Source organism: Altererythrobacter lutimaris, from assembly GCF_013371495.1.
GTDB classification, from domain to species: domain Bacteria; phylum Pseudomonadota; class Alphaproteobacteria; order Sphingomonadales; family Sphingomonadaceae; genus Erythrobacter; species Erythrobacter lutimaris_A.
In genome coordinates, this window is sequence record NZ_JABWTA010000001.1 from 2,526,075 (window position 1) to 2,937,629 (window position 411,555).

At 57.3% G+C, this 411,555-nt stretch carries 390 protein-coding genes, 6 tRNA genes, 2 pseudogenes and 2 riboswitches (1 of these 400 cut by a window edge); of the genes and pseudogenes, 209 read left to right on the forward strand and 189 right to left on the reverse strand.

The annotated features are described in order from the left end of the window. From HUO12_RS12275 to HUO12_RS12295, 5 genes are all read right to left on the reverse strand, one after another. On the reverse strand, nt 1–374 hold the 5' end (the start) of the coding sequence (locus HUO12_RS12275) for an HWE histidine kinase domain-containing protein (RefSeq protein ID WP_176273868.1). The gene continues 2,221 nt to the left of window position 1, outside the view; only the first 374 of its 2,595 coding nucleotides appear in the window; its start codon is at nt 372–374; the stop codon falls past the left edge of the window. Beyond that, the gene (locus HUO12_RS12280; RefSeq protein ID WP_176273869.1) at nt 371–985 is read right to left on the reverse strand and encodes a biliverdin-producing heme oxygenase; all 615 of its coding nucleotides are present in this window, start codon (nt 983–985) and stop codon (nt 371–373) included. Before HUO12_RS12280 ends, HUO12_RS12275 begins: the two co-directional genes overlap by 4 nt. Nucleotides 986–1,133: 148 nt before the next feature. Further along, complete coding sequence (locus HUO12_RS12285; RefSeq protein WP_176273870.1) at nt 1,134–1,436, reverse strand: polyhydroxyalkanoic acid system family protein; 303 nt, start codon at nt 1,434–1,436, stop codon at nt 1,134–1,136. Beyond that, nucleotides 1,436–2,182, reverse strand: coding sequence for a hypothetical protein (locus HUO12_RS12290; RefSeq protein WP_176273871.1), 747 nt, complete (start codon nt 2,180–2,182; stop codon nt 1,436–1,438). Before HUO12_RS12290 ends, HUO12_RS12285 begins: the two co-directional genes overlap by 1 nt. A gap of 13 nt (nt 2,183–2,195) precedes the next feature. Further along, entirely contained in the window at nt 2,196–3,404 is a 1,209-nt protein-coding gene (locus HUO12_RS12295; protein ID WP_176273872.1) for a toxic anion resistance protein, read from the reverse strand. Between the two features lie 206 nt (nt 3,405–3,610). On the opposite strand from HUO12_RS12295, the gene HUO12_RS12300 reads away from it, so the two are divergent. Further along, complete coding sequence (locus tag HUO12_RS12300; protein WP_176273873.1) at nt 3,611–5,227, forward strand: TIGR00341 family protein; 1,617 nt, start codon at nt 3,611–3,613, stop codon at nt 5,225–5,227. A gap of 7 nt (nt 5,228–5,234) precedes the next feature. On the opposite strand, the gene HUO12_RS12305 is transcribed toward HUO12_RS12300, so the two are convergent. Continuing rightward, nucleotides 5,235–6,968, reverse strand: a complete 1,734-nt coding sequence (locus tag HUO12_RS12305; RefSeq protein WP_176273874.1) for a fatty acyl-AMP ligase — start codon at nt 6,966–6,968, stop codon at nt 5,235–5,237. Nucleotides 6,969–7,151: 183 nt separating this feature from the next. Between HUO12_RS12305 and HUO12_RS12310 the strand changes: the two genes are divergently transcribed. The 4 genes from HUO12_RS12310 to HUO12_RS12325 are packed head-to-tail and all read left to right on the forward strand — an operon-like array spanning nt 7,152 to nt 9,148. Continuing rightward, nucleotides 7,152–7,694: a regulatory protein RecX gene (locus HUO12_RS12310; RefSeq protein WP_332310414.1), complete on the forward strand. Its 543-nt coding sequence runs from the start codon at nt 7,152–7,154 to the stop codon at nt 7,692–7,694. Further along, nucleotides 7,688–8,194 carry a DUF192 domain-containing protein gene (locus HUO12_RS12315; RefSeq protein WP_176273876.1) on the forward strand — a complete coding sequence of 169 codons (507 nt, stop codon included), beginning with the start codon at nt 7,688–7,690 and terminating at the stop codon, nt 8,192–8,194. Before HUO12_RS12310 ends, HUO12_RS12315 begins: the two co-directional genes overlap by 7 nt. Before the next feature lie 49 nt (nt 8,195–8,243). Next, complete coding sequence (locus HUO12_RS12320; protein ID WP_176273877.1) at nt 8,244–8,639, forward strand: NADH:ubiquinone oxidoreductase subunit NDUFA12; 396 nt, start codon at nt 8,244–8,246, stop codon at nt 8,637–8,639. Nucleotides 8,640–8,641: 2 nt separating this feature from the next. Continuing rightward, complete coding sequence (locus HUO12_RS12325; RefSeq protein WP_176273878.1) at nt 8,642–9,148, forward strand: DUF2155 domain-containing protein; 507 nt, start codon at nt 8,642–8,644, stop codon at nt 9,146–9,148. Here the strand turns inward: HUO12_RS12325 and aat are convergent. Then, nucleotides 9,097–9,795 (reverse strand): leucyl/phenylalanyl-tRNA--protein transferase, encoded by a 699-nt coding sequence (aat, locus tag HUO12_RS12330; protein WP_176273879.1) that lies wholly within the window; start codon nt 9,793–9,795, stop codon nt 9,097–9,099. The two genes, HUO12_RS12325 and aat, sit on opposite strands and share 52 nt — an antisense overlap. Before the next feature lie 101 nt (nt 9,796–9,896). Between aat and HUO12_RS12335 the strand changes: the two genes are divergently transcribed. Further along, nucleotides 9,897–9,972: transfer RNA gene (locus tag HUO12_RS12335), tRNA-Trp, on the forward strand. 53 nt (nt 9,973–10,025) lie between these two features. Here the strand turns inward: HUO12_RS12335 and HUO12_RS12340 are convergent. Then, nucleotides 10,026–11,951 (reverse strand): putative bifunctional diguanylate cyclase/phosphodiesterase, encoded by a 1,926-nt coding sequence (locus tag HUO12_RS12340; RefSeq protein ID WP_176273880.1) that lies wholly within the window; start codon nt 11,949–11,951, stop codon nt 10,026–10,028. Nucleotides 11,952–12,135: 184 nt separating this feature from the next. Between HUO12_RS12340 and HUO12_RS12345 the strand changes: the two genes are divergently transcribed. Both HUO12_RS12345 and HUO12_RS12350 read left to right on the forward strand, forming a co-directional pair. Beyond that, complete coding sequence (locus HUO12_RS12345) at nt 12,136–13,323, forward strand: glycosyltransferase family 87 protein (protein ID WP_176273881.1); 1,188 nt, start codon at nt 12,136–12,138, stop codon at nt 13,321–13,323. A gap of 115 nt (nt 13,324–13,438) precedes the next feature. Then, complete coding sequence (locus HUO12_RS12350) at nt 13,439–13,588, forward strand: hypothetical protein (protein ID WP_176273882.1); 150 nt, start codon at nt 13,439–13,441, stop codon at nt 13,586–13,588. Between the two features lie 30 nt (nt 13,589–13,618). Here HUO12_RS12350 and HUO12_RS12355 read toward each other — a convergent pair whose 3' ends face one another. Then, nucleotides 13,619–15,166, reverse strand: coding sequence for an alanine/glycine:cation symporter family protein (locus HUO12_RS12355; protein ID WP_176273883.1), 1,548 nt, complete (start codon nt 15,164–15,166; stop codon nt 13,619–13,621). Between the two features lie 279 nt (nt 15,167–15,445). Here HUO12_RS12355 and secE point away from each other — a divergent pair, with 279 nt between their 5' ends. From secE to rplA, 9 genes are all read left to right on the forward strand, one after another. Continuing rightward, nucleotides 15,446–15,655 (forward strand): preprotein translocase subunit SecE, encoded by a 210-nt coding sequence (gene secE / locus HUO12_RS12360; protein WP_176273884.1) that lies wholly within the window; start codon nt 15,446–15,448, stop codon nt 15,653–15,655. A gap of 40 nt (nt 15,656–15,695) precedes the next feature. Continuing rightward, nucleotides 15,696–16,232: a transcription termination/antitermination protein NusG gene (gene nusG, locus HUO12_RS12365; protein WP_176273885.1), complete on the forward strand. Its 537-nt coding sequence runs from the start codon at nt 15,696–15,698 to the stop codon at nt 16,230–16,232. A gap of 132 nt (nt 16,233–16,364) precedes the next feature. Continuing rightward, on the forward strand, nt 16,365–17,468 hold the full coding sequence (locus HUO12_RS12370; protein ID WP_176273886.1) for a hypothetical protein: 1,104 nt from the start codon (nt 16,365–16,367) through the stop codon (nt 17,466–17,468). 261 nt (nt 17,469–17,729) lie between these two features. Continuing rightward, nucleotides 17,730–17,999: a hypothetical protein gene (locus HUO12_RS12375; RefSeq protein WP_176273887.1), complete on the forward strand. Its 270-nt coding sequence runs from the start codon at nt 17,730–17,732 to the stop codon at nt 17,997–17,999. A 42-nt stretch (nt 18,000–18,041) separates the two neighbouring features. Beyond that, entirely contained in the window at nt 18,042–19,166 is a 1,125-nt protein-coding gene (locus HUO12_RS12380) for a zinc-dependent alcohol dehydrogenase family protein (protein WP_176273888.1), read from the forward strand. An 88-nt stretch (nt 19,167–19,254) separates the two neighbouring features. Further along, entirely contained in the window at nt 19,255–20,097 is an 843-nt protein-coding gene (locus HUO12_RS12385; protein ID WP_176273889.1) for a 2OG-Fe(II) oxygenase, read from the forward strand. A 65-nt stretch (nt 20,098–20,162) separates the two neighbouring features. After that, nucleotides 20,163–20,735: a hypothetical protein gene (locus tag HUO12_RS12390; protein WP_176273890.1), complete on the forward strand. Its 573-nt coding sequence runs from the start codon at nt 20,163–20,165 to the stop codon at nt 20,733–20,735. A 430-nt stretch (nt 20,736–21,165) separates the two neighbouring features. Next, entirely contained in the window at nt 21,166–21,597 is a 432-nt protein-coding gene (gene rplK, locus HUO12_RS12395) for a 50S ribosomal protein L11 (protein ID WP_176273891.1), read from the forward strand. A gap of 4 nt (nt 21,598–21,601) precedes the next feature. Beyond that, nucleotides 21,602–22,297 (forward strand): 50S ribosomal protein L1, encoded by a 696-nt coding sequence (gene rplA / locus HUO12_RS12400; RefSeq protein WP_176273892.1) that lies wholly within the window; start codon nt 21,602–21,604, stop codon nt 22,295–22,297. 103 nt (nt 22,298–22,400) lie between these two features. Here rplA and HUO12_RS12405 read toward each other — a convergent pair whose 3' ends face one another. The 3 genes from HUO12_RS12405 to HUO12_RS12415 form a co-directional block, all read right to left on the reverse strand. Next, complete coding sequence (locus HUO12_RS12405; protein ID WP_176273893.1) at nt 22,401–22,910, reverse strand: hypothetical protein; 510 nt, start codon at nt 22,908–22,910, stop codon at nt 22,401–22,403. 64 nt (nt 22,911–22,974) lie between these two features. Further along, nucleotides 22,975–23,736, reverse strand: coding sequence for a competence/damage-inducible protein A (locus tag HUO12_RS12410; protein ID WP_176273894.1), 762 nt, complete (start codon nt 23,734–23,736; stop codon nt 22,975–22,977). A 39-nt stretch (nt 23,737–23,775) separates the two neighbouring features. Next, entirely contained in the window at nt 23,776–25,284 is a 1,509-nt protein-coding gene (locus tag HUO12_RS12415) for a flavin-containing monooxygenase (RefSeq protein WP_176273895.1), read from the reverse strand. A 115-nt stretch (nt 25,285–25,399) separates the two neighbouring features. Here HUO12_RS12415 and HUO12_RS12420 point away from each other — a divergent pair, with 115 nt between their 5' ends. Both HUO12_RS12420 and HUO12_RS12425 read left to right on the forward strand, forming a co-directional pair. Beyond that, complete coding sequence (locus HUO12_RS12420) at nt 25,400–27,430, forward strand: TonB-dependent receptor (protein WP_176273896.1); 2,031 nt, start codon at nt 25,400–25,402, stop codon at nt 27,428–27,430. Between the two features lie 139 nt (nt 27,431–27,569). Continuing rightward, nucleotides 27,570–30,152 carry a TonB-dependent receptor gene (locus tag HUO12_RS12425; protein ID WP_176273897.1) on the forward strand — a complete coding sequence of 861 codons (2,583 nt, stop codon included), beginning with the start codon at nt 27,570–27,572 and terminating at the stop codon, nt 30,150–30,152. 263 nt (nt 30,153–30,415) lie between these two features. Here the strand turns inward: HUO12_RS12425 and HUO12_RS12430 are convergent, their stop codons facing one another. After that, nucleotides 30,416–31,579, reverse strand: a complete 1,164-nt coding sequence (locus HUO12_RS12430; protein ID WP_176273898.1) for an acyl-CoA dehydrogenase family protein — start codon at nt 31,577–31,579, stop codon at nt 30,416–30,418. Between the two features lie 124 nt (nt 31,580–31,703). Continuing rightward, the gene (locus HUO12_RS12435) at nt 31,704–32,465 is read right to left on the reverse strand and encodes a crotonase/enoyl-CoA hydratase family protein (RefSeq protein WP_176273899.1); all 762 of its coding nucleotides are present in this window, start codon (nt 32,463–32,465) and stop codon (nt 31,704–31,706) included. A 101-nt stretch (nt 32,466–32,566) separates the two neighbouring features. On the opposite strand from HUO12_RS12435, the gene HUO12_RS12440 reads away from it, so the two are divergent. Beyond that, nucleotides 32,567–33,835: an acetyl-CoA C-acetyltransferase gene (locus HUO12_RS12440; RefSeq protein ID WP_176273900.1), complete on the forward strand. Its 1,269-nt coding sequence runs from the start codon at nt 32,567–32,569 to the stop codon at nt 33,833–33,835. 8 nt (nt 33,836–33,843) lie between these two features. Beyond that, nucleotides 33,844–35,373, forward strand: coding sequence for an acetyl-CoA acetyltransferase (locus tag HUO12_RS12445; protein ID WP_176273901.1), 1,530 nt, complete (start codon nt 33,844–33,846; stop codon nt 35,371–35,373). Here the strand turns inward: HUO12_RS12445 and HUO12_RS12450 are convergent. After that, nucleotides 35,370–36,014 carry a carboxymuconolactone decarboxylase family protein gene (locus tag HUO12_RS12450; RefSeq protein WP_176273902.1) on the reverse strand — a complete coding sequence of 215 codons (645 nt, stop codon included), beginning with the start codon at nt 36,012–36,014 and terminating at the stop codon, nt 35,370–35,372. The genes HUO12_RS12445 and HUO12_RS12450 overlap by 4 nt on opposite strands. Before the next feature lie 3 nt (nt 36,015–36,017). Beyond that, on the reverse strand, nt 36,018–36,551 hold the full coding sequence (locus HUO12_RS12455) for a VOC family protein (protein ID WP_176273903.1): 534 nt from the start codon (nt 36,549–36,551) through the stop codon (nt 36,018–36,020). Nucleotides 36,552–36,747: 196 nt separating this feature from the next. Between HUO12_RS12455 and hppD the strand changes: the two genes are divergently transcribed. The 3 genes from hppD to HUO12_RS12470 are packed head-to-tail and all read left to right on the forward strand — an operon-like array spanning nt 36,748 to nt 39,472. Beyond that, complete coding sequence (hppD, locus tag HUO12_RS12460; RefSeq protein WP_176273904.1) at nt 36,748–37,854, forward strand: 4-hydroxyphenylpyruvate dioxygenase; 1,107 nt, start codon at nt 36,748–36,750, stop codon at nt 37,852–37,854. Further along, nucleotides 37,851–38,411, forward strand: coding sequence for a VOC family protein (locus HUO12_RS12465; RefSeq protein WP_176273905.1), 561 nt, complete (start codon nt 37,851–37,853; stop codon nt 38,409–38,411). Before hppD ends, HUO12_RS12465 begins: the two co-directional genes overlap by 4 nt. Before the next feature lie 50 nt (nt 38,412–38,461). After that, entirely contained in the window at nt 38,462–39,472 is a 1,011-nt protein-coding gene (locus HUO12_RS12470; protein WP_176273906.1) for a fumarylacetoacetate hydrolase family protein, read from the forward strand. 7 nt (nt 39,473–39,479) lie between these two features. Here the strand turns inward: HUO12_RS12470 and HUO12_RS12475 are convergent, their stop codons facing one another. The 3 genes from HUO12_RS12475 to HUO12_RS12485 all read right to left on the reverse strand — a co-directional run bounded on the left by HUO12_RS12475 (nt 39,480) and on the right by HUO12_RS12485 (nt 41,945). Then, nucleotides 39,480–40,193, reverse strand: coding sequence for a tetratricopeptide repeat protein (locus HUO12_RS12475; RefSeq protein WP_176273907.1), 714 nt, complete (start codon nt 40,191–40,193; stop codon nt 39,480–39,482). Continuing rightward, nucleotides 40,190–41,530, reverse strand: a complete 1,341-nt coding sequence (locus HUO12_RS14675; protein ID WP_176273908.1) for an O-antigen ligase family protein — start codon at nt 41,528–41,530, stop codon at nt 40,190–40,192. The genes HUO12_RS12475 and HUO12_RS14675 overlap by 4 nt, the downstream gene beginning before the upstream one ends. A 100-nt stretch (nt 41,531–41,630) precedes the next feature. Further along, nucleotides 41,631–41,945, reverse strand: a complete 315-nt coding sequence (locus tag HUO12_RS12485; RefSeq protein WP_176273909.1) for a hypothetical protein — start codon at nt 41,943–41,945, stop codon at nt 41,631–41,633. Between the two features lie 357 nt (nt 41,946–42,302). On the opposite strand from HUO12_RS12485, the gene HUO12_RS12490 reads away from it, so the two are divergent. From HUO12_RS12490 to HUO12_RS14630, 12 genes are all read left to right on the forward strand, one after another. Continuing rightward, a complete protein-coding gene (locus HUO12_RS12490) occupies nt 42,303–43,226 on the forward strand; it encodes a phosphoenolpyruvate carboxykinase (ATP) (protein ID WP_176273910.1) in 924 nt (307 codons plus the stop codon). Between the two features lie 388 nt (nt 43,227–43,614). Beyond that, nucleotides 43,615–43,881: a PqqD family protein gene (locus tag HUO12_RS12495; protein ID WP_176273911.1), complete on the forward strand. Its 267-nt coding sequence runs from the start codon at nt 43,615–43,617 to the stop codon at nt 43,879–43,881. 97 nt (nt 43,882–43,978) lie between these two features. Beyond that, nucleotides 43,979–44,443 (forward strand): lasso peptide biosynthesis B2 protein, encoded by a 465-nt coding sequence (locus HUO12_RS12500; RefSeq protein WP_176273912.1) that lies wholly within the window; start codon nt 43,979–43,981, stop codon nt 44,441–44,443. 13 nt (nt 44,444–44,456) lie between these two features. Then, complete coding sequence (locus tag HUO12_RS12505) at nt 44,457–46,403, forward strand: asparagine synthase-related protein (RefSeq protein ID WP_176273913.1); 1,947 nt, start codon at nt 44,457–44,459, stop codon at nt 46,401–46,403. Beyond that, entirely contained in the window at nt 46,390–48,129 is a 1,740-nt protein-coding gene (locus tag HUO12_RS12510) for an ATP-binding cassette domain-containing protein (RefSeq protein ID WP_176273914.1), read from the forward strand. Before HUO12_RS12505 ends, HUO12_RS12510 begins: the two co-directional genes overlap by 14 nt. Then, nucleotides 48,122–49,339, forward strand: a complete 1,218-nt coding sequence (locus HUO12_RS12515) for a nucleotidyltransferase domain-containing protein (protein WP_176273915.1) — start codon at nt 48,122–48,124, stop codon at nt 49,337–49,339. Before HUO12_RS12510 ends, HUO12_RS12515 begins: the two co-directional genes overlap by 8 nt. Before the next feature lie 105 nt (nt 49,340–49,444). Further along, a complete protein-coding gene (gene rfbA, locus HUO12_RS12520) occupies nt 49,445–50,329 on the forward strand; it encodes a glucose-1-phosphate thymidylyltransferase RfbA (RefSeq protein ID WP_176273916.1) in 885 nt (294 codons plus the stop codon). 6 nt (nt 50,330–50,335) lie between these two features. Further along, complete coding sequence (gene rfbC, locus HUO12_RS12525) at nt 50,336–50,881, forward strand: dTDP-4-dehydrorhamnose 3,5-epimerase (RefSeq protein WP_176273917.1); 546 nt, start codon at nt 50,336–50,338, stop codon at nt 50,879–50,881. Continuing rightward, nucleotides 50,878–51,735, forward strand: a complete 858-nt coding sequence (gene rfbD / locus HUO12_RS12530) for a dTDP-4-dehydrorhamnose reductase (RefSeq protein WP_176273918.1) — start codon at nt 50,878–50,880, stop codon at nt 51,733–51,735. The genes rfbC and rfbD overlap by 4 nt, the downstream gene beginning before the upstream one ends. Then, nucleotides 51,728–52,789 carry a dTDP-glucose 4,6-dehydratase gene (gene rfbB / locus HUO12_RS12535; RefSeq protein ID WP_176273919.1) on the forward strand — a complete coding sequence of 354 codons (1,062 nt, stop codon included), beginning with the start codon at nt 51,728–51,730 and terminating at the stop codon, nt 52,787–52,789. Before rfbD ends, rfbB begins: the two co-directional genes overlap by 8 nt. Then, the gene (locus HUO12_RS12540; protein ID WP_176273920.1) at nt 52,786–53,787 is read left to right on the forward strand and encodes a class I SAM-dependent methyltransferase; all 1,002 of its coding nucleotides are present in this window, start codon (nt 52,786–52,788) and stop codon (nt 53,785–53,787) included. Before rfbB ends, HUO12_RS12540 begins: the two co-directional genes overlap by 4 nt. Before the next feature lie 43 nt (nt 53,788–53,830). Next, nucleotides 53,831–54,424, forward strand: a complete 594-nt coding sequence (locus HUO12_RS14630; RefSeq protein ID WP_269748049.1) for a CatB-related O-acetyltransferase — start codon at nt 53,831–53,833, stop codon at nt 54,422–54,424. 31 nt (nt 54,425–54,455) lie between these two features. Here HUO12_RS14630 and HUO12_RS12550 read toward each other — a convergent pair whose 3' ends face one another. Then, nucleotides 54,456–55,739 (reverse strand): MATE family efflux transporter, encoded by a 1,284-nt coding sequence (locus HUO12_RS12550; protein WP_176273921.1) that lies wholly within the window; start codon nt 55,737–55,739, stop codon nt 54,456–54,458. Between the two features lie 109 nt (nt 55,740–55,848). Between HUO12_RS12550 and HUO12_RS12555 the strand changes: the two genes are divergently transcribed. After that, nucleotides 55,849–56,556: a sulfotransferase family protein gene (locus HUO12_RS12555; protein ID WP_332310415.1), complete on the forward strand. Its 708-nt coding sequence runs from the start codon at nt 55,849–55,851 to the stop codon at nt 56,554–56,556. Nucleotides 56,557–56,588: 32 nt separating this feature from the next. Here HUO12_RS12555 and HUO12_RS12560 read toward each other — a convergent pair whose 3' ends face one another. Next, nucleotides 56,589–63,875: a cadherin repeat domain-containing protein gene (locus HUO12_RS12560; RefSeq protein WP_176273923.1), complete on the reverse strand. Its 7,287-nt coding sequence runs from the start codon at nt 63,873–63,875 to the stop codon at nt 56,589–56,591. Between the two features lie 125 nt (nt 63,876–64,000). Continuing rightward, complete coding sequence (locus HUO12_RS12565; protein WP_176273924.1) at nt 64,001–64,270, reverse strand: spike base protein, RCAP_Rcc01079 family; 270 nt, start codon at nt 64,268–64,270, stop codon at nt 64,001–64,003. A gap of 153 nt (nt 64,271–64,423) precedes the next feature. Between HUO12_RS12565 and HUO12_RS12570 the strand changes: the two genes are divergently transcribed. After that, a complete protein-coding gene (locus HUO12_RS12570; protein WP_176273925.1) occupies nt 64,424–65,821 on the forward strand; it encodes an O-antigen ligase family protein in 1,398 nt (465 codons plus the stop codon). A gap of 89 nt (nt 65,822–65,910) precedes the next feature. Here HUO12_RS12570 and HUO12_RS12575 read toward each other — a convergent pair whose 3' ends face one another. Next, nucleotides 65,911–67,113, reverse strand: coding sequence for a glycosyltransferase (locus tag HUO12_RS12575; RefSeq protein WP_176273926.1), 1,203 nt, complete (start codon nt 67,111–67,113; stop codon nt 65,911–65,913). A gap of 32 nt (nt 67,114–67,145) precedes the next feature. Then, nucleotides 67,146–69,359 (reverse strand): GumC family protein, encoded by a 2,214-nt coding sequence (locus HUO12_RS12580; protein ID WP_176273927.1) that lies wholly within the window; start codon nt 69,357–69,359, stop codon nt 67,146–67,148. A 361-nt stretch (nt 69,360–69,720) separates the two neighbouring features. Here HUO12_RS12580 and HUO12_RS12585 point away from each other — a divergent pair, with 361 nt between their 5' ends. Continuing rightward, nucleotides 69,721–70,146, forward strand: coding sequence for a hypothetical protein (locus HUO12_RS12585; RefSeq protein ID WP_176273928.1), 426 nt, complete (start codon nt 69,721–69,723; stop codon nt 70,144–70,146). A 16-nt stretch (nt 70,147–70,162) separates the two neighbouring features. On the opposite strand, the gene wecB is transcribed toward HUO12_RS12585, so the two are convergent. Genes wecB through HUO12_RS12600 form a run of 3 tightly spaced genes read right to left on the reverse strand, consistent with a single transcriptional unit; the run spans nt 70,163 to nt 73,435 of the window. Further along, nucleotides 70,163–71,296, reverse strand: coding sequence for a non-hydrolyzing UDP-N-acetylglucosamine 2-epimerase (gene wecB, locus HUO12_RS12590; protein WP_176273929.1), 1,134 nt, complete (start codon nt 71,294–71,296; stop codon nt 70,163–70,165). Continuing rightward, nucleotides 71,293–72,594, reverse strand: a complete 1,302-nt coding sequence (gene wecC, locus HUO12_RS12595) for a UDP-N-acetyl-D-mannosamine dehydrogenase (protein ID WP_176273930.1) — start codon at nt 72,592–72,594, stop codon at nt 71,293–71,295. The genes wecB and wecC overlap by 4 nt, the downstream gene beginning before the upstream one ends. A 37-nt stretch (nt 72,595–72,631) precedes the next feature. After that, entirely contained in the window at nt 72,632–73,435 is an 804-nt protein-coding gene (locus tag HUO12_RS12600) for a WecB/TagA/CpsF family glycosyltransferase (protein ID WP_176273931.1), read from the reverse strand. Between the two features lie 170 nt (nt 73,436–73,605). On the opposite strand from HUO12_RS12600, the gene HUO12_RS12605 reads away from it, so the two are divergent. The 5 genes from HUO12_RS12605 (at nt 73,606) to HUO12_RS12625 (ending at nt 78,933) form a co-directional block, all read left to right on the forward strand. Then, nucleotides 73,606–74,688: a CaiB/BaiF CoA transferase family protein gene (locus tag HUO12_RS12605; protein WP_176273932.1), complete on the forward strand. Its 1,083-nt coding sequence runs from the start codon at nt 73,606–73,608 to the stop codon at nt 74,686–74,688. Between the two features lie 5 nt (nt 74,689–74,693). Next, nucleotides 74,694–75,146 (forward strand): MaoC family dehydratase, encoded by a 453-nt coding sequence (locus HUO12_RS12610; protein WP_176273933.1) that lies wholly within the window; start codon nt 74,694–74,696, stop codon nt 75,144–75,146. A 94-nt stretch (nt 75,147–75,240) separates the two neighbouring features. Continuing rightward, nucleotides 75,241–77,151, forward strand: a complete 1,911-nt coding sequence (locus tag HUO12_RS12615; protein ID WP_176273934.1) for a DUF3604 domain-containing protein — start codon at nt 75,241–75,243, stop codon at nt 77,149–77,151. A gap of 16 nt (nt 77,152–77,167) precedes the next feature. After that, nucleotides 77,168–77,971 carry a peptidyl-prolyl cis-trans isomerase gene (locus HUO12_RS12620; protein WP_176273935.1) on the forward strand — a complete coding sequence of 268 codons (804 nt, stop codon included), beginning with the start codon at nt 77,168–77,170 and terminating at the stop codon, nt 77,969–77,971. Next, nucleotides 77,968–78,933, forward strand: a complete 966-nt coding sequence (locus HUO12_RS12625; protein ID WP_332310416.1) for a HupE/UreJ family protein — start codon at nt 77,968–77,970, stop codon at nt 78,931–78,933. The genes HUO12_RS12620 and HUO12_RS12625 overlap by 4 nt, the downstream gene beginning before the upstream one ends. On the opposite strand, the gene HUO12_RS12630 is transcribed toward HUO12_RS12625, so the two are convergent. The 4 genes from HUO12_RS12630 to HUO12_RS12645 are packed head-to-tail and all read right to left on the reverse strand — an operon-like array spanning nt 78,893 to nt 83,206. Next, entirely contained in the window at nt 78,893–80,335 is a 1,443-nt protein-coding gene (locus HUO12_RS12630) for an efflux transporter outer membrane subunit (RefSeq protein WP_176273936.1), read from the reverse strand. The two genes, HUO12_RS12625 and HUO12_RS12630, sit on opposite strands and share 41 nt — an antisense overlap. Beyond that, a complete protein-coding gene (locus tag HUO12_RS12635; protein WP_176273937.1) occupies nt 80,332–81,315 on the reverse strand; it encodes an efflux RND transporter periplasmic adaptor subunit in 984 nt (327 codons plus the stop codon). Before HUO12_RS12635 ends, HUO12_RS12630 begins: the two co-directional genes overlap by 4 nt. An 11-nt stretch (nt 81,316–81,326) precedes the next feature. Then, entirely contained in the window at nt 81,327–82,070 is a 744-nt protein-coding gene (locus HUO12_RS12640; protein ID WP_176273938.1) for an ABC transporter ATP-binding protein, read from the reverse strand. Next, entirely contained in the window at nt 82,070–83,206 is a 1,137-nt protein-coding gene (locus HUO12_RS12645) for an ABC transporter permease (RefSeq protein ID WP_176273939.1), read from the reverse strand. Before HUO12_RS12645 ends, HUO12_RS12640 begins: the two co-directional genes overlap by 1 nt. 155 nt (nt 83,207–83,361) lie before the next feature. Here HUO12_RS12645 and HUO12_RS12650 point away from each other — a divergent pair, with 155 nt between their 5' ends. Further along, on the forward strand, nt 83,362–84,006 hold the full coding sequence (locus HUO12_RS12650) for a TetR/AcrR family transcriptional regulator (protein ID WP_332310417.1): 645 nt from the start codon (nt 83,362–83,364) through the stop codon (nt 84,004–84,006). Nucleotides 84,007–84,016: 10 nt separating this feature from the next. Here HUO12_RS12650 and HUO12_RS12655 read toward each other — a convergent pair whose 3' ends face one another. From HUO12_RS12655 to HUO12_RS12665, 3 genes are read right to left on the reverse strand one after another with little or no spacing between them, the layout of a single operon-like run. Continuing rightward, the gene (locus tag HUO12_RS12655; protein WP_176273941.1) at nt 84,017–84,406 is read right to left on the reverse strand and encodes a DUF1761 domain-containing protein; all 390 of its coding nucleotides are present in this window, start codon (nt 84,404–84,406) and stop codon (nt 84,017–84,019) included. 23 nt (nt 84,407–84,429) lie between these two features. Further along, the gene (locus HUO12_RS12660) at nt 84,430–85,005 is read right to left on the reverse strand and encodes an SRPBCC family protein (protein ID WP_176273942.1); all 576 of its coding nucleotides are present in this window, start codon (nt 85,003–85,005) and stop codon (nt 84,430–84,432) included. Beyond that, on the reverse strand, nt 85,002–85,601 hold the full coding sequence (locus tag HUO12_RS12665) for a TetR/AcrR family transcriptional regulator (RefSeq protein ID WP_176273943.1): 600 nt from the start codon (nt 85,599–85,601) through the stop codon (nt 85,002–85,004). Before HUO12_RS12665 ends, HUO12_RS12660 begins: the two co-directional genes overlap by 4 nt. A 232-nt stretch (nt 85,602–85,833) precedes the next feature. On the opposite strand from HUO12_RS12665, the gene ftsH reads away from it, so the two are divergent. Next, nucleotides 85,834–87,795, forward strand: a complete 1,962-nt coding sequence (gene ftsH / locus HUO12_RS12670) for an ATP-dependent zinc metalloprotease FtsH (protein WP_176273944.1) — start codon at nt 85,834–85,836, stop codon at nt 87,793–87,795. 84 nt (nt 87,796–87,879) lie between these two features. On the opposite strand, the gene HUO12_RS12675 is transcribed toward ftsH, so the two are convergent. The 3 genes from HUO12_RS12675 to rpoZ all read right to left on the reverse strand — a co-directional run bounded on the left by HUO12_RS12675 (nt 87,880) and on the right by rpoZ (nt 90,343). Then, the gene (locus HUO12_RS12675) at nt 87,880–88,977 is read right to left on the reverse strand and encodes a DUF3667 domain-containing protein (RefSeq protein ID WP_176273945.1); all 1,098 of its coding nucleotides are present in this window, start codon (nt 88,975–88,977) and stop codon (nt 87,880–87,882) included. A gap of 89 nt (nt 88,978–89,066) precedes the next feature. After that, nucleotides 89,067–89,798 carry a ParA family protein gene (locus tag HUO12_RS12680; RefSeq protein ID WP_176273946.1) on the reverse strand — a complete coding sequence of 244 codons (732 nt, stop codon included), beginning with the start codon at nt 89,796–89,798 and terminating at the stop codon, nt 89,067–89,069. 200 nt (nt 89,799–89,998) lie between these two features. Beyond that, entirely contained in the window at nt 89,999–90,343 is a 345-nt protein-coding gene (gene rpoZ / locus HUO12_RS12685; RefSeq protein ID WP_176273947.1) for a DNA-directed RNA polymerase subunit omega, read from the reverse strand. Between the two features lie 113 nt (nt 90,344–90,456). Between rpoZ and HUO12_RS12690 the strand changes: the two genes are divergently transcribed. After that, nucleotides 90,457–91,659 carry a phospholipase D-like domain-containing protein gene (locus HUO12_RS12690; protein ID WP_176273948.1) on the forward strand — a complete coding sequence of 401 codons (1,203 nt, stop codon included), beginning with the start codon at nt 90,457–90,459 and terminating at the stop codon, nt 91,657–91,659. A 21-nt stretch (nt 91,660–91,680) separates the two neighbouring features. On the opposite strand, the gene HUO12_RS12695 is transcribed toward HUO12_RS12690, so the two are convergent. After that, the gene (locus tag HUO12_RS12695) at nt 91,681–93,207 is read right to left on the reverse strand and encodes a replicative DNA helicase (protein ID WP_176273949.1); all 1,527 of its coding nucleotides are present in this window, start codon (nt 93,205–93,207) and stop codon (nt 91,681–91,683) included. Nucleotides 93,208–93,348: 141 nt separating this feature from the next. Between HUO12_RS12695 and HUO12_RS12700 the strand changes: the two genes are divergently transcribed. Genes HUO12_RS12700 through HUO12_RS12715 form a run of 4 tightly spaced genes read left to right on the forward strand, consistent with a single transcriptional unit; the run spans nt 93,349 to nt 95,700 of the window. After that, nucleotides 93,349–93,852 carry a UPF0262 family protein gene (locus HUO12_RS12700; RefSeq protein WP_176274451.1) on the forward strand — a complete coding sequence of 168 codons (504 nt, stop codon included), beginning with the start codon at nt 93,349–93,351 and terminating at the stop codon, nt 93,850–93,852. 4 nt (nt 93,853–93,856) lie between these two features. Beyond that, on the forward strand, nt 93,857–94,561 hold the full coding sequence (locus HUO12_RS12705; RefSeq protein ID WP_176273950.1) for a glycoside hydrolase family 25 protein: 705 nt from the start codon (nt 93,857–93,859) through the stop codon (nt 94,559–94,561). A gap of 34 nt (nt 94,562–94,595) precedes the next feature. Beyond that, a complete protein-coding gene (locus HUO12_RS12710) occupies nt 94,596–95,018 on the forward strand; it encodes a cytidine deaminase (protein ID WP_176273951.1) in 423 nt (140 codons plus the stop codon). Further along, nucleotides 95,011–95,700 carry a chromophore lyase CpcT/CpeT gene (locus HUO12_RS12715; RefSeq protein ID WP_176273952.1) on the forward strand — a complete coding sequence of 230 codons (690 nt, stop codon included), beginning with the start codon at nt 95,011–95,013 and terminating at the stop codon, nt 95,698–95,700. Before HUO12_RS12710 ends, HUO12_RS12715 begins: the two co-directional genes overlap by 8 nt. Nucleotides 95,701–95,702: 2 nt before the next feature. Here HUO12_RS12715 and HUO12_RS12720 read toward each other — a convergent pair whose 3' ends face one another. Both HUO12_RS12720 and HUO12_RS12725 read right to left on the reverse strand, forming a co-directional pair. Continuing rightward, nucleotides 95,703–96,836: a M14 family metallopeptidase gene (locus HUO12_RS12720; RefSeq protein ID WP_176273953.1), complete on the reverse strand. Its 1,134-nt coding sequence runs from the start codon at nt 96,834–96,836 to the stop codon at nt 95,703–95,705. 12 nt (nt 96,837–96,848) lie between these two features. Further along, the gene (locus HUO12_RS12725; protein WP_232367395.1) at nt 96,849–97,475 is read right to left on the reverse strand and encodes a DUF4136 domain-containing protein; all 627 of its coding nucleotides are present in this window, start codon (nt 97,473–97,475) and stop codon (nt 96,849–96,851) included. A 150-nt stretch (nt 97,476–97,625) separates the two neighbouring features. On the opposite strand from HUO12_RS12725, the gene ykgO reads away from it, so the two are divergent. Both ykgO and HUO12_RS12735 read left to right on the forward strand, forming a co-directional pair. Further along, nucleotides 97,626–97,751, forward strand: a complete 126-nt coding sequence (ykgO, locus tag HUO12_RS12730) for a type B 50S ribosomal protein L36 (protein WP_050599643.1) — start codon at nt 97,626–97,628, stop codon at nt 97,749–97,751. Between the two features lie 113 nt (nt 97,752–97,864). Continuing rightward, nucleotides 97,865–98,482 (forward strand): HAD-IA family hydrolase, encoded by a 618-nt coding sequence (locus HUO12_RS12735; RefSeq protein WP_332310418.1) that lies wholly within the window; start codon nt 97,865–97,867, stop codon nt 98,480–98,482. A gap of 116 nt (nt 98,483–98,598) precedes the next feature. Here the strand turns inward: HUO12_RS12735 and HUO12_RS12740 are convergent, their stop codons facing one another. Continuing rightward, entirely contained in the window at nt 98,599–98,940 is a 342-nt protein-coding gene (locus HUO12_RS12740; RefSeq protein WP_176273954.1) for a CC_3452 family protein, read from the reverse strand. 270 nt (nt 98,941–99,210) lie between these two features. On the opposite strand from HUO12_RS12740, the gene HUO12_RS12745 reads away from it, so the two are divergent. Then, entirely contained in the window at nt 99,211–99,765 is a 555-nt protein-coding gene (locus tag HUO12_RS12745; protein ID WP_176273955.1) for a winged helix-turn-helix transcriptional regulator, read from the forward strand. A gap of 9 nt (nt 99,766–99,774) precedes the next feature. Here the strand turns inward: HUO12_RS12745 and HUO12_RS14565 are convergent, their stop codons facing one another. From HUO12_RS14565 to HUO12_RS14570, 3 genes are all read right to left on the reverse strand, one after another. Next, nucleotides 99,775–100,221 carry a GtrA family protein gene (locus HUO12_RS14565; protein ID WP_176273956.1) on the reverse strand — a complete coding sequence of 149 codons (447 nt, stop codon included), beginning with the start codon at nt 100,219–100,221 and terminating at the stop codon, nt 99,775–99,777. Then, complete coding sequence (locus HUO12_RS12755; RefSeq protein WP_176273957.1) at nt 100,218–100,922, reverse strand: ferritin-like domain-containing protein; 705 nt, start codon at nt 100,920–100,922, stop codon at nt 100,218–100,220. The genes HUO12_RS14565 and HUO12_RS12755 overlap by 4 nt, the downstream gene beginning before the upstream one ends. 217 nt (nt 100,923–101,139) lie before the next feature. Continuing rightward, complete coding sequence (locus tag HUO12_RS14570; protein WP_176273958.1) at nt 101,140–101,850, reverse strand: helix-turn-helix transcriptional regulator; 711 nt, start codon at nt 101,848–101,850, stop codon at nt 101,140–101,142. A gap of 293 nt (nt 101,851–102,143) precedes the next feature. On the opposite strand from HUO12_RS14570, the gene HUO12_RS12765 reads away from it, so the two are divergent. Further along, complete coding sequence (locus HUO12_RS12765; protein WP_176273959.1) at nt 102,144–102,410, forward strand: hypothetical protein; 267 nt, start codon at nt 102,144–102,146, stop codon at nt 102,408–102,410. A 12-nt stretch (nt 102,411–102,422) separates the two neighbouring features. Here HUO12_RS12765 and HUO12_RS12770 read toward each other — a convergent pair whose 3' ends face one another. Then, nucleotides 102,423–103,931 carry a YifB family Mg chelatase-like AAA ATPase gene (locus HUO12_RS12770; RefSeq protein ID WP_176273960.1) on the reverse strand — a complete coding sequence of 503 codons (1,509 nt, stop codon included), beginning with the start codon at nt 103,929–103,931 and terminating at the stop codon, nt 102,423–102,425. Nucleotides 103,932–104,207: 276 nt separating this feature from the next. Here HUO12_RS12770 and rpmH point away from each other — a divergent pair, with 276 nt between their 5' ends. The 5 genes from rpmH (at nt 104,208) to yihA (ending at nt 107,476) form a co-directional block, all read left to right on the forward strand. Further along, on the forward strand, nt 104,208–104,342 hold the full coding sequence (gene rpmH / locus HUO12_RS12775) for a 50S ribosomal protein L34 (RefSeq protein WP_176273961.1): 135 nt from the start codon (nt 104,208–104,210) through the stop codon (nt 104,340–104,342). 26 nt (nt 104,343–104,368) lie between these two features. Then, nucleotides 104,369–104,746: a ribonuclease P protein component gene (gene rnpA / locus HUO12_RS12780; RefSeq protein ID WP_332310433.1), complete on the forward strand. Its 378-nt coding sequence runs from the start codon at nt 104,369–104,371 to the stop codon at nt 104,744–104,746. Next, nucleotides 104,743–104,952, forward strand: a complete 210-nt coding sequence (yidD, locus tag HUO12_RS12785) for a membrane protein insertion efficiency factor YidD (RefSeq protein WP_176273962.1) — start codon at nt 104,743–104,745, stop codon at nt 104,950–104,952. The genes rnpA and yidD overlap by 4 nt, the downstream gene beginning before the upstream one ends. Before the next feature lie 77 nt (nt 104,953–105,029). After that, on the forward strand, nt 105,030–106,805 hold the full coding sequence (gene yidC, locus HUO12_RS12790) for a membrane protein insertase YidC (RefSeq protein WP_176273963.1): 1,776 nt from the start codon (nt 105,030–105,032) through the stop codon (nt 106,803–106,805). 2 nt (nt 106,806–106,807) lie between these two features. Further along, nucleotides 106,808–107,476, forward strand: a complete 669-nt coding sequence (yihA, locus tag HUO12_RS12795) for a ribosome biogenesis GTP-binding protein YihA/YsxC (protein WP_176273964.1) — start codon at nt 106,808–106,810, stop codon at nt 107,474–107,476. 447 nt (nt 107,477–107,923) lie between these two features. Here yihA and HUO12_RS12800 read toward each other — a convergent pair whose 3' ends face one another. Together HUO12_RS12800 and HUO12_RS12805 are read right to left on the reverse strand one after the other, a co-directional pair. Further along, nucleotides 107,924–108,826 carry a cobalamin B12-binding domain-containing protein gene (locus HUO12_RS12800; RefSeq protein ID WP_176273965.1) on the reverse strand — a complete coding sequence of 301 codons (903 nt, stop codon included), beginning with the start codon at nt 108,824–108,826 and terminating at the stop codon, nt 107,924–107,926. Nucleotides 108,827–109,026: 200 nt separating this feature from the next. Then, complete coding sequence (locus tag HUO12_RS12805; RefSeq protein WP_176273966.1) at nt 109,027–109,446, reverse strand: VOC family protein; 420 nt, start codon at nt 109,444–109,446, stop codon at nt 109,027–109,029. Between the two features lie 109 nt (nt 109,447–109,555). Here HUO12_RS12805 and HUO12_RS12810 point away from each other — a divergent pair, with 109 nt between their 5' ends. Beyond that, complete coding sequence (locus HUO12_RS12810; protein ID WP_176273967.1) at nt 109,556–110,221, forward strand: glutathione S-transferase family protein; 666 nt, start codon at nt 109,556–109,558, stop codon at nt 110,219–110,221. A 12-nt stretch (nt 110,222–110,233) separates the two neighbouring features. Here the strand turns inward: HUO12_RS12810 and HUO12_RS12815 are convergent, their stop codons facing one another. Continuing rightward, nucleotides 110,234–110,701 (reverse strand): cupin domain-containing protein, encoded by a 468-nt coding sequence (locus HUO12_RS12815; protein ID WP_176273968.1) that lies wholly within the window; start codon nt 110,699–110,701, stop codon nt 110,234–110,236. Between the two features lie 29 nt (nt 110,702–110,730). Here HUO12_RS12815 and dapE point away from each other — a divergent pair, with 29 nt between their 5' ends. From dapE to HUO12_RS12835, 4 genes are read left to right on the forward strand one after another with little or no spacing between them, the layout of a single operon-like run. Continuing rightward, the gene (gene dapE, locus HUO12_RS12820) at nt 110,731–111,867 is read left to right on the forward strand and encodes a succinyl-diaminopimelate desuccinylase (RefSeq protein ID WP_176273969.1); all 1,137 of its coding nucleotides are present in this window, start codon (nt 110,731–110,733) and stop codon (nt 111,865–111,867) included. A gap of 18 nt (nt 111,868–111,885) precedes the next feature. Then, a complete protein-coding gene (locus HUO12_RS12825) occupies nt 111,886–113,121 on the forward strand; it encodes a dicarboxylate/amino acid:cation symporter (protein WP_176273970.1) in 1,236 nt (411 codons plus the stop codon). A 27-nt stretch (nt 113,122–113,148) separates the two neighbouring features. Then, on the forward strand, nt 113,149–114,498 hold the full coding sequence (locus tag HUO12_RS12830; RefSeq protein WP_176273971.1) for a hypothetical protein: 1,350 nt from the start codon (nt 113,149–113,151) through the stop codon (nt 114,496–114,498). Beyond that, a complete protein-coding gene (locus HUO12_RS12835) occupies nt 114,446–115,081 on the forward strand; it encodes a GNAT family N-acetyltransferase (RefSeq protein ID WP_176273972.1) in 636 nt (211 codons plus the stop codon). Before HUO12_RS12830 ends, HUO12_RS12835 begins: the two co-directional genes overlap by 53 nt. A 54-nt stretch (nt 115,082–115,135) precedes the next feature. Here the strand turns inward: HUO12_RS12835 and HUO12_RS12840 are convergent, their stop codons facing one another. The 3 genes from HUO12_RS12840 to dapB form a co-directional block, all read right to left on the reverse strand. Further along, nucleotides 115,136–115,555 (reverse strand): hypothetical protein, encoded by a 420-nt coding sequence (locus HUO12_RS12840; RefSeq protein ID WP_176273973.1) that lies wholly within the window; start codon nt 115,553–115,555, stop codon nt 115,136–115,138. 89 nt (nt 115,556–115,644) lie between these two features. Further along, entirely contained in the window at nt 115,645–116,295 is a 651-nt protein-coding gene (gene nth / locus HUO12_RS12845; protein WP_176273974.1) for an endonuclease III, read from the reverse strand. Nucleotides 116,296–116,305: 10 nt separating this feature from the next. Beyond that, on the reverse strand, nt 116,306–117,034 hold the full coding sequence (dapB, locus tag HUO12_RS12850; RefSeq protein WP_176273975.1) for a 4-hydroxy-tetrahydrodipicolinate reductase: 729 nt from the start codon (nt 117,032–117,034) through the stop codon (nt 116,306–116,308). Nucleotides 117,035–117,069: 35 nt separating this feature from the next. On the opposite strand from dapB, the gene HUO12_RS12855 reads away from it, so the two are divergent. Beyond that, nucleotides 117,070–117,771 carry an NAD-dependent deacylase gene (locus HUO12_RS12855; protein ID WP_176273976.1) on the forward strand — a complete coding sequence of 234 codons (702 nt, stop codon included), beginning with the start codon at nt 117,070–117,072 and terminating at the stop codon, nt 117,769–117,771. On the opposite strand, the gene HUO12_RS12860 is transcribed toward HUO12_RS12855, so the two are convergent. The 5 genes from HUO12_RS12860 to mutM all read right to left on the reverse strand — a co-directional run bounded on the left by HUO12_RS12860 (nt 117,761) and on the right by mutM (nt 122,170). Beyond that, a complete protein-coding gene (locus tag HUO12_RS12860; protein ID WP_176273977.1) occupies nt 117,761–118,114 on the reverse strand; it encodes a hypothetical protein in 354 nt (117 codons plus the stop codon). The genes HUO12_RS12855 and HUO12_RS12860 overlap by 11 nt on opposite strands. 59 nt (nt 118,115–118,173) lie before the next feature. Further along, nucleotides 118,174–118,953 carry a HesA/MoeB/ThiF family protein gene (locus HUO12_RS12865; protein WP_176273978.1) on the reverse strand — a complete coding sequence of 260 codons (780 nt, stop codon included), beginning with the start codon at nt 118,951–118,953 and terminating at the stop codon, nt 118,174–118,176. A gap of 96 nt (nt 118,954–119,049) precedes the next feature. Continuing rightward, the gene (dnaA, locus tag HUO12_RS12870; protein ID WP_176273979.1) at nt 119,050–120,510 is read right to left on the reverse strand and encodes a chromosomal replication initiator protein DnaA; all 1,461 of its coding nucleotides are present in this window, start codon (nt 120,508–120,510) and stop codon (nt 119,050–119,052) included. Between the two features lie 456 nt (nt 120,511–120,966). Continuing rightward, nucleotides 120,967–121,227 carry a 30S ribosomal protein S20 gene (rpsT, locus tag HUO12_RS12875; protein WP_176273980.1) on the reverse strand — a complete coding sequence of 87 codons (261 nt, stop codon included), beginning with the start codon at nt 121,225–121,227 and terminating at the stop codon, nt 120,967–120,969. Nucleotides 121,228–121,354: 127 nt separating this feature from the next. After that, on the reverse strand, nt 121,355–122,170 hold the full coding sequence (gene mutM / locus HUO12_RS12880) for a bifunctional DNA-formamidopyrimidine glycosylase/DNA-(apurinic or apyrimidinic site) lyase (RefSeq protein ID WP_176273981.1): 816 nt from the start codon (nt 122,168–122,170) through the stop codon (nt 121,355–121,357). Nucleotides 122,171–122,415: 245 nt separating this feature from the next. On the opposite strand from mutM, the gene HUO12_RS12885 reads away from it, so the two are divergent. Then, nucleotides 122,416–123,150 carry a class I SAM-dependent methyltransferase gene (locus HUO12_RS12885; RefSeq protein ID WP_176273982.1) on the forward strand — a complete coding sequence of 245 codons (735 nt, stop codon included), beginning with the start codon at nt 122,416–122,418 and terminating at the stop codon, nt 123,148–123,150. 39 nt (nt 123,151–123,189) lie between these two features. Then, entirely contained in the window at nt 123,190–124,749 is a 1,560-nt protein-coding gene (gene ubiB, locus HUO12_RS12890; protein WP_176273983.1) for a 2-polyprenylphenol 6-hydroxylase, read from the forward strand. A gap of 8 nt (nt 124,750–124,757) precedes the next feature. On the opposite strand, the gene HUO12_RS12895 is transcribed toward ubiB, so the two are convergent. Further along, nucleotides 124,758–125,165, reverse strand: a complete 408-nt coding sequence (locus HUO12_RS12895; protein ID WP_176273984.1) for a DUF4345 family protein — start codon at nt 125,163–125,165, stop codon at nt 124,758–124,760. 211 nt (nt 125,166–125,376) lie between these two features. Here HUO12_RS12895 and HUO12_RS12900 point away from each other — a divergent pair, with 211 nt between their 5' ends. The 3 genes from HUO12_RS12900 to HUO12_RS12910 all read left to right on the forward strand — a co-directional run bounded on the left by HUO12_RS12900 (nt 125,377) and on the right by HUO12_RS12910 (nt 128,050). Continuing rightward, nucleotides 125,377–127,137, forward strand: coding sequence for a bifunctional phosphopantothenoylcysteine decarboxylase/phosphopantothenate synthase (locus tag HUO12_RS12900; protein WP_176273985.1), 1,761 nt, complete (start codon nt 125,377–125,379; stop codon nt 127,135–127,137). Beyond that, nucleotides 127,134–127,592, forward strand: a complete 459-nt coding sequence (gene dut / locus HUO12_RS12905) for a dUTP diphosphatase (protein WP_176273986.1) — start codon at nt 127,134–127,136, stop codon at nt 127,590–127,592. The genes HUO12_RS12900 and dut overlap by 4 nt, the downstream gene beginning before the upstream one ends. 200 nt (nt 127,593–127,792) lie before the next feature. Beyond that, the gene (locus HUO12_RS12910; RefSeq protein WP_176273987.1) at nt 127,793–128,050 is read left to right on the forward strand and encodes a YjhX family toxin; all 258 of its coding nucleotides are present in this window, start codon (nt 127,793–127,795) and stop codon (nt 128,048–128,050) included. Between the two features lie 78 nt (nt 128,051–128,128). Here HUO12_RS12910 and HUO12_RS12915 read toward each other — a convergent pair whose 3' ends face one another. From HUO12_RS12915 to secB, 4 genes are all read right to left on the reverse strand, one after another. Beyond that, a complete protein-coding gene (locus HUO12_RS12915; protein ID WP_176273988.1) occupies nt 128,129–128,806 on the reverse strand; it encodes a DUF4136 domain-containing protein in 678 nt (225 codons plus the stop codon). Nucleotides 128,807–129,007: 201 nt separating this feature from the next. Further along, nucleotides 129,008–130,024, reverse strand: a complete 1,017-nt coding sequence (gene trpS / locus HUO12_RS12920) for a tryptophan--tRNA ligase (protein ID WP_176273989.1) — start codon at nt 130,022–130,024, stop codon at nt 129,008–129,010. Between the two features lie 18 nt (nt 130,025–130,042). Next, nucleotides 130,043–131,614, reverse strand: coding sequence for a murein biosynthesis integral membrane protein MurJ (gene murJ, locus HUO12_RS12925; protein WP_176273990.1), 1,572 nt, complete (start codon nt 131,612–131,614; stop codon nt 130,043–130,045). Nucleotides 131,615–131,688: 74 nt separating this feature from the next. Continuing rightward, nucleotides 131,689–132,225, reverse strand: coding sequence for a protein-export chaperone SecB (gene secB / locus HUO12_RS12930; RefSeq protein WP_176273991.1), 537 nt, complete (start codon nt 132,223–132,225; stop codon nt 131,689–131,691). Between the two features lie 297 nt (nt 132,226–132,522). Between secB and HUO12_RS12935 the strand changes: the two genes are divergently transcribed. From HUO12_RS12935 to HUO12_RS12945, 3 genes are read left to right on the forward strand one after another with little or no spacing between them, the layout of a single operon-like run. Beyond that, nucleotides 132,523–133,182, forward strand: a complete 660-nt coding sequence (locus tag HUO12_RS12935) for a Tim44/TimA family putative adaptor protein (RefSeq protein WP_176273992.1) — start codon at nt 132,523–132,525, stop codon at nt 133,180–133,182. A 9-nt stretch (nt 133,183–133,191) separates the two neighbouring features. Further along, nucleotides 133,192–134,487 (forward strand): murein transglycosylase A, encoded by a 1,296-nt coding sequence (gene mltA / locus HUO12_RS12940; RefSeq protein WP_176273993.1) that lies wholly within the window; start codon nt 133,192–133,194, stop codon nt 134,485–134,487. Further along, nucleotides 134,484–135,071 carry a Smr/MutS family protein gene (locus HUO12_RS12945; protein WP_176273994.1) on the forward strand — a complete coding sequence of 196 codons (588 nt, stop codon included), beginning with the start codon at nt 134,484–134,486 and terminating at the stop codon, nt 135,069–135,071. The genes mltA and HUO12_RS12945 overlap by 4 nt, the downstream gene beginning before the upstream one ends. Before the next feature lie 3 nt (nt 135,072–135,074). Here HUO12_RS12945 and HUO12_RS14680 read toward each other — a convergent pair whose 3' ends face one another. The 7 genes from HUO12_RS14680 to aroC all read right to left on the reverse strand — a co-directional run bounded on the left by HUO12_RS14680 (nt 135,075) and on the right by aroC (nt 145,036). Then, a complete protein-coding gene (locus HUO12_RS14680) occupies nt 135,075–136,682 on the reverse strand; it encodes a GMC family oxidoreductase (RefSeq protein WP_176273995.1) in 1,608 nt (535 codons plus the stop codon). A 213-nt stretch (nt 136,683–136,895) separates the two neighbouring features. Further along, a complete protein-coding gene (katG, locus tag HUO12_RS12955; protein ID WP_176273996.1) occupies nt 136,896–139,070 on the reverse strand; it encodes a catalase/peroxidase HPI in 2,175 nt (724 codons plus the stop codon). A gap of 127 nt (nt 139,071–139,197) precedes the next feature. Further along, nucleotides 139,198–140,787, reverse strand: coding sequence for an alkyl hydroperoxide reductase subunit F (gene ahpF / locus HUO12_RS12960; RefSeq protein WP_176273997.1), 1,590 nt, complete (start codon nt 140,785–140,787; stop codon nt 139,198–139,200). Between the two features lie 250 nt (nt 140,788–141,037). Beyond that, nucleotides 141,038–141,604: an alkyl hydroperoxide reductase subunit C gene (ahpC, locus tag HUO12_RS12965; RefSeq protein ID WP_176273998.1), complete on the reverse strand. Its 567-nt coding sequence runs from the start codon at nt 141,602–141,604 to the stop codon at nt 141,038–141,040. A gap of 172 nt (nt 141,605–141,776) precedes the next feature. Further along, nucleotides 141,777–142,691 carry an alpha/beta hydrolase gene (locus tag HUO12_RS12970; protein WP_176273999.1) on the reverse strand — a complete coding sequence of 305 codons (915 nt, stop codon included), beginning with the start codon at nt 142,689–142,691 and terminating at the stop codon, nt 141,777–141,779. A 117-nt stretch (nt 142,692–142,808) separates the two neighbouring features. After that, the gene (locus HUO12_RS12975) at nt 142,809–143,840 is read right to left on the reverse strand and encodes a fatty acid desaturase (protein WP_176274000.1); all 1,032 of its coding nucleotides are present in this window, start codon (nt 143,838–143,840) and stop codon (nt 142,809–142,811) included. A 125-nt stretch (nt 143,841–143,965) separates the two neighbouring features. Next, nucleotides 143,966–145,036: a chorismate synthase gene (aroC, locus tag HUO12_RS12980; protein ID WP_176274001.1), complete on the reverse strand. Its 1,071-nt coding sequence runs from the start codon at nt 145,034–145,036 to the stop codon at nt 143,966–143,968. A gap of 480 nt (nt 145,037–145,516) precedes the next feature. Between aroC and ruvA the strand changes: the two genes are divergently transcribed. From ruvA to ruvB, 3 genes are read left to right on the forward strand one after another with little or no spacing between them, the layout of a single operon-like run. Continuing rightward, the gene (gene ruvA, locus HUO12_RS12985) at nt 145,517–146,125 is read left to right on the forward strand and encodes a Holliday junction branch migration protein RuvA (RefSeq protein WP_176274002.1); all 609 of its coding nucleotides are present in this window, start codon (nt 145,517–145,519) and stop codon (nt 146,123–146,125) included. Then, nucleotides 146,125–146,661: a hypothetical protein gene (locus HUO12_RS12990; RefSeq protein WP_176274003.1), complete on the forward strand. Its 537-nt coding sequence runs from the start codon at nt 146,125–146,127 to the stop codon at nt 146,659–146,661. The genes ruvA and HUO12_RS12990 overlap by 1 nt, the downstream gene beginning before the upstream one ends. Continuing rightward, nucleotides 146,661–147,707 (forward strand): Holliday junction branch migration DNA helicase RuvB, encoded by a 1,047-nt coding sequence (ruvB, locus tag HUO12_RS12995; protein ID WP_176274004.1) that lies wholly within the window; start codon nt 146,661–146,663, stop codon nt 147,705–147,707. The genes HUO12_RS12990 and ruvB overlap by 1 nt, the downstream gene beginning before the upstream one ends. A 293-nt stretch (nt 147,708–148,000) precedes the next feature. Here ruvB and HUO12_RS13000 read toward each other — a convergent pair whose 3' ends face one another. The 3 genes from HUO12_RS13000 to HUO12_RS13010 all read right to left on the reverse strand — a co-directional run bounded on the left by HUO12_RS13000 (nt 148,001) and on the right by HUO12_RS13010 (nt 152,158). Beyond that, a complete protein-coding gene (locus tag HUO12_RS13000; RefSeq protein WP_176274005.1) occupies nt 148,001–148,432 on the reverse strand; it encodes a rhodanese-like domain-containing protein in 432 nt (143 codons plus the stop codon). Beyond that, nucleotides 148,432–151,107: an aconitate hydratase AcnA gene (gene acnA / locus HUO12_RS13005; protein ID WP_176274006.1), complete on the reverse strand. Its 2,676-nt coding sequence runs from the start codon at nt 151,105–151,107 to the stop codon at nt 148,432–148,434. Before acnA ends, HUO12_RS13000 begins: the two co-directional genes overlap by 1 nt. A gap of 163 nt (nt 151,108–151,270) precedes the next feature. Continuing rightward, on the reverse strand, nt 151,271–152,158 hold the full coding sequence (locus HUO12_RS13010; RefSeq protein ID WP_176274007.1) for a DMT family transporter: 888 nt from the start codon (nt 152,156–152,158) through the stop codon (nt 151,271–151,273). Nucleotides 152,159–152,298: 140 nt separating this feature from the next. Between HUO12_RS13010 and HUO12_RS13015 the strand changes: the two genes are divergently transcribed. Further along, on the forward strand, nt 152,299–153,705 hold the full coding sequence (locus tag HUO12_RS13015) for a L,D-transpeptidase family protein (RefSeq protein ID WP_456298151.1): 1,407 nt from the start codon (nt 152,299–152,301) through the stop codon (nt 153,703–153,705). A gap of 13 nt (nt 153,706–153,718) precedes the next feature. Here HUO12_RS13015 and HUO12_RS13020 read toward each other — a convergent pair whose 3' ends face one another. The 5 genes from HUO12_RS13020 to ispG all read right to left on the reverse strand — a co-directional run bounded on the left by HUO12_RS13020 (nt 153,719) and on the right by ispG (nt 158,960). Next, nucleotides 153,719–154,435: a murein L,D-transpeptidase catalytic domain-containing protein gene (locus tag HUO12_RS13020; protein ID WP_176274008.1), complete on the reverse strand. Its 717-nt coding sequence runs from the start codon at nt 154,433–154,435 to the stop codon at nt 153,719–153,721. A gap of 60 nt (nt 154,436–154,495) precedes the next feature. After that, on the reverse strand, nt 154,496–155,947 hold the full coding sequence (locus HUO12_RS13025) for an NAD(P)-binding protein (RefSeq protein ID WP_176274009.1): 1,452 nt from the start codon (nt 155,945–155,947) through the stop codon (nt 154,496–154,498). A gap of 62 nt (nt 155,948–156,009) precedes the next feature. Further along, entirely contained in the window at nt 156,010–156,549 is a 540-nt protein-coding gene (locus HUO12_RS13030) for a retropepsin-like aspartic protease family protein (RefSeq protein ID WP_176274010.1), read from the reverse strand. A gap of 24 nt (nt 156,550–156,573) precedes the next feature. Further along, complete coding sequence (locus HUO12_RS13035) at nt 156,574–157,488, reverse strand: histone deacetylase family protein (RefSeq protein ID WP_176274456.1); 915 nt, start codon at nt 157,486–157,488, stop codon at nt 156,574–156,576. A gap of 332 nt (nt 157,489–157,820) precedes the next feature. After that, nucleotides 157,821–158,960, reverse strand: coding sequence for a flavodoxin-dependent (E)-4-hydroxy-3-methylbut-2-enyl-diphosphate synthase (gene ispG / locus HUO12_RS13045; RefSeq protein WP_176274011.1), 1,140 nt, complete (start codon nt 158,958–158,960; stop codon nt 157,821–157,823). Nucleotides 158,961–159,277: 317 nt separating this feature from the next. On the opposite strand from ispG, the gene HUO12_RS13050 reads away from it, so the two are divergent. Next, a complete protein-coding gene (locus HUO12_RS13050) occupies nt 159,278–160,570 on the forward strand; it encodes an MFS transporter (RefSeq protein ID WP_176274012.1) in 1,293 nt (430 codons plus the stop codon). 32 nt (nt 160,571–160,602) lie between these two features. On the opposite strand, the gene HUO12_RS13055 is transcribed toward HUO12_RS13050, so the two are convergent. Genes HUO12_RS13055 through HUO12_RS13070 form a run of 4 tightly spaced genes read right to left on the reverse strand, consistent with a single transcriptional unit; the run spans nt 160,603 to nt 162,552 of the window. Further along, the gene (locus tag HUO12_RS13055; RefSeq protein WP_176274013.1) at nt 160,603–161,247 is read right to left on the reverse strand and encodes an NrsF family protein; all 645 of its coding nucleotides are present in this window, start codon (nt 161,245–161,247) and stop codon (nt 160,603–160,605) included. A 2-nt stretch (nt 161,248–161,249) separates the two neighbouring features. Continuing rightward, nucleotides 161,250–161,780, reverse strand: coding sequence for a sigma-70 family RNA polymerase sigma factor (locus HUO12_RS13060; protein WP_176274014.1), 531 nt, complete (start codon nt 161,778–161,780; stop codon nt 161,250–161,252). Then, a complete protein-coding gene (locus HUO12_RS13065) occupies nt 161,777–162,235 on the reverse strand; it encodes a DoxX family protein (protein WP_176274015.1) in 459 nt (152 codons plus the stop codon). Before HUO12_RS13065 ends, HUO12_RS13060 begins: the two co-directional genes overlap by 4 nt. Nucleotides 162,236–162,267: 32 nt before the next feature. Further along, on the reverse strand, nt 162,268–162,552 hold the full coding sequence (locus tag HUO12_RS13070; RefSeq protein ID WP_176274016.1) for a BufA1 family periplasmic bufferin-type metallophore: 285 nt from the start codon (nt 162,550–162,552) through the stop codon (nt 162,268–162,270). Nucleotides 162,553–162,797: 245 nt separating this feature from the next. Here HUO12_RS13070 and bufA2 point away from each other — a divergent pair, with 245 nt between their 5' ends. From bufA2 to HUO12_RS13090, 4 genes are all read left to right on the forward strand, one after another. Beyond that, nucleotides 162,798–163,085: a BufA2 family periplasmic bufferin-type metallophore gene (bufA2, locus tag HUO12_RS13075; RefSeq protein WP_176274017.1), complete on the forward strand. Its 288-nt coding sequence runs from the start codon at nt 162,798–162,800 to the stop codon at nt 163,083–163,085. Between the two features lie 97 nt (nt 163,086–163,182). Next, on the forward strand, nt 163,183–164,031 hold the full coding sequence (gene bufB, locus HUO12_RS13080; protein WP_176274018.1) for an MNIO family bufferin maturase: 849 nt from the start codon (nt 163,183–163,185) through the stop codon (nt 164,029–164,031). Then, on the forward strand, nt 164,028–164,813 hold the full coding sequence (locus tag HUO12_RS13085) for an HvfC/BufC N-terminal domain-containing protein (protein WP_176274019.1): 786 nt from the start codon (nt 164,028–164,030) through the stop codon (nt 164,811–164,813). Before bufB ends, HUO12_RS13085 begins: the two co-directional genes overlap by 4 nt. Before the next feature lie 47 nt (nt 164,814–164,860). Beyond that, nucleotides 164,861–165,973: an isoaspartyl peptidase/L-asparaginase family protein gene (locus HUO12_RS13090; RefSeq protein ID WP_176274020.1), complete on the forward strand. Its 1,113-nt coding sequence runs from the start codon at nt 164,861–164,863 to the stop codon at nt 165,971–165,973. Between the two features lie 6 nt (nt 165,974–165,979). Here HUO12_RS13090 and HUO12_RS13095 read toward each other — a convergent pair whose 3' ends face one another. The 7 genes from HUO12_RS13095 to HUO12_RS13125 all read right to left on the reverse strand — a co-directional run bounded on the left by HUO12_RS13095 (nt 165,980) and on the right by HUO12_RS13125 (nt 173,348). Beyond that, nucleotides 165,980–166,897 carry an RDD family protein gene (locus tag HUO12_RS13095; protein WP_176274021.1) on the reverse strand — a complete coding sequence of 306 codons (918 nt, stop codon included), beginning with the start codon at nt 166,895–166,897 and terminating at the stop codon, nt 165,980–165,982. After that, the gene (locus tag HUO12_RS13100; protein WP_176274022.1) at nt 166,894–167,958 is read right to left on the reverse strand and encodes a stage II sporulation protein M; all 1,065 of its coding nucleotides are present in this window, start codon (nt 167,956–167,958) and stop codon (nt 166,894–166,896) included. Before HUO12_RS13100 ends, HUO12_RS13095 begins: the two co-directional genes overlap by 4 nt. After that, a complete protein-coding gene (locus HUO12_RS13105; RefSeq protein ID WP_176274023.1) occupies nt 167,955–169,286 on the reverse strand; it encodes a DUF58 domain-containing protein in 1,332 nt (443 codons plus the stop codon). The genes HUO12_RS13100 and HUO12_RS13105 overlap by 4 nt, the downstream gene beginning before the upstream one ends. Before the next feature lie 5 nt (nt 169,287–169,291). Then, nucleotides 169,292–170,254 (reverse strand): AAA family ATPase, encoded by a 963-nt coding sequence (locus tag HUO12_RS13110; protein WP_176274024.1) that lies wholly within the window; start codon nt 170,252–170,254, stop codon nt 169,292–169,294. After that, on the reverse strand, nt 170,251–171,633 hold the full coding sequence (locus HUO12_RS13115) for a DUF4350 domain-containing protein (protein WP_176274025.1): 1,383 nt from the start codon (nt 171,631–171,633) through the stop codon (nt 170,251–170,253). Before HUO12_RS13115 ends, HUO12_RS13110 begins: the two co-directional genes overlap by 4 nt. Then, nucleotides 171,630–172,349, reverse strand: coding sequence for a hypothetical protein (locus HUO12_RS13120; protein ID WP_232367396.1), 720 nt, complete (start codon nt 172,347–172,349; stop codon nt 171,630–171,632). Before HUO12_RS13120 ends, HUO12_RS13115 begins: the two co-directional genes overlap by 4 nt. Nucleotides 172,350–172,454: 105 nt before the next feature. Continuing rightward, on the reverse strand, nt 172,455–173,348 hold the full coding sequence (locus HUO12_RS13125; RefSeq protein WP_176274026.1) for a prephenate dehydratase: 894 nt from the start codon (nt 173,346–173,348) through the stop codon (nt 172,455–172,457). A 154-nt stretch (nt 173,349–173,502) separates the two neighbouring features. Between HUO12_RS13125 and HUO12_RS13130 the strand changes: the two genes are divergently transcribed. Continuing rightward, nucleotides 173,503–174,135, forward strand: a complete 633-nt coding sequence (locus HUO12_RS13130; protein WP_176274027.1) for a c-type cytochrome — start codon at nt 173,503–173,505, stop codon at nt 174,133–174,135. 6 nt (nt 174,136–174,141) lie between these two features. On the opposite strand, the gene HUO12_RS13135 is transcribed toward HUO12_RS13130, so the two are convergent. Continuing rightward, complete coding sequence (locus HUO12_RS13135) at nt 174,142–174,807, reverse strand: RlmE family RNA methyltransferase (protein WP_176274028.1); 666 nt, start codon at nt 174,805–174,807, stop codon at nt 174,142–174,144. Further along, a complete protein-coding gene (locus HUO12_RS13140) occupies nt 174,804–176,054 on the reverse strand; it encodes a Ppx/GppA phosphatase family protein (RefSeq protein WP_176274029.1) in 1,251 nt (416 codons plus the stop codon). Before HUO12_RS13140 ends, HUO12_RS13135 begins: the two co-directional genes overlap by 4 nt. Before the next feature lie 244 nt (nt 176,055–176,298). On the opposite strand from HUO12_RS13140, the gene HUO12_RS13145 reads away from it, so the two are divergent. Then, a tRNA-Gln gene (locus HUO12_RS13145) sits at nt 176,299–176,372 on the forward strand. Nucleotides 176,373–176,428: 56 nt separating this feature from the next. On the opposite strand, the gene HUO12_RS13150 is transcribed toward HUO12_RS13145, so the two are convergent. Both HUO12_RS13150 and HUO12_RS13155 read right to left on the reverse strand, forming a co-directional pair. Next, nucleotides 176,429–177,151 (reverse strand): RES family NAD+ phosphorylase, encoded by a 723-nt coding sequence (locus HUO12_RS13150; protein WP_217905197.1) that lies wholly within the window; start codon nt 177,149–177,151, stop codon nt 176,429–176,431. A gap of 9 nt (nt 177,152–177,160) precedes the next feature. After that, nucleotides 177,161–177,571, reverse strand: a complete 411-nt coding sequence (locus HUO12_RS13155; RefSeq protein ID WP_176274030.1) for an antitoxin Xre-like helix-turn-helix domain-containing protein — start codon at nt 177,569–177,571, stop codon at nt 177,161–177,163. 164 nt (nt 177,572–177,735) lie between these two features. On the opposite strand from HUO12_RS13155, the gene HUO12_RS13160 reads away from it, so the two are divergent. Continuing rightward, a complete protein-coding gene (locus tag HUO12_RS13160; protein ID WP_176274031.1) occupies nt 177,736–178,608 on the forward strand; it encodes an LOG family protein in 873 nt (290 codons plus the stop codon). 124 nt (nt 178,609–178,732) lie between these two features. Here HUO12_RS13160 and thiD read toward each other — a convergent pair whose 3' ends face one another. The 3 genes from thiD to glmM are packed head-to-tail and all read right to left on the reverse strand — an operon-like array spanning nt 178,733 to nt 181,102. Continuing rightward, nucleotides 178,733–179,548: a bifunctional hydroxymethylpyrimidine kinase/phosphomethylpyrimidine kinase gene (thiD, locus tag HUO12_RS13165; protein ID WP_176274032.1), complete on the reverse strand. Its 816-nt coding sequence runs from the start codon at nt 179,546–179,548 to the stop codon at nt 178,733–178,735. Then, a complete protein-coding gene (locus HUO12_RS13170) occupies nt 179,538–179,765 on the reverse strand; it encodes a DUF1272 domain-containing protein (protein WP_176274033.1) in 228 nt (75 codons plus the stop codon). The genes thiD and HUO12_RS13170 overlap by 11 nt, the downstream gene beginning before the upstream one ends. Continuing rightward, a complete protein-coding gene (gene glmM / locus HUO12_RS13175; protein ID WP_176274034.1) occupies nt 179,765–181,102 on the reverse strand; it encodes a phosphoglucosamine mutase in 1,338 nt (445 codons plus the stop codon). The genes HUO12_RS13170 and glmM overlap by 1 nt, the downstream gene beginning before the upstream one ends. 185 nt (nt 181,103–181,287) lie before the next feature. On the opposite strand from glmM, the gene HUO12_RS13180 reads away from it, so the two are divergent. Next, a complete protein-coding gene (locus HUO12_RS13180) occupies nt 181,288–181,899 on the forward strand; it encodes a superoxide dismutase (protein WP_176274035.1) in 612 nt (203 codons plus the stop codon). An 89-nt stretch (nt 181,900–181,988) separates the two neighbouring features. Here HUO12_RS13180 and HUO12_RS13185 read toward each other — a convergent pair whose 3' ends face one another. Together HUO12_RS13185 and HUO12_RS13190 are read right to left on the reverse strand one after the other, a co-directional pair. After that, a complete protein-coding gene (locus HUO12_RS13185) occupies nt 181,989–182,615 on the reverse strand; it encodes a sigma-70 family RNA polymerase sigma factor (protein ID WP_176274036.1) in 627 nt (208 codons plus the stop codon). Continuing rightward, complete coding sequence (locus HUO12_RS13190) at nt 182,615–182,821, reverse strand: NepR family anti-sigma factor (RefSeq protein ID WP_176274037.1); 207 nt, start codon at nt 182,819–182,821, stop codon at nt 182,615–182,617. Before HUO12_RS13190 ends, HUO12_RS13185 begins: the two co-directional genes overlap by 1 nt. Before the next feature lie 149 nt (nt 182,822–182,970). On the opposite strand from HUO12_RS13190, the gene HUO12_RS13195 reads away from it, so the two are divergent. Beyond that, nucleotides 182,971–184,725 carry a CHASE domain-containing protein gene (locus tag HUO12_RS13195; RefSeq protein ID WP_232367397.1) on the forward strand — a complete coding sequence of 585 codons (1,755 nt, stop codon included), beginning with the start codon at nt 182,971–182,973 and terminating at the stop codon, nt 184,723–184,725. A 9-nt stretch (nt 184,726–184,734) separates the two neighbouring features. On the opposite strand, the gene HUO12_RS13200 is transcribed toward HUO12_RS13195, so the two are convergent. Together HUO12_RS13200 and HUO12_RS13205 are read right to left on the reverse strand one after the other, a co-directional pair. Continuing rightward, nucleotides 184,735–185,520, reverse strand: coding sequence for a response regulator (locus HUO12_RS13200; RefSeq protein WP_176274038.1), 786 nt, complete (start codon nt 185,518–185,520; stop codon nt 184,735–184,737). 280 nt (nt 185,521–185,800) lie between these two features. After that, nucleotides 185,801–186,997: an N-acetyltransferase gene (locus HUO12_RS13205; RefSeq protein WP_217905198.1), complete on the reverse strand. Its 1,197-nt coding sequence runs from the start codon at nt 186,995–186,997 to the stop codon at nt 185,801–185,803. 118 nt (nt 186,998–187,115) lie between these two features. On the opposite strand from HUO12_RS13205, the gene HUO12_RS13210 reads away from it, so the two are divergent. Beyond that, nucleotides 187,116–188,204, forward strand: coding sequence for a fatty acid desaturase family protein (locus HUO12_RS13210; protein WP_176274462.1), 1,089 nt, complete (start codon nt 187,116–187,118; stop codon nt 188,202–188,204). Here the strand turns inward: HUO12_RS13210 and HUO12_RS13215 are convergent. From HUO12_RS13215 to HUO12_RS13245, 7 genes are all read right to left on the reverse strand, one after another. Beyond that, nucleotides 188,201–188,737, reverse strand: a complete 537-nt coding sequence (locus HUO12_RS13215) for a GNAT family N-acetyltransferase (protein ID WP_176274039.1) — start codon at nt 188,735–188,737, stop codon at nt 188,201–188,203. The two genes, HUO12_RS13210 and HUO12_RS13215, sit on opposite strands and share 4 nt — an antisense overlap. Continuing rightward, nucleotides 188,734–189,831, reverse strand: coding sequence for an LPS export ABC transporter permease LptG (lptG, locus tag HUO12_RS13220; protein WP_176274040.1), 1,098 nt, complete (start codon nt 189,829–189,831; stop codon nt 188,734–188,736). The genes HUO12_RS13215 and lptG overlap by 4 nt, the downstream gene beginning before the upstream one ends. An 18-nt stretch (nt 189,832–189,849) precedes the next feature. Next, complete coding sequence (gene lptF, locus HUO12_RS13225; RefSeq protein ID WP_176274041.1) at nt 189,850–191,103, reverse strand: LPS export ABC transporter permease LptF; 1,254 nt, start codon at nt 191,101–191,103, stop codon at nt 189,850–189,852. Between the two features lie 99 nt (nt 191,104–191,202). Beyond that, nucleotides 191,203–191,709 carry a DUF427 domain-containing protein gene (locus HUO12_RS13230; protein ID WP_176274042.1) on the reverse strand — a complete coding sequence of 169 codons (507 nt, stop codon included), beginning with the start codon at nt 191,707–191,709 and terminating at the stop codon, nt 191,203–191,205. Between the two features lie 30 nt (nt 191,710–191,739). After that, the gene (gene clpS / locus HUO12_RS13235; protein WP_217905301.1) at nt 191,740–192,147 is read right to left on the reverse strand and encodes an ATP-dependent Clp protease adapter ClpS; all 408 of its coding nucleotides are present in this window, start codon (nt 192,145–192,147) and stop codon (nt 191,740–191,742) included. 221 nt (nt 192,148–192,368) lie between these two features. Continuing rightward, on the reverse strand, nt 192,369–193,172 hold the full coding sequence (locus HUO12_RS13240) for a phasin family protein (RefSeq protein ID WP_176274043.1): 804 nt from the start codon (nt 193,170–193,172) through the stop codon (nt 192,369–192,371). Nucleotides 193,173–193,279: 107 nt separating this feature from the next. Then, nucleotides 193,280–195,187, reverse strand: coding sequence for a PHA/PHB synthase family protein (locus HUO12_RS13245; protein WP_176274044.1), 1,908 nt, complete (start codon nt 195,185–195,187; stop codon nt 193,280–193,282). 153 nt (nt 195,188–195,340) lie between these two features. Between HUO12_RS13245 and HUO12_RS13250 the strand changes: the two genes are divergently transcribed. The 6 genes from HUO12_RS13250 (at nt 195,341) to HUO12_RS13275 (ending at nt 199,470) form a co-directional block, all read left to right on the forward strand. Next, nucleotides 195,341–196,537: an LL-diaminopimelate aminotransferase gene (locus tag HUO12_RS13250; RefSeq protein ID WP_176274045.1), complete on the forward strand. Its 1,197-nt coding sequence runs from the start codon at nt 195,341–195,343 to the stop codon at nt 196,535–196,537. A gap of 88 nt (nt 196,538–196,625) precedes the next feature. After that, nucleotides 196,626–197,201: a LuxR C-terminal-related transcriptional regulator gene (locus HUO12_RS13255; RefSeq protein ID WP_408609460.1), complete on the forward strand. Its 576-nt coding sequence runs from the start codon at nt 196,626–196,628 to the stop codon at nt 197,199–197,201. Between the two features lie 38 nt (nt 197,202–197,239). Continuing rightward, nucleotides 197,240–197,587 (forward strand): hypothetical protein, encoded by a 348-nt coding sequence (locus tag HUO12_RS13260; RefSeq protein WP_232367398.1) that lies wholly within the window; start codon nt 197,240–197,242, stop codon nt 197,585–197,587. A 13-nt stretch (nt 197,588–197,600) separates the two neighbouring features. After that, nucleotides 197,601–198,080 (forward strand): hypothetical protein, encoded by a 480-nt coding sequence (locus tag HUO12_RS13265; RefSeq protein WP_176274047.1) that lies wholly within the window; start codon nt 197,601–197,603, stop codon nt 198,078–198,080. A 99-nt stretch (nt 198,081–198,179) separates the two neighbouring features. Continuing rightward, nucleotides 198,180–198,572 carry a winged helix-turn-helix domain-containing protein gene (locus tag HUO12_RS13270; RefSeq protein WP_176274048.1) on the forward strand — a complete coding sequence of 131 codons (393 nt, stop codon included), beginning with the start codon at nt 198,180–198,182 and terminating at the stop codon, nt 198,570–198,572. A gap of 97 nt (nt 198,573–198,669) precedes the next feature. Further along, on the forward strand, nt 198,670–199,470 hold the full coding sequence (locus HUO12_RS13275) for a crotonase/enoyl-CoA hydratase family protein (protein WP_176274049.1): 801 nt from the start codon (nt 198,670–198,672) through the stop codon (nt 199,468–199,470). A 17-nt stretch (nt 199,471–199,487) separates the two neighbouring features. Here HUO12_RS13275 and HUO12_RS13280 read toward each other — a convergent pair whose 3' ends face one another. After that, on the reverse strand, nt 199,488–200,267 hold the full coding sequence (locus tag HUO12_RS13280; protein WP_176274050.1) for an acyl-CoA thioesterase: 780 nt from the start codon (nt 200,265–200,267) through the stop codon (nt 199,488–199,490). A 156-nt stretch (nt 200,268–200,423) separates the two neighbouring features. Here HUO12_RS13280 and HUO12_RS13285 point away from each other — a divergent pair. The 10 genes from HUO12_RS13285 (at nt 200,424) to gcvPB (ending at nt 211,184) form a co-directional block, all read left to right on the forward strand. Next, nucleotides 200,424–200,497 (forward strand) — tRNA-Cys (locus HUO12_RS13285). Nucleotides 200,498–200,531: 34 nt separating this feature from the next. Beyond that, a tRNA-Thr gene (locus HUO12_RS13290) sits at nt 200,532–200,607 on the forward strand. A 156-nt stretch (nt 200,608–200,763) separates the two neighbouring features. Then, nucleotides 200,764–201,750, forward strand: a complete 987-nt coding sequence (locus HUO12_RS13295) for an ArsR/SmtB family transcription factor (RefSeq protein ID WP_176274051.1) — start codon at nt 200,764–200,766, stop codon at nt 201,748–201,750. Further along, a complete protein-coding gene (gene metF / locus HUO12_RS13300) occupies nt 201,747–202,685 on the forward strand; it encodes a methylenetetrahydrofolate reductase (protein WP_176274052.1) in 939 nt (312 codons plus the stop codon). The genes HUO12_RS13295 and metF overlap by 4 nt, the downstream gene beginning before the upstream one ends. Next, nucleotides 202,685–203,731: a homocysteine S-methyltransferase family protein gene (locus HUO12_RS13305; RefSeq protein WP_176274464.1), complete on the forward strand. Its 1,047-nt coding sequence runs from the start codon at nt 202,685–202,687 to the stop codon at nt 203,729–203,731. Before metF ends, HUO12_RS13305 begins: the two co-directional genes overlap by 1 nt. Continuing rightward, complete coding sequence (gene metH, locus HUO12_RS13310; protein WP_176274053.1) at nt 203,728–206,367, forward strand: methionine synthase; 2,640 nt, start codon at nt 203,728–203,730, stop codon at nt 206,365–206,367. The genes HUO12_RS13305 and metH overlap by 4 nt, the downstream gene beginning before the upstream one ends. A gap of 56 nt (nt 206,368–206,423) precedes the next feature. After that, nucleotides 206,424–206,526, forward strand: a riboswitch (glycine riboswitch). Nucleotides 206,527–206,685: 159 nt separating this feature from the next. Next, nucleotides 206,686–207,816, forward strand: a complete 1,131-nt coding sequence (gene gcvT, locus HUO12_RS13315; RefSeq protein WP_176274054.1) for a glycine cleavage system aminomethyltransferase GcvT — start codon at nt 206,686–206,688, stop codon at nt 207,814–207,816. Nucleotides 207,817–207,821: 5 nt separating this feature from the next. Next, nucleotides 207,822–208,193: a glycine cleavage system protein GcvH gene (gene gcvH, locus HUO12_RS13320; RefSeq protein WP_176274055.1), complete on the forward strand. Its 372-nt coding sequence runs from the start codon at nt 207,822–207,824 to the stop codon at nt 208,191–208,193. A 31-nt stretch (nt 208,194–208,224) separates the two neighbouring features. Continuing rightward, a complete protein-coding gene (gcvPA, locus tag HUO12_RS13325; protein ID WP_176274056.1) occupies nt 208,225–209,586 on the forward strand; it encodes an aminomethyl-transferring glycine dehydrogenase subunit GcvPA in 1,362 nt (453 codons plus the stop codon). After that, complete coding sequence (gene gcvPB, locus HUO12_RS13330; RefSeq protein ID WP_176274057.1) at nt 209,583–211,184, forward strand: aminomethyl-transferring glycine dehydrogenase subunit GcvPB; 1,602 nt, start codon at nt 209,583–209,585, stop codon at nt 211,182–211,184. Before gcvPA ends, gcvPB begins: the two co-directional genes overlap by 4 nt. On the opposite strand, the gene HUO12_RS13335 is transcribed toward gcvPB, so the two are convergent. Together HUO12_RS13335 and HUO12_RS13340 are read right to left on the reverse strand one after the other, a co-directional pair. Then, nucleotides 211,181–212,512, reverse strand: coding sequence for a lipopolysaccharide biosynthesis protein (locus HUO12_RS13335; RefSeq protein WP_176274058.1), 1,332 nt, complete (start codon nt 212,510–212,512; stop codon nt 211,181–211,183). The two genes, gcvPB and HUO12_RS13335, sit on opposite strands and share 4 nt — an antisense overlap. 25 nt (nt 212,513–212,537) lie before the next feature. Continuing rightward, nucleotides 212,538–213,338: an NTP transferase domain-containing protein gene (locus HUO12_RS13340; RefSeq protein ID WP_176274059.1), complete on the reverse strand. Its 801-nt coding sequence runs from the start codon at nt 213,336–213,338 to the stop codon at nt 212,538–212,540. Between the two features lie 59 nt (nt 213,339–213,397). Here HUO12_RS13340 and HUO12_RS13345 point away from each other — a divergent pair, with 59 nt between their 5' ends. Next, complete coding sequence (locus HUO12_RS13345) at nt 213,398–214,147, forward strand: Nmad3 family putative nucleotide modification protein (protein WP_232367399.1); 750 nt, start codon at nt 213,398–213,400, stop codon at nt 214,145–214,147. A 6-nt stretch (nt 214,148–214,153) separates the two neighbouring features. On the opposite strand, the gene mmsB is transcribed toward HUO12_RS13345, so the two are convergent. The 9 genes from mmsB to HUO12_RS13390 form a co-directional block, all read right to left on the reverse strand. After that, nucleotides 214,154–215,026: a 3-hydroxyisobutyrate dehydrogenase gene (gene mmsB, locus HUO12_RS13350; protein WP_176274060.1), complete on the reverse strand. Its 873-nt coding sequence runs from the start codon at nt 215,024–215,026 to the stop codon at nt 214,154–214,156. Between the two features lie 143 nt (nt 215,027–215,169). Then, nucleotides 215,170–215,964: an enoyl-CoA hydratase-related protein gene (locus HUO12_RS13355; protein WP_176274061.1), complete on the reverse strand. Its 795-nt coding sequence runs from the start codon at nt 215,962–215,964 to the stop codon at nt 215,170–215,172. Then, nucleotides 215,961–217,019 carry an enoyl-CoA hydratase/isomerase family protein gene (locus HUO12_RS13360; protein WP_176274466.1) on the reverse strand — a complete coding sequence of 353 codons (1,059 nt, stop codon included), beginning with the start codon at nt 217,017–217,019 and terminating at the stop codon, nt 215,961–215,963. Before HUO12_RS13360 ends, HUO12_RS13355 begins: the two co-directional genes overlap by 4 nt. After that, nucleotides 217,016–217,372: a VOC family protein gene (locus HUO12_RS13365; RefSeq protein WP_176274062.1), complete on the reverse strand. Its 357-nt coding sequence runs from the start codon at nt 217,370–217,372 to the stop codon at nt 217,016–217,018. The genes HUO12_RS13360 and HUO12_RS13365 overlap by 4 nt, the downstream gene beginning before the upstream one ends. Before the next feature lie 41 nt (nt 217,373–217,413). Continuing rightward, nucleotides 217,414–218,559 (reverse strand): acyl-CoA dehydrogenase family protein, encoded by a 1,146-nt coding sequence (locus HUO12_RS13370; protein WP_176274063.1) that lies wholly within the window; start codon nt 218,557–218,559, stop codon nt 217,414–217,416. Next, nucleotides 218,556–218,945 carry a RidA family protein gene (locus tag HUO12_RS13375; protein WP_176274064.1) on the reverse strand — a complete coding sequence of 130 codons (390 nt, stop codon included), beginning with the start codon at nt 218,943–218,945 and terminating at the stop codon, nt 218,556–218,558. The genes HUO12_RS13370 and HUO12_RS13375 overlap by 4 nt, the downstream gene beginning before the upstream one ends. A gap of 4 nt (nt 218,946–218,949) precedes the next feature. Then, a complete protein-coding gene (locus HUO12_RS13380; protein WP_232367400.1) occupies nt 218,950–219,180 on the reverse strand; it encodes an I78 family peptidase inhibitor in 231 nt (76 codons plus the stop codon). Nucleotides 219,181–219,263: 83 nt separating this feature from the next. Then, entirely contained in the window at nt 219,264–220,760 is a 1,497-nt protein-coding gene (locus HUO12_RS13385) for a CoA-acylating methylmalonate-semialdehyde dehydrogenase (RefSeq protein WP_176274066.1), read from the reverse strand. Between the two features lie 90 nt (nt 220,761–220,850). Further along, complete coding sequence (locus HUO12_RS13390; RefSeq protein ID WP_176274067.1) at nt 220,851–221,861, reverse strand: substrate-binding domain-containing protein; 1,011 nt, start codon at nt 221,859–221,861, stop codon at nt 220,851–220,853. A 342-nt stretch (nt 221,862–222,203) separates the two neighbouring features. On the opposite strand from HUO12_RS13390, the gene HUO12_RS13395 reads away from it, so the two are divergent. From HUO12_RS13395 to HUO12_RS13430, 8 genes are all read left to right on the forward strand, one after another. Then, nucleotides 222,204–223,265 carry a tyrosine-type recombinase/integrase gene (locus HUO12_RS13395; RefSeq protein ID WP_176274068.1) on the forward strand — a complete coding sequence of 354 codons (1,062 nt, stop codon included), beginning with the start codon at nt 222,204–222,206 and terminating at the stop codon, nt 223,263–223,265. 185 nt (nt 223,266–223,450) lie between these two features. Continuing rightward, nucleotides 223,451–223,702 carry a helix-turn-helix domain-containing protein gene (locus tag HUO12_RS14710; protein ID WP_176274069.1) on the forward strand — a complete coding sequence of 84 codons (252 nt, stop codon included), beginning with the start codon at nt 223,451–223,453 and terminating at the stop codon, nt 223,700–223,702. Beyond that, entirely contained in the window at nt 223,699–224,691 is a 993-nt protein-coding gene (locus tag HUO12_RS13405) for a DNA-primase RepB domain-containing protein (protein ID WP_176274070.1), read from the forward strand. The genes HUO12_RS14710 and HUO12_RS13405 overlap by 4 nt, the downstream gene beginning before the upstream one ends. Next, nucleotides 224,678–225,925: a primase-helicase family protein gene (locus HUO12_RS13410; protein WP_176274071.1), complete on the forward strand. Its 1,248-nt coding sequence runs from the start codon at nt 224,678–224,680 to the stop codon at nt 225,923–225,925. Before HUO12_RS13405 ends, HUO12_RS13410 begins: the two co-directional genes overlap by 14 nt. Nucleotides 225,926–226,104: 179 nt before the next feature. Further along, nucleotides 226,105–226,815, forward strand: coding sequence for a hypothetical protein (locus tag HUO12_RS13415; protein ID WP_176274072.1), 711 nt, complete (start codon nt 226,105–226,107; stop codon nt 226,813–226,815). Then, nucleotides 226,781–228,202 carry a phage terminase large subunit gene (locus HUO12_RS13420; protein ID WP_176274073.1) on the forward strand — a complete coding sequence of 474 codons (1,422 nt, stop codon included), beginning with the start codon at nt 226,781–226,783 and terminating at the stop codon, nt 228,200–228,202. Before HUO12_RS13415 ends, HUO12_RS13420 begins: the two co-directional genes overlap by 35 nt. A gap of 71 nt (nt 228,203–228,273) precedes the next feature. Further along, on the forward strand, nt 228,274–228,894 hold the full coding sequence (locus tag HUO12_RS13425) for a hypothetical protein (RefSeq protein WP_176274074.1): 621 nt from the start codon (nt 228,274–228,276) through the stop codon (nt 228,892–228,894). Beyond that, the gene (locus tag HUO12_RS13430) at nt 228,891–229,211 is read left to right on the forward strand and encodes a hypothetical protein (RefSeq protein ID WP_176274075.1); all 321 of its coding nucleotides are present in this window, start codon (nt 228,891–228,893) and stop codon (nt 229,209–229,211) included. Before HUO12_RS13425 ends, HUO12_RS13430 begins: the two co-directional genes overlap by 4 nt. 79 nt (nt 229,212–229,290) lie before the next feature. On the opposite strand, the gene HUO12_RS13435 is transcribed toward HUO12_RS13430, so the two are convergent. Both HUO12_RS13435 and HUO12_RS13440 read right to left on the reverse strand, forming a co-directional pair. Continuing rightward, nucleotides 229,291–230,997 carry an N-6 DNA methylase gene (locus HUO12_RS13435; RefSeq protein ID WP_176274076.1) on the reverse strand — a complete coding sequence of 569 codons (1,707 nt, stop codon included), beginning with the start codon at nt 230,995–230,997 and terminating at the stop codon, nt 229,291–229,293. 57 nt (nt 230,998–231,054) lie between these two features. Then, entirely contained in the window at nt 231,055–231,801 is a 747-nt protein-coding gene (locus HUO12_RS13440; protein ID WP_217905200.1) for a hypothetical protein, read from the reverse strand. 236 nt (nt 231,802–232,037) lie between these two features. Here HUO12_RS13440 and HUO12_RS13445 point away from each other — a divergent pair. The 6 genes from HUO12_RS13445 (at nt 232,038) to HUO12_RS13470 (ending at nt 240,615) form a co-directional block, all read left to right on the forward strand. Continuing rightward, a tRNA-Gly gene (locus tag HUO12_RS13445) sits at nt 232,038–232,111 on the forward strand. Nucleotides 232,112–232,270: 159 nt separating this feature from the next. After that, on the forward strand, nt 232,271–234,133 hold the full coding sequence (locus tag HUO12_RS13450; protein WP_176274077.1) for a DUF294 nucleotidyltransferase-like domain-containing protein: 1,863 nt from the start codon (nt 232,271–232,273) through the stop codon (nt 234,131–234,133). A gap of 17 nt (nt 234,134–234,150) precedes the next feature. Next, complete coding sequence (locus HUO12_RS13455) at nt 234,151–234,816, forward strand: exonuclease domain-containing protein (protein WP_176274078.1); 666 nt, start codon at nt 234,151–234,153, stop codon at nt 234,814–234,816. Between the two features lie 129 nt (nt 234,817–234,945). Next, a complete protein-coding gene (locus tag HUO12_RS13460) occupies nt 234,946–235,308 on the forward strand; it encodes a DUF4212 domain-containing protein (RefSeq protein ID WP_176274079.1) in 363 nt (120 codons plus the stop codon). Between the two features lie 13 nt (nt 235,309–235,321). Continuing rightward, nucleotides 235,322–237,097, forward strand: a complete 1,776-nt coding sequence (locus tag HUO12_RS13465; protein WP_176274080.1) for a sodium:solute symporter family protein — start codon at nt 235,322–235,324, stop codon at nt 237,095–237,097. A gap of 128 nt (nt 237,098–237,225) precedes the next feature. Next, nucleotides 237,226–240,615: a hybrid sensor histidine kinase/response regulator gene (locus HUO12_RS13470; RefSeq protein WP_176274081.1), complete on the forward strand. Its 3,390-nt coding sequence runs from the start codon at nt 237,226–237,228 to the stop codon at nt 240,613–240,615. Here the strand turns inward: HUO12_RS13470 and HUO12_RS13475 are convergent. Beyond that, entirely contained in the window at nt 240,585–241,223 is a 639-nt protein-coding gene (locus HUO12_RS13475) for a response regulator transcription factor (RefSeq protein WP_176274082.1), read from the reverse strand. The two genes, HUO12_RS13470 and HUO12_RS13475, sit on opposite strands and share 31 nt — an antisense overlap. 29 nt (nt 241,224–241,252) lie before the next feature. After that, nucleotides 241,253–243,193, reverse strand: coding sequence for an acetate--CoA ligase (gene acs / locus HUO12_RS13480; protein ID WP_176274083.1), 1,941 nt, complete (start codon nt 243,191–243,193; stop codon nt 241,253–241,255). A 150-nt stretch (nt 243,194–243,343) separates the two neighbouring features. On the opposite strand from acs, the gene HUO12_RS13485 reads away from it, so the two are divergent. Then, nucleotides 243,344–244,747 (forward strand): DcaP family trimeric outer membrane transporter, encoded by a 1,404-nt coding sequence (locus tag HUO12_RS13485; protein WP_232367401.1) that lies wholly within the window; start codon nt 243,344–243,346, stop codon nt 244,745–244,747. Nucleotides 244,748–244,764: 17 nt separating this feature from the next. Here HUO12_RS13485 and HUO12_RS13490 read toward each other — a convergent pair whose 3' ends face one another. Continuing rightward, nucleotides 244,765–245,397, reverse strand: coding sequence for a TetR/AcrR family transcriptional regulator (locus tag HUO12_RS13490; protein WP_176274084.1), 633 nt, complete (start codon nt 245,395–245,397; stop codon nt 244,765–244,767). Between the two features lie 179 nt (nt 245,398–245,576). Between HUO12_RS13490 and HUO12_RS13495 the strand changes: the two genes are divergently transcribed. The 6 genes from HUO12_RS13495 to HUO12_RS13520 all read left to right on the forward strand — a co-directional run bounded on the left by HUO12_RS13495 (nt 245,577) and on the right by HUO12_RS13520 (nt 252,011). After that, a complete protein-coding gene (locus tag HUO12_RS13495; protein ID WP_176274469.1) occupies nt 245,577–247,880 on the forward strand; it encodes a TonB-dependent receptor in 2,304 nt (767 codons plus the stop codon). 14 nt (nt 247,881–247,894) lie between these two features. Further along, nucleotides 247,895–248,776, forward strand: coding sequence for an alpha/beta fold hydrolase (locus HUO12_RS13500; RefSeq protein ID WP_176274085.1), 882 nt, complete (start codon nt 247,895–247,897; stop codon nt 248,774–248,776). 118 nt (nt 248,777–248,894) lie between these two features. Beyond that, nucleotides 248,895–250,241, forward strand: coding sequence for an alkaline phosphatase PhoX (locus HUO12_RS13505; protein WP_217905201.1), 1,347 nt, complete (start codon nt 248,895–248,897; stop codon nt 250,239–250,241). Between the two features lie 9 nt (nt 250,242–250,250). Next, on the forward strand, nt 250,251–250,814 hold the full coding sequence (locus HUO12_RS13510) for a hypothetical protein (protein ID WP_176274086.1): 564 nt from the start codon (nt 250,251–250,253) through the stop codon (nt 250,812–250,814). 97 nt (nt 250,815–250,911) lie between these two features. Next, nucleotides 250,912–251,550: a 6-phosphogluconolactonase gene (locus tag HUO12_RS13515; RefSeq protein ID WP_176274087.1), complete on the forward strand. Its 639-nt coding sequence runs from the start codon at nt 250,912–250,914 to the stop codon at nt 251,548–251,550. Continuing rightward, the gene (locus HUO12_RS13520) at nt 251,538–252,011 is read left to right on the forward strand and encodes an NUDIX hydrolase (protein ID WP_176274088.1); all 474 of its coding nucleotides are present in this window, start codon (nt 251,538–251,540) and stop codon (nt 252,009–252,011) included. Before HUO12_RS13515 ends, HUO12_RS13520 begins: the two co-directional genes overlap by 13 nt. Before the next feature lies 1 nt (nt 252,012). On the opposite strand, the gene dinB is transcribed toward HUO12_RS13520, so the two are convergent. Next, nucleotides 252,013–253,155, reverse strand: coding sequence for a DNA polymerase IV (dinB, locus tag HUO12_RS13525; RefSeq protein ID WP_176274471.1), 1,143 nt, complete (start codon nt 253,153–253,155; stop codon nt 252,013–252,015). A 115-nt stretch (nt 253,156–253,270) separates the two neighbouring features. On the opposite strand from dinB, the gene HUO12_RS13530 reads away from it, so the two are divergent. After that, nucleotides 253,271–254,530 carry a multidrug effflux MFS transporter gene (locus HUO12_RS13530; RefSeq protein WP_176274089.1) on the forward strand — a complete coding sequence of 420 codons (1,260 nt, stop codon included), beginning with the start codon at nt 253,271–253,273 and terminating at the stop codon, nt 254,528–254,530. Here the strand turns inward: HUO12_RS13530 and HUO12_RS13535 are convergent. The 9 genes from HUO12_RS13535 to HUO12_RS13575 all read right to left on the reverse strand — a co-directional run bounded on the left by HUO12_RS13535 (nt 254,527) and on the right by HUO12_RS13575 (nt 264,763). Further along, entirely contained in the window at nt 254,527–256,077 is a 1,551-nt protein-coding gene (locus tag HUO12_RS13535) for an acyl-CoA carboxylase subunit beta (protein ID WP_176274090.1), read from the reverse strand. The two genes, HUO12_RS13530 and HUO12_RS13535, sit on opposite strands and share 4 nt — an antisense overlap. Before the next feature lie 131 nt (nt 256,078–256,208). Then, nucleotides 256,209–257,123: an aldo/keto reductase gene (locus HUO12_RS13540; protein WP_176274091.1), complete on the reverse strand. Its 915-nt coding sequence runs from the start codon at nt 257,121–257,123 to the stop codon at nt 256,209–256,211. Then, on the reverse strand, nt 257,116–259,026 hold the full coding sequence (locus tag HUO12_RS13545; protein WP_176274092.1) for an acetyl/propionyl/methylcrotonyl-CoA carboxylase subunit alpha: 1,911 nt from the start codon (nt 259,024–259,026) through the stop codon (nt 257,116–257,118). The genes HUO12_RS13540 and HUO12_RS13545 overlap by 8 nt, the downstream gene beginning before the upstream one ends. Beyond that, a complete protein-coding gene (locus tag HUO12_RS13550; protein ID WP_176274093.1) occupies nt 259,023–259,526 on the reverse strand; it encodes a hypothetical protein in 504 nt (167 codons plus the stop codon). Before HUO12_RS13550 ends, HUO12_RS13545 begins: the two co-directional genes overlap by 4 nt. A 10-nt stretch (nt 259,527–259,536) precedes the next feature. Next, nucleotides 259,537–260,517 (reverse strand): phytoene/squalene synthase family protein, encoded by a 981-nt coding sequence (locus HUO12_RS13555; RefSeq protein WP_232367403.1) that lies wholly within the window; start codon nt 260,515–260,517, stop codon nt 259,537–259,539. Nucleotides 260,518–260,546: 29 nt separating this feature from the next. Next, a complete protein-coding gene (locus HUO12_RS13560) occupies nt 260,547–261,128 on the reverse strand; it encodes an LOG family protein (protein ID WP_176274094.1) in 582 nt (193 codons plus the stop codon). Beyond that, a complete protein-coding gene (locus tag HUO12_RS13565; RefSeq protein ID WP_176274095.1) occupies nt 261,128–262,699 on the reverse strand; it encodes a phytoene desaturase in 1,572 nt (523 codons plus the stop codon). Before HUO12_RS13565 ends, HUO12_RS13560 begins: the two co-directional genes overlap by 1 nt. Continuing rightward, nucleotides 262,696–263,913: a lycopene beta-cyclase CrtY gene (gene crtY, locus HUO12_RS13570; protein WP_176274096.1), complete on the reverse strand. Its 1,218-nt coding sequence runs from the start codon at nt 263,911–263,913 to the stop codon at nt 262,696–262,698. The genes HUO12_RS13565 and crtY overlap by 4 nt, the downstream gene beginning before the upstream one ends. A gap of 52 nt (nt 263,914–263,965) precedes the next feature. Next, nucleotides 263,966–264,763, reverse strand: a complete 798-nt coding sequence (locus HUO12_RS13575) for an SPFH domain-containing protein (RefSeq protein ID WP_176274097.1) — start codon at nt 264,761–264,763, stop codon at nt 263,966–263,968. 335 nt (nt 264,764–265,098) lie between these two features. Here HUO12_RS13575 and HUO12_RS13580 point away from each other — a divergent pair, with 335 nt between their 5' ends. The 4 genes from HUO12_RS13580 to thiC all read left to right on the forward strand — a co-directional run bounded on the left by HUO12_RS13580 (nt 265,099) and on the right by thiC (nt 269,809). After that, nucleotides 265,099–265,719 carry a DUF2585 family protein gene (locus HUO12_RS13580; RefSeq protein ID WP_232367404.1) on the forward strand — a complete coding sequence of 207 codons (621 nt, stop codon included), beginning with the start codon at nt 265,099–265,101 and terminating at the stop codon, nt 265,717–265,719. 101 nt (nt 265,720–265,820) lie between these two features. Further along, the gene (locus tag HUO12_RS13585; protein ID WP_176274098.1) at nt 265,821–266,756 is read left to right on the forward strand and encodes a MipA/OmpV family protein; all 936 of its coding nucleotides are present in this window, start codon (nt 265,821–265,823) and stop codon (nt 266,754–266,756) included. Nucleotides 266,757–266,840: 84 nt separating this feature from the next. After that, on the forward strand, nt 266,841–267,725 hold the full coding sequence (locus tag HUO12_RS13590; protein ID WP_176274099.1) for an MBL fold metallo-hydrolase: 885 nt from the start codon (nt 266,841–266,843) through the stop codon (nt 267,723–267,725). Nucleotides 267,726–267,736: 11 nt separating this feature from the next. Further along, nucleotides 267,737–267,860, forward strand: a riboswitch (TPP riboswitch). A 47-nt stretch (nt 267,861–267,907) separates the two neighbouring features. After that, nucleotides 267,908–269,809, forward strand: coding sequence for a phosphomethylpyrimidine synthase ThiC (gene thiC, locus HUO12_RS13595; protein WP_176274100.1), 1,902 nt, complete (start codon nt 267,908–267,910; stop codon nt 269,807–269,809). 7 nt (nt 269,810–269,816) lie between these two features. On the opposite strand, the gene HUO12_RS13600 is transcribed toward thiC, so the two are convergent. Next, the gene (locus HUO12_RS13600) at nt 269,817–270,953 is read right to left on the reverse strand and encodes an SEC-C metal-binding domain-containing protein (RefSeq protein ID WP_176274101.1); all 1,137 of its coding nucleotides are present in this window, start codon (nt 270,951–270,953) and stop codon (nt 269,817–269,819) included. 111 nt (nt 270,954–271,064) lie between these two features. Here HUO12_RS13600 and HUO12_RS13605 point away from each other — a divergent pair, with 111 nt between their 5' ends. Both HUO12_RS13605 and HUO12_RS13610 read left to right on the forward strand, forming a co-directional pair. Further along, entirely contained in the window at nt 271,065–271,292 is a 228-nt protein-coding gene (locus HUO12_RS13605; protein ID WP_176274102.1) for an AbrB/MazE/SpoVT family DNA-binding domain-containing protein, read from the forward strand. A gap of 6 nt (nt 271,293–271,298) precedes the next feature. After that, entirely contained in the window at nt 271,299–271,688 is a 390-nt protein-coding gene (locus HUO12_RS13610; RefSeq protein ID WP_176274103.1) for a type II toxin-antitoxin system death-on-curing family toxin, read from the forward strand. A gap of 2 nt (nt 271,689–271,690) precedes the next feature. Here the strand turns inward: HUO12_RS13610 and HUO12_RS13615 are convergent, their stop codons facing one another. Beyond that, a complete protein-coding gene (locus tag HUO12_RS13615) occupies nt 271,691–272,281 on the reverse strand; it encodes a lipocalin family protein (protein WP_232367405.1) in 591 nt (196 codons plus the stop codon). Between the two features lie 56 nt (nt 272,282–272,337). Next, nucleotides 272,338–272,799 (reverse strand): YaiI/YqxD family protein, encoded by a 462-nt coding sequence (locus HUO12_RS13620; protein ID WP_176274104.1) that lies wholly within the window; start codon nt 272,797–272,799, stop codon nt 272,338–272,340. Nucleotides 272,800–272,878: 79 nt separating this feature from the next. Between HUO12_RS13620 and HUO12_RS13625 the strand changes: the two genes are divergently transcribed. After that, nucleotides 272,879–273,508 carry a hypothetical protein gene (locus tag HUO12_RS13625; protein WP_176274105.1) on the forward strand — a complete coding sequence of 210 codons (630 nt, stop codon included), beginning with the start codon at nt 272,879–272,881 and terminating at the stop codon, nt 273,506–273,508. Between the two features lie 170 nt (nt 273,509–273,678). Here the strand turns inward: HUO12_RS13625 and HUO12_RS13630 are convergent, their stop codons facing one another. Then, complete coding sequence (locus tag HUO12_RS13630) at nt 273,679–274,893, reverse strand: FAD-binding domain-containing protein (protein WP_176274106.1); 1,215 nt, start codon at nt 274,891–274,893, stop codon at nt 273,679–273,681. A 115-nt stretch (nt 274,894–275,008) separates the two neighbouring features. Between HUO12_RS13630 and HUO12_RS13635 the strand changes: the two genes are divergently transcribed. Next, nucleotides 275,009–275,353 (forward strand): HPF/RaiA family ribosome-associated protein, encoded by a 345-nt coding sequence (locus tag HUO12_RS13635; RefSeq protein WP_176274107.1) that lies wholly within the window; start codon nt 275,009–275,011, stop codon nt 275,351–275,353. Between the two features lie 53 nt (nt 275,354–275,406). On the opposite strand, the gene HUO12_RS13640 is transcribed toward HUO12_RS13635, so the two are convergent. Next, nucleotides 275,407–275,760 carry a hypothetical protein gene (locus HUO12_RS13640; RefSeq protein ID WP_217905202.1) on the reverse strand — a complete coding sequence of 118 codons (354 nt, stop codon included), beginning with the start codon at nt 275,758–275,760 and terminating at the stop codon, nt 275,407–275,409. Between the two features lie 157 nt (nt 275,761–275,917). Next, nucleotides 275,918–276,352: a GFA family protein gene (locus tag HUO12_RS13645; protein WP_176274108.1), complete on the reverse strand. Its 435-nt coding sequence runs from the start codon at nt 276,350–276,352 to the stop codon at nt 275,918–275,920. A gap of 180 nt (nt 276,353–276,532) precedes the next feature. Between HUO12_RS13645 and HUO12_RS13650 the strand changes: the two genes are divergently transcribed. Further along, nucleotides 276,533–276,967 (forward strand): COG3650 family protein, encoded by a 435-nt coding sequence (locus HUO12_RS13650; RefSeq protein WP_232367406.1) that lies wholly within the window; start codon nt 276,533–276,535, stop codon nt 276,965–276,967. A gap of 17 nt (nt 276,968–276,984) precedes the next feature. On the opposite strand, the gene HUO12_RS13655 is transcribed toward HUO12_RS13650, so the two are convergent. Next, nucleotides 276,985–277,329 (reverse strand): DUF962 domain-containing protein, encoded by a 345-nt coding sequence (locus HUO12_RS13655; RefSeq protein WP_176274109.1) that lies wholly within the window; start codon nt 277,327–277,329, stop codon nt 276,985–276,987. A gap of 164 nt (nt 277,330–277,493) precedes the next feature. Here HUO12_RS13655 and HUO12_RS13660 point away from each other — a divergent pair, with 164 nt between their 5' ends. The 4 genes from HUO12_RS13660 to HUO12_RS13675 all read left to right on the forward strand — a co-directional run bounded on the left by HUO12_RS13660 (nt 277,494) and on the right by HUO12_RS13675 (nt 280,128). Continuing rightward, complete coding sequence (locus HUO12_RS13660) at nt 277,494–278,567, forward strand: PAS domain-containing protein (protein ID WP_176274110.1); 1,074 nt, start codon at nt 277,494–277,496, stop codon at nt 278,565–278,567. An 8-nt stretch (nt 278,568–278,575) separates the two neighbouring features. Continuing rightward, entirely contained in the window at nt 278,576–278,959 is a 384-nt protein-coding gene (locus HUO12_RS13665; RefSeq protein ID WP_176274111.1) for a response regulator, read from the forward strand. 254 nt (nt 278,960–279,213) lie between these two features. Continuing rightward, nucleotides 279,214–279,801, forward strand: a complete 588-nt coding sequence (locus HUO12_RS13670; RefSeq protein WP_176274112.1) for a YbhB/YbcL family Raf kinase inhibitor-like protein — start codon at nt 279,214–279,216, stop codon at nt 279,799–279,801. A 75-nt stretch (nt 279,802–279,876) separates the two neighbouring features. After that, nucleotides 279,877–280,128, forward strand: coding sequence for an SWIB/MDM2 domain-containing protein (locus HUO12_RS13675; protein ID WP_176274113.1), 252 nt, complete (start codon nt 279,877–279,879; stop codon nt 280,126–280,128). Nucleotides 280,129–280,216: 88 nt separating this feature from the next. On the opposite strand, the gene HUO12_RS13680 is transcribed toward HUO12_RS13675, so the two are convergent. Continuing rightward, the gene (locus HUO12_RS13680) at nt 280,217–280,669 is read right to left on the reverse strand and encodes a cupin domain-containing protein (protein ID WP_176274114.1); all 453 of its coding nucleotides are present in this window, start codon (nt 280,667–280,669) and stop codon (nt 280,217–280,219) included. Between the two features lie 136 nt (nt 280,670–280,805). Here HUO12_RS13680 and HUO12_RS13685 point away from each other — a divergent pair, with 136 nt between their 5' ends. Next, complete coding sequence (locus HUO12_RS13685) at nt 280,806–282,101, forward strand: dipeptidase (protein ID WP_176274115.1); 1,296 nt, start codon at nt 280,806–280,808, stop codon at nt 282,099–282,101. 15 nt (nt 282,102–282,116) lie between these two features. On the opposite strand, the gene HUO12_RS13690 is transcribed toward HUO12_RS13685, so the two are convergent. From HUO12_RS13690 to HUO12_RS13725, 8 genes are all read right to left on the reverse strand, one after another. Continuing rightward, the gene (locus HUO12_RS13690) at nt 282,117–282,302 is read right to left on the reverse strand and encodes a DUF3008 family protein (RefSeq protein ID WP_176274116.1); all 186 of its coding nucleotides are present in this window, start codon (nt 282,300–282,302) and stop codon (nt 282,117–282,119) included. A gap of 2 nt (nt 282,303–282,304) precedes the next feature. After that, on the reverse strand, nt 282,305–282,529 hold the full coding sequence (locus HUO12_RS13695) for a hypervirulence associated TUDOR domain-containing protein (RefSeq protein ID WP_176274117.1): 225 nt from the start codon (nt 282,527–282,529) through the stop codon (nt 282,305–282,307). Nucleotides 282,530–282,601: 72 nt separating this feature from the next. After that, on the reverse strand, nt 282,602–282,754 hold the full coding sequence (locus tag HUO12_RS13700) for a hypothetical protein (protein ID WP_176274118.1): 153 nt from the start codon (nt 282,752–282,754) through the stop codon (nt 282,602–282,604). A gap of 87 nt (nt 282,755–282,841) precedes the next feature. Beyond that, the gene (gene dapD, locus HUO12_RS13705; protein ID WP_176274119.1) at nt 282,842–283,681 is read right to left on the reverse strand and encodes a 2,3,4,5-tetrahydropyridine-2,6-dicarboxylate N-succinyltransferase; all 840 of its coding nucleotides are present in this window, start codon (nt 283,679–283,681) and stop codon (nt 282,842–282,844) included. Nucleotides 283,682–283,766: 85 nt separating this feature from the next. Beyond that, a complete protein-coding gene (locus HUO12_RS13710) occupies nt 283,767–284,855 on the reverse strand; it encodes a phosphotransferase family protein (protein ID WP_176274120.1) in 1,089 nt (362 codons plus the stop codon). Between the two features lie 235 nt (nt 284,856–285,090). Then, nucleotides 285,091–286,179 (reverse strand): Zn-dependent alcohol dehydrogenase, encoded by a 1,089-nt coding sequence (locus HUO12_RS13715; RefSeq protein ID WP_176274121.1) that lies wholly within the window; start codon nt 286,177–286,179, stop codon nt 285,091–285,093. Then, nucleotides 286,179–287,513, reverse strand: a complete 1,335-nt coding sequence (locus HUO12_RS13720) for an acyl-CoA dehydrogenase family protein (RefSeq protein WP_176274122.1) — start codon at nt 287,511–287,513, stop codon at nt 286,179–286,181. The genes HUO12_RS13715 and HUO12_RS13720 overlap by 1 nt, the downstream gene beginning before the upstream one ends. A gap of 91 nt (nt 287,514–287,604) precedes the next feature. Then, nucleotides 287,605–289,041: an MFS transporter gene (locus HUO12_RS13725; protein ID WP_217905204.1), complete on the reverse strand. Its 1,437-nt coding sequence runs from the start codon at nt 289,039–289,041 to the stop codon at nt 287,605–287,607. Nucleotides 289,042–289,293: 252 nt separating this feature from the next. On the opposite strand from HUO12_RS13725, the gene HUO12_RS13730 reads away from it, so the two are divergent. The 3 genes from HUO12_RS13730 to HUO12_RS13740 all read left to right on the forward strand — a co-directional run bounded on the left by HUO12_RS13730 (nt 289,294) and on the right by HUO12_RS13740 (nt 292,576). Next, nucleotides 289,294–290,484, forward strand: a complete 1,191-nt coding sequence (locus HUO12_RS13730; protein ID WP_176274124.1) for an acyl-CoA dehydrogenase family protein — start codon at nt 289,294–289,296, stop codon at nt 290,482–290,484. A gap of 3 nt (nt 290,485–290,487) precedes the next feature. Then, nucleotides 290,488–291,642, forward strand: a complete 1,155-nt coding sequence (locus HUO12_RS13735) for an acyl-CoA dehydrogenase family protein (RefSeq protein WP_176274125.1) — start codon at nt 290,488–290,490, stop codon at nt 291,640–291,642. A 127-nt stretch (nt 291,643–291,769) separates the two neighbouring features. After that, nucleotides 291,770–292,576: an SDR family NAD(P)-dependent oxidoreductase gene (locus HUO12_RS13740; RefSeq protein WP_176274477.1), complete on the forward strand. Its 807-nt coding sequence runs from the start codon at nt 291,770–291,772 to the stop codon at nt 292,574–292,576. A 123-nt stretch (nt 292,577–292,699) separates the two neighbouring features. Here the strand turns inward: HUO12_RS13740 and HUO12_RS13745 are convergent, their stop codons facing one another. From HUO12_RS13745 to HUO12_RS13760, 4 genes are all read right to left on the reverse strand, one after another. Next, nucleotides 292,700–293,869 carry a sulfotransferase family 2 domain-containing protein gene (locus tag HUO12_RS13745; RefSeq protein WP_176274126.1) on the reverse strand — a complete coding sequence of 390 codons (1,170 nt, stop codon included), beginning with the start codon at nt 293,867–293,869 and terminating at the stop codon, nt 292,700–292,702. Between the two features lie 122 nt (nt 293,870–293,991). Further along, nucleotides 293,992–294,627, reverse strand: a complete 636-nt coding sequence (gmk, locus tag HUO12_RS13750; protein ID WP_176274127.1) for a guanylate kinase — start codon at nt 294,625–294,627, stop codon at nt 293,992–293,994. 56 nt (nt 294,628–294,683) lie between these two features. Then, nucleotides 294,684–295,097: a hypothetical protein gene (locus HUO12_RS13755; protein ID WP_176274128.1), complete on the reverse strand. Its 414-nt coding sequence runs from the start codon at nt 295,095–295,097 to the stop codon at nt 294,684–294,686. 5 nt (nt 295,098–295,102) lie between these two features. Next, nucleotides 295,103–295,603: an SspB family protein gene (locus HUO12_RS13760; protein WP_176274129.1), complete on the reverse strand. Its 501-nt coding sequence runs from the start codon at nt 295,601–295,603 to the stop codon at nt 295,103–295,105. A gap of 125 nt (nt 295,604–295,728) precedes the next feature. Between HUO12_RS13760 and hisB the strand changes: the two genes are divergently transcribed. From hisB to pal, 14 genes are all read left to right on the forward strand, one after another. Next, complete coding sequence (gene hisB, locus HUO12_RS13765) at nt 295,729–296,322, forward strand: imidazoleglycerol-phosphate dehydratase HisB (RefSeq protein ID WP_176274478.1); 594 nt, start codon at nt 295,729–295,731, stop codon at nt 296,320–296,322. After that, nucleotides 296,315–296,941, forward strand: a complete 627-nt coding sequence (hisH, locus tag HUO12_RS13770) for an imidazole glycerol phosphate synthase subunit HisH (protein ID WP_176274130.1) — start codon at nt 296,315–296,317, stop codon at nt 296,939–296,941. Before hisB ends, hisH begins: the two co-directional genes overlap by 8 nt. Continuing rightward, nucleotides 296,938–297,666, forward strand: a complete 729-nt coding sequence (gene hisA / locus HUO12_RS13775) for a 1-(5-phosphoribosyl)-5-[(5-phosphoribosylamino)methylideneamino]imidazole-4-carboxamide isomerase (protein WP_176274131.1) — start codon at nt 296,938–296,940, stop codon at nt 297,664–297,666. The genes hisH and hisA overlap by 4 nt, the downstream gene beginning before the upstream one ends. Then, a complete protein-coding gene (locus HUO12_RS13780; protein ID WP_176274132.1) occupies nt 297,663–298,082 on the forward strand; it encodes a hypothetical protein in 420 nt (139 codons plus the stop codon). Before hisA ends, HUO12_RS13780 begins: the two co-directional genes overlap by 4 nt. Further along, a complete protein-coding gene (locus tag HUO12_RS13785; protein WP_176274133.1) occupies nt 298,083–298,388 on the forward strand; it encodes a hypothetical protein in 306 nt (101 codons plus the stop codon). It begins immediately after the preceding gene. After that, nucleotides 298,385–299,149, forward strand: coding sequence for an imidazole glycerol phosphate synthase subunit HisF (gene hisF / locus HUO12_RS13790; RefSeq protein ID WP_176274134.1), 765 nt, complete (start codon nt 298,385–298,387; stop codon nt 299,147–299,149). Before HUO12_RS13785 ends, hisF begins: the two co-directional genes overlap by 4 nt. 15 nt (nt 299,150–299,164) lie before the next feature. Then, entirely contained in the window at nt 299,165–299,485 is a 321-nt protein-coding gene (locus tag HUO12_RS13795) for a phosphoribosyl-ATP diphosphatase (RefSeq protein ID WP_176274135.1), read from the forward strand. A gap of 9 nt (nt 299,486–299,494) precedes the next feature. Further along, nucleotides 299,495–299,875 (forward strand): histidine triad nucleotide-binding protein, encoded by a 381-nt coding sequence (locus tag HUO12_RS13800; protein ID WP_176274136.1) that lies wholly within the window; start codon nt 299,495–299,497, stop codon nt 299,873–299,875. A 105-nt stretch (nt 299,876–299,980) separates the two neighbouring features. Then, nucleotides 299,981–300,424 carry a YbgC/FadM family acyl-CoA thioesterase gene (locus HUO12_RS13805; protein ID WP_176274137.1) on the forward strand — a complete coding sequence of 148 codons (444 nt, stop codon included), beginning with the start codon at nt 299,981–299,983 and terminating at the stop codon, nt 300,422–300,424. Nucleotides 300,425–300,431: 7 nt separating this feature from the next. Continuing rightward, nucleotides 300,432–301,136 (forward strand): protein TolQ, encoded by a 705-nt coding sequence (gene tolQ / locus HUO12_RS13810; RefSeq protein WP_176274138.1) that lies wholly within the window; start codon nt 300,432–300,434, stop codon nt 301,134–301,136. Then, nucleotides 301,136–301,582, forward strand: coding sequence for an ExbD/TolR family protein (locus tag HUO12_RS13815; protein WP_176274139.1), 447 nt, complete (start codon nt 301,136–301,138; stop codon nt 301,580–301,582). The genes tolQ and HUO12_RS13815 overlap by 1 nt, the downstream gene beginning before the upstream one ends. 14 nt (nt 301,583–301,596) lie before the next feature. Beyond that, the gene (locus tag HUO12_RS13820; protein ID WP_176274140.1) at nt 301,597–302,349 is read left to right on the forward strand and encodes an energy transducer TonB; all 753 of its coding nucleotides are present in this window, start codon (nt 301,597–301,599) and stop codon (nt 302,347–302,349) included. Nucleotides 302,350–302,352: 3 nt separating this feature from the next. Next, on the forward strand, nt 302,353–303,747 hold the full coding sequence (gene tolB, locus HUO12_RS13825) for a Tol-Pal system beta propeller repeat protein TolB (protein WP_176274141.1): 1,395 nt from the start codon (nt 302,353–302,355) through the stop codon (nt 303,745–303,747). 61 nt (nt 303,748–303,808) lie between these two features. Then, entirely contained in the window at nt 303,809–304,330 is a 522-nt protein-coding gene (pal, locus tag HUO12_RS13830; RefSeq protein ID WP_176274142.1) for a peptidoglycan-associated lipoprotein Pal, read from the forward strand. An 81-nt stretch (nt 304,331–304,411) separates the two neighbouring features. Here the strand turns inward: pal and HUO12_RS13835 are convergent, their stop codons facing one another. Further along, nucleotides 304,412–304,576 carry a hypothetical protein gene (locus HUO12_RS13835; protein ID WP_176274143.1) on the reverse strand — a complete coding sequence of 55 codons (165 nt, stop codon included), beginning with the start codon at nt 304,574–304,576 and terminating at the stop codon, nt 304,412–304,414. Nucleotides 304,577–304,735: 159 nt separating this feature from the next. Between HUO12_RS13835 and HUO12_RS13840 the strand changes: the two genes are divergently transcribed. Next, nucleotides 304,736–305,269, forward strand: coding sequence for a J domain-containing protein (locus HUO12_RS13840; RefSeq protein WP_176274144.1), 534 nt, complete (start codon nt 304,736–304,738; stop codon nt 305,267–305,269). Nucleotides 305,270–305,383: 114 nt separating this feature from the next. Continuing rightward, the gene (locus HUO12_RS13845; RefSeq protein ID WP_176274145.1) at nt 305,384–305,872 is read left to right on the forward strand and encodes a DUF998 domain-containing protein; all 489 of its coding nucleotides are present in this window, start codon (nt 305,384–305,386) and stop codon (nt 305,870–305,872) included. 274 nt (nt 305,873–306,146) lie between these two features. On the opposite strand, the gene HUO12_RS13850 is transcribed toward HUO12_RS13845, so the two are convergent. The 9 genes from HUO12_RS13850 to pdeM all read right to left on the reverse strand — a co-directional run bounded on the left by HUO12_RS13850 (nt 306,147) and on the right by pdeM (nt 314,788). Beyond that, nucleotides 306,147–306,941, reverse strand: coding sequence for an SDR family NAD(P)-dependent oxidoreductase (locus tag HUO12_RS13850; RefSeq protein WP_176274146.1), 795 nt, complete (start codon nt 306,939–306,941; stop codon nt 306,147–306,149). Next, the gene (purT, locus tag HUO12_RS13855; RefSeq protein ID WP_176274147.1) at nt 306,938–308,116 is read right to left on the reverse strand and encodes a formate-dependent phosphoribosylglycinamide formyltransferase; all 1,179 of its coding nucleotides are present in this window, start codon (nt 308,114–308,116) and stop codon (nt 306,938–306,940) included. The genes HUO12_RS13850 and purT overlap by 4 nt, the downstream gene beginning before the upstream one ends. A gap of 18 nt (nt 308,117–308,134) precedes the next feature. After that, nucleotides 308,135–309,454 carry a cystathionine gamma-synthase family protein gene (locus HUO12_RS13860; RefSeq protein ID WP_176274148.1) on the reverse strand — a complete coding sequence of 440 codons (1,320 nt, stop codon included), beginning with the start codon at nt 309,452–309,454 and terminating at the stop codon, nt 308,135–308,137. A gap of 164 nt (nt 309,455–309,618) precedes the next feature. Further along, on the reverse strand, nt 309,619–311,058 hold the full coding sequence (locus HUO12_RS13865; protein WP_176274149.1) for an SLC13 family permease: 1,440 nt from the start codon (nt 311,056–311,058) through the stop codon (nt 309,619–309,621). A gap of 83 nt (nt 311,059–311,141) precedes the next feature. Then, a complete protein-coding gene (locus HUO12_RS13870) occupies nt 311,142–312,317 on the reverse strand; it encodes a DUF547 domain-containing protein (RefSeq protein WP_232367407.1) in 1,176 nt (391 codons plus the stop codon). Nucleotides 312,318–312,446: 129 nt separating this feature from the next. Further along, nucleotides 312,447–312,749 (reverse strand): hypothetical protein, encoded by a 303-nt coding sequence (locus HUO12_RS13875; RefSeq protein ID WP_176274150.1) that lies wholly within the window; start codon nt 312,747–312,749, stop codon nt 312,447–312,449. A 233-nt stretch (nt 312,750–312,982) separates the two neighbouring features. Then, nucleotides 312,983–313,501, reverse strand: coding sequence for a translation initiation factor IF-3 (gene infC, locus HUO12_RS13880; protein WP_176274151.1), 519 nt, complete (start codon nt 313,499–313,501; stop codon nt 312,983–312,985). A gap of 132 nt (nt 313,502–313,633) precedes the next feature. Beyond that, nucleotides 313,634–314,080: a hypothetical protein gene (locus tag HUO12_RS13885; RefSeq protein ID WP_176274152.1), complete on the reverse strand. Its 447-nt coding sequence runs from the start codon at nt 314,078–314,080 to the stop codon at nt 313,634–313,636. Continuing rightward, the gene (pdeM, locus tag HUO12_RS13890; protein WP_176274153.1) at nt 314,081–314,788 is read right to left on the reverse strand and encodes a ligase-associated DNA damage response endonuclease PdeM; all 708 of its coding nucleotides are present in this window, start codon (nt 314,786–314,788) and stop codon (nt 314,081–314,083) included. It lies immediately after the preceding gene. Nucleotides 314,789–314,915: 127 nt separating this feature from the next. Between pdeM and hemF the strand changes: the two genes are divergently transcribed. After that, nucleotides 314,916–315,773: an oxygen-dependent coproporphyrinogen oxidase gene (gene hemF / locus HUO12_RS13895; RefSeq protein ID WP_176274154.1), complete on the forward strand. Its 858-nt coding sequence runs from the start codon at nt 314,916–314,918 to the stop codon at nt 315,771–315,773. Nucleotides 315,774–315,781: 8 nt separating this feature from the next. Here hemF and HUO12_RS13900 read toward each other — a convergent pair whose 3' ends face one another. Next, complete coding sequence (locus tag HUO12_RS13900; RefSeq protein WP_176274155.1) at nt 315,782–317,584, reverse strand: PAS domain-containing hybrid sensor histidine kinase/response regulator; 1,803 nt, start codon at nt 317,582–317,584, stop codon at nt 315,782–315,784. 167 nt (nt 317,585–317,751) lie between these two features. On the opposite strand from HUO12_RS13900, the gene HUO12_RS13905 reads away from it, so the two are divergent. Together HUO12_RS13905 and HUO12_RS13910 are read left to right on the forward strand one after the other, a co-directional pair. Then, the gene (locus HUO12_RS13905; protein ID WP_176274156.1) at nt 317,752–319,842 is read left to right on the forward strand and encodes a RelA/SpoT family protein; all 2,091 of its coding nucleotides are present in this window, start codon (nt 317,752–317,754) and stop codon (nt 319,840–319,842) included. 145 nt (nt 319,843–319,987) lie between these two features. After that, on the forward strand, nt 319,988–321,829 hold the full coding sequence (locus HUO12_RS13910) for a methyl-accepting chemotaxis protein (protein ID WP_176274157.1): 1,842 nt from the start codon (nt 319,988–319,990) through the stop codon (nt 321,827–321,829). Here the strand turns inward: HUO12_RS13910 and HUO12_RS13915 are convergent. After that, complete coding sequence (locus tag HUO12_RS13915; RefSeq protein ID WP_176274158.1) at nt 321,826–322,161, reverse strand: DUF1905 domain-containing protein; 336 nt, start codon at nt 322,159–322,161, stop codon at nt 321,826–321,828. The two genes, HUO12_RS13910 and HUO12_RS13915, sit on opposite strands and share 4 nt — an antisense overlap. After that, on the reverse strand, nt 322,158–323,183 hold the full coding sequence (locus HUO12_RS13920) for a peptidylprolyl isomerase (protein WP_176274159.1): 1,026 nt from the start codon (nt 323,181–323,183) through the stop codon (nt 322,158–322,160). Before HUO12_RS13920 ends, HUO12_RS13915 begins: the two co-directional genes overlap by 4 nt. A gap of 171 nt (nt 323,184–323,354) precedes the next feature. Here HUO12_RS13920 and HUO12_RS13925 point away from each other — a divergent pair. The 4 genes from HUO12_RS13925 to HUO12_RS13940 all read left to right on the forward strand — a co-directional run bounded on the left by HUO12_RS13925 (nt 323,355) and on the right by HUO12_RS13940 (nt 325,260). After that, a tRNA-Ser gene (locus tag HUO12_RS13925) sits at nt 323,355–323,445 on the forward strand. 141 nt (nt 323,446–323,586) lie between these two features. After that, nucleotides 323,587–324,351 (forward strand): sulfite exporter TauE/SafE family protein, encoded by a 765-nt coding sequence (locus HUO12_RS13930; RefSeq protein WP_176274160.1) that lies wholly within the window; start codon nt 323,587–323,589, stop codon nt 324,349–324,351. A 287-nt stretch (nt 324,352–324,638) separates the two neighbouring features. After that, complete coding sequence (locus HUO12_RS13935) at nt 324,639–325,082, forward strand: baeRF12 domain-containing protein (RefSeq protein WP_176274161.1); 444 nt, start codon at nt 324,639–324,641, stop codon at nt 325,080–325,082. Nucleotides 325,083–325,092: 10 nt separating this feature from the next. Then, a complete protein-coding gene (locus HUO12_RS13940; RefSeq protein ID WP_176274162.1) occupies nt 325,093–325,260 on the forward strand; it encodes a hypothetical protein in 168 nt (55 codons plus the stop codon). 225 nt (nt 325,261–325,485) lie between these two features. Here the strand turns inward: HUO12_RS13940 and HUO12_RS13945 are convergent, their stop codons facing one another. The 4 genes from HUO12_RS13945 to HUO12_RS13960 are packed head-to-tail and all read right to left on the reverse strand — an operon-like array spanning nt 325,486 to nt 330,603. Beyond that, a complete protein-coding gene (locus HUO12_RS13945; RefSeq protein ID WP_176274163.1) occupies nt 325,486–326,742 on the reverse strand; it encodes an MgtC/SapB family protein in 1,257 nt (418 codons plus the stop codon). A 5-nt stretch (nt 326,743–326,747) separates the two neighbouring features. After that, a complete protein-coding gene (locus HUO12_RS13950) occupies nt 326,748–327,659 on the reverse strand; it encodes a ribose-phosphate diphosphokinase (RefSeq protein ID WP_176274164.1) in 912 nt (303 codons plus the stop codon). Next, on the reverse strand, nt 327,656–329,197 hold the full coding sequence (locus tag HUO12_RS13955) for a thymidine phosphorylase family protein (protein ID WP_176274165.1): 1,542 nt from the start codon (nt 329,195–329,197) through the stop codon (nt 327,656–327,658). The genes HUO12_RS13950 and HUO12_RS13955 overlap by 4 nt, the downstream gene beginning before the upstream one ends. Beyond that, nucleotides 329,197–330,603 carry an MBL fold metallo-hydrolase RNA specificity domain-containing protein gene (locus HUO12_RS13960; protein WP_232367410.1) on the reverse strand — a complete coding sequence of 469 codons (1,407 nt, stop codon included), beginning with the start codon at nt 330,601–330,603 and terminating at the stop codon, nt 329,197–329,199. The genes HUO12_RS13955 and HUO12_RS13960 overlap by 1 nt, the downstream gene beginning before the upstream one ends. 203 nt (nt 330,604–330,806) lie before the next feature. Between HUO12_RS13960 and HUO12_RS13965 the strand changes: the two genes are divergently transcribed. Continuing rightward, on the forward strand, nt 330,807–331,388 hold the full coding sequence (locus HUO12_RS13965) for a Crp/Fnr family transcriptional regulator (protein ID WP_176274166.1): 582 nt from the start codon (nt 330,807–330,809) through the stop codon (nt 331,386–331,388). A 45-nt stretch (nt 331,389–331,433) separates the two neighbouring features. Here HUO12_RS13965 and HUO12_RS13970 read toward each other — a convergent pair whose 3' ends face one another. The 4 genes from HUO12_RS13970 to HUO12_RS13985 form a co-directional block, all read right to left on the reverse strand. Continuing rightward, entirely contained in the window at nt 331,434–332,534 is a 1,101-nt protein-coding gene (locus HUO12_RS13970) for a site-2 protease family protein (protein WP_176274167.1), read from the reverse strand. 19 nt (nt 332,535–332,553) lie between these two features. Then, a complete protein-coding gene (locus HUO12_RS13975) occupies nt 332,554–332,814 on the reverse strand; it encodes a hypothetical protein (protein WP_176274168.1) in 261 nt (86 codons plus the stop codon). A gap of 95 nt (nt 332,815–332,909) precedes the next feature. After that, nucleotides 332,910–333,578, reverse strand: a complete 669-nt coding sequence (locus HUO12_RS13980) for a response regulator transcription factor (protein WP_176274169.1) — start codon at nt 333,576–333,578, stop codon at nt 332,910–332,912. Continuing rightward, on the reverse strand, nt 333,565–334,737 hold the full coding sequence (locus HUO12_RS13985) for a PAS domain-containing sensor histidine kinase (protein WP_332310420.1): 1,173 nt from the start codon (nt 334,735–334,737) through the stop codon (nt 333,565–333,567). Before HUO12_RS13985 ends, HUO12_RS13980 begins: the two co-directional genes overlap by 14 nt. Nucleotides 334,738–334,838: 101 nt before the next feature. Between HUO12_RS13985 and HUO12_RS13990 the strand changes: the two genes are divergently transcribed. The 11 genes from HUO12_RS13990 to HUO12_RS14040 all read left to right on the forward strand — a co-directional run bounded on the left by HUO12_RS13990 (nt 334,839) and on the right by HUO12_RS14040 (nt 347,330). Then, complete coding sequence (locus HUO12_RS13990; protein ID WP_232367411.1) at nt 334,839–335,855, forward strand: zinc-dependent alcohol dehydrogenase family protein; 1,017 nt, start codon at nt 334,839–334,841, stop codon at nt 335,853–335,855. A gap of 17 nt (nt 335,856–335,872) precedes the next feature. Beyond that, entirely contained in the window at nt 335,873–337,075 is a 1,203-nt protein-coding gene (locus tag HUO12_RS13995; RefSeq protein ID WP_176274170.1) for a L,D-transpeptidase family protein, read from the forward strand. Nucleotides 337,076–337,143: 68 nt separating this feature from the next. Then, on the forward strand, nt 337,144–339,753 hold the full coding sequence (locus tag HUO12_RS14000; RefSeq protein ID WP_176274171.1) for a cation-translocating P-type ATPase: 2,610 nt from the start codon (nt 337,144–337,146) through the stop codon (nt 339,751–339,753). Beyond that, nucleotides 339,750–341,876 carry an acetate--CoA ligase family protein gene (locus tag HUO12_RS14005; RefSeq protein WP_176274172.1) on the forward strand — a complete coding sequence of 709 codons (2,127 nt, stop codon included), beginning with the start codon at nt 339,750–339,752 and terminating at the stop codon, nt 341,874–341,876. The genes HUO12_RS14000 and HUO12_RS14005 overlap by 4 nt, the downstream gene beginning before the upstream one ends. An 88-nt stretch (nt 341,877–341,964) precedes the next feature. Then, complete coding sequence (locus tag HUO12_RS14010) at nt 341,965–342,468, forward strand: Hsp20/alpha crystallin family protein (RefSeq protein ID WP_176274173.1); 504 nt, start codon at nt 341,965–341,967, stop codon at nt 342,466–342,468. Between the two features lie 171 nt (nt 342,469–342,639). Further along, entirely contained in the window at nt 342,640–342,963 is a 324-nt protein-coding gene (locus HUO12_RS14015; RefSeq protein ID WP_217905206.1) for an ArsR/SmtB family transcription factor, read from the forward strand. Nucleotides 342,964–343,034: 71 nt separating this feature from the next. Next, nucleotides 343,035–343,964: an MBL fold metallo-hydrolase gene (locus tag HUO12_RS14020; RefSeq protein ID WP_232367412.1), complete on the forward strand. Its 930-nt coding sequence runs from the start codon at nt 343,035–343,037 to the stop codon at nt 343,962–343,964. 15 nt (nt 343,965–343,979) lie between these two features. Then, nucleotides 343,980–344,417 (forward strand): YeeE/YedE family protein, encoded by a 438-nt coding sequence (locus HUO12_RS14025; protein WP_176274176.1) that lies wholly within the window; start codon nt 343,980–343,982, stop codon nt 344,415–344,417. Between the two features lie 4 nt (nt 344,418–344,421). Then, nucleotides 344,422–344,859: a DUF6691 family protein gene (locus tag HUO12_RS14030; RefSeq protein ID WP_176274177.1), complete on the forward strand. Its 438-nt coding sequence runs from the start codon at nt 344,422–344,424 to the stop codon at nt 344,857–344,859. A gap of 8 nt (nt 344,860–344,867) precedes the next feature. Then, nucleotides 344,868–346,640 (forward strand): SulP family inorganic anion transporter, encoded by a 1,773-nt coding sequence (locus HUO12_RS14035; RefSeq protein WP_332310421.1) that lies wholly within the window; start codon nt 344,868–344,870, stop codon nt 346,638–346,640. Nucleotides 346,641–346,739: 99 nt separating this feature from the next. Then, nucleotides 346,740–347,330, forward strand: coding sequence for a CC0125/CC1285 family lipoprotein (locus HUO12_RS14040; protein WP_176274178.1), 591 nt, complete (start codon nt 346,740–346,742; stop codon nt 347,328–347,330). Between the two features lie 2 nt (nt 347,331–347,332). On the opposite strand, the gene HUO12_RS14045 is transcribed toward HUO12_RS14040, so the two are convergent. The 4 genes from HUO12_RS14045 to HUO12_RS14060 are packed head-to-tail and all read right to left on the reverse strand — an operon-like array spanning nt 347,333 to nt 352,672. Further along, entirely contained in the window at nt 347,333–348,490 is a 1,158-nt protein-coding gene (locus HUO12_RS14045; RefSeq protein ID WP_176274179.1) for an efflux RND transporter periplasmic adaptor subunit, read from the reverse strand. Beyond that, nucleotides 348,490–350,853, reverse strand: a complete 2,364-nt coding sequence (locus tag HUO12_RS14050; protein WP_176274180.1) for an ABC transporter permease — start codon at nt 350,851–350,853, stop codon at nt 348,490–348,492. The genes HUO12_RS14045 and HUO12_RS14050 overlap by 1 nt, the downstream gene beginning before the upstream one ends. Further along, the gene (locus HUO12_RS14055) at nt 350,850–351,590 is read right to left on the reverse strand and encodes an ABC transporter ATP-binding protein (RefSeq protein ID WP_176274181.1); all 741 of its coding nucleotides are present in this window, start codon (nt 351,588–351,590) and stop codon (nt 350,850–350,852) included. The genes HUO12_RS14050 and HUO12_RS14055 overlap by 4 nt, the downstream gene beginning before the upstream one ends. Nucleotides 351,591–351,649: 59 nt before the next feature. Next, nucleotides 351,650–352,672: a sodium:calcium antiporter gene (locus tag HUO12_RS14060; protein WP_176274182.1), complete on the reverse strand. Its 1,023-nt coding sequence runs from the start codon at nt 352,670–352,672 to the stop codon at nt 351,650–351,652. Between the two features lie 219 nt (nt 352,673–352,891). Between HUO12_RS14060 and HUO12_RS14065 the strand changes: the two genes are divergently transcribed. The 4 genes from HUO12_RS14065 (at nt 352,892) to HUO12_RS14080 (ending at nt 357,863) form a co-directional block, all read left to right on the forward strand. Continuing rightward, entirely contained in the window at nt 352,892–353,332 is a 441-nt protein-coding gene (locus HUO12_RS14065; RefSeq protein ID WP_176274183.1) for a DUF2267 domain-containing protein, read from the forward strand. A gap of 47 nt (nt 353,333–353,379) precedes the next feature. Then, nucleotides 353,380–355,761, forward strand: a complete 2,382-nt coding sequence (gene ppsA, locus HUO12_RS14070) for a phosphoenolpyruvate synthase (RefSeq protein WP_176274184.1) — start codon at nt 353,380–353,382, stop codon at nt 355,759–355,761. Nucleotides 355,762–355,763: 2 nt separating this feature from the next. Continuing rightward, on the forward strand, nt 355,764–356,696 hold the full coding sequence (locus HUO12_RS14075; protein WP_176274185.1) for a 1-phosphofructokinase family hexose kinase: 933 nt from the start codon (nt 355,764–355,766) through the stop codon (nt 356,694–356,696). A 90-nt stretch (nt 356,697–356,786) separates the two neighbouring features. Further along, entirely contained in the window at nt 356,787–357,863 is a 1,077-nt protein-coding gene (locus HUO12_RS14080; protein ID WP_176274186.1) for an NAD(P)-dependent alcohol dehydrogenase, read from the forward strand. On the opposite strand, the gene HUO12_RS14085 is transcribed toward HUO12_RS14080, so the two are convergent. Continuing rightward, complete coding sequence (locus HUO12_RS14085) at nt 357,853–359,067, reverse strand: bactofilin family protein (protein WP_176274187.1); 1,215 nt, start codon at nt 359,065–359,067, stop codon at nt 357,853–357,855. The two genes, HUO12_RS14080 and HUO12_RS14085, sit on opposite strands and share 11 nt — an antisense overlap. Nucleotides 359,068–359,224: 157 nt before the next feature. On the opposite strand from HUO12_RS14085, the gene lptB reads away from it, so the two are divergent. Next, nucleotides 359,225–360,013 carry an LPS export ABC transporter ATP-binding protein gene (lptB, locus tag HUO12_RS14090; protein ID WP_176274188.1) on the forward strand — a complete coding sequence of 263 codons (789 nt, stop codon included), beginning with the start codon at nt 359,225–359,227 and terminating at the stop codon, nt 360,011–360,013. Between the two features lie 24 nt (nt 360,014–360,037). Then, nucleotides 360,038–360,258 (forward strand): annotated as a pseudogene (locus tag HUO12_RS14720) (IS6 family transposase); the annotation flags it as partial. A gap of 113 nt (nt 360,259–360,371) precedes the next feature. Here the strand turns inward: HUO12_RS14720 and HUO12_RS14095 are convergent. The 6 genes from HUO12_RS14095 to HUO12_RS14120 are packed head-to-tail and all read right to left on the reverse strand — an operon-like array spanning nt 360,372 to nt 367,694. Then, nucleotides 360,372–362,963, reverse strand: a complete 2,592-nt coding sequence (locus HUO12_RS14095) for a TonB-dependent receptor (RefSeq protein WP_176274189.1) — start codon at nt 362,961–362,963, stop codon at nt 360,372–360,374. A 34-nt stretch (nt 362,964–362,997) separates the two neighbouring features. Continuing rightward, nucleotides 362,998–364,536, reverse strand: a complete 1,539-nt coding sequence (locus HUO12_RS14100; RefSeq protein WP_176274190.1) for an AMP-binding protein — start codon at nt 364,534–364,536, stop codon at nt 362,998–363,000. Beyond that, nucleotides 364,533–365,138 (reverse strand): histidine phosphatase family protein, encoded by a 606-nt coding sequence (locus tag HUO12_RS14105; protein WP_176274191.1) that lies wholly within the window; start codon nt 365,136–365,138, stop codon nt 364,533–364,535. The genes HUO12_RS14100 and HUO12_RS14105 overlap by 4 nt, the downstream gene beginning before the upstream one ends. Further along, the gene (locus HUO12_RS14110; protein WP_176274192.1) at nt 365,138–365,881 is read right to left on the reverse strand and encodes an SDR family oxidoreductase; all 744 of its coding nucleotides are present in this window, start codon (nt 365,879–365,881) and stop codon (nt 365,138–365,140) included. The genes HUO12_RS14105 and HUO12_RS14110 overlap by 1 nt, the downstream gene beginning before the upstream one ends. After that, nucleotides 365,878–367,044, reverse strand: a complete 1,167-nt coding sequence (locus tag HUO12_RS14115) for a cytochrome P450 (RefSeq protein ID WP_176274193.1) — start codon at nt 367,042–367,044, stop codon at nt 365,878–365,880. Before HUO12_RS14115 ends, HUO12_RS14110 begins: the two co-directional genes overlap by 4 nt. Then, the gene (locus tag HUO12_RS14120) at nt 367,041–367,694 is read right to left on the reverse strand and encodes a TetR/AcrR family transcriptional regulator (RefSeq protein ID WP_217905207.1); all 654 of its coding nucleotides are present in this window, start codon (nt 367,692–367,694) and stop codon (nt 367,041–367,043) included. The genes HUO12_RS14115 and HUO12_RS14120 overlap by 4 nt, the downstream gene beginning before the upstream one ends. Nucleotides 367,695–367,966: 272 nt before the next feature. On the opposite strand from HUO12_RS14120, the gene HUO12_RS14125 reads away from it, so the two are divergent. From HUO12_RS14125 to HUO12_RS14170, 11 genes and pseudogenes are all read left to right on the forward strand, one after another. Beyond that, nucleotides 367,967–368,737 (forward strand): SDR family NAD(P)-dependent oxidoreductase, encoded by a 771-nt coding sequence (locus HUO12_RS14125; RefSeq protein ID WP_176274195.1) that lies wholly within the window; start codon nt 367,967–367,969, stop codon nt 368,735–368,737. Nucleotides 368,738–368,748: 11 nt separating this feature from the next. After that, nucleotides 368,749–369,879 carry a phosphotransferase family protein gene (locus HUO12_RS14130; RefSeq protein WP_176274196.1) on the forward strand — a complete coding sequence of 377 codons (1,131 nt, stop codon included), beginning with the start codon at nt 368,749–368,751 and terminating at the stop codon, nt 369,877–369,879. Beyond that, nucleotides 369,876–370,358: a hypothetical protein gene (locus tag HUO12_RS14135; protein WP_176274197.1), complete on the forward strand. Its 483-nt coding sequence runs from the start codon at nt 369,876–369,878 to the stop codon at nt 370,356–370,358. The genes HUO12_RS14130 and HUO12_RS14135 overlap by 4 nt, the downstream gene beginning before the upstream one ends. A 6-nt stretch (nt 370,359–370,364) precedes the next feature. Further along, nucleotides 370,365–371,795, forward strand: a complete 1,431-nt coding sequence (locus HUO12_RS14140) for an aldehyde dehydrogenase family protein (protein ID WP_332310422.1) — start codon at nt 370,365–370,367, stop codon at nt 371,793–371,795. Between the two features lie 32 nt (nt 371,796–371,827). Next, nucleotides 371,828–371,962: pseudogene (locus tag HUO12_RS14725) on the forward strand (IS6 family transposase); the annotation flags it as partial. 266 nt (nt 371,963–372,228) lie between these two features. Next, nucleotides 372,229–372,750 (forward strand): RNA polymerase sigma factor, encoded by a 522-nt coding sequence (locus tag HUO12_RS14145; protein ID WP_176274198.1) that lies wholly within the window; start codon nt 372,229–372,231, stop codon nt 372,748–372,750. Beyond that, nucleotides 372,750–373,877, forward strand: coding sequence for a FecR family protein (locus HUO12_RS14150; RefSeq protein WP_176274199.1), 1,128 nt, complete (start codon nt 372,750–372,752; stop codon nt 373,875–373,877). Before HUO12_RS14145 ends, HUO12_RS14150 begins: the two co-directional genes overlap by 1 nt. Nucleotides 373,878–374,100: 223 nt before the next feature. Further along, on the forward strand, nt 374,101–377,562 hold the full coding sequence (locus tag HUO12_RS14155) for a TonB-dependent receptor (RefSeq protein WP_176274200.1): 3,462 nt from the start codon (nt 374,101–374,103) through the stop codon (nt 377,560–377,562). A gap of 216 nt (nt 377,563–377,778) precedes the next feature. Next, complete coding sequence (locus HUO12_RS14160; protein WP_176274201.1) at nt 377,779–380,658, forward strand: M16 family metallopeptidase; 2,880 nt, start codon at nt 377,779–377,781, stop codon at nt 380,656–380,658. 694 nt (nt 380,659–381,352) lie between these two features. Then, nucleotides 381,353–382,444, forward strand: a complete 1,092-nt coding sequence (locus HUO12_RS14165; protein WP_176274202.1) for a Gfo/Idh/MocA family protein — start codon at nt 381,353–381,355, stop codon at nt 382,442–382,444. After that, complete coding sequence (locus tag HUO12_RS14170; protein ID WP_176274203.1) at nt 382,441–383,349, forward strand: TauD/TfdA family dioxygenase; 909 nt, start codon at nt 382,441–382,443, stop codon at nt 383,347–383,349. Before HUO12_RS14165 ends, HUO12_RS14170 begins: the two co-directional genes overlap by 4 nt. On the opposite strand, the gene HUO12_RS14175 is transcribed toward HUO12_RS14170, so the two are convergent. The 3 genes from HUO12_RS14175 to HUO12_RS14185 form a co-directional block, all read right to left on the reverse strand. After that, complete coding sequence (locus HUO12_RS14175) at nt 383,342–385,051, reverse strand: solute:sodium symporter family transporter (RefSeq protein WP_176274204.1); 1,710 nt, start codon at nt 385,049–385,051, stop codon at nt 383,342–383,344. The genes HUO12_RS14170 and HUO12_RS14175 overlap by 8 nt on opposite strands. 56 nt (nt 385,052–385,107) lie before the next feature. Further along, nucleotides 385,108–386,655, reverse strand: coding sequence for an MFS transporter (locus HUO12_RS14180; protein WP_176274205.1), 1,548 nt, complete (start codon nt 386,653–386,655; stop codon nt 385,108–385,110). Nucleotides 386,656–386,802: 147 nt separating this feature from the next. Then, the gene (locus HUO12_RS14185; RefSeq protein WP_176274206.1) at nt 386,803–387,840 is read right to left on the reverse strand and encodes a LacI family DNA-binding transcriptional regulator; all 1,038 of its coding nucleotides are present in this window, start codon (nt 387,838–387,840) and stop codon (nt 386,803–386,805) included. A gap of 296 nt (nt 387,841–388,136) precedes the next feature. On the opposite strand from HUO12_RS14185, the gene HUO12_RS14190 reads away from it, so the two are divergent. The 12 genes from HUO12_RS14190 to kynU all read left to right on the forward strand — a co-directional run bounded on the left by HUO12_RS14190 (nt 388,137) and on the right by kynU (nt 407,997). Further along, nucleotides 388,137–390,881, forward strand: a complete 2,745-nt coding sequence (locus tag HUO12_RS14190) for a TonB-dependent receptor (RefSeq protein WP_176274207.1) — start codon at nt 388,137–388,139, stop codon at nt 390,879–390,881. Between the two features lie 148 nt (nt 390,882–391,029). Further along, nucleotides 391,030–392,547 carry a tryptophan halogenase family protein gene (locus HUO12_RS14195; protein ID WP_176274208.1) on the forward strand — a complete coding sequence of 506 codons (1,518 nt, stop codon included), beginning with the start codon at nt 391,030–391,032 and terminating at the stop codon, nt 392,545–392,547. After that, nucleotides 392,544–394,370, forward strand: coding sequence for an alpha-amylase family glycosyl hydrolase (locus HUO12_RS14200; protein WP_176274209.1), 1,827 nt, complete (start codon nt 392,544–392,546; stop codon nt 394,368–394,370). The genes HUO12_RS14195 and HUO12_RS14200 overlap by 4 nt, the downstream gene beginning before the upstream one ends. Further along, nucleotides 394,367–395,995, forward strand: a complete 1,629-nt coding sequence (locus HUO12_RS14205) for an alpha-amylase family glycosyl hydrolase (RefSeq protein ID WP_176274210.1) — start codon at nt 394,367–394,369, stop codon at nt 395,993–395,995. The genes HUO12_RS14200 and HUO12_RS14205 overlap by 4 nt, the downstream gene beginning before the upstream one ends. After that, entirely contained in the window at nt 395,992–398,034 is a 2,043-nt protein-coding gene (locus tag HUO12_RS14210) for a glycoside hydrolase family 97 protein (protein ID WP_176274211.1), read from the forward strand. Before HUO12_RS14205 ends, HUO12_RS14210 begins: the two co-directional genes overlap by 4 nt. Beyond that, nucleotides 398,034–399,527 (forward strand): tryptophan halogenase family protein, encoded by a 1,494-nt coding sequence (locus tag HUO12_RS14215; protein ID WP_176274212.1) that lies wholly within the window; start codon nt 398,034–398,036, stop codon nt 399,525–399,527. The genes HUO12_RS14210 and HUO12_RS14215 overlap by 1 nt, the downstream gene beginning before the upstream one ends. Nucleotides 399,528–399,721: 194 nt before the next feature. Further along, nucleotides 399,722–401,194 carry a glycosyltransferase family 39 protein gene (locus HUO12_RS14220; RefSeq protein WP_176274213.1) on the forward strand — a complete coding sequence of 491 codons (1,473 nt, stop codon included), beginning with the start codon at nt 399,722–399,724 and terminating at the stop codon, nt 401,192–401,194. A 1-nt stretch (nt 401,195) separates the two neighbouring features. Next, nucleotides 401,196–402,698, forward strand: a complete 1,503-nt coding sequence (locus HUO12_RS14225) for an ArnT family glycosyltransferase (RefSeq protein ID WP_176274214.1) — start codon at nt 401,196–401,198, stop codon at nt 402,696–402,698. Between the two features lie 170 nt (nt 402,699–402,868). After that, nucleotides 402,869–404,908, forward strand: coding sequence for a spermine/spermidine synthase domain-containing protein (locus tag HUO12_RS14230; RefSeq protein ID WP_176274215.1), 2,040 nt, complete (start codon nt 402,869–402,871; stop codon nt 404,906–404,908). Nucleotides 404,909–404,995: 87 nt separating this feature from the next. Further along, on the forward strand, nt 404,996–406,111 hold the full coding sequence (ald, locus tag HUO12_RS14235; protein ID WP_176274485.1) for an alanine dehydrogenase: 1,116 nt from the start codon (nt 404,996–404,998) through the stop codon (nt 406,109–406,111). A 9-nt stretch (nt 406,112–406,120) separates the two neighbouring features. Continuing rightward, nucleotides 406,121–406,762, forward strand: coding sequence for an arylformamidase (kynB, locus tag HUO12_RS14240; RefSeq protein ID WP_176274216.1), 642 nt, complete (start codon nt 406,121–406,123; stop codon nt 406,760–406,762). Beyond that, nucleotides 406,762–407,997 carry a kynureninase gene (kynU, locus tag HUO12_RS14245; RefSeq protein ID WP_232367413.1) on the forward strand — a complete coding sequence of 412 codons (1,236 nt, stop codon included), beginning with the start codon at nt 406,762–406,764 and terminating at the stop codon, nt 407,995–407,997. Before kynB ends, kynU begins: the two co-directional genes overlap by 1 nt. A gap of 55 nt (nt 407,998–408,052) precedes the next feature. On the opposite strand, the gene HUO12_RS14250 is transcribed toward kynU, so the two are convergent. Next, entirely contained in the window at nt 408,053–410,881 is a 2,829-nt protein-coding gene (locus HUO12_RS14250) for a M10 family metallopeptidase C-terminal domain-containing protein (protein ID WP_176274217.1), read from the reverse strand. Nucleotides 410,882–410,922: 41 nt separating this feature from the next. Continuing rightward, complete coding sequence (locus tag HUO12_RS14255; RefSeq protein ID WP_176274218.1) at nt 410,923–411,303, reverse strand: hypothetical protein; 381 nt, start codon at nt 411,301–411,303, stop codon at nt 410,923–410,925. Nucleotides 411,304–411,555: the final 252 nt, after the last annotated feature.

Sequence of the window (411,555 nt, forward strand, 5' to 3'; positions counted from 1 at the left end):
TGCGGTTCGAAATCGATGACGATTGTGGAGCCGGTGCGATGAATGGCGCAGTCAAACAGAAGGTCATTCACGAGTTCGACGGCGAAAATGCGTTCGACTGAATCGTCCGTTTCGAGCGCGAAGAGGCTCGACTTGATCCGCTCCAGAGCTGATGGCCGTAGGACCTTATCAAGACCCGCTCCCAAACGGATGATTGATTTCCCTGCCGCATCATCGGCAAATCCGAGCATGTCGGAGGCATTGTCCGAGTGATAAGCGATCGTCCAATCAAGGTTCGCCGCAAGCAGGCCTCCAAAGGGCTGAATGTAATTGAGGATATGGATCGGCTCGCGATCACAATCGGTCAGCTCATAGCGGCGAGGACCTTCACTCATGCGGCAGCCTCAAGCTGGCTGGTCTCCGCAGCGCGCAGGAAATGTGCAAAGACGGCATTGGCCCCTCGGCATGATGCTTGCGCTTTCTCACGGCTGCATGTCGAGTTGAGGACTGGCAAAAGGCTTTTCCAGAAGCGGTGCATGGACTGATCGGTCAGAAAGCTCTGCGGCAAGTGAGCACAAGAGCTCGAGGCAGCGACCTGACGTTGGATCATGGCATTGCCAAGCGAGGAGCCAGCAAGTGCCCAAACTGCTCCAAGGGGGTCGGCACCCTGTGGCAAATCGAACGTGCCGATGGGTGCCGCCGCACTTGCCTCCATTGCGGCAAGATCTTGCTCCAGCAGATGTGACTGACGAGGCGGCTGAAATTCTGTCGGACAGCGCTCCGCGATCCAGAGCTCAATCGGCGCGCGCGCAGCATGCTGCACTTGCAGGAATTGCGTATACCCAGCCGCGCTCGTCCAGCCACCATGCGACATCACAGCATCAAGCCGATCATGCGCTGCACGCGTGCTTGCGCGAAGAATATCGCGCAGCTTGGTCTGGGTTTGCTGATAGCTGATAGTTCGCCCGCTCCCTCTGCTCCAATGGTTCGCATTCGCTCGACGCAATAACCAAGCGCTCAGAGAGCACTCAGCAAATTATCAGCGATTGTCGACCAAATCAGCGAGAGCACGCCAATTCCGTGAGCCGTTTGGGCGCAATTGGCATAGTTTGTAAAGGCTTAGGGCGAGATTTCGCTCTCACGAAGCGCCAAATTCATCCGTTTTCGAGCAGTTTGGTGCCGTTTTTGCGGATCGCGCCTTCCAGCATCCCGCGAATGAAACCCAATGCAGCGGGTAATTCGACGATGAAGATAACCTGATCGTCTTCAATTTCGACTTGGCCATCAATAGACTGCCCCATGGCCGCCACATGCAATGTCATGCAGTTATCATGTGCCCAACCGGTCTCAACCTGAGCCATGCCGCCAGGAATGTAATCCGCGATCTCGTGACTGCGTTCTTTCAAGCGGCGTCGGACTTCATCCTTGCCAAGTTCATGGGGCAGAGCGACGCGCATTACCGGTGATCCTCCAGGGCTTCAGGTCCGCCGAAGCGATAATCCAGATAGCGGGACTTGATCGCAAGATCATCGAGCGCGCCTTCAGCCAAGCGGCGGGTCACACGGTCGACTTCACCGCTGATCTTCGTGAGGCTTTCTGTGAGCCGCTCATCCGCAGTTTTGCCGGCGTGTTTCTCCTTGCGAAGCTGCTCGGGGATCTTGCGGTAATTGTCGATTGTCTCCGGGATATATTCGCCGACGAGCTCGCGCACTTCGTTTACCGCGGGATTGTTCTGATCCATCGTCTCAAGCTGCAGGCCGAGAGCGTCCAACTGCACACCAAGCTGATCGACCACTTGTACCGCTGGCGGGGGCAGAGCAGGGCGCTGCGCTTCCAGCCAAAGTTCCGTCCGGCCAACCATTTGCCGCGCGTCCCCCTTTTTGAGGTCGGCACGCTTGGGGATCTTGATTTTGGGATATTTCGACAGAACACCGACTGCGACGATTGCGGCCAATACCGTCAGCATAATGCCGGTGAAGCCGATCCCATCAATGATCAGGCCTATGGCCACGGCGGCGGCCCAAATGCCAGCAAAAGCGATCAGTATGCGCTTGATGCGGCTCTTCCAATGACGTGCTTTCAAATCTGCAGAACCCCGCCCGATGCTTTGCGCAGGGCGATGCGTTCCGCCATCGCGCTGCACTGCGAGGCTCTTGCCAGCAGCGCTCAGGATTTGATCGGATTCGCGGGTACTATCGACCATCTGTTGTCAGGCCTCAGCTATCGAGCGCCAGCAAGGAAGGCTCGGATGCGACCTTGGCTTGTGCCTGCGCCTGACCCTCAGCACGCGCGATGTAGCCTTTCGATTTCTCAACTTCGCCAGACAGCGTCTCAACAGTCTGCTTCATGCTGGCGAGAGCACGAACCTTGAAATCGTCCACTTCATCCATCGTGTCATAGATGTTCTGGAAAGCGCGTTGCAGCGTCTCCAGCGGGATGGTGCTGGCAGCCGCCTGCTCGTGAATTTGACCAGTTTGTTCGCGCAGCAGCGTGCTGGTTGAATCGATGATGTCGCTGGTCGTCTGGTTCAGAGATGTGATCTGGCCGAGCACCAGACGCTGATTGGTCATGGCCTGCGCAACTGTCACAGCTGTACGCAGCGCGCCCACCGTTGTGGTCGAAGCACGATCCACGCCTTTGACCAGTTCGACATTGTTCTTCTTGACGAGATCGAGCGCGAGGTAACCCTGCACGCTCACCGCCATTTGTGTGAGAAGATCCTGCGTGCGCTGACGAACATAGAACAGCGCGCTTTCACGCAGCGCCTTTGCCTTCGCCGGGTCCGTGCTGTCGAGTTCAGCGGCCTTGTCTTCGAGCTTGCCGTCAAGCGTCTTGGCGATATGGATCATCTGCTCCAGCTCGCCCATCGCTTCCCATAGCTTCTGGCGTTCGACATCGATTGCTGCATTGTCTTCGTGCAGCTCTTTCTTGCCTGAAGCCAAGCGTTCGAGGATCGATTGAATGTGGCCTTGCGAGCTAGTGTAGCTGTCAAAATAGCGCTGTAGCTTGTTGCCGAAAGGAATGATTCCGAACAGCTTGCGTCCCCGCAGCTTGCCTTTGCGGCCCGGATCGAGCTCTTCGACCGTCTTGCGCAGTTCAAGCAGATCATTGCCGACACCATTGTCCTGATCCATTGCGCGTACCGGACGATCCAGGAAACGGTTCGACATGGCCGCGGCTGCGCGGATCTGTTCCTGACCCATGCGGGTGATCTGATCGACTTTTTCGCCAAACGCGGGCGAGTTCGCATCTTCGGCAACCAAGTCCGCGACGAAGCTGTCGACTTTCTCGTCCAGCTTGGATTTCTTCTCTTCGGCCACTGGGACGAGGCCTGCTGCCTTCTCAGCCGCGACCACTGGTACCGGATCAGGCGGCGTCAGGTCGAAATCGGTTGCAGTCTTAGTCGTCGTTTCTTGCGTGCTCATATCTTCGCGTATCGCTCCCTCAGGCAGCCCGGATGGGACGGGCGCATGGCTCTCTTTACTGTATTAGTGTTCTAAGACACAATCTTCAAGGGAATGTGCCCTAAGCGCGGGCGAACGTCCAGCGAAAGCGAGGCTGCAAACGGTAGCCTTGCGTGGCTGGCGAATCCGCGTAAATCAAACCCTTGAGTAAGTGGGGGATGCCAAGCATGGCAGACGACAACACGCCGAGTGCAAGCGACGCGATCCCGAGCCCGGCGGATATAGAAGGACGGGTATCGCAAGACGCAGTGCCAAAAGGTGAGGCACCGCGCCCGTCAATTTCAAGCGTGAAATTCAGTCTGCTGCGTTGGTGGCGACAGGAAGTGACCGGTACAGTTGATCAGCCGGCCGTGATCGAGAAACGCCGCGATGAGTGTGCGCTGTCCGAACGCTATCTGTTCATGACGGCGATGTCAGGCGGCATTGCGATCCTCGGCCTGTTGCTGTCTTCACCAGCGGTCGTGATCGGGGCGATGCTTTTGTCACCGCTCATGGGGCCAATCATGGGATTGGGCTTTGCGCTGGCGATCGGGGACTACCGCTGGCTTAAACAGTCAGCACGCTCGCTGGCCTGGGGCTCGGCGATGGCGATCCTGTTGTGCGCTTTGATCGTGTTCTTCTCGCCGATCCAGACGATTACGCCTGAGATTGCCGCCCGAACCCGGCCTAACCTTTTTGATTTGCTCGTCGCGCTGTTTTCAGCGCTGGCAGGTGCCTATGCGATGATCCGCGGGCGTGAGGGTACAATTGTTGGCGTGGCTATTGCGACAGCATTGATGCCGCCTTTGGCCGTGGTCGGATATGGCGCTGCGACGCTTAACTGGACGGTCTTTTCTGGCGCACTGCTGCTATATGTGACGAACCTTCTCACGATCGCTATTACAGCGTGGGGCATGGCGCGCCTCTATGGCTTCCGCACAATATTGAGCGAGCGCAATACGTTATTCCAGAACCTCGCCATCGTCTCAGTCGTGATAGCCCTTGCGATACCGCTGTTTATCTCGCTTCAGAATATTGCCTGGGAAACCAACGCGCAGCGCATTGTTCGCAACGAGCTTCAGGATGCGTTCGGCCCGAGCGCGCGGATCGACCAGTTCGACATCGACTTCGCCAATGACCCGATGGTTGTCGATGCAACGGTCTTGACGCCGCGATTACAGGACGATGCCGATGCGGAAATCAGCGCCGCGCTGGAGCGACGCCTCGGACAGAGTGTAGAGCTGCTGCTCACGCAATTCCAGGTCGGGACCAGTGCAAGCGCGGCGGAGCAAGCGCAATTGTCTGCCGCACGCGAACGAGAGGAAGCCAACGCGCGCGAGCAGGCTGAGGATCTGGCAAAGCGTCTGGCGCTTGTCGCGGGCGTCACGGAAGATGATGTTCTGGTCGACCGCAGCCGCAAGCGCGCATTGGTCCGCGCCCTTGATCTCGAAGGGGCGACACTTGCGACATACAATGTGCTCGAGGCTCGCATCGCAGCGACTGAACCTGACTGGACTGTCGAACTTCTTCCGCCTGCAAAGCCATTGCCCTCTATCACGTTCCGACGTGGCCGTGACGAGGAGGGAATGCCGACCATTGCCCTGACTGAACAAGGCGAGGTCTCGCGCGATCTGGCAATCTGGTCTGCGCGGCGTCTCGGCTTCCCGCTCGTCGTCTCTGGACCTCTGGATTTGGTCGAACGCATAGAAGCCGAGCTGGCCGATGCTGGCATCGAGCGCGTGCAACGGGGGTTGATCACGCGCAATGGGTCAGAAGTGACTTTGCGCTGGGGCGATGTCGATTAGGTAAAGCTCAAGCCGCCATTTCAAGCGGAGCGATCTCGCCCGAGAGATAGAGCTTTTTCGCCTTTGCGCGGGAGAGCTTGCCAGAACTCGTCCGCGGCAAAGTGCGCGGCGGCACGAGTTCGACCACGCAGCTCATTCCCGTGACAGACCGGACCTTGTCAGCGATCTGATCGCGCAAACGGACACGCTCTTCAGGGTCGGACACGCGGCAATGGACGAGCACAGCGGGCGCTTCCTCGCCATTCTCGGTCTCGACAGAGAAAGCCGCGATATCGCCATGGTTGAAGCCGGGCAATTGCTCGACCGCCCACTCGATATCTTGAGGCCAGTGGTTCTTGCCATTGATGATGATCATGTCCTTGGCGCGGCCGACAATGAACAGATAGCCATCGGCAAGATAGCCCATGTCACCTGTGTCGAGCCAGCCGTCTTCAAGGCAATCTTCCGTCGCTTCCGGATTGCGGAAATAGGAATGCATCACGCTTGGTCCGCTGCACCAGACCTTGCCGATATGGTGGTCGGGCCGCGCATCGCCGTTTTCGCCGCGAATTTCGACTTTCATGTCAGGCAAGGCTTTGCCGCAATTGACGATCGCACGGTAACGCGCAGGGCGCGAAAGGTCGCGCGGTGTGCCGGACAAGCGCTCTTCTTCGACCAGCTCTACCCGAATACCTTCGCCTGGTGGCATCACTGTGACAGCGAGCACCGCTTCCGCCAGGCCATAGCTGGGTGTAAACGCGCTTGCCTTGAAGCCGGCATCTGCGAACGCGTTTACGAATTGCTGCATCACATCTGGGCGGATCATGTCCGCGCCATTGCCGGCTATGCGCCAGCGCGAGAGGTCAAACCGCTCGGCAACATTGGTCTGGCTGGAGATACGCCGCGCGCAGATGTCATAGCCGAAGGTTGGCGAGTAGGACGCAGTGTTGCCTTTGTTGCGGCTGATCATGTCGAGCCAAGCCAGCGGACGGCGGGCAAACGCATCGGGCTTGAGCAGATCAACTGAGAACTGGTTTGCGATCAGCGACAGGAAACAGCCCACTAGACCCATATCGTGATACCAGGGCAGCCAGCTAACGCAGCGGTCATTCTCGCCCAGATTCATCGATACTGCGTGACCATAAAGGTTATGCAGGAGCGCGCGATGCGTTACGGCAACACCGGTCGGGAAGCGGGTCGAGCCAGAGGAATATTGCAGGTAGCAAATGTCTTCCGGATCGGCTTCAGGCAGCTCGCATTCTGGAGCTTCGCGGGTTGCAAAGTCCTCCCAGCTTGTCCCTGGACAGCCTTGCTTGGCAGCGGCAGCGCTAGCCATCTCGCCGATTTCATCAGGGTAGATGAGGATCGCTGGATCTGAGCTGCTCAGCTGAACCGCCAGCTGGTCGATGTAGCTTTCCTTGCCACCAAAGCTGGTCGGCAAAGGCAATGGAACAGGCCATGCACCGACATAAACGCAAGCGCAAAACAGAGCGGCAAATTCAGGACAAGTCTCCGCGATCAACGCGACTCGGTCTTCCTTCTTGATCCCTGCGGCAATGAGGCGGCGCGCCATGACCAGCGCGTCTTCACGCATCTCTGCATAGGTATAAACCCGTGCGAGTTGTCCACGCATGTCGTGAAAATTAAGGCCCTTTTCGCTGCGCGCAGCGTAATCGATGGCTTCATTGAAGGTCGCGAAGTCAGCCCGCTTACGTGGTAGGGGACAATCATTCGGCGTCGGCGTCAAAGCGGCGTCGGTCATAATAGTCAGCGATACCCGTGGTTTACAGTGCTTTTGAATGCACCCATGCGTGTGTCCATGGCGGGAATATCCCTCCCCCGCAAGTTTAGAAGGTTTACCAATTCCCAAGGAGTGTGGCACGAATAAGGCATTATGGTTTCTGATGAAACTAATATGCGGTCAACGCGCAAGCGTCAAAGACGAGTGGCAAAACCGCTTGATCAGACGCGATTGCGCGATCTGGCGCTGTCCTATGCCGCGCGTTATGCGACCAGTGCAGCCAAGCTAGAGAGCTATCTGCAGCGCAAAATTCGCGAGCGCGGGGTGGCTGAAGGCGAAGAATTGAACCCGCGTGCAATTGTCGAGCGGCTGGTCGAACTCAACTATGTCGATGACGAAGCTTATGCGCGCGCTCGCTCCGGATCGTTGATGCGGCGCGGCTATGGCGCGCGACGCGTGGAAGAGACCTTGCGGCATTCCGGCATATCGCAAGAACTGCGCGAGGAGATCGCGCCAGGTGAATATGCCAAGCGCGAAGCAGCGATCCGGCTCGCACAAAAACGCGGCTTCGGCCCATATGCTAAACTGGCTGTCGATCCGGCACGCCGCGAAAAGCAGATTGCAGCTATGGCGCGGGCGGGGCATGATTTTGGAAGCGCGCGCTTCATCGTCGAAGCTGCCCGCGAGGAAGAGCTCGATCAATGGCTCGCAGAAGCAGCGGACGAAGAGGATAACACATCATGGTGAGAGCACTCGGTCTGTTTTTTGCGCTCCTGCTTGCAGCATGCTCGGCCGCAGACACCGGCAGTGCGAGCGCACAGACCACTTCACAAAGTGCCGCCGATCAGAACAGGCATCCTGTTTCCGGCCTCGAAATTATCGAAGTCACTGTCCAGTCGGGTGAGAACACCTATGTCTTCGATACTGAGCTTGCCGCCAGCTCGAACGAACAAGCTCAAGGCCTGATGTTCCGCACCGAGCTAGGCGAGTTTGAAGGCATGCTTTTCCCATCGAGAGGCGCGCAAATGCGCAGCTTCTGGATGAAGAATACGCCCTTGCCGCTTGATATTATCTTCATCGGCCCGGACAACCGCATCATCAATATCGGCGCAATGGCGGAGCCCTATTCGCTAGATTCTGTGCCTTCAGCTGCTCCTGCAATCGCCGTATTTGAAATCATTGGCGGACGCGCGGAAGAGCTTGGCATCAAGCCGGGTGATCTCGTGACGTGGGAATTACCTGAGTAGATTTTCTTCCACTTGGCCTTGCCGCGCGAATCCGCTAATCGCGTCGCCCATGGGAATCTTCGGAAAAATATTCACTTGGTGGGATGGTGCGACCATCGGCACGATGCTTTGGTCAGCGCGCAAGGGCGAGCATGTCGGCACTGACGCGCAAGGGAACAAATATTACCGCTCCAAGCAAAAGGAAGCGGGCAAAGAGCGCCGCTGGGTGATTTATGACGGCGCTAATGATGCAAGCCGCGTGCCTGCCGAATGGCATGGCTGGCTGCACGGCTCCGGCGAAGATGTGCCGGAAAGTTTCCTGCCTGCGCCACGCATCTGGGAAGCCGACTACACCCCGAATGCGACCGGCACAGCCCATGCCTATCGCCCGCAAGGCGCATTGGAGCGGGGCGGCAAGCGCGCGGCGGCCGTGGGCGATTACGAAGCCTGGTCTCCGGAAAGCTGAGCATGACCCGCGCATTCGCGCTCTCTGGCTTTACGGCACTTGCCGCGCTGACGCTTTCAGCTTGCAGCGAGGACACTGCTGAGCCTGATCCAGAAGTAGCAGAAGATGCCGAACAATCAGCCGCAGCGCCTGCCGAAGACGAAGCGCCTGAGCAATTGAGCGAGCAAGTCGCCGGCGCAACGCCGATGGAAGAGCGCGTCGCAACGCTTGGTCTCATCAACAAACGCAACAATGTCTCGCAGGATCTGGAGCTGCGCCCGGGCGAATCGCAAGAAATCGGCCCAGTCATCGTACGGCTTTCCGCCTGCGAACGCACGGCTCCGTGGGAAATGCCGCAGGAAACAGGCGCATTCGTTCAAGTCGATGTGCAGAACCGAGGCTCGGATGAATTCAGCCGCGTCTTTTCAGGGTGGCTCTTCAAGAACTCGCCCAGCGTCAACGTCGTCGAGCACCCGATCTATGACGTTTGGGTCAAAGACTGCGCGATGAATTTCCCCGGCGAGGAATGATGCGCTTGCGCGTCGATCAGGATTTCCTGATACGCGCGCGGCAAAGACATTTGTGCTGAGCCTCGGGAGGTCGCGAGGCGTTCAAGATAGTCGCCTTGCGGCAGTTCCAGCGCCCCTAACCGCGCCAGATGATCCGTCATAAACTGGCAATCGAGCAGCTGGAACCCGGCATAGCGCATCAATGCGACGAGCCAGCACAAGGCGACTTTGCTCGCGTCCGCTTCGCGGCTGAACATGCTTTCCCCGCAAAATACGCGGTCAAAGCTGACGCCATAGAGACCGCCGACCAGCTCACCTTCGCGCCAGCATTCGATGGAATGCGCGTGGCCTGCTTCGTGCAATTGACGATAGCTCGCCTGGATACGCATGCTGATCCAGCTTTCCGGATGACCCGGGCGCGGAGCAGCGCAGGCCGCGATCACTTCATCAAAGGCTTTGTCTATGGTGACGGAAAAGCGTTCTTGCCGCAAAGCCTTGCGCAGGCTCTTGGAAATTCGCAGTCCGTCCAAAGGAATGATGGCACGCTCGCGCGGTTCGACCCAAAATAGCTCGGGATCATCGCGCCTGTCAGCCATGGGAAATATGCCGCTGCGATAAGCAAGCAGCAGCATTTCTACCGGAATTGGCTCAGGCAACGGCGCGTGCATAGCGTAAGCTTTAGCAGAGAGCGTCAGAATTCCATTGCATGAATTCGCAACTCACCGGTTGCGCTGCGTCGCGCTTCGCATTAGAGGGCGGCCCTTGCTGCAGGGGTGTAGCTCAGTTGGTAGAGCATCGGTCTCCAAAACCGAGGGCCACGGGTTCGAATCCTGTCACCCCTGCCATTTTCCTGACAACGACGTTTAGACTTATTGCGCCAACGATCGAGGCTGTCCGGTTATGCGTTTACTGCATGTGGCGGCAAGTCGCGCGGCTGTGCGGCTCGCAATCGATGCAGTTCCTCATCTGCCATGGGCTCGCCGGTATAATAGCCCTGGATTAGCTCCACTCCGGAGCGCTTGGCGATTAGCAGGTCAATCTCGTCTTCGACGCCTTCGATGAGACAGCAGAGCCCCAAGACTCGCGACATCCCTACCAGTGAATTGAGGATCTGGCTGGTTAGGGGATCGCTTGGATTGTCCAGGAACGAGCGATCAATCTTCAGCTTCTGGATCGGCAATGCGCGCAGATAGGAGAAGTTTGAGTATCCTGTGCCGAAATCATCAAGCGCGATAGTAAAGCCGTGCGCCGTCAGTTTGCGCAGATTGGCGTTCGCTTTGTCGAAATCGGCCATCATGGCGGTCTCAGTCACTTCAAATTCGACCAATGATGGGTCGGTCGCATAGTCGTCAGCCAGCTTGATGATCTGCGATATTGTCGGGTCTGACATCAAGTCAAAGCTCGAAAGGTTGATGGAGACAGGCAGGGGATCGGCCCAATCGCGAAGAGCGGCAAATGCCTTTTGCGCGACTGTTAGCGTAATGCCTGTAATGAGCCCGCTTTCTTCGGCTATCCTAATGAACCGGCGCGGTTCTACATTCCCGATCGACGGGCTTTCCCATCGCGCGAGCGCTTCTGCGCGAACAATCTGGTTCTTTGCGAGATCGAACTGCGGTTGGAACACAAGGGTGATCTCGTCCGCTAGGCTCGCATTGCGCAATGCCCGCTCCACTTCATGCTGCGCTTCTGCTTGCAAAGCATGATCGTCATTGAAGATGACAACACGGTTCTTGCCTTGCTTCTTTGCGACCATCAATGCGTAGTCAGCTTGGCTGATTTGCGCACGGCTGCTGATGCCTGGTTCGAGCTCCTTGCACCCGATCGAAGCGGAAATCTGCACATGCCGACCATCGATGGCATAAGGCTTTGAGATGGCCATTAGCCACTCTTCGCAGCGGGCTCTGATCGCATCTTCGTATTGCGAGCTGGTAAGCAACACGTTGAATTCATCACCGCCCATTCGGCTCACATGTGTTCCCTGACCGGTGCAAAGTTTGAGTCGCTGCGAGACTTCCTGCAGCAGTGCGTCGCCGGTCATGTGGCCGTGGATGTCGTTCACCGCCTTGAAGCCATCGAGATCGATGAGAATCAGCCAGCCGCGCTCAGCACCTTCATCGGTGTCCTGCGAAGCGCCCACGCGCGTCAAGGTGTTGCGCAGGGCGCCGAAGAATGCGCGGCGATTTGGCAGTTTTGTCAGGCTGTCAGATAGCGATTTCTCGCGTAGCTCCTGCCCGATAACCTTGGCTTCTTCGAGCTGACCCTGTGCGGCCAGTTTGGCCTTGGCGATATCCATGATCGATTTGCGAAGGAGGTATGCGATGGAAAGCGATGCCAGCGCCGCAGCAAAAGTCAGGAAGGCATAGACAAGATCGGTGCTCGCATCTGCGCGCGGCAGGAAATACAGCATCGCGAGAAGAGCGAGGCCAATGGACAAAAGCGATTGGCGAAGGTTTGAACTTGCCAGACCGAATACCATCACCATCATGACGAAATAGGTGAGTTTTTCCGGCTGAAAATTGATAGTAAGCGCGGCCATCACATTGAAGACAACACTGATATTCATGACCATGAAGATGGCGGCTGAATGGTCGGGGTGAGCGCGCTTGCGCAGCCGTAAGAATCCGTAAGTCCCAATCAGTCCCGCGATGAACGAAAGGCTGCCCATCTGGATGCGCTCAAGCCCTGTGAAATACAGCAAATGGGTCGGGAACATCGCGAAGTAATACAGCGCGAACGCCGCGAAATACCCCCGTAGGATCGGACGATAAATCTCATGCAGGATCGACTCAGCTTTCTTGTGAGCTGTCGATTGTGATCGAAACACCTGTTGCCCCTTCGCGATAACGCGAAACCTGTTTAGTTTGAGCGCGTTAAAACCTGTTAAACGCGGCGTTACCGCAGCGTTTACCATGTCATCACCCGCCCACCTTGCGTGGAGCATGAGCTGAGAGCGAAAAGTGTTTGTTTTGCACTCGATCGGTTAACCTTGATTGCTTACAGGCACGGTCATGAAGGAAGACAACGTTGTAGTGCCAATGCGCAAGCCAAGCATGATTTCGCACATCCGCGATGCCAGTTGGCTCGATAAAGAACGGGTCCGGGCTTACGCAGTCATATATTTCCTCGGCTCGCTCGGCATGATCGCGAACACTTATGTGAAAGCGATGGGCGGCGTGGGCAGTGACTTCCTCGCCTTCTGGGGCGCTGCAAAGATTACGCTGACGGAAGGGGCCGCGGCAACTTACGATATTGCGCTCCAGAAAGCGGTGCAGGCCTCGACCGGTTTTGATGAAGTCTTCGCATTCGTGAACCCGCCTCCATTCCTGTTTGCAGTTACACCGTTCGGCGCGCTTCCCTATCCGATCGCGTGGATCGCTTGGGTGGTAACGACCTTTGCGATCTGGTTTGCGATCAGCTGGAAAGTCTATCCGCGCTTCTGGCCTCTCATACTTGCCTATCCAGGCGCGATGATTGCCGCGAGCCACGCGCAGAATGGATTGCTTACAGGTGCGTTGTTGGTCGGCGGTGTAGCCTTCGCAAGCAAGCGTCCGATAATCGGCGGAGCGATGATAGGCGCGCTGGTGATCAAGCCGCATCTGGCGGTCCTCTTGCCGTTCTGGCTAGCAGCAGGCGGCAAGTGGAAAGCCTTCATTGCGGCGGGTATCTCTGCAATTGGCTTGCTCGCGTTTTCATGGGCTGTTTTCGGCACCGAGACGATGCTAGCCTACACGACCAGCTGGGAGAAAAGCGCAATCCTGATGGCGCAGGATGACGACGACTTCTTCCTGCGCATGGCAACACTTTACAGCCAGCTGCGTATCTGGGGCGGCCATGAAATTGCGCTCGGCGTCAATATCCTGACAGCGCTCGGTATGATCGTTCTCGTGTGGCTCAGCTGGAAGCGTTTCGGCGGCGATATGGCGGCATCCGGCGCGCTAGCATTGGCGGCGACACCGCTCGCATCGCCTTACCTGTTCAATTACGATCTTGCCTTCCTCATTCTGCCAACCCTGTGGCTGGTTGCAGAAGCGCGCGATCGGGAAGGCGGCTTCCGTCCGTGGGACAAGCTCATCCTGCTGGTTCTCTGGCTATCGCCGTTTGCAACGCGGGCGATCGCGCTCCCGCTCCATGTAAACCTTATGCCGCTTGCGAGCGCTGCGATGGTCTGGTTGATCTGGCAGCGCGGCAAGGCCTGACTACCATTCAGAAAAATCATCTCCAATATTAACAATGGTAGAACGCTGAATTCAGCTTCGCGCGACCCTTGGCGTGCCAATCCTGCTCTAACGACTACCGCGATGGAGCAGTATAATGTGTGTGCATTCCTACCGTTCAAGCCAGCCTGACCATTGGGTTCAGCCGCGTCCGCATCGTGACGCGTCGCTGCGCCGTCAGGCTTATGGCAAAGTGCGCCCGATGCACGAGCCAAGCTGGTTCGAGCGGTTGTTGGGCAGGGCGTGAGCGGTTCAGCCACTCACGCCTCGTGACCCATCAATACTCGTTCGGCTCTTCCGGTGTGTCGACCTGATGATCTGGCCCGGCATCCTTCTCGCCCCGCGCCAATTTGAACACCACACCTGAAAGCAGCGCAAGCGCCAGCAGGTTGGGCAGAGCCATCGCCGCATTGGAGATGTCACCAAGTCGCCAGACCAATTGCGATGGTTGGGTTGCGCCAACAAAGATCGCCACGCACCAGATGACCCGCCAGATAATGTGGAGGATCTTTTCCCCGCCGCGGGTCGAACCCGGCACACGGTCGTAGATGAAGGTGATGGCGCGCTCACCATAATAACTCCACGTGAGTAGGGTGGTGAACACGAACAGGATCAGGGCAACGCTCACCACGAGGGTGCCTAGCGGGACACCCGCAATCAACGTCGGAAACGCTGCACTGTAGGCAGCGATTGTGGTTGCAACGCCAGCGGTTTCAACCGTGCTGAGGTCGGACTGCCAGACATGTTCGACAGCTTGTCCGCCTCCGGTGAAATCACCCTGCACGGTCAGGATGACCAATGCCGTCATGGTGCAGATCACGATGGTATCGATGAACGTACCGAGCATTGCCATGCGGCCCTGCTGCTCGGGATCATTGGTCTGAGCTACCGCGTGAGCAATCGGGGTTGAGCCTTGACCGGCCTCGTTCGAGAACAGCCCGCGCGCAACACCGGCTCGGATCGCGATGATGATTGCTGCGCCGACAAAGCCACCCTCGGCTGCCTGATTGTTGAACGCGCCTGCAAAGATGCGGGAGAAAGTCTCTGGAAGGTCGCCGAAGTTTAGAATCAACGCGATGATCGCCATAACGATATATGCGCTCGCCATGATCGGAACGACCTTTTCCGCCACATTGCCGATCGATTTGATCCCTCCGATAATCACGATGAATACCGCAATCGCAACAATCAGACCGCCGACCCAGCGCTCGATTCCGAACAGTTCATTGAGGCCGGTGGCGACCTCGTTTGCCTGGATCGAGTTCCCAGTTACTAGGGCAGAGAACAGCGTTCCGATACAGAAAATTATAGCGAGCCAGGTGTATTTCGGTCCCAGTCCCATCATGATGTAGCTCATCGGGCCGCCACGCTTCACACCGTCGCTGGTAGTTTCGCGGTAGCGGATAGCGAGCGATCCTTCGGCAAAGGCCAAAGCCATGCCGATCAGTGCTGTGACCCACATCCAGAACACAGCACCCGGACCACCCCACGCGATTGCAAAGGCGACACCAGCTAAATTACCGGTTCCCACTTGACCCGAAAGCGCGGTTGAAAGTGCAGCGAAGGGGGAAATTTCGCCTGAGCCTGAACCCTTGCGTCCCGCAAACAATCCTTTGACCGCGGAGCCAAATCTGACGATCGGATAGAACCGCAATCCGATCATCATCCATAAGCCGATCCCTAAAAGGATAATCGTCATCGGCGGGACAGGTATGCCAGCGATTTCGAGAACTTGCTCGCCCCGCCATTCGCCGCCCCAAATGAAATCCGAAACGTTTACGACCTCGTCAACAATAGTGGTCGTACCTGCTTCTGTTACAGCCATACCGGCTATCCCCTTTGCGTACCCGTCAATTCCCCCAGGCCAGACCCGACCTGTGCGTTAAGCGACGCACGCTAGTGGGCGCGGTGCGCGTGCACAAGCCGAAACCCGGTTTCTCCCACTTGCTTTTGCCGTGCTGTGATCCTAGATGCCTAGCCGTCTTCCGACATTGGAATCACGTAGAGCCCCTCCCGAACACTTGTTCGGGGCGGCGAGAAGCCCTACCTGAAACACAAGGTTGCTGAAGGCACGACACTTTATCGAGGACGGTAGGCTCGCATCATGGCCGAAGAGAAAAAGCGCAAGACATCGCCGGCGGAATTCGTCAATCAGGTCCGCACGGAAACCAGCAAGGTTGTGTGGCCGACGCGCGAAGAAACCGTGCGCACTGCGATTTTCGTGTTCATCATGATGATCATCCTCTCGTTGTTCTTCCTTGGTGTCGATACCGTATTCAATGGGATCGTTCGCTGGCTGCTGACGCTGGCGTAATCGGGCTCACACAGACTTTCAGGGACTAAAGGATACCCACATGGCTCGCTGGTATATCATCCACGCCTATTCCGGTTTTGAGAACAAGGTTCGCGATCAGATCATTTCTGAAGCGGAGCGCCTTGGCCTGTCTGATGGGGTCGAGGCCGTGGAAGTCCCGACTGAAACCGTAACGGAAGTAAAGCGCGGCAAGAAGGTTCAGGTCGAGCGCAAGTTCATGCCGGGCTATGTCCTCGCAAAGCTGAAGATGACCGACGACGTCTATCACTTGGTCAAAAACACTCCGAAAGTGACGGGCTTCCTTGGCTCAGGCAACAAACCGCAACCGATCAGCGAAAAAGAAGCTGCGCGTTACTTCGGGGGTGTCGAAGAAGCGAAGGCTGCGCCCAAGCAACAGATCAGCGTCGACTATGAAATCGGCGATCAGGTCAAAGTGCTCGACGGCCCGTTTGCAAGCTTCAACGGCGTTGTCGAAGAACTCGATTTCGACAAGCAGAAGGTCAAGGTCTCAGTCTCGATCTTTGGCCGCGCAACGCCGGTCGAGCTCGACTTCGAACAGGTCGAACTGGTCAAGTAAGCAATTTAGGCTCCATTCATCTTTTAGCCATCCGATACGACTTAGCGCTAACCCTTTAGATTAAAGAGCGTTTTATGGTGCGCGCTTCAGACCCACATTAAACCGTCCGGCAACTGCAAGATCGGGGGGATCATGCTCAGATTCATTACAGGCCTCATCACAACACTGTGCGCGTTCGTGTCGCTGAGCGTGACGACGGCTCATGCAGCTGATGCAAAACAGCAAGATCGGATCATTGCTGAATACAGCGAGGCGGTTGTGCTGTTTGCGACCATGGATCACGTGAGCGGATGGTGGAAAGGCTTCGTCGAGCCGGCCTATCGTGAAGACTGGGAGAAGCGCTTCGGATGGTCAGAAGAGGACCAGCAATGGGCTGATCGGTATGCCGAGTACCGCCACCGTACCTATTCCGACCCGTCTCAAGATGTCGATATCGCAACCTCACCGCAAGGGATCTTCCCCGGTAGTACAGCCAGCGCCAAAAGCACTGACCCGCTCGCCACTTTCATGGTCAGCCAAACGGGTGCAGAGCAAGCACTTGCAGGCCTTGAAGGAATGGCAAGTAAACAGGATGCTGCAATGTTGCGCGGTTTTTACCGTCATTTTGAGTCTAAATGGCAGCAGATCCTGAGCGAGACCGAAGTTCTTGCTAAGCATCCCGAAGCGCTGCAAGCGGACATGTCAGGGCCAGAAGTTGGTCAGTTTCTCGATCGTGTCGAGACATTCTACAATGTTGAAAACACTGGTTCTTTCCGGGTTTTCTTTACTCGCTTCCCGTCTCGCACACGAACAAGGGCTGAACTTGTCGCAGGAGGGAATCTGATCCTCCATACGCCGCTTGAATGGGCTTATGAGGACGGCGATTGGGCTTCAATTGTCGCCCATGAGATCGTTCACCACATCTCGTCGCAGCAAGCCGATTCAGCCAAGCGTGCGATGAGCGACCGGTTTCTGGCAATTTGTCCTCTCGAGCGCCGCTCGCGCCGGTTGTGGGTTCTTGAAGAGCCTTTGGCCGTCGCCATTGGACAAGCCGCATTCTCACAATTCGTGAAAGGCGAGCGGCTCGATCCCGGCGACAATTGGTACGGCAATCCGTGGATCGACATCACAGCGCGCACGTTGGCAAGTAGTGTCGTAGAAGCTCTGGACCAGGGCGTAGCGCTGGAAAAGACGCGGATCGTCGAGGAAGCCGCGGATAGATGCTCGACGCTGTCTTTCATTGCCGAGAATATGTAAGCAGGTTGTTGAACGCAGAAGCGCCGCATTTCCTACATTGGCATCGCCAGTTACATCGGCGAGCGCTGCTGGGCGGCTGATATCCGTTCATGAAGTTTTGAAAAAGCAGGAAAAGTGTCAACTTTGTTGGAAAGGCCGAAAATGGCAGATTTCTGAGGTGTTGAGGCGGATTTGGCCCGGTTGACAGGTGTCAATTGTGTCAAGTCTGTTGGAAGGGTGGAGGGCGCGGGTGGTCCTGCCTCACCTGCAACCCCAAAACCCTTGCATTTCCGCAGGGAATCGCTAGCCGGCCCGCTTCTCGCAGAATTCTATCTTAACCGGCGCAAGCGATTTGACGCTGAAGCGCTTGCCAATGCGCCAGTCATCAACCCGCTTGCCTTTATCGCCTATGCGATCGGGGTTATCGCAGCGCTCAACGCTCCTGACACGGTTGCGAGTTTGCTGGTCGGCCTGATCGCTTCAGTTATCGCCTACTGGCTTTTGAGTTTGGCTTTCGGTTCGAAGCGCGAACTGCATTCGGCAACGCAGTAAGCTCTCTCACAGGGCTCAATAGCAATACCATAGGATATACGCATGCACGTCAAAGCCGCCATCCTGAAAGAAGCCGGACTAGCCGCACCTTATGCGCAATCAATGCCGCTGTCCGTCGAGACGGTAAAGCTGGGCGGCCCAGGTGCGAATGAGATCCTGGTCGAAGTCAAGGCGGCCGGACTTTGCCATTCCGACCTCTCCGTGATCGACAACAATCGCCCGCGCCCCTTGCCAATGGCTTTAGGTCACGAAGCGGCAGGAATCGTGCGTGAGATCGGCAGCAATGTATCCGGCCTCGTCTCTGGCGACCACGTGGCCTTGGTCTTCGTGCCAAGCTGCGGTAGTTGCTTGCCATGCGCGACCGGACGTCAAGCGCTGTGCGAGCCGGGCGCTGCTGCCAATGCGCAAGGCACATTGTTGTCAGGCGAGCGCCGGATCGAAGCCGGAGGATCGCTCGTCAATCACCATCTCGGCGTGTCTGCTTTCGCTGAGCATATTGTGGTCGATCATCGCTCTGCAGTGAAGATCGATCCGGAACTGCCGCTGGAGGTAGCGGCGTTGTTCGGCTGCGCAGTCCTTACCGGCGTGGGCGCGGTGTTCAACACTGCCCAGGTGGAGCCAGGCTCTACTGTCGCAGTGATTGGGCTCGGTGGTGTCGGGATGAGCTCAGTGCTCGGCGCACGCGCTGCCGGGGCGCGCCAAATCATCGCGGTCGACATCCAGCCGGAGAAGTTGGAACTGGCCTCTAGTCTCGGTGCCAGTGCAACCTTTGATGCAAAGGATCCGGACTGCGCAGACCAGATTCGCGCGTTCACCCAAGGGGGCGTTGATTATGCGATAGACATGACCGGGGTTGCTTCTGCGCTGGAGCTTGCCTGGAAGATCACCATTCGCGGCGGGACTACAGTGACCGGCGGTCTCCCGCATCCCGATGCGCGTATGTCGATACCGCCGGTTGTGCTGGTAGGCGAGGAACGCACACTCAAGGGAAGTTACCTCGGGGGCGCCGTCCCGACCCGCGATGTGCCGCGCTACATCGCCATGCACCAGGCTGGATTGCTTCCAGTCGAGAAGCTGATGGGCGAAGCGATGCCGCTTGAAGAGATCAATCGTGGCTTCGATGCCTTGGCCAGTGGTTCTGCATTACGGCAGCTGATTGTTTTCTAGCAGCGCCTCGGCGCGGCAATTTTTACCATTCGCTAACCCTGTTTCCTTTAGGTCGTTTGCCAGACCTGCGAAGGGGGCGGGCACGCGCATGGAATACACTCGCGAAAGCTTGGCGGACCTGATTGTCGCGCGGCTTGAAGCCGAAGCAAAGCGCATGGCCGAGCAATGGCACACGCCTGGCCAGATCCGCAGCTGCTGGATCGACAATTTGCTCCCCGCGGACATTGTTCACGAAATCAACCGCGTGTTTCCTGTTCCGGACCGCATGGTGCTGAAAAAGAGCATGCGCGAGAACAAGCATGTCGCAGCGCAAATGGACCAGTACCATCCGGTGCTCGAAGAGATTGTCTACGCCTTTCAGGACCAGCGGATTGTAGACCTGGTCGCGAAGATTACCGGACTTGAGGCGATGGAGCCGGACAGCGAGCTCTATGCCGGCGGGATCAGCGCGATGCGCAAGGGCGCTTATCTGCGCCCGCATCTCGACAATTCGCATGATGCGAAACGCGAGCGCTATCGTGTGCTGAACCTGCTTTATTACGTCACACCGGATTGGAGCAAGGCCGATGGCGGCGCGCTGCAGCTGTGGGACAATGGCCCTGACGGCGAGCCGCGCACGATCGCCAGCCTGTGCAATCGGCTGGTGCTGATGGCGACGGACAAGACCAGTTGGCACTCGGTCAATGAAGTGACCAAGGACGGTGTGCGTTCATGTATCTCGAACTACTACTTCTCGAAGGTCTCGCCTGAGGAACAGGACTACTTCCATGCGACCAGTTTCCGCCAGGAGCATGGTGAAGGACTGTCCGACCTGGTGATGCAAGCAGACAACGCACTGCGAACCGCGATCCTGAAGCTGACCGGTGACAAGCTATACAAGAACCCGCATGTCTATAAGCGCGATGGCGCAGACGAGGACAAAGCGGCTTGAAGCGTCGAAGCTGTCAGGAATTGACAGCACTTTGATCAAAGACCGGTTTGATATAGGCTCGCTGCATGCTTCGGTCTTCAATTCTCGCTATTCTGTTCGCTTTTGGCCTTTCTCTTACAAGCATTGCCAATGCGCAAAGTACGCTGCCGGACGAGGTTGTAGAGACGTCCGCTCCCAAGACTGGCGATCTTGAGATACTCTACCTCTACTATCGGGGGCCATCGGAAGGACGTCCGTTTCGCACTGCGGAAATGGCAATCAACAGCGCCGACTTGAAAGGCGACGACCTTGAGCGCGCCAAGACCGAGATGCGCTTCCAGCTCGCTGCGATGGCGCTCGATGCGGGCTGGCGCTATATCGAAGTGAACGATCTGGTCCCGTACTATCACCGCAAGCCACCGCCTGATCGTGGGGTTCTTGGCTCGCAGCTCTCGGGTCTTTTCACGAAGAAGCAGCGCACAACATCGCGGTTGAGCGGCAAGGTAAGGTTTCGCGACGAAGCAAATGCCAGAACCGTGGACGCGCTGGAAAGCTTTAACCGGCTGGGCAAGCGTCTGTTCGGTGAAGCATTCCAAGAACGCACGAGTTGGGCTGACGAGAAACTCATCAAGCCTGTGAAAGCAGCGGAAGACTGGTAACTCCGGCCAAAATCCGCCTTCGAGCGGCCTTGCAGACATTTCCTACATTGGCGCTACCGATTAGATCGGGGGGCGATTCCGGGCGGGCGGTTTCCCTCATGGAGTTTGCCAAAAATAGGAAAAGTGTCAACTTTGTTGGAAGGGCCAAAGACGGCAGAATTCTGCGAGGTTGAGGCCGATTAAGCGAAGTTGACAGGTGTCAACTTTGTCAACTTTGTTGGAATGGAGGGTTCGGGTGGCCAGGCCTCTAAAACGAAACCCCAAAACGCTTGCATTTCCGGGCAGAATCGCTAGACGCGCCGCTTCTCATCCAAAAGTGAGAAATCCGCGCGGGAGGTTTGCATATGCAAGCCGCTGGACCGCTTAACATGAGAGCCGCATCAAACGGGCGCTGAGCCTGGCGGTTCGATAGTGAGAAAGGAGGCCATTCGTGGCCAAGAAAATCGAAGGCTATATCAAGCTGATGGTGCCTGCTGGCACCGCCAATCCTTCGCCCCCGCTGGGCCCGGCACTGGGTCAGCGCGGCGTGAACATCATGGAATTCTGTAAAGCGTTCAACGCTGCGACAGACGACATTGAAAAGAACGCTCCGGTCCCGACGGTCATCACTGTCTATGCTGACCGTTCGTTCAGCTTCATCACCAAGCAGCCAACTGCGACTTACCTCATCAAGAAAGCTGCGAAGCTCAAGTCAGGCTCTGGCGAGCCAGGCAAGGTTTCTGCCGGCACGATCAAGTCGAGCCAGGTCAAGGAAATCGCAGAGGCGAAGATGAAGGACCTCAACGCAAACGATATCGATCAGGCGATGAAGATCATCGAAGGCTCATGCCGTTCGATGGGCCTCGACGTGGTGGAGGGCTAAGCAGATGGCAAAGCTGACAAAGAAGCAGAAGGTGCTGGCTGAACTCGATAGCGAGAAGCTGTACACCGTCGACGATGCGATCAAGACGCTGAAGGAACATGGTTCGAAGAAGTTCGACGAGACCGTTGAGCTGGCGATGAACCTGGGCGTTGACCCGCGTCACGCTGACCAGATGGTTCGCGGTATGGTTTCGCTGCCATCGGGCACCGGCAAGGACGTGAAGGTCGCTGTGTTCGCCAAGGGCGATAATGCGGACAAGGCACTGGCTGCAGGCGCTGACAAGGTTGGCGCAGAAGACCTCATGGAAGACATGCAGGCTGGCAATCTTGACTATGACCGCGTGATCGCGACCCCTGACATGATGGGTGTTGTTGGTCGTTTGGGTAAGGTTCTGGGTCCCAAGGGCCTGATGCCAAACCCGAAGCTGGGCACGGTTACGCCGAATGTGGAGCAGGCCGTTAAGGACGCCAAGGGCGGCCAGGTCGAATTCCGCGTCGAGAAGATGGGCATCATCCACTCCGGCATCGGCAAGCTCTCTTTCAAGGACGAAGACCTTAAGGCGAACTTCGAAGCGTTGACGCAAGCGATCGTGAAGGGCAAACCTTCCGGCGCCAAGGGAAAGTATGTGAAGCGCATCTCGCTGACCTCGACGATGGGCCCGGGCCTGAAGATTGATTTGGGTGAAGTAGAGGGGGCGTAAGCCACTTTCCTACTCGAATAAGAATTGCGAAGGGCCGGGGGAAACCTCGGCCCTTTCTCATTGTTGTGCGCGAATGTCGGTGTGTGGGCTTGGGCGGATGGGATCATACATGTTCGCTCAAACCCGCCTCCTTTTCTAAGAGTTCGAGAATTTCGTTGAGATGATGCTCAGCTCGCCTGTTAAAAATGAAATGAAGAACCGGAAACAAAAGCCAAAAAACAGGAATGACCACCCAAAACGTCCACACGTCTCCTTCCCGAGGCGCATCTGTGATTAATGCATATATGAACGAGCAGGTAAAAAGGCTGAGGAACACGTACCAGATCGAAAAGAATGCCAGTACGAAAACGGGCGCACCGAACCGGCCGCTCACCTGTGTGCGGCCTAGGCTTTCTGAAAGTCGTCCAACGAAAATTGGGCGAAAACCGTTGTTGAAGATTGGCGTACTCCAGCCCAATCTAATTTGGCCGAGATACACGCCTCCGGTCACGCCATGAGCAAATGGCGAAAAGGCCGATCCGGCTGCGTTGTCTATCTTTTCTTTGATTTCCAACCGCGGAAGGTTCGAATGGAGATTAATTCTTCTGCCAAGGATGTAATCTTTGAGTGTCATACGCTTTATTGAGCGAATTGTGCTTGGAGCGCCATGGAGTGGGACACCATCCCCAATGCCCCGCTCAAATGCCGCCCACAGTGTATCCGAAGCCTTCGTTTTCGAGGCCCTTGCAAAGGTCCGCCATGCACGCATCAAGCGCAGCCTGGTCGGTTGAGCGCACAACAAAGTTGGAGCCAACTTTGCCTTCCTTGAAGAAGGGATAGCTCCCGATCTGGCATTGCTCATGAGCTTGCTCGACTTTGCGGAGCATCACAGCCACTTCGCTTTCCGGAATGAAGCCGCCGACCGTTTCTGCGATTAGCGGTGCGCCGCCTTCCAGCTCCCCTGTCAGGGAATCGAGCATGCCCGCAGTGATGTGCGGCACGCCTGCCATCAGGAAGATGTTGCCTAGCCGGATACCCGGCGCACCCGACATGCGGTTGCGGATCAGCTCTGCTCCTTGCGGCACACGCGCCATGCGCAAGCGGCCTTCATTCACGCCGCCTTTATCGGCGTAGTACTTTTCAAGGATTGCTCGCGCTTCAGGATGGACAATGACCTCGACACCGAGCGCCTTGGCAATCGCATCGACAGTGATGTCATCATGCGTCGGGCCAATCCCGCCGGTTGTGAAAACATAGTCATTGTCAGCACGAAGCGCGTTGAAGGCGGCGACAATTCTGTCTTCGTCATCGGCCACGACGCGAACCTCAGCCAAGCGAATACCTTGTACCTGCAGCCAGCTTGCGACTTGCGCGATGTTCTTGTCATGCGTGCGACCGGACAGGATCTCGTCACCGATGATGACCAGTCCTGCGGTCCAGATTTTCTCAGGAGAATTCATGACCCTTCGGTTAGGACAGAGGGCAACCAGAAGAAACCCCTATTCGGCGGCTTCCAGCTGTTCAGCCTTGCCTTGCGCTGTGTCAGCGCCCGCAGGCAGGAATGCCAGCAGGCCGTCTTCTATCTCGCCATCGCGCATTATCTTGCGGTCGAACCGGTATTCCTGGTTGAGACGCCAAGGGTACTCGGTCGCGCTTTTGGGCATGATATGCTTGCCGCGCTGGATGTAGCCGGAGGAGAAATCGAACAGATCGTCTTCTTCCAGCTTGGCTTCTGCTTGTGGCGGCAAGTACGGCATGGCGATCTTGCTGCCCTTGGCTTGCATCGTGTTGAGGACGCGGCAAACATATTCGGAGTTCAGGTCCGCGCGAAGGGTCCAGCTCGCATTGAGATAGCCGAACACAACCGCGAGGTTGGGCAGGTTCGAGAACATGCAGCCCTTGTAATAATAGCGCTCGCTGAAATTGACCGGCGCACCATCATGGCTGATCGCGATCTTTCCCGCGATCGCAAGGCTGAGGCCTGTTGCCGTGACGACAATGTCCGCTTCCAGCAACTCGCCGGATTTCAGCCGAACACCGCCTGCTTCGAATGCTTTGATGTGGCCGGTCTTGATCGAAGCATTGCCTGTCTTGATCGCTTCGAAGAAATCGCCGTCGGGTACCAAGCAGAGGCGCTGATCCCAAGGGTTGTAAGGCGGCGTGAAATCCGCTTCGTCATACTGGCCCGCACCCAGGTGTTCATCGACACCTTTCTTAAGCGCATTCTTGACCTTGTCCGGCTTGTTGCGCGCCATCTTGAAAGCGAAATCCTGGAACCAGATGTTCTTCGCTCGCGTGATCTTGTAAGCGAGACCTTCCGGCAAAACCTTGCGCATGAAGTTCGCTATCCCGTCTTTCGCAGGGCGACTGATCATCCAGGTCGGCGTGCGCTGCAGCATGGTCACATGAGCGGCCTTTTCCGCCATCGCAGGGACGATCGTGACTGCGGTTGCGCCGGATCCGATGACTACAACCTTCTTGCCTGAGTAGTCGAGATCCTCCGGCCAGAATTGCGGGTGGATGACCTCGCCGTCAAACGCGCTGAAATCGAATCCGGCATTGTAAGGATCATCATAATCGTAATAGCCCGAGCCGAGATAGAGGAAGCCTGCCGTCAGCGTTTTGCGCTGGCCATCACTGGTTTCGACCGTCACGTTCCATTGAGCGGCGTCTGTGTCGAAATCGGCAGCGATCACTTTGGTGTCAAACTGGATGTGTTGACGGATATCGCGCTCATCGACGATGCGGTTCAGATATTCGATGATGGAAGGGCCATCGGCGATGGATTTTTCATGCTTCCAAGGCTCGAACACAAAGCCAAGTGTATGCATGTCGCTGTCCGAACGAATGCCGGGATATTGGAAGAGGTCCCAAGTCCCGCCGAGATTCTCGCGCTGCTCGACAAGCGCGAATGTCCGGCCGGGACTGTGCATCTGCATGTGCGCGGCCATGCCGATGCCGGAAATCCCTGCGCCTACAATCAGAACGTCTGTGTCTGGTGCTTGCATCGCTTCTGTGTCCTCTCGCCTGCTGACAGTTGTGTAAGCGAGCTGCGATAAAAATGCGAGTCACCATTGCATTTTGCAACTGACTATGTGGCTTGAGTCGGTTAGGGCGCGCGCGATGCATATTCCTACACGCTTGTTTATTGCCGCTTCTTTGGTCCCGTTCGCAACGCCGCTTATGGCGCAGGACGTGATGGAGGACGAAGCTGACGCGCTAGATGATGTCATAGTCGTGACCGGTCAGGGCTTGGAGCAAGCTCCGTCTGTCGCCGCCTACGCTGTAAGCGAGGTGGAGCGGGACGACTTGCTGTCTGTGCCATCAGGACGGATTGAAGAAGCGCTCGGTTCGGTCGCAGGCTTCCAGCAATTCCGGCGCTCTGACAGCCGCTCGTCAAACCCGAGCGCGCAAGGCGTGACATTAAGGGCGCTCGGCGGAAACGCGACAAGCCGCGCGCTTGTCCTGCTCGATGGCGTGCCAATGGCGGATCCGTTTTTCGGCTATATTCCGTTGAGCGCGCTGGCGCCTGAAAGGCTTGCGAGCATTCGTGTGACGCGCGGCGGCGGCTCCGGTCCGTTTGGGGCAGGCGCCTTGTCGGGCACCATTGAACTGGTAAGCGCGAGCGCTGCAACGCTCTCTCCGTTCCAGGCAAGCGCGCTGATCAATGATCGCGGCGAGACGGAAGCGAGTGCGACTGTCGCTCAGCGGCTTGGCAGCGGCGAAGTGACGGCGTTTGGCCGGTGGGATCGAGGGCAAGGCTTCTTCACGACGCCTGAAGACCAGCGTGTGCCTGCAAGCGCGAGAGCCGCTTTCGACAGCTGGTCTGCGGGGCTTCGCTCAGTCGTTCCAGTCAGCCCGGATGTCGAGCTCCAAGCGCGAATATTGGCCTTTCGCGATGAACGCACGCTGCGGTTCGATGGAGCGGATTCCTCTAGCGAAGGGCAAGATGCGAGCGTGCGACTGGTTGGGCGCGGCGACTGGCAGTTCGATGCGCTTGCCTATGTCCAAGCGCGCAACTTCTCCAACATCGTGATCAGTTCGACGCGCTTTGTACGTGTGCTCGATCAGCGCAACACGCCTTCGACCGGCCTTGGCGGTAAGCTTGAGCTGCGCCCTCCGGTCGGCGACGAGCACACCCTGCGGCTGGGCGCGGACTATCGCCGCGCCAATGGTGAGCTGCAGGAAGAGGCATACAGTGCGTTCACCGGAGCCTTGCGAGAGAGGCGCCGCGCTGGCGGCATAAACAGCAATCTCGGCTTCTTCATTGAAGATGACTGGCGGGCGGGGCGCTTGCTTCTCACTGGGGGCCTTCGGGCAAACTACACGCGCATTGCAGATGGTTTCTTCCGCGCTGAGAACGCAGGCGGCGACGTGGTAGCTGAGACAATCGCGCCGACGCGCAGCGATTGGAGTGTCAGCTGGCGTGCGGGTGCAAACTATCAGCTGAGCGAAAATGCGTCCCTGCGTGCGGCGGCCTATACCGGCCTTCGTTTGCCGACTTTGAACGAGCTCTACCGGCCCTTTGTTGTTTTTCCGGTTGTTACGCAGGCGAACGCGGCTCTCGAGAATGAACGTCTCGAAGGCTACGAGATCGGCGCAGACTTGTCGCTCGCGCCCGGTGTGTCCTTCTCGCTCACCGCGTTTGATAATGAAGTCGAAGGCGCAATCGCTAATGTGACGTTGGAGCCGAACTTGCGTGAGCGGCAGAACCTTCCGGCAGTATCTTCGCAAGGCCTGGAAGCGGCAGCGCAGGTCGAGATGGGGCGATTCTTAGTGCAAGCAAGCGCTGTCTGGAGCGATGCGAAAATCAAAGGCGAGGGCGCTTCACTCGCGCTTGATGGCAACAGGCCGCCTCAAGTCCCTCGCTTTGCTGCTGCAGCAACAGCAAGCTGGCAAAATGAACAGGGCTGGCAGATTGCAGCACAACTGCGTCACACGGCGAAACAGTTTGAAGACGATAGGGAAACAGATGCTTTGCCATCAGCCACCACACTGTCTGGATTTGCGCAAATCCCGTTGGATGGAGGACTGCAGTTAGTTCTCCGCGGAGAGAATTTGACTGACGAGACCATCGTCACTCGAAACGCCAATGGCGCGATTGACCTCGGCGCTCCCAGAACTTTCTGGATTGGCTTACGCTACGGCATCTGAGGGTTAGCAAACGCTTCTGTGGCAAATTTGCACCGCGAATAGGACAAGTCGCGGTTCAGGCTTGTAACTTTAAGACTTTCATGGATACTCTCATGGAATAAAGCACCAAAATAGGTGCTAACCTGTGGAGAGGGAAATAATGGAACGTAAGCTCGCATCTTATGCGGCAGGACTGCTTGTCGGCACCTGCCTTGCAACCCCCGCATTTGCGCAAGACGATGGCTCGGAGCCTCAAGCGCCTGAAGCGCGCGATGATGTTATCATCGTAACGGCAACACGCCGCGCTGAAGACGTGCAGGATATTCCAATCGCTGTGACCGCTGTCACGCCTGAAACGCTGGACAAGCAAGGCGTCGTCAACGTTCAGAATATTACTTCGGTCAGCCCGAGCTTCTCGACCTCGAACGCTCAGATCGCGTCGGGCTCGGTCGTTCTGCGTATCCGCGGTGTTGGTACGACTTCCAACAATATCGGTTTTGAAAGTGCTGTCGGTATCTTCGTCGATGGCGCTTATCAGTCGCGTCCGGGCGTTGCGCTTTCCGAATTCGTCGATGTCGAACGCGTTGAAGTTCTGCGTGGCCCGCAAGGCACATTGTTTGGCCGCAATACGTCGGCCGGTGCCTTGAACATCACCAATCGCCGTCCTGATGTGACGGAGTTTGGCGGCTTTGCGAACGTAACTTATGGCAACCACGATCTGATCAGCGTGCAGGGCGCCATCAACGCGCCGCTGGTTGAAGACACGCTCGCGCTGCGCGTCACCGGCGCCTACCGCGAACGCGATGGTTACGTCGATGTGCTCGACAACACTGTCACGAAGTTTGGCGAATCCAACACAATCGACCAGTTCCTGGTCCGCGGCCAACTGGGCTATGAAGGTGATAGCGGCATTCGTGCTCGCTTGATCTTCGACTACAGCGAAGCTGAAAACCAGTGCTGTGCAGCAGTTGAGATGCTGGCTGACTCCACGATTGATGCGACGCTGCTTGCGTTGGGCGCTTCAGGCCCGCGTGGGGGTATGTCTGCGCCAATCGTAGCAACCAGCCCATTCGATTCTGCTACTGGCCGCGATGTCATGCGCCAGCGTGTGGCTTCGGCAACCCGTCTACCCCTTGCGAATGTTGATCAGTGGGGCGTCACGGGTGAGATCGAAGTTCCACTCGGAGACAATGCCGACATTATCTATATCGGCTCCTATCGTGATTTCAGTTCGTCTGAGAATTACGACTCCGACTTCTCGACGCTGGATGTGTTCGATGTTGACCGGCTGGATACGCAAATCCAGACAATGACACACGAGCTGCGCGTACAGGGTGACGCGATGGATGGCCGTTTGTCCTGGATGATCGGTGGATATTATGCCGATGAGGACATCGATTCCGACATCGATTTCGTTCTTGGGTCGGACTATGATCTCCTGATCGGCGGCGTTTTTGGCGGCCTCCTTGGTCCCGCACCGCTCACATTCCTGACAGACTTGATTGTGGACGGCGTCCCGAATGGCAATGGTATCAACCCAGCCGGCACAACTGCGACCAATGTTTATGCGCAAAGCAGTGAAAGCTGGTCGATCTTTACGCATAACACGTTCGATATCACGGACAGCTTGGCTCTGACGGTCGGCCTTCGTTACTCGGACGAGAGCAAAACGGGCGGTTTCCAGCAGACTGAGAGTACAAATCCAACCTGTCTGACATTGCTTGGCGGTACGGCAACCATTGCTGGCGTCGTGGGCCCTGACTTGGTTGGCAGTGTGCTGGGCACAGGCTGCTTTGCATTCACTGCACCAGCAATCGGCAACGACATGATCGCATTCCCGCTGCCGCGAGAATTCGAAGTGCCGTTCAGCGATAGCGAGCTGATCTACACCGGTAAGCTGACCTATCAGTTCGCTGCTCCGGTTACCGCATATGCCAGCTTTACCCATGGCTATAAGTCAGGCGGTATCAACCTGGATATCACCGCCAACTCAGGTGGCGCAGATCCGACGTTCGCCTCGGAAGAAGTCGACGCATACGAGATCGGTATCAAAGCGAAGATGCTGGACGATGCAGTGACCTTGAACGTCGCTGCCTTCCACGAGGAATTCTCGGACTTCCAGGTTCTGGAATTCACTGGCGCTCAGTTCACGACGTTCAACGTGGCAAGCGCGAAGTCGACAGGTCTTGAGATCGAGTCAATCATTCGACCTGATCAGAACTTCACCTTCAATCTTGGTCTGACGTATACCGATGCGCGCTATCCGAGCGATTGCGCCGGCGACCTCACGGACTCAGTCAACGTGGTTGCACTGTGCGGCAATTCGCTCACGAATGCGCCTAAGTGGGTTGGCATTGTTGGAGCGAACTATGATCGCGACATCGGCAACGACTTCCGTATGTTCCTGGCTGGCCAGGTCCGCACGGAAAGCGATCGTCGCACCTCAACGCAGGCGATTGTTCTACCAAACGCAGCAGCGATTACCGCTGCCGGAAGCTTGCAGGCTGCGGTCGATGCAGCGCCGCTGCTTCCGTTCGATGTTCAGGACGGCAACACAAAGATCAACCTGCGTGCAGGCTTTGGTGCAGCTGACAAGCGCTGGACGTTGGAAGCATGGGTCAACAATCTGACCAACGTCACGACACGCGGCGTTACCTTTAACACAGTGCTTCGCGGCGGTTCGCGCTCGGCCTTTATTCAAGAGCCGCGCACTTCTGGTGTGACACTACGCGTAGAGTTCTAAGCTCTACGCTCGTCCTATCGGGGGAGAGGACGAAAGAAGAGGGCGGTGGGTCACTGACCTGCCGCCCTTTTGTTTTGGGATCGTCGTCAGAGTATCCATTCTGACCATTCCTAAGCCGTCCTTACTCCCGCCCAGTCTTGTCGTGTTTCGAAGGTCAGGCCGAGCCACCCGATCCCTCCACCCTTCCACCAGGAGCCTGCCGGGATACTATCCGGGTGGAAGGGTGGAGGGAGCAGGTGGCTATGGCATTGAGCGTAACCCCCCTACATGCTTCTCGCGATCAGCATTTTCATGATCTCGTTTGAACCGCCATAGATACGCGCAATTCGGGTGTCGCGGTACATCCGAGCGATCGCATAATCATTGATGTAGCCAGCACCACCATGGAATTGCAGGCACTTGTCGACAACTTCGCTTTGTAGTTCCGTGACCCAGTATTTAGCCATGCTCGCAGTTGCGACATCAAGCTTGCCTTCCAGCAACTTTGCGATGCAGTCATTCACGAAAACCCGAGCTGCTGTGCCGCGCGCTTTCAGGTCCGCTAGCGTGAACTGGGTGTTCTGAAAGTCCCAGATCGTCTTGCCAAAAGCCTTGCGGTTCTTGACGTAATCAACGGTGACTTCGAGCGCTTTCTCAATGCCGGTCATCGCGCCCATCGCAATCACCAGGCGCTCTTGCGGCAGCTCACCCATCAACTGGTAGAAGCCCTTGCCTTCAACTCCGCCCAAGATGTTGTCGCTTGGCACGAACACGTCGTCAAAGAACAGCTCTGAGGTGTCCTGCGCATCGAGCCCGATCTTGTCGAGCTTCTTGCCGCGCTGGAAGCCTTCGGCCCCTTCTGTCTCCAGCAACATGAGCGAAATGCCTTTCGCGCCCTCGCTGGGATCGGTCTTGGCAACGACGATAATGAAATCAGCTGATTGGCCGTTGGAGATCCAGGTCTTGGAACCATTCAAGCGGTAGCCATTGCCGTCCTTGAGCGCAGTCGTCTTGATGCTCTGCAAGTCAGAGCCGGCGTCCGGTTCGCTCATAGCGATTGCGCTGACCAGCTCACCGGTGACGAGCTTGGGCAGATATTTCTTCTTCTGCTCCTCGGTGCCATGACGCACGAGATAGGGCAGGATGATGGTGTTGTGCAGGCTCGCTGCAAAGCCTTCGACGCCATGTTTGGCCTGTTGGTCAATGACGACCATGTCGTGGCGGAAATCGCCACCATGGCCGCCATACTCTTCCGGAACGGATACGCCCAGCAGGCCGGCTTCGCCCGCTTCATTCCAGAACTCGCGTTCCACCTGGCCGTCTTCGCGCCATTTCAGAATACGCTTTTCCGGCGCGTGTTGCTGATAGAACTTGCCCACGGCATCGGCGAAGATCGAAATCTCCTCGTCTTCCATAAAGGCGGGTTGGGGTACGTCGATAACGGGCATTACTCTCTCCTGATTTCCGTGCCTCCCGCACCCTCCACCCTTCCACCCGGATTGTGTCCCGGAAGGCTCCGGGTGGAAGGGTGGAGGGTGCGGGAGGCCAAGGCTTCCTTACAAAGGCGCCAGATTACTTCCCCTTCCAGTTGGGCTTGCGCTTCTCGGCAAAGGCGGCCGCGCCCTCGCGCGCATCTTCTGAGACGAAGACCGGCGCGATGAGCTTGGCTTGCTCGTTATAGCGTTCATCCATCGCCCAACCGCGCGATTCCTTCATGATCTGCTTGGAGACACGCACGGCAAGCGGACCATTGGTCGCGATGCTGGCAGCGAGCTCCAATGCTCCATCGAGTGCAGAGCCATCGGTCACGCGGTTGATCAGGCCTAGCTCGTAAGCGCGATCCGCGCCGATAAAGTCGCCTGTGAGCGCAAGTTCCATGGCCACGCGCTCAGGGATCTGGTCGGGCAGCATCATTACACCGCCGGCAGCCGCGACGAGGCCGCGCTTCGCCTCGGGAATGCCGAATTTCGCATCCTTGTGCGCCACAACCAGATCACACGCAATCATCAGCTCAAGACCGCCAGCCAGCGCGTAGCCTTCAACCGCTGCAATCAGCGGCTTTGCAGGCGGTGCCTGTACCACACCGCCAAAGCCGCGTCCTTCGACCGTCGGCGACTCGCCGCGCAAGAACCCCTTGAGGTCCATGCCCGAGCAAAATGTTCCGCCCGCACCAGTGAGGATGCCGACGCGCAGATCGTCTTCGCTGTCCAAGCGATCCATCGCCGCCGCAATCCCTTCAGCAGCCGCTTTGGTCATTGCGTTCTTGGCTTCTGGTCGGTTGATCGTGACAATCAACACGCCGTCGCGGACTTCAGTAAGAACTTCTTCGGCCATCAGGCACTCCCATTTTCTTTAGCAACTCAATTCTTGTGCAAGTGGTGCGCACCGTTTACGGAAACGTCAACTCCATTTTGAGTCTGAGAGAGGAAATTGCAGTGGCAGAAGCCTATATCGTTGACGCAGTGCGCACTCCGCGCGGGATCGGAAAGCAAGGCAAGGGCGCGCTGGCCGCTGAACACCCGCAGCATCTAGCCGCGACTGTGCTGAAAGCGATTGCCGAGCGCAATTCGCTCGATACAGCGACTGTCGACGATGTAATCTGGTCGGTGTCTACGCAAGACGGCATGCAGGGCGGTGACCTGGGCCGGATGGCGGCGCTGGATGCAGGTTATGACGTGACCAGCTCCGGCATGACGCTTGATCGCTTCTGCGGCGGCGGCATCACTTCTGTGAATCTTGCGGCGGCTCAAGTGATGAGCGGCATGGCCGATTGCGTGGTTGCAGGCGGAACCGAGATGATGAGCCTCACCGCCGCGATGACGAAGGAGAAGATGCAGGCAGGCATCAAGCCGATGATGATGGGCAGCTATAATGAGCGGCTGCAAAAGGTTCATCCTCAGAGCCACCAGGGCATTTGCGGCGATGCGATAGCGACCATCGAAGGTTTCACGCGCGAAGAGCTGGATGAAGTGGGCTATCGCAGTCAGCAACGCGCCGCTGAAGCGATCAGCGAAGGGCGTTTCGACAAATCGGTCGTGCCGGTCGTCGCGGATGATGGTTCAGTCATCCTCGACAAAGAGGAATATCCACGTCCGCAGACGACGCTGGAGGGGCTCGGCGAGTTGGAGCCTGCTTTCACGAAAATTGCGGACGTTCCGCTCGATGCCAATGGCACGACTTTCCGCGGCTTGATCAATCAGAAATACCCCGACGTCGAGATCCAGCATTTCCACCATGCGGGTAACTCGTCCGGCGTGGTCGATGGCGCAGCGGCGGTTCTCGTCGCGAGCAAGGAATATTGCGAAGCGAACGGGTTGAAGCCGCGCGCGCGGGTCGTCCAGACCGCCAATATGGGCGATGATCCGACGCTAATGCTCAATGCGCCGGTCCCTGCGGCCAAGCGCGTGCTGGAGAAGGCTGGGATGAGTATCGAGGACATTGACCTGTTCGAGATCAACGAGGCCTTTGCAGTCGTTGCGGCCAAGTTCGTGCGCGACCTTGAGCTCGATTGGGACAAGGTCAACGTCAATGGCGGCTCGATTGCCTTGGGCCACCCGATTGGCGCAACCGGATCGATCCTGATCGGCACAATGGTTGACGAGCTCGAGCGTCAGGACAAGCGCTATGGCCTTGTCACTATGTGTGCAGCAGGCGGTATGGCCCCGGCGATCATCGTCGAGCGGGTCAGCGACTTCGTCGACTGAGCGCGCAAATGATCGCTGGCAACACGCCCGTTATTATCGGGGTAGGGCAGGCTTCCGAGCGGCTCGATCACCCGGGCTACGAGGCTCTGTCCTATATGGACCTGGCAGGACGGGCGTTAGCGGCTGCCATAGCCGATGCTAATGCCGCTGGTGATGTTGCTGGAGCTATTGATACGATCTGCGCCATCCGCCAATTCGAGATTTCCTATCCGGGCGCGATGGTGCCGTTTGGCAAATCCGATAATCCGCCGCGTTCGATAGGCAAGCGGGTTGGTGCGGACCCGCGCAGGGCGATCCTCGAAGTCACAGGTGGCCAAAGCAATCAGAAAATGGTTGGCGAACTCGCTAGCGACATCGCTCTTGGTGAAAGCGATATGGCCGTCGTGGTTGGATCGGAAGCAATTTCGACAGTTCGACATTTGCTTCAGTCGGGTGAACAGCCCGATTGGTCCGAGGAAGTCGGTGGCCAGTTGGAAGATCGCGGTTTTGGCCTTGAACGCTATGCTGAGCCCGGTGTCCTTGAACACTTCGGGGGTAGGCCCATTGAAGGCTATGCAGTTAATGAGAATGCCAGGCGAGCGCGGCTAGGGCTTTCGCTCGAAGACTACCGCAAGCAAATCGGCGAATTGTTCGCGCCTTTCACGGAAGTTGCGGCGAATAATCCTCATGCCGCAGCACCGGTCGCGCGATCAGCGGACGAGCTTGCAGAGGTCACAGAGCGTAATCGGATCATCGCTGAACCTTATCCTCGCATGGTCGTGTCGCGTGACCAAGTGAACCAAGGCGCTGCCATAATCCTGGCAAGTGCCGCAAAGGCGCGCGAGCTGGGTGTGCCGGAAGAGCGCTGGGTCCACATTCACGCTGTGTCAGCGGCGCAGGAACTGCCGACGATGCAACGCCCGGACCTAGCCCGCAGCGAGGCCGCGGAGCGCTCGCTTGATATTGCGCTGGGAAGGGCAGGGAGGTTTGCTGACGGCATCACCTATTTCGACCTGTATAGCTGTTTCGCGGTTCCGGTCTTCAATGTGATCGAACACTTGCTGATCGAGCCCGATGACCCGCGCGGGCTTACTTTAACAGGCGGCCTGCCCTTCTTCGGTGGCCCCGGCAACAACTACTCCGCTCACGCGATCGCAGAAGCAGTGCAGCGGGTTCGTGATGATCGAGGAGCCTTTGCGCTAGTTGGCGCCAATGGCGGGGTCATGGGCAAATATGCGACCGGGATCTATTCAGCGGTACCGGCCGATTGGTCGTCGAATGACCGCTATATGGTTGTGCCGATGTCCCGCAAACGCGAGAAATACAGCACTGATCCGCACGATACCTGCACGGTCGAGACCTACACCATTGCGCACCTCAAGAAAGGGCCTCGCATAATGTATGTTGGCCGCAACAGTGCCGGTGAACGCGTGGCGGGCAATGGCGATTGGGAGCATGAGCCGACCCGCGCTCTGTTCGAAAGCGGAGAACCATTCGGTGCAAAGCTGACGGTCAGGCAGGATGAACGCGGGCGCAATATTGGGCGTGTCGCGGCCTAGTCTTTCTTGCGATTGCCGCCAAGGAAATCGAGCGCATCAAAGCCTTCAGGCGCAGGCACCTCGGTAATCGGATCATCGCGATCATCGAACTCTGTGCGCAGCGCGCGGCTCATCACCGCATGCATGAGGTACATGCATGTTGTGTAAGTGAGCTCGAGAATTTCCTCGTCGGAAAATTGCTCCTTCAGCTCCGCAAACAAAGCATCGGGCACGCGGCCCTGATGCGTCACCAGCCGGTCCGCATAGGCGAGCACCAACCGCTCTTTCGCGTCGAACAGCTCGGAAGTCTGCCAAACAGGGATGGCTTCGATCTTGTCGTCTGGGTAGGCGAGGCCGCGCAAGCTCTTGCAATGCTGCGAGAAAACGAATTGGCTGCCCGTCGCCCATCCAGCCCAGGTCTGGCCAAGCTCGCGAAGCACGGGATTAAGCTTGCGGCTTGGGTCCCTGTAATAGGCAAAGCCTTGCGCCGCATGCTTGAGCGTTGCGGGCGAGTTCGCAAATACCGTCCACCAGTCGCCGGGCGTGCCCGTCGCGGTGCCAGGCTCTGCGACCGGGTCGCGCTCGCCGAAGAGCAACATGTAGAGCGGGATTGCGACTTCTTTGTCCGCTTCATCGCGCGACACTTCTCTCAAGCGTGGCATGGATCAGGCCTCCACTCGGTCGGCGGCGGTCGCAGGTTCGTGCGCGATATCTTCAGGGCCGAAGCTCTTTGTCGTCGCGGCAAACTCCAGCATGATGCCGTTGGGATCGGTGAAATAGACCGAACGGACGAATACGCCCTCGTGCAATTCGCGGCTCATCCCCATCGGGCTGTCATCGTGATTGACCACCGCATGTGTATGCTCGACCCCTGCTTCTTCCAGCCGCTCGAGCGCTGCTTCCAGCTCGTCCTCCTCCATGTCGAAAGCCAGATGGTTCATTGAGCCAATCGCAGTCTTGGCCTCGTAAGGGAACTTCTTGACCGAGGCGATGCCGGGGGCTGCAGGCGGGCCGTCCGCCCACCAGAAGAATGCGACGGCATTGCCATTGCCGCAATCAAAGAAGAAATGCTGTCCGCCGCCGGGCAGCTCGACTGTCTTGAACAGCGGCATGTTGAGGACCTTGGTGTAGAACTCGACCGTTTCCTTCATGTCGCGGCACACCAGCGCGACGTGGTTGATCCCGGCGGTCTTGATCATGGGCTGCTCTCCTTGAGCGATGAGCCTGCCCGCATCTCCGCGCGATTGCAATCATGCGAGGCGCCTGCTCTGCCTTCGCAGACCTTTGACAAAACATGCAGATTGACCTATTTAGTTACAAAAGAAACTAAATAGGGATTCGGGTGTTTGTTCATGGCTCGTCTCCGTATGTACTTAGCCAATAAAGGTATCGCTCATGCCCGATCTGTTTGAGAACCCTGCTGGCCTCGATGGCTTTGAATTTGTCGAGTTCTGTGCACCTGAAAAAGGCCAGCTTGAACCGGTGTTTGAAGCAATGGGCTTCACGCATGTCGCAACTCACCGCTCAAAGGATGTGCACCTTTGGCGTCAGGGCGGGATCAATCTGATCGCGAATTACGAGCCGCGCTCGGCAGCTTGGTATTTTGCGCGCGAGCACGGTCCATCGGCGTGCGGCATGGCTTTTCGTGTGCGCAATGCAGCCGCGGCTTGGGATCATCTGATGGAGCAAGGCGCGGAGCCTGTCGCGGTTGAAACCGGCCCGATGGAACTCGCAATCCCGGCAATCCGCGGCATTGGCGGCGCGATCCTTTATCTCGTCGATCGGTATGAAGACGAGAATGGCGAGGGCCTTTCAATCTATGATATCGATTTTGAGTATCTGCCCGGCGTTGAAAAGCGTCCGGAAGGTGCTGGCTTCAAGCTGATCGATCACTTGACGCACAACGTTTACACGGGCCGGATGAAATACTGGGCGGATTATTACGAGACGCTCTTCAACTTCAAGGAAATCCGCTTCTTCGATATCAAAGGCGAATATACCGGCCTCACTTCCAAGGCTCTGACGGCGCCCGACGGCAAGATTCGCATCCCGCTCAACGAAGAAGGCGAAGGCGGCAAAGGCCAGATCGAAGAGTTCCTGCGCGATTTCAATGGCGAGGGCATTCAGCACATCGCGCTGATCTGCGATGACCTAGTGGCGTGCTGGGACCGTCTGAAGAGCTTCGGCGTGCCGTTCATGACAGCTCCGCCTGCGACCTATTACGAGATGCTGGACGAGCGTCTACCGGGTCACGGCGAGAATGCCGAGGAGCTCAAGATGCGCGGTATCCTGCTCGATGGCACGACGGAAGGCGGCCAGCCGCGTCTGCTGCTACAGATCTTTGCAGAAGCACAGGTCGGTCCGGTGTTCTTCGAGTTCATCCAGCGCAAAGGCGATGATGGCTTTGGCGAAGGCAACTTCAAGGCGCTGTTCGAAAGCATTGAGCGCGACCAGATCGCGCGCGGTGTGCTTGACACGAAAACTGCAGAGCCAGCCGAATGACCGCGGTCGTCAAACCTTCAGGCATTCACCACGCCGCCTATCGCTGCAAGGACGCGAAAGAAACCGTCGAATGGTACGGCCGCGTGCTCGGTATGGAATACACCACGGCCTTTGCTGAGGATCATGTGCCGTCAACGGGCGAATATGATCCGTACATGCATGTCTTCCTCGATGCGGGGAACGGCAACATCCTCGCCTTTTTTGAGCTGCCCAATCAGCCGGATATGGGCCGCGATGAGAACACCCCGCAATGGGTGCAGCACTTGGCCTTTCGGGTCGCATCGGAAGACGAATTGCTCGCGGCAAAGGCACATATCGAAGCGCAGGGCATCGACGTCCTCGGCCCAACGCATCACGGTATATTCAAGTCGATCTACTTCTTCGATCCCAACGGTCACCGCGTCGAGCTTGCTGCCGATATCGGCACACAGGACCAATATGACGAATTGAAGCGGGTTGCTCCGCTCATGCTCGACGAATGGAGCGAGACCAAGAAAGCGCCGCGTCATGCGGACTGGCTGCATGAGCTTGCGCGCAAGGAACACGGGGTGGACTGATCGTGCATTGGCGCGCATGACACTCTTGAAGACATCAGGATAGGAACCGCATGAAACTCGCCACGCTGAAAGACGGCACGCGCGACGGCAAACTTGTCGTCGTTTCCACGGATCTCACGCGTTACTGCGCGGCAGACAATATCGCTCCGACGCTTCAGTCAGCATTGGACGATTGGGAGAACATCGCTCCCAAGCTCGAAGTTCTCGCGCTTGATGTCGAACATGAGGCGGTGCCGTGCGAGCGTTTTCATGAGCGGGAAGCACATTCGCCACTGCCACGCGCTTACCAATGGGCGGATGGCTCGGCTTACATCAATCATGTCGAGCTTGTCCGGAAGGCGCGCGATGCTGAAGTTCCGGAAAGCTTTTATCACGACCCGCTGATGTATCAGGGCGGAAGTGACACTTTCCTTGCACCCCGCGATGACATCCCACTCGGCGATGTCGCCTGGGGTTGCGACATGGAGGGCGAAGTTGCGGTCATCACGGACGATGTGCCGATGGGTGTGAGCGCAGAAGATGCAGCAGGCCACATTAAGCTCATCATGCTTGTGAACGATGTGTCGCTGCGCGGCCTGATTCCGGGTGAGCTCGCAAAGGGCTTTGGCTTCTTCCAGTCGAAGCCATCCAGCGCTTTCTCCCCCGTTTGTGTGACACCTGACGAGCTTGGCGATGCGTGGAAAGACAGTCTGGTCCACTTGCCGCTGATGGTGGACTATAACGGCGAAGCTTTTGGCCGCGCTGAAGTTGGCGCCGATGCGACCTTCAACATGGCACAGCTTGTGGCGCATGCGGCGAAGACTCGTAATCTTGGTGCGGGCGCTATCATCGGTTCGGGCACGATCAGCAATAAGGGCGCGGATGGCGGGCCAGGCAAGCCTGTTTCAGAGGGCGGCTTGGGCTATTCCTGCATTGCCGAGATACGCATGATCGAAACCATCTATGACGGTGCACCTAAGACCAGCTTTATGAAAGCAGGCGATACTGTGCGCGTCGAAATGCGTGACAAGGACAATCACTCGATATTTGGCGCTATCGAGCAGACGGTCGTCGCCGTTTGAACGGCACTTAGCAGTTGTTCTCCAACAGTGGTTCGAGCGCAGTTTCTTCCTCACCGATACCAGCTATCCGGGCTTGCTGACGCGCTGCATTTTGCAGCGGTGCGCAGCTGAGCTTCGCGCCCTTCTCATGAGCGGCGAGAAGCACATCATTATAGGTCGGTGTGCTCAGATCGCGTACAGCGGTTCTGACAAATGCTGCCTCCCAGCGCGCTGGTCCTGCGAGCAATTCCGCCATTTGATCGCGTCCTTCGGGGTTGCTGAGCACTTCGTCCGCGAGCTCTTCTAAGACTGCGCTGTTCGGCTCACGGGCGTAAAGCGCAGCAAGCCTCCTCGCGCTCTCAGCGGCATCCCCGCCTGCCCACGCAATCCGCGCCATTGCTTCTTGCGCGATCGGATCACGCCAACCGCGCTGCGCGGCAAGCTGCAAGGCGAGTAATCCTTGTTCCGCTGACCCTTCTTGAAGCGCGGCTTGCGCGTAGAGCCGCATGTTTTCAGCAGGAACAGAACGGCGAGAAAGGAGCGTACTCGCTGCGGCCTGTGCTGCCTCTGGGTCCTCGCTTTGCAGCGCTTGAGCGGTGACATGTGTCTGCGCAAAATAGCGCGCGGGCTCTGGAACATACTTTGCCCATTGCGGTACATAACGACTTTGGCGGTCAAGCTGGAATGCCGTCGTCACAGCCGCAATCAGCAGCAGAGAAAGGATCCACATGTCTTGCTTCATGCGCGGGTCCCTTCTTCTGACTTGACCATGACAAGTAGCGCGAGCGCTGCGACTGCGAGGATAGTGAGATTGCGCAGCGGGTAGTCAGTTGCGCTCTGAAGCGCGATGACGGTAAGCACAGCGGATCCGGACCACGCGCTCCATCGGTTCGCAAAGTTGCGTGCTGAGAATGTGACCCACAGGCAATAGGTGAACCAGGAAAGGAGCAGCAGGATCGCCGGCAACCCGCCTTCAATTGCGAGCTCGAGGTAATCATTGTGAGCGCGCCCGGCCTTCTTGAGCGTCAAATTTTCCAAAGCTTCATCACTCTGGAAGACTTCATCGAAAGCGCCCAGTCCAGCGCCGACCGGCCAATATCTTTCAGCGCTGTATAGAGCGTCGCTCCAAAGATAAGTGCGCGCATCTCCGCTTTGCTGGAAGCGGTCCATTACCGTCTCGATCCGCGCGGACGAGCTCAATGCCACGCCCGCCACGAGAAGAGCTGTGAGAGCCGCTGCGCCGTTTGCCAGCCAAGCGGGACGACGGAAGATGCTGTGGTCATTGCTATCGCCACCAGCGAACTGAACGATTAGCCGTATGCCCGCTATACCCAACGGGATGAGCGCGAGCACGATTGCCGTGCGCGATTGCGTCAAGAACACAGCAAGCAAAAGAAGTACGGTGATTGACCAGCGTGCGATCTGCTGGGCGCGCGAGAGCTTCTGCCAAAGTGGAATGATCGCGAAACAAAGCAGAGCTACGCAAAACAGACCAGCGGAATTGCGGTTTGCAAAGGTACCGAAAAGCACGTTCGGCATCAGGTTTTCAGGATAGAAGAGTAGCGATTGATCGCCTGAGAGCACTTGCGCGAAGCCAACAGCAACCACGAACAAGCTGATTCCGATCGTGGTTAAGACTAAGCTGTTCAGGTCTTCTCGCTTAAGCGACCAGCCAAGAGTGAGGATGGTGAGCGGCACGATCAGAGCAGAGGCTGCGACGATAGTCCTATGAGGTGCCATGCTAAGCGGAGAGGCGTTCTCGATTTCAAGAAGCTGCGACGTCGCGATCAGATGATCACGACCGGGTAGGCCAGCGATCCAATCATAAGGGAGTGGAACCAAGTGCAGCAAAGGCAGCGCTAATGACGCGCCTACTAGTAAGCGCAGCAATATCGGCGCTTGATTCCAGAAGGCGAGGAACGCAGCGCGATTGAACGCAAGAATAGCAAGCGCGACTAGCTGAACGACCAGATTGTTAAGGCCGTAAGCGACACCGCCGCCTCCCAGCAAGACAGCGACGACTAGCAACAGTATCAGATGTTTGCCGACTAAAGATCCAGCTAGGACTGACTGGCTCACAAATCACACTCGGCTGCCCGCGGTAAATCGCGCACAAAGCAATTTTCTATGATCGAGTGGTGAGGTGCCGAAACGGTCCGCCCCATTGTCGGGCTGACGCTTAATTGGCGCCGGGCGACTGGTTGTCTGAAGTCGCTGCAACAACTGCCAGAGCAGCGATTGCAGAAAGGAACAGGACCGGTAGCAGCCGCCCGCGGATCGGATACCACTTGCCGTCATCGAGCAACCAACGGCGGCCGTCTGCGTCGACCCATGCCCGCGCTTCGTCGCTCCACACTCGGCCGTCACGCATGCGTCCGGCCGACCGCAATTCTTCATCAGAACGTTCGCCCTGCATCAGATTGCCTGAATTATTGAAGACCGGTGACGTTGCAGCACGCGTCTGGGCGCTCGCCGCAACAGGAGTAATTGCCATGCCAGCAAGAGCTGCGATGAGAACAGTTTTTGAAAACACGTTGACCATCATAAAATCCTAAAAATCACCAGCTTTGCGTATCCCAGATGCGTCAGGTTCATGAAGCGCATGTCGGGGTCCCTACGCCAAACTACTTAGCAAACCGCTACCTTAGTACGCAACCACCGAAATTATCTCAGAATTTCATGCATATCGCGGGATTGACGCTGCTGCAAAGGGGATGAGCGGGAAAATTAAGCGAAAAAGGGCGCCCCGTGCGCTTCTCAGGGCGGATTGACACTGTTTTCAGTCGATGGGGCAAAAGACGGCGTGCTTAAGGGCTTGCACTGGTCCAGATTTCCTTCGAGTGCGCAATCTATGAGCGGTTTCCTGTCTTGGCTTAAACTACCTATGGATGAGGCAGCGCGTGAAGCACAGGACGTGGTCTCAGAGGCGATGGACTGCCGACTAGAAGAGGACGTCCGCATTGTTGGCCGTGATAGACTCGAAGGTCCGCTACTGTATGAGCAAGATGATTTTGCGCTAGCTCAGGACGCTTTCTGGTTTAAAACACCTGCTGGCGTGCAGTTCTCTTATCAGGTCGGCGAAACGGTCAGGGCTTGGCTTCCAGACCCACAAAGCGCAGCGGAGTATGAAATTTTCCTTTGGGGCACGGTTTATGGTGCAGTTGCTTGGCTGAACGGCTTGATCCCCCTGCATGCAAGCTGTGTGGTCATGGCTCACAAACAACATGATAATGCCTCTGTACTGCCTCAAGCGATTGCGTTCACTGGAGATTCTGGAGCTGGAAAGTCTACTCTGGCTGCTAGCCTCGCCGTGAATGGCGCAAGTCAGCTGTGTGACGATACACTGGTTGTAATTCCCGCATGCGACGGTTTGGTCGCGCTGCCGGACAATAAGCCTCTGAAGTTGTGGGCGGATAGCCTTGCGCTTCTGCAATTGGACAGCCGCGCCGAGATTTCAGCTGTTCCCGGCAAGCACTATGCACACAGTGCGAGGCGAATGACGCGGCCATGTATGTTGGCTGATCTTATAGTGCTGCAAGTAGGCTCGGAATTCGTGCTTCAAACTGTTGAGGGTCGTCACAAGCTCGCATACCTGCCAGCTGCACTTTATCGCGACATAATCCATATCAAGCGAGCCGATCACAAGCTCCATGGCAGAGTATTGACTGAGCTTGCCACCAAACTTCGGATCTGGACGCTAACTCGTCCGAAAGAGCCAGGAGATTTCCGTGCTGAGCTCGGCGAAGTTGAAAGGCTGCTGCAGGCGATTGAATGATCGGAACGCTCGCGTCCAGCACCCCGCACGGTCCGAGGCTTAGAGCTGTATCGACGAATCGGGCATTTTCGGCGAGAGTCTGGGCGTGGATACGCCTTGAGATTACGGTAATTTAAGTATATGCCACTAAGCGAAAGCTAGAACATTGCTCGGAGCACATAGAATAATGACTGGTCACAACGACAAAATGTCGGATCGCAAAGCTTGGCAAGAGCCGAAGCTTGAGCAGCTGACTGTTGATTTGACAGCTGTTGCTCAGCGCCGCAGTGGTAATTCCGACGCACGTGGAGTTGGCGCCGTAAGCTGATAGGGGCAAGCGGCCAGTGGAGCCGTTAAGCTCGACAATTTGTAGGTCCTGCTATGTCGACTTTCACAATCACCAATCACTATGCCGCAGCTCAAGAAATCTTCGGAAAAATTCCTCGCTAGCGAAGTGGATGGCGAGCTAATTCTTGTGCATGGCGATACCGGTGCATTCTTCGCAGTGAAGGACGTGGGGTTGGATATCTGGCGCAAGCTCGACGAAACCAGTGATCTTGCTATTATAAGCGAGAAACTCTGCCGCGAATATGAGGTCAGCAAAGAGCAATGCCATCAATCCGTCCAACGCTTTGCGCAAGAGCTGGTTGACGCTGGCTTTGCGGAGTTCTCGTGACACAAAGCTGACGCGTGCATCGGAGCACAGTCGCTCCACGAGAACAACAGATGGTGCAGCTTCGACTATCAAGGCCCAATTGCAAACTCTTGGCCAAATGGCGACCGTGCTGCGCGCGGAATGGCTCATACGCTTTCGATCAATGGCTGCGTGGCAGCACAGTCTTGGTGTTGTGAAATCCTCAGGATTTGAACGGTCGGAAGGCTCGTGCGCTGACGAGCCCGCTCTTCAATGCGCGAAGCAATGCGCCAAACGCGTCGAACGTGCTGCCTTTCGATTGCCTTACGAGCCTAGATGCCTGCCGAAGGCGATGGCACTGCAATGGTCACTAAGGCACCATGGAATCCCTTCACGCTTGGTCGTTGCAATGCGCAAGCAGTACCAGGTGAGTGGCGAAGCAGAAATCGCGCGGTTGCTTGAGGATGGAAACCGCTTCCATGCCTGGGTCGATCTCGGCGATGACATGCTCATCGGACATTGCGAGCGTTCGGAATATAGACCGATCTTTGCATTCGACCTGTCGCCGATAATCGCTCCGGCGGCTGGCGGCGCGCAAGGCTAGGCCAGCGAGCACCATGGGGCATCTCCTTTTCGCATTTGCCGTGGATCTGGCGCATGATGGCGGGTTCTCGGAGCAGTCTCGGGGAATTGTGCAATCGCTTGAAGCGGGCAAAGGGGGTTTTGTATCCGCGTGTGCAATTCGGTCGGGAGTAGTCGCGGTTCGCGAGGAATACTCTTTCAAGCCTGCTGGGCGGCAATCAGAACAGTGGGAGCCAGCTGAAGGCCCGGATGGGTGGCACACCGTCCTGATCGGCCGATTACAGGAAAGAGCGGTTGCGGCGCGCTGTCTCTCGCTCCCGCCAGACACCTCAGACGCAGCGATTTACGCCGCGGCTTATGGAAAGTATGGCGAGAACTGCGACGAGCATTTGCTTGGCGATTATGCCGCTGTGCAATGGCACGAAGAGCGCGGGCAGGTGCGTTTCGCCCGGTCGTCGATGAGCCTGCAGCCACTACATGTCTGGCGCGACGGAAGCCGAATTGTCGCGGCGTCCTTGCCGCGCAGCTTGATCGCTGCCGGGCTCGAGCCCCGGATTGACCAGATAATGCTGGAAGACAGCCTCTTGCTGAACTTCAGCGATGCAAGACGCAGTTGGTATCAAGGCGCGCATCGCGTAGCGGCTGGTAGCTTCGAAGTGCACACTGTAGGGCGCTGTAGCACCAGAAGGTCCTTCTCGCTCAAATGTGTGAAGCCGGTCCGGTTCGTGCGTGACGAGGAATATGTGGAGGCCTTGGACGAGCACTTTCGCCGCGCGGTTGTCGCAGAAAGCGAAGGAATTCATCGTCCGGCAATCTTGTTGTCTGGCGGCTTCGATTCTCAGTGCGTCACAAGCTATCTCGCGGGCGCTGGCCAATTTGAAAGTCCCATTGAGACGTTCACTTCCATCCCTCAAACCGGATATGTCGAACCTGAAAAACCCTATTCCTTCGGCGACGAAGCCCCCTATGTCCGGGCACTTGCAAAGCAATATCCGCAGCTCAATCCGCATTTTATTACTGGTGCGGATCGCCCCTTTGGCAGCGACCTGGCTGAAATCATGCGGTTGGGTGGGTGGCCCATGCGCAATGAAAGCAATCTGCACTGGATTCACGGGTCATATGAGCAAGCGGCGGGTATTGGTTGTGACGCCATGTTTGCAGGTGCAGCAGGCAATGCCACTTTCAGCTATGACGGGCTGACCGGCTATCCGACTTGGCTGCGCGAAGGGGATCTTGGGCGCTTGGTTGTGGAGCTGCGGGCACGCCGCGATGACCCGCGTTCCTTGCTGCGAAAATTCCTCGCCTTAGCAGTCATGCCTCATCTACCGGCAAGCGTGCGGGATACGATCCAGCAAAGGCGCGGAAGGGATAGCGATCCGTTTGAGAGCTGGTGTCCGATGAAAGCATCCCATGCCGAGTACAGCGGCGCATTGGATCGCGCCTTGGCAGCAGGCTTCGATCCGCGATTCCCTGCCTTGCGCAGCTCGCGCGAATGGCGAGCCAGTGCATTTGAAGAGATGCTCAATCAGGCAGCGGAAATCGAACTCGCGTTCCGCTTGCATCATGGGGTACCCTCCCGTGATCCCACTCTGTTTCAGCCACTGGTCGAGTTCACGACCGGGATAGCAGACGATCAGTATCTGCGCGATGGCGAGGATCGCTGGCTCGCGCGCCGGCTACTCAAGTGCCGGGTGCCCGAGATCGTTTGGCGCGAGCATCGCATTGGGAGGCAATCGCCTGACTGGGCTTTGCGCTTTCAGCGTGACCGCCAGGCATTGCTCGCCGAACTGCAAAGGTTGCGCAATGATAGCCAGCTTGCTGGCATTCTTGATCTGGATCGGCTGGAAGGCGATTTGCGGGATTGGGATGGCTCTGAGGACACCGCTGGCCTCTGGAAGCAAAAGGTCCACTCCGGCGTCAGCAGAGCGCTATCGACAGCCCGGTTCGTGCGCTATGTCGAGCGACGCAATGTCGGGGTCTGATGTGAACTTGGAGAGCAGCGAAGCAAGACATGCGCTTTCGCATGGCGACGCACTTCGCTTTATCCTCGGTTATGTGGGGCCGGGCCACTTGGCGCTGCTTGGGGCGCTTCTGGTTCTGACGTCGCTGAGCGAAGGCCTTGGCCTGCTTCTGCTTGTGCCGGTGACGCAACTCATCGTTGGAATAGATGCAACCAATCTGGAGCCCGCTTGGCTTGGCGATTGGGCGAATGTGCCGCCAGCCGTTTTGCTCGCAGGCGTGGTGGCATTGATCTGCGCGCGCGCGGCGCTGGTCTATGTGACGAATTATCTGCGTACAGAGATTGATCTGTCATTCACTCGCGATCTGCGGCGCGATGCGCATCGTGCGCTCGTCAGAGCGGAATGGCGTTGGCTTGCAGGGCGGCATAGCGCTGATCACGAGGCGCTATTGCTAGGTGAGGCCAACCGCGCTGGAATGCTGTTGGACCAAGCGCTCTTTCTGGCATCAGCAACGATTACGCTCTTGGTCTTGATCGCTGCAGCACTGCTCATTTCTCCAGACCTGACGCTCGGAGTTTTAGCCATAGCTGCCATTTTTGCCCTACCTTTCCTGATACTTAAAGGCCGCACCGCGCGTGATGCGGAAAGCTATGCGGATGCGTATGCCGGTCTGCACCGAGAGGTTTCGGGCGGATTGGCGCATCTGCGTTCTGCCCGTATCGCCGGGGCCGGTTCTGTAATGGAACAGCGCTTTTCGGATGCGAGCGAGCAGGTCCGCACCACTGAGCTTCGCTATGTGCGGCATGGCTTTATGCTTGTCGCCATCGTGCAAGCCGTGGCAGCCGCATTACTCGCCGGAATGGTCTATTTCGCGCTGATCAGAGGCGATGTTGCCTTGAGCATTTTTGTGCCCTTGCTGGCTCTGCTGGCGCGCTCGGCGCCGCTCGCGGGAGCGATCTTGCAAGGCATCCGGCAATGGCGTCACGCACAGCCTGCATTGGCGCGGCTCCGGGGCTTGATCGAAGAGGCGCGCGGTCATGCCGAAGTTGAATTTGTCGGTGCGGGATCGCGGCCGATACAGCTTGAACGAAGCATCGAATTGAAGGATGTAACTCTCAAGTTTGAAGGGCGCGAAGCACCTGTTTTTCATGCATTTTCCGCATCCATTGCCGCGAATTCTGTTACTGCAATTACGGGTCCATCAGGCTCTGGAAAAAGCTCTCTTGCAGACATTGTGAGCGGCCTGATCGAACCTGATGGCGGCACGGTGAGCGTCGATGACACACCGCTTGTCGGCCAAGCGCGCCTGCAGTGGAGAGCGCAAGTCGCTTATGCCGAGCAAGCCCCCTTCCTGTTTGCCGGAAGCATCGCCGAGAACATCGCTTGGGCTGCGCCGGACACGTCTTTTCACGAGGTTCAATCAGCGCTGGACGCGGCTTCTGCTGATTTCATAGATCGCTTGCCGGAGGGCGTGAACAGCGCTGTACAGGAAGAAGGACGGGGCTTTTCCGGCGGGGAGAAACAGCGGCTCGCTTTGGCACGCGCATTGCTGCGAAAACCGCAATTGCTAATCCTGGACGAGGTCACGGCATCGCTTGACCAGTCCAACAAGGATGCAATCATACAAAGTATCGAAATGATGCGGTCAAAATGCACAATCCTCATCCTGACGCATGATGAACAGTTTGCCGCCCTCGCTGATAACGTCATCGACCTCAGTGGTTTAGCGGATGAATCCAATGGCTGACGCATTGCCTGCAGCATATGCAGCCATCCTCGGTATTTGTGCTGATCCCGAGGGTAACCACGAGAATTTGCTCTCGAGATTACCCCTAGATCAGTGGCAGATGATGCGAGATCTCGCCATCAGAAGCCGGGTTGCGCCGCTTGTCGTGCAGACGCTCGACCGATGGAAAGCCGTTCCGAAAGACGCAGCGGAACCCATCGCAGACCTGCGCGAGCAAGCCCGGTTTCATGCGCTCGCTGCGCTTCAGACAGCCTCCGATGTCGGCCATGTGCTCTCCGTGCTTGCGGAGGATGGGCTGGAGCCGATTGTGCTGAAAGGCACGCCGCTCGCTTTCCAGATCTATCCCGATCCGGCGCTTAGACCGCTGCGCGATATCGACTTGCTCCTGAGCGCGGAAGAAACGCTTGCAGCGCAGGCCCTGCTCCTCGCTCATTCCGATTTCGAGCGTGTGCCAGGGGTTGCGCAATATGGCGTCGAGCACAGTCATCAGCTTCCGGAAATCCGCTATCGCAAGTCTGGCCTTGTGATCGAGTTGCATCACCGCTTGAATGCGCGCGGCTGGCCGCAAGAGCCTGAACTTGTCCAGGCAATGCGAACCAATGCCGAGGTCACCTCAGTCCTTGGCCAAGAAGTCCGCGTTCCCAGCCGGCAGGACAATTTTCTCCATCTGCTCGAACATGCAACGTTGCATCACCTGTTCGCAAACGGCCCGCTGGTGTTGGCTGATCTGCATTACCTCACCTCCGCCAGCGAGTGGGACTGGGATGCTATCATGGAGCGTGTAGATGCGCTCGCTCTCACGCGCAGCCTTGAGCTGGTTTGCGCGCTTGCTTCAGAACACGGCGCTACATGGGTTCCCGCCGCGCTTCTCGGCAAGAACACCGTTCCCAAATCACACTGCGCAGCAGCACGCGATGCGATGCTGGCGAGCGAGGACGATACACAGCAGCAGGCGATGCTTGGTCGGCTGGCTGAGCGGTCCGATGGCCGCATGGGCTGGAGCGCCGCTTTCTCGCGTGTTTTCCAGCCGGATGCCGCTCAGCTCAGCATGCTCTCGGGGCATCCCAAAAGCAGCGTCTTCAGATGGCTCGGCTACCCGAAATGGCTCTGGCGCAAAGCAAAACTATTCGCCGACGCGAAGGCTTCTGACGCATCGCGCAAAGCGGCCACTGATCGTCTGGCACTCTCGCGCTGGCTCGAAGGTGCCTGAAAGAGGTTGAAAGCCTGTCGAACTCGCGGGCTCTGCGATTGAAGGCGAACCGGGATTGCGCCATAGCTCGAACCGTCGGCGATTGGATGGAATAGGGAGCAGTAAGTGGCAGGGACACAGCGCAAAGGGATCATCCTTGCGGGCGGGTCCGGCACGCGGCTTTATCCTTTGACCCAAGGCGTGTCGAAGCAGCTGATGCCGGTGTTTGACAAGCCGATGATTTATTACCCGCTGAGCACGCTGATGCTGGCGGGCATTCGCGATATCCTCGTCATAACGACGCCGGAGGACGCGGAGCAGTTTCAGCGCGTGCTGGGTGATGGCTCGCAGTTCGGGGTCAGCATTTCCTATGCCGAGCAGCCCAAGCCTGAAGGCCTCGCGCAGGCCTATCATATCGGAGCTGATTTCGTTGCAGGCCATCCAAGCGCGCTCGTTCTGGGTGACAATATCTTTTACGGCCACGGCCTGCCCCAAGTCCTGCAAGCCGCCGACGCGCAAAGCACTGGTGCGTCGGTCTTCGCCTACCGCGTCAACAATCCGCAGGCTTACGGCGTGGTTGCATTCGATGGTGCTGGTCAGGCGGTGTCCATCGAAGAGAAGCCTGCAAACCCCAAGTCCAACTATGCCGTCACAGGCCTCTATTTCTATGACAAGACAGTCGTCGACCGCGCGCGCGATCTTGCCCCGTCCAGCCGCGGCGAGCTGGAGATTACTGACCTCAACCGGCTTTATATGGATGATGGCACGCTAAGCGTCCAAATCATGGGGCGCGGCTTTGCCTGGCTCGACACCGGCACGCATGGCAGTCTGCTTGATGCAGCCAGCTATGTCCGCATCACGGAAGAGCGGCAGGGTCTGAAGATCTGCTGCCCTGAAGAAATCGCGTGGCGCCAAGGTTTTATCGATGATGCGCGGCTGGAAGAGATCGCACAGCCGCTGAGGAAATCCGGCTATGGCGAGTACCTCCTTTCGCTGCTGAGCGGAGCCTGATCAGCGATGCAAGTGATCGAATGCGATATTCCAGGGCCACTGATTATCGAGCCTCGCGTCTTCGGCGACGAGCGGGGCTTCTTCATGGAAAGCTGGAATGAAGCTGCTTTTGCCGAGGCAGGCCTCGATCTCACATTCGTGCAGGACAATCACAGCCGCTCGCAAAAGGGTGTGCTGCGCGGGATGCATTTCCAGAACCCGGGCGCGCAAGGCAAGCTGGTGCGCGTCACAGCAGGCGCAGTCTTTGATGTCGCCGTCGATTTGCGGAAGTCTTCGCCGCATTTCGGTGAATGGGTGGGGGTAGAGCTGAGCGCTGCAAACAAGCGGATGTTCTGGGTGCCTGAAGGCTTCGCACACGGCTTCCTGACGCTCGAAGACAATACGGATTTCCTCTACAAATGCACTGCGCCATACGCGCCGGCGCACGAGCATTCGCTGGCGTGGGATGATCCGGCAGTCGGGATCGACTGGCCGCTCGCGGGCCTGGATGTGCAATTGAGCGCGAAGGATCGCGCCGGCAAGCGACTGAACGAGATCGGGGCTTTCTCATGAAGGTGCTGATCTTCGGTGCGGGTGGTCAGGTCGGGGCTTCGCTCCTCGCTACAGCGCCTGCGAAATACACCCTTGAGGGGGCCGCCCGCGCGGACTGCGATCTTTCCAGCGAGACCGCCCTCGAAGATTTCATCGCGGCGCGGGAGCCCGCGCTCATCATCAATGCGGCTGCCTACACCGCCGTTGACGCAGCCGAGAGCCATATCGAAGAATGCTATGCCATAAATCGTGATGCGGTAGGAATCATGGCGCACGCCTTGCAACGATGGGAAGGTAAGCTGGTTCACTTGTCGACCGATTATGTCTTCGATTGTCGATCGAGTCGCCCCTATCTCCCGGACGACCACAGGCATGCGCTCGGCGTGTACGGAAAGTCCAAAGCAGCTGGCGAGGATGCGCTGCGCAGGGGCGACCTGCTGGTCCGCGGGTCGTGGATCTATTCTGCTGGCGGAGCCAATTTCGTCACCACTATGCTGCGTCTGATGTCCGAGCGAGACGAAGTCCGCGTCGTGGCCGACCAGATCGGCGCACCGACATGGGCTACTGGGCTTGCCAAGACGATATGGGGCCTCATTGCCGCAGAGGCGAACGGCACATTCCATCATAGCGATGCGGGCGTGGCCAGCTGGTACGATTTCGCCGTCGCAATCCAGGAAGAGGCGCGAGCCATCGGCCTGCTCGAAAGAAGCATCCCGATCATTCCCATCGCCAGCAGCGAGTATCCCACCGCTGCCCGGCGTCCTGCCTTCTCGCTGCTCGACAGCAGCGCAACTCGCGATCTGCTGGGCGATGGATACACGCATTGGCGCGATAATCTTCGCAAAATGCTGAAAGAGGAACAGGCTCTTGGCTAATCTGATGGTCACTGGCGGTGCCGGCTTTATTGGCGGCAATTTCGTCCATTACTGGGCGGAAAAGCACCCGGATGACGCGCTGATCGTGCTCGATGCGCTGACCTATGCGGGGAATGAATCTACGATTGCGGGGGTCGAACAAGCAGAGCTGGTTGTCGGCGATATTTGCGATACGGAGCTGGTCGAAAAACTGCTGCGCGAGCGCGACATTTCGACGATCGTGCACTTTGCAGCGGAAAGCCATGTCGACCGATCGATTACCGGGCCTGACGCATTCATCGAGACCAACATTCTCGGCACGAACAGCTTGCTGAAGGCGGCGCGCAAGGTCTGGCTCGATGAAGGTACAGGCCAGCCGCACCGCTTCCATCACATATCAACTGACGAAGTGTTCGGCTCGCTCGGACCCGAAGACCCGGCTTTCCACGAGGCGACGCCCTATGCACCAAACTCGCCTTATTCGGCATCCAAGGCGTCGTCCGATCATCTGGTGCGCGCCTATCATCACACCTTCGGGTTGGAAGTGACGACAAGCAATTGCTCGAACAATTACGGGCCCTATCAGTACCCTGAGAAGCTGATCCCGCTATTTCTCTTGAACGCGCTCTGCGGCAAGCCGCTGCCGATCTATGGCGACGGTATGAATGTGCGCGACTGGCTCCATGTCGAGGATCATTGCCGCGGGATCGAGGCATGCCTGGATCGAGGAACGCCGGGTGAGACCTACAATATAGGCGGCGGGGCAGAGCTGCCCAACATGGCGGTCATCGATACCGTTTGTGCAGAAGTGGATTTGGCATTTGCGCATGTAGAAGGGCTCGCTGATCGTTATCCCGATGCGCCCGCAGCGCAGGGCCGAAACAGCTGGGAGCTCAAGACTTTCGTGGAAGACCGTGCAGGGCATGACCGTCGTTATGCGATCGACGAGACAAAAGCGCGCGCTGAGCTTGGCTATGCGCCTGCGCGCGGGTTTGATGAAGGCTTGCGCAGTACGCTACGCTGGTATCTGGACCGCGAGGATTGGTGGAAGCCTTTGCTGAAGGAAATCAGATGACTGCTGAGGCATGGCCGAAGGACTGGCTAGAACCAGTGCATGCCTGCCTCTTTTGCGGCTCCAGCGAGCTGGAGCCATTTCTCGATGGAGTGCGCGATTGGTACTTTGAGGCTGTACCCGGCGAGTTTACCTTCTCGCGTTGCCTTCGCTGCCAATCACTGGTGTTAGACAATCGTCCGCGACCTGAGCACATTGCGAAGGCCTATGCCGGATATTACACAACGGCAGAGCACCCCCCCGATGACGAAGCTCTTTCTGTCAAAGGGGCGCTCAGGCAAAGGGTCAGGATTGGTTATGCAAGGGCGAGATTTGGGGCTTCGTCTGACGTCATAGATCAAGGCATCGCCTTCGCGACACGCTTCTTGCCGGCCCGCAAACGCTCGATTGAAATCCAGTACCGTTTCCTTCCCGAGGCTCAGGACAGGCAGCTTCAAGTGCTTGATTATGGCTGCGGCAATGGCGACTATTTGGAGCGTGTTGCAGAGATTGGTCATGAGGCTTTGGGTGTCGATTTCGATCCCGATGCCGTCAGCCTTGCCCGCTCGCGCGGTCTAAACGTGATCGAGAATGACGCTATTGATGAGGGTGCGTTCAAGCAACGCTTTCACCATATTACTGCCAATCATGTGCTAGAGCATGTCGATGATCCTGTGCGGCTGTTGAAGCGCTTCCACGCTTGGCTGAAGCCAGGTGGTAATTTGTTTCTGGAATTGCCTAATGCCCGATCTCGCGGGCTCAGCGCAGATGGCAGGTTCTGGCGCGGGCTGGAGGCTCCGCGTCATTTTGCACTGCCTTCCAAGTCGGGATTAGATAGTGCGCTTGCTCGAAGCGGCTTTGTGGACTTCGATCAAATCGAACGGCCGGAGCTCGAAGAGGCTATGGCGAACCATGCACTCGCAATCAAAAAGCGCTTTCCGCAAGTTAGTTCAGGTGTGGGACTTCCAGGGGACCCGTCCGAAGGCGAATTCATTACTGCTATTGCCCGCAAGGGTGCATAAGCGCTTATCCCGTTTGCACCTCACGGCTTTAGGAGCGTTGGCATTGCGCGGACTAACATTTCTCAAACGCTTGTTCGGCCTGAAACAAGGCCCGGTTATGCTTGCGAACAAATACCCGCAGTATGAAATTGGGAGGGGCAGCTACGGAGAGCTAAAGATCGTTGACTATGGCGAGGGCACAAAGCTCCGGATGGGGGCGTACTGCTCCGTCGCGCAAAACTGCACCATTCACCTTGGCGGCGGCCATCGTAGCGACTGGGTGACGACCTATCCATTTTCTGTTCTTGAGCCGAGCTTGTCCGATATCCCCGGGCATCCGATTTCGCGCGGTGACGTCAATATCGGGAGCGATGTATGGATCGCCAGCGATGTGACAATCCTTTCGGGGGTCACCATAGGTCACGGAGCCGTGATCATGACGGGAGCAGTCGTTACTCGCGACGTGCCTCCATATGGGATCGTCGGTGGCGTTCCCGCAAAGCTTATCCGTTCCCGGTTCGAAAACCAGATCATTGAGCAGCTTTTGGAAATTGCTTGGTGGGATTGGCCAGCTGATCGGATCACGGCGGCAGGACCGCTCCTTCTTTCCGATGATATTTCTGAGTTCATCGAAAAGGCAAAGCGAAACGAGGTCTAGGCGACGTAGACCATTACAAATTGTGCGATGCTTAGGCGTGAGCCGCCTCGTTCGCGCGAACAAACTTTTGCAGCAGAATGGTCGAAACAACGTTCCGCAAGATCGCGATGGTCAAAATTCCCATCGCAGCACCAACGATGCCCAATCGAGAGATTGCGTAGGCACCGATGCAGATGCCCATCAGAGTTGCAAAGATCTCGATCGAAAGCGCAACCCTATGCTTGCCTATCATGATCAAAGCGGCTCCAAGCGGGCCGAAACCGAGGTGTATAAGCTGAGCGACGATGAGTAGCTGGAGTGCAGCTGCGCCTTGCGTGAATTCTTCTCCGAATAGCGCAAGTACGAAGTCGGGTTTCCAAATGACTAGCGCTGCGAATGGCAGTGCCAGTCCAATACCGACCAACCCCACCTTATGTGTGAGTGTAGCGACTTCGCGAAATCGTCCGTCGCTTGCAGCCTTTGACAGCCAAGGGCTTGTCATGGTCGCAAAGGAAGAGTTGATCAGCATTATCAACCCCGCAATTTGAAAGGAAACGCGATAAATCCCCGTGCTTGCCGCGCCTTCAAAGAAGGTAACAAGTGATAGGAGAAGCCATTCGTTCGCCGTTGCGAGCAAATAGGGGGCTGCAACAACAACCCCAGCAAACTGCGCGGGAGTTGGACTGCGAAAACCGGCGAAACCTCCAATGAGCTGGCGAGAAGCGGAGATTGCAAGTAATCCTACTAGAACGACACCGCCAGCGTACAAGTACGCGGGTGTAAAGGCATCATTTGGTCCGCCAAACGCGACCAGTGCGAGTAGGCAAAGCGCGGTGAAGCCAGTGTAGGCCACCCCATCGAGTGACTGAGAGAGCAAGACCCTTCGACCAGTGCGCAGCAATGCGCAGGACAATCGGATAACTGGAAGTACTAGCACCAACGGGCTCAGCACATAGATGAAAGTCGTGAGCTCTGGCTCCGCACCTAAGGTTTGCGTGAGAAACGGGGCTGCTAGCACCAGTCCTGCAAAAAGGCACACGGCAAATATAAGTATGTTTCGCAGGGATCGACCGTAAAGCTGTGCGGCGACGCCTTTTGTCCTGTCGCTGATTGCCCCCCCCAGCTCTCGGATCAGGACAATATCAAATCCAGACAAGGCGATTATCGAAGCAAGCCCTGCTGAAACGAGAGCAAGCTGGAAAAGCCCCAAAGAGCTCGCACCGAACTGTCTTGCGATCAGCCAGCTCAACGCAAAGCTTGCGATTGCGCCAAAGGCTTTCAGGGCGAAGCCTATGCCCAAATCAACTCTGAGTTTCGGATCAATCGCGCTCATCATATCGCCGCTCGCTTGAACCTGTGTCTTTCACGAGCGTCCAGCCGCTTACCGCATTGTAACCGGACATTTATCAATCGCACATCTAATCCCCGAGCCGAGTTTTTAAGTGGTGCGGAGACGCAAAACACCTGCTGAAGAAGACAGAACCGGCAGCGCTAACTGTAAATGTGGCACCGGAGAAAGGGAACCTTTGAACGCACATCAGTCCAAAGTATTTTGCATTGGTTTCCAGAAGACCGGCACAACCAGCATGAACAAAGCGCTCAGTTTGCTCGGCTATCGGGTCAAGAGCGTGTTCGGACGCGATCTGACGCTCGAGAGCTTGTCAGAGCAGTATGTCAGGCATGGGCTGGAGATTGCTGCGGGCTACGATGCTGTTGAGGATATGCCTTGGCCGCTTCTTTTCCGCGAACTGGATAGCAGGTTCCCAGGTTCGAAATTCATTCTTACCGTGCGCGACACAAACTCATGGTTTAATTCGATCGCTGACCATTTTGGCACGGCGCCTGATGTGATGCAGCAGCTTACTTATGGCGCAGACGCTCCATACCCTGTGGGGCACGAAACGCGCTATCGTGGCGTTTATGAAGCCCACAATGAAATCGTTCGCGAGTATTTCGCGGACCGTCCGTCGGATCTGCTCCAGATGGACCTGGCAACCGGCCATGGATGGGCGGAACTAGGCAGTTTCTTGAACCGAACTGACACACCAGAAGGTCCTTTCATTCGCGCCAACTCAAAAGAGGAACGGGAGTCTCTCTCGTACCGGCTGAAACGCAAAGTCCAGCGTATGAAACAGCTTTTGCCACAGCGATGATGCTTTCGTTCTCTACGCTGGCGGTCCGCAGCCTAAAGATGCTCCACGCTGAATTCTAGCAACGTGTTATGTCGTGTCCCGTTCGCAAGGGGCGACATGAACATCACCGCAGATGTCGGTGGCAAAGCAAATGGTAGAATTTGTGCGCGATCTTTATTTGGCGCTTGCAAGGCGCCAGCGAATGTTACCGTCCATTCACCTCCAATAAGGTCAACGCAAACCTCCTGTGTTGCGCAATCCGGATAGACCCACGTCTTGTTGCCAGTGGTGATCCGGAATGACCCATCCCAGTGACGAGACAGTATGAAATGGGAGCTGAAAGGACTATCTAGTTTTGCGAGCCCCCAGCAGACGCCGCCACCCTGTCCCCAGCGCGCCTTGAATCTCAACCCGTCTGTTCTTGCGAGATCGTCAGTGTGTTGTACCCAGTCGCTATGTGAAACCACTGACAGCGCTCCATTGTGGACGGAAATGGCCCCGCCGCAACCATCGACGAGCTGATAGCTGGATTGGGCCTCTAGACTTGTGCCGTCGGCATACGCTTCAAAATCGTCGGTGATCTTCGACACTTGGCTCCAAGTGGTAACCAAAAAGTCGGAAGAGTGTGAACCAATTGAAAGTGTGGCAGTGGTCGTTTGGCCTGAAATGAGAGAGCTCATGGCTCGAACTTCAATCTGGTCTCCGCGTTGCACAAAGGTATTCGCACCGCTCCAGTCGCCATTGTTTATTCGGAATTCCCCATCAACAATGGATATAGGCAAGTTCCTGCCAGCAGACAGCCTCGCGACCTTGATTGTGCTTTGGCAAATTGCGAATGACTGAGGCGGGACGTCGAATGCAGCAGCGAGCGTGAAAGGAGCTCCATCTTCTTCAACGCTAGGCGTGTTCGACCATGAGAGGTCTTCCAGCGCCAACGGTAGTGACGGCCTGGTGGCGGCCGCATCAGCGACTTCGTTAAGCGCAAGGAAGTTTGCATCAAATCCCGACAACTCACATGTAACGCTTATCTGGATCGGCGTATGGTCGACACGATCAGCATCGGCGAACCACAGCGTCGTGCGCCAAGTTTGCCCATCTTTCCAGCAGCCATTGCGCTCAACGATCTGCGCGCCAGTGATGGCGCTGAGGACGCGATCTCCAACCGGGTTCGCGTCAGCGCTTTGGAAATGCTGATAGCTTGGCCAATCTCGATTGCCAGCGCGATCGGTTATTGTTCCTCTAATCGAGACTTCGTCGCGCCCGGATGGCGTTAGGATACCCCCCGAACTTGCCGACAATTCAAAACGAGGCACTGCCGAGCCATTTGCTGGACCAGGATTGAATGGGTTGCCTGGAAGCAGGCTTGGAAGTTGGGTTTCGCCTTCGAGAATTTCGTAGCTGCGCAGGTTGGCAGTGGCCTGACCGTCCTGCGTACCGGTAACAGTCCATGCACCCATGATATCAACTTGTGGGTGTGCGGCAATCGAACCTGTGCCGATGCTTTGCTCGACCCAGTCCTGTAATTGCGCAGAATTGTGTGAGATATCGACCAAAAAGCCGAGATAGTTAAACTCAGCATCCCGGATCACGTTCGTGTAATCGGCGATGCGCCCATTCGCGAAAGTAGAATTGTAGCATTGCGTTCCGATATCAATGGCAACTCCACTTCCAGGACCTTTAAAGTAGAAGTCTTTGAACATGTAATTGGCGGCGTATCCAAGACCCTTATAGGGAGCCTTGGCGTGCAGCTTGATGCCTTGACTGGTCATCGGCTCAACGGCAACTTTATCGCGATCTTTGTGATCTGAGACGACGAATCCCTCTTCGCAATCATGACATGAGTTATCGTCAAACTTTGGAATCTGGGCCTGCAGGTGACGGCAACCTTCTTCCATACTGACGCTAACAGCAGACGGGTCGAGCGGCACACCCACGCCCATCGTGACGGGGTGGGCATAACGCAGGTTGCGATATTGGAGGCTACTATTGCCAGAAGAACAGCTGTGATTTTGTCGCCAGCTGAAAGCTGAATTTGCGCTTCCGGCCCAACAATTCCTCAGGATCACTTGGCGCGCTTGGTTATGAAAGGCCGTACCATGATGCCCGCTCATGAATCCTAAGAGTTCATGATGATCGCCGGATGCGGCCGGTATAAACCCATCCCCAGGACAGTTCGAGGAATAGCAGTTCTCCCACTGTCCAATCTCCGAGCCCAATTCTGTCGAGAACCCCGTTGCGCGGAATCCGTGCACAATGCAGTCCTTCAGATGGGCGCGGCTGTGGTTTTGGACATACCCTCGACCGGGTGAGACTGTACCCGGCGAATTATGGATGGCTAACCCTTCGGAGATCGTTGCCCGACGGCCAAAGAATGGGCCGCACCAATAATCGTGCACAGCATAGCGTTCGATCGGATTTTTAGCATCAACTAGAAATTCCCTGCCTTCCGCCTCGCGCAGCCCCGAAGCAGTATCGTTTTGTCCTGGTACGAAGAGACTCGCATCAATACGACTGCGCCCTAAGTCCTTGAACTCAGCAAATTTGCGCACACAATCTTCGTGGAACATGTGCATAGTGTGCGCGCGGCGATGCGCATTGCTGCCTTTTTCGTCGGTGCAAAATCCGAAGATACATATTGATCGCGTTAGATTCTGGACCGGAAACCGCAGATTGACGGGCGTTCCGTCATTGAGTGCATCGCTGTGATTGACGTGATTGTAAAAGAGCGCTGAGTCCAATGTGACGGACCCGCCGGTTATTGCGGTTATGGTTCGAATCTCGTCTTGAGAATTGATCTTGAAACTGGTCGCGAAATGCTGCTTGCCGGACCACTCGTCAGGCATGTCGGCATTGTCAGAGCGCTCCGGCCCCCAATATCCAAGTGGTCCCGTGTAGCGCGCATCCACGCTATCTGGATCAGTAAATGCTGTTCCGGGAATGAGAATTCTGTCTCCTACATTCCAGCGATCCGGGATGTGCTCAAAGCTCAGCTGTTGCGAACCTGCAGCAACGTCCTCGACGAATACTGCGGCGCACTTCTCTTCCCCCCAGATGCGTAACTTGCCCATGGTTACAAAACCAAGGCGTAAGCTCGCCTCGGGATCGTCTAGACCAATCAGTCCAATCGCTGCCTTTGGAACGCGTCTACCAGCGTGTATGAGCCCGCTATCCAAGACTGGATTTCCCGCATGGCCGATTTCAACTTCGCTACCGCTTAGCGCAAAGAGATTCTCAGTAAGCAGGAAGGTTTGCACTGACGGATCGAACCGAAGTCGGGCGCCCGTTTGGACGACCACGCCCTTCAGGGCAAACGACGCATACGCACTGCGCGCGGACGCGCTGTCATCCTCGATCTCTGCCAAAATTTGCCCGACATTGGATGTCCCGATTGGCGTGATGATATCGTAAACGACCTCATGCCGAATTTCCACGACTGACCCTGCTGTTGGTAAGGTCCCTCCATCCCAGGTCGAGGCAGATGACCAATTGCCGCTCCGAACACTGCGATGTGTCGCATTGCCAAGCGATGTATCGATCTCGGATTCCAGCGCGGCTACATCGTGCCAATAATCCGGATCGATCCCAAGTTCGCCATCGCGCGAGCCTGACAATGTCATCTGATAGTTTATTGTATTGTCAGGTTCTTCAGGAAGATTTGTCTGAGCTGCGTTCGAAAGCAACCATTGGTTGGCCTTCTCGCTTGCGAGCGCATGGTCGGCGACTGTGGTTTCATCGATCACCACTACACAACGCAAGATGCCACCCAGAGAATCGCCGGGACGTCCGATTACGAATTCACTCCATTCGCTCGCATCGATGCCTTGCCATTCGATTATATGCTCTTGACCATCATCGAGTGCATCATGCAGCGCGTCGGAATCTGTGACTTGATTGCCGTCAACGAGACAAGTGCCGGCCAGGGCAATCGCTATACCATCCTGATATCGGCCCGGGCCACCGGAACCGTTCGAAACTGGCGTTCCGCGTGCATCATCGGCATTTTTCGCGAATGCAAGCAGCGCGGTAAAGGTGCCGCCTGAAATGGGATAGCGAATGTTGTTATTGGCGCTCTCGTGTGAAAAGACCGCGCCGAGTTTGCTATCGATAACGGGTCTTTGAGTAGCAAAAGCTTGTGTGAAATGGTTGCCGTGACCGGAAAGATCGGTTGCGATCCAACCAATGGTATCATCCGCTTGCCTTAGATCAGCAAAGGCGGACTGCGTTGACCCAGCCAAAGCAGCGGCTAGCTCCTCGGCGGTGGTCGGAGCTTCTGAAAGGTCGCCGACGCCTATTGTAACGATAGTATCGTTCGGGCTGTTTGCTCCCTCCGGGTGGGTCTCACGCAATACGATCTGAAAGGATTGGTTCTCTTCGAAATCGACGTTGGTGCTTCCGCATGTGATGTTTTCTCCATCTAAGGCGAAACGGTCTCCGGCACTGTCGATCAAGGTGAGTGTTGCGCCATTGGTTTGCCCAATGACTGTGCCAATGATTGATCCCTCGAGGGCATTTTCAGCCACATGAGCGTTGGATAGAGCGAGGGTATGGAGCTCAATCTCACCAACATTAGAAACAAGTACCGTTAGTAGGGTGTCGCGGGGGCTGTTCGCCGCGTCGCTATGCGTCTCGCGGACGGTGATCAGGTGTTCCCTCTGATCCTCATAGTCCAACGATGGACCGTTCACCGTTAGAGCGTCGCCGATGACGCTAAACCGGCCGTCGGCATCATTTGTAAGGTCGAGGATTGAGCCGGCTGTTCTGTTCACAAACGTGCCAATTTCCAAACCTGCTTGCGCGTTTTCAGGCACTGCATTGCTTGAAAGATTCAGCTCATTAAGCACGGCTTCTGCCGCATTCGCTACGTTGATAGTGAGTTCAGTTTCGCGCGGACTATTGTACGCGTCTGGAAGGCTCTCCTGAACCACTATCGAATGGGTTTGAGCGCTTTCAAAATCGAGCGGTGTTTGGCCGGTCACCAGTTTTGCGTTTGTCAGCGCGAACCTGCCGCCAGCATCATCAAGCAGGCTCAAACTGCTTCCTGCCGAGACGTTGAGTAAAGAGGCGAAGACAGTGTCTGGCACCTCACCCTCAGCAATGGCATGTGCGCTTAGCGTTAATTCGCCTAGGGCCACTTCCTGCACATTTAGCACAGTAATGTCGAATGAAGTCTCTTTTGGACTGTTGCCAGCACTACCATGTGTTTCTGCAATGGTGATATTGTGCGATTGTGCAGTCTCGAAATTGAGCGGCACGCTACCTAGAACAAGGGCACCATTGGAAATCGCAAACCGCCCTCCTGCTGAATCGCTAAGTGTCAGAGTTGATCCGATTGATGTGCCTATGATGGTCGATACAAGATGACCAATCGCTCCGGCTTCCGATACTTTGTCATGCGCAAGTCCGAGCTCAGACAGCATCGCAACAGGTTCTGGCAGCAGAGAGGATTGAGCGCCAACTGCATCTGCAAGTCGCCGCTTTGCGCCAAGACGATCGTACGCGACCACCGGCTTCTTCATATTGGACAGTAGCGCCCCAGAGGGAGAAAAGTTCTCGTTATTAGCATCTGCGAAGAGGTCTGCCTCTTCCCCGGCTTGAACCGTTTCCGTTGCGCCGGCGAGGATCGTTCCCGAGGCATGGATGTGATTGTCCTTTACAACACCAAGGCCGATGTCGGGTCCGTCGCTGATGAAGCTTTCGAACACATTGTTTGCGATGAGCGAGTATTCTCCGAGAGGCCCGTCGCGTAGCAAAAGATGCTGCCTGCTCAATGTATTGTGCGCGATAACCACATGGCTCTTGGCACCTGTGCGGCTGATTTGGCTAAAGCCGCTGAAGTCTTCTATCTCATCAAAAGTATTGTTCACATAGAAGCAGTCTTTAATATTGAAATTGCTAGACAGCCAAATTATCTGTCCTTGAAAATCGAGTGTTCGGTTCGCTTCAATGATCGTGTTTTCAGTGTCCGCGCCTGAGGACATCTGTGAAAAATCGCTGTGAAGATCGATAAAGGTCTGGAAGGTGGTGCCAACTAACCCAACCGGCTCGTCGTCAAATGTGAAGCCGCGGCCCTCTATAACTCCGACGTGCCCGGCCTGACGAGTGTCATCATGGAGAATGGCTGCCCAATCGGCCAGCGCGGCGCTTTGATTGATGAAGTCAACTAGGTCGCTGACCCAATATGTGCCGGAATCTGATTCCCAGTTTGCAGTAAGGCTGTCATAGCTAGCGACGTCATTTCCCTCGACCCGGAAGATAAACCTGCGATACGCGTTCGAACCGGCTCCTCCCTTCAAGCTCGATAATGTCGCACTTCCCGAGCCTGAATAGCTAATGGTAAGCGCATCAAGGTGAGTCCGGAAAAAACTGCTATCATGGTTTATGACGGTATTACCTATTAGGCACCGCGGTTGAGCCGCGAAATCGTTGTAGCAGTTGTTGGCTTTGCAACCGCGAACCAGGTTCGCATTGGCGACGGGCGAGTCGATGCCTTCAAAAGTTGCTTCGGTAAACCAGGGAGAGTTTCGTACCGCCGTTGCGCCGTTACGGGTGGTTCCATTCCAAAGCGAGATGTGCCCGTCCGTATGAAGCAAATTGCAACCATCTAGCCAGTGGTCTCCTAGCCCTTCATTGAAGAGCACTTCGATACTGGACATATCCAGAATTACATTGGCTCCCTTGAAGCGCAGACGGTCATATTTGCTTCGCATATGACCGGTTGTATCGCCGTCGTATCCAATGGTGGCCGCAACTCCGTCTGCAGCTGTAATCGTGGCATACCCAGTGCCGACATAGGCTGCTCCAATCACGACATCTGCAACGGAATATCGACCCGTCTTGCCTACCGTGATCAGCGGGTTATTTGCACCTGCCTGCCAAGCGGCGTGCAATGCTTCCGAAATGTCACTCGAGGTTTGAGGAGCGGCGGCGTTGTCCGGATCGACGGTCCATTCGAAATCGTGCTCATTGTCTGTCAGTGTGTACGCAAATGGACCGATAGCCCTACTTTGCAAGGCTGGGTCGGCAGGCACCGCTTCGGCATAGAGATGAGCTTCGCCGACTAGTTCGTCCGGTCGTTTGAGACGGATCCACCAGGCGCGATAGGCCACGAATTCTCCATTCGCATCTTGAAACGCCCGCAATGAGGGTGCGGGTATTTCGTGGGTATTGCCTTCGAATGTGACGCGGACATGAGACAATCCGTTGCGATCAAGAAGAGTGCCCTCATTGTTGGCCCAAGCTGAAAACCCGACCAGAAGCTCATCTGTGAAATGCTGATTTGGAGGGACGATCAGGCGGATTGCCGGCTTCGCTGTGGTTCGAACCGGATCGGTCGGAATCACCGTGAAGCCAGATCCAGGTGTACCGTCCCATCGAGGACTAGGTGTGAGTTGAGCGACCCCCTGAGGAAGCGGTCGACCGTTACTACGCCGTCTGCCGGCAGGAAATCCCAGTCCGAGCCTCGGCATCAGGCCAGTCCTACCAGATCGCTGGCATCCGTTCCCGTCGCGCGAACTTGGGACACTCTGACATCGAGAATGGCGCCGCTAGCCACGTTCACGAATGTAACCGGAGAGGTGTTGTCCACCGGAACTAAGGTTACTCGGCCACCAGAACCCACATAAAGTGCTTTGGTAACTACGGGTAGGTTTTGCGCATCGTTAGGAATGATGGCGAAGCAATAGCTCGAAGGCGCAATCAAACTGTCTGATGAGCTGTCAAACTTGTCGGATACCATATTCTTCTCCGCATTGGAACAAAAGAAGAACGATGTGTATGTTGCCGAGCTAGCAGTAGGAAAGCACTAATTATCCTATACCGGCAGATTGCCGATTGATTGCCCTTCTGCGATCTGCAAGGTCATGAACGAAGCTTGAGAGACTGCTTGACTATGGCAAACGCCATTACTGCACTGCAAAACCAAAGGCCGGTAACGCCATCTGGAATGCCGAGAAGGCCTGCGAAGCATGCTGCGCTTGGACCTTTGCTTCCGCTTGTACTGTTGGTTTATGCATGCCTCCTCCCACAAGAAGTGCATGTCGATATCGCAGGGCAGACCATTTTTGCGTATCGCGCGACTTATCTGGCGTTAACTCCGTGGATTGTCGTGCAGTTGCTTCGTCGCAGGTTCACTCCCAGATTGCTCGATGCCATGGTGCTTATTGCCAGCATCTGGATCGTTATCTCATTTTCCTACGTCTATGAAGGGCTTACAGGAGTTGTCCGAGGAAGCGCGTTAGCGCTTGATTTGATCTACCCATACCTGATCACGCGCATATGCCTTAGATCTCTAATGGATTTGCGCCGCTTGCTTGTGTTGGCAGCGCCCGGTTTGGCCACAGTGACCTTTTTGATGATGATCGAGAGTGTGACACATACTCCTCTCGTTCGTCCGGCTGCTTCGACCATTTTTGGCAATCTGCCTCTGTACCGAGACGGCGTTGCCGTAGGCGACTTCAACGTGAAGAGCGAGGTTCGACTTGGCTTGATGAGAGCGTATGGCCCGTTTTCACATCCGATACTGGCAGGTGTATTGTTGGCCAGTTTCATTCCTCTTTATTTCAATTCGGGATTGCGCAGTTGGCCTCGGTGGCTGGGCTCACTTGCTGGTTTAGGGGCCGTTTTCTCACTTAGCTCCGCTGCGTTCCTGGGCCTGCTGATTTTCACAGGTCTGCAGGCTTATCGTTGGTGTGTTGAACGCATTTCGTTTGTAAGCTGGAAGATGTTTATCGGGTTCTCAGGCATAGCACTTGTCGGGCTTCAGGTTGCGACCGAGAATGGGGTAATTCCGTATCTTGGTCAGTTTACTCTGAATCCCGGCACCGCATATTATCGCAGACTTATTTGGGAGTACGGGACTGATTCCGTAGCAGCGCACCCGTTGTTTGGGATCGGTTTTCAGGGGTATGAAAGGCTAGACTGGATGCCAGAAAGCGTCGACGCGCACTGGCTCATGTTGGCGATCCGCCATGGCTTGATCCCAGCCATTCTACTTTTGGCGGTTGCAATCTGTGTCATTGTCATCTTGTCTAAACGTTCAGTACGGTCGGTTGGCACAGATCGTCGTTCATATTTTGGTGTCATCTCCGCTTTCACCATTATTATCGTTGCCGGCTTCACGGTTACGTATTTTGGATCAATGGGGATCTGGTTTGCGATTGTCCTGGCAATCGGAGTATCGCTATCGGAGGATGCCAGCTCGTCATTGAGACGTCCGATAACATTACCATCACAGAAGCGTTTCTATTCAGATGCGCCTTCAGTGTCGGCGCAACGCGTTGGTCAATGATGCGTGAGCTTGCTGCCGCCATCACTAAGAGCAGCAATCGAAGAATTGATGCAAGCCGCTCTGAACGCTTTGCCGGTATACTGCTATTGTCAGGAGCCCCCGTCCGCTGCCGTCGCAAGTCCCTTGGCGAAAGCGGAGGCGATTGCATCTCGTTGAAACTTAGCAGCGTGGTCTGAGGTCTGCCACCGCGCTATCTCTGCTTTTAGCGCAGTCTCGCGCTCGATGATTATCTTCATACTTTCAGAGATTTCGTGTGGATCTCGTGGGTCCACTGCAATAGCGAAAGGCATGTCGTCAAAGTAACCGTCTACCGCGCGCCCCTTGGGGTAGATGATCGGCAAACCTGCAAATAGAGCTTCAATGAAAACGAGACCAAAACTCTCATGGAGTGAAGGCAGCACAAAACCTATCGCCGCATTGAATCGATCAGGGATGGCGCTGTGGTCGAGGGGACCGCTAAATCGAACATTGCTTCGTCGCCCGACGAGCTTTTCGCAAGCTGCCATATCGGCATCCGTCCCCCCGCCGATGATATCGAGATGCGTTTCCTGCACTGAGTTCTGGAGGCGGGCCATAGCTTGAATTAGCGCCGCGAGGTTCTTTAATTTGTGGTTCTTGAGGTGAAAGGCCGAAACGAAACCGTTACCGGCTAGCCGTGGAGCCAGCGGACTGTCTAGCTCGGTCGGGCAAGGCAGCAAGACAGTTGGCCCATCTCTTTTTCCAAGTCTGTCTTCGACGCTCTCGAGTGCCCAAGGCGCAAACGGAAACACAACTCCCGCTTGTCTGAAGATGCGCGCAAAAGCCTGCGTAAGATCAGGCCGCGCCCGCAGGATTTTCGTGTCCGTATTGCCTTGAATGGAGAGCGCGAACGGCACCTTAAAGTGTGCGGCAAGCCTTTCCGCAATTATGCCTTCGATCGTTAGCTTGTGCCCGATTATCAGATCAGGTTGTGGTTGATCTCTCAGCTTCGCAATCAGCGCCTCGCTAAGCCGGCGAAGCATGGTCTCGTGCATGAAACCTTTCGCGGGGGCGCAATAGGTCAGTGCAATTCCGGCATCAAATTCCTGAATGGAGCTGATCACATTCGAACGATCTGCGAGCAGCGGCAACATATTGCTCGAATCCGGGGTCTCGCGATTGAGCGAGATCACAAAATGGTTGGCATCTGCGCTCGTTAAGGCGACCAGTTGGCGGATTACTGGTGTCTTCTGCGGCTCAATCGGATCGGGAAAATCAGCTGAAATATGCCAAATATTCAGTTTGCTTGGGTGCCCAGCCATGCCTCTCAGCACCTCTCCGCTAGTCTGTTTGCCTACCTAAAGAATCAGACTTTCTCGACAGCATTATCCTTTGCGTACTGGTAGTAGCGGTATTGATAATCATAAGACTGGCCCGCCTGAATCGCCTTGTACTTGGTCAGTACAATACCGAGGATGTTACCGCCTACGCTTCGTATCCGCCTCAGAGCCGTACGGACTTGTCCGAAGTTCACGCTATTGGCTTCGACAATAAAGATGGTGCTGTCGACACAGCGAGACACCAGCGGAGCATCTGCGATACCGAGCACCGGAGATGTATCGAAAATGATCAGACCATATTCCTTGCGATTACGCTCGACCCAATCACGCAAGCGATAGGATGAAAGCATCTCAACCGGATTGGCTGGGATCGGTCCCAAAGTGAGTATATCCAGATTCTCGCGTGTCCCCTCAACCAATGCGCTCTGCAAGTCGACACGCCCTGCAAGTACATCGACAAAGCCAAACTGAGGCCGTTCGACGTGCAGCAGCCGTGCAATGGACGGCTTGCGCAAATCTGCATCGACGAGAAGAGTTTTGCGGCCTGAACGCGCGAACAGGTCAGCGAGGATCAACGCTGTTGTGGATTTACCTTCAGACGCCTGGCTGCTGGTCAACTGGATAACTGCGCCATCACGCTGCAAAGTGAAATCGACAGTCGATCTGATCGAGGAGTAGGCCTCCATCAATGCGCTGAACTGATTGGCTTCCTGGTTCTCGATCTCGTCCTCATCAACGTAAGGGGTATGGCCTAACAAAGGATGGCCGAGCTTCTCTTCAACTTCATCCAGAGAGCGCAGCTTGTCATCCAATACTTCGCGAACCAAGGCCAGGCCGGCGGCAAGACCAATCCCGCCAATCAACGCGATCAGCATGTTCCGCAAGAGGTTAGGAGAAATTGGGCTGATCGGTACGATCGCATCATCAAGCTTGGTCAACATACCACTTTGGACATTGGCCGCAGCACTCAACAAGTTGAACCGGTCGAGAAGGGACTCAAGTTGATCCCGCAGGGCCTGAGCCTCGCGATCAAGCACGCTGTATTCGACAAGTCGATCCTGCTCGGCCAGTGTCTCTTCCGAGGCATTCTCCAATTCGCCGGACAGCGCTTGCTCTTGTCGCTGAGCAATTACAAACTCATTACGAATTGATGCCTTGATGTCAGCACTGGCTGCAGCGATCTTCTGATCAATCGCCGCAATTTGGGCCTGCAGCTGGATTACAGGCGGATACTCGTCATTATAGCGCTGCCGCAACTCAGTCAGCTCTGTTTCGAGCTGTAGCTTCTCGTTCTGAAGTCCCTGAACGGCAGGGCTCCGTTGGACTTCTGGCAATTGAGCGGCGGGAATATTAGCAACCGCTCGCCATCTTTGTTCCGCTGCGATCCTTTGTGCGCGTAGCTGAGTAACCGTATCATTGATGCTGACCAGGTTCGCGCCCGTTATCGTCTGACTGCTTTCCTCTTCAGAAGTCTGCTGGTTAATGATGCCGCTTTGTCGAGCATAGTTGTTGGCGGCAATTTCAGCGTCCGCGAGGCGTTCGCGTGTCTGCGCGATCTGCTCTTGCAGGTATTCCTGCGCGTATTGATTGGCTTCAAGCGAGCGTCTCGCATCCGAGCGTACATAGGCTTCAGCGTAGGCATTGACCACTTGTGTGGCGAACTCGGGATCTTCCGATTCGACGCCAATGGTCAAAACGCGTGCTCCGCGAGGGACGTCAGCAGTAACGCTGGATTGCAAGATCGTCGCGAGGTCTGTGCGCTTGATCTCTGCCCACTCAGCGTCATCCGCTTCATCGGGGCGGCTTTCGTCGATATCTTTGAGGACCAGCGGCGTTTCTTCCACCAGGTTAAGTGCGTCGACAACTTCATAAGCCAAGCTTCGGCTCTGGATGACAACACCCTGAGTCTCCATGTAGTTATCGAATTCGTTGCTGGGCATTACCGGGGCCAGTTCTTGCCCTTCGACAACGATGTTGCCGTCCCGGCTGACAACAATTGAGGCCTTGGCCTCGTAAACCGGTGTCATCAGCATTGTGACAACAACTCCCAGGACCAACGAAGCTGCAATTGTAATTGCGATCAACCAACGTTGACGGAAGAGCATTCCGCGAAGGACATCAGCGTCAATTAGCTTTGGCCCAGCTGACTGGGATTCCTCCCATTCGACAGGTAGGTAGCGATCCACCCAAACACCGCCGCGCCCCGGCTCTGGTGCCTGCATGATTGATCGATCATTCATTGAGTTGTCCCGCCGCGCTCAAAAGTCCTAAGTACAAATGCTTAGCCAGAGGCTTTAAAGCGCGCAACTTATGGTTACGATTTCCTCACCTTTGCGGCATCACTTTATCTCTGGATGTGCCACAGGAGCGACAAACGGAACGCGAAAAAGAGCATTGGCTCGTCCCTATTGCTCTGTATTGGCATACCGGGCCGAATCGGTATGAGCGCCTGACAGTTTCTTTTGAGCGTGATCCTTGACCTCCATAACGCCCTCCTTCCTTAGCCTTGTTGCGGTCGGATATTATTTCTGCATTATATTGGCTTGTGTCCTATCCTTCCGCTCTTCCACGGTTGCGCCACGCTGGCATTCAGTCATTTGGATGGGTCTGACTGCATTGCTTTGCGCGCTTGCTTTGATGCGCATCTTTTCGATTGAGGATTTGGTCAGAGAGGAAGTGCGTGTGCTTCTGCGCGGGGCGGAAGCCTATGACAGCAGGCGTGTTCCTCAAGCGATCATGGCGCTCGGTTTGTTGACTTTGGGCCTACTCATTCTTTGGAAGCTGAAACACTTCTTGCAAGTTCGAATAAGAGGCAAGCGTGATCGCTGGTGCGCGGCTGCTTTGCTGGCAGGCCTCGCGATGGTTGGCCTTGTTATTCTGCGGATGATCTCGTGGCATGCGACGGACTGGCTGCTTTATGGCCCGCTGAAATTCAATTGGTTGATTGATTTGGGGTCGGCCACGGCAATTGGACTTGCTGCTCTCGCATATCAACGTCGCTCAAGTCGCAAAGGGCATAGTCGCTAAGCCTCGTCGATTACCGTTATACAAGGGCGTAATGCTCTTGAAGAATTCTTGTGATGCGTTGTGCAGCCCGCCCATCGCCATACGGGTTGTGGGCTTTCGCCATAGCCACATACTGCTCTTGGTCGTTGAGCAAAGTGTTAGTCGTATCCACGATCTTCTTCTGATCTGTGCCCACAAGCTTTGCCGTACCTGCTTCGACACCTTCTGGACGCTCGGTAACGTCGCGCATGACCAGAACCGGTTTGCCAAGGCTTGGCGCTTCCTCCTGAATGCCGCCGCTGTCTGTGAGAATGACTTCCGATGCGTCCATGAGCGCTACGAAATCGGGGTATTCCAGCGGGTCAATCAACGAGACATTGGCAAGATGTCCTAAGCGTGGCTTCATAACATCGATGACGTTTGGATTGGGATGGACCGGGTAGATGATTGCCACATCATCCCGTTTGGCGAGCTCTTCCAAAGCGCTGGCGATCGAATGCATGCCTTCGCCAAAGTTTTCGCGCCTATGCGCTGTCACAGCCACGATGCGCTTGCCAGCAAGCCGCGTTCGCAAATCCCCGATGACTGGAGCAATGGCTGGATTGTTCTGAATCTTAGCTCGAGTGGCGAGCAGTGCGTCCAAGACGGTGTTGCCTGTCACATGCACGGTCTCGGCTGCTGTATTTTCTCGCAGCAAAGCATCGGCTGCACCTTGTGTAGGTGCAAAGTGCAAATCGGTAATCACGCCAGTAACACGCCGGTTCACTTCTTCAGGCCAAGGCGCGTAATTGTCACCGCTTCTTAGTCCGGCCTCGACGTGGCCCACAGGAATCTTGCGGAAATAGCAGGCAATCGAAACCATCATGGTGGTGAGCGTGTCGCCATGCACGAGGACCCGATCAGGACGCTCTTTGTCCAGCGCTTCACCAAAGTGGAGGATGATCCGGCTCGCAAGCTGGTCCAGGCTTTGTCCGGCCTGCATCAGATCAAGATCAATATTCGGAATAATGTCAGCAATGCTGAGCACTTGATCCAGCATTTCGCGGTGCTGCGCAGTCACGGCGACGCGCGCATCGAATGATCCCGAAGCGCGTAACGCATGCACTACCGGGAACATCTTGATTGCTTCCGGACGCGTGCCGAATGTGACGAGGATACGCGGTTTGCTCATACCACCAACATTCCCCGCGTATCGTAGACCATGTGACCCTTGAGGTTCATCTGAGGGAGATGCTTGAATGCATTGTGATCGACAAGAATGACTACGATCTCAGCTTCCGCTAGCGCATCGCCAAGGCCGACCAGCTTTGCTCCAGAATCGGTAAGTGCGCCAGGAAGCTCTTCTGCGAAGGGCTCGACGATGTGTAGCCGCTCGCCATAATCGCGAGCTAGTTCCTCTGCGATTTCGAGAGCGGGGCTTTCGCGGAAATCATCAATGTTCGCTTTGAACGCGAGACCCAGCAAGGCGGTCTTTGTTTGCGGATCAGCCTCCATCATGTTTTTGATGCGATCGAGGACATGGCGCGTTTTGCTGTCATTGACTTCGCGAGCAGTGCGGGTCAGCCGCGCTTGCTCGGGCGCGCCTGCAACAAGGAACCAAGGATCAACAGCGATACAATGCCCACCCACTCCTGGGCCCGGCTGCAGAATGTTCACACGGGGGTGCCGGTTGGCGAGCCGAATGATCTCCCACACATCGACCTCAAGGTGGTCGGCGATCAATGACAATTCATTCGCGAAAGCGATATTGACGTCGCGAAAGCTGTTCTCGACGAGCTTCACCATCTCCGCTGATCGCGCGCCTGTCTCCAGCCGCGCGCCCTTTACGAAGTGACGGTAAAGATCACTTGCTTGCTTAGTGCAAGCCGAAGTCAGGCCGCCAATCACCCGATCATTTGAAACCAGCTCAGCAAGGATTTTGCCCGGCAATACTCTCTCCGGACAATAGGCGATGGCAACATCGAAGTCCGTATCCTTCGCGTCATTTGAGCTAGCGTCTGGAATCCGCAAGTCGGGCCGCAGCTTAGCTATACAGTTGGCTACTTCCTCTGTTGTCCCGACTGGAGAGGTCGACTCCACAATGACGCAAGTCCCGGGGACCAGCTTTGGCGCGATGGTTTCAGCCGCAGAGAGAACATAGTCGATACACGGCTGGTTATCTGCCTTCAGCGGCGTAGGAACAGCCAGCACGTAATAGCGTGCTTCAGGCACTTCGAGCGAGGCCGTAAGCTTGCCGGACGAGACCACTTCATGGACAAGCGTATCGAGGTCGGTTTCCTCGATATGGATCCCGCCAGACGAGACCGTTTCCACGACTTGCGGAGACACGTCTACGCCGCACACAGATAGTCCCGAACTGGCGAGCACCGCAGCAGTCGGCAAGCCGATGTAGCCGAGACCGATCACTGCGACGTCAAACGCAGCATCTTCTTCAGGCTGAAGATCCGCGTATTCTACCGTTTGTGACAAAACAGTCTCCCGTTGATTGGCTGATCCAGAAATCGCATCAGCTCGCTATCGGAAATTCGATCGGCTTCCTGCCGCTGATCCAAGTGCGCAGTAGTAGCCACGTATAGGCTGAGTTGGATTTCGCATATCTTACGAACATTTTGCGCGGTTCTTTCACCAGACGGTGAAACCATTCCAAGCCGACCTTTTGCATCCAAACCGGCGCGCGCGAGACATGTCCAGCGAGCACGTCTACTGAGCCTCCGACGCCCATCAGGAAAGGCACGTTGAGGCGATCAGCATTGCCGTTGAGGAAGCGTTCCTTGCGCGGGGTGGGCATCGCCACAAACAGACAATCTGCACCTGAACTTGCGATTCGTTCGACTATTTCTGCCTCATCTTGCGGACCGAAATAGCCATTCCTTGCGCCAGCGAATTCGAGCCCGGGCCAACGTCGCTGTGCTTCGGCCATCGCCTTCCTGAGCTGCTCTTCCTTGGCACCAAGGATGAATGGTTTGCGGCCAGTTTGAGCGCACCGTGCGAGCAGGGCATAAAACAGATCGATGCCTGCCACCCGTTCAACATCGTGGGCACCGAAGAGCTTCAGACCGTACACAATCCCCTGACCGTCGATCCCGATCATGTCGCTTCCACGTACGTCAGCGGCTAAATCGTCATCTGATCCGAGTTTCATGAGCTTGGCCACATTCAGGGCAGTGTGGCGCATCGGCTCCCGCCGCTCCATGGCGCGCTCGGCAAGCGAGACACTTTCTTCGAGTGACAGCAAGTCAATCGGCGTGCCGAAAAAGTTCAGCCGGCGCGCTTTCCCAAGGCCATCCGGTTGGTGATGTTCGAGCGGCATGCTTGGCTTTCTATGTGTGTCCCCGAGGACCTCGGTTTGCTTGCAAGCCCTTTAATACCGCGCAGCATTTTATTGCCACCCGTCTCTACGCATTTTCACACAGTCTACCTTTTGCTTGCCTCCATTCACAGCCCGCGCCATGCACATCGCCGCGAAGGGAGAAGGAATTGATGTCTCAGCCGTCAGGGCCATTGGTTGGCTTGAAAGTTGTAGAGTTTGCCGGGATCGGGCCGGGACCTCATGTGGCCATGCTGCTCGCCGATATGGGGGCTGAAGTCGTCCGGATCGAACGTCCGGGTACGCAGATCAGCAATGAAGTGGTCGAACGTGCCCGCCATCGTGTCGCAGTCGATATGAAGAGCGAGGAAGGAAAGGCCTTCTGTATTGAGGCGCTCAAGTCAACTGACGTGCTGCTCGAGGGTTTTCGCCCTGGTGTGATGGAGCGGCTGGGACTTGGCCCCCACGAGATGCTCGTGCAGAACCCGCGCCTCGTCTACGCCCGCATGACCGGCTGGGGGCAGGATGGGCCTCTCGCGCAAGCCGCAGGACATGACATCAACTACATCGCAATTACAGGCGCACTGAGCGCCGTGGGCCGAGCAGGCGATACGGCTGTGCCGCCGCAAAACCTGGTCGGCGATTTCGGCGGCGGCTCGATGTATTGCGCGCTGGGCATTCTGGCAGCCTTGTTCGAACGCGAGCGGAGCGGGAAGGGGCAAGTTGTTGATGCCGCTATTGTTGATGGCACGAACAGCCTTATGAGTTTTTTCTTTGGCATGAGGCATGTCCCGTACCTCACGACAGATCGCGGCAAAGGCATGCTCGGCGGAGCTGCTCATTTCTATCGCTGCTACGAATGTGCCGATGGGCGCGAGATATCTTTAGGCTCGATTGAACCACAGTTTTATGCAGAACTCTTGGAGCGCGTGAAGGCACCAGAGGAGCTGCGCGAGGGCCAGATGAATCCCGGTAATTGGGAGGAATACACAGCCAAGCTCGAAGCCCTTTTCAAGACAAAGACTGCAGCTGAATGGACGGAAATTCTCGAAGGCACAGATGTGTGCTTCGGCCCGGTTTTGACAGTCGAAGAAGCGCGCGATCATCCTCACATGAAAGCGCGCGGCCTTTATGAGGAGCATGACGGTGTCTGGCATACTGCGCCCGCGCCGCGCTTTGATCGTACACCCGGTTCAGTGAGGCCTAGCGCCATGGACGGCGATGAAGTCGTCAAGCGCTGGGCGGCAATGGGATAAAGAGCATGGCAGGCAGGTATTTTGATGAGTGGCAAGTCGGCGATCGGATCGAGCACGAAATTCGCCGGACCGTTACGGAGACGGATAACCTGCTCTTCTCGACAATGACTCATAACCCGCAGCCGCTGCATCTCGACATAGAGGCAGCGAAGGAAAGCGGCTTCGGGCAGATTCTCGTGAACTCGACGTTCACGTTCTCGCTCCTCGTCGGACTTTCCGTTGGCGAAACGACGCTCGGCACGCTGGTGGCCAATCTCGGATTTACCGATGTCGTCACACCTAAGCCGGTCTTCATCGGTGATACCTTGCGCGCTTCGAGCGAAGTCAAGGAACTTCGCGAGAGTAAGTCTCGGCCTGAAGCGGGCATCGTGACTTTCCAGCATGAAATGCTCAATCAACGCGATGAGGTGGTTTGCCGCTGTCTGCGTACTGCATTACTTCACCGGAAGCATGCTTGACGCCACGGCATGCTTGCAAAACCCAGCTCGCCTTGACGGGTGATGCAGGGGAGGCGCACAGTGCCTCCGCAACTCAAGTTTCTGGGAGGGGACTATGCGAGGGTTTTCAGCGAGAATTGCGCTTGTCTTGAGCGCGTCATTGGTGTTGGCCGCTTGCGGTAGCGAAGCGCGGCCTGAACAAAGTGGTAATGGCGAGAACACCATTGAGCTGGCTGAGTTTCCTGATCGCCCGTATTGGGGCGATACCCACCTTCACACGGACAACTCAGTCGATGCGTTCGGTTTTGGCGTTCGTCTTGGGCCCGAGGCGGCTTTGCGCTTTGCGCGCGGTGAAGAAGTCACTGCAACCACTGGTGCGCAGGCTCAGCTTGCACGTCCGCTCGATTTCCTCGTGATTTCAGACCACTCCGATGGTCTCGGCGCGACGCGGCGGCTTTATGATGCGCCGCGCTTGGGTGTGGTCGCGATGGGCGATGAGACGCTGCTGCGCTGGTACGATATGATGCATGAAAGCCCAGAGCAGTCGCAACTGGCGATTGCCGAGCTCATCACAGCGGCAGCGGACGGAAATTTGCCTGAGGCGCTGAGCGATCCGGAGAGACAGGCTGAAGCGACAAAAGATATCTGGGAGACACACTTAGATACGCTCGATCAATTCAATGAGCCGGGCGTATTTACGGCGCTTGCAGGCTTTGAATACACGCTCATGCCGGACGGCAACAATCTGCACCGCGTCGTCATGTTTCGCGATGGCAGCGACCGAACCAAGCAGGTTGTGCCGTATCCCGGCCTTTCAACCACCGCCGAAGGCTTGTGGGATTACATGATCGCCTATGCGGAGAAAACTGGCGGCGAAGCGCTTGCGATCCCGCATAACTCGAACCTCTCCAATGGCTTGATGTTTGAGCTCACTATGCCGGATGGAGGGCCGATGACGGCTGAGTATGCGCGCAAGCGTGCAGCCGCAGAGCCTGTTGTCGAAGTCACCCAGATCAAGGGCGATAGCGAGACGCATAGCTTCCTTTCGCCCAATGACGAGTTTGCAAGCTTTGGCGACGCGGGTTGGGAGCTTGGCAATTTGCCGCTCACAGCGCCGACGAGCGACGATATGCTCGCGGGCAATTATGCGCGCGAAGCCTTGCAGCGTGGCCTGTCTCTGGAAGAGCGCTTGGGCGTCAATCCTTATGCCTTCGGAATGATCGGTTCGACCGACAGCCACACCTCCCTTGCAACAGGCGATGAAGACAATTTCTGGGGCAAGCACTCAGGCAATGAGCAAGCCAATACTAAACGCGCGCTTCAGCCGCAAAACCTCGGGACAAGGGAGGGGCGCTTTGGCTGGCACTACCTCGCAGGCGGCTATGCAGCCGCCTGGGCGCGGGGCAATACGCGCGCGGAGATCTTCGATGCGTTCAAGCGCCGCGAGGTCTACGCCACAACCGGTCCGCGCATGGTAGTGCGCATGTTTGGCGGGTTTGATTTCACCTCCTCCGACTGGGACGAGGACTGGGTGCGAGCAGGCTATACCCGCGGGGTTCCGATGGGAGGCGAGCTCACTGACAATGGCAATGCGCCGGTGTTCATGATCTCTGCGCAAAAGGACCCTGACGGGGCAAATCTTGACCGGGTCCAAGTGGTGAAAGGCTGGGTCGATGGTTCAGGCGAAGTGCGCGAACGGGTCTATGATGTGGTGTGGTCCGACATGGAGGATCGCCGCATGGCGAACGGTAAAGTGCCTGCTGTCAGCGACACCGTAGATCGTGAAAAAGCAATCTATACCAATACGATAGGTGCTGCAAACCTGCAGGTCACATGGTCTGATCCAGACTATGTCGAAGGGCAGCGCGCGTTCTACTATTTGCGTGTGTTGGAGATCCCGACCCCGCGCTGGACGCTCTACGATGCGCTGCGTTTCGGCATCACTTTGAGCGAAGAAGCGATGGCTGATGCGGTGGCGCAGGAGCGGGCTTATTCCTCGCCGATCTGGCTCAGGCCTGCAGCATAAAACGGCGGGTAGCGACATGCCACAATGGCTGAAAGAGCCACTGGTCCATTTCCTGATCGGCGGCGCAGTCCTGTTTGGGTTCTTTGCCTGGATGGGTACACCTGCCGATCCGGCAAGCCGCGAGATTACCATTGATTCCGAGACACTTGCTTCGATCTCTAGCGGCTTTGAACAGCAGATGGGCCGCGCGCCAACCGATGCTGAATTGGATAATCTGACGCAGCGTTTTATCCGCGAAGAAGTACTTTACCGTGAAGCTTTGCGGCTTGGTCTCGATCAGGACGATGCGATTGTCAGACGGCGCCTCGCGCAGAAAATGGACTTGATTGCAGCGGCTCAAGCAGAAGCTGCCAACCCATCCGACGAGGAGCTTCAGGCCTGGCTCGAAGCCCACCCAACGCGCTTTGCGAACGATGCCAGATATACGTTCGAGCAGCTCTGGTTTGCTGAAAAGCAAGCGGCAGATGAAGCACAGATAAGTCGAGATAACCCCGAGATGAGCCGAGATAAACGCGCCAGCATCGAGCTGCCTGCGACAGTAAGCGAGATGCCGCGCAGCGAAATCCTCGACCGCTTCGGACAGCAATTCGCGAGCGAGCTGGACGCATTGCGCCCAAGCGAAGAATGGCAAGGACCGATCCCTTCGGGCCTCGGCTGGCATCTCGTTCAATTGACCGCAGTCGATGCATCCGACCTGCCTCCGCTGAGCGAAATTCGCGCCCGCGTGGAGGCCGATTGGCGCTCCGGAACGGCTGCTGAACGCAAGGAGGCCGCTTACGAACTTCTGCGCGAAGCCTACACTGTCGAGATTGACCGGTGAGACTGCTGCTAGCGCTTTTGCTGGCTCTTTTCGCGGTCCCGGCTTCAGCTGACGAAGTGCGGCCCATGGCGCTCGACTTGACCGAACAGGCGGCAGGCAAGTGGTCGCTGGTCTGGAAGCAACCTGTTTCCAATCCGACCGCCGCTGTGATCGAGCCAACTCTGCCCGCCAATTGCCGCTTTTCGAGCGGGCCGACGATGCGCCGCGCGAATGCTGCCTATCTCGGCAATGCGGAGCTAACTTGCGAGGGTTCGCTCGGCGGGCAAGTCTTCGCTTTGCCGCAGCTGCCGGGACAGTCCGATGCCTTGCTCCGGGTCGCGCCTTTGGACCAGCCCGTGCAGTCTTTGCGCCTCACCGCCCGCGAGCCGCAAGCGACCATTCTGGCAGCGCCGGACCGCATGCAAGTTCTGCGCAGTTACTTCGTCATCGGGGCCGAGCATATCCTGATGGGCTGGGACCATCTGCTGTTCGTCATCGCGCTGGTGCTGCTGGTGAAGCGCGGCTGGGCGGTCGTGGGCGCGGCGACAGCCTTCACGGTTTCGCATTCGATCACGCTTGCAGCGAGTGTGCTGGGATTTGCAGGCCTGCCGCAAGCGCCGGTCGAAGCCCTGATCGCTTTGTCGATCCTGTTCCTCGCAGTCGAGCTTACGCAAGGTTATCGCGAGACATGGACGCGGCGCTGGCCGTGGCTCGTCGCCTTTGCCTTTGGTTTGCTCCACGGCTTCGGTTTTGCAGGGGCGCTTGCAGATATCGGCCTGCCGGAAGGCGAAGTGCCAACCGCTCTGCTCGCTTTCAACCTTGGCGTTGAAGCGGGTCAGATTGCCGTGATCGCGATAGTGCTGTTGCTGCGCGCGGCGATCATCAGGCTTGCGCCCAGGGCCGAGGCTCCAGCGCTCAAATTCGCAACTTATGCGATCGGAATTATTGCGAGTTTTTGGCTGATTGATCGGATTGTGGTTTAGCTTCAGCGCCGCCCAGAGCCTGCCACAAAATGATCCGCGCGCGCTGTGCCTGACCCATGGCCATGGCAAGCCGCTCACCGCTGGCATCGGCTGCCCGGCGCGCTTCCAAGACAGTCAAAAAGTCTGCAAGACCTGCTTTATAGCGCGTTTCAGCAAGGCTCGCCGCGCGCTCCAGATCCGCGTTTTCCTGTGCTGCCGCTTCAGCTTGCCGGTCAGCGCCCGTGACTTGGCCATAGGCGGCTTCCGCTTCGCCTAGCGCTGTAAAAACCGCACCACGATAGGCAGCGAAGGCCGCGCGGTTGTTTGCGGCGCCTGCATCGATCTGCGACTGGATACGCCCGAAGTCGAGGAGCGGCGCGAGCAAGCTGCCGCCTGCGGTGTAAACTTGGGAGTCGCCATCGAACAGCGAGCCTAAATCGAAAGCGAGCAATCCAAGCGTGCCCGATAAAGTCAGGCGCGGGAACCGCGCTCTGGCAGCAGCGGCCAGATCTGCGTCCGCTGCCAGCAGCTCAGCCCCTGCGGCTTGCACATCAGGGCGTGTGGTCAGAAGCGTGGAAGGCATCGCGACCGGCGCTGCAGGCAGATCAGTCGCAATGACATCTTCCAGCAGAACCGAACCGATGGTGACGGAATCAAGCCCGGTCAGAGTGACGAGCCGTCCGAGGATTCGCGCCCTCTCGCCATAGAGCGCTGCGAGCCGCGAGCGGGACTGGCTTGCGGCGGCTTCTGCGCGAACACGGTCAAAGCCCGGCGCAAGGCCTGCTACTTCGCGCTCACTGGCAAGGCCGGCGAGCCGCTCTGCGGCTGCAAGATCTTGCGCCAATGCGGCTTCGCGTCCGGCGAGAGTGCGCCAGTCAATGACAGCGCCGGCAATTTCGCTGGTCAGAGCGATCCGCACTGCTTCCGCAGAAGCGCTTGCGGAATCGACGCGGGCGAGGGCTGCGCGCTCGGACGCTTTCAAACGCCCAAAAATGTCGATCTCCCAACTACCGACGATGTTAGCGCCATAGGAGGTTTGTTCGGTCGCAAATTCGACGCCCGGTGGCAGGTCTGATCCGAATTGCGCCGGGTTGATGCGCGTTGCCGTTACAGACGCATCTGCGCCGATATTGGGCAGTCGCTCTGCGCCAGCCCTTCGGGCTTGCGCGCGCGCTGCATCCACACGGGCAAGCGCTTCGGCAAGGCTTGGCGCGTTCTCGAGCGCAGCGCCGGTCAAAGCGGCAAAGGCGGGGTCCTCATTGGGAAGCAGGTCTGCCAACGCGCCGCTTTCGCCATCGTCAGGCGAATAGACGAACTCGCTTGGCAGTTCAGGCGTCGGCGTCGCGATTTCAGGCGGGGGGCCGGCAACGCAGGCGCTGAGAGTCAGCGCTGCTGAAGCGATTAGGAGGGCGCGTAGGTTCATTGGGCGCTCTCAACCGCCGGGATGAAGGCATCGACTTGCTGCCCGACCGTGAAGCTGCCGCGGGCATCGTCAGGCAGAGCGTAAATCAACTGCAACACGCGCACGTCCACGCGTTCTGCCGCTGAATTTGTGAGCGAGCGCTTGGGCACGATCAACGGTTCTGCACGCACGAATGTCGCTTCGACCTGGTTGGCTGCATCCCCGCGTGGAGAGACAAACGCCTTGGCGCCGCGCTCGACGCGGGTTGCTTCGTCTTCATCAATATCGATGCGGATATGGAGCGGGCGTGTCTCGCCCATCTGGATAAATGGCTGGCTGCTGCCACCCATGGTCGAGACGAATTCGCCGGGGCGGATATTCACAGCGAGGATCTCGCCAGCAATCGGTGCGCGCACAGTGAGACGCTCCAACTCCGTCCGTGCGCTGCTTGCTTGCGCCTGTGCGGCAGACAGGCGCGCGCGGGCGAGCTCCAGGCGGGTTCGCGCGGCGGAGGCTTCGCCTTCTGCGCGGATCACTTCAGCGCGACTGACAGCGGCGGGATCATCGATCTCGTTATACAAGGCCAGTTGTTGCTGGGCGGTGGCATTGGTAGCTTGGGCATCACGGATCGCCGCGCGCGCTTCGCCGATCGCGGCGTTTGCTTCCTGCAAGCGCGCGCGGGCGGAGCGCTGATCGACAACGAAAAGCGGCTGGCCCGGCTCGACGAAGTCACCCGGTGCGACTTGCAATTCAGTGACAAGGCCGGAGATGGCTGTGCCGATATCGATGACTTCGCTGGACGGCTCGACCACACCTGCCCCTGCTACACGGGCTGAATTGGCAAGTTCTCCAGCGGCGCGGGGAGGTTGGTTCTCAGGCTCAGCCAGGCTCCGATCCGGGAGGCCGGTCACGACGTAGATTGCAGCAGCGATCAGCGCGACAACCGCGATGATCGGGAGCACTTTGCGTGAGAAGCTCAGATTTTCAGGAAGCAATGCCATGTCGGGTCCTGTCAATGATCGTCCGGCATCTCTGTGCCGTCATGTGTGATGCGCCCATCCTCCAGCACGAGGATGCGGTCAGCGAGGTCGAAAATACGGTTGTCATGCGTCACGATGATGCAAGCGCGGTCCGGTGAGACAGCGACTTCGTGCAGCAAGTCCATCACGCGGCGACCCGACGCAGCATCGAGTGCGGCTGTGGGCTCGTCACAGACGACCAGCCGCGGTTCGTGCACCAGCGCGCGGGCGATGGCGACGCGTTGCTGCTGGCCTCCGGAAAGCTGGTTCGGAAGCTTGTCGGCCTGATCGCCGATATTAAGCTTCTCCATCATCGCTTTTGCTTTGTCGCGCGCCTCATTGATCGGCATGCCTTGCGCGATCAGCGGTACAGCGGCGTTTGCGGCCGCATCAATGGAAGGGATCAGGTTGTACTGCTGGAAGATGAAGCCGATATTTTGCAGCCGGAAATTGACCAGCTCTGTGTCATCCAGCTCGTAGATGTTCGTGCCAAACACACGGACATCGCCGTCAGTGGGCCAGAGGATACCGCACATGATAGAAATCAGCGTGGTTTTGCCGGAGCCGCTTTCGCCCACGACATAGGTCATGCGTCCCGGCTCGATATCAACATTGATGCCGTGGAGCACACGGATGGTCTGCTGGCCTGCTTCGAAATCGCGCACGATACTGCGCGCGCAGATTGCGCTTTCAGGCGAGCATCCGCCGATTTCTGTAGTGTCGAGCTTGGTCGCCATTATCTGAACACCGCTGCTGGTTCGGTTTTCAGGACATTGCGCAGAGCAATCCATCCCGTTAGCGCCAGGATGATGATCACTGCAACGAGGCTGATCAGCGGAATCTGCCAGGGGATGTAAAAGCCCTTGAAGAACGGATTTCCGGAGAATGCCCCAAGGAACGCAGCGGTGCCGACTAGCCCCAATGCGTAACCAACAAAGCCAACCAGTCCTGCCTGCACACCGACCATGCTAACGATCTTGCGATTGGTTACGCCGATCGCTTTGAGTGCTCCGAACTGCTTGATGTTGTCGCGGATGAACAGGCTGAAAGTGAGCCCGACAATCGCTACACCAACAACGAAGCCGAGGATCACAGTAATCCCGAAATTTGTCGGAATACCGGTGTTTTCGATGATGAAGTCGACCCCTGCGCGTGCGAACTCGTCACGGGTCTCTGCTTTGAGTCCAGTGCGCTCTTCGATCCGGGCAGCGACCGCGTTTGCGCTTTCGCCCTCGCTGACACCGGCGAGCACGAAAGAAAGCCGGTTGCGCGTACCCGGAACATAACGCAGCGCCTGGCTATATTTCGTGTAAAGCACAGCAGTGCTGGTGAAGGCCGGGATTGTATCCGCAACGCCGCGGATCACCGCGCGCTGGTCGTTGAGCTCCAGTCGCTCACCGACAGGTATTACACCCGCTCCAAACATGTTGATTGCTCCGACATCGTCGATGATGACGGAGTCCGGGCGGGCGAGCACGCTCTTCTCGCCTTCATATAGGTTTTTCGGTAGCCCGATGAGAGTTGCATCGTCCACTCCGATGATCGCGACCTGTTCAAGATCTCCGTCCCGTGTACGCACTGAGGCAGCGGAACGCAGATGCGGGACGGCCCATTCTACGCCTGGAACCGAGCGCACGCGGTCAAGCGCTGTCGATGGCATCGCATAGCTGACGTCAGTCGTGCGGCTGACCGGGTCCATAACCCAGATCTCCGCTTCCGGTGCATTGTAGACGCCACTCGCTCCACGCTCGACCAGATTGACGAAAATCGTCAGCTGCTGTGTGATGAGCAAAGTCGAGAATGCGATGCCGAACAGAAGCCCGTAGAACTTCTGCTTGTCGCCAGTCAGCATTCGGATGGCAATCCAGAGCATGGGGCGGGGGAAACCTCTTTGCGCTAGTTCGTTATCAAGACACATCCCCGGGGAGGGTTGAATCGAATCGGGTAATCGTTCATTATTGAACGCGAGCGTTTAATTGAACGGGGTAGTTCATTTTGTCAACTGGCGGTGGTTCGACTGGTTCCAATGTGGCTGAAAAAAAGTCTCACAAGCCCTCCCGCAAGGGGCGTGGCAGACCGGTCGATGCTGCAAAACGCAAATCCATTGTCGAAGCCGCCGCACAGGCGTTCTTCGACGTAGGTTACGCTGCAAGTTCGATTGAACAGATCGCAGCTGACGCCGGGGTCTCAAAGGTTACCGTATACAACCACTTTGGTGACAAACGCGCTTTGTTCACCGCCGCAGTCGAGCGCGAATGCGAAAAGATGCGCGGGTATTTTTCGATTGAAGCGTTTCCGCCGGACGCGCCTATCCGCAAGCGTCTGCTGGCGATTGGTGAAGCGATGATGCGCTTTCTCTCGCGGCCTGAAATGGTTCAATTTGAGCGCCGGATTGCAGCGGAGACTGTCGACGAGCCTGAAATAGGCCAGGCCTTCCTTGCCGCCGGACCATGGCGCATGAAAGAGAGCTTCGGCGGTTTTCTCGCTATGGCGAGCGAGCGGGGAGAGCTATCGATTACCGATCCACGCCTCGCGGCAGAGCAGTTTGTCTCCATGTGCAAAGGAATGGGCGATCTGGAGCGACGCTTTGGCGCGACTCCTTCAGATGCTGATGATCGCCGCCGGCTCGAAGGCGCGGTCGATGTTTTCCTGAAAGCGCACTCAGCCAACTGATGCGGGCTGACTAAAGCGCGCCCAAGAGCGCTCCAAACAGCGTAAACATCAGCGTCATATAGCCTGTATCGATGAGCCAAAGCGCGAGCGGCCTTTGCGCGAACAGATAATTGATCCCTAGCGCTGCGCCGACCCAGCACAGACCGGCGGAAGCTCCATAGGCCGTTCCCTGCTGGATAGTGATGTCCGGGCCAAGGAACATTGCGAAGACGAATGCGGCGATGAGTGTGAGGACAAATGCTCCGCCGAACACTTTCGCCATATTCGCATTTTTGACTTGTTCGTCACTAAGCCCGACCAGTGATTGCCATCTCTTGCCGAACAGCGGTCCGTACCAGATGCCGCCCAGAACAAATGCCGAGATGGTCGCTGCGATGATTCCGATCCAATTGATGTCCATGACTTTCCCCCTTGGTCTGACGGTTATTCCTGGCTTGCTTGCGCACGAGCATCCGCAAGGTTCTTCTTCAGCAGATTTATCGAGTAGACATTTCCGGACTTGAAGAATTCAAGCATCCGGGAAGACCCTTCATCACCACCATATCCGAGGCCAATAATGCGCATGCGGGTCTGCGTTTCGCTGATCGGATCAAGCTCATACACGCCCCAGGTCTGCTTGATTGTCTCCAGACTTACAGGGCCACCTTCAGGCGCCTGAAGGACTTGCAGCGCCATCATGCGCTCCGGAACGAACGCAATAATCCGCTGAACGATGTTGCGCGGATCACCTTTGATCGTGTCCGGGTAATAGCTCGTTTCGATTGAACCACCGAGGCGTAGGTCGAACCAGGCAGTGCTTGGACCCCACATTTTCCAGCCTTCTTCGGTGGAAAGCGCAGCCCACACATCTGCAACCGGCGCATCAATCACCGACTCATGAATGAGTGTGCGTGTGCCGTCATTCTCTTCGATTACTTCCGATGTGATTTCCTGGCCAAATGCCAAGACCGGAGCCATGAATGCAGCGGCGATCGCTAAGGCTATTGCGATGATTTTCATGACGGCTCCTTCGCCTTCTCAAGCAGCAAATTGATATGGTCACGCAGCACAGCAACGTTACGGTCGAACACGCCGATATCCTTGGCGGTGCGCGCCTGCATGATTGCGCCTTCCATGATGGTGAGAACAAATTCACCTAAAGCGCGCGTGTCGGTGTCAGGCGGCAGCCGGTCGCGGGCCTCGTCCAGACAGGCGACTATCGCTTCGATCCAATTGCTGAAGTTAACGTCCAGAAGCTCGCGAATGCGCGGATCTGGCTCGCTGATCTCAAGTGCCAAATTGCCTATCGGGCAACCATGCTGAAAATCGCTCATGACAAGACCGGTGCGATAGCCATTCAGCAATGCGAAGATCTTCTCGATCGGATCGGTGACTTCGCCCCAGGCAACATCCAGCAGGTTCTCTTTGATGCCGTCGCGGTAGAATTCCAGTACAGCGACCAGCAAGTCCTGCTTGCCGGGAAAGAAGTGGTACAGGCTGCCTGAGTGCACCTGACTGCGGCTCAGTATGTCCGCAATCGATGTTGAATTATATCCCTTCACATAGAACATCTCGAGCGCTGTCATGACGATGCGTTGTCGCGTAGCGGAATTCATCGAATCACCTCTTGATTGAGCATTCAACTCAGCAGAATTTGATCGATCGATCAAGTCAAATTTGAATGATCGATCAAGTGCGTCACCTCTGTCCGCCAATTGCACCTGAGGAACCACCGATCAGTCTCATCGGTTTTTCCCTGCGTTGGCCGGTGCAGATTCGGAGCTTCGTTATCTTGCGATTCACCGTGCCGCGCTTACATTGAGGCTTCCAACAAGGAATCAGAAGTCGATGAACCAAGAGAACGAACCGCAAGATCCGCGTCCGGAAGGCCCCAATCCCTGGATGAAGAGCCTGATGATCTGGGGCGGGGTCTTCATGGCTTTGCTGCTGGTGGTATCCATGTTCGGCAATGCCGGGCAGACACCTGCTACGCAAATCACCTATTCCGATTTCCGTGACAAGGTTGCGGAAGGCTCGGTCAAGGAAGTGCGGGTTGCGCCGGACAAGATCACAGGCGTTTTGAAGAATGACAGCACGTTCTCGACGATCCCGGTGAAGGATGACGACACCCTCGTGCCTCTGCTTGAAGAACAAAACGTGGTGTATTCAGGCGTTGAGGCGGAGGAAGGCAATGTCTTGCTTTACATCCTGCTTCAGACGCTTCCGTTCCTGCTGATCCTCGGCATTGCATTCTTTGCCCTGCGCCAAGTGCAAAAAGGCGGCGGTGGCGGCGCGATGGGCTTTGGCAAGTCCAAGGCCAAGCTGCTGACTGAACGGCAGGGCCGCGTCACCTTTGAAGATGTCGCAGGCATTGATGAAGCGCGCGAAGAATTGGAAGAAATTGTCGAGTTCCTGAAGGACCCGCAACGCTTCTCCAAGCTTGGCGGACAAATCCCGAAAGGCGCATTGCTGGTTGGCTCGCCCGGTACCGGTAAAACACTGCTCGCACGTGCGATTGCAGGCGAAGCGGGCGTACCGTTCTTCACCATCTCTGGTTCAGACTTTGTCGAAATGTTCGTTGGTGTCGGCGCGAGCCGGGTGCGCGACATGTTCGAGCAAGCGAAGAAGAACGCACCGTGCATCGTCTTTATTGACGAGATTGACGCGGTCGGTCGCCATCGTGGTCATGGCCTAGGCAACTCGAATGACGAGCGCGAGCAGACGTTGAACCAGTTGCTGGTCGAGATGGACGGCTTCGAAGCAAACGAAGGCATCATCATTATCGCTGCGACCAACCGCCCTGACGTGCTTGACCCTGCGCTGCTGCGTCCGGGCCGCTTTGACCGTCAGGTCGTAGTGCCGATCCCAGACATCGATGGCCGCGAGAAAATCCTCGGCGTGCACATGAAGAAAGTGCCGCTCGCACCCGACGTAAACCCGCGTACGATTGCGCGCGGCACGCCAGGCTTCTCTGGCGCTGATCTCGCTAACCTGGTCAACGAAGCAGCACTGCTGGCGGCGCGCCGTAACAAGCGCCTGGTTGCGATGCAGGAGTTTGAAGACGCCAAGGACAAGGTCATGATGGGGGCGGAGCGCCGCTCCATGGTCATGACCGATGACGAGAAAAAGATGACCGCCTATCACGAGGCTGGCCATGCGATCGTCTCTGTCCACGAAGAAGCGTCCGACCCGATCCACAAAGCGACGATCATTCCGCGCGGCCGTGCGCTGGGTATGGTGATGCGTCTGCCCGAGCGGGACAGTTATTCCTATCACCGCGACAAGATGCACGCGAACCTCTCGGTTTCGATGGGTGGGCGTGTCGCTGAAGAGATCATCTTCGGCCATGACAAGGTGTCATCCGGTGCAAGCTCGGACATCCAGTATGCAACCAGTCTTGCGCGCAACATGGTCACCAAATGGGGCATGTCCGACAAACTTGGGCCGCTTCAGTACGAAGAGAGCCAGGAAGGCTATCTCGGCATGGGTCAGACTGCGCGCACTATGGGCGGCGCTGAGACGAACAAGCTGATTGATGCAGAGATCAAGGGTCTTGTCGAAGGCGCTCACAAACGTGCGACCGACATCCTCAAGAAGCATGAGGATCAGCTCCATTTGCTCGCGCAGGCGATGCTCGAATACGAAACGCTGAGCGGTGACGAGATCACCAAGCTTCTCGAGACAGGCGAAATTGACCGTCCTGATCAGCCATCAGGCCCGGCAAAGCCGCAGCCGATCTCCGGCTCGGCAGTGCCAAAAGCAGGCAAGAAGTTCGGCGGAGAAGGTGGAGCCGCACCGCAAGGCGCCTGACATTTTCATACGATACATATCAAAGGGCGTTGGAAGCGATTCCAGCGCCCTTTCTCTTTGCTACGCGACCGCGGGCAAGCCGTATCAGAACGCGCCGAGCAATAGGAGAGCCTGGAAGAACAGCAGCGCGACAATAAGGATGCAGGCGAACAGAAGCACTAAGCGCCACAGAGTTGAAAACCGCGATAAGCCATAAGTGTGGCGAAGCTGCTTGTAGATGTGAAAGGGCGGGATGAAGACCAGCGCGGTAAATGCCCAGCCGCCGCCAACACCGGCAGATGTCACAACCGACAAGACAATGAACAAAAGCGACATGAAGGCGATCGAATAGGTCACAAACACCGCATGATCATACGCCTTGAAGCGCCGCTTCCATGCGAAGAGCAGCCACACAAACGGGATGGAAAGCGGGATGAGCAGCCAGCTGAATTTATACGCATTGGCCTGCATCTTGTAGAGCATGAGGCCAGGGTTCTCGCGCCACTTATTGGCGACATTGGTCTGCAGCCACTCGACGTCGGTGTCTTGGACGGTCAGGACAGGACCAGTGTCGTCAGCGCTCTCTTCACCTAAAGCAAAGCTCTGCGCGCCTTGAATGATCTTGTCGGCATTGTTCAGATCGACCAGTATGGCTTCGATTTCTGCACGACGCGGGTCTCCTTGCTGGAGCGCTTCGAGCTCAGCCATCAATTCCGCTCGCCTGCTTGCAGTATCCGCACTGGCGTTTTCACTTGCCTCCTCGATGACTTCGAGCGCTTGCCCGGTGGGCTGTAAATCAGTTGGCGCTGAAATGCCGAGCGCTTGAAAGATTGCGAACATCAGGAAGACGCTGAACAGGAACATCGCCATTGGGCTGACGAATTTCGCGCGCTCACCATCGATATAGCGCCGGGTGAGCTTGCCCGGTTTGAACATCAGCAAGGGCAGTGTGCGCCAGATCTTGCCATCAAGATGAAGCACACCGTGGAGGATTTCATGTCCGATCGCTGCCAGACTGCGATGCACTTCGCCTTTCTGACCGCAAGCATGGCAATGCGGACCGAGGAGAGGCGTTGCGCAATTGTCACACGTCTTGCCGCTCGGCTCGCCAAGCTCGGCGGCGTCGCCAGCTTCCGGCTCGACCGCTTTCGCGAGCAACCCGCCTTCAACCGCTGTGCCTAGGCCGTCCGTGATGTCGCTCATGTCATGCCCCCAATGAGGGACTGACCATAGACAAGGTGCGTGCGCCGTTCAAAGTCAGAATGAGGAGGGCCTGACGGGCCTCAGCAAAATCACCCTGTGATCAGCTTGCGTTCAATCGCCGTCCAGAGCTTGGCAAAGGCTTGCGCCGAAGGGCTGCGCGCAGCGAAGGCCCCGACCGGTTCCTGCCGGACAGCGCCAAGTTCAATTGCGCTCGCCGCGGGAATAAACGGCCATTTGGGATTGGCTTGGCGCGCCTCACGATGAAGGTTGCGCCGCATATCAATCATCGAAAGGACAGGCAGGATTGGCGGGTGCTTCTTGCTGCTCTGCTTGATCGCATCGACGACTGTTTCAAAAGCACGGGTCGAAAGCGGAGAGGGCGGCAACGGCACGATGATGAGATCGCTCGCGCGGAAGACTTGCTCGCTGACTTCGTTCAACACAGGCGGGCAATCGAATATGATCCGCTGATATTGCTTGTCGAGTGTAGCGGCGATCTTCGCGAGCCGTTTGCGCTTGCCGATCGTGCCAAACTGGCGATCAAGCGTGCGGATGCTTTCATCGGCCGGGAGTATGTGGAGGTTTTCGTACGCGGTCTTGCGGATGAGTTTTTCGGGACTGCGATCCGCATTGATGACAGATTGCGCCTCGCGCTTCTTCTTTGCATCCACGCCAAACAGAAAACCGGAACCATTGGCAGGGTCCAGATCCCACACGAGCGTGCGCCTGCGCGAAATCTCCGCAGCGCACCAGCCAAGGTTCGCTGCCATCGTGGTTTTGCCCACGCCGCCTTTCACGCTGTAGACTGCAATGCGAGCCATGCTCCTCCGTTCAGGTCCTCAATTCGCGCTGACTGCGCATTTCACGCTACTACGCGCGAAGGTCTGTTGCAGTTTCATGACGAAGTGGAAAGAGATCGTATCTCCTGTTTGAGACTGTGTTGCGCGCAGGGACAAGTCCCGGAAAAGAAAAGGCCGCTCCGGATGGAGCGGCCCTTCTTGAGCTCAGGAACTGAGGCGGTTTAGCCTTCGTAATCCGTTGCAATCGTTGTTGTGCGGGTCGGAGCAGAGGCAGTGATCCGCAGAGCTTCTGCCGACTGGCTCAGCGAACCGATTTCATCCGCATCGTCTTCATCATCAGGCAGGATTTTCTGCAGGTTGGTGACGATCGCTTCATTGAGCTCTTTTGGCTTGATCGTCTGCTCAGCGATTTCGCGCAGTGCCACAACCGGGTTCTTGTCCCGATCACGGTCAATCGTAAGCTCGCTGCCGCCGGAAATCTCACGCGCACGCTGAGCGGCCAGCAGAACGAGATCGAAACGATTTGGAACTTTGTCGACGCAATCTTCGACAGTAACGCGCGCCATATCGGGCACTCCAATTGAAACTTGAGTGTTGGAAAGCGCTGCAATTAGGGATAGCGGCTCTGTGAGTCAAGAAATTGCACTTGTCATGGCGCTTCGACTAAAGCGCTCAAGCAATGCTCGATGCGCGATCTCAAACACCTGGTTCTTTAGAGGCTCAAACAGGCAGTCTTTACGTTGATCCAGAGCCGTTCGAAGTCTGTGTTGCAGAGCACAGCCTGCGTTTCCTGCCAGCGGGGAAGGACCGGTTTCGTGAGCTGGTCGCTCTGATTGATGAGGCTACAACGAGCCTCAAAGTGTTCTTTTACCTGTTTCAGCCCGATTATGCGGGCAGCAAAGTAAGGGACGCACTCCTGCGTGCAGCGACCCGCGGAGTCGACGTCCATCTAATTGTAGACTCTTTTGGGAGCGATGCTCCGCCGTCATTTTTTGAACCCTTGCAGGCGGCCGGTGGGCGTTACAGCGTGTTCTCACCGCGCTTGGGCGTGCGCTATCTCATTCGCAACCACCAGAAGTGCGTCATCGTCGACGACAAGCAGGTAATGACCGGCGGCTTCAATGTCTCCGACCATTACTTCAAACCGCCGGACGTCAATGGCTGGTGCGATCTCGGCGTTGTGATTGAAGGGCCAGTTGTGCAGCCTTTCTGCGAGTGGTTTGAACAGCTGGAGCAATGGGTCAACGACAAAAACGCGCAGTTTCGTGCGATCCGGCATTTGGTTCGCGACTGGAACGAAGGCAGAAGCGCTATTCAATTGCTGCTTGGCGGGCCAACAAAGATCACCAGCGCATGGGCGCGGCGCGTGAAAGAGGATATTGCGCAGGGGCAGAGGCTCGACATGGTGATGGCCTATTTCTCACCGCCGCGCAGCATGCGGAGGCTGATCAAGCGGCTGGCCGAGCGCGGCAAAGCGCGGCTCATAATGGCAGGCAAATCCGACAATCGCGCGACTATCGGGGCTTCGCGCAGTTTCTATCGCAGCATGTTGCGCTCCGGTGTCGAGATTGCAGAATTCCAGCCCTGTAAGCTTCACATGAAGCTGCTCGTCATTGATGACGTGACATATATTGGCAGCGCCAATTTCGACATGCGCTCAATCCGGCTAAATCTGGAACTGATGCTCAGAATTGTTGATGCCGACCTCGCCAATCACATGCGCGAGATAATCGACCATATGGCGCAGCACAGCGATCCCGTGACGAACGAATGGTACCGAAAGCGAGCAAGCGGGCTAAATCGGTTGCGGTGGTGGCTGGGCCGGTTCCTGGTAACGGGTGTCGACTACACTGTAACGCGGCGCTTGAATCTCGGGATCTGATCTTCAGCGCAGAGTCGCGCGTCAGCTTTCGCCCCAGCTTGAATAGTCGCGCTTGCTCGGCGAAGTAAACTTGGTGAATTCGCTCTGGAAGTGCAGGTCGACATTGCCAGTCGAACCGTGTCGCTGCTTTGCAACGATCAGCGAAGCCCGGTTCTTGAGCTCGTCAAATTTTTCCTCCCATGCGCGATATTTCTCGACCACTTCAGTGGAGCTGCTGCCATCCATACGCGGTTCGTCCGGACGGATCGCCAGATGATAATAGTCACTCCGATAGATGAACCAGACCATATCTGCATCCTGCTCGATCGAGCCGGATTCGCGCAGGTCAGACAACATGGGGCGCTTGTCCTCGCGCTGCTCGACGGCACGGCTTAATTGCGAGAGTGCGATCACCGGCACCCCGAGCTCTTTCGCGAGTGTTTTTAGGCCACGGCTGATCTCGGAAATTTCGTTCACGCGATTATCGTTCGCGCGGCCTGAACCCTGGAGGAGCTGCAGATAGTCGACAACGATCAAGCCGATGTCGTGACGCCGCTTCAGCCGCCGCGCCCGCGTACGAAGGGCTGCAATGGTCAGGGCAGGCGTGTCATCAATGTAAAGTGGCAGTTCCGCCAGGCGCTGGCTTGCAAAAGACAGTTTCTGGAACTCATCGCGGTTGAGTTTACCTGATCGCAGGGCTTCGGAGCTGATCTCCGCCTGCTCCGCCAGAATACGCGTCGCGAGCTGGTCGGCGCTCATTTCCAGACTGAAGAAAGCGACGGGTGCACCATAATTGAACTCGCCGCCATCGCGCTGCCACCGCAAGTGCTCTTCCGCACAATTGAAAGCGATGTTGGTGGCAAGCGAGGTTTTACCCATACCCGGGCGGCCAGCAAGGATGATCAAATCCGAATCGTGCAGGCCAGCGGTTTTTTGGTCGATCGAATCGAGCCCCGTAGTCTTGCCGGAGAGACCGCCGCCTGAATTCATCGCGGCCTCTGCCATCTTGATCGCGATGAGCGAGGCGTCCTTGAAGCTTGAGGCTTCGCCGCCAGTGGTCGCGCCTTCTGCGACCTTGAACAGATCAGCTTCGGCCGCCGCGATCTTGTCCATCGGATCGACGTCTTCCGAGGTATCGAGTGCGCCTTCGACGAGACCACGACCGACGCTGACCAGCTCGCGAAGAAGCGCCAGGTCATAGATCTGTTCGGCCAGTTCAGCCGCTGCGAGCAAGCCCTGTCCATCGGCAGTCAGCTGCGCAAGGTAAGTCGTCCCGCCTAGCTGCGCGAGCGCTTCATCGCCTTCAAAGTAGGGCTTCAGTGTGACCGGGCTCGCTGTCGCATTGCGGTCCACCAACTTGAGAATGCGCTCGTAGATGCGGCCATGCAACGCTTCGAAGAAATGGTCTGGACGTAGGGGCGTTCGCAGCTCTTCCAGCACGCGGTTATCGATCAGAGCGGCACCGAGGAACGCGGCCTCGGCCTCGATATTCGAAGGCAAGCGAACACCCTTGGCGGGTGTATCTTGAGCTGTATCAGCGGATGGGAAGAGCAAATCGGTGTCGGCCATGGCGACGCTGTTTGCGCTTCAATGGGGGGCGGGCGCAAGAGGCAATCATTGCAAATTCGCCGCACTCGCTTGTGGATAGCGGGGATGGCGTATCGAAACGCTTGAATTGTTGGGGCGGCATCTGCGAAAGCGCATATGATTATGGTTCCTCCACCCACTCACGATCCGCGTCAACGCATCGCGCATATCGCTCTTGATGAAGAGACGATCATCTGGCGTAACGCCGACGTCGAGCAGGAACGGCGGGTGGCGATCTTTGATCTGATCGAAGAGAACCGGTTCAAGCCCGTCCGCTCGTTCGAGCGCGGCGCAACCGGCCCTTACCGTTTGAACCTGTCTGTGCAGGACGGGCGGCTCTCCATGGATATCCGAGGCGAAGACGAGCAGCCGCTTGAGACACTGCTGATTGGCCTTGCTCGCTTTCGCCGCCCGATCCGCGAGTATTTCGCGATTTGCGACAGCTATTATCAAGCGATCCGCAAGGCGACGCCGGCTGAGATCGAAACCATCGACATGGCGCGGCGCGGCATTCACGATAATGCGGCTGAACTGTTGCTCGAGCGCTTGGAAGGCAAGGTTGAAACCGATTTCGCGACCGCTCGGCGGCTTTTCACGTTGATTTGCGTGCTTCACATTAAGGGCTGAGCAGATGGCACGGCGCAAAGGCAAAGCGCGGCCATGGCGGCGCTATCTTCTCGCAGTGATTGCGCTTGGATTGGCAGGCCTTGCGGCTTGGTATTGGTGGACCATGCGCAGCTGGACCCCGATTGAAGACGAGTATCCCGAGCAAGGCACAGCGCTCGCCATGGGGCAAACCGAAGTCAGCTTCGCAACTTTGCAAGCGCTCGGGAGCCAGTTTGTTTATTTCAATATCGGACCTTATGGCGCGCCGCGCGATGGCGGGCTTATCGAAGCGATGGCTGAGGCGCGCGAGGCCGGATTGCAGACAGGCGCGGTTCTGAGCTTCGATCCGTGTGCGAAAGCCGATCCGCAATCCGCGCGATTTGTGACTATGGTACCGCGCGACGAGACTTTGCTTCCGGCGGCGATTGCGCTCGATATGGATGCGCAGAATTGTCCTGACGCTGTCAGTGATGCGGCGGTCGAGAGCGAGCTGATGACGCTTATCAACCAGATTGAAATGCACTCCGGCAAGCCTGTCATCCTCAGAATCTCACGGGAGTTCGAGGAACGCTACCGCGTCTCTGGCAGCATTGCCCGCGATCTGTGGGTAGTAGGCGACCGGCTTGCACCGCGCTATGCTGCGCGGCCATGGCTGATATGGAGTGCCAACAGAGCGCGCCATATCGAAACGTCGCCAGAGCCGGTGGAATGGCTTGTGGTGCAGCCGTGACGCAAAGCGGCAAACGGGATAGGAGCGGCTGGATTTGAGTGACTTGGACAAGGCATTGATCGAAGCGGCGCGGATCGCGTCGGGTTCCTCCTATTCACCCTATTCCGATTATGCAGTGGGCGCAGCCCTGCGCTTTTCCGACGGCACCATCGTCACCGGCACGAACATTGAGAATGCGAGTTACGGTCTAGCGCTTTGCGCAGAGACAGTTGCGGTCGCTAAAGCCATGGCCGACGGTAAGCGCGGCGAGCTGGAAGCAGTAGCGGTCACAGGCCCGCAGGATCGCGGCGATGGCGCGCCCATCACGCCTTGCGGGCGTTGTCGTCAGGTGCTGAACGAGCTTGCAGCTCTCGGCGGGACCGACCCGCGCATCTTGTGCGTTGGCAATGATGAAGTGCGCGAAGTCCAGCTGTCAGACCTGTTGCCGCATGCGTTTGGACCAGCGCATCTTGATTAAGCGCATTGGCCTTGTTGCAGCACTCCTGCTGGCAATGCCATCGCAAGCGCAAGAGGCCGATACGCCGACTTTGGAAGCGCAGCTCGAACAATGGCTGGCATGGTTTCCCGGAACCTATGACAGTCTGCCTCAAACGCTGGAGCAAGCCAAAGCAGGTCTGCCTGAGGACGAACGCAACTACCGGCGGCATTCGATCTTTACGCGGGTCGATTTGCCGGAATTCGGTCCAATTACCTTTTACGCCGAGCAGCGCCGCTGGCTTGCGGATGCGCCGCCGGAAGGCGAAGTCTATCGCCAGCGGATTTATGTGATCTCGCTCGATGAAGAGCGCGAGGCAATTCGCTTACGTGTCTACGTCCCGCATGACCAGAAAAGTCTGCTGGGTGCGTGGAAGGACACTACGCTTCTGGACGGGCTCGACCCCGAAGCTACGGTAAACTGGGCTGGCTGCGATCTGTTTTGGAAGTGGGAAGGCGATCACTTCATCGGACGGCTGGATCCGGGGGCATGCACTTTTCAATCGGCCGCATACGGCCAGCGTATCCAGCTCGAGGAATACCTGCTGCTGGCAGAAAACGAGATGCATTTCGCGGATCGCGGCCTGTCGATGGACGGTGAATATCTGTTCGGGATGCGCGGCGACACGCCGACAATTGCCAAGCGGGTATCCGAAGCCGAGTAGGCTTACGCGGTTTCCAGATATTCCAGCAGCGCAGCCAGACAATCGCGCGCCAGCAGCTTGCACCGCTCCGGGCTCCAACCTTGCTCAGGTTCCGGCGAGGCAGCCAGGTCCTTATATGGCATTTCCAGAGTCATTGCCGTGCAATGGAAGCGCTCTGCCACTTGATTGGTGCTGATCGAGAGGTTCGCTTTGCCTGCGGGCGTCTTGGGATAGCCAAGCTCCGTCTGAAAGTCCGGTGTCCGACGATCCAATATCCGCTCATAGCGATAATATTGCTCGCCAAAGGCATCGCTCCAGCTCGGAATGCCTTCATAGCCTGCAAGGAAGACAGCCGGTATGGCTTCATCGCCATGCACGTCCATCGCGAAGTCGACACCCACTTCGTCCATCCGGTTGCGGATCGCGAGCACTTCAGGTGATTTCTCCGCGCTCGGATTCTCCCATTCTCGGTTGAGGTTCGTGCCGATCGCATTGGTGCGCAGATGGCCTCTGCGTGAGCCGTCAGGATTGCAGTTTGGCACAATGTAGAACTGGCAGCGTTTGCGCAGCGCTCGTGCGACCGGATCGGTTGGGTCAGTCAGGCATTCGAGCGCGCCTTCCATCCACCACTCGGCTTGCGTTTCGCCCGGATGCTGACGCGCATAGAGCCAGACTTTCGTCTCGCCCGTTCCCATTTCCAAGCTGTCGAGCGGCTGGCCATCAAGCGTCGTGCCCAGACGGACAAGGTCGACTCCTTCGCTTGCGGCGGCTTCCGCAAGAAGATCGTGATGCCGCTCCATTGAGTATGGCGCATAATAGGCAAAGTAAGCGACATCGCTTGCCGGCGTATAGGTGATGGTCAGAGTGCCGTCGGCTTCGTCCTTGTCGAATGTGCTGGCGGCGCGAGTCCAATATTCGCGGTCTTCGGAAACGCATGCATCATAGTTCGGCCAGCCGCCGGGATAGGCGGACTTGTTGAGGCCGGTCAGTTTCAGCGAGAGTTCGCGGTCTTTGCCTCCGGTGACACGGAAGTGGAACCACTGCGCAAACTCCGACATGCGATCCTTGGGGATCGTCAGCTTGGCGCACGCGCCATCAATCGCTTCGATGCCGATATTGCCGCTGTCGAACTCGGCATCGATATAAATATCGCTCACTTGATATCCTTGTTAGGGAACTTTGACCTCGATCGTCTCGCCCTGACCGCCTGGGAACTCGCGGAACAACGCATCAGCCACCACTTCCGCGTTGGCTGCTGGTTGAGCCAGAGGGTGGTCGGGGCCGACGCTAAACTCAGCGCGGCCTTCCCACAGCACCCCATTGGATGCAACATCGCGGATGACAACACCGAGCTCTGTTACCAGGCGTTCACCGCTTCCGCCGCCGCCAAGGTTAAATCCAAGCCCCACGCCAACGCCCGAGCGATAGCCGCCGGTTGAACCTCCTACGCCAACGTTAACCGGTCCTCGGCGCGACCCTGAGCTTTCCAGCACATACCTGTCCAAGCGCACTTCTGCGACTTGACCAGCGGCATCACGTCCGCTTTCGCTATAGCCAAGTTTCGCAAGTTCGCGGGCAACAGCTGCCTTGTAAACTGAGGTTTCGAGCGAGCCCTCTGTCTGACCTTCTGCCGCAGGTGCGTCAGCGACAAACACAGCCCCTTGGCTCAATTGTGAAAGGCTGTTTGTCTCATGGAAACGCGTGACTTCCACCGGGCTGGGAGGCGCAGTTGTCGCGCATGCGGCGAGTGGCAAAGCCACGAGGATGCTGAATAGTGTCTTGTTCATAGGCTTCATGTGCACCTCTATTGTTACGTAAAGCCTAAACTAAGCCGATCAGAAGCGCGAGTCTGCTTGACCTAAGCGGGTCTGCTATGTAGTGGCGCCCCTTGAAATTCCGCGCGTCGGACTGATTCCGGCGCGTCTTTTATTTAAAAGAGCAAAGTCATGAAGATTCGCAACAGCCTCAAATCGCTCAAAGGTCGTCACCGCGATTGCCGCGTTATCCGCCGCCGTGGCCGCACCTATGTGATCAACAAGACCAACCGCCGTTTCAAGGCGCGCCAAGGCTAATCGCTTTACGTGCGTCGGCCTATGCTGATGCCGATAGCGCGCTAGCAAGCGATAAGGATTGGGCCTGCCACCTGACAAGGTGAGCGGGCCTTTCTTATTTGAGGAGCAGGCAAGTGGCCAGCCAACAGAAAATCAAAGCGGTCGTATTCGATGTCGGGCGCGTAATCGTACAGTGGCAAATGCGCGCGCTGTTCGAGAAGCTCATTGAGGATGAGGCTGAGCTCGACTGGTTCCTCGAGAACGTTGTGACTGAAGAATGGCATTTCGAGCATGATGCCGGTCGTCCTCTGGCGGACATGCTGCCAGAGCGCAAAGCGCTGTTTCCCGATTATGCTGACCTGATTGATGCCTACGCGACGCGGTTTCTCGAGACTGTGCCTGGGCCGGTTCCGGGAACAGCAGACTTGATCGAGCGACTGGCTGAGCGCCGCATTCCGCTTTTTGCGATCACTAACTTTGGAGCTGAGTTCTGGGACATGTTCCGGCCAACTCAACCGGTGCTGGCGCATTTCGGCGATATCGTCGTGTCAGGGATCGAAAAGCTCGCAAAGCCTGATCCTGCGATCTTCAAGTTGGCTGCTCAGCGATTCGATTGCGTCCCGCAGGACATGCTTCTCATTGATGACAATGCGGCCAATATCGCAGCGGCGAGCGCGCTCGATTGGCATGTCCATCACTTTCATCATGCGGAAGGGCTGGAGCGGGATCTCGCCTCGCGCGGACTGATCTGAGCCTCATAAAGAAAACCCCCGGCGTCTCTGGGGGAGAGCGCCGAGGGGTATGAGGGCTGTGCCCTCAGTCCACCCGCTGTGGAGAGTATGCCGGGTGGGGGGAAGTTCTTGTCAGCTTACTTGCCGTTGCACTTTGCCAAGCGCTCTTCAGCGAGCTCTTCGCCTTTAGCTGTGAAGCTGACGATTTCGCCAAATTCACGGTTCAGGCCGCGGCAGATGCGCAGTGGGCGTGATGTGCCTTTGTTAGCGACACAGGTCGTGCCTTTGCATGACCATGCGACACCGCTTGCGACAGTGCGCGATTCGCTCGCCGGCGCAGCGAGTTCAGCGGTGTAGTATGCGCCGGAGCTTGCCGCTGCTGGTGCAGGGGCAGTCAGCACACCAAAGGTTACGCCGGTATAAGCGAGAGCGAGAGCCAGTACGCCGAAACGGCCGGAGCGGGGGATGGAGAGGGTCATCTTGCGTCCTTTCAAATTCTCAGGCCGTGGAGAGGGACAGTGCAGGCCTGCGTTGCACCGCACTGGTTTCAACCGAATAAGTTTCAATTGAATACCAGTTGCGAATCACTACCTAGTCATATAGGTTTTAAGTTGCAACCAAAAACTGGAATTTTTTTCGCTAGGATTGTGATGGCGCATTCAGAAGGAAATCAAACGCCGTGTGGAAGCTGAATTTGCACATCAACAAATCCGCGCTAAAAAGGTTTCAAGGAAAGGACTCAATTTATTATGGGCGACATTCGGGAACCGCTACGCGAGCTGATTGAATGCGGCTTGCCGCAAGCTTTGGAAGTGATGGGGGAGCGCTGGTCTTTCATGATCCTGCGCGCGAGCTTCAATGGCCTGCACCACTTTGAAGAGTTTCTCAGCGAACTCGGCATTGCCCGCAATATTCTTTCCAACCGCTTGGCCAAACTGGTCGAGCACGGCATCCTGAAGCGGGAGCCGTGCGCTGATGATCGTCGCAAGATCGAGTATCGCCTGACGGAAAAGGGCTTTGACTTGCTCCCTGCAATGCTTGCGCTTCGCCAATGGGGCCAGAAATACGGGGCAGAGTTTTCTGAAGATCCTGTGCTGGTCGATGAAGCCGATCGTCTGCCGATTGGGCCGGTCTCCATTCTCGCACATGATGGCCGTATCCTCACGCATCAAGACCTGTGGCTAGTGAAGCGTGAAAACGTAGGAAAGCGCGCAGACGGCACGATCGCAGAGATGGATGAGTGCTGCGGTCTTGAGCGCGGCGATGTCATCGACTTGCAGTCAGCCCGCAAGGCGGCAAGCTAGTCCGGCATTCTAGACGCGGCGGAAGTTCCAGACCGCATTGAGTACGAAGATCGTCAGTCCCGCGAAGACGGAGACCAGCACGCGCGCGACCAGATAGTTGATCGGCGTGAGCGCCAGCAGCACGGCCATGAGCGCCATGGTGATTCCCAATCCGATCAGTCCGTTGACCAGGAACAGTGCAAAACCGCTGGCAACTCCCCGCGTCGTGCCGCGGAAAATCCATGCGCGCCCCAGAATGTAGTGCAGGCTGTTGGCGACGACAAAGCCGATGCCGGAGGCAGGTACTTCATCCATTCCTGCGCGTTCGACCAGCAACCAGAGTACACCCAGACCGATCAAGAATACGCCTGAGCTGACGACTGTGTTGCGCACCAGCATCCAGCCCACCCGCACCCGCAACAGGCGTGAAAGCAGGCTGCCCTTTGGGAGTTCAGCTTGCGATAAAGGAGCGCTCACGCAGGCGCGGCTCGCGGCGTCACCGGTTTCAAGCGCTCGCTGTAACGATCCGGCGCTTCCTCTCCATCGTCGGCCCAGTCTGTGCGGCGTTTCACAAAAGGATTGAGGAACAGGATCGGCAGTTTCAGGAACAGCAGTTCGGAATGGATGAAGCCGTCCACCATCCGTTCCCACCATTTGGGATCGCGCTTGGCATTGGCAGCGAGCCAACCATCATAGGGTGCCCAATGGCTCGGCTCATCGCGGTGGATCACTTCAAAGATCTTCACGAGCGCGGGGTCGGATCGCACGTGGCTGTTCGCCAGCAGAATCTCGACCTGTTTGAAGCCGCGCTGTTCGGTGAGCGAGATCACCCGGCAAAGCCGCTCGAACAGTTCGTCGCGCGCAATCACCTGGTCGGTGTCCAGACCATCAATTGACGTGCCGAACATGATCTCGATGAAGCGGTCGATATGGCCGAAGGTCCGGTCGAGATGCATCGGGCGTTTGCCTTGCAGTTCGAACCAGCGTTTGAACATGACGTAATGCTTGCGCTCATCCGCGCGGTGTTTCTCGATGAGGCCGATCAGCGGATCATCCGGCTCGCAGCGCGCGCGCACCGCTTCCAGCACGCGGTCGAGCGCAGTGTACCCGCGATGTTCGTTATAGATGTAGATCGACCCCAACAGGTCAAGATAGCGGCGGCGGTACCAGGCAAGCATGAGCGACTCCTGCGATAAGCAGCCAGAGTATCGCAAGTGCGACCTTTCACCAAGCTGAGCGGAGCACAGCGCCCTAATGTTGGATACGCATGTTACACAGTCCTGGGAAAGAAAACTTCAGAGGGTCCCCGCGCGGTAAAATGCTGAGAGAGTTGGAGAAAACGCGGCGGACATCCGCGCGGACTTAGCCTAGCCGGCGGCGTGTAGGACAGTGCCATCAAATATGGATGAGGCCTAAGCGAAGCGCGCGAATGATCGCGCCAATCTGGTCGAACACTTCTAGCTTCTCATACACCCGCTTACGGTAGGTCCGCACAGTCTCAGGCGACAAATCCAGAATAGTGCCGATATCCGTGTTGGATTTTCCGCGCGCAACCCAAGTCAGCACTTCAGCTTCACGCTGCGAGAGCTCCGGCACAGCCCGTTCCTGATCGATCAGATTGCACAGCCGCTGATGCGCGCCTTGAGCGAGCGCGCGAACCAGGCCGATGCGCTCGGGATCGACGTCATCCAAAGGCTCGCCGAAATCGAATGAAGCGTAGGCCTCACGGCCGCGAGCGCCATAAAGCGGCACACCAAAGCCATGTTGTAGTCCTGCCTTCTTCATCGCTTGCAAATAGGCTTCCTGTTCCGGCGTATTGGGCTCTGCCTCCATGGCATCCATCCACGTCAGAAAGCCGCCATGCGCGAAGGTTCGACTAGGGATAGGATCATGCGCGCGAAAGTCAGCTTCCTCGTAAAGAGCAAGCCATTCAGGCGAGAAGCCGTGAGCGTAAACAACGGTACGAATGGAGGTGGGCTCTTCGAAGATCGGCGAGAAATGATAGCTCATCCTCAAGACCCCATGCGCGAGGCAAATATCGCGTACAAACTCCAGGACCGAAGTCAGGTCCCCGAGACTGTCAATGGTCGCCATATGCTCGCGCATGAGCGTCCTTATACCAGATGTCCCCCGATCGGGCGACTGTAATAGAGTGAGGCGTTTTGGTAATAAAATTACACGCGCTGAGTGGCTCGCCCTTCGGGTCGTACGCTCTAGTTGAGGCGACAATTTCGCTTAGCGCACAAGTCCCGGTGGCGGGTCCCATGCACTAGGGAATTGTCACCGGGCATCTGGAAACCAAACTGGGTGCGGTCATGTTGAAGCGGTTACGCAAATCGACGGTGAGTGGGCATGCGCGTCGTTTTTCGCGGGGCAGCGAGCCGCTTCAACTGGCTGCAATGCAAGCGCTCGCAAACATTTTGGTTGTTCTGACTTTTCGGCAGAGCACAGGTGAAGCGACACGGCTGTCAGACCTCAGCAGTGTTACTGGCTTGCCGCAGAAAGAAGCGCTGCGGCTGGTGCGCGATCTGCATGATGCGCGTGTTCTTACGATTCGCGCTGATGCCCATGAAGTGACCGAATCCGAAGTGTGCCTGGATGGTGATGCTTTGCATTGCTTGCGCGATCTCTTGCCGATCAGTGCACGAATAGCATTCGGCGAATAATTCCGGACGAGATCAAGCCCGCGGCGCTTGCCTGCGGTAACTCAGCGCTTCCGCGATGTGGATGCGGGTCACGCGTTCCGCGCCTGCCAGATCGGCGATCGTTCGTCCTACTCGCAGCATCCGTGTGTAGCCGCGCGCGGAGAGCCGCAGCGCGTCGGCTGCCTGCATCAACAGCATTTGACCGGCTTCATCGGGAGCCGCCCATCGCTCTAGCGCTTCGCCATTAAGTTCTGCATTGCTGCGCGCGCCTGATTTTTCCGACCTTGCCGTCTGGATTGCGCGCGCTTTGGCGACCCTTGCGGCGACTTCCTCTGATCCTTCGGCAGACGGCGGCAGCGCCATGTCGGCAGCGCTTACCGGATCGACTTCGACATGCAGATCAATTCGATCAAGCATCGGGCCGGAAACCTTGCTCTGATAATCTGCCGCGCAGCGCGGCGCCCGGCTGCACGCCAGTGCCGGGTCGCCCAGATGTCCGCAGCGGCACGGGTTCATCGCTGCGATCAGTTGGACACGGGCAGGGAAAGTCACATGTGCATTGGCCCGTGCGACATCGACGCTGCCGGTCTCGAGCGGCTGCCTCAAGGAATCGAGAACCGGACGCTGAAACTCCGGAAGCTCATCGAGAAACAACACGCCGAGATGGGCCAGGCTCACTTCGCCGGGGCGTACCTTCAGGCCTCCGCCAGTCAGCGCTGCCATGCTGGCGGAGTGATGCGGCGCGCGAAACGGTCGAGCGCGACTGATCCGTCCGCCCTCAAGCGTTCCTGCTACCGAGGCCACCATAGACACTTCCAGTGCTTCAGACGGTGTGAGTTCTGGCAGGATACCGGGAAGGCAGCTTGCGAGCAGGCTTTTGCCCGCACCCGGCGGGCCGATCATCAGCATGTTGTGACCGCCGGCTGCTGCGATCTCCAGCGCGCGCTTTGCGGTTTCCTGCCCTTTGACCTGTTTGAGGTCAGCGGCTGGCGGTGCGGGTTCAACCTTGCCGCGCTTGGGCTCCGGCAATCGCTGCGAGCCTTTCAAGTGGTTGAGCAGGCTGATGAGGTCAGGCGAGGCCAGCACAGGGACCTCGCTCGCCCATTTGGCTTCTGCGCCTTGCGCCGCGGGACAGATCAGGCCGCATTCCTCTTCGCTTGCATGCAAGGCTGCCAGCAATACGCCGGGGGAAGCAACGATCCGGCCATCCAATGCAAGCTCGCCCACGGCCAGCCAGTCGCCCAATTGCTCGGCATCCGTCGCGCCCATTGCAGCGAGCAAAGCGAGCGCTATCGCAAGATCATAATGCGAGCCTTCCTTCGGCAAATCGGCAGGCGAGAGGTTGATGGTGATCCGTTTGGGAGGGAGAGCAAGGCCCATGGAGGACAGCGCCGCGCGCACACGTTCCTTGCTCTCGCCAACCGCTTTGTCAGCCAGGCCGACAATGTTGAATTTGGGCAATCCCGGAGCGACAGAGCACTGCACTTCGACGCTGCGCGCTTCCAGCCCGAGATAGGCCACAGTCCTGACCAATGCGACCATGCGGCGAATGGCCCCCCGTGCCTTTAGTCCCAGTCACTTACGTCCTGTTGGGTCGGAGGCTTTTTGTCGAGCAGTGCGCGCCCGATAACAGCATTGTAACCGGACTATCGATCTGGCCCCTGCAAGTCGCCATCGGCACTGTACAATTCCTTGACTCAAGCGAGCGCTTCGCTTAACCGCGCGCTCGATATGGCGGTCGCCTGCTGAAGGGCGGCCCTTTTTATTGGTGCGGCGCAGTGAAAACCGGGCCCGCCAGCTAGATTATTCGAGGACGATATGAAGCGGACATTCCAGCCAAGCAATCTCGTGCGTGCCCGTCGCCACGGTTTCTTTGCTCGCAAGAAGACCCCTGGTGGTCGCAAGGTCCTGCGTGCGCGTCGTGCGCGCGGTCGCAAGAACCTTTGTGCGTAAGCACGACTAGAATTGATTCGAAGAAAATCGCGGTGCTCACGCGCCGCACCGATTTTCTTGCTGCGAACCGGGGCCTGCGCATTGCACGCCCCGGTTTCGTGCTTTTAGCGCAGCCAAACTCAGGCAAAGGCAAGCGTTACGGCATTACGGTCACAAAGAAGATCGGCAATGCGGTGGTACGCAACCGTATGAAGCGGCGGTTCCGCGAATTGCTGCGCGAAGCATTGCCTGAGCAAGGTCTGCCTGATCACGACCATGTGCTCATTGGCCGCGATGGCGGGATTGAGCGCGACTTTGCAAAGCTGCGCGAAGAGCTGTCGATGGCACTTGGGCGCGCCCGCGAAGGGAAAGGCGATCCACGCAGGCCGCCTCGCCGTGGCAACCGCAATAGCAAGCGCAAATGAAGCAGCTTCTCATCCTTATCGCGCGCGGCTGGCAGCTCGGCCCGAGCCGCATTTTGCCCCCGACCTGCCGCTATTCCCCCTCCTGCAGCGAATACGCCATTCAGGCTTTGCGAAAATACGGTGCGATCAAGGGTGGATGGATGGCGTTCAAGCGGCTAATGCGGTGCCATCCTTGGGGCGGGCACGGGCATGATCCGGTGCCATAGGGCGACAATCCGGCCTCTTCACATTGTAACTGTAGTATCTACATAACACAGTATTCGGGTAATCTCAGGACACAATCTTGGACAATCAGCGTAATCTGTTGCTCGCCGTAGCGCTTTCGGGTTTGCTCATCCTCGGATGGGACTTCGCCATGCGGTATTTCTATCCCGAGGCGTCGATTGCCGGGGTTGATCCGGTGGAGGAAGTGGCGACGGCGACCGCTGCTGCACCCGGTGCGCCTGCCGCGGCTTCCGGCGATATTGCGCAGGACGCGCAACCTTCCGGACCGGTTGATCTGGCGACAGCGCTTGCCGCGCCAGAGCGTGTGCGCATCAATGCGCCCCGTGTCGAAGGCTCCATCAATCTCATTGGCGCACGGATCGACGATATCGAGCTGATTGACCACCGCGAAAGCGTGGAAGACGATGCTGGCCCGGTTCAGCTGTTCGCGCCGGAAGGGACCCAAGGCCAGTATTTCGCGCAGTTCGGCTGGATCGGCCAGGGTGTCACATTGCCTGATGCGCAGACGCTGTGGACTGCCGATGGCGAAACGCTGACCACAAGCACGCCTGTCACGCTCAGTTGGGATAATGGCGAAGGCCAGACCTTCCAGATCAAGCTGGCGATTGACGACAATTACATGCTCACTGCTGAGCAGACGATGACCAATAATAGTACAGGTCCGGTCGTGGTTCAGGCCTATGGCCTGCTCAACCGCAACAGCGCTTTTGCCAGCGCAGATCAATGGATCGTCCATGCGGGGCCGATGGGAGCGTTCAGCGATACAGTCGAATACGGCCCGGACTATGATGATCTTCTGGAAGACGGCGCCTACGCGCCTGAAGGCACGCCTGAGTGGCTCGGCTTTTCTGACATTTACTGGCTTGGCGCGCTGATCCCGCGCGGCGACGCGGCAGCAACGCCCGGTTTCCGCTCGCTGGGAGAGAACATCTACCGCGCAGATATGATCTATGCGCCGGTGACTGTGCCGGCTGGCGGCTCAGCTCAGCAAAGCAGTTTGCTGTTTGCAGGCGCCAAGGAAAGCGCATTGCTCGACACTTATCGCGACCAGCTTGGTATCGCCCGCTTCGGCAAGGCGGTCGACTGGGGATGGTTCGAATGGTTCGTGAAGCCAATGGTCTGGCTGCTGCGCACGCTGTATGATTTCGTCGGCAATTTCGGCGTCGCGATCATCTTGCTGACCGTGCTCATTCGCGGACTCCTGTTCCCGATTGCGAACAAGCAATTTGCGAGCATGGCGTCGATGAAAGCGGTGCAGCCCAAGATGAAGGCGCTGCAGGAACGCTATAAGGACGACAAGCAGAAGCTTCAGCAGGAAATGATGAAGCTCTACAAGGATGAAGGCGTCAATCCGCTGGCAGGCTGCCTGCCGCTGCTGATCCAGATTCCGATCTTCTTCGCGCTTTACAAGGCGCTGATCCTGGCTATCGAAATGCGCCACAAGCCGTTTCTGGATTTCTGGATTCAGGACCTTTCCGCGCCTGATCCATGGAAGATCCTGAACCTGTTCGGCCTTCTGCCGTTTGATCCGCCGGGTTTCCTCGGCATCGGTATCCTCGCGATCCTGCTGGGTGTGACCATGTGGCTCACTTTCAAGCTGAACCCGACCGCGATGGACCCGGTCCAGCAGCAAATCTTCAACTTCATGCCCTGGATCCTGATGTTCGTGATGGCACCGTTTGCAGCGGGCCTGCTGCTCTACTGGGTAACCTCGAACATCCTGACGCTCGCGCAGCAGACCTATCTCTATTCCAAGCACCCGCAATTGAAAGCGGCGGCGGAGAAAGAGAAAGCGGATAAAGCGCGCGCGGCGGATCGCGAGAAGAAGAGCTGAGCGTGACCGCTCCTGAACTCTCGGAGGAAGAACAGCGCGAACAGCAAAGACGCGAACAGGAAGCAGCCAAGCTGTTTTCCGGTCGCGTCGAATTCCTGCTGTCTGCGCCGCAGCTGAAGTTCCTGCCGGACCCGACTGTGCCGGAGATCGCCTTTTGCGGGCGCTCGAACGTGGGCAAGTCCTCGCTCTTGAACGCGATCACTGGCCGCAAGGCAATTGCACGCGCCTCGGTCACACCCGGCCGCACGCAGGAACTGAACTTTTTTGAAGTCGGCGAGCCTACGCAATTCCGACTGGTTGATATGCCGGGCTATGGCTTTGCGAAAGCGCCGGTCGCTGTGGTCGACAAGTGGAAGAAACTCGTGCGTTCGTACTTGCGCGGGCGGCAAGTGCTCAACCGCAATCTGGTGCTGGTCGATAGCCGCCATGGCCTCAAAGACGTAGACCGCGAGATGATGACGATGCTGGACGAAGCTGCAGTCGGCTACCGTGTTGTCATGACCAAGGCGGACAAGGTCAAGAAGTCAGAGCTCGACAAGACTGTCGCGAAGGTTGCGGAAGAAGCGAAGAAGCATGTCGCGGCTTTCCCGCACATCCATGTGACCAGCAGCGAGAAGGGCATGGGGATCGCGGAGCTGCGCGCGGCGGTTGTGCAGGACGCGCTGGGCTAATTCCGAGCTCTGATCTGGGCTTCCAACAAACTTGACATAGTTGACACCTGTCAAGCAGGCCAAATGTGGCTCAACCCCGCAGAATTCTGCCGTTTTCGGCCTTTCCAACAAAGTTGACACTTTTCCTATTTTTTCAAAACTCCCGTGGGTGTTTTGGTGCGTGGCTTGTGCTTTCATGAAGAGAGATCGACGGTTTCAAAGTGAGCCGACGCTCTAGCCTCGTGCGTGGATGTAGGAAATGATGGGGTAAACTCTCACGCCAAACCACGCGTCATCCCGGCCCCCTTGATTTATGGCTCGCCGGGATCCCGATTACTTGATCCGGGTACAACAAGAGCAAGCGGACCCCGGATCAAGACCGGGGTAACGAAGACGCGTTTTCCGCTGTCGGGCTGGAGTTCAGATCCTCTGGTACAAACTCTTCGCAACACAACTGGCCGATCCTTCTTACGAGGTCGCTCTTTGCTGTACAGCGCCCTTATCAAACAGCTTTTGCGCTGCGAGGACGGCTGCAGGCGCATTTGGCGCAGTAGCGTCCGCTCCGACCTGGACTGCGAGCGAAGGGTCTTCGGTGAACATCGATCCGCCAACCATGACGCCAATCGCGCCATGCTGCGATGCCCGGCGCACATCGCCAATGAATGATTTCAGATCTTCAATTTGCAAGTCAGAGCCAACAGTGAGGCCAACCACTGCAAACCAGTCATTCCGCACGGCGGACTTGATCTGATTGGCTTCTCCGGAATGATCGGTCTGAACTCGCCAGCCACCTGAAGCGAGCAGCTCCTCTATTATCGATACCCCAAAGACATGCTGATTTCCGGGTGCAGCTGCCATCAGCACGTGGCGCTTACTCTTCAGTTTTGGGAGGGAATATGTTTCGTGGAATATGGACAAAAGCGTCTGGAGGCGACCCACACCTATGGTTACGTCGATGAAATCACATTCGTCCCGCTCCCACATCTTGCCCAGAAAGCGCGCGGTAGGCTCAAGCAATTCTGTATATAGAACCTCGATCGACAGGCCGCGATCCCGCATGATCGTGACATAATTGGCCGCAGCTTCGAGGTCGTCCCCAAGGAGAATCTCGGCAAAATCGCTGATATCTGCTTTGTTCGGCTTGAGAACTCTGATTAGTGCTTCGAGTGGGGGCGCATCCGGCACGACTTCGGTATGTAGACGGATCAGTTTTGGCACTACCTCACCTGACACAAAGCGAACGAGTCGGCTTTGGCGCTCTGCAATATCGCTACGCTTGCGCACAGTCGGATCAATGAAGACGCTCTCAAAGCTGCTTATATCTTTGCGATTCAAGACAGGGAATCCTGTCTCACCAACGGAATGACTCATTCCGACTCTCCCGACTTTTTTGCCAAAATGGCCGACCGCTTCACATAAGAGCAAATCAGCGAGTGTTAGTCGATAGATATCGCGCCTAGCCATCTGGCGGGTCTAAAGCTGCTACTCCAGTCATCTGCTGTAAGCTGATCTCGGGGGTGAGCTGATCCGCACTCAAACGATCCTCGAGCTGAGCGGACTGTCCGCCGCTATCAATTCGCGAAGATCATCGCATCATCAGCGAACGCTTTGAACTCCAGCGCATTGCCAGCTGGATCGCGGAAGAACATCGTCGCTTGCTCGCCGATCTCGCCTTTGAAGCGCACGGTTGGCTCGATCACGAATTCCGTGCCTGCCGCCTTCAGGCGCTCGGCCAAGGCCTCCCATTGCTCCATAGTCAGCACAATCCCGAAATGCGGCACTGGCACGTCGTGCTTGTCGACCGGATTACTCAAGCGGTCTCCCGCACCATCGGGCGAGAGATGCGCGACTAGCTGGTGCCCGAAGAAATTGAAGTCGACCCAGTGGTCGGAATGGCGGCCTTCCTCACAGCCCATGACTTCGCCATAGAACGCCCGCGCTTTCGCCAGATCGTCGACCGGAAAGGCAAGATGAAACGGGCGCAAGGACATGGCAGTGAACTCCTCATTGGGGCATCGCAACCTGTTCAGGCTCGACAGCGAATAACTGAACACCTAGTGCTGATAGCACAGCCAACGCAAGGTGGAGCGCGAGCGAGACATGAAACTCATCATCGGCAACAAGAATTATTCCAGCTGGTCCTTGCGCGGCTGGCTCGCGGCAAAGCAATCGGGCCTCTCCTTCGAAGAGCTGATCGTCAATATTGGCGGCGAGGAGTGGGACCAGTTCAAGCGCTCGAACGGCGAGTTTCAGCCCTCCAGCGGCAAAGTCCCGATCCTGTGGGATGAGGAAACGGTCGTCTGGGACAGCATGGCAATCATGGAATATCTCGGCGACAAGGTCGGGCGCGACCGCTTCTGGCCCAAGGATGAAAGCGCGCGCGGGATGGCGCGGGCCATGGTTGCAGAGATGCACAGCTCTTACTTGGCGCTGCGCCGCGAATGCCCAATGAATGTGCGCGCGCGAGTGCAGCTCAGCGGCCTTAGCGAAGAAGCCCAGCACGATATCGTCCGCATCCTTGGCCTCTGGGCAGAGGCTCGCGCACGCCACGGGCAGGGCGGGCCCTTCCTGTTCGGCACCTTTGGCGCAGCGGATATCTTCTACGCGCCGATTGTCTCGCGCTTTATCACTTACGGCATCGCAGTACCCGGCTTTGCGCAAACCTATATGGAAGCGATCTGGGAGCATGACTGGATGCAGGACTGGATCGGCGCGTCCGAAGACGAGCAATGGGTGATCGAGCAGTTCGAGATGGCGGGCGCGTAGGCTGGCAGAATCTTACGGAATGCGCTCTGTTGGATAGGGCGTCCCGTCTTTCTTGAAATACCCGTCCGGTCTGAACTCCATATCGATATCTGGATATTGCCCGCTATCATTCTCGCGAGGGCCGCCACTGATGGCGACGAATACGCAATCCTCAGCCGAGCGGTTTTGCAGGTGGTGGCCGTTTGCTTCGCCGGCCGGCCAGGCCAGCACATCGCCGGGTCTGACGAGCGTTTCGCCATCATCCTCTACCAGCACTGCCTCGCCCTCGAGCATTATGACCATCTCGTCCTGTCCGCTATGCCAATGCCGCTGGCTCGACCACGCACCGGGCTTCAACACGACATGGCTTGCGCCGAGCTTGGTGAGGCCTGAAGGCGGCGCTAAACGCCGATACCAGCGGCCTTCGACCTCTTTGTCAAAAGGAGGGGGATATCCGGTCACATTCGTTTGTGGGATCGATTGAAGATCGAGCTTGGGCATTGAGGGCTACTCCTGCTAATCGCCTTATCATGACTGAAGTTCTCGACCTCGCCAAACAATTGATTTCCGTTGAAAGTGTCACGCCTGCGACTGGCGCGGTGTTTGACGCGATGGAAGCGATGCTCGCGCCGCATGGCTTTGCGGTGCACCGCTTTACGCGCGGCGAGGGCGAGGCAGGCAGCGATGAAGCGCCGGTCGAAAATCTCTTCGCCATGCGCGAGGGACCGGAAGGCAGCAAGCATTTCGCCTTTGCAGGCCATCTGGACGTGGTACCTGCGGGTGAAGGCTGGGCGAGCGCACCATTCGAGCCGGAAATTCGCGGCGAATTGCTCCACGGTCGCGGCGCGGTCGACATGAAAGGTGCGATTGCTGCGATGGTTGCAAGCCTTGCCGATATCCCGCAGGAGGCTGGCACGATCAGCTTTATCATTACGGGCGATGAAGAAGGGCCAGCGCTCCACGGCACGCGCGCCCTGATCGACTACATGGATGCCGACGGCATCCGGCCTGACCTGTGCCTTGTGGGCGAGCCCACTTCCGTCAATCAGCTTGGCGACATGATGAAGATCGGGCGGCGCGGCTCCGTCAATATCTGGCTCACGGTTGAAGGCACGCAAGGCCATGTTGCTTATCCGCATCTGGCGGACAATCCTTTGCCGAAGCTGACGGCGATCCTCGCAGAGCTGGACGGATGGACATTGGATGCCGGCACAGACTGGTTCCAGCCGAGCAATCTCGAGATCACGCACATTTCCGCGATCAACCCGGCGCATAATGTGATCCCTGCAAAAGCTGAAGCGCGCGTCTCCATCCGCTTCAATGATTTGCATACAGGCACATCGCTGTCCGAGCGGGTGATCGCGATTGCGGAGAAGCACGGCGGCTCAGCGCGTCCAATAATTTCCGGCGAGCCATTCCTGACAGAGCCGGGCGCATTCTCGCAGATGGTATCCGATGCTGTGGAAGCGGAGACCGGCACCAAGCCGGAGGCATCGACAACAGGCGGTACATCCGATGCGCGGTTCCTGCGCGCTGTGTGCCCGGTGATCGAGTTCGGGCTTTGCAACGCGACCATGCACAAGCGCGATGAAGCGGTTGCGGTTGAGGACCTAGCAACGCTAAGCCGTATCTATGCGCGGATCGCCAAGGCGGCGCTCGCCACATAAGTCAAAAGGGACGCATTCATGAAAGCCTGGTTTGCAATTCCGCTGTGGCAGCGCGTGATCGGGGCATTGATCCTCGGCATCATCGTTGGGCGGCTGTGGGGTCCCGAGGCGGAGAGCATCAAGATCATCGGCGATATCTTTATCGCTTTCATAAAGATGCTGGTCGTGCCGCTGATCTTCTTCAGCTTGGTCTCAGGTGTCGCAGCCATCGGCGATCTAAGGAAGCTCGGCAGCGTCGGTGGCCGGGCGTTCCTGCTTTTTCTTGTAACCGGTCAGATCGCGGTTTGGCTTGGGCTTACTATTGGCACATTCCTCAAGCCTGGCGCGAACGTGGATGCAAGCACTTTGCAAATTGGTGAAACGCCGGAACCAACCACTCTCGACTGGCGCGAAATGCTCCTGTCTATTGTTCCCGACAGCCCAGTCATGGTGATGGCCGAAGGTGCGGTCCTGCCTTTGATCGTATTTGCGCTGCTCATCGGGATTGGCATTCTGATGGCAGGCGATGAAGGCAAGCCTGTCCAAAGTATTTTCGATTCCGGCGCAGTGGTAATGCAGAAAGTGACGGTAATAGTCATGGAGCTCACACCGTTTGGCGTTTTTGCACTTATGGCTTGGGTTTCCGGGACGCTCGGTTACGAAGCGTTGGTTGCCTTGGCCAAATTGGTGTCTCTGAATTATCTGGGCTGCTTGATCATTATCTTCGTGATGTATTCGTTGATGATCAAGCTGCTGGCAAAGTTACGACCAGTCGATTTCTTCCGTGGTATTGTTGACGCAATGGCGGTCGCATATTCAACTGCATCATCAAACGCGACTTTGCCCGTCACGCTTCGCTGCGCTCAGCGCAATTTGGGTGTGTCGAGAAGTGTTTCCAGTTTCGTCATTTCGCTAGGTGCGACTGTCAACATGAACGGGCTCGCGATGTATCTCGGCCTTGCAACTTTGTTTGGAGCTCAGATTTTCGGTGTGACTTTGAGCTGGGGCGACTATTTCCTCATTTCCATTCTGGCGACTGTAGGTGCTATTGGTGCCGCGGGCATTCCGGGGACAGGTTTGATTATGATGACTCTTGTTTTCACCGCTGTTGGGGTCCCGCTTGAAACGATTGCGCTGGTCGCCGGTGTAGATCGCATAATGGACATGATGCGCACTGTTACAAACGTTAGCGGTGACGCTGCAGTTGCAACGACAGTGGCATCGATGACGAACGAGATTGATCGTCAGGAAATGGCGAGCGCCGATGACATCTGACACTGTGAGAGGACGGTTGTAGGCAGCATGCAAGGATCTATACTTTACTCGATAAAATATGATCTGGGCGGGGCAATTGACTCAGCGAGTTTAACGTCCGCATTCGCTGCACTGGAAAAAGAGTTTGCTGGAGCTAAGCCACGAGAAAGCGATTTGGCAGTTTTTAACTTAAGCTATCTGTCTCGCGCTCCGCTGAAGTACGTAATCTCCGTCGAGCAAATTGAAATCGGCGGCGCGGTATGGGAGCTGCGTACGGAAGTTGATCCCGCTGGATTGATCGGATTTTGGCTCCGCTCACCACTCGAAAACAGCAAGACCGGAGCGACTTTAGCAACGCGGTTACTCGCTCGACACGAAGCGTTTCTGGACGACAAGAACCGAGACTACATGCTGTACCTGCATCAGCACGGTGAAACTCGCGGGCGATTGCAAGGAATGGCACTTCCTGAAGGACGCGCGTATGTCGACTTTGGTATCCGCGTCGAGCGGATCATTGAGATCTTAAGCCCCTTTCTGGAGCACCGGAAGCGATACAAATTTCACGATTTCCGTCCCATCTTTCTTTTGGACGATGAAGCTTACGGGAGCGAGAGCTGTTGTATGCTTCTCTTGCAGTTGAACCCGATAGCGGCTGGATCAGCAGCAAGATTCCAAGATGTTGCGCAAATGCCATCATCCATCACCGGCAGCAAAGGGCGGTTTCTCTGCAACACATGGTCATTTGCAGTCAGAGAAGATGCATGGACCAACGAGCTTGAGCAAATGTTTAGCCATGCCCATTCGCATTGGTTCATGATTCATGGGGCGATTTTTGAGATAAAGGATATCGAGGCGTTTATTGATGAAATGACAGACGGTGATAGGCGGGTTGATGCTAATCTGCTGCACCGTTTTGAACGCTTCCTTGCAGCTCGAAAGAACAAGATGTTTGCCAGCATTTTTGCGGCACAGAACTCAGATTTCATAACAAAGAATGCGCAGTATCGGGATGACCTGGATATCTTCATGCGCGATTTCGGAATTGATCGACAAATCGTAATATTAAGAGATTTTGTGGATCGCATTGCGAACTTGATTGCAGAGCACACAAATTATCAGGCGCTGCTTGAAAGCCGCGCCCTCAATCGAAACACGAAGATGCTAGAGATATTGTTCCTTCTTAACACGATAGCCGGAATCGCCGCATTTGCGCCCTCACTCTACGCCCCCGACTTGTCAAACGAGCTCATTTTCGATCTCCCCAGGGTGTTGGCCCTCAGTCTGGTTGTTTTCTCTTTCCTGTTTTACTTTTTCGTCATCGCAGTGGGACGCTGGCTCAGTCACCGTGACCAAAATAGCAATCAAGAAATCGACTGGCGTGAATTCCTGGAGAATTGATTTGGATCAGCCGGTCTTTCTCCATCTCCCTGATTTAGTCAGTAATCCTGCGCCCGCCGAGGAACTTCGTGAAGACATTTGGCGCATATTGGTCGAGGTTGACCAGCAATTCGTGCCCCCTCTGTCTTCTCGCGAGAGTACTTCTGACAGCACCCTGATAGGCACGTCCTCGAAACTGAGGCCCCAGTCTTATTTCGCGACTCTTATCAAGCAACCAATTCTCTGCGCCCTCATAGGCAAACGGGTGGTTGGATTTCTTTCTTACAAGACCGAATTCACCTACCCGAACACCAGTTTGTATTTTGATGCTTATGTTTCGACAATTGCGGTGACGCAGAGCGCCCGTCGCAGGGGCATTGCGAAACAACTCTACCAACGACTCTTCGAACGCTTGAAAGAGGATCGCGAAATCGTGATCGCAGTACGAACCTGGTCAACAAACCTGGATCATATCGAATTGCTCACATCATTGGGTTTTCGAGCAATCAGAACATTCTCCAACGACCGGGGAACCGGAGTGGATACTGTTCTGCTGTCAATCAGTATTGGTCGCTCGTCGAAGGATCCTGCAAGATCCGCCTGAGTTAGCTCGACGCTGCACCTTGCGCAGCCCAAGTTGGATGAATTGCGAACCGAACTACTCCTCCTCATCCTCCTCGACATACTCGATCGGCACAAACTTACCTAAGCTGCACCCCGGTCCACGCCGGATTTCGCCGCCAAAATTCTCCAGCACATAGATGATGTCCGTGCTGCACAGCTGGTTGATCGAGGTCTCGTAAGTGAAGGCTTCTTCAAAGCCCAGTCGAGGGCAGCTGCGCGTGAGCGTGTTGCGGTAAATCTTCCCGCCGGGCGCGCGGAAATCGATTGTCCGATCATCGTGCACTGTCGACTGGCGGACACCCGACAGCGGGATGCAGTTTTGCGCTTCGCCAACAACTTTGGCAGCAGGCGCTCGCGAGACGAAATCATCATCGCCTTCGACCGGTGCGCAAGCAGCAATCACAGTCAGCGAAGCGAGGGGCAGGGCGTAGCGAAGCGTTTTCGGACGGATCATGGGGACTCTCCTGTTTGAGTCGCCATCATGCGCTTCGCCCCCTTAACCTGCGATTTCTAGCACGGCTCAACTGCCGGTCATCGCCCTGTCTATTTTCTTGGGGGCTTCTCCAGCACTTTCTTGCGGAAGCTGCACAGATCCGTGAGCTCGCATCGCCAGCATTCGGGCGTTCGCGCTTTGCAAGTGTAGCGGCCGTGCAGGATCAGCCAGTGATGGGCGTGCAAGCGGAAAGGCTGGGGCACGCGCTTTTCGAGCTTGGCTTCGACCGCTTCGGGCGTCTTGCCTCTCGCGAGGCCCGTGCGGTTGCCGACCCGCAGGATATGCGTGTCGACCGCGAAGGTCTCCTGTTTGAACCAGCAATTGAGCACGACATTGGCGGTCTTGCGGCCGACGCCGGGCAGCCGCACCAGATCCTCGCGCGTATCCGGCACTTCGCCGCCATACTCATCGATCAGCAGCTGCGAGAGCGCGATGACATTTTTGGCCTTGGAATTGAACAGGCCGATGGTCTTGATGTGCTCGATCAGGCCTTCAAGGCCGAGATCCAGCATTTGCTGCGGCGTTTTGACTTTGGCGAACAACGCGCGCGTCGCCTTGTTGACGCCGACATCGGTCGCCTGAGCGGAAAGCGCGACGGCGACGACCAGCTGATAGGCATTGCCATATTCCAGCTCTGTCTCAGGCTCGGGGTTGTCTTCGGCCAGGCGGCGGAAGAACTCGAAAATTTGGTCTTTGGTCATTGGAGTGAGATCACAGCCCCAGCACGTCATTCATTGTGTAGCGCCCGGCGGGCTTGCCGATCAGCCACGCGGCCGCTTTCACGGCGCCGCGTGCAAAGATCATGCGGTTCTCCGCATTGTGCGTGAGCGTGATCCGCTCTTCATTGCCAGCAAAGATCGTGCTGTGATCCCCAGCGACAGTCCCGCCGCGAAGGCTCGCAAAGCCGATCGCACCTGTCTCGCGCGCGCCAGTCATGCCATCGCGGGCGCTTTCCGTATTGCTGGCGAGATCAATGCTGCGTCCTTTTGCAGCCGCTTCGCCGAGCAGTTTGGCGGTTCCTGATGGTGCATCCACCTTGTGCCGGTGATGCATCTCGACGATTTCGATATCCCAGTTATCGCCGAGCTTCGCAGCGGCGGTCTCGACCAGATGTGCGAGTAATGTCACACCCAGCGATGTGTTGCCGGTCTGAAGCACAGGGATGACGCTTGCGGCTTCGTCGATCATCATGTGATGCTCGGCTTCAAGACCGGTCGTGCCGATGAGGATCGGAATGCCTGCAACGCGTGCAGCGGCAATGCTCGCTTCCAATGCGCTTGGCGCGGAAAAGTCGATCAATGCATCGCTTTGTGTAGCAAGCGGGCCCGGCTGGCCACCGGCATCAATGCCGCCCGCCGCGCCATGGCCTGCCTCTTCGATCGCTGCGAACAGCGCCTGACCCATGCGGCCCTTGTGCCCGATAATGCCAAACTGCGCCATTGCATGACCTCCGTTTCACATGCTTCATTACGCGCATGAGTGAACTTCGCAACATCGTGATCCTGACCGGCGCAGGGATCAGCGCGGAAAGCGGTATTGATACCTTCCGTGACGCAGGTGGCCTTTGGGAGCAGCACCGGGTTGAAGATGTCGCAACGCCGGAAGGTTTTGCGAAGGACCCGGACTTGGTGCTGGGCTTTTACGACATGCGGCGCGAGGCTCTCGCTAAGGTCAAACCCAATGCCGCGCATCATGCACTGGGCAGGCTGGAGGCAGAGTTTGCAGGCGAGCTGCTGCTTGTCACGCAGAATGTCGATGATTTGCATGAGCGGGGCGGGGCACGCGATGTGCTCCATATGCATGGCGAATTGAAGAGCGCGCTGTGCCTTTCGTGCGAGATGCGCTCGCCATTCGATGGCACGATGAGCGCCCGTCCGCCTTGCCCAGTATGCAAAGCGCCGAGCTTGCGCCCCGATGTCGTGTGGTTTGGCGAAATGCCCTATCAGATGGAGCGGATATACGCGGCCATCCGAAAGGCAGACCTGTTCGTGAGCATCGGCACGTCAGGCGCGGTCTATCCCGCCGCTGGCTTTGTTCGCGATGCGCTGGATTGCGGCGCCAAGACATTGGAACTGAACCTGGAACGCTCCGAAGGATCACACTGGTTCCATGAAACGCGGCTTGGCCCCGCGGGCGAATTGGTGCCTCGGTGGGTTGAGGAAATGCTCACCGATTAAGCGAATCCGCTTTCTGGTCTTCGGCTCCTGTGTGCGGATAATATTCGAAGCTCAAAGTTGGCCCGAATTCGTAATACCCGACAATCAATAGGGATGGCCCTTCGGTCTCGTCGCTCTCGATGATTTCGACATCTTGACTATCAAGAATACACTGTATCGCGGCCCGCTTTTCCGGCGTGTCTCCTGTCAGTCTTTCGAAACTTGCGTCAAATGCGAAGCCCTTTTGCCACCAATCCGATTGGCGTATTTGGTGCTGCTCTTCGCACCGCTCCAATTTTTGCCGTTGATACTTACCATACACGATCGGAGCCCAAACCGAGGCAATGACGACCGTCAGATACACCACAATAGATCCAGCGATCGTTCCAAAGACAATTCTAGGCCATCTATCTGGTCGGTACGTCAAGGGACTGAGCACCCGCCACATTCCGGATCCTTTGCGATCGTAAGCGTGCGCATGCCAGGCTTCATCCCGTCGAGGATATGGAGCTTGCCCCACATGGGATCGCCGAACATCGAGACACCATTGAGCAAAACGCGCACCGCTTGCATGGCGGCAAAGGTCCCGGCCCAGCCTGCCATTGCGCCCAGCATGCCGTCCTCCGCGCAGGTGTCGCAATCCTCGGCATCGAAAGCATCGCCAACGAAACATCGATAGCAGGCCTGGCCGACGAGATGTCCTGCGAAGGCTCCGACTTGGCCCTGGAAACGACCAACTGCAGCTGAAAGAAGTGGCGTGCGTTCAGCAACGCAAGCATCGGACACGCAGAGGCGCGTCGTAAAATTGTCCGTTCCGTCGAGCACGAGATCAGCGCCTGCGATCAAATCGCCAACATTGTCTCCATTGATCCGTTTGTCGGAAATCTCGACTTGCAAAGCCTCGTCGAAATTGGCGAGCCAGCGCCGGGCAGATACGGCCTTGCCATGCCCCACATCGCGGGTGGAATAGATCGTCTGGCGCTGCAGGTTACTCGCATCGACCGTGTCATCGTCAAGCAGAGTGAGTTTTCCAATGCCTGCGCCTGCCAGATACTGAAGTGCCGGGCTTCCGATCCCGCCAAGCCCGACGAGGACGACATGGCTTTCCGCTAGTTTTGCCTGACCTGCGCCGCCGATCTCAGGCAGCACAATGTGCCGCGCAAAGCGGTCCAGGCGTTGTGGAGAAAGCGGTGCAGCACTCATGGGACAAGCTGTTTACAGCCTGTAGAGAAGCTGTCGACAGGTCTGTGGATGGACCTGTCGATTAACTGTTCGCAGCGTGTTGAAATTGTGTGCGAATTAACTCTCTAGCTGCCGCAAAAGACTGCGCACATCGCCGTCCATATCCACATCGCGCTGACGCAGGTCTTCGATCAGCCGCACGGCGTGGATAACCGTGGAATGATCGCGACCGCCGAATTTGCGGCCGATTTCGGGGTAGGAGCGCGGCGTGAGTACTTTCGCAAGGTACATCGCGACCTGACGCGGACGAACCACGGCTCGCGCGCGGCGCTTGGAACTCATCTCGCTGCGATCGATCCGGTAGAACTGGCAAACGGTCCGCTGGATCTCGTCAATCGTGATCCGGCGGCGATTGGCAGACAGGATATCGGTCAGCTGCTCTTCAGCGAGATTAAGCGAGACTTCCTGGCCTGTCAGCTGCGCGTAAGCGATCAGCTTGTTAAGCCCGCCTACCAGTTCGCGAACATTGCGCGTGATGGTGCGCGCAAGGAAGTCGATCACATCGTCCGGCACATCAAGTGGAGCAAAGCGCGTCAGCTTCGATTCGAGGATCTTGCGGCGCAGCTCGATGTCAGCCGCTTGAATGTCAGCGACCAGCCCCATCGACAGGCGGCTGAGCAAGCGCGGCTCAACTCCGTCGAGGGCTTGCGGTGCGCGGTCGGCAGCGAACACCAGACGCTTGCCTTCCGCGAGCAGCGCATCGATCGTGTAAAGCAGCTCTTCCTGAGCGCTCGCTTTGCCAATGATGAATTGAATGTCGTCAACCAACAGCAAATCAAAGCTGCGCAGCCGCGCTTTGAATTCGATCATCTGGTTGTTCTTCAGCGCTTGAACGAACTCGACCATGAAGCGCTCTGCACTGCAATAGAAGATACGAGCGCGCGGGTGCGATTGCAGGAACGCGTGCCCGATAGCGTGGAGCAAATGCGTCTTGCCCTGGCCGGTCGCGGCTTTTAGATAGAGCGGTGAGAATTGCGGCTGTTCGCTCGCCGCCATACGCTGTGCGGCGTTGCAAGCAAGGATGTTGGTCTCGCCGGTCACGAAAGCAGCGAAGGTCAGCTGTGGGTCGAGCCCGACAGAACTGGTGAAGCCTGCTTCGCCAATCGTACCGGCCGCAACCGCAATGGCGCTTGCATCAGCATCATTGGCCGGGCGGCGGCCATCATCCAAGCGCAGTTCAGGCAGCTGGCGGCGCCCCGGATGTACGGAGATTCGCACCTTGCGGACTTCGCTGCGCATGATCTTCCATGCGAGCTGTAACCGGTCATGGAAGCGGTCATTGACCCAGTTTGCTGAGAACTCGGTTGGAAGGAAAAGATCGAGCGTTCCGCTTTCTTTTTCAAAGCCACCAACCTGGATCGGCTTGATCCATTGGCTGTGCAATTGATGCCCAAGATCCTTACGCAGGCCTTGGCTGATGTCGGCCCAGTCAGCGGCAAGGTTCACCGCTTCCATGTCTTCCATCAGGTCTGCATCCTTTGACTTTGCTACCCCAACTTTGTCGCTTTTATTGACCATTCCCAGACAAACCTCATGCGCTCTCGCAAAGCGGTTCTTTTGCTTTGCAAGTCCCCCAAATTTATTGCGACAGGCAAAGCTACGCCATGGCCCGGAATCGGAAACCCGGGAACAACCCCTGTCGAACGATAATGTAAGAACCCAGGCTGTCCCGCCCCGGATACGGATATGATTTATGAACGCCTCAGCGCGAGAGACAAGGGGGGAAATTGTCAAAAAAGCGAAATAAAAATGTTGACTCGTCGCAACCCCGCAGGCTTGCGTTGATGTCATTGAATCTAAAGCGTTTCGCCGATTTGTGCGATGCGAATCGCGATAAATCCTAGGGTTGCGTCAAGTTACCTTACGGCAATGTGCAAATGAAAAAGGGTCGAGCCCTTTCAGGCTGACCCTTTTGCAACTTCGATCCTTACGATTTGGTTCCGAGAGACCCTCGGAAAACCCCGTAAAGCCGAATCAGAGAGCAGCGACTCGCTTGCTGAGTCGGCTCATTTTGCGTGCCACGGTGTTCTTGTGCATCACACCGCGAGCAACACCGCGGGCCAATTCAGGCTGCGCGTTCTTCAATGCTTCAGCAGCGGCTTTCTTGTCGCCAGCTTCGCATGCAGCTTCGACCTTCTTCACGAAGTTGCGGATGCGGCTCATGCGTGCGCCATTGACTTCGGCGCGGCGGTTGTTGCGACGGATGCGCTTACGGGCTTGCGGCGTATTGGCCATGTTCGTCCTTATGTCAGATCGCCGCTTTGGCGACCGATTGCTCTTGTGTGTTCAATGTCAGATTTGGCGATTCATCGCCGGAAAGGCGCGCAAATAGTCTTGAGGGGGAGAAAGGTCAAGGTTTCCCTTACTTCTGACACTTCGCGCAGAACCAGGTGCTGCGCCCGCCTTGCTCGATCCGGCGGATGATCCCTCCATCCGCGCGGCGGCATGGCTCGCCTTCACGGCCGTAGACATCAAAGCGCGTCGCGAAATAGCCGAGCTCGCCATCGGGCTGCGCGTAGTCACGCAAGGATGATCCGCCATCCTTGATCGATTGCGCGAGCACGTCCTTGATGGCGGGCACGAGGCGCTCGAGTTGCGGTTTAGTGACTTTGCCGCCTGCCTTTCGCGGACGGATGCCTGCACGCCACAAGGCCTCGCATACATATATATTGCCGAGCCCTGCGACGATCCTCTGATCGAGCAAGCAAAGTTTGATGGCTTGAGTCCGGCCTTTGAGCGCGTCTTTCAAATATTGCGGGGTGAGGCCATTGCTCAAAGGCTCTGGTCCTAGCGTGGCAAATTGTGGCCATTGGTCAAGCTCTGCAGTGCCCACCAGATCAACCGAGCCGAAGCGGCGCGGATCGCACAGCGCAAAACGATTTTGCGCTGTCTCTATTATGAGGTGGTCGTGCGTATCGGCGTCGTCCGGATCGATGCGCCATCGTCCGCTCATACCTAAATGGAAAATCATCGTCTGGTCGCGGTCGAGATGGAGCAGGCCATATTTCGCACGCCGCGAGAGGCCGGTGACTGTCGCGCCCGTCATCACTTGGACAAGATCAGGAGGGAAGGGGCGCCGCAAGTCAGGACGGTTGAGCACAACTCGTGTGATCCGCGCACCATCAAGGAACCGCGCGAGCCCGCGGACCGTTGTTTCGACTTCTGGCAATTCAGGCATATTTTTTGCGTCTATCCGGTCCAGCTTTGCTGGCCCTGCGCACGGTGCCAGCCCACTCCCCCTCCCGGCCACCCATGGCATAATCCTGTTGGGTGGCCGGGAGGGGGAGTGGGCCGGTGCCGCAAGGTCAGGACGGAGGTCCTGACCGCACGCAACAAAAAACTCATTCGCGTGCGCCCCGAGCCAAGGTCTAGTTCTCATTTAACACCCTTTGCCCCTGTGACAATTCCCTCTAAGGCGCTCGCATGACTCAAGACAAAGTCTCTTTCGGCTACGAAGATGTAGCTCCTGAAGAAAAGACGCGCCGAGTGGGCGAAGTGTTCTCCAGTGTCGCGGCTAAATACGACATCATGAACGATGCGATGTCAGGCGGCATGCACCGGCTCTGGAAAGACCGTTTCGTCCGGCGCGTAAAGCCGCAGCCGGGTGAAGCGATCCTGGACATGGCGGGCGGCACAGGGGACATCGCATTCCGGATGGCGGCGCGCGGTGCAGAAGTGACTGTCGCGGACATCAATCAGGACATGCTTGATGTTGGCATCGAGCGCGCGATGGATCGCGGGATCACAGGGCTGAGCTGGTCGTGCCAGAATGCGGAGAAAATGAGTTATCCCTCGCGCAGCTATGACGCTTACACAATCGTGTTCGGCATTCGGAACGTGACGGATATTCCTGCCGCGCTGAGAGAGGCACACCGTGTTCTGAAGCATGGCGGGCGGTTCTATTGCATGGAGTTCTCGACCACGACCTGGCCGGGCTTCAAGGAAATCTACGACGTCTATTCGCACAAGATCATGCCGCAAATGGGCAAGATCATCGCGCAAGATGAAGAGAGCTATCGCTATCTGGCCGAGTCGATCCGCCGCTTCCCGCCCATGCCTGAATTCGAACGGATGATCCGCGAGGCTGGTTTTGCCAATACCCGCGTTGAAGCAATTTTCGGCGGCGCAGTCGCGATCCACTCGGGCTGGAAAATCTGAAGTAATGGCACTGCTTGAGGTCTCAGACGTTTCTGCCGCATGACCCGCCCCGCAACGCATATCTTCCGGCTCCTGAAGTGGGGCCGAACGCTCGCGAAGCATGGCGCTTTGCGCGGGATCGAGAACGATCCGAATACGCCGACGCCAGTTAAGCGGCTGGCGCGGCTGGCGCGCTTTGGTACTTTTCAGCCGGCAGAGCCTGACTATGCCAGTGCTTTCCGCGCGATTGGCCCTGCAGCCATCAAGCTTGGCCAGACGCTTGCGACCCGTCCTGATCTCGTTGGCGAAGAAGCCGCGCGCAATCTCCTTAGTTTGCAGGACGATCTGCCGCCGGTTGATTTCAAGGAAGTCGAAGCTTCGATTGCGGCAAGCTTCGGGCAACCGCTCGACACACTCTTCCAGTCAATCGATCCAGAACCTGTTGGTGCCGCGTCGATCGCACAAGTGCACCGGGCGGTCACAACGGATGGCAAGCATGTTGCGCTGAAGGTCCTGCGCCCCGGCATCAAGGAACAGTTCGCCAAGGATATTCAGACCTATGAATGGGCGGCGGCCCATCTCGAAGCGCTGGGCGGCGAAGCTTCCCGGCTGCGTCCGCGACTGGTGATCGCGAACTTCAAGCGCTGGACACTAAGTGAGCTCGACCTGCGGCGCGAAGCGGCCTCCGCCAGCGAACTCGCGCAATCCATGCAAGGTATTCACGGCTATCGCATTCCGGAGATCGACTGGGACCGCACCAACGGCCGCGTGATGACGGTCGAATGGATTGACGGGGTCAAGATCAGCAAGACCGAAGAGCTGGTCGCGCGCGGTCATGACTTGCCAGAAATGGCCGAGCGTCTTGTGATTGCGTTTCTCACGCAAGCGATCAGCGGCGGCTTCTTCCATGCAGACATGCACCAGGGCAACCTGTTCGTTGAAGACGACGGGACGATCGTAGCGATCGATTTCGGCATTATGGGCCGGATCGACCGACAAGCACGCGTCTGGCTGGCGGAAATCCTCTATGGCCTCACAACCGGTGACTATTACCGCGTTGCTGAAATCCATTTCGAAGCGCAATATGTGCCGAGTTATCACTCGGTCGATGAATTCGCGACGGCTTTGCGTGCAGTGGGCGAGCCGATGCGCGGCAAGCCTGTGAGCGAGCTCTCCGTCGGTCAAATGCTCGACGGATTGTTTGCCATCACGCGCGATTTCGACATGCAGACGCAGCCGCATTTGCTGCTGCTGCAAAAGACCATGGTCATGGTCGAAGGCATTGCGACGCAGCTCAACCCGCAGATCAATATGTGGGATACCAGCGCGCCATATGTGCGAAGCTGGATCCGCGATGAGCTGGGACCAGAAGCAGCCGTGGCGGACCGGATCAAGACAGATACGGAAACCCTGTTCCGTTTGCCTGGCCTTATCCGGCGCTTGGAAGAGAAATTCCCGCCTAAGGGAGGCGCGCCCGAGCCGCCTCCGCTGACGGATGTCGAATTGATGTGGGAACGCCGGACAAGCCCGCGCGGCGGCAGCTGGCTGGGTTACCTGGTCTCTGCCGCGATAGGTGCAGGGCTGGTTATTGCCGCAGGCGAGATGGGCTGGCTTGGCTAATCCTTCGCTTAGCCCGGCAATCCTTCGCTATCGCCCATGATGTGATGGGGCAAGACGCGGCTGCCGATCAGCGCGAGGATCACTGTGATCGCTTCAGCGAGCATGGGCGTCCACCAGCCGTCATAGCTTCCGTCTACCGCCAGACTGACGGTCCGGCCCAGCAGCACAGTACCCATCAAGGCCGCTGTGACGAGGAGCATGTCGCCATAACGCTTCCACGCGCCAATGATCAGGCAACCGCCAGAAACCCAGAAGAAAGCAGTGAAGTCTCCGCGAATGGAAGACAGCCCTTTCGCACCGTCAGGGATGACGCCGAAATCAGGACCATTGCTTGCTGGATCAAGCAGAAACCCGGCGCCGAGCCCGATATAGAAAATGCCGCCTAGCAGCAGCAGCGCTCTCAAAACTGTGACCATTTGCGTGCTCCCCCTTCAAAATTATGTCCACTCATCAGTGCTTTTAGCCCTTTGCTAGCTAAAATTTAACCACTACTCCTCACAATTGGACAAGGCGAAAAGTGCGGCTACTCTACCGTATGACACGCTATTGATCGATCGAATTTGAGGCTTTGGAGGTTTTTGCCCACCTTGGCCTTGTGTCTATGGACGTTGTTTAGGGACGGATTTTGTGAGCGCACCGCATCCGAAAATCCTGCTTATCGTAGGCGGCGGCATCGCAGCCTATAAGTCTTGCGAGCTGGTTCGCATGATCCGCAAGGGCGGCGGTGAAGTCACTTGCGTGGTGACGGAAGGCGGACAGCAGTTCGTGACGCCGATGGCGCTCGCAGCGCTGAGCGAGAACGAAGTCTACACGAGCCTGTGGGACCTCAAGAACGAAGTCGAAATGGGCCATATCGAACTCAGCCGCGAAGCTGACTTGATAGTCGTTTGCCCGGCCACCGCAGATATGATGGCGAAGATGGCTGCCGGAATTGCAGATGATCTTGCGACCACTGTTATCCTCGCGACCGACAAGCCCGTCATGGCCGTTCCAGCAATGAATGTGCGCATGTGGGAGCATGAAGCAACACAGCGCAATGTCGGCTGGCTACGCGAAGCAGGCGTGCAAGTGCTCGATCCTGATGAAGGGCCAATGGCATGCGGCGAGTTCGGTTATGGCCGCTTGCCTGAACCGCATGCGATCTGGTCCGCGATTGCCGGACACTTCGATATCGAAGTTGAAGCGCCTGAAGTTATCGAGCCTGCGCAGATTGCAGCGGCCGACAAGAGTGCGGACGAAATCCTCGAAGCGCTGGAGCCGGAACCCGAAGTCGAAACGAAGAGCGGCGGTCTTGGCGGTTTGCTCTCTTCTATCATCCCGCGCTCTACGCCTAAGCGCTCGGCTGAAGAGATCGAAGCGCAGCAACTCGAGGAAGAAGAGGCTGCGCGCATTGAAGCAGAAGCGGCCGCAGAAGAAGCTGCCCGCTTGGAAGAAGCCGCTGCTGCTGAAGCAGAAGATGGCGACGTTGAAGATGCCGACGAAGCTCTAGAATCTGATCCGGACGCGGTGCCGGATCTTGGTGGTCCGCTGATGGCGAAGAAAGGTGCGGCATCTGCTGCACCGCCGATCGATCCTGATGCGATCAATCATGAAGTTAATGATCGCCAGTTTGCGCCAGAACCTGCTGCGGAAGCGGAAGAGTCTGCCGCACCTATTGTACCGGACGATGTGGAATCGGCTGACGAAGACGCGCTCGACGGACAGGCAATCAAGGTCAAGAAGGGCCATCAGCCGCTTGAAGGACGCCATGTCCTCATCACGGCAGGCCCGACCTGGGAAGCCATCGATCCGGTTCGTTACATTGCCAACCGCTCATCGGGCAAACAGGGCTTTGCGATTGCGGCAGCTGCCGCTGCACTCGGCGCGAAAGTTTCGCTTGTTGCCGGACCTGTAGCGCTGAAAACGCCAAAAGGCGTTGACCGTATCGATGTTGAAAGCGCGGCGGACATGTCGCAAGCGGTCAAGGATGCGATGCCGGCTGATGTCGCGATCATGGTCGCCGCTGTCGCTGACTGGCGTCCGAAGGAATATCGCGACGAGAAGATGAAGAAGCGCGGCTCTGCCCCGCCTGCTCTCGTTCTGACGGAAAATCCTGACATTCTCACCAATGTGGGCGCATCCGACAAACGGCCTACGCTGGTTGTCGGCTTCGCTGCTGAGACAGAAGATGTTCTCGAAAACGCCAAGCGCAAGCGCAAACGCAAGGCCGCTGACTGGATTATTGCGAACGACGTGTCAGGCGATGTCATGGGCGGCGATGAAAACCGCGTCCACATCGTTAGCGACGAAGGCGTTGAAAGCCTTGAGCAAATGCCGAAGATCGAAGTGGCAATGGCGCTGCTTGAACGGATCGCTGACAAGCTGACTATGCCTGAGGCAGCCGAATGAGCGCGACTGTGCCGGTAAAGGTCAAGCGGCTGCCGCATGGACAAGGACTGGAATTGCCGGAGTATGCCACGTCCGGTGCGGCGGGGATGGATATTGTTTCTGCAGAGACGGTGACGATTGCATCGGGCTCTCGGCACGCTGTGGCAACGGGCCTCGCGGTGGCAATCCCGGAAGGGTACGAGATTCAGGTACGTCCACGTTCAGGCCTTGCGTTGAAGCACGGCATCACTGTGCCCAATACGCCCGGCACGATCGATTCCGATTATCGCGGCGAATTGAAAGTCATCCTCATCAATCATGGCGAGGCGCCATTCCCGATTGCTCGTGGAGATCGCGTCGCGCAGCTCGTACTCGCGCCAGTGACGCAAGCGAGCTGGGACGAGGTTGACGACTTGGATGCAACCGACCGCGGTGAAGGCGGCTTCGGCTCAACTGGCGGCCACGGCAAGCTTTGATCGCTTGACGAGCGCGCTCGGCTGCGTCATTTTCCTCGTATCCAACCCACTCAGGGAATTTATGTCAGAGATTGTCATCCGCTGAAGCAACCTGACCTGCGCTAGGCAGGACAGGGATTCGCGTGCGCAAATGAGAGTGACTGGTCTTCCGCCGTCTCTCCACTGCTCCTTCCTGCGATACCAGCAGATGGAATCTCTCAGTGAATATCTCGAAATACGAACAGCGCGTGTTGCACGCGTTGGCACAAGGTGGACGGATCGAATTCGTCCGCGACAGTCATGGGAAAGTTGAAATCGTAGACTGCTTCAGTCGCGACGGCTTTCGCCTGGCGGATTGCACATTGCCGGTTTTCAACCGGTTGAAGCGCAGGCGCTTGATCCGTAGCCGTTCCGGCGGTGCTTACCGGATCACGCGCGAAGGGCTGGAAGCTGTCCGCGCTCAACTCGACAATCGATAATGCCGAGTCGTGGACGGACAAATGGAAAGGGCGGCTCGAACGAGCAGCCGCCCTTTTCGGTTCGATCTTTTGCCAGTGTCAGTTGCTGACGCGGCGGATCTTCTTTTCTTCCGGCTTGATCGTGATGCGCACTGTTTCGCCAGAATTGCCAGGGAAATCCGTAAACATCGCATCTACCAGATTGGGGACGAGATATTGCAAGCGGTTCGAAGTCGAAAGGGCTTGCGCGCTTCCTTCAAACAGACGCTCGCCTGTTGCCGCACGGTCGATCTTTAGCTCGATCCCGCTAGTATAGACGGTGTAGCTGCGCACTTCTGGACCGCCGAAGAACGGGTCGTGGAAACCATAACCCCAATAGCCGATCGGACGGCGATAGAAGCGCGAACGATAGCCATACCATGGGTGATAAAACGGATCGATGCCGGTCCCGACAGTGCGCACACGCTCGCGGCCATTGTCTACGTCATAGTCGAAGCGAACGAGCAATGACGCTTCTTCCGGACTTGCCGCCTGGACATAGCCGAGATTGGTCATCTCTTCTTCAACTTCGTCCGCATAAAGCGCAAATTCCAATCCGCCGGCCAGCGCCGGATCGTCGGCGATAACAGCAAAACTTTCGCCCGCAGGTGCAGGAAGCTCAGCCTGGAAACGCGATACATCCGCTTTGAAGCTCGGCGCACAAGCAGCGAGGCTTGCCGCTAGCAAGGAAATGGAAGCCAGTTTGAGGGTCATTGCCCGATTGTTGATTGCACTCATGATGTCACACCTTTTGTCTCGATCAACGTCAGTCGCTCACGCCTTTTGCGCAAGCCCAATCGACCAAGCTGCGGCCAGATGACCCTCGAAATCTGCCCAGTCCTTTGTCGATAATGCGTGTTCTAGGGCAGGCGAAGTGAACAAGATTTGAACGCAGGGACAGGCCTTTATTGACGATATAATTCCAATAAAGTCATGGGCTTATCCTCTTACTAGCCCCAGTACCTTGTAGGCCTCGTCCAAGGTCGGAGTGCCGATTTCGCGTGCTTTCGCTGCTCCGCGCGCGAGAATCGCCTGAAGCATTTCTGTATCTTCGCGAAGTCCCCGGAACAGCGAGTTGATCGGATCAAGCGATTCTACCAGCAACTCGCCAAGGGCAGGCTTGAACGCACCGAAACCCTGCCCGCCATATTGGCTGAGCACCTGATCGACGCTTTCGCCAGAGATTGCCGCATAGATCGAGACGAGGTTCAGGGCTTCCGCGCGATCTTCCAAACCTTTGGCTTCGGATGGAAGCGGCTCGGGATCGGTCTTCGCTTTCTTGACCTTTTTCATGATCGTGTCTGCATCGTCTGTCAGATTGATGCGGCTCATCTCCGAAGGGTCGGACTTGCTCATCTTGGCTGAGCCGTCGCGCAAGCTCATGATCCGCGCAGCCTGAGGCGGGATGTACGGATCAGGCAGGGTGAAGACTGGCGAATCCTCAGCCGCGAAGTCATTGTTGAACTTTTGTGCGATATCCCGCGCCAGCTCCAAATGCTGTTTCTGGTCTTCGCCCACCGGCACATGCGTTGCCTGATAGAGCAACACGTCGGCTGCTTGCAGCACGGGGTAGCTGAATAGCGCGGTCGATTGACCTTCGCGGTTCTTGCCGGCCTTGTCTTTCCACTGCGTCATGCGGTTGAGCCAACCCATGCGCGCTGTGCCCATCAGCAGCCATTGCAGCTCAGCATGCGCGGGGACCTGAGCCTGATTGAACAGGACGGACTTGTTCGGGTCGAGCCCGCAAGCGACCAGCGCCGCCGTCATTTCCAGCGTGTTCGAATGAAGCTCGGTCGGATCGTGCGGCATGCTGATCGCGTGGAGGTCAGCCAGGAAGAAAAGACACTCTGAACCTTCTTCCATTTCGTCCTGCATGCTGACCCAATTGCGGATCGCCCCGAGGTAATTACCGAGGTGCAGATTGCCAGTTGGCTGGATTCCGGAAACGACACGCATGAAGAAATCTCGCTGATTCTAAGTCTGGCGGCGCATTAAGCGCTGCATAGTCGCCTTGTCGAGTACGCCAAGCGCAATCGCTGCCGATCCGTATGTCATCGCGCCAATTGTGATCAAACTAAGGATCGAAAGGCCGCGCTCCGTCGTCGTACCACTGAAATAGGGATCTCCGACCGGCATGGCATAGTAAAGTGCGATACCCATAAGTCCTGCAGCCACCGCGATGCGAAGCAGTCTTCCGACGACTCTGGCGGTCAGCCGGAAATAGTCGCGCTTCACAAGGATCGCGTAGAGCAATGCGGTGTTAACCCAAGCGCCGATCGCGCCGGCAATCGCAAGGCTCAGTACACCTAGGCCGAGCTCGAAGATGAAATACAAATTGAGTGCGACAGTCACAAGAAGGCTCGTCGCTGCTGTATAGACCGGTGTGCGCGTGTCTTTCCGCGCAAAGAAATTGGGCGTCAGCACTTTGACGAGCACATAGGCGGGAAGACCGATGACAAGTCCGGACACGACTTGGCCAGTGATCAACGCATCCTCGGCCGTGAATGCGCCTGATTGCATGAAGACGCGCACAAAAGCGCTTCCGGTGAAGAACAGTGCGACTGCTGCTGGTACCGTGAGCAACATTGCCAGCTCAACCGCGTTCGATTGTAGTCGCTGTGCTTCATCGCGCTCTTCCTTCGCAATGAAACGAGACAGTGCTGGCAGGATTGCCGTGCCAAGCGCAATTCCGATGATCCCGAGCGGCAGTTGGTTCCAACGATCCGCCATCGCCATGTAGGTCAGGCTGCCGTCAGGGAGGCCGCGGATGAAGGCCAGGTCGATAAAGCGGCTGATCTGATAGACACCGGCTCCGAAGACTGCTGGCACGATCAGCACACCCATTTCCTTGACGCGCGCAGTGATTTTGGGCCGACCGAAAGGGATCGAAAAGCCTGCGCGCCGCATCCAGAAGGTCAGCCATGCAAATTGGAGCAATCCGCTAACCGATACGGCTATCGCAAGTAGGAAGCCGGTTGCTTGGCGGGTCTCTTCGCCAGCGGGTTGGTATGCGCCCCAGAACAAAGCCGCGAGCAAGCAAATGTTGAGCAGGATGGGTGCAGCCGCTGCAGCGGCAAAGCGCGAGAGCGAGTTGAGCACGGCCGCTGTCAGTGTCGCGAGGCTCATGAACATCAGATAGGGGAAAGCGATCTGCCCCATGGTGACCGCCAAGCCATAAGTCTCCGCATCGCCGCGCATTTCGGCATTGGCAAACAGCCACAATATCCATGGCATGCCGACCATCATGAGTGCGCCGAACACGACCAGGATCGGCAGAAGGATCGCAAGAACTTCAGACGCAAAGCGTCGTGCTTCGCTTTCGCCTTCTGTCATATGCCGATTGAACAGCGGCACAAATGCGCTGGCAAATGCGCCTTCAGCAAACAGGCGCCGGAACAGATTGGGAAGCTGGAAGGCGAGCTGCCAGGCATCGGCCACGCCTCCCGCGCCAAGCACGCGGGCGAGCATGATGTCGCGGACAAAGCCGAACACCCGGCTGACAGCTGTCAGCCCGCCAATTGTTCCGACATTCTTGAGCAGGCTCATTGCGGAGCATCCCCAACCCGTTTGAAGCCAGACTGTCCTAGCCTTGCGGGCAGGTCAACAAAGCCCGTGCTCTTTTAGGCTTCGCCTGCTGGCGGTGCGCCTGCTCCACCAGCTGCCGCTTCCTGCTCGCGCTTGGCTTGCAGCTGCTGGATGTAGAGGCCGTTGAAGTCGATCGGATCGATCATCAGCGGCGGGAACCCGGCATCGCGTACAGCATCGGCAATGATACGACGTGCAAACGGGAAGAGCATGCGCGGTGCTTCCGCAAACAGGAAAGCATGCGCTTGATCTTCGGGCACATTGCGAATGCCAACAAGGCCGCAATAGGCCAGCTCGATCAGGTAGGCATCGCCTTCGCCTGTTTTCGCAGCCACATTCACTTTCAGCTCAACTTCGGTCACTTCGTCGCTGATCTTGTCTGCGCCAATATTGAACTGAAGGTCGATATTGGGCTGTTCCTGCCACTGATAGACCGCAGGAGCATTCGGATTCTCGACAGACAAGTCCTTGATATATTGCGTGATAATACCAACGCTCGGCTGGTTGTCAGCGCCATTGGGCTGTGTTGCATCAAGGTTGAGATCGCTCAGGACGTCGTTTTCGTCGGCCATGGTGTAGACATCTTTCAGTTAAGGAATTTCAGTTAAGGATAGGCTCAGCCAAAGCGGCGGATAGTGCGCCAAGCTGAAATGCGGCGACGCGCCTAGCATTGCGGATGCTTGCCCGCAACTGCCGCAACTCAGCGCCCCTTATGGTCCGCTGAGCGGGCAATTGTACAACGGGTGCGTCCAAACATGCGAAATGGGCGTAAATGACGTTGAGAATTTGTAATTCCCTCTTATGTAAGGCACGGAGGGGTTAACGCGCAGCCGATGGGGAACTGGTTGCAGAAATAGGCTGGTTTTTTTGTGATAGTCGAAATCGTCATCCTCGCTATGATCGCTGCCTTTCTGGGGCTGCGCCTCTATTCCGTGCTGGGTCGCAGGGCAGAGCATGAAGAAGAGTCGATCCCGCATCGTTTCGATGCCGGTGATGACGAGCGCAATGGCGAAGTCACTCCAAACGTGACGCAGCTGCGTCCAGCTCAGCCTGTCCAGCAGATTGAAGGTATGCTTCCGGCGGTAGAGCGCGGCGTGCGTTCTATTGCGGCAGCCGACAACAGTTTCGATATTATGGGCTTCCTCGAAGGCGCGAAGGGCGCTTACGGCATGGTGCTCGAAGCATTCTGGTCCGGCGACAAAGAAACACTTCGCGAACTGTGCGACGATGATGTCTATGCAAGCTTCGCCGGCGCTATCGATGCGCGCGAAGCGGCAGGCCACACGCTCGACAACAAGCTGATCCGGATCGAGGACTACAAGATCATGGGCGCTGAGATGGATGGCCGCATGGCGCGAGTATCGGTCCTGTTCATTGCTGACATTGCAGCGGTCACGCGTGATGCTGAAGGCAATGTGGTTGCCGGCAGCCTGGATGATGCGGTGGAAAGCCGCGATGTCTGGACGTTCTCACGCGATGTGAAGTCGCGCACGCCAGACTGGATTCTCGACGAAACCGACGAAGGATAAGGACCTGTCATGGCCGCTTCGGCAATAAAGGAGCGGCGTGTTTGGGTTCAGCGCAGCCTTGTTGGCTTGGCGGGGCTTGCTCTGCTGAGCGCATGTGTGCGGCTGGTGCCGGATGCGGTGCCACCACAAACGGCAGTACCGACGGCACCTGAACAGCCTGCGCCGCAATACGAGAATGCAGCGGCCGCAGGCGTCACGCGGGGGCCAAGCATTGGTGCGCTTCCCTTTGATGATACGGATGCGGGGACGGCGCTCGTCGGCTTTCTCGACAGCTGCCCGCAATTGCTGCGCCGGGAGGACAAGAGCCTTCTCACTTACGGCGCGGACTGGCAGGAAGCCTGCAGCGCGGCTGCCGACTGGCCGTTGAAGGATGCCCGCACTTTCTTCGTCAAGCATTTCGAGACCGCCCGCATCGGCGATGGAAACGGCTTTGCGACCGGCTATTTCGAGCCGGAGATTGCTGGGTGCCGGACGCCGCGTGCTGGCTGCGATACGCCTGTCTACGCGATGCCACCTGACTTGATCCGTCGATGGCCGGCAGATACTCCGCAGTCAGAACGAACCGGACGACCGCCGCTCGGCCGGTATAGCGATCAAGGCGAATTTGTGCGTTACTACGAGCGTTCGGAGATTGTCGGCGGCGCGCTGGAAGGTAGAGCTCCTGTCATCGCTTACGTCGCGGACCCGATCGAATTCTTCTTCCTGCAGATCCAGGGCTCTGGCCGCTTGAAAGGGCCTGATGGCGAAGTCATCCGCATCGGCTATGCTGGGCAGAACGGGCGCGGCTACACAGCGATTGGCGCAGTCATGCGCGAGCGCGGTTTGATCGGTGATGGCACGCCTTATCCGACCTCCATGCAAGGCATCGTGGCCTGGCTGCGCGACAATCCCGCGCGGGCTAACGAGATCATGAACACCAACCAGAGCTGGATTTTCTTCCGCGAGCTCACGGGCGATGGACCGCTCGGTGCCCTTGGCATTCCGGTACGGCGCGAGACTTCGGTTGCCGCTGACCCGCGCTTTGTCCCGCTTGGTGCGCCGGTATGGCTCGATTTCGAACGGAATGAAGCGGATGGCTTGTGGGTCGCGCAGGATACTGGCGGCGCTATAAAGGGCGCAAACCGATTCGATACATTCTGGGGCGCTGGCGAGGATGCGCGCCAGATCGCGGGCGGCATGAGTGCCCGCGGACAGGCACTCCTGTTCCTGCCTAAAGGCACCGTTGGTCGATTGAATGCGCGCTATGGCGCACCGCCCAATCCACTCAATGGACCCGACGCACCGCAGAACCGGCGCGAGCGGTGAGCGTTCCGCGCGGACTGACCGCGGAAGAAGCCGCTGCCTGGGCGAAGCTGGCGCAGTCCGTGACGCCGCTCGAAGGCAAGGCCGCGCCTAAAGCACTAGAGATCAAGGCAATAGCGCAAGTCAGCGGTCATGCCGACCTGCTCGAAGCAGCATCACATGCCGTGCCGATCAAGCGTCCGCGCAAAGCTCCTGTCGCAAGGCCGCGCACATCGATGCCCGCGCAGCAGCCTTCCGCACATGCGGGCCTCGATTCGCATTGGGAGCGTAGATTCAAAGGCGGCGGAGTTCAGCCTGATGTTACACTTGATCTGCACGATCATTCGCTGGATGCGGCCTATCAGCGCTTGATGAGCGGGCTTGATCAAGCGCGTGCCATCGATGCGCGCGTCGTCTTGCTGATTACAGGAAGACCGCGTCCGGTTGATCCGGCAGATCGCGCGACACGGCGCGGCGCGATCCGTGCGAAGGTACTCGACTGGATTGCCGCGAGCCGTCATGAGGGTTCGATTGCAGCGGTTAGGAAAGCGCATCAGCGCCATGGCGGCGAAGGGGCGCTGTATCTTGTGATGAAGCGTCGCCGCTAATCGTCAGGCGTTTTGCTCGCTCAGCATCATGCTCGCGGCTTTCTCTGCGATCATGAGGATCGGAGCGGTTGTGTTGCCGCTGACATGGGCCGGCATGACAGAACCGTCGACCACGGACAGACCTTCAACGCCGCGAACTTTAAGCTGAGGATCGACAACCGCGTCCTCGTCCTCGCCCATCCGGCATGTGCCAATCGCATGGGCATCAGAGCCGGCATGGTCACGCAGCCATTGCTCCAGCTCTTCATCGCTCGCGACTTCGAGTGAGGGTGACATCCTCTTGCCGGTAAAGGGCGACATCGGTTTCTGAGCGAATATCTCCCGTGCCAGACGAATGCCCGAGCGGGCGCGCTCCAGATCTTCGCGCTCTGCGAGGTAATTCGCATTGATCGCAGGGCACGCACTGGGGTTTGCCGAGCGCAAACGGATCGTACCGCTGCTTTTGGGGCGCGTCATGGAAATGCGGACATGAAAGCCATGCTCGCTTGCGTGCATAGGCGTTTCTTCATCCGGCAAAACACTTGCGAGCTGAAGCTTGAGATCAGGCCAGCTAGGCTCACGCTCTGCAGCCACATCCGAACACAGCATGCCGATGGCCCGCACGCTGCTATGAGCAAAGAACCCGCGCCGTGTGAGCAGATATTGCGCCATGGCTTTGCCGCCCTTGATGGGCCCGGCAAAGCGCAAGTCAGACAATTCTTGCGAGCTTGTCATGCCGATCTGGAAGCCCAGGTGATCACTGAGATTCCGGCCCACGCCTGCCAGCGGCACGTGTACCCCAACACCATGCTCGCGCAAATGATCGGGATCGCCAATGCCGGATAGCAGCAACAGATGGGGCGAGCCGATCGTGCCGCCGCTCACAATGACATGGCCGGCTTCAAAGCGTTGATCCTTGCCTTTGCGCCGGACGATCACGCCATGGCATTTCGCTTTGTCGATCAGCAACCGCTCGACCAGTCCTCCGGTTAGGACTGTGAGGTTTGACCGCGCCATCACGGGCCGCAGATATGCGCTTGCCGAGCTCGTTCGCCTGCCGTCGAAAACCGCTTGGTCTGGCGCACCTACACCGGTTGAAACCCCGCCATTGAGGTCTTCATTGAAACTGTGGCCTGCTTCGATCGCCGCTGCAATCCAGCCTTGCGCGATAGGGTGGTCGAGTGGAGCCTGGCTAACTTTGAAAGGGCCGCTTCGTCCGCGATAGGCATCTTCGCCGTGCTTTGCGCTTTCCGATCGTTTGAAGAACGGCAGGACATCTTCAAATGCCCATCCAGCATTCCCCAGTTTTGCCCAGTGGTCGAAATCCTGCGGAGCACCGCGCGAATGCTGCGCGCCATTGATCGTTGTATTGCCGCCGAGCACGCGACCACGAATCTCTTCGAGTTGACGGCCACTCAAATGCGCTTGTGGCTCCGTCTTGCAAAAATGGCTGTAGATTTGCCGCTTCAACATCGGACCCATGCCATTAGGCAGCCGGGCGAGCGGAGACCGGTCGGCAGGGCCTGCTTCGATCAGTAGAACGCGCGTCGAAGGGTTGGCTGACAGCCGATTGGCCATCACGCACCCGGCAGCCCCTGCGCCGACGACGATATAATCAAAACTGTGTTGCACGCGTGCTCAGTCAACTGATCCGAAACCGTGTTGTTGCCGCGCGCTTGTCTCAGGTCAATCGGCAAAACTCAGCATACGCACAGTGTCGCAAAATCGGTCACATGTAGCTCGTCACTTGAGTAACGCGCAAAAGCAAAACCCCCGACCGTTTGGCCGGGGGTCCTGAAGTGTTGAGAGACAGCGAACCGTCCGCTCAACGGGGGTCGCGTTTGATCAAACGTCGAAGCGGTCCGCGTCCATGACCTTAGCCCATGCTTTTGCAAAGGTGTCGAGGAAGAGCTGCTCGTTGCCGCTTTCCGCAAAGGTTTCCGCTTGGGCACGCAGGAGCGAATTAGAGCCGAAGATCAGGTCGGCACGGGTGGCCTTCCATTTCTCTGCGCCAGTCTTGCGGCAAGTGCCGACATAGGTTTCTTCCGTCTCGTCGGTCGGAGCCCATTTGGTGCTCATATCGAGGAGATTGACGAAGAAGTCGGTGGTCAGCTGGCCGGGACGGTCCGTGAAGACACCATGGCCAGTGTTACCGCTGACCGCACCAAGCGCGCGCATACCGCCGACCAGAGCTGTCATCTCCGGGATCGTCAGGCCCAGCAGATGTGCCTTGTCGATCAGCATGTCTTCGGTCTTGATGCTCGCCTTGGTCCGCAGGTAGTTGCGGAAGCCGTCAGCGAACGGCTCCAGCGGTTCGAAGCTCTCCGCATCGGTGTGCTCGTCGCCTGCATCGCCGCGACCGGTTGTGACTGAGAGGTTGATCGAGTTGCCTGCATCGCTCGCTGCTTTCTCGATCGCTGCGACGCCCGCAAGGACGATCGCATCGGCCATGGAGAGCGAGCCGCGATGTTCGTCGATCTTCGCAAGAACGCCAGCCAGTTCGGATGGGTCGTTTGCCGCCCAGTCTTTCTGCGGAGCGAGACGCACACGCGCGCCATTAGCACCGCCGCGGTGGTCAGAGTTGCGATAGGTAGACGCCGAGGCCCATGCCGCTTTCACGAGCTCGCTGACCGAAAGGCCTGAACCGAGGATCGCGGACTTGAAGGCAGAAACATCGCTGTCCGATGGCGTTGAGCCCGCCGGCACGGGATCCTGCCAGATCAGATCTTCTTCCGGCACTTCGGGACCCTGATAACGGACCTTAGGCCCCATATCGCGGTGGCACAGCTTGAACCATGCGCGCGCGAACGCGTCATCTAGCTGCTCTGGGTTCGCATGGAAACGCTCGGAGATCTTGCGGTAGTCCGGGTCCATCTTGAGCGCCATGTCAGCGGTCGTCATGATGGTCGGGACCTTCTTGTTCGGATCACGCGCGTCTGGTGCGAGATCTTCGGGATCAGGGTTGACCGGCGTCCACATCTTCGCGCCAGCCGGACTTTCCGTCAGTTCATAGTCATACTTGAACAGCAGGCGGAAATAGTCGTGGCTCCACGAAGTTGGATTGTTCGACCATGACCCTTCAATGCCCGAGGTCGTGATATTGCCAGCGGCGATCTCTTCCTCATCATTGAGCCAGCCGAAGCCCTGCAAGGCAAGATGCTCGCCTTCTGGTGCGCCGCCAAAGGAGTCAGCCGGAGCTGCACCGTGAGCCTTACCGAAAGCATGGCCGCCAGCGGTCAGCGCGACGGTTTCCTCGTCATTCATCGCCATACGCGCGAAGGTCTCACGCATGTCGCGAGCAGACTGAAGCGGATCAGGATTGCCGCCCGGTCCTTCCGGATTGACGTAGATGAGACCCATCTGGATCGCTGCTAGCGGGTTCTCAAGGGCCTTGCCTTCATCAGGGATAATGCGGGTTTCAGCACCTGTGTCGACCCACTGTTCTTCCGTACCCCAATAGACTGTTTCAGGCTCATAGACGTCTGCACGACCACCGCCGAAACCGAACACCGGACCGCCCATGCTTTCAATGGCGACGTTGCCTGTGAGGATGAACAAGTCAGCCCAACTAATGTGCTTGCCGTATTTCTGCTTGATCGGCCACAGCAGACGGCGCGCCTTGTCGAGGTTGCCATTGTCCGGCCAGCTATTGAGCGGGGCAAAACGTTGTTGACCGCTGCCTGCGCCGCCGCGGCCATCGCCGGTGCGATAAGTGCCAGCCGCGTGCCATGCCATGCGAATGAAGAACGGACCGTAATGGCCGTAGTCAGCCGGCCACCAGTCCTGGCTGTCGGTCATGAGTGCGGTGAGGTCTGCCTTCAGCGCATTATAGTCAATCGCGTTGAAGGCTTCTGCGTAGTCGAAATCCTCGCCCATCGGATCAGGCGAGCGTCCGCCCTGCATCAGCAGCTCGACATTGGCGGATTCTGGCCACCAGTCACGGTTGGTACGGCCCAGCAGAGTCCGCATTTCCTTACCGCCAAACGGGCAGCCTTCGATTGAACCGGTCTTCGCATCCATTGTCATCTTCTCCTGTCGACTTGTCAGAGACTCGGGGGGGGTGAGTCGCTCTATCGAAGGTCAAGATGACGGTTTCGGGTTAATCCGTCCAATCGATTAATTGAGAATTATTAATTGCCTGAGCCGATCACGCGGCTTGGGCGATGTTTTCAGCCGGCTCGGTGCGGATCAGATAGTCGAATGCAGTCAGGCCCGCATTCGCGCCGTCGCCCATCGCTGCGACAATCTGCTTGTAAGGTGCAGTCGTCCCATCGCCAGCGGCGAAGATACCGGGCACATTTGTAGCACCCTTCGCATCGACTATGATCTCACCGTACTTTGACAGTTCAACCGGACCGTCTGCGAGCCATTCCGTATTCGGCACGAGGCCGATCTGGACGAACACGCCTTCCAGCTCGACGCGATGCTCTTCATCGGTCTTGCGGTTCTTGTAGACGAGGCCATTGACCTTGCCGTCCGATCCGGTGATCTCCGTGGTCTGTGCCGATGTCAGGATTTCGACATTGCTGAGGGAGTGTAGCTTGGCTTGCAGGACAGCGTCTGCGCGCAACTTGTCGTCAAACTCGATCAGCGTGACGTGACCGACGATCTTCGCAAGATCGATCGCGGCTTCGACACCTGAATTGCCGCCACCGATCACAGCGATGCGCTTGCCTTTGAACAGCGGACCATCGCAGTGAGGGCAATACGCAACGCCCTTGTTGCGGAATTCCGCTTCGCCCGGCACGCCGAGATTGCGCCAGCGCGCACCGGTTGCAAGCACGAGGCTGCGCGCTTTCAAGATACCGCCATTGGCAAGCTCAAGCGTGTGCAATCCGCCTTCCTGTGTCGCCGGCTTCAATGCAACGCCGCGCGCATTCTTCATGAGCTCGATGTCGTTTTCAGCGACCTGCCGCTCCAGCTCGCCTGCGAGCTTGGGACCTTCTGTGTAAACAGTACCCGGCAAGTTTTCGATGCCGAGCGTATCGTTCAGCTGCCCGCCAAATCGATCCGTCGCGATCCCGGTGCGGAAGCCTTTGCGCGCGGTGTAGATGCCGGTCGCAACGCCAGCGGGGCCGCCGCCGACCACCAGAACTTCGAACGGCTCTTCCGCGGAAAGTTTCTCCGCAGCCTTCGCGTCAGCGCCATCATCGAGAAGGCTGAGGATCTCTGCCAGCTCCATCTTGCCATTGTAGAAGCTCTCGCCGTTGAGGAAGGTCGCCGGCACAGCCAAAACGCCGCGCTCTTCGACTTCTTCCTTGAATGCGCCGCCTTCGATCAGCGTCGCATTGATGCGCGGATTTTCCAGCGCCATCAGCGTCAACGCTTGCACCACGTCAGGGCAGTTGTGACAAGAGAGCGAGAAAAACATCTCAAACTCGAAATCGCCTTCAAGTCCGCGAACCTGCTCGATCAGATCAGCATCAACTTTGGGCGGATGTCCGCCCGCCCAGAGCAGCGCGAGGACAAGCGAGGTAAACTCGTGCCCCATCGGAAGGCCGGCAAAGCGTACCCATTTTTCCGCATCGCTTGCGCGGCGGATTATGAAGCTCGGCTTGCGGCCCTCGGTCCCGTCAAAGCGCGCCGTTACCATGTCATGCAGCGCGGCGATGTCATCGAGCAGCGCGCGGGTCTTTTGCGAGGTCTCGCAGTCACCCAGCGTCGCAACAAGCTCAATCGGTTCGCGCAGATTGGCGAGGTACGTAGAGAGCTGATCTTTCATGGCTTGTTCGAGCATGAGGCGAACTCCTTGGACTGGATGCGATGATGCCGCAGCACTCAATGCTGTGGCGGATTATGATTAGGTCCTGGGGAGAAATGTGGCCCGGAGCGCGGGTGGGAGGGAGAGGGAGGTTGCGCTCCGGGCCAGTTTGCGACCCGGGCCTTCGGGGGGCGAAGGCCGGGGCTTGCTTCGATCCACGCTATAGCCGGCGTGGTTACTCGAATTGGTTTTCGGGGTCCCCAGGAAGAACCCCTAGTCTGCGACCTTAGATCTTGCCGACGAGATCAAGCGAGGGCGCCAGCGTTTCGCTGCCTTCTTCCCATGCTGCCGGGCAAACCTGACCTGGGTTAGCGCGCACATATTGTGCTGCCTTGATCTTGCGGGTCAGTTCATTGGCGTTGCGGCCTACACCTTCACAGGTCTGCTCGACGATCTGGATTACACCGTCCGGATCGACCACAAAGGTCGCGCGGTCAGCAAGGCCGACGCCTTCGCGAAGCACGTCGAAGTTGCGCGCAAGTTCGTGGTTCTGGTCGCCGAGGAACGGGAAGGTGAGCTTGCCGATCTTCTCTGATGTGTCGTGCCATGCCTTGTGGCTGAAATGCGTGTCAGTGCTGACGCCATAAACTTCAACGTCCATGCCTTTGAGCATTTCGTACTTTTCGCCCAGATCTTCGAGCTCGGTCGGGCAAACGAAAGTGAAGTCCGCAGGGTAGAAGAAGAATACTGCCCACTTGCCTTTCACGTCTTCGTCAGTGACGTCGAAGAAGTCTTTGCCGGCCTGAAATGCAGTCGCCTTGAATGGCTTGATGGTCGAACCGATGATACCCATTGTGCTTTGTCCCTTGATTGGAGAGGTTTGATATTGTGCAGTGCACATAGTGATTGGTGCGATGCACAAAAGCGAAGAAACACGATTGTTTAGATCGAATTTTCCAATCAAGTTTTCAGGAACAAATTGGTTCCGGGGCAACAGTGAAAATCGCCGCGAAACCCGAGCCTTATTACTCCTTGTAGAGGTATCGGAAGCCATCCATCACGCCGCGGCCATAGATGGTGCGGTGGGTTTCGTTGTTATAGACTTCTGCATGCAGTTTGACCGAGGGATCCAGGTTGGGCCTGATGCGATCCACAAACTTCATCTGCAGCGTGTCGATCTGACCTTCAAGCTCGCCTGATCCCATGAAAACGCGCGCATCACGTTCCGGCAAGTCGAGAGATGCTGCGCTATCAACCAGAATGTTCTCGCGGTTCTCATCCCACGGCCACCACAGCGAAGGGCTTAGGATAAGGTAACGGTTGAACAGGTCCGACTGATAGAGAAAAGCATAGGTGCCATAGAGGCCTCCGTAAGAGTGACCGTAGACTGCGCGGTCGCCTTCGATGGTGCGGAATTTCGCGTCGACTTGCGGGATCAGCTCTTCGCGCAGGAATGCGCTGAATTTGTGCGCTTTGCCTTTGGTCTTCGCCGCTTGTTCAGGACTTGCGCCGAAGCTTTCGTCCCATGCGGGGCGCAAGTCGCGTTCACGCAGCTTGTAGAACGTGTCGTAATCGACGTCATAAGCAATCCCGACCAGAATCACTTCGGGCATCAACTTGTCCTTGGCGAGCCGCTGCACGACATATTGCATTGCGCCGAAATTGGTCTCTGCATCGGTTGCGTACACCACAGGATAGCGCTTGCCGGTCTGGTGGTAGTTGCGGGGGTACGCCACTTTGATGAGGTGCTCACCGCCCGTGTGCTGCGACGTGATCCTGAAGGTCTCGCTGTTCGCAAGTGTGACCGACGCTGGCTTTATAGGCGCTTCAGCTTGTGCAACCGGCGCTGTTTCAACGCTCGCGTTGTCTGCGCCAAGTGTTGCTGCTGCCCCCAGAGAAACAGCAGTAAATGCAGCCCAAGCCACTGAAATTTTGAGCAATTGTGATCCCCTCAATGTGATGGATCAGAGCCTAGAACGTCTCCAGCAGCAAAAGCGAGAACTCATGCCAATCCTTGCGATCAAGCGCACATCAATCGAGGTGGAGTGACCCTTAGGCTAGGCCATAGCGCGTTTCGCTTCGCGGAAGCTGACGAGCCGGCGTCGTTTCTCGTCATAGAGCGCGAGCAGGAAAAGACGCGGTGTTTGGCGCGGCGTGATCCGGTTCATTTCTCGCAGCTCCGGATAGGCCTCGAGCACATCGGGAAGGCGATAGAACGGAATCCGGCTCATCAAGTGATGCACGTGATGGACGCCGATATTGCCGGTGAACCAGCTTAGCATCGGCGGCAGGTCGAGATAAGAGCTACCCAGCATCGCGTATTTATGGAAAGACCACTCCTCGCGGTAATCCCATTGTGCTTCGTCGAACTGATGCTGGACATAGAACAGCCACACGCCGGTTGAAGCTGCGATCAGCAGCACTGGCAGAAACACAATCGCTACTGTTCCGGCGCCAAAGAGCAGCGCGAGGACGATTAGGATCGTGGCACTGACAGCATTGGTTGCAAGTGCGCTGATCCAGTAGATTGCGCCTGCTTTCATCAAGCCGATGGGTAGGCGGTGGCGCAGCAGGAAGAGATAGGCCGGGCCAAACCCAAGAAGAACGATCGGGTGGCGATAGAGCCGGTAGAACAGCCGCTGTATGCGCCCGCGGCTCATATATTCGTTGACCGTCAGCGTATCGACATCGCCAAATCCGCGCGCATCCAGATTGCCTGTGCTGGCATGGTGGAGCGCGTGGCTGCGCTGCCAACAATCGTAAGGTGTCAGCGTCAGCACGCCAATCGCGCGGCCAACCCATTTGTTACCATGCCGGTTTTTCAGGAACGCCTCATGTCCGCAATCGTGCTGGATAATGAACAGCCGCAGCAAGAGCAGCCCAGCGAGAGGGGTGAGCAGGAGTGCAACATAGTACCCCACATCCACTGCAAACAGCATGGCTGCAAACACAGCCATGAAGGGGATGAGCGTTGAGGCTAGCTCCCACGAGCTCCGGCTCAAACGCGGTGTGCGAAACTCTGCGAGCCGCTTGGTCCATTCGCGCGGATCAGGGGACGCCGCAGCGTCTGGCTCATGTAAATCCTGCATTGTCCATCCCATTGCAATATCGGAACTGTGTAGAGGTATAGCCTCGCCCAGCGCGTTTAAGAAAGCGTTGATCGAAACGCTTTGTGTGCAACCGACCTAAGCGCTTACTTGGCAGGCGCTATCGCTTAGCCCATTTGAGCGCGGTGCAGCAGCTTGTGGTCCGCGAGCACCAGCGCCATCATCGCTTCAACCACTGGCGTTCCGCGAATGCCGACGCATGGATCATGGCGGCCCTTGGTGCGGACCTGTGTTGCTTCGCCATCCGATGTGATCGAGTCCACCGGCGTCAGGATTGAGCTCGTCGGCTTGAAGGCAACCCGGCACACGACCGGTTGACCGGTTGAGATGCCGCCCGCCGTGCCACCTGCATGGTTGCTGGCATAGACTGGCTTGCCGTCTTCGCCGGGGCTCATCGCATCGGCGTTCTGCTCACCCGTCAGTCTCGCGGCTTCAAAGCCTGCGCCAATCTCCACGCCTTTGGTCGCATTGATGGTCATCATTGCTGCCGCAAGATCGCTGTCGAGCTTTGCATAGACCGGCGCGCCCCATCCGGCAGGAACGCCCTCAGCAACGCACTCGACGACCGCACCCAGTGATGAGCCATTCTTGCGTGCTTCGTCGACTCTCTCTTCCCAGCGTTTGGCTGCCCAGCTGTCTGGGCAGAAAAACGGGTTCTTGTCGATATCATCGAGATTAATTGCCTCGGGATCGATCCGGTCACCGCCCAGCTCGCAAACATAGGCTGTGATCTTCACTTCGGGGATAATCAGCCGCGCAACCGCGCCCGCTGCTACGCGAGCGGCTGTCTCGCGTGCGCTCGATCGTCCGCCGCCGCGATAATCGCGGATCCCGTACTTTGCATCGTAGGTGTAGTCGGCATGGCCGGGGCGATAGCTCTTGGCGATCTCCGAATAGTCTTTGCTGCGCTGATCGGTGTTTTCGATCAGCATGGAGATCGGTGTGCCAGTGGTGGTGTCTTCGAACACGCCGGACAGGATCTTGACGAGATCGGCTTCCTTGCGCTGCGTTGTAAAGCGGCTTTGCCCCGGCTTTCGCGCGTCCATGTAGGGCTGGATTTCAGCTTCGCGCAGAGTGATCCCCGGCGGGCACCCGTCCAGCACTGCGCCCAGCGCAGGCCCGTGGCTTTCCCCCCAGGTTGTGAATCGCAATGCCCGTCCGAATGTGTTCCAGCTCATGGCAAAGCCTCTTAGCGCAACTTGTGGGCCTGTCGAGACGCTTCGATTTCCTACATCGTTCACATGTGGGAGGAATGAGGCATGATGATTGCGCGCTATCCTGCTGTATTTGCTCGCTGTAGGGAGGCGTGCGCGCCGGGGATTTTTAATCTCCAGGACTGTGTAACATGTGTAACCAACATTCCCGTTTTGGCCTCAGGCGCCGGCGCTCACACCCGTACGCTTGGCTACCGCGCCATAAGGCGCGACGGCCGGTCGGCCTTTGACTGCCGTGACCAAGCCATCTTGCCCGCGATAAACGGCGCGCAGCGCCGCAAGGGCGACTGCCCGCCCCCTTCGGCTGACTTGCAGCCGCTCAGGATAAACTACGCGAGGGCAGCTTGCCTGCCCGGATGCGAGGATATCGCGAGCGCGGATGCGCTTGCGGAAAACAAGAACTCAATGCTGGCGCGAACAGCAACATTGGTCCAAAACCGGAACATGATCGCAAAGCTTAAAGGACTGCTCGACGAGACCGGCACGGACTGGGCGATCGTTGACGTGCAGGGCGTTGGCTATTTGGTCCATTGCTCGGCCAAGACCTTGAGCGCGCTAGGCGAGATCGGCGAGGCGTGTACCGTCCACACGGACTTGCAGGTGAGCGAGAATGACATGCGGCTTTTGGGCTTTGCGGAAAGCGCAGAGCGGGACTGGTTCCGACTGCTCACACAAGTCCAAGGCGTGGGAAGCAAGGTAGCGCTTGCGATCTTGTCGGCGCTCTCAACCGGAGAGCTGCGCGACGCCTGTGCCGGTGGAGACGCTGCGATGGTCGCGCGCGCTCAAGGCGTAGGACCGAAGCTTGCCGGGCGGATCGTCAATGAGCTGAAGGACAAGGCGGGCGCGTTACCGGGTGGGGGCATGGCAGGCGTTCCGGCTGGCGCGATCTCTCAAGCGGGCGGCGCGAGCGCGGATGCGGTGTCAGCTCTGGAGAACCTTGGTTTCAAACCGGCTATCGCTGCGCAGGCCGTGGCCCGCGCTCAATCCGAACTCGGCGAAGATGCGAGCGAAAGCGACCTGATCCGCGTCGCGCTGAAGAGGGCGGCAGGGTGATGGCTGGCATTCCCGACACGCGCTCCAGGGGCAAGACGATCGGCGAGCCACCTGGCAAGTCCGACGTGATGCTCAATGGCAAGCCGATTAAGCTGGATGATATCAAGCCGTCTACCGCTGCTTTTCCGACCCCGCAAGACTCTGGGCCCTTGGAAATTGGAGCGAAGAATTCGACAAAGGCTTCACCCCATGCGGCATGGACGATGGCGCGTGTTGCGCCTCTCGTAGCTGCAGCGTTACTCATCATGGCGGTTACAGAAGGCAGCGGCCTCATTCTTCTCGGGATGATCGCCGCCTTTGCTTTTCTGCGTCAGAACGAGCTGGCCAAGCACGCCAAGGATGGCTGGAACCGCGACTGGTTCACTGACAAGCTGTTTCAAGGCAAATTGCCATCATCCAATTGCCGCAAGTGTGGGCAGTCGATCTTCGATCGCTCGGTATCCGGTCAATACAAAACCAAGTTCGACTTGATGCATTTTCTGCCCGCACGCTCTTGCGCGAATTGCGGTCATGACCACACAGTGCCAGCTCAATAATGACCGATCCCGTCCCCATCCATTCGCCTGAGCGGCAAGCTGACGACCCCGATGCAGCTTTGCGCCCCAAATCGCTGGCCGAGTTCATCGGACAAGAGGCAGCGCGTGAGAACCTGCGTGTCTTCATCGAGAGCGCCAAGTCGCGTGGTGAAGCCATGGACCACACGCTGTTCTTCGGCCCGCCAGGGCTAGGCAAGACTACGCTTGCGCAAATTATCGCAGGCGAACTGGGTGTCGGCTTTCGCGCCACATCAGGACCGGTGATAGCGAAGGCGGGCGATCTCGCTGCGCTGCTGACCAATCTTGAGCCGCATGATGTGCTCTTCATCGACGAGATCCACCGATTGAATCCGGTGGTTGAGGAAATCCTCTATCCTGCAATGGAGGACCGCGCGCTCGACATCATAATCGGCGAAGGTCCTGCGGCGCGCAGCGTGCGGATTGACTTGCCGCCGTTCACGCTGGTCGGCGCGACCACGCGGCAGGGCTTGCTGACTACGCCGTTGCGCGACCGTTTCGGTATTCCCGTGCGCTTGAACTTCTACACCCATGACGAGCTTGATCTGGTGGTGACGCGCGGCGCGCGGCTGCTCGGGCTCGATATTGATGCGGACGGTGCGCGCGAGATTGCTCGCCGTTCGCGCGGGACCCCGCGTGTGGCGGGACGCTTGCTTCGCCGGGTGCGCGACTTTGCCCATGTGGCGGGGCAGGGCACAGTGACGCGCGCGATTGCGGACGATGCCTTGACCCGGCTCGAGATTGACCGGCTGGGCTTGGATGCAATGGATCGACGCTATCTCACCATGATCGCGACCACTTACAAAGGTGGTCCGGTTGGCGTTGAAACGCTGGCCGCGGGCCTCGCTGAACCGCGCGATACGGTCGAGGAAGTGGTCGAGCCTTACCTCATCCAGCTCGGTTTGCTCGCACGTACTGCGCGAGGGCGCGTGCTCAACGATGACGGGTGGAACCACCTGGAAATGCAGCCTCCCAAAGGAATCGACTCGCGAGGAAGCGGAGCGCAATCAGGTCTGTTTGAGGACTAACGCGCGACTAAAAATGTGCTGCAAATGTTTCGAATTGAGACTCGCGTCTCTGTAAGTCTCTGGATTCCCGAGAATGTAGCGAGATCGGGGGTTAGCTGACCTCATCATCCTCTTGCGCGAAACAGCTGTGAGGAGTTGCTTCATGCGTCAGCCAGAGCGGGCGTTACTTCGAGCCGCCTGCTCGGCTGGCACTCCTTGCGGAAGCGCTACGGCGCCCTCATGGAGCCGCAACCTTGGTCGGGCGGCACCTCATCCCGGTGCCGCCCCCTTTTTCGAAGAACGGCTTTCCTACTTCACTCTGGCGTGGCTATCGGCAATTCAGCTTCTTTCCAGGCGAGAATTCCGCCTTCGAGATGCCTAACCTCAGTGTTCCATTCCGCCGCTAGCATTTCTGCGGCGCGCTTTGATCGGCCGCTGGAACGACAATAAAGGATTGTTTCTCGAGTGGCATCGCGCGGGATAGATTTCGCATCGAACGAGCCAACCGGCGCGTTGAGGGAGCCTGCAAGCCGCTCGCTCTCAAACTCATTCGGAGTGCGAACATCGATGAGAACGACTTTGCCTTCCTCAATCAGACTCGCGAGTTCTTGTGCGGGGAGCGTCGTGACAGAAGCGGTGACCGAGGCGGCTTTGGCCTGCGTGTCGAGCGCAATGTCATTGTTGCTCGCAGCACAACCAGCCAGCGCAAGTGCGCCTGCCAGACCCAGGGCGCTCAATAGGCGCATCAGGACGCCGCAAGTTTGCGCAGAACGTAATGCAAGATGCCGCCATTGCGGTAATATTCCATCTCGTTCGCAGTATCGATGCGGCAAAGCGCTGTGAAAGTGAAGCTCGTGCCGTCGGCGCGGGTGACTTCAACTTCGACATCCTGACGCGGTTCGAGTGATGCTAGGCCTTTGATGCTGAACGTGTCATCACCGGTGAGGCCCAGCGTCTCGCGCGTATCGCCATCCTTGAACTGTAGCGGGAGAACGCCCATGCCGATGAGGTTTGAGCGGTGGATACGCTCAAAGCTTTCAACGATGACCGAGCGAACGCCCAACAAGATCGTACCCTTGGCTGCCCAGTCGCGCGACGAGCCCGTGCCATATTCCTTTCCGCCAATGACAACGAGCGGCGTGCCGTCTTCCTTGTGCTTCATCGCCGCATCGTAGATCGGCATTTGCTGGCCCTTGTAGACAGTCTCGCCGCCTTCAACGCCCGGCACCATCTCGTTCTTGATCCGGATATTGGCGAAGGTGCCGCGCATCATCACATCGTGATTGCCGCGACGCGAACCGTAGGAATTGAAGTCCTTTTTCGCGACCTGGTGGCTGTTCAAGTAAGAGCCTGCAGGGCTGTCTTCCTTGATCGCACCAGCTGGCGAGATGTGGTCGGTCGTGACAGAGTCACCGAGGATCGCAAGCGGCTTCGCATCGGTGATGTCCGCAACCGGAGCCGGCGTCATCTCCATGCCGTCGAAGAAAGGCGGGCTCGCGACGTACGTGCTGGTCGGGTTCCACTTATAGGTGTCCGAGGCTTCAACCTTGATCGACTGCCAGTGCTCGTCGCCGTCATAGACATTGGCATAGCGGTCAACGAACATGGAGCGATCGATATTGGCCGCGCGGTTTTCTGCGATTTCCGCATTGCTGGGCCAGATATCGGAGAGCATCACGTCATTGCCATCCTGGTCCTGACCAATCGGGGTGGTCGTGATGTCCTCGGTCACGGTGCCTTTTAATGCGTAGGCAACAACCAGCGGAGGCGATGCAAGGAAGTTTGCGCGCACATCAGGCGAGACACGGCCTTCAAAGTTGCGGTTGCCGGAAAGGACCGAGGCAGCAACGATGTCATTGCCGTTAATGGCTTGGCTGATCGGCGGCGCAAGCGGGCCGGAGTTGCCGATGCAAGTCGTGCAGCCATAGCCCACGAGATCAAAGCCGATAGCATCCAAATCGTCCTGCAGACCGGACTTCACTAGGTAGTCCGTCACAACCTGCGAACCCGGTGCAAGTGAAGTCTTCACCCAAGGCTTGGGTGCTAGGCCCTTCGCGCGCGCTTTTTGAGCGACGAGACCAGCAGCGATCAGCACATCGGGGTTCGAGGTATTGGTGCAGCTGGTGATCGCTGCGATAACGACGTCGCCGTCGCCGATGTCATGGTCCTTGCCTTCGACCGCCACGCGTTCTGGCGCAGACTTCTTGTAAACCTTGGCAAGGTCGCCATTGAACAGCTCGTCAACTTCCTGAAGGATTACTTTATCCTGCGGACGCTTGGGTCCAGCGAGCGAAGGCACAACCGAGCTCATGTCGAGGTCGAGCGTGTTCGAGAAAATCGGCTCATTGTCCGGCTCGAACCACATGCCTTGCTCTTTGGAGTAAGCTTCGACGAGTGCGATGGTCTCGTCGCTGCGGCCGGTAAGGCGCATGTAATCGAGCGTTTTGTCGTCAATGCCGAAGAAGCCGCAAGTCGCGCCGTATTCCGGTGCCATGTTGGCGATTGTCGCGCGGTCGGCCAAGCTGAGGTTCGCAACGCCCGGGCCGTAAAACTCGACAAAGCGGCCCACCACGCCAACTTCGCGCAGCATCTGAACGCAAGTAAGGACCAAGTCCGTCGCGGTGACACCCTCAGCCATTTTGCCCGTCAGCTTGAAGCCGACGACCTCAGGGATAAGCATGGAAATCGGCTGACCGAGCATGGCGGCTTCAGCTTCAATCCCGCCAACGCCCCAGCCCAGAACGCCAAGACCGTTGATCATGGTCGTGTGGCTGTCAGTGCCAACGCAAGTGTCAGGATAGGCTACAAGCGTGCCGTCTTGGTCGTCGGTCGACCAAACGCCCTTGCCGATATATTCAAGGTTCACCTGGTGGCAGATGCCTGTGCCCGGGGGAACCGCAGAGAAGTTCTTGAAGCTCTTCGAACCCCATTTGAGGAAGTCATAACGCTCGGCATTGCGCTGATACTCAAGTTCGACGTTCTTCTCGAACGCCTTGGGATGGCCGAATTCGTCTACCATCACGGAGTGGTCGATCACGAGGTTTACCGGAACCTGCGGATTGATCTTCGCGGTGTCGCCGCCGAGCTTGCTGATCGCATCGCGCATCGCGGCAAGGTCCACCACACAAGGAACGCCGGTGAAGTCCTGCAGCAGAACGCGTGCCGGACGGTACTGGATCTCGCTGCCAGTGACAGGATTCTTCTGCCAATCGACAATCGCCTGCGCGTCGTCGGTAGAGACAGTGAAGCCACCATCTTCAAAGCGCAGCATGTTCTCCAGCAGCACCTTCAAGCTGATCGGGAGCTTGGAAACGTCGCCCAGTTTCTCCGCCGCTTTGGCGAAGGAGTAATAGGCGTATTCCTTGCCGCCGACGTTCAAAGTGGAGCGTGTTCCGAGCGTGTCTTTACCGACCTGTGTCATGGGCGCGTGTCATCCTTTCATGGGACTGCGAGTTTTGTCTGGCTGAGCGTTCCGCCGCTTCGACCGATGCGGGGATTCGCCTTTGCGAGCCACCTGCTCTCTCGCGGGCGCGAGGTCAAGGTCTGCCGCCGCGTAAAGCGCTCAGACTTTGGTCTATCAGGCGCTACACGGCAGTCTGTTCTGGCGGGGTCTGGCGCGTCGCAATCCAGCACCCGATGACAATCAGGACTGCGCCAGCTGCTGTGGCGATCGTGACTCTCTCGTCGAACATGAGCCAGCCGAACAAGGCTGCCCACAGAAAGCCAGTGTATTCCACTGGCACCAGGACCTGCGCTTCCGCGCGCGCATAGGCCCACGACAGGAACAGAACAGCAAGGATGGTGAGAACCGCGCCCACGATGAGGTCGATCCACACCGACTGGTCCTGCGGAATTACGAGCAGGAACGGCGTCCCGATCAACAGAACACTTCCGGCAATGCCATTCTGGAAGACGCTGACTTCGATAGGGCTCGCGACGAGAGCTTGCTGGCGCTGAAGGATAAGGTTCCAGGCATAAAGCACTGCGGACAGGAACAATGCAGCAAGGCCCAACGCAGCATCCTCTGTCATACGCTCGAGTCCGATCTTCCCGCCCACGATAATAATCACACCAAGCAATCCGAGGATGGCCGCGATGATCGCTTTGCGTTCGATGGTTTCACCGAGCAGGATCGCTGCAAGATAGAGCGCGATCAGAGGGGCGATAAAGGATAGAGCGATGGCCTCTGCAAGCGGCAGACGCACAATGGCGTAGAAAAAGCTCAAGCCCATAAAGGCGGCTACGACGCCTCGAATGATATGGATGCGCAGAACTTCGCGGGCCGGCCAGCGCAGATTGGTCAATGCCCAAATGGGCATCGCGAAGCTCACTCCGATGGCGCAGCGCAAAAAGTAAGCGCTGTAAGCTCCAATCGCCAGTGCGGCGCTCTTCATCACTGCATCCATGGCCGAGAAGAAACCGATCCCAATGATCGTTGCCAGAAGCGGCAGGAGAGCGGGATTGCGGGTCATATCCACGCGCCTAGGCTTGCGGACACGGTTCGTCATTAAAAATGGGGCAATTCAGCCTTGTGACAGCTCGAAACTTGTACGAAATCGTCGCAAGTTGCAGTATGAATCCAAATTGGACTGGTCGATAAGGGTCGAAAATCGTGGGACGAGTATTGAATTCAGGTGTCGCAGCGCTCGCTTTGTTGAGTGTAACCAGCATGGCTTTTGCGCAGGATAGCGAGCCGGAAAACCTTCTACCCGACGCACAATCCGAGGAGCGACAGGACGCGCAAACGCCCGCTGATGCGCAGCCGTCGAACATGGAAGAAGCCTTCCCCAGCATGGTCTCAGACCCGATGGTTCAAGGAGACATTGCATTTGAACCGGCTCCGCTTGTTCAGCCATGGAGCGTTGAAAACGTCGACCGGCTGATCTCTGTCATCGAAGGTATTGCTGCCGAAGGCCTCGATCCGGCCGATTACGATTTGCAGGCGCTGCAAACGGCGGTTCAAACAGGACCATCACAAGAGCTTGATCAGCTCGCCAGCAAGAACTTCATATGGCTGGTCGAGGATCTGCGAGATGGTCGCACGCCGATGGAAGCGCGCGAGCAGTGGTTCGTAGTCGACCCCGACCGCGACCGTTTCCGTAGCGGTGTACTGCTTGCAGCTGCGGTCGAAAGCGGCGACATTGCTGGAACAATTGCTCAGCTCAATCCGACACATCCGGATTATGCGATGCTGAAAGCCGCGCTTGCGGACACGCCTGAAGAGGATACCGCGAAGCGCAAATTGATCCGTGCGAACATGGACCGGTGGCGCTGGCTTGGTCGTGATCTTGGCAAGCAATATCTCATTACTAATGTGCCTGAGTATCAGCTGCGGCTGACGGTGAATGACAACATCATTTCGACCTACCGCACTGTAGTCGGCAAACCCGGTCGTACGGCTACTCCGCAACTGGCAGAGACTGTCGAAGGCGTGGTTTTCAACCCAACCTGGACTGTGCCGCAGTCGATAGTTGTCGGAGAGGGACTTGGCGAAAAGGTCAAGAACAACCCTGCCTGGGCGAAGCGCAATGGCTATAAGCGTACGGAATATAATGGCTGGGTAGGCGTGGTGCAGCAGCCCGGGCCAGGCAATTCGCTAGGCCGGATGAAGCTCGACATGCCTAACGAGCACGCCATTTTCCTGCACGACACACCCTCGCGGCACCTCTTCGCAAATGAGAATCGGGCGCTGAGCCACGGTTGCATTCGGACAGAACGTGCTCTGGAACTCGCAATCACCATGGCTATCCTGGGCAAGGGTGCCGAGCGAGCGGAAGTCATCCAAGTCGCAACTTCGGGTGAGTACACGAAGGTTCCGATCAAGAAGGAAATGCCAGTCTACATCACCTATTTCACCATGGCGACCGACATCAATGGTGAGCTTTCGACCTTCGTGGACATCTACGATCGCGATGCGCCAGTGCTGGCAAGCCTCGATGCTCCGCGCGTCCAGAACCGCTCAGGTGAAAGTGATGATGAAGTCATTGTGATCGAGGATGATCCGCGCGCGGGCGGCTGATCAGATTGCCTTATCAGTAGCGTGCTTGTCCCATCGGGACGCGGGCAGCGCGCAGGGCCTGACCGCTTGCCAAGAGTTCATAGGCTCCGCTTGGCGACGACAGATTGATGCTGCCGTCTTCTTCCCAGCCGAGGCTGTCCGCATATATCATTCGGCCACCTGAAAGATTGAGCAGGGCAATGCGAAATTGCTCGGTTCCCAGCGCAAAACACCCATTGGAGCGGCCAAGGCGGCCCCATTTATCAATATGGCTTGGCTCAGCATAGTCCGCGCGGTGCATGACGATGTAGCGGCGCAGTGCGGCTTCATTGGTTGCATCCAACCCGCCCAAGCGGACTGATGTTCCGTAACGCCCGACATACCATTCCCAAGTGACATAGGCCCCTTTGCTGCTCGCATTGGAACCTTCGACATTGGAATATTGATTGAGATAACCGTCATGCTCGGGATCAGAGCCAGAGCCGTGTGTCACGTAATAGGAATTGACCTCTTCTAGCCCGAGATTGACGAAGTGAAAGCGCGGCTTTGACGAGTGCAAACCGTAATCGGCAATTGCAACAATATCGCGCTTCCAGATCGCATCGCCGGCCTTGTCAAGCTGCTGGCGGGCAAGCTCGAACAGCGCGCGATCCCGCGTCGAGCCCTTGCGAACCTGCGCAAAAACACGCGTCGGCAGCGCTAAGGCTGCGCTGGCGGCTACAGTGCCTTTCAAGAGATCGCGTCGTTTCATGGTTCTTAGACTACTACAGCAATTCTATAGTTCCCGTGAACAGCCAATCGCCCACAATGCTTAATTCGCCTCGTGGATCGCTTTGGCCGCCATGCCAAGCTTTATAAGACCTGGCATGTTATCCTTCATCACCTTGGAAACGTTGGCAAATTGAGCAAGCTTTGGATTGCCTTCGGCGGCCATCTTGGCAAAAGTAGGCCCAGTCATATCCAAGCGCGACTTGCTCATCCAGGCGCTGAGTTTCTCGTCCTGCATCCATGATCCTCGGTTCATCATATTGATAAACTGCGAATAGGGGAACGTCGCGGGCGTATCCGTCAATGGGCCGGGAGCGGCCATGGCGTTGCGTTTGTTGTCGTCGTCGTAATTCGCTTCGAGCCAAGCGGTAATCGCAGCGCTATAAACAACCAGCGGGACCATGAGCGGCTGAAGCACAATGGTGTCGCCGCGGAAGATCGGACCTGATTTGCCGCGTGCTTCGAATGGTACAGCAGATGCCGTGCAATCGATGAACAACGTGTTCTGAGGCACGGAGACTTCGGTTTCCTCGAGCACCATCTTGCCGGGCTCGACCGACAGAACATGGCCTGCCCGGATGACGTGCTTGATCTGGCGCAGGATCTCGATTTCACCGCGCGAGATGATTGCGAAGTGGAACATCTCTGGCTCAACCTCTTCGTCGATGCGCAGATAATAGTCTTTCTCCGCCATCATCCGCATCATCTCAGGGCCGTCTTCAGCCTTGCCGGCGGCTTCCATCAACCCGACTTGCATTTGCATGACGGCTTCGATGAAGTCTTCGCCGGGCTGGACATAATCGCGATTCCACAGCCAGCTTTCGCGTGGGCGCACCCAGCTGATGGCCTCCGGATCAACGCCTGCCTGGATCAGCCAGACGCCTGTATCCATCGCGGTCTTGCCCGCTCCCAAGATGACGTAGTGCTCAGGCAGGTCATCGGGCCTTTTCCAAAGCTGCGGCAAGTCTCCCGGCGGTGCGACTTGAACATCGCCAATCTCAGCAAAGGGTCGCTTGTGAGTAGAAGGCACTGATGTCTGATAGAATGTCGCATCGACCAGCTTTCGACGCACGGTGACAGTGGTCTCTTCACCGGACAGAATGGATCTGAAACGAGCCGTGCCATCCTCATCGCGTCCCGTGAATTCACTCAAGCGATGATAGTCGACGCGCCCGCTTGGCAGCAGGCGCATGTTCATTACTTTCTCGAAGTAAGCGAGGACTTCTGTTCCGCTGGCAAGCGCGTGCAGACCCTTATTGGGGCCGTGCGTGTCGATATGCTCGCTAGGAAAGGCCATGGAATTGACGCCATAGGTTCGGCTCGGCTGGTGCAGCGCGACGAAGCCATAAGCATCGTTCCAGTGACCACCTGGTTTGGAGTGCTTGTCAACGAAAGTGATGTGGCAGTCAGGATCTTCGTCGAGCAACGTGTCCGCAAAGGCGAGGCCCACGGCGCCCGCGCCGACGATAAGGTAGTCCGTTTCGAGATTGGCCATGCGCTGCTCCTTCACCTTTCGGCAGGTCGCCTAACATGCCAAACCCGAACCGCGAAGCGCAATCAGCGCGAGCCCATGATCATCCGATCGTCTGCGATCCGCACTGAGCCGATTTGTGAGAGATAGGATTGTCCGAGCAAGGATATCTCTAGCCCTTCCGGAATGATGACGGCATCAACATCATAGCGTGTCATGCCGCCAATTTCGATTTGTTTAATACGAGCTGGGACACCGTAGACTGCGCCGCTTGCACCCGTCCCGATTCTGCGCACGTCTGCGTCGTACCAATGCAAGCCAGCAGAGATCGCATCCTGACCTGTCAGTGCGATGACGCTCGCCCCGGTATCGACCATCATTCGGATCGATGTACCCCCGACCGTGGCGTCGGCATAGAAATGACCGTCGCTTTGGCGGGGCAGCGTATGTTCACCGGCATACCAGTCTGCGGTTCGCGCCCCGGCTTGCGAATTGTGCAGTTGGTAATCGGAGGCAATCTCTGCAGTTTGCGCGCCCTCCCTAACCGAGTCTTCCTGAGAGGGGGACGCAATCAGCACGGCGATAAGACAAGCGCCAAAGGCAAAGGCGAGATATCGGCTCAGCATGGGTTCGAACTTATCGTCTCAGCGTTAACCCTCTCTAAAGCCCGCAATTGTGTTTGGATGGGCACGGTTCGCTCGCGCCATGGCCAGCATAGACCGCGCATGTCTTTGTCCGACCACGCGCTGATCATCGCCATAGCCGCCACCCAGAGCCGATGCGATCGGCAATCCGCGGCCGCGCGACTGATCCACGACAAAGGTGTCACGCGCGATCAAGCCCTCATCGCTTAGGTTTAGTCGCCCCAGTCTGTCCTCAGCATGTGGATCGACCCCGGCCTGATAGAACACGAAATCAGGCGCGAACTGATCAAGCACTTGCGGCAAGCGCCGCGACAATTCTTCCATGAACCCGTCATCATCGATCCCGTCAGTAAGGCCTATGTCGAGGCTGGAGCGTGCCTTGCGCACGGGGAAGTTCTTATCTGCGTGCATGGAGAATGTGAACACATCCTCGCGGCCCGCCAGCAGGCTCGCCGTGCCATCGCCTTGATGAACGTCGAGATCGACGATCAGGACGCGTACCGCGTCGCCTTCTGCGATCAAGCGATTGGTGGCTACGGCGAGATCATTGAACACGCAATAACCAGCGCCGGTGTCATGCAGCGCATGGTGACTTCCTGCAGCCGAGTTTGCGGCATAGCCATGCTGCATCGCGAGCTTGGCCGCGAGCCATGTCCCGCCATTGGTATGCCTAACGCGGCTGGCTATGGCTGGCGTGACGGGAAAGCCGATCCGGCGTTCCTTCTCGCGCGGGACCTCGGCTCGGAAGACTTCATCGACATAGCTCGGGCAATGGACCGCCTCGAGCCACTGCCGAGGCATGGGCTCGGGTGCATATTCTGTGATCGCTTCGCCGCTTTCGCGCCCAAACTCGCGCAGCGCTTCCATCACAAGGTAGTATTTGTCGAATTTGAAGGTCCCGCGCGTCGGACGCGGCGCCATGTAGTCAGCGTGATGAACGACGTGGAGCACTGAACCAGGCTTAATCGTCGCCAATCTCGATCTTGTCGACCTTCAACCGGTCGATCCGCGCGTCCCGGATACGCAGGCGGCCAACCGCCATGCGCCCGACGGCCAAGGCTCCGATTGCGACAGCTCCCATTGCAAGAGCACCCAGCGCAAACGCTCCAACTGCGACCGCACCAACTGAGCGGGCGCTGGTTGAAGGCGAAGCGATCGACTCTGGAGTGCGAACTGTCGGAAGTTGCCGCAACTTTTCAGGGTCACTGGCCGCATCTACATTGATAGAGTGCTCAACCCGCTCCGGCATAAGGCTACTCCGCTGCTTCCGCATGCGGGTCAAATGCAACCGCTTCGCCTGCTTCAATCGCCGCGGCTTTCTCTTCGACCAGCTTCACAATGTGGTCGAGCATATCGTCGCTCTGGACGTGGTGATCGGTGACGCCGGAGAGATAGACCATGTGCTTACCATTGCCGCCGCCGGTGATCCCGATATCGGTCTCGCGCGCTTCGCCCGGACCGTTGACGACGCAGCCGAGCACAGACAGGCTCATCGGTGTCTTGATATGCTCGAGCCGCTCTTCAAGCGCTTCGACTGTGCGGATCACATCGAAACCCTGACGCGAACAGCTGGGGCATGACACAACACGCACACCGCGTGTCCTGAGGCCGAGCGCTTTCAGCATTTCAAAGCCGACGCGCACTTCCTGCTCGGGCTCTGCCGAGAGAGACACGCGGATCGTATCACCAATCCCCGCCCAAAGCAGCGAGCCAATGCCGATTGAGCTCTTGACCGTACCGCCGATAAGGCCGCCTGCTTCAGTAATGCCCAAATGCAGCGGGCAATCCACCGCGTCAGCCAGCCCGTGATAGGCGGCGACCGCTAGGAACACATCGCTGGCTTTCACAGCGACCTTGTATTCGTGGAAGTCGTGATCCTGCAGCAGCTTGATATGGTCGAGCGCGCTTTCGATCAGCGCTTCCGGGCAAGGTTCGCCATACTTCTCCAGCAGGTCCTTCTCGAGGCTGCCAGCGTTGACTCCAATGCGGATTGCGCAGCCGTTTGCTTTGGCAGCGCGGACGACTTCAGCCACACGATCTGAAGAGCCGATATTGCCGGGATTGATGCGCAGACAGGCCGCGCCAGCATCAGCAGCTTCAAGCGCGCGTTTGTAGTGGAAGTGGATGTCCGCGACGATCGGCACGCGCGCGGCCTTGGTGATCTTGCTGAAGGCTTCGCTCGCTTCCACCGTAGGCACGGAAACGCGAATAATGTCAGCGCCTGCCTCTTCGCACCGACGGATCTGGTCGAGCGTCGCGACCGCATCCTCAGTCGGCGTGTTGGTCATAGTCTGAACGGTGATCGGCGCATCGCCGCCCACGGGCACATCGCCGACCATGATCTGGCGGCATTCGCGCCGTTCAATCGTTCTCCAGGGCCTGATTGCGTTCATCTTATTGCCATTTTCCCTGTCTGCCAGAGGCCTGTTGGATACACATGTTACACAGTCCTGAGACTAAAAGTTCCGCGCTCGCACGGGCTTGCATTGCGGATATGGCAATTGTGCGACGAAAGGCGAGCAGAAAATCCATCATTTGCCGCCCTAGCATCGCTTGGCGTCCTAGGAAATGAACAGGCTGGACTTGTCGAAACGCGACAATTTGCAGGCGGCCGTTTGACTTGCGCGTGGTTTGTGCGGAGGATCGACCTCAAGCGCATTGACCGCTTGCATAGCCGAAGGGGGCTCGGCATTTGATTTCCAATCCAACGATGACGGACAGCAAAGGCTTTCGTCTGTTCACGATCCTGATGCTGTACGTGGCGCAAGGAATTCCCATTGGCCTCATCGACTTCGCGATCCCGGCATGGATGGCGACTAATGGCGCGACTGCGTTCGAGATTGCCTATGTCATCGGCTTGGCCGGCATGCCTTGGGCGATGAAGTTCATCAATGGTGCGATTATTGACCGCTACACATTCCTTTCCATGGGAAGACGCAGAGCGTGGCTGATTGGCTCACAGTTCGTCATGGTGGCTGCACTGATTGCAGCGGCCTTCATCGATCCAGCTCCGCGCGACTATGTCTTGTTGGGGGCGATTGCCTTTGCGGTTTATACAGCAGTTGTCTTTCAGGATGTCGCTGCCGACGCGCTTGCGGTGGACATTTCATTGAGCTCAGAACGCGGAATCACCGGTGGGCTCATGTCAGGCGGACAAGCGCTGGGGATCGCGATTGCAGCAGCCTTGGCAGGCACCATCATCTTTTTCTTTGGTATCTCCGCAGCCTTCCTTGCTTGCGGGATCTGCATGGCTGCCGTTTGCGCCTATCTTGTCTGGGTGAGGGAGCGAAGTGGAGAAAGGCGACTGCCGTGGAGTGAAGGGGAAGCGCATCCCATCAGTGTTGCGATTAAGCCAACTGATTGGCTCAACCTTCTCAAAGTCGCTCTTAGAAGGCTGCTCCGCAAACACAGTATCATCTGGCTGCTGCCGCTGTTCTGCCGAGGGATCGGCTATGGGTTCATGGCGGTCGCCATTCCGCTCATCGCCGCCAATTATGCCGGTTGGAATGAAGCACAGCTTGGCTCTGCCAATGGGACTGCAAACTTGATTGCTGCGCTAATAGTGATGACGGTAGGTGGATACCTTACGTCGAGATTGGGCGCGAAGCCCATGCAGATTTGCACGTTCTCAGTCTATGCCGCAGCGATTATTAGCTTCGCGCTTTTAGAGCCAAGTTGGTCTACCCCTCTGATTATGATGATAATCGTCGTTGGTCAGACAATCACCTATACCCTCACTGGCCCACCCATCGCAGCCATCAATATGACGTTTTGCGATCCCAGAACGGGCGCGACGCAGTTTTCAATCTATATGGCCGTGGTCAATCAGGGGATTGTCTTTGGTAGCTTCGCATTCGCACTGCTCGAAAGCTGGGGCGGGATTGCCAATGCATTCATCGCATTAGCGCTCATCTTTGTATTGGCCGCAGGCGTGGTTTTCGTCCTGCGATTGCCTGATGATCGAGAACACGTACAAGAAAGCGCGGCTGAAGCTTTCGCTTAGCCGCGCCGTTCAGGTTTATCAGACTTGACGTTTTACCAGCGTACCAGAGGCGGCACGACAAGGCGTCCGACAATCGCCATGATCACGACAGGCGCGACGTGCGAGATGCCCAGATGCGTCACGCTATCGATGCTGCAGGAAATTCCGAAAGCCGCTGTGCCAAGCGCCCCAGCCGCCAGCCCTGTGAACCAGCCGGCAGGGTTAAGCGAGACCGGCGCACCGCGACGCAGCCACAGCGTAAGCGCAGCGCCTGTTACCAGCGATGCAGCGAGCGAGGATGTGATGCAGTGCGTTGCAAACAGGCTGCCAAGGCCGACATGGCCTTCATGCGCTGCAGGGATGATGCTCATGATCGCTGCAAGCGGAAGGACTGCGAGCATAGCGCTGGCCCATTTGGGCGCGTCGTGACGATTGCCCACACGAGGGCTCGCCATCATGATGACAGAGGATGCGGCTGCGAGGCCTAGCACCAGCAGCAGGCCGCTTGTGACCCAGAAGAAGGGCGCCGCTTCGCCTTCGACGATGCCGTGCCAGAAACCTTCAAACAGCAGGATGCCGACGACGCTGATCGCGCCGGCAATTGCGACCAGAATGGCTCCGTCGCGCGCGCTGAAAGCTCGGACCGGTTCCAGATCTTCCGTCAGGCTGGCGATCATGTTCTCTCTAGAGGCGTTCATTGTTATTCTGCTTTCTCAACGAGCGCGGACAATTTCTTCAGGCCGCGATGGATATTCACTTTGACCAGGCTTTCGCTCTGGCCGGTTCGTTCAGCCGCTTCCCTGATGGAATGGCCTTCGATCTTCACAAGCTCGATCACTTCGGCTTGTTTGTCAGGTAAATGGATGAACAGACGTTCCAGGCTCACGCGCGCTGCGATGGCTTCTTCATCGCTTTCTTCGATCGCATCATTGTCTTCGAGAAGATCGCTTTCATGCTTGTAGACTTTGCGAAGGTGGTCGACCCAGCGATAGCGTGCAATGGCAGCAAGCCAGGGAAGAAACGGACGGGTCTTGTCCCAGGTGGACCGCTTGTTGTGAACCGCGAGCAGCACATCCTGCACCAGATCATCGAGCTGATGCGGAGGGACGCGCCGGCGGAAATACCGCTCCAGCCACAGGCCCGCTTCTGACAGCAGCACATTGTAGGCGGTTTTGTCGCCGCCTTGCGATGCTGTCATCAAACGGGCGAGGGTGGCTTCGTCAGCGATCATGACTTCACCTTAGCGGCAATTGCCGCATCAAGCGAGAACACGCCTGCTCCGCGTGACATCAGCACCAGCGCCATGGCAACCCACACCAGGTGAACACTCCACCAGGCATCGGGATAGACGAAGAACTGGATGACCAGCGTCATGATCAGAAGCGAGAGCGAGGCGAAACGGGTTGCAAGGCCAAGGACAAGCAAAATGGGGAAGAAAAACTCCGCATAGGTCGCCATTGGCGCTGCGATATTGCTTGGCAGCGGCACGCCGGCATATTCGCTCTCGAACAGGAAGTACGTGATGTCAGAGAGCTGGAACCAGGTCCCTTCTTCTACTTTCGTTGTGTAAGAGCGCCAGAATACGCCCGCGAGGGCAACACGGGTGAAGAGCAGTGCGAGCCCTTCGAACACACGGCCCGACAGGATGCCTGTCAGCCTGCTATATAAAGAAATCACACTGCTCATCTTTACGCCTCCTGCGGTTCAGACTGTTGCGATCAACGCTTGATCGGTGTCAGCGAACCTTTGCCCTTGGGCGTTTCGATGCTGGTGCATGTGCCTTTCTTGACGAGCTTCCAGGCATTGCCTTGATAGTCGCGCGTCGATGTGCCTGAGCAGCTGGTGCCTGGGCCTGCGGCGCAGTCATTCTTGCCTGCCTTGGCAACGCCGTAGCATTTTTCCATGCCGCCTGATTGCGCGGCAACAGGGGTTGCGATGAGTGTGGCAGCGGCGGCGCCGGTCATTGCGAGGCCAGCGAGTGCGGCGAGTGAATTGGTCTTCATGGTTTCTCTCCAAATCAAAAGAACGAGTGGGGGTTTTCAGCATTAAGCGCCCCGACTTGTGTTTCGGAGCTGCTCGCTGGTTCGGCGCGGATCGGAGAAGCGTTACAGGCCTATAAAACTTTTTTTGGCTGTAACCGGATGCTGGAAAGCAGCGAACCCGGCCATGTCCCCGCTGCGCTTGGACGCGAGAAAAGGAGGGGGCACCCTGATATTGACTACCCCCTTTATTCTATTGGAGAGATTTAATGAGCACTCAAATCCGCAAGCCAGTTTTCGCTGCAACCGCTGCTGTATTCGCGTTGTCATCCATGGCCGCGTTTGCCGCGGAGCCGCCTGCTGGCTCCACCGGTCGCGCCATCAATAGCGACGACACCGTCCACTGTTATGGCGTCCATAGCTGTAAGGGCCAGGCTGACTGCGCGACCACGGAAAACGCCTGCAAGGGCCAGAACGAATGCGCCGGCCATGGCTTCAAGGCCATGAAGGCTGGTGAATGTCTGTCCGCTGGCGGCACGATCGGCGACCTCGGCTAAGGCTTGAGCTTACCCCCTCGCGGCCCGGCACCCACCCAACCCCCGACCCTCAAGCGGTGTCGGGCCGCACCCTCAAACCCGTATCGGAATGGCAGCAATGCAGACCATCGACCCTTTCTCCGGCTTCGGACTTGGCCTCAGGCGGACGCATTATGCGGACTTTCTCGAGGGCAATGTCGATGTCGACTTTGTTGAGGTAATCTCCGAAAACTATATGGTCGAAGGCGGAAAACCGCTGCGCGTGCTGGAAGATATCCGCGCAAAGCATCCTGTGATCCTGCATGGCGTTTCCATGTCGATCGGATCAGCGCACGGGCTCGATACAGCCTATCTTCAGCGGCTTAAAGCACTCGTGGACCGGATTGAACCGCTCTGGGTCAGCGATCACCTTTGCTGGACGCGCACCAGTGCGCATAACAGCCACGATTTGCTCCCACTTCCGCTCACGCAAGAAGCGTTGCAAGCGGTGTGCGACAATATTTCCCAGGCGCAGGATACGCTGGGTCGGGCCATGCTGTTCGAGAACCCGTCAAGCTATCTCACTTTCCCCGAAGACGAGATGAGCGAATGGGAGTTCCTGAGCGCAATGGCGCGTCGGACGGGGTGCTACTTGCTGCTCGACGTCAACAACATCTATGTGAGCGCGCAGAACCACGGCTTCAGCGCGGAAGACTATCTCAATGGATTGCCGCTTGACCGCGTTCGCCAGATTCATCTGGCTGGCCATGATCCGGCCAATGAAAGCCGAGATTTGATCATCGACACGCATGACCGCGAAGTGTGCGAGCCGGTCTGGGCGCTTTATTCCAAAGCCATGACAATGATGCCGCAAGGCGTTGCGACCATGATCGAGCGTGATGACAAGATCCCGCCACTGCCTGAACTGCTGAGCGAGCTTGAGCTAGCCCGCGATCTGGCACGTACAGCACAAGCGGTTCCGGCATGAGCCTCGCATCCTCACAAGCTGCATTCATGGCGCAAGTCCTCGACGAAGAGGCATCACTGCCATCTGCATGGGGCAATACCCAAAGCGCAGGCATGGGGGTCTATCGCAACAATTACCGCAGCTCGGTCGTCGAAGCCTTGCGTTCAACCTACGAGCGCACAGCGCGCTGGGTCGGCAAGGATGCATTCCGTCAGGCGGCAGCGCACCATATCATTATGCATCCGCCAGCGAGCTGGACCTTGGACGCAGCTGGCCAAGGCTTTGATCTCACCTGCGCGGAACTGTTCACAGACGATCCTGAAGTGGCGGAGCTTGCATGGCTCGAATGGACCATGCTCGACATCTTCACCATGCGCGATCAAGCGCCGCTCGATCAGGCCGGATTTGCTGCGGCGACCGCCGATTTCGCGGAAAGTGACTGGGGCACGATGCGTTTGGCATTCCTTCCCGGCACGACGCAATGCAAAGTGCGGCACGATCTTCTCGCGCTTTGGAACAAGCTGTCTTCGGACGACTTCGAACGCGTAGATGCTGCGCTGGAAGCTGCGCAATCCTGCGTCGTGTGGCGTGAAGGCGAGCGCCCGGTTTTTGCGCTGGTCCCCGTCGATGAAGGCACGGTCCTCGACGCGATGATCGAAGGCGCAAGCTATGAAGAGGCCTGCGCGATCCTCGCTCGTAAAGCCAGTTCAGATGAAGAGGTCCAGCAAGCGGCGATGCGCGCTGGCGCGATGCTCGGGCGCTGGCTCAATGATGGCCTGATCGCAGCGGTCAATCCGGACTGATGACGAGCCCACTGGCGTGATCAGCGTCGCGTGCTAAACCTGCCCGCATGTTCGATACACTCAAGCGCATTTCTACCGCTTTGTTCGCTGCGCTGATGGCGCTGAGCGCTGCTTCTCAACTGCACGCGGAGGACGCGATGGAAACTGAAACGCCGCGCTGGTCGATCGCCATCCATGGTGGTGCCGGAACGCTTGATCCTGACAGTATGACACCGGAGCGCCGGACTGAATATGAAGCCGCTCTTCAAGAAGCATTGGATGCGGGAGCAGCGGTGCTGGCAGCTGGCGGCACTGCCACGGACGCTGTGCAGGCAGCAATCCTTCCGATGGAAGACAGCCCGCTGTTCAATGCCGGACGCGGCGCGGTTTACACCTGGGATGAGACGCACGAGCTCGACTCTTCGATCATGGATGGACGCGATCGCAGCGCCGGAGCAGCCGCTGGCGTAACGGGGATCAAGAACCCTATCCTACTAGCCGAAGCGATCCGTCAGGACGGCCGCCATGTGATGCTCGCAGGCGACGGTGCGGAGCAATTTGCAAGCGAGAACGGAATTGATACGGCACCGCCAGAATATTTCGCGACTGAGCGGCGCAAGCGCTCGCTGGAGCGGATGAAAGCGAAAGAGCTGTCAGCGCTTGATGTCGATCACAAGTTCGGCACGGTTGGCGCGGTGGCCCTAGATATGGACGGCAATCTGGCGGCGGGGACTTCAACCGGCGGCATGACCGGCAAGCGCTGGGGGCGTGTCGGAGACTCGCCGCTCATCGGCGCAGGCACTTATGCGGATAATCGCAGCTGCGCGGTCTCCGCGACCGGCTGGGGCGAATTTTTTATCCGCGTGGGTGTTGCGCAGGAGATCTGCACGCGCATCCGCTTCCTTCGAAATCAGGCTCTCTTTGCGAGCGGCGGCAACCCGGAACATATGACGTGGCTTCACGGTCAGAATTGGGAGCAAGAAGCTGCCGATGCCGTCATGGCAGAAGTCAAACAGCTCGGCGGGGATGGCGGCGTTATCCTCGTCACACCCGAAGGCGATGCTCTGTTCTCATTCAACACGACGGGCATGTATCGCGGTCGCGCGAACAGCACCGGTATGAACGAGATCGCGATATTTGGCGGGCAGGACACAGGCGCAGCTGATACGCCTGACCACTAAGCAGCCTCAGGCGCTTTCAGAAAACTTGTCTGCTTTGCGCTTGCCGAAACGCATATCGCTTTCCAGCCGCGCCCGCAGCTGCGCATAGAAGGCCTCAAGGAATGCGCGTTCATCGCCTGCGCCAGGGGCCCAGCCGATCTTGTTGCAGATCGCTTCGTGGACAGCGCCCATCGCTTTGTCATCGCCTGCGCGCAGCACCCGCTCGAGCGTTTGGAGCTCGTGCTCGCCATAGATAGCTAACTCCGCTTCGCCAAATTCGTAAGTGGTGCCTGTGAGGTCGCTGCGTCCGTCAGCCGCACCTTGTGTGGAGAGCGCATCGGCGAGCTTCGTGCGTGGAGCTTCCACGACCCAGGTTCCCGCAACCACATCGCCGGCTCGCAAAGCATCCTTGTTGAAGAAGGGAAACGCCATGAACAGGACAAACCAGATCATGCCTGCGATCCCGGCATTGCCCATATCGCCGCTCGGAGCGGTGAGGAGGAAAGCGATGGGCAGGAACATCTCGATATCGCGCAACAGGTTCCGCGCGATCACAGCTTCTGCGGTCAGGCGCCCTCCATCTCTCGCTGCGATACGAATGCCGCAAGCGCGCTTGCCGAGTGTGGCACCTCTTGGTCCCAGCTCGAAGGCAAGGAAGTACCCATAACGTGCCAGGAAGAAGAACAGGATTATAACAATGACGAGGAATTCTCCCGCCCCGGAAACGCTTTCTTCCGCTTCGGCCATGGCGTCTTCAAAAACGCCCGCTGCCATCCACAGGATCAGCATGAAGAAAAGGAACATCCCGATGTAGAGAATAAAGAAGTCAAGCAGGAGTGCAGCCACACGAGCGCCGCGTGATGCGACTGTTACCGGCATGGCAACGCCTTCCGGCGTCACCACAACGCGGCGGCGCTTGTCTATATGTCTGACAGCGAGGCTCATTGCTCATCTTCCTGCGGTTGGCCGCGATAAGCAAAGAAGTAAGCCAGCCACAGCATCAGGAATGTCCCGCCGATCAGCAGGCGGTTTTCAGCCCCTCCGACCAATTGCCGCGGGAATGCTTCGAGTAGCGCCGCAACAACCATCATGATGACGACGCCGACCATGACGAGCGCGCCGCGCTTGCCGCTTTCTGACGCTGCTGCAAGGATTGTGCGATCGCCGGGGAAAGCCATGTTCCGCCCGATATGAAGCCCTGCCGCGCCGGACAGCAGGATCGCGAACAACTCGGTCGTGCCGTGGACGGACAGCCATGCAGCGAACTCGACGGTTAGTCCTTGCCCAGAGAAGAGCCACAGCATCGCGCCAAGCACCGCCATATTGTGAACCAGCAACATCAGCGACGGGATGCCGAAGGCAAAGCCCAGCGCAAAGGCCAGGATCGCGACGCCCGCATTGTTGCTGAATAGGCTCGCGGCGAAGACCGACAAGCCGCCTGTCTCGTTTTCAACCCTCAGCGTTTCTTCCAGTACTTCGCGGCTGGCTCCGGGCACGCGGCTGTCAGTGAACTTGGCGGGCACCAGCCGGTAATACCACTCGGTATCGCTTGCGACGAGCAGCCAGCCCACGATCGTGCCGGCAACCATCACAAACAGAGCGATGCAGACGTCCAGCCAGATCTCGCGCACTGCCCGGCTCCATCCGCCGCGCAGGAAGCCGCTGAGCCAGCGCCATAGGCCCTGACGCGGTCCGTAGACTTGAAACCAGGCGCGCTGGACAAGCGATTCCAAGTAGGCAAGCGTTGCCGCGTCGAGTGAAGTTGCGCGCGCAACGGAAAGACTGGAGGCAGCGGTGCGATAGAGAGCTGGTAGAGCGAGCAGCTCTTCATCCGTGACGCGGCGCATGCTGCCGCCTTCCATCCGTCGCAGGATGTCTTCCAATTGCGTCCATTCCGCTTCGCGCTCCAGCCGGAAGCGATCAGAGCTGAGCGCTGCACTTTCTACGTCAGCAGGCGCTTCGATTTGGCCGCGCCCGAACCAGCTTGAGATGACAGGAGCCTTCATCCGATTGCCTCATGCCTGCGAATATCGAAATAGCGGTCGATCAAACTGTAGCCGATATCTTCCCATGGCGCTTCGACCACATCGACGCCGAGCTGGCGCAATTGCTCGAGCACTGTGGCGCGCTGCGTGACCAGCGTGTCGGCTGTGACATTACGTGCTAGTGTCGCTAAGTCGTGAGGCTCTTCGCTCACAAGCTCTTCGAGCTCGCTATCAGTGATCGTGACGAACAGCACCAAGTGTTTCTTCACGAGCCGTCCGATGCTTTCGACCATAAGCTGCGCGGCAGTCGGATCAGCGAAGTCGGAGAACAGCACGATCAGGCTGCGGCGCTGCAGCTTCGAAGAGAGAGTCGCTAATGCGAGTGTGAAATTGGCTTCAGCGCTGTGATAATCCAGGCCTGCGGCCGCGCTCTGTAACCTATTGAAACCGCGCACGTCGCTGACGAATGGCGTGAAGACTTCCGGCCGTTCTGCAAAGCCGAACAGGGCAACCCGGTCATTGCCTTTGAGTGCCACATATGCGCAGGTCAGGCCTGCGGAGACTGCACGATCAATACGCGGCAAGCCATCAACCGGCTCGCACATGGATTGGCCGCAATCAAACGCAAGCACGATCTGGTTGTTGCGCTCGCTTTCGTTTTCCCGGGCGTAAAGCTTGGTATGGCGGGCGGAGGCTTTCCAGTCGATTCGGCGGCGATCCATGCCCGCTTCGTATTCGGACAAAGCTTCGAATTGTGTGCCTTCGCCGCGAATGCGCCGCGCGATGAGGCCGATCTGCGCATCGCGCAGGAACATCTGCAATTCAGGCGCGCGAACTGGCGACAAGTCAGGCCAGATTTCCACATCTTCTTCCAGCGCGCGTGCTTGCTGCTTGGCCCCAAGACCCAGAGGGCCGGTCCAGCGCAGCCAAGCTCGGTCTATCCTCGCGGTGCCTCGCCGATTGGGTTCAACTTTCGTCGAACCAGCAAGCGTTCCGGGCTGAGTGGATGGCGCCAGTGTAATGTCTGCGCGTCCGCCTTCGCCAAGCCGCGGATCGAATTGCAAGGCCGCTTCCACAGTGCCAGCCGGCTTGCTCGCAAAACGCGCTTCGACCGTGAGTGTCGTCGGTTCGCCTACTTCCGCATCGCCGGGCGTGATGACCTCCCAATCGCTCATCCTGCCGGCCAGAAGACCATCGAAGATGATCAGCGCGAGGAGCATCACTGCCGCGACTGGTGCGGCAAGCCATGCGCCCGGGCTGACCGCGCCGATGACAAGTGCAACCGGCGCTGCAATCGCTGCAAGCCAGGCCGCTCTGGCGGTAGGAACAAGAGGAAGCGACCTGCGCATGTTTGTCAGCGCGGCGCCTCAGTGCTTTCGACGAGCTCTGCAACCAGAACCTCTACATCGCGCCCTTCGATCTCTGCCGAGGGCGAGAGCGTGAGGCGGTGGCGCAGCACGGGCACTGCCAAGGCCTTGATATCGTCGGGAATAATGTAGTTGCGACCGTGGAGCGCTGCTCGCGCACGGCCCGCATTGGCGAGCATGACGGCAGCGCGCGGGCTTGCGCCTACGGCCAAGTCGGTATGATCGCGGGTCGCGCGCACCAGCCGGACGACGTAATCGATAATCTCCTGCGCGACAGTGACTTGATCCACTGCAGCGCTGGCTTCTGCGAGTTTTGCCGGGTCAGCGACAGCAGTCACACCGATTTCTGCTGGGCGCGGCGGGCCTTGTTTCTGGCCGAACTGCGCGACAATTCTGGCTTCCTCGCTCTCTTGCGGATAGGGCACTAACAGCTTGAAAAGAAAGCGATCGAGCTGCGCTTCCGGCAAAGGATAGACCCCTTGGCTTTCGATAGGGTTCTGTGTTGCCACCACCATAAACCGGTCGGGCAAAGCGTGCGTTTCTCCATCCAGCGTCACGCGGCGTTCCTGCATCGCTTCGAGCAAAGCGGCTTGCGTCTTGGGCGGTGTGCGGTTGATCTCGTCTGCCAGCAGCAGCTCACAGAAGATCGGACCGCGTGTGAGCGTGAATTGGCTCGTCTGGAAATTGAACAGATTGGAGCCGAGAATATCACCCGGCAGCAGGTCCGGCGTGAACTGGATGCGCCCGAAATCAAGCCCCAGCGCAGTCGCAAAGCTCTGACCCAAAAAGGTTTTTGCAGTCCCCGGAGGGCCTTCTAACAAGACATGGCCCTGGCTGACGATTGCGATCAACAGATGCTCGATCATCTCGTCCTGGCCGACGATAGCTTTGCCAACTTCGCTGCGAATACTGCCAGCCAGATCGCGCAATTGGTCTAGCGTCATGGTCATCTCTCGAGTTTCCTTTCTAGTTCCTTCAGCGCGCCAGCGGCTCGCAAAATGTCTTTAGGTTTGCGTGCGTTACGCAAGGTATTGGCTCTGTTGAGCAAAGGTTCTTCGTCCGGAAAACGCTCTTGAAGAGCCTCAGAGATGACCCCTAGATCACCCCTAGATATGCCGAGACGCCGCCCAATTCGCCGCGTTGTGAGCGAGATGTAAGGCTCTGCGAGCAAGTTCAGCCGGCGCGCGCGCAGGATCAGGCCTGCACCGTTCGAAACCAGCCGCCTCTTGCCGAATGCCATCGCCTGCGCTTCTGCTAGCGGCGGGCCGAACCGAATGAAAGCGCGCCAACCAATGATGAGCAGCGCGAGGATCAGGCACAGCGTTGCAGCAAGAAATGGCGGGCGGAAAGCGAGCGTCAGCAGATTCTCTGAACCGCCGAGCCCGTTCAGTGTCACATCGAATACGATCTCGTCGAATTCGTCGTAAGCAACCTCGTCAATGATCGCGAGAGCGGCAGCCGCGCGGGTGCGATCAGACAGGCCGTAATTGTTCATGAGGTCCGGCTCGATCACGATTGTGACAGGATAGGCATCAACAAAGAAATCGCTGTCTTCTTCGCCGAGGACCGAGCTCACGAGAATGTCGCCATCTTGCGTCGTGACCAGAGGCATGTGGCCCGGAGTGTCTGGCGCGGAGTTGTAGCGCCCTTCCGGCAGCTTTCCTGAGAGGCCAAGGCCCGACCAGTTGGTGGGCTCAAGATTCTCGATAATCCTGCGTCTTTCCTCTGAGGCAGCTACAAGCTCTTCCACCGCAGGCTGGTCGCCTTCCTCAGCGTCAAAGGTTTCATCCTCGCTTTCAAGAATTCCTTCCCAGGGTTGCTGGACACTAAACCAATAAGGTTTGTCCAACTCCTCCATCCATTCGGGGTTCGCTGTAAAGAGCAGCCGTACCCAGCCATCTTCGACTTCAATATCGTCCGCCGGATTGTCCTGGACTTGCTGCGCATACCATTTCGGCAAGATGATGAGCGTTGGGCCAGTGTAATAGCGATCTTCAAGGATCGCCTGGATATCCTCTGCATCGGCGTTCATCGGCGGGGTAAGTACCAGCAGGCCAAAGGTTTCCATGCCGCTGGGTGTGCGCGATACTGTGACATCGCGGCCTTCCAGCCTGAGTAGTTCGACCAGCCCGGCATAGCCATTGAGACCATTGGCAGAGGCATGGCTTCCGCCATCATTGGACTGGCGGCTGGTCTGGCCGGCCCCTATCAGCGCGAGGAATGCGATAAATGCGAGGAAGCTTGCAATCACCAGCGCAAGCACTGTGCGTTTGCTGAATGGGCTGGCGCGGTGGCTTGCCTGGACAGGGGCTGCGGTCGCGGCGCTCACCACGCACTGCCTTTCATCGGCACTTGCGCAAAGCGGGCATAGGCAGAGCGCGCTGCCTCCCAATCGGATTGGTCCAGACTGCGCAAGGCGAACAGGCTGCGCTCGACGCGTTCTGCAATAACTCCGAAGGCTTCGCGCGCGGCCTGCGGAAGCTCGCTCAAGACGGAAAGCTCGCGCGCAGTGGAAGATGGTTCGACCCAGTCAGGCCGGGCAGCAGCGATCTGGCCGACGCTGCGCTGCAGGAGTAGATGGGTTGCTTCATCGAATTGCCCGCTTGCAGCCAATTTGTCCGCGTCTTCCAGCAAGGCCAGGCTTTCCTGTTGGTTGGGTACCCATTGCGCATCATCCTCGCCTGCAACATCGGCTTTGCGATTGCCGAGCATGGGCAAGTCTAGCAGCCGGACAAGCAGCATGAGTGCGGCCGCCACGAGAAGCGCGATCAGAACCCATTTCAGGATCGGCCAAGAACCGACCAAGACCTCACCGAGATTGAGGCTGTCGATCAGCCATTGGAAGAACCGCTCGAACCAACCCGGATCGCGCGGTTCGCGCGGCGGAAAGACGATTGGCTCGAATTGAATGTCGCTATTGTCGCGCAGTTCCTGCCAGCCGGACAGGTCGTTCGGCTCGCTACCTGTAGCGTTCACAGCCTCACCGCTCAGGACCTCGTCCTCAGCCTCATTGATCGCTGGCAGTGTAAGGGAGCCACTCGACATTGATCACAGTGTTGGCATGCAGCGGGGAGCCACGCAACTGCAAGCTAAGGCCAGAACCGCTTAAATCGCAGATAAATGGCCCTGATCTTAGGAGCTGGTTAAGACTTAGTTCCGTGCCCGGGCCTGACGATAGCTGCCAAGGATCCGCAATTCCTTTGAATGGAAGGCAAGTTCTTCCAGCGCGCGATCCACTGCCGGATCACCGGGCGCGCCTATAATGTCGGCATAGAATGCGGTCGCGGTAAAGCTCGTCCCGATCTGGTAGCTTTCCAGCTTGGTCATATTGACGCCATTGGTCGCAAAGCCGCCCATCGCTTTGTAGAGCGCTGCAGGAATGTTTTTCACTTCGAAAACGAAGGTCGTGATCGCGTCCTCGCCTGCGAGCGATGCTGGATCGTTGGGCTCCGGCGCCAAGATAACAAAGCGCGTCATATTGTCCGACGCATCCTGCACGTCGTTTTCTATGATCTTGAGGCCGTAAAGCTCCGCTGCAATCGGAGGCGAGATCGACGCCAGGCCCGGATCACCTTTCTCTGCGACAAATGCTGCCGCGCCAGCTGTATCAGCATGGCTAAGTGGCACGATCCCCCGCTCGCGCAGGAAGAACCGCGATTGGCCAAGCGCTTGCGGATGGCTGTAAGCGGCAGTGAAGGGCCCATCGCCGAGCGCCATCAAGGCGTGGCGGATCGGCATGAAGTGCTCGCCGACTATTGAAAGCCCGCTTTCGGGCAGCAGGAAATGTATGTCTGCGACACGCCCGTGCTGCGAATTCTCGATCGGGATGATTGCGGAACCTGCGCGGCCATCCTTTACCGCGTCCAGCGCATCTTCGAAACTGAAGCAAGGCAGCGGGAGCGCTTCTGGCAAGGCTTCCATCGCTGCGCGGTGCGAGTTCGCGCCGGGACAGCCTTGGAAAGCGACTGCATTCGTGGGCGCCTCTGCCGCTGCGGCTTGCATGGTTTCGACCATCTCGGTGGCGGGTGCGGGAAAGCTCTGCATGATGGATCGTCTGCTATCGCCAGGCGCGCCATGCGGCAAGTGTGTTGCACGTCTTGCACTCAGCAATGCGCCGTATGGTCTTGCGCCTTCGCCTGTCCGCGACTAATGCGGCGCGCAAACGCATAAGACACGTTCTCGGGATACAAGACTTACCATGGATGATCGTTTCAACACTATCGCCGGCTGGGTGCTGTTCGCAGGCATTATCGCGCTGGGCTTCTCAATTCTGAGCAGCAAGTATTTCCACGCTGACAGCGCCGAGCGTCCTGAAGTTCTGGGCTATGTCATCGAAGGCGTAGTCACCGAAGATACCGGTGCCGCTGCTGAAATGACCATGGCAGAAGCGCTCAACATGGATACGCCTGACGCACTGATCGCCGCAGGCGAGCGTGTGTTTGCGAAGTGTCAGGCTTGCCACACTGTTGATCAAGGCGGCGCGAACGGTATCGGCCCGAACCTTTATGCGACGATGGGTGCAACGATTGGCAATCACTCACCTGGCTTTGCTTACAGCTCTGCTCTGCAAGGTGTTGGCGGCGTGTGGGATTGGGAGACCATGAACGCTTGGCTCAAGAACCCGCGCGGCTTTGCTGATGGCACAACGATGAGCTTCGCTGGTCTCAACAAGATCGAAGATCGCGCAGCTGTTGCAATGTATCTGAACTCGCTGGGCTCGAACCTTGAAGTACCTTCCTACGTTGCTGATGCAGCGGAAGAAGCGGTCGAAAGCGAAGATGTTGTCGACGCAGCGGCAGAAGATGTCGCTGAAGAAACGGCAGCTGAGTAATCGCGATTAAGCGCGGGGCTTCAGGCCCTGCGCAATCACATACCATTCCGATGAACCTTTGCGACTAGCCGGCGGCTTGGCGTGTTTCACTGTCTTGAAGTGCGACTTCAGCAGCGAGAGCAGCTCTGTGTCGGTTCCGCCTGCCAGAACCTTGGCGACAAAAGTCCCGCCTTCTTCCAGCGTTTCAATCGCGAACCAGGCGGCCGCTTCGACGAGGCCCATTGTGCGCAAGTGATCGGTCTGCTTGTGCCCGACTGTATTTGCAGCCATGTCTGACATGACGAGATCGGGCGGACCGTCGAGTGCCGCGGTAAGTTTGTCAGGCGCAGCATCGTCCATGAAATCCATCTGCAGGATCGTGACGCCTTCAATCGGCTCGGTCTCCAGTAAGTCGATGCCGACGATCCCCGCCTTTGGCGCGAGCTTGCGCACGACTTGGGCCCAGCCGCCCGGTGCGATCCCTAGATCGACGACGCGCTTGGCCCCGCGGATCAAGCGGAACTTTTCATCGAGCTCGATCAGCTTGTAGGCAGCGCGGCTGCGATAGCCGTCGGCCTTTGCTTGCTTCACATAAGGATCGTTCAATTGCCGCTCGAGCCAGCGGGTCGAGGAGGCTGTGCGTTTTTTCGCGGTGCGAACGCGCCGGTCAGTGTTGCGGCCAGAGCGGCTCATGAAGTTTTTCCGTGGTCGCGCGCAGCGGTAAGCTCTGTCGCCATGAGGCTGCGCAAGATCCCTTCGCGAATGCCGCGGTCAGCAACGCCAAGTCGCTCGGCTGGCCAGATGTCCAGGATCGATTCAAGGATTGCGCAGCCAGCGACGACCAGGTCGGAGCGGTCATTGCCGATGCAGGGCAGCGCGCTGCGGTCATCGCGGCTGAGGCTGGACAGGCGCGCGCTGATATCGCGCATGGATTGCGACGGCACGATCAGCCCGTCGACGGCCTTGCGGTCATAGGCGGGCAGCTCCAGATGCAAGCTCGCCAGCGTTGTGACAGTGCCGCTTGTACCCAGCAGACGGATGCCGGGCGCATTGACGGCGTCACCGATCCGCTCTTTGAATGGCGCAAAGCTCTCCAGCACCAGACGCCGCATTTCCGCATAGCGCTCAGCGCGCGCTTCATCGCTGCTGGCCGTGCGCGGGACAGTATCCGTTAGTGAAACGACGCCCCAAGGCACGCTCAGCCAATCCTTGATCTGCGGGATCGGGCCGCCTGCTTCAAGCAGGACAAGTTCGGTCGAACCGCCGCCAATATCGAAAATGATCGCGGGTCCTTGGCCCTGTTCCAAGAGGATATGGCAGCCAAGCACCGCGAGCCGTGCCTCTTCTTCCGCAGAGATAATGTCGAGCACAATCCCGGTCTCTTCGCGCACGCGTTCGATGAACTCCGCGCCGTTTTCTGCGCGGCGGCAGGCCTCTGTTGCGACCGAGCGCGCCAGATGGACATTGCGGCGACGCAGCTTGTCGCTGCACACCTTCAACGCTTCGAGCGTGCGGTCCATCGCTGCATCGCTCAAGCGCCCTGACTTGGCGAGGTTTTCGCCCAGCTTCACCACGCGACTGAAGGCATCGATGACTGTGAAATTCTCGCCGGAAGGCCGTGCAATCAGAAGTCGGCAGTTATTCGTGCCGAGGTCCAATGCGGCATAGGCCTGATTGGGACGGGGCCCGGAGAAACGCGGCTTGTTAGAGTGATTGGCGGTAAAGCGAGGCTTGTGAGATACTCGCTGCGAGGAGCCGTTCGCATCGCTGCGTACTCCATTATCGCGCCCGCCGCCCTTGCCTCTGCCTTTACGCGCTGCAGGGTTTCCATCTTTTGACCGGGAGGGACGTTTGTAGCGGAAATCGGCTACTTTACCGGACTTGCCGCCCCTCTTTTTCCCAGTCTTGGTCTGTGTGTCCGGCGGCTGGGTATCCGCCATACAGCTGGTGTCTTTCTTGTTCCTCTTGCGAAGATTTCCCGCAAGGACTTAAAGCCAAACTAGCGCGATGCAGCATGTGAGACAAGATTGCGTCTTAACCTTTCGCATTCGCTCGCCGTGATAGGATCGGCGCCAGCATGCAATCACAGAGCTTGACCTCAGCGATGCGCGAAACTAGATGCGCCACGCCTGCCGCCAGAGAACTTGGGGTTTTCAGGTGATCAGATCACCGGCGCGCAGCTGATGCCCCGTCGTCTAATGGTAAGACTACGGACTCTGACTCCGTCAATTGAGGTTCGAATCCTCACGGGGCATCCAGCTTTCCCACGATCGTCCCACATTGCGGTAGAGCGCGCCCCGCTTGCGAGCGCGGATCAGACTTTGGCAATCGCGGGCGTGAGATCACCATCCCAGGTAAGGCGCCAGGTTGATCCCTGACGCACATTCTGAATGAGGTTTGTGCGAAAGGCAGCGAGGCAAAAACCTCCAGCATAGCGGAGCGAGGGATAGACTACTCCATTCGCGCCCGCTGCCCTGAGTTCCTTCGCAAGCAGCTGACCGGCCAAATGTCCTACCGCTGGGTCTGGATCCAGCCACGCTTCGCCAGTCGTATCGCGAAGATCGGCGAATGGACCGATGAACGAGGCTACCAGTTCGCGATAGTCGGTTGTGTTCTCGAACACGCCGACATTCCCTAGCTCTCTGGCAAGATGAAAGGAGACCTCTGCGATGGCGGTGTCAGCGGCGTGCTCGCCCCATGCCGCATACCACGCACCGCGCTTCTCATCGTTGAAGCGGTTTCCCGCAGGCCGGGTGTAGCAGAATGCCGCGTTGATCAAGCTCCAGCCATAACCGGATGCGTCGGTCAGGAGTTCACGCCGGTCGACATCAGGCGGGAGAGGCAAGTCCTCATTTTGGCGCAGCGATGTCTTGCGTTCGATCTCTGCGAGAAAACCCAGATCATCGTCGTCATCGACAAGCGGCGCCATGGCAGGCTCATCGATATAGGCTGTGCTGATGAGCCTGATTGTATTCGACTCTGCAATGTCGGTTGCTTCGAGCCCATGTGGAAGCGGGGAGGGCTGCTTTTCAGCCACGGATCCGGATCAAAGCCCGCCGCGCAATGCATCAATATGCTGCCGGACAGAGGCCATCGCAGGAATGCCTCCTGCAATCATCATATCGACTGGGCGCTGGCCATTATACGGCGCTCCGCGATTGGGGAGGGTCGGCCAGTTGTAGGTAAGTGGACCATTGAACAGCAAGCGAAGACCCTTGAAAATGCCAATGATGAGGCTTGCCCTCGTCACCTTGTCGCGGTCCAGCTTGCCCTTGTAAGTGTCCGCCTTCATGCGGCTCCAAGTGGCCATTGGCACGTCGAACAGAGCTGCTGCTTCTGCACTGGTCAAATCCCACGCTGCTGAAGCACGGACAACCGCTTTGACGATCTTCGACACTTCATCGCGGTCAGCCACAGGCTGTATTTGCGGTTCAACAAGTTTGATTGCAGTAGCCATTGAAGCCCTCATATGAGATATATTTGACTATCATATGATGAGAAAAAAGTCAATTGGCAAGCCATTGATCGACATTTGTTGCCCGCGCCACTCAATCTACCTCTTCACCATTCGCGATCATTGCTCGCTTGCTCCATGGGCGAGCCGCGCCTAGGACTTTCGCAATGACAGAAAAAGATTTGATGGATCGCCGGTTCTACCCGGCTGAACAAGAAGCCCGCTTTTCCGACGATTGCCCGGAATGCACCCCGCAGACAGAGCATCCAGCCTATAAACTCGCATTCCGCGATACGGACTTCCTGCTGCGCGAAGAATTGCGCCCCATTCGCTTCCAGCTTGAGCTACTGAAGCCGGAAATGCTGCTTGATGAAGCGCGGGTCGGCTCGACGCTTGTCATGTATGGCTCGGCTCGCATTCCGTCGCCGGAAACTGCGCAGGCGAAGATCGATGCGGCCAAGGATGGTAGCGAATACGAGCAGAAAGTCGCGCAGCGCTTGGCTGACAAAGCGAAATACTACCAGGAAGCGTACACGCTTGCGCGGATGGTGAGCGAGAAAGCTATCATCGAAGATGGCAAACGCCAGTTCGTCGTGTGCTCAGGCGGCGGCCCTTCGATCATGGAAGCGGCCAATCGCGGTGCAAGCGACGCGGGTGCAGAGTCCATTGGTCTCAATATCGTCTTGCCGCATGAGCAAGCGCCCAACGCTTACGTGACGCCTTATCTCTCGCTCAATTTCCATTACTTTGCGCTGCGCAAGATGCATTTCCTGATTCGCGCGCGCGCGGTTGCAGTCTTCCCCGGCGGGTTCGGTACGTTTGACGAGCTGTTCGAGCTGTTGACGCTGATCCAGACAGGTAAGATGCGTCCGCTTCCGATCCTGCTGTTTGGCAAGGACTTCTGGAACCGTGTGGTCGATTTTGACGCGATCGCTGAAGAAGGCACAATTGCGAAGAAGGATCTCGAGCTGTTCAAATGGTGCGAGACCGCTGACGAAGCCTGGGCGCACATTGCGGACTTCTACGATCTGGATCGTTAGGAATTCACGCCTCTCCTAGCCGCCCGCGCCCTCCACCCTTCCACCCGGATGTTATCCCGGTAGGCTCCGGGTGGAAGGGTGGAGGGCGTGGGCGGTTTAGGCCCTACAAATAAGCTCGCTTATCCTAATTCAAACTCCGCACAGCGTGGTGACCGAGCGGGCCATTGCCTTCGCCAAAGCCGGGTGCCGCCTGGACCGCTTGAAATACGAATTTGCGGGCGAGCCGGACGGAGTGCTCAAGGCTTTGTCCGTGACCGAACAGCGTCGCGATGGCAGCAGACAAGGTGCAGCCCGTACCATGCGTGTGCGGCGTGTCGATCCGCGCATGGTTGAAGCTGATCGCTTGACTGCCATCGGGGGCAAGCAGCACGTCTATCACGCGGGCATCGTCAGTGTGGCCCCCTTTTGCAAGCACATGGCAGCCATATTGCTTGGCGAGTTCTTGCGCAGCATTTGCCATCAGATCGAGCGATCGCAGCTCAGTCTCAGCCATCAGTTCAAGCTCTGGCAAATTGGGCGTGAGGATCGTTGCGCGGGTGAACAGAAGGTCTTCATTGGCAGCCATAGCATCGGGTGCGATCAGCGGTACGCCGGAAGTCGAGACCATCACAGGGTCGAGAACGATGGGCACACTTTCATCGAGCGTTTCCAGCGCATTTGCGACCGCTTCGATAATTCCGCGATCATGCAGCATGCCGATCTTGATGGCATCGACGCCGATATCCTCGATACACGAAGCGATCTGATCCGCGACGAAATCGGGGCTCATCGGTGCAATGCCTTGGACACCCACGCTGTTCTGTGCAGTCGCGGCTGTCAGCGCCGTCATTGCATAGCCACCCAGCATGGTAATGGTCTTGATGTCCGCCTGAATGCCAGCCCCGCCAGAACTGTCAGACCCGGCGATCGAAAGCACGCGGGGAGGAGGCTTAGACGCCATTGAACTTCCGCTCGGTCGATGGCGGGAATTTCTCATGCAGCGCTTTGGCGCGGGTAGGGCGGTCCATCAGCTCGCCTCCGCAATTAGGGCAGACATCATCGGCTTTTTCGGCACAAGGCGCGCAGAAGGTACATTCAAAGCTGCAGATGAATGCGCCGGGCGCTTCCGCTGGCAGATCGGTCCCGCATTTCTCACAATCAGGGCGCATTTGCAGCATTAGACTGCCTCCTTCACCGCGTCGCATATCCGCCCAACAACAGCTTCGACTTGAGCGCTGTCATCGCCTTCGGCCATGACGCGGATGACAGGCTCTGTGCCGGAGGGCCGGATAACCAAGCGCCCTTTGCCGGCAAGCTCCGCTTCTGCATCAGCAATAACTTGCTTCACTTGCGGGTTCTCGAGAGGCTTGCCGCCATCGAAGCGGACATTGCGCAAAAGCTGCGGGACCGGGTCGAACAGATGCAGCAACTCGCTGGCCGGCTTGCCTGTGCGAACAAGGCTCGCAAGCACGCCAAGCGCCGCGATAGTGCCGTCCCCGGTGGTGGCATGGTCAAGCAGGATCATATGGCCCGATTGCTCGCCGCCAACATTGAAGCCGCCTTCCTTCATCCGCTCCAGCACATAGCGATCGCCGACCTTGGTGCGCTCCAGCGTCAGATCAAGGCCTTGCAGATATCGCTCAAGCCCGAGATTGGACATGACTGTCGCGACAACCCCGCCGCCGGTGAGCGCGCCTTTCTGCGCCATGCGGGTCGCGATCAGTGCCATGATCTGATCGCCATCAACCGGCTGGCCTTTCTCATCGACCACGATCAGTCGGTCTGCATCTCCATCGAGCGCGATACCGATATGCGCGCCTTCCTCGACAACCTTTTGCTGGAGAGCTTCAATCGAAGTTGAACCCACGCTGTCATTGATATTCGTGCCGTTGGGGGCATCACCCATCGTGATGAGCTCTGCACCGAGTTCCCAGATCGCAGTCGGCGCGACTTTGTAGGCGGCTCCGTGTGCGCAATCGATGACGACCTTCAAATCATCGAAACGGATGTCCGCGCCAATCGATTGCTTGATCGCATGGATGTAGCGTCCGGGCGCATCATCGATCCGGCGAGCGCGCCCAATGGCAGAAGGCTCAGCCAGCACAGGGTCTTCTGCCATGAGAGCTTCGATCTGCGCTTCGTCATCGTCGGACAGTTTGAACCCGTCCGGACCGAACAGCTTGATGCCATTATCTTCGTAGGGATTGTGACTGGCAGAAATCATTACGCCAAGATCAGCGCGCATTTCACGTGTGAGCAGCGCAATTGCCGGGGTCGGCAACGGTCCTGTCATGATGACGTCCATGCCAACGCTGGTGAAGCCGGCCACCAACGCGCTTTCCATCATGTAACCGGACAGCCGCGTATCCTTGCCGATGACCACGCGGTGCGGATGACCATCACGCACGAAGTGCCGGCCGGCAGCTTGCCCGACACGCATAGCAGTCGTCGCTGTCATGACGCCCGCATTGGTGCGTCCTCTGATGCCGTCAGTTCCGAAGAATTTGCGCGCCATGGCTGTGTCCGCTCTCCTGTCCAAGAATTCAGGCTTTAGCCGTGGTTGGAGAGCAAAGGGAAGAGCGAGTCTGACGGCTGTCCAAATCGCGCTATGAAGTTTGCAACGAAAACGCGCTCCATGCGTTGAAGATCCAAGCACCCGTTCTTACAAAATACTCACATTCACAAAGATTTGGAGCGATCATGGCTTTTGCACTTTCACCACTACCGTACCCTGACACAGCGCTTGCCCCGGCCGTTTCAGCCGAAACGCTTTCGTTTCACTATGGCAAGCACCATCAGGCCTATATCGACAAGATGAACGCTGCGATTGAAGGCACTGACCATGCCGATGCCGCGATGGAAGACATTGTTGCAGCGGCGCGCGGTTCGAACCAGGGGCTGTTCAACAATGCAGCACAAAGCTGGAATCACGCGTTTTACTGGCACTCTATGGCAGCAGAAAGCACAGCGCCTTCAGCTGAACTCGCCGCCAAGATTGACGAAGCCTTCGGTTCAATCGACGAGCTCAAGCAGCAGTTGAAAGATCGCGGTGCAGGCCACTTCGCGAGCGGCTGGGTCTGGCTTGCAGAAAAGGACGGCAAGCTCTCCATTGAAGAGACGCATGATGGCGACACGCTCGCAGACAGCGATTTCAATCCGCTCCTGACGATCGATGTGTGGGAGCATGCCTACTATCTCGATCACCAGAACAAGCGTCCGGCATATTTAGATGCCGTCATCGAGCAGAAACTGAACTGGGCGTTTGCAAGCGAGAACCTGGCGCGCGGCACGACCTGGACTTACGCGTCCTAAGAAGCGTTTGGGCCAAGACAAGAAAGCCCGGCTGCATCACGCGATGCGGTCGGGCTTTTGCTTATGTGGAGGTACGTTGAGCCTTAGGCTCAAGGCTTGGCGGCGAGGCCATTTCCTGCCGCTACATCGTCCAGTTCTTCAAGGATCGCGCGGTGAGCGGCGGCATCTTCTATAGAGCGTTGCGGAATAGCGCCTTCAGCAAGCATGGAATTGAGCGCTGCGCGTGCGCGCCCAACCCGGCTTTTGATTGTACCAACCGCACAGCCGCAAATGTTTGCTGCTTCTTCATACGAGAAGCCGCCTGCACCAACGAGCAGCAACGCCTCGCGCCGTTCCGGCGGAAGTGTCAGCAGCGCGCGGTGCATGTCGGACAAGTGGATCGGCTCTTCCTGGCCGGCAGGAGCGGTGAGAATACGCTCAGCCACAGTCTCGTCATATTCGCCGCGGAAGCGGTTGCGCCGCATGTCAGTAAGATAGGCATTGCGCAAAATGACAAAGGTCCAGGCACGCATGGATGTACCGGGCTCGAAACGTTCTTGCGCGGCCCATGCCTTCAGCAGGGTTTCCTGCACGAGGTCGTCTGCCATGTCTGGCCGTCCGCACAGTCCGCGCGCGAATGCACGCAGATGCGGCACGACTTCCGTCAATTCGCGCTTGAAGTCCGCTTTTTCAGAAGCTGTGCGCTTTGGCTTATCAGTGGTTTTTGCCTTCGCCATCAGCTTTTCTCGCCCGCATCGGACTCATCCAGCTTGGCGAGTAAATCCTTGAAACTGTCAGGCAAAGGCTCATCAACAACGGAATCGTACATTTTGCGCAGACCATCGGCCCATTCGGGCTTAGGCGCATGATCTTCGCTCGCTGCGCCGGACTTGGCAGGCGGCTGCTCTGAATGCTTGTCGTGAGACTGTTTGCCTAATCCCATCAGATTCCCTCCTCGCGAACTTGCGAGTTAGCGCCCTCCTGATCCCTAAAGGCGAGCAAGAGAGCCGCTTTTTGTGGATCGAACTAGGAACGAAAGGTCCAGTTTTTTGTTCCCAGCCAACAGATAAGCAGCCATATCCAGACGTAAAGATGGATCAGTCGACACCTTCCTCCAATGCAAGCACAGGCGGCTTCGAAGCACGCCAGAAGCAAGGTGTCTCTGCGTCGCCAGTGTCTTTGGAGAAGCTGGATCAGGCAGAGACCAAGCGTCGCCGTGGTCGTGCATGGCTCATGAAATATCCAAGAGCCGTCCCGATCGCGATCTTCCTCGCGATCCTTGCCATCACTGGGCTTAGCGTGTTCGCGATCGAGAAAGGCGAAAGCCAGCGTGAACGTGCTGCGCTTGATGATGCGGCGCAATCAGTTGCAGCGGCCATAGACAGGCGCGGACACACCAGCGCGTCCTATTTGCGGGCAGGGGCGGCTCTTGCTGCGTCGGTTGAGTATGTCGATCTGCCGCTGTTTCGCCGCTTCGTGTATGAGTTACGGCTCGATGCAGACACGCGCGGCGCGGAAGGCATTGGCTGGGCCGAAGCGCTTACGCCGCGTGAAGTGGCTTCGTATGAGGCGCGCATTGGCGATCAGATGAGCCGGACAATCGAGATCACGCCAGCGCCAGATCCCGGCGCCCAACTGTTGGTGCCCGTCACTTTTCTGGAGCCGGATACGGAACGCAATCGCCGCGCATTTGCCTACGACATGTATTCCGAACCGGCGCGACGTATGGCCATGGATGAAGCCGCGCGATCGGTTAGGCCTGTGGCGAGTGCTCCGATCGTACTCGTCCAGGAAGGCGGAAGCGATGAGCCAGGCTTCCTGATTTATATGCCTGTATTCGAAGACTACGGTAGCGGAAGACGCTTGAAGGGATTTGTCTTCAGTCCGTTCAATGCGCGCGATTTTCTTCTCAATGCAGTGGAAATGTCCGGCGCGCGGCAGATTAGCGTCAGTCTTTACGACCTGCGGATCGACCAAGACACATTGCTCGCGACGGTTGGTGATGCTGGCCCCTCATTCATGCTGGCTCGCGAAAATGTGGAGATTGCCAATCGACCTTTCGCATTGGAAATCCGTGCTGCGCATCGTGCCGCGCTTTCCCCTCTGTCGATGGCGACGCTGCTGTTCGGGCTGGCTGTTGCAAGCCTGCTCATGCTGCTGGCACGGCTCATCACGCAGCAAGCGATTGAAGATGAGAACGCGCTGGAGCGTTTCGCGCAGCAGGTTTCGATCCGGGATTCTCTCACACGTGAACTCAATCACAGAGTGAAGAATACGCTTGCCAATGTATTGTCGATCATCTCGCTGACACGCCGCCGGACGTCTGATCTTGATGAGTTTGCGAACGGCCTGGAAGGCCGCATTCGTGCGATCTCTGCGACGCATGCACTGCTGACGAATTCGGAATGGGGTACGACTCCGATCCGGGCGGTGATCGAAGTTGAAGTCGCGCCTTACTCAAAAGAGCACAGCGCTGCTGTGCGGATGTCCGGGCCTGATCTTGAGCTTGCCCCGAACGACGCATTGTCGCTTGGCCTTGCGATCCACGAGCTATCAACCAATGCTGCGAAATTTGGCGCGCTCAGCGATGACAGTGGCTCTGTGGAGGTCAGTTGGGAGCTGTCAGATGAAGGGCTCGCGATTGTGCACTGGATTGAAAGCGGAGGGCCAACCGTCGCCTCACAACGCAAGCCCGGCTTCGGCACTGACTTGATCGAAAAGATTGTCGCGCATGAATTGCGCCACCCGGTCGATCTTGAATTCCATGAGGACGGCGTACGCTGCACTTTGCGCGTGCCGATCCGCGAGCGCGGCGATTTTCAACTGCGCGGCAATTTGGAAGTCTGATCCCTATGGTCAGATAGGTTTGCTGTGCCCGAAGAACAGCGCTTGGCTAATCGCTGCGCGCACAGTGCGTTCTTCGAAGGGCTTGGTGATCAGGTAAGTCGGCTCGGGTCTGTCGCCGGTCAGAAGCCGTTCTGGGTAAGCTGTAATAAAGATCACAGGCACGTCAGCAATAGCAAGAATGTCCTCAACCGCATCGATACCTGAAGAACCATCGGCGAGCTGGATGTCCGCGAGGACCAGACCCGGAGTGCGTTCCGCGACTTGTTCCTGCGCTTGTGTGCGGGTTGCAGCTGTTCCGAAGATTTCATGCCCCAAACCTGACACAAGGTCTTCAAGCTGCATGGAGATCAACGGCTCGTCTTCGATGATAAGTACATTCGTCGCTGCTTCACGGTCGATTTCCGCGATGGCTTCATCGATCAGGCCCGCCACTGCCTGAGGTTCGAGATTCATGATCTCGGCTGCTTGTGCGACGCTGAAATTTTCAAGCGTCGTCAGCAACAGGGCTTGGCGGTTTAGCGGGGTGATCGATGTGAGTTTGGCCGAGGCAATGCTTTCTGCTCCACTGTCATCACCAGCATCGACATCAAGATATGCCGAAGACCAGACGGAATTGAATGCGCGGTAGAGCGCAACGCGGCCTTCCTCGAGTGATTGCTTGAGAGCGCTGTCTTCAAGCGCTGCTTCCAGTGTCGCCCGCACAAAGGCATCGCCGGTAGTCTGTGAACCACTTAGCGCGCGGGCGTAGCGCCGCAGATAGGGCAAGTGTGCGGCGATTTTTTCACTGAGTGCCATGCGGTAATTACCTCCCGTGCTGCGCGTATGTGGGGATCACTGTGCGCAGTGTTAAGCCCGGACATCCGCTCTTCTACTCAGGAAAACCACTTGGGTCCGAAAAAAGTTTCAAAAAAGTGGTCCGAGCGGGAACCGCTGTTTCAATCGGGCATTTTGTTACTGTCACCGCCGAGACCCCCCTCCCGTCCAAGCGGCTGGTGATACGATCCCGAAGGCCTTCGTTCTCCGATGGAGAGCGGAGGCCTTTTTCGTTGGCTCCTCAGCTTCGGATCGGGCGAAGCTATAGCGCTTTTTCGAACACCCAATATTCGCGGTTGATGGTGCTATCGATCGCATCGGCGATGGCTTTCATGCCTTCATTGTCATCAAGGATCCATCCGATCTCGCCGCGCTGGCTGTGATATTTGCCAACCGCATTGATCCGGATCTGGCTGATCATCATGAAGGCCAACTGGCTCGCCATCCGGGAGTTGTGTAGCTCTTTCATGACACCCATGAGCGGCACGCGCATGCCGGACCCGGTTGGATTGCGCATCCATCTGAGCAAGTGAAACCAGCCAAACGGGAAGAGCTTGCCGTCCACTTTCTGCAGCACGTGGTTCACGTCCGGGAAGGTCAACATGAAGGCCATGGGTTTCCCGTCGACTTCTGCTATCATGTTCAGTTCTTCATGGATGATCGGGCGCAGTTTCTTGCCTGCATAGGCGATCTCGTCAGGCGTAAACGGCACAAAGCCCCAATTGCTGGACCATGCATCGTTGAGGATTCCGAGAATGATCGCAGCTTCGTTGTCCCAATCCTTCTTGTGAACTTGCCTTACCGTGATGCGCTCATTGCGCTTGCCGGATTTGACGATCCGCTGGATCAGCGGCGGAAAGTCTTCCGTGACATCAAGATCATAAGTGAGGAGTGTTTTGGCCTTGGCGTAGCCAGCATTCTCAATCCAGCCGCGATAGTCAGCTGGATGATGGCCCATCATGATCATTGGCGCATGATCCTGGCCTTTAACGAGCAAGCCGGGCTCTTCCCACACCGACATGGAAATGGGGCCAAGCACGCGGGTCATGCCTTCGCGCCTGAGCCAGCCTTCAGCCGCAGCGAGCAAAGCTTTTGCCACCGCTTTATCCACGGCGTCGAAATAGCCAAAATTGCCAGTACCCGGACCAAAGCCCTGTTCAGCCGGCATGGTCAGCGCGAGCTCGTCAATATGCGCGGATATACGCCCGACTGCTTGGCCGTTTCGCTTTGCGATGAAAAGCTGAGCGCGCGCATGTCCAAAAAACGGGTTCTTGTCCGGATTGACCAGTTCCAGCTGCTCGCTTCGAATTTGTGGCACGGAGTGGGGCAGGCGAGCAGCAAAATCGCGTCCCAAATCAACGAATTGCGCTCGCCCCTTCTTGCCAGAAACCGGCTCGATCACTATTTGCGCGTCGCTCACTAGTTTGACCCCATCCGCATTGGTATATTCAGGTTGCATTAGCTCTGCGTGTGCACATTGCGCCAAGTCAAGCAACTGAAGCGATTACTCTGTTAGAGAAACCGAGTTTGTCCTCGCACCGGAAAATGCGGTAAGGGGCGGCTTGGAACTGAAGATCATGAATGCAAACGTAGCCATCGACCCTGCCGATCCGGCACCAACAGCCCGTCCAACGCGGCTTGATTTCCTTTCGAGTGACGACAAGGATATGCTTCGTGCCGCGCGCGATGCGGTCAAGGATCTGGGTCAAGCCAAGGGCGCGATCTATTGGCCCGACATGCTGGTGTCCGCTGCCTCGGGATATGGCGGGATTGCCTTTGCGGTTCTCACGTCTTCGCTGCCGCTTGCGATACTGAGCGGACTCATCGCAGCGCTGGCGTTTTACCGCGCGCTCATGTTCATCCATGAGCTAACCCATATTCACCGTGATGCGCTGCCGGGCTTCCGGCTGGGCTGGAACCTGCTCGTGGGCATTCCGCTTCTAACACCCAGCTTTATGTATGAAGGCGTGCACACGCTGCATCACAAACGCACGCAATATGGCACGATCGAAGACCCTGAATATTTGCCGCTCGCGCTGATGAAGCCGTGGTCTTTGCCGGTCTTTGTGCTGATCGCATTGCTCGCGCCTGTCGGTCTGCTATTGCGTTTCTCGGTTCTCGTTCCGCTTGGCGCGATCATTCCGCCGGTGCGCAGGTTTGTATGGGAGCGTGTTTCCTCGCTGTCGATCAATCCCGATTTCCGCCGCAAACCGCCCGAAGGCACGTTCCGCAAGCGGGTCCTGTGGCAAGAGACAGGCGGTATGCTGTGGGCCTGGACAATTCTGGCTAGCACCAGCGTACTGGGCTGGCGTCCTCTGCTTATCGCACTGGCAATCCTTTCGCTTACCGCTGTGCTGAACCAGCTGCGTACTTTGGTAGCGCATCTGTGGGAGAATGAAGGCGAGCCGATGACGGTAACCGCGCAGTTCCTCGACAGCGTGAATGTTCCGCCGCCGGGTATCGCTGCGGAAATCTGGGCGCCGGTTGGCTTGCGCTATCACGCGCTGCACCACTTGATGCCGTCCATGCCGTATCACGATCTGCCGGAAGCGCATCGCCGCTTGAAGAAGCAGCTCGGAGATGCGTCTACCTATGACGGCGCGAACCATCCGGGCATGCTGTTTCTCGTCGGGAAGATCGCTCGCAGCACGATGGTCTCGCGCTAAAGCTCGTCCAGGAAACGGATCATTGCGCAGCGTCGCTCTGGCGGAAGTCCGTGATCGGCTTCCACTGCTAACTCTCCGGCCAAGCGCGGATGAGCATCGAGCGCTGTTACTTCTTCAAAACCGATCCGCTCGTAGAACGGGGCGTTCCACGCAATATCGCGAAAGGTTGTAAGCGTCACAGCCTTGAAGCCGCTATTGCGCGCATCGATCAGGCAAGCGCGCAGCAGGCCCGCCCCTATCCCGCGCTGCTGATGGTCGGGATGCACGTCCATTTCCCAGATATGCAGCTCGCGCTGGAATGGCTCGCTGACGAGGAAGCCTGCCATTGCCTCCCCGACATGCGCGACTAGGGAGTGCCCCTTGCGGATGTAGCGCTCCAGCTTTTCCACTGGGAGGGGATGCGTCCCCGCAATGCCGGCAAGGCCTTCTACGTCTTGAAAAAGCGCGCCCGCCGCGGCTTCGATTGCCGGCATCTCTGCGGCATCTGGCAAACGCGCAAGGCGGAGCGACCAGTCGCTGCGCGTGGCGCTCATTCTTCGGTGCGGATGAGGACTGCTTCACCGACCAGCAGAAACAGCATGAAAGGCGCCCAGGCCGCAAGGAAAGGCGGATACCCGCCGAAATTCCCCATGGCGAGCGCAGCATTGTCGACGACGAAATAGGCAAAGCCCAGCGCCATGCCGATGATGGCGCGCACGAACAATTGGCCGGAGCGCGCAAGACCAAAGGCCGCCACCGCGCCCAGCAACGGCATGAGGAAAGCGGACAAAGGCCCAGAGATCTTGTGCCACCACTTGGCTCTTAGTTCAGCGGTGCGCTTGCCAACCGCTTCATGGTCGTCGATGGCTTGCCCCAGCTCGAAAAAGCCAGTGGCGTCAGGATCGACCGCTTCCAGTTCGATCTGTTCAGGCGTAATTCCTTCGCCAACGACGAGACCTTCCAATTCGTCAGTGGCCGCTGCTGCGACATCGAAGCGCACAGGGTCCTGCAATTCCCATCCGGGGCCTGCATAGATAGCGCTGCTGGCTTTCACTTGCTGACGCAGCATCCCGCCAGGCGCGCGCTCATACCAGGTCACGTCCTGCATGACAGTGTCCGTGCCTTTGCCGTTCAGCCGTGCAGCCGTCATGATGTTCGCGCCATCGGTCAGATAGATGTTTGCGCGGGTTTCTGCGCTTTCCGGCACAGCCCCGTAATCGGTCGCCTCCCATGCTTTGAGTGTGCCGCTTGCGCGGGTCACTACTCGCTCATTGAAGGCAAAACTCACAATGGAGACAGCGGCCGCAGTCATCAGCAATGGCGCAAGCACTTGATGCGCGGAAAGCCCCGCCGCTTTCATAGCGATCACTTCAGAATTCTGGTTGAGTGTGATCAAAGTAATAATCGTCGCAAGCAGTACGGAATAGGGCAGGAAGCGGGCAATCAGCTGCGGTATTCGCAGACTTGCATAGGTCCAAAGCTCGCCCTGTCCATTGCCTTCGACTGCAAGGATCTTGCCGCTGTTGGACAGCAGGTCGAGCATCATCAGCACCAGAACCAGCATCACAAGCACAGCAAAAATGCGTACGACGAACAGCCGCGCTAGGTAGAATGTCAGCGTCTTGGAAGGGAAGAAATCGAGCTGCATGTTTGGCGCTGTCTAATGCTACTCTGCCGGTGCGGATTCAAGCGTTGCATCGCTGCGTTCCGCAGTCACGCGCTGCCTTTTGGGGGCGAACAGTTTGCGCAATCGCTTGGTGAGCTTGCCAAACGCCGTCTCCAAAGCGCCAATGGCTTGTCCGCCCGGAACGTATGCGACGCGGTAATACATCCATAGGATCAGCGCCGCGAAAATGAAGAACGGCCCCCATAACGCAATGACCGGGTCCACTCTTCCTAGCGCTGCGACGTCCTCTCCATACTGGTTCACCTTGTGATAGGAGACGACCATAATAATGGAGACGAACACACCAAGAGCGCTGGTTGATCGCTTGGGCGGGATCGCAAGCGCGACGGCCAGCATGGGGAGCATGATCATCATCACCACTTCGACGAGGCGGAAGTTGAAACTCGCCTGGCTTGCATCGCGTTTGGCTTCAGGCTGATCATCGCTCCAGCCGATGCGGAGCAGTTCAGGCAGGATATATTCGCGCTCTGCATCACCGCGCGCACGGAACTCGTCGATCGTCGGCAAGTCGATGGGCAAGTCATGCCGGGTGAAACTGAGCACTCTGGGTGTGGTGTTCTCAGTGCCGGTGTCCTGCACAATCGTGCCGTCTGTCAGACGCAGGATGATGGTGTCAGGGTCATCGCTGGTTGCAAGAAAAGATCCTTCGCGCGCGCTGATCGACAGCACTTGCCCCTTGGAGTTGGCAACGCGGGCGAAGATGCCGACAAGTCTGCGGCCATCGTCTTCGCTTTCTTCAATCCGCAGCGCCATGCGATCTGCCAGCGTTGTGAACTCGCCGACTTTGATTGACGCACCGAGCGCGCCGGAACGGAGTTCATACTCCATCTGCTCGTAATAGTAGCGGCTCAAAGGCTGGATGAAGAACACCAGCGAGACATTCACCACCATCAGCACGGCGGTGATGATGTAAGGAACCCGAAGCAGCCGATTATATCCGAGGCCGACCGCTCGCATCACATCAAGCTCGCTCGATGTCGCGAGTTTGCGGAAAGCAAGCAGGATACCAAGCAGCAAGCCAAGCGGGATCGCAAGACTCGCATACTCAGGGATCAGCGCGCCCAGCATCTTGAAGACGACGCCGATGGGCCCGCCTTCGACTGCGACAAAGTCAAACAGCCGTAGCATCTTGTCGAGCAGCAGGAGCGTTGCAGCCAGTGCGAACACTCCCAGCATGGGGAACAGGACCAGCTTGAAAATATAGCGGTCTATGCTGGGAAAAAATCGTTCCACGGCGCTCGGATGCTATTGGTTAATGCTTAGGTGTATGCCTCTAGCGGGAAAATTCCCGCGCGTCATGCTTTGCTTGCGTTCTCGCAGATGACTGGGGGCTTACCAGAAGCGGCTTCCCGGGATGCCTTTAAAGGGGCCTGCTTCGTATTGGCTGATCCAGCCGCCATAGAAACTCCCCGGCTGCGGCGTGATTTGCTCGCCATCGACTAAGCATTGATCAAAAGGCTCAGGATAGAATGCGAGATAACCTGCGATGGGCTCGAAAGCGGGTGTTGGCTGCTCGTAGGACCACGCGGCCGCTTCAATACGCTCGCCTGATAGCTCGATGTCCCAATAGCTTGCTTGACCCTTCCACTCGCACAGGGAGCGGCGCGGATTGCGCGTCAGATGCTCCATCGCGATGTCGCTTCGCGGAATGTAATAGGTCGGCGGATGGCTGGTTTCGAGCGTACGCCAAGCGCGCTTGCTGTCGACCAGCATAGTCCCGCGATGGATGATCTGGATGCGGCGGTCGGTCGGTTCAGCAATCGCTGGACGAGGGTAGTCCCACACGCTTTCCTGTCGGGGCTGGACGGGATCAGGCTCTGGATGATGCGGCTGGCGCATATTCTTGCCTCCGCTTGATCGGTTCTCAGTTCAGGCTTTTTCCAGCGTGCATTGCAGCGGATGCTGGTTCTGCCGCGCGAAATCCATCACCTGGTTCACTTTGGTTTCAGCGACTTCGTAAGGGAAGATGCCGCACACGCCGACGCCCTTCTGGTGGACGTGCAGCATGACCCGCGTCGCCTCTTCCAGATCCATGTTGAAGAACCGCTTCAGCACCATCACGACGAATTCCATCGGCGTGTAATCGTCATTCAGCATCAGGACTTTGTACTGGCTCGGTTTCTTCGGCTTTGCCTTGGTCTTGGTCGCAATGCCGACTTCATCTTCGCTATCGGCATCATCGCCATCGGTCCCGGCGAGGCGGACAGGCGCGATCACCCGTGCGCCCTGCGGCGCAAATTCTGCCTGATCGGGCGAAGAAAGGCGGTTCCGGTCCATCATGAAGTCAGGCGCAATATCGTATCCAATTGCATAATCGCAAGGTGGTGCGATGAAGTTAACGCATGAATGCGGCATTTGGGCTCGGCGGATGCTTATCCAATATGCTTGGCCGCCTGAGTACAAAAACCGAGGAGATCCGCTCGGGATCCCCTCGGCTTGTACTTCCAACGGCTGGCTAAAGGGAGAGGGAGGCCAGCCCGTATGGAACGTTCAAAGGCTTAGGCAGCCTTTGAGATCTTCTCTGCAGCAACGCTCATGCGGCTGGAGATCGGTGCGAAAGCGTCGTTGTAAAGCTTTACGATCTCTTCCGTGCGCTTCGAGCTGTAAGAAACAACAGCGTCGAAGTTGCGGCGAGCGAGTTCGCCCTGAAGCTGCATGAGTTCAGTTGGTGACTTAACAGCAGCCATCTTCTTCACGTCAGCAGTGACGGTTTCGACAACGGTCTTGCCGGTTTCAACGTCAGCGCGAACCAGGTCCTGTGCGCCGGCGAACATCACTTTGCCGCTCTCAACGACGGCTTCGATGTTTGCCTTGTTGAATTCGCCAGCTTCGCTCGCGAATTCGCCAGCCTTGGCAGCAGCGGTTTTGAAACGCTCTTGAACGTCAGCAGCCATTTCCTTGGCCTGAGCAGTGAAATCGTTGGTCTTGGCAGTGGCCATGATCTTGTCCTTCAGTTGGATAACAGGATTATCGGTTGAAACTTTGGTTTTCGCAGCGGTCTTGGCAGGAGCCTTCTTCGCTGCAGTTTTCTTCGCTACTACCTTCTTGGCAGGCGCTTTCTTCGCGGCAACTTTCTTTGGCGCAGCGCGCTTCTTGGCTGGAGCCTTCTTCGCTGCAGTTTTCTTGGCAGGAGCTTTCTTGGCTACTGCCTTCTTGACCGCCGCAGGCTTTACCTTTGGCTTCGGCGCGTCAGCTTCGACAGCTTTCTCAACTGCCTTCTCGCTTACGTTCTTCTTTGCAGCCGCTTCAGCATATGCCTTTTCAGCAGCAGCATCGATTTTTGATGTGGCGTTGGTAGCCATGAGAACCTCGTCTTTGTTGCAGTGCACAAAATAGGCATTGCAACTGCGAAGTCAAGCATTTTTTGTGCAGTGCACAAAAACCAGTATAGCGCTTTAGTTTGAAGAGCTTAGCGCGTCTTTACATAGCGACCGGGTGCGTCTTCGATGACTTTGTCACCCTTTCCGCCAGGCTTGCGCTTGCCTTTTGCAGGGACTTTTTCCGCATCCTGATCGTGCAGCCAGTCGAGCCAATGCGGCCACCAGCTGCCCGGATGCTCTTGTGCCCCAGCAATGAAGTCATCGAGCGATTTCGCTTTGCTATCGCCGGTCCAGTATTGGTATTTTCCAGCCGCTGGCGGGTTCACCACGCCTGCAATATGACCGGAGCCCGCAAGGATAAAGGTCATTGGCCCCCGGAAGTGTTCTGTGATCCGCCACACGCTCGGGGCAGGGGCAATATGATCTTCCTTGCCGGCCTGCACATATGCCGGTGTCTTCACTTTTGTGAGATTGATCTTGGTGCCGTCTGCTTCAAGCGCATTGGGCTGGACCAGCTTGTTGTCGCGATAGAGGTCACGCAGATAGTCGCCATGCCACTTCGAAGGCAGATTGGTTACATCGCCATTCCAGTGCAGCAAGTCGAAAGCCGGATAGTCCTCGCCCAGCAGGTAATTGTTGACCACGTAATTCCAGATCAGGTCCTTGCCGCGCAGCGAATTGAACGTCGCCGCCAGATAGCGCCCGTCAAGATAGCCTTCTGTCGAGAGGTTTTCGATCATTTCGAGCTGGGCATCGTCGATGAAATGCTTGAGCTCCCCGCTCTTCTCGAAATCGACTTGCGCGGTGAAGAATGTCGCGCTCTTGACCTTCTTCGCTTCATTGCGCTTTTCCAGCACTGCGAGCGTTGCGGCCAATGTCGTGCCAGCCACACAATACCCGATCGTATGAACGCTTTCGACTTTGAGCCGCTTGCGGACATGATCGATCGCATCAATTTGCGAGCGGATGTAATCGTCCCACACGACATCCTTCATGCTCGCATCTGCAGACTTCCAGCTGACGACGAACACAGTGATACCTTGATCGACCGCCCATTTGATGAAGCTTTTCTTAGGCGTGAGGTCGAGAATGTAGAACCGGTTGATCCATGGAGGGAAGATCACCAACGGCGTTTCAAGGACCTCCTCTGTAGAAGGGCTGTACTGCACCAGCTGATAGAGCGGCGTTTCATGCACAACCTTGCCAGGCGTCGCGGCGAGGTTCTCTCCAAGCGTGAATGCGTTAGAATCTGTGTGAGTGAGCTGGCCGCGCTTCAGATCATTCACCAGATGGCGCATGCCGTTGACCAGATTCTGGCCGCGGGTTTCCAATGTACGCTTCAAGACAACCGGATTGGTTGCAAGGAAGTTCGCCGGGCTCATTGCTTCCACTAATGCGGTGGTCGCGAATTCCAGCTGCTGCTTTTTCTCCGGCGCGATCCCTTCGACTTGTTTGGCGGACTGGATGAAATACTCAGCCAGCATCAGATAAGTCTGATGGAGGACAGCGAAGGCCGGGTGCTCTGCCCATGCCGGATCAGCAAATCGGCGATCTTGTTTAGGCAATGCGGGCTTGTCTTCAGCATCCGGAGTTGTCGCGAGCGAAGTGAAGCGCTGAAACACGCTCTGCCACATGGCCATGGTATCGCCAGCCAGTTTGGCCTGGAGCGCGAACGGACCGGACGGAACTTGCTTGGCGAGGGATTCCGTCATCAGCATGAACCGCATCGGATCAAACGGGTTGGCCCCGCTTTCATTGCCTTTGTCGGCAGACTGCTGCTGAACAAACTCCAGCCAAATGTCCTTGAGCTCTTGCGCAGTTGCGGCCCAGGTGGCTGCTTCTTCGCTATCGCCTGCGGTCCCTTTGAGCAGATTAACCAATGGAAGCTTGTCGGAAAGGCCGCCCGCAAGCTCGCGCATGGCCTCACCTTGCATGTCGAAAAACGCACGCATCGGGCCGGTTGCTTCGCTCCAGAGCTCGTTTGTGTCCTTGGTCATGTGATGCGTTCCGATAGCAGATTGAATTAATATTCCATGGAATAGCGAAAGTGGCTTCCCACTTCACGTAATATTCGCATAGATTCGTATGCAGGACAGGGCCGTTTGGTTCCTGCCAATTTCAACAGCCGCCAAGGCAGATCGATAGGACTTATGGACGACCAATTCTACCGCATGAAGCGCTTGCCGCCTTACGTCATCGCTGAAGTGAACGGCATGCGGCATGCGGCGCGTCGTGCGGGTAAAGACATTATCGATCTGGGTATGGGCAACCCTGATCAGCCTCCGCCAGCGCATGTGATCGAGAAATTGTGCGAGGTTGCGCAGAAACCGGACGCACACGGCTATTCGCAGTCGCGCGGCATTCCGGGGCTACGCAAAGCACAAGCCGGGTATTACGACCGCCGTTTTGGGGTGGATATCGATCCAGAGACCGAAGTTGTTGTAACGATGGGCTCCAAGGAAGGTCTTGCGAGCCTTGCCAACGCGATCACAGCCCCAGGCGATGTCGTTCTTGCGCCCAATCCATCTTATCCGATCCATACTTTCGGCTTTATCATCGCAGGCGCAACTATCCGCGCTGTGCCGACAACACCGGACGAAGAATATTGGCGGGCGCTTGAGAATGCGATGAACTTCACAGTCCCGCGTCCCAGCGTGCTGGTTGTGAATTATCCCTCAAACCCCACTGCAGAAGTTGTTGATCTAGCATTCTATGAACGGCTGGTTGATTGGGCGCGCGACAATGGCGTGTGGATCCTCTCTGATCTTGCATACTCAGAACTCTATTTTGACGGTAACCCAACGCCATCGATCATGCAGGTCAAAGGTGCGAAGGATGTTGCGGTCGAATTCACAAGCATGAGCAAGACCTATTCCATGGCCGGTTGGCGAATGGGATTTGCAGTCGGCAACAAGCAGCTCATTGCAGCAATGACGCGCGTGAAAAGCTATCTCGACTATGGCGCGTTCACACCGATCCAGGCAGCAGCGTGTGCCGCGATCAACGGCCCACAAGATATCGTCGCGAGCAATCGCGAGCTTTATCACAAGCGCCGCGACGTGATGGTCGAAGCTTTTGCGCGCGCTGGCTGGGATATCCCCGCGCCGCCTGCATCCATGTTCGCTTGGGCGCCACTGCCGCCAGCTTTGAAGGATATGGGCAGTCTTGAGTTCTCCAAGCAATTGCTCACAGAAGCGGAAGTCGCTGTCGCGCCTGGCGTCGGATATGGCGAAGAGGGCGAAGGTTTCGTCCGCATTGCAATGGTCGAGAATGAACAGCGTTTGCGTCAAGCAGCGCGCAATATTAAGCGCTGGTTTGGTTCATTGGGCATTAACGCGGGAAATTGAATCGCGAGAAATCAAAGGCTTCCAAATAGCCCGCTTGACTGAACCATTTCGGACCTAAAAGTTAGCCGAAGGGTTACATTGAGCAAATATGGCTTCTGAGGATAATTCGGCTGGTTCAACCATCGTGCAGAAGCTGACTGCGCGTCAACGCTCCGTCATGGAGCGCATCGATCGCCGTGTTCCGATCAAAGTCATCGCGAATGAACTGGGCGTTTCAGAGACCCGCATCAATCAGCACATCCGCGCATTGAAAGATATCTTCGAGGCAGGCAGCCTCAACGAACTGGTAGAGAAATACCGGGCCTGTCAGCGCGCGCGCGGTATTTTGCCTGAAACCACCCCCTTGAGAAAACCTGAATACAGTAAAAAGCAGCTCCCCGAAGAAGCCGGGTTGGTCGATCACCGGCTTCGGGACAGCGCTTCGGATCAGTCCGCTGGGTCGTACGCTCCGGTCATGCCTTTAATGGCTTCAGGAGCGGACCAGTTAGAACCGAAGATTGTCCCCGGGGTGCTCGACGGCGAACATGCTGTCATCTTTCGCCTTGCCGCCATTGTCGGGATTGCATTCGGAATCCTGGCTGCAGTGGTGTTGTCGGTTACAGCGGCATTGGCATTGAGCGAAGCGATGGAAGGTGTTGCAGCTGTCCCCGAGGAGAATCTGTGACCACTTTAGGAGCACGGTGGTCAGATGGAGACTACTCAATGACTGACCGTATTCTTGCAGACGCATACAACCTTAAGAAACTGATCCGCGAAGCTGAGGCATTGGCCGATGAATCCATGCTCGCTTTCGCTAAGCTGCGTCAGGCGATGATTGCCGCAAGACAAAATCCTGCGATTGAAGTGGACACAGGTCAGCGCGCATTGATGCGCCTCACTCAAGCGGAACAGCAAGCGATGTCGATGTCGACTAATCTGCTGCGCGTGCATGACGAGCTAAGCAAGATTGCGCGCACGACCGCTGTAATGGACGAGGATATTCCGACAGAATTGGAACCGTCAGGCCTCGTCGACGAAAGCGCGCCAGCGAAGACTTTCGAAGCCGTCTGAACCCAGTCAGCTCATGTTCGATCTGATCCTGGAATACCGTGACGAGGTGCAGCGTGTCTTGGGCTTTGTCATCTGCCTTTGCGCGCTGCGCTGGGGCGGTGCACCGGAACGGTGGACTGCTCTTGTCCTTCTTCTGGTATTCCAAGTCGGTGATGCGATCTATCACCTGATATTCGGAGCAGGCTTCGAGCTTAGCGATGTAGATGTTGGCCATGCAGTGCTCGATGTTACCGCATCAGTGCTGCTGGTCGGCATCGCGCTGCAAGCCAACAGGCTTTACCCTTTGTGGATTGCAGCGTTCCAGTTGGTGGCTACAACCGCCCATGTTGCGCGCGAGATTGCAGTAATGATGAAACCCATTGCTTATGCAATTCTCGCGATCTCACCCTCCTACTTTCAGTTGCTGATTTTACTTGGTGGCCTCGCTTACCATGTAAAACGCAAGAAAATATGGGGTGACTACCGCGACTGGCGTATAAAAGTGTCCACTTGATTGGGGTCAATTACACGTTACTCTAATTCTGAAGGTGAGATTTTGCAGCAGGGAGACGACGACGAGTTTGCAAGTCTTGGACAAGCCTGGGGGGGCGCAATGAAAAACAATTCAGTATCTCGCTTATCCGAAGACGAGAACATCATGATGCCGCGCTTTATGGAAGCGGGGGATGTCACACTGGACCTGTTCCATCGGGACGGGCGGGTCCAGGATAAGTGGCTCCATTTGCATCCGCGAGAGTTTGCTCTTTTCTGGCGTATGGCGGAAAGCCCGGGCGAGCCGTTGACGCGCCAGCAATTGCTGGAAGATGTGTGGCGGATCAATTTCGATCCCGAGACGAATAGTCTTGCGGTGCATATTTCTCGGTTGCGGTCCAAACTGGAGCCGTTCAAGCTCGACCATATGGTCGAGACCCTTCCTGACGGAGGGTACCGCTTGAATGCCCCGATCGGGCCGAGCAACTTCCGCTTCAGCCGAGCGCCTTGGTAGAGGCTACATAACGCGGAGCCGTGCGCGCTGGGTGTGGACAGCGCAATTGACTTCAGTCAGGAAGGTCTTTGAAGATTTTGATCTAAAAGGACCATCGATGAGCGAAAACAAGCGTGTCACTTATGAATTGAGTGAAACTGGGGTAGCGCATGTCCGCCTTGCGCGGCCCGACAAGATGAATGCGCTCGACCCAGCGATGTTTGACGCAATCGCAGCGATCGGCGAAGAGCTGGCCGGCTTGAAGGGTCTGCGTGCGGTCGTGCTCTCAGGCGAGGGACGCGCATTTTGTGCAGGGCTCGATGTTTCTGGTTTTTCGCAACCAACCGGGTCAGGGGCGAAGTCGCTGACAGAGCGCACGCACGGCAACTCCAATCTGCCGCAACAGGTGGCCATGACATGGCGCAAATGCCCTGTTCCAGTGATCGCGGCGGTCCATGGAGTGTGCTTCGGCGGAGGCCTTCAGATCGCAAGCGGCGCGGACATTCGCATCGTGGCGCCGGACACGCGCATGGCGATCATGGAAATGAAATGGGGCTTGGTCCCTGATATGGGCGGCTATGCCTTGTGGCGCGGCCTTGTACGCGGCGACGTGTTGCGCGAACTCATTTATACCAATCGCGAGTTTAGCGGCGAAGAGGCGCTGCAGCTGGGGCTCGCCACCCATGTCGATGCGGATCCGCTTAACCGCGCGATGGCGCTAGCCGACATCATCGCGAACAAGAACCCCGAAGCGATCCGGGCGGCAAAACGCTTGCAGGACGTGATGGACGATGAACCGACCGATGCAATCCTGATGGCGGAAAGCGTGGAGCAGGATAAAATTATCCGGCAGCCTAATCAGGTCGAAGCGGTCATGTCGGAAATGCAAAAGCGCGCGGCGAACTTCGCAGACGTGTGAGCGGACGCGGGCTAATATTAGCCGAACACCGCCACGCATTGCATGCCGTCGAGGATTTGCTCGCCTTTCGTGTTCCACACGCGCAGGCGCTCGGATGAATAGCCATGGTCGGCGTGCTGGCTCGCATTTTCTGACAGCCACCACCCTTCCTCGGTCTCGGGTTCAGGATCCAGGATATTGAACGACCAGTTGATCGAGCTGATCGGCCCTTGGCGCTGCATCGCGCGCATGGCACCAGGCGGCAAAACATCGCCCAGCAGGACCAGCTCGCTAATGGAATCAAGGCCAGCCCGATCCTTCAGGCGCGCCCAGCGCCGCACGGTCGGTTCGCCCGGTCCGCGCTGGTCCTGCGCGCGGCGGATTTCGAAATGCTGTTTCAGGAATTCAGGCGCGCGCTCGGTTGAGAGTGCCTCATTGTCCTGCGGCAGGCCCGGCCAGTGTGCGAGAGTGCTTGCCGGATGCCTTGCATTGGGCTCGCGCTCTGAGCCAAACAGGAAGAACGCGGTAAAAGCGCAGCCCTGATCGGTCCAAATCTCGCTGCGCACTTGTGCGACATTGCGACCTTGGCGGACGATTTCACGCTTAAGCTCGATCTCTGGCCCGAACGGCGAGACGAATGTCGCTTGGACAGCGCGGAGCGGCGGCAATCCATCGAATGCACGAATTGCTGTCGTGTAAGCAATGAGGGCGGAGGCACCGCCATAGACTGCGCGCCCTTGTGCCCAGGTCTCATGCGCGGACAGGGTGACCGGTCCGCCGGCTGCTGTAATCGGGTCGATCAGGTCTGAAATGCTCATGACCCATGCCCTTTTGCGAATTGTGCGGCCTTCGTCCAGATTGACTTAACGTAAAGCATCTTCTGGCTGATGATTGTTCGCCTTGCAGTGCAAAGGCGATTGCCTTGCGTGCGCGGAATCGCTAGGGGCCGCTTCTCGCTCCGAAAGGACGGACGAGGCCCGATGGCGGAGTGGTGACGCAGAGGACTGCAAATCCTTGTACGCCGGTTCGATTCCGGCTCGGGCCTCCACATCTCTGCAATGGCGCAGCGCGCCTTCGCAAGTGCCGCTTTAGCTCAGTTGGTAGAGCACATCATTCGTAATGATGGGGTCAGCAGTTCGAGTCTGCTAAGCGGCACCATTTGCTTGCTCTCCTTCAACCTCAGAAGCGTGTCCCGTCACGTGGAAGCGCAATTAAAGAACTCAGCTGCGCCACGTAAAGTATGAAGCTTTACTAAAGCTCGATGCATCTGCATCATTTACACATATAAAAATATCTTTATATCCCCCTCTGGTCATGCAGATTGAAACGCTCTTCAGGGCCTTGGCCGACCCGACCCGGTTACGCATTGTGCGCTTGCTGGGTGCGATGGAGCTTGCCGTAGGCGAGCTTGCGCAAGTGCTTGGACAAAGCCAGCCGCGGGTCTCGCGTCATGTCGGCATTTTGTGTGATGCGGGGCTCGCTGAGCGCCGTCGCGAAGGTAGTTGGGTTTTCCTGCGCGCCGCAACCGGCTGCGAGCATAGCTCGAAGCTAGGCGAAGGCATCACTCAACTGCTTGCTGAGGCTGAGCAGGAGGATCCCGAATTCGCAGCGCAATGCGAAGAAGACCGGCGCAAATTGAACGCAATACGTTCTGCCCGGCAAGACACGGCAGAAGACTATTTCACCCGCCACGCGTCTGAATGGGATGAATTACGCAGCCTCCATAGTCCCGACCAATTGGTAGAAGCGAAACTCGTTGAAATGCTCGGAGATGGTTCCTTGGGCCGGGTGCTTGATATCGGCACGGGTACAGGCCGGATGGCAGAGCTGTTTGCGCATTCTGCAGATCATGTTGTCGCGCTCGACAAGAGTCTGGAAATGCTGCGAGTTGCGCGGGCCAAGCTTCAGCATTTGCCAACCCAGCAGGTTGAACTCGTGCAAGGCGATTTCACGGACTTGCCGTTCAGTCTCGCCAGTTTCGACACGATATTGCTTCATCAGGTGCTGCATTTCGCGCAAGAGCCTGAGCAAGCGTTGGCAGAAGCTGCGCGGGTTGCTCGTGATGGCGCCCATATCGCAATCGTCGACTTTGCAGCCCATGCGCACGAAGAACTGCGCGAGAAACATGCCCATGCGCGGCTTGGTTTTTCAGATGCACAAATCGAGGAACTGCTCAGCCAATCAGGGTTTGAGACAACAGCGGCGCAAGCCCTGGATGGAGGCGAGCTCACTGTGAAAATATGGATTGGCCGCCGTATCCCGATGACTAATGCAACGTCAGGCAAGGAGATAGCCGCATGAGCGGTACGTATAAACAGGGTCTTGATCCTGCGGCTGAGGCGCGGACGGCTGCCGGTGCGCCGCTGTTTTCCGATCTGCCGGGCGATATCGGCATCAGCTTTGAGTTCTTTCCGCCCAAGACAGAGAAGATGTCGCAGACTCTGTGGGACAGCGTTGCGACACTAGCACCTCTTGGGCCGCGCTTTGTCTCGGTCACTTACGGTGCAGGTGGCTCGACACGCGAGCGCACGCATGAGCAAGTCGTGCGGATCAATCGGGAAACCAGCATCCCCGCTGCTGCTCACCTCACTTGCGTCAACGCGACCCGTGAGGAAGTCAATGAAGTTGCGCGGCATTACTGGGAAAGCGGCATCCGGCATCTCGTTGCGCTGCGCGGTGATCCGCCCGACGGCAACGGTCAATACACGCCGCATCCAGGCGGTTATGAGAACGCGGTCGATCTGATTGGCGGCCTCAAGAAAGTCGCAGATTTCGAAATCTCGGTTGCGGCCTATCCGGAAGTGCATCCGGATTCGCCTGATGCGCAGACTGACTTGGACAATCTCAAAGCCAAGTTCGATGCAGGCGCCGACCGCGCGATCACGCAATTCTTCTTCGACCCGGAATGCTTCTTCCGCTTCCGCGACAAGGCAGCGGCGGCTGGTATCGATGCTGAGATTGTGCCGGGCATCATGCCGATCATGAGCTTTGCAGCCGTACAACGCATGTCGAGCATGTGTGGCACTGCGATCCCTGACTGGATGGCAGGTCTGTTCGAAGGCTTGGACGAGCGCCCGGAAGCGCGCCAATTGGTGAGCGCTACAATTGCGGCTGAGCTGTGCCGCAAGCTCTATGCAGGCGGCGAGCGCAACTTCCATTTCTACACACTGAACCGCGCAGAGTTGAGCTATGCGATTTGCCATATGCTGGGCGCGCGTCCGAAGGCAGTTGCATGATGAGCGCGCGTGAACAGTTACAGGCCGAAGCCGCCAAGCGCATCCTCATCTTCGATGGCGCGTTCGGGACTCAGATCCAGAACCGCAAGCTGACCGAAGAGGACTATGCAGGCGACCTGGGGCTATCTGCCGACCAGAAGGGCAATAACGATATCCTCGCGCTGACGCGCCCTGATGTTATCGCGGATATTACGCGCAGCTACTTGGATGCTGGCTCTGATGTGGTCTCGACCAACACTTTCTCGGCCAATCGTATTTCTCAGGCCGATTATGCGGCAGAGGATCAAGTCGCTGCGATCAATATTGCGAGCGGCAAGATCGCGCGTGAATTGGCAGACGAATATGCAGCCAAGGATGGACGCCCCCGTTTTGTTGCGGGCGCAATCGGCCCAACCAATAAGACGCTTTCGCTTTCACCTGATGTCGAAGACCCTGGTTTTCGCGAGATCGATTTCGACGAGCTGGTCGCGGTTTATAAAGAGCAGGCCGCCGCACTTGTTGAAGGGGGCTGTGATTTCATCCTGATTGAAACCGTGTTTGATACGCTCAATGCCAAAGCCGGCATTATGGCCGTCAAACAGCTTGAGGCTGAACTGGGCAGGGATGTGCCGGTGATGATCTCGATGACGCTGACCGACCTGTCCGGACGCAACCTCTCAGGTCACACGGTTGAAGCGTTTTGGTATGCTGTGAAGCACGCTAACCCACTGACGATTGGCCTCAATTGCAGCTTCGGTGCGGATCAGCTGCGCCCGCATGTACAATCGCTCTCCGGTCTCGCGGATACACTGTTGATGGCGTATCCTAATGCGGGTCTTCCCAACGAACTCGGCGAGTATGACGAGCTGCCCGAAACGACGGCCTCGCTGGTCAAGCTGTGGGCAGAAAACGGCCAGGCCAATATTCTCGGCGGGTGCTGCGGTTCCTCGCCCGAGCATATTGCTGCGATTGGCAAGGCTGTGAAAGGCTTGCCGCCTCGCAAAGTGCCTCAGCCTGAAACCGCCATGCGTCTCGCTGGCCTCGAGCCATTTGTGGTGGCTGCATGACTCAGCCAGCGAGTTCCGCGCGCTTCATCAATGTGGGTGAACGCACCAATGTGACCGGCTCTGCCCGGTTCAAAAAGCTCATCATGGCGGACGATTACAGCACCGCCGTCGACGTTGCGCGCCAACAGGTCGAGAACGGCGCGCAGGTAATCGACGTCAACATGGACGAAGGCCTGCTCGACGCTGAGAAGGCGATGACGACGTTCTTGAAGCTGATCGCTGCAGAGCCTGACATCGCGCGCGTTCCAGTGATGATCGACAGCTCCAAATGGGGCGTTATCGAAGCGGGGCTCAAATGCGTTTCGGGCAAGCCGATCGTCAATTCGATTTCGATGAAGGAAGGCGAGGAGCCTTTCCTGGAGCAAGCCCGCAAATGCATGGCTTACGGTGCAGCTGTGGTCGTAATGGCCTTCGACGAAACGGGTCAGGCCGATACCAAGGACCGCAAGGTCGAGATTTGTACCCGCGCTTACAAGCTCCTGACCAGCATCGGTTTTCCGCCTGAAGACATCATCTTCGATCCGAACATCTTCGCAGTGGCCACCGGGATTGAAGAGCATGACCGCTACGGACTGGACTTCATCGAAGCGGTGAAGGAAATCAAGGCGGCCTGCCCACACGCGAAGACCAGTGGCGGGCTCTCCAACCTCTCGTTTAGCTTCCGCGGAAACGAAACCGTGCGCCGTGCGATGCACTCGGTGTTTCTCTATCACGCCATTCCCGCTGGGCTCGACATGGCGATCGTCAATGCGGGACAACTCGACATTTATGACGGTATCGATGCGACCTTGCGAGAGGCCTGCGAGGACGTGATCCTGATGCGCCGCCCGGATGCAACCGAGCGACTGATCGATCTGGCGGAGAGCTATAAAGGCAAGTCTGTTGCCGACGAAAAGGCGGCGGAGGAATGGCGCGGATGGCCGGTTGAAAAGCGGCTGGAGCACGCGCTCGTCAAAGGCATCGACGCGCATATCGTCGACGATACGGAGATCATGCGCGCCGCGACTGAAGAAGCAGGCGGGCGCCCGATCGAAGTGATCGAAGGTCCTTTGATGGACGGCATGAATGTGGTCGGCGACCTATTCGGCTCCGGCAAGATGTTCCTACCCCAAGTGGTGAAATCCGCGCGCGTAATGAAGAAAGCGGTCGCGCATCTCATCCCCTTCATCGAAGCGGAGAAGGAATTACTGCCGGAGGCTGAGCGCAGCTCCAAAGGCACCATCATCATGGCGACGGTGAAGGGCGATGTGCACGACATCGGCAAGAACATCGTCGGCGTGGTTTTGCAGTGCAATGGCTATGAAGTGGTCGATTTGGGCGTCATGGTGCCATGGCAAGACATCCTCAAAGCGGCTAACGATAATAAAGCCGATATGATCGGACTTTCCGGCCTGATCACTCCGTCATTGGACGAGATGGTCACCGTTGCAGAAGAGATGCAGCGCGCTGACATGCAGATGCCGTTGCTAATTGGTGGGGCGACGACCAGCAAGGTCCACACCGCGCTCAAGATCGATCCGGCTTATGAAGGCCCGGTCATTTATGTGCTCGATGCGAGCCGCGCGGTTGGTGTAGCGTCCAAGCTACTGTCCGATACGCAGCGCGATGATTTCGTTGGCGAGACAGCAGGCGACTACCAGAAGGTTCGCGATGCGCGCGAAGGAAAAGGCCAGAGCGTGCTGCTCTCGCTCGAAGAGGCACGCGCGAATTACTACGATGCTTTCTTGAGCGACAAGCCCGCACCGCCATTGAAGCCCGGGATCCATGATTTCCAGGATTGGGACCTTGCTGATCTGCGCGAATATATCGACTGGACGCCTTTCTTCCGCGCGTGGGAGCTGCATGGCAACTACCCTGCCATTCTGAAGGACGAGGTTGTCGGCGAAACCGCAAGCCAGCTGTTCGACGATGCCAATGCCATGCTCGATCAGATCGTCAGCGAAAAGTGGCTGACAGCGCGCGGTGTCGCAGGCTTCTGGCCTTGTGCGCGCGACCATGAATGTCGCGACGATGTGATTATCCACCGGGTCAACCGCGAAGAGAATGTTCGGTTGTCGTTCCTGCGCCAGCAAGTGAAGAAGAGCCGCGACCGTGCGAATATGTGCTTGGCTGACTTCATTGATCCCGACGGCGACTGGATCGGCGGCTTTGCAGTCGGTATTCACGGGATCGAGCCGCATTCCGCGCGCTTTCTGGCAGACAAAGACGACTATTCGGACATTCTCCTGAAAGCCCTCGCAGACCGGTTTGCTGAAGCTTTCGCCGAACGCTTGCACCAGCATGTCCGCACAGACCTGTGGGGCTACGCGCCGGGCGAGCAGCTCGACAATGAAGCGCTGATCAAGGAAAAATATCGCGGAATTCGTCCTGCTCCCGGTTATCCGGCGTGTCCCGATCACTCGCTAAAGCCGATCCTGTTCGAATTGCTTGATGCAGAGAAACACACTGGCCTCTCGCTGACGGAAAACTTCGCGATGTGGCCGACGGCGGCCGTAAGCGGCTTCTATTTCGGGCATCCGGAAAGCCAGTATTTCGGCGTTGCCCGCGTTGGTCGCGATCAGTTGGAAGACTACGCAAAGCGGCGCGATGTTGAGCTATCCACGGCGGAGCGCTGGCTACGTCCTAATCTTGATTGACGCTGAGCGCGGCATCGCGCAGACACGTCACTCCCCTCCGCGAAGCGATTCTCGGAGACGGACCAGCGGGAGAGCCCGCACGACGAAGCAATTCGCCGCGCGGCACCGAAGGAGCAACCGCCCCGGAAACTCTCAGGTACAAGGGACCGCTGGACCGATGGGTACTCTGGAAAGCGCGGCGGATCGTCCGTCGCCACCGAAGGGGTAAGTCGCGGCGCTTCAATAGCCTCGCGGTCAAGCTCTCAGGTCACCCGACAGAGGGGGTGCGGAACAGCGTGCTGATATGGCGCGTTACCACACCTGTCGGGGACTGATGATTTGAGCGACGAAACACCTGAAACCGAAGAGCTGGGCACGTTACCGCTCGATGCGTGGCATCGCGCGCAGGGCGCGCGCATGGTGCCCTTTGCAGGCTATGAAATGCCGATCCAGTATGAAGGCATTGTCGCTGAACACAATTGGACGCGGGAAAGCGCGAGCTTGTTCGACGTGTCACACATGGGACAATTGACGCTCAAAGGTGAGAACGCCGCGCATGAGCTCGAGAAGCTGCTCCCCGGCGCGATCTCTAATCTCAAGCCAGGCAAGATGCGCTATTCGCTGCTACTGACAGAAGCGGGCGGGATCATCGATGACCTGATGGTCACCAATACCGGTCCGCATCTGGCGCTGGTGGTCAACGGCGCGTGCAAATGGGATGACATCGCGCATCTGCGCGAGCATCTGCCTGACGATATAACGCTTACCCATTTCGACGATTTCGCACTGCTGGCCTTACAAGGGCCAAGAGCAGGTGAAGTGCTGGAAGGATTGATCCCCGGCACTGGCGCGCTGACTTTCATGACTGCGGGCCTTTTTGAATATGACGGTGGTCATATCTGGGTGAGCCGTGCGGGCTATACCGGGGAAGACGGGTTCGAGATTGCCGTTCACGAAAGCAAAGTTGAAGCGCTTGCGAATGTGATGGTGGCGGATGAACGCGTGAAGCCTGCTGGACTAGGCGCGCGGGACTCGCTGCGTCTTGAGGCTGGCCTGCCGCTTTACGGACATGATCTCGATCAGAATATCGATCCGGTCAGCGCGGATCTGACCTTCGCACTGTCGAAGAAACGCCGCGAAGCTGGCGGCTATTTCGGCCATATGGCGGTCGCGGCACGGCTTGCTGATGTTGAAGCTGGCACGCTTAAAACCAAGCGCGTCGGATTGAAGCTCGATGGCCGTATGCCAGCGCGTGAAGGCGCAGAGGTCTATGCAGGCGATACAAAAGTCGGCCGCGTCACGTCCGGCGGGTTCTCGCCAACGCTTGGGCTTCCCATTGCTATGGCTTACGTCGGCACTGCTTATGCCGCTGAAGGCACGCAGCTGGAATGCGAAGTGCGCGGCAAGCGTCTCGCTGCCACTGTCACAGCCATGCCGTTTGTTCCACACCGCTATTATCGAGGGAGCTGATATCAATGCCGCGTTATTTCACTGACGAACATGAATGGATCGATGTTGAAGGCGACACCGCCACGGTCGGAATTACCGACTATGCGCAGGAACAGTTGGGCGACATCGTGTTTGTGGAGCTGCCGTCGGTCGGCACGATGCTCGACAAGGCCGGCGATGCGGCTGTTGTCGAAAGCGTGAAGGCAGCATCCGATGTCTACGCGCCGATCAGCGGCGAAGTCACTGAAGCAAATGCGGCGCTGGAAGACGATCCGGCGCTGGTCAACTCCTCGCCGGAGGAAGATGGCTGGTTCTTCCGCATGACCATTGGTGACAAGGCCGAGCTTGAAGGCTTGCTGGATGACAAGGCTTACAAGGCGTTTGTTGAGAGCCTCTAGGCCTCCATAACACCCGTGAATTGAGAGATTTATGCGTTATTTACCCCTGACTGATGCTGATCGAAGCGCAATGCTGAGTGTTATCGGCGCCAACTCGATCGATGATCTGTTTGTCGATGTGCCTGAAGAAGCGCGGCTTGATGGGCCGATCCAAGGCTTGCCGCTGCACGCAAGCGAAATGGCAGTCGAAAAGCATATGCGTAAGCTCTCGAAGAAGAACCTTGCGGCGGCCGATGCGCCGTTCTTCCTTGGGGCAGGGGCCTATCGCCATCACGTTCCGGCAAGCGTCGATCACATCATTCAACGCGGCGAGTTTCTTACCGCTTACACGCCGTATCAGCCGGAAATCGCGCAGGGCACGCTGCAAATGCTGTTCGAATTCCAGACGCAGGTTGCGCGGCTCTATGGCTGTGCGGTAGCGAACGCATCGCTCTATGATGGCTCGACCGCATGCTGGGAAGCGGTGGCGATGGCAACCCGTGTCACACGCCGCAAAAAGGCGGTGCTCTCAGGTGCGCTGCACCCGCATTACACGGAAGTCGTCAAAACCATGGCGCGCTTCACCGGTGACGAGATTGCCGACGCCAAACCAGCGATCCAGGCCGAGCCAGACAATGCCGGTCTTATTGCGCGTATTGATGAAGAGACCGCCTGTGTCGTCGTCCAGTATCCCGATATCCTCGGGCGTATCGGAAACCTGCAAGAAGTGGCTGATGCGGCGCATGCCAAAGGCGCTTTGCTGATTGCTGTGAATACCGAACCGGTGGCGCTGGGCGTAATCCAGGCTCCGGGTGATCTCGGCGCGGATATTGTCGTCGGCGAAGGGCAAGCGCTTGGCGTCGGACTGCAGTTTGGCGGGCCATATCTCGGCCTGTTCGCGGTGCGCGATCCCAAGCATGTCCGCCAGATGCCGGGTCGGCTGTGCGGCGAGACCGTTGATGCGGAAGGCAAGCGCGGTTTTGTGCTGACGCTCTCGACGCGTGAGCAGCATATCCGCCGCGAGAAAGCGACGTCGAACATCTGTACCAATAGCGGGCTTTGCGCGCTCGCATTCTCCGTTCACATGACACTGCTGGGCGAGAAAGGGCTGCGCCAACTGGCGGCAGAGAACCATCGCTTGGCCTGTCTTGCAGCCGAGCGTCTGGCAAGTGTGCCGGGCGTTACCGTGCTCAACACGACCTTCTTCAATGAATTCACTGTGCGGCTTGGTAAGGATGCGCGCGAAGTTGTGCGTAAGCTTGCTGATGACGATGTGCTCGCAGGCGTATCGCTCGGTCGGCTCTATCCCGGCAATGAAGAATTGGCGGACGGCCTGCTCGTAGCGGTTACGGAGACCACTAGCGAGGAAGACATCGAAGCCCTTGCGACAGCGCTTGAGGAGGCATGCTCATGAACGCGCCCAACACCTCCGGCTGGAAGCCTGAAATGACGCCCGCTGACGAAGATGGTCTTCACAACGGTCCTGAAACGGTGACTGGCAATCGCGCGCTCTTGCTTGAAGAGCCGCTGCTGTTCGAACGCGGCAAAGCTGACGTGACAGGCGTCGATCTGCCTGATGTGCCTGAAGGCATCTCGGACAAGCTTGGCGGCTTTGCGCGAACCGAACCGATTGGTCTGGTTGGTCTGACGGAGCCGGAAACCGTGCGTCACTACACGCGTCTCAGCCGTCAGAACTATGCGATTGATCTGGGGCTGTTCCCGCTTGGCAGCTGCACGATGAAGCACAATCCGCGGCTGAACGAGAAAGTCGCGCGCATGCCCGGCTTTGCGGACGTGCATCCGTTGCAGCCGGTTTCCACGGTGCGCGGCGCGCTTGAAGTGATCAATGAACTCGCATTCTGGCTAATCGACCTCACCGGCATGCACGGTGTGGCCATGAGTCCCAAGGCAGGCGCGCATGGCGAGCTATGCGGCATCCTTTGTATCCGCGCAGCGCTTGAAGCGCGCGGCGATGCCCGCGAAGTCGTTCTCGTTCCGGAAAGCGCGCATGGGACGAACCCTGCGACCGCTGCTTTCGCCGGATATCGGGTGGAAGATATTCCTGCGACGCCTGAAGGCAGGGTTGATCTGGACGCGCTGAAAGCGCGTCTGGGTCCAGACATTGCCGCAGTGATGATCACCAATCCCAACACTTGCGGATTGTTCGAGCGCGACATGAAAGCGATCTCGGATGCGGTTCATGAGGCAGGCGGTTTCGTTTATTGCGACGGGGCAAACTTCAACGCGATTGTCGGCAAGGTTCGCCCCGGCGACCTTGGCGTAGATGCAATGCACATCAACCTGCACAAGACTTTCTCTACCCCGCATGGCGGCGGCGGACCGGGGTCTGGCCCTGTGGTGCTTTCTGAAGCGCTCGCGCCCTTTGGCCCGCTGCCTTACACGGCGCGGACAAAAGACGGCGTTGTGCATCTGATCGAGGAAGAGGATGCAGACGCATTCTCTGAAGAGCATTTCGGCGGCGTCATGCAGAGCTTTGGCCGGATGACCGCCTTCCATGGCCAAATGGGCATGTTCACCCGCGCGCTCACCTATATGCTCAGCCATGGCGCGGATGGCCTCAAGCAAGTAGCGGAAGATGCAGTGCTGAACGCCAATTACATCCTGCGTTCACTCGAGGATCTGCTGTCCGCGCCCTATGCGTCAGCCGGTCCGTGCATGCATGAAGCACTGTTTGGTGACGAAGGTTTTGGAGGCGATCTCACGACCCTCGATCTGGCCAAGGCGCTGATCGATGAAGGCTATCACCCGATGACCATGTACTTCCCGCTGGTGGTGCACGGCGCGATGCTGGTCGAGCCGACCGAGACGGAAAGCAAGGCTTCGCTTGATCAGTTTATCGCTGCACTTCGCCACGTGGCTGAGCGGGCGAAAGCGGGCGATGAAAGCATGAAGGAAGCGCCGTACTACGCGCCGCGTCGCCGCTTGGACGAGACGCTTGCTGCGAGAAAACCCAAGCTCGCGTGGCAGGAGCCGGAAACGGGCGAAGCCTAGTTGGCGTTAGGCGCCTTTGCCGCAGCGTCTTTGTCCAACCCGTCTGTACCGTCCTTCGCCGACTCATCGGCAGGGGCGGCATCGGGCGCAATCGTGATCTTGATTTGCTGCAGATTGATGATCGCAATGTAAAAACCGATCACGGACAGCGAGCTCGCGCCGAGCACCGCAAAAGCAGCGCCTTTCGCGCCGTTCCAGCCAATCGCTGTGTCGAGTAGGACAAGCGCTAGCACTGTCGGGGCTGCTCGAACCATAAACGCAGTGTGCGCTTTGCCTGCGCTGACAAGCAGCGATTCCAGGCTCGCACCGACCAGCTCAACCGCACCTGCAATCGCAAGGATCACCATCGCCCAATAAAAGCCGCGGAACTCTGGCCCTGCAAATGCTTCGAGCCCCCAGCGCCCTGCAAACAGCGCCACAAGCACAGCAAGTACGCCGCCGATCAGCGCTATATTGGCCATGCGCCGGGCCATCATCAGCGCTTCTTCCTTGGCATGAACGAGTTCGGGATAGATGGCTTTCGATACCGTCTGCGCGAGCACGACCAGCGCTTGACCCAATTGGCTTGCGATCCGGAAACCGCCTGCGAGCGCAGCCCCACCAAATGTGCCTACCAGCAAGATCATCACTTGCTTGCCTGCGATTGTCAGCGTGCCCGACATATTGGTCGACCAAACAAAGCGCCACGCATCCTTGTGCTCTGCCGGTATCTTCGTGAGGCTCACCGCCGACAGGTCGATCTTTTGATTCCTTGCAGCGACGAACCACAAGGCAAGCGCGACAGCAACCTCCGCCGCGGCCCAAGCGAGGATGAAACCAGTAACCGTCGGCATGTAGACCCATGCAAGAACGGCTCCGACGGCTCTTACGGCAGGTTGTACCGCTTCGGCAGCTGTCGCCCTTTTATACTCGAACCTTAGGCGCAGCAGCCCAATAGGAGTGCTCCGGATTGTGAGCAGCGAAATGACGCAAAAGGCAAAGGTCAGCCACAGCAGTTCATCGGGCAAAGGCAGCCACAATTGCGCGGTCCACACGATGATTGCAGCGGCGATCGTACCAAGAATGACGCTGAGAAAATCAAGCGCGATTGCAAAGCCTGTTGCGGCAGCCGGGCCGCTGCCATTCGCGCCCCATCGCACAACAAATTGCCAGGTCTGGAAGCTCGCAAGGCCCGCAACCGTCTGCCCAAGCGCGACAATGATCGCGAAGAAGCCAAATCCCTCCAGCCCTAACGTTCGTGCCGCAAGTGCCGCATAGACAATGCTCATCACGGCATTGAAGCCGCGTCCTGTGAGGAGCCAGCCAATATTTTGCCAAAGCCGTTTCATGAGAGGAGAGGCCCTTGCGCCGCGATCAGGCCGCTGCACCCTCCCGTTTAGCGAGCAATCGCTCTGTCACTTCAAACGTGCGCTCATTGTCGACATCGATCGCGTATTCGCCGTTGGACATGACGATCGGCACCATGTTGAACCCGAAGCGGCGAGAGACTTGCTGGAAGATCATCTCTTTCGTGCCCCAGCCCATGTAAAAGCGGATGAGGTTCATCCAGCCGAACGCCTTTGCGATCCGTTTCGGGAATTTCACGAACTGACCGCCTTCGCGCATGATTTCTGCTGCCGAGAGCGCTTCCTTACTGCCGATCCAATACGTGTTGCAGTTGGAATAGCCGCCGTCAGTGAATTCGTAGAACTTCGCCTGACCTTGCGGATCGGCGGCCTGAACATCCTGCTTACGCGCCAATGCCGCGGCCGCACCTGCTTCAGCTGCCAGCGCCTTGTCGATGAACTCGGCATAGCCGTCTGACGTCACGAGACAATTGTCTGCGGTCGTGATCATCAGCGGGAAGCTTGCGCCTTCCGCGCCGGAGAAAACCGAGTCCACGATATTGAACTTGCCTTCGCGAAAACTGAGGCGACCTTCGTCGATCAGCTTGGCGACAGTGGGCTGTGCAGCGATCTCTTCATGGTCATGGGCGACCACGTGAATTGCGCCGATCCGGTCGCAGCCTGCGACTTCACGGATGACCCGTTCTATCATCGGCACACCGTAAACCGGCACAACGCATTTCTGCGAAACGCCTGCACGCTGAGCAAGGGGATCGTGAACACCGGAACGCTTCCCGGCCATGATTAAGGCTGTGATTTTCCCGTTCATGGGATGTCCAATAGTCCTGAATTGCGGCAAGGCAAAGCCTTGTCATCGCTCGGCTGTGCATGCAGCAGGGCGGAGCTATGCGGATTATCTTCTCTCGCAAAGGTTTTGACAGCGCTGCCGGAGGCGGTCCGTCGCCGATTATTGACGGCAGACCTGTCACTTTGCCGATCCCGAGCGGCGGGTTCTCCCGCACGACTTACGGCGATTTGAGGCTGGGCGAGGAGGCCGCGCGTTCAAGCAAAGGAAAGCTGGGCGCCGCTGATTTTTGCCATCACGATCCGATGTTTACAGAGGAAGGCGAGTGCCTGTTCGGTCAGTGTGGGGCAGCGCAAACGCACCTGGAGCGGCAAGGTGTACGCGAAGGGGATGTGTTCGTGTTCTTCGGGCTGTTCCGCGACTATGCGAATGGCGGCGATCCGCATCATCGGATTTTCGGCTGGCTGGAGATTGAAATCATTGCCTCGCTGGCAGATGGCGCGCCAGACGAACTGCTGGAGCTTGCTCATCCGCATGCGCTCGGCATGCATCACAAGAATGATGTGATCTATCGCGGACCGGGGAGAGTGGCGCAGCGCGCGTCGGATGCCTTGCGATTGACCGTGCCTGAAGGCCCGCCAAGCTTGTGGCAGCGACCTGAATGGTTGAAGCGCGGCGGGCTAAGCTACCACGACCGCGCGGATCGCTGGCTGAGGGGCGGGCGGCTCAAAAGCGTTGCGCGCGGACAGGAGTTTGTCGCCGACATCGGACGCAGATCGGCTCCACGCGAATGGCTCGCGTCAATCCTGGACGAAATCAACCGGTCGCCATGACGAGCGCTACGAATACGTCTTGATGATCGCCGAGAAATCGAGCCCGCCATTGCCTGCGCCTGCGAAATCTTCGTAGAGCGCCGCAGCGCGCGAACTTAACGGCACGGCGCTATCCGATCCTTCCGCTGCTTCCATCGCAAGCCGTAAATCCTTGAGCATAAGCGCGGTTGCAAACCCGCCCTGATAGTCATTGTCCGAAGGGCTCTCGGCGCCCACGCCGGGGAGCGGCGTGTAGGCATTCAAGGACCAGTTGTAGCCTGAGGATTGCGAGGAAATCTCGTAGAATTTCTGCGGATTCAGGCCGAGCTTGTCGGCCATTTTCATGGCTTCGCATGTGCCGATCATATGCACGGCGAGCAGCATGTTGTTGCAGATTTTTGCGGTCTGTCCTGCGCCTGCATCGCCTGCATGGATCACCGCATTACCCATGGCGCTGAGCACCTCTTCAGCGCGCTTGAAGGCCGCTTCAGTGCCTCCAGCCATGAAAGTGAGCGTACCGGCATTTGCCGCTGCGATCCCGCCTGAGACAGGCGCATCGACCATGTCATAGCCCGCTTCGACAGCCTGCTCGATCACGTCCTTGGCGGTTGCAACGTCGATGGTCGAGCAGTCTATCAGGATCGCGCCTTCAGGCGCTTGGCCAATGATATCAGTGGTGTAGACATCACGCACGATCTCGCCATTGGGGAGCATGGTGACGACCGCATCGGCCTCTTCGGCGGCATCGCGGGCTGAACCGAAAGTCTCGCAGCCATTGGCTTCTGCAGCCTCGATCGCCTCGTCAGAGAGGTCAAACGCTCGAACTTCGTGGCCCGCCTTGACGAGGTTCGCGGCCATCCCGCCGCCCATATTGCCGAGGCCGATAAATGCGATTTTCATGGTTTTTCTCCCGAGTTCCAAAGTCACCCGCTCCCTCCGCCCTTCCACCCGGATTTTCACACCGGAGTACGATCCGGGTGGAAGGGCGGAGGGAGCGGGTGACTAGGCAAGGCCCGCACGAACGTGAGGGCCTCAGTCAAAAACTAACGCCCCTTCCACTCACCCTCGCGCTTCTCGATAAAGGCGGCCATGCCTTCAGCCTTGTCCTCGCTTGCTGTGAGGATCTGGAAAATGCGGCGCTCCATGATGAGGCCCTGATCGAGCGTCGTTTCAAACGCGGCGTTGACCATTTCCTTGTTCGCAATCGCGGCCATGGGCGGCATGCTGGCGATGGTCGCAGCGGTCTTGAGTACCTCAGCGATCAAGTCTGCTTGCGGCACCACGCGCACCACGAGGTTCGCGCGTTCGGCTTCCTCGGCGCTCATCATCCGGCCTGTCAGGCACATTTCCATCGACTTCGATTTGCCGATTGCGCGCGTGAGACGCTGAGAGCCGCCCATGCCGGGAGCAACGCCGAGCTTGATCTCTGGCTGGCCGAACTTCGCATTGTCCGATGCGATGATGAAATCGGCCATCATCGCAAGCTCGCATCCGCCACCTAGCGCAAAGCCGTTCACCGCAGCGATCCATGGTTTACGGGTTTTCTTGACCACTTCGCTGGTCCACGGCGCAAAAAAGTCCTGCAAGTAGAAGTCAGCCGCAGCCTTCTCGCTCATTTCCTTGATGTCCGCGCCTGCAGCAAAAGCCTTCTCGCCTGAGCCGGTCAGCACTGCACAAAGCTGGCTGTCATCCGCCTGATAGTCTGCGAAAGCTACCGTCAAATCATCAAGCACCTGGCTGTTCAACGCATTGAGCGCTTTGGGTCGATTGAGCGTGATCAGCGTGACGCCGGCATTGCCCTGTGCATTGGTTTCAACTGTGATGGTTTCGTAGCTCATAGGGGTTTCCATTCTTCGGAAGCTGGCAGCGGGGCAAAGATGCTGTCGATCAGCTCCTCGCTTACCTCCGCAGGCGTTGCGGGATCCCAATTGGGATCGTTGGTCTTGTCAGTGATTACCGCGCGCACGCCCTCGGCAAAGTCGGGCCGGGTCAACACGCGCGAAGCAATGCGGTATTCCATGCGCATATTGTCAGCAAAATCTGTGAGTTCCTTGCTTTCCGCGAGCTGCCGCAATGCGACTTTGCAGGTCTGCGGAGACTTTGTACCAAGCGTATCGCGTTCTTTCTCTGCCCATTCATCGCCGTCTGCGATGGCAGCTTCGAGGCTCGCGAGAATGTCCTCATAGCGGTCGCTTGCAAAATGACGCGCAATGTTGACCGCATTGGCTTCGATACGCGCATCGGGAGGCGTGCCGACGGGTTCGGACAGGACACCGCGAATGCGATCGGGCTTTTCGACAATGCGCGCCTTGATGTTTTCCAGGATTTCAGCAGGCACGTAATGCGTCGCGAGACCGGCCCACAGGCACTCAGAACCATCAAGCCGCGCACCGGTCAGCGCGAGGAATTGCCCGATCCTTCCACCAAGCCGCGACAAGTACCAGCCGCCGCCCACATCGGGAAACAGGCCAATGCCCGTTTCCGGCATGGCAAGTCGCGTGTTCTCGGTCGCGACGCGGAATTGGCAGGGCAGGGCAATGCCCACGCCGCCGCCCATGGTGATGCCATCCATGAACGCCACAATCGGCTTTTCGTAGGTGAACATCTGGTGGTTCAATTGATACTCGTCGTGGAAAAACTTGCGGCCTGAAACACCCCCATCATTGAGCGCTGAATTGCGCAAGAAAGCGATGTCTCCGCCCGCGCAAAAACCGCGTGTTCCCTCGAGATGATCGAGAATGACGGCCTTGATCGCATCGTCCTGCGCCCACTCTTTCAGCGCCGCGCTCATCGCGTGGCACATCTCCAATGTCAGCGCATGCAGCGCCTTGGGGCGATTAAGCGTGATGCGGCCAACGGGGCCGTCCGTAGAAATGAGTACATCTTGCGTCACGCCGATGCTCCATGCTTCGTGTCCAGCACGTCCCATCTGTTGCCGAACTTATCCTTCAAAACCGCTATCCTTCCGTAGCTTGCTGTCCACGCTGGCTCGACAATCTCTATGCCTCTTTCTTCCCATCGTTTGATTGTCGTGTTGAACGCGTCAAGATTCAAAAAGAACGCAACGCGCCCCCCGGCTTGATTGCCAATCGCTGCATGATGAGCTTCCGTCGTGGCCTCGACCAATCGCAACCGGGCACCTGACCCTGGATCTATCTCTACCCAACGGTGGCCAGACACATGGCGAGTATCGCTGGTCAGCGTGAATCCCCAGTCCTTGGTAAAATGATCGATCCCTTCGTCCATGTCAGGGACGACCAATGTCACCATGAATAGTGACACTCCGCTCATTGGCGTAGCAAGTCCCGTCCGACAATCATGCGCATCACCTGATTGGTGCCTTCGAGGATCGAATGCACGCGCAGATCGCGCCAATAACGTTCAATCGGGTATTCCTTGAGATAGCCATAGCCGCCGAACAGCTGCAGCGCATTGTTCACGACATTGCTGCCGCTATCGGTCGCGAGTCGCTTAGCCATCGCGGAAAAACGTGTCTTGTCCGGCGCGTTCTCTGTGACTTTCGCCGCCGCGAGATAAAGCAGCGCGCGCGCTGCCTCCAACTCCGTCGCCATGTCAGCCAGCATGAACTGCGTGTTCTGGAAGTCGGCGACGGGCGTGTCGAACTGCTTGCGTTCCTTGGTGTATTTCACCGCTTCATCCAAGCAGCGCTGCGCGCCGCCTAGTGAACACGCGCCGATGTTCAAGCGGCCACCGTCAAGGCCCGCCATAGCAAAGCTGAAGCCTTCGCCCTCTGCGCCGACACGGTTCGCGACCGATACGCGGCAATCTTCAAAGATCAGCTGCGCCGTAGGCGAGGCGTTCCAGCCCAGCTTCTTCTCCGGCTTGCCAAAAGAAAGGCCTGGCGTGTCTTTCTCGATCACAAGACATGTGATCCCCTTGGACTTATGCTCGCCCGTGCGGACCATCACGACATAGATATCATTGAAACCGGCGCCAGAGATAAACTGCTTAGTGCCATTCAAGACATAATGATCGCCATCGAGCACCGCGCTCGTCTTGAGGCCTGCTGCGTCCGAGCCTGAGCCCGGCTCAGTGAGAGCATAGCTTGCGAGATGCTCCATCGTGACGAGGCTGGGCAGATAGCGCGCCTTCAATTCGTCCGAACCGAAGCGGTCGATCATCCATGCCGCCATGTTGTGGATGGAAATGTATGCGCTGGTTGTCGGGCAGCCATAGGCCATCGCTTCCATGATGAGCGCGGCCTCGAGCCGACCCAGATTGATCCCGCCCGATTCCTCGCTGACGTAGATCGCGCCAAAGCCGAGCTCGCCGGTTTGCTGGATCACATCGCGTGGAAAGTGACTTTTATCATCCCATTCCGCCGCGAACGGCGTAATGTTGTCGGCGGTAAATCGCTGGGCCATTTCCTGGATCGCCAGCTGGTCTTCTGTAAGTGCAAATTGTCCTGTCATGAGCCTGCCCCTAGCACTGCCTCGGCCTCTATTTCCACCTTCCATTCCGGGCGGCAGAGCCATGCGGCCCCGGCCATTGTCGCGGCTGGCTTGGCCCCTGAGAAATAACGCGCATGGACCGCTCCCACGGCATCCTGATCATCCGGATCGGTAAGAAACATGCGAGTGCGGACAACATCGCTCGCTGAGCCGCCCAATTCCTCGATCGCGCCGATAATGATCTCGCAGCAGCGTCGAGCCTGTGCCGCAACATCACCGGGCGTTGTTGAACCGTCAGCCTCAACCGGACCAGTGCCAGCAACGATGATGCGGTCGCCTACACGGACCGCGCGGCAGAAGCCGAATTGATCTTCGAAAGGGGAGCCAGACGTGGTGCGTTCGCGCATAATGTTATCCGCAAGTGATGTCAGTGATCGTCATTGCGCGGTCGTAGCGAACGTTCACGCGGTCCTCGCGATAATCCATCGTCCATGCGCTGTTCGGTGCGCCCCAGCGCAAGATGCGCGCGCCGCTTGCTTTCAGGATTTCCATGCCGGTTTCCCGATCTGCGTTCTGGCCCACATAGGACTGAACACCATCCGCCGCGCACAGGAATTTCCGGTCAGTGTCCATCTCATCCATCGTGATGTTCGCTGGCGGAGGCGGCGTTGCGCAAGCGCTGATGAGGGTTGCTGGAGCCAGTAAGAGGGCGCTTCGCATAATGGTTATCCCATTGTCGGAATGACGAAGGCGTTCGATCCGTCACCGCCACCGTCGGGCCAGCGCTGCGTGACCTTCTTGAGCTTGGTCCAGAACTTGAGGCCTTCCGTGCCGTACTGGTCGATGTCGCCAAAGCCGGAGCGTTTCCATCCGCCAAAGCTGTGATAGCTCACCGGCACCGGAATCGGCACATTGACGCCGACCATGCCGACATTGACGCGCGCAGTGAATTCGCGGGCGGCATGGCCATTACGGGTGAAGATTGCGACACCATTCCCGTATTGGTGCTCGCTTGGCAGGCGGACAGCATCTTCAAAGTCATTGGCGCGTACGATCTGCAGCACCGGGCCAAAGATCTCTTCCTGATAGGACTTCATTTGCGGTGTTACGCGGTCGATCAACGTCGGCCCGATGAAGAAGCCTTTCTCATGGCCTTGCAGAGTAAAGCCGCGTCCATCGATAACAATTTCGCCGCCTTCTTCCTCAGCCGTTGTGATCCATTGCTCAACGCGGGCTTTGTGCTCGGGCGTCACGACCGGGCCATAGTGCGCTTCGGGGTCGCTTGAGACGCCGACACGCAGAGCGTTGATCGCTGGGATGAGCTTCTCTTTCAAGCGCTCGGCTGTGTCTTCACCAACGGGCACAACGACAGGCAGCGCCATGCAGCGCTCGCCAGCGGAACCAAATGCCGCGCCTGCCAGATCGTTGACGACCTGATCCAAATCCGCGTCCGGCATGACGATGCCGTGGTTCTTCGCGCCGCCCATGGCTTGCACACGTTTGCCGTTTTCGACACCCCGCTTGTAGACATAATGCGCGATGTCGGAGCTTCCGACAAAGCTGACCGCTGCAATGTCCTGATGGTCCAGGATCGCGTCGACCATTTCCTTGTCGCCATGGACAACTTGCAACAGGCCTTCAGGCGCGCCTGCTTCCAGGAAGAGTTCAGCCAGCCGTACCGGAACGCTCGGATCGCGCTCGGAGGGCTTTAGAATGAATGCGTTACCCGCAGCGCAGGCCATGCCGAACATCCACATTGGGATCATCGCGGGGAAGTTGAACGGGGTGATGCCTGCACCAATGCCGAGCGGCTGGCGAACCGAATAGACATCAATGCCCGGCCCTGCGCCGTGCGTGTACTCGCCTTTGAGGACCTGCGGGATGCCGCAAGCATATTCGATGACTTCAAGGCCGCGTTGGACATCGCCTTTGGCATCATCCACGACCTTGCCGTGCTCGCTCGAAAGGAGCTCAGCGAGCTGCTGCATATTGGCTTCGATCAGTTCCTTGAACTTGAACATCACCCGTGCGCGTTTTTGCGGATTGGTCGCGGCCCATTCGGGCTGAACTTTCTTGGCTGCCTCAACCGCACGCTCAAGCAGAGCTGCGTCGCCCAGCGTCACTTCAGCCTGCACTTCGCCGGTCGATGGGTTCCAGACCTGATGCGTGCGCGTGCCAGAGGACGCAATCCCGCTAGCTAAGAAATGTTCAATCTGACGCATTAATATTTCCTCTCTTTGAAACGAGAGTGCCTCATTTTCAGCGATTCGTCCAGCTTGCGCAGGTGTTTGATCAACTAAACGCGGCCGGTCCTAAGCCCGGCGGGAACTTGCCCTCGCGATCAATTCGACCGGCGCGAGCGGGCTTTGTTCAACCTCATCCTGTTCCAGCACATGAGCGACCAATTGTTGTCCGGCCTTCTCCAGATCGGGCTTGATAGTGGTGAGTGGCGGGTTTGCATGCGCCGTCGCATCAAGCCCGTCATAACCTACGATGCCGACATCCTGTGGCACGCGCACGCCTTTCGCGCTGAGCGCTTCCAGCGCGCCCAAAGCGATGAAGTCGCAAGCGGCGAAGATCGAGTCGTACTCTGTTCCCGCTTGTTCCAGCTTGGCAATCGCGTCGCGCCCTTGCTCGAACCGGTCATTGGACGAAGTGTCGCGCACGACAACGGCCTCTCCGCCAAGCTCTTCAAGCGCTGCGCTAAAGCCTTCGAAGCGCTCGTTGAACTGACGTTGCTCGCTTTCGATAGGACCCAGGAACACAGGCTTGCGATAGCCTTGCTGCCACAAGTGTTCAGCAGCAAGACGCCCGCCACCATGATTGTCCGAGCGCACGGAATGCGCCTCTGCAAACGGTAAGCCCCAGCAAATCGCTTGTGTCTCCGTTTGCAGGATCGGTCTGAAATAATCCCATGCAGGCTGGTTCTGCGTCGTGCCTATCACGACCATGGCATCAGCATCGCGTTGCTCGACATAGCGGCCGTAGAATTCGTCGGGACTGGCCTGGAAAGCAACCAGCGTTTCATAGCCGCGCTGCGAGGCGGCCTTGCAGATGCTTCCCAGCAATGCATAGGCGAACGGGTTCACTTCGCGCGCGCTGTCTTCAGGCCTTGTCACAACGACAACTGCAAGCACACCGGTGTGACCACTGCGCAATCGCGACGCGCGTTTGTCAGGCAGGTAATCAAGCGATTTGGCAGCTTCCAGCACGCGGTCGCGCGTTGTCGCGCTGATCCGGGCCGAGCCTGTGAAAACCCGGCTGACCGTTGACTGGCTGACGCCTGCCTTTTCCGCGACATCCCATGCCGTGCTCTTGCGCATCTGGCGGTAAATTCCCCTCTAAGCGCAGCCGTATGCTGCGCGACCATTGAAGAGTGTGCCAAAGCGCAATGCGCATGGCAATTGGGATCAGCCAAGTTGTTCGGTACGGATGGCGGCAGCCAAGAGAATTGACCGGTAATCAGGCATCATGCAAAGGCTGCTTCTGCGCGATGCGATCAGCGCCTTGCGGGTGTAGCTCAATGGTAGAGCAGCAGCTTCCCAAGCTCGCCTAACCAACCCTATTACGCCATATTGTATAGTTAATTCAGAAGTTTATCATTTCTTCTCGTCTCCGCTGACCCTAGGCTTCCCTACGTACATTAGTTGCTAGGGAGTATTCGAATGCCAGTTGAGAAACTTACACAGTCCGTCGCCGATGCGGCGGGACCGGGCGCAATCTGGGACACAGAGATCAAAGGTTTGGGACTCATAACTCGCGAGACGGGGACAAAGAGTTGGGTGGTGCAGAAATCAGGGCGCAAGCGATGGACGCTTGGGCGCTTTCCCTTGATGACCTGCGCTGAGGCTCGCAGGCGCGCTCGCGACACTATCCTTACCCAGCCCGAACAGGGTGCAACCATCACCCTTGAGCAGGCGCTTGCGGCTCATTTGAAGCGTATGATTAGGCGCGGCAATAGCTCCATGCCGCTGACCGAAGGCGAGGTGCGCAAGTACCTTGGCTCTTGGCTCGGTCGCCCTCTGGCCGAGATCACGCGTGGCGATTGCGAGGCTCGGCACGACCGATTGACGGTTACCGCTGGCGACATGACTGCCGACCGCGTGATGCGTCATCTGCGTGCGATCTACAACACGGCGCTAAAGAAGGTGGACCTTCCAACCAACCCTACCATCGCGGTGGAATGGCATGGCAGTCGCCGCCGGGATTATCCTCGCTTGGACTTAGGCGCTCTACGATTGGAAGAAGTTAACGTAGTGCAGCGTGGGGCTGCGATAACGATGTTGACCACTGGGCTGCGGAAAGCCGATTGCTTCTCCGTGCGCTGGTCCGATATCGACTTTGACAAACGCACGATGCATCGTCCCAATCCCAAAGGCGGCGAGAAGCGAGCATTCACTTTGCCGCTTTCGACGCAGACTGCCGATCTGTTGGAAGGCCTGCCGCGCATCAATGAATGGGCATTTCCATCTTTCCGTGCTGGAGCGGGCCACCTTGCGCAGCTTAATCGCGTCTTGCCCAATGCACACCACCTTCGGGCTGAGTACATGGCATTGGCGGTAGATTTGGGCGTTCCGACCTACCAGCGGAAGCTACTAGTAAATCACTCTGTGCCTCGAATGGATGTGACGGACGGTTATGTGGCCGAGCCGGACGTTGAAATGTGCCGGGATCATCAGCAGCGGATCAGCGGCTACATCTTCCCCCTTGTTATGTTGGATTGCTAGGGTTATCTTGCCCTTAGATGCCAATGATGGTCCCCGTGTTACCACTGTGGGGATAGGTCTGCCAACGGGCAGACACTAGAAGCGCAACGCCCTTTGGCAGGGGCAAGCGGGATAGCCCCGCTGCATGTGGCAGCTTCCCCGTCTCCGAATGACCCGCCGGCAAGTCGGTCACGAAGAGATGACTCATGTCTATAGATGCAGTGTTACAGAAGACGGTCCGCGATGCCGTTGATGCCTACCTATGTGCGCTCGAGCCAGTCGCGCCCAACTACTTGTCGCCATCAGACGCGGCAAAATATCTTGGTCTCTCCGCTAAACTCTTAGAGGCTTGGCGTCACCGAGGCGAAGGCCCTCCATACACAAAGATGGACCGAGCCGTCCGATACCGCCGAGCCGATCTCGACGAGTTCATGGGTGCACGGAGGCGCGGACAATGACAAAATCAAAAAGCCCCCGCGCCGTGAAGCGCGAGGACACAGAGAACCAAACCAACGATACTTCGGCTGACGTGCAAGTAAACGATGCAGCGGCGTTCATGCGGATTATTCGGCCGAATGGACCGCGGGTGTTGTCCGCGATCGTGCCCGATGGGCGGATTAGTACCTGCACGTTTCGCCGCGACCAGTTTGACACCATGCAAGAATGGATCGCGGCGCATGACGGCTATCGCAACCTCTATTTTCAGGTCAACAGCTCAGGCGATGCTATCCTGCACAAGAAGGCCACAAAGGCGGACATAGTGCGGGCGGAATGGCTCCACGTTGACATTGATGGTGACAAGGAAGCTGCATGGTCGGCTCTGCGCGAGTTTCAGCCACAACCGCAAATCATCATCGATAGCGGGGGCGGATATCAAGCCTTTTGGCGTATCGCTCCTACAAGTGACCTTGACGATGTAGAGGCAATCAACCGCTGGCTCGCGAGCGAGCTGGGCGGCGATCACTGCCACAACATTGACCGCATAATGCGGCTGCCATTCACAACGAATCTTCCCAACAAGAAGAAGCGGCAGAGCGGTCGCCTTCCTGTCCCGGCAACGCTGCTCAGGGCTCGATCTGGATTGACGGCGTTAAGCGAAATGGGTCGGCTGGCTGTGCCGAAATCTCTAGAGATTGAAATAAGAGCCGTGGGAGAATGGGTCGGGCGGACTGACGCACTATTTCTCAATGAAGCGCTGCCTCCGTGGGCGTTTCGGATGTTACGCGACCCCCGGGATAGTAACGGGCAGCCCTTCACCAGTCGCAGTGAGCATGTTTGGGCGTTTGTCGGTGCGTGCGTCCGGGATGGTGTAATTCCGGAGCTGATCCGTTGGTGCCTGCTAAATCCTGATTTTCCTGTTTCCGGGCATGTGCTCGATCAGAAAGATCCGGAGCGCTGCGTCACGCGAACCATCGCAAGGATGGAGGCGCAGCATGGATATCAATGACGTTTTGCAAGCGATCAACGAGCGCTACTTCGCCGCGATTATTGGCGGTCATCTTCGCTACTTTGAAGATCGTTTCCCGCTTCAAGGGATGAATGATCAGGCGATGACCTTCACCCTCGCGCCAAACACCGTTCAGATTCCAAACAACACAGGATTTAGGAACGAGCCTGCCTTTAAGCATTGGAAAGTTTGGCGAGAACGCCGCTTCTATCCTGACGGTTTTGTGCTGGATGCCAATGTAGAGGGACACAAGGAACGAGCATACAACCTGTGGCAAGGCTACGGTGTCGTCCCGGAGAAGGGCGACATAACACCTTTCAAGCAGCACCTAGAGTTGGTTGAGCCCGCAGCGCGTGAGTATGTGTGGAAGTGGCTATGCTGGGTGGTCCAAAATCCAGCCGACAAACCAAAGGTCGCGCTCGTGCTTCGCGGCGAAGAAGGTGTCGGCAAAGGGTTTATCGGTCAGGCGTTGGTACGGCTTTTCGGTGAGCACGCCATGCAACTGACCCAGCGACGCCATGTTACTGGCAACTTCAATGCCCACCTCCGGCATATCTGCCTTCTGTTTGCCGATGAGGCAGACTTTACTGGCGGCGATGGCGAGGGAGTCTTGAAAACCCTCATCACGGAAGAAACCATGTCCATTGAGGCCAAGGGCATCGACGTCCGGCAGGAACGCAGCCACGTCGCGATGTTCATGAGCACCAATCACGATTGGGCAATCCCGGCTGGACTTGGTGCTCGCAGGTTTGTTGTTGCGGACATCAGCAATGAGCGCAAACGAGACAGCGAGTATTTCGGCGCATTGTTCGGTTGGCTTGAAGGCGAAGGTGCAAGCCATTTGCTTGCCGCCGCGCTGGCAGAAGACCTTTCCGATTGGCATCCGGAAAAGGACCGGGTGGTCACTTCCGCCTTGGCCGAACAGAAGATCAACTCCCTGAAGGGCCTTAACAAGGTGCTTTTCAATCTTCTTTGGGAAGGAAATGCACCCAGCGAAATTCCCACGTCATGGTTTGTTTCCGAGGCAGTTAAAGAAGGAGAGAAGCAGAACGTACCGATGTTGCTTTCCCACCGACTACGAAAGTCAGGTTGGAAAAAGACGCGGCGACCGGGTTGGCAACCACCAGCGAGCCTCGCAGAGGCGCGCGAAGCGCTTTTCCCGGGCACCGCCTGGCCCGAGGGCGGCGATCAATGGCTACGGTACGATAGCTTCACTGATGAGGTGCCGTTCTGATGGCGGCGGCCCAGAATTGTGGCCCAGTTGGAGTGGGGAGGAGGACTGCCAGTTTTAGTCCTACCATCCAAACTGATCTGTTTGGTCGGGGTTCGCTGACTACGAGGACTAAGAGGAGTATAAATTGCTGCGCTGCTGGTCGGTTAAGCTGGCCTGTGCTGGTAGTCCCCGCAGTCCTCGTGGGCTGGATTGATCAATTGCAATTACAGTCATTTCGCCCTGCGCTGGGCGCGGTAAGCTCACGGAAAGCGAACGATCCGGGCGACAAAAAGGGCCGCAGCCTAACAAGCTTCGATCCTAAATCCGAAAGGCATTGCCAAACAGCAGCTTACGTATTGCCAAGCTCGACCCGAAAGTTCGCAGCAACTTTTCTTATCCTGGCGGGCACTTCCGGTACGCTTTGCTGGGACGGGGCGCGGCTGTGTGGCGACGGTGAGCCGCGCCCCATTTCTCTTGGAGGTGTTATGGGCGACATTGTGATCCGTAATGAAGACGGCAATTCCCGGCGCATAGGGCGCGAGGGTGTGTCGATCATCGAACGGATGGCACGCGAAGGCATGGCTCTGGCTACCATTGCCAAGCGCCTACGCATGAGCCGCACCACGCTAAACGAGATACGCAAGCGCCAGCCCGAGGTCGAAGAAGCCATAGAGCGCGGTTACTCCGGCATGGAAGACGAGCTGGTTGACCTTCTGATGCTCCGGGCGCGCAACCTCGAGCATCCGGGCGGGACCACTGCCGCCATCTTCTTGCTTAAATCGCGGCGCGGCTACGAAGGCACAAAGACCCCGCAACACCTCACGGTAATCAATAACGACCACCGCACGATCTCCTTCCCATCCGCCAAGGACATGGATGAATACCGCAGGAGGATCGCCGCCGATGCTTGAGCGCCTATCCCCCTTTCAGGCGGCTGTCCTTGAGACGCCAGAAACATGCAACCTCGCGCTGCTCGGCGCACGGGGTGGCGGTAAGTCAACCGCTGCGGTCGCGCTGGTTGTCCGCCACATGCAGGAGCATGGAGCCGATGCGAGCGCCTTGATCGTAAGGCGCACCTTGCGCGCGCTATCTGACTTTGAGGACGAGCTACTGTCCGCTGCGGCACAACTTTTTCCCGCTGGTCACAACTACAACCGCGCCGAGAAGATATTGCGCGCAGAAGGTGGGGCTAAGGCTACGCTCGCTGCCATCGAGCGTGCCAGCGACTACGACAAATTACAGGGTAAGAACTTCAGCCTGATCGTGATTGAAGAGGTAACGCAGTATCCCACCGAACGGGTGCTGCGCCTGCTGCGATCAAACCTGCGCGCGCCTCAAGGCGTCCCCACTCGCGTTGTATATCTGGGCAATCCCGGTGGTCCCTTACATGGGCGTATCTTCCAGCAGCACGTTAAGGACAGGCTCGACCATGAGCCTTACACCATCGGAGACGATGAGCGCTGGATAACGATCCGCTCTGGCCCTGCTGATAATCCTTTTATCGACCAGCAGGCTTACATCCGTAAGCTGCGCGAGGCTTGCCACGGCGATCCGGTCAAGCTGCAGCAATGGCTGTTTGGCGATTGGGCACAGGGCGAGGGGCTTATGTGGCCCATGTTCTCGGCTGACACGCATGTGCTCTCCGTTGAACCGCGCGGCCTTGATACGACGGACCTGTTTATCCCGCACGTCGGCATAGACTGGGGGCTATCCTCGCCCAGCGTTGGTCACCTTGGGCTTCGCTTGCGCCGCGATGGCAATGTCAACGGCATCGCAATGCCGCGAGACTCCGTCATCATTCTAGATGAAGTGACAGACCTGATCGGCTCACCGGGCGTGGACGAAGATTTGAACAAGTCCTCCGAGTGGTCGCCGGATCGCTTGGGCGAGCGTGTAGCTGGCATGTGCGCTAGCTGGGCTGTGCGTCGGCCCGATGCAGTCGTTGATAATGCGCGCGGACTGCAAGGCGACGACGTACTCACCATGATTCAGGAAACGGGCGGCTTTTGGAATGTGACTCTGCCCAATAAGGGCCGCCGCGCCGAACGCTGGGCAGTGATGGGCAGCATGTTGCAAGCTGCCGTAGAACGCTCCCAAGTGCGCCCGCATCTCTATGTTTCCGACCGCTGCACCTTCCTCATCCACGCACTGAGCAATGCTGTGCGCGATGAACGTTCGCCCGACGATGTGGCGGACGTCTCAAGCTGTCCCGACCACCCGTTGGACTCCGCCGCCTACCTCATCAACCACTTCCGGCCTCGTCGTGCGACCTCCGGGACAACTATTGGACTAAACTAATGCTAGATGATGCTCTCAAAAACCGCCCGCGTGTAAGACAACCTTATCCCGACCCCGCGATGCAGTTGAGGATGAAGACGCGTCGCGTACCCGATCCGCCCGTTGATCTGCTCAATGTGCGCGGCGATGGGCCAAGTGCCGATGCCGCCCGCACCGCTACAGAGGCCATTCACCAGACATGGACCTTGATCCGCGACGCAGCGCGCGACCCTGAGGTGGATCTAAAGGAGCTAACCCGCGTGGGCGATGCCGCGCTTAAGAAAGGCCTCAAAGCCGCTGACAGTGCAGCAGAACGCATCCGCGCACAGATCGGCCACATAGATGGCCAGATTAAAGAGCGGACGCAGCCAACCATGACACCGCAGATGGCTACCGAAATTAGGGCCATGGTACGCGAAGACCCTAAGCGCGCCGCTACGCTCGCCCGATCAGACCCAAGGATGGCAGGTGCTATCCTGTCCGGCCCTGCGGCCCTCTGTGGGCTTGATGCGCGCCAATACGAGCAAGTGCGCGAAGCAGCCGTTCTCGCTCATGCATCGGAGCAGGCAGCACAACGCAAGGAAGCCGAACTGGCGCTAAGCGCTGTCGAACGGGCAGGGACGCGGGCGCTCGCTGATCTAACTAAGAAGCTGGGCGAATGGGACGAAGCTAAGCCCGCCCAGATTGCTAAGCTGATGGAGGTGGCGCGATGAAGGACAAAGACTTCCTAGCTGCCGCTATGGGCGAGCTGTCGCCGGAAACTCGCGCTGCTGCCGCTGCCTGTGCCGCCGCGCAGCTAAACCTACCGCACCGCATAACGCCAGGAGAGGTCATGAAGATTGCCGATGGTCTGAGCGCTCCGCGTGGCCCTGTCCTAGCCCTTATGGGCTGGGTTCAAGCCCAAGCCGACCGCGCTAACCGCCGCGCATTTTTCGATGTTCTTGTTCCGCGCACTGGCGCGTCAGAGGTCAGTTGGCCCACCGACCGCGAAACTATACTTGGGTTGGCGGTGTGCAGGACGCTGCAGTGATCGAGAGCAATCTAGGCTGCCAAACTCTGGTGTGTGTGGCCTGCTGTAGAAACGGATAAGAGACTCGTGCCATAGTCCACTATGCCGTGGCAGCGAGTGAGGTCTTTTGCGGCTTCGGTTTCGGCTTCGATTCAGCCCTCTTCGGAGCATGGCGTCTATTCTTCCTCCGATCCCGCAGTTGAATCCAGCATCCGCGAATCGACAGGATTTCTTCCACACTTAGTCCGAGTCCATCACCAAGAAGGATAGGGTCGGTATAGTCGAGGGCTGCAATCAGACCGTCACTACGAAGAATGCTGTCTACCTTATCAGCATCAACGTGCAGGAGGGCTGCGAACGGAATTGGTAATTCCTCAGCTTCACGCGGTTCCAACTCAAGAACACCGCCTCCATAGCTTCTGCCGCAAACTTCTGCCCAAGCAAAAGTCAGCGAGTTGCAGAACGATGCGGCTAGTTGTCTCGGAGATAATTCTTGCTTCAGGCGTACCCTGTGAATTGTGTCTGTTGAGGTTGCTTGTGTTTCGTTGGCAACTAGCAGAGGTGCATCATGAATCTGGCGGAAGAGAAATGCGTCGGGCCTATATATTGAAGGAACGTCAAACCATCGTTTTCTGATGCTGCACTTGTAACCTTCGTGAACTCCTTGCTCTTCCCCAAGCCGGATATAACTCGCAAGCGGCCCTTTTATCTTATTGCTATCCACACCATTGAGGTCGAGCAACACTGATGGATGTTTGTCGCTATGCGCTTCAAAATCTGATGATCGAAATGTTATTGATCGAAGTGAAGAGGTGCGCCCGACAAGTTGTTGGGAATGACCATTCAATTGCATCGCGGCAGCGCGCTCTTTCTCTAGCACGAAAAAGCTATTTCGTCCTGTTACGATGCCAACCTCTACTCGCGCCAGTTCGCCAAGCTGCTTGACCCCTTTAGACTGATGCGCGCTTTGTAGATTTGCAAATGCCTGCTCATCTAGGAACAGTGCGGTCCATTTGACATCTCTCCTAGCATGCTTGTCTGGCGCATGCGCGATTGCATCGGTTATTGACCGCAATCCAAAAAGCTCATCTGCGTCTGCAAACTCGATGGTATGTATTAGCGCATGATCGCTTGGTTCTTCTCTCTTGCCCTCGGCCAGAACCAAAACAACCTCCTGTTGGATCCCTTCAAAAACCAACCTCTGAAACGTGACGAGCACGACATGCTCGAACATCTGAGTGAGCCTGTCGCGCAATTCTTCGGCATACTTGACCTGCAAGAGCTCAGCAGGAATGACCATCGCCAAACGTCCACCAGGGCGAAGAGCTTCAATGGATAGCTGCACGAATGCAGCCCACGCATTTGCAAGTTTGGTTGGCTTGTAACCGAACGATCGTAAGTGCTCAAAAGCGGTCTCGCGACTTTCAGGATCGAAATACTGAAAACGGATAAATGGTGGGTTTCCCAACACGACATCGAACTTGCGATCGATCTTCCCAAACTCTTCGAAGAAGTCTCCGCGGCGCCAAGCAACTTCGATGCCATCGGCATTTTCTGTCCGGCGTTTCGCCTTATCCAATTCGCATTCATCGAGCTCAATAGCTGTAACTCGAAGGGGGTCAGGACTGTTGTTAGCCGCGTCCAATGCGAGCAAAAAGTTTCCGTCGCCGACGCTGGGTTCGAGAACCCGTTCACCCCCATCGCGAATTGCCCACTCACACAGGTAACGAGCTAGCGGGATGGGAGTGTAATAGCCGCCGCGAAGCTTTTGCTCGTCGGGACTAACCTTATTGGTCGCAAAGTTCATGTGCTAGCCTTGTTTGGAACATAATATGAACGCGATAGCGCGTTCTTTGGTGGTTAGCTAGTCGTCGTGAGGCGGTAAGCCTTGATATCGCTGCTTATACGAGTCGAATATTCGTTTGCTGACATTCTCGAGGCGAATGGGAGAATTATCGTTAGGCACATTAGGATCTAGCTCCCCTGTGTGTGGATCCCAAACAACGAGAGCGATAGCTTCGGCGAGGTGTGCCTGATCGAGCACATCGCTGCGTGAGCCAAGCCGCTCAAGAGTGCGAATGATGTCCTTCTCTTGCTTCGCAAGCAATGCCGGACGTGGCACCGCGATAATCAAGACCACCACGCAATACGGAAAACGAGTATGGATGGTTGTCGACTCTGTGCTCAGGTCGTTCACCATGTTCTGCCAGTTCTTTCCAATACTCTTCTCATCGTTCAGCGTTTTGCTGTCCAAGACAACTCTTGGGCCGTCAGGACGATAGGCAGCATCAAAGTTTTGTGGGCGCACTCCTCCGATTATGCGAGCGTCCCCTACTTCCACGCAGTTAGGTTGAGGCGGAAGCAACCCTTGCCCAGATGTGATTGAAACAACGTCGATGCCGCCAAGCATAGTTGCAAGCGCTTCTCCAAATGCCCGGTCGAAGACTTTGCCAAAATCCATGCCCTGCTTCTTGTCGAAACGATTTGGTTCTTTCTCTGTAGGCTCGCCATTTTTGAGTGAACCTGCTGTTCCAAGCCAAACAGAACCCCAATCTCGGAGCGCGGCAGTCGACGGAATAATCCGTGGCATAGAATCGGCTAATTGGGCCATCGTCTTCCAGAGTTGATGTTTCGAGATTTTCTAGCAGAAAGACGCTTACTGACTAAACATTTGGGCCTGTTCAACTGTTGATGAACGAACCAACTGAGCACAAGTTCGCGCTTGCAAACTTGCTTTCCTTCTAAGAGTAGCGCTTCAGGCGAGGACTTTTTGGAGTTTGCCAAGAGTTTCCGAAATATTTGGTAAGAGTTTCGACAGAGTAGTAATCCCTAAAGAAACAGTGACTTGCGGGTGTAGCTCAATGGTAGAGCAGCAGCTTCCCAAGCTGACGACGAGGGTTCGATTCCCTTCACCCGCTCCATTCGCTTCGCTGACGTCGCGGGTTGCGGTTCCGTTGTCCTCGCTTCGCTCGTTCATCTTCGCGCTATGCGCTCCGATTCCACCCGCTCCATGCGGTTCAGCTTCATTCAGACCAAAGTATTGGCTGACGCGCGTGGCCACTCGCGTATAGACTGGCCGCATGGCCAGCGAGATCGCTCAGATCGTCCAGTTTCTTGAAGGCACATCGCCTTTCGACACGCTTCCTGCTGAAGAACGGGCCAAGCTGTCGCGCGCAATCAGCGTGACTTACTTTCGCAGCGGCGAAACTGTGCTGGAAGCAGGGTCTCACAATGAAAGCCTGTATCTTGTCAGATCTGGCGCGGTGGAGCTGCGTCTCGCCGGCGAAGAGCTAACCGCGCGGATCGGCACCGGCGCAAGTTTTGCCTATCCCTCGCTCCTGCGCGGGGGCGAAGTGCGCAATACGACCATCGCGCTGGAGGATACGCTTCTCTATTCTATACCTGCCGAACACTTTCATCGCCTGCGTGAAAGCGAGCCGCGCTTCCGTGAGTATTACGCTCGAGACGAAAATAGCCGTATTCGCCATGCTCTTGAGCGGCAGCGCAAGGCGCAATCACTCCAGCTTGACCGGACGCTGCTGGAGAACCTCATCTCGCGCGGCAAGCCGGTTTCCTGCGCGCCTGGGACAACCATTCGAGCAGCCGCAAAACTGATGAGCGAACGCAATGTCAGCACGCTGGCAGTCTGCGAAGATGAGCGGTTGCTTGGTATCTTTACCGACAAGGATCTGCGCAGCAGGGTTGTGGCGGCAGAAACAGCCCTCGATCAACCGATCAGCACAGTCATGACCGCCAATCCGCGCACCTTGTCTGGCGATGCGAGTGTTGCCGAAGCTATGGCGATGATGGCCTCGGGCGGTTTCCGGCATATCCCGCTGTTGGGCGCAGGCGGCAACCTCGCAGGCATATTGAGTGCAACCGATATCCTTTCATTCCTAGGCAACAATGCGATTGATGCAGGGATGGCAGTCGCACGGTCAAAGACCGACGACGAGTTGATTGCGGCTGCACGCCAAGTGCCTGAGAGCTTCGCTGCGATGGTCGCTTCAGGCGTTCAAGCGAGCCATGCGATGCGGTTCACGTCCGCCTTGGGCGAAGCCGTGCACCGCCGCGCGGCAGAGCTCGCTGAAGAAGAGCTTGGAGCGCCGCCTGTGCCTTACGCGCTGGTCGTGTTCGGATCGCTTGCGAGGAGCGAGCAATTGGTGGGATCCGATCAGGATAACGGTCTGGTGATCCATGACAGCGCGACGGAAGCCGACTTTGCCTATTTTGAGCGGCTTGGCACGCGCATCTCCGACATCCTCGACGCCTGCGGTTACGCCTATTGCAAGGGCGGGATCATGGCGAAGAATGCCGAGCAGCGCCGCACGGCGAGCGGCTGGCAGGAGCGCTATGCGAAGTGGATCGAACGGCCCAATGAGGACCGTATCCTGCGCGCAACGATCTTCTTCGACATGCGCCATGTCCACGGCGACGCATCACTGTCACAACAGGTCCGGCAGGACCATGTCGACCTGTTCAAAGACAGCCCGCTGTTCGTCAGCTTCCTCGCGCGCGATGCCTTGCGCAGCAAAATACCCCTCGGGATTTTTCGCAATCTCGTGCTCGACCGGGCAGAGGATGGCCAAAAGGTGTTCGATGCCAAACGTCAGGCGATCATGCCAATCGTGGATATCGCGCGAACGCATGCTCTGGCTGCGGGCCTCGCCGAGGTGGGCACGATAGATCGGTTGCGGGCGCTTGCGTCGACAGGCGCCATGAACAGCGATGATGCGCAAAGCCTTGAAGATGCGATGCTGCTCGTGAACGAGATGCGCATTGCGCATCAGGCGCGCCAGGTTGAAGCGGGTAAGGAGCCGGACAACCTCATCGCACCCGATGATCTTTCTCCGCTCGAACGGGATTACCTGAAAGACGCCTTCGCTGTGATCCGCAGCGCGCTCGACTCGCTGCGGCGCAATTTTGCCGGCGGCATCGCCTGACATGGTTCGGGTCTGACATGCTGGCTGGCTGGCGGTTTGAACGCGCATTGAAGAAGCTCGCGCAGTCGCACGAACCAGCACTTGCAGCATATGCTCAAGCCGATTGGCCCGACCCTGCGTTGCCAGTGCACGAGGCCCCCTTACTTGCGCTCGATTTCGAGCTCGACGGACTGACCCGTGATGCGCATTTGCTGCAAGCGGGCTGGGTCCCGTTTCAAGGCCGCAGTATCGTCATGGCCGATGCACAAGTGCATGATATTCGCAGCTATGCTGACCTCAACCGAGTGGCTGTTACCGTGCACGGAATAGGCACAGAGCGCGCGTCGGAAGGCTCGCGACCGCGCGAAGTCATCATTAAGCTTCTCAATGCAATGAGTGGTCGTATCCTGGTTGCACATGCTGCGGGCATCGAACGAAGTGCGCTCCAGCGCATCACCCAAACACTGTTTGGCGAGACCTTGCCCATCCGATCGATCTGCACATTGGAGCTGGAGCGCCGATTGCATCCCAATCTTATTGGCGAGGGCGTGTATCGTCTTGGCGCCTGCCGCGCGCGCTACGGCCTGCCGGAATATGATGCGCATGATGCTTTGACCGATGCGCTGGCAGCAGCTGAACTGTTTCAAGCACAGCTTGCCCATTCTGGCGCTAACGCAAGCCTCAAGCGTTTCGAAAAATGCTGAGCCAGACCGGGCTGCAATACTCCTAAGACTAAAGTCTCTCTCGTTCCTGCACGCGCCGCGACCTACCCTGCATGGGAAAGTGCGAGGAAGCTCTCCCGTGCTTCAACAAAGAAATGGAAGGGGATGGACATGGACGAGACAGTTTCAGCAGACGATCCCGGTGATTTCGAGATGTCGAGTGAGGACACAAGCGATACGTCGTCTTCCTCATCCAGCAGCTCAAGCCCGGAAACCGGCGAGACCAGCGCAGTGGAGGACGCTTATTGGCGCGAGAACATCCGATTGCTGGTAACGCTTATGACGATTTGGTTTGTTTGCTCTTTTGGCGCTGGGATCCTGTTCAGGGACTTCTTGGATCAGTTCATGCTTGGCGGTTATCCGCTTGGCTTCTGGTTCGCGCAGCAAGGCTCAATCTACGTCTTCATGGCTCTGATCTTCTACTACGTCGTCAAGATGCGGAAGATCGAACGCAAATACGATCTCGACGATTGAGGGGGAGGGTATAATGGAAACGCAAACTCTCATTTATATCTTCGTCGGCATCAGCTTTGCGCTCTATATCGGCATTGCGATCTGGAGCCGCGCTGGTTCAACGAAAGAGTTTTATGTCGCAGGCGGCGGGGTCAATCCTGTCGTCAATGGTATGGCAACCGCTGCTGACTGGATGAGCGCGGCAAGCTTTATCTCCATGGCAGGCCTGATCGCCTTCCTTGGTTATGACGCATCTGTCTATCTCATGGGCTGGACCGGCGGGTATGTGATGCTCGCGCTTTTGCTAGCGCCCTATTTGCGCAAGTTCGGTCAATTTACCGTGCCCGACTTTATCGGCACGCGATACTATTCCAAGGCTGCGCGCGTTGTCGCTGTGATCTGCCTGATCTTCATCAGCTTCACCTATATTGCTGGTCAAATGCGCGGTGTGGGCATTGTGTTTAGCCGCTTCCTTGATGTGCCTATTACCATGGGCGTCATCATCGGCATGGGCATCGTGTTCATCTATGCGGTCATGGGCGGCATGAAGGGCATCACTTACACGCAGGTCGCACAATATTGCGTGCTGATCTTCGCTTACATGGTGCCAGCATTCTTCCTCAGCTTCATGATCACCGGCAATCCAATCCCGCAACTGGGGCTAGGGTCGACTGTGAATGATGGGTCCGGGTTATACGTGCTTGAAAAGCTCAATCTGGTCCTACTGGATTTAGGGTTCGGGGAATACACGGCTGGCTCCAAGAGCATGATCGATGTTTTCTGCATCACTATGGCTCTGATGGTCGGTACCGCCGGTCTGCCTCATGTTATCGTGCGCTTCTTCACTGTGCCCAAGGCATCGGATGCACGTAAATCTGCAGGCTGGGCGCTGGTCTTCATTGCTCTGCTTTACACCACTGCTCCGGCTGTCGGCGCGTTCGCTCGCATCAACTTCATCGATACCGTGAACGAGACGAGCTACAGCCAGGCACCTGACTGGTTCAAGAACTGGGAGAGCAATGATCTCATCGCTTTCCAGGACAAGAATGGCGACGGTGTGATGCAATACCGGTCTGGCAATGCCTTTGAAGGTTCGCCTGAATTCGCACAAGGCAATGGGCCATCGGGAGAACGTGTTGTCACTAATGCGCCTGTCGCAGACAGCGAGAACGAGGTCTATGTCGATCGCGACATCATGGTGCTAGCAAACCCTGAAATCGGCAATCTGCCGGGCTGGGTGATCGCTTTGGTCGCTGCAGGCGGCTTGGCGGCAGCGCTGTCCACGGCAGCAGGATTGCTGCTGGTGATCTCCAGCTCGGTCAGCCATGATTTGCTCAAATCGACCTTCCGTCCCAATATTTCGGAGAAAGGCGAGCTGCTTGCAGCCCGATTGGCAGCAACAGCAGCGATTGTGGTGGCAGGTTACCTCGGCATCTATCCTCCGGGATGGGTGGCGCAGGTGGTGGCCTTCGCCTTCGGTCTTGCCGCAGCAAGCCTCTTCCCGGCGATTTTCATGGGCATCTTTAGCAAGTCCATGAACAAGGAAGGCGCGATTGCCGGCATGGTCACAGGTCTGGTCTTCACGTTCACCTATATCTTCTACTTCAAGCTGGCGAACCCGGCTGCGAACGTAGCGGACAATTGGTTGTTCGGGATTTCGCCGGAAGGGATCGGCGTGATCGGTATGCTGTTGAACTTCGGCGTCGCTATCGCGGTGGCCAAAGTGACAGCAGCGCCGCCTGCTGAAATCCGCAAGCTGGTAGACTCAATCCGTGTTCCCCGCGGAGCAGGTGATGCTCACGCACATTGATTGAGAGCTTGCAACTGACGAGAGCTGGGGGCTCTCAAAACGGAAGGGGCGGTGCAGTTTGCATCGCCCCTTTTGCTTGCATGATCGAGCAGAATTGATAGCTTCCTCCTCGGGAGAGGGAGAGGATTATGCTGTTCGGGGCCGCAATTGCGGCAGCGACTATCTATTTGGCGTTTCTGTTCTGGCTCGCTGCGCGCCGCGACCGCCAGCACGAAGAGGGCACTGGACAGCTGGAAAGCAGATCCGCTCAGGGCTGGGTGTATGGCCTCAGCCTGGCTGTGTATTGTACCAGCTGGACGTTCTTTGGCGGGGTTGGCAGCGCAGCGAGCGATGGCTGGCATTTCCTGCCGATCTACCTTGGTCCGATCCTCGTGTTTACAGTGGGTTTCAGCCTCGTGCGGCGCATTCTTGCAACCGCAAAGGCGCAGCATTCCACTTCAATCGCGGACTTCCTGTCAGCGCGCTATGGCAAGAGCGCGAGTGTCGCGGCGCTCGTCACGATAATCGCTACGATTGGTTCCCTTCCCTATATGGCGCTGCAATTGCAGTCAGTCGGCTCTTCGCTGCTCCTGATTGATCCATCGCTTGAAAGCAGTGTTGCCTTGGACGAGCTCGTCCTATTGGTTGCTGGACTAATGGCGCTTTTCGCCATTCTGTTCGGCTCCAGCAGAGGTGAGCGAGCGGGCAACAATGCGGGGCTTGTCCTGACGATTGCTGTAGAAGCGGTGGTGAAGCTTGTTGCATTGATCGCTGTCGCCATACTCGCCCTGATCGTCATGAGCGGCGAAGGCGCGCCAGAGGTTCCGCAAGTGTTCACACCTGCACAGTTTGATGCCCGCTTTGCTGTCCTCACATTGATTGCAGCCTGCGCAGCGCTATGCCTGCCGCGCCAATTCCACATGACGTTCGTGGAAGCGCAAAGCGAACGGGCGAGCGCGCCGATGCGGTGGGTATTCCCGGGATACCTTGTCCTGACTTCTATCGTCATCATACCGATTGTGCTCGGAGGGTTGGTTGCCTTGCCGCAAGGCACGAGCCCTGACAGCATCGTTATGGCCTTGCCGCTCGCAATGGACAGCAATGCGCTTGCTTTGCTGGTTTTCGTAGGCGGCTTTTCTGCTTCAACGGGCATGATCGTTGTTGCAAGCGTGGCTTTGTCGACGATGATCACGAACGATCTTCTCGCGCCGCTGTTCTTCCGCAAGACGCTGCAAGGGGGAGGGGACAGAGCCCGCCTCGCGCAGCAATTGTTGACCATGCGGCGGTTGGTTATCGGCGCGCTGCTGTTCTTTGCTTACCTGTTCTATCTCGGTTTCGGAGCGGTTACGAGCCTTGCAGGCCTTGGCACGCTCGCCTTTGCCGCGATGGCGCAGTTTGCCCCCGGACTTGTGCTCGGAATGCTGTCGAAAGCGGGGACGCGCAGCGGTATGATCGCAGGCCTCGTCGCCGGTTTCATCCTCTGGCTGATGTTGCTGATTATTCCGGCCGCGACCGGCACACAGCCTCCCTTTGCGATCCATCCCGACCCGCTGGTCTCTGGCGTGATGCTGAGCCTTGGCGCAAATGTCGCGTGCTATTGGCTCGGCTCCAATATCGGCCGTCAAAGCTTGCTTGACGCATCACAAGCTGCTGCCTTTGTCGGCGTGCCGACACCCGGAAGTGTGCCGGCGCGCGTTACGCAAATGCGTGTCGCTGACATTCGCTTGCTGCTGGCCCAATTGATCGGACGGAGCCGCGCCGACGCAGCGATTGCGGGTATGCCTGAGCTTTATCGCAACAGCGATCCAGCCGACGACGAACTGCTCTCCATGGCTGAACGCACAATCGCCGGCGTTGTCGGGGCATCCTCCGCCCGCATGCTAGTTGCAAGCTGGTCCCAAGGCGATCCAGTGCCGCTCGCGGAAGTCATGGCGATGTTCGATGAGACGAGCAAACGCCTCTCCTTCAGCGGCGATTTGCTTCAGATCGCGATTGAAAACATCGATCAGGGCGTCGCACTGGTCGATGCAGACATGAAATTAGTTGCTTGGAACAGTCGCTACCAGGAGATGTTCGGCCTCAGCGATCAGATGGCAACAGTCGGCACACCGATCGAAGACCTGATCCGCTACAATATGCAACGCACGGGGATGAGCGATGCGGAGATCGAGCAGCAAGTGGCGCGACGGCTCGAGCATATGCGCGCTGGACGTGAACACCGGATCGAGACCGAGCAGCATGACGGACGAATCCTGCAGATCATTGGCAATCCCGCGCCAGGCGGCGGCTATGTGACGTCTTACAATGACGTCACTGCGGATCGCCGGGCCGAGCAAGTGCTTCAGGAAAAGGTGGAAGAACGCACGGCTCAGCTTAGCGAAGCAAACGAAGCGCTGGAGGCTGCAACACAGTCCAAGACGCGGTTTCTCGCTGCGGCAAGTCATGACTTGATCCAGCCGCTGAATGCAGCGCGGCTGTTTGCCTCTGCGCTAGGCGAGGAAGTGCGCGATCGCGAACACTTGACGCGGTTGGTCAAGGACCTCGATGGTTCGATTACTTCGGCTGACCGGTTGATCCGCGCTTTGCTTGATATCTCGAAGCTGGACGGCGGGGGTATCGAGCCGAAAATAGAGAGCTTCGCGCTTGACGAAGTGTTCGACGAGCTTGTGCGCGAACTGGGCGTGCAAGCGACAGCAAAAGGCTTGCGTTTGCGGCGTGTCCCTACAAGCGCATGGATCGAGACAGACCGCGCTCTGCTGACGAGCGTGCTGCGCAATCTCTTGAGCAATGCGATACGGTACACCGACAAAGGTGGCGTGCTGCTCGGGGTTCGCCGCAAGGATGGAGACTCTCGGATTTGCGTCTACGACACGGGCCGCGGAATTGCGGACCATGAGGTCGCAACAATCTTCGATGAATTCCAGCGCGCCTCTGCAACGGATCGCGAAGGCCTTGGCTTGGGGCTTGCAATCGTTCGGCGGATATCAGCCTTGCTGCAAGTGCATGTCGAAACATCGTCTGTTCTAGGGCAGGGCAGTTGCTTCGCCTTGCACGTACCTGTTGCGCGATGGGAGCGGCGCAAGGCCGTCAAGTCTGCCAAGCGAAGATCCTCACACCTCACCGAGGCGCGTGTGCTCGTTGTTGACAATGACCCCGCCGCCCTTTCTGCGACGGCGGCGCTCCTCGGGAAATGGGGTCTTGAGGTCGTGTGCGCAGGCAGTAAGGCAGAAGCCTTGGAAGCTTGCCCTCAAGCACCCGACGTTGCCATCATGGACTACCGCTTGGACGGTGACGCGCGCGGCGATAGCGTCTTCCTGGCGCTGTGTGAAAACTGGGATGCGTATCCCGCGTCTATCCTGCTGACCGCCGAGAGTGGGGATGAAACCGCAGAAGCTGCCAAACGTATGGATGCCAATCGTTTGCTGAAACCATCTTCCCCTGCGGCTTTGCGCGCGCTTATCGCCGATGCCGCGAGCAAATCCCGCCAATCAGCAGGAAAAGCAAGCGATCAAGCCGGAGCGGAATCCGCCGCAGGCTGATCGACGTCGAGCTTGGTCGCCAGCAGCACGGCCTGCGTGCGGCTGACTACGCCAAGCTTTCGGAAAATCGCTGTGATATGCGCTTTGACTGTCGCTTCGCTGATATCGAGCTCGTAAGCGATCTGCTTGTTCAGGAGGCCTGCTTTCATCTGGCTGAGGATACGGCGCTGGGCGGGCGTCAGGCTAGCCATTGCGGCCAGATCGTCGTCCGCTTCGGCGTCGGTTTCGGGAAACCAGTTATCGCCTTCACCCACTGCGGTAAGTGCTTCGCGCATGGCGTCAAGACTAGCGGACTTCGGAATAAATGCGGCGGCACCTAGCTGGCTTGCAGCAGCATATACGCGCGGCTCCTCGCTTGCAGACACAATCACGATGGGAAGCGCAGGGAAGTCCTGCCGCAAATCCATCAGCACCGACAAACCGTTGGAATCTTCCATGTGAAGATCGAGCAGCAAGCATTCTGGCAATCCAGCTTCCAGCTCTGTTCGGGCGGCGCTTGCTGAGCCTGCTTCCACCACCTCCGCTTCAGGCCAAACCTTTGTCACCGCATGGCTAAGCGCCGTGCGAAATAAGGGGTGGTCGTCAGCGATAACGATGCGTTGTGCCATGGCTCAGCAAGCTCCCTCCAAGCGTATCCTCAGCGGTTCTGGCGACCTTCGATAAGGCGATCAACCAGGCTGGGGTCAGCAAGCGTGGACGTATCACCCAGCGAGCCGTAATCGTTCTCTGCAATTTTCCTGAGAATACGCCGCATGATCTTGCCAGAGCGTGTCTTAGGCAGGCCATCGGTGAACTGGATATGGTCAGGCGATGCGATCGGGCCGATTTCCTTGCGCACGTGATTGCGCAGCTCTGTGTAGAGCTCATCAGAGCCTTCCTCGCCCGCATTCAAAGTCACATAGCAATAAATGCCCTGACCCTTGATGTCGTGCGGATAGCCCACGACGGCGGCCTCTGCGACCAAGTCATGCAGCACAAGCGCGCTTTCAACTTCCGCGGTGCCCATGCGGTGGCCTGAGACGTTGATAACATCGTCCACGCGGCCGGTAATCCAGTAGTATCCGTCTTCGTCGCGCTTGCATCCGTCGCCGGTGAAGTACTTGCCTGTGTATGTGCTGAAATAGGTCTGGATGAAGCGCTCGTGATCGCCATAGACGCTGCGCGCCTGACCGGGCCAACTGCCTGTGATGCACAGATTGCCTTCGTTTGCGCCGTCCAGCACGCCGCCATCATTGTCGACCAGTTGCGGCTGAATACCGAAGAATGGCTTGCCAGCGCTGCCCGGTTTCATGTCATGGGCAGCGGGGAGGGTCGTGATCATCACGCCACCGGTCTCCGTCTGCCACCAAGTGTCGACGATTGGGCAGTTGCCATTGCCGACAACGTCGAAATACCAGCGCCATGCTTCCGGATTGATCGGCTCGCCCACACTGCCGAGCAAGCGCAGCGAGGACCGGTCGCGGCTTGTCACATGGCTATCACCTTCGCGCATCAAAGCGCGGATCGCGGTGGGTGCGGTGTAGAGAATATTGACCTTGTGCTTGTCGACCACATCCCAGAACCGGCCATGGTCAGGATAATTGGGCACGCCTTCAAACACGACACTCGTCGCGCCATTCATCAGCGGACCGTAAACGATATAGCTGTGGCCAGTGACCCAGCCGATATCGGCAGTACACCAGTAGATCTCGCCCGGCTGATAATCGAACACGTAGTTGAATGTGGTCGCTGTCCACACACCATAGCCGCCTGTTGTGTGCAGCACGCCTTTTGGTTTTCCGGTCGAGCCTGACGTGTAGAGGATGAACAGCGGATCTTCAGCGCTCATCTGCTCGCAGGGGACGTCTGCGTCCGAAGCAACATCGGTAAACCAGTGATCGCGGCCGCCTACCATCGCGACATCGCCGCCGGTGTGCTTCACCACAAGGACAGCATCGACCTCGATGCCTGGCAGCGCGAGCGCTGCATCGACGTTGGCTTTGAGCGGTACGCGCTTGGATCCGCGCAAGCCTTCATCTGCGGTGATCACGAAACGGCTTTCGCAATCTTCAATCCGTCCCGCGAGTGCTTCAGGAGAGAAGCCGCCGAATACGACTGAGTGAATGGCGCCGATGCGCGCACAGGCGAGCATGGCTGTCACACCTTCGATCACCATCGGCATGTAGAGCGTGACGCGGTCACCTTTCTTGACGCCCATGGCTTTCAGGGCATTCGCCATGCGCACAACCTCTTTGTGCAACTCGGCATAGGTGAGAGTGCGACCCGGCGAGTTTGGATCATCAGGTTCGAAAATCAGCGCAGTGTTATCGCCTCGGCCCGCTTCAACGTGGCGGTCTACTGCGTTGTAGCAAAGGTTGAGGACGCCATCGGCATACCATTTGATGTCGACCGGATCGAACGACCAAGCACCGCCTTTCGTCGGCTGTTTAAACCAGTCCAGGCGCTTCGCTTGTTCCAGCCAGAACGTGTCCGGGTCTTCGACTGACTGCCGGTACATCGCGTCGTACTGCTCTGAAATGCAGTGCGTTGCGCGGTTTTGCTCTGGACGAATTACGAAGTCGTTGACGGTGCCATTCATGGTTCGAGTCCTCCTGTCACCCATCTTTACTACTCCTCTTCTGCGTCCAAGTTCTTTGAGACAAAGGTCTTACGACTATCCGCTAGCTGTGCGTTCAACACAGCCTCGGTCATGTTTGCCTCAACAATAACCGGGATGGGGATACATGACATGACAAAGGCGACTATGCGACCCTTGTTTCGTGCTGGCTTGCTCGCAGCGAGCTGCTTGTTGGCAACGCCTGCGATTGCGCAGGACGCAGCGGCTGAGGCCAGCATTGAAGATCGGCTTGACCGATTGGAAGCGATGGTTGGCGCTCTGATTGAGCGGATGGATGCTCAACAGGGCGAGATGGACACTACAAAAGCCGAGAATGCCGCAGCTGCAGAGCTTGCCATGGCGGAAACTCGCGCGCTGCAGGCGCGTCAGGCAGAGCTGGCAGAGCAAATCTCTGAGCCTAAGAAGCAAGAAGACAAGGGTTTCCGCGTTGGGAACACGACAATCGCCTATGCTGGCTATGTCAAAGTCGATGCGATTTCTCAGCGCACCAGTGGCGGTCAAGTCGGCACGGGTAGCATCGTGCGCGATTTCCTTATCCCGGGAGCGATCCCTGTGGGTGGTGAAGGCTCTGGTTTCGATACCGATTTCAGCGCGCGGCAATCGCGGCTGATCTTCAAAACCGCTACCGATGTCGGCGCAGAGCACACGCTTAATTCACAAATCGAACTCGATTTCATGGTTACGCCGGGAGGAGATGAACGCATCTCCAACAGCTATCAGCCACGTCTGCGGCAAGCCTTCATCACCTATGACAATTGGCTGTTCGGGCAGGCCTGGTCGACATTCCAGAATGTAGGCGCGCTGCCTGAAAGCCTCGACTTTATCGGCACGACACCCGGCACAGTGTTCGAGCGCCAGCCGATGATCCGTTACACAAAAGGCGGTCTGCAGATCGCCGTCGAACAACCTGAGACCACCGTAACCTCTCCCTCTGGTGGCCGGGTCCTGGCGGGCGACGACGCGCTCCCTGACGTTGTCGCCCGCTACAATTTTGCTGGAGATTGGGGCTCCATTTCGGCTGCCGGGATCCTGCGCAGCCTGCGGGTTCGCGATGACGATTTCGGAACCGGCAATGACAGCGCAATGGGTTACGGCCTGAGCCTGTCAGGCAAGCTCAAGCTGGGTAGCAAAGACGATTTGCGCTTCATGGCAACGGCTGGCGATGGATTGGGCCGGTATATCGGTCTCAACATCGTCAATGATGCCGCGATTGATGTGACGACGGGAGATCTCGATCCGATCTTCACCTATTCAGGCTTTGCCGCTTATCGCCATTTCTGGAGCGACAAGGTCCGCTCAACGCTGGGTGCATCCTATTTCAAGGCGGACAATCCGGTCTTGCTGACAAGCAATCAAGTGACGGATGAGAGCTGGAACGCGCTTGCGAATATCATCTTCTCGCCGGTCGCACCGCTCGATATCGGGATTGAGTTCATGTACGCGCAGCGCACGCTGGAAGATGGCCGCTCCGGCAATCTACAGAAGGTACAGGTATCAACGAAATATTCGTTCTGAGGCGCAATCCTCAGACGTCAGGAAGGTGGCTTGGCCAATCCTCGTTCAAGTATGGAACGGGCAAGGCCAGCCACCTTTTCTTCGTCAGTGCTTTCGCTCCACACCGCATAGCGCAGGCCCAGAAAGACGTTCATGCCCATCAGCGCCCAGGCATGAGCTTCATCCACATCATCACGCAATTCACCTTTCGCAGCACCTGCCTGCAAGCGCTCAAGAATACGCGCTGCTGTGCCTTCGTAGTGAGCGCGATAGGCCGCGGGGTCGACGAATTCGGATTCGTCGATGATGCGATAGATTTCCTTATGTTCAGCCGCAAAAGCAAGGAAGCTGGCAAGAGCGGTTTCTTCGATATCGAGCGCGCTAGGCTGGCCGCGTGTCTTTAGCTCTGCGACCGCTGATGCAGCGCCGCTTGCCACTTGGCCGCTCATGTCCTTGACCAGCGCTTGGAACAGCGCATCCTTGCTGTCGAAATAGGTGTAGAAGGTGCCGAGTGCGACTTCCGCACGCCGGGTGATCGAGCTGATGGATGCAGCGTGAAACCCTTTTTCACCGAATTCGACTGCAGCTGCATCGAGCAGCTTGCGCATAGTCTTGCGTCCGCGCTCAGTGCGCGGTGTCTTGTCCAAAACCGGTGCCGGATTATCGATCATGCGTCCCCTTCGTCACGGTCCCTAATACCAAAGTCGATCAGGCGCACGCAAGAATAAACTTGAAAGGTGGTTCAACTTTCAATAATGGAGCTTGCAATAAGTCTTGAAGGAGAGAGATCTTGGCACACTTCACTCAGCGTAATGCTGCGCGTTTTCTGATTGGTACCGCTGGTCTTGCGATGGCAGCCGCAATCGCACCTACAGCTGCGATGGCGCAGGATGGCGCTCCTTCCGAAGAAGCGAGCAATGACGATGCAGGCAATGTGATCGTTGTAACTGCGCGTCGCCGCGAAGAGCGCGCGCTCGATGTGCCGATTGCAGTCACGGCGATTTCGGCTGAGCAGTTGGAGCGTTCCGGAACGCTCGAAATCACGGAAGTGGCTCAGGAAGTTCCTAACCTCACCTTGGAAGTCAGCCGCGGCACGAACACGACGCTCACCGCCTTTATTCGCGGCGTGGGCCAGCAAGATCCCGTCGCAGGCTTCGAAGCGGGCGTTGGCCTTTATGTCGACGACGTCTATCTGAACCGCCCACAAGCCGCTGTGCTCGACGTCTATGATGTGGAACGGATCGAGGTTCTGCGCGGTCCGCAAGGTACGCTCTATGGACGCAATACAATCGGCGGCGCCATCAAATATGTGACGGCGCGCTTGCCTGATGAAACCCAGGTCAAGATCCGCGGAACCTATGGCTCCTACGATCAGGCTGACCTCGTGATCAGCGCCTCGACCCCAATCAGTGACAGCTTGCGCATTGGCGCGAGCGGCGCACGACTCTCGCGCGGCGGCTTTGGCGACAATCTGGAGCTCGGCACAGAGAACTACAACAAGGACGTGTGGGCTGCGCGCGGCACGCTTGAGTTCGACAATGGCCCGCTCTTCGTCCGTCTTGCCGGCGATTACGTGAAGGACAATTCCGAAGCGCGCCAAGGCGGCCGCTTGATCCCCGGCTTGTTTACCGGCGCGCCTGTGCTTGATGATCCATACGACACGCGCGCAGGTCTCGATATCGTCGATCAGGAAGTTGAAGCCTATGGCGGCTCGCTCAACATTGCAGTTGAGCTTAGTGACACGATAACATTGAAATCGATCACCGGCTATCGCGAAGACAAGTCTACGACACCAATCGACTTTGACAGCCTGCCAGAGGCTGATCTTGACGTGCCGGCGATCTATGAAAACGACCAGTTCAGCCAGGAGCTGCAGCTGCTCTACGAAGGCGACCGTTTGTCCGGCGTGCTGGGCGCATACTATCTCGATGCGAACGCGTTCACAGCCTTTGACGTGGCGCTGTTCACCACTGGCGCATTGCCATTTGTTGGTCTTCCGGGCCTGAACGCGCAGACGCTCGGTGATGTCGAGACTGAGACCTGGTCGATCTTCGGTGACTTCACTTATGACATCTCGGACCAGTGGAGCATTTCGCTGGGTGGCCGCTACACCAATGACAAGCGCACCAGCCGCGTTCTGCGTACGACATTCATCGGCGGCTTCTCCGATCTGTTTGATCCGGACAGCGCAGCCATTCCGATCGCGGTCACATCGGATTTCGAAGGCAGCGAGACCTTCAAGGAATTTACGCCGCGTGCTTCGATCAGCTTCCAGCCAAACGAGAACCACAACTTCTACTTCACCTATTCACGCGGCTTCAAAGGCGGCGGCTTTGACCCGCGCGGTCAGACCAGCTCTGCGCCTGATCTCGACGGTGATGGCGATATCGATTTCGACGACGAGTTCGAGTTCCTGCGCTTTGCGCCTGAAACGGTCGACAGTTACGAGCTCGGCTGGAAAGCATCGCTGCTCGACAATGCCGTGAATATCGCGCTCGCGATCTTCAAGAGCGACTATAATGATGTCCAGATCCCTGGCTCTGTCGGCGTCGACAGCGACAATGATGGCGTTTTTGAAAGCTTTGTCGGCATCACGTCCAACGCGGCGAGCGCAGACGTGAACGGCATCGAGTTTGAAGGCAATGCCTTGGTCGGACGCGACTTTGCAGGAGACGGCAGCCGGTTCTCGATCAACTGGTCGCTCGGCATTCTGGACGCGGACTTCAACACTTTCATCGATGCCTTTGGTGTCGATGTGGCTGACCAGCGAGTGTTCCAGAATACGCCTGACGTGACAGGGCATATGGGCTTCAACCTCGGCATTCCGGCGGGCAGCGGGATGGTCGATTTTCTCGGCTCTGTGTCGCTTCGCTCGGATGCGAGCCAGTTCGAAGTACCGAATGAATTCCTCGATCAGGACGGGTTTGCGCTCGTCGATGCGAGCCTTGTGTACACCGATGACAGCGATTTCTTCTCTATCGGAATTCACGGCAAGAACCTGTTCGACAAGCGTTACATCGTGGCCGGCTACAACTTCGTCGCAGGCGGAACGGGCGGTGCTCCATTCACGTCGACGCTGGGCTTGGATGGTACGCTGACAGGCTTCTATGGCGATCCGCGGCGGGTGTTCGTGACGGGCGAAATCCGCTTCTGATTTGAGGCGGAGCGGTGACTGAGGCAAAGCTCTACCGCGAGCATTTCTATCGTAGCGCGGACGGGACGCTTGATCTGTTCGCGCGCGACTACCCCGCAGATGAAGCTGGCGCGGACCGGATACCCCTGCTGATGATGCATGGGCTGACGCGCAATTCAGCCGATTTCGAGCCGCTGATCGCGTTGCTTGGAGCGGGAACAAGGCGAATGATCGTGCCCGACCAGCGCGGTCGTGGACGGTCTGATTACGATCTTGATCCAGCCAGCTACCGACCGGACGTTTACGCGGCCGACATGTGGGCGCTGCTCGATGGGCTGGGGATCGATAGAGTCGTTTGCATCGGGACTTCGATGGGCGGCCTCATCTCCATGGTAATGGGCGCGCAAGCGCCTGAGCGCATTCATGGCATCGTCCTGAATGACGTGGGGCCCGAAGTCTCCGAAGAGGGCCTCGAGCGTATACGCGGCTATGTCGGCCCTACAGAGCCCATTGCAGACTGGGTAGATGCGGCTGCTCGCTGCGAAGCAATCAATGGCAGCGCGCTGCTTGGCTTCACTCCCGATGACTGGATGGCATTTGCGAAGCGCGCGTGCCGGGAGCTGCCCAATGGCGTGATCGAATTCGCTTACGATCCCGCGATCTCTCAAGGGATGGCAGAGGACGACACCGCGACAGTGCCGCCTGATCTGTGGAGCCTGTGGGCTGCTCTGCGTGATATACCGGTCCTCTCGATCCGGGGCGCGCATAGCGATATCCTGACTGCGGAAACGGTGATTCAAATGGCAAAGCGACGGGACGGCGATATGGCCTATGTCGAAGTGCCTGATCGCGGCCATGCGCCAATCCTTGACGAGCCAATAGCTGCGGCTGCCATCAGCGGATTTCTCGCGCGCTGATCTCCAGCAAGGCCAGTTTGAGAATTTTCGCACACGGTTTGAGAATTTGACCCGTGTCATCATTGCTTCATCTTGCTATCGCAATAGCAAGACAGGATTGGATGATACGGAGTTTTTGATGCCTGCTGCGATGAACCGTCGCTCTTTCGTTGGAGCCACCGGCTCAGCTTTTGCTGCCTTGATTGCCAGCGGCTGCACAGTGCGCGCGCCGCAATCTACTGCGAGTGCACCGGCAGCGCCCGCCATACTGGCTGCTGACGTTTACGGGCCGCTCAAGGCCGATCCTGCAGGTATGCTCGATTTGCCAGAGGGTTTTTCTTACCGGCTCATTTCGAGCCTTGGCGACGCGATGACAGACGGCGGAACAGTGCCGGACAAAGCTGATGGCATGGGCTGCATCGATATGGGTAATGGGAAAATTGCGCTCGTCCGCAATCACGAATTGCTGCCCTGGGACGATATGGGCGGCGATGTCACCACCGGCTATGACACAATGCCCGATGGCAAGGTCATGGCTGGCGGTACGACCAACATCATCCTCGATGCGGAGACGCTAGCGGTCGAGAAACAGCATCGCACGCTTGCCGGCACGATCCGCAATTGTGCAGGCGGCACAACGCCGTGGGGCACTTGGCTCAGTTGCGAAGAGCCAGGCTCGCGGGGGCTTGAGCTGAAGAACCACGGCTATGCATTTGAAGTGCCAGCTGATGCAGACGGTCTGGTGGACCCAGTGCCGCTGAAAGCCATGGGCCGTTTCAACCATGAGGCGGCTGCTGTCGATCCTGTGACAGGCTATATCTTTGAGACAGAAGATATGAGCGACGGACTGATCTATCGCTTCATCCCGGCCGAAGCAGGACGCTTGTCGGCGGGCGGCAAGCTGCAAGCGCTCGCGCTGGTCGATGGACCGACAGACAGCCGCAATTGGGACGCCGTAACAATGAAAGTTGGCGAGAAGCATGCGGTGCGCTGGATCGATCTCGACGATCCGGAAAGCCCCAATGAAGACTTGCGCGCTCGAGGTGCTGCGCAAGGCGCGCTTGTCGTTGCGCGCGGTGAAGGCATGCATATGGGCGATGGCGAGGTCTACATTTGCTCAACCAGCGGTGGGGCTGCCAAGGTTGGCCAGATCTTCCGCCTGACGCCTGGCCGCAATGGCGCGGACGACATGCTGGAGCTGTTCTTCGAAAGCGAGAACAAGGACCAGTTCAACTATGGCGACAATCTCTGTGTGGCGCCCAATGGCCAGCTGATTGTTTGCGAAGACCAGTACACGGACGTGGTCGACAATCGTTTGATCGGGATCACGCCCGAAGGTAAAGCTTATGTGTTTGCGCGTCTTACCATGCAGACAGAGCTTGCAGGTGCGTGCTTCTCGCCTGATGGCAAGTGGCTGTTTGTAAACGCCTATTCGCCAACGCGGACATTCGCGATCCAGGGCCCTTGGGCAGAGAACGCTGCGTAAGGCGCTTCGTTGGAAATAGCGATTGGCGTTTTTCTGGCCGCAGCTTGGGCTGCTCAGGTCGGCACAGCCCGCGAACTGGTCGCGCATCTGGCGACGTCACTCGGGCGATCTTCCGGCTTGCTTCTGGTCGCGCTGATTAGCGCGATCCTGACGAGTGCCTTTACCGCTATGGCTGGCGCATGGTTTGCGCAGCAGTTGATTGGCGCAGAGCGGGCGGCCCTGATCGCAGGCGTTCTCGCCCTCTCGGCAGCAATGCTGCTGGGAAATCGCTCACTCACACTGGCTAAAGAACCGACGCGCTCGTTAGGCGCAATCTTCTTGGTCTTGCTCGCAAGGCAGGCATTGGACCCGGCGCGGCTGCTCATCTTTGCAGGGGCTGCGATGATCGCAGATCCAATTCCAGCTGGTTTTGGGGGATCAATAGGGTCTGCCGCCATGCTGTTGACAGCATGGTCCGTCCCCCAGCAGGCCTTAGGTAAGCGCGCCGCTCTCATCCTGCGCGTGACGCTGGCAGTGCTTGCTTTGGTAGTTGCAGCAATGGTCCTTTGGATTGGACTGAACATCGGCGCCTGAGCCAAGCTGCGCCAAGACGAAACAGACCCGAAAATAGCGGTGTATTTGTTGCTCGGCCGCTTTGTCCTTGCCTCGCGGGTTTGATACCAAGCTCGCAATGATACAGGCCGATATCGTATTGCGCGCAAAGCCCGGGGAAGTCGCTGACTGGCTTGAGAACAGGCTTTCGCACGCGCTTGGTCAAAGTGCAGATGCTCAAGTGGCGATTTGTGTGCCGGGAGGCTCGACGCCGTTTCCGATCATGGAAGAAATGGTGAAGCGCGATCTTGATTTTGCGCGACTGCATGTATGGCCGGGTGATGACCGTGTAGTGCCAGAGGACCACGAGGCGTCCAATACCGGCAAGATCCGCGCGCTATTCGAACCGGTCGGTGCTCGTGTCCACGCATTGAGCGAAGGCAGCGCGCCGCCGCGCTTTGCGGTCAGCTGGCTCGGGATGGGCTCGGACGGGCACATTGCATCGCTCTTCCCGAATACCGATCCGCAGGTCGATGATCCTCAACCAGTAAGGCGCTTAACCCCCGACCCGTTGCCGCCACATGCGCCGTTTGATCGCATTACGCTGACCATCCCCGCGCTCGTCAATGCGGACAATGTGCTGTTCACGCTTGGCGGAGCGGACGACAAATGGGATGTTTTTGACGGCGCGCTTAAGCGCAAGCATGATTTGCCCATCGCGCGCTTCCTCCATGCTGCGATCGCACAAAGCAGGAGGCCGGTTACATGCTTCGCTTGATGCCCAAACCCATGCACCGCGCCTTCTACCGCCTCGCGCATACGATGCGCACTTACTATTGGCGGATCACTCGACCGACCATCCATGGTTGCGCAATGATTGCGCAAAATGATGCGGGCGAAGTGCTGCTGGTGCGGCCTTCGTATGGCAAGCGCTTGTGGCAATGGCCCGGCGGCGGCGTGGCCGAACATGAGGATGTCGTCTCGGCGGCATCGCGCGAAGTGGTTGAAGAAACGGGATTGCAAGTGGAAGGCGTGCGTTCGCTCGGCGAAACGCGCAAGATGCTCTATGGCGCGACGAATGTCGTTCATGTGTTTGCAGGCTCTGCCAGAGGCCGACCGCGTTCTGACGAGCGCGAGATCGAAGAAGCCGGATGGTTCGCGCCTGATCGTTTGCCCAATCGGCGCAGCATCTATGTCGATGAATATCTGATCAATTACCGCGGCAGCCTGCGGATCTGATCTACAGCAGCGAAAGCTGCGCTGTGTCCTTTGGAGGGTCATTCTTCGATCCCTCGCGTTCCAAGTTCGACAAGGTCAGTCCCATCAGGCGGATCGGCATGGCGAGCGGCAGCGTCTCTTCAAGAATAGTATGTGCCGTCTGAGCGAAGGTCGCCTTGCTATCAACCGGGCCTGAAAGTGACTTGGACCGCGTTATCGTCTGAAAGTCGGTGTATTTCATCTTCAAGGTTATGGTCCGGCCCTTGGCGCCGGTTCGCTCAATCGAGTCCCACACTATGTCGATGATGTTGTCGAGAGTTTCGCGCAGCGCTGGGCCAGATGAGATATCTTCGCTGAATGTGCGCTCCCCGCCGACTGACTTGCGTTCCCGATGTGCGCGCACTGGCCGCAGGTCGATGCCTCGTGCAGCGCGATAGAGATAGTCAGCTGAGCTGCCGAAGTTCTGGCGCAGGAAGTCTATATCTTTTGCGGCAAGATCTGCGCCTGTCTCGATGCCAAGCCTGTGCATCTTCTCTTCGGCCTTGGGGCCGACACCGTGGAAGCGCCGCACCGGAAGCTTGGCCACGAAATCCGCGCCTTCACCCGGGCGGATGACGCACATCCCGTCAGGCTTGTTCTGATCGCTCGCGATCTTTGCGAGGAATTTGTTGTAGCTTACCCCCGCACTTGCGGTCAGTTTGGTCTTTGCGCGTATCTCTTGCCGGATGAGCTCTGCGATCCGTGTTGCAGAACCAATGCCGAGCAGATCGTCCGTCACATCGAGATAAGCTTCATCTAGGCTCAGCGGTTCTACATGCGGGGTATGATGGTGGAAGATCGCGCGGATTGTCCGGCTGGCTTCCTTATATGCGTCAAACCGGTGCCGCACGAAAATGAGATCCGGGCAAAGCCTTTTGGCTGTGACAGAAGGCATCGCGCTCCGCACGCCGAACTTGCGCGCTTCATAGCTGGCTGCGGCCACCACACCGCGTCCGCCTGATCCACCGACCGCGACGGGCTTGCCGCGCAGCTCAGGATCGTCGCGCTGCTCGACGCTCGCGAAGAACGCATCCATGTCGATATGAATGATCTTGCGTAGGCCCATATTGGTCTCCGCATCCCGCTCATCGCGAGAGTGATCATCATTAGAAGCGTCACTCGCCATGCGAACAAAGTAGAGTGCGGCGGCGCTTGAGGGAACCTCTCGCGCCATCAATCGCTGTTGCAACTCGAGCAGATCGCGCTTTGCAAACTGCAAGAACGCGCCCAAGGACATCGGAATGCTTTCCAAAGCCGCCCCATCAGATACTTTGAGTCAGCGCGAGCTGATCTTTCTGATGGCTATGATCATGAGCCTGCAAGCGTTCGGTATCGACTCCATGCTGCCTGCGCTCGGCATTATGGGCGAAGAGCTGGGCGGTGCTGGAAACGAACGGCAATATGTGATCGTGTCCTACTTCCTCGGTTCCGGAATTGGCGCGTTCATTCCCGGCGCTTTCGCTGATCGCTTTGGCAGGCGCCCTGTGCTGTTCTTCGGGCTTGCCAGCTATGTTGTGTTGTCGCTTGCTTGCGCGCTGGTCACCGAATTCTGGACACTGATCGCGATCCGCCTTGCTCAGGGGATCACATGCGCAGGGTTGAGCGTTGTGCCCACTGCGATTGTGCGCGACCGGGTGGGGGGCGACAAGATGGCGCGCATGATGAGCCTTATCATCATGATTTTCCTCGCTGTGCCCATCTTCGCGCCCGCGCTCGGTCAGTTGATCCTGATGGTGGCAGACTGGCGCGCGATCTTCCTGATGATGGCGTTCATGGGGTTGGCGGTTGGCCTGTGGGTGTGGTTCCGCTTGCCGGAATCGCTGACGAAGGAGAACGTCCAGGATATCGACCCAAAAACAATCCTCAAGAACATGGGCATCTCGCTCTCCAATCGGGTGTCGGTTGGCTATGTTCTTGGTGCCGCTCTGGTGTTTGGTTCGCTGTTCGGCTTCCTCAATTCGAGCCAGCAGCTAATCGCCGAAAGCTTCGGCGCAGGCGACTATTTCGCACTGATCTTTGGAGCTTCCATTGTCGGCATGGTCGTCGCGAGCTTTACCAATTCGCGCATCGTCGAAAAATTCGGTGCGCGCCGCGTCAGTCACTCGGCTGTGATCGGTTTTCTCATTATCAGCAGTCTGATGGCGATTTCAGCATGGGACGGCGAGCAAACCTTGTGGGAATTCGTCCCGCTTCTCGCGCTCAACATGACAGTACTGGGCTTTGTCGGTGCGAATTTCAGCTCCATCGCGATGCAGCCATTCCAGCATATTGCCGGGGCCGCTTCGTCCGCACAGACCAGCGTACGCATGATCACTGGAGCCGTTTTAGGCGCAGCGATTGGGCAAGCCTATGACGGGACTGCCCTGCCGCTTAGTCTCGCCATGGTCGCTTGCGCACTCGCAGCGCTTGCCATGGTGCTCTACAGCGAACGCGGTAAGCTCTTCCGCCGACCGAGCCAAGCACGCCGGTATATGATCCTGCACGATATATTGAGAGGCTAGGTTCCTGAACGAAGACGCCGCCAAGCAAGTTCGGCGAATTCGCACAGCAAGGGCCGCGTGTCGCGCGGGTCGATAATGTCTTCAACGTTGAAGCGTTCGGCGCTGCGGAAAGGCGAAGTGACTTTGTCGAGCCGCGCACGGATCGCTTCCAGTTCTGCAGCTGGATCTTCAGCGGCTTCCAGCTCGGACTTGTAAGCTACTTCAAGCCCGCCTGCGATGGGGAGCGAGCCCCAATCGCCCGAAGGCCAGCAGTAGCGGTACTGGAAAGTCTCCGCATTGCTCATCGCGCTCCCCGCAATCCCATAGGCGCGGCGCAGCACGACGCAGCTTAGAGGTACGCTCGCCTTATAGACCGCGTTCATGGCCTGAACGCCGTAGCGGATGGTGCCCGCCATTTCAGCTTCGCGTCCGATCATGAAGCCCGGATTGTCAACCAGATGGACGATGGGCAGGCGGAACTGGTCGGCGAGTTTGACGAAGCGTTCGACCTTTTCTGAGGTCTTGGCCTCCCACGACCCGCCGAGGAAACTCGGGTCGCTCGCGAGCACAGCCACGGGCCATCCATCGAGCCTCGCCAGCGCTGTGATGCAGGCCCGGCCCCACATCTGGCCTATCTCGAACACGCTACCTCGGTCGAACACCATTTCAAGGCAGCGGCGCATCGAATAGACCTGTTTCGGGTCGCGCGGGACAAGGCTGAGCAAGGCCTCCTCGCGCCGGTCAACAGGGTCTGCGCATTCGGTCCGCCGTGCATGCTGACCGACATGCTCCGGCATGAAGCTGAGGAAATGGCGCGCGCGGGCGAAGGCTTCTGCTTCGCTTGCAACCTCGTCATCGACCACGCCATTGCGCGTGTGAATGTCCGAACCGCCTAGGTCCTCTTTCGCTTGCTGATGGTTGTCCGAGCCTTTGTAGCTTTCACCAAGACCATCGACGACAGCAGGACCGGCAGCGAAAATCTGGGAAAGCCCGCGCACCATGATCGAGTAATGACTGGCCACGGTCCGCGCTGCGCCAAGCCCCGCCGTCGGCCCAAGCGCCAACGCCACGACCGGCACGCTATCGAGGTTTTTGACCACGTCTGACCAACCCGGAACAGCCGGGATGTAAGTTGCGCCGATCTGCTCGAGTGTCTTGACCGAGCCGCCGCCGCCCGTGCCGTCGATCATGCGGATGATGGGCAGTTTCAGCTCATGAGCCATCTTTTCGGCCTGCACCATCTTGCGGCTGATGCCTGCATCGGCGGCCCCGCCGCGAATGGTGAAATCGTCTGCTGTTGCGACAACCGGGCGGCCATTGATTGTGGCTTTGCCGAAGAGGAAGGGGGCAGGTGTGACGCCCGTCAGATCGCCGTTTTCGTCATACAGGCCCTTGCCCGCGATCTTGCCGATCTCTCGGAACGAACCTTCATCGGTGAGCGCCGCAAGCCGCGCGCGTGCATCCATTTTTCCGCGCCCATGCTGACGCGCGACCTTGGCTTCGCCGCCCATCTGCTCGGCAAGCGCTTCGCGTTGGCGCAATTCTTCGAGTTCGCGTTCCCAGCTCATTTTATCTGTTTCGGGCCATGGCCACCCGCTCCCTCCACCCTTCCACCCGGATCATCACTCCGGAGTAGCATTCGGGTGGAAGGGTGGAGGGAGCAGGTGGCCCCGTCAATCCAAATCAACGTCAGTGCAAATTAGGGCAATGGCGCGCCTCTTGAAGCCGCAAAGACCGAATACCATTCTGCGCGCGACCATTGGACCTGGAGCGCCTCAGTCGCCTCGGCAATGCGTGTCGCATTCTGAGAGCCGATGATCGGAATGATCCCCGCCGGATGCGCCATCAGCCAGCTATAGGCAGCCACAGCTCGATCGATCCCCTTGGCATCGGCGACAGCGCCCAGCGCGCGGGCGACGGCATGTTCGCGCTCGCTTTCCGGGCGCATCAGGCGCCCGCCGCCGAGCGGTGACCAGGCCATCGGCGTAAGCCCCATGCGTATGGCCTGATCCAGCTCGCCATTGTCAAACGGATCGATCCGCAGCGGCGATATTTCCGGCTGCGTGGTGGCAAGCGGCGTATCCAAGAAACGGCTCAGCGTCGTGATCTGCGCAGGCGTGAAGTTCGAGACGCCAATCGCGCGGACCTTGCCGCTGGCGATGGCGCTTTCCAGAAAGCCTGCGAGCTCTTGCGGGTGCGTGAGGATATCGGGCCGATGGATCTGGTAGAGATCGATCTGCTCGACCCCAAGCCGGGTGAGCGAGGCATTGAGCGCGCTGTCCATATATTCGCGCGACTGGTCATAGGGCAGCGGCGGCATGATCCCGCCTTTGCTGGCGAGCACAATGCGGCCGCGCAGCGAGGTGTCTTCAGCGAGCGCTTTACCAAACAGCGCCTCCGCATCGCCGAAACCATCCGTGCCGTTGAAACCGTAAATGTCCGCGGTGTCGAAGAAAGTGATCCCGGCATTGAGCACAGTGTTGGAAAGCGCGACGACATCGGAAGCGCTTTCGCAAGTCTCTGTCAGCCGCCACATGCCCCAGGCCAGGCTGCTGACTTCGATGCCCGATTTGCCAAGCTGGCGGCGGGCCCGGGTGAGGGCTAGCTCACTCATCAGATGCTGGCTCCACGACGCAGAGCACCGCCTCGACCTGCACTTGCCCGCCGGTGCAGGCCGCAAGTTCCGTGACGGTCCCGTCAAACGGCGCGGTGAGCGCGTGCTCCATCTTCATCGCTTCAAGCACCATCAGGCGCTGGCCCGCATTGACCGCATCGCCCTCGGCCACGTCGACCGCGATGACCTTGCCCGGCATCGGCGCGAGGATCGCGCCATCTGCGGCGGAGGCTACTCCGATTTCAAAGCGCGGTGGCGCTTCGAACAAGAAGGCCTCACCAAATTCGGTCACAATCACCTTCTGGTCTGAAATAGCAGAATGAAAAGGACCCGCCAGTCGGAAGCTTCCCACATTTTGATCTGCATTGCCGATCAAAGTCTGCCCGCGAGAAGATAGTACAACCGTTCGTTTGGCTGAGCCATTGAGACGAAACCCTAGTTGTTCCTCAGGCAATAATACTGCCGGCAAATCGTCAAAGGCAAAGTCTGCCTCGAGAAATGCTAATGCGGCGCGATCCGTTGCAGCCTTGCTAGGTTGCTCGGGCGGCATCAACAGCTCTCCAAGTTGCTCGATAAGACCAGTTGTTAGATTGGCCTGTGAGAAGTCCTCGCTACCAAGGCAAGCGTAAAGAAAACCGCCATTTGTGCGGACGGGTGAGACGAATGACTTTGAGAGTGTCCGCATAAGGTCAATGCGGGCAGTGTCGCGATCGCCTGAGTGCACGATGACCTTCGCAATCATCGGGTCATAAAAGGGCGAAATTTCATCACCTTCCTCAACCCCGGTATCAACACGCTCTTCGTCATGAAGATAGAAATGCTCCAACCGCCCCGTACTCGGAAGAAACCCCTTCGCCGGGTCCTCTGCATAGAGCCGCGCCTCAATCGCCCAGCCATTGATGCTCAATTCGTCCTGCTTCAGCGGGATCGGCTCGCCGCTGGCAACCCGCAGCTGCCATTCGACGAGGTCCACCCCCGTGATCTCCTCGGTCACCGGATGTTCCACCTGAAGCCGCGTGTTCATTTCCATGAAGAAGATACGGTCGGCGCGCAGACCTTCGCTGGCGTCGGCGATAAACTCAATCGTGCCTGCGCCCTCATAGTCCACCGCTTTCGCGGCGCGCACGGCGGCGGCGCAGATTTCTTCGCGGGTCGCCTCGTCCATGCCGGGGGCGGGGGCTTCCTCGATCACTTTCTGGTGGCGGCGTTGCAATGAGCAGTCGCGCTCGAACAGGTGGACGACGTTGCCGTGGCTGTCGCCAAACACCTGCACTTCGATATGGCGGGGTGAAGTGATCCACTTTTCCAGCAGCACTTCGTCATTGGAGAAGCTCGCCTTGGCCTCGCGTTTGCAGCTTTCGAGGCTCGCCTCGAAGTCTGCTGCGGCATCGACCTTGCGCATCCCCTTGCCGCCGCCGCCCGCCACGGCCTTGATGAGCACCGGATAGCCGATGGCGTCGGCCTCTTGCTTGAGGCGCTCGACCGACTGGTCCTCGCCCTCATAGCCGGGAGTGACAGGCACACCCGCTTCACGCATCAGTTTCTTGGCAGCGTCCTTGAGGCCCATCGCTTCGATGCTCGAAGGCTTCGGGCCGACCCAGATAAGGCCAGCGTCGATAACAGCCTGCGCAAAGCCCGCATTCTCCGACAGGAAGCCGTAACCCGGATGGATCGCCTCCGCCCCGGTTTCCTTCGCCGCCGCGATGATCTTCTCGCCGACGAGATAGCTTTCCGCAGCGGGCGAGGGGCCGATATGCACTGCCTCGTCTGCTGAACGCACATGCAGCGCCTTGGCATCCGCATCAGAATAGACCGCGACGGTGGCGATCCCCATTTCGCGCGCGGTGCGAATTATGCGGCAGGCAATCTCGCCCCTGTTGGCGATGAGCAGCTTTGTCATCATTGTGCAGGAACCTCAGGCGCGCCGAGCGTCGCGCATTCCTCAACCGCAGTCATGGTGAAGCTGGTATTGCCCACTTTCCACCCGTCCTCGGTCTTGACCATGCTCATGGAGTTGATGCCGCAATGGGTCGGTGTGCCGTTCAACAGGAACACATACGGGCCCCAGACATGCGCCATGTCGCCATCGATCAGCACGCTTTCATAATTCATATATTCATCGACCCCGGCCGCGCTGGTGAGCCATGCTTCGAGATGCGTCCCCGCCGGCACGATCATCGTGCGGGCGTTGTCGGGATCGCGCCGGTCATGGACGAAGATCACGGCTTCAGCGAGGAGCTCGTCAGCCAGCGCTGTCTTGTCTGGATCGCGCAGGGCTTCGAAGAACGCATCGGCTGCGGCGATGACATCCGCGCGCTCTTCGACGGCTGCGTCGCTATGGTCATTGGCGAGTGCGCCGGAGGCCAAGCCCAACGCGGCTACGATTGTCCAAGTTCGTTTCATACGAAACGGGTTAGGACGCGCGGCCCATTTCGGCAAGCTCTGTGCGCGTCCATTTGGGCATGGCTTCGAGGCTCGGCGGGCGGTTGCGCAAGGCCTCGAAGAAAGCCGCCGTCACATGCCCGATCTTCTGCGCCTTTGATGTGTAGACGCGGTGATCCCAAGCGGCAGTCCCCTTGGCTTCCACTTCGCGGCCGATCGCGGTGTAGATGCGCGCCGCAGACAGGATCGCCCAGCGGCTGCGGAAGGGAAGCTTGGCTGCTCCAATCCGGCTGGCCGCTGCGTGATGCTCCATCAGCGCGATGAGCCTTGCGGCCATGTCTGCCAATTCCTGCCGGTGATGCGGTTTGGTATGCTGGCCGGGCTCAATGTCTTCCTCGACCAGCCAGATGGCGGGCAGATAGCAGCGACCCACGGCATCATCCTCGACCACATCGCGCGCAATATTCGCAAGCTGGAAGGCAAAGCCGAGGTCGGCAGCGCGATCCAAGGTGAAGGCGTCCTCGCGCTTCACCCCCATCACCAGCGCCATCATCACGCCAACAGCGCCTGCGACATGCCAGCAATAGCGCATGAGGTCCGCTTCGCTGCGTGGGCGCCAGTCATCTGCATCAAGCTCAAACCCGGCAATGACCGCATCAGCATCTTCCATGGTCAGCCCGACTTCGGAGGCGACTTGTCCGAAGGCGTCAAAGGCCGGGTCAGCGGTCGGCTGGCCGTCCAGTGCCGCTTGTGTGAGCAGCCGGATGTGCTTGACCGCTTCTCCGATGTCGGACTGATCGCCCAGCGCGCCGCCCATGTCCTGCGCATCTGCCAAGTCATCGCACCGCCTGCACCAGGCGTAAAGCATCCAGACGCGCTCGCGGGTGGTTTTGTCGAATAACCGGCTGGCGGCGGAAAAGCTCTTTGAACCGTCCGCGATGGCCAAGCGGGATTTCTCGACCAGCGCGGCGCGGTGGCGCATTCCGCCGGGCTCGCGAATGGTCTCGCGCATGAATTGCGAGGGCGCGAGCGGGCGCTCTTTCACAGATCCTCGGCTTTCATCCGGAAGATCGGCGTATGCGGTACGTAAGCCTGCATTTTCTCGAGCAGGTCGGACATCTTGTCTGCATGGATCAGAATGTTCTGATGGGCAGGGCGCACAAAGCCGACATCGCCCATCTTCTTGTTGAACGCGATGAGCTCGTCAAAGAAGCCGAAAGCGTTGAGCACGCCGACCGGATCGGAATGATAGCCCAATTGCGCCCAGCTGATCGCTTCCCACAGCTCGTCCATAGTGCCGACCCCGCCTGGCAAGGTCACGAAGCCATCGGACAAGTCCGTAAAGGCTTGCTTGCGCTCATGCATGCCGGACACGACATGCAGCTCGGTGCAGTCGGTGTTCGCGATTTCGCTGCCAGCAAGCGCTTCAGGGATGATACCGATGACTTCGCCGCCTTGCTCTAGCGCGCCGGTTGCCACCGCGCCCATCAGGCCGAGCCGCCCGCCGCCATAAACGACGCCAATGCCCTTGGCAGCGAGAGTCATCCCGACATTGCGGGCGAGTTTAAGATAGCGCGGGTCCTCTGGCGAAGCAGAGCCGCAATAAACAGCGAGGCGTTTCATCAGGCGGTCTTTACCGCCAAGTCCTCCAGCATCAAGCCTGCGGTTGCTTTCGCGCTGCCGACAACGCCGGGAATGCCTGCGCCCGGATGCGTGCCTGCACCGACGAGGTAGAAATTGTCGATCACATCGTCGCGGTTGTGGCCGCGGAAGAACGCGCTTTGGGTCAGCACCGGCTCAAGGCTGAAAGCGCTGCCTAGATGCGCATTCAAATCGGTTGAGAAGTCGCTCGGCGCGTAATGGAACTTCGTCACGATGCGCTCGTGAATGTCGGGGATCAGGCGGCGGCCGATCTCGTCGAGAATGCGTTTCTCGAGGATCGGTCCGACTTCGTCCCAATCAACCGCCAGCTTGCCCTGATGCGCGACGGGAACGAGCGCGTAGAACGTGCTCTTGCCCTTGGGCGCCATGCTGGGGTCAGTCACAGTCGGATGGTGCAGGTAGATCGAGAAATCCTGCGGTAGCACGCCGTGATCGTAAATATCCTGCAGCAGCCCTTTGTAGCGCGGCCCGAACAGGATCATGTGATGCGCGATGCCCGGCCAGGTTCCGTCGAGCCCGAAATGGACCACGAACAGTGACGGACTGAACTTCTTGCGCGCCAGAGACTTTGCATATTTCTGACCGCGCTTCGAACCCGACAGCAAGTCCTTGTAGGAATGCATGATATCGGCATTGCTTGCGACGGCATCGAAGCGTTCGCGCCAACCGCTTTTGGTTTCGACTTCGCTCGCTTTCGTGCCGATGGTGTGAACCTGAACCACCGGATCGCCCACGCGGATCGTGCCGCCGAGGCGTTCAAAATGGCGCACCATGCCTGCGATCAAGCGATTGGTCCCGCCGCGCGTCCACCACACGCCGCCATCCTTTTCCAGCTTGTGGATCAGCGTGTAGATCGCAGAAGTCTTCATCGGATCGCCGCCAACGAGCAGCGTGTGAAAGGAAAGCCCTTCGCGCAGCTTCTCGTTCTCAATGAAGCTCGACACCATCGAATAGACGCTGCGCCAGGCCTGCTTCTTCATCAGAGCAGGTGCGGCCTTCAGCATGGACTTGAAATCGAGGAACGGTTTGTGACCAAGCTCGAGATAGCCTTTCTCGTAGCATTGCTCTGAATACTCCAGGAACCGCTGATAGCCGGCGACGTCGGCTGGATTGAGCTTCGCGATCTCGTCATTCAGCTCATTTTCGTCGTTGGAGTAATCGAAATTGGTGCTGTCAGGCCAGTTGAGCCGGTAGAACGGCATGACCTTCATCAGTTCAACATCTTCGGCCATGTCATGGCCGGACAGCGCCCACAGTTCCTTCAGGCAGTCAGGATCTGTGACAACGGTCGGCCCGGCATCGAAAGTGAAACCGTCTTTTTCCCAATAGTAAGCCCGGCCACCCGGCTTGTCGCGCGCTTCCACGATTGTCGTTTGAATGCCAGCGGATTGCAGCCGGATCGCGAGCGCCATCCCGCCAAACCCGCTGCCGACGACGCAAGCGCGCTTGCCGTCATATTTGCCTTGCTCGGCAGAGGTCAACGCGCCGTCTCCGGCTGTGATGTCGTTATTGATCGTCGTTTCGACATTCATGCCGGTTTCTCCGTCGAAAGGGGCGTGCCGCGAGACAGCAACGCTTTGATAGCCCGCGAAATAGGTACGGGCGGTTCGCCGCTCAGGATGCGGACCTTGTCCGACCAGGTTGAGCCGCCTGCATAGAAGCGTTCGACCAGATCATCGGACAAGTCATAGAAATGCTGGAACACCACAACTCGTTCCTCGGGATTGGCCGCTTCGAAAAGCATGCGCGAGAGCAAGCGGTAAAAGCCGGTGCGGCGCCAATGCGCATCAGCGCGTTTCTGGCAGAAGGTGGCGAGCTCGTTCGCGGTGGTGGATGGCGCGCTTTTCAGCAGCTCTGCAATAGCGAGCGCATTCTCCACAGCGAACGGCAAAGTATAGCTGGTGAGCGGGTGTGAAAAGCCGCCTTGCGCGCCTGCCATGGCGACACCCGGCACGCGCCGGTCAGCCAGCGCCGCGTTCAAGTCACCGCCTGTCAGTACGGGCAAAATCCCTGTCTCATGCGCCATCACCTCGCCGTGCCAGCCGTGACGCGTGGCATAGGCTTGCGTGCGGCTCCACAGCTGGTCCTTATCCATCTTCGGGTGATCGGCATAATAGGTGTCTTCGACGAAAACTTCCGTCTCGCTCAGCGGCAGGACATAGACGAAGCGATAGGCGGAGCCATTACCATGCGGTGCAATCTGATCGACGGTTGCGTCCATGATGACCGGCCGCGTGAGCCCGTGCGGCTCGTCGCATTGGATGTGCTGGCCGAGAAAGACCTGCCATCCGCCTGCAAGATGCGCGCTCGGCTTGAAGGTCCGGCAGTCGACCACGCGTTTGGCTTCGATCCGCTCACCCCCTGCCAGCGTAATTCCGCAGTCATCGAGCGCCTCGACCCGCGCGCTGAACCGCACGCTTTCAGCAGGCAGCTCGCCAATCAGCTTGCGGTGAAACTCCTCGCTTGTGAGCGAGCGGTAAGAGGTCTCCAGCGTCTTCTCGTATTTGGGAAAGGCGATGTCATAGCCTTCATCCCAGCGATTGATCGCGAACGAGGCAAGCAATGTGTCGCCATCTTCGCCAAGATCTGTTTCAAACCAGCTCCAGCGGTGATTGCCGCCGAGAACTTCGCCCGCTTCCAGAACGATGAAGCGCACATCTGGCGCGCGGCGATGCAGCGCGAGCGCGATCAGCCCGCCAGCAAGCCCGCCGCCTGCAATCGCTACATCATACGCCCGTTCGCTCATTACGCAGATGCCCTAGGCCAGCGCGCAAAGCGGGGCAATGGAAAGTGAACGCTTAACCCTGAGGCTTTTCTGCCCCGGGAACGCTTTCGGGCGGACTGCCCAGCACAAAAGTCTTCGCGCCTTTCGCGGTTTCCATGGTTTGCAGCATGCGCAACTGTGCAAGCTGGGGATTGTCCGCGAGGTTGCGTGCCGCGTTGGCAAGCGCGCGCAGGGATGCCTGTTCAGCGCGCGCCCGTTCCAATCCGGCTAGGCCCTCGCGCCGCGCGCGCTCGACTTCCGTGAACATTTTGCGCACTTCAGGAGGCAAAGTGATCGAAGTCAGCAAAAGATTATCGAGCTGGACCCCGGGCAAAACCTTGGCGACTTCAGTTGAAACGCCTTCCAGCGCGCCTGCTGGATCGTCCAGGAATTCCTCCAGCGTTTTCGCAGCGACCGCTTCCATGATCCCGTTGGAAAGCACAGGGTTGAGTAACGACAGGCGCATTTCAGGCCCAGTGTAGAACTGCGCCATGTCCTTTGAGATTGGCGGGGTTCCTTCGTGAAATTCGCGGGCATTTGCGATTGTAACGAGCGGCGTAACCATGACACGAAAGGAAAACTGGTCCTTACTAATGACTTCAAACACGTTCGGGCTGAGCGCAGTTGCCACGGTAGCAATTACGACAAGTTGCTCGCTGCGAAGCGGATCAAACCTGCGATAGACCCCAGGCTCGAGCGCTTCAGCGAACACCTCGTTGCGATAGAGCAGTCCCGAATGACCAGCTGGCACAGTGTGCTTCACGAATCCCGCCCGCAAAAACAGCGCGAGAACCGCAAGAATGACAACGCCCGCAAGCAAATCCCAGATCATTCATCCCCCCAATTCTGTCTGCAATCGATAGACACCCTCTGCTATCACAACCGAGCGGCGGGAGCCCGAAGCCCGCAAAGCCGCTCGACGGCTGCCGCGCGAAGCGGCTGACAGCAGAGGGTGCCCTTTCTTGGATCGAGTAAGAGTCGATTGCACCCATCTGCTGGGATAGCCGCGCTTTATGTGTGACCTGTGGCCCGCGCCCGACAATCCCGTGGAGGGGAGTCGAACCCCTCAAAGGTGTGTGTCGATCTCTGTTGCCCTCTTGTCAACCGGCAGGGCGCACACAGCTCATATCCCCAGACGCTTGGCGTGCCCTACTTGCCAAGCGTCGCATGCTGATTCATCTCTTGCGGCCGATGGGCACGCTCATACCGAACCGCAAAACGATAATCGTTTCTCTCGTACTGACAGTGGCGACTGTGCTGATCCTGCTCGCCATGGGGCGCCCGCCGATCTGCGAATGCGGTTACGTCAAACTCTGGCATGGCCTGATCAACGATGCGGGCAATTCGCAGCATATTTCGGACTGGTACACGCCCAGCCACATCATCCATGGCATGATATTCTATGCGCTCGGTTGGTGGATCTTCGTCAAGCGCGGCTGGGGCGGGGCGAATGCGTTTCGATGGGGCTTGCCGCTCGCGGTATTTCTCGAAGCATTCTGGGAAGTGCTGGAGAACACGCCGCTGGTAATTGACCGGTTCCGCTCTGTCACAGCCAATTTCGGATATTCCGGCGATAGTGTGCTCAATTCCTTCGCCGATATTGGCTGGATGAGCTTCGGCTTCTGGCTGGCGCTGCGCTTGCCTGTGAAAGTGACCATCGCCCTTGCTCTTGTCGGCGAGATCGTTGCGGGCTGGGTCGTGCGGGACAATCTGACGTTCAACGTGATTATGCTAGTTTACCCGATTGAAGCAATCGCGGAATGGCAAGCGGCGAGCACTCACGGATAGTTCATCTGCCCTGTTTCAGACACTTGGCCGCGATCAAGGCGAGGAACGCTTTCCTGCACCGATCGCTTGATGGCTGAAGTAGAGCACAAGGCAGAGTCGCAATGATACGGACCGGATTTCTCAGCGCCGCGCTGGTCGGCGGATTTGCTACGCCTGCGCTGGCGGACGAGCGACCAGAAAAGAGCGACACCGCTGCCGAAGAGTACGAGGCCCAAGCTGAAACCCGTCAGGAGGGCCCGCCGCCCGGCGGCCAAGGTGGTCCGCCAGGTGGCCGTCCTCCGAGTGTGTTCGATGGCGACTGGGTAACAGTGGGTGTCGGGGTAGGTGTTGGCTCGAGCTATTCTGGCTCCGATGATTACCGGATCTCGCCAGCGCCCGTCCTGCAAGGCAGCATTGGCGGTATCCGGCTCGCGCCGCGTCCGGCAGGGCTGGCCGCTGACTTCATTCCTGATGGCGAGGGGCGGATCACGTACAGTTTCGGCCCCAGCTTCCGCGTGCGCAGCGACCGCGCGGACGATATCGAGGATGAAGTCGTCGAGCTCGCTGGCGAACTCGACCGTGCATTCGAGCTGGGCTTTTCCAGCGGCATCGGGATCAGTCAGGTATTCGGGCGCGCCGACAATCTCGGGTTCGAGCTGGATGTGCGGTGGGATGTGGCAGGCGCGCATTCAGGCCGCGTGATCGAGCCGCAGATCGCTTACTTTACGCCGATCAATCGCGGGATGATCGGTATTTTCAATCTGAGCGCGCAATTCGTCGATGACGATTTTGCGGACTATTATTACTCGGTCGATGCCGCGCAAAGCGCAGCGACAGGTCTTGCACCATTTCAGGCTGAAGGCGGGCTCAACAGCATCGGCGCGAACGCGCTGCTGATCATCGATCTCGACGGCAACCTCGCCAATGGCGGGCTGTCAGCGGTCGTCATTGGCGGCTATTCACGCCTGCAAGGCGATGCGGCGGACACGCCCTACACGAGCGTGCGCGGTGATGCGAACCAGCTCTTCGGCGCGCTGGGAATTGCATATACGTTCTAAGTGCGTGGGCGACGGTAGACTCGTGTATGGCGTTCGTCCTGCTTCAGCTTGACCTGAGCTTTGCCCTCGGCTCTTGCAGTTTGTATGAAAACAGTCTTTCCCGTTCCAATTATACGGAGCTTCCGTCCACATTTCATTGCATTCGCAGTATTATCTTTCTGCGCCACACCATTCATTGCCCAAGCGCATGATCCTGAAACAGGTCGAGCCAGCGCGATTGCGAATGAAGGTGTGATGGTTGAGGCAGGCGATGCCAAGATCCTGTTCGATCCGCTGTTTCAACCAGGCCTGCGCCCTGTGATGAATGATGAATTCGCTGAAACGATTATCGATGGGCTTGCGCCCTATGAAGGTGTCGACGCTGTTTTCATCAGCCATGCGCATCGCGATCATTTTCATGCCGATTATATCATCCGCTTGCTTGCGGCTCAAAAAGACCTGCGGTTGTTCGTCCCGACGCAGGTCGCCGCAATGCTGGAGGCTCATCCCGACTGGAAGCTTGAGTTTGATGAGCGTGTTAAGAGCGTCGACCTGGCGCCAGGTCATTCGCTGCGCTATACGCTTGGTTCGATGCGTATCGATGCCGTGCGCGTGCCTCACATCGGATATCCCAATCGCAATGCGGGTCTCGAGAATATAGTCTTCCGCGTGGCGCTCACACCCAATCATCGCGTAATGCATCTCGGCGATGCCGACGGTCAGCCCGATCATTTCGCACCGCATGAAGCTATGTTTTCAGAAGCGCGCACCGGAATGGCCTTCGTTCCATACTGGATGCTGTTGGAAGACAGCGGACGCGAAGTGATCGGTACCATGCTCAACGCGGAAAAAGTCATTGGAATTCATGTTGGAACCCGCGCAAACCCTGAAGATGCGAGCGCTGAGCTCATCGCAAGTGGAGAGGATTATTTCTCGAAACTTGGTGAAACACGAGTCATTCCTGAGACCTCTGGACCAGAGCAAGAATAGCGCCTAACACCAAACCATCCCCGGGGAGCCAGCGAGTCCTTTGCTGGATAGTGGCTGAGAGGGGCGTGTCGCAGCGCCCGACCCGTTGAACCTGAACTGATTAACATCAGCGGAGGGAGTGGGCGGCCTCGTATTTGCGATAGCGCCCGAAGTCTCTTTCGCTGGCTGAGGAGACTTTGCGCATGGCTGATATCAACTCCCCCATTGAAATCGGTGTAACCACCGGCCCCATTCGCGGCAGCCGCAAGGTCCACGTGGGCGCGCGCACTGGTAGCGGCATTCGCGTCGCCATGCGCGAGATCGACCTCGAAGGCGATGAGCCGAGCGTGCGCGTCTACGACACGTCCGGCCCTTACACCGATCCCGACGTTGCGATCGACATCAACCAGGGGCTTGAGCAGAAACGCCGCGAGTGGATCCTCGCGCGCGGCGATGTCGAGGAATATGACGGGCGCGAGGTGAAGCCGGAAGATAACGGCCAGCTTGGGCCAGATCGCTCTGGCGGTGTGCCCGCGTTTCCTAATGTGGTGAAGCGGCCGCTGCGGGCCAAGGCCGGCATGAACGTCACGCAGATGCATTACGCTCGCCGCGGGATCATCACTCCGGAAATGGAATATGTCGCCGAGCGCGAGAATCTGGGCCGCGAAATGGCGGCGGACCTGATCGCTGCCAATCGCGAGGGCGCGGAGAGCTGGGGCGCGCAGATCCCTGATCTCATTACGCCCGAATTCGTGCGCGACGAGGTCGCACGCGGCCGCGCGATCATTCCCAACAACATCAACCACCCCGAAAGCGAGCCGATGGCGATCGGGCGCAATTTCCTGGTCAAGATCAACGCCAATATCGGCAACTCCGCCGTCGCATCCGACGTCGCGAACGAAGTCGACAAGATGGTCTGGTCGATCCGCTGGGGCGCGGACACGGTGATGGACCTCTCCACCGGTCGCAACATTCACGATACGCGCGAATGGATCATCCGCAACTCGCCCGTTCCGATTGGAACCGTGCCAATCTATCAGGCGCTCGAAAAAGTCGGCGGCGTCGCAGAAGACCTCACCTGGGAGATTTTCCGCGACACTCTGATCGAACAGGCCGAGCAAGGCGTCGACTATTTCACCATCCATGCCGGTGTGCGCCTGCCTTACGTCCCGCTCGCTGCAAACCGCGTCACAGGTATTGTCTCACGCGGCGGCTCGATCATGGCGAAATGGTGCCTCGCGCATCACAAGGAGAGCTTCCTTTACGAGCACTTCGACGAGATCACGGAGATCATGAAGGCTTACGACATCGCCTATTCGCTGGGCGATGGCCTGCGCCCCGGCTCCATCGCGGACGCCAATGACGAAGCGCAGTTTGCAGAGCTCTATACACTGGGCGAGCTCACCCACCGCGCGTGGAAGCAGGACGTGCAGGTGATGATCGAAGGGCCGGGCCACGTGCCTATGAACAAGATCAAGGAGAATATGGACAAGCAGCTGGAGGTGTGCGGCGAAGCGCCGTTCTACACGCTTGGCCCGCTCGTCACCGACATTGCGCCGGGTTATGACCACATCACCAGCGGCATCGGCGCGGCACAGATCGGGTGGTACGGCACGGCGATGCTTTGCTACGTCACGCCGAAGGAGCATCTGGGCCTGCCTGACCGTGATGACGTAAAAGTGGGCGTTGTCACCTATAAGCTCGCCGCGCACGCAGCGGATCTGGCGAAGGGGCATCCGGCCGCAAAGGTGCGGGACGATGCGCTGTCAAAGGCGCGGTTCGAGTTCCGCTGGCGCGACCAGTTCAACCTGTCGCTCGATCCCGATACGGCGGAGGATTACCACGACCAGACGCTGCCGGCAGAGGGCGCGAAGACCGCGCATTTCTGCTCCATGTGCGGGCCGAAATTCTGCTCGATGAAGATCAGCCAAGAGGTGCGGGACTTTGCGGGCAAGCAAAACCAGAGCGCGGACGGCTTCCTTGAAAGCGGGCAGTCCGGCGCAGAGGCGGCTCAGGCGAGCAAGGAAGCTGCGCTCAAAGGCATGGCGGAGATGGCGGAGAAATATAAGGACATGGGCCAGAAGCTGTATTTACCGGAGGGGTGAAGGGGTATTATGTTCGGGCGATTACGGGTAATTCCAAAACTGGAGGATCGTTCGGAATCAAACCCGTCGGCCACTTGCTCCCGGGTGTACTGCCTCGAAGATTGCGCTCGAGATAGGTCTTCTTTTCTTTGTCGAGCTGATCCCACCAGCTTGGATTGACAAACAAGTTGTCACAGGTGTCGAATCCGAATTGGATCAATGCAGATGCGAGGTGACTTTCTGGAACCGCGTGAAGCGTCTCCAAGAATCTGGCATTCTGAGGTTTCTTGTCCAGCCACCCGAACACTGCGCAGGTTTTTCCGGAAATCGGTAAGATATTGAATCCTAGCAAAGCGAGGCTACCCCTTGGCGCATCAAGAGCTTGCAATTGGTTGCCCTCGAAGTCGAACTCCGGAATGAAAACTCCTGAAGTCGCGATCGGAAGTAAGCCATCGAATTTCACGAACGACCACGAAAAGTTGGAGCGATCACCACTCAGTAGTGCTGCGTCCCAATCATCTTTTGATCTGAGATGCTCGGCGTAACCCAGCGAGGTGCTGAAAATCGAAGCAGCGAGCAGTTGCTGAATCCGAGCTTGCTCCGGGAATGCCTGCCCGCGATCCATATTGTCTCGACAGAAATGCAAGGTCTGGAGCCCAATTTTCTTCGTGTAGACTTCGAAGCACAGGGCTCGATAACTTAGCAGAAATGCTACATTCTCGTTTGGCTGATCGGCGCTTTCAGCTGGTTTAAACGTGCGGTTATCATGATCTGCGCAAAAGCCGTAAAACGTAGACGCCTTCTTAATACCGACTTTTTGCAGCAGATTTGAACCACTTGCCGGGCTAGAATCCCGCGCGGAGAGAACATGCCGATCCTCGGCAAGAGCGATCAACCCGGTGCGTTTCTGAATCGTGTGAGCGGCGCAAACAGTATCGGAACAGCCGGCAGGTGCACTAGGGTGGAGGCAGAATTTGGTAGTCTTCGCCTCTTCGTAAAACCTTGCGTTAAATGCACTGAGAGGAAGGGGTGATTTGTCAGAGCGCAGACGATGACAATTCTTCCATTTTCTCCCAGACCGACACCAGCAAATCTCATTTCGCTTCATTTGCTCCGTAGGTTCTAACGGAGCGTACTCGTCAAACGGGTTATTCAGAATTGCCATTGGCAACAAGTTAAGTGTGGTTGGTCCCAGCGCAAGTAATACGAACGTCTGTGGAGAATTGGGTTTTTACCCTTAGTTGCTTCAACAAGAAATTACAGTTATAACACCCGTATGAACAAGCCGCTTAAAATCACCAAGATCGGCAATTCTGCCGGGATCGTCCTGCCCAAAGAGGTGCTGGCGCGCATGCGTGTGGGCCTGGGGGACGAAGTCTATGTCACTGAAGCGCCCGATGGCATTCGCATCACAGTGACAGACCCGTCCTTTGCCAAGAAGATGGAAGTGGCAGAGCAGATCATGCGCGAAGATCGCGATATCCTGCGCGAGCTTGCCAAGTAACCTTCGTTGAACGTCCGTATTGAACCGGTCTGGCTTGACGCCAAAATCGCTGCTGCGATCCATGATCGTCAGCTGGCTGAACATGGCGGCCCCATAGGTGTGCGCGATGCCGGAGCGCTGGAAAGCGCGTTGGCGAGACCGCGTAACCAGTGGGAGTACGGGGAGAGCGATCTGTGCGCGCTCGCCGCTTCCTATGCCTTCGGGATCGCGCGCAACCACCCTTTCACTGATGGTAACAAGCGCACTTCCTGGGTCTTGGCACGCACTTTCCTCGCGCTGAATGCAGTCGAGCTGACCTTTGATCCGCTAGATGCGTTATTGACTGTGCAATCCTTGGCTGCAGGCGAATTGTCAGAAAACGAACTGGCCGCATGGTTTCGCGGTCACTTGGCCTGACCTCACTGTGCGGGCTGCGCAGTCATCCGAACCAACCCCCAGTCATACCCCAGCTCCTTCACCCGGGCTTCCAGCAGCGCGCGTAGCTCCGCATCAGGTTGCGGTTCGCGGGTGAGCATCCACAAATATCGCCCGCTTGGCTCGCCCACGATGGACCAGTCGTACAATCCATCCGCGCCTGCCTCGCCGCGGTCGAGCACCCAATAGTCGCCATAGAACGGGCCGAAGAAGCTGACTTTCAGCTTTGCCCCGTCCGAGCCTTCGACCACTTTTGCCTTGCCGGTCGACTGGTCAAACTCGCCTGTCAGCGAACCCTTGCGGCAGGAATTGACGACCTTGATCTTGCTGTCCGGATCGCCGGGATCGCGCAGCGAGTACTCCGCCGTCACGCCTTCGCAACCCTTCTGAAACGGCGCTTCGTAGCGGGCATACTCGTACCATTTGCCGAGATAGGCCTGCGTTTCGACAGGCTTTGCGGGCTGCGGCACGCTGGCATTGCCGACCGGGCCGGGGGAGCCAACACAAGCGGTAAGGGCAAGGCTGGCCGCGATGGCAGCGACGCAGAAAAACGAGCGGGTAGGGGACATGGTCATGCAGCCTCAATCCACGGGCCTCGCCCAAGTTCCGCTGGCCCAGGTCCGCGGAACCGCTAGGCGCGCGCCAGTTTGACCAGCAATTTGTCGAGTTCCTGCAGGAAACGGCTGCGATCGGCCTTGCTGAAAGGCGGCGGGCCTCCGCCTATTCCGTCCATGCCGGCGCGCAGGTCCGCCATGATCGCGCGGGTCGCAATCGCGCTTCCAATGCTCGCCGCATCGAACGGTTTGCCATTATGCGCCAGCACGTTCGCACCTGCTTTCAGGCACCGCTCGGCCAGCAGGATATCGCCAGTGATGACGATGGCGCGCGCATCGGCATTCTCCGCAATCCAGTCATCGGCGGCGTCGAAGCCGTCATCCACCACTACGCGTTTGACCCGCTCGCTCACCGGCACGTGGAAAGCCGAATTGCTGACGACGCGGACATGCGCCTTGTGCCGTTCAGCCACACGGTAAACCTCCTCCTTCACCGGACAGGCATCGGCATCGACAAGGATGGTGATCGGCTGGCTCATTACGTTTGAGGGGTTACCGCCGCCAGGGCGGATTGGCCACGCCTTTCCTACTCCAACGTTTTGTGCCTTATCCTCGCGGATGAGCGATCCGACCCACACCCCAGAGAGCACTGGCGTAACCCTCCCCGCAACCACTAGCGTCGGCGCGGCCTCGCCCGACAGCGCGCTTCCCTATGCGCAGCGTCACGATGGCTGGACGCCTGCCAAACAAGCCGAATTCCTCCATGCGCTGGCCGAGACCCACAGCGTCGCCAAGGCTGCGCGCGCCGTCGGCATGAGCCGACAGTCCGCCTATGGACTGCGCGCACGGCTCAAAGGGGAGCCGTTCGACTTTGCCTGGGGCGCTGCCTTGCGCTGCCGCTTCGATGCGCTCGCCGAAGTCGCCATGGACCGCGCCATGAACGGCGTGGAAGTGCCGCATTTCTATCGCGGCGAACTGGTCGGCACGTCGCGCAAATATGACGAGCGGCTCACTTTAGCGATGCTCAAAATGCGCGAACGGTTCGGCCCGCCGCGCATGCCGGACTGGCATTGCGGTGCGCGGTACGAGCGCGATGATTTTGCGGCTTTGGTAAAACGCGTGGAAACCGGCCCTGCTACCTGGGCCGAGCAGGCCGCGGTCGAATATGAGGACGCGGTGCGCCAGCTCGAACTGGAGCAGGAACAGCTTGATCGCGAAGAGGAAGAATCCTGGAACAGCGATGATTGAGAAGGCAAGCGAAGGCCGGAAAACTTTCGCGGAGTTTTCAAAAAATAGGAAAAGTGTCAACTTTGTTGGAATGGGGATAAACGGCAGAATTATGCGGGTTTGAGGCCAATTTCGCGAAGTTGACAGGTGTCAACTTTGTCAACTTTGTTGGAAAGGGGTGGAGGAGGAGCTCAGGCGGCCAATCCGGCCTCGCGGATCACGCCTTCGATCTGCTTCTTCACCCCGAAGAATCCGGCTTTGGCATGCGGCCATGTGACGCGCTGGACTTGCGGTAGGAGGAGGGTGAGTTCGCCGCGACCAGAGAGCGTTTCCAACTCCGGCCAGAGAGCATCGCGGGTCCAGCCGGTCGGCAGATATGGCGTGATTAGGTGGGAGATGCCGTACTGGTCGAGGAGCGCTGCAAGCTCGCCTTCGCTGCTCCATTCGGCGGTCGGGCATCGGAACGCTTCGCCCGCGTCAGCAAGGCCGCTGCGCACCGCGCCATGCGCGAAGTCCCGTGCAGCGTCACTGGTCGGCAAGGGGGAGCGCGCCTCGGGACGCGCCGCGCCAATCACAAGAACCGGGGCTTGCGGCAGGTCGAGCGGGACATGGTGTGCCGCCTCGTCATGCAGCAACAGGGCGTAGGGCTGCTCGAGCGAGACTGGCGTGGTTGGTAGGTCAAGCTTCTGGCGGGCATGCTCCTGCGGCTCCTCAAGCGGGGGTGCTTCGCTCGCGAGGCCCTTCGCTTCCAGCGGGCCATCCGGATGGTTCTCGGTATATTGCGCGATATTGCCAGCCCGCGCGAGATATGTCTTGCCTTTGGTGTGCAGGCCCCCGACCCAGCGCCAGCTTAGCGTGTTGGAGGCCGCATCGCCGTCAATCAAATGGCGTAGAAAGAAGTCCGCGCCGAGCGTCCAGTCGAGCTTCAGAGTGAAGATCCAGATGCTCGCAAACCACATGCGGGCATGGTTGTGCAGGTAGCCGGTTTCTGTCAGCTCACGCGCCCAATGGTCGAAGGCGGCAATGCCGGTGCGGCCTTCGCACGCTTCGGCGTAGGCTTTGGAGAGGCCGGAATTGCTCTCGATGTCAGCCAGCGCGGCGTCGCGGCTGTCACAATAGGATCGCCATATGGAAGGACGCTGTTCAAGGTAGCCCTTGAAGTAGATGCGCCAGAAGACTTCGCTCACGAACTTGTCGGCGGCGGAAGGCGAATGCTCGGCGAGCACGCGCTCCAGCATTTCGGTCTCGCTGATGAGGCCCGCATGCAGCCACGGCGAAAGCTGCGAAACATTGCTTCGCTCAGGCCCGTTATCGTGGTTGCGGACGTTAGCATAGTGGCGTCCGGCGCGCGGCAGGAATGCTTGCAAACGGGCGAGGGCGGTGGTGCGGTCGGGTGTCCATGTCATTGCCTTGCAAGAACCGTCAGAAATCGCCACGGTTCCACCCGATTCCGCTGGCATTCAGCGCGAGAGACCCCATCTCGAAGTCGTAACAGGGGCGTTATCGAGAGGAGCACATTCAATGCAGTTTCAGTTCAACTCCGACAGCTCTGTGATGGGCACGGACAATGTCGCGGAGCGGATCGAAGCATCGGTGCGCGGCAAGCTGGCGCGGTTCGAAGACCGCCTCACACGGCTTGAAGTACATGTCTCGGACGAGAATGCCCGCAAGGGCGGCAGCGATGACAAGGCTTGCATGATCGAAGCGCGACCGCGCGGAGGCCGTCCAATCGGCGTGACCGAACATGCCGGTGATGTGGATACAGCAGCGCGGCGCGCAGCATCAACGATGGCAGAGCGGTTGGAGCGGGTGCTGGGCAAGGAATCGAAACACCAGCACGATCCTCGTCCTGACAAGGCGATGTAGTTTTGCGTCAAGAACCGGGCGCCCACCCGCCCGGCTCGGTTCATAACCGCCGATCAGGGCCGCGAGCGATTGTTGTTGCGCGCGCGGAAAATGTTTCGGCTGGCCCGGTCCTGCATGTTCTCAATCCGCACACGTTCGCGCGGAGTGATGCCCGGACCATCGCGGCGCGACTGGCGTTCGAATTGCCGGATATTGGCTTGCTGACGCACGAGGCGAGACGTCTCGCGGCCTGTCAGTTCACCTGATTGCACACCTTGCCCGATGCGCGAGCGCTGGCGGTCCTGGCGGCTGTCGATCCGCTCATTGGCGCGCTCGCGTATTTCACTTCGCGAGCCGTCATGAGCAAGAGCAGGTGTAGAAATGCCGGTCATTATCAATCCGGTTGCTAGAGCGAATGTCTTCAACATTGTTCATTCTCCTTTGCATGTTCGAGCGCACGGGGATGCGTGGCTCGCATGCAAAAAACGTCAGAAGGAATGAACGTCAGCTGTCAGAATCGGCGAGTGATACACACCGTGACAAAGGGATACGGCATAGCCACAAGAACGGCCCATCGATGTGGGGTTAGTCGAAGCTAAATCCCGCTTCTTTTGCTTCGGCAATGATCTCGGCACCGGTCTTGCGAACCGTGTCTTGCGCAAAGGTGTAATAGGGAGGTTGCTCGTCGACGAAGATCTCCTCACCCAAAGTCATCGAGCCCAGATCGTCGAATAATCCTGCAAGGAACGAGTAACTGCCGGTGGGCAAGAAGTGATAGAACAAATTGCTTCCGCACTTGGAGCAGAAACCGCGCTCTGCCCATTCGGATGAGGGGTAGCGTGTGACGTGCTCTTCACCGGTTAGAGTGACGTTCGCATCGCTTTGCACTGCTATGTAGGCGCTGCCGCACCAGCGGCGGCACATGGCGCAATGACAAGCTTCCAAGTGGGGTTTTGCTGGCGTGAGAGTGACAGTAACAGAGCCGCACAGGCAGCGCCCTGAGACTTCTTGGACTGACATAGTGAGTCTCCCGTTAGTAACAACGAACCTCGCAGGCTTTGTGAATGGCTGCAAGCCTAGGGCGCTATGTCGCACCTGAAGGCTCTGCCATTCTGTGATTTTCGGCACACAGAATCTTGTCGGTTCATTTTGCAGACCAGTCCATGTAAAGTCGGATAGAAGAGGTGAAACCTTGAGGGCATGATGAAACAGTTTGCAAAGTCTCTCACAGGATGCGTCTTCGCATTGTCACTTGCAGCTTGTGGCAATGAAGAAGAGCGCCCTGGCGAAGTCGATAGCTTCAGCGGCATCGGTGACAACGAAGTGATCTCCGTACTCGGCACAGAGCCGTTCTGGAGCATGGAAATCAAGCAAGGCACTTTGCTCTATACGACGCCACAGAATCTCGAAGGTGAAGTCGCGACAGTATCTCGCTTTGCCGGCAATAATGGGCTCGGTTTTGCTGGAGAATTGATGGAGCAACCGCTTGCAGTGGCCATCACGCCAGGCAAATGCTCTGATACAATGAGTGACCGGACCTATCCCTTTACCGCGACGGTCACTGTTGGCGGTGAGCAGCGTAATGGATGCGCTTATACTGATCAGCAGCCTTTTGAGGGCGATGCGGCGCCTTAGGCTGCCCCAGACCGCCTTTATTCAGAGGCCTGTGCGTGAACACCAGCTCGCTCAAGCTCTGACCCAAGCTTGCCTGTCAGCCAGTAGGCCCACATCTTGAAGTCCGCGAAAAGTGACCACAGCGGATAGGTGAAAGTTGCAGGGCGGTTCTTCTCGATCGAGAAATGAGCGAGCCAGGCAAAAAAGTACCCCGCAACCGGCAAGGCAAGCAGCAGTAGCCAGCTTTGCGAAAACGCCGCGTAGACCGCGATCGCGACAACCAAACTGGTGCCAAAATAGTGGAGCGCACGGGTCACAGGCTTGCTGTGTTCGCGCAGGTAAAACGGCCAGAATTCCGCAAATGTCTGATAGCGTGATGCCATGACTGTCGACTTCTCTCACCTCTGTTTAGCCAATATCATACACTTAGTGATGAGACGCAAGAATTCCGGGCCGTATCGCACGTGCGATCGGGAACATTGCGAACGGTTCTCAGTTATTTGGGAAAATAGGCTGCATCGCAGACAGCCAACTCAAGGACACACCAGTGAGTACTGACGATCCCACAGGTCCCCGCTCCGAGGACCAATCAAAGTTGCGTTTTGACGACGCGCCCGAGCGTTTTCGCGAAGGACATAAATCAGACCGGTTTTCCGGCGCATCAGGCGTGCTTTTCGAGCAGGCCATGGCGCAAACGCGTATGGCGATTTGCCTTGTCGATCCCAAGCAGGACGATCTGCCGATAGTCTTTGCAAACCGGGCATTTCGCCGGTTGACCGGTTATTCTGAAGAAGAAGTCATCGGTCGCAATTGTCGCTTCTTGCAAGGGCCGGATACTGATCCAGAGCCTGTGGCACGTATCCGCGAGGCAATCGCTCAGGAAGACGTCGTCGTGGTTGAGCTGCTAAACTATCGCAAGGATGGCAGCTCATTCTGGAATGCACTTCATCTGGGTCCGATCTACAGTGACGAAGGTGAGCTGATCTACTTCTTCGGTAGCCAGTGGGATGTATCTGACGTTCGCGCTGCGCGGGCGGAAGAGCGCCATGCGAAGGAAATGGCGCGCGAACTCTCGCACCGGATGAAGAACATGTTCGCCGTTATATCCGGTATAGTGAACGTTACGGGCCGTGTCCGCGGAATTCAGGACGAGACCGCCGCGATCAATGCCCGCATTCAGGCGTTGGGGCGCGCATATGAAACGACGCTCGATGATGCGTCCTCGGGCAGTATTGAAATTGGCCCTGCCATTCGCAGTGTTCTTTCCCCTTACAGCAAGGACGATGATCGCTTGCAATTGGCGGGTAATGGCGTGCGGATGCCGTTCGGCCATGTCTCTATCGTCGGTCTTATCCTGCACGAGCTGTCTGCCAATGCGACGAAGTACGGCGCATGGTCACAGGAAGGCGGCGTGGTGCATGTGAAGTGGGAAGTCCTGGATGAGTCCAATGAACTTTGCGTGACTTGGAAAGAAGTTGGCGGCCCGACTATCGACCGTGATGCGATAGAGCCCGGCACCGGAACGGCGATTGTCGATCGGCTGCTGCGAAGCGCAGGCGGAACAATCGAGCGCGAATGGAACGAAACCAGCTTCAGGGCCGTTATCAGGGTACCACGATAGGATGTGAAATGAGCGCAAAGCTGACCCTTCTTCTGCTGGAAGACGAGCCCCTAATCCTGATGGATCTCGAACTCGCAGCAGAAGATTGCGGTTGTGACGCTTTGCCAGCTTCCAATGCCAAGGCTGCTCTGGATCTTTTGGAAGAGCATGGCGATGCCATTGATGCGGCCATACTCGATGTTTCACTCGGCGCGGGGCAAACTTGCTTCCCGGTGGCGCATCAGCTCCAGCGGATGGGTATTCCATACATACTGCATTCCGGCGATCTTGACCGTCATAATGAGCGCATTCGCACGTTGCAGGCAGAACGTATTGCCAAGCCTGCACCGGTTGAAATAGTGATCGCAACCGCGCTTGAGCAGATTGCGCCGGGCGAGCGCGCATCAACCTAACGCAGTGGCTTGCTCGCGATCCGGCCGTTGTGAGTCGGTCGAAGCTCTGTTTATCCCTTGATCTTCGCTAGAATCGCGCGCGGTGCGCTCGATTTCGGAGCAATTTCAACCCGATTTGTCTCAAATCCTGTGCCATTGGGCCTTCGGGCGGGGGAAAACCGCCTCTAGGCGGGGAAAAGTAGTGCATGGCCCCTTCGGTTTCCTCGCCTTCCATCCGTAAAAGGCGTAGCCCAGTCCCCAGGAGGAGATAGGTTTTGTCGAGTTTTCCAGACTGGCTTGCATCCGCATTACCGCCTGCTGCCCGTCATTCTGGCCTGGCGATTGCCAAGCTAGGCGATGCGCGGGGGCTAGGTCGTGGTGGTTTCGCCTTGTCCAGCCCTGCATTTGCTGCAGGCGAGGAGCTTGACCCCTGTTTCACCGCTGATGAGGAAGATGCGGTTGCTCCGCCTCTGGAATGGACTGCGCCGCCTCCGGGGACGCAGGAGCTCGTCATCATCGTGGAAGATGCCACAACCGAAGGCGATGCGCCGCTGTGCCATTGGCTCGTCTGGGGTTTGCCTGGGCAGAAAGGCAAGCTGCTGGAAGGCGAAGTGCCGCAACGTGTGGGCAAGAATGGCCGTGGCAATTCGGAATGGCTGCTCCTCGATCTGCCAGGCGGTGAGCCGCACACATATGTATTTCAGATGTTCGCGCTGGATTTGCCACTCACATTGATGCCTGGCGCGACACGTGAAGAGCTTTTCGCTGAGATGGAGGGGCATGTGACAGCCAGTGCTGTACTGACCGCCACATATACCAGCAGCGACGAGGAAGAAGAATGGGATGAGGAGGATGACGACTGATTTGTCCGGCAACGGGCAGATGAGCCGTTCAAGCCTTCTTTGTATCACTAGCCTGAACTAGGAAAGGAATATGTCATGGCTGGCAAGAACAATGCACTGCAGAAGCCGGTAACGCTCTCTGCTGCACTGGAAAACGTAATCGGCAAGGGTCCAATGACCCGCGCTCAAGTTACGTCTAAGGTGTGGGAATACATCAAGGCGAACAACCTGCAGAAGCCAAGCGACAAGCGCACCATCGTACCCGATGCGAAGCTCGGCGGTGTTATCGGCAATGATGAAATCTCGATGTTCAAGATGACTGCGGCGGTGTCAAAGCACCTCACTTAAGTCGCTGAAACATCTGAAGAGGGCGGTGAGGGGCGTTATGCCTCGCGCCGCCCTTTTTGTTTGTCGCGGCTCTGCTGTGCGCTAAAGATTACCAAGAAGGCGGCGTTTGGCCCGGATGCCATCCTTGGGGGGCGAGCTCGAAGTTCTCGAACTCGAAACCCGGTGTTACCACGCAAGTCAATAGTGTGTAGCCTGCGCTTGCTGCGACGGGTTGAGCCGCCTGCCATTCGCCTGGTTCCACCATCGCTTGCATCAGCTGCCCCTGAGACACACTACGGCCCAATACACGCTTTGTTGCGCTCGTCGCTTCGTCCGCTGCCGTCAGCAGCATAAGCGGATCGCCCGCCTGCCAGACCCACAATTCGTGCGCGTCGATCTTGTGCCAGTGAGAGCGCTGCTTGCTTGTAAGCAGAAAGTGGATCGCTGTGCCGATTGAACGCCCATCTGGTCCCGGCGGCCCTCGCCATGTCTCACGAAATGAACCGCCTTCGGGATGAGAGGTCAATCCAAGACTATCGATCAGTGTTTGCGCAACGCTCATTGTGAATGCTCACCCCCCAAAGCTGCTGTAGCGGTGTTTCTTTCGCGTTCAGCTGCTTTCTTTTCTAGCAAATCCGAGTAATTGCTGTGGAGACAATTGTGAAGCCTGTCCGACTTCAGGACTGAGGAGCGCAGATATGAAGCCCACCATTCGTCCGGTCACTTTGCTGGTGGTCGCCGCCGCTTTGCTTGCGATGCCACTTGCTGCTCAGGAAGTGAGCGAAGAACAAGCTGTCGCGACCGCTATGGCAGCGTTGGAGGCAGCGCCGGTGTTCGATGGGCACAATGATGCGCCGATCCAATTACGGGTGCGCTTCAAGAACCAGATCAACGAGTTTGACTTCAACGATACGCTGCCTACCGCTGAAACGCATCCGCGCGGCGCGGCGATGCACACCGACCTGATCCGGCTGCGGGCGGGCAAAGTCGGTGCGCAATTCTGGTCGGTTTACGTGCCTGCATCACTCGATGAGCCGGAAGCGGTGGTCATGACGCTGGAGCAAATCGATGTGACGCGCCGGCTGATAGATCGATACCCCAATGATCTGGCGCTAGTGACGACCGCATCAGAAGCAGAAGCCGCAATGGCGGAAGGCAAGATTGCTTCGCTAATCGGTATGGAAGGCGGGCATTCAATCGGGTCGAGTCTCGCTGTTCTGCGCGAGATGTATCAGCTTGGTGCGCGCTATATGACATTGACGCACTCCAAGAATACCCGGTGGGCTGACAGCGCGACTGATGATCCAGAACATGATGGACTAACGGGCTTCGGCCGGGACGTTGTCCTCGAAATGAACCGCATCGGCATGCTCGTTGACCTCAGCCACGTGAGCGAAGCGACAATGAATGACGTACTCGATGTAGCTCAGGCGCCGGTGATCTTCAGCCATTCCGGCGCGCGGGCGATCAATGGGCATGCGCGCAATGTCCCAGATAGCGTGCTCGCACGGCTGCCTGCCAATCGCGGCGTCATCATGGTGGTTGGACTGCCAGGTTTTCTGAGCGAAGAGCAGCGGCAGTGGTTTGCGAACCGTTCAGCTGAGAAAGCACGCCTCGAAGCTCTGTTCCAGGGACAGCCGGATATCGTGGCGTCTCGGCTAGGCGCATGGGATGATGCCAATGACAGCCCGATAGCGACTATTTCCGATATGGCTGATCATATCGACCACGTGAGAGCCGTCGCTGGAATTGATGCGATCGGCATTGGAGGCGACTATGACGGGATGCCCACCGGTCCGGTTGGCATGGAAGATGTCACAGGCTATCCGGCTTTGTTCACGGAACTCGCTCGCCGCGGCTACACGCAGGAGGAGCTGGAGAAGATCGCCTCTGGCAACATTATGCGGGCACTGCGCGAAGCAGGAGCCGTTGCTGTAGCATTGCAAGCTGTTGAAGGCCCGCGAGCGATCGAAACGCTCATCCCTGAGGAATAAGACGGGCCACCAAGGCTAGTCGGCGCGCTCTGGCAATTCGTTGCGAGATGTAGATGCGAGTTCTTCCAGGTCGTCTTCGCTCATGCTGTCATACATCTGTTTGGATGCACCTTGCAGATCTGACACATTTTGTTCACCGCGCTTGGCGGCGAGCGCTGCGCCGGCCGCTTGCTGTTGTGCTGTGGATTTCGCTTCCGCCATCGTTAGGCCGCTTCTAACTCGCTGCCGAGCTTAAGCACTTCATCGCCATCGTCTTGCTTGATCAAATAGGCAGGGTTGTCCTCTGACCCGTCTCGGGTGACTTCCGTACCTTTCAAAGTACGGGTGACTTCGCGTTCAAACCGTTCTTTGATTTGGCCTTCGGCCTCACCGTTGCCCCAAGACCATTTCACATGTTGATTAGTCTGGAAACTATTGGAATTGCTCATAATTATCTCCTGCGTTACACAGGAGATAACGTGGGAATACGACTTAAGGTTCCGAATATGCTGCTGAGACGTTTAGCCCCAGATTGCAGGGACAATCCAGACGACTGACATAGCGATAATCGCAAGAAGCAGTCCAATTGCGAGCACCCAGCGCATGCCAGTGTTGCTGACTGCTGCCATCGCGTCATCATCTTCGATGTGAATTGCGTCGTCTTTGTCTTCCATAAATACCTCCCATGGGCACCTCAGAGTGCAGTCTATGTCCCATCTACGAAGCAGTCGCTCTAATGTTCCAGATCTCGTACTGCTGCTTCAGTCGCGCAGAAGTTCGTTAATTCCGGTCTTGGAGCGCGTCTGCGCATCCACAGTCTTTACGATCACCGCGCAATACAAGCTCGGTCCGGGAGATCCATCAGGCAGTGGTTTGCCCGGCAGGCTGCCTGGCACCACCACCGCGTAAGGAGGCACTTCGCCCATATGCACTTCGCCGGTCGCGCGATCGACGATCTTGGTCGATGCGCCGAGATAGACGCCCATTGACAGCACAGCGCCTTCGCCAACGCGGACACCTTCTGCGACTTCGCTGCGCGCACCGATAAAGGCTCCATCGCCAATGATGACAGGCTCAGCCTGGAGAGGCTCCAGCACGCCGCCAATCCCAGCGCCGCCTGAGATGTGCACGTTCTTTCCGATTTGCGCGCAAGACCCGACGGTGGCCCAAGTATCGACCATTGTTCCTTCGTCTACATAGGCTCCAATGTTCACAAAACTCGGCATGAGGACGACGCCTTTGCCGATAAAGCTGCCGCGGCGTGCTACTGCGCCAGGGACCACGCGAAATCCGGCTTCGGAAAAACGGTTGTCGCCCCAGCCAGCAAACTTGTTCGGCACTTTGTCGAATGCCGGCTCCCCTGCCGAAGCCCCTTCCATCACTCGGTTATCGCGCAAGCGGAAGGACAACAGGACGGCCTTTTTCAGCCATTGATTGACTTGCCAAGACCCATCTTCGCGCGGTTCGGCGACGCGCGCTTCACCATTGTCGAGCATCGCAAGAGCCGCATCGACGACTTCCTTGACCTCGCGGCTTGCTGGAGTGACTTCGCTGCGGTTTTCCCATGCAGCTTCAATTTTTTCAGCCAGTTCGCTCGACATGCATGTGTCCTTGCAAGAATTTGGTGCGTGGCGGCGCTGCTAGCTTGCGCATGGCGTTGCCGCAAGGATGATCCACGCGTGATCGCTAAGTGGGCATGCCTGCGTCCAGCGCGAATTGATAGGCCCGGTCGACCAGTGGTTTAACCCGTTCGCTCATCGATTTCGCATGAGCCGAGGAAGCAGTGCCATCGATCACCCGTTTCTTGATGCCTTGCATGATCCCGGCGAGCCGGAACAAGTTATAGGCGAAGTACCAATCCATCGGCGGAACGGGATAGCCGGTGCGTGCGACATAGCGATCCACCGCTTGCTCAACCGTGGGGATGCCCAGCGCTTCCAAATCGAGCCCCAGCAGACCCGCGCGGCCATCGGCGGGCTGGAACCAGTTGAGCATGAGATAGCTGAAATCGGCGATCGGATCGCCCAGGGTCGATAGCTCCCAGTCGAGCACGGCAATCACTCGGTTCTCCGACTTGTGAAAGATCACATTGTCGAGCCGATAATCACCGTGAACGACTGAGCTCTCGTGCTGCGGCGGGATTGTCTGAGGCAGCCATTCAATGAGCTTCTCCATCTCCGGCATGTGCTCGGTTTCAGAGAGCTTGTATTGCTTCGACCAGCGGCTGATCTGGCGCGCGCAATAGTCGGTCGGCTTGCCATAATCGCCAAGCCCGATTTCATCCGGCTTGTTCAGATGCAAATCCGCCATTGTGTCGATCAGCGAGTTATAGATCTCGCGACGTTCCTCTGGCGAGTTGCTGGGCAGAGCCCCATTCCAAAGCGAGCGTCCATCCGCCATGCTCATCACGAAGAACTTCGCGCCGATGACTTCGGGGTCTTCGCACAGACCGTAAGTGCGCGGGACCGGGAAGCCTGTAGGGTAAAGCCCCGTCATGGCGGTGTATTCGCGGTCCACCGCATGGGCCGATGGCAGCAATTTGCCGAAGGGCTGACGGCGCAGCACGTAGTTCGTGCCCCTCCCATCGATACCTGGCGTTTCGATCTTGTAGGTCGGGTTAGACTGACCGCCTTTGAACTTGGTATAGCTGATAGGCCCTGAAAAGCCTTCGACATTGGCTTCAAACCACGCGGTCAGCTTTTCGAGATCAAGCTGGTCGCGTTCGGGTACTTCAATGGTACCGACCATTTCCTTGTCGAAATCGATATCCGTCATGGCGCCTTTCCTTGAGCTTTTGATGCGCATTCAGCGATACGCTCACTGTGTTTTTCGAAACTTCGCAAAATCCCCGCAAATCCAGCTTTTCCGCCATTTAAGTGGCGAAGTGCCGCGCGAGAGTGTGACTTTCCAAAAATCATAATGCCGAAGCCTGAATTGATGCGGTGTTCCAACGCGTCCTACCGGACCTGTTCCGAGTAGGACAGGTGGAAGCCACGAGGACCCGATCTGCTTAGTCGAATACCACTACACTGCGCGCGGAATGGCCCGCTCGCATCTTGTCGAAACCAGCATTGATGTTTTCCAGCGGAATGCGCTCTGCAATGATCGTGTCGAGATCAAGCAGGCCGCGCATGTAGAAGTCTACCAGACGCGGCAGATCCACCGGGAAGTGGTTCATCCCCATGATCGCGCCCATTAGTTTCTTGCCGCCGAGCAAATCCATTGCGCCGAGCCCGACTTTGCAGTCCAAGGGCATCATGCCGAGGATGATCGCCGTTCCGCCACGGCGTAGCGAGGCGACGGCCAGATCTGCACTCTCCTGACGTCCGACCGCTTCGATGCCGTAATGCACACCGCCGCCCGATATATCGATGATCTGCTTCGCTGCATCTTCCGCCATGGCATCGACAGTGTGCGTCGCGCCGAGCACTTTGGCGAGCTCGCGCTTTTCAGGCAGCGGATCAGCAGCGATAACCTTGCCTGCCCCGGCAATCTTGGCCGCATTGATGGCCGCCAAGCCAACACCTCCGCATCCTATGACCGCGACGGTTTCGCCCGGCGTGACATTAGCCGCATTGAAGATTGTGCCAGCACCCGTTGTCACCGCACAGCCGATCACTGCCGCGCGGTCCAAAGGCATATCCTTGTCGATTGCGACACAGGCATTCTCATGGATCAGCATCTGCTCGCTGAAGGCCGAGAGATTGAGCATCTGGTTGACCGTCTCGCCGCCGTCTCTCGTAATGCGCGGTGCGTCTGTTTTTCCGCGACGTGTCGCTCCGCCAAGGCAAAGCGCCATGCGGCCGGTCACGCAGAATTCGCAAGTCCCGCAAAATGCAGAAAGGCAGCTCACCACGTGGTCGCCCGGCTTCACCGTGCGCACTTCGCTCCCGACCGCGCGCACGACGCCTGCCGCTTCATGACCCGGGATGGCGGGCATGGCATGCGGGTAAGCGCCGTCAATAAAGTGCAGGTCCGAATGGCAAAGCCCGCAGGCCTTGGTATCGATCAGCACTTCATGCGCGGCGGGCTCGGCCAGCTCGACCTCGCCAATGACGAGGCCTTTGCCGGCTTCTTCGAGGATCGCTGCCTTTGCCATCAGCGCGCGACGCCCATGTCGCCAGAGCTGAAGCTGTCACCACTGGTGACCGGGCCTTTGCCGTCGCGGAGCGCGTTAGCAGATGGTCCTTGGTTCGGCGCGTGCTTGGCAAATTCCATCCGGGCGATGGAACGGGCATGCACTTCGTCAGGACCATCAGCCAAGCGCAGCGTACGCTGGCCTGCATAGGCTGCAGCGAGGCCATAGTCTTCTGACACACCGCCGCCGCCATGCGCCTGGATCGCATCGTCGATGATCCGCAGCGCCATGTTCGGCGCCTGGACCTTGATCATGGCGATTTCCTGCTTGGCCGACTTGTTGCCGACCTTGTCCATCATGTCGGCGGCCTTCAGGCAGAGCAGGCGGGTCATGTCGATATCAATGCGGGCACGCGCAACGCGTTCTTCCCAGACCGAGTGCTTGTAGATCGGCTTGCCAAACGCTTCGCGCTCTTGCAGGCGGCGGCACATCTTGGCGAGTGCTTCTTCCGCTGCGCCGATAGTGCGCATGCAGTGGTGGATACGGCCCGGGCCCAATCGCCCTTGTGCGATCTCGAACCCGCGCCCTTCGCCAAGCAGGATACTCGAAGCCGGTACACGCACGTCCTTGAGCTCGATCTCCATATGGCCGTGCGGTGCATCGTCGTACCCGAACACCGGCAGGTGGCGTAGGATGTTCACGCCCGGCGCATCTAGCGGCATGAGGATCATGGATTGCTGCGCGTGACGCTTGGCTTCAAAGTCAGTCTTGCCCATGACAATCGCGACCTTGCAGCGCGGATCGCCCGCACCCGATGACCACCATTTGCGGCCGTTGATGACATATTCATCGCCATCGCGTTCGATGCGGGTCTCAATATTGGTTGCATCGGAGGAGGCCGTGAATGGCTCTGTCATAAGGAAGGCCGAGCGGATCTCGCCGTTCATAAGCGGCTGGAGGTACTGCTCCTTCTGCTCACGCGTACCATAGCGGTGGAACACTTCCATATTGCCGGTGTCAGGCGCTGAGCAGTTGAAGACTTCGCTCGCCCAGCCAATCCGGCCCATTTCTTCAGCGCACATTGCATATTCGAGATTGGTGAGGCCGGGGCCTTCGAACTCAAACGTGTCGTCGACATGGTGGTGGCTGTCATTGCGCGGCGGCATGAACAGATTCCAGATACCCGCTTCCTTGGCGAGCTTCTTCTTGTCTTCGATGATCTGGATCACTTTCCAGCGGTCACCTTCGGCATCCTGTTGTTTGTAGGTGTCCATGTTGGGACGGACATGCGCTTCAATGAAGTCACGCACCCGGTCGCGCCAATAGGTTTGCCGTTCGGTGGGTTCGAAATCCATGGGGGTGTTCCTCTCTAGTCCTTAAATGCAATCGAATCTGTTGAATATGACCGTGGCAGTTAGCCGCCTTCGGGCCAAGTGTTGATTTGTGTCAGGTCGCACCTGAAGCGCGCTGAGCTTCCAATAATGCCTCAGCGCGGGCAGCGAGCCGCGCCTCGTGGTCTTCCCGGCTAATAGGGAAGCGCCCCAACCAGAACGCCGCAAGCAATGCGAGCACGGTTGTGGCGATGGCAAAGCTGACGATCATCGTGCTCAGCACTTCAAATGGGACAGTTGTGGGATTTGCTCCTTGTTCCAGCTGAGAAATGGCGATGATCTGTCCGGTCAGCGCTGCGCCAAGACCCGTTGCGCATTTCTGCACCAGCCAGTTGCCGGAATAGAACGAGCCTTCGGCGCGCCTGCCAGTGCGATCCTCGAACGCTTCGACAATTTCAGCAATCATGGAAGACGCGCTGATCATGATGATCACACCGAACATGTTCGCAAAGATCGTGAATGCAAAATACAGCAAGGTTGAACTGAACGTGCCCGCCGCTGGCCAGATGTCGGCCAGATAAAGCATGTAAGGCGCAAGGCCGAGTACCAAAGCGATAACCGCGCTGACTGAAGCGCTTTTCGGCTTGCCAAATTTGCGATGCATCGGCCCGACCAACATGAACATGCCCACCACCGAGATGCCAAGCACGAAGGGATAGGCGGTCAGCCCGTTGAGCCATGCGGGCGCCCATTCAAAGGACACGCGGTCCAATTGCCACACGAAGATATTGAGGTAGTTGGAAATAGAGAACGTCATCCCTTGGCTGACATAGGCGGCGAGACCTCCCGCTGCGAAGATGAGGAAGGCGCGCTCGCTGAACGCTTCCTTGATCTCGGCAAAAGCGTCTCTCAAACTGAAGGGTGCAGGCTTCTTCTCAGGCAAATGCGCGACAATTGAGTGTTGCCCGAATGCAGAACCCAGCACCGCAACCGCCATCAGGATCGCGCCAAACAAACCATAGGCTGGATAGCCTTCCTGCTGCAGCAATCCGTTCTCGCCCGGCATAAATACGGTGTAGGCCAGAACCATCATCAGGATGCCGCCCATCCAGCCTGACAAATAGCGATAGCGGAACAATGCGGTCCGCTCGTTATAATCAGAAGTCAGTTCGGGCACGAGGCTCGTGGAAGGCACTTCGCAAGCGGACAGCAGCAAGCGAACTGCAACCATCATCCCCAGTAGTCCGAGAGCGCTCGGTGCTTCACCCCCGGGCGGTGACCACAGCAATATCCAGAAGAACGCTAGGGGGACGGGCGCTGCGTAGAGCCATGGCAATCGTCTGCCCCATCGTGTGTAGGTACGGTCAGAAAGGTAGCCGATGATAGGATCGACGAAAGCGTCGATCAGCAAAGCTCCCAGCAGGATCAGACCGACTAGCCCTGCGTCCATTCCAAGAACTTGGCTGTAATAGAACAGCAGGAAAAACAGGAACCCGCCATCCTTGACTCCGAAGGCAACTGCGCCGAACCCATGGATGAGCTTCAGGCGCATAGGCAAAGGCCCGGAGACAAAGCTCACTTGGCGGCACCACTTAGGGCCGGTTTCGGCGCTATTGTCATCTCGAATTCCTCTCCGAAGATTCGCATTTCATTTTGCCACCAGCCTAGGGGAAGTGCGCTGTGCGTCAACGCTCAGCTCAATGACGCTACGGCATGGCGGAAGTCGCACGAGGCCCTTGCAGGGAGCTTCAAAATTCCGATAACGTAAACGTCAAGTCTGGAGACAATGAGAGGAGTTCCCCCGATGTCAGAAACAGCTGAACTGGCCGCCTTCCGCGAAGAAACGCGAAGCTGGCTCGAAGCCAATTGCCCCCCTGAAATGCGCAAACCCGTCCGCGACGAGGCAGACGTCTATTGGGGAGGTCGCCGCGCGACGTTCAAGAATGATGCGCAAAAGGCATGGTTCGAAGCAGCCGTGGAGAAGGGGTATACCGTTCCTGACTGGCCGAAGGATTATGGCGGAGCAGGTTTGAGCCCGGCAGAAGCCAAAATCCTGCGTCAGGAAATGGCAGCTATCGGCGCGCGCCCCCCGCTTTCCAGCTTCGGTATCTGGATGCTTGGCCCGGCGCTGCTGCATTTCGGCACGGAAGGCCAGAAGAAGCATTTTCTGAACCAGATTGCGCGCGGTGAGATTCGCTGGTGCCAGGGCTATTCGGAGCCAGGCAGCGGCTCTGACCTGGTTTCCATGCAGACATTCGGGGAAGACAAAGGCGACAATTGGGTCGTCAACGGTCAAAAGATCTGGACGTCGTACGCTGACGAAGCCGACTGGATTTTCTGCCTTGTCCGCACTGACAAGGAGAACAAGTATCAAGGCATCACCTTCATGCTGTTCGACATGGAGAGCGATGGGGTCACGACCAAGCCGATCAAGCTGATCAGCGGCAACTCGCCATTCTGCGAGACTTTCTTTGACGATGTGTCGGTTCCGAAAAGCTATGGCGAAGGTATTCCCGCCTATGTCGGCGAAATCAACCGTGGCTGGGATGTGGCAAAATATCTGCTCGGCCATGAGCGCGAGATGATTTCCGGCGCTGGCGGTGGCGGTTACACGTCTGCGATTGGCGCTGCCATGAAGCGCCAGAACGGAGAGCTGGACCCAGTCCTTCGCGCTGACCTTGCAATGTTCGACGTCGATGCGCTGGCCTATGCCTGCATGGGCGAGAAATTCCTCGATGAAGTCAAAGTCGGCAAGGCCCACCCGGCTCAGCCAAACATGATGAAATATGCCGGCACTGAGCTGAACAAGCGCCGCCACGAACTCATGATGACGGCTGGCGGCAGCCGTGCGCTTGAATGGGAAAGCGAAGAAACCGGCGGCGGCAAGGCTGCCCGCAATTGGCTTCGCACCAAGGCAAACTCAATCGAAGGCGGCACCAGCGAAGTCATGCTGAACGTCATTTCCAAACGCATTCTTGAGCTTCCGGGAGCCTGATCCATGCCACTTTACCACAATGAAGATCAGGCCATGCTCGCTGACAGCGCGAGCCAGTTCATGGCTGACGAAGGCGCGATCGCGAAGCAGCTGCGCCATTACCGCGACGGCAATTGCCCGGACGGTTTTGGTCACAAGCTGTGGCACCAGTTTGCCGAAATGGGCTTCACCGGCATCCTCGTCGCTGAAGAAGATGGCGGGCTTGGGATGGGCCATGTCGAAGCCGGCATCGTGCTTGAAGAGATCGGTCGCAACCTGTCTCCTTCGCCATTCCTTGTCAGTTCGGTTGTTGCAGCGACCGCGCTTGATGGCGCCAGCAGTGAGTTGAAACAGCGCTATCTGCCGGGGCTCGTGTCCGGCGAAGCGGTGTTCTCCGTTGCAATCGATGAAGGCAATAAACACCGCCCTGAAAACATTGCTTGCAAGGCCGAGAAGTCCGGCAACGGCTTCAAGCTTTCCGGCAAGAAGTCCTTCGCAATCCAGGCTGTTGCAGCCGACATGATTATCGTCGCCGCGCGAACATCAGGCGCGGACAATGACCGCGACGGGATCACGCTGTTTGCAGTGCCGAAAGATGCTGCAAACATGACGCAAGACCCGGTTCGTTTGGTCGACAGCTCGATGGCCTCACACATCACGTTCGACGGGGTCGAGCTTGATGGAGATGCGGTGATTGGCGAAGTCGATGGGGGCCGCGCACTGCTCGACAACATGCTTGCAGCGGGCCGGATTGGCTCAGCAGCTGAAGGCGTAGGCGTCGCCCGCGGCGCGATGGATATGACCGTCGATTACCTGAAGCAGCGCAAGCAGTTCGGCAAGCTGATCGGCGAGTTCCAGGCGCTTCAGCACCGCGCGGCGCATCTTTACTCCGAAGTCGAGATTGCACGTGCGGTTACGATCAAGGCACAGCAATTGCTCGACGCCAACCGCGGTGATGAACTTAGCCCCAAGGCTGACCTTATGGCGAGTGTTGCCAAGGCCAAGGTCGCGAAAGCAGCAGGCCTGGCGGTCAAGGAAGGCGTGCAGATGCATGGCGGGATCGGCATGACCGATGAATATGACATCGGCCTCTACATGAAGCGCGATCGTGCGCTCGCAGAGTTTATGGGCGATGCCTATTACCATGCGGGCCGTGTGGCCGAGCTGAGCGGTTACTAAAGGTTCAACGGGCTGGCTGAGCCAGCCCGCAAGGCCGACCGGCCGCCGGCCGTTAGGCCGCCCCCTCGGAGGCATCGGCCGAAAGAATTTCGTGCCGATAAGCCGCGAGAGAAAGGATATTATCATGATGAAACTGGAAGAACTGTTCGGTCTCCAAGGCCGCATCGCGCTCGTAACCGGCGGTAGCCGCGGCATTGGCAAGATGATCGTCGAAGGCTTGCTCGAAGCAGGTTGCGCTCGGGTCTATATCAGCGCGCGCAAGGTCCATGAGATCGAGGAAACTTGCAACGAGCTTGGCGACAAGGTCATCGGCATTCCTGCTGACCTCAGCCAGATGGACGGCATTCAGCGTCTCGCGGATGAGCTGGCGAGCCGCGAAGACAAGCTTGACTTGCTCGTCAACAATGCGGGTGCCGCATGGGGTGAGCCGTTCGACAAGTTCACCGAAGCCGGCTGGGACCGGACGATGGATTTGAACGTCAAGACGCCGTTCTTCCTGACGCAGAAGCTCGCCCCACTGTTGAGAGCGGCGGCTTCGCCCGAGCGTCCGGCCAAGGTCCTGATGATCGCATCGATCGATGGGATGAAGTCGAACCCTTGGCCGACTTACCCCTATCAGGCATCCAAAGCTGGTCTGATCCACCTGACGCGCCGGATGGCGGCAGAGCTCGTTGGCGACAATATCATCGTCAATGGCATTGGTCCGGGCGCCTTTCCTTCAGCCATGAACCGCGCAGCACGCGACAATGAGGAAATGGTCAAGAAAGGTATCCCTTCCAAGCGCGTCGGCGTGACAGAGGACATGGCCGCTGGTGCAATCTATTTGCTCAGCCGGGCTGGCGACTATGTGGTCGGAACGACAATCCCGATCGATGGCGGTGTTGTGAATGCCAATATCGGCGCGGGCAATTTCGTCGATCCCTCGGGCGGCTGATCTCATTAGTGTGCTCTCGCAAGAGCGGCACACTTCAATTGACGCTTCATCAGGCTCATTTTTGTGGGCCGCACCAGGCGGACAAGCCAACTCGCTTGGTCAAGAAAGCTGTGCGCTTTCTGCTCAGCCAAATGGCACGAAGCTAACTCCTGTTATCGCCAGGCCTCTTTCAGTCTTATCGTTCGAATTCTTGTTCACTTCAGCAAAGGACATGAGCGTCTCGACCTCGAAGCGCAGCTCCATCTCGCCCGCGGACGATTTAGGCACTTCAAAGGTGTACAGTATTCCTTCCCGGTACTTGAACTGGACCGGCTTCAAATCCACTTGTTTGTCGTCGAGGAAGACTTTCAGGACACTTTGCTGTTGATCGTGCACAAAACGATGGAGCGATATGAAGCCAGCCATCCGGCCAGAATAGTTTCTCTCAATTGTCAGGCTTGATGTGTTGGCGATGCTCCATCTGTGCCGTACTTTCGTCCGCTGAAGGTCGCTCCAACCATGGCCTGAAAACGGTTCGTCGACATTCCAACGCATGAATCCTGATTGGTTGATCGCGAGCGGGTTTAGCTTGGGCTTGGCCTTGATAGTCTGGCTGGCAATTCTCTCCTGAGCGTAGGCATATAGCTCCATATCAAGGGAATTCAGGTTCTTGATGGTGTCGATCAGTTCATCGCTCATTTCAGTTTCGCCCGCATAGGAGCGATTCTTGCCAAGCACTGTCGGCGTGCTGGGAAGACCGAAATGTGCGGCAAGGCTTTCAACAAATGTATCCAGATCCTCAGTCACGCCGATCACTGAGCAGCGATCGAGAAATTGCTTGGCAAGCTGTAGGTGCTGCTTGTCAGGCGTCGCGTCGACCTTAAAGTCCAGGCCGCATCCGTAATTGCGGGTTTGATAGTTTGCTGTGAAGAAGCGGCATTTGGGGGAATGCACGAATTGTTCGAATGTGAGCTCTTCATTCCGGACAAACTTGTGAGCTGGCGCTATTTCCGGCGCACGCATGAGATGCCAATAATGCGAGCGGACTCTGGCTACCGGGTGCCTTAAGAGGCCAATAATCTCATAACCATTTTGCGGTCCGAAAACGTCGGTAATCGCGTGAAAGAAGTGACCGCGAACAAACCGGACCATTTGTAGCCGGTCGAACGTGACGTCATTCAGTTCAGCCCAGGTCGACGCTTCATAGAGCACTTGCTCTTCGTGAAAAAAATCATGCAAATAGTTCGCGACCGTAGTCCCTCCGGTCTTCATGATGTGCGGGAACACAATCTTGGGCGGCGTGAAAGATTCCATGGGTTGGGGAGCCTTGTTTGATTTCGGGCTTAGGGCAGCTTTGAAGCGTTCAACGAGCTTAGCCATCGTTTATTCAACCATTTCCGTTCAACCAGGGGATGGGTGGCTTCCTGGTTCTTGGCCTATTCCATCAGTTCCCGCACAAACGGAATCAGGCCGGTCTGACGCTGGCGGCGCATGCGTTCAGCGGCAAGAATTTCGCGAACCTTTTCAAAACACGCGTCGAGATCATTGTTAATCACGACATATTCGTATTCCGCCCAGTGGCTGATCTCCGCCTTGGCACGCTCCATCCGGCTATCAATCACGTCGGGACTATCTGAAGCACGGGACTCTAGCCGCCTACGCAGCTCCTCAATGCTCGGCGGCAGGATGAAGACGGTGACGACGTCCTGATCATCCTTTTGTTTGAGCTGCTGTGTGCCTTGCCAGTCGATGTCGAACAGGAAATCCTGTCCGTCTTTCAAGGCTTTGCGGATCACGCCCTTCGGCGTGCCATAGCGGTGCCCGAAGACATGCGCCCATTCGTAAAAGTCGTCTTCCTCGACCATGCGATCGAATTCGGCATCTGAGACGAAGTAATAGTCTTCGCCATCCACTTCATTCGGACGAGGCGGACGAGTGGTCGCAGAGATGGAAAGCTTTATGTCCTCTTCCCGCTCCAGCAGCATGCGCGATATCGTTGTCTTGCCGGCGCCTGAAGGCGAAGACAGAATGAAGAGCAATCCGCGGCGGTGAAGCGTATCTTGGTCAGCCATGTGCGCTGTTGGCGCAAAGCGGGTCTGATAATCAAGGGGGAGCGCTGAACTCGGCGTTATTTTTCCTCGTCAAGCAAAGCGGCCCTGTGCCGCTCGCCAACCCGTTCTTCTATGCGCTGGGCCTGCTTCTTCGTCGCGCGCGTCTTTTTGCGATCTAGCGCCGATTTGGCCAGTAATGCACCGCCGACAAACACAGCGCCGGGTAAAGACCGCGATGCGATCTTGCTCGCGCCATAAAGCAAAAGCGTTTTGCCTATCGACCCCCGGCTGACCAATTGGTCAGCGCGATCGCGGTCAAACCGTTTGCGCGCCAAGGTCTTTTTCGCTGCTTCACGCGCAACACCGCTGATCGAACGGATTACGACGTCGGCAATCATCAGATTGGTCGCTGGATCGGTGCTAGGACCTGGAATTGTCTCAGGTTTTTTCAGAGGCTTGTCGCCTGCTTCTTGCGAGGCCTTATCCGGCATGGAACTTACTTCTTGCGCCCAAAGTCCACAGTTACGACATTTGAGCCGTCATCTGCGCCTTTTGGCGCATCGCCAACGCTTTCTGAGCCGTCATTTTCCGCATCATCGTGCGTTTCCGGAGCCATGTCCGGCACAGTCGCTTGAAATTGCAAGCCAAAATCTACCGCTGGATCGACAAACGCGGTGATCGCAGCGAAAGGAACGTCCAGCTTTGCAGGCACTTGGTTGAAGCTGAGGCCCACTCCAAAGCCATCCTCGCGCACTTCCAGATCCCAGAACTTGTTCTGCAGGACGATCGTCATTTCGTCCGGGAAGCGTTCCCGCAGGTGCGGCGGAATGGAAACACCGGCCGCGCCTGTCTTGAAAGTGATGTAAAAGTGATGATTTCCAGGCAGTTCGCTCCCGCCTTGCTCGATCTCACCGAGCACACGGCCGACCACGGCGCGCAGGGCTTCCTGCACGATTTCATCGTATGGGATCAGGCTATCTGGCGCATCTTCGCTCATAACGCCTCATAGGTGGCTACGGCAGCGGCGCGGGTCAAGCGATTATCCGCCGTAAACCGAGGATTGCGCGCGAATAGCGCAGAATGCTTGCACGCCGCCGCGCAGCATCTATAGCGCAACGCATTATGCGAATTGGCCGAATAGAGCGGAAAACCGCAGAAACTGCGATCGAGGTGGAAGTAAACCTCGATGGGACCGGCAGCTATGATGTGGCGACGGGTATTGGCTTTCTCGACCACATGGTGGAGCAATTTTCCAAGCATTCGCTGATTGATGTGAGCATGAAGGTCGATGGCGATTTGCATGTCGATCAGCATCACACCACCGAGGACTCCGCGCTTGCGCTGGGACAGGCGCTGGTCGATGCACTCGGCGACAAGGCGGGCATTGGCCGTTACGGAACGGCCTATTCGCCGATGGATGAGACACTGTCGCGCGTGACGCTCGATGTGTCAGGACGCCCTTATCTGGTCTGGAAAGCGGGTTTCACGCAGGAGAAACTGGGCGAGTGGGATACAGAGCTAATCGAGCACTGGTTCCACTCGGTCGCGCAGACCGCGGGCCTGACACTGCATGTCGAGCTGCTTTACGGCACCAACAACCATCACATTTGCGAGAGCATCTACAAAGGCTTTGCCCGCGCGATGCGGGCGGCGGTGGAGCTGGACCCGCGCAAAGGTGGTGCGATCCCGAGCACCAAGGGGCAGCTTGGTGGCTGAAAGTGTTGCGCTCGTGGACTACGGTGCGGGCAACCTTCATTCGGTGCATAACGCGCTGAAGAAATCGGGCGCTACGGTTGCGGTCACCGACAAGCCCGATGTCGTGCGCGCAGCTGAGCGTATCGTCTTACCCGGTGTCGGGAGCTTCAAGGCGTGTCTTCATGGTTTGCGCCGTATCTCCGGCATGATCGCAGCACTCGAAGAACGCGTGCTTGATAATGGAAAGCCATTTCTTGGCATCTGCGTGGGCATGCAGATGCTAGCGACCCGAGGTCTGGAACATGGAACCACTAAAGGGCTCGACTGGATTTCAGGCGAGGTCCGGCTGATCGAGCCTAGCGACCCCGCGATCAAGGTCCCGCATATGGGCTGGAATGATGTTGGGTTGATGCCGCATGCGAAAGGGCACCGTGTGCTTGAGGAAGGCGAAGCCTATTTCCTGCATTCCTACCACTTTTCAGCTGACGATCCGCACGATGTGCTGGCCATGACAGACCACGGTGAAGGGCTCGTCGCGGCGGTTGCGCGCGACAACATCATCGGGGTTCAATTTCATCCTGAAAAGAGCCAAGCCTATGGTTTGGCGACGCTGGAACGTTTCTTGGAGTGGAAACCATGATCATATTTCCAGCCATCGATCTTAAAGGCGGCGAAGTGGTGCGCCTCGCTGAGGGTGATATGAACCGTGCGACTGTCTACGGAGACAACCCGGCTGAACAGGCGATGATATTTGCAGAGGCCGGAGCGCAGCACCTGCATGTCGTGGATCTGGATGGCAGCTTTGCCGGTGAAGGCCGGAATGTCGAAGCGGTCAAAGCGATTGTCGAAACCTATTCGGGATATGTGCAATTGGGCGGCGGTATCCGCGATGCAAAGGCCGTCGAAAACTGGTTTAACCTGGGTGTCGCGCGTGTCGTGATGGGATCGGCAGCCCTCAAAGACCCTGAATTCGTCAAGGCGATGGCGAAAGAGTGGGAAGGCGGCATCGTGGTCGCGGTCGATGCGCGCGATGGCATGGTCGCAACCGAGGGTTGGGCGGAAGTGTCCGACGTTTCCGTTGTCGATCTCGCACGGCGTTTCGAGGATGCAGGCGTTGCCAGCCTGCTGTTCACGGATATTGGACGCGATGGCTTGCTCAAAGGCGTTAACATCGATGCTACAGTCGAACTGGCTCAACGGGTTGATATTCCCGTAATTGCCAGCGGCGGGGTCAAGGGCCTCGACGACATTCACGTGCTTTCGCTTCACGCGCATGAAGGGATCGAAGGCGTGATAACAGGTCGCGCGCTCTATGAAGGCAAGCTCGACTTGGCGACGGCGATTGCGATGGGAGCGCGAGCATGAGCCTCGCGATCATTATTGGTATTGTGATCGGGATTCTTGTGATCCTCGGTCTGGTTGGCAAATATGGAGACAGCGCGAGCGTCGTTGTGACCGGACGAGGTGTGATCAAGACACACAATGTCGAAGCTCGTTTTCGCAGCGGGACAATGTATCACGGCAAGCTTGGCCAGGACCGCTGGAGCGATGGCCAAGAGCGTTTCAGTCTAAGGCTGAACAAATTGACTGCGGATCACGACGGAACACTTCGTCTTTTCCGCAATGGCGATGAGGTATCGGAGTTCGAGATAACTGACAGTGCAATCAGCTTTCGCTGGAAAGGCATCAGTAGCGACGCCATCCCGCAATTCGATATCGGCGATCAGCTGCGGGTTGAGGTCGGCTCGATGTCGCTTAATGCAATTGTCGAGGCAGACTAAGTGATCCGGTTGATTGCCTTCCTGTTTTTGGGTCTCACGTTTCTTGCAGGGATCACCGTCGCAACCATCGAATATGCGCTCATCAATTGCGTGATTTTCTGCGCGCTTGCGCTTGGCGTCATTCGTTTCATTGAGCCGCGCTATGGCGAACAAGGACTGGTTTACGGCATGGCGGGCGCTTTCTTCGTGTCATTCCTATGGCCTTATGCGCTTATCATTTCTCGAATGGGATCGGGCTGTGTCGGAGACGAGTGTCTGGCAGCAGAGCCGCCTGCATCGCAGTCGCCATCAGGGGCCTCGTCATGACAGTTCGTATCCGCGTCATCCCTTGTCTTGATGTGGCGGATGGCCGCGTCGTCAAAGGCGTGAACTTTGTCGATCTGAAGGATGCAGGTGATCCGGTCGAGCAGGCTCAGGCCTATGATGCCGCTGGCGCAGACGAGCTGTGTTTCCTCGATATTTCCGCAAGCCATGAGGGACGCGGCACGCTTCTCGACATCGTCAAGCGCACGGCAGAAGTCTGCTTTATGCCGCTGACCGTGGGCGGCGGGGTGCGCAGCGTCGAGGACGCGCGCGCGCTCTTGCTGGCAGGAGCGGATAAAGTCGCAATCAATTCAGCGGCCGTTGCGCGGCCGGAACTTGTGGCTGAAATCGCCGAGAAGTTCGGCAGCCAATGCGTTGTAGCGAGCGTCGATGCGCGCCGCACTGCTGATGGCAAGTGGGAAATCTTCACGCACGGAGGCCGCAAGCCAACCGGGATTGATGCTGTCGAATACTCCAAGAAGGTCGCAGAGCTAGGCGCAGGCGAGCTGCTCGTCACATCGATGGACGGTGACGGGACGCAGGCGGGGTATGATTTGGAATTGACGCGTACCATTGCCGATGCAGTCAGCGTGCCCGTGGTTGCAAGCGGCGGGGTAGGCAATTTGCAGCATTTGGTCGATGGAGTGACTGAGGGCCATGCCAGCGCAGTGCTGGCGGCCAGCATCTTCCACTTCGGCACGCACACGATTTCCGAAGCGCATGACGCGCTGAGGGCTGCTGGCTTGCCAGCGCGCGGCGTTTGAGCAAGGACTAGCGGCATGGACACACTTCAACGTCTCGAACAGGTCATCGCTGAACGGCGCAGCGCTTCGCCCGACAGTTCCTATGTCGCAAAGCTCAACGCCAAGGGCATCGAGAAGATCGCGCAAAAGCTGGGTGAAGAAGCCACGGAAACTGTGATCGCTTCGCTTTCAGGAAGCCGCGAAGAAGTTGTTGGGGAGAGCGCCGACTTGCTGTTCCATCTGCTTGTGCTGTTGCAAGCGCGCCGGATCACACTTGAGGAAGTAATGGCTGAACTTGACCGGCGCGAAGGCGTGTCGGGCCTCGATGAAAAAGCGAGCAGGAGCGCCAAGGAATAGGAGACTCTGATGCCAATCGATCCCACCTTGCCGTATGATGACAACAACATTTTCGCGAAGATCCTGCGCGGCGAGATTCCGTCCACCAAGGTCTATGAAGACGAATGGTCTTACGCCTTTGAAGACATCAATCCGCAGGCCGAGATCCACACGCTGGTCATCCCCAAGGGGCGCTATGTCAGCTGGGATGATTTCTCCACCAAGGCCAGTGCGGAAGAGATCGCTGGGTTTGTGCGTGCCGTTGGCGAAGTCGCGCGCATGAAGGGACTTGTCGAGCCAGGCTACCGGATGATGGCGAATATCGGCGCGCATGGCGGTCAGGAAGTGCCGCATCTGCATGTACACATCTTTGGCGGTGAGCCATTGGGCCCGATGATCTGGAAACGCTGATCGACCGCTATTGGTCGCGCCTGCGACTCGTTTCACCGCCGTTCAGCTAACTGAGAGCAAACGCAGCTTTGCAGCGATTCACCGCTGCGCTAGAGCGTGCGTCGCATGAATATGCCTACTCCTCCCGGCGGAATTCTCGATGGCGCGCGCCATCTCTATGCAGTGCGCGTCTATTACGAGGACACCGACCTTTCAGGGATCACCTATCACGCGAATTATCTGCGCTGGTTTGAACGTGCCCGTTCGGACTTGCTGCGTGTTCTCGAGATCGACCAGCGAGAAGCAATCGAGGCAGGCGCGGGTGCTTACGCTGTCGCAGAGATGAACCTCAAATATTTGCAGCCGGCGAAGCTTGATGACGATGTGGTGATCGAGACTATTTGTACTGAGCTAGGCGCTGCCAGCTGCCGCATGCATCAATGGGCGAGACGCGACGACGATGTGCTTTGCGAAGCTGAGCTCCGCGTAGGGTTCGTCCATCCTTCAGGGCGGCCCGTGCGCCAACCTGCTGATTGGCGCGCTGCGTTCAAGAATTTCATGGAAAGATAAGGCGATAATGACGTTTTCAACTGACATTCTGGCGGCAGCTGCTGGGTCGACCCGGCTCGATCCGCTCGACCTGTTCCTGCAAGCCGACATAGTTGTTCAGGCCGTCATGCTCGGCCTCGTGCTGGCGAGTATCTGGGTCTGGATGATCATTGTCTCGTTTGTCCTTCGGATGAAAAAGCTCGAACGCGCGGCGGACACTTACGAAGCAGATTTCTGGCAGGCACGCGATCAGGAGGCAGTGCTGGGTCCGGCCTCAACGAGCGATTACCCGTCTGCTCGTGTTGCTGCAGCCGGTTTCAACGAATGGAAGGAAAGCGCGAAAGCAGGCAAGATTGACCGCGACGGCGTTCGCCAACGCGCGGCGACTGCGATGGAAGGGCAAGTTGCTGAGGAGGCGGACAAACTTGCGGAACGACTGACATTCCTTGCGACGACTGGGTCTGTTGCGCCTTTCGTAGGTCTGTTCGGCACGGTCTGGGGGATCATGAACAGCTTCTTCCAGATTGGCGCGCAGGAAAGCTCTTCACTAGCGGTGGTCGCACCAGGTATCTCTGAAGCGTTGTTCGCTACTGCCATTGGCCTGTTCGCCGCAATCCCTGCAGTGATCGCTTACAACCGCTTCAGCAATGACGTGAACCGCTTCGAAGCGCGGCTCCAGCGTTTCGCGGACAAGGTCCATGCTGGCCTTAGCCGTGAACTGGACAAGAGCTGATGGGCATGGGTCTGGCCTCTTCGGGACGGCGCGCTCGCGGCAGCAAGCGTGCGCCTATGGCGGAGATCAACGTAACGCCCTTCGTTGACGTGATGCTGGTGCTCCTCATCATCTGCATGGTGACCGCACCTTTGCTTGCTTCTGGAGTGCCGGTCGATTTGCCGGAAAGCCGCGCCAATCCGATCGACCAGACGCCTGAACAAGTGACTGTATCGATCGACAATACCGGCGTGATTTTCGTTGAGGATGCGGCTGTGCCTGATGGTGAGCTTGCAGCAACGCTTGCGCAGATCGAGCCTCGCGCGGATGGTCAGCCGCCGATCGTCGTGCTGCGCGGCGATCAGGCGCTGCAATATGCCCGTGTCATGGCGGTCATGGGCGAGCTTAATCGGGCAGGGTTCAACCAGATCACATTGGTCACAGACGGTTCATCCGCCTCGCCATAATTCTTGAGACAAGCATGCAAGCAATAGCTGCCAATAGAGAGGAACGGATCGGGCTCGGCGTTGCGCTGGGGCTGCACTTGGCGCTTGTGCTTGTATTTCTGATTCAGCCTTCGCGCGGCGAGATTATGCCTCTGCCAGAGCGAATGACAGTCAGCCTTGCAAGCAATGTCGGGTTGGAAGACACAGCGCCTGCGATCGTTCCGGAAAGCCGGGCTGCAATTGCATCAGAGCTTGCCGATACAGTCACGGCCCCTGCGCCAGAAGACGTGCCGGATGTGACGCGCAGCCCAGATACGACCCCGACCACGACCACCACTGCAACCCGCCCACAGCCGCGTACCAACGAAGCGCCGCCAGAGCGCAGCACGGGCAGCCGCATCGGCGACAACTTCCTCACTGGATCTGGCGATTCCACTTCAAGCGAAGACGCGCGTATTCCCGCAAGCCAGATCGGCGCAAGCGCGCAAGCCTCGCTGCGTCAGGCTATCTCTCGTCAGATCAAGCCGCACTGGAACGCGCCGTCGGGCTTGGATGCAGAGCAGCTGATTACTATTCTTGCATTCCGCTTGAATGAGGATGGCACGCTTGCCGGGCGTCCGCGGGTGGTACGACAAGCCGGGATAAACGCTTCAAACCGGCCGCAAGCCGATTTGCATGCTGAGCGCGCCATTCGTGCAGTTCAACGTGCGGCACCCTTCGACTTGCCGCCCGAATATTACAACGCCTGGCGCAATGTGTCTGAATGGCGTTTCGACAGAAGGCTTTAACGCATGAAGAAACTTATCCTGCTTGTTGTTGCTCTGATTGCATCGCCGTTGGCTGCGCAAAATCAGGATCTGAGCACTCCGGCGCCTGAAGGCGGTGAAGTCGAGACGGTCTTTGAAGATGAAGAAACGGGCGGCCTTACAGGTTCGACAACCGACGAAAGCGACTGGCAGGATCTGACCATCGCTATTCCCGGCTTTGCGACGGACCGCGATGTGCCAACCGCCGCCAGCAATGACGGTACGGCCGGCCTTGGCAAAGACATTGCGCGCGTCATTACCGCTAACTTGCGCAATAACGGCCTGTTCCAGCCCATCGGACCCGATCAGCTGCCGCAGCCCGGCTTCCCACAAATCTCAAGCCCGGCCTGGGGCACTTGGGCCGGACGCGGCAATGAGATGCTCGTTCATGGTTATGTCCAAGGCCGCGCGGATGGCCGGCTGGTCGTCGGTTGCTATCTCTATGATGTGGCTTTGCAAGACGAGCTCATCCGAGAAGGTTGGGTGGTCCCAGCAGCGGACTGGCGCCGCGCCGCGCATAAGTGCTCAGACTTGATCTATTCTCGTCTTACCGGCGAAAGCCCGTTCTTCGACAGCCGGATCGCTTACATTGCCGAGACCGGTCCCAAGGAAAAACGCGTCAAACGCCTCGCGATCATGGATAGCGATGGTGCGAACCATCGTTTCCTGACGCTGGGCAGCGCAACTGCGCTCACCCCGCGCTATTCGCCTGATTACAAGAAGCTGCTCTACCTGTCTTATGTCGATGGAAACCCGCGCATTTATGTCTACGACATCGGCACCGGGCGGCAGCAGCTGGTGGCAGAGACAGGGAACCCGACGCTCGCCCCACGCTGGTCCCCAGATGGCCGCTCCATCCTCTATTCCATGGCGGTTGGCGGCAACACAGACATCTATCGCGTACCTGCAACAGGCGGGCAAAGCGTACGGCTGACCAACACGCCGGGTATCGATATTGGAGGTTCCTACTCACCTGATGGCAGCAAGATCGTGTTCGAGAGCGATCGCTCAGGCAGCCAGCAATGTTATGTCATGAATGCCGACGGCACTGGTCAGCGGCGTATTTCGTTCCATGGCGGACGCTGCGCAACGCCGGAATGGAGCCCGCGTGGCGACCAGATCGCGTTCACGCGTATCGCGGGCGATTTCAACATTGCGGTGATGGAGCCAAGCGGCCGTAACCTCCGCATCCTGACGCGCGGCTGGCAGGACGAAGCCCCGACATGGGCGCCTAATGGACGCATCATTCAGTTCTTCCGCACCGAGCGAAATTCGGGGCGGACCGCTTTGCACCAGGTCGATTTGACCGGGCGTAACGAAAGGAAACTCAGGACGCCGGTGGACGCGTCTGATCCGGCCTGGGGACCGATCCTCCCCTGAAACGTGCTATAACCGCGTATGGGCGAATCCCCTGAACAAGCCCGCGCCTTCATGAAGGATAATGCAAATGAACAAAACACTCGCTTCATTCGTACTTCTCAGCTCAACCGTTGCGCTTGCTGCGTGCGGCCAAAAAGCACCTGAAGACCTACCGCCACCACCGGCTTCGACCGAGACGCCTGCTCCAGCGGTAGATACTACGCCCGCCGGCCCGAGCGTCGGCAGCCAGGCGCATTTCGAAAATGCCGTGAATGGCCAGAACGTGATCTTCTTCGATACGGACCGATTCAACATCGACAGCGCGGATGCGGCGGCCTTGCAGACACAGGCGCAGTATCTCGGGCAATATCCGCAAGTTTCGATTACCGTTGAAGGCCACGCCGACGAGCGCGGCACACGCGAATATAACCTTGCCTTGGGTGAACGCCGTGCCAATGCGGCCAAGAACTATCTCGTCAGCCTTGGCGTTGATGCAGGCCGTATCCAGACTGTCAGCCACGGCAAGGAACGTCCGGTTGCAACAGGTTCAAACGAACAGGCGTGGGCGCAGAACCGCCGCGCAGTCAGCGTCGTGATTAACTGATTTCAGTCGCTTGGACTGAGTGGGAAGGCCGGGCAGTTTGTCTGGCCTTCCTTTTTTGAATTTGGATAAAGCTGGCTGTCTTTAGAAAGAGAACAGCGTCGGCAGATCGAAGTCCGGCAGGTCTGCAACAAATTGCACAACCGGCTTGCTGGAGCCATGCGATGCGTTCTCTGCCGTCATGGTAAGCGTCATTGCAGCCATGGCGAAGACGGCGAATGCGCTGGAGATGGCGAGTTGCTTGCTCATGATGTCCTGTTGGCTTCGATTTATGAAGAATACGTTGCGATGCAACATTTCTTATCGAAACTGGTTCCCATCTCTTTCAATCAATCGCAAGGCCCCCTAGACTAAAGCTCATGAACGTCGGACCAACGACATTGTCAGCAGATTGGCGGGAGCCCGCTCATGCCTAAGGCGCGGCGCTCAAACGATTGGGGCTTTCCGCGCTGGCGTGGCTATGGCTCTGCGCGCGAGGCGACGACTGTGCGGCTATGCGACCGCCATGGCTGCGAAGAGAAGGGCGATTGCCCTGCGCCCAAAGCGCCGAATAGCCCGGACCGCTGGTACTTCTGTCAAAAGCACGCAGCGGAATACAACTCCAAATGGGACTATTTCGAAGGGCTCGACAAGGCTGAGAAGGAAGAGCGCGCCAAGGCTGAACGGCAGGAAAGCGCCGGCTATGCCGAGGCTTCGCATTACGGTTGGAGCGGCTCAGGTGATGGTTCCCGCAGTGCTGACGAGATGCGCGCCTTGGAGTTACTCGAGCTTGAAGCGGACGCAGACTTTGCCGCTGTGAAGAAAGCTTACCGCGCGAAGGCGAAACTCGTGCACCCTGACGTCAAGCCGGGTGATGAGGAAGCTGCCAAGCAGTTCCAGGCGTTGCAGCTCGCTTATGAAGTGCTCAAAGCAGGCGAAGAACGCCGCGAATGGCGCGGGTAGCGCTTCAGAGGCGCGCTCAAATCTTTCCTGAACTCTCAGAAGCTAGGAGATGATGTGCAAAGCAAGCAGTCTTTCAATCGTTTGATTACCCAGTCCTGGATTGCCTTTGTGGCGATGGCCGCAATGGTAGTGCTCTCGCTGTTCGATCCGCTCCACGATCCCGTTCGCCAGCATATGAGCGAATCCATTATGGCGTCACCTTGGTTGGCGCTCGCTGTAAAGATTTTGCCGAGCATCACCGGTATCAGCATCATGGTATTCGGCCTGGGTTGCTTTGCATTGAAGCGCGGATGGACGTGGGCGGGATTGGCAGGATTGCTGTTTGGCGCGGCTATGCTGGCGAATGGTATTTTCCCGACCGGTGACCCGCGACATGGCCTTTATGGGCTTGCGATTTTCTCTGTGCTTTTGCCTGCGTTTTTTGCCGCTGAGTTTGATTGCTCTCAGCGCTTGAAGCAGCTGTCGCTCGCTGTTGCATTCATAAACCTGCTCTACATGTGGATTTTGTTTACGGGCCTCGATCCCGAAGCATTTCGCGGCCTGACCCAAAGGATCGCGTCGCTCATCATGTTCGGCTGGTTCGCACTTTTGAGTAGGGCTTGAGAATCAGGCGGGTCGCTATCCAACATTTCCTACATTTGCGCGGCGCGCTAGTACCCGCACTGCTCTTTGAAACCGTCGATCTCTGCGCCATGTGTCGCAAATCTGCGCGCAAGAACTCACGCGAGTTTTGAAAAAAAGGAAAAGTGTCAACTTTGTTGGAAGCGCTATAAACGAGAGAACTCTGCGGGTTTCAGGCTGATTTAGCGAAGTTGACAGGTGTCAACTTTGTCAACTTTGTTGGAAGGGAATGAGCGGGCGTGAAAACGCGCTCGGACTAGTCCCTGTCAATCGCAACAATCGGATTGTCATTCCACCATGGCACATCGGTCCATGGGCGCACATCAATCTCATGCGTCCAGCAATTCCGCGGTTGCTGCGCGAGGCTCCAATAGGTCTCGGCGAGCGCCGCCGGATCGATCACGCCGTCTTCGCCCTTGCTGGCCTTGTAGGCTTCGAACTTGTCGCCGAGCAGCTTGCCAAGCGTGTCCGGCGCATCGACTGAACCATCGACCACGACATGCGCTACATGCACACCTTGCGGGGCGAACTCGGCATTGAGTGTCTGACACAACATTCGCCGCCCACCCATCGCTGCCGCGTGACTGTGCTGGCCGGTATTGCCGCGTACTGCTGCCGTAGCGGAGGTGACGAGCAGTGTCCCTTGGCCGCGCGCGACCATCTTCGGCATGAGCACATGGGCGAGCCGGAACAGACCAAAGCAGCCGAGCCGCCAGCCAAGCTCAAACGCGCCATGCGGCGTGTTATCTAGCGTGCGGTTGCCGATCTGCGCGCCCAAATTGTAGAGCGCGCAGGTGATCGGGCCAATGTTGGCTTCCACCCGTTCGACCAGCTCTTCGATGGTGCCATCGTCGGAGGCGTTGAGCAGCGTACCGGAGGCTGAACCCCCCGCGTCCTCGATCTGTGCAACAAGGCGCTGAAGCCCTTCTTCGTCGGAACGCCGCGCCAGCACAGCGTGATAACCTTCGCGGGCAAAACGAGCTGCTGCATGCCCGCCAATGCCAGCGCCTGCACCGATGACGAGAAAGACAGGTTTGCGCTCGTCACTCATGAGCCTTCTCCATAATGCAGGGTCACCATGCTCGCTGCCGCATTGGCTTTCGCTCGCGCCGCGTCAGTGTCCGGCCCGTTGGCGAGCGCGACACCCATACGCCGATAGGGCCGCGTTACGGGCTTGCCGAAGATACGCACATCCGCGCCATCCTCCATCGCATTGGCAAGGCCGGAATATGCAACATGCTCGCTTGCGCGATCCGCCAGAATGACAGAACTTGCTGAAGGCCGCGCAGCGATGCTCTCCGGCACAGGCATGCCCATGATCGCGCGCGCATGTAAATCGAACTCGCTGAGGTTCTGGCTTACCAGCGTGACCATGCCGGTGTCATGTGGGCGAGGGGAGAGCTCGGAAAAGATCACCTCCTCACCGCGAATGAAGAACTCGACACCGAACAGGCCGTAGCCTTTTCCGTCGCCTTGCAGCGCCGTGACCACCTTTGCTGCCATGTCCTGCGCAGCTAAAATCGCGGCGTCCGACATGGGCGTGGGCTGCCAGCTTTCGCGGTAGTCGCCGCGTTCCTGGCGGTGTCCGATTGGCGGGCAGAAGGTAATACCGGTTGCATGGCGCACAGTCAGCAGCGTGATCTCGTAATCGAAGTCGATGAATTGCTCGACGATCACACGCTTGCGGTCGCCGCGCATGTTGTGGACTGCATATTCCCATGCTGCTTCCAGCTCTGCCGCGCTGTCGACCTTGCTCTGACCTTTGCCGGATGAGGACATGACCGGCTTGATCACGCAAGGAAAACCCGTGAAGTCGCCCGCCTCGCGAACCTCTTCAATGCTTGTCGCATAGCGATAGCGCGAGGTCGTAATGCCCAGCTCGCCCGCCGCAAGATCGCGGATCGCATCGCGGTTCATGGTGAGCTGCGTCGCGCGCGCAGAGGGCACGACATTGCTGCCCACCGCTTCGATATCCGCGAGCACTTCGGTGCGGATCGCTTCGACCTCAGGGACGATCAGATCGGGCTGATGCTTTTCGACGGTTTTGCGCAAGGCATCGCCGTCGAGCATGGAGAAAACCTCGGCCTCGTCCGCGACCTGCATGGCTGGTGCTGCCGTATAAGCATCGCAAGCCACCACATAAGCGCCCAGCCGCTTGGCTGAGATGACGAACTCACGTCCCAGCTCGCCAGAGCCAAGCAGCAGGATCTTTGTGGTGAAGGCCATCGGTACTCCGGTTTGCGGTCAGACTTTCTCCAAGGCTTGCCCGAAATCGGCGATCAAGTCATCCGGATCCTCGATCCCGATGCTGATCCGTACGAGATTGTCGGTGATGCCAAGCGCGGCCTTGCGCTCATCCGGCACGCTGAGATGCGTCATGGATGCGGGGTGGCTGGCGAGTGTTTCGGTTCCGCCAAGGCTCACGGCAAGCTTTGCGACTTTCAGCGCGTCGAGGAAGCGGAAACATTCCGCTTCGCCGCCCTTGATGAAGACAGAGAAGGTGCTGCCTGCGCCTTCGCAATGGCGATCATAAATGTCCTGCTGGCGCGCATCCTCGATCATGCCGAGATAGCCCAGTCCTTTGACCTTGGGGTGGTCACGCAAGAATTCGCAGACTTTTTCTGCATTTTTGCCCGCGCGCTCCATGCGCAGCTCGACTGTCTCCAGCGAACGCAGCAGCATCCATGCAGTGTTGGGGTCAGCGATGCCGCCCATCGTGTTGCGCAGTGCGCGGATCGCATCGATAAAGCGCTTTTTGCCCGAGACGCTGCCTGCGACCAGGTCCGAGTGACCTCCCACATACTTTGTCAGTGAGTAGACCACCAGGTCCGCGCCATGCTCCAGCGGGCGCTGCCACAGCGGCCCGAGGAATGTGTTGTCGATCGCAATCGGGCAAGCATCTGCATCGAAATGCTTGTCGCGCGCATCGCGCACAGCTTCGATATCGACCAGCGCATTGGTCGGGTTGCCGGGGCTCTCGAGATAGATCAACGGCACTTCGCCGCCTTGCGCTTCGGCTTGCGCTTTGGCTTTGGCCATTATCGCGTCGAGTTCTTCAGGGGTCGCACCAGCCGGGAAGTCGACATAGGTCACGCCGTACTTCGCCATGATCTTCGCAACGAAGCCTTCACTCGCGGCATAGAGCGGGCCGGAATGGACGATGACATCGCCAGCCTTGCACGCGGCCAGCATCAGCACCGCGATGGCCGTCATCCCGCTGGAGAAGCTCAGCGCTTCCTCCGCCCCGTCCCAGATTGCAAGTCGGTCTTCCAAGATTTCCTGGTTGGGCGCGTTGAAGCGTGAATAGACCAGGCCTTCAGCACCGCCCGCGCGTTTGCCGGTAATGCCTTCAAAGTGCCGCTTGCCCGCTGCTGCATTCTCAAACGCGAAAGTACTGGTGAGGAAGATCGGCGCCTTCAGAGAGCCTTCTGAAAGCACCGGGTCATAGCCATAACCCATCATAAGCGTGCTCGGCTTCATTGGGCGGCCGTTGATAGTGGTCACCGGGTCTTTGGGCTTACGGCGCGGGGTGGGTTGATCGATCGGGTCGATGGCGTCCGTCATGCGGGCGATCCTTCCTTGTTGCATGCTCCCAGGAAGGCAGAAGCTGATCTGGTGGCTGCAACGGCCCCCGATCCTAACCTCCGCAGGACCGCCTCTCCGTCACACCAACTGGTTTCATTTGATATTAGATTGGAGGGCAGGCTGCAAGTCGGATATCACCCGGCTTACACAACAGCTGCGATTAGCCAGACCATTGCGACGATCAGCACGATACCGATCAGGTCGAGGATGAAACCTGCGCCAACCATTCGCTGGATTTTGATACGGCCTGTGGCCCATGCAATCGCGTTCGGCCCTGTACCGGCGGGCAGCATGAACCCCCAGCTTGCGGCAAGCGCGGCAGGCAGAGCGAGCAGGATCGGATCGACACCCAATGCAACGACCAAGGCTGCAACGACCGGAATGATGGCAGTGGCGGTTGCGACATTGCTCGCGAACTCCGTCACAAGGATCACCATCGCGACTATGCCCATCGCGACCAGTAGCAGCGGGAAGACTTCCAGCGGCAGCAAGGCGTTGCCCAGCCAAGTGTCGAGCCCGGACGCCCTCATACCTGCGGCCAGCGCCAGTCCGCCGCCAAACATCATAATGACGCCCCATGGCGCGCGGTCCGCCTCTGACCAAACAAGCAGCGGGCGGCCGGTTCCGTCAGGCAAGAGAAACAGGGCAAGGCTGGCGATGATTGCGATTGTCCCGTCGGTCCAAGACCCTTCGGGTAGGTAAGGCGCGAGCAGCAACCGCGTCATCCAACCGGCAAAGGTGATCGCGACGATAGCGAGCACGCGCTTCTCCGCGCTACTCAATGGCGAGCTATCGGCAATCGCTTGCGTCGCTTCCTTTGCATCGAAGGGTGTCTCACCAACGCGCTGCGCTTTAATGATGACGAACGCCGCGATGGGAATTCCGACGATGACGAGCGGCAAACCGAACATCATCCATTGTGCAAAGCTGATGGTGACGCCAATCAGCTCGTCCAGCAGGCCTACTGCTATCGCATTAGTGGGCGATCCGACCAGCGTCCCAAGCCCGCCAATATTCGCAGCAAAAGCAATGCCTAGCGGCAGCGCGCCGGAAAGACCGTCCTTGCTGATAGCGAGTTCCGCGCCGCCGCTGCTCGCGCGCTTGTTTGCTTCGCCCGCCGCCAGCACAGCCAAAGCCATCGGCATCATGATGAGCGAGGTCGATGTGTTTGATATGAGCATGGAAAGCAGCGCCGCACTCATCATGAATGCAAGCAGCAAGCCTGTCTGGCCACCGCGCCCGTTAAGGCTACTTAAGATCAGGACAGCAAGCCTGCGATGCAGGCCGGTCCGCTCGATCGCGAGCGCGAGAAATGCACCCCCGAGCAGCAGAAACAGGATATCGGAGTAATACGCGCCTGCCGTTTGCTTGGCTGTCATGATCCCGCCGAAAGGTAGGATCACGAAGGGCAACAGAGCAGTTGCCGTCATCGGGATGGCCTCGGTCATCCACCATGTCGCCATCCACACAACCAGCCCCGCGACCAGCCATGCAGGTTCCGGCATGCCGGAAGGCGGAGCGGTCAATACGGTGATGGCAAAGGCGAGCGGTCCAAGAACAAGACCGATTGCGCGCGCTGTCATGTGGCTCCCCTGCGATTAGGCAAAGCGCACGTTAGCGTTGCTTTCTCGAATTGGCGAGCGCGCGGCTCGCCAGATTGCGAAGCTTACTCGATCTCGTTGTCGACTGGTTCTTCGCCGGGCAGCTGGATATCCATGAAGAACACAGAACCTGTGCGACCTTCGCGCTCTATCCGCTCCATCTTCGTGCCGTGTTCCTGCAGCAGCCGGGCCATTCCTTGCGGAATGCGAAAACGCTGAGTGGTGCCGTTGGAAACGATATTGCTGTAGGTTGGCTCACGCTGTCCGCCGGCCAGATCCGCAATATCCGTTTCATACAGCGATGCTTCAACCGTATCGGTCTTGCTCAGCAATTGCTGGACCTCGGTTTCCGCGTGCTTCGCGATATGCGTGCGAAGATCGGCTTCCCAATCCTGGAAATAGAATGGTGCCGCCTCCTCATAGATCTTGGAAACCTGCAAGCGGTCAGAGAGCTTTTGCACGCCGCGCAGCGAATTCACAAAATCGCTGGCTCCGCGGTCCAGCAGACGCTCCACATTTTCAGCATTGAAAGCCGCGCGCTGGATGGATGGGCCGCCGATATCGCCGCGCCAGAAGCCGTAGATGACGCGCGGGTCTTTCCAGTTGCGATAGACAATCTGCGTGCGGATGTCCTTCGGGCTCATTTTTACACCGCTGACATTGATGAATTTCGCTTCATCAAGTGGCAAACCATCCACTGCGATAGTGCTGGGCTCACGCACAGGCCATGCATGCGCGATTTGATCGAGCATCGCGACATTGTGAAGGTTGATCCAGAAAGCGAGTTGCTCGTTACGCGGGATGCGCGTGAATTCGATCAGATCAGGCGTCCGCTCCAGCTCGATCCGATACTCGCGGATGCTCTGTCGCAGCTCGTCATCGAAAAATGAGAACATCACGCGATTGCCTTCAAGGCGATAACGCGAATCATGACCAAAATACCGCCTTGTCCCAAGGCCTGGGTCTGGCCGACCAGGCGCTTGACGCAACGAGCGCCCCATTGGGAAGACGATGTATCGCATCGCTTCGTCCCAAGCGGTATAATCGATCTTGTGCTGAATTCGGTCTGCTGATGGCGTGAAGCGTGCAAATGACTGGTCGAATGCGGGCGCAGCGATCGCGAGAGTGTTGGCCACTTCGCGCTGTGCGGACACAGGTGCAGCAACCGGCAAGGTGAGCGCAGTGCAGACCATCGCTGCAGTGGCTAAAGCAGGGATACGGCGGGTTGATCGGATTGCCATGGGGGTCGGTCTTTCAACGATAGAGATGCGTGTTCGCAAGCAGCGTGTTGAGCGGTCACTTGTCAATACGCGCCACGGCGTTGATCGATCCATTTTCAATGCTCGTCGAAGAACGACCGTCTACACGCTTTAGTCCTTGAGATATTTCGAGAAGCAGGTTTCCTCGCTTTCGGTCTGCTCGCCACGGATCTCCGCAAACCAGGGGCTTTCGGAATCATCAATCATCGCAACCGCTTCGTAAGCTGGGATTGGCAGGCAAACCTCCAGATCAACAGGTTCGCGACTGATCAGCTGCCATTGGTCCGCCGCGTTTCGCTTCGCATGGATTGCGAGGATTAGACCGTCGGCAAAAGCGGTGTGCTGCACAACCTCGAACGTCTGAACACCGATCAGCGGATTGCCTGAAATCGGTTCGTGCGTGTCCAAGGTCATTGAGTAGATCGCATTCATGCAAATCATCCCATCAGGGCACTCTGGCGAGCCCACATATTTCATCTCACGTATTTGGGCCAGATAGATTGCGAAGTCAGCCTCAGCATCAAGCAATGAACTCTTTGGCTCTCGAGTCGTGCAGCCAACCAAGACCAAAACACCAGAAATAAGGCCCAGAGCGCTGAACACTCTGGGCCAATTCGAGAAATTCGACAGCATTTGGATTCCGCCGTTTACTTAGGCGCAAGGACCATCAGCATCTGGCGACCTTCGAGGCGCGGGAAGGCTTCGACTTTCGCGATTTCCTCGACGTCTTCTTGCACGCGTTTGAGCAGGTTCATGCCAAGTTCCTGGTGTGCCATTTCGCGGCCACGGAAGCGCAAAGTGACTTTCACCTTATCGCCATTGTCGATGAACTTGTTCACGTTGCGCATCTTCACGTCATAATCATGCGTGTCGATGTTGGGACGCATTTTGACTTCTTTGATGTCCTGCGTCTTTTGCGTCTTGCGCGCGAGATTGGCTTTCTTCTGGGCTTCGTAGCGGTGCTTGCCAACGTCCAGGAATTTGCACACGGGCGGGTCTGCGTTGGGAGAAACTTCGACCAAGTTGAGGCCAACATCGGCCGCTTGCTCAATCGCTTCGCGCGTGTTCATCACGCCGAGATTCTCACCCTCATGGTCGATTACGCGGACCGTTGGAGTTTGAATGAAATTATCGTAGCGAGGGCCGCTTTTAACGGGCGGGGCCATCGATCGCCGGGGTGGACGGGCTATGGGGTATTCTCCTGTTTCAGCCTGTATTGGGTCGTGTGCGATTCTGCGCTGCAACGCAGAGGCGCTATGTAGGGATTATCGAAGCAAAACGCTAGGAGAGTCTTAGGGTCAGGTTTGGACCGCCCAGCTGTATCGGGGGAAGTCGATCAATCCGAAGCCGATGATGCGTGGGAATACCCAGGTGCATGATCCAAAGAACATTCCCCCGATGGGCGACGCTGCAACAAAGCATCCGTCGAGGCCGTCGTTCGAGGTTCTGCTTAAGGACAGCAGTCCAAAAAGAGGCGTAAGCATAAAGGCTAACCCAAAAAGGAAGCCGGTCGGGAGGACTTCAAGAAAACCATACTTGTCGCCATAAAGCTGGCCAAGCATCAATCCGAAAAGGCCATAAAGGCACCCTAGAATCCAAAGAACCTGTACCAAGACGCTTAGCTTGGGTTTTTGACTGGTGGCCAGAGGGATGACGACTGCCGGAATTCCGGCCAAGCTAAACCATATGACGAAATGCCATGGTGTTAGTGTTCCGATCAGCCAGACAAGTGGTTCAAAACTCACCTACGCTGCATCCCGATACAACGGAAACTGAACCAGCTTGCCTTTCGCGGGGAGCACAGCATCGATCCGGCTGGCGGGGCTAAGCGCGCTGAGGATTTGCGGTGCGCCTGCATCCATCCCCCCAGTGAGTGAACCGAATGCAGGCAGGATCATGCGATCTCCGCGCGTCTTGTTCCGGCTGACAACCCCGCAAGGGCGGCTGACATGCCGTCCGCGCACTCGCAGACGCATCTTGGGATGATAGTGGCCTGACAGTTCAGGCTTTGTCTCACCACGCTGTGCTTCGTGGCGCAACAGGATCCCTGCGATTTCTGTCTCGTCGAGAACTTCGCCACCAAAACCGCGCGCCATCTGCTCGTCATGATTGCCGGTGATCCACACCCAGTCGAGCGAGCGGGTGAGTGCTTCGAGCATACCGCTTGCATACTCGTCCAATCGCTGCGTGCCGGCATCATCATGGAAGTTGTCGCCCAGTGTAATCACACGGCGCGCGCCGGTTTGCTTCACGGCATCGGCCACGCGCTCCAGCGTCTCGCGGCTATCATAAGGCGGCAGCATCTGCCCGTGCTTGGCATACCAGCTCGCTTTCTCCAGATGCAGGTCCGCCACAAGCAGAGCCTTCTCGCGCGGCCAATAGAGCGCGCGCGAAGAGGTGAGCACGAGCTCTTCTCCGGCAAACTCCATCGGCGCGAACGAAACGGGAACCATGAGCTTTACTTGCCCATGGCGCGCGGCTTTGGCAAGAGGGCGCCAAAGCTTTGATTGAAATCAGAGATATTTGCTGGCGAAAAGAGCAAGGGATCGCTCAGACAACGCCAGATTGACGGGAGACGACATGGCTGACTGGACTGAGCAAACCGCGCGCGCAAAGGCATGGTTTGAAGGACTGCGCGACGATATTTGCGCGGCCTTCGAAGCGATTGAACGCGAAGCGGGCTCAGAAGCGAGCTTTGAATACACGCCATGGACCCGTGAAGAAGAGGGCAATGAGGACCCTGGCGGCGGCGTCCAGGGCCTGATGAAAGGCAAAGTGTTCGAGAAAGTCGGCGTCAATGTCTCGACTGTCAAAGGCAGCTTTTCACCTGAGTTCGCAGGCCAGGTGAACGGCGCAAGCGCGGAGCATCCCGGCTTTACCGCCACTGGCATTTCGCTCGTCGCGCATATGACCAACCCGCATGTGCCAGCAGTGCACATGAACACGCGCTTCCTTACGACGCAGGCGGCATGGTTCGGAGGGGGAGGGGACCTCAACCCGCCGATCCCCTATGAGGAAGACACAGAGGACTTCCATGCACGCTATCGTGCGGCCTGCATGGCGCACAATCCGACCTATTACGAGAAGTTCAAGAAGTGGGCGGATGACTATTTCTACATACCGCACCGCGAAGTGCATCGCGGCGTCGGCGGAATTTTCTACGACCATCTGGAATGCGAAGACGAAGCAGCGTTTGAACGCAATTTCGCGTTCACGCAGGATGTGGGCAAGGCATTCCTTGACATCTACCCGCAGCTGGTGCGGCGCCGGATGAACAGCGAATTCACTGACGCGGACGTTGCAACGCAGCTCGAATATCGTGGTCGCTATGCCGAGTTCAATCTGGTCTATGACCGTGGGACGCTGTTCGGCCTCAAGACTGGCGGGAATATCGATGCGATCCTGATGAGCCTGCCGCCCAGAGCGACTTGGTCATAGACACAATATCACGCAGCTTTGGCATTGTCGCCGGGAAGCCATTGCTCAAGCACCTCGCGAAAGGCTTCGAAGGATAGTGGCTTTGCCAAATGTTCTTGCATGCCTGCTTGCTTGCAGGCGGCAATGTCTTCCGCATAGGCGTTCGCAGTCAACGCAACGATCGGCAGGCTTGTCGCATCAAACCCAGATTCGCGGATAACGCGCGTTGCAGCAAACCCGTCCATCACCGGCATCTGCAAATCCATCAGTACGAGGCTGTAGGGATGTCCTGCTTTGTCCGCCGCGCGGACCATCGCGACCGCTTCAGCACCATCGCATGCGGTGTCCATTTCCAGATCGAGCCGACGGGCCATTTCCATCACAAGCTCGCGATTGATGTCGAAATCCTCAGCCAGCAATATGGGCGCGCCGTTCCACCCGCGTTTGCGGTCACCCGTCTTGTCCCCTCCCGGAAGAGCGCAATAGGACCGATTTGCGGCGACTAAGGGCAATGTGAGCACAAACCGGCTTCCTTGCCCGATTGCACTTTCTACGGTGATTGTACCACCCATTAACCCCGCAAGCTGACGGCAGATTGGCAGCCCAAGTCCGGTCCCTCCGCGATCATCATAGTCTTTAGGATCGACCATCGCGAAAGGATCAAAAATCCGTTCATGGGCTTCTGGATCAATGCCTATGCCAGTGTCACTAACAGTGATGACCAGTTGCGCTTCGACAGCCTCGGCACTCAGCACAATGCTACCGCGATCAGTATAGCGCAGGGCATTGGACAGGAGGTTGGTAAGGATCTGCCGCAATCGAATTGGATCGATGTCGATAACGCGCGGAAGTGCAGGGTCGAGCCTGTAACTCAGGCTGAGTGATTTCTCACGTGCAATCGGCTCTGCGAGACTAACGGCTGATTGCAACAACTCGCTCAAATTGATGGGCTTGGGATGGATCTGCAGCCGGCCTGCTTCGACTTTGGAAAGGTCCAGAATATCTCCCAGTAGCGTTTGCAGGTTGCGACCGGACTCCGCGATCAACTCAGCATGACGGCGTTGCGAGTCCGACAGATCGCTTGTCAAAAGCAACTCAGCAAAGCCCAATACACCGTTCATCGGATTTCGGATTTCGTGGCTCATTTTTGCGAGAAATGCGCTCTTCGCTGCAGCCATCGCGCGTGCATCATCGCGTGCTTCGCGAAGGTCTCTTTGCATGGCTTCTTCCGCTGTGCGATCCGCAAGTACGCCGAACAGCATGGCCGGTTGGCCAGCTTCATCATATTCGAGCATCGCGACCGATTCCACGTGTCGAATATCACCATCCTGTCGCATCAGACGCGCTCGAAAAGAAAAAGGCTCGCCGGTCGTGCGCGCGCTTTCTACTGCGTTTTCGACAAGCGCTCGGTCGTCAGGATGGTAAAAACGAATGGCGTCATCGAGCGGTGGTGGTGTCGTGCCAGACAGGCCATGGATGCGAAAAGTCTCGTCAGACCAATAGACTTCGTTGGTCAAAAGGTTGAGCCGCCAATGCCCGACATGCGCATTGGCTTCGGTAAGCTTGAGCCACCGGTTCTTCTCTTCACCAGCCCGGATCTGCGCTTCGCAATCTGACAGCTGCTGCTGAAAATGACGGTGCGACGTGCTCTCGCGAACAAGGAAAAGCAGCAATACGCTGCTCACCGACAGTGCGGTAAGCGGGATCGCAATATCCCATAACATGCCTCGGTTGAGGAGCAGCACAATCGACAGCGCGACTGCCCCGAGGATCAGTACTATGCTGATCGTTGGGCTGAATTGTTGCCAGAAATTGCGCCAGAAAGTCGCCATGGAGGCAAACCTTAGCGCGATCATGGGAAATGAGGGCTGAAACCAGAAGTACGGGTTTATGCGGAACGTGTTGATGGGACGAATGCTGACTTCGCTAGGCTGATCTGGCGACCAAGAGCATTTCGCGCTTGCACAATCGGGCGTGATGCTCACATGTTCTCAGTACGATGTTGCGGCAATACGAACTTGTTGAGCGGGTCAAGTCCTACGACCCGGACGCTGACGAAGCGGTGCTCAACCGTGCCTATGTCTACACAGTCCAGAAACACGGTACGCAGAAGCGCGCATCAGGCGATCCCTATTTCAGCCATCCGGTAGAGGTCGCAGGTTTGATGACGGACCTGCAGCTCGATCAGGAAACGATCATCACTGCTCTGCTGCATGACACAGTGGAGGATACTCTCGCGACGATCGACGATATCGAAGAGAACTTCGGTACCGATGTTGCGCGGCTGGTCGATGGCGTAACGAAGCTCTCCAAGATCGAAGCGATGCCGGAGAATGAGCGGGCCGCGGAAAACCTGCGCAAGTTCCTGCTCGCAATGAGCGAGGATATTCGCGTCCTGCTCGTGAAACTGGCGGACCGCTTGCACAATATGCGCACGTTGCACTTCATCAAATCGCCGGAGAAGCGTCAGCGGATCGCGCGCGAGACGATGGATATTTATGCGCCTCTGGCCGAGCGCGTCGGGATGTATGAATATATGCGCGAGATGCAGCTGCTCGCGTTTGAACAGCTTGAGCCCGAAGCCTTCAAGACCATCAATGACCGGCTGAAAGACTTGCGCAATCAGGATGGCGGGCAAGTCGATGCAATTGCGCTGAAGATCAAACAGGCACTGGCAGAGGCAGGCCTGCAGGTCGAAGTCTCAGGTCGCGAGAAGCATCCATTCTCGATCTGGCAGAAAATGTCCGAACGCCACGTGTCCTTCGAACAAGTAACGGACATCATGGCGTTCCGCGTTATCTGCGAGGACGTGAGCGATTGTTATCGCGCCATGGGTGTCCTGCACACGACCTGGCAATTCCTGCCCGGCAAGTTCAAGGACTACATTTCAACACCGAAATCGAACGGCTATCGCAGCCTGCACACCTCGCTGATGTATGAAAGCTCCATGCGTGTCGAAGTGCAGATCCGCACGCGGGAAATGCATCAGCGCAACGAGTTCGGACTCGCCGCGCATTGGGCCTACAAGCAAGGCGACCGGCCCGATGGTCAGGTTGCATGGCTGCGCGATTTGATCGAGATCGTCGATGCGGCGCATGATGCCGAGGAGCTGCTCGAACATACGCGGCTCGCGATCTATCAGGATCGCATTTTCGCGTTCACGCCGAAAGGTGGGTTGTTCCAGCTGCCTAAAGGCGCAACGCCGGTCGATTTTGCCTTTGCTGTGCACACTGATCTGGGCGCGCAAGCGGTAGGCGCAAAGATCAACGGGCGGCACATGCCGCTGCGCACGCCGCTCATCAATGGCGACGTCGTGGAGATCATAAAAGCAAAGAAGGCCGAGCCTCAGCTTGCGTGGTTGAGCTTCGTTGTAACGGGTAAAGCACGTGCAGCAATCCGCCGAGCGGTTCGTTTGAAAGAGCGCGCGGAAATTGCAGAAATCGGACGCAAACTGTTCGATGCCATTGCAGCGCGGGTACCGGCAAAGATCGGCAAGAAAGCCGTGCGCGAAGCTGTCAAGCGGTTGGAAATGGATGAGGAGGAGGACCTGATGTACGCGATCGGAGCTGCTAAGCTCTCGGATCGCGATGTCATGGAAGCGCTGGTTCCGGGCTGTACTGCTGAATTTGACGAAGATGAGGACTGGACCCGGCGTGAGCATGCGATATCCATTCGCGGCCTTACTCCCGGGGTTGGATTTGAGCTTGCGGCCTGTTGCCACCCGGTGCCGGGCGACCGGATCGTCGGTCTTCGCAAGCCCGGTGAACGTGTTGAAGTACACTCGATTGATTGTCTGGAGCTTGCCACCGGTGTCGATGCGGATTGGCTCGACCTGTCTTGGGGCAAGCGTTCGCAAGGCGCGCTCGGCCGTCTTCGGGTGACGCTTTACGATCGCCCGGGGACACTTGCTGAGATGGCAGGCATTTTCGCGCAGAATGTGGCCAATGTGACGAGCCTTGATCAGGTTGAGCTCGACCATCCGTTCACGACGTACGAGATTGATGCTGAAGTTCAGGACCTAGCGCACCTTACTCGCATCGTGAGCGCTTTGCGCGCCAGTGACGCGATCGCTCAGGCGGAACGGGTCTAACGCGCAGTTCTCGTCTTATGAGGCAATTATCTGAGAATACGTAGTTTGGGTTTTACGCAAACTTGCGCCCTTCGGAAATATCGAGCTCAATTGAGTGAGAGCCATCGCCCCGCGATGATTGCCAATTGGGTTTTGCAGTGTGTCTATGCCATCCGACCTTTCGTCAAAGATCGAGCGTCAGTTTTCAGTTGCTGAGCCGCATGCCGAGCGTCTGGAAGCGAGGGCCCCTCGATCAATGGTGGCGAGGAGATTCAATCGCCTCTCCTTGAATGCGAAGCTGCGCGCGGCGGTCCTTGCTAACGCAGCCATTTTGCTCACCGTCGTCTTAACCATCGTCGCTGGCATGGCAGCTGTCGCAGCTTTTGGCCAGAAACAGGCCGCGCTCAGAGACGCAGAGGCCCGTACAAACCAGGCCAGCCTCAGCGTTATGGAAGCCGCGCTTTCCTTGCATATGTACGAAGACAATATGTCGCCTGTCGATCTAGCCAAAGCGCGTCAAGACTTGGAGGATGCTCGCGAAAAGCTGGGTGTGGCTTCGGGACAACTGCGTTCCGGTCTTGATCCGGTCGTTCTAACTAACCTGACTGAGTTCGACGGCAGAATTGCTGTGCTTAGCGAAAAACTTGAGCAGGACAGCAGAACAAATGAATTGGAAGCAGCCCGCGAGGCAAATGGCTCGCTCGGCGTACTGCGCAAGGACCTGCTCGAGGAGGCGCAATCGATACAGCAAATGGCTTTTAGTGCTTCGAAGGATCTACGTACTGTGGGCTGGGGCATTATCTTCGCCGGGATTGTCTTGTGTGTGATTGCAGTGTCGCTTGCTGTCGTAGGATCACGAGTAATCTTCCGAAGTATCGTCAGCGCAATCACGCAGATCACCTTTGCGATGGGGGAGATATCCAAAGGGAGACACGACACGCCGATACCTGGCCGCGAAAGGCGAGACGAGCTTGGCGCGATGGCGCGAGCCTTGACCCGCTTTCAACGCGACTCGCTTGAACTGCGGCATTTGCATGAAGAGCGCGCGCAAAGCGCTGAACGCGAGCTGCAACAGCTTGAGGAAGCGCGCACAAGCAGAGTGGCCTTGATCGAAAAGACTATGGACGACTTCAAGCTATCCATCGGACAAGCCATTGATGATGTTGTCGCTGCTTCTGCGCAATTGCGTGGATCTTCGCATACGATGGCAGATCTCGCGGAGCGATCAGCTACGCAATCTAGTGAAGCTTCGGCATCGATGGAAAGGACGGCTCAAAACGTCGCTTCTGCGGCGGCTGCGACGGATGAGTTTACCTCGTCGATCGCGAAGATCAGCGGTGATGCGAATGAATCGGCTGAACTCGCGCGCCAAGCTGGCAGCCTCGTCAGCAATGCACATGCAAAAATGGAATCTCTTTCCGTTGCTGCGGTTGAAGTCGGTGAGATTGCCGAGCTTATCCGCACGATTGCCCACCGGACAAACTTGCTTGCCCTGAATGCATCGATCGAAGCGGCGCGCGGCGGAGAACAAGGACGGGGCTTTGCCGTCGTGGCTTCCGAGGTCAAGGAACTGGCGAACCAAACCGCACAAGCGACCCACACAGTGAGCGAGCGGATCAGCTTGATGCAGGCCTCAACCAGCGAAAGCGTGTCCGACCTCACCGCTATCGTTGACCAGATCCGCGATCTTGAGCGTGTCGCTGAACAGATCGCGGATGCTGTGGGTACGCAAGCTCGCTCCGGCGATTTGCTCGCGCGCAATATCGACTCCGCGTCGCAAGGTTCAGACGCAGTTGCGGAACGTTTGGAGAAATTGCTCAGCGTGTCGCTGGCGACTGGCGAAACAGCCTCCAAAGTCGAAGCTTTAGCGCGCAGTCTCGATGAGCAAGGAGACGATCTGAATAAGAAAGCTGAGCGCTTCCTTACAGATCTACGCAGCAATATGACGGTCAGCCCGGTCACATCTGGTGGTAGGGGCCATTTGCTTGCCGTGGCAAATGGCGCTTAAAGAAGCTCGAGGCATATCGGCACGGGGTCGCCGACTTCTAGCCCTTCTGACCGCATCACCTTTTTGCTGATGAGCAGTGTCCAGTTTTTCGAGCGGCGCGACATGTCATCCATATTCATCGGAAAGACAGAGGTTTTCCATTCCGTGTCGCCAATCCGTGCGATCACCTTGACCGAACCAAAGCCACGCTGACGCCCAAACTCCAGCCGGCGCAGTGTTGCATGCGCTGTGATCGCTTCAGCGACTTCGCCGTCAATTGTAACGAGGTGATAAGTGCCGCGATCCCCTCGCCAGCGGATGAGGGGACACGTGGTGGTGACGGTTTCCGTCAATCGCTTGCAACCCTGCGGACAGGGACCGGGATGTTGCAGATGTCTGCGCCGCCTGCGGGAACGATGAAGAACGGATCGCGCCGGTTCGCGCGCGCTTCTGCATAGCGCGCAAAGGTCTCGCTTTCAGTGCTGAGATATTCAAATGCGGGTTGCTCGCCTTCGGGCAAATCAGCCGCAACGTCGATCGAAAGGATCGGCGTGCGCTTGTCTTTCTCGAAGTCAGCATAAAAGCCGAGCGTACCTTTGCCTCGCGGGAGCGAAGAGAGATGCTCCATGCCTTCGATGATCCGTCCGACGAGTGCGATGTTGCGGTCAAGATGGCGCGGTGCATGCCCGATCACAGTGTAAAGTTCTGCGCCAGAGCCTGTATCCGGTGAATAGTTCCTTCCAACGCCAACCATGCCGTAGCAATGAACGGGAAATAAGCGGCCTTCCGCGGCGCGCAGCGAGCCCCGCCTCCTGTTCACGTCGACAACTCCAACCGGCCAACCCATGGACAAGGCCGTTTCTCCATAGGTCTTGTCGTTCTTGATCCGCACAAAAGGTGGAGTCTGTAACAGCTCTGTTGGACTGTTGCGCGGCATTCGGAGTGTTATGGAGAAGGCGGCACCATAATTCTCCTCCTCCATCACCTTCAGTCCCTCGGGCAGGACCTTCTTCGCGCCATCGCTTTCCGGATTGTCGTAATTGGGATCGCCCCATTGGACGACATAATTATCCTGCACGCGGTTGACGCTGATCCCGTCATACCAACCGCTACGTGCAAGCAGCTTGATGTTGTGCACCCAGCCCTGGCTGAAGGGCGGCGGCATCAGCTGGATGATAACCTCGCGCAGGTTTCCCTCCGCATCCGGGGCAAGCGTCATCACCATCAGCTCTTCAGTCGGGATGGTCACCCATTCCTCAGGCGCGGCGTCATCGACGATCTGATTGGGCGAGGGGGCTGGAGCCTCAGCCTCTTGTGCATGGACGGGCGGGATCAGCGCACACAACGCCGCTGCGGTCAGTACATATGCTTTCATGTTGACTTTGTGCCATCACACCGCTTGCACGACAAGCGCGTGGCCGCTAGAGCGCGCGCTCTTGTCCTCAAGTCGCGAAGCGATAGGATGGAAATACCGTCCTAAAGTAGCGTAACGATAGGACAGACAAGGACGCGCTCGAGCAGCGATGCAGTAGCGCGTATCTAGTGCGGAGACGTGGCCGAGTGGTCGAAGGCGCACGCCTGGAAAGTGTGTATACGGTAACCCCGTATCGTGGGTTCGAATCCCACCGTCTCCGCCACCTATTTCATTATTTTTTATCGCATTTTCCCAATTCCTTGCATGTCGCGGCATTGCCGGGCAAGCCGACACTAGAGGGAAGTACGTATCTCCTTCGGAATGAGATCGAGCCATATTCCTTCCGGCAAATCGGGAGGCGAGGTTGGAACTTCTGCAATCACAACTGGGAGAAATTCTCCCATTCATACTGATTGGGTTCCTCGCGCAGCTTGTGGACGGCGCGCTCGGGATGGCGTTCGGAGCCATCGCGACCACATTGCTGGTCGGGTTCATGGGTGTTCCACCCGCACAGGCGTCCTACAAGGTCCATGTCATCAAGATACTAACCAGCGGTGTCTCCGGGATCAGCCATGCCTTTAGCGGCAATATCCATAAACGCCTGTTTCTAATGACCCTCCTGCCAGGAATTCTGGGCGGCGCGATTGGCGCTTACGGGCTGTCGCAGATTGACGGTGAAACGGTTAAGCCATTTGTATTCGTCTATTTGTTTCTCCTTGGCTTACTGCTTGTGTTTAAAGGAGCGAAAGGCAGGCTCAAGCGCCGCGCGCCGCGCGCGATTGTTCCTCTTGGATTTGCAGGTGGAATCCTTGATGCGATTGGAGGCGGAGGTTGGGGGCCGGTCGTCAGCTCAGGATTAATGTTGCAAGGTACGGAGCCGCGCAAGGTTGTCGGCTCTGTGAACAGCGTGGAATTCTTTGTCGCCATCGCGATTTCAGGTGCGTTTCTCGGTCAGTTCGGCTTCGAAGCACTCGCGGGCGCCACTCTGGGGCTGCTTATTGGAGGCGTGCTCGCCGCACCGTTTGGAGCGATTGCGGCAAGGTATCTTCCGGCCCCTATCATGCTCGTTCTCGTGGGTGCCGTTCTCTCGCTAACGACCGGCTATTGGTTGGTGATCAGTCTGTTGTGAATGGCCAGCTGAATTGCCCCACAAGTAGGTTACGTATTTTCCCTGATTCCCGCCTTCTGGTCTTGCCGCGAATGTATCAATGCGACCCAAAGCCGAAACATCGGCAACTTGATGAGGCGGCCACTGTGCCGCCTCTTTCTTATTGGTCAGTGTCTTTGAGAGCCTATCGGGCCGCTGCGTCCAGAGCTACGACTTGGCTTTGCCCTAGGGAATGTCCTTAGTGAGCATAGCAGACCTGCTCGCTAGCTTGATCAGCCATACAGACAATCCTTTCAGGAGTTGCACAGATGAAGCTGAAACACGGCGCGTTGGTCATGGCTATAGACGGCACAAAACTGATGCTGATGCGAAACGATGGCGATACGAAGAAGCCGGTTCTGCAAACTATCGCGCAGGAGAAGGCAGATAATCCCAAAACCAGTCGGCAAGGAGCTGACCGACCAGGTCGCTCCTTTTCGAGCGCTTCGCCTCGTCGAAGCTCGCTTGGAGAAACCGATCTGCATGACGAAGCAAAGAAGGGCTTTGCCAAGAGTGCCCTGAAGCAGCTGCAGAAGCATCATGAGGACCAGGGCGGCGACGTGATCGTCCTCGCGGCGCCTTCAGTGCTTGGCGACTTTCGCAAGCATTGCCCGGACAGTCTGAGATCGGCGATCATTGCTGAGATCGATAAGGATGTGGTGAACCACGAGCCCCAAGATATCGCAGCAATCATTGATGCGCTTGACGCTTGAGGGACAGAAAATGGCAACTCAACCACCAAAGCCCGATCGCATCGAACCGGCAGCACCTCCAGAGCGGCCCGCGCGCGAGCCTGGTCCTGATCCGGTACGCCCACCTGAGACCGAACCGCTGCCACCTGATTTTGATGAGCCTGATGTTTCTCCGGATGAAATTCCGGCACCCGAATAGACGGCGCAAATGCAGCAGATGTGCGTTAGCGAGATAGACCTCGCTGCAAACGCAGTCGGCCCGTAGCAATCCAACTTACGTCCCCACTCTTTCGATTGGTTTCATAAATCGGCTACTACGGGCCTAACTGAGAGGGTCATCGTTTCCTTGCGGTTACTCGCCAATCAGCAATTGTCTTTTGCCACGTTTCGACACAGCCAACTTGACGGTTATCAAGTCTGAAGGTCAAAAGTCTAAAGAATTGACCCACCAGAATGCAATGCTGGCAAACAAAGTGAGCATGCTGAGCGCGAGTGCTCTCGCGGCGGGACGTGAGCGACGCCCTCCGTTCACCAGCGTGATCCCGAGCTTGACTGACATGTTGGCGAGGATTGTGCCCGCCAGCGCAATGGACGCAAGCCATGGAGCAACCGCGCCTTCCGGCAATCCGCCAGCGGTGACGATCGCAACATCGACATCCATCGATCCCATCAGGAACAACATAAGAGCGATCCCTTCTTCCCCGAAGCGTTCCAATCCCCAGCGCGCTGCGAGTGCGGCTACTGCAACAAAGATTAGGAAGCCAAGCGCTGGCAAGAGCGCGATAGGGTTCCTCGGCAGATTGGTCCGCTCTCCATCATCCTGACCGCGCCAAAGCCACACGCCTGCAGCCCATGTGACGAGCAAGGCGGGCAGCATGATCACTGTGAAGGGGATTATGAGGCTTGGCGCTAAAACCAGTACCAATAAGACAACGCGCACATACATGACAGCGCTTGCCAGCACGATGCCAGTGCATTCCGCTTCGCCTGAGGTGCTGTCCGGCAGCCGCTGAGCAAGCGATTGTGTCACAGCAGTCGACGAATAGGCCCCACCGATAATAGCAGTCAGGACAGTCCCGTGCTTTGCCCCCAAGGCGCGGTCAGCGACATATCCCAGAAACGAGAATCCGGTAACAAGGATCACTACGAGCCACAGATCTTGCGGGTTCCATGCATCAAGTGGACCGATATCGCGATCAGGTAGAAACGGACGAACGGCTAAGGCAATGACCGCATATCGAACCGCCGCCCTGAGATCCGCTTCGTCAAGTTTTGCAATCCAGCGATGTGTCTCAGTTCTCAGAGCCAAGACCATGGTCACTAATGCAGCATAGGCAACGCCGACTTCAGGCGAACCTGATCCAGCAAGAAAACCCAAAGCGATTGTCGCTATGGCAGCGACCGCACTGGTTGCGTCGGCTTGACCGGAAATTCGTGCTTCGAGGGCATAGGCGACTGCGACTAGTATCCCGAGACCGCCAATAATAGCGGTGCCTACCGGCTGTAGCTGCGAACTTAACAGCAGCCCGGCGATTCCGCTGGCAATGGAAAGGACAATGAATGTTCGGACACCAGCGGCGCGTTGCCCGTCCTTTCGGGTACGCAGAGTCCAGCCGCGCTCAATGCCAATCAGCAATCCCACGGCAATCGCGCCGAGCATCGGCAGCCAGGCGTCAGTCAATGCGATCACAAACGATGGCGAGCGCTAGTCCGCGCAATCAGATCGTCGGCTTCTGCAAGAAGCGGCCCGGAGATATCGATCGCGTTGCTGGGATGAGGGACACTGGTGCAGCTTACCAGCCGGTCAAAAGCTTGGGAATGTGTGACACGCTCTGGCAACTGATCAGCGAGCGCGTGGACTGCGACATAGATTGCCGGTCGGTTGGTAGCATGCGCTGTCTGCGCTATGATTTCAGACATTGTTCCTCCGCTGGAGACTATATCGTCTACTATCACGGGAGTCATGTCTTGCTGCAGTCCCGCCAGCTTGCCAGTGATCCTCACTTTTCGGTCGCTCAAGCGTTGTTTTGTCATGACTGCAAATGGTACCCCGATATGAGTGGCAATCCGCTCGATCCAAGGTGCGCTCTCGCTGTCAGGTCCGATCAGGAACGGGCGCTCGACATTGGTTGCAACCCAGTCTCCAATCGGCAGCGTGGCTTCAGCCGCACGAGCAGGGATGGAAAAAACCTCGCTCAAACGCCTTATTCGGTGAAGATGGGGCTCAAGAGTGACCAGCCAGTCGAAATGCCGAGAGAGCATTGCGCCAAAGGTTTGCGCTGAAACAGCTTCGCCTTCAAGAAAGGCTTGATCTTGCCGCATGTACGCTAGGTAAGGCGCGATCAGACCGACCTGGTGTGCGCCATGTTCGCGCGCGGCATCGGCGGCCAGCAGCAAAGCCATCACGCGCTCGTCTGGCCGATTGAGAGTGCACAGGATGATCACCGCGCGATCATCCACGGGAGAAACAAGTCGGATGTAGCTTTCACCATCAGGGAAGCGGCGATGCTCAATCTCTCCTATATCGAATGAGCCTTGCGTAAAGAGATCAGCCATGAGCGCATCTGCAGCGTGTAGTGGGAATATGAGTGGCTTCATTTCGCAAACTTCTCGATCAGATCGGTGTTCATGCGGTAGTAGTCCAGAGCGTATTCGAGCTCGCCGATGCTCTCGCCATGCAAAGTGATTAGCGGCTGTCCCGCTTCGACAGGATCTCCGATATTGACATGAATTACGACCCCTGCCGCTGGTGATCTCGGTGCTCCTGCCAGCTTGGCGAGCCGAGCAAGTCGGCGATTGTCGATCGATGCGATACGCGCGGAGCGTTCGCACTCAATCACGTGTTGAAATCTAGCTCTCTCTGGTCGGCGAAATTCGCCTTGCGCTTTGCAGATGGCGACAAATTTCCGCATTGCCCGTCCGTCGTCAAGGATTGCATTGGCAGTCGATTTGCCCTGTCCTGGTGGACATGCAGCGCCCATCTCCAGGATAACTGCAGCGAGGTTCAGCGCGCGCTGTCTCAGTTCGCGTGGCGCGTTGCGTTCGCATTCGAGCACAGCGAGCACGTCATGCGCTTCTAACGCCGGTCCGATCCCGTCCCCGATAGGTTGCAATCCGTCTGTGATGATAGTCTCAACATGAAGGCCAAAGGCCTCGCCCACACCTTTCATGAATGCAGCCAGTTCTTCAGCACCCGCTTGGGACCGGACCTTAGCTGTAGGGCCTACTGGCACGTCGATAAGCACGTGAGTGGAACCGGCAGCGATCTTCTTCGACATGACGGATGCTACCATCTGCGATGTGCAGTCGAGTTCCAGCTCGCGCTCAACACGGATTACAAGGTCGTCCGCCGGGGAGAGCTCCACCCCGCCGCCCCAGACCATGCAGCCGCCCTGCTGCTCGACGACCTGACGCATTTCCTCCCCGCTCAGATCAACGCGTGTCAACGTTGCCAAGGTATCGGCGGTGCCTGCAGGTGAAGTGATCGCGCGCGATGATGTCTTGGGAATTGTCAATCCTGCGGCGGCGACGATTGAGACGACGATCGGCGTAGTCCGATTGCCCGGCAGCCCGCCGACGCAATGCTTGTCGACGACGACATTGTCAGGCCATGTGAGCCGGTCCCCAATTGCGACCATGGCTTGAGTGAGTGCAACGATCTCGCTCACTTCTGGAGGCTGACTGGCGAGGGCAGAGATAAAGGCCGAGATCTGTACATCAGACAATCGTCCATCAACGATGTCCCGGAAAATTTCCGCCGCATGACCAGCGCTAAGCCTGTGGCCATAGACTTTGCGGCGTAAGCCTCCCAGCGAGCTTATACTGCGCGGATGATGAAGAGTGAGCTCGTCGCCCTCGTTTAATCCAAGCTTTTGCCACGCCGTTTCTGACAGGCCAATTTCATCGGTTGCAACCATGGTATCGTCGACTTGGTACAGACGGGCAATGGCTTGCCTTTCCTCGATCCGAAGTTCGACCCGCGCGCGCTCGGTCAGGCCTTCTGAGCGAGCGACTGTGCATCGCTCGTTTACGATCGCAATGGATTCGCGCTGGGTATGTAGTTTGAGACGCTTTGCCTTGAGCGGAGTGAGCTCGCGCGGTGCATCCAGATCTAGGTCGTCGCCTTGATCGCTCATTACAGCTTTACCCGTTCTCGATGCTCAGGGACTCGTGCCTTCCAAGCAAATTTCTCTGCGATCTTGAGACGGAAGCGGTCAGCCGAATCCGCTTCTCCATGCACGATGAAACATTCCTTCGGGGGAAGTTTGAATCCGCTCAGCCACCGCAGCAATTCATGTTGGTCAGCATGCGCAGACAGCATGTCGAGCGAAACAATCTCGGCGCGCACAGGCACGTACTCCCCGTGAATCTTGATCGCTTCTGCTCCGTTCAGCATCGCAGCGCCTCTGGTCCCACCGGCTTGATAACCAGCCATGACGATCGTGCTGCGGTGGTCTGGTGCGTAGCGTTTCAGGCGATGAAGTATCCGCCCGCCGGTGACCATTCCGCTGGCTGAAATGATGATCTTGGAGCCTGGTTCAGTGTCAAGCCGCTTGGAGTGTTCTACATTGCGCGTATAGATCACATCGTCCCATGCATCGCGGCATTGCGCAGAGCTCAAGCGATGGTCTTGTGCATGCTGACAGAACAGATCGGTGGCGCTGCAGGCCATCGGACTGTCGAGATAGACTGGGATGCCCGGGAGCTTGCCACGCTGGCGTATCGCGTTGATGTGATAAAGCAATGCTTGAGCACGCCCCACTGCAAATGACGGGATTATGACGCTGCCCCCACGCGCGACGGTTCGCGTGATAATCCGCTCCAGCTCCTGCTGCGGCGCGAACTCTGGATGCAATCTGTCGCCATAGGTGGACTCGATCAGCAAATAGTCTGCTTCTGATATCGGCTCTGGATCGAACATCAGCGGATCGCCAAAGCGGCCAAGATCGCCTGAGAAGACTATGCGCTTGCCCTCAGCGATCATCTCGACTGTGGCGGCCCCTAGAATGTGTCCGGCATAACGAAAACGGATCGAGCAATCCCTTGTGACCTGGAAATCTTCTCCAAACGGTTGCGGAATAAATGACTCGAGCGACTTGAGTGCGTCTGATCGAGTGTAAAGCGGCAGCGCAGGCTTGTGCTTGCTGAAACCCCGGCGATTGGCATAGCGTGCGTCAGCTTCGAGCAGGTAGCCGCTGTCTGGAAGAAGCAGGCCGCACAAGGCGCGCGTTCCCTTGGTGCAGAAGACCTTGCCGGAGAAACCATTCTTCACAAGGAGTGGGAGATATCCTGAGTGATCGAGATGCGCATGGGTAAGCACCACTGCATCGATGCTTGCTGGATCAACAGGCAAGGGGTTCCAGTTGCGCGAGCGCAAGACCTTGTAACCTTGGAACAGGCCGCAATCGACCAGGATACGGCTCTGCTGGGTTTCAACGAGAAACTTTGACCCTGTGACGGTGTCCGCCGCACCCAGAAAAGTCAGATGAACGATAATGCACCTCCCGTCAGCGATTTCTGCAGCTTGTCTCGCTCGGTTCAAACCACCCCTTGGGCGCTGCCAATATCCGTAATTACCCCGAATTTCCATTTGCGCTGACTGATCGCCAGTGCGCTGAGCTAAGTACATTCACCGATGCCATCTACTGGGCTGCGCACTCTAGTCTCTCCGATCTTGTGTAGTGCTTTCTGGAGAGCGGAATGTATCATGCGTTGGATCTTCGACCCGCGAATCAAGCGGTGTCCATGCCCGGCCGTGATGGGGAAACCTTGATTGTGCAAGGCGACCCCTGCGACCAAACGCTTGAGATAACATGCGGCGTAGGGCGCGCGGTGAGATATTCGCGAGAAGGCGATCGGCAAATAATGGCCTTTTTCTTTCCTGGCGACCTTGTTGGTTTGCCGCTGTCGAGCCGACATCGCTACTCTTTCGAGGCAGTGAGCCGCTTGCGTTTTGTGCGCCACTCTTCCGGGATCTTTCGCCCGGGCTTCCCCTCGTTGGACTTAGTACCTGAGCGCCTCGCACAGGCGATATGGCGCGAAGAGAAGGCGTTTATTTCGCGAGGATTGATCCTGGGCCGCGTTGGTGTTCAAGCGCGTTTGGCGGCATTTCTGATCTATCTTTCACAACGGCTGCCAGCAGAGCACGGCCTTCTGGAATTCGCGATACCGCAAGGCGATATTGCGTCATATCTTGGGACTTCGCCGGAAACAGTCTGCCGGACGCTGCGCAGGCTCCGCGATAATCGGATAATTGCGATGCCCAGGAGAGACCAGTTGCAGATCCTCGACCAGCATTCGCTCGATCTCATCGCTGAAGGGGAATAGCGGGCAGGAGCTCTCACTGCCTAATTGTCAGTGCGGTATCGGCCTCTAGGTCGTTTGACTTTCGCCCTGTTTCCTATGGCGCTGCTTGAGGGCTTCATCGATAGCCAGCGCATCCAGGAGGTTGCGCCAATTCACTAAGCCAGTGAAGCGCCCGCGAGCATCCACCACTCCAACCAACGGTGCACCTGCTGCAATCATCTCAGCGACTTTCTCTGCACGGTGGTGCACGGAGACGAGCGGGATATCAGTGCGCATACGCTGGCCAGCGGTCATTTCCCGACCGGCAAGGCCAATGCTTTCAAGAATGTCTGCGCGCACGAGAAAGCCTGCCAGCGTTCCATCTGCATTCAGCACCGGGAACTCTTCATTGTCCGATGCTAGGATTGCATCAGCAGCCTTGCCTATCGGATCGGTCACAAGGAGCTGCGCCTGACCTGTGACCATGACGTGTCTAACTGGTGTGCCACCGACCGCGTTACGCATTCGATCAAGCATGGCTTCAGATGATGCGGCAAGGAATATGAAGACGCTTATCGCGACCAATATGATATTCCCGCCCAGAACCCCGAATAGTCCAAAGAAGATCGCGAGTCCTTGGCCGATACGGGCGGCAATTCGTGTCGCTGCATGATGCGGCATCGCAAGAGCCAGAGAAGCCCGCAAGATACGTCCGCCGTCCATGGGAAATGCAGGGAGGAGATTGAACAATCCGACTACGAGGTTGAAGATCGCGAGTTGCTCGACATAGTGAATTCTGCCTTGCGATATGTCTCCAAAGACTGACCACTCTGGCCAACGTCCCAGCACCAGCAAAAGAAGTCCAAACAGCACGAAGTTGACGGCGGGGCCAGCCACAGCGATTGCCAGTTCCTGCTTGGGATCGGTTGGAATACGCCGCAATTTGGCAAGGCCGCCAATCGGGAGAAGCACAACTTCAGGTGTTTCAATTCCGAATTGCCTTGCAATGGTGATGTGCCCGAACTCGTGCAGAAGCACGCATCCGAAAATCAAGCATACCAACAGACCAACTTGTCCGGCAGCCAGGATACCATCGCTTAGCATTGCCGCGGTCGTTATGACGGCGAGCAGAAGGATAAAGGTCCAATGAAGCCTGATCGCGGTGCCTTTGACTGTTGCGATCAGCATGGATCGAGGCATGGCAGGATTACTCTGTGCCGCTTGCGTTTGTGCTTTCTTGCTGCTGGGCTTCCGGCTCAGCAGCGCGCATGGGTGTTTCTGGCAAATCCACTTCAACGCCGCCTTCCGGCGCGGTGGTCCATTCGGTCGAAGGTGGCTGCGGCTCTTCGGCGGGTACTTCGCTGCCGCTAAAGGCGTCGCCGAAAAATGCCCAAACTCCAGCTATTATCAGCAGCGCAATAACGATTGCCCAGAATGCGTTGAATTTGCTCTTTGGTACGTCCGCCATAACTGCGCCCTCTCTTGTTCAAGACGCAGAGATTATTTCTGTTGGAGGCGCTCAGCATCATCCGGAAACCCCCGTAGTTCCGGGGATGGGGCGCTTTACGCCGTGCGGGGTTGATCCGGGCTCGCGATGTCTGACTGCGGTACCTCTTCCTCTCCGACGCCTGCGGCAAAAGCGATGCGCAGCAGGTCAGAGAGATTGTAGACATCGAGCTTCTTCATCAGGTTAGCCCGGTGAATTTCTACTGTCCGCGGGCTAATATCGAGATCGTAGCCGATCGTCTTGTTGGGATGCCCCTTTGTCAGCCCGACGAGAACCTCACGCTCGCGCCGCGTCAGCCCATTGACGAGCAGCTCCGCCTCTGCCTTCCGCTTGCTCTTCGCTTCGGACCGATCAAGTTTGTCGAATGCCTCTGCGACGGCTCCTAGCATGGTTTCTTTAGCGAACGGTTTCTCGATAAAATCGAGAGCTCCTGCTTTCATGGCCTTCACTGCGACATCGACATCGCCATGACCGGTCATGACGACCACTGGAAATGGAACACCGCGTTCGCGCAGTTCAGTTTGTACCTCCAAACCGTCGATTTCAGGCATCTGAATGTCCAGCAAGACGCATCCGGGTTCCAATGATCGGGCTTCCTTGAGGAATTCTGTCCCGCTGACATAGCTCTCAACCTTGTGACCGGAGGTCTTGAGCATGAAGCCAACTGACCGACGTACGGAATCGTCATCATCCACTAGATAGATGGGGTATTCACTGTTCGCCATTGTCAGTCTCCGCGAGAGGGACGGTGAAATGAAAGGCGGTGCCTCCCAGTGAAGATGGCTCGGCCCAGATCTTGCCATCATGCGATTGGACGATGGAATGGCAAATCGAAAGGCCGAGTCCCATCCCGTCTGCTTTGGTGCTGTTAAAAGGATGGAACAAGCGCTCAGCTACCTTCTGGTCGAGCCCTGGACCGCTGTCGGAGATCGAAATCTGCGCAAACCCGTCCACTGTTCGGAGGGTGCGAACTTGCAACTGCTTGTGAGTGGAGTCGATCATCGCTTCAAGCGCATTGCGGATCAGGTTCAGCACCACTTGTTGCAACTGGACCGGATCAACGATTATTTCGTCGGCGGATGGGTCAAGCTCAGTCTCAAAGTCGACACCCTTACCATCGCCATTAATCAGCGCGAGCGCGGAAGCTTCCTGGATCACACGGCCAAGACTGACGATATGACGTTCGGTCTCGCCGCTCTTAATGAAGTCACGCAGGCGGTGCACAATCTGGCCGGCGCGGAGTGCTTCAGAGGCACACTGGTCGAGCGCTTCGCGAACAAGGTCTAGCGCCTCAGTATTTGGGTCGGCCAGCAAATCGCGAGCCGAATGCGCATAGTTCGCAACCGCTGTCAGAGGTTGGTTGAGTTCGTGCGCGAGTGACGTTGCGAGTGAACCCATGGAAGAAATCCGCGATACGTGAGCGAGCTCATTTTGCAGCGTGTGCAGTTCTCGCTCGGTCTCGCGGCTTTCAGAGAGATCGCGCATGTAAGCGACGAATGCGCTCTGTCCTGCGAAAGCAACATCACCAATGGAGAGTTTCACGGGAAAGGTGCTGCCATCGCTATGCCGAGCAGTGGTTACGCGCCCAATGCCAATGATTTTAGCGGTGCCCGTTTGCATGTATTCGCGCATGAATTGATCATGCCCTTCGCGATTAGGCGACGGCATGAGAAGACTTACATTTTCGCCCATGACATCTGCTTCGGTATAGCCGAACATTGCCTCGGCACCCTTGCTGAAAGAGACGATATTGCCAAGCCTATCCGAAATCACCATCGCATCGGGGACAGTATCGATCAACGCGTGCAATTCATCTGAACTGCGCAGCGCAATGAACGAGCTTGTCTCGGCTACTTTTGATCGAGCTTCCGTCACCGTACCCACCTAAGGCCTGCGGAGAAGAGGGAGCCACGTCCGCAAGGTCATAAGACCTTAGGATAATTACGCATATTAGGCGAGTCGCATGTTCAGGCATGCGCAACAGCATGAGCGCAACAACCTTCAAGCCTGAAGTCACAACATCTTGTGCGATGCAATTTGTTGCCGTTGGCGAGCCTCTTCAAATGGTGGAGCGAGCCATCCCCGTTGCGAGACCCAATGAGGTATTGATCAAGGTCACAGCCTGCGGTGTCTGCCGGACAGATTTGCACATTATTGATGGCGAACTCTGTGGTCCTTTACCGATAGTACCAGGCCATGAGATCGTGGGCCGAGTGATCGCCAAAGGTGATAATGTGACGCGGTTTGCAGAAGGCGATCGTGTCGGTGTTCCCTGGCTGGGATCGACATGCGGGCGCTGCCACTATTGCTTGAAACGGCACGAGAATCTTTGCGATGATCCAGCCTTCACGGGGTTCACTGTTGATGGAGGCTATGCATCCCATGTTGTAGCAGATGCAGACTTTTGCTTTGCGATTCCGCCAACAATCGACGATGTCCATGCGGCTCCGCTGCTGTGTGCTGGCTTGATTGGATTCCGCGCATTTTCGATGTGCGGCGAGGCCCGGAGGATCGGGCTTTATGGCTTTGGCGCGTCCGCACATATCCTTGCTCAGCTAGCGTCCGCGCTCGGCTGCAGAATTGCTGCATTTACTCGTCCCGGCGATGATGAAAGCCAAATCTTTGCGCGAGACATGGGTTGCGAATGGGCGGGCGGGACGAACATGATGCCGCCGTTTGAGCTTGATGCGGCCATAATCTTCGCTCCCGCAGGAGAGCTTGTACCACAAGCACTTGCTGCCGTCCGCAAGGGTGGCACAGTCATCTGCGCAGGCATTCACATGAGCGATATTCCGTCCTTTCCCTATGATCTCCTCTGGGGTGAGCGCCAACTCCGCTCCGTTGCTAATCTCACGCGGGCTGATGGCGAAAGCTTCTTCAGTGCGATCGGTACCGCACCTGTGCAGACTCAAGTGGAGACATTTCCGCTTGCTAAGGCCAATCACGCGCTGGATCGTTTGCGGGAGGGAACGATCAATGGCGCAGCTGTGCTAATACCATGATAAGGGCGATACTCCTGATGCTGATGAGCGCGTTGCTTGCGGCTGCGCCTGCACACGCAGCACCTGCCTGGACATCTGCGGAAGCGGAGAACCTGTTGCGCTGGATCGAACGTACGCCGGAAGAGGGGCTCACGCTTCCGGCCAAGACCACGCGTGATTTGCGGAATGCGATCGACGCAGGCGATGCTGATCGGCTCGATGCAATGGCGGATGAAGCTGCGCTATTGCTGATGCGCGCGTGGCGCGGGCGGTGCTGCGGACCAAGGCGTCCGTCCTGGTGGCATATTCACGGTGGGATGTCTGACGAGGAACTCCAAAGTGGTTTGGAAACAGCCTTAGGAGCAGGATTTCTCGACCTTTATCTGCGGTCCATTCGCCCCTCGCATCCTCACTATAGCAGGCTGATTGAAGCGCTGGCGGAGGAACAAGATGCAGATCGACAAGCAGTTCTCAAGGCTAATCTGGCACGCTGGCGCTTGCTGCCTGCTCGGATGGGTGAGCAATATCTGCTGGTCAACATCGCCGCTCAAGAACTTACCTTATGGCAAGACAATGAAATCGAGGGCCGCTGGAAAGTTATCGTTGGGAAACCAATCACTCGCACTCCGGTGTTCACGACGCAAGTGAGCGGCGTTGTGCTCAATCCATGGTGGGAAATCCCATCCAGCATCGCCGCTGAAGGCATTGCCCGTTTTGTACAACGCAGCCCATCTGCGGCGCGGGCGCGAGGCTACATCTACCAAAATGGGCGATACCGACAGATGCCTGGCGACAACAATGCGCTCGGCCGGATGAAGCTTGTCATGCCCAATCCGTACTCCGTCTTCCTGCATGACACGTCCAATCGCGAGCTGTTCGCTGAAGACAAACGCTTCTTCAGTCATGGCTGCATCCGTGTTGACCAAGCGCTGTCCTTCGCGGCAACCCTTCTTGCGCCGGATGGTTGGGATCTTGCCAGAGTGGAAGCTGAGGTCGCTGGAGAGCGGACTCAGACAATACCTATGTCCGAGACCCTGCCGCTTTATGTAACCTATTTCACCGCGGAACCTTCAGCCTCTGGTGAAATACGCTTCTTTGAAGACGTGTACCGACGCGATCCGGTGGCGATATCGACCTCATCCGGTTCTGCTCAAAACTACCTTGCGAGCATGTACGGGTCAGAGCTTTTCGCGCAAAATTCCACGAGAGCGCTCGAAGGGGGCGGGACATGCGCCGACTGACCATGTTCCTTCTTCCAGAATAATCGGCTGTATCGGACATGATCCCAGAAGATCGCGCCTGGCATAGCTTGACTACGGAACAAACGCTCGCCGCGTTAAGCACCGATCCCAGTGGTCTCTCGGAAGCGGAAGCAGGGATGCGTCTGGCGCAATATGGTTCAAACCAACTGCCTGAAGCGCGGATGCTCGGGCCGATACATGTTTTTCTGCGGCAGTTCCGCAGCCCGCTTATTTACCTCTTGCTTATTGCAGGAGTTCTTTCGCTCGTCATCGGGGATCGTTGGGATGCAATTTTCATATTTGGGGTTTTGCTGCTCAACGCGGCCATCGGAGCGTTCCAGGAGCTAAAGGCCGATGCAAGCGCGCGTGCCTTGCGATCTCTTGTCCCGCAAATCGCGCGAGTGCGCCGTGGCGGCGGTACCCGCGATGTCCCGTCTGAAGAGATTGTGCCAGGTGATGTTGTAGAGCTCGAAAGCGGCGTTTCAGTCACTGCCGATATGCGGCTGATCGACGCGGTTGGCCTGGAAGTTGATGAGTCGACCTTCACCGGCGAGTCGATGCCCATAGCCAAGCGCGCAGAGGATCGCCTCGATGAAAAATCGGTGGTCGCTGACCGAACCAATATGCTCCATGCTGGCACTTCAGTGGTTGAGGGCAGAGCGCTGGCCGTGGTCACTCAAACAGGGGCCGCTTCGCAATTAGGCCACATTGATCGCACGTTGGCGCAGGCTGCGAGCAGTGCTGAAGCAGTCCCGCTTGTTCGGCGCATGGCGGTGCTCGCTCGCCAGATCGCGCTTATCGCCGTGGCCTTGATTGTGGTCTTAGGCACTTGGCTTGCACTCGAAGGACAGGGGTGGCGAGACATCGTGCTTCTCGCGATAGCACTTGCTGTGGCGGCCATTCCTGAGGGGCTTCCGATTGCTGTCACGGTAGCACTGTCTGCCGCTGCCAGCCGGATGGCGCGCCGCAATGTGATCGTGCGCGCTCTGCCTGCCGTTGAGGGGCTCGGCGCTTGCACGCTGATCGCCAGCGACAAAACTGGCACGCTTACAGTCAATCGGTTGACTGTCGATCAAGTGGCGCTTCAAGATGGACAGACTGTTGCTCGAACAGAATGGCAATCAGCGCGAGTGGATGGTTCATTGACGCGCCTCGCTGAGGCTGCGGGTCTGTGCAATGAAGCAAAGCTGCGCGTTCACGGCAGCCCGGTCGGCGATGCAGTGGACGTAGCGCTGCTGGATTTCGCAAGAGAGAATGGCTGCGATCTTGAACGGTTGGTCACTGCTGACCGACTTTCCATCGTGCCTTATGAGCCTGCCTTGCGTTACGCGGCGGTTGAAGCCGATTTTGGTTCGGAAGTCAGGGCGATTGTGAAAGGCGCACCAGAAACGGTGCTTACGATGTGCCGCGATGCGGATGCAGGCGCCTTGCCCATAGCCGAACAACTTGCTGCTGAGGGCTACCGCGTTCTGGCTTTGGCCGAAGGACAGGGGCATTCCGGCGATGGGCACATTTACGATCATTTGCATGAATTGGAGCTCCTTGGTTTTGTCGGTCTTACTGATCCCCTGCGTCATGGAGTGCCCGAAGCGGTCGCCAAGTGCCGCGAAGCTGGCGTTGCCGTCTGCATGATAACAGGCGATCATCCAGCCACCGCGCTTGCGATCGCTCGAAAGCTCGGAATGGATGCCGATGATTGCGATGTCGTGACCGGCGAGCAGTTGCAGTCTCTTGCCACGGATTCTGAGGAATTCGCTCAGCGCGTGAATTCAAGCCAGATTTTCGCTCGCACCGAGCCTGCGCAGAAGCTTGCCATTGTAAAGGCACTTGAAGCGACAGGGCATACAGTTGCGGTAACTGGCGACGGTGTAAATGACGGTCCAGCACTTCGCATGGCTGATATTGGCATTGCAATGGGACGAGGCGGTACCGATGTAGCGCGCGGCGCGTCCGATCTGGTGCTTGCTGACGACAATTTTGCGACGATTGTCGCGGGGATTGAAGAAGGGCGCGTAACCTTCGTTAATATCCGCAAGATCGTTCTCTTCATGCTCGCTACCGGCGCGGCTGAAATCCTGATGTTCTTGCTGGCGATCTCGCTTAGCCTTCCCATGCCGCTGACCCCCGTACAATTGCTGTGGCTGAACCTTGTGACCAACGGCGTGCTCGACGTTACGCTGGGCTTTGGGCGGGGGGATGGCGATGAACTCAAGCATCCACCCAAACGCAAGCTTGCATCGCTTGTCGATGGTGATGCTCTTATCTTGATGTTGCCGGGAGCGATCCTGATGACAGTGATTGCTGTATGGGTCCTCAATGATCGGCTCGCGCTCAATATGCCGATTGAGGATGCCCGCAATCACGTGTTGTTGATGGTGGTGACCTTCCAGATCGCCTTCCTGCTAAGTATCCGCAACCTTACACTCCCCTTCTGGCGCTGGCATGCGCCTGAGAATGGGTGGATGTTTGTCGGTATGGCGATCGCAGTAGCACTGCAAATTGCCGCGATGACCGTCCCATGGTTGCAACGCTTCCTTGATACCGCGCCGGTCGAGATGGATTTTCTCGTGCTTTGTGGCGGTGCTGCGCTGGCCGTCCTACTGGCCACTGAAGGCGCAAAACGCTGGCTCGTCCATCAGCAGAGACAGCGAGAAATACCCCAGGAATCAGCGATATGACAACGCTCTGCGAGTTTCCTACATTCGAATCCGACTGGTTGAAACCAGAGCGGGTCGTGCTGGTGGGTGCGTCTTCAAAGCTAGGCTCGGTCGGACAGGTTATTGGAGCGAATCTTCAGTCTGGGTCGAGGGCTTTCAAGCTTCAGACGGTGAATCCCCAGCAGATCGATTGGTCGGGCACCACGCATTTCAACTCCCTTTCGGCTATTCCAATGGGCCCTGGCCTCGGCGTTGTTGCAATTCCGGCGCAAGGTGTGTCGGAGGCAATTGCAACGCTCGGCAAGAAAGGAATTCGCTATGCAGTGGTGATTTCCGCCGGGTTGGAGCGAGGGAGCGAATTGGGAAATAAGATGCTCAATGCAGCTCGGGATACAGGTGTGCGCCTGATTGGACCAAACTGCCTTGGTCTCATATTGCCGCATCATCGTCTCAACGCTTCTTTCGCACGGTCGATGCCAGCGGCGGGCGACCTCGCTCTGCTTTCGCAAAGTGGTGCCATTGCGACTGCCATGCTTGAATGGGCCGAGCCGCGCGAAGTTGGCTTTTCCGCTGTCGTATCTGTCGGCGACATGGCTCAAACCGGCATGGGCGAACTCATTGAGATATTTGCTCAGGACGCAGAGACACGCGCCATTCTGATTTATCTCGAAGGTCTCAATGACGCGCAGAGATTCATGGAGGCCGCTCGCAAAACGACGCTTACTAAGCCCGTGATCGTGCTGAAGGCGGGGCGTAGTCAAATGGCGGGGCGTGCAGCGCTGTCGCACACAGGCGCGCTCGCGGGATCTTGGGATGTCTACCGCGCAGCATTTCGCGAGGCTGGGATCGTTGCGGTCGATACGCTTGAGGACATGTTTGACGTGGCTAGCCTCCTGAGTTGCTATCCCGAAGGTGCCAAGGAGAACCTTGCTATCATAACCAATGGCGGCGGTGCAGGAATCCTAGCGGTTGATGCGATGGCCCGGACCGGAGCAAGATTGGCAGATCTAAGCGACAAGACCGTGAACGAGCTTAATGCTTTCCTGCCGACAGTCTGGTCTCGTGCAAACCCGATCGACATCATCGGCGATGCAGACGCAAGTCGTTACAGCATGACCATTGAGACGGTTTTGGCCGATCCCGGGGTCGACGCTCTACTGGTGATGAATTGTCCTACGGGTCTTCTAAAGCCTGGCGAGGCAGCTCAGGCGACGGTTGATAGCGTGGAGCGTGCCCGGAAAGGAGGGTCGGACAAACCGGTTTTTGGATGCTGGTTGGGGGATGCAAATTTTGCAGCCGCATCGCAACAGCTCAACGAATCCCGTATCCCGATATTCTCAACGCCTTCAGATGCAGTGAGAGGATTCTCAGCGCTTCTTCAGATTCGCCGAGCGAGCGCGAAAGCATCTTCATCAGAGGTTGAAGTTTCGAACCCCAAAACAATGGCCCAAGCACAGGCGCTGATGCAATCAGTTAAGAACGATGGCCGCAGAATTCTCAGCGAGATCGAGGCCAAGACCCTGCTTGCGGAATTTGGAATCCCTGTTGTCGAAACCCGCTTGATCGCCTGCGAGGATGATTTCCAAGAAGCATGTGCTGCGATCAAACCGCCTTATGCATTGAAAATCGTATCGCCCGACATCACGCACAAGTCCGATTTCGGAGGAGTGGCGCTCGGCCTTTCCAATGCTAGCGCGGTGCGAAGGGCAGCTGAGGCTATGAAGAAGCATATTTCAGATGCGTTTCCCGATGCCCGGCTGGACGGATTTGCGATTCAGCCAATGGTGGCGCGCAAGTCCGCGCACGAGCTTTTCGCTGGGCTCGCACAGGATACGACCTTCGGCCCAATTGTGCTGTTCGGCGCGGGCGGTACTGCCATTGAAGTGATTGCCGATAAAGCGATTGGGTTGCCGCCGGTCTCGTCGAGACAGGCCCAGGAAATGATCGCCGCCACGCGGATTTCTCGGCAGCTTGCAGGGTACAGGCACGTGCCTCAAGCTGACCTTGTTGCAATCACAAAGGTCCTGGAGGCTCTCTCGCGACTTGCGGTGACTCTACCTGAAATAGCCGAGCTTGATGTCAATCCGTTGCTCGCGGACGCAGACGGTGTAGTGGCGCTCGACGCACGTGTGATCCTTCGCTGATCCCCTCCTTACGGAGGTTTCCGTATCGGTGGAAGCTTCGCCGAAGCATAGAGTCTTCTCTGTCAATTGCACTAACGGAGGAGAAGCAATGGCTGACGAAACGCTTATCGCTACGAAGCCACGCGAACAAACTGCACTGTCGGACTACCTGCGTGAACCCTTCAGTCGTTTGCGCGGCGAAGTTGATCGGATGTTTGACGAATTCCCGCCACGTTTTCCCGCCAGCAATCTTGGTATTCGCTATCTCGCATCGCTGCCGATGCCTGCGCTGGAAATGAAGGAGACTGACGCGAAATACCACCTTGCCGTGGAGTTGCCGGGTGTCTCTCACGACAATGTCGACATTTCCGTCGAAGGAGACATGCTTGTTCTCAAAGGCGAGAAGAAGGACGAACGCGAGGAAAAGGAGCGCGACTACACCATATCCGAGCGCAGCTACGTGGCGTTCGAACGCAGAGTTTCGCTACCCAAGGATAGCTTAGTCGATGAGATCACCGCGACTTCCGAAAACGGCGTGATTTCAATCATGATCCCGCGAAGCCAGGGTGTGACCGAAGGCGTACGCAAGATCGAGATCTCAACCAAAGCTTGATTCTGGATGGCAACGAGCTGCAGCCATCTCGAAGGCCATTCCTCACGGTGGAGTAACTGTGAGGGGTGGCCTTCTCTCTGTGTGGGTCAGGTGTTCGAAAATGCTCTGCAACCACCAACAACTTCTATTAGGCTTTGCTAAATTAGATATAATTAATATACTATGATTGCTATGACACTCGAACTAGATGACATGCGCGCGAATGCGAGCGAAGCGGCTGACTTCTTGCGTGCATTGTCCAACCGACCTCGCTTGATGATCCTCTGCCATTTGGTTGAAGCCGAGGAGCTTTCTGTGGGGCAATTGGTGACGCGCGTCGGTATCAGTCAATCCGCGCTTTCTCAGCACCTTGCCAAGCTGCGCGATCAAGGACTGGTGACCTTTCGTCGCGAAGCTCAGACACTTTTCTATCACATCGCGGACCCGCGCGCTGCACGCTTGCTTGAGACTCTACATGAACTCTTCTGCAGTCACGGACAGAGGTCCGATGGATAAGGATCAATCCGTATCGCGAACGACATCTGCCTTAGCCCACAATCTCTGAATGCGTTTGGAAGCCAATGAAAATGAAGCTGGATTCAAATATCAAACAAGCCACTGAGTTGGTTCGGCAGACACTTGATACTGATCGACAGGCACCAATCGTGAAGGGCTTCTTTCACGAGCCTACCTACACGGCATCCTATGTTGTTCATGATCCAGCGACCAACCGCGGGGCGATTATCGACTCTGTACTCGATTTTGATCAGCCATCAGGCCGGACTTCGACGGAATCTGCCGATCAAATCGCAAATTACGTTCGCGATGCTGAGATTGAAATTGACTATATTCTCGAAACTCATGCCCATGCTGATCACCTGTCTGCTGCGCCCTATTTGCAAGACGAGTTAGGCGGCAAAATCGGGATAGGGCGCGAGATTCTCACTGTCCAAGAGGTGTTTGGAAAAGTCTTCAATGAAGGCACTGGTTTCGCTCGCGACGGCTCTCAATTCGATCATTTGATAGAAGACGGTGAGGTATTTACGCTTGGCAAGTTGCAGATCGCCGCGCTGCACGTGCCCGGACACACCCCTGCGGACATGGCTTATATTATCGGTGATGCTTTGTTTGTCGGAGATACGATGTTCATGCCTGATTACGGAACAGCGCGTGCCGATTTTCCGGGCGGTGATGCGCGTACTTTGTTTCGGTCAATTCGTCGTTTGATGGAGTTTCCTGACGAAACCCGTGTCTTCCTGTGCCATGACTATAAAGCACCCGGGCGCGACCAATTCGTCTGGGAGACTACCATTGGCGCGCAGCGTAGCGCGAACGTACATGCACATGACGGCGTTAGCGAAGATGAGTTTGTTGCCATGAGGACTGCTCGAGACAAGACGCTGGGCATGCCGCGCCTCATCTTGCCTTCTATCCAAGTCAATATGCGCGCTGGCCACCTGCCTGAGCCTGAGTCCAATGGCACGCGCTATCTGAAGCTGCCGCTCAACAGTTTCTAAGAGGAGACCCAAACAATGCCGCCACCTGCACCGCTTGATCCGCTGATCGCCTTGAGAGGCGGCTTGCTCATTGGACTTGCTGCAGCACTGCTGCTTGTCTTTTCGGGACGCATCGCCGGGATTAGCGGCATGGTTGCACGAGCGACTGGTATCGCAGAGACGGGTATTCCTCGCGCTCAGGCTCTCGCCTTTATCCTGGGCCTGCCCGTCGGCACTTTGATTGTCGGACTCTGGGTCCGATCGCCGGACATTGCTGTCACATCTTCCGTCCCGCTGATCATAATTGCCGGCTTATTGGTGGGATACGGTACCCGAATGGGCAATGGTTGTACCAGTGGCCACGGCGTCTGCGGCGTATCACGGCTTTCGCCCCGATCGATTGCCGCCACGATAGCATTCATGTTGACCGCTATCATCGTTTCCATGTCGAAATATCTGTTCGTTGGAGGCTAGAACCATGCCGCGGAATTTGATCGCACTCCTGACAGGCGTCCTCTTCGGTGCGGGTCTAGCTCTGTCCGATATGGTAAACCCAGCTCGTGTTCTCCATTTTCTGGATATATTCGGAGCTTGGGATCCGGCGCTTGCCTTTGTCATGGGCGGAGCAATTGTCCCATCTGCAATCGCCTATTTTGTCTCCAACAGATTGCGGCAGCCTTTGCTCGACAACCGGTTCTTTGTTCCAGAGAACCGGATTATCGACCGCCAGCTGATTGGCGGAGCGGCAATCTTTGGCGCTGGCTGGGGGCTGGTGGGATATTGTCCTGGGCCAGCCATTGCTGGACTGGTGTTTGGCGATTGGCAACCGGTTGTCTTCGTCATCGCGATGCTGGTTGGAATGTGGCTGCATCGTTTGTCGACTGATCTATTCCAGCGTCGGCATTCGATGGCCTGACGGCTCAAGTGGCGAAACAGTTGAGACTGGCGCAGTATCTGCCAATCCTCGATTGGGGGCGCCGGTACGATAGAGGCGCACTGGGAAGCGACATGATGGCGGCCGTGATTGTCACTATCATGCTGATCCCGCAAAGTCTTGCCTATGCTTTGCTAGCAGGTCTGCCGCCGGTAGTCGGCCTCTACGCATCCATCCTGCCACTTGTCGCTTATGCCTTGCTTGGGACAAGCCGCACTCTTGCGGTTGGGCCGGTCGCTGTAATCTCCCTGATGACGGCGTCAGCTGCTGGAAGTGTCGCTTCGCAGGGAACGGCAGAATACTTGGAAGCGGCAATAGCGCTGGCGATGCTTTCTGGCATCATGCTCGCGATCCTTGGGTTCGTGCGCGCCGGATTCCTTGCCAATCTGTTGTCGCACCCGGTCATTTCAGGGTTCATCACTGCGAGCGGCGTGTTGATCGCGACCAGTCAATTCAGACATATTCTCGGAATCCCCGGAGGAGGGGATACCATGCCGGAACTCCTGCGGAGGCTCGCTGCGAATATCGGCACATTCAATATCCCCACGCTTGCCATTGGTCTTGCGAGCCTCGCATTCTTGTACTGGGTACGCAAAGGCGCAAGGCCGTTGTTGATGCAGTTTGGCTTGCGACCGGGGTTGGCGGACATCCTCGCTAAAGCCGGGCCGATCCTGGCAGTCGCCGCTGCAATCCTCGCGGTAATGGTAGGCTCACTCAACGAACGTGGCGTTGCAGTAGTGGGAGCCATACCAAGAGGTCTTCCGCCGTTTGCAATGCCAGAAATCAATTTGGGTTTATGGAGCCAGCTCTGGCTGCCCGCCTTGCTGATTTCGATCATCGGGTTTGTCGAAAGTGTCTCGGTTGCGCAGACACTTGCAGCAAAGCGCCGCCAGCGCATTTCGCCGGATCAAGAACTGGTCGGCCTCGGTGCCAGCAACATCGCATCAGCTTTCTCAGGTGGATATCCTGTTACTGGCGGGTTCGCACGTTCTGTGGTGAATTTCGATGCCGGTGCGCGCACACCAGCAGCCGGAGCTTACACGGCCGTAGGTATAGCATTTGCGTCTATCTTCCTGACGCCGCTTCTGTTTTCACTGCCTGTGGCGACTCTTGCCGCGACAATAATTGTAGCGGTCCTCAGCCTGATCGACCGCAAAACCCCGCTGCGCCTCTGGCGGTACTCGAAAGCTGACTTCTCCGCTCACATTGCGACTATTGCAATGACCTTGGCGATGGGGGTCGAGATCGGGGTAATCGTGGGCGTTTCGACAGGACTCATTCTTTATCTTTGGAAAGCTTCGAGACCTCATGCTGCTGTTGTCGGACGTGTCGCTGGAACTGAGCATTATCGCAATATCGAGCGCCATGAGGTTATCACATGGCCGCATATCCTCTCGATCAGGATTGATGAGAGCCTGACGTTTCTCAATGCACGCTGGCTCGAGGAATATGCGCTCGAACGCATGGCTGAGAGGCCCGAGTTGCAAGACGTCGTGTTGCTGTGTTCTGGTGTGAATTCGATTGATGCCTCTGGACTGGAAAGCCTTGAAGCAATCAATCACCGGCTGGCCGATGCCGGGATCAGCCTGCATTTGTCTGAAGTGAAAGGGCCGGTGATGGATAAGCTCAAGCAAACCGACATTCTTGAGGAGCTCCACGGAAAGGTCTTTCTCTCTCATGACAAGGCGATTGCGCATGTCATCCAGTTGACAGATGCTGATCCGCAGGGAGAGGATCACTGGCATGCACGTGGATTGATCTAGTCGCGTCGCAAGCCTGTGATCGGAGATTTACCTATAGTCTCCTATCTCTAATCTCAGCAATCTCCTCCCCTGCTTTGCAGGATGAGAGGAGCAAGCCCCATGCTTTCGAAGACACGCCAAATTGCACTTGCCGCCACCGGTGCGATCATTCTCGTGACAACTGGCTGCGCGACTACTAGCACGCCTTATCAACCCCTGAGCGCAGGCAGCCGCGTTTCAGGTGGTTATTCGGACATCCGGATCGATGAAACGCATTACCGCGTGAGCTTTGCAGGAAATCGCCTGGCATCGCGCGAACGGGTAGAAAGCTATTTGCTCTTTCGCGCGGCTGAGCTGACTCTGCTTAAGGGCTACGACTATTTCATTATTCAAGATCGTGAGGTTGAGCACCAGATTGAACGGCAGGTTCGGCGCGATCCACTCTATGATCCGTGGCATTCCCCCTATCACACCTATTGGCGCCCATATTGGCGCTACTATCGCAATGGCAGGGGATGGTATCATTGGTATCCCTATTACGGCGATCCATTCTGGGCTGATCGGTACAATATCCGGACCATCGAACGCTTCGAGGCAAGCGCGGATATCATGCTGGGCAAGGGCGAGAGGCCTAATGGAAACTTGCGCAGTTTCGATGCGCGTGAAGTGCGCGATCGGCTGGCACAACAAATAGAGTATCCGACAAATTAAGTTCAATCGCGGGGTGTCACGCGCATACCATCTTCAATATTGCTACCCGGATTGATTATAACCGTTGCGTCCTCATCCAATCCGCCGAGCAGCTGCGCATGCTCATCATTGAATTGGCCAAGCTCAACCGGCGTTACACGAGCGCGCCCATTCTCAACAGCAAAGACTTGCCATCCGCCACCCGGCCCCCGAAATAACGATCCGATTGGCAGCCTCAAAGCTTCGTCCTCTCGCCACAGCTCGATTGTCGCATCGAGCTGATACCCATGGCCGAGCCGTGCTCCATCTAAGGAAGAAGCGGAATCCAATCCAACGATCACATTGACGCGCTGCTCTTCGATGCCGAGTGCTGAAATCTTCAGCTGACCGAAGGGTTCGACGCGCTCTACAGTGCCGATCAACGCGTCCGCCCCCCCCCATTGCGTGATTTCGACCAGGTCGCCAGGCTTAACTCTCACCGCTTCTCGCGAGAGCAGATCGACCACGATTTCGATGGTATCGGGATTGCCTACGGTGACTAGCGCCGTGCCTTCCAAGATAACGCCTTCGCTTTCGTTGATGACTGAAAGGACTTCACCGGCCGCAGGAGCACGAACCGAAACAGTGCCGCCGCTTCCTTCTCCGCTAGGGTTCGCAAGCATCGCTTGCAATCGGGCAACCTCAGCACGTGCTTGCTGCTGGGCCGAGAGGTCAGTTGCAACGCGTGTGCGGGCAGCTTCTAGCTGCGAGCGAGCCAGAAATCCGCGCTCCGAAAGCTCCTCTGCGCGTACCAGATCGCGCTGTGATTGATTGTAGGCTGCTGTCGCTCCAGTGGCTGCGGCTCTGGCGGCGGCCAGAGCCCCGCGCATTTCATCGCGGCTACGCTGATCAAGAGGACTTGAAGGGCGCCCGGTCATATGTGTGATGAGCGCGCCGCGCGCAACTGTGTCGCCCGGCTCTAGTTCGATACGTGAAAGATATCCTGTAACCGGTGCAGAGACGACATAATACTCGGCTGCGCGGGTCACTCCGTCATCTGTGATGCCAACGCTCATCTCGCCGCGCGAGACTGTACCCGTATCGACGGCTAGGGCCTCAGGCCACAGGGAGTAAATCAGTCCAGCGATCAGCAAGAGCATTATCAGAATGGCCCAGCGCCAGCGTATTAGTCGTTCTTTCATCAGTCGCGTGCCTTCAATACTCGGACCATGTCCAATCTCATCACTCGCCTTGCCACCACAATGGCTGTCAGCATCGCTGCGATAAGCACAACGATCGCCGATTCGGCGTAGGTGGCGTTGGCCGGGGCAAAGGGCAGGCGGAACAAGTCTGAACCAAACATGCGCAGCATGAGTTGCGCGAGCCAGTATCCTGTGAACAGCCCCACGGGTACTGATATGATCACCAGCAGAGCGACTTCGCCGATCAGAACCACTGCGACTTCCAGCCGATGGTATCCCAACACACGCAGGGTGGCCAGTTCGTGCGCCCGCTCAGAAAATAGAATGCGTGCGCTATTGTAAATCACTCCTACCGCGATGGCGGATGCAAACGCGATGTAGAAGAAAATCATCGTATTGATGTTGTCATCAATCATCTCTTGGAACCGCGCCATTTCGAGATCGCGATCGCCGATGCTGAGTACTGCCGGCATCGTCTTCAAGTCAGTCAGTATGGCTTCTCGCGCTTCCGTATCGATCAGCAACAGGGAAGCCCCAACAGGTGCGCCGTCACGGGCAAGATTGCTGATTGTTTCGTCGGTGGCGTAGGCGCGTGCGCCGATGAATTCATCAACCATCGCTCCGACCGGGAGCATCGTTTCAGTGCGCCTCCCGCCGAGCATCTTCACATGAACGCTGTCCCCTGCCTCTACCTCAAGCTGATTGGCAAGCTGTCGGCTTAGCATGAGCCCCCCAGGCGGCATTGCGATCGCATTTCCGTCCTGGTCGATCCGTGCAGTCAGCTTTGCGTCTGGCGGGATGGCTTCAAGTGCAGTGCGTTCCAGGCGGTTTTCGTGGCTCATTTCGACGCTCAGGCCGCGAACTGGTTCAACCCGCAGAACGCCAGGCATTTGCGCGAGTTCGAACAGAACATCTTCATTTCGCGCCTCAGTGAATGTGACTGAGATGTCCTGCTGCTGCGAGCGGTAGAAGTAGGATTCGAGCATGAACTCGCTGGAATCGATGAATTGCAAGGTCGAGAAAAGTAGCCCCATCGCCAGCGCAACCCCGCCCACAGTCATCGCCGATCGCGCGGGCCATCGCGCAATGTGACGCACAATCATATGACCGATTGCAGTGAAGCCCGCACGTTGTCCCAACCTCTCAACAGCGCCAGCCCGATATACTGGAGGCGGAGGAGGAGACATGGCGACTGCCGGGGTCAGACGCGCGGCGGACCAGACTCCGCTGATCGCGCCAACCGCTGCCGAAGCCATTGCCAGCGCTCCGGCACCAAAGAAGACACTCGGTGCGAAATTGAAGCGTAGGATCGGGAAGTGATAATACCGCGCGTAAAGCTCTGTTAAAGATCGTGCCATCCAAACGCCTGATATCGCGCCAAGGACAGTCGCGAGAAGTGCAATGGCGATCGCGAATTTGAGGTAATGCCCTGCAATCGCAGCATCTGAATATCCAAACGCTTTGAACAGGCCAATCAACGAACGCTGTGTGCGGATCATCCGGCCCAGCACAACATAAACCAGAAATGTCGCCACGAGCAGAAATACCGGAGGAAAGATAGTGACCATCGCTTCAAGCTGGTCGAGCTCGCTATCAAGAAAGATATGGCTTGGATGATCCTCGCGCCCATATGCACCCGTTCCTCCATAGGGCTCGAGGATGCGGTCGATCGTGCGGATTACGTCTGCTTCTGATGTACCGCGCTGCAGCTTGACTGAGAGTGCGTTGATGGCCTCGGTTCGATCGGTCGCGGCCTCAAGCGCCTCTTCGCCCATCCAGAATACGCCGAAACGTGTATCATCGGGCACGAGATCGCCTGGTGCCAAGGCATTGACGTAATTTGGAGCAAACCCGACCCCGACAATCCTGAGGCGCTGCTTGCGCCCGTAGATAATCGCATCCACTTCATCGCCCGGTCCGACATTGTTGGCCACAGCAAAAGCATTGTCGACAACGACCTCGCCGGGTTGGTTCAACGTGGGCATCCGCCCTGTCTTCAACGTCACGAGGTTGATCCGGTTTCGCCCCCGCTCATCGACAGATTGTAAGAGTGCTCTGACCGCTTCGACTCGATCTGGGATGTCCAGGATCGCGTATTGCAGGATTGATCCCTGCGCTTGCTGGACCCCTTCAATCTCAGCGATCCGGTCGACCACGCTGCGCGGTGCGCGGGTCAAATTGGCGAAGACATCGCCGAAATTGTTCTCCGAGTAATAGGCCTCGCGCGTTTCGAACAGCGAGCGATGCACTCCCATCGACAGGATGAATGTGGCTGACGCGGCAGCCAGCACAATCGCTATTGCAATCGCCTGACCGCGCATCCGCCACAAGTCCCGCATCAGTTTTAGGTCGAGCGCATTCACCAAGTAATCTCCGAGGGATGTATGCGGTGGGAGTTGGTCTCAATGCGCGCGATATTGCCGTCGAGGAAGTGGAATACACGGTCCGCCATAGCGGCGATCCCGGCATTGTGCGTGATGATCAACAGCGTGGTGTTCAGTTCCCGGTTGGCGGCTTCCAGCGTCTCAAGGACACGCACCCCGGTCTGGCTGTCGAGAGCGCCGGTCGGCTCATCGCAGAGCAGAACGCCGGGCTGTTTCGCAATGGCGCGTGCGACAGCGACGCGTTGCTGCTCACCGCCAGACAGCTGGGCCGGATAGTGGTGCTTGCGTTCAGCCAGGCCGACCAGCGCAAGCGCATCAGCCGGGTCCATCGGATTGGTTGCGATGTCCGTGACAAGCCGCACATTCTCTTGCGCGGTAAGGCTCGGGATGAGATTATAGAATTGGAAGATGAAGCCAATATGTGCTCGCCGAAAACGCGTCAGATCCCGGTCGTCGAGCGCTGTCAGTTCAGTCTCGTCGTAGTGGAGAGTTCCAGACGTTGGCCGGTCCAATCCGCCAACGATGTTGAGCAAAGTCGACTTGCCGCTTCCCGATGGTCCTAAGAGAACAAGAATCTCGCCTTTACAAATGTCGAAGTCGACCCCGCGCAGCGCATGCACTTCGGTTTCGCCGGTAACGTAGATCTTGCGCAGGTCACGCCCGGAAAAAGCGCTGCGTTCCAATTGCTTGCTGCTGAGATCCGCTTGAACCTGCATAGGATTAGAATAGCGGAGACGAGATTCAACGCCTTACGTAAATACCGCAGGTATCGATGTCATGAAGCCAGCGAGACGAGCAGTGCGACGCCACTGAAATAGATCAGGATCGCTGTGATGGAATCCTGTCCCATCCGTAGAACGGTGCGGTCCCGTCGCTCAATGAGACCGATTACGAACACGCCAGTCAAGACGAGTGCCAGCATCGCGGCGGCGATTTCAAATCCACCAGCTTGTTCGATAACACCCTGACCCGGCGCTACCAGATCAATCGCAAGGATGATCGCTAGGTTGAACATGTTCGAACCGAAGATCTCGCCAATCGCCAGCTCGTATCTTTTGTGCCGCATAGCTCCAATGATGGCGCTCGCTTCTGGGAGCGACGTCGCTACTGCGATGATCAGCAGACCAACAATGCCTGTCCCTAGCCCGGTTTCCTCAGCGATGGTCTCGCCTGCATTGGCTAGGGTCACTCCTCCGACCAGGATTATCGAGGCAAGCCCTGCAAGCACCAGCGCCAGTTTTCCTGCGGTTATTTGCTTTCGGCGCGACTCCTCCGCCACTTCGAGGTCGGGCGGGTTGACGACCTGCCACATGGGGCGCCGTTCGGCGCGTCCAGAGACAAATAGCGCGACCACGACGGCTCCAAAGATCGCAATCGACCATGCGCTAGCCGGGCCACCCCAATCGCCACCGCCAATTCCGATGGCTGCGCCGACCAGAGCAAAGAGGGTCATGCCCAACACACCTTGAATGAGTGTAACCGGGCGCGCGACCACGGATGTAAGTGGTTTTTCACCTAGAGCCATGTCAGCGAGAGCCAGCAGCAATAAGTTCAAGCTCGCGCTTCCAAGGATGTCGTTTAACGAGAGCAGCGGTACGCCGATTGCCGCCGCCGTGGTGCCCGTCGCAAACTCCGGCAGCGAAGTGATCCCTCCGAGCACGAGCATGCCCGCAAGGCCCTGACCGACGCCAGTCTTTTCACTGAGCGCCACGACATAAGCAGGTAGCCGGGTGCCTGCCCACCACACAGCAGCCGCAGCCAACACAAATATGAAGGCTGTTTCCCAAAGAATGCTCATCGGCAGGGTTTCGAGGCGGCGGTGCCTTGTGCTGAAAACTCGCTCATCGCGCCACATTCGGCGGTCTGACCGTTGGAAAACATCCGTAGATGTCCGAGGCACGACGTCGAGCCTGCGTCGAAATTCCGCACCTTCGGAGGATTGCGTAGTTACGCCTTTGCCGAGCCCGCTTAGCTTTGTGACCTTCCTCGTATGACGAGGTCATTTCTGGAGAGAGCCATGAGCAATACAATCCTGCCGCTTTTCGACAAGTCGTTGCAGACAACGGCTATCTGGCTGGAGGAAATTCAGTCCGAGATTGGGCCGGACCGGGCATTCGCCTGGCGTGTCCTGTCAGTCGTACTGCAAAATCTTCGTGACCATCTCCCGCTGGAGCTGTCAGCACATTTCGGTGCGCAATTGCCAATGATCATACGGGGTGCTTTCTATGAGCGGTTTGATCCAACCGGCCTGCCTAAGCAAGAGCACGGAGGCGACGAATTTCTGGCATCGATCTCGGACGGTTTGCGTGACAGTCGCGGGGTCGATCCGCACGATGCGGTGCATGCCGTATTCGGAGTACTGGACCGCCATCTGTCACGCGGCCAGGTCGACAAGATAGTTCGGTCTCTACCTCGCGGTATCCGCGAAATGTGGCCAGAGACTGAATTGGCTCAATAGGGGCACTGCACAAGCGGAAAACCACAGATCAGTGAGGCAGGAAGTCTGTGAAAGCTGACACAAACATACGCTGGTTTGAAACGCTCTCGCGCGAGGATGTTGCGATTGTGGGCGGCAAAAACGCCTCCCTTGGCGAGATGATCAGTACGCTCGCCAGCAAAAGCATTCGAGTACCACCAGGTTTTGCTACGACAGCTCGGGCATTCCGCCAGTTTCTGTCCGCGAACGCCTTGGATGAATTGCTTGCAGATGAGTTGTCTAAATATAAGCACGGTCAATCCACTTTGGCTGAGACTGGTGCGAAGATCCGCGCCGCAATCCTTGGTGGAGGTTGGCCTCCAAAGATCGCTCGAGAAATCCTTGCAGCGTATCGGGATCTGAACGAGCGGGCCGGGGATCAAGCAACCAGTGTTGCTGTGCGTTCCAGCGCCACAGCAGAAGATTTGCCCGATGCCAGCTTTGCCGGGCAACAAGAGACCTTCCTCAATGTCTGCGGAGAGGAAGCGCTGCTCGATGCGTGTAAACGCTGTTTTGCCTCACTCTACACCGACCGAGCTATCGTTTACCGCGAGCTGAAGGGTTTCGCCCATGAAGCTGTTGCTCTCTCAGTCGGTGTCCAGCGCATGATCCGTTCAGACGAGGCCGGCGCAGGCGTGATGTTCTCGATCGACACTGAGACTGGCTTTGACCGGGTCGTGCTAATCAATGCGGCATGGGGATTGGGCGAAAGCGTGGTGCAAGGCGTAGTCGAACCCGACGAATATCACGTCTTCAAGCCGTTGCTTGATGACGAAGCTTTCGTACCCATCATTAAGAAGAAATGCGGGCGGAAACAGCGAAAACTGATCTATTCGGAAAGTGGGACCGGAACGCGGTGGATCGACACGGACCTTGCCGATGGGCAGGATACAGTCCTTGACGATGGGGAGATTCTTAAGCTGGCTCGTTGGGGAGCGATCATTGAAGGGCACTATGGCTGCGCGATGGACATGGAATGGGCGAAAGATGGCTTGGACGGTCAGCTTTACGTAGTTCAGGCAAGGCCAGAGACCGTACAAGCACGAACAAAGGAAGATGTCTTCCATAGAGCCAGCGTGCTCAACCCGGGTCGCACCCTGATTGCGGGTCAAGCAATTGGTTCAGGAGCCGCCACGGGCCATGTCTGCGTTATCTCTGGTGCTGATGAAATTGAGCGCTTTGTCGATGGATCGGTCCTGGTCACAGGCGTGACGGACCCAGATTGGGTGCCTGTCATGAAGCGGGCGGCGGCGATCGTCACTGATCATGGAGGGAGAACATCGCATGCAGCGATTGTCAGCCGCGAACTTGGCGTACCCGCCATTGTTGGATGCGGTGATGCGACTGACAAGCTAGTCAATCGCGAGCAGGTGACAGTCAATTGCACCCAAGGCGATCGCGGCCTCGTCCATGAAGGCACTGCGGAAATCCTTGAAGAGAGTATCGATCTCTCAGCCCTGCCCGATACCCGAGCGAAGGTCATGCTTAACCTCGCTGATCCGAGCGCAGCCTACCGATGGTGGAAATTGCCCGCCAATGGTGTGGGGCTCACGCGCATGGAGTTTGTGATTTCAAACCAGGTGAAGATCCATCCGATGGCATTGCTCGAACCGCAGCGTGTCTCAGATCCTCGCGAGCGGGTCATCATCAGGCAAATGACGCGCGGGTTCGAAAGTCCTGAAGAGTACTTCATCGACACTCTTTCGCGTGGGCTCGCTCGGATAGCCGCCATGCAATATCCTGAAAAAGTCATCATCCGCTTCAGCGACTTTAAATCGAATGAGTATGCAGACTTGATCGGGGGCAAGATATTCGAACCGAAAGAAGCAAATCCGATGCTCGGATTCCGGGGGGCGTCGCGATATGTGTCGCCGCTATTCCGCGAGGCCTTTGCACTCGAATGTCAGGCCATCCGCCGTCTGCGCAGCGTTTTGGGTTTCACTAATGTTGCTGTCATGATCCCCTTTTGCCGCACCACAGGCGAAGCCGATCAAGTGCTGGCAGAAATGCGCGCAAACGGGCTGGAAAGAGGCACAGAGGGGCTTGAAGTGCTGGTAATGTGCGAAGTGCCCAGCAATGTGGTTCTGGCGCGCGAATTTGCTCAGCGATTTGACGGCTTTTCCATCGGCAGCAACGATCTCACACAGCTGACGCTGGGAATTGATCGCGATTGCGAGCTTCTGTCTGAGAGCTTTGATGCGCGTGATCCAGCGGTCAAATGGATGATCAAGCATGTGATCAATGAAGCTCACGCTGAAGGAACCCCGGTCGGGCTGTGCGGTCAGGCTCCAAGTGACCATCCTGAATTCGCACAGTTCTTGGTCGAGTGCGGGATCGATTCGATCTCAGTGACCCCGGACAGCTTCGTGGCAGTGAAGGAACACGTCGCTGCTGCCGAGAAAGTTCGCTGAGGATGATGAATATCGCCACACTCACGCTCAATCCCACGATTGATATTGCCTATGTAGTCGAGCACTTGGTTCACACTGACAAAGTGCGCACACCTCCGCAAATAGTGGACCCTGGGGGAGGCGGGCTAAATGTGGCGCGCGTTTTCGTGCGGATGGGAGGCAATGCGCGTTGCATCTACCTGTCTGGCGGATCGACGGGAATTGCTCTCGACGCGCTATTGGACCTGCACCAATTGGTGCTTGAGAAGGTCGACATATCAGGCGAAACACGCATCAGCACGGTGATCTGCGAGAAAGCGAGCGGGCGCGAATACAGGATCGTCCCCGCAGGACCTGAAGTTACTCAGCACGAATGGGAAGCCTGCCTTCAACGGATCGGCAAAGTCCAGTGCGACTATCTGGTCATGAGCGGCTCGCTCCCGCGCGGTGTCCCGCCCAACTTCTACGCTCAGGCAGCGGCAATTGCTGACAAACACGGCATTCGGACTGTGCTCGACACTTCGGGTGAGGCGCTGGCAGCGGGCGTTGAAGGTGGCGGGCTTGAGCTTATCAAGCCGAACCTCAAGGAATTCCAGCAATTGGTCGGAGAAGAACTCATCGACACCCAAGCGATCGGAGACGCCGCACAGCAAATCGCCGCATGTGCCGCAGCAAGGCTGGTAGCGGTAAGTATGGGTGAACGTGGAGGTGTACTGGCGACCAAAGACGGCGTGAGATACCTTGCAGCACCAACGGTTAAGACCAAGAGTGCGGTAGGGGCAGGGGACAGCTGCGTGGCTGCGATGGTCTTTGGTCTCGCGTCAGGAATGAGCGATCAAGACGCGTTTAAGCTTGGTATTGCAGGTGGTGCGGCGGCTTTGATCACTTCCGGAACTGGCCTCGCGACAGCACACGACATCGAGCAGCTTTACCAGCGCTCGACCGCGTCTGACTAAGGCCACTAAACTGCTACGGCAATCTGCGTAATTACGCGGCTGTGACCAGGTCGCATCCTTGCTCTGCAAACTCACCAATGGAGCAAGACAATGGCTGAACTCATGAAAGCTGCGATCTTTATAGAGCCGGGTCGGATCATACTGGGTGAAAAGCCCATTCCTGATGTCGGGCCTCTTGATGCGCTGATCCGCATCACGACCACTACGATCTGCGGAACCGATGTGCACATACTCAAAGGCGAGTATCCCGTCGAAAAGGGACTGACGATCGGCCATGAGCCAGTGGGGGTCATTGAGAAGCTTGGATCCGCTGTCACCGGGTATGAAGAAGGTCAACGTGTTATCGCAGGCGCGATCACGCCGGCAGGGACATCTTACGCGTCACTGTGCGGTTGTCATGCGCAATGCGGTGCGCAAGGCAAGCATGGTTTCAAAGCGATTGGCGGCTGGCGCTTTGGCAATACAATCGATGGAGCACAAGCGGAATACCTGCTTGTCCCGGATGCCATGGCGAACCTAGCTCCTGTTCCCGATGGCCTGACTGATGAGCAGGTGCTGATGTGCCCGGATATCATGTCGACCGGGTTTAGCGGTGCGGAATCGGGCAAGATCAAGATCGGTGATACCGTAGCGGTATTCGCGCAAGGGCCGATTGGGCTCTGTGCAACCGCTGGCGCGTACATGATGGGTGCAACAACGATCATCGGCGTCGAGACTGTACCAGAACGACAGGAGATGGCGCGCAAGATGGGCGCGACCCATGTTGTCGACTTCAACAAAGTCGACCCGGTCGATGAGATCATCAAGATCACCGACGGGCGAGGTGTCGATGTCGCAATCGAAGCGCTTGGCCTACAGGCAACCTTCGAAGGCGCGATGCGTGTGCTGCGTCCTGGCGGTACGCTGTCGTCGCTCGGTGTCTATTCAGGTGATCTCACGATCCCGCTTGAGCCATTTGCGGCTGGCCTTGGCGATCATACCATCCGCACCACGCTCTGCCCTGGCGGCAAAGAACGCATGCGTCGGCTCATGGATGTGGTTGCATTAGGCAGAGTCGATGCAGGCCAATTGGTTACCCATCACTATCCGCTCGACTCGATCGAAGATGCTTATGAGCTTTTCTCGCACCAACGCGATGGTGTGCTGAAAGTGGCGATCAGGCCGTAGCGGGCCTCGGAGCGTCAACCGAAGCTGATGGTAAAGCGGTAAGCGCGCCGGTTGCCTGACGCAGCAGCGCGCCTAAACCAAACAGCATCGAGAACAGCATGACCAGCAAACCCAAGAGCGGGATCAAGGAAAGCGCAAACAGAATGGCGACGCCTGCCAATGGCCAGATGAATCTCTCCGCAGTGTTTCGGGGTGCATCTGACCTCTTCGAGACAACCCTCCGGCCGAGCATACCTACGAAATAGGCCGTTACGGCCACCGCTAGAGGTGTGAGAGCCAGCGAAGCCAAGAAGAGGAATATGGCAAGCGGGATGCCAAGAACTGTCCAGACCAGCAGAATTCCCATGACGGGCACTACAAAGGCGTAAAGTACGCCAATACCCAGCGCTCTGAGCGGCGTGGCATGCAGCATGTCCGAAGTGCGTTGCATCAAGCTGGGCAACACAAGGACCAGCAACGAGACAATCACGAAATAGCTGATCAGGATAGACAGGCTGAAATACACAAAGAATGATCCAAGTCCGGCGCCAGCCTCCTCCGGGTTGTAGCTTTCCCAAGCGGGAAGCTCAGTGCGGTCGCCTTCGATGACTGCTGATGGGTCAATTGTGAGGTCGTCTCCGCGATACAGGAGATCGCCTTGAAGCCGCGCGTTGGGGCCAATTACGATTTTGCTGCCAGAGAGTCTCGAGGTTCCCGCAACAGTTGAGTCCACGAAGATCTCGTTCGCTCCGATCCGTAAATCCTGGCCTACTGGCGCATTGAAACGTACTGTACCGCCAGTAACGATCGCTGTGCCGCCAATTTCGAAGCCTTCACCAGCTATGACTTCACCGCCAGCAGCGATCAGGTCATCTGCTACATTTGCGGCATTAAGCCGGACTTCCCCGCCGGCTGCGATCAGATCGCGGACCTCTGCGTTTGATACAGTGATATCGCCTCCAGTCAGGAACAGATGATCCGCACTTACACCCTTTGCTTCGACAGTGCCTCCAGCGGCAAACAGATCATCCGTCGTCCTTTGAGAAGCGACGATTTCTTCTCCAGAAAGGAATACCATCTCAGATTCGAATTCCTCGTCCACACTGATTGCTGAGCTGTCTGCTTGATCTTGTCCGATCGAGCTTGAAGGCAATGCGAGGGCTGCCAAGACGACCATGGCTGGAGCGGCAAGCTGTCTGATACTGCGGGCTTTTTCGAAAAGCATAGGGAATTCCTCCTGTTTTAGCGCATGCGCTAAATCTGCGAGGAGTCTGGGCGAGGGCGTCCGGATCCAATATCCGTAAATAACCGGAGGTATGCTCTGATCGGTTAGAGCTAAGCTTTGCTCTCAACCAAGTGATTGAAATCAAGCAGCGAATGAAATGAACTATGACCATGAGTTGAGCGCGCGCCGTCCCGAGGTCGCTGCTGTGTCGTCAGTCCTTGAGGTGGTTGAGATCTACAAGGCATTCGGACGTCGGGAGGTGCTTGAGGGTGTCTCTCTGCGGGTCGAGCAGGGGCAAGTGGTTGGCCTCTTCGGTCGCGACGGTGCTGGCAAGACAGTGACATTCTACTGCATTCTTGGTCTTGTGAAGTGCGATGCGGGCCGCATCACTCTCAATGGACACGATATTTCACGCATTCCTTTCTATCGGCGGGCCTTGTTGGGGCTGGGATACCTCCCCGAACAGCCATCGATCTTCCGAGGATTGACTGTCGCCGGCAACATCAGATCTATGCTCGAAGTCGTAGAGCCAAATGTTTCTGCGCGGGACCAGCGATTGGAAGAGCTGCTCTCCGATCTTCGAATCGAGCATTTGCGAGACGCGCCAGCCACATCCCTTTCTGGTGGGGAAAGGCGTCGCTGCGAAGTCGCGCGGGCTCTGGCGCTCGACCCCGCCTTTATCTTGCTCGATGAACCCTTTGCCGGGATCGATCCGCTTACGATCGCGAGCATCAAGGAGATGATCTTGGACTTCAAACGCCGCGGGATCGGTGTTTTGATAACGGATCAGAATGTGCCCGAAATGGTCGAGGTCATTGATTGCGCTTACCTTCTGGACGAAGGCTCGACCGTCTTTTCAGGTTCACCGGAACAGCTGCTTCACGACGAAACCGTGATCGCGCGTTACTTGGGGCGAGATGCCTTATCAGACAAACATGGCGCTTGATGATTGAAGGAGCTAACGACGCGCGAGACGGTCCGGTTCTGGTAGAACAGGTTTGGTCCGATGTTCGCCGCCGATTTCAAATGGCAGCGCATCAGTCGGATGCGCGGGTTTAGACAGTGGTGCTAGCACCTCGACGAGATATTCGTGACCCGGAGCGCCGAGTAGCGAACATCAACGGAGAGGCCCACTATTTGTGGCGCGCTGTCGCTCGTGAAAGCGAAATGCTTGAGAGCTACGCTACCAAATAGCGGGACAACAAGGCTGCGCTCAAATTCATGAAAAGGCGCTCAAGAAGCACAGCTACCCTTGACCGGGAACAAGATGAACCCGGTCAAAGTGCGCCTTTTGTGTTGGGCGGTCAGAAGCGGAAGGTTGCCTCCACCCCATAGGTGCGTGGGGCGCCGCGTGTGAAGTAGTCCTGATAGAACGCGTTCAAATTGAGGCCGTAGACGTAGTAGAACTTGTCCGTGAGGTTTTTGCCCCACAGGCTTACCGAGAACTGCTCGTCAAACGTATAGGTGGCTCGCGCATTGACCAGAACATAGTCGGGGTTGCCGCACGCGATCTCGGGCGTTGCAAGCAAGACGATCGATGGCGCGGCGGGCTGGTCACAAGGATCCTGACCATACGAGCCAAATGGGTCGAAGAAATACTTGCCCATATATTGTGCGTCGGCGCGCAATTGCAGACGGTGCTTACCAGTGTCGAGGGCCGTCCACTCTACGCCTGCGCTTCCGGTCCACTCAGGCGCATTCGGGAAGTCATTGCCGTTGATGTTGAGCGTCAGGCTCGAGGGATCGGTCGGATCGATCTCGTTTCCGGTATACTTGGTGTTGAGATAACCCAGCGCTGCATCGAAGCGGACAGTGTCGCTGACCTGGAACGCCAGTTCTGCTTCACCGCCCCACACACGGCCGTCGGCCGCGCGCAGGAATGAGGTTGCCCCGATGATCTGGGCGATCTGCTGGTTCTTGTAGTCGTAATAAAACCCGGCAAGGTTGAGCTGAATGCGGTTGTCGAAGAAGCGGCTTTTCAGACCGATCTCGAATGCATCCACCTCTTCCGGCTCAAGGAAGTAGACCTGGCTGATGTCCTGATAAGCGAGGCCATTGTATGTGCCGGAACGGTAGCCGCGGCTGTAGCTCGCGTAAGTGAGGATGTCCGGCGCGATCTCATAGTCCAAGACGATACGGCCTGAAAACTCGCCTGAGCTTTCCTCCTGATTGACTGGTTCGGCATTCGGATCGAACGGGAAGCTGTACGGAACGAGTGTGGCGATCGGCGTGACACCATCAAGCCCAAACAGCGTGGTCAGCGCATCTTCATAACGCACATCATCCCAAGTGTAGCGAAGCCCCAAGGTAACCGTTAGCTTGTCTGTCAGATCGTAAGCGGCCTCACCATAGATCGCTGTCGAGGGACGGGTAATGGTGAATAGCTGCTCGGCTAGGATTGGGCCGAAGGGCGGAGCGCCCGCTGCCGCACATGCGCCCTGGATAGCCACCCCCGCTGCCGTGTTAGTCAGGGCAACATCGGCATTGAAGGCAATCAGGCTGCGTGCATCGAAGTAGCCGCCCGGATTGACTACCACCGGATCACAGAAACCGGGGTCCGCAGGTGTTAGCGTCGGATCAAGCGCGAAGGCTGGCAACGTGCCCAAGGAATTGCCCACGGCAATCGGGATGTTGGAGAAATCGCCCGGGACGCCAGCGTCAAGTAGCAGTGGACGCAGGAAACCGAAGAAATCTGGCTCGTTCTGCGTGTCGATGCTGTCGCGGCCATAGTAGAACCCACCGATCAGGCTCAGCCGATCAGATTCGTAAGTCAGGCGGACATCCTGGTTGAAGTTCTCACTTTGCGAGTTGTAGCGGATCGCACAGATATCGATCGGCGAACCGTCGCAGTCGAATGGTGACAAACGGTACTTGCCTTCGTCATAACCAGTGATCGATGTGAGCGTTAGATTGTCGGTGAGATCAGCTTCAATCGTCAGCGATGCGCCGTAGCTTTCAGTGAAGTATTCGCCAGCTGTGTCTGCCTGGATCTCGTTTTCGGCAAGCACCCGGCCGCCAAGTTCAGGGCGCGGGTCGAACCGTGAATAACCGCCTGCATTGGTCCGGCCTTCGAGATAGCCGATGCCATAAGGAATATCCTGGCGCGGATCGTTTTCGGCGAAATAGCCCTTGATGTTGATATCGATCCTGTCGGTCGGCTTGAACCGAAACGAGAGGCGGCCGCCGATGCTGTCGGAATTTGCAAAATCCTGATTGAGCGTCGGATTGAATGTGTAGCCGTCGCCTTTGGTGCGGGTAAACGCAAAGCGAACGCCCGCGACGTCTTCGGCCAGCGTCAACTCCACTGCCCCGTCGGTTTTGAGCGTATCGAAATTGCCGTAGCCGACCGTGAAATAGCCATTGGCGCCATACAGATCCGGCTTACGTGTGATGAAGTTGACAGCACCGCCGGTGGTGTTGCGGCCATAGAGCGTTCCTTGTGGACCGCGAAGGACTTCGACCCGTTCGAGGTCATAGAGCTGCTGGCCGTGGCTCGCACGGAAGCTCTGATAAACTTCATCCACGTAGACTCCGACTGGCGAGGCGGTGCTGGCAGAGAATTCATTAGCAACCGAGATGCCGCGAAGGCTGAAGTTCGGCTGAGTGTCCGAATAAGCGCTGGTCACCTGCAGGTTTGGCAGACTGCCCATGAGGTCGCTTGTTTCAGTAACGCCGCGCTGGATCAGGTCATCGGCAGAAAACGCCGAAATTGCGGCAGGCACTTCCTGCAGGTTTTCTTCGCGTTTTTGCGCGGTGACGACGATGACATTGAGGCCGCCGGCGTCGTCTGCTGCTTCGCCTTGTTCGGCATCCTGTGCGACCGCCGGGCTAGCGAGCAAAGCGAGGGCACTGCTGCTGGCAGATAATCCTGCAATCCATTTTGAGCGTTTGATCATGGCGTCTTCTCCTTAGAACCTTGATTTGATTTGTTTATGTGATCGTTGGACAGGGTGACTTCGCTCGCAGATCGAGCATTGTGCCCCCCTGGAGGCAGGCCTCTCGCAAGGCGGCCTTCTGGACTTTGCCGGTTTCCGTTCGTTCGATTTTCGCAAAGCGCCAGAGGCGTGGACGTTTGGGACCGGACAGAGAGCTTTTGAGCAAATCGGACAGTCGCTGAGCTACGGCCTCGTTGGAGGTTGCGTTGACGTCATTCAATTCGACAACCGCTGCGACCGCCTCCCCCAGATCTTGATCTGGCAGCCCAAAGACCGCGCAATCGGCAACCTGCGGCAGTTCCATCAAGGCGTTTTCGACTTCGCTTGGGTAAACGTTCACACCGCCGGAAATAATCGTGAAATGGGCTCTGTCGGTCAGGTGCAGGAAGCCATCTTCATCGACATAACCAAGATCGCCCATGGTCGAGCGTCCCTGTGCGTCATGTACAGCGCGCGTCTTTGCCGGATCGCCGTGATACTCAAGACCGCCTTTGCCAGCGAAATAGACAGCACCACTTGCCAGCGGCGGAAGTTCTTGCCCTTGCTGATCCAGGATATGGACCGTGCAACCGAACGGCCTGCCAACGCTGCCAGGGCGTTCAAGCCATTCTTGCGATGTGATGTGCGTGAATCCAACGCTCTCTGTGCCGGAATAGTATTCATGCAGGATCGGCCCCCACCATTCGATCATCGCCTGTTTGACACTCCGAGGGCAGGGCGCTCCAGCGTGAATGGCGACTTGGTGTGAGGAGAGATTAAAGCCTTGTCGCTCTTCATAGGGAAGCTGCAAAATGCGGGAAAACATGGTTGGAACCCACTGGCTATGCGTGATCTGCTCGCGCTCAATCAATGCCAAGGCTTCCGTCGGATCAAAGCGTTTCATCCCGACGACACAAGCGCCCGTCCGCAACAGGTTCATCGCAAAGCGCAGCGGCGCCGCGTGATAAAGAGGCGCGGGAGAAAGGAAGCGGGTATCGGATGAAAAGCCGAACAACTGCTCGCCGCGTTCTACTCGTTTCGCTTGCGAACCAAGCGGAGCAAGAGACAATGGGCGACGCACGCCTTTAGGCTTGCCTGTCGTTCCGGAGGTATAGAGCATATCTCCGCCTTCGATAGCGGCAGGAGCATCCAGAGATTTACTCGGCGGAGGTGGCGCGTCGAGCGCCATCACTAGGATGCTTTCGATGTCCTGAGATGCATTTCTCGCTAGGTCCGCATGAGCGGGGTCACAAACGAGGACCTTCGCGCCGCTGTCTTCGAGGATGTAGTTGACTTCGCCGGCTGTCAGGCGGGACGGCACTGGCAGGTAGTAAAGGCCGGAACGCTGTGCCGCCCAGCACAGGCCGAGAAACTCAGCGCGATTGTCAGCGAGGATTGCAACCACATCGCCTTGCTGCATTCCCCCATCGAACAGTCGGCAGGCCCAATCCGTACTGAAGCCATCGAGCGTTGAATAGTTCCATCGCTGCGTGCCAATGACAATCGCTTCGCGGTCTGGCGTCTGAGACGCGATAAAGGTCGGATCGAACCTCATTCGGCGGCCTCTTGCCGCAGAGGGGCCAAATGCGCAGTCTCATTGACACTCACCACGGTCAGGCGATCAAGGTCACTTCCTGTTACGCGAGTTATCGAGCAATAATCTGGGACGAAGTTTGCAATCCCATCGAGCCCAAGCGCGTGCGTCAGCAGGATATTGATCGGAAAGCCATGTGTAAAAATCGCTATGGTCTGACGTTTGTATTCCGCGAAGATCGAACGATAACCATTGAGCGTCTCGGAAACAAATCGATCCCCATCAATGCCAAAATAGCCAATCGGATCAGTCAGAAACCGCTGCCATTCCGCGTCGCCTTTGGACCTGATCGTCTCGATGTTCCCGTACTGCCCGCCATAGCGATCGACTTCACCCAATTCCGGGATCACTCGCACATCCATGCCAGTGTTCTGGATCAGGGGACGAGCAGTGTGGTGCGCGCGATCAAGCCCTGAATGGATCGCGAGGTCGATTGTTTCACGCGCGAGATAATCGCAGACAAGCTGAGATTGCTCGCGTCCCATGGCAGACAGAGGCGGGTTCCCTGCGGTGCCTGTTGTTGCAGTATCAGGCTGGCCATGGCGCACGAGGATCAGACGCATCAGCGCGCTCCCTCGGCTGTGCGGAACGCGTGATAACCGCCATCGACTTTCAAATCAGTCCCGTTGATCCAGCCCGCTTGGTCAGACAGGAGAAACGCGATCGCGGTTGCAATTTCTTGCGGCGTTCCGTGCCTGCCAGTCAGCGCGCCTGCAGCAGCTATCCGATCCGAACCAATCGAAGTTTCGAAGTCTTTCAGGATCGGCGTTTCAACCGGACCGGGACTGACGGTGTTGATACGGATGCGGCGCGATTTGAAGCTGCCTGCCTGATGCAACGCCCAGCGATTGATCAGCGCCTTTGAAAGCTCGTACGTGCTTTTTCCGTCTGAATTCTCGCCGAGTTTGAGGACTTCTCGCGGTCCACCTTGGAGCGCTGTATCCATTGTTTCCGGCGCAAGATCGCAGCGCAGAGCTGTCACGCTGGATACGACGACAATCGATCCACTATCTTTGATTTTGTCGCCCAGCTTTTTAGTGAGGATTATTGGCGCAAGAGTGTTCACCCGCAAAATTGCGTCAGCGCTGGCCGTTCCCGGCAATCCGGCGACATGGGCAATGCCGTCCAGCGGCGCCATTATCGCTTTGCACGCGGGGGCAATGGCTTGCTCGTCGGTGAGATCGCAAATGATGTCTGCATCCGCGCGGTCGAGCCCGATTGGCTTTTCACCGGCTTCGCGTAGAAGCGCATAAAGCGCTGCGCCGATACCGCTGGCTGAGCCTGTCACGAGGATACGCCTGCTCATTGCCAGCGGACCATCATTTTCGTCCATCCTGTGAACCAGTTGGAAGGCAGGCGCTTTGGCTCTTCGATTAGCTCGATTTCGCGGATTTCTCGCGCCATGGCTTCAAAGAAGACTTTGCTTTCGAAGCGAGCGAGATGCGCGCCAAGACAGAAATGCGGCCCAATGCCGAACCCAAGATGCGGATTGGGGGACCGATCCAAGACTAGACGGTCAGGCTCAGTGAACTTGCTCTCATCCCGGTTTGCGCTTGCAAACCAAAGCACCACTTTCTCGCCTTTGCGAATAGCCTGACCTGCAATCTCGGTGTCTTCGCTGACAGTGCGACGCATATGCGTCACTGGCGAGACGAACCGGCACATCTCTTCGACAATCGCGGGGATGCCGGATGGATTGTCGCGCATCGCAGCATAATCGCCTTGGCGTACAAGCTGGGCCAAACCGCCCGAGACAAGAAACCGTGTCGTCTCGTTCCCGGCAACGGTAAGCAACATCAGGTAGGCATCGAGCAATTGCTTTGCGCGATCAGGGTCGGGCCAATCGGCCTGGACCAACAGTGTGGCAACATCCTCAGCCGGGGCCTCGCGTTTCGCCGCTGCCAGATGGTGAAAATACTCGATCAGCCCGGCGCGTGCATCTGCCTGTAGCGCATCATCAGCATTCACATCCGACATCGTATTGGCGAGGTCGACCAATTGCGGCGCTTCGTTTTCCGGTACGCCAAGGATCGCTGCGATTACCAACATAGGCAGTCGCACGGCAAGCGGTTCTACATAGTCGAAAGCTTCGCCTTTGGGTGCGGAAGCGATCAGCGCCTGCGCGGTCTGCGTGATGAGCTCGGCTTTCGCTTCAACAGCAGATCGTGAAAGCCCGGGCATGACGATCGCGCGGAGACGCGCATGAAGAGTGCCGTCGCTGTTGTGGACGCTCGGCGCGCCATGCCCTTCAAGCTTGCGGTCCTTGATCTGCGTGCCATGACCGGAAAGGAAAGTCTTGGTGTCGCGTGCTGCTGCAAGGACATCATCATAGCGGACGAGTGACCAGAAACCCGGGCCATCCGGCTCGGGATTGAACCACAGACCTTTCTGCACGCGCAGGTCCTTGAAGAGCGCATGCTCTCCCGAGGCTTCGAATACGCCGATATCAAGCAGGTCCATGGCGCTCATGCAGGTTGCCCGCTTATCGTCCGATACCAGACGAGGCCGCATGCTTTGCCGAGCCGCTCGATGAAGGCATCGTCCGGATCGCTCTTGGCCAGACCGATCTGCACGTAAGCAAGTTGTTCGGTCAGTGCGGAAAGACTTTCTGCAACCATTGCGATATCAGAGATCGGCTCGATGATCTTTTCTTCGACCAGCTGCATAAGCCAGCGCTCGGTGCGTTCAACAAAGCGAGACCGGATCGACAGCCAGACATCACGAAAACCCGATTCCTCGCCAAGCGCAGCGGCTTCACGTGTGACCCTTAGCAGCAAGCGGTTCTGACGGTACTCGCGGAAGAACTGGATGTTGCGTTGCTCCATTTGCTCGAGCGAAAAAGTGTTCTGTTCGCCAACACTGCGCCCCGACGTATGTCGCAAATCGTCGTTCAGGCGCTCAATCACGGCGAGCAGGATTGCGTCTTTGTCTGCGAAATGACGATAGAACAGGCCGTGGCTGATGCCTGCCTCAGTGACAATGTCTGCGATACGTGTTGCGCTATATCCCAACCGGCCGAAAACTACCGCTGCCGCCTGGAGCAGCTTCTCGCGCGTCGCCTTGCCCTTACGGGTTGGCGGCAATTCGCTCGCTTCAATTTCAACCGGCTTCAAGCCCACTTTACTCTCCCGACCCCAACCAAATGGGCGAGGTTTGGCCGTGCGCCTGCATAGGACGAGCGGTCCAAAATCAGCGCTTGACTTAAGTGTTAGAAAAAGTGATGTCAATGTCATGTTTTTGTGACGTCAGTATCAGGAAAGGATCGAATGCTTTGTTTTCAAGAGCGCGCTGACGCAACAAAAGGCTGAAGATAGCGCCTGTGTGATGACCGAGGAGCAAAATATGCCCGGCATCGTTCAAAGGTCAGAAAAAGCGTTGGGAGACGTGCAAAATGGCAAGATTGAGCGGCAAGACCGCGATCATCACTGGAGCGACCGGGGGAATTGGCTCTTCGACTGCCCGCAAGTTCCTCGACAAAGGCGCCAATGTTGTTCTCGCCGGGCGCGATCAGGGACGCCTTGAGCAGACCAGAGATGCTCTTGGTGGAGGGGATGCAATCGGAATCTGCGCAGGGCAACCATCGCAGGAAGACGATGTGGCCGCGCTCGTTGCGAAGGCGAAAGAGACTTTCGGCAAGCTCGATATTTTCGTTGCCAATGCCGGAAGCGAGGGCAAGGTCATGCCTATCTGCATGGCCGAAGTTGCGGATCTAGACAGCGTTTACCATGCCAATATCCGCAGCACGTTCCTCGCCATCAAACATGCCGGTCTTGCGATGCAGGAAGGTGGCGGTGGGTCGATTGTTGCGATCTCTTCTGTCGCTGGGCAAGTGGGCGTGGCTGGGATCGGGCCCTATGCGGCAAGCAAGCATGCGATTTCCGGCTTGGTTAAAGTAGGCGCCCTAGAACTCGCGCAAGCAGGTGTGCGCGTTAACGCTGTTGCACCCGCTCCAATCGACAATGACATGATGCAATCAATCGAAGCGCAAGCGAGCCCGGATGACCCGTCGCTCGCCCGCCAAGGATTTACAGGACTCATAGCTATGGGTCGCTACGGCTCAAATGAAGAAGTTGCGAATATGGTGACCTTCCTTGCGAGCGATGACGCTAGCTATTGCACAGGATCGATCTACGCCGTTGACGGCGGCTTCATGGCAGCTTGAAGGAACAGGCAATGGCAGTGGATACCGAACCTCAGCTTGCAGCCATGCTGGAAGCGCGCAAAGCGCGCCGCGACCTTCCGCCTTACATTCCGCAGCGTGACGGCATCGTCAGCGATTTATTGCAGAGCTTCTTCGCGAAGGAAAAGCCTGAAGCAACAGTCAGCGGTGTTGCACGCATGGGTGGCGGGGCATCAAAAGAGCAATTCATCTTCAATCTCACAGAGAAGGATGGTGAGCCACGCAAATACGTGCTGCGTATGGACGCTCTGGAAGGGATCACGGAGACCAGCCGCGCACGCGAATATGAATTGCTCAAGGCTTTCCAAGGGGTGGTGCCTTGTCCCGATCCGATCTGGGTCGATGGCGATGCGGAGCATTTCCCTACGCCTGCAGTCATCATGGAATTCGTCGATGGCGTGACGAAGCCCGCGACCGATGGCGTTTCCGTTACCGGTCTTGGCACAGTCCTTGGAGATCCTCTGCGAGACAAGGTCAGGCCCCAATTTGTCGAATACCTCGCGAAGATCCACAATTTCGATTGGCAGTCAGTCGGCCCTAAGGAGTTCTCAGGACCTACAGCTGATCCCAAGCAAGCGACCCGATGGCTGATCCAGTTCTGGAAGGAGTTGCTGGAACAAGATGCTGTGACCAAGGAGCCGGTTTTGCGACTTGCGACGCAGTGGCTGGAAGACAACGTTCCAGATTGTCCCAAGCCCGGCATTGTCCATGGCGACTATCGCACCGGCAATTACCTTTTTGAGGAAACGACGGGAAAAATCACAGCGATCCTTGACTGGGAAATGGCTTACATTGGCGATTACCATGACGACCTCGCTTGGGCCACGCAGCCTGTGTTTGGCAGCATGATCGACGGCACATTTCGCGCGAGCGATCTCGCGCCGCCCGAACAATTGCTGGCCGAATATGAAGCAGCGAGCGGTAATCCGGTTGATCCGGCGCGGCTCCACTATTTCACCGTATTCAACGCCTGGAAGAGCTACATTCTTGTCTCCGCGCTCGGCATGCAAGCGGCCAACACGAAGCATAATCATCAGGATGTGTTGCTGACATTCCTGGCGGCAACGGGTCCCTTGTTCGTCGACGAACTCGCGCGGCTATTGATGATGGAGGAAAGCCAATGAACCCGTCCGTTGATGACCGCTTGAACTCGGTACTGCGCGCGCTTGAGACGGTCGTGCTGCCTGCTCTCCCGCCAGAAGCAAGCCTCGCGCAAGAGCAGGTCATGCTCGCGATGGGCCATTTGCAGATCATTCAAGCACAGCGGGACGTTACGCCGGCTTTCGAACAAGGTGAGCTTGAGGACATCAGCATATTGGCGCGCGCAATGCTGGAAGTGAGTGAGGCGCCAGAAGCTGTTTCAACTGCAAGACAGGCGCTGATTAGCGCCTTAGAAAGTGACGTCGCGCTCGCTCGCAACAAGGCAGAGGCCATTCGCAGTGCTATCGATGGCTTGCTCGTCGCGGCTCGTCAGGCGGGAGCCAAGGAATACCATCGGGAACTCGCGCGGATCATCCTGCCAATGGGGAGAGAGCGTGCGCGCAAGGACCGCGAGTGGTTTGCGCCGATGGGCTTTGATATAGAACTCAGCGCTGGCGGCTGAGGCCGCATGATGGACTTTGATAGCGATTACCGCCTAACAATTGGCGGAGCTTTGCGCGCCGCGAGTAAGACCTTTTCAGTAATCAATCCTGCCACAGGGCGGGCGTTTGCCGAGGCCCCGGATGCCTCACGCAGCGACCTCGACGATGCGGTTGCGGCAGCGCGGTCTGCATTCGCGGGTTGGGCGAGCACTCCGCACAAGGAACGCGCCGAACTCGTTACAAAGCTGGCTGACCAAGTTGAAGCCGAAGCAGATCCTTTCAGTCGCCTGCTGACAGCCGAGCAGGGCAAGCCGCAGTCAGAAGCTAAGCGTGAAGTCCTGGGCCTGGTCGCGTGGCTGAAAGCTGCCGCGAGTTGGGACATTCCCGTTCATATCCACGAGGACAGTGAAGACCGCTATTGCGAGACACGCCATGTCCCGATCGGTGTCGTGGGTGCAATTGCCCCTTGGAATTATCCGCTTTTGCTCGCAGCCTTCAAGCTGGGGCCAGCTCTTACAACAGGCAATTGCGTTGTGCTCAAACCGAGCCCCTTTACGCCGCTCTCAACGCTCAGACTCGGGGAGCTGGCAAACAGCTTACTGCCTTCAGGAGTGCTGAATGTCTTGAGCGGCGGCGATGATCTGGGGCCTTGGCTGACCAGCCATCCGGGTATCGACAAGGTCGCGTTCACCGGATCTACTGCAACCGGCAAGCGCGTGATGGCAAGCGCTGCTGAGACCTTGAAACGCATTACGCTGGAGCTGGGCGGGAATGATCCGTCGATCGTCATGCATGACGTCGATCCAGTCGCATTGGCGCCCAAGTTGTTCTGGGCTAGCTTTGGTAATTCGGGGCAAGTTTGCCTCGCTTCAAAGCGTGTCTATGTCCATGCCGACATCTATAGTGAAGTACGCGATGCGTTGGTGCAGTTCGCCAGCGGAGTGAAAATAGGGAACGGCATTAACGAGGGCATGCAGCTCGGCCCGATCAACAATCGCGTTCAGTATGAGCGCATCATGCGATTGATCGAGGAGAGTAAGGCGCAGGATTTGAACTTTGCGCTTGGTGGCGAAGTTCCTGAATGCGAGGGCTATTTCATACCGCCAATTATAATCGACAATCCACCCGAAGACGCGCGGATCGTTTGTGAGGAACAATTCGGGCCGATTGTCCCGCTTATCTGGTTCGAGGATTATAACGACGCCATACGCCGTGCAAATGCTAGCGAATACGGGCTTGGTGCGACTATCTGGGCTGGCGACGAAAATGCAGGCTGGGCCCTCGCGCAACGCATCGATGCAGGTAATGTCTGGGTCAATGAAAGCCGTCCGCTATCTCCAGTGGTGCCATTTGCAGGCCATAAGCAATCAGGCTTTGGCGTAGAGAACGGCCTTGAGGGATTGCTCGAATACACGATCCCGAAAACGATGAGCCGAAGGCGGAGTTTGTCAGACTAACCGCTCCTATGCGGATCGAGGTGCGCGCTTCAATGCCCAAACGCCGCAAATCAGACAGTCCATTCAATCGCTTTAACTCATCGCCCGAGGTCATCCGACTTGTGGTCATGATTTATGTGCGGTTTCCTCTGAGCTTAAGGTATGTCGAGGATCTGCTGTTTGAGAAAGAGATGATCGCCACGAGACGGCCCATGTCCGGTCAGCGATCAGTGGCTCGTCGGTTGTCATGGCGATCTCTCCTGCCAGTCGGCGTCCGTTCAGTTGTCTTTCACTGAGGCTCAATCGACGCTTGGGCAGTCAACTTTGACCTGAGCTTGGGCGTTGCGGGAGCGCAGATGTTGAAGGAGGTGCGAGCTGACAAAGAATCCGCAGGCAGTTGCGGTCTGGTAATTGTACGCTACCCTAAATCGGTAAGAGGCTAGGGGGTTCGAGAATGTCGGAAGCGCGAGCGCCAAATTCCAACGTAGATGAGCACAAAGCATTTCTCGCGCGCTATGAGAGGCCACTGCGCGCCTTTTTTGCTAAACGTCTGGATCGGCCGGAAGACACCGACGACTTGCTTCAGGAACTGCTAACTCGGCTCTGGTCGACCAAAGTAGAGCGGAAGATCGAAAACCCTGACGGTTATATTTTTCAAGCCGCAGCAAACTTGTTGAATGAGCGGTATCGCAAGGCCGGAACCCGACGCGCCACGCTCGATGGTTATGCTTTTCGGCAAAGTTTCAATGAGGAGATTACGCCCGAGCGCATCTTACAAGGCAAGGATGAATTGCATCTGTTGGAGCTAGCCTTGGCTGAATTGCCGCCTCGCACACGCACGGTGTTTCTGTTGCACCGTTTTGAAGGGTTAAAGTACCGCGAGATCGCGGAGCGGATCGGCGTCTCTGCAAGCGCAGTGGAGAAGCACATAGCAACTGCCGCGCGTCATATTGCGCATCGGCTGGATAGAACGTGATGCAAAGGCACCAAACCCAATCTGCAAATGAGGACACTGTCACGCCTCAAAGCGAGGCGGCGGACTGGTTCGCGCGAATGTCGAATGAGCGGGTCAAAGAAGAGGATCTTCATGCTTTCCGGCAATGGCGCGATGCGTCTCCTGCTAATGCCTTCGCCTATGACCGGTTGGCCGAGATTTGGGATCGAGCCGGTGATCATAGTGATGCGCCATCGATCATGGAGATGCGGCTTTCTGCATTGGCTGAGCAACCTGCCCGGCAAACCGGCACCCGTCGGGCTGCCGTGGCGGCCGCTATTGTGCTTTGCGTAAGCTTCCTGAGCTTTCTTGCACTCTCGACGGCGGGTTTCTTTCCTTGGGACGGGGGCTCTTCAAGTGAGACTGGTGAGCAGTTTGCAGCGAATTCAGTGGCCAGTGATCAGGCTGCGCCGGATCGAGTTGAATCGAACCCCGCACCTGCACAACTTGCCTTCAGCTCAAGCTATTCGACAAGAATAGGCGAGATGGCGGAATTCGATTTGCCCGACGGATCAAGCATTGCGCTCAACACTGGCTCGCAAGTCGATGTGAGTTACTCAGCCGGTCGGCGCATGCTCGCATTGGCAAAGGGTGAAGCGGTTTTCACTGTCGCAAAAGATCGCGCGCGCCCGTTCATTGTCGAAGCCGGAAATAGCCGCATCGTCGCGCTCGGCACGGTCTTTGCTGTTCGCCGTGCTGGCGACGAAGCTGACGTGACCCTGATTGAAGGCCGTGTGCGGGTCGATAAAACCAATAGATCAGGTGCCGATGTCAAGAGTGCTGAGCTCTCAGCAGGAGAGCGATTGACCGTAAGCCCAGGTCGAGAATTCGCTATCAGCAAAACTTCGCTCGCAAATGCTGCAAGCTGGCGGACCGGCCGCCTTGTGTTCGACAACACGCCGCTCAGTGAAGTGCTGGACGAGTTCAACCGCTATTCGATCGAGCAGCACGTGTTGCGCGATCCGGAGTTGGCGGACTTCCTTGTAAGCGGAACCTTCAGGATCAAATCGAGCGAACACTTCGCAGCAACTCTGGAAGCGGGCTTCCCGATTGTCGTCCGCGCGCGCGATGAGGGGCGCACATTGGAAGTTATTTCAGCGCAAGAATAGCGCTGCGAACTTCGCCCCAAAGCAACAGGATTATCGCAATGACTGCGCCGGACGCAGTTTTTTGAACCTTGCGCTGAGGAAAAGCCCATCTGCTGCATCTCACTATGCAAGAGCGAAAAAGAAATGCGCTCGAAAACAGGAAGACACCAACCCATGGGGGAACTTAATGGTTCGTAATGGTTTCGCGTTCGCCTTGCTGGCTGCCGGCTGCAGCCTTTCAGCAATGACCACTGCCGCAGTCGCACAAGACAATGGCAGCTCTCAGTCCGAGATAACGTCCCAGCGGTACGACATTGAAGCGCAGCCTCTTGAGGCCGCGTTGGACCAATTCGCGCAGGTGTCTTCAGCGGATTTGCTGTACTCATCGGTCCTTGTCGAAGGGAAGCAATCGACCCGGATAAGAGGAACTTTCACACCTGCAGATGCACTCCGGCGGATGCTGTCGGGGACAGGCCTGACCGCGACTCAGGTTTCTGAGAGCACTTTTTCTTTGCGCGAAGCAGGTACACCGGATCGCGCTGATGGTACGCAGTCGCAGGTCTCCGGCGTTGTGCGCAGCGCTGCCACGGGTACGGCATTGCCGGGTGCCCGCATAGAAGTGGTGGGTACAGATCTCGTTGCAAACACAGATGATCGCGGCTTTTTCTATTTTCCCGCCGTCGCGCTGTCCGCAAGCGATCTTCGGATCACTTATCTCGGTCAGCCTTCAGTGCTTTACCCCATTCCCGATAATGCGTTCGATCGTACGCGCATGGGCATCGCGCTTGGTGAAGCATCGAGTGATATTGTGGTTGTCGGCTATCTGAGCAGTTTGCAAAAGTCGCTGAACCAGCAATTGCGAGCGGCAAACAACTCTACTGTCATCTCCTCTGACCTACTTGGCAGCTTCCCGGCAGAGAATGTTCCGGAAGCACTGCGCCGTGTTCCCGGTGTGGCCTTCGGACGCGATGACGCGACCGGCGAAGGTAATCGTATCACAGTGCGCGGCTTCTCGTCCGAGGCCATCAATGTCCAGCTCAACGGGCTTGAGCTTCAAGGCACCGGATTTGAGCGGACAATCGATTTGTCCGGTTTCCTTGCAGACAATATCTCCGAGATAACGATCCAGAAATCGCTGCTGCCAAGCATGGAGTCCACTGGTTCCGGCGGCCTCGTTGAGATCGAGACCAAGTCCGGCTTGGATTATGATGGCCTTACAGCGCAGATCGGCGTTGAGAGCGAGAACACGCTTTCAGGTGGGTTTGGCGATGAGTTCCAGATCAACGGTCTGGTGTCTGCGCGTCTAACCGATAATTTCGGTGTAGTTGCAACCCTTCAGTATCGTGAGACGGACCGGCGCAACTTTGATGCAGATGTTGCTGGTGTCATTCCACAGGTGCTCCCAGCCGGATTCACTGCTTTGTTCCGTGTACCGGGTAGCCAACAGTTCCCTTTCGATCCTGAGTTTAATTCGCGGCTCGAAACTGGCGTGAGCTATCTGAGGCGGGATCGAGAAGAAGAGAACTTTACGGCGTCGCTCAACTTTGCCTGGGATGTAAGCGACAACACCAGCCTGCGCTTGGACCTTCAGCGCATCCAACGCGACTCTTTTGCAGAGACAGCGCGCACGACCGCGAGCTTCCTCACGACCGCGGTAGATATGCCGATACCTGAGCTTGATGGAGAGGTGCGTCGCCGCACAACCCTTCGTGCTTTGCGGCCTAACCTTGCCTTCAACGTCACAGACCTTGAAGCGCGTCAGGACACCGTGAGCCTTCGCGGCACTTCGAACCTGGACCGCTGGGTGTTCAACTACAAAGCCGGCTACCAATATGCCGTTTCGCGCTCGAATAATGCCAACCTTAGCGCGTTGGGTGACCAGGCAGCCAACCTGACTGATCTCATCTCTCCGGATACGATTGTGATCAATCCGGATGATGACGTTGCGATGACGCAGAGAGTTGTTGGCGGCGGAGTGATCTTCCAGCCGAACGGCCTGCCTGTCCTTTCGCTTTCCCAAGCGGGCCTCGATTTCTTGAACGATCCAGCCAATTATAGTCTGACGAGCGCGAGCCGCACTCTGACTGACAGCCCAACCGACGCTTATACGCTCGAAGGGAGCGCGCGTTACCTTCCAGCGCAATCCTGGTTCGACTATATTGAAGTCGGTGCGAAATGGGATCGCTCTGAGCGCGGCGCCAACGACGATGTCTTTGCGACGACTTCGACAGGCGCGTTGCTTTCTGTTGAGAGTTATCTTCGCATTTTCGGCCGCAATACGGGACTGGATGCGTTTGGTGACGGCTTGGTAGACACGCAAGGACTTGGGCAGATTGGTGCCGATACCTTCCGCTCTCCGTTCATCGTAGGTGACGCTGTAGACGCTATCTTTGATGGTCTGCCCGGGTTCCTTGCCGATGACCCGAATACTCCCGAAAACGAAGAGCGATTCCGCTTTACTGATCGCCGAAATCTCGATCCGATCCTCGACAGCGGCGGACTAGTTCCAACCAAGACAATCGAAGATCGCTCGGCTGGCTATCTGGAGACGCAGTTTACCTTCGGCGATTTCGAGTTTGTCGGTGGTGGCCGCTACGAACGGATTTTCCGTTCGGGTCAGACTATCAGTGCTCCATCAGTTCGCCCAGCCGTGGGTGCCTCAGAACCGCGCGAGACATTTGTCGATGCAGGATTGGTGGAATTCTCTGATTTGTCAGGCACGCAGGAAATCTTCACGCCAAGCCTGATTATGAACTATCGTCCGCAAGACAGTATTGTCGCGCGTTTCGCATATTTCCGCTCGACCGTGAACCCGGACTTCCGGCTGATCCGCCGCCCACGGCAGATATCCATTGATTTGCGACCTACGGTGAACCGCGCGATCATTCGCGAAGCCAATCCCGATTTGCGTCCGACGAAGACAGACAATTTCGACTTTGATCTGTCTTACTATTTCACCGACTCTCCCGGCCTTGTGCGCGTCGGGTTCTTTTACAAGGACGTGAAGAACAACTTCACCAATGTCTTCTTCCTAGATGGTACGGACACAACGGTTCGTGACGAGATCATTGAAACATTCGGAAGCCTCGCAACGGATCGGCCTGATCTTGTGGCTTTTGATGCAGACACTCAGTTTCTCCGCAACCGTCCTGAAAATGGTGAAGGCGGCGAGATTTACGGTGTCGAGCTGGAAGCCATCCGCCAGCTCACATTCCTGCCCGGGCGTTTGTCCAACTTCACTTTCCTCGGCAACTTGACTTGGACGCAAGGGGATTTCCCAACGCTCGTGTCAGGCCGCGATGATGATGGGAACCTTACGCAGTTCGAGCTTAATCGCTTCCTCGAAGATCAACCAGAATGGATCTACAACGCCTCCCTCAGCTATGCTGAAGGCGGCTTTGAAGGTCGTGTGATTTACACCTATCAGTCAGCAACCGCATCCAACTTCCAGGTGAATGGCATCGACACAGTATTGCCATCCTATGACACGTTGGATCTGCGATTGTCTTACACGTTCGATGCAGGTGGCTCGAACTTCACGGTCTACCTGCAAGGCGACGACATGCTGAACAGCGGCAATGATATCGACCTGCGGAGAGCCTTCTCGTCAGAGTTTGGTGGCGGCAGCGCAGACTTCTTCTTCCCCGATGGCTACCAGTTCAACGGCGGCCGGACGCTTACTGCGGGTATTCGCGCGAGGTTCTAGCCTCCCCCAGAACCTGTCCCAAAGGCGATAGCGCGATGCGACGCCGCGCTCTCTTTACTGGAGAGTGCGGCGTTGTAATTGGTAGGGCTGAGAGAGTTAGCGATCCCATCGCAAAATGCGGCGAATGGACTGAGGAAAAGAGGAGGACACGCATCTTGCTAGTCATGACTGTGCTGGCAGCACTGCTGCCTCGCGCTGCTTCTTTAGGAGAAAGCCATGCATCGCCGCGTCCTCGCATTTACAGCCACAACTGCGTTGCTGCTGACTATATCCGCGCCGCTTTATACGCCCGCTTTGGCAGAGCGGTTGGAAGAGCCAGACTTCGCTCACCACGCGAGCGATATTCAGGCGGATGATCGCGTTATTTATGGAAAACTAGAGAATGGTTTGCGCTATGCCGTCATGCGCAATGCAACGCCAAGCGGTGTGGCCGCGGTTCGCATGCGCATCGATACGGGCTCGCTCAATGAGACCGATGCTCAGCAGGGGCTCGCGCATTTCCTTGAGCACATGGCTTTCAATGGCTCGACCAATGTTCCCGAAGGCGAAATGGTCAAGCGACTTGAGCGCTATGGCCTTGCCTTTGGTGCTGATACCAATGCCAGCACCGGCTTTGACCAGACGACTTACAAGCTCAATCTGCCGACCGTTGCGGATGAAGTTCTCGATGAAGCCTTCTTCCTCATGCGCGAAACCGCCTCCAACTTGTTGCTCGATGCGAATGCAATCGAGCGCGAGCGGGGGGTGATCGCTTCCGAGAAGCTTGCGCGCGATTCTCTACAGTTCCGCGCCTTTGTCGACCGGTTGCGATTCTTTACTGATGGCAGCGGTCTGACTGAGCGCTTGCCGATCGGCATTGATGAGACCATTGCGACTATGCCGCGCGAAGAGTTCGTGAGCTATTATCGTGGCTATTACCGTCCGGAGAACACTTTCATTGCAGTGATCGGTGACCTTGATCCGGCTGATGCTATCGCCCGGATCGAGAGATATTTCGGCGATTGGCAAGGGGGAGGCGAGGCGCTCCCTCAAGCTCAGCGCAATCCAGCGGACATCATCCCGGGCAAGGTAGGCATCTACATCGATGACGGCCTCATGACGACACTCACGCTTGCAACGATGCGCCCTTATACCGAGCGTCCGGATAATTCAGCGAACCGGCGGGAGCGCTTGCTTCGCGGCCTAGGCGCACGGATGCTGAACGAGCGGATGCGGCGCAAGGTCAATGAAGGCAGTGCAGCGTACCTTGCAGGCGGTGCGAACTGGTATCCGGTCGAAGACACTGTCGAAGGTATGACTTTGTCGCTGCGCACCACGCCAGAGGATTGGAGCGCTGCGCTCGCAGATGGCGAGCAAGATCTGCGCCGCGCTCTGCAGTTCGGCTTCAGCCAAGCTGAACTCGATGAGCAGATTGCCCAGTCGCGGCAGGCTCGTGAAACAGCGGTCGAGCGGGCTGACACCCGCAAAACCTATGCAGGCGGTTTTGAGTTCAATTACGCCAAAGCAATTGTCGACGCCTTTGCACAAGAACGCGTCTTCAACTCGCCTCAGACGAGCCTGGAGCTCTTTGAGGAAGCCGTTAAAGGATTGACCGTTGCCGAAGTTGAAACGGCTTTCCGCGCGGCCTGGGAAGGGGTTGAAGAACCCAAGATTTACTTCAGCTCAAGCAGCGCGCCCGAAGGCGGTGCTGAGGCGATCCTTGCGGCCTTGGAAGAGACACAACAGGTTGCTGTCTCACCGCCGGAGAAGCGCAAGACACCCAAATTCGCCTACACGGATTTCGGTGAGCCGGGCGAAGTGACGAATGTCACATATCTTGAGAATGCAGACGCCTATCTAGTGAAGTTTGCAAACAATGTCCGTTTGAACTTCAAGCAGACAGACTTTGATGACGGGACGATCTACCTCCGTGCAAGGGTTGGGGAAGGCTTCCTTTCCATGCCCGAGAAAAGCGAAGGCTTGCGTAGGCTTGGCTTGAACGTGCTGAGCCGTAGCGGTGTAGAGGCGCACACGGCAGACGAGTTGCGCGCCATTTTTGCAGGGCGGCGCGTCGGGTTGAACACTCGCACTCGGTTGAATGATGATGCCTTCGACTTACTTGGCGCTACGGGGGCCGATGATTTCAGCGCACAGCTCGAGCTGATGGCAGCCAAAGTCGCAGCACCTGCCTTTCGCGAAGAGATTGCCGAGCAACATGTAAAGCGGATGCAGGCCTGGTACCCGACGCATGATTCATCCGTTGAAGCGGTCGCCAACAAATATTTGCCACGCCTGATCCGTTCGGGCGACACGCGCTTTGGATATGACGATCTCGACAATTTCCTTGCTCCGACACTAGAAGATGTGCGTGCCTGGATGGAGCCGCAGTTCAGCGAAGGCCTGATCGAAGTCACTATCGTTGGCGATATCGACCTGGAGACTGCAACCCGCGAAGTTGCGCGCACATTCGGCGCGTTGAGCGAGCGTGCAGACAGCAAAGCACCTGTGCCTGGCTCCACAAACATTGCCTTTCCCGAGGGCAGCTCCACACCCCATGTATTCGAGCATAAAGGCAATGAAGAGCAGGCTTTGGTGTATGTCTATTGGCCAGCGCCAGATGCCAGCGATCCGGCGGATCAATTCCGTATGCGGTTGCTCCGCGGATTGTTTCGCAATCGGTTAACTGAGGTTTTACGCGAAGAGATGGGCGCTACCTATTCGCCCGGAGCTGCAAACTACTCAAGTACGCTCTTTGATGGTTATGGGTATATGTATGCACGGATCACAAGCAAGCCAGGGCAAGCAGACGAGGTGCGCAGGGCAGTATTCAAGGTCGCTGAACAAATGGCCAGCGAAGGTTTTGACCAAGACGCGTTCGAGCGAGCACGCAAACCGTTATTGGAAGATCTCGGGAGTTCGCTCGAAAACAACGCATATTGGATGAATGTATTGCGCGATGCCCAAACATCTGGCGATGGCCTGGCTGGCCACCGTGTGCGCGAGGCGACATATCGCGAGGCGAGTGTGCAAGAGATCAACGGACTGGCTGCAAGAGTGTTTAACAATGCAAACAGCGTCAGCGCTTACATTCTGCCAGTTAAAACAGACGAAGAATAATACTTCAATGGTCTGTAAGGTGAATTTGTACGAAAGCTATCGCCTAACGATGTACCGGCCGGGATGCTCTCTTCGCCCAAGTGCATAATAGCAATCCAGAATTTCGCCAGTTGCGACTATTACGCTTGCGACTCGGTGGCACTCTCAATCGGATGGCCGCCTCGCTGCTTGACCGCTTGCCGCGTTGGATGGGCAATCCGAAGCATCCGTTTCGCTACCGAGTCAACTCTGACCGCCATCTAACCAACGGAGTGACCTATAACGCCAACCGCTCAGCCGCCTTGGCTGGATGGAAAAGCCTCATGGCTTGACGCACGAAGCGGGTAGGACAAGCTATGCAGAGTGGAGACAAGTTCGCGTTAGACTGACAGCACCCGCTTGGTTATAAGAGCAAAGGTTTCTAGGTGGCTCAGCGTCCTCCGAGCATGGAATAGCGAATGTGATATTCCTCGCACAGGGAAACACCCATTTCATTGGGTCACATTGATCGGGATACAAGCCAGGCGTCCTTTGAGGCTGGTTGAGCCGGTTTTGAGCCCGGCGAAAAAATGATCTTGCGCTTGATATCGATTAGCATTCTTCCACCTCAAGCTCCCTTGCATCTAGGTAACTAAGCATTCGACGAAGCGATACAAACAAAGCGTGATTTGGATTGCTTCTTGTCACACGACTTTCGCCAGCGCATGAGCATGGCGTGAGCCTCAAACGAAGATATGCGATCATTGGCTGCGGCATGATGGGCCGCGAGCATATGCAAAACCTCGCGTTAGTGCCGGATGCAAAGCTTGTTGCGATTGCCGATCCGGATGCGGGATCGCGCGATGCGGCGACGGCTTTGGCAGGCAAGCTCGGGCAGACTATTGCGACCTTTGCGAATGCGGCACACATGCTGACGGAATGTACGCCAGATGCAGTGATCATCGCCTCTCCCAACTTCACCCATTTCGACGTTGTGAAGCGTATGATGGACGCTTGCTGCGCGATCCTGCTGGAAAAACCGATGTGCACGACGCTGGAGGATGCAGCGGCCTTGGAGCAGGCAGTGGCGAGCTATCCGCATCTGTTCTGGGTCGGGCTTGAATATCGCTACATGCCGCCTGTCACCCGGTTCATTGAGCGCGTTCATGCGGGCGAACTTGGCCACTTGAAGATGCTTGCTATCCGCGAGCACCGCTTTCCGTTTCTCGTCAAAGTCGGCGATTGGAACCGCTTCAATCGTAACTCAGGCGGGACGCTGGTAGAAAAATGCTGCCATTTCTTTGATTTGATGCGGCACATTCTCCGCGACGAGCCTGTCCGAATTTTCGCCAGCGGCGCACAAGACGTGAACCATCTGGACGAGCGCTACGATGGTGAGACGCCGGACATTATCGATAATGCCTTCGTGATGGTGGATTTTTCTGGCGGTACACGCGCGGTGCTGGATCTGTGCATGTTTGCAGAGGGCTCTCAGGAACAGGAAGAAATCAGTGCGGTTGGCCCAATTGGCAAGATGGAAGTGAAGCTCCCGGGTAGAGAGGTAACTTGGTCGCCGCGTGACAAGTCCGGGCCGATTGTCGAAGTTGTCGACACGCCTGACGATGTTCTGGCCGCGGGCGATCATCACGGCGCGACCTATTTCCAATTGCTCGATTTCCATGCAGCGCTGACGCAGGGAACGCCTGCGCTCATCACTGCGCAAGACGGTTATCGCTCGGTCGCAATGGGCGTCGCAGCACAGCAATCGATTGCAACCGGCTCTCCAGTCGAACTCAACTTTCAAACTTCCGGAGCGAGCCAGTCATGACTGCATTTCCCCATGTGATTGGCGGCGTAGGTGACCTGGCTGACTATATCTCTGCCAACAAAGCCGCGATTGACGACGCGCTCACTGCATCAGGTGCGGTGCTGTTTCGGGGGTTCGACGTGCCGGACCCGCTCGCATTTGATGCAGCGGTCGTCGCCTATCGCGAAGAGAGCTTCACTTACGAGGAATCGCTTTCGAACGCGGTCCGTGTGAACGTGACGGAACGTGTGTTCACAGCGAATGAAGCGCCGCCGGAAACCGAAATCTTCATGCATCACGAGATGGCGCAAACCCCGCTCTATCCGTCCAAGCTGATGTTCTATTGCGAGATCGCGCCAGGCGAGGGCGGGGCGACCCCGCTGTGCCGTTCCGATGTGCTTTTCGATGAACTTCAAAAGCGTGATCCTGATAATGCCGCAGCGTTTAAGGAGCGCGGCGTGCGCTATTCCAACACTATGCCCGGCGAAAATGACGCAGGCTCGGGCCAGGGGCGCAGCTGGCGCAGCACGTTGGGGGTGGAGACGCGCGAAGATGCAGAGGCGAGACTGCTTGCGCTTGGATATGAGTGGGAATGGACAGCGGATGACAGTTTGCGCGCCACAACTCCGATCCTTCCGGCAGTGCGTGAGCTAGGCGATGGACGGACTGCGTTTTTCAACCAGTTGATTGCCGCGTTTTGCGGCTGGTCGGACACACGCAATGACGGCTCGCGCGCGATTACCTTCGGTGACGGCGAGCCGATTACGCAGGCGCATATGGCAGCGGCCATCGCGCTCTCGGAAGAGTTGGTTTATGATCATGCTTGGCAAAGCGGAGACGTCGTTCTGGTCGACAATTTTGCTGTCATGCATGGGCGCAGGCCCTTTACAGGCAAGCGCCGGGTGCTCGCATCCTTGATCAGCTGATCGCAGGCTTTGAACGTCCGCTTGACATAACCCAGACAGCGAGATTGGCTGCCACCAGCAGTCCCATCAAAATCATCAGCAATCCGGACGCGCCGCCGCCGCTCGCAAGCCCAAGGGGCGAGAATATCAGATAGAGTGCCACTACGCCCGACAGCAAAGTGAAGGCAGTCGGACGCCCAAAGCGCCAAGGGGTCATGTCGACCTCGTGGCGGTTGGTCGGCGCATAAGGAACTTCGCGCGGCTTCCACCGACCCACGACGAGCATGATGCCGACTTCGATAACGAACAGGATCGCGTATTGGTGAATGAAGTGCAGCGTCACGACATCGTCGAACACGAAGCGCAGCAAGCCATATGCGGTGACATGGAAAATGATGACGAGCTTTGCGCCCAAAGCGGGCACGCGCGCCGTGAACAGACCCATGATCACGATCACGACAGTGGGGATGTTGTAAAACCCGGTAAAGATGCGCACCACTTGCCACAGCCCTTCCTCAGCGAAGTAGAGCATGGGCGCTGCAGCGAATGAGAACAGCGCAATTACGACGCTAGCGATCTTGGCCACCCGCACCAGATGCGCATCGCTCGCCGACTTGCGCGATGGCGCATAGATATCGAGCGTGAATAATGTCGCGGCGCTGTTGAGCAGCGAGTTGAACGAGCTGAAGACTGCTCCCAGCAGGACGGCGAGGAAAAGACCGCCCAGATAGGCAGGCAAGAGGTCTGAAACGAGCCTTGGATAGGCTTCATCGATTGAAGCAAAGTTCGGCCCATAGAGATGAAAGGCGATCACACCCGGGATCATCATCATGAACGGCACCATGATCTTGAAGAAGCCAGAGGCAAGCACGCCCTTTTGCCCTTCGGCAAGTGATTGCGCGCCCAAGGTGCGCTGGATCACATATTGGTTAGTGCACCAGTAAAAGAGGTTAGCGAAAATCATGCCGGTGAAGATCGTGCCGAACGGGGTCGGGTCATTGCTCGATCCGATCGCGTTTAGTTTCTCCGGATGATCGCTAGTGAGGCGCGAAAGGCCGTCCGCAAAGCTGCCATCGCCTAGCGCAATAAGCCCCAGGATCGGGACGAGCAGGCCGATAAAGAGCAGCCCGACTCCGTTCAGAGTGTCAGATACTGCTACAGCTCTTAGGCCCCCGAACACCGCGTAGGCCGCGCCTGTTATTCCGATCACGATGACGGTTAGGACCAAGGCCGGAAATAGCTCCAGACCGGTCATCTCAGGCACATCGAAGAACTGCATGACTGCGAGCGAGCCTGAATAAAGCACGCTTGGAATAGTCACGAGACCGTATCCAAGCATGAACAGCAGCACGGACATCCGTCTGACAGTCGGATCGAAGCGTTCAGCCAGAAATTCAGGCAGTGTCGTAAAAGCGCCTGCGAGGTATCGCGGCAGGAACAGGAAGGCCATGGCAACAGTCGCAATCGCTGCTGTCACTTCCCACGCCATGCTGGAAAGGTTGTACCCATAGGCTGAGCCGTTCAGCCCAATGAGCTGCTCAGCCGAAAGGTTTGTCAGGAGCAGCGATCCCGCGATGAAGCCAGCCGTAAGCCCGCGCCCAGCAAGGAAGTAGCCTTCGCGCGTTTCAACCGAGCCGCGTGTCTTGCGCCAGCTGATCCAGGCAATCAGCGCCATCACCAGCACGCATGTAACGAATGTAAATCCGAGCGAAGAGACCATCATCGAAGCGTTAGCGCAGACTTCCCGTCATGCCTATCGCAATGACTTCTCGCCAGTTCCTATTCGCTGGCTTCGGACAGCGAAACTTCATCAGTCACGCGCAACATCGCAAGCGCGGCTATGACCAACGTCCCAGCAGCAAATGCCATCGTCCAGATCGGTTCTCCTGGGAAGAACCAGTTCATGATCTGGCCCATGACCGTGGCGACAAGCAATTGCGGAACGACGATGAAGACATTGAAGAGGCCCATGTAGATGCCAAGCTTTGCTTGCGGCAGGCTGCTCGCGAGGATCGCATAAGGCATGGCGAGGATGCTCGCCCAAGCGATGCCGATGCCGATTTCCGAGATCAGCAGCAATTGCGGATCACGGATGGCAAAGAAACTAGCAAAGCCGGCTGCACCGCACAGCAAGCCGACTATATGCGTCTTTGCTTTGCCAAGCCGGCTCGCCAGAAGTGGCAAGAGCGTGAGAGCGGCAACTGCGGCAACGCCGTTATAGGTTGCGAACAGCCAGCCCACCCAGTTTGCGCCTTCATTGTAGGCGGCACTCGCAGTGTCGGTGCTGCCATAGACATATTGCGTCACCACGGGTGTTGTATTGATCCACATGATGAAAAGCGCGGACCAGCTGAAGAACTGAACAACCGCGAGTTTCTTCATGATGTCTGGCATGCCTGAGAAGTCTCCGACGATGCTCGTCAACATCCCGGTCGTGTTCCCTTGTTTGGCGAGGGAGATCGCGATGGCACTCATAACACCATAAGCGACAAGTAAGCCGCCAAGCAGGTAGACTTCCTTTTCCAGCCCGAAAGAAGCGACAAGCAAAATGACGCCGAGCCCGGCGGTGATCCAGACCCCACAGCTAAGATAGGTCTTGGAAGCAAGTGCGCGAACGGTGTGCGTACCATCGCCGTCTTCGTCCCCGGCACCAAATGCTAGCATCTCTTCCGGCGAATATTCGGACGTTGTGATCACAGTCCAAAGCACAGCCAGAAACAGTGCCGCGCCGCCGATCCAGAAGCTGTAGCGGACTGTGTCTGGAATGCCGCCATCTGCTGCGACATTGGCGACACCCATTTGTGTCATGATCCATGGAATGATCGACCCCATGACTGCGCCAGCGCCAATGAAAGCTGTTTGCACTGCATAGCCTGACGTGTGCTGGTCCTTGCGCAGCATGTCGCCGACAAAGGCGCGGAATGGCTCCATCGAGATGTTGAGGCTTGCATCGAGAACCCAGAGCAGAATCGCGGCCATGATGAGCACTTCGGAAAGTGGCATCAGGAACAGCGAGAGTGCTGCCAGAACTGCTCCAAGCAGGAAGTAAGGGCGGCGGCGACCCAGTTTCCCAAGCCATGTCTTATCGGACAAGTGCCCGATGATCGGCTGGACAAGCAAGCCAGTGAGCGGGGCTGCCACCCAGAGGGCAGGCAAATCATCAATCGCGCTTCCAAGCGATTGGAAGACCCGGCTCATATTAGCGTTTTGAAGCGCAAAGCCGATCTGGATTCCGAAGAAGCCGAAGCTGATATTCCAGAGCCCCCAAAAGCCTTGAATAGGCTTTTCACGGAGCGTGGCTTGCGGCGCTGTCGCGACTTGATCCATGTTCTGCGTCCCCTCCCGATGGAACGTATCTCAGTCGGGCTGGACTATGGTCAATGCTCACGACTGTTAGATGTTGGCTGGCACGAAAGCGCGTGTGCGACAAGACACATACGAATGCGATCCACTGCCTCCGCCGACTTAAGACGGTCAGCTTTTCGCGGTGCTCCCTCGTACGATGAGCTGCGTCGGGAGACGTCGGGGCGGTGATGCCTCGCCTTTAATCTGTGCTTGCAGCAGCTCCACGAGACCTTCACCGGCCCCTTTGATGTCTTGCATCACTGTGGTTAGCGCAGGCGTTGTAAGACTTGCGGCGGGAATATCGTCAAAACCCATCACTGCGACGTCCCTTGGCACTTTGAGCCCTGCTTCGGAAAGCGCGCGCATTGCCCCGATTGCAATCAGATCGCTGGCCGCGAATATGGCGTCAAATGGCTTGCCGCTGGCAATGAGACGCTTTGCCGCATCATAGCCTGATGCTTCCGATGTAATGGCTTCGACCTGCAGCTCTGGATCAACTGCAACTTCTGCCTCTTCCATCGCCTGACACAGCCCTCGATATCGCGCCGCAAGCTCAGGACAGCTCTCGCTTGTATCGCCAAGGAATGCGATTTTCTCACGGCCTGTCGACAGGAGATGCTCGCCAGCGATGCGGCCCGCGCCGATATTGTCCGAGCCGATCGTCGCGCCGCTATCGTCGAAGCTCACTGAGCCCCAGCGTGCGAAAATCGTCCCTTGCTCGCGCAGCTGGGTGAGCCGTTCTTCATATTGCTGGTAATCCCCATAGCCGAGCAGAATCAGGCCATCGGCTCTATGGCTATCCTGATATTGCACGTGCCAGTCATCTTCCATTTTCTGGAATGAGATCAGCAGATCCAGCCCGCGATTAGCACAAGCGCGTGTGATCGACCCCAGCATCGCAAGAAAGAACGGGTTGATCATGCTGTCATCGGTTGTCGGATCTTCGAAAAACAGCAAGGCGATTGTATTAGAGCGTTGACTGCGAAGAGAGGATGCGTTCTTGTCGACCGTATATTTGAGATCTCGCGCTATCTGCTCAATTTTGGCTCTGGTCTGCGCTGAAACCGATTTATCTCCACGCAAGGCGCGGCTCACCGTGGGTTGCGACACCCCGGCCAAATAGGCGATATCAAAGCTGGTTGGACGACCTGTTGGCTTGCGTCCCACACCTCTCTCCAGTCCCGGCTGCTCCCATCCAAGCCAGTGGGCAAGAGACTAGGTTGCACGGAGGGATTTGGCAAACTGCAGTTCGCATCTCGGGGCCGATCTGCATTGTCACATTGCTGCAACAATCGCTGCCACGCGCTAGAGAACGTATACGTATGCTATCTTCCAACTGACCTGATTCCGCACCTATGCATGAGGGTGACTGGCGACCAAACGGTTTGTCTGGTCGGGACTGGAACACCGCTTCGAAGGGCGCAGGGGCGCGATAATCCGAAGTGCAGGGAGAGGAAATTTAGATGGCTATTCGTAGCACGCTTGCGGGCGGCATCAGCGCAACCGCATTTTCAATCGCGATGGTTGCTGCGGCACCTCAGGCCGCTTTGGCTCAAGACGCTGAGGCAGCAGCTGAAGACACAGAAGCAAACGAAGACGATGGCGATGTCATCATCGTCAGCGGTTTCCGTCAGGCTCTAGAAACCGCCGTCGCTGAGAAGCGTCTGAGCGATCAGATCCTTGAATCGGTTACTGCTGAAGATATCGGCAAGCTGCCTGACGACTCAATCGGCGAATCGATTGCGCGTTTGCCTGGTGTGACGTCGCAGCGCCTCAATGGCCGTGCCAATGTAATCGCCATTCGCGGCCTTGGCCCCGACTTCTCGCAGACTTTGTTGAACGGTCGCGAGCAGACGTCAACTGGTGACAACCGTGCCGTCGAATTCGACCAGTATCCATCGGAAATTGTGAACCAGGTCGTGGTCTACAAGAGTCCGACTGCTGATCTCGTCGGTCAGGGTCTCGTCGGCACCATCGATGTGCGCACGATCCGTCCGCTCGAGGCTGGAGAGCAAGTTATCGCGATCGGCGCGAAGGGTTCTTATGCTGATCTTGGTGCGCTTAACGCAGGCTCGAAGGAATTCGGTTATCGCGTGAACGCGACCTATGTCGATCAATTCGCGGACGACACTCTGGGTCTAGCGCTTGCAGCGGCTTACACTGATGAGCCTTACCAGCTGCAGGAATTCAACGCCTGGGGTTACGCAGGTGACGGATCGGCTGGCAATCCCTTTGTCATCGGCGGCAATAAAAGCTTCGTGACCTCAACGCAGCTAAAGCGCTTCGGAGTCAACGGCACGCTGCAATATCAGGCGTCGCCTAATCTTGTCGCGACTATTGACGCTTTCTACTCCGATTTTGACGATGATAGCCTTAAACGCGGTATCGAGCTTCCGCTGGGCTTCGGGGCTTTCGGCACGCAGTTTGATCCTTCGACGGCGTCGACCGTTGATACTGAATTCGGTCTCTTTGCTACGGAAGGCACCTTCACCAATGTCGAAGGCGTAGTCCGAAACGACATTTTCCAGCGCAAGGCCGAGCTCTACTCAGGTGGCTTCAACCTTGATTACCAAGGCGATGATGGCTGGAGTGCCTTCTTCGATTTTGGCTATTCAAGCACAGACCGCAACGAGCTGAGCATCGAGAGCTATTCAGGCACTGGCTACAATGTTGGTGTTGGGGCAACGGACACGATCCAGTTCTTCTCCGATACTTCGGGTACAAGCTTCTCGCCAACGCTGGATTATTCCGATCCGAGCCTGATTGTACTTACCGACCCGCTGGGTTGGGGCGGCAGTCGTGTCCAGGCCGGTTATTACAACAACCGGATCCTTGAGGACGAATTGATGCAATGGCGTGTCGGAGTCGGCAAGGAAATGGACGGCTTCATCAAGGAAGCAAAGATCGGTTTCGCATATACCAATCGGGACAAGAGCCTCACGCCTGATGAGTTCTTCGTGGTACCGGCAAATGGAGCCACCGAAGTACCGATCCCACAGGAGTTTCTGTTGCGTTCGACCGACCTTGGCTACTTGGGTCTTGGTCCGATTGTTAGCTATGATGCCCGCGATGTTATCGCAGCTGGCGTATTGGAGCTTCAGCCGAATCTCTCAAACGATATTCCAGCAAAAGCGTACAGCATCTCTGAGGACTTGCTTACCGCATATTTCCAGCTCGATCTTGAGAAGGATTTGGCGGGTGGTGTGTTCACCGGCAACATTGGTGTGCAGGCGGTCCATACTGATCAGAGCTCTTCTGGGATCGCCTTTGCGGATGGTCAGCAGGTTGATGTGACGCTGGGCGATGATTTCTGGGATATCTTGCCGAGCGCCAACCTGTCCCTGAGGCTTGATAGTGACTGGGTGATTCGTTTGGCGGCGTCGCGCCAGATCCAACGCCCGCAACTGGATGACCTTCGCGCGGCCATTTCATACGGTATCAACAATAATGTGGCTGAAAGCCCAACGGGTCTCGCGCCATTCATTAGCGGCGGAGGCGGCAACCCGTTGCTCCGCCCGTATCGCGCTAATGCCGTCGACTTCAACGTTGAAAAGTACTTTGCAGGTGGAGCGGGCGTTGTCGCAGTTCAGCTGTTTTACAAGGATTTGGTCAGCTACATTGATGGTTCAAGGACCATTTTCGACTACGAGGGGCTTCCGACACCTGCTGGTCAAACTCCTGCGACTACAATCGGCTTCCTCGACTCCGAAGTGAACACCGGTGGTGGCGATTTCTACGGAGCAGAGCTCTCGGCAACGGTACCGTTTGACGCGTTTATTCCTGCACTTGAAGGCTTCGGTGCAACCGGTGGTGTTGGATACACAAAGTCGAAAATCGAAGATGCCAACGGAAATGAAGACGTCATTCCCGGTTACTCGAAGTGGGTTGCCAATGGCACGCTCTATTACGAGCGTGGCGGGTTCAACGCGCGCGGTAGTGTCCGCTATCGTTCTGAATTCCTGGCTGATTTCACAGGCTTTGGCGGTAACATCACTCGCCGTCTCGCCCGTGCCGAAACGATTGTTGATGCGCAAATCGGCTACGACTTCGAAAGCGGGCCGCTCGATGGTCTATCCCTCTACATCCAGGGGCAGAACCTGACGAACGCACCGTTTGTGTCGCAGTTCGATGTGCCAGTGCGCGAAGCAGTGATCGACAACCAGGAATATGGTCGCCGGTTCCTCGCTGGCTTCACTTACCGGTTCTAAGGACCGGCTTGGATGAGCTCCCTGAAGCTGGCGGAACGCTTAGTAATGACGTTCCGCCAGCTGACGAGGGCTCCCGTTTTGTGTCTTGAGGACGCAGCACCTGAATCGCAGTATGCAGTGGAGCATGCAGCCATGAAGGTCAGAGCAAATGGACGAGAAAGCACCTCTTGATATCGTGATCGCAGGCGGCGGGACCGCTGGATGGATTGCGGCGGCAACGCTCGCGCGCTTTTCTCCGCTGGGCACGCGTATCCAGCTTGTTGAAAGCGATGCGCTCGGCACGGTCGGCGTTGGCGAAGCCACTATTCCGCAGATCCATTTGCTCAACCGCGCTTTGGGTATCAACGAAGCGGAATTCCTCTTCGAAACCAAAGGCACCTTCAAGCTCGGCATCGCTTTCGATGGCTGGCGTGAAGAGGGGCACAGCTACATGCATGCGTTTGGCCACATCGGCCGTGCTGCGGGCTTGCTGCCGTTTCATCATTACTGGCTGCGTGGCAAGAAACTCGGCATTGCGCACGATCTTTCCCGTTACTCGTTGAACGAGCTTGCCGGGCGTGCTGGCAAGATTCAGCGCGGGCAGCGCACTCCGGAAGTTCCCGAGATGCCTTACGCCTACCATTTCGATGCCGGGCTCTATGCCGCATTCCTTCGGCGCTATGCGGAGGAGCTGGGCGTCACTCGCCATGAGGGGCTGATCGCGTCCGTTGAACGCAATGCGGATAGCGGCGATATCTCAGCGCTCTTGCTTGAGGACGGGCGCCGGATCGACGGCGGCTTCTTCATCGATTGTACGGGTTTTCGCCGGCTGCTGATCGGCGGCGCGCTCGACGTGCCATACACTGACTGGTCGCACCTCTTGCCTTGCGATCGTGCGGCAGCCGTGCCGTGCAGCACTGCTGGTGACTTTACGCCTTACACTCGCTCGATTGCGCGCGAAGCGGGTTGGCAGTGGCGCATTCCGCTCCAGCATCGGATCGGCAATGGATACGTCTTTTCCTCAGCGCATTTGAGCGAGGAGAAAGCGTGCGAGACGCTGCTCGCCAACCTCGATGGCAGGCCGCAGGGCGATCCTCGGATCCTCAAATTTACGACCGGCACTTCCGCGCGTCACTGGGAACGCAATTGCTTGGCCGTGGGGCTTGCCGCAGGTTTCATGGAGCCGCTGGAGAGCACATCGATCCATTTGATCCAGAGCGCGATCAGCCGTTTCCTGACCGTTTTGCCATCAGGCAGCGGCGATCCCGCAATCATCGACTGGTTTAACTCGCAAGCTGAGTTTGAGTGGTCGCGGATCCGCGATTTCCTGATCCTCCACTATGTTGCCAATGGCCGCGAGGGCCAGCCCTTCTGGGATGACTTTCGCGCATTGGAACTGCCTGACACTTTACAGGCGAAGCTCGATCAATGGCGCTCGGCGGGCCACATCCATCGCGAGCACGAAGAACTGTTTACGGAAGTGGGTTGGTTCCAAGTTCTCGTCGGACAAGGCGTTGAAGCGATCGGATATAATCCGAGTGCTGACGCGATGTCTGAAGCTGATTTGCAAGTCATGCTCGACCAGGTCGAAAGCGGTTTTGCTGCTGAAGTCCAGCAAATGCCTGAGCACGCGCCATTCCTCAAAGCCTTCATGATGCAACACATTAAACCCGGAGTATCCGCATGAAACGCCTGCTTGCACCATTGATCGCTGGAACTCTGATGGCATGCAGTGCTTCGCAAGCAGACAATGGGGTGGACATGGCATTCCGCGACAGAGCGCCGTCTGAAGAAGTGGTCTATTTCGTGTTGCCTGACCGGTTCGAGAACGGCGACACGAACAATGATTTTGGCGGGCTTGAAGGCGGGTCTCTGACCACCGGTTTTGACCCTACGCATAAGGGCTTTTTCCATGGCGGCGACCTCAAAGGCCTGACCGCGCGGCTCGACTATCTCGAGCGAATGGGGATCACTGCGATCTGGTTCGCGCCGATATTCCAGAACAAGCCTGTGCAAGGCCCGGATGGAAACAAGAGCGCTGGCTATCATGGCTATTGGGTGACTGATTTTACCCGGCCCGATGCGCATTTCGGCACGCGCGAGGAATTCAAGGCTTTCGTCGAAGCTGCCCATGCGCGCGGGATGAAGGTCTACATGGACATCATCACCAATCACACGGCCGACGTGATTGGTTATGCGGAAGGCGAAGCAACCGGATATGCATATCGCAGCAAGGCCGATTTCCCTTACTCGCGAAAGCTTGGCCTTGAAGGCTCCTCGATAAATGAAGGCTTCCTCGGCGATGATGTGCAGACTGAAGAAAACTTCGCCAAGCTGACCGATCCGACTTACGCCTACACGCCGATCATTCCGGATGCGGAAAAGAGCGTGAAGGTCCCCGCCTGGCTCAACGATCCGATCTACTATCACAATCGCGGTGATACGACATTCAAAGGGGAAGACAGCCGGTTTGGCGACTTTGTCGGACTCGATGATCTCTTCACAGCCAATCCGCGCGTCGTGGACGGGATGATCGAGATATATTCAGCGTGGATTCGCGACTTTGGAATTGATGGCTTCCGCGTTGATACCGCGCGTCACGTCAATCCAGAATTCTGGCAAAAGTTCGTGCCGGCCATGCTGGAAACAGCGCGCGAAGAAGGCATCCCGAATTTCCATATCTTCGGCGAGGTCTATCGCGACGACCATGATAATGGATATATCGCGCAATATACGCGCCGCGACGGTTTCCCGGCAGTTCTCGACTTCGCTTTCCAGCAAGGCATGCGCGAAGTTTTCGCAAAAGGGCAGGGCACATACATCCTCAACGAGTTGTTCGATGGCGATGTGCTTTACGAAGGTGGCGAGGAAGCTGCACTCAGCATGCCGACATTCCTGGGCAATCACGATATGGGCCGCTTCTCAACACTCATCCGCAATGACATGCCGGATGTGTCACAAGCTGAGCTTCTTGCACGGGTGAAGCTGGGGCATGCTATGCTCATGACACTGCGCGGTTCGCCTGTTGTCTATTATGGTGATGAACAGGGGTTCGTCGGTGACGGCAATGATCAGGCGGCGCGGGAGAACATGTTCCCATCGCAAACCGACAGTTACAATGACAATGATCTGATTGGGACTGATGCGACAACAGCAGATGAAAACTTCGATGAAGCCCATCCGCTTTACCAGCTGATTGCTGAGTTCGCCGCGATCCGCAAGCAGCATTCCGCCCTTGCCAACGGACGTCAGGTAGTTCGTCATTACGAACAGGAGCCGGGCTTTTTTGCTGTCAGCCGGTTCGATCCGGATAGCGGCTCTGAGTATCTTGTAGTGTTCAACACAGCTGATGAAGCGCGCAGCGGTAATGTCATGCTTGGTTATGATGCGCGGGCGCTGGAAGCGCTTTCAGGCAATTGTCCTTCAGCTGTTACAGCACCCGGAAGCGCTGCCTTCGATCTGCCTGCTTTGGGCTGGGCAATTTGCCGCGTAAGCGAGACAGCTCAATGAGTTCAGCGCCCATCCTTGAGCCGCAGAAGGCGGCTTTGGTAGATGCCGCACCTTGGTGGAAAGGTGCGTCGATCTACCAGATTTATCCGCGCAGCTTTCAGGATTCCAACGGCGACGGGATCGGCGATTTGCCAGGCATCACTTCGCGTATGGATCACGTCGCTTCGCTGGGCGTCGATGCGATCTGGATCAGCCCGTTCTTTACCAGCCCGATGAAAGATTTTGGCTATGATGTGGCAGATTATTGCGACGTCGATCCGATCTTCGGAACGCTTGAGGACTTTGATGCTCTGATTGCCGCTGCTCATGCGCGCGGGCTTAAAGTGCTGATCGATCAGGTCTATTCGCACACTTCAGATGAGCACGATTGGTTTGCTGAGAGCCGTTCGAGCCGCATCAATGGCAAAGCCGATTGGTATGTCTGGGCTGATCCCAAGCCTGACGGGTCGCCGCCGTCAAACTGGCAAAGCGTGTTCGGCGGTCCTGCATGGACCTGGGACGCGCGCAGGGGACAATACTACCTGCATAACTTCCTCGCGAGCCAACCGCAAATCAACGGACACAATCCGCAAGTGCAGGAAGCGCTGCTTAATGTCGCGCGCTTTTGGCTCGATCGCGGCGTCGACGGCTTCCGCTTGGATGCATTGAACTTTGCGATGCATGATCCTGAACTGCGCGATAATCCACCGGCACCGCCGAGCAACAAGCCGCGGACGAGGCCGTTCGATTTCCAGAAGCGGATCTACAATCAGTCGCACCCGGACATTCCGGCTTTTATCGCCCGCATCCGTGAGCTCACCGACAGTTACGACGCGATCTTCACAGTCGCTGAAGTCGGCGGCGACGAAGCCGAAAGCGAGATGAAGGCGTTTACGGCTGATGATCGCCACTTGAACTCCGCCTACGGGTTCAACTTCCTTTATGCAGAGAAGCTCACCCCGCAATTGGTCTGCGCTGCGTTGAAGCAATGGCCCGATGAGCCCGGTGTTGGCTGGCCAAGCTGGGCGTTTGAAAACCACGACGCGCCCCGGGCCACGTCGCGGTGGTGGGCTCCGGATGAACGGGCGAACGCCAAGCGGATGAAGATGCTGCTGCTCGCGTGTCTGCGCGGCAATATCATCCTCTATTATGGTGAAGAGCTTGGCCTTACCCAAGTCGAGATTCCGTTTGACATGCTGCATGATCCTGAAGCGATTGCGAACTGGCCAATGACATTGTCACGCGATGGTGCGCGCACGCCCATGCCTTGGGTGTCTAGCGAAGCAAATGCTGGCTTCACTTCTGGCGATCCGTGGCTTCCGGTAGGTGCTGAGAATACGCCGCGCGCTGTCGACCTACAGGAAAGTGATGAAAGCTCACTGCTTCAGCACACTCGCGCTATGCTCAAGCTGCGGCAGGATCAACCTGCCTTGCGTTTGGGAGCAGTGACACGCTGCGATGAGGATGGCGATCTGTTCATTCTTGAGCGCAGCCATGCAGGCGAGACTCTGCGCTGCCTTTTCAACCTCGGTTCGCAAACGTTTGCCGTCAGTGCCGAGTTTTCAGGCAGCCGCATTATTGCTTCGGTTAACGACGCGACCGCTGACACGCTTCCCCCTTATTCCGGATTGGTGATTGCCTTATGACTACTGCACGCTTCCTCTCTGCTGCCGCGCTTTCTCTTGCGTTTGCGACGCCTGCTTTCGCGGATGAGACGGTTACATCGCCAGACGGATCGATCACTGTCACGATTGACGTCAATGGCGAAGGAACGCCGGTCTACAGCGTCGCTCGCAACGGTGAAGAGCTGATTGCGCCATCACGTTTGGGCTTCAACTTTGCTGATGAAGACCCGCTGCGCCGCAATCTGGAACTCACCACCACCGCGATAAGCAGTGGCGATGAACGTTGGGAGCAGCCTTGGGGCGAGCGTCGCTTTGTCGAGGACCGGCACAATGAATTGCTGACGACGTTCAGCCACGGCGAGACCGGGCGCGAGCTGAGCGTACGCTTTCGGGTGTTCGATGACGGGGTCGGTTTCCGCTATGAGTTTCCTGAGCGTGAGGACAAGACTGAATGGCGCATCGCCGACGAGCTGACCGAGTTCAACATCACGCCTGAAGGCACGGCATGGTGGATCCAGGCCGGCGACTGGAACCGCTACGAATATATCTACCACGAAACGCCGATAACCTCGGTTGCGACAGCGCACACGCCGATCACATTCCGGCTTGAAGACGGCACGCATATGTCGATCCATGAAGCGGCGCTGATCGACTATTCGGGCATGTGGCTGCAACGGATGGACGGGCAACGGCTGCGGGCAACTCTTGCGCCATCATCGCGCGGAGCGAAGGTGGTTCGCACCGGTGCCTTCACGACGCCATGGCGTACTCTTCGCATTTCATCCGATGCAGCGGGCCTTGTTGAAAGCGATCTTGAGCTTAACTTGAACGAGCCTAACAAGCTTGGCGATGTCAGTTGGTTCGAGCCTGCCAAATATATCGGTATCTGGTGGGGCATGATCCGCGGCGATTGGTCATGGGCGCAAGGCGAAAATCACGGCGCGACCACGGAACGTGCGAAGCAATATATTGATTTTGCTTCCGAACATGGCTTCCGCGGAGTTCTCATCGAAGGTTGGAATGTCGGCTGGGACGGTAACTGGTTCGGCAATGGCCGCAATTACAGCTTTACGGAAAGCTATCCTGATTTCGACTTTGAGGAAGTGACTTCCTACGCCAAATCAAAAGGCGTTCATTTGATTGGTCACCATGAAACCGGCGGCAATATCGCGGTCTATGAAGCGCAGCTCGAAGACGGTTTGGATCTTTATGCCGCGAACGGCGTCGACGTGATCAAGACGGGTTATGTCGCGGATGCCGGTTCAATCATCTCATGCAATGCGGACATCGCTGATCCGTGCGAAGGCCAAGTGATGGAATGGCATGACGGCCAGCGTCAGGTGCAGCATCACATGAAGGTCATTACCGAAGCCGCCAAGCGCAAGATTGCGATCAATCCGCATGAGCCGGTCAAGGCAACCGGCTTGCGCCGCACCTATCCCAACTGGGTCGCGCGCGAAGGTGCTCGCGGTCAGGAATACAATGCCTGGGGCCGGTTCAATAACGGTCCGGAGCATGATCCGACGCTGGTCTATACGCGTATGCTGTCCGGGCCCATGGACTACACACCGGGCGTGCTTGGTTTGGTGGGCTCTGAAGGTGTCGCGATGGCATCGACCAAAGCGAAGCAGCTTGGCCTCTATCTGGCGATCTACTCGCCAATCCAGATGGCGGCCGACTTTGTAGAAAGCCTTGAAGCGCATCCACGCGAGCTGGAATTCATCAAGGCTGTGCCTGCGGATTGGGAGAAGAGCCACCTGATCGCCGGTGAAGTCGGCGACTATGCGATCTTCGCACGCAAGGATCGCAACAGCGCTGACTGGTATGTTGGCGGCGTCAACGATGCGACAGAGCGTGAAGTCACACTTTCATTCGATTTCCTTGAAGAAGGTGTGAGCTACACAGCACAAGTCTGGAAGGACGGTCCGACTGCGACTTACCTGACCGAAGCGCGCCATGACATCGCCTATGAAACACTCTCGATCGGCAAGGACAGCACATACACCGTACGGCTGGCACCGGGTGGCGGTCTCGCTGTGAGGCTGATACCAACTCAATAGTGAGCGAATCCACTCCACCTCATGTAGTCGTTCTGGGCGGCGGCAGCGCCGGATGGATCACGGCGTGCCTGCTGCACCATCAATGGCATGAGCGCGGCGGACGGGTAACCGTCATCGAAAGCCCGGAGATCGGGATCATCGGTGTGGGCGAGGGCTCAACGCCGCAGCTCAAGGCGTTCTTCGATCATCTTGGCATCGCTGAAGACGAGTGGATGCTCGCCTGCGATGCGACCTACAAACTGGGTATTCGCTTTACTGGATGGAGCGAGCGCGAGGGCTTCGAAAGCTATTTCCACCCTTTCCCGGGACCCACCGATGTTCACACTTTGCCCGATTTTGAGCGCAATTGTGCCCTAGCGCGCCGGGGCTTTGACGTTGATGCTCACCCGGACCGATGGTTTCTTGCGAGCCGCATCGCAGATGATAGGCGAGAGCCTCACGCAAGTAGCAATTTCCCGTTCGCGCCAAGCTATGGCTACCACTTTGATGCGTACAAACTTGGCGCGTTTCTGCGCGATTGGGCAACGCCTCGCGGGGTCGAGCATCGCCCGCTTAAGGTCGCGGAAGTCGAGCTTGCGGATAACGGCGATGTCGCCGCGCTGATTTGCGATGCTGGCGAGCGCATTTCAGGCGATATCTTCGTCGATTGCACCGGCTTTCGCAGTATGATCGCGCAGCAATCGCTCGGCGGTGAGTTCCTGTCTTTCGGCGAAAACCTCTTCAATGACAGTGCTGTGGTGATGCCGACAAAGCACCGTGAGCCGCTGACGCCGCAGACAGAGAGCATTGCGATGAGCGCCGGCTGGCGCTGGTCGATCCCGCTGACAACGCGAGTTGGTAATGGCTATGTCTATTCATCGCGTTTCATTTCAGACGAGGATGCTGAGGCAGAGCTGCGCGCGGCTATCGGCGTCTCGGTAGAGGAACAGGATGCACGCTTCCTAAAGATGAAAGTCGGCCGTGTTGCTAACAGCTGGCACCGCAATTGCTTGGCCGCGGGGCTGTCGCAGGGCTTTATCGAACCCTTGGAAGCAACTGCGCTGCATATCGTGATTGTGACCGCGCTGGAATTTGCCCAAGCCTATGAAGCGGGCTGTTACTCCGCGCAGCACCGCGATCATTTCAATCGGTCAATTGGTGAGCGCTATGATGCGATCCGGGATTACATCGTCGCGCATTACCGGATGAATCAGCGCAGCGACAGCGAGTATTGGCGCGCCAATGCGTCTAACCAGACTCTTTCTGACAGCTTGAAAGCGATGATGACGACATGGTTCACACATGGCGATATCGCAGAGGCCAACCGCAAGACATACGCCAAGGAAGCCTATGGCAGCCTGAGCTGGCATTGCCTCTTCGCAGGCTATGGGAGCTTCCCGCCAGCGTCAAAAATGCAGGCTTTGCCGCCTAACGTCACGGCGTCGGATCGCAAGAACGTCGACCGAGTCCTTGACGCCTGCCTTGAGAATTTCCCCGCATACAAAATAGCCTGAGCGCTTTTGCCTGATCGCTAATCCGGCACGATAGCGGACAAGAAAGTTCTGCCTCGCACAGACACACTCCATCGATTGGCGAACCTCGCGGCTTGCAACGCACTGAAGATACGCCGATGCTCTAAGCTTGTCGCTATGCGAGCATGTCGACTGGCGAATTATGGACAGGGTTCGCAATCGGGGGAGGCGGAAGTTTGGCAGATCAAGCGCGCATCGAACAGCCCGCGCCTGTTTGGGTAAGCATCGCCGCGATCACTGCGGTCATGCTTGCGACGCTCGTATTGCGCTCGATCTGGTGGGGTGATCCGGCGGTCGACTTCGACGAGCAGCTCTATTCGCATATTGGCGCAAAGCTTCTTCAGGGCGAGTGGCCCTACATAGACCATTGGGATCGCAAGCCTTTTGGTCTCTTCGCAATATTCGGGTTCGCGCATGGCCTTTTCGGCGCTGGTCCTGAAGCGTTTCAGGCCATGGCGGCTATCGCGGCATTGGTATGTGCATGGCTGAGCTACACCATCGCGCGCGATTTGACCGGGGTTCTGACATCCGCTGCGGCAGCGGTCCTTATCCAGGTATTGCTGTCTGTATACGGCGCACGCTCCGGTCAGGCGGAGATTTTCTTCCTGCCGTTCATGCTCGGCATGGTCTATTTGCTGCGCGATGCGAAGTCGGCACGTTTCAACTCGCGTGTAATCATCGCAATGCTGCTCGGCGGGATCGCTTTGCAGATCAAGTACACAGTCCTGCCACAATGTATCGCGCTTGGTTGCTACGCGCTTTTTCAGCATTATCGGAGCGGAAAGACATTGCTGGGGATCACACTGCGAGCGGCGCTCTATGCAGGCTTGGGGATACTACCCTCCGCGTTTGTGGGGGCGATCTACCTCTCTTTAGGTGCCTGGGATGTATGGTGGTTCGCCAACTTTGAAAGCTTCTTCCTGCGCGAGCCTGCGGGTAGGTTTGCAACCTATGTCTGGATGTTCGGATTACCATTGCTGCTGCTGATGGCAGGCGGCTGGTATGGCGCTGTTCGATTGATCAAGCCTGATCATCGCGAGACCTATGCGCTGGTGTCTCTCTGGGCGCTTGCCTCGCTTGGATCGGTTTTACTGCCGGGCACGATCTACTTCTACTATCTCGCAGCGCTAGCGCCTGGGGCGGTTCTGGTCGCGATCCCGGTTATCGATGCGCGCGGGCCTCTGCGTTGGTTCCATCCGCTTATACTGCCGACTGTCGCAATTATAGCGCTCGCTCCGCATCAACGGTGGGAAGAGGCAAGGACGAGCGCGATTGCAGTTGATCGCTTGGCTCAAGCCATCGCTCCGTTGGTCGATCAGGATCAAGCATGTCTCTACATTCACGACGGCCCCACAGCGCTCTACGAAGCGAGCGGCAGCTGCACGCCGTCACGCTTTCTCTATCCAGATCATCTCAATAACGGATTGGAAATTGGCGCGATCGGCGTCGATCAAGCCGCAGAAGCACGCAGAATTCTAGCCACCCCGCCTCCAGCGATCGTTACTGCCAACCGTCCAGTTACACGCCAGAACCGCGCCGTTTTTGCGATGGTTCGCGATGCCATCGAGGCTGACTACGAGCTGTTGCATCAGGAAGAGATCGGCAATCGCACGATCTCCGCATGGCGGTTGAAAGAACAGGTCGAATAGAATGGCTAGGGCCGTCTCGCCTTCTTTTGCGAGCTCATCGAGCAAGCGTGCAGTCGATCTTGCCATGTGTCTCGCCTTTGCCTTGTTGCTGCGGATCGCGACGTTTGGCGACCCCAACATCCACATGGATGAGGCATTCTATTTTTATGTGGGCCTCGAAATGCATGAAGGCGCGGTTCCCTATGTCGACATCTGGGATCGCAAGCCGGCAGGGCTCTTCGTTCTTTACTCCGCTCTGGCGTGGATTTCGAGTTCGGTCTTGTCATACCAGATCGCCGCTTGGCTAGCCGCTTCCTACACTGCGTGGGTCATCGCGCAGATCGTTTATCGCTTTGGGCCTCGCATCGCGGGTCTCCTCGCCGCGACTTGCTACATCGCGCTGCTTTTGCCGCTCAATGGCCATGGCGGACAAACACCGGTGTTTTACAACGCTCTGATCGCCAGTGCAGTTTGGCTTGTGCTGATAGAGAAGCAGGCCCTCAAAAACGGCCAAGTCACATGGCGATCCTTCACTGCCATGCTGTTGTGCGGGCTCGCGCTCACCATCAAACAAACAACACTGTTCGAAGGCATATTCCTCGGTTTGTGGTTGGTCTGGCTGCTGTGGCGTTCCGGGACTTCTCTGGCCAAAATCGCAAAGCTCGCAGCGGGCTTTGCCGCGCTCGGCGCTTTGCCCTTTGTCAGCATCGGCCTGTGGTATTGGTCAGCGGGGTATTGGGATGAGTACTGGTTCGCCATGGTCACCTCGAACCTGGCGCGTTCGCAAGTTTCAGCGGCGGTGACTGCCAATATCCCTGTATTGCTCCATGCTCTCAATTTCTTGCCATGGGGTGCACTAGCAGCTCTGATCATGGCCAATCGTTATCCATCTTTCGCAGAGCACCGTGCGTTTTTTGTTGGCTGGCTGATCGCAGCTTTCATAGGCTTCCTGAGTGCGCCTTACTTCCTCGACCATTACGCCCTGCCGCTACTGGTGCCGTTCGCGATCATTTGCGCGGCCCATTTTGGCCGGTCGCTGGCGGGTAAGATCTTGGGCACAGTGGTTGTGTTGAGTTCGATTGTGCTGACCAATCCGTTTGATTTCGAAAGTCATCAGCGTTCGCGTGAGACTTTCGAGGGGATGGAGAAAGCGATCTCCGAGAATGCCGATCGAGGGACGCTCTTTATCTACGAAGGTCCGATGCTGATCTTCGCTCATCCCGATGTAAAGCGAATGAGTCCGGCAGTATTTCCATGGCATCTCGTCAGTCCTGCAGAGGCAGGTACATCGCCATTTGACCAGAAAGATGAGTTCAAGCGCATTCTTGCAGCGAAGCCCGAATTTGTAGCGGTAACCGAGGATTGGTTCCGCGAACCCTATCCGGGCGCTCTTGACGAACTCCGCCAATACGTCGCTGACGAATGCGAGCTGCTTTCCTCAGGCGAACGGCCCAACAAGCGCGGGCGCAATGTCATGTCTTATCTTCACGGGAACTGTGCGGAAGCAGCAGGCGAACACCCTTGAAACATGACGCACTGACTTTGGCTAACTTTTGTACGGGTGAAATTAACCAAATTTTCGCTCAGATGCGTCAGCTGTGCGGATACGTATTGGATTAGGTTGAATTTTCTTTCAGTTTGAGGTGCTTTGGCGTTCGGTCGTTTTGCGCGGCGCTGGGGTTTTGAGGGGGACACATGGAAGTTGCGTTGGACCAGCAGTCGGAGGGCAGTGCCGAGCCGATCGATACGAATGTCGCTCGCAGGCTCGTCGCGTCAGCTTTCCTCATGCTGTTTCTTGAGCTGGTTCTAATCCGCTGGCTCGGAGCGAACGTTGTCCATCTCTCCTACTTTTCCAATTTTGTGCTTTTGGGGTCCTTCCTGGGCATTGGCGCGGGCTTCCTCATCAGCCGCAAGAGCTGGTCGATCTGGCCGTGGTCACTGCCTCTGCTGACTGTCCTCATTTTCGCTGTTTCCATTGTCCCGCTTGAGGTTGAGCGGGCAGGCGACGAGATCATCTATTTCACAGCGCTCGATATGAGCGGCCCGCCTGCTTGGGTCGTGTTGCCGCTGGTTTTTCTCGCGACGGCTGCCGTGCTTGCTGGCCCTGCCGAGCAGGTTGGGCGCTGCTTTGCCAAATTGCCGCCGCTGATCGCCTATCGCTATGACCTCATAGGTTCGCTCGCAGGCATTATCGCGTTTGGAGTTTTGAGCTTCCTGCACGCTCCGTCGATGGTCTGGGGCCTCATCATCTTTCCGCTCTATTGGGTGCTTTACGAGCCTGAGAAGCGACGGCCAATCCTCATCGGCATGATGCTGGGCATGCTGGCTGTTCTTGGTGGAGAGTCGCTCCGCCCGGAAGTGCGTTGGTCGCCTTACTACAAGATCGTGACACAAGCCTCGCCAACGGACGAAGACGTCTATGGCATCGCTGCCAATGGCGTTCCGCATCAGGTCATCGGCTCTACTGAGTGGAAGCTCGCCCAGGGCGAAGGCATTTATGAAATGCCGTATCAGCGGCTTCCAGAGAATTCGCTGCAGGACGTTCTGATCATCGGAGCTGGCTCAGGCTCTGACGTGGCTATCGCTCTTAAGGAAGGCGCACAGAACATCGATGCGGTCGATATCGATCCGCAGATCATGCAGATCGGGCGCGAGCTTAATCCTGACCAACCCTATTCTGATCCCCGCGTGATCGAGCATGTCAATGATGGCCGTGCTTTCCTCGAGGCCAGCGACAAGAAGTACGATTTGATCCTGTTTGCTTTGCCGGACTCGCTCACGCTGGTAAGCGGCGCTTCACAGATCCGCTTGGAATCCTTCCTGTTTACAGAAGAAGCGATGGCTGCGGTTCGCGAGCGTTTGAAGCCCGATGGCGGTTTTGCGATGTACAATTATTACCGCGAAGGCTGGCTGATCGACCGTCTGGCGCGCACTGCCGAGGGCGCTTTCGGCCATGCGCCTTGCATTGACACACATGCAAAGATGCAGGCGGTGATCACCATCGCTGCGCAGCAGTCTGACCAGCAATGCAGCGAAGTGTGGAATGTCGAGAATGCCGATCCAGCATCGGTTGCTTCAAGTGATGATGCGCCTTTCCTTTACTTCAAAGGCGATAGTTTCCCGCAAATATATCTCGTCACGATCATCGGAATTGTGTTGCTAACATTTGCGACTGTGCGCGTTCTGGGCGGGCCACTTGCGCCTATGCGTCCTTATGCTGACCTGTTTTTTATGGGTGTTGCTTTCCTATTGCTCCAGACCCGTAGCATCGCGACATTTGCGCTGCTGTTCGGCACTACTTGGTTTGTGAACGCGATTGTCTTTGCCGGTGTATTGTTGGTTGTTCTGCTTGCCGTTGAACTGACGCGGCGTTTCAAGACGCCGTCGTTGCCCGTCATCTATTGCGCGATCGTAGCTTCACTTGCGCTCTCGTGGTTCGTACCCGACGCAGTATTGCTGCAATTGCCAGCCATACCGCGTGCCTTTGCAGCATGCGGGCTCGCGTTCCTTCCAATTTTCCTGGCGAATGTCGCGTTTTCCAAACGCTTCCAGCAATCAGGAGATTCTCAGGCTGCTTTCGCGATCAATCTCTTGGGTGCGATCGTTGGCGGGTGCCTAGAATACACCGCGCTGTTGCTGGGCTATAATAATTTGCTGATCCTGGTTGGCGCCGTATACCTCTTGGCCTTCGCGTTCCTGCCCAAGGAAGCCCGGCCAAGTGCTGCGACGGCATAGCGCAATCAATCGGAAACCAGTGGAAAGGCATCCACTTTGCGGTGCAGTCTGATATAGCCTCCTCACCAATGGTTGAGGATTGCAATGATGCGTGTCGGTTGTCCAAAAGAGATCAAGAACCACGAGTATCGCGTTGGCCTTACGCCTGAAAGCGCGCGCGAGCTTGTCGCCAACGGTCATGAAGTCTGGATCGAAAGCGGTGCAGGCTTGGGCATTGGTGCTTATGACAGCGACTATTCCGCTGCAGGCGCGAAAGTTATTGAAGGGCCGGACAGCATCTTCGCTGAATGCGAGATGGTGGTGAAGGTCAAGGAGCCGCAGGCAGAAGAGCGTGCGAAGCTTCGCGAAGGCCAGATCCTCTATACCTATCTGCACTTGGCACCTGATCCGGAGCAAACTGCGGATCTGGTCCAGTCGGGTGTTACAGCGATCGCCTATGAGACAGTGACCGGGGCGGGCGGCACATTGCCTCTGTTAAAACCCATGAGCCAGGTTGCGGGCCGGATGAGCATTCAGGCTGGTGCGACCGCCTTGGAGAAAGCTCATGGCGGTAGAGGCGTATTGATCGGCGGTGTGCCAGGCGTGATGCCAGCGAAAGTCGCCGTCATCGGCGGCGGCGTTGTGGGTTTCAATGCGGCGCAAATGGCTGCTGGCTTGGGTGCGGATGTCACGATCCTTGACCGCGATCCTGAAGTCCTTGAGCGTGTCGGTATTCACTTTGAAAGCCGCGCGAAAACGCGCTTCTCCAACGTTGCGAATCTGTACGATGCGGTTTGCCAGGCAGACCTCGTGATCGGCGCGGTCCTAATTCCAGGTGCGGCTGCTCCTAAACTTGTGAGCCGGGAAATGCTGAAAGATATGCAGCCCGGTTCTGTGCTCGTCGACGTTGCGATCGATCAAGGTGGATGTTTTGAAACATCAAAACCTACGACGCATGCCGAACCGACTTACATTGTCGACGATGTCGTGCATTACTGTGTGGCCAATATGCCGGGCGCGGTTGCGCGGACTAGCACCTATGCGCTTAACAATGTGACCTTGCCTCACGCACTGCGCATCGCTCAAATGGGTTGGAAAGAGGCTTTAAGGTCTGACAGCAATCTCGCGGCTGGCCTCAATGTCCATGAAGGCAAGGTTGCCTATCAAGCAGTGGCTGAGGAGCTTGGTTATGACTACGTTCCTGCCGATGAGTTGCTGAACTGAACACGTTAGATGTTTCGCGCGACACCACGGATTTGGGACATATCGCAACGCATCGGAACGTCCACGCCGTTGTGGCCGGGCGAGCCACCCGTGCGGCTTTCACGCCGTGCTGAGATCAGTAGCGACTGCCCCGTCAATGTCGGCGCACTCACTTTGGGACTGCACACAGGCACGCATGCCGATGCACCTTTGCATTACAGCAATGCAGGTGCAGCGAGCGCTGACACGCAGTTGGCGCCCTATATCGGGCCTTGCGTTGTGGCTGATGTGCGCGGCTGTCATGCGCGGGTCGAGATAGGCGACTGCGACTGGGACACACTTGCTGGGGCTCAGCGTGTTCTGTTTCGCACGTATGAGCGCTTTCCTTATGGCCATTGGGACGAGAATTTTGCCGCGATCGCACCAGAGGTTGTGGCTAGGCTGCGAGAAGGGGGTGCGCTTCTGATTGGGACGGACACGCCTTCATTGGATCCGCAGAATTCCAAGACTATGGATACGCACAAGGAAGTGTTGCGCGGTGATATGCGAATACTAGAAGGCCTTGTGCTCGATGATATCAGCGCTGGCGAATACGAGCTTATCTCGCTGCCGCTCGCGATCGAAGGCGGTGATGCGAGCCCGGTGCGGGCTGTCCTAAGGGAGCTGCTCTGATGGCAAGCGCCATGGAGGCCGTGGAAGCAATGGATGCGGCCGATCCGCTGCAGCATTTTCGCGATGAGTTCGTTTTGCGCGACGGGCTGATTTATCTCGACGGGAACTCGCTGGGCGCGCTTCCCAAGGCGACGCTTGAGCGAATACAGCAGACGGTTTTGCAGGAATGGGGGCAGGGGCTCATTACCAGCTGGACGGAGGCGGAGTGGATCGAAGCACCCAGACGGATCGGAGACAAAATCGCGCAATTGATCGGGGCAGAAGCGGGCGAGGTCGTTGCTTGCGACTCCACTTCAGTGAATATCTTCAAGGCTCTGAGTGCAGCGTTATCTTTGAAGAGTGATCGCACAGTCATGCTAACTGAGGCCGGAAATTTCCCGACTGATGGGTATATGATGCAGGGCTTAGCGAAGTTTGGCGGAGCCGCTTACGAATTCAAGGCCGTTCCCCGCGACCGCTTGTTTGATGCGCTCAATGACGATGTTGCCGTGCTTTTGCTGACCCACGTCCATTACAAGACAGCTGCTATGCACGACATGGCTGAGGTGACGCGCCGTGCGCATGATGCAGGTGCGCTGGTTGTTTGGGACCTCAGCCATAGTACGGGTGCAGTTGAGGTTGATCTTAATGGTGCGAACGCCGATTTTGCGGTTGGCTGCGGGTATAAATATTTGAACGGAGGCCCCGGCGCACCTGCCTTCCTCTACGCTGCGAAGCGCCATCATCATGCTCAACCCATCCTGTCCGGCTGGTTTGGTCACGCTCGTCCATTCGGATTTGAGGAAGACTATGAAGCAGCGGCCGGGATTGACCGGTTCCAATGCGGCACGCCGCCCATTCTCGGCATGGCTGCGCTTGAATCGGGAGTTGACCAGATTCTCCGGGCTGATCCAGCCGCGGTCCGTCAAAAGTCCATCGGGCTTGTCGAACTTCTGATCAAGGAGATGGAGCCGCTTTGCAAGGAATTTGGCTTCGATCTCTCAAGCCCGACCAATCCCACGCAGCTAGGGAGCCATGTCGCTTACTCACATCCAAATGCCTATGCGATGGTGCAAGCCTTGAAGGCACGAGATGTAATTGGTGACTTCAGGACACCGGACACCATCCGCTTCGGTATCACTCCGCTTTATCTGCGCTTTACCGATATGGTCGAAGCGGCGCGCCGCTTGCGCTTAGTTTGTGAGCAGCGAGAATGGGAGCGAGCTGAGTATCAGACTCTAGCTGCGGTCACCTAGATTTAGGAATTTGTGAGCCGGCTACTTAAAAGAAACCGGCTCACAGGGATTCAGTCTATCCAAAGAACTCGGTTTGCATGTGCTGATCGAGGATGGAGAGGCCGGCGATGCGGATATCGCCGAGCATGTTTGCGCTGCTCATGTCTGTGCCGAACGCTTCGGCCATCCATGGATCAGCCGCGCCACCACCGCCTGCGTTGGTGCCAGCGCCAAAGCCTGTATCCTTGTCCGCAATCTCCGGCTCTGACACTGGATCGAAGAACTTGGACTGATCAGCCTGCGCATCATTGCTCTGATTGCTGTAAAGCCAGTCGCCGTAAGTGCTCTCATCATAACCATTATTGGTGAGATAATTGATGAGCTGAGCTTCGGACTGATAGTTCGCATATCGGATGTTGCCGTCGGCATGCATCAGCGCGCGCAAATAGGCCGTGCCATTATTCAGCGAGAAATAGACTTCCTGGATGCCGTCGCCGTTGTAATCGTCCGCGCCGAGAACCAGACCGATATTCTCGTTCGTCAGATCAGCGGTGAAGCGCCTCTGGCTGTCATTGGGTCCGCCTGCTTCCGTGCTGCCATTGGCAACCAGCGGATCGATATAGATCCCTGCGATACGCGTTTCGCCAGCCCAGCTGTGATCGTCGAAATAGACTAGACCATCAGGCGCAGTGCCAACAGTTGCCCAGCGCGGGATCTCCAGATTGATAAGAACCTGGTCGAGATCGCCATCACCATTAACATCAACCTCGCCGATCCAGCGCCATGCCCCGTTGCCTCCGCGACTATTGCCGCCAAAATCGCGGATATTGCTCATCGCATCCTGATAAGCGGACGGATCATTCGGATCGAAGTTGACAGAAATACCCGTGCCAGGACGAAGACGAACCGTCTGGTCATTGAATTGCAGGAATTCGATATTGGTCAACGTGTCAGTACCGTCAGCGCCGGTGACACGCCAAACGCCGGTCGACGTCTGTGTGACCGTATAAGCTGAGCGATTTCCTGAAACGATAGCCCAATCGACATTATTGCCGCCATCGATCGTATCATTGCCCAAGCTGCCGGTAAGCCGGTTGCGTGCGGTGTTTCCAATGAGCTCGTCATTGCCAGAACCACCGACTGCATTTTCAATTACGGTGCCGCGAGCGATGCTCATATTGCCGTAACTTCCGCCGACATTTGAGAATGTCTCAGCGTTCAGATTGATCAACTGGTTTGCGGAAAAACCAGAATAATTTACTGTGTCATTCCCGCCATGATCGATGATCGTAAAGGCAAGCAAGTTACCTGCATTGTTACGCGCATCATTGCCAACGCCATAGGAGTTGCGGCCACTATCGTTCCCGACGCCATAGGTATTGTTGCCAGTTCGCGTAGTCGTCGCTTCACCATAAGCTGTTTGAATCGCTACAATGTCGGCGCTCATCGGGGTGAGCGTAAAACGTGTACTGAAGCCCTGATCACGGAAGAAGCTGTTATCATTCTGACTGAAATAAGACATCACAGTGGTTGCCCAGCTATCATTCAGATAAAGAGCATCCTGCCCATAGCTCGCCGTGCTGTTGTAGTTTCCGCCATGGCCAAGGCCGAGCGCGTGCCCGATTTCATGCAGATAGGTCTGGAACGAATAGCTATCTAATGTCGTGCCGGAGTTTGCTAGCCATTGAGTGGAGATGTTGACTTCCGAAGTGGTTATGAACCCACCTTCGCGGAAGGTCCGAGCGAATGCGCCATCTTCGTTGTCATCAAAGATGATCTGGCCGCCGCTGGAAACTTCGGTGAACGAAATGCCGAGCACGTCGCTCCACAAGTCCAACGCTTCGCGAGCGAGGAATTGTCCGGCAGCAGTGAGAGCTGTAATGTTGACGTTGATCGTCCCGCCCTGCTCAACGTCGAATCGTCGTTCATTGCCTTCGCCGCCCCAATATCCACTAAGCAGCTGATCAGCGATCTGGTCATTTGTGAATTCAGTGAGTGGTTCCGCGATCTTGCCTTCTAGCTGATAGGTCCCCGCAAAACCGTCTGCCCAACCGCCTACATCGATGTAATATGTACCCGTCGTTTCGACGCTGAAAACCAGCCTTGAATATGTGCCTGAGCTGTCATCATTCCACGCGATCACATTGCCATTGGCATCGCGCAGAGTGAGGGTCGTATCGACATCCCCCGCCGAGCCTGTGTTGTTGGTTCGGAATTCATAGCGTTCGCCAGCTTGCAACGTGACAGCATACCAATCACGGTCACCCGTCTGGTCGATTGAACTGTTGAGAGTGTTGCCTAGCGTGAAGGAACTGGCGGTTGCAGCCGTCCCGCCCACATCATCGTCAGTCGGTCGCGAGCTCGAAACGACATATTGCCCGGTTGAAGAATCCCAGCCGTCAACGGCGAGGTAATAGGTGCCGGATGTTGTCGCAGTATAGATGATCTCGGAATAGAGCAGCCGCGAAGTGAAGCTTGCATCATCGTTGAATGCGATCTGATTTCCAGAAGCATCGAGCAGTGTAAGCTCGCTGTCCGGCAATCCGCCGGGTGGCAAGAACACAGTAAAAGTATAGGTTTCGCCAGCTTCCAGCTCGATGCGAAACCAATCGGAGTCCGCAGCGCTATCTACGGTGCTCGTTACGTAGGAGCCAGGCGCAAGCGTCGCTGTCGTCGAAGTATCGCCAGCGATCGTGTCAGTGGAGTTCGTAGCAGGATCACCAGGCTGGAACTGTTTGCCATCGCCGTCATGTGCGTGACAACCCGAGCAAGCGCATCCTTCATAATGGAAGAGCGTCTTCGTTACGCCTTGCGTGCTATTGGTGAGCGAGTTCGATGTGCTGAAAAACACATCACCCCGGCGCGCATCAATCATGGATTGCTCAAGCATTTCAGTCCCTACCATTCTTTCCCGATGTCGCGCTTAAACCCTTGTGCGACATCTCTTCAATATCGAGCCATTGCGCGGGCAACAGCATCAACAAGTTCATTCAAGTCTTTCTGCATGATTGGCCTGTCCATCACGTCAAGGCCAAGAACCACCGTCTTTTCTGCACCCGTTTGAGGATGCGTTGTGAGCGTGGCCTGAATTGAACCTCGCTTCTGTATGACCAGCGTTAAATCCCGTTTATCATGTGCTTTACTATCCGCCAAAGCCATATCCAAACGCTTGTTAAGGCCATCACAAAGGGTTTTGGACGTGGCGGTCGTCTGCACAAACTCTATTCCGGAGATCGAACAATTGCTTGCCGCTTGACCGTGCGCGATAACTGGCTGCGACCCGAGGATCACAGCAAGCGCGATGGAAGTTTTTGTCATTGCTGACATGTGCTTAGTCTGGGTTCTCCGATGTTTGTCGGGAAATCTAAGCGATTCAACTTACCAGCGCAATGCGATGCATGGTAAACAGAAAGTGTTTCGCGGCAGGCCCCTCGAGCCTACCTTGCAATCACCCAAAGAACTCGGTTTGCATGTGCTGATCGAGGATGGAGAGGCCGGCGATGCGGATATCGCCGAGCATGTTTGCGCTGCTCATGTCTGTGCCGAACGCTTCGGCCATCCATGGATCAGCCGCGCCAC

Excerpts from the sequence above, each read along its gene's own strand:
- HUO12_RS12285 (WP_176273870.1), bottom strand. The coding sequence starts at position 1,436 with ATGCGCGTCGCTCTGCCCCATGAACTTGGCAAGGATGAAGTCCGACGC.
- HUO12_RS12290 (WP_176273871.1), bottom strand. The coding sequence starts at position 2,182 with ATGGTCGATAGTACCCGCGAATCCGATCAAATCCTGAGCGCTGCTGGC.
- HUO12_RS12295 (WP_176273872.1), bottom strand. The coding sequence starts at position 3,404 with ATGAGCACGCAAGAAACGACGACTAAGACTGCAACCGATTTCGACCTG.
- HUO12_RS12300 (WP_176273873.1), top strand. The coding sequence starts at position 3,611 with ATGGCAGACGACAACACGCCGAGTGCAAGCGACGCGATCCCGAGCCCG.
- HUO12_RS12305 (WP_176273874.1), bottom strand. The coding sequence starts at position 6,968 with ATGACCGACGCCGCTTTGACGCCGACGCCGAATGATTGTCCCCTACCA.
- HUO12_RS12315 (WP_176273876.1), top strand. The coding sequence starts at position 7,688 with ATGGTGAGAGCACTCGGTCTGTTTTTTGCGCTCCTGCTTGCAGCATGC.
- HUO12_RS12320 (WP_176273877.1), top strand. The coding sequence starts at position 8,244 with ATGGGAATCTTCGGAAAAATATTCACTTGGTGGGATGGTGCGACCATC.
- HUO12_RS12325 (WP_176273878.1), top strand. The coding sequence starts at position 8,642 with ATGACCCGCGCATTCGCGCTCTCTGGCTTTACGGCACTTGCCGCGCTG.
- aat (WP_176273879.1), bottom strand. The coding sequence starts at position 9,795 with ATGCACGCGCCGTTGCCTGAGCCAATTCCGGTAGAAATGCTGCTGCTT.
- HUO12_RS12345 (WP_176273881.1), top strand. The coding sequence starts at position 12,136 with ATGAAGGAAGACAACGTTGTAGTGCCAATGCGCAAGCCAAGCATGATT.
- HUO12_RS12350 (WP_176273882.1), top strand. The coding sequence starts at position 13,439 with ATGTGTGTGCATTCCTACCGTTCAAGCCAGCCTGACCATTGGGTTCAG.
- HUO12_RS12355 (WP_176273883.1), bottom strand. The coding sequence starts at position 15,166 with ATGGCTGTAACAGAAGCAGGTACGACCACTATTGTTGACGAGGTCGTA.
- secE (WP_176273884.1), top strand. The coding sequence starts at position 15,446 with ATGGCCGAAGAGAAAAAGCGCAAGACATCGCCGGCGGAATTCGTCAAT.
- nusG (WP_176273885.1), top strand. The coding sequence starts at position 15,696 with ATGGCTCGCTGGTATATCATCCACGCCTATTCCGGTTTTGAGAACAAG.
- HUO12_RS12370 (WP_176273886.1), top strand. The coding sequence starts at position 16,365 with ATGCTCAGATTCATTACAGGCCTCATCACAACACTGTGCGCGTTCGTG.
- HUO12_RS12380 (WP_176273888.1), top strand. The coding sequence starts at position 18,042 with ATGCACGTCAAAGCCGCCATCCTGAAAGAAGCCGGACTAGCCGCACCT.
- HUO12_RS12385 (WP_176273889.1), top strand. The coding sequence starts at position 19,255 with ATGGAATACACTCGCGAAAGCTTGGCGGACCTGATTGTCGCGCGGCTT.
- HUO12_RS12390 (WP_176273890.1), top strand. The coding sequence starts at position 20,163 with ATGCTTCGGTCTTCAATTCTCGCTATTCTGTTCGCTTTTGGCCTTTCT.
- rplA (WP_176273892.1), top strand. The coding sequence starts at position 21,602 with ATGGCAAAGCTGACAAAGAAGCAGAAGGTGCTGGCTGAACTCGATAGC.
- HUO12_RS12405 (WP_176273893.1), bottom strand. The coding sequence starts at position 22,910 with ATGACACTCAAAGATTACATCCTTGGCAGAAGAATTAATCTCCATTCG.
- HUO12_RS12410 (WP_176273894.1), bottom strand. The coding sequence starts at position 23,736 with ATGAATTCTCCTGAGAAAATCTGGACCGCAGGACTGGTCATCATCGGT.
- HUO12_RS12415 (WP_176273895.1), bottom strand. The coding sequence starts at position 25,284 with ATGCAAGCACCAGACACAGACGTTCTGATTGTAGGCGCAGGGATTTCC.
- HUO12_RS12420 (WP_176273896.1), top strand. The coding sequence starts at position 25,400 with ATGCATATTCCTACACGCTTGTTTATTGCCGCTTCTTTGGTCCCGTTC.
- HUO12_RS12425 (WP_176273897.1), top strand. The coding sequence starts at position 27,570 with ATGGAACGTAAGCTCGCATCTTATGCGGCAGGACTGCTTGTCGGCACC.
- HUO12_RS12430 (WP_176273898.1), bottom strand. The coding sequence starts at position 31,579 with ATGCCCGTTATCGACGTACCCCAACCCGCCTTTATGGAAGACGAGGAG.
- HUO12_RS12435 (WP_176273899.1), bottom strand. The coding sequence starts at position 32,465 with ATGGCCGAAGAAGTTCTTACTGAAGTCCGCGACGGCGTGTTGATTGTC.
- HUO12_RS12445 (WP_176273901.1), top strand. The coding sequence starts at position 33,844 with ATGATCGCTGGCAACACGCCCGTTATTATCGGGGTAGGGCAGGCTTCC.
- HUO12_RS12450 (WP_176273902.1), bottom strand. The coding sequence starts at position 36,014 with ATGCCACGCTTGAGAGAAGTGTCGCGCGATGAAGCGGACAAAGAAGTC.
- HUO12_RS12455 (WP_176273903.1), bottom strand. The coding sequence starts at position 36,551 with ATGATCAAGACCGCCGGGATCAACCACGTCGCGCTGGTGTGCCGCGAC.
- hppD (WP_176273904.1), top strand. The coding sequence starts at position 36,748 with ATGCCCGATCTGTTTGAGAACCCTGCTGGCCTCGATGGCTTTGAATTT.
- HUO12_RS12465 (WP_176273905.1), top strand. The coding sequence starts at position 37,851 with ATGACCGCGGTCGTCAAACCTTCAGGCATTCACCACGCCGCCTATCGC.
- HUO12_RS12470 (WP_176273906.1), top strand. The coding sequence starts at position 38,462 with ATGAAACTCGCCACGCTGAAAGACGGCACGCGCGACGGCAAACTTGTC.
- HUO12_RS12475 (WP_176273907.1), bottom strand. The coding sequence starts at position 40,193 with ATGAAGCAAGACATGTGGATCCTTTCTCTGCTGCTGATTGCGGCTGTG.
- HUO12_RS12485 (WP_176273909.1), bottom strand. The coding sequence starts at position 41,945 with ATGGCAATTACTCCTGTTGCGGCGAGCGCCCAGACGCGTGCTGCAACG.
- HUO12_RS12490 (WP_176273910.1), top strand. The coding sequence starts at position 42,303 with ATGAGCGGTTTCCTGTCTTGGCTTAAACTACCTATGGATGAGGCAGCG.
- HUO12_RS12495 (WP_176273911.1), top strand. The coding sequence starts at position 43,615 with ATGCCGCAGCTCAAGAAATCTTCGGAAAAATTCCTCGCTAGCGAAGTG.
- HUO12_RS12500 (WP_176273912.1), top strand. The coding sequence starts at position 43,979 with ATGGCGACCGTGCTGCGCGCGGAATGGCTCATACGCTTTCGATCAATG.
- HUO12_RS12505 (WP_176273913.1), top strand. The coding sequence starts at position 44,457 with ATGGGGCATCTCCTTTTCGCATTTGCCGTGGATCTGGCGCATGATGGC.
- HUO12_RS12510 (WP_176273914.1), top strand. The coding sequence starts at position 46,390 with ATGTCGGGGTCTGATGTGAACTTGGAGAGCAGCGAAGCAAGACATGCG.
- HUO12_RS12515 (WP_176273915.1), top strand. The coding sequence starts at position 48,122 with ATGGCTGACGCATTGCCTGCAGCATATGCAGCCATCCTCGGTATTTGT.
- rfbC (WP_176273917.1), top strand. The coding sequence starts at position 50,336 with ATGCAAGTGATCGAATGCGATATTCCAGGGCCACTGATTATCGAGCCT.
- rfbD (WP_176273918.1), top strand. The coding sequence starts at position 50,878 with ATGAAGGTGCTGATCTTCGGTGCGGGTGGTCAGGTCGGGGCTTCGCTC.
- HUO12_RS12540 (WP_176273920.1), top strand. The coding sequence starts at position 52,786 with ATGACTGCTGAGGCATGGCCGAAGGACTGGCTAGAACCAGTGCATGCC.
- HUO12_RS12550 (WP_176273921.1), bottom strand. The coding sequence starts at position 55,739 with ATGATGAGCGCGATTGATCCGAAACTCAGAGTTGATTTGGGCATAGGC.
- HUO12_RS12565 (WP_176273924.1), bottom strand. The coding sequence starts at position 64,270 with ATGGTATCCGACAAGTTTGACAGCTCATCAGACAGTTTGATTGCGCCT.
- HUO12_RS12570 (WP_176273925.1), top strand. The coding sequence starts at position 64,424 with ATGGCAAACGCCATTACTGCACTGCAAAACCAAAGGCCGGTAACGCCA.
- HUO12_RS12580 (WP_176273927.1), bottom strand. The coding sequence starts at position 69,359 with ATGAATGATCGATCAATCATGCAGGCACCAGAGCCGGGGCGCGGCGGT.
- HUO12_RS12585 (WP_176273928.1), top strand. The coding sequence starts at position 69,721 with ATGGGTCTGACTGCATTGCTTTGCGCGCTTGCTTTGATGCGCATCTTT.
- wecB (WP_176273929.1), bottom strand. The coding sequence starts at position 71,296 with ATGAGCAAACCGCGTATCCTCGTCACATTCGGCACGCGTCCGGAAGCA.
- HUO12_RS12600 (WP_176273931.1), bottom strand. The coding sequence starts at position 73,435 with ATGCCGCTCGAACATCACCAACCGGATGGCCTTGGGAAAGCGCGCCGG.
- HUO12_RS12605 (WP_176273932.1), top strand. The coding sequence starts at position 73,606 with ATGTCTCAGCCGTCAGGGCCATTGGTTGGCTTGAAAGTTGTAGAGTTT.
- HUO12_RS12610 (WP_176273933.1), top strand. The coding sequence starts at position 74,694 with ATGGCAGGCAGGTATTTTGATGAGTGGCAAGTCGGCGATCGGATCGAG.
- HUO12_RS12615 (WP_176273934.1), top strand. The coding sequence starts at position 75,241 with ATGCGAGGGTTTTCAGCGAGAATTGCGCTTGTCTTGAGCGCGTCATTG.
- HUO12_RS12620 (WP_176273935.1), top strand. The coding sequence starts at position 77,168 with ATGCCACAATGGCTGAAAGAGCCACTGGTCCATTTCCTGATCGGCGGC.
- HUO12_RS12630 (WP_176273936.1), bottom strand. The coding sequence starts at position 80,335 with ATGAACCTACGCGCCCTCCTAATCGCTTCAGCAGCGCTGACTCTCAGC.
- HUO12_RS12635 (WP_176273937.1), bottom strand. The coding sequence starts at position 81,315 with ATGGCATTGCTTCCTGAAAATCTGAGCTTCTCACGCAAAGTGCTCCCG.
- HUO12_RS12640 (WP_176273938.1), bottom strand. The coding sequence starts at position 82,070 with ATGGCGACCAAGCTCGACACTACAGAAATCGGCGGATGCTCGCCTGAA.
- HUO12_RS12645 (WP_176273939.1), bottom strand. The coding sequence starts at position 83,206 with ATGCTCTGGATTGCCATCCGAATGCTGACTGGCGACAAGCAGAAGTTC.
- HUO12_RS12655 (WP_176273941.1), bottom strand. The coding sequence starts at position 84,406 with ATGGACATCAATTGGATCGGAATCATCGCAGCGACCATCTCGGCATTT.
- HUO12_RS12660 (WP_176273942.1), bottom strand. The coding sequence starts at position 85,005 with ATGAAAATCATCGCAATAGCCTTAGCGATCGCCGCTGCATTCATGGCT.
- HUO12_RS12665 (WP_176273943.1), bottom strand. The coding sequence starts at position 85,601 with ATGAATTCCGCTACGCGACAACGCATCGTCATGACAGCGCTCGAGATG.
- ftsH (WP_176273944.1), top strand. The coding sequence starts at position 85,834 with ATGAACCAAGAGAACGAACCGCAAGATCCGCGTCCGGAAGGCCCCAAT.
- HUO12_RS12675 (WP_176273945.1), bottom strand. The coding sequence starts at position 88,977 with ATGAGCGACATCACGGACGGCCTAGGCACAGCGGTTGAAGGCGGGTTG.
- HUO12_RS12680 (WP_176273946.1), bottom strand. The coding sequence starts at position 89,798 with ATGGCTCGCATTGCAGTCTACAGCGTGAAAGGCGGCGTGGGCAAAACC.
- rpoZ (WP_176273947.1), bottom strand. The coding sequence starts at position 90,343 with ATGGCGCGCGTTACTGTCGAAGATTGCGTCGACAAAGTTCCAAATCGT.
- HUO12_RS12690 (WP_176273948.1), top strand. The coding sequence starts at position 90,457 with ATGCTCGATGCGCGATCTCAAACACCTGGTTCTTTAGAGGCTCAAACA.
- HUO12_RS12695 (WP_176273949.1), bottom strand. The coding sequence starts at position 93,207 with ATGGCCGACACCGATTTGCTCTTCCCATCCGCTGATACAGCTCAAGAT.
- HUO12_RS12700 (WP_176274451.1), top strand. The coding sequence starts at position 93,349 with ATGGTTCCTCCACCCACTCACGATCCGCGTCAACGCATCGCGCATATC.
- HUO12_RS12705 (WP_176273950.1), top strand. The coding sequence starts at position 93,857 with ATGGCACGGCGCAAAGGCAAAGCGCGGCCATGGCGGCGCTATCTTCTC.
- HUO12_RS12725 (WP_232367395.1), bottom strand. The coding sequence starts at position 97,475 with ATGAAGCCTATGAACAAGACACTATTCAGCATCCTCGTGGCTTTGCCA.
- ykgO (WP_050599643.1), top strand. The coding sequence starts at position 97,626 with ATGAAGATTCGCAACAGCCTCAAATCGCTCAAAGGTCGTCACCGCGAT.
- HUO12_RS12740 (WP_176273954.1), bottom strand. The coding sequence starts at position 98,940 with ATGACCCTCTCCATCCCCCGCTCCGGCCGTTTCGGCGTACTGGCTCTC.
- HUO12_RS12745 (WP_176273955.1), top strand. The coding sequence starts at position 99,211 with ATGGGCGACATTCGGGAACCGCTACGCGAGCTGATTGAATGCGGCTTG.
- HUO12_RS12755 (WP_176273957.1), bottom strand. The coding sequence starts at position 100,922 with ATGCTTGCCTGGTACCGCCGCCGCTATCTTGACCTGTTGGGGTCGATC.
- HUO12_RS14570 (WP_176273958.1), bottom strand. The coding sequence starts at position 101,850 with ATGCGCGAGCATATGGCGACCATTGACAGTCTCGGGGACCTGACTTCG.
- HUO12_RS12765 (WP_176273959.1), top strand. The coding sequence starts at position 102,144 with ATGCAAGCGCTCGCAAACATTTTGGTTGTTCTGACTTTTCGGCAGAGC.
- HUO12_RS12770 (WP_176273960.1), bottom strand. The coding sequence starts at position 103,931 with ATGGTCGCATTGGTCAGGACTGTGGCCTATCTCGGGCTGGAAGCGCGC.
- rpmH (WP_176273961.1), top strand. The coding sequence starts at position 104,208 with ATGAAGCGGACATTCCAGCCAAGCAATCTCGTGCGTGCCCGTCGCCAC.
- yidD (WP_176273962.1), top strand. The coding sequence starts at position 104,743 with ATGAAGCAGCTTCTCATCCTTATCGCGCGCGGCTGGCAGCTCGGCCCG.
- HUO12_RS12800 (WP_176273965.1), bottom strand. The coding sequence starts at position 108,826 with ATGAGTCATTCCGTTGGTGAGACAGGATTCCCTGTCTTGAATCGCAAA.
- HUO12_RS12805 (WP_176273966.1), bottom strand. The coding sequence starts at position 109,446 with ATGTCCTTGCGCCCGTTTCATCTTGCCTTTCCGGTCGACGATCTGGCG.
- HUO12_RS12810 (WP_176273967.1), top strand. The coding sequence starts at position 109,556 with ATGAAACTCATCATCGGCAACAAGAATTATTCCAGCTGGTCCTTGCGC.
- HUO12_RS12815 (WP_176273968.1), bottom strand. The coding sequence starts at position 110,701 with ATGCCCAAGCTCGATCTTCAATCGATCCCACAAACGAATGTGACCGGA.
- dapE (WP_176273969.1), top strand. The coding sequence starts at position 110,731 with ATGACTGAAGTTCTCGACCTCGCCAAACAATTGATTTCCGTTGAAAGT.
- HUO12_RS12825 (WP_176273970.1), top strand. The coding sequence starts at position 111,886 with ATGAAAGCCTGGTTTGCAATTCCGCTGTGGCAGCGCGTGATCGGGGCA.
- HUO12_RS12830 (WP_176273971.1), top strand. The coding sequence starts at position 113,149 with ATGCAAGGATCTATACTTTACTCGATAAAATATGATCTGGGCGGGGCA.
- HUO12_RS12840 (WP_176273973.1), bottom strand. The coding sequence starts at position 115,555 with ATGATCCGTCCGAAAACGCTTCGCTACGCCCTGCCCCTCGCTTCGCTG.
- nth (WP_176273974.1), bottom strand. The coding sequence starts at position 116,295 with ATGACCAAAGACCAAATTTTCGAGTTCTTCCGCCGCCTGGCCGAAGAC.
- dapB (WP_176273975.1), bottom strand. The coding sequence starts at position 117,034 with ATGGCGCAGTTTGGCATTATCGGGCACAAGGGCCGCATGGGTCAGGCG.
- HUO12_RS12855 (WP_176273976.1), top strand. The coding sequence starts at position 117,070 with ATGAGTGAACTTCGCAACATCGTGATCCTGACCGGCGCAGGGATCAGC.
- HUO12_RS12865 (WP_176273978.1), bottom strand. The coding sequence starts at position 118,953 with ATGAGTGCTGCACCGCTTTCTCCACAACGCCTGGACCGCTTTGCGCGG.
- dnaA (WP_176273979.1), bottom strand. The coding sequence starts at position 120,510 with ATGGTCAATAAAAGCGACAAAGTTGGGGTAGCAAAGTCAAAGGATGCA.
- rpsT (WP_176273980.1), bottom strand. The coding sequence starts at position 121,227 with ATGGCCAATACGCCGCAAGCCCGTAAGCGCATCCGTCGCAACAACCGC.
- mutM (WP_176273981.1), bottom strand. The coding sequence starts at position 122,170 with ATGCCTGAATTGCCAGAAGTCGAAACAACGGTCCGCGGGCTCGCGCGG.
- HUO12_RS12885 (WP_176273982.1), top strand. The coding sequence starts at position 122,416 with ATGACTCAAGACAAAGTCTCTTTCGGCTACGAAGATGTAGCTCCTGAA.
- ubiB (WP_176273983.1), top strand. The coding sequence starts at position 123,190 with ATGACCCGCCCCGCAACGCATATCTTCCGGCTCCTGAAGTGGGGCCGA.
- HUO12_RS12895 (WP_176273984.1), bottom strand. The coding sequence starts at position 125,165 with ATGGTCACAGTTTTGAGAGCGCTGCTGCTGCTAGGCGGCATTTTCTAT.
- dut (WP_176273986.1), top strand. The coding sequence starts at position 127,134 with ATGAGCGCGACTGTGCCGGTAAAGGTCAAGCGGCTGCCGCATGGACAA.
- HUO12_RS12915 (WP_176273988.1), bottom strand. The coding sequence starts at position 128,806 with ATGAGTGCAATCAACAATCGGGCAATGACCCTCAAACTGGCTTCCATT.
- trpS (WP_176273989.1), bottom strand. The coding sequence starts at position 130,024 with ATGCGTGTCGTTTCCGGAATCCAGCCAACTGGCAATCTGCACCTCGGT.
- murJ (WP_176273990.1), bottom strand. The coding sequence starts at position 131,614 with ATGAGCCTGCTCAAGAATGTCGGAACAATTGGCGGGCTGACAGCTGTC.
- secB (WP_176273991.1), bottom strand. The coding sequence starts at position 132,225 with ATGGCCGACGAAAACGACGTCCTGAGCGATCTCAACCTTGATGCAACA.
- mltA (WP_176273993.1), top strand. The coding sequence starts at position 133,192 with ATGGCCGCTTCGGCAATAAAGGAGCGGCGTGTTTGGGTTCAGCGCAGC.
- katG (WP_176273996.1), bottom strand. The coding sequence starts at position 139,070 with ATGGATGCGAAGACCGGTTCAATCGAAGGCTGCCCGTTTGGCGGTAAG.
- ahpF (WP_176273997.1), bottom strand. The coding sequence starts at position 140,787 with ATGCTCGAACAAGCCATGAAAGATCAGCTCTCTACGTACCTCGCCAAT.
- ahpC (WP_176273998.1), bottom strand. The coding sequence starts at position 141,604 with ATGGGTATCATCGGTTCGACCATCAAGCCATTCAAGGCGACTGCATTT.
- HUO12_RS12975 (WP_176274000.1), bottom strand. The coding sequence starts at position 143,840 with ATGCAGGATTTACATGAGCCAGACGCTGCGGCGTCCCCTGATCCGCGC.
- aroC (WP_176274001.1), bottom strand. The coding sequence starts at position 145,036 with ATGAGCTGGAACACATTCGGACGGGCATTGCGATTCACAACCTGGGGG.
- ruvA (WP_176274002.1), top strand. The coding sequence starts at position 145,517 with ATGATCGCAAAGCTTAAAGGACTGCTCGACGAGACCGGCACGGACTGG.
- HUO12_RS12990 (WP_176274003.1), top strand. The coding sequence starts at position 146,125 with ATGGCTGGCATTCCCGACACGCGCTCCAGGGGCAAGACGATCGGCGAG.
- ruvB (WP_176274004.1), top strand. The coding sequence starts at position 146,661 with ATGACCGATCCCGTCCCCATCCATTCGCCTGAGCGGCAAGCTGACGAC.
- HUO12_RS13000 (WP_176274005.1), bottom strand. The coding sequence starts at position 148,432 with ATGCGCCTATTGAGCGCCCTGGGTCTGGCAGGCGCACTTGCGCTGGCT.
- acnA (WP_176274006.1), bottom strand. The coding sequence starts at position 151,107 with ATGACACAGGTCGGTAAAGACACGCTCGGAACACGCTCCACTTTGAAC.
- HUO12_RS13010 (WP_176274007.1), bottom strand. The coding sequence starts at position 152,158 with ATGACCCGCAATCCCGCTCTCCTGCCGCTTCTGGCAACGATCATTGGG.
- HUO12_RS13020 (WP_176274008.1), bottom strand. The coding sequence starts at position 154,435 with ATGAAACGACGCGATCTCTTGAAAGGCACTGTAGCCGCCAGCGCAGCC.
- HUO12_RS13025 (WP_176274009.1), bottom strand. The coding sequence starts at position 155,947 with ATGGCCAATCTCGAAACGGACTACCTTATCGTCGGCGCGGGCGCCGTG.
- HUO12_RS13030 (WP_176274010.1), bottom strand. The coding sequence starts at position 156,549 with ATGCTGAGCCGATATCTCGCCTTTGCCTTTGGCGCTTGTCTTATCGCC.
- HUO12_RS13035 (WP_176274456.1), bottom strand. The coding sequence starts at position 157,488 with ATGGCGCCGCGTCCGACGCGCGGGACCTTCAAATTCGACAAATACTAC.
- ispG (WP_176274011.1), bottom strand. The coding sequence starts at position 158,960 with ATGAACGCAATCAGGCCCTGGAGAACGATTGAACGGCGCGAATGCCGC.
- HUO12_RS13050 (WP_176274012.1), top strand. The coding sequence starts at position 159,278 with ATGACGGACAGCAAAGGCTTTCGTCTGTTCACGATCCTGATGCTGTAC.
- HUO12_RS13055 (WP_176274013.1), bottom strand. The coding sequence starts at position 161,247 with ATGAACGCCTCTAGAGAGAACATGATCGCCAGCCTGACGGAAGATCTG.
- HUO12_RS13060 (WP_176274014.1), bottom strand. The coding sequence starts at position 161,780 with ATGATCGCTGACGAAGCCACCCTCGCCCGTTTGATGACAGCATCGCAA.
- HUO12_RS13065 (WP_176274015.1), bottom strand. The coding sequence starts at position 162,235 with ATGAGCAGTGTGATTTCTTTATATAGCAGGCTGACAGGCATCCTGTCG.
- HUO12_RS13070 (WP_176274016.1), bottom strand. The coding sequence starts at position 162,552 with ATGAAGACCAATTCACTCGCCGCACTCGCTGGCCTCGCAATGACCGGC.
- bufA2 (WP_176274017.1), top strand. The coding sequence starts at position 162,798 with ATGAGCACTCAAATCCGCAAGCCAGTTTTCGCTGCAACCGCTGCTGTA.
- bufB (WP_176274018.1), top strand. The coding sequence starts at position 163,183 with ATGCAGACCATCGACCCTTTCTCCGGCTTCGGACTTGGCCTCAGGCGG.
- HUO12_RS13085 (WP_176274019.1), top strand. The coding sequence starts at position 164,028 with ATGAGCCTCGCATCCTCACAAGCTGCATTCATGGCGCAAGTCCTCGAC.
- HUO12_RS13090 (WP_176274020.1), top strand. The coding sequence starts at position 164,861 with ATGTTCGATACACTCAAGCGCATTTCTACCGCTTTGTTCGCTGCGCTG.
- HUO12_RS13095 (WP_176274021.1), bottom strand. The coding sequence starts at position 166,897 with ATGAGCCTCGCTGTCAGACATATAGACAAGCGCCGCCGCGTTGTGGTG.
- HUO12_RS13100 (WP_176274022.1), bottom strand. The coding sequence starts at position 167,958 with ATGAAGGCTCCTGTCATCTCAAGCTGGTTCGGGCGCGGCCAAATCGAA.
- HUO12_RS13105 (WP_176274023.1), bottom strand. The coding sequence starts at position 169,286 with ATGCGCAGGTCGCTTCCTCTTGTTCCTACCGCCAGAGCGGCCTGGCTT.
- HUO12_RS13110 (WP_176274024.1), bottom strand. The coding sequence starts at position 170,254 with ATGACCATGACGCTAGACCAATTGCGCGATCTGGCTGGCAGTATTCGC.
- HUO12_RS13120 (WP_232367396.1), bottom strand. The coding sequence starts at position 172,349 with ATGTCGAGTGGCTCCCTTACACTGCCAGCGATCAATGAGGCTGAGGAC.
- HUO12_RS13125 (WP_176274026.1), bottom strand. The coding sequence starts at position 173,348 with ATGCAGAGCTTTCCCGCACCCGCCACCGAGATGGTCGAAACCATGCAA.
- HUO12_RS13130 (WP_176274027.1), top strand. The coding sequence starts at position 173,503 with ATGGATGATCGTTTCAACACTATCGCCGGCTGGGTGCTGTTCGCAGGC.
- HUO12_RS13135 (WP_176274028.1), bottom strand. The coding sequence starts at position 174,807 with ATGAGCCGCTCTGGCCGCAACACTGACCGGCGCGTTCGCACCGCGAAA.
- HUO12_RS13140 (WP_176274029.1), bottom strand. The coding sequence starts at position 176,054 with ATGGCGGATACCCAGCCGCCGGACACACAGACCAAGACTGGGAAAAAG.
- HUO12_RS13155 (WP_176274030.1), bottom strand. The coding sequence starts at position 177,571 with ATGGCTACTGCAATCAAACTTGTTGAACCGCAAATACAGCCTGTGGCT.
- HUO12_RS13160 (WP_176274031.1), top strand. The coding sequence starts at position 177,736 with ATGACAGAAAAAGATTTGATGGATCGCCGGTTCTACCCGGCTGAACAA.
- thiD (WP_176274032.1), bottom strand. The coding sequence starts at position 179,548 with ATGGCGTCTAAGCCTCCTCCCCGCGTGCTTTCGATCGCCGGGTCTGAC.
- HUO12_RS13170 (WP_176274033.1), bottom strand. The coding sequence starts at position 179,765 with ATGCTGCAAATGCGCCCTGATTGTGAGAAATGCGGGACCGATCTGCCA.
- glmM (WP_176274034.1), bottom strand. The coding sequence starts at position 181,102 with ATGGCGCGCAAATTCTTCGGAACTGACGGCATCAGAGGACGCACCAAT.
- HUO12_RS13180 (WP_176274035.1), top strand. The coding sequence starts at position 181,288 with ATGGCTTTTGCACTTTCACCACTACCGTACCCTGACACAGCGCTTGCC.
- HUO12_RS13185 (WP_176274036.1), bottom strand. The coding sequence starts at position 182,615 with ATGGCGAAGGCAAAAACCACTGATAAGCCAAAGCGCACAGCTTCTGAA.
- HUO12_RS13190 (WP_176274037.1), bottom strand. The coding sequence starts at position 182,821 with ATGGGATTAGGCAAACAGTCTCACGACAAGCATTCAGAGCAGCCGCCT.
- HUO12_RS13195 (WP_232367397.1), top strand. The coding sequence starts at position 182,971 with ATGGATCAGTCGACACCTTCCTCCAATGCAAGCACAGGCGGCTTCGAA.
- HUO12_RS13200 (WP_176274038.1), bottom strand. The coding sequence starts at position 185,520 with ATGGCACTCAGTGAAAAAATCGCCGCACACTTGCCCTATCTGCGGCGC.
- HUO12_RS13205 (WP_217905198.1), bottom strand. The coding sequence starts at position 186,997 with ATGCAACCTGAATATACCAATGCGGATGGGGTCAAACTAGTGAGCGAC.
- HUO12_RS13210 (WP_176274462.1), top strand. The coding sequence starts at position 187,116 with ATGAATGCAAACGTAGCCATCGACCCTGCCGATCCGGCACCAACAGCC.
- HUO12_RS13215 (WP_176274039.1), bottom strand. The coding sequence starts at position 188,737 with ATGAGCGCCACGCGCAGCGACTGGTCGCTCCGCCTTGCGCGTTTGCCA.
- lptG (WP_176274040.1), bottom strand. The coding sequence starts at position 189,831 with ATGCAGCTCGATTTCTTCCCTTCCAAGACGCTGACATTCTACCTAGCG.
- HUO12_RS13230 (WP_176274042.1), bottom strand. The coding sequence starts at position 191,709 with ATGCGCCAGCCGCATCATCCAGAGCCTGATCCCGTCCAGCCCCGACAG.
- clpS (WP_217905301.1), bottom strand. The coding sequence starts at position 192,147 with ATGGACCGGAACCGCCTTTCTTCGCCCGATCAGGCAGAATTTGCGCCG.
- HUO12_RS13240 (WP_176274043.1), bottom strand. The coding sequence starts at position 193,172 with ATGGCTACCAACGCCACATCAAAAATCGATGCTGCTGCTGAAAAGGCA.
- HUO12_RS13245 (WP_176274044.1), bottom strand. The coding sequence starts at position 195,187 with ATGACCAAGGACACAAACGAGCTCTGGAGCGAAGCAACCGGCCCGATG.
- HUO12_RS13250 (WP_176274045.1), top strand. The coding sequence starts at position 195,341 with ATGGACGACCAATTCTACCGCATGAAGCGCTTGCCGCCTTACGTCATC.
- HUO12_RS13255 (WP_408609460.1), top strand. The coding sequence starts at position 196,626 with ATGGCTTCTGAGGATAATTCGGCTGGTTCAACCATCGTGCAGAAGCTG.
- HUO12_RS13260 (WP_232367398.1), top strand. The coding sequence starts at position 197,240 with ATGACTGACCGTATTCTTGCAGACGCATACAACCTTAAGAAACTGATC.
- HUO12_RS13265 (WP_176274047.1), top strand. The coding sequence starts at position 197,601 with ATGTTCGATCTGATCCTGGAATACCGTGACGAGGTGCAGCGTGTCTTG.
- HUO12_RS13270 (WP_176274048.1), top strand. The coding sequence starts at position 198,180 with ATGAAAAACAATTCAGTATCTCGCTTATCCGAAGACGAGAACATCATG.
- HUO12_RS13275 (WP_176274049.1), top strand. The coding sequence starts at position 198,670 with ATGAGCGAAAACAAGCGTGTCACTTATGAATTGAGTGAAACTGGGGTA.
- HUO12_RS13280 (WP_176274050.1), bottom strand. The coding sequence starts at position 200,267 with ATGAGCATTTCAGACCTGATCGACCCGATTACAGCAGCCGGCGGACCG.
- HUO12_RS13295 (WP_176274051.1), top strand. The coding sequence starts at position 200,764 with ATGCAGATTGAAACGCTCTTCAGGGCCTTGGCCGACCCGACCCGGTTA.
- metF (WP_176274052.1), top strand. The coding sequence starts at position 201,747 with ATGAGCGGTACGTATAAACAGGGTCTTGATCCTGCGGCTGAGGCGCGG.
- HUO12_RS13305 (WP_176274464.1), top strand. The coding sequence starts at position 202,685 with ATGAGCGCGCGTGAACAGTTACAGGCCGAAGCCGCCAAGCGCATCCTC.
- metH (WP_176274053.1), top strand. The coding sequence starts at position 203,728 with ATGACTCAGCCAGCGAGTTCCGCGCGCTTCATCAATGTGGGTGAACGC.
- gcvH (WP_176274055.1), top strand. The coding sequence starts at position 207,822 with ATGCCGCGTTATTTCACTGACGAACATGAATGGATCGATGTTGAAGGC.
- gcvPA (WP_176274056.1), top strand. The coding sequence starts at position 208,225 with ATGCGTTATTTACCCCTGACTGATGCTGATCGAAGCGCAATGCTGAGT.
- gcvPB (WP_176274057.1), top strand. The coding sequence starts at position 209,583 with ATGAACGCGCCCAACACCTCCGGCTGGAAGCCTGAAATGACGCCCGCT.
- HUO12_RS13335 (WP_176274058.1), bottom strand. The coding sequence starts at position 212,512 with ATGAAACGGCTTTGGCAAAATATTGGCTGGCTCCTCACAGGACGCGGC.
- HUO12_RS13340 (WP_176274059.1), bottom strand. The coding sequence starts at position 213,338 with ATGAACGGGAAAATCACAGCCTTAATCATGGCCGGGAAGCGTTCCGGT.
- HUO12_RS13345 (WP_232367399.1), top strand. The coding sequence starts at position 213,398 with ATGCAGCAGGGCGGAGCTATGCGGATTATCTTCTCTCGCAAAGGTTTT.
- mmsB (WP_176274060.1), bottom strand. The coding sequence starts at position 215,026 with ATGAAAATCGCATTTATCGGCCTCGGCAATATGGGCGGCGGGATGGCC.
- HUO12_RS13355 (WP_176274061.1), bottom strand. The coding sequence starts at position 215,964 with ATGAGCTACGAAACCATCACAGTTGAAACCAATGCACAGGGCAATGCC.
- HUO12_RS13365 (WP_176274062.1), bottom strand. The coding sequence starts at position 217,372 with ATGGACGAAGGGATCGATCATTTTACCAAGGACTGGGGATTCACGCTG.
- HUO12_RS13370 (WP_176274063.1), bottom strand. The coding sequence starts at position 218,559 with ATGACAGGACAATTTGCACTTACAGAAGACCAGCTGGCGATCCAGGAA.
- HUO12_RS13375 (WP_176274064.1), bottom strand. The coding sequence starts at position 218,945 with ATGCGCGAACGCACCACGTCTGGCTCCCCTTTCGAAGATCAATTCGGC.
- HUO12_RS13380 (WP_232367400.1), bottom strand. The coding sequence starts at position 219,180 with ATGGATGAGATGGACACTGACCGGAAATTCCTGTGCGCGGCGGATGGT.
- HUO12_RS13385 (WP_176274066.1), bottom strand. The coding sequence starts at position 220,760 with ATGCGTCAGATTGAACATTTCTTAGCTAGCGGGATTGCGTCCTCTGGC.
- HUO12_RS13390 (WP_176274067.1), bottom strand. The coding sequence starts at position 221,861 with ATGCGCAAGAGCACGGCATGGGATGTCGCGGAAAAGGCAGGCGTCAGC.
- HUO12_RS13395 (WP_176274068.1), top strand. The coding sequence starts at position 222,204 with ATGCCAGTTGAGAAACTTACACAGTCCGTCGCCGATGCGGCGGGACCG.
- HUO12_RS14710 (WP_176274069.1), top strand. The coding sequence starts at position 223,451 with ATGTCTATAGATGCAGTGTTACAGAAGACGGTCCGCGATGCCGTTGAT.
- HUO12_RS13405 (WP_176274070.1), top strand. The coding sequence starts at position 223,699 with ATGACAAAATCAAAAAGCCCCCGCGCCGTGAAGCGCGAGGACACAGAG.
- HUO12_RS13410 (WP_176274071.1), top strand. The coding sequence starts at position 224,678 with ATGGATATCAATGACGTTTTGCAAGCGATCAACGAGCGCTACTTCGCC.
- HUO12_RS13420 (WP_176274073.1), top strand. The coding sequence starts at position 226,781 with ATGAATACCGCAGGAGGATCGCCGCCGATGCTTGAGCGCCTATCCCCC.
- HUO12_RS13425 (WP_176274074.1), top strand. The coding sequence starts at position 228,274 with ATGAAGACGCGTCGCGTACCCGATCCGCCCGTTGATCTGCTCAATGTG.
- HUO12_RS13430 (WP_176274075.1), top strand. The coding sequence starts at position 228,891 with ATGAAGGACAAAGACTTCCTAGCTGCCGCTATGGGCGAGCTGTCGCCG.
- HUO12_RS13435 (WP_176274076.1), bottom strand. The coding sequence starts at position 230,997 with ATGAACTTTGCGACCAATAAGGTTAGTCCCGACGAGCAAAAGCTTCGC.
- HUO12_RS13440 (WP_217905200.1), bottom strand. The coding sequence starts at position 231,801 with ATGGCCCAATTAGCCGATTCTATGCCACGGATTATTCCGTCGACTGCC.
- HUO12_RS13450 (WP_176274077.1), top strand. The coding sequence starts at position 232,271 with ATGGCCAGCGAGATCGCTCAGATCGTCCAGTTTCTTGAAGGCACATCG.
- HUO12_RS13455 (WP_176274078.1), top strand. The coding sequence starts at position 234,151 with ATGCTGGCTGGCTGGCGGTTTGAACGCGCATTGAAGAAGCTCGCGCAG.
- HUO12_RS13460 (WP_176274079.1), top strand. The coding sequence starts at position 234,946 with ATGGACGAGACAGTTTCAGCAGACGATCCCGGTGATTTCGAGATGTCG.
- HUO12_RS13465 (WP_176274080.1), top strand. The coding sequence starts at position 235,322 with ATGGAAACGCAAACTCTCATTTATATCTTCGTCGGCATCAGCTTTGCG.
- HUO12_RS13470 (WP_176274081.1), top strand. The coding sequence starts at position 237,226 with ATGCTGTTCGGGGCCGCAATTGCGGCAGCGACTATCTATTTGGCGTTT.
- HUO12_RS13475 (WP_176274082.1), bottom strand. The coding sequence starts at position 241,223 with ATGGCACAACGCATCGTTATCGCTGACGACCACCCCTTATTTCGCACG.
- acs (WP_176274083.1), bottom strand. The coding sequence starts at position 243,193 with ATGAATGGCACCGTCAACGACTTCGTAATTCGTCCAGAGCAAAACCGC.
- HUO12_RS13485 (WP_232367401.1), top strand. The coding sequence starts at position 243,344 with ATGACAAAGGCGACTATGCGACCCTTGTTTCGTGCTGGCTTGCTCGCA.
- HUO12_RS13490 (WP_176274084.1), bottom strand. The coding sequence starts at position 245,397 with ATGATCGATAATCCGGCACCGGTTTTGGACAAGACACCGCGCACTGAG.
- HUO12_RS13495 (WP_176274469.1), top strand. The coding sequence starts at position 245,577 with ATGGCAGCCGCAATCGCACCTACAGCTGCGATGGCGCAGGATGGCGCT.
- HUO12_RS13505 (WP_217905201.1), top strand. The coding sequence starts at position 248,895 with ATGCCTGCTGCGATGAACCGTCGCTCTTTCGTTGGAGCCACCGGCTCA.
- HUO12_RS13515 (WP_176274087.1), top strand. The coding sequence starts at position 250,912 with ATGATACAGGCCGATATCGTATTGCGCGCAAAGCCCGGGGAAGTCGCT.
- HUO12_RS13520 (WP_176274088.1), top strand. The coding sequence starts at position 251,538 with ATGCTTCGCTTGATGCCCAAACCCATGCACCGCGCCTTCTACCGCCTC.
- dinB (WP_176274471.1), bottom strand. The coding sequence starts at position 253,155 with ATGGCGAGTGACGCTTCTAATGATGATCACTCTCGCGATGAGCGGGAT.
- HUO12_RS13530 (WP_176274089.1), top strand. The coding sequence starts at position 253,271 with ATGCTTTCCAAAGCCGCCCCATCAGATACTTTGAGTCAGCGCGAGCTG.
- HUO12_RS13535 (WP_176274090.1), bottom strand. The coding sequence starts at position 256,077 with ATGAGCTGGGAACGCGAACTCGAAGAATTGCGCCAACGCGAAGCGCTT.
- HUO12_RS13540 (WP_176274091.1), bottom strand. The coding sequence starts at position 257,123 with ATGAGTGAGCTAGCCCTCACCCGGGCCCGCCGCCAGCTTGGCAAATCG.
- HUO12_RS13545 (WP_176274092.1), bottom strand. The coding sequence starts at position 259,026 with ATGATGACAAAGCTGCTCATCGCCAACAGGGGCGAGATTGCCTGCCGC.
- HUO12_RS13550 (WP_176274093.1), bottom strand. The coding sequence starts at position 259,526 with ATGAAACGAACTTGGACAATCGTAGCCGCGTTGGGCTTGGCCTCCGGC.
- HUO12_RS13555 (WP_232367403.1), bottom strand. The coding sequence starts at position 260,517 with ATGCGCGAGACCATTCGCGAGCCCGGCGGAATGCGCCACCGCGCCGCG.
- HUO12_RS13560 (WP_176274094.1), bottom strand. The coding sequence starts at position 261,128 with ATGAAACGCCTCGCTGTTTATTGCGGCTCTGCTTCGCCAGAGGACCCG.
- HUO12_RS13565 (WP_176274095.1), bottom strand. The coding sequence starts at position 262,699 with ATGAATGTCGAAACGACGATCAATAACGACATCACAGCCGGAGACGGC.
- crtY (WP_176274096.1), bottom strand. The coding sequence starts at position 263,913 with ATGAGCGAACGGGCGTATGATGTAGCGATTGCAGGCGGCGGGCTTGCT.
- HUO12_RS13575 (WP_176274097.1), bottom strand. The coding sequence starts at position 264,763 with ATGATCTGGGATTTGCTTGCGGGCGTTGTCATTCTTGCGGTTCTCGCG.
- HUO12_RS13580 (WP_232367404.1), top strand. The coding sequence starts at position 265,099 with ATGCTGATTCATCTCTTGCGGCCGATGGGCACGCTCATACCGAACCGC.
- HUO12_RS13585 (WP_176274098.1), top strand. The coding sequence starts at position 265,821 with ATGATACGGACCGGATTTCTCAGCGCCGCGCTGGTCGGCGGATTTGCT.
- HUO12_RS13590 (WP_176274099.1), top strand. The coding sequence starts at position 266,841 with ATGAAAACAGTCTTTCCCGTTCCAATTATACGGAGCTTCCGTCCACAT.
- thiC (WP_176274100.1), top strand. The coding sequence starts at position 267,908 with ATGGCTGATATCAACTCCCCCATTGAAATCGGTGTAACCACCGGCCCC.
- HUO12_RS13600 (WP_176274101.1), bottom strand. The coding sequence starts at position 270,953 with ATGGCAATTCTGAATAACCCGTTTGACGAGTACGCTCCGTTAGAACCT.
- HUO12_RS13605 (WP_176274102.1), top strand. The coding sequence starts at position 271,065 with ATGAACAAGCCGCTTAAAATCACCAAGATCGGCAATTCTGCCGGGATC.
- HUO12_RS13615 (WP_232367405.1), bottom strand. The coding sequence starts at position 272,281 with ATGACCATGTCCCCTACCCGCTCGTTTTTCTGCGTCGCTGCCATCGCG.
- HUO12_RS13620 (WP_176274104.1), bottom strand. The coding sequence starts at position 272,799 with ATGAGCCAGCCGATCACCATCCTTGTCGATGCCGATGCCTGTCCGGTG.
- HUO12_RS13625 (WP_176274105.1), top strand. The coding sequence starts at position 272,879 with ATGAGCGATCCGACCCACACCCCAGAGAGCACTGGCGTAACCCTCCCC.
- HUO12_RS13630 (WP_176274106.1), bottom strand. The coding sequence starts at position 274,893 with ATGACATGGACACCCGACCGCACCACCGCCCTCGCCCGTTTGCAAGCA.
- HUO12_RS13635 (WP_176274107.1), top strand. The coding sequence starts at position 275,009 with ATGCAGTTTCAGTTCAACTCCGACAGCTCTGTGATGGGCACGGACAAT.
- HUO12_RS13640 (WP_217905202.1), bottom strand. The coding sequence starts at position 275,760 with ATGTTGAAGACATTCGCTCTAGCAACCGGATTGATAATGACCGGCATT.
- HUO12_RS13645 (WP_176274108.1), bottom strand. The coding sequence starts at position 276,352 with ATGTCAGTCCAAGAAGTCTCAGGGCGCTGCCTGTGCGGCTCTGTTACT.
- HUO12_RS13650 (WP_232367406.1), top strand. The coding sequence starts at position 276,533 with ATGATGAAACAGTTTGCAAAGTCTCTCACAGGATGCGTCTTCGCATTG.
- HUO12_RS13655 (WP_176274109.1), bottom strand. The coding sequence starts at position 277,329 with ATGGCATCACGCTATCAGACATTTGCGGAATTCTGGCCGTTTTACCTG.
- HUO12_RS13665 (WP_176274111.1), top strand. The coding sequence starts at position 278,576 with ATGAGCGCAAAGCTGACCCTTCTTCTGCTGGAAGACGAGCCCCTAATC.
- HUO12_RS13675 (WP_176274113.1), top strand. The coding sequence starts at position 279,877 with ATGGCTGGCAAGAACAATGCACTGCAGAAGCCGGTAACGCTCTCTGCT.
- HUO12_RS13680 (WP_176274114.1), bottom strand. The coding sequence starts at position 280,669 with ATGAGCGTTGCGCAAACACTGATCGATAGTCTTGGATTGACCTCTCAT.
- HUO12_RS13685 (WP_176274115.1), top strand. The coding sequence starts at position 280,806 with ATGAAGCCCACCATTCGTCCGGTCACTTTGCTGGTGGTCGCCGCCGCT.
- HUO12_RS13690 (WP_176274116.1), bottom strand. The coding sequence starts at position 282,302 with ATGGCGGAAGCGAAATCCACAGCACAACAGCAAGCGGCCGGCGCAGCG.
- HUO12_RS13695 (WP_176274117.1), bottom strand. The coding sequence starts at position 282,529 with ATGAGCAATTCCAATAGTTTCCAGACTAATCAACATGTGAAATGGTCT.
- HUO12_RS13700 (WP_176274118.1), bottom strand. The coding sequence starts at position 282,754 with ATGGAAGACAAAGACGACGCAATTCACATCGAAGATGATGACGCGATG.
- dapD (WP_176274119.1), bottom strand. The coding sequence starts at position 283,681 with ATGTCGAGCGAACTGGCTGAAAAAATTGAAGCTGCATGGGAAAACCGC.
- HUO12_RS13710 (WP_176274120.1), bottom strand. The coding sequence starts at position 284,855 with ATGACGGATATCGATTTCGACAAGGAAATGGTCGGTACCATTGAAGTA.
- HUO12_RS13715 (WP_176274121.1), bottom strand. The coding sequence starts at position 286,179 with ATGGCAAAGGCAGCGATCCTCGAAGAAGCCGGCAAAGGCCTCGTCATT.
- HUO12_RS13720 (WP_176274122.1), bottom strand. The coding sequence starts at position 287,513 with ATGGATTTCGAACCCACCGAACGGCAAACCTATTGGCGCGACCGGGTG.
- HUO12_RS13725 (WP_217905204.1), bottom strand. The coding sequence starts at position 289,041 with ATGCGCCTGAAGCTCATCCATGGGTTCGGCGCAGTTGCCTTCGGAGTC.
- HUO12_RS13730 (WP_176274124.1), top strand. The coding sequence starts at position 289,294 with ATGTCAGAAACAGCTGAACTGGCCGCCTTCCGCGAAGAAACGCGAAGC.
- HUO12_RS13735 (WP_176274125.1), top strand. The coding sequence starts at position 290,488 with ATGCCACTTTACCACAATGAAGATCAGGCCATGCTCGCTGACAGCGCG.
- HUO12_RS13740 (WP_176274477.1), top strand. The coding sequence starts at position 291,770 with ATGAAACTGGAAGAACTGTTCGGTCTCCAAGGCCGCATCGCGCTCGTA.
- HUO12_RS13745 (WP_176274126.1), bottom strand. The coding sequence starts at position 293,869 with ATGGAATCTTTCACGCCGCCCAAGATTGTGTTCCCGCACATCATGAAG.
- gmk (WP_176274127.1), bottom strand. The coding sequence starts at position 294,627 with ATGGCTGACCAAGATACGCTTCACCGCCGCGGATTGCTCTTCATTCTG.
- HUO12_RS13755 (WP_176274128.1), bottom strand. The coding sequence starts at position 295,097 with ATGCCGGATAAGGCCTCGCAAGAAGCAGGCGACAAGCCTCTGAAAAAA.
- HUO12_RS13760 (WP_176274129.1), bottom strand. The coding sequence starts at position 295,603 with ATGAGCGAAGATGCGCCAGATAGCCTGATCCCATACGATGAAATCGTG.
- hisB (WP_176274478.1), top strand. The coding sequence starts at position 295,729 with ATGCGAATTGGCCGAATAGAGCGGAAAACCGCAGAAACTGCGATCGAG.
- hisA (WP_176274131.1), top strand. The coding sequence starts at position 296,938 with ATGATCATATTTCCAGCCATCGATCTTAAAGGCGGCGAAGTGGTGCGC.
- HUO12_RS13780 (WP_176274132.1), top strand. The coding sequence starts at position 297,663 with ATGAGCCTCGCGATCATTATTGGTATTGTGATCGGGATTCTTGTGATC.
- hisF (WP_176274134.1), top strand. The coding sequence starts at position 298,385 with ATGACAGTTCGTATCCGCGTCATCCCTTGTCTTGATGTGGCGGATGGC.
- HUO12_RS13795 (WP_176274135.1), top strand. The coding sequence starts at position 299,165 with ATGGACACACTTCAACGTCTCGAACAGGTCATCGCTGAACGGCGCAGC.
- HUO12_RS13800 (WP_176274136.1), top strand. The coding sequence starts at position 299,495 with ATGCCAATCGATCCCACCTTGCCGTATGATGACAACAACATTTTCGCG.
- HUO12_RS13805 (WP_176274137.1), top strand. The coding sequence starts at position 299,981 with ATGAATATGCCTACTCCTCCCGGCGGAATTCTCGATGGCGCGCGCCAT.
- tolQ (WP_176274138.1), top strand. The coding sequence starts at position 300,432 with ATGACGTTTTCAACTGACATTCTGGCGGCAGCTGCTGGGTCGACCCGG.
- HUO12_RS13815 (WP_176274139.1), top strand. The coding sequence starts at position 301,136 with ATGGGCATGGGTCTGGCCTCTTCGGGACGGCGCGCTCGCGGCAGCAAG.
- HUO12_RS13820 (WP_176274140.1), top strand. The coding sequence starts at position 301,597 with ATGCAAGCAATAGCTGCCAATAGAGAGGAACGGATCGGGCTCGGCGTT.
- tolB (WP_176274141.1), top strand. The coding sequence starts at position 302,353 with ATGAAGAAACTTATCCTGCTTGTTGTTGCTCTGATTGCATCGCCGTTG.
- pal (WP_176274142.1), top strand. The coding sequence starts at position 303,809 with ATGCAAATGAACAAAACACTCGCTTCATTCGTACTTCTCAGCTCAACC.
- HUO12_RS13835 (WP_176274143.1), bottom strand. The coding sequence starts at position 304,576 with ATGAGCAAGCAACTCGCCATCTCCAGCGCATTCGCCGTCTTCGCCATG.
- HUO12_RS13840 (WP_176274144.1), top strand. The coding sequence starts at position 304,736 with ATGCCTAAGGCGCGGCGCTCAAACGATTGGGGCTTTCCGCGCTGGCGT.
- HUO12_RS13845 (WP_176274145.1), top strand. The coding sequence starts at position 305,384 with ATGGCCGCAATGGTAGTGCTCTCGCTGTTCGATCCGCTCCACGATCCC.
- HUO12_RS13850 (WP_176274146.1), bottom strand. The coding sequence starts at position 306,941 with ATGAGTGACGAGCGCAAACCTGTCTTTCTCGTCATCGGTGCAGGCGCT.
- purT (WP_176274147.1), bottom strand. The coding sequence starts at position 308,116 with ATGGCCTTCACCACAAAGATCCTGCTGCTTGGCTCTGGCGAGCTGGGA.
- HUO12_RS13860 (WP_176274148.1), bottom strand. The coding sequence starts at position 309,454 with ATGACGGACGCCATCGACCCGATCGATCAACCCACCCCGCGCCGTAAG.
- HUO12_RS13865 (WP_176274149.1), bottom strand. The coding sequence starts at position 311,058 with ATGACAGCGCGCGCAATCGGTCTTGTTCTTGGACCGCTCGCCTTTGCC.
- HUO12_RS13870 (WP_232367407.1), bottom strand. The coding sequence starts at position 312,317 with ATGGCAATCCGATCAACCCGCCGTATCCCTGCTTTAGCCACTGCAGCG.
- HUO12_RS13875 (WP_176274150.1), bottom strand. The coding sequence starts at position 312,749 with ATGACCTTGGACACGCACGAACCGATTTCAGGCAATCCGCTGATCGGT.
- infC (WP_176274151.1), bottom strand. The coding sequence starts at position 313,501 with ATGGCCCCGCCCGTTAAAAGCGGCCCTCGCTACGATAATTTCATTCAA.
- pdeM (WP_176274153.1), bottom strand. The coding sequence starts at position 314,788 with ATGGTTCCCGTTTCGTTCGCGCCGATGGAGTTTGCCGGAGAAGAGCTC.
- hemF (WP_176274154.1), top strand. The coding sequence starts at position 314,916 with ATGGCTGACTGGACTGAGCAAACCGCGCGCGCAAAGGCATGGTTTGAA.
- HUO12_RS13900 (WP_176274155.1), bottom strand. The coding sequence starts at position 317,584 with ATGGCGACTTTCTGGCGCAATTTCTGGCAACAATTCAGCCCAACGATC.
- HUO12_RS13905 (WP_176274156.1), top strand. The coding sequence starts at position 317,752 with ATGTTGCGGCAATACGAACTTGTTGAGCGGGTCAAGTCCTACGACCCG.
- HUO12_RS13910 (WP_176274157.1), top strand. The coding sequence starts at position 319,988 with ATGCCATCCGACCTTTCGTCAAAGATCGAGCGTCAGTTTTCAGTTGCT.
- HUO12_RS13920 (WP_176274159.1), bottom strand. The coding sequence starts at position 323,183 with ATGAAAGCATATGTACTGACCGCAGCGGCGTTGTGTGCGCTGATCCCG.
- HUO12_RS13935 (WP_176274161.1), top strand. The coding sequence starts at position 324,639 with ATGAAGCTGAAACACGGCGCGTTGGTCATGGCTATAGACGGCACAAAA.
- HUO12_RS13940 (WP_176274162.1), top strand. The coding sequence starts at position 325,093 with ATGGCAACTCAACCACCAAAGCCCGATCGCATCGAACCGGCAGCACCT.
- HUO12_RS13950 (WP_176274164.1), bottom strand. The coding sequence starts at position 327,659 with ATGAAGCCACTCATATTCCCACTACACGCTGCAGATGCGCTCATGGCT.
- HUO12_RS13955 (WP_176274165.1), bottom strand. The coding sequence starts at position 329,197 with ATGAGCGATCAAGGCGACGACCTAGATCTGGATGCACCGCGCGAGCTC.
- HUO12_RS13965 (WP_176274166.1), top strand. The coding sequence starts at position 330,807 with ATGCCCGGCCGTGATGGGGAAACCTTGATTGTGCAAGGCGACCCCTGC.
- HUO12_RS13970 (WP_176274167.1), bottom strand. The coding sequence starts at position 332,534 with ATGCTGATCGCAACAGTCAAAGGCACCGCGATCAGGCTTCATTGGACC.
- HUO12_RS13975 (WP_176274168.1), bottom strand. The coding sequence starts at position 332,814 with ATGGCGGACGTACCAAAGAGCAAATTCAACGCATTCTGGGCAATCGTT.
- HUO12_RS13980 (WP_176274169.1), bottom strand. The coding sequence starts at position 333,578 with ATGGCGAACAGTGAATACCCCATCTATCTAGTGGATGATGACGATTCC.
- HUO12_RS13990 (WP_232367411.1), top strand. The coding sequence starts at position 334,839 with ATGAGCGCAACAACCTTCAAGCCTGAAGTCACAACATCTTGTGCGATG.
- HUO12_RS13995 (WP_176274170.1), top strand. The coding sequence starts at position 335,873 with ATGCTGATGAGCGCGTTGCTTGCGGCTGCGCCTGCACACGCAGCACCT.
- HUO12_RS14005 (WP_176274172.1), top strand. The coding sequence starts at position 339,750 with ATGACAACGCTCTGCGAGTTTCCTACATTCGAATCCGACTGGTTGAAA.
- HUO12_RS14010 (WP_176274173.1), top strand. The coding sequence starts at position 341,965 with ATGGCTGACGAAACGCTTATCGCTACGAAGCCACGCGAACAAACTGCA.
- HUO12_RS14015 (WP_217905206.1), top strand. The coding sequence starts at position 342,640 with ATGACACTCGAACTAGATGACATGCGCGCGAATGCGAGCGAAGCGGCT.
- HUO12_RS14020 (WP_232367412.1), top strand. The coding sequence starts at position 343,035 with ATGAAGCTGGATTCAAATATCAAACAAGCCACTGAGTTGGTTCGGCAG.
- HUO12_RS14025 (WP_176274176.1), top strand. The coding sequence starts at position 343,980 with ATGCCGCCACCTGCACCGCTTGATCCGCTGATCGCCTTGAGAGGCGGC.
- HUO12_RS14030 (WP_176274177.1), top strand. The coding sequence starts at position 344,422 with ATGCCGCGGAATTTGATCGCACTCCTGACAGGCGTCCTCTTCGGTGCG.
- HUO12_RS14040 (WP_176274178.1), top strand. The coding sequence starts at position 346,740 with ATGCTTTCGAAGACACGCCAAATTGCACTTGCCGCCACCGGTGCGATC.
- HUO12_RS14045 (WP_176274179.1), bottom strand. The coding sequence starts at position 348,490 with ATGAAAGAACGACTAATACGCTGGCGCTGGGCCATTCTGATAATGCTC.
- HUO12_RS14055 (WP_176274181.1), bottom strand. The coding sequence starts at position 351,590 with ATGCAGGTTCAAGCGGATCTCAGCAGCAAGCAATTGGAACGCAGCGCT.
- HUO12_RS14060 (WP_176274182.1), bottom strand. The coding sequence starts at position 352,672 with ATGAGCATTCTTTGGGAAACAGCCTTCATATTTGTGTTGGCTGCGGCT.
- HUO12_RS14065 (WP_176274183.1), top strand. The coding sequence starts at position 352,892 with ATGAGCAATACAATCCTGCCGCTTTTCGACAAGTCGTTGCAGACAACG.
- HUO12_RS14075 (WP_176274185.1), top strand. The coding sequence starts at position 355,764 with ATGATGAATATCGCCACACTCACGCTCAATCCCACGATTGATATTGCC.
- HUO12_RS14080 (WP_176274186.1), top strand. The coding sequence starts at position 356,787 with ATGGCTGAACTCATGAAAGCTGCGATCTTTATAGAGCCGGGTCGGATC.
- HUO12_RS14085 (WP_176274187.1), bottom strand. The coding sequence starts at position 359,067 with ATGCTTTTCGAAAAAGCCCGCAGTATCAGACAGCTTGCCGCTCCAGCC.
- lptB (WP_176274188.1), top strand. The coding sequence starts at position 359,225 with ATGAACTATGACCATGAGTTGAGCGCGCGCCGTCCCGAGGTCGCTGCT.
- HUO12_RS14095 (WP_176274189.1), bottom strand. The coding sequence starts at position 362,963 with ATGATCAAACGCTCAAAATGGATTGCAGGATTATCTGCCAGCAGCAGT.
- HUO12_RS14100 (WP_176274190.1), bottom strand. The coding sequence starts at position 364,536 with ATGAGGTTCGATCCGACCTTTATCGCGTCTCAGACGCCAGACCGCGAA.
- HUO12_RS14105 (WP_176274191.1), bottom strand. The coding sequence starts at position 365,138 with ATGCGTCTGATCCTCGTGCGCCATGGCCAGCCTGATACTGCAACAACA.
- HUO12_RS14110 (WP_176274192.1), bottom strand. The coding sequence starts at position 365,881 with ATGAGCAGGCGTATCCTCGTGACAGGCTCAGCCAGCGGTATCGGCGCA.
- HUO12_RS14115 (WP_176274193.1), bottom strand. The coding sequence starts at position 367,044 with ATGAGCGCCATGGACCTGCTTGATATCGGCGTATTCGAAGCCTCGGGA.
- HUO12_RS14125 (WP_176274195.1), top strand. The coding sequence starts at position 367,967 with ATGGCAAGATTGAGCGGCAAGACCGCGATCATCACTGGAGCGACCGGG.
- HUO12_RS14130 (WP_176274196.1), top strand. The coding sequence starts at position 368,749 with ATGGCAGTGGATACCGAACCTCAGCTTGCAGCCATGCTGGAAGCGCGC.
- HUO12_RS14135 (WP_176274197.1), top strand. The coding sequence starts at position 369,876 with ATGAACCCGTCCGTTGATGACCGCTTGAACTCGGTACTGCGCGCGCTT.
- HUO12_RS14140 (WP_332310422.1), top strand. The coding sequence starts at position 370,365 with ATGATGGACTTTGATAGCGATTACCGCCTAACAATTGGCGGAGCTTTG.
- HUO12_RS14145 (WP_176274198.1), top strand. The coding sequence starts at position 372,229 with ATGTCGGAAGCGCGAGCGCCAAATTCCAACGTAGATGAGCACAAAGCA.
- HUO12_RS14150 (WP_176274199.1), top strand. The coding sequence starts at position 372,750 with ATGCAAAGGCACCAAACCCAATCTGCAAATGAGGACACTGTCACGCCT.
- HUO12_RS14155 (WP_176274200.1), top strand. The coding sequence starts at position 374,101 with ATGACCACTGCCGCAGTCGCACAAGACAATGGCAGCTCTCAGTCCGAG.
- HUO12_RS14160 (WP_176274201.1), top strand. The coding sequence starts at position 377,779 with ATGCATCGCCGCGTCCTCGCATTTACAGCCACAACTGCGTTGCTGCTG.
- HUO12_RS14170 (WP_176274203.1), top strand. The coding sequence starts at position 382,441 with ATGACTGCATTTCCCCATGTGATTGGCGGCGTAGGTGACCTGGCTGAC.
- HUO12_RS14175 (WP_176274204.1), bottom strand. The coding sequence starts at position 385,051 with ATGATGGTCTCTTCGCTCGGATTTACATTCGTTACATGCGTGCTGGTG.
- HUO12_RS14180 (WP_176274205.1), bottom strand. The coding sequence starts at position 386,655 with ATGGATCAAGTCGCGACAGCGCCGCAAGCCACGCTCCGTGAAAAGCCT.
- HUO12_RS14190 (WP_176274207.1), top strand. The coding sequence starts at position 388,137 with ATGGCTATTCGTAGCACGCTTGCGGGCGGCATCAGCGCAACCGCATTT.
- HUO12_RS14195 (WP_176274208.1), top strand. The coding sequence starts at position 391,030 with ATGGACGAGAAAGCACCTCTTGATATCGTGATCGCAGGCGGCGGGACC.
- HUO12_RS14200 (WP_176274209.1), top strand. The coding sequence starts at position 392,544 with ATGAAACGCCTGCTTGCACCATTGATCGCTGGAACTCTGATGGCATGC.
- HUO12_RS14205 (WP_176274210.1), top strand. The coding sequence starts at position 394,367 with ATGAGTTCAGCGCCCATCCTTGAGCCGCAGAAGGCGGCTTTGGTAGAT.
- HUO12_RS14210 (WP_176274211.1), top strand. The coding sequence starts at position 395,992 with ATGACTACTGCACGCTTCCTCTCTGCTGCCGCGCTTTCTCTTGCGTTT.
- HUO12_RS14225 (WP_176274214.1), top strand. The coding sequence starts at position 401,196 with ATGGCTAGGGCCGTCTCGCCTTCTTTTGCGAGCTCATCGAGCAAGCGT.
- HUO12_RS14230 (WP_176274215.1), top strand. The coding sequence starts at position 402,869 with ATGGAAGTTGCGTTGGACCAGCAGTCGGAGGGCAGTGCCGAGCCGATC.
- ald (WP_176274485.1), top strand. The coding sequence starts at position 404,996 with ATGCGTGTCGGTTGTCCAAAAGAGATCAAGAACCACGAGTATCGCGTT.
- kynB (WP_176274216.1), top strand. The coding sequence starts at position 406,121 with ATGTTTCGCGCGACACCACGGATTTGGGACATATCGCAACGCATCGGA.
- kynU (WP_232367413.1), top strand. The coding sequence starts at position 406,762 with ATGGCAAGCGCCATGGAGGCCGTGGAAGCAATGGATGCGGCCGATCCG.
- HUO12_RS14250 (WP_176274217.1), bottom strand. The coding sequence starts at position 410,881 with ATGGTAGGGACTGAAATGCTTGAGCAATCCATGATTGATGCGCGCCGG.
- HUO12_RS14255 (WP_176274218.1), bottom strand. The coding sequence starts at position 411,303 with ATGTCAGCAATGACAAAAACTTCCATCGCGCTTGCTGTGATCCTCGGG.